Here is a 448,807-nt window from a genome sequence, read left to right as displayed (position 1 = left end):
CGGCGACTCCACCTGCTCGAGGAGGTCGTGGTTCGCGAACGGATAGAGGTACGCTGCCGCGGTGAGGTCCGCGGGCGTCGTATCGCGCTTGAAGTCCAGCGTCTCCTCTCGGATACCGTACAGGAGGGCGGTGGCGACCGCCTCGTCGACGTTCATGTCGAACTCCTGGATGTACTTCGTGAGGATGGTCGACGTGGAGCTCATCGCGGGGCGGATGTCGACGAACGCCGCGTCGTACTCCGCCTCGGGCTCGTAGTGGTCGATCAGAATGTCGACGTCCAGGTCGACGGTCTCCCCGGACTTCGCGTGGTCGACGAGCGCGATGGTGTCGTACTCGTCGTGGTCCTCCACGTCCGTCCAGTTCAGGAGCTCGATGCCGAGGAGGTTCACGAACGCGCGGTTCTCCTGGTGGCCGATATCGCCGAGATAACAGATGTCGGCGTCGACGCCGAGCGTCTCCGCGATCGCCTGGAGTGCGGCGGCGCTCGCGATGGCGTCCGGGTCCGGACTGTCGTGGGTGAGGATGGCGACGCGGTCCTTCGTCGCGGACAGCACCTCGCCGAGCTTCGACGCCTTGAACTCGAGCTCGCCGGATTCGAGGCTCCGCATCGCGGCGTCCGCGATGACCGCAGAGGGATTTATGACGACGTCCGCGCCGAGTTCGGTCAGTTCGTCGCCGCTCACGGGGTCGCTCGCGCGCACGACGACGAACTGCTCTTGGTCGCGTTCGCGGATGTGTTCGACCGCGCGCTTGTTCGCCTCGACGTCCGAGGACATGATGAGGACGACGTCCTGGTCACTCACCTCCTCGGCGACGTGCTCGTCGCTGATGTCCGCCACCTGCGCGTTCAGGTCCTGGTCGCGTAACGCCTCGACGCGCCCCTCGTCCTTGTCGACGATGAGGACGTCCTTCCCCTGCTCGACGAGCTCCTCGGCGACCGCGTGCCCGACGCTCCCGCACCCGAGGATCGCGTACTTCGACATCGAGGAGATCGTGACCCCGGTACTCATGTATGCCCCAACTAACTCCCACGTCACTTAACCCTCCCGAACACTCTCGCATCACTCGAGGACGCCGAGACCACCCGGCGGCGAGCGTGCAACCACACCACGCACCCTCACCGAATGAAAACCCTTTTTAACACGACCCCGCAACCAACGAGTGCACTCAGGGCCGGTAGCTCAGTTAGGCAGAGCGTCTGACTCTTAATCAGACGGTCAGGGGTTCAATTCCCTTCCGGCCCGCTTCTCTCGCGGTCATTTCTGATTGTCCAGACAGCGTCGGGTTCCTTTTAAACTCATTGCTCCTGAGCGATGTGAGTGCGACCCGTCGTGGGTTGCGGGTGTCCGCCGTCCTGCGACAAGTTGAGTGTGCAGTTTCCAGCAATAAAAAGGCCGGCTGCAGATATTGACCAGTTTCTCCGTATTGTCCCCGCGCGCGCCGGACGCGCTCAGCCCCCGTTAGCTACGTCGGTAATGTGATAGATGTCGGTCGGGGAGCACGCGATGTGCAGGGGCGTCCCATCTCCCGTTGTCGAGGATGGGTACGACCTCGCGTGCGCAAGAGCGACGGCCTCCCGCGCCTCGTCACTGTATCCCGCCAGCGCGTTCGCAAGCACCCTCTCATCGGCCTCGATGGCGATGTGATCTACCGCGCACCTCTCGACGGTGTACTGCGCAACCAACTCGTCGAACTGTCTCTCCATCCTCGACTGGAGGTCGTCGAGTGCGCGGTAGAGGATGAGTTCGTCGACGGCCGCGACGCGTGCGGCGCCGTCGAGAATCGATCGCGGTAAGATTTCCGTGATAGCGGGAGGGGCCAATTCATCCGACGCGTCTTCTTCAGGACGGCTCCTCGAAGCTCGAGGACGACGAACGCGTTTCGGAACCTCGTCGCGCGCGAACGCGATGACGTCGTCCGGCCAGTCGACCGCGCCACGCAGAATATCGGGAACGCATCCCCGATAGATTGCCATCCGATTCGTATCTTCGATGACGGCGACCCGCGACTCGGGACGAATGTGACCGTTCCGTATCTCTCTCACCTCGCGGACGCGGAACCGAGTGAGTTCCCGAAGGTACTCGTCGCGCTCTTGGTAGAATTCTTCCTCGCTTCGCGATGGACTCAGCGGTCGGTAGACTGGTTCGGTACGCACGGGTTCCGCAAGTTTGCTGACCTGTTCCGGTTTCTCCTGGGCCCAACAATCGAGAATCGTCTCGTGGGCTGCTACGAGCGTCTCAGCTGCCAAATCTGCCATCGACACCGTGTCGAGAACGTCGAAGGTATAGCTCCACTGCCTCAGGGGGTGAACTGGAGTCGGTGGGGGCAGTGGCGTTACTCAGCTGGCCCGTCTCGTAACGCATTCGAACACCGAACTGCAGTCACGTTTTTTAATCCCCGAGTCTGAAAAGACAGTCATCATATGAATAACTCATCGGAGGAGTCCTATTCCCTCGAGGACGTCAAAGACGATCTCGACGTGCTCCGAGCAGTCGAAGACCGAGTTGTTGATGCGATTGAAGCGGCGGAGACTCCAGAGGTTTTGGAATACCTCATCCGGGAGCAGCAGTTCGATCTCCAGCACGAAGGCGATCAGGGGGTTGGGAAGATTCGTCGGGCAGTCCTCCAATCGTCGAAGGCCTCGCAGGATTTGAAGCGCACCGTCATCACGCGTGGTGACGATACTCCTGCACGCATTCTGGTTCCCGACGAGGTGGAGAGAAACGCGAAAACCGCGCTCCGAACTGGCAAGCCCGTCGTTCTGTACGGCCCTACGGGAACAGGAAAGACGACATTCGCGAAGCAACTTGCGCTCGGTCAGAGCGTCGGGTACTCGCTCCATACAGCCACGCCTTCGTGGACGGCGAAGGACATCATCGGCGGCATCGGGCCGAACCTCTCGGGATCGTCTGGCTACCAGTCTCTCAACTACCAGACGGAACTCGGGGCTGTCTCGGAAGCCGTCAAGCGGGCGCGCGACTTCGACATCCCCTATTCGGTCATCCTCGACGAGATAACGCGTGCGGACATCTCCCAGATATTCGGGCCGCTGTACACCGCCATCGAGAATCGCAATCAGACGCTGATCGAAACCGACGACGGTGAGACCATCGAACTCGACGAGGACGTCAGCATCATCTGTACGATGAATATGTCCGACCGGACGGTCAACGAGTTGGACAACGCGATTACGCGGCGGTTCGCGATGGTCGAACTCGACGAATACGAGGACGATGACCGCCGAGAGCTGTTCGACGGCTGGCTCACCGACAACCTCGGCGATATCCCCCTGCTCGACAACGACGACCTGCTTGACCTCTTCGAAGCGGATTACGACGGAATCAACAACGGTTCCGAGCGGGCCTCGCGTGGCCCGATAATGCGCTTTGGGCCGATGCACTACCGCGACGTCACAATCTTCCTTCGAGAGGCCCTACAAGACGAATCGCTCTATATGGACGAGCCGGAGGCAGCAGTCGGACAGGCGTTCCGCACCTTCATCGTCCCTCGGCTGCTGAACTCTGCAGCGTTCCCTCAGATCGAGCAAATCGAGGAGCACTACCGCGCGCTCAACAAGTCCTTCGAGATGTTCGATCTCACCCCGGCGGCTGAACTCGCCAGCCGCGAGCTTGAGGCGGAACAACGCCGGATGGGTTCCTACGAGCAATGAGCGTCTCCGACCCTGACGCATCGTACACCTACCAGCCCGGGACGTTCAGCGTCCAAGAGCACGGTGAAATACGGATAGACGGATGCCCGGCCTCCATCGGCGACCAGCTCAAACGCGCCTCGTTCGACCAGGAGTCTGCGAACGTCTTCGTGAAGACCCAGGAGTCGATTGATGACCGCGAAAAGGAGCACTCTGTCGTACGCGTGCGGATCGAGGGCTCGGTGATGCACGTGAGTGTGCGTGATAACGTTGGCATCGTCAGCCTCACGCCCCGTTCGAAGCTTCGCATCGAGCCGAAGATAGAGTGGGACTACATCTTCGATATGTTGCTGGCCGTTCACGGCCGCAAGCGTTCGGTCGATTACCATGGAGTCCCTCTCGATGAGTTCCAGTCCGAGAACGTCGATCTGGAAGACGTCTTTCTGATCCTGGCGATCAACTATCTCAACGGAATCGAGAACATCCACCGTAACGGCTTCATCCGCCGACTGGAGACGCGTCGGGCCGACCTCGACAAACCGAGGGGGGTCATCGACATCGAGCAATCCCTTGTGAATCAAGCCGAGGGGAGTGCCAAGCAACACTGTCTTCTCAAAGAGGTGAACTACGACAACCCTGCTAACTCGTTGCTCCATTACGCGGGGACACACCTGTTACGGCTCTTCCGCCAGTACGAGGACAAGTACGACCACCAGGCGTACTACCACATCTTCTCGCAGGTGCATCAAGAGGTGCGACATCTGGAACAGCTGGACGTGTCGAGTAACCGCCGACGGATTCCGGAGTATCGCCGGTTCTCGCTGAACGACCTCCCGAAGCAACGGCACTACTATCGGCAGGCCATCGAGGTCGCGAAGGCCGTGGTGGCATCCTCGCTCGGGTCACCTGCGATGGAGGGCGACCGCGAACTCGTCGTAGACTACGTGCTGAACATGGAGTCGCTGTTCGAACAGTACTCCCAGGTGGCAATCGAAGACGAGCTAGAGGCGCTCAAGACGCTCGATCACCTCGATTACACGGGGGACGTCTCAGCAGTCCGGTCGCCGACGTTACAGCCGTTCGAGAAGGAATCACAGGTCTATCACCAGCCAGACCACGCGATCGAGGAAGGAGATCGAACGCTCGCCGTGCTGGATTCGAAGTACTACGCGGAGGGGAAGGATCCGGTCAAGAGTGGGGGGTCACGGTCGCGGCTGTTCAGTTACGCGTATCTCCTTGAGACCGACCAGATGGGATTCCTGACTCCGCTGGGTGAGCCCAGGTCGCGACTGGTCGCACAAACCGGTGCAGAGCTGGAGGTAGTGTCACCCACAGGCGACGGCTTCACTCTGGAAGGCTATCATGCGTGCATCCGCGATTATCTTCATAACGCGCTCATCGACGACTATCCGGCGCTTGAGGTCTTCAGGGCCATCGACAACCACGCACTCTGTCTCGATCAGCACGATGTGTCCGACTTAGACCGATTGACCGACACGGTCGGCCCGTTCGACTTCAGCAACGTCCAGGAGTTCTCGCTACGCGTCGTCAACGCCGCGGCAGACACACTGTCGAACCGGCACCAGTCGCGGTTCGACCTCGAACAACAGGGCAAATGGACGCGTCGGCAGATCGAAACCCAGTGTGCGAAGCGTCCTGCAGAGACCACCTCGTGCGTCCCAGTGTTCAGGCGCGAAGGCCGACTGGAACGCATCGACCTGTACTTCGTGACGCATGATGAGAACGGGACTCCGACAGAGGTCACGCTCGAAGACGATTTCCGACTACTATGACCGGGACGCGTGTCATTCGTCAGTTTCCGGTGGGGAACGGTAACGGCTTCAGAACGGCGCTGTGAGCCAGCCTGCGTTCCGGCGCTGGATCTGTGGGCCGAAGACCCGACTGAGCCGGTAGAGGTCGGTCTCCGTCTGGAGTTCGAAGTCTCGCTCTCGGCGTTGGAACGACCCCTCGACAGCGAACTGAATTGTCGGTAGCGAACTCCGGTTTTCGAGCGAATTCGCATTGCCGTCCATCAGCCTCGACAGGTTCTGTACAGCATCCCCATCCTCGAACAGTTCGTCAAGGCCGACGACGCATACCTCGTCGGGGACGTCGTTCTCCCGGAGCATCTCCTCGAACTCCTCGATCGGGACGCGATGGTCGAAGACGTCGTACTCGTCCTTGACGACGATGTTGTACTCGCCGGGGAGTTTCCCATGGTCAGGCATTGTTATTCGAAGTTGATCTCCACGGAGATGTTCGAAACCTCGTCGGGCAGTCGTTCGAAGAGGTCGCGTACCTTGGTGAAGTCCTCGCCGGATTCGAGGGTCAGTTTGGTCATTGTCTCCTTGATGTTCGCGGAGCCCTGGAGCGGGCCGGGTATCCCCATCCTGTTGGTCAGCGTGAACCGGACTTCCCCGTACGTCACCTCGCCCGAATCCTCCTCTTCGCGCCACTTTCGGCGAAGGTCTGCGGCGTCATCGCCGTTGTACTGGAAGCGCCATCCGCCGCTCGGCACTCGGAACTGATATCCGGGTGACCAACGCGTCGGGTCGCCCGACCCATCCGTCGCAATCACGTACTCGGGCTCGGACTCGCGTCCGAGATGTCTGAGGAGGTAGGTTTGGACGGCATCCTCCGAGACCGACGAATCGAAGCGTTCTGCCACGCTTCCAACCGTGAATTCGTCGCCGCCATCGAGACCCTCGATGTACTCCAGAATCTGGTCACCAACGTCATCCGATACGACCGGAACGAGCGTCAGATCGGTCGGGTCTCGGTCGCCGAGGTCGTCGGCGTACTCGTGGTCGATATCGACGAGGTAGTCGTCAACGAGGAAATCGTTCACCGCTTCCCGGAACGCTCGGTCGGTCTGGTCGCCGGGGAGGTAGACGGTTTCGTCCCGTCGAATCTCCTCGAGAATCCGGTGAGTGTTCGCGCGGCCGCTGCCCTCCAAGGCTGTTCGGATCCGGTCGCGAACCTCCGGGGCGCCGATGCGCTCGGCTTCGGAGATATCGCGGATGGTCGCATCCGACTGCGCCTTCGTCACGATGGCCGTCCCGCTGTAGAGGACGTACTGGTCGTCCTGACCGAGGCGACCGGCCGCGGTCATCACCGTATCGTGACTGTCGCCTTCCAACCAGACCTCGGTGTCCTCGAGCAGCTCCAGCTCGAAGTTCCCGATGTCGACCGCCTTCGTCCCGCTACCGAACCGCTGGCGTAGCTCCTGCTCCACGTCCTCGGTCGTCCATCGCTCGACGTCGCGTTCATGCAGAATCGTCGTGTCCAGAGAACTGCCCGCGAGGGACTCCGAGAAGCCGTTCGACCCGTGAGTGATGACGGGCTTGTCCTCAAGCGCCTCCACCGCAGCGTCGAGGACATCTCCGGGACTCCCGGGGATGGGATAGGTCGGCTGGCGAAGGAACTGCTCGTAGACGTCCTCAATACTGGCCTCACCCCGCCGGTCGAGGAGGTCTTCGACGATGCCCCACACGTGCTTTTCGAGGTCGAGTCCCTCCGCGGCCACGCTGTCCGCGATGTCTTTCGCGTTCAGTGATTCACCGTCGACGAACACGTCGAGATCCATCTGGGCGGCGAAATCGAACTCGTTGAGGAGGTCGTCACCGTCGACAATCTCGCCGTAGGTGAGTTCGACGCGGTCGCGGAGTTCCCGGCGCTCGTCCTCGCGTTGCCGTTCGACCGAGGAGCGAATCTCGGGGTCGAGGGACTCGTCCTTGAGTACGCGTTCGGCACCTTCGATGTACCGCGCCTTCTCGATGAACCCCGTCCCGGATTCGATGGTCTTGTCTCCGGTGGGCTGGACGAACACGAGCGTGTTCCGCCACTCACGGCCGGAGGTTCCGTCGGCGTTCTTGATCACCGTCTCGATCTCGTCCTGCGACCAGTCGCTTGCCTTGATGACGACCTTCGTCTCGCGACTGTCCGGTACCTGCTTCAAGTCACCGTCAGTGAACCCAACGGGGTACGCGTCCGGGCCGAATACCTCGCCGACGGTCTCACCGATCTGTCCGAGTGCGATCTTCTCGTCGACGTTCTCGGCCTTGTTCTGGATGAGAGCGTTCGGGTTCTGTCGGTCGCGGATGGCGTACTTGCCGTTGAGCTTGTGCAGGTACCACGCGACACCGTAGAGCTGCTCGCGATTGAGGATGATGTCCGAGATGAGGTCACCCGTCTGGTACGTTCCCATCACGATCTCCGAATCGCTGGCCCCCTCGCTCTCGTCGGGCTTGAGGCTGTAGAGGAGAATCGTGTTGAGAATGCGGCGGCCGTAGGGGAGCTTCTCGGGGTCGACGCGGTTGCGGATGTCGTCGATACATACGCTCGGCCGATCGATGTTGATCCGCGTCAGCTCGTCGTCGAACAGGACGGCGTCGATGTCACCGTGCGTGACGAGGTCGGTCTCCTCGATGAGTCGCGAAGCGTCCTCGTCGTCTGGGTCGGCCTCTGGGTCAGCGGCGGTAGTCAGAATCTTCGAGAAGAGGTAGATCATCCCGCGCGTGTTCTGGTTCCCCTCGTCGGCGTAATAGCGGGTTTCGAGGGCGTTGAGCAACACGGGATGGAACGGGTACGCGTCTCGCATCTTCCCCGCGAGGTCTGTGGGGATGTCCGAGTCAGGGAGATGGTCGTTGTCCGCGTACGCGTCCACATACCCTGAGACGATCTCGTCGACCGCGCTCTCGTCGATGTCGTCGATGAGACGGTGACGGATGACCTCCTGTTTGCTCACCTTGCTGCTCATGTTGACCTCGGACGCGTTCTCGCGGTCGAGGATCCGATGAACGTCCGAGCCCTTCCGCAGGACGGACACGATTGCGAAGACGTCGCTGTCATCGAGGTCAGCGGTCTCGAGGAGCGCCTGCAGGAACCCACGGTTGCGCTTCTTCCGGTCGCCGCTGAGCGGCTCGAACCAGTCCTCGAGCTCGTCCATCAGGAACGCGATGGTACGCCCATCGACCGCCTCCTGAATCGTCTCCATGTCCGGATACGGATCCAGGTCACCTTCCGTTGGCTCGTAACCGAGAACGTCGAAGAACGGCTCCCAGAGATAGTCCGGTTGGCGCTGCTGGAGCGAGACGGTGACCGCCTCCGAGTTCTCCTCCTCGGGTAACGCATCGGCGAAGCCGTCAACGTGCCTATCGCCGAACTCGCCGGCAGCACCAGGGTCGGCAAAGCAATGGTACATCGCCACCATCTGGTGAGACTTCCCACTACCGTATGGGCCATAGAGGATGTGCGTGCCGTAATTCTCGTCCCCGCGAAGAGTGTCCCGGAGGTCGACGAATCCCTCCCGTAGCCCCTGCGTCATCAGCGTCCGATCAAAGAACGTGGAAGCATCGGCCTCAAACTCGTCCTCATCTTCAACGTTGTAGAGCTTGACTTGGCCGTCAATTTCGCCTTCCTCTCGAAGCTCGCGGCTTATCGTAACCGTATCCGCAATCGTTCGTGAGAGAGATTCCGTACTGGCCATCTGATACTATAGGAACCGTATGTAAATCGCATAAGTACTGTGGTCACCAATCGTCGAACGTACGGTTGTTTCGCGAGACGGCGGTAGGAATCTTACTGGATTTTGTCTCTCTCCTCGGTCAGGAACGACAAGAGGTCGTAGATTGCGTCCGCTGACAGTTCTTCCTCCTGGAAGACCTAACTGAACGAGTCTTCGAGCATCTCCTGCTGGGAAAGACTGTTAATTATCTTGCTCGACAGTACAGGCGATGACTCGAGAAATCGCGACCGTCGTCGCCTCTATGCTTCGGAGCGACGATATGTTTTCAGTAGACGATGGCGGGGTATGGATTCCAGATCTGGATAGCTATTCGTTCTCGATGCAGGAACATATCGCACGAGCGTTGGAGCTCCACGGATACGCGGCTTCGACGTCGACCCGAAGTCATGCTGGACTCCGTATAGACGTGCCCGAAGCGCATTCGATCGACAGTCGTCAACTCAAAGCGATTCACACGGATGCCTACGGATACACTGGAAGGGTGGCCGGAATTGATGCCCAAGGCCAGACCTTCAACAACCATATCACTGAACCGGGGAGCGTGTTACAAATTCCCGATCTGGGTTGGGTAGACGGGAGCGAACGCGTTGTTGTTGGTAAATACAGTGGCCTGTATCTCGCCGAGGTACACACGGACAGCGTAGAGACGTACGATAACGACGATACGTTCCAAGTGGAGGTTGGTCAAGGCAGACAAAAAGAGATGGCTCTTCACGAGATGGGGAATCAAGGTCGAGTGATTGTCTACAAGGGCGAGTGGAATGGGTATCCCCAGGAGCGGTTCTAAAACCTCGCTGGATTTCAAAGCGACAGATGGCGATTGGCTTGTTCTGCAAGCAAGGCTACGAAACGTTAAGTTCCCGAAGAAGTTTGGTTGGTGACATGGACGCCACGAGTTCAGGGGAAAACATAATCGAAGAACTCGGCAACACTGATTATACGCTCGATGAACTGTTCGATGAGAATGTATTTCATGTTCCTCGGTATCAGAGGTTCTATTCTTGGGAGAGATCGGAATGGGCCGATCTTTGGAACGACCTGTCTAACATGGCTAAGAATAATCGGGAACACTACATGGGTACGGTCATCTGCAAGGAAGAGCCAACCCCGATCTTGACTGAAGAGGGTACCAATCAGTACCGGAATTATGCAATCGTCGATGGACAACAGCGATTCACAACCCTCATTATACTCATCAAGGCAATAGCCTCGGTCTACACAACAATGAGCTCAGAAGAGGCATCGGAGGAGGGGGGTGGGAACCATACAGAGGAAAGCGTCGAATTGAGCCGGAAGAGGTTTTTGAGAGATTGGAAAATCAGGCTGGCTAATAGAGAGAGTCGGTGCAAGCTGCGACTCCAAGACGACGACAACGATACGCTTGAAGCCATTTTGGAAGAAGATATTGACGAGACGGCGACTGAGACCCCATCCCAGGACAGATTGATACAAGCCTATAGGTTCTATCGAGAGGAGTTGAAGGAACGGCAAGAGGAGCTTTCCCACGGACAGTTCATCAGCCATCTTGATGAGCTGCTTTCCGCTATCCGGTCGCTCAATTTCATTGTGTACACTGTCGACAATTCCGAGCAAGCCACCCTGATATTCGAGTCGATAAACGACCGCGGGATCGGTCTGAGCAATCTGGACAAGACGAAGAGTTTTCTGATGCACAAGGTGTACCTCACTCAGGGAGAGAATCCCCATTCAGGAGTCAGCGTCAACGGTGTCCAAAAGCGGTTTGGACGCATTTATCGGTGGATGCAAGACATCATCGAAACCGACCGTGTCTCCGATATTGGTGAGGATCAAATCCAGCGGTACCACTACATCTCGACTATCAACAAGACGGTGAATAGCAGCTATCTCCGTCAGGAGACGAACCGTCGGAACAAAACCCTCCGCTCGGGAGCGACAGTCTATTTGGGGGCATTGAAATGGCATTTCACCAATCTTCACGAGGAGAACGACCTCTCGATCTACGACTCGTACCCACGGGACTGTCCGGATGAAATTGACTCGTACACCAAGAGTCTCCGCGACTATTATTCGCATATGGAAACAATCGGATCGTACCGGCAGGACGGAGAGTACAATCCCGATATCGACTGGGAACTGCGGAAAATCTTCGCTCTCGACAGGCTCGGGAACTTCTATCCAATTCTATTAGCGGTTTGGGATGAGTACGATAGCGGCAGCATCTCGGAAGACGAACTCTACGAGATGCTTCAACTGATCGAGGTGGCGTCTTTCCGGATTTACACGACTGTCAGCCGTTCCGATACCGGTCGGAATCGCTTCTATTCCGTCGCTAACGATATTGGAACAGGCGAAAAAGATGCCACGTGGATAATCGAGGAGTTGAAAGACTGCATTCGGTCGAAGGAAAACGACTTCGAGGGGACGCTCCGGAACCAGAACGCGTACAATTCGCTCCGGTACAAGGATCTTAGATACCTCCTGTATTCGTACGAACTCTATCGGAGGGATGAGGCAAAGGGTGGCGACGTGTCGAGTATCGAGAAGGCAGCAGACAACGCCGGAAACGAGTACACGCTCGACCACATCTGGCCGAACGATACTCAGAAACTCGAACTGAGCGAAGAGGAGGAAGAAGTCCACGAAGAGGTAAAGCACAGCCTCGGCAACCTCACGCTGACGACGGGGCCGCGAAACTCCGGCTGGAAGAACCTGCCGTACCCGAAGAAGCGGAGCCGGATGGACGATGACGAAGAGAACGATTCCGACTACCTGAACTCCGACTTCACGATAACCAGAGAGATTGCCCGAGAGAACAAGGAGTGGGGAGAAGATCAGATCGCAGGACAGTTAGACGACATCGTTGATTTTGCGAAGCGACGATGGAGTCTGGAAACCGCTGAAAGACAGCCACTGTCCGAAATCAGGCCTGCAACACCTGACTGAAGACTCTGGGGACGCCCAAGAGCAAGGTCTCTGTATAGCGACCAGGAAGTCGGTTCTGTGAGAGCGGGCGTAGCTTCTCGTCTCGAACTTAGAGGTCGTAGGAACTCAACCGATACCCTGCTTTGGTCGACGGGGCGGGTTCCAGCGTGGCATACTGGATCTCGGCGACCGAGTCCGCGTCGAATCGGACGTTCGCCCGGAGGACGAGGTAGTCGTCGTTCTCGTTGACTATCCCCATCACCTTCTGCTGGTCGCGTTCCAGCTGGGCGTACTGTCCGGTCTTCACTTCGAGTGTGACCGTCCGCGAGACCTCGCGGTCGGAATCCGAGTAGAGGTTGCTGAGTCGAATCGTCAGGTCGGCCTGCCACTGGATGCGCTCGGTCGACCCGTCCTGTTGGACGTCCTCGTACGTGAAGTGCCGGCGATGACGAACCTGCGTGTAGATCGACGACGGGCTGTCCGACTCGAAAGCGGGGAACAGTGCGTGCGGACGCTCTTCGACCACCGAACGGAGGTGCGTCCTCGCAATTCCCTCGCCCATCTCTCCCTTCCTGTTAGACGACAGGCTACTGAACCACTCCTCCGTGATCTCGGCCTTGCTCATAGGCAGTCTTCTCGGAGAAGGCTCTTCAGATTGTGGACGTGTCCCCACCAGCCGGGAGCGGAAAGCTATACAACCCTCCCGAGAACACGTAGGAGACAATCAATGTCTAAGGAAATCGGTGAGTCAAAAGAAGGGGAGCGGAAGACGCTGCCCATAGAGAAAGGGTATCCTATTGAGCAGGTGAATGACATTGTCGATAGAGAAAATCAATCGAAGCGATACTACCGGCCACTCTATACCATGCATAAGTGGTGGGCCCGGCGACTCGGGTCAGTCTTCCGAACAATTTCTCTTTATACACTAATTGACGACCCAGCCTCACTGTCAATACATGACGCAGGCAGCGACAATCAGAAGCTCGGCGACTTCTTGGATAATCAAGACTCTCTCAGAGACCTCGTCAACAATGTTGACTTAGGTGACCCAGATTCCCTCTGGCAACTCTACAACAAGGATGTTCGCGTGGAGAACAAGCGTGTTCTTGACCCATTTATGGGAGGGGGGACTTCGTTAATTGAGGCATCACGATTCGGTGCCTCAGTCGTTGGAAACGATCTTAATCCAGTAGCTTGGTTTGTGACAAAGAAAGAATTAGAGGCTGGAGAAACTGACATCGCCGAACTTGAGGCGGCTTTTGACCAAGTCGAGAGTCAGGTGAAAGAGGAGCTCACTGACCACTATAGCACTGAGTGTCCTGAGTGCGAGAGGACTGCGGACGTTATGTACTATCTTTGGGTCACGGAACTGGACTGTACCTCCTGTTTCGAGACTATCTCGCTGTTCAAAGATTATAGAGTAGCGAAGGGCCGCTACGGCAACAAAGGGAAGTATAACATTCTCTGTCCAGACTGCGAATCTATATTCCACGTCGACGATTGGCGTAGCGAATGTGAGTGCGATTGTGGTAACGAATTTATCCCTGCAGAAGGGCCAGCAAAAGGTGCCGAGTATTCCTGTACGAGCTGTGGCCAGCAATACAGTGTGATGGATGCCGGTCAAGAGCAAGGCGGGTACGGCTCTCGGATGTACGCTATTGAGTACTACTGTCCACACTGTGACGAGGAGGGGCGCGATCGAAGCGTCTACAAGGGGTACAAGCAGGCCGAGGAAGTAGACATCGAGAAGTACGAGAACGCAGTAGAAGAATGGCAAGAGAGCGAGGGCTTAGAGTCGTACGTTCCCTCCCAAGAGGTACCACTGGGAATTCTCACGGACAGTACCGCGTTTGAGGGTAGCATCGGTGGAGGTCATAATCTACTCGGCCACGGTTATGATGAATGGACAGACATCTTTGACGAACGGCAACTCCTCTGTCTGTCCAAACTACTCGGTGCTATCGATGACGTCGAGAATCAGAACGCGAAGGAATACCTATTGCTCGCCCTCTCTGACTCCCTGATGTTCAGCAATACTTTCACTATCTATAATCGTCAGAGACACAACATAGAGGGCATCTTCAAAACGAACTCGTTCAAGCCACAGAAGGAGTACGTCGAGAATAACGTATGGGGCACGGAGTATGGCCGAGGGACATTCCTGAAAAGTTGGAAGAAAGTTCTAGCCGGTGTCGAATGGGCGGAAGCTCCTGTTGAACGATACATCCAAGACGGCTCAACGAAGAAGACTGAACCGTTCAATCAGCCAGTCGGAGAGAATCACGAAGTTCACTGCGGAGATATGCGGGAGTTGGAGTACGAGAACGAGTTCGATGCTGTCCTCACTGATCCTCCGTACTACAACAACGTAATCTATTCCGAGCTATCCAACTTCTTCTACGTCTGGCAACGCCTCTTGTTAAAAGACGAATACGAATATTTCGAACCGGATACGACCCCTCGGGCCGATAGCATCGTCGCTAACCCTGCAGAGGGGAAAGATGAGACCGATTTCGAAGAAGAACTGTTTCAGTCTTTCTCGAAGGTACATCAGGCGCTAAAGCAGGACGGCGTACTTGCGTTCACTTATCACCACAGTGACGCCGAATCGTGGGGTGAACTGCTAGGCGCTCTCTGTGAGGTGGGCTTCGAAGTCACAGCCACATACCCAGTAACTGCCGACACGAACCGTGCGACGTACAAATTGAACGAAGGTGAGTCGGTGGACTTCGATATTATCATCGTTGCCCGCCCCGCTCAAGACCGCCAGCCAATCTCGTGGAACAGCCTCCGCCGCAATATCTACCGAACTGCCCAGAAGACCCGACAGCGTCTTGAAGAGAATCGCGACCTCTCTCGCGGCGACATCGGTGTCGTTGAGATGGGTCGGTGTTTCCACGAGTACTCGAAGCACCACGGCAAAGTCGAACGCGCCGGCGACACGATGACCGCGAAAGACGTCGTCGACGAAATCTATGGCGTTATTCAACACGGCAGCGACATCGGCGAAATCGACGTGTTCCTTGATCTGATTGAGACCCCGGACGCGTCGTTCAACGACCTCAACAAGCTATCTCGTGGGACAAACGCCACACCCGAACGCATGGAGGACATGCAACTCTACCGAATGGACGATGGCTTCAAACTCGGGATGTGGGATGACGAAAAGCGCATCGCGTATATCCAGTCACGCCTCGACAGTGACGAGGAACTCACCAACCTCGACAAAGCCCAGTTCCTCCGCTATCGCTGGGAACACGGTAAGAACGTCTCCGACTACCTCAGTAAGTGGGAGATCACCGACGACCTCCGCGAGCTGTGCGAAGGACTGGCCGACGCGACCGGCGACGATACCTACCGGAACATTCTGGAATCCCGCCTGAGCGACTACTGACGACAGCTACCGCTTGAATCATGGGGAAATCTCACAAAACACCTGCCAAGAGAGCCGGCAAAAGTCCCGTAGCATACCGGGATGAGCGATGGGCTCTCCCGTCAGATTCAATGGCTATTCGCAGGTACAAGAGCCGGGAGCATTTCAAAACGCTCGTTGAAGAGGAAGAACTCTACTTTGGAGCTGCTCGAAAGTATCACGAGGAGGACTTTGACGACACCGAAGGACAAGCGACAGATGCTACTCGTGAAGCCGAAGACGCTGGGACGCCCCTATCAGCTTTTGCACCAGCCGAATACCTCGAAGACCTCCGGCAAAACTCGATTGGTCGCTTCTTCCTCAATTGTTGGAAACTCGGAAGAGATGAGAACCACCAGCACTGGGACGAATTTGGCGAGATTGCTATAGAGACCACGGTCGGGAGATTGCGGAAAGCAATTTCGTACGAGTATCAGCTGTATATGGGAATGGTGCGGTACGTGGACGACCTAGTAGAGATTCCCTCTGTTCCAGAAGCTGCCTATTTCTATAAGCTGCTGGAATTCGCGAGCGAAAACGAATTCAGAGTCGTACTTGACCGAGACCCACAGTTGGTGTTTCAACCGTCAAAAGAACCACCAGATTGGGACTATGACGATTCACTCAGTGTCGACATTGACGTCGAACAGCTGATTACGCAGGTGATTGTGCGGCCTTCGGCCGACAATGAGCTGGTCACATTTGTGCAAAATACGCTTGCCGATAACGGACTCGATGTACCAGTGAAGAGGTCTCGTTTAGATTGGAACAGAGATCCTGCACCCTGTCGAATGGTTTATGGAAACCAGAATATCCGACTTATTGCGAAGCATTGGAACAAGTTACTCACCCGTGAGATCGCAAGAACAAGCACGATTTGGGATGGTGTAGATTTGGTTGAAGTCGTGCCTCCGGGACAGGAGACCGAAAACTTTGCTCACTACGAGATTCATCGTTTCAAGGACTCAGATGTCCCCGATCCAGCGGACTACGGACATGATTACCTGAACTACTCCATTTCAGTTCGACGGTTCAATCAGGATGGCCTCCAAAAGGAATGGAAACGTGGGTCTGCGTTCAACTGAATCCCTGAACTTCGACAGCGCCGTGCGAGATTTTTCTGAGGGAACAAGACGAATCCCGCCTGACCGACTACTGCCGGATGCTCACCTCTGGGATGACGTCGTCCCAGACAAAATCCAACTCGCCTTCTAATTTCTTCGTATCTGCCGAAGTGACGTTGACACTCTGTTCAGTCCACTCGATCTCGTCGAAGACCTCTTTCTTCAGTTCCGGATTCGTCTCTACGACGGGACGAGAGAAATCTCCCTGATGAGACGTTTCAACCCGAATTGGCTCCGTTTCCCAGGTCTCTCCTGTCTCTTCGACCTCATCCAATGGCTTCCGATCCCCGAACCGGATGTCAGTATCACTTCCGTTTGGTGGAGCAGCCTCAGAGTGTACGTAGAACAGGTCAAACTGGGCGGATTCACCACGGTTCAGATCGATCCTTGTGGGTGATTCCGACTCGTTCCATGTCGGAACCAGATCGATGACGTATCTCTTCTGAATGGTTACCTCGTGTAACTCCTCTCCATCAGGGCCAAAGTCAGGCACTTTCTCGGTCGTCTCACGAAAACCAACGAGCCGGATTCGGGGTTTGCAATTCGAGGCGACCGACCTCCCGGTATTCGAGATTTCCACACGGTATTGACCCCACGCCATCGACTCCTCTGGATGCGACTCTCCTTCCTTGAGAACTCCCGAAGTGAATTCAAGTTCGGGACGAGAGATGAACCGCCAAATCCCCTTCGCACCGAGAGTGGCGACGAGACCGCCGACAGCACCAGAGAGTAACGTTGTTACGATGCTCATTTCCAACAGTTCACAACAGCCTCTGCGGTGACAGATATAGTAGGCGGATTTCGAGTATGTGATCAGAAGATGTTTGCTGTGGTGATTGATTAGTGGCGCCGGCAGACGGTTCTCAATTCACGATGGATTCAATTACTCCAGTGAGGGCCCCCTCAAACCACGTCAGGTCTATGATGGCGTATGCGCAGAGACCGAGCATGACCGTGAACAGTACGTAGTAAATCCACAGGTCGATCTTGAACTGCCGCTTCATGTCTTCGCTGCCGTCGCCCTCTTTGATGCCGTTGAACGTGTTCTCGTCAATTCGGTTTTCGTACATCGAATAATATTGTTCCCGACCGTCTTCCGTGGCCTGGAACTGTTGACTCAGACTGTAAGCCGTTCGAAGCCCCAGGGCGATATACACGATTACAGGGATCAGGGAAGCAGTCAGGGCGGTTTGAATCGCCGTGATGCTCGATAGCTGTGAGATTATCCCTGCCCAGGTGATTGCCACGTATGCGACCATTCGAAACAGGTCTCGATTCAGGTTGTTGGCCAGCCCCCTTCGAATGTCAGAAAGCTCTCGATGCGTGTTGAAGACGTATTCAGTGACGTCCTGCTGGACTTCGACGAATTCCTCAATGCTGTCTCGGATGTAGAACTCGAAGTTCGACCTGACGCTCTCTCCAATGTCACCGATCTCCGTGATCATCCCGGAGACAGTCGTCGAGTAGAGAGTGGCGATATTCCTGAAGACAGAGATTCGATCGGTCGTTCGCGAGCTGTATATCCAATTGAAAAGTTCGATGAAGGTCTCGACAGTCTCCTGGTCAGCATCTGCTAATCCATCATCTACAGCACTTTCCTCGAGCGTCAGTCCCTCCTCCTCACTATTCAGAATGAGATCCGATTCTATGACTCGGCGACCGTTGATTCGAACTTGCCATCCGTCATCCGTTACTCGGCTAACGTTCGAGACGCCCAGAATCCCAGAAGCTAGTCGATAGGGACGGAAGAGGGAGCGAAGTTGGGCTGCGAACTCGGACTGGGAAGAGGAGTCAAGTTTCGTGTAATCTGGGGGGAGGTACTGGTCGTCAAAGTGGTCAATGGCACATTCCCGGCGAATTCGCTGATACTGGTCGCTGATGTACGAGTCCCGCTGGAAGAAAGACTCCAGATCGGGTTCGCCAAGACGCTCCGGGGGGAAGTAACCCACCTCGGGGCCTGAAACCGCCTGATCCAAATTCCGGATGATGAACAACCGCTTGCCCTCGTCACAATAGAAGACATCCTTCAGTTCTGCGAACGAGGAATCCTGAATGTCACTGATTACGTCGGACTTCTCGAAGTAGTAGCTTGCACAGCAACTTTGGTCAAGTTGGCTCTGAACGTACTCGTCGATGTGCGATCCGTCAACTACGTATTGAAATTGGCAGTCGATAGAACCCGCCTCTACTAACGAACGGATACAGTCCTCAAGGTCGGCTCTGGAAGATACCGAGTTGCTGCGAAGAGATTGAATAGCCGTCTGAGCATCATCCTGGCTAAATAACCGACCAGTGTCCGCATCATTGTCGGAGCTGTTGGTAATCGTTACGTCGCCCGAGGTCTCCCAGAGGGCCCGATACTCGAATGAACCAGCCTGATGGTCGAGTTCAAAAACCAGGTTACGACCATCAATAAACTCGCGTATATTCTCGACAGTATCGAAGACTGAGCCGAGTGCCTCGGCGGAGATGTCGTCTTCGATTTTCAGACGACGGCCAACGACCTCGGTTGCCCAGTCATCCTGAAGTCGGTCGATAGACGATTCCAAGCCAGACAACATTAGCTGTCTAGTACTTCCGTGTCGAGTTCAGTTCCGCGTATTGTCACGGTTACCCCATCGTCGCTCTCTTCCTTTTCAACCATGTCCTCCGCAGTCGACGGGAAGCGGACGCGTATCTGTTTGTCGACCTCGTACTTCACTGTACTTGGCAGGTTCTCTGTATCAATGGCGAGAGCATCTGGATTGTCCACCCCAAGGCGATCTGCCAACTCATCCCGTGAAACTTCCCGACCGACGATGTCGCTCGCCACCTCGGTCACTTCATCGATTCCGACGATACCCGAGTCTGTGCGGTCTTTCAGGTCTCTAAAGCGTGAAGTATCAGCCCCGTCAGCACTCTGCCCTGTATGCTCCTTCTTTAATTCACTCACTACCTCAAACACGTTCTTCGCCTGCTCCAGAGAGCCCTCCTCTATATCACATTGGAGGAACTCGTGGAAATAGTCAGAGACAGAGCCGGACTGATAGAATTTGACATCGCCAGGAAGTCGATAGCCTTCCGACTGCACAATCGGATAGATGAGGCCCTTCTGCAGCTCTTTCGGTTCAGGGAATATGTCCTCCAAGTCCAGTTCTTCGATACCTCGATCGTCTGCCAGTTTCAGTCGTTGTTCCTCAACTAGATCCAGCTTGAGAATCGAGACAATCTGGTGTTCGTCATCGTCGAGAAGAGTCTCTCCAGAAATCGTGGCTTGGATGATAAACAAGACGCCATCGTTTGCTCGAGGGTGTATCTGTGAATTCAACTCTTCGGCTAGCGCCTTCGATGCTGCCTCAAAATCGTCAGGAGAACCATCAAAATCGGTCGTTCTCGCCGTTTCTAGCCACTCTTCTGAATCCGTATCTGAAGTGACAAAGTCGCCACGCGTAACGTCAGCTATGTCGGTTTTCACCACGACCTGTTGGATGTACCGTTCGAAGAGTTCCAAGTCCTCGTCGACGTCCCCACCGACCGATTCCTTCCATTGATTTGCATTGTCGAGATCAGGAGAGACAGGTGAATAGGTCATCGAATGTATCTCCGAATTCATGTTGAAAAGTGCAACTAACGCGATTGGTAATAGGTTTTCCCTTGGATCCTTGGTGGGCACTCAGGTGCCCAAATACCAAGCATCAGATCGGAAGGATCAAAATTTCAGGCCCCGTGAGAGCTAATTCTCAGTAGCCATCGTAAGTACCTCAGAGACGCCCGCCTCAACTGTTTCCCGTTCGAGTGACTCAACCATCTCCATCTCTTGTCGAGTACGGTGACTCGGGTACGACTCCCGTTCCTCGTGTCGGCTGGGGAGTTTCCGAACGACATCGTGGAAGTTCACGTCGACGACTTCCAGGAGTTCAGGAGATTTCTCGGGTCTTGCTTCGATATTCCACCGCACCCCATCGGTAGTAATTCCGACCGTGGCTTCCCCCAAGTCGCTCTTCAGGTAGTCCTCCATCTGCTCTTTGCCGTATTCGAATTTGTTCGGAGTCTTCACCTCGCCGATGACGGCACAGTCCAGGCCACAGTCGAAGTTCTTGATCGCGAAGTCCGGACGCGTCTTGTCCCACTTCGGGTAGCCATACGGCTGTGCCCAGCACTCGTAGTCGAGGAGTTCCAGCGTCGGCCAGATGAGATACTGCTCGACGAACCGCTCTGGGTGCTGTCCGAGCTTCTTTCCCTTCAGGTATTTCCCTTCTCTAGCGACGTTAGAGAGATGAACCGGGACATCACGGCGAGAGAACTCGTCGGCGAAGTTCTCGTAGACCCGAAGGAGCTGCTCCGCAAGCCCGGAGTGATCGGTGATGCTGGTCGAGGTAATCTTTTCAGAGGTCATCGGTTCAGAAGTCGTCCCTGTGCTTCTCGTGGAACTCTTCGATCGAACTGCAGTCGTGGTCGTCGCGACGCGTAATCCATCCGCCGAATCGGTATCGTCGCCAGCACTTCTCGCCATCGATGAAGACGGGATTATCGCCAACGTCAGGGTCGAGCCGTATCGCATTCGTCCCGTCTTCCTTCTCGACGATGGAATCCCGGTCGAGATACTCGTTCCCGTGCTTGGGCCGAGCAGCCTCCTCCGTCACCGCACGTTCGTCGCACGCGTCGCAGACGAGGTTCGCATAGTTCGATGCGAAATCAGGGTCGTAGCCCTCAAACGGTTCGCCGCAGATGGCGCATACTTCCTGTGGTTCTCCCGGTGGATATTCGACCATACTCGAATCAGTAGATGCTGTAGCCGCAGTTCGGGCAGTCGTACCCGGTCGCTTGGTCGTGCGTACTCACCTTCAGTTGCTTGCCGCACTCGGGACACCGAGTTTCGATGTTCTCGACCATATAGAATTGTAAGCACCTCAGAGGCCGAGGCGCTGCTTGACCCAGTTCTTCCACTCGAACTTGGTATCGTATATCTGGATCATGGTCAGCCGTTCCTCTTGTGGACTACCGTTCGGTGGATGATACTCCACGCGTGGCTTCCCAGCAGGATTGGAGTCGATCAGGTACTCCCCTCCTCGGCGTCCCTCGATCTCAAGTATCGGACGTCCACCACGACCGAATCCGATCTTCGTTACGTCGTAGGCTGCCTGGTAATCCATCGTCTCGCCAGCCCACTCGACCAGGTACCGTTCTGGTTCGCTCCTGTCGAGCTTCTCGATGGCATTCGAGACGCCGTTCGACGTCGGCGCCGGCGACCCATACAACTCAAACTCGTCCATCTCGACCGACCCATCGAGGTCGTCCTCGTCAGCCACATCATCGGGAGTGCTGTCCTCGGTCATGAAGACAATATCTGACCCACTGATAATATAATTTGGCAGTAACGAGTGCAGCTCAACCCGTTCGACTCGACGCAATCGGCGGGCTTCGGCCAGGGGAAACACAGAAACACCTCCGATGAAATGATGGAAGCAGATGTCGAGAGAGAATCTCGTGGAGGTGGAGTTCCGCCACGAGGACGAGGATACGTTACTGGCTGACGCTGGGGAGTCGTCTTCCATTGTGGAACATCTCCTTTCCGTTCAGGCGAACCGACTCCAGGCTGGCCAGCCCGACTCCGAACTCCGTTCGCTCTCACACCTCGACGAGGAGAACGTCAAGCTCCTCGAACATCAGGTAGACGCCGCCCATCGCGCCCTCTTCGAGATGGGTGGAAAGGCCCTCCTCGCCGACGAAGTCGGCCTGGGCAAGACCATCGAGGTCGGGATGATCCTCAAGGAGATGCACTACCGTGGCACCGACGACGCTGTACTCATCCTCACCCCCGCGCAGCTCGCCCAGCAGTGGCAGGCCGAAATGCTGGAGAAGTTCGGTCTCGACTTCACCTGCAACTACGACGACGACTTCGCCGGCTTCGACGGTCACGACCACATCATCGCGAGCATCGACACGGCAAAGAGCGAACGACATCGCTCGACCGTCCTCGCTCGCGACTGGGACGTCCTCGTGCTCGACGAGGCGCACTACGTGAAGAACGAGGACACCGACCGCTACGGGCTTCTCGAGCAACTCTCCTACGACTACGCGTTCTTCCTCACTGCCACCCCTATCCAGAACGACGTCACGGATCTCTACAACATCATCTCACTACTCCGTCCGGGATTGTTCGGTACTCGCGAGGCCTTCCACAACTACTTCGTCAACACCTCACAGGAGACGCTGGTCAATCGGAACGAACTCCAGACGCGGCTACGGGAAGTGATGATCCGCAACCGGCGCGAGGAGACTGACATCGACTTCACGCCACGTAACGTCACGACGCGTACATTCACACCCTCGCCAGCAGAGCAAGACCTCTACGAGGCCGTCACGGACTACGTGCGCACAGCGTACAGCGAAGACCAAGGGCAGAAGCTCGTCCTGATGATGCTCCAGAAGGAGGTGGTCAGCAGTCCTGCTGCGCTGAAACAGACCATCGAGCGCCAACTCGACGTCGAAGACGGACGACCCGCACACGCCGACCAGCTCGAACAAATCCTAGAGTGGGTCGACGCCGTCGAGAAGCCGACCAAGCTGGAACAGGTGCAACGGATCACGAAGGAAGCACGAGAACGCGTGGACATGGGACGCGTGATCGTATTCACGCAGTTCCGGGCCACCCAGCAGTCCCTCTTGGACACCCTCTCCGACGAGGGCTACACCACGCACGCGTTCCACGGCGGCCACTCCAGCGACGAGAAGGAAGAAATCGTCGAACGGTTCGAGGAGGAAGGCGGTGTGCTCGTCTCGACCGACGCGATGAACGAGGGACGCAACCTCCAGTTCTGTAACGTGATGGTGAACTTCGACCTCCCGTGGAACCCGATGAAGGTCGAACAGCGCATCGGCCGTATCCATCGCATCGGACAGGAACGAGAGGTCTACGTGTTCAACATCGCTCTTGAGGACACCATCGAAGAGTACGTTCTGGAGCGACTCTACCACAAGATCGATTTGTTCCAGCAGTCCGTCGGCGAGCTGAGCGAGATTCTGACGCGCATGGAGGAGACGGGTCGCAACTTCGAGGACGAAGTGTTCGAGCGGCTGGTCGGAGCGGGTTCAGAGGTCGAACTCGAGAACGACTTCGATGCCATGGCCGTCGACCTGCAAGAGCAGCGTGACCTCGCCGAAAAGATCGAGGACTTCAACGGTGGCGTCTTCGAGGGGTTCGACCTGGGGGCGAGCGATGACTGACGCCGCGATGGCCGTCACCGAGCGCGCAGTCGAACGGTTCGTGGAGGCGTACCTCGTCTCTCTCGACGCCGAGATTCGAAAAGACGGCCGTCGCTGGACGGTTTCGCTGCCTGACGATGTTGACTCCGAACTCGAACTTGAGGACACCGTACTGGAGATTGCCAGCGATGCGAAGGAGGTCGGCGACGATGCACTTGCCATCGCGCCGGAGAGTGCGTTCGTCGAGCGGCTACTCGACGAAGCCGCAGACAGGGTACCGGTCGGGTCACTCGAACTCACGGAGGAACAGTGGCGAATTGAACTACCCGCTTGGATTACTGCCGGCCCAGTTGACGTGGTCGATCGAACGTTCACGCCCTACTACGACCGTCAAGCCCTCTGTGCGTTATTCCACGTCGGAATCGAGACGGTCAGCGAATATCAGACGGAGGAACTCCGTTCCCTCGCTGTTGACCTCAACGATGAAGAAGAGCGGCCAGGACTTGCTGAGACCTATCTGGAGTTAACGGATGGTGAGCAGCGGGAACTGGCACCTGGGCGTCCCGTCGACGACACAGCACTGAAGAATGCCCTCGGGACAGTTCGGAGTAATATCGAGAACGAGGTTGCACCGGTGGTTCACGAAACACGGGAACGGGCAACGCGTGCCGCGAAGGTCGAACTGGAGGAGTATCGAAAGTTCGTCCAGCAACGACGCGACGAATTGGAGGGCGAGATCGACAACATGAGTCATCGGATCGAGGATGCGACCAGCACCATCGATAACGCGTCCGAGCAGAAAGACCGAGTCGAAGCACTCCGCAAACGGAAGGAGCTCCAGGCAGAACTCGATGACCTACGCTCTGAGCTCGAGGAACTAACCACGAAGTTGGAGAACGACTTCCCCGAAAAGCGCCGGGACATCCGAGACCGCCACTCGCTGACCGTCAGAATCCGTCCAGTCACGACAACCCTGGTGTCCTACGAACGCGGTGACCTCGACCTCACGCTGAAAACGGATGACGCATCTGCTACTGTCTCCTACTCCTACGCGATCGGGGCAGGCGTGATGGAGGAGGTTACCTGTGAACACTGTGGGACGGCAGTGACCACTGAAAATCCGCTTACCTTCGACGGGAACAGTAGGATTGGGTTGGATTGCTGCGGCGAGTGATGGCCGTTATCGCCCGAATCGGTAGATCAGGAGATTGCAACTTTCGTTGAGAACGTTCCCAGACAGCGCGTCCACGGTCGAGTCGGCAGTCGAGACCGCGAAGCCACATATTGTAGCGGGATCCTTGTATCCGATGTCGGACAGGGCCTCCTCTAACTCTGGCACAAGCTCCGCTTTGCCGACGTCGATCGTCGTTACTCCCGCGTCTCTAAATGCGTTGAATGAGGCCGGCGTCCTCGAGAGTAGGATTCCGCCCGAACGAAGGAAGGATATCTCTTCCTGCAAAACATTCACCAACTGGTCTTGCCGTGCCGGGTCGTCAAGAGCAGCCGACCAACCGAGGTTTGAGAATTCTGCGTCGCCAGACCAGCCCAATAAGTTGTTCTGGTCGATGAGGTCGACGATGTCGTCGCGGAATGCGGCCTCTGCCTGACCACGATAGAAGTTCCACAGATTGGTCTTCTGTACGGTAGGTTGCTTTTCTGCCTCTATCAACTCTAGGAATGTTGTCGGGATATGGAGGTCGCCAAGACGTGGCTCTGTAGGAGTCCGGCCGAGGGTTGCCTGTGTCTGCGATGCGAAGACCGTGGATTTTGTCAAGCGGTTGAGTGAGCGGCTGGCAGTGAGCAGGGATGGGTCAATCAGAACATCAATCGGCGGTTGCAATTTGCCATTTAAATCTTTTCGGAGCTGGTCGTTCCCGGCAATCATGACAAGCCCCTTCAATCCGGACACTGATAAGATACGGCGATACTCCGATCGATTCGACAATCCCCCAGAACACCTACGGACTGACGGTCAATGCTACGACTGAGGCTGGCTGGGTCGTCCAAATCCGTTCTACTACCCCAATTATAGAGCCTACGAACCGTAATATGATATCGTTCACACGATCACGTATACCTCTCCTTTTTCGACTAGTACCACGGCCAAATCCGTGCTAGTATAAGAAATATGGTGTTAGAATAAACGGATATCCGTCAGGTATTATAATCTAGCAATCGAACGGGCATGTGTTAGGATGCGTGTCTTAATTGTTGACGACAGCCAAATCATGGTTTTCGAACGGCTCCCAGCGCCGGATATCGGATTACTTTGGCTTGGTAAGACTCGAACGTGATGTAGACCGACATGTATAGCAGCAGCAGCGAACAGTTGATACACGAAAACTTGTCTGGGCTGCACGCAAATGGTGTCTCTCAATACTATACCCTACTAATAAAAATTTCCTGTCGTTAATCATATATTCTTTCTTATTGGAATTCCCTAATCCTTCGAATCCGTGGGTCGAGCATCGTAAGTAGAGAGTAGCCGGGCGAGCTGCTATAGCTGTACTCCACCACATACCTTTCCAGAACCGGAGTGAGACCGGCTGAACGAACTGATCTACAGACATGACCTTAATTACGGGATTGACACCAACAAGCTCCTAGGAAAGAGCGAACAACCTAGTATAATTCGTAGATGTTGGCGAGGTACTCTCTACGAACCTCGTTGCCCCAATTATGGGTATATCGATCCATCACATCGTCTCCCTTATCTCCTCGAAGATACTTTACGGTCAGCTCGTCCATTCTGCGTTTTGCGTGGGTCGTGAAGAAATGCCTGAAATAATGTGGCGTGACGTTCTGTGGATTATATTTGCCATCCCTCCAGCCCTCCGCGCTTGCTCGTTCTCGGAGTTGGCCTTGGACTGTGGCTGGGGTTAGTCGTTGATTGAGCCTCTTGGTGATTCCACCCTGTCCTACAAAGAACGGTCGCTCAACGACGTCCACCGTGGGACGCGTGTTCAGGTAGTAGACCAGAATTTGTTTGAGCTCCGGATCAATAGGGAAGAATGTGACCCGCTTGCGTTTGTTGCCAGCTTTGCGGATCTCATTACGATATTCGGTACCCATGTCAATCTCATTTGTTACATAGATTGTATCGGGGCGACCATCCAGTTCCGTACGGCGAGCTGGATAGCACTGCTGGACTTTCGGGTGGTCAAGGTACACGTCTCGGAGGTCGAGATTCACGATCTCGCCCACCCGCATACCCGTCTTGGCAAGCATGGTGAAAACCGCAAGCAAGAGGGGGTTTGAGAACCCCCGCTTGAGAAATGAGCCCATCTCGCTTACAGAGATATCTCTTCGTCGCCGATAGCCCTTTGTAAAATCTCGATCCCTAGTTACTATCCGGAACGGGTTCCGATTAATTATCCCCTTATCTCTCATCCACTCGTAGATTTTGTTTAGGGTAGATAGATACGACCCTGCCGTGTTCGACTCGTGTTGATCTTCAAGGTTATTTGCAAACCTCCTCGCTTCAGGGGTGTCTATCTCTTCAGCAGAGATACCTTCAGGAATCAGAATTTGATCTTCGAATTTCCTGACAATTTCTTCATATGTCCAATTCCTGTTAGGGGTGAGATTCCGACCGGGGAGTATCTCTTGTAAATAATGCTGGAGCGGACTCTCGGGATAATCGTCTTCACTGCTCATGTAGCTTCCACCCACCTCTGCTGGGAGAATGCTCGATTTTGCCTGCCTCTTTCATACCTCTCAGAACCCGCTCCACCTCTTGCGCATGGCGGTCTATGAGTGGATCCATGAGATCGTCCCAGCTCCTGAATGAATCCGTCGTGAGTTCGTCCTCGATTTTTTGTCTGAGCGACTGCTGCTCATCAGTCTCGAAAGGCGATGTATCGTCAAATTGGTGACGACCCGCCTCGACCATAACGCGAATATATTCTGCGAGGCTTTCGATGCCCTTATCGTCCATGTCTGATTCCCAATCATCTCGTCTTGGCTGTTCGACCCGTATGGTTATCGGGGAGTATTCTTTTTGCATGGTATAGTTCACCTCTCGTGAGCAGTTTCCAGATGCCCGATTCGGTCACGGTCGCTTGGTAGATATCCAGCTTTCACTTCACTAGCCACAACTCCGACCATGCACAAATAACTTTTCTAGCATATCTAGAATATACCCTTGGGCCTTAGAAAGCAGTTTTGGGGCAGATAGCGAATATAACGATAAGAAAAAGCACAAGTATAAAGTGGGCGGGGTCACCCCGCGGCCAATAGAACCTCACATCATGAGAGGGGGATCTGCGGCCGATTTCGTGGATACCGGGATACGTGGCCAAGTGGTAGACGTGGTAAATCGAATCCTCAAGAGAGTCCACGTCCAGTACATGAGACTAGGGACTCAAACGCGAGACAGGAGCCCAGAGAAGATTTACGTCGTCGTTCGCCTGCTGAAGTGTTTCCAGAAGGTAGACGAACCCATAGTAGTCGAATGTGGCCGAGCCAGCCGAGAGAAGTGGCGCTGTTCAAAAAGGCGCTGGAGATGGGGGGTCAAACCGACCACGGACGAATACGTGTGGTGATGAACTGGCTCGGAGTGTATCCAAGGAGAGGTTGGAACCAATGACGTCCTGCTCCAGTGCTAATCAACTACCTCTACACAGAATACGCTGAAGCAGCATTCTCTGAGGGTATAGCAATATGAAGCTTCGTTCGCCAATCTCATTCTTCCACACTTCGCTTGTTTCGGTCTCCGGAAATATATTGAAGGCACCGCAAGAGGATACACCATCACATGCTGCTTGATTTCATCGCAGGGAATTGGAACGACGCGCTCACCGTCTTAACCGCCGGTGTGGCTGCCTACACTGCCTATCATCAAATCCAATACTACCGCGCCCAACAAGCCAGCCTTAACATTATCTCTATTGATGAGCCGACATACGAGCCACGAGCACAGAATGCGTACGGAGATATTGTTCCGACCAACGAGATTGACGAAACTGAACTTCGAGACACTAAGTATTCGCTCGAAGTTGTGCTGGAAAATGACGGTCGGGAACCGACTACATTGTCCGAGTTCACGCTCTCTCTTCCCGATACCGAGGAGGAACTATTCCTCTACAACGACCGAACGAGGACAGGATGGCAACGCTCTTTCGTTGAGTTCGAGGGAAACGAACGAAAGCAGCTCAATCTTTTTAACTCCGGTGAGGTGCGTGACACGTACGGGCAGGACGTTGAAGCGATCCTCTGTCTTGATTCGACTGCAGACGTAATTGAACAGCCCGTAATGCTTCGTTGCTCTGTTTGATATTCACGGTCAAATCCAAGACAGGGCACCCCCCGGATGCGGGTTCTCGCGGTATCAACAACCTCGGTTAGTATGCACAACCGACCGGACGAATAGTTGTAGTCCTGTACGCTGTCGACCCTGACCTCCGAAAGGTCGGATTCAGTGGCGTCACAAATCCGTCAAACCCGTCGCCTTGGAGATCTTCTCAATACTGGGCCAGCAGAGTTACATCGGGGAATGGTGGACACTACCCATGCGCACTTTTGAATTGGTACGCGGGGAGAAACCAGTAGAACGCGAAGTTGAACCGTTCCAGTCGGAGGGTAAATTGGAGGAGTTGCTTCACAGTGTCCCCTCACTATTACTGGAAGAGGACGTTCTGATTATTGGACGGCAGGTCGGGGTGGATACCGGCACGCTTGATTTGCTTGGCATTGATAAGTACGGGAACGTCGTGGTTTTCGAGCTGAAGAAAGGGGACAGTGGCTCTGGAAGTGCGTCTGAAGGGTCGATTTTGAGCCAGCCACAGGAGTACGCACAGGCCCTGCACTGGCTCACGTACGAGGACTTGGATGACATCTTCACTGAGTACTCCACCGAGGTTGGTGCGAAGGACTGGCCCGGATCCGACGGCCTCGATGGTGACTCCCTGCTCGACGCGTTCGAGAGTCATTTCCGAACGACACTGCCGCAAGAGACGTTCAATCAGAACCAGCGGATGGTCATCGTCGCAGAGGAGATCACCGACCGGACGGCTGCAAATGCCAGATACCTCCGAGATGAGGGGCTACACCTGCAGTGTGTCGAGGTACAACGGTTCCGGCTCTCCACGGATGCTGACTCGTCACCGGTGCTGGTGGCTTCGACGGTCGTTGATTATGACGAGAAACGCGTCCAGCCTCGTGAAGAGGATGCCATCACCTATCCAGAGATCAACGAGGCAATCGTCTCGCGGGCGTTCCCTGCGTTCAAGGATGTAACCCACGCCACCTCACCCGAAGAACTGTTTCCTGGCGGCTTCGATCATCGTGAGCCACGCATGCACTCGCAGCATCCTGAACACCCAGATGCCGTTCGGTACGCGCTCCGCGTCAAGCCGTTAGAAGAGGGTCATGTGCGGCTTTCGATCGACGTGACCTCACGTGGGCTGGAGCTGGAAGAAGTCGACAAGACGGCCTTGACGGGCCGCATTCGGGACGCAACGGATTGTTTTGAACAAAGGGGGTTCCACGTCGACCAGTCACGGAACACGTACCGGATCGTCACAGCTCATTGGGACGTGGACTCGGTAGCTGACGTGCGCGACGAGGCATTCCTTGATGAAGTGGCCGGCCGCTATGCTGATCTCGTCACCATCGGTCACGAGACCTTCGTCGATACCTGAACAAGGAGATGACCCTGCGGACGAGAAGAACCTGAGCTCGCGCATTCTCAATAGCGACCGGGCATAGGAGGACTTCTCGTTTAGAGCCCTTGGATGGTTCGAATTGGCAGCCTTTGACACAACTTAAGCGGGACTATCACCGTTCTCGTTTGGACTCCCAGGAGTCACATCATCGAGGAAGTCACGCAGCACCTCCGTGAACAGGTCGGGTTGTTCCAGCATCACGCCGTGACCTGCATCCTCGACTTCGTGGACGCGGACGTCCGTCGGAGCCCGTTCTAGCTGCTCGGCCTTGTCGGCGATGACGTTTCCCGTCAGTTCACCGTACGCGTAGAGGACTGGAACGTGGAAGTCGGTCGGGCTCGTCCCGACGTAGTCCTGACCGGCCGCTATGAGCTTCGACCGTTCGTCGGTAGATAGATCACTCATAGCCTCGTTCGCGTATTCCGAGGGGGTGAGTCCCAGTTCGGGCACCTCCTCCTCGGGGCCCTGCTCCATGTCTTTAACCCGTTCAGCAATGAACTCCATCGCGTTCTGGAACCGCTCCCGACCGATAACATCCTCGATGCGGTTGAGAACCGGTTGGAGCCGGAACATCGTTCGCTCGAACACGTTCTCGCCGATGTCCGTGCGTGCGTCGGCGAAGGCGAGGGCAGCAACGTCGTCCGGGTGCTGAATCGCGTACTCTGCAGCGATCAGTCCGCCGTACGAGTGTCCGCAGAGGATGGGACGCTCCACGTCCAGTTCGTCAAGTAGTACGTGGAGGTCTTCCACGAGGAGTTCAATCGAATAATCTCGCAGAGATGAGGCTTCGGTCTCTCCATGGCCGCGATAGTCGTAGGCGATCAGCTCGTACTCGTCCTCGAGCGCGGCCATCTGTGGGCGCCACGAGCGGTGATCCCAGCCCAGGCCGTGGATGAACACGACCGGGGGGCCGTCCCCTGTTCGTTCGTAATACGTCTCCACTCCGTTGGTCGCCACCTGCGGCATGGTCACAACACCTGCAGACTCCTGTATAATGGCATCGGAATGACATTGTTCGGCGCCACTGGCCAAGGCTCTGCACTGGGGATAGTCTCTACTCCGCGGAACCAAGGGGTAGTGGGTCGTCGAGAGAACGACCCCGTGAGGTGATGTGATTAAACCGGCGAGTCGTCCACGCGTGGATGGCTGGGCAATCCAGTCACTGATCACGTCCACGCGTCGCGCGAGTTATCACCAGTTCACACGTACATCGCCGATCACGGTAACGCCGTTGACAGCGGCGGGATAACACAGGAACCAATAGCCGGTCGTTCCGTCGCAATCTCGGACGCCATCACCGATGACGAGAGGGAACTCGTCGCCGAGGCCATCCGAGCAACCGAACCTCGGACAAACGCCTGCTTTGCCAACGCCCTCGAAATGTGGGCGTACGATTGTCGATTCAAATACGCTGAGGGCTTCGCTGTCGTCTCGGAGACGGACATCGGCGGTCTCGAACACGCATGGTGTATGCTTGACGGGGACAAATTGGTGGACGTGACGAGGCCGTTCGTCCACTATCACGGTGCCGTTATCACAGATGACGATACGCTACGGCACCACTACGAGAGCGAGGTAGGAGACGGTGTTATTGGCAACCATGCCAACCGATTCGAGTTTCTCCGAGAGGAGGGGTACATCGACGAGGACGACGACCGAGAAGGCTGATCGAGGTCGTCCCGGGGTTGGGACAGAAGCAGCATCCACTGGAACGGTTCGAGAACAACGCGAGGAGGAGGATGTCGTGTCTGCCCCCCTCCATTGTTGCCAATCAGCCAACTTTTTTGTGTGCCACCGCTGACGTACTCGCCAGTGGGGTGAGACTGGATGTCACTGGCTGATGCACACAGACCGACGAACACACGCGAGCGGTACCGCTTGATGACCGATGCGGCATCCCGACCGTTCACGGCCGGTGCTGTCGCCGTTCCCCTGGTGCTTCCCGTCCTGGGCTACCTCTCGAACGATGTCCGGATCATGTTCACCGTCCACCTCTTCCTCGGGGCGTTCTGGTTCGGAACTGCGGTGCTCGGCGCGGTCGTCCTCGGCCCCGTCATGGGGAGTCTCTCCGAGGAGGCCAACGTCGAGTTCGCCGAAGGCTTCGTCCCGAAGATGAACCTGCTGATGGAACCGGTCTCGGTCGGCGCGATCGGGTCTGGGATTGGCCTCGCCAGCATGCTGGGACTGTGGGCATCCCCGACGCCGTCACTGTGGGCGGCGCTTGCGATCGCGATTGCGCTGCTCGTTCTCGGGTTCGGCCCCCTCCACAAGTTCACGGCAGGGATGTTCGACGAGATCGCCGCCGACGAGACCGACCACGAGCGCCTCGCCACGTTGAACAAGAAGTACGGCATGCTGAGCCTGGTCGAACTCGTCCTGATGATCGCCATCGTCGCAACGATGTCCGGCCTCCGATGGGGGTTCTAACACCGACCGCCCCGCTGCACGAGCCTCGGTCTTCGCGTCGTCCAATCGCCCGAAGACTGTTGCTTCGGACTAGTATCGACAACCTTGACGCGACTGCCGGTTCAGGCCTGACATATGACCGTTGACGTCGCTATCTCCGATGCGCTCGTTCTCACCGTCGACGAGCGAAACCGCCTGTACGAGCGTGGCACGGTGCTCGTCGAAGAGGGTCGGATCACCGAGGTTCGACCGTCCGAGGACGGCGATGGAGAGATCGAGGCCACGCACACAATCGACGGTGACGGGAGACTGGTGATGCCGGGACTGGTCAATGCCCACACCCACCTGGAGCTGACGCCGCTGATCGGGGCGTTCAGCGACCTCGACCTGCTGGAGATGATGGGCAGTATGACGGCCATCTACGGCCGCCTCGGCGAGGGCGACTTCGACTATCTGGTCGAGGCCGGGTACGAGCTTGCCGCCCTGAACTTCCTCCTCGGGGGTGTCACGACCACCAACTCGATGGACGTCCGGCCGAGTGCGGGGGCGGAGACGTTCGGCGAGGCGGGACTCCGCGGATTCTTCGGCCCAACCATCACGGATATGTTCTGGGATGTTCCCGTCGACGAGCAGTTCGACCGCGCTCGGGCATTCATTGAAGAGTACCACGACACCTACGACGGGCGCATCCGTGCGACGATCTGCCCGCACGACGACTGGTCGTGTACGCGCGAGCTGTGGGAGCGCACCGCCGAGCTCGCTGCCGAGCACCCCGACCTGCTCGTCCACACGCACCTGCTCGAGCTCGAAGAGAGCAACACGATGGCGCGCGCAAACGGGGGCAGGGATTCCCTTGGCCTTCTCGAGGAGGTTGGCCTCCTCGACGACCGGCTGGTTGCGGCTCACTTCCGCGTCGCCGACGAGACGGATATCGAGCGCACTGCCGCGGCAGACGCGTCCGTGGCGCACTGTCCGTCGGTGTTCTGCTACTGGAACCCGGACGCCGACATGCAGTGGACACCCGTCCCGGAACTGCGGGATGCGGGCGTCGACGTCGGGCTGGGCATCGACGACCACTACTGGCACGACTCCTACAGTCTGTTCGGTGAGGCCCGACAGGCTCGCCTCGCGGCCAACGTCAAGCGGACGACCGGCCAATACTCCTCGATGGAACTGGTGCGGATGCTGACAATCGAGGGGGCCCATGCGCTGGGGGTCGGCGACGAGATTGGGAGTATCGAACCCGGAAAGCGGGCGGACATCATCCTTCTAGACGTGGACAAGCCGAAGTTCACACCGCTGACGAACGTGCCTGCCCACGTCGTGAACAACGCGGCGCCCGCCGACGTGGAGACCGTCATCGTCGACGGAGAACTCGTGATGCAGGATGGGACACCGATGACTATGGATACCGACGCGATACAGGAACGCGTGGAAGCGGTGGTCGAACGCTTCGCCGACGAGATGGGCTGGGAGCTACACGTTGGTGGTGGAGAGCCACCGGGAACCGTCGAGACGCTCCGGGAGCTACCCAAGCGTGGGCCCGCCCGCCTGCTCTCGCGCCTGGCACTCCAATCGGCGCGTGACACGTTCTCCTTCTGAACCACCGATGTCCAACTCACCGTTCCCTCCTGGGTACGTCCGGTTCGACGATGTCCGCAGTTCGATGCTGGAGCCACGCCAGGTACGGGTCTCGGAGTCAGTCGCATTGGAGACGATTCACGTGGCCGGATCAGAGCCGGCGGTCGTGTTCGTCCACGGCGGGCTCGGTTCGCTGTGGAACCCGTATCCACAACTGGACGCGTTCGAGGGCGAGCAGGAGTTGGTGACGTATGCGCTGGCTGGAAACGGGAACTCCACGACGCGTCCCGAACAATCGCTCACCGGGCACATCACCGATCTCAGAAACCTGCTCGACACGCTCGATATCGACCGACCGATTGTCCATGGCCACAGTTACGGCACCGCCATCGCGCTCGAATACGCCAAACGCCATCCGACGGCTGGACTCGTCCTCCACGCTGGGGGTGATCACGACCTTACGCCGGCGTGGGAGAGACCGTTGTTACGGTTGTTCCTGGCGCTGCGATTGTATCGGCTGCCTGCGAACGACGCATTAATTCGCCAGCTCGCCTACCGCGTCGGCTTTCACGAGGGGACGAAAGAGGCCGTCATCGAGGATTTCCTGCAATCGAACCCCTTGCCGCGCCGCCGCTCGGCCTGGACGACCGTGACCGAGGCGTTCTGGGGCTACGACGGACGCCCCGACATCGAACGGGTCGACGTACCCACGCTCGTCATCCACGGCCCCGCCGATGGGATCGTTCCGGTCGCTGTGGCCCGCCAGACTGCACGTCGGCTCCCCGAGAGCGTGTTCTGCCGTATGGAACGCACCGGTCACGTCGCGATGATCGAACGCCCAGCTGCGTACAACCGTCTCCTCCGAGCACTCATCATGGCCGTCGAAGAGGAATGCGGTCTCGAATCGACGGTTCGCGACTGGATCGGCGAGCATACAGCGAATGACTGACCCCAGGAACATCCGTGCTGTGAAGGTGGTCATCGATGATCTCCGAGTGTGTCATACAACAATTCACTCACTCATCCCGTTCTCTCAATTCGTTAGATACAGCTTCCCCATCGACAATCACAGGTCAGCAGCCACCGGTCGCATCTTGATGGTAAATTCTAGTGAGAGTAAGTCTGGTCTATCCACGACATGTACTCCCTATCGGTCAAGTTGAACCACGATCATCGTGGGTCGAAGACCAGATTGCATTCGTAGCAATAGTAGCGGGCTGGATCATCGTGCGGATTCTGAGTCACTTCCTCGTCCGTATTACACCAAAGGCACATCCACGTCGAAGGCTTGGCCGCTTTGTCACAGTATTTACAGTGTGTTCGTGCGGGGAGTTCGTCGGGTACCTACTGGCGTTACAGGTCGGGCATGCGATATCCTTCACAGTCTAGATATCGGTCAGCTAGTCCAGAACAAAAATACGTCGCCCCGGGAGGTCGAGAGAGCCATCGAAGCCACCCCCGCAGACGACGGGGCTATATTCGTCACCACGAAGTCACTGATAATGGCGACGTATCAAGTGAGACTATCGAACTACACCGACGAGTTACCCGAAGACGACGAAGAAGTCGATAAGTTTCTCGTGACGGAAAATGAAACGGGGGCAGACCCGCTGGAGAGAGTTATCAGTTTACTCCTTGAGCTTCGAGATGAGTTTGAAGCCAAAATCCAGTCAACAGGTGGGATGTCAGAAGCAGACCTTCCGCACACCTTCCACCCTCCGAACCTCCTACCCAAGCAAGAACTGGGCTATCGCCTTATCAACCACTGGGAGGATGCACTGAAGAAGGATTCGCGTGTCGACGAGAGCTGGCTCGAGAAGACGCATGAAACTGAAAAGAGTCGCGAGTACGGAATGCACTTCGTCATCGAAATAATCACGCTTCATATCGAGGTGGGGCCTATTGAGATTCGGCTTATGCCTGACAGGGTAGATGAGATTTGTTCGGGAGAGGACACGCTCTGGGGTGGAGATTTTTTTAAGCCGGAGCCCACCGTTGCTATTCAGGATCAAATTGCCAGCATTTCAGAAGAATAGCAGATTCTGACCAGGAGCCTCCGGGTGACACACCACTACTGGGTTCCGGTGGCTTCTCCCATATAATTCGGTCTCAGATCGAAGTGGGAAAAATTGCTTTCTCCTTGTGTTGACCAGCGCACTGATGAGTACGCAGGCTTGACTGAACAGACCATTCACCCTCACGAGAACTGAAACCAACGGGTTAGCAGACTATTCTATGTCACCCCCTGAGCTCCGCTAGCCCGAAAAGACCATCTTCCTGACTCCCTACGACATGACCGTGGCCGACGATCTCTGTGACCGGGTCGGATTCAATGACGACTCGCTTCGTCAAGAACATCGTCAAACGACTCCCTCCCGAGCAAGAGTGAGACAGTGAGTAATGAACGTGAGCAAGTCATGAGCGGCATCCACCTCAACCTCCTCACTGTAGTTGCGAATGCCAGAATCTGTGCATCGATCGAGAGGGTCGGGCGAGGGATTGAGGAACAACCCCTCCAACGGCCTATTAAACACGAGGGGTCTAACTACACCGTAGATGCGCGAACGAGACGAACAGCCAGATGACAGCGATCCTCAACCCGACGGATACGAGGCCGAAACTACAACCGACATCGTCGAGTGGGCTGTAGGCGACTGGCGGCCCGGACGTACCTTTGAGGAGATCGGGCAAGTGATGGAGACGGTGAGAGAGGAGGGAATCGACTCGGAGGAAGGTGCTCGTCAGTCCGCTACTCTCCTTCGCGAGACGATGGAGTACGCCGAAACCTTCGGAATACGGCTCCTATGCGAATTCGAGGACGCAGACCAGATTTCGGATCGGTTAGCGAGCTACCAGCCTGACGAGGTGAGAACCTTCTATCAGCACGTCGCTACGGAGAATGCGGAGTCGTTCTGCAACTTGAAGGACGAGATCGATGGGGGCTATGCCGAGAACCTACAGTCGGCCTTTGGCCTCTCCGAAGAGGTCGCGGAACACGACATCTTCTCTTGGTTCAAGAGCCATCTCCGCCGAATTGCCCACTTCTACACGAGCTATTACGACATCTACGGCGCCAAGAAACATGCCCAGCGGTACGAAGTTCTCAAACTGGAGGAGTTCGAGACAGAATTTCCCATCGAGCTGGAGGCCGAGGACACGAGGTACGTCCTCTTCATTCCGCAATCAGATGGTGAACCCGTTCCGATTGCCGTCGACGCCCGGCTACTGGCGAATTACTCATTCGGTGTGGCGCGGCGAGTTCGCTCTCTCTCTGACGCCATTGCGAGCAAAGATCAGGACGACGAGAAGAGAGAACTGACGCTAATACGAGATGACCTCGAATCGATACTCGACGAATATCGTGAGGTCAGATCGGGGGAACCGGACGGGTTCGTCCTGTACGGCAACTTCGAAGAAACCGAGGAGATTCAACGAATCTTCCAGAGACCCGCGACCATTCAGTACGAGAGCGGAGAGTTGCAGTTCCACGTCGTCGACGAGGAGGAGTATGGGCCGTTCACAGTCCATTTCGAGGGCGCATCTCGCATAATGGGGACTGCGAAACAGACCGTCACAATCGACAGTTTCGAGGTCACGAGTCGATTGACCGTCGACCAGTACGAGGAACTTTGGAAGCTCCACTCGGCTATGGAGGAAGGGGAGGTCAAGAGTATGGGGCTGTACCTATCCGGACAGAAGGCCGGTGAGGGGTTGGAACATGCTTCTATCGAGGAGTGGCTTCCACCCGATGAAGCGGTACAGTTCCTCCGTACCGACATCGTGGAACGGGAGCATATCGACCTTCTGAAGGCGATGAACCAAATGTACGAGAGGGAAATTCTGTCGCCAGCAGACCTGACTGATGAAGACCTTCAGCTCATTCGCGACTGCTTGGACGGTCGGACAACGAACGACTTGACCGGGGAAGAGATTCGAGGGCTTGCAGAGCAGATGTTCGATCTCTAAGCGTCCGAGATGGGACTGGGCCCCGGAGTTACTATCGCGGGGGAGATGGAACGTAGTAGTTCACCATCGAGTGGCTCCCTGATGGAACCGCGCGCCTTCTGGAGGCGGGGGACATTGATGGCGGGGAGCCTATTCCCACAAGTGGCCACGTCCTGTGGCACAGACTCCACCTCGGTAGCGGGAAAATCTACTACACCGAAAACGTTGATGACTCGGCTAGGTACTATCGGGCCGATTCGTAGCCTGATACGAGATTAGTCGCAGCGGCACAGGAGGTCGAGAGTTGTCAGCTCATCGCCGTCAGCACACGCTGGACAAACGGGCGGGTTCGATGTTGCGTTCAGTTGGCTCGAATCCCATCTGTACTCGGTTTCACACCGCGGACACATCCAGTTCATCACCCCATATTCAACGGCGAGGTCGGGATACTCGTGACCTAGCGCCGGCGTGAGCGCGGCGTCTTCGTGTGCCTGCAGGTACTCAACGACCTGCTCGCGTGGATAGTCGACGAGGTCGGGCAGGAACCCGCGTGGCTCCTCGTCCAAGTACGGTTCGTCGCTCTGGCCGCAGCGGTGACGGCAGTCGCAGTAGCGGCACTCCCAGCCGTACTCCGGGTTGCCCGGCGGCAACTCGCCCTGCTCCCGGTACGCGGTGTGGTCGGCGGCCCACTCGACGACCTCCTGCCAGAACGCGTCGTCGAACGGCAAAGTATACGCGCGGAGATCCAACGTCTTCCGCGAGCCGTAGATGACGACCGCCTCGTCAATCTCACGGTCGTGCTTTTCGGCGAGACTGCGCATGTAGGCGTGAACCTGTGTGCGGTGTTGGCGGTTGGGGTCATCGATGTCGGCGACCTCCTCCTTGGACTTTACCTCTGTCCGAAGGATGGGCTCGGACTCCCGGTCGACGATGCAGGGATCCGTCACGCCCTTGAAACGCACTGTCCACCTCGGTCGGTATCTCGAAGTCGACCCACATCGAGTTGCGTACGTACGCGTCCGTGTCGTACACCACGTCACGGAGGTACGGCACCATCACATCCTCCTCGAAGTGGGTGCCTGCCCAGAAGATGCCCTCCGGCTTTTCACGCTCCGCCGGCGCGTTCTCCTGTCGGTAGAACACCTTCCGATGGCACTGGAGAAGACTGCTCGGCGAGTGCTTCTCCGCTGGTGGAACCGGCGACAGCCCGTTGAAGTACGGCTGGCCCTCTCGAATATTCTTCTCCCACTTCCGCTCTCGATACCATTCGCCGAAGGGATCGCCGTCGATCTTCTCGGCGAAACGCTCCTCTTCACCTGTCATCGGGGCGATACACCTCCTGAGAGTGAGCAGCCGTACAGCTCATCGTACGCTGTAACCCACTGAGGGTATGTCCGACTAGGAGTGTGACTTCCGGAAACGGAACCTATACTCTAACCCCGCCTGTTGCTCACAACGGAAGGTTCCCGAAGAAGGCCTCCGCTTGCCGTCTCAACCTATCGGCCTCCTTCATCGCCGACCGCCTCTGTTGTTCGATCCACTGTTGGGTTTCCCAGAGTTCATACTTTATGCCCCAATCGTCTGTGCGTTCCGCCATCTGTTTCACGTCCTTCCGAGCCAGTTCCGATGCTCTCTTCTCAGAGACCGGATTGTCGGTTCCCCGCGATGCTGAGACGACCTCTTCGGAAACCGTTCCGACTGTTTGATTGATGCTCTGGGCCATCCCTTCACCAAATGCAACGCGAACTCCCCAGTGAATCTGGCTCAACACCCACGAGTAGGCCCGCCAACCGATCGACCGACCGACGCGATGTATCAAGAGTTGGTTGATTTTGCCCGTTACGCTGTACGCGACCCGATACGACGCGCCAAACGAGAGTATGAGGAGAATGACCTCGACGATGGTGAGCGCGACATATTTGAAGAACTCGACATACCGGTCTGCGGAGGGGCTCTTACCGGCTTCCAGTTGCTCGTGAATTCCACACCCCGAATCAAGGACGCCCTTCACGCTCGAAACGAGTGGGACATACTTGGTGAACCTACTAGCTTTGTCGGCAAGGTCGCTCACCTCTTCGGCGATTCTGTCTGGAAAGACGTCTAGCCAGCCAAGGAACTCCCCGATGTCGTCGAGGTACTCAAGCAACCAATCGTACGCATCGGGATTCTCCTGAAGCTCTTCCAAGCCGACCTGCTGGAAACTGCTTAGGAATCCCGACTCCTGTGTCGACTCTACCTCCTCTGGATCGTCGAGCTTCCCGTACGCGTAGCACACCGAGTCCACTGTTTCACTCACGGCGTTCTTCAGACCGGACTCGTCCCAGTCATCGTCGAAGAAGTCGACGACTGCGTATCCGAACTCGTCAACAAACGCCGATTGAGTTCCCCTCGCTCTCCCTGGTAACGTAACAGCTGAGGCCGCAGCTATCGAGCCGAGGAAGTGTCTCCGGTTCACTTATTACCAGAAACTATCCCGATACCCAAAAGCCAGTTGCATGCGTCGACATGCCAATCAGAAAACGTGATGGTGCTCCCGTCCCCTTCCCTCGCCCTCGGGACGAACGAGATTGTACCTCGCCATCTTCTGATGGTGGTTTCTCATCATTCGACGCGTCTTTGGTTCCTCCACTCTCTTCCAGTATTCTTCATACAGCTCTCCGGGGCTGACCTGTGATTGTTCCGCGATGATATCGTAGAGGACTCGCTGGTGGTCGTTGAGCTTTTGAACGTGGTCGTACTGGAGGATGGCCAATTGGTGTGGGAGCATACCTGTATTACAATTAACCCAGACGACGCACGGCAGGCCGTCACCAGATACGAGACACGAAAACAGTAGTTACACCAGCAAACGAGCAGTGGTTCATATTGTACTAATGATATTCTTCAGAGTGCGACCCTCGAGAGGATGGAACCATTGGCGACCCATTCTGATTATGCGGATGGGGGGTCTTCATTGGAGGTAGTCATTGTGAATCTCTGAAACCGTGAGATACCGGGAAAAGTAGTCTGTTTGATGTCACACGGGCTAGTTCTATCTGAAGGAGCGTAAGCGATATTGATGGTAGCCGCTGTACGTCTCCTGGGCATCACTGATACCGGTTACTTAGCATGGACAAAAGTTACCTCAACTCATTGTAATTGGGAAGTATGGTAGTACCAGAGGATTACGAATTTGTAGAGCCTTTAACCGACAAGGCGGCGTTACAACCGATATTCGATGCCGAATATGATAATGAGTGGGAGAAAGAACTCCACCTTTCTGCTGCTCTAGTACCGCTCTATTTAGGTAAGAACCTGGATAGTGACGGTGCAAAGTCGTTCAAATCTAAAGAGTTGGTTGATTATATCGCCACGTTATATGAGCGGTCACGAGTATACCATGCGTTCTTCAATGACTGGACTGATTGGGTTTCAGAAGGTCGAAGGAAGCCATATACTACAAAAAGGGCAGGAATTCACATTTTCGCACCAATATATGTCCAAGAGTTAGAAGGCCCAATGAGATATCATGTAACTGCATTGAATGACCTCTTTGATGAGTTTCGTGGGTCAGACGGTGATTGGGAAAAAAGGCTATACGATGATGGTGACCGTCGTTACTTCGGTAACGTTTTGAACACCTGTATTCAGATATCCGAATCGTTACATGATATACCGGACAATGCAGAATTACAGGATGGGTTAAAGTATCTAACAAGTGCTCTGATTCTCATTGACCAGCATGAGTCGTTCGCCGAGCGGAATGGGCTAAAACAGAGTTTTCAAGAATCACTTGATTACACTGATCTCGATGAAAGTCCGATTGCATCTGATATCCGGAACGGCTTCGCTCATGCAAATTACAAACTCAATTTCGACGATGCACTAGAGATTAATGAGAAAAATATAGATATTGAATTGGAAGATGAAGAAATAACCAAATCCGTTGACGGCGTTCTTTCTTTCATCAGTCGTCAGCTCACCCTGATGTACGCTCTTAGCACCGGTGTGACTCTTGCACTTTACCATATATCAATCGCCGAAGATTATGATGATCAAATAGAAATTCTGTGGAATGTCCTACCCGGCCAGATAGGAAACCCCGAGTGAGTGCCAGCGGAATAACGTTGGATTAGGGCTGAATAGTCAGGCAACTCGTAATTTACGAGCCTCATTCTCACCAGGAGGTGCATCGGCTAGGAGTTTCATCTGCCTCTCGTGACGTCTACCCATGCGTTTATGCCCGCGGGCTGCTGCTGCCGCGGATGTATGTCAGAGGAAACCCGGACAACCACTGATTCATCATCGGTCGGAGAACGGCCGACTCTCACCGTGAACGATATCGGAGGTATCGAGCACGCCGAAGTAGAGTTCCCCGCTGGCATCACGACGCTTGCGGGCGCGAACGCCTCCAATCGTTCGTCCCTCCTAAAGGCACTAAACGAGGTGTTGGGCGGGACAATGGGATCGATCAGGCGTGGAACGGACAACAGTCGGGGGCGCGTGGAACTGACCCTTGCTGGCGAAACATACCAACGGACACTCGAAGCTAGTAAGGGAGATGTCCTGCGCGGCGGTCATCCCTATAGCCCAGATTCCACGTTGGTCGACTTGTATGTCTCCCTGCTGGAGTCGAACGAGATTCGCAGGCTCGTCGAGACTGCTGACCCGAGTGCAGTCGATGCGCGATTGGCCGACCTCCTGATGGCGCCAGTCGATGTGGAGGACATCCAGCAGGAGATCGAACAGTACCAGCAGCGCAAAGAGGAGATTGAGTCTGAACTCGACTCCATCGAGGCTGCGAAGGCAGAGCTTCCAGAGCTGGATGAGCAGCGGCAGGTGAGTCAGACCGAACTTGAGAGGCTCGAGGTCGAGTTAGAGGAGAAGCGTGACCAGCTCACCACTCTCGATGTCGACCACGAGACGGCAGAGCAGGCCGAGAAGCAACTCGATGCGCTGCAGGCCACACAGGAGGATTACCGTGATATCGAGACCACGATCGACCGCAGGGAACGACGGGTTGAGAACATAGAACAGGAGCTGTCCGATCGACGTAACACGTTAGAGAACGTGGAGGAAAAGATCGAGTCAATCTCCGCCCCAGACGATTTGGCCCTCCACTCTCTTGAAGAGAAGGAGCAACGGTTACAGCGTGTGGGTCTGTTGCTCGACAATCTTGCGGAGACCGGCCGCGTGGTCGTGAACCCCGAACAAGAGCCTGCTCTCTCGGCAGAAATCGACAGCGGTCAGGACGCCATCGCAGATATTGCTCGGCTGCTTGGCCCCGACTCGCAGGCGACTGCCTGTCCACTCTGTAGCAACCCAGTCCAACGCGAGACGGTTCGAGAGCGAGTCGAGACGATAGCAGCCGCGGCGTCCGAGTACTACGATGCGGCGAGGGAGATTGCTGCGCAACAGGACGAACTCCGATCACAGAGACAGCATCTGGAGGAGTTGCGTGACGAGCGTGACAACCTCCAGAGCGACATTCGTCAACTCGAACACCGCATCACGGACACGAAGCAGCGCATCGCGGAACTCGAAGACGCCCGCGACGAGACGCGTTCGGAGATCGACGAGCTGCAGGAACGGGTTGAGGAACTCCAGCAGCGTCGCAGTGACGAGTTGGAGGCCCTGTACGATGAGATTGCGGAGCTCCAGGGCGCTCGTGTGGACGTCGAAGCGAACCTCGAACGAATCGACAGCCAGATCGCAGAGCACGAGTCGACGATCGGCGTAGAGGCCGACCTGCGCGAGGAACTCGCAGACATCGAATCGTCGATCGAGGAGCAGCGCGAGCACATCACGCAGTTAGAGACACGCGTGCAGGACGCAGCGACGACCCACATGACGGAACTCGTCGACCGACTCGACTACGCCGGACTCGCAGGAATCCACCTGGAGCGAGAGCCGACCGAGCATCCGGCTGGTCTCTCCGAGTTCCGGCTGGTCGTGAAGAGACGCCAGCAGGATGGCACCGTCGTCGACGAGGATGACCTTGGCACGCTCTCCGAGTCAGAACGGTCGCTGGTGGGGCTCGTCGTCGCGCTGGCTGGCTATATCGCACACGATGTGGCCGATGAGGTACCGTTCCTACTACTGGACTCGCTCGAGGCGTTCGATACCGACCGCATCGACCGTCTGCTGGACTACGTCCGCGACGCTGTCGACGTGACGTACATCGTCACCGCCCTCCTCAGCGGGGATGCTGATGCTGTCGACGCCGAGGACGCAGAGATTTCGGCGGACGCGTTCATCTGAGCACCAACGAGCAGCCGCACTCGCACTACACCAATGACGAACCCGAACAACCTACCAGAGCGGAACTGGCTCCAATCACGGTTTCGGCGGCGTACGGTACGACGAGGAACGACGGACGATGGAGACCGTTGGTACGAGGACGAGGAAGGACGGCGTCATGCCAGTGTGACCACGGTCACGGGAAACATCGACTTCAGCAGTTTTCCTGAAGAGTCACCCCTGTTCGAGAGCCCATGGCCGTTGCGCAAGTGGAAAAAGAACACTCAACGCTGGTGGATCAAGTACTGGTACAAGCGCCAGCTGGGGATACTCGGACACTACCGCATCACCGGCCAGATGGACGTGAGCACACCCGACGACACTGTCGAGGCCCGCGAAGAGCTGATCCATCCATCTGACGATAGCGTTCGTCACCATTCAGCGGCAACGCTATTCGAGACCATCCGTTCGTACGACGACGTGGGTCTCGCCGCCGAGGGCTGGGAGTACGACCGGTATCCTGCGGAGCATCCGCTCCTCGATGTCGCGGAGCAGGACGCCGACGAGATAGGACACCTGTGGCGCACGACCATTCGACCGGAACTGGACATCGGTTACGAAGACGTGTGGCGGGGCGAATTGAAGTTCATCCGATTGCTCGAGGGGGACGCGTGGCCGCCCGTCGGCTACGGCGGGCAGATCGATCTCGTGGCAGAGATGCGCTCCAAGCTCCGCGCGGTCGACATCAAGACGGGAACGCTGCGGACGCCTCACCGGATGCAGGCCATAGCTTACCAAAACGCGTTCCCAGAACTTGACGGGGCCGCTCTCGTCCACGTCTCGCCGACCGGCGAGTGGGAGGTGGAGTGGTCGGAGGACTGGGCGACCGAATCGCTCTGGCAGCAGTTCCGCGCTGAAGTCATCTCGGCCGAAGGGAACGAAGAGTTCGACTTCGGTTTCTGAGTGGATGTTTTGAGGGAATCATATAGATAGATGCCCGGCACTACTGCATCAGATACTCAATCTAAAATCAACTCTGTATGAATGTATCCCAAGGTATTATTAATCAGAAGATAGTTTGGAATAACTGCGGATTCCGCTCAGTCTGGGAGGGACACTGGAATTCGCAATGGGCTGGGTGCCCATCCCCGGGGCATTCAATCACAACCGCCCCGCCCCAGCCCGCTATTCATTGGCTCGTCATCTAAGCAGAGTGTAGAGATGATACGGGAACTGCAAACTCACAAGCTGCTCATTTCGTAGGGTCGAGGCCTCATTCGAAACCTCCGATTCGGTCGGTAGGTTCGACAACAGCTCTCTACTCAGACCCGTCGGTTTCGATGAAAGCGCGAAGAGAGAGAGTGTATCTGCCCAACACGCGGCTCGACATTTCCGATTCCAGATTGCCCGGTTAGTGGGAAAGAGCCTTTGAGCGGTCACCTACATCTATGAACAATGTCATTGATCGGCTTCCGCCGCGAAGAGGGCGAAATCGAGTATCTTGAGGAGGTGGAATATAGCGAGGAACACCTGGAGGACGACCTTCACGAAGTGATACAAAGTGACCCAAGGCTGGTGATGGGGACGCTCACCTCCCGCGAGAATTCCGTTCTTGGGAGCAAGATGCAACTTCCTACTGGAAAGGAGTTGGACTTGCTCGTATGCGACGAACAAGGGACGCTCACCACTATCGAGTTCAAGCGAGACCGGTCGCCACGTTCAGCCGTCACCCAACTCTTCGATTACGCGTCTTCTCTGTCCCGCCTGACTCAAGAGCAGTTCTTCGAACTGACCAACTACGAGTCACTGGATGAACTCTACGAAGCGTTCGACCACGAGGAGGATTCGGAATTCGACATCGGCAACTTCGAGAAGGAATTTGAAGACGCACTGGAGTCGCCTCAACTCATGCTGGTCGCCTATACAATCACCGACGATGTCCGGCGGATGACGCGCTGGTTGCGAGAGGCCCACGATCTGAAGATCAACTGTGTCGAGTTCGACTACTACGAGAAGGACGATGCCGAGATGTTCGTCCCGACAATCATCGGGATTGAGGAGACACAGGAGATCAAGGAACGAGAGGAGTCACCCAAGCAGAAGAAGTACCGTCGGTTCCACGGCGAGTTACTCGAACGGTTCAATCAAAAGCTGCCCCACGTTACAGGGAAGAGCGCCAGCAGTAGGAACTATCTCACACTTCCAACCGGAGACAAAGATGTCGAGCTCGTCTGGGAGTTCAAGGGATCTCCCGGCGAGAAGGAGTTGCGCGTCGTCATGAACTTCCGATACGATGATGGCGAGAGGAACAAAGAACTGCTGGAAAAAGTGCTATCGACGGTGGAGGAGGGCTCGCTTGACATTCCTGAAGAGATCCATTCCGAGGATTATGGCAGTAGCGGATACGCCCGGTTCTACATCACACAAGGAGTTGGACAACTTGATGATGCTCTTGAAGACGAGGAACTGAAAACGTGGGCGGTCGACCGAATGGTCGATTTCTACGAACAGCTTACGCCCATCTTAGACCAAGACCTTGGGGATTCTACCTCGATTCAGTAACCGGGTAGTGACGTTCCGTCTGCCCACATGTGATTGTCTGCCGATCTGAGAATGTCGAATATTCGGAGCCTTGGCATCCACAGATCTGTCGTATTCGGTGTGCTAACATTTACTTCGGAGGATATCGTTTCCTCCAACGTGTAGGGGAGTAAGTAGTCCAGTCGAACTATCAAACGAAGATTGGAATCCTCGTATGAACGAAGCACGTCAGCAGTTTTGGAGGGAACTGAACGAGCGGATTCGAGAGAGGGAGGACACGCCACTGAGGGCAATGGAGCGAGCGGATGCAGAGAACGATAATTGGAGGAAGCAGCCTACGATGGCGTCGTCATTGGGTGTTGGCTTCAACGTCCGGTTGGACGGGCAGATGCTGGTGTATCTCATTCCGCGAGATCGGGAGAAGAGGGAGGAGATGTTCGACTTTCTCCGGGACTTCAAGTCCGAAATCGATGCCGAGTTCGATGGGCGGCTCGAATGGCGTCCTCCAGACCAGAGCACCAAGATTATAGTCAGACGAAAGGACGTCGATATTGGAAGCAACAGGGCTCGCTGGAGCGAATATCAAAACTGGTTGATCGAGAATGGTGAGCAATTCTTCACCGTGTTCCGGCCGTACGCTCGACGGTACGGAAGCCACTGATTGCGGCTCGCTTTGCTGACGGCAATCTACGTCCGCACCGAGCGATGCAGAACCTTGGCTGTGATGTTACGGATGTTAGTTTATTCTGCCTGATTGTACTCGAGGGCGTCATAGAATAGTTCACAAGGTAGTTGTTTCCAGTCCTTCTGAGAGTGAATGGACTGTTCAGTCAAAGCTGCGAATTGACCACTAGAGTTTATACCAGTTTCAGATGATGTTCGCGACGCCGTGGAAGACACGCAGCATATATCTTACAATCTATATTCCGTTGATTGTATGAAATCATGAAAAGATAAAAGCCGACGGATATATACACTTCCTCTGCATCGGCGAGTATTTGTTAAATGATCCTCTTCAGTTACTATTGTAATTTATGTAATGGAGGACGTTCCCAGTCCAGATCTTCCCTGAGACCCAGCAATTTATACCAAAATTGTGCAATTTGAGACGTTTCCATATTCAGATCGTTCTTATTTTTTACCAGCTCTTTATACCGGGTTTCCAAATCAGAATCGTTTTCGTTCGGGTCTGGCATCCGGATTTTAAGAAGATAATTAAAGTTCTTATATAGCTCTTGATGTTTTTGGCCTTCACGATAGTAGGTATTCGAACGGTCTTCCCAATCTACTGAAAAACTGATAAACGAGGCTACAGAGATTGATGCGGCGGCTATCAGACTAATGGGAGTCCATACCCCTGGATCGGATGCACGAAATATCCAAGCAATCAGTACCAACAGCCCTGCGCCGGCTACAGTACCATAGATATTCAATGCGGAATGGGCATTACTAAGGACGTTGGCTGCGAGATAATATTTTTGATAATTAATATACTGTGCTCGATATTCATTGAAACAATCCTTGTAGATCCGGTTTCTTCTATTTGAGTATTGCGTGCTGCTCATCTTCGGAGACAACAATTAATGCTCAAAAATATTCTTTGCATTGGATGTCTCGGTTGGCGACCCACAGTAGGAGCTGCTGGCCACTGCCGAAGTTAAAAATTGAGCAGACCATCCCTCCGGCACCTCGTTCAAGAAGGGGTGAGACGTTGTTGCTCTGGTCGCTTGAGTAAATATAGTTATGAAAGATTCAACCTCTGTACCCGCACGTAGTTTCTGACAAGATAGGAGGCTACCATAATCCGTCGGCTCACATCCTTCGACTGTATCTAACAATTCACCCTGTGACGACTGACCGGGTATGCGAACTGTTCTATGACACCCTCTGTACTCAGTAAGTCTCCAACCCACGCGTGAGAGGAGTCGGAGAAAGAACAGCAGGGGCCGTAGAGAGGCTACTCCCTGACTTGATTATTTACGCCGATTGTTCAGGTCGTTGTTGGAGGGGAGGTAGTCTCGCCGTTGGTTCATCCGCTCCTTGTCCGAACGCGTGTCGTAGTGCTTGTCGAGCGTCTCGGAGTTCACGTCCATCCGATCCGAGACGAGATGTTTCGGCATATCCTCTCGCAGGTGATGCGTGATGCTGCCACGGCGGAACGCGTGCGGGTAGAGAGAGGACGGACACTTCGATGCCTGATCCTTCCGCTCCGTGGCCTCACACTCGCTGATGGTTCGGCCGTGGGGGCACTCGTTCGTGTACGTGCAGGGGCAGGTGACGGCGTACACTATCTCACGGAGGTTGGTTTTGGCACGACGACCGTATCGACTACTGAACAGCGGTTCGCGACCGTAGTCGTCCTGGACGTCGTGGCGATTGTTCTCGATGTAGTCGGCGATGACCTGGGACGTGCTTTCGGAGATGTTGACCAGCCGTTCACCGGCCTCGCCGTTCTTGAGTGGGGTGTCTTCTTCTGGCCGGTGGAGCGGTTCGACGTAGTTCTCCTCAAGATGAACCGTGTCGACGTCGAGACCGTGAACGCCGCCGAGCCGAAGGCCAGTGTGCCAGAAGACTTCGAGGAGGCAGTGACGATGGCTCGCGTACTCGTATTCGTGCAGGTAGCGGAGGATTTGTCCTGCGCGTTCCGCATCGAGCGTTTCGGTACGCGTGTTCTCCGGCGAGGGTGATTGCACCTTCTCACTGGTGCCCTGTGGAACGGCGTCGATGGACTCGCACCAGCGGATGAAGACGCGGATGGTGTCCATCACGCTCCGGATGGTCTCCCGGGAGTAGTTCCCGCCGTTGTCCTTCGATTCGAACGCGTCGATCTTGAACCGGTGCAGCTTCCGGCCGTTGATGTTGTTGAGGTTGTCTATACCTTGACTCTCGCACCACGCGGCGAGCCGGCCGATGCGCCGACGGTGGGCGCGCTCGGTCGACGTAGCTATGTCGCGGTCTTTGGCGTACAGTTCGAGGGCTTCTCGTGGCCCGATGGGCTCTAGGTCGTCGGTCATGGTCTTGTCCTGTCGCAGGACGACAGGCATTCCCGGTTCCTTTGCGAGGCCCCGATGTGAGGTCTCTTCGAGGGTCTGGGTGTCCGATGCTCGCCACGCGTTCGAGTGTGCGGACGGATTTGCACGGGGTTGTAGCTCGAAACGCGGGGAGATCGACTCTTCTAGGTCAGGAGCCCGGAACGGCGCGAAGCGCCGCAGGCCCGGAACTGAGTCTTTTCGGCGTGGAAGCGCACCCCGCCCGGCACCTACTGGATGCCCGGCAGGGAGCGACCCGCGAAAGCGGTCAGGGTATTCGCGAACGTCGCCGTGCGACGTGAGCGAATGCTTATGATAAGGAGCGAATCGCGGCGCTGTGCCGCGATTCGAACTTATCATTAGGGTTCAATTCCCTTCCGGCCCGCTTCTTCCGCGACGCAATACGACGAGTCTAGCGAGTGGGCTGTGTCGGGTTCGTGTGTTCTGGTGGGTGGATGAACGTCATTCTGTGATTGGGAGTGCGTCGTTCCAGAGTGCTTGGAATTGTCGTTCGAACTCGTCGACGACGTCGCTGTCGGTGACTGCGAGGATGCCGAGGCGGTCTGCGGGGTGTTGTGGGTGTGGGATGTCGACCGTGGTGACGTGGTGGTCGATGACGTCGAACGATATCGGGACGTCGGGGAGGGCTCTGACGTGGACTGTTGCTGGGTGCGCGTCGATCTTGTCGAAGAGGGTGTCGGGGAGGGTTTCGAGGACGGGTTCGGTGACGAGGAGGGAGACGGAGACGTCGGGGTTCGTGCCGTCGAGGAAGGCGTCGACCTCTCGTTCGAGCGGCTTCCAGGGAGCGGATTCGTAGGGTGGGCCGACGATGGCGTGGATGGACGTCGTGGCGGTCTGGACGTGTTCTTCGAGTGCGGTCTGCATCGTTTCGCTGCCGAGTGACCCGAGCCAGATGCTGCCGTCGGCTGGCGCTGTCGGGAGGAGGTTCGAGCGGAGGTCGGCAGCGACCTCGCGGTATCGCGTCCATTCGTCGCGTAACTCGAGTGCGCGTTCGGCGAGTAGTCTGTCGACCGCGGTCTCGGGTTGGACTGCGGCGTATCGCGTCGGGTCGGTCGACTGCGTTCGAACGAGTTGTCGGGATTCGAGTCCGTTCAGGACGTCGTAGATGCGTCCTCTGGGGACGCCGCTGGCGTTGGCGAGGTCCGTTGCTGTGACTGCGCCGGTCACCAGGAGCGTCCGGTAGACCTCCTCTTCGTAGCTCGAGAGACCCAGTTCGCCGAGATCGGTCATTGGTTCGCCCCACGTCTGCGTGTACTTTGTAGGTTCGCGTGCGTCGTTCGACGACCGGGTGCGTGCTGCGAGTCACGCTCCGGGGTGGTGGGGTGAAACGACCCGCAAGTGGCGGCTCATTACAGAACGTTCACATCTGTGGTGGTGGGACCCGAACGCATGAATCCGTACGTGCTACTGGCGGCCGCAATCGTGTCCGAACTCGTCGGAACGACCGCACTCAAGCTCTCCGACGGCTTCTCGAATCCCGTCCCGAGCGTCGGTGTCGTCGTCGGGTACGGCCTCGCGTTCTACCTGGTCTCGCTCACGCTCGAGGACCTCCCGGTCGGCGTCGTGTACGGGACGTGGGCGGCACTCGGGATCGTCGGCGTCGCCGCCATCGGCGTCGTCGTGTTCGACGAAGCGCTCGACGTCCCCGGTATCGTCGGCCTCGTCCTCATCGTCGGCGGCGTGTACTGCGTGACGGTGCTCTCGGAGATGTCCGCGCACTAGCTGGATGCGACCCTCCGTGACGGGCTGGAGTACGAGCGGGTGTCCGAGTGGTGGTTACGCTATCTCAGCGATTCGTTCGCTCCCGCAGTCGGGGCAGAAGCTGTACGCGGTCTGGAACTCGCTGTCGCAGAACTCGCACTGGTAGCGGACGTCGTTCTCGGGGTCGTCGGTCCCGCCGCCGAGCGCGTCGCGGATGGAGTCGAGTACGCTCATGGTCCGCGTCGAACTACGCGCCCAGATATGTTAACTGTTACCACCGCACACGATTCGTCCGGGTTTGGACCTGGACCCGACGTCGAACCCGCGGGAATGAACGAACGTGGCGCAGCAAGAACGAACCTAGAGCGTCGAGAACGAACGAAGACGAACGAGCGACGACAACCTGACGCGGAACGAAGAGCGAAGGACGCGACCCCGGAGTCGACGCCTCAGCTACTGTCGGGACTGTAGTTCGGTGCCTCGTCCGTGATGACGACGTCGTGCGCGTGACTCTCCGCCTGCCCCGCCGAGGAGACGCGAACGAACTCCGAGCGCTCCTTGAACTCCGGCACGGTCTCCGCACCCACGTACCCCATCCCGGACTGCATCCCACCGGCGAGCTGATGAAGTTCGTCCCGGAGCGGGCCCTTGTACGGCGTCGCCGCCTCCACGCCCTCCGGCACGTAATCCTCCTCTTGCTCGGGCTCCTCCTTCAGGTACCGGTTCTCGTCGTCGCCCGACTGCATCGCACCGACACTCCCCATCCCGCGGTACTGCTTGTACTTCTTCCCGTTCATCTTCACGACGCGCCCGGGCGCCTCCGCCGTCCCCGCGAAGTACGACCCGAGCATCACCGCGTCCGCACCTGCCGCGAGCGCCTTGATGGCGTCGCCCGAGTACCGGATGCCGCCGTCCGCGATGACGGGCACCCCGTGCTCGCTCGCGACGTCAGCGACCTGCGCAACCGCCGAGATCTGGGGCATTCCCGCCCCCGAGACGACGCGCGTCGTACAGATCGAACCCGGCCCGATACCGACCTTCAGGCCGTCCGCGAAGTCCACGAGGTCCTCGGCGGCCTCGCGCGTCCCGATGTTCCCGACGACGACGTCCGCGTCCACGGACTCCTTGATCTCGCGCGCCCCGTCGACGACGTTCAGGTTGTGCGCGTGCGCGCAGTCGATGAATACCACGTCGACGCCCGCCTCGTCGATGGCGAGCGCACGGTCGGTCTCGAACGGCCCGACCGCCGCACCGACGCGCAAGCGACCCTCCTCGTCGCGCGCCGCGTTGTCGTACTCGCGACGCTGGAGGATGCCCTGCATCGTCAGGAGCCCGACGAGCCGCTCGTCGTCGTCGACGATGGGCACGCGCTCGATCTTGTGCTCGTACATCAACTCGAGCGCTTCGCGCGCACTCGTGTCCTCGCGTGCCGTGACGACCTCCTCCGTCATCGCCTCCGCGACGTCGTCCTGCTCGCCGACCTCCAGGTACGGCCGGATGTCCGTGCCGGAGATGATGCCGAGGACCTCGTCGTCCTCGTTCACGACCGGCGCGCCGTTGACGCCCTCGCGCGCCATCAGCTCGTCGACCTCCCGGACCGTCTGCTCGGGGCGAGCCGTCACGACGTCCCGAATGATGAGCTCGTCCGCGCGCTTGACCTTCTCGACGTGTCGCGCCATCTCGTCGACGTCGAGGTTCCGGTGAATGACCCCGAGCCCGCCGTGTCGCGCCATCGCGATCGCGAGGTCCGCTTCCGTCACGGTGTCCATCGCCGCCGAGAGCACCGGCGTCGGAAGCTCCACGTTCTTCGACACTCGCGAGGTGAGGTCAGCCTCGTCCGGTTCGACGCGACTCTCCTTCGGTCGAAGGAGGACGTCGTCGAACGTCAACGCCTCTGGAACGCGCAGTTTCTCCGAGAATGTACCGTCGGGGGGAACGTCGTTCGCCATGTAAACCGTCCGAACGGGCGCAACTAAAGGTTTGCGAGACAGTCAGCGGCGTGCAAGACGGTCTCACGGGCCGCGGACCGCGGGATTCGTGTCTGCGCGAGAGCGCGGAACGACTCGAAGACGGTGGTTCTCGCACCCGGAACGAACCGACGACTACGTTCCAGTTACTATCCTTCGGCAGAATACAGTCTGAATCGCTGATTCTGAACCAGGGTACTTGTACGAGGAGAACGCCCCGTTGGAGTTTGCGGGCACATCTCACACAACGCTTAACCCTCGAAACCCATTTTGTTAGCGCGTATGCTGGCTACGAACTCCACCGCAACGTGTATCGCCGGGCAGACGTCGACCGACTCGACCGCCCGCTTTACACTCCCGATGGAACTCGTAGCCAAAGCCCTCCCGTTCGGATTCCCGCGAGCACCCACCACCGTCGACGCAGGCACTCGCTCGCATCACTCCCACTCGGGCACGGGTGACGCCCCGTACGAACATCGATGAGCACGAGCCGGCACCCCATCGCCCTCAAGCTCGAAGGCCTCGTCGGCGGCGACGCGAAACTGCTCGCCACCGTCATGGCCCTCCCGCTCCTCGACGGCATCTTCCCCGCGCTCGTCCTCGCAGGCGCACTCGAAGAGAGCACGAGCCCGCTCCCGGTCGTCGGCGCACTCCCCATCGGCATCGTCCAGGTCGGCTTGCTCGTCTTCGGCGGCAGCGCAACCGTCGCGGTCGTCCTCGCCGAGATGAGCGGCACGCGCATGGAGCGCGTCCGCACCATCCTCGCCGTCGGCGCCCTCATCACCGTCGGCGCCGCCGTCGAAGCAGCCATCGCACCGACGCTCGCGAGCGTCCTCACGCTCCACCTCTTCGAGCGCTTCGCCGCACTCGTCATCATCGCCATCGCCGCGAAGACCGCGAGCGCCCGCATCGGCGAGTACCTCCCGCGGCCCGCCGTCATCGTCGGCGCCGGCCTCATCGCGAGCATCGACCTCTCCAACCCGACCATCGAGCCGACCGCGAACCCCGAACTCGTCGCACTCGCCGCCGGTAGCGCACTCGTCGGCACCGCGTTCGCGCTCGCGACCGCACTCCTCGCACCGCACCTCCGTGCGCGGATGGCCATCGACCGCTTCCGGTTCGGGAGCGCCGTCGCCCTCGGCCTGCTCGCGCTCTCGATACTCAAGCTCCCCGTCGGGAGCGCACCGCTGCTCGTCGTCGCCGTCACCGCGCTGTTCGCGTTCGAACCAGACGCAACCACGCACGTCACCGCCGACGACGCCGACGACGCCGACGACGCAACCGCGGCCGACGACGCGAACCCCACCCACCCCGGCACCGTCCCCGCGACCGACGGCGGCGACGACACCGAACCCGTCGCCACGTTCGACGACACCGACCCCACGGACGACGCAACCGACCACACCGGTGACGACGGCAGCGACTCGACCAACACCGACGACGGCGACGACGCGTTCCAGGTCGACCGCGAACCCTGGCTCTGACCCGACCACCATCGCCCCACACCGACCGCCGTCCCGCATCGACCGCAACGCGGTCGCGGAGACGAGAACCCTTACCTACCAGCGACCCACCAGACACGAGTATGCCAGCCAACCGCGTCGTCCAGGGCCGCATGGTAACCGCCAAGAAACTCGCCGAAATCATCGAGGACGGCAGCGTCATGGAAACCGAAGCCATCGAGGACGCCGACCGCGACTGCCCCGACTGCGGCGAGAACGTCATCAAGGTCACGTACATGCCGAGCGTCACCGAACTCGTCACCGGCTACAAATGCCAGGAGTGCGACTGGCGCGACGCCGACCGCAACTAGCGCGAATCGAAACCCCTTTACAGCACTCCATCCAACCCGAAAGCGCAGCGGGGCTGTGGCCAAGCCAGGCATGGCGACTGACTCCAGAGGCCACGCGCCCGGGACGAAACTCCAGCTGATATACCGAGCGACCGACTGATCATCGCGTCGCGACGACGACCCTCTGGAGTTCCGAGGCGCACACACCGGAGATATCAGTCGATCGGGGGTTCAAATCCCTCCGGCCCCATAACGTCCTTAAAGAAACAGAGCAACGCTGAGCCACTGATTTGCGATTTCTGTGGTGGCTGGATAACCCTGGATACTGTCAAGTGTCCGGCACTGGATGACGGGGTGTGCCAGCCGTGAGACGGCACTGCCCGCACTGTGGGACACGGATGGTCACCATCACGACACGCGGCGGCCTCACGCGCCGCGAGTGCCCCAGGGGACCACACGGCGCCGGAGGTGACTCGGCGTGACGGTCGACCGCCACGTCGGCCGCGACGGCGTCAAGCAGGCACGCAACGCGCTCGACAGGCGCCTCGCACCGCCGACGATAACCTTCCCCGACGACTGGACCATGTCCACCGCCTGGGAGCGTGCGCAGCGCGCAGCCGCCATCTGCGCGCCCACCGGCCCGGCCGCCTTCCGCGTACTCATGGGGTACATCGACCACGACGGCCACGGCGACGAGCACGAAGTCACCTTCACCATCTACGACGGCGACCTCATCGCAGATTGCTCGTGCGCCGGGTTCTCGCACTCACCACACCGCCACTGGTGCGCCCACGTCGCTCGCCTCTGGTGGGAGTGGGTCCGCGACGACCTCGCCGTCACCGACCTCGACACCCGCCGCGTCCACACCTCGCCACCGTGGTGGCTCCGCGTCGACGACCACGACGCACCCACCCCGACCAGCGCGTCCCGTGGCGTCGCCCGCACCGACGGAGGTGAGCGTCGATGACGCCACCCCACCACCCACGAGGGCGGTCGGTCACGCGCAGGCGGAAAGTGCGCGCCCGCACACGAAGCCCGGACTCACCCACCCCAGGGGGTTCTATTAACGGATGCAATCCCCGCCGCCTTCCTGCTATTAGCACCCCCCGATTCGCTATTAACGAGGTGGATGCCTGATGGCGCGCCCCACCGACTCCGGCCCCGGCGCCACCGTCTCCGCCTCGTCGGTCCCGCAGAATCTCGTCGACGAGTTCGACGACTGGGTCGACCGCGGCGACCGCTTCGACTCTCGTAGCGAAGCCATCCGTGGCCTCATGCGCAACGCCGTCGGCAGCACCCCCGAGTACGTCACCCCACTGGAGCCACCGCGGAACGAACGCCTCGCACGCGGCTACAAGCGCCTCTGCAAGGCCGCGAACAGGAACGGCGTCGTGCGTCGGGACTCCGCTCGAAAAGCCTGCTCGAACGGTCCACAGAACCTCAGCAAGCAAGAGGTGGACGCGCTCGTTCTCAAACCGCTCGACCGCCGCGGCTACATCACGCTCCAATCCAACGTCTACGGCGACTCCGCCTGGAAGATCGTCGGCTGGGAGACCGATGGGGAGGGGATCAACCGATGATACGTCTGTGAGCGGTCTATATCATCCTCACTCTTATATACTGAGAAATAAGTATTCAAATGAGTTGAATATGGAGGCCCGATTCAAAACAAAAGACGGCGAGCAAATATATCGAACTGGCTTATCTGAAATAGTAAGTGGAGAGGACGGCATATATCTAGCCTTTGGTGAAACAGGTGGTGGAACTGCCGGAAGCCAAGTACTAACCGGTGATGGAGAGTTCCTCGAAGGTGCCGAGATTGAGGTCGTTAAGCCTGAAAAGGGCCAGTCGATTGAGGAGCAGGATAATCTCGTTAAGCAATTCCAAGAGGATCCCGAAGCATTCAACCAGAAATACGAGGAGGGTAATTAATAAACAAGACAATTATAATTCAACGTAATGGGGCCGATCGCTTGAGTGAGCTATATTACCCCATCTTGTGATTAAGACATATGGTCGGAACGTATGGTGACGAGGTTCACGAGGAATATTTACAGATTTATTCGCAGATTGTATCTGAAACCCGGCAATCCGTTAAAGAGGAACACGGGGGGGGACGCACTCGATAATCCCAAACGGGTGTGGAGGGCAGCTCAGAGCGCACCCTCCTATATGGAAAATAATGACTTGGAAGGAATTCTGAGGCTATCGGACACCATCTACTCCGAGTTTGCCCGCGAAGTGGATTGGAGTTCCTGTATTCAACGAATCAAACAGTTCGAATCCCCAAGCGGAAGTAACATTGCTGAGTATCTGCCAGCAGACTACGTGAGAGGAGCAGGAGAAGAGATGATTCTTCATGCGATTACATACGATATCACGGGACAGGGGCGGTCGTGATTTCTGTTCCAGTTCCACAAGAGAACATTCAGCTGGACGCTTGACGTGAAGTGTCCCCAAAATTACAGTGTGCATCTCAGACGGTGATTCTGAGAAGCCCGAGAAATAATGACTCTATTGATAACTAGCGTGTCTGTATCTACCAATTCTTGATTGTCATCGAGATGGGGCAAGGAACATTCATTCTTTCACCTGCCGCCAGGGGAACAGGCTGCTCACTGCATACGGGAACTGACCGAAAAGAGTAGCGCCCACTCAGTTCCTATTTCTCGTCGGTCTCCTCGGCGTCCGAGGCGACAGATTTCACAGGTGGCTTGTACGGGAGTTTCGCCACGAAATGCCGCCCCAACCCTCGTAGGCGTTCCATCGCGAACTGGAACGGCACGAGCAGCCCCATCACGAACGCCAGCAGGAGTGTCGCCTCTACCATTCGTGTGCGAACACTCCCGACGACGTCGCCGTGAACACCTCTCCGTTGTCCGGGATGATGCCGTAGTACCCGTCTTGGAGCGGGTTCTCGTGGGTCCAGATGTTCGACCCGTCCGTCGCCTCCAACGCCTCCAGGCTGTACGAGCCGGTTCCGACCAGGAGCTTCCCGCCGTCGACGGTTCGGGGGTAGTAGAAGTACCTGCTCGTGTCCGCCCACAGTTGTGTGCCGTCGTCCTGGCGGTACGCCGCCATCCCGGCGCCCCCGCCGGTCACGTACAGCGAGCCCGCCCAGAACGCGATGCTGTACAGTCCCTGACCGAACGGCTGAGCCGTCCACGCCTCCGTCATGTCGCGCTTATCGATGGCGTACAGCTCCTGCGTCGACCCGTCGTTGTCCCGGATCGCGAACAGCAGGTCGCCATGCCCGGGGTAGGCGATTCCCTCCCAGCGGTTCGCGTTGTTCAGACTGTAGGATGCTACCACGTTGCCGGTCGTGGCGTCGAGCTTCGAGATGACGCCGTTGTTCTGGTCAGACGCGTAGTAGTACCCCTCGGTGTCGTGGGTGGCGAACACGTCGACGTCGAACCCAACAGACTTGTCGAACCGAATGCGGCCGGTCTCCACGTCGAACGACAGCACGCGCTGGTCGGCTCCGTCCCCGACGTAGAGCGCGCCGTGGGCGAGCGTCTGCGGGTTCGCTGCGCTGAGGTTCAACCCGGTCTGTTCCCATTCGAGTGTGAGGTCGTCGGTGTTGTAGGCTCTCACGTAGGAGTTCGCACACACCACGCAGAGGTCGGTGTCCTCGGTGAGGAAGAACCCCGCTTCGTCGTTCTGGTCGGCGGTGGCTTCGACGGTTCCGTTGGCCTTCGAGATGCGTGCGAGCGTGCCCGTACCCCCGAAGTTCTGGGCTTGGGCGATGATAGCCTCCTCGGTGGCCAGGGGTTGCCGGTAGATACCCGAGGGGACCCACGAGGTCGCGCGCCACTTCTCGGCTGCGGGGGCACTATCCGGGAGGCGGAACGGTGAGGGCTGGCCGATGAACCGACCCATGCCGAAGCGCCGGATCTTGGTGTTTGCCGGCTTCGGCGGCGTGTAGGTGTCGATACGCTGGCCGAACCCCGTCACGGCCAGGCCTCCACCCACACCGTCGGGTCACTCGTCGCCGAATCCGCCCGCACGACGCCCATCGTCTGGGTCTCCACGGGGATGTCCTCGGCGTGCTTGTCCTGCTTGCGGTACTCGATGACCCGGTTCGAGGTCGCCTCCGGCTTGAACGCCACCTCGATGGAGTCACTGAACCGGAGATCGACCGTCGACGCCTCGAACCCGAAGTCCAGGCGCCCTTGGTCGTCGCTCAAATTCTCCGGCGGGCCGCTCTGGGTGACAGTGAACTTCTGGACGTAGTACTGCGTCCCACTGTCCTCGTCGGTGTACTCGCTACTGGCGTCGTCCAGCGCCTCGATGAGGTCTTGCTCGCGTTGCTCCAGCAGTATCGCGAGCAGGAGCCGGTCAGTGTCGCTCTTGAAGATGTCTTCAATCCACGAGTTCGCACCGACACCGTACTCGCCGAGGAGCTGCTCGACGCGGGAGTTTGGCCCCGGCATCACGTCTCACCTCGCCGGTCGTCCAGGCGTTCGACGCGCGGTATCAGCCCCTCGCGGTACGTGTCCTCGCCCGTGATGTACTGGCGGTTGCGCTGCGAGCGCGTCTTGTTCTTCTCAGACCGCTCCTCGTTCCGGTCCACCTTCTGCTTGACCGACCCGAGGTAGCGCGCGGCCTGGGTCGCTGCGCCAGCCGTGACGATAGCGCTCGCTCCGACAGCCCAGTCCAGCAACGGCGTCACGACCCACCACCCCCGGCGGCGCCGGCTGCAGCGGACGCACCGCCGGTCGCGTACAGGCCGAGCCCGTCCGCCATGGGGTCGTGGAACAGCCACGCGACGCCAGCGAGCGCGACGAACAGCATCCACCACTGGAACCAGTCGCCGAGCGCACTCTGGCCGACTTCGGTGACCGCGCCCGTGTAGCCGCCTGCGGCCCAGGCGACGCCATCCGTGACGGCCGACCCCGCTTGCCCGGCGACTTCGCCCGCACCCTCGAGGATGCCGCCACCGGGTTCGTCGTCGAAGGTGCGCGCGAACGCTTCGTCGGTTGACCCCGCCAGGTGGTCGAGCGTGCCAGCGGCGCCGTCGACGAGCCCACCGCCCCCCTCGTCGTCGAAGGACCGCGCGAACGCCTCGTCGACGTTCCCAGCGGCCTGGTCGGCCGCGCCCGCCGCCGCGTCGTAGGCGTCGCCCGCCGCACTCGTGAGCCCGCCGATGAGGTCGGGCATCTCAGCTCACCCCCCACACGAGCGCGCTAACGAGCACGACCGCCGCGATGAGGAGCTGGTCGACCGGGAGCGCGCCCGTCGACGCGTCGTTCGGCGTGGTCGCGCCTGAGGGTTCGTTCCCGAACTCGTCGCCGGAGACGTCGCTGACCGCCTCGCCACTCCCGACGTCCTCTATCTCGTCGGGGTCGCCGAAGGCACGTCCTTGGGTGGCGTCTTCGGCGGCCTGTTCGGCCTGCTCGACCGTGCTGGTCGACGTTTCCGGGCCGAACGAACCGAGGTTGACGTCGTCCTCGGTGCCGACGTCACTGGTGTTGTTGCCGGGGGTGCCGCCGGAGGCGTCGCCGATAGTCTCCATGGCGCGCCCGGTGTCGCTGTCGATACCGAGGTTCAGGTTCCCCGACCCGATGGACTCGTACAGCGGCGTGTCCGACGTCTGCGTCTCGGGTTCGTCGTCGGCGGCGTCCTCAACGTCGTCGGTCTTGTCGCGGAGGCGCGTGCCACCGCCGCTGTAACCGCCGCCCGCGATGACGGCCATCAGTCGCTCACCTCCAGGTAGAGGGCGACCATGGTGCCGAGTGCGTTGGCGATGACGGCGATCGCGAGCAGTTCCTCCATCGTCAGGGAGACGCTGCCGAGTCGGACGGCTTCGCGCTGGGCGACGGGCTGGCCGGTGTCGCGGCCGGTCGCGGGGTCGACGCTCGTCGCGGTGGCGTAGGCGGACCCCCGCGTGTTGGAGTTGAGGCCGCCCTGCATGGTGTTAGCTCAGCCCCGCGATGTCGGCCTTGACGGCGTCCTTGAGGCCGCGGATGCGCTCCTCGGTCTGTGCCTTCGGGATCGACACCAGCGCGTTCGTCGCGGTCGTCCCGCGCGTCGACTCCTCGAACGCGACCGGGTACGGCGCCTTGACGACCATCTGGATCTGCCACTTCCGCGGCACCGTGTCGTGGAGCTGGCTCCGCCCGAGGTCGAAGCTCAGGGGGTCCTTGGACTGGTCGCGAGTGTGCGCCATCACGGTGGGCATCTCGAACAGCGGCTGTTCGATGGTCGCCCCACCGCCCGGCGCGACCTTCTTGAACTCGACGCTCGCGGGGTCCCGCGGGATGTAGTAGACATCGAGCGTGGTGCCGGTGTTCGCGCTGGTGTAGTCGAACGTGTCGCCGGCGTAGTCGATGCTGTCGGGCTGGACGGGGGTTCCGTCGTCGTAGAGCACGAGCGACACCGTCGCCGGCGTGTCCAGCAGGTTGTGCGAGAGGTTGAACGTCTCCGTGTTGTCCGCGGTGCCGTCGACGCTGAAGGTCTCGTGAGCGGGTACTGCGAGGTCGAACTCGCGGTCCTCGCGGATGCGCAGCGGCCGCGGCGCCTCGTAGGTGGCGACGACCGATTCCTCGCCGGTCGTGTTCGTCGAGAACGCCCAGTCGCCGCGCTTGATGGTTCCCGGCTGGTACGAGACGTTCTGGAGGCGCTGCTTGATTTTCTGGACGGACATCAGTCGATGTCCACCTCGTCGACGGCGTCGCTGTCGACGTAGATCTCGCTCTTGGAGTGGTCGATGGCGACCGAGGAGTCGAGCAGGAGGTACGCCTTGTCGATGTCACGGATCTCCAGGGTGTCGTCCTTGAGTTCGTGCTTGACGGCGTCGACGTTCTCGCGGTCCTGCTGTTGGCTGACGTCCTTCTTGTGGTACGACCGGATGTTCGAGAACGGGATGCTGACGACCTGCCAGTTGTCGCTGGTCGGACGCTCGTAGGCGATGGCGACCCGCGTGTCGACGGGAAGGTCGTCGCCGTTCTGGTCCTTGAGGTCGGCGTAGATCGGGAAGCCCGTCGGCTTCTGGCCGACGTCGACCGCGTTCTTCAGGACGAGCCCGACACCGTCGTCGGGCTGGATCTCGAGCACCGGGTCGAACTGGCCGGTCGTGTTCGACAGCGTCGTCACGTAGTCGCCGGTGGTGCCCTGCGCGGCGTAGAGGGATTCACCCATCAGTTACCACCCACCTGCGTGACCTTGCGCTTGAGACCGGCGCGCTGGGCGAGCGCGTCGATGGTGTAGAGCCCGGAGCCGACCGAGACCATGCGGCGGCCGCCGTACTCGCCGGCGGCGACCCCGACGAGGCCGTACGCCTCGTTCGGGACGTCGAACGGCATCGAGCCCTCCAGTACGTTCGCGCCAACCATCGGGCCGGCGTAGCCAGCCGCCACCTCGGCGGCGTCCATCCAAGTTTCGTCGTCGGCGAGCGTCTGGAACGCATCGCCGAAATTCATGCTTGCCATGTCGCATGTCACGGCTGTTTCTACGGTGACAAAATACACCGAGTCAAGAACTGCTCCGAATGCCTGCTATTGACGCTCAAAATGCGGAATTGCCTTGGACAGAGAAATTTTATGAAATGGTGATTTAGCGCCCACCGACGAATTCTATCGGTTCAGCGATTGCTACACCTCCATTGTTTTTCTTGAATCCTCCGTCCTCTCCCTCGAGCACTTCAACAAACACCCAATCTGATGAATCAACGTCTCGTATTACGAACTCCTTCATCTCTTTCGTTTCCACCAAAGAGCCAGCACCCCTTGCCCGATTTTTGGAAGAGACGGTGGTTGAGGTTGGTCTCATCCAAAGGTGCTTTCCTACTAATTCACTAAGTGATGCAAGCCCTCGATGACCCTTGTTATAGGGACGGATGTCGTAATTTTCTATATAAATAAAACACTTACGTAACAGTTCAGTCCAATTAGAGACGTTAAACCCCAGACCAGACTTCAAGGTATCTGATTTTATCGCCTCCTTATGGTTCTCCTCAGGTTCGCTCCAATTCTCACCTGAGTCTCCTGCTGAAGAGTCCCATCTAGTAATATAGCCATCATAAACAGCAAACGATATCGACTCATCCGGATATTCCACGGTACCACTAAATCCGGAGGATGAATCAGGTTTCCATCGGTCGTCAGATATCGTCAGGGAGATGTCCTCTTCTATCGAAAATTCATAAATTATTGAGTTCGCATTCGTTGACACCCAAAGTAATTCGTAAGGGACGTTTTGAAACGCCTGAATGGAGTATAGAGCGTGATTATGGTCGGTGCGGGAGATGCTTTGAATTATTCGATTAACTTCCTCACTACTTTTTGAGAAGCCAGTTTGTTCCGCGATTGCTCCCCTGACTAAATCAGGATTTGAGAGATTTCGCTTCAAGGAATATTTCTCAAGCACTTGCTTTTCTTTCTCACTGAGACCCCCGCTTTCGGTATTCGGTTCCTGATAGTCCACTCCTGACTTCTTGGTATAAATGTCTCCACGGTCGCGAAGCTGGCTAATCATCTCCCAAGAAACGGTCGACCCATCCGAGTAACCGATTTCCTCAAATATGGTTGCAGCCCTTCCCGTAACCTGAAATGTTACGACCGATTGACCGATATTCGCATGGATATAGTAACCTCTCTTGTTAGCGTAGCGTTTGAGAGTTGGCATCTATTAAGATTGGTGAATGGAGAAGATGTGAAATTTATGGCCAGAAATCGAGTAGGGTTATTGAATCCGAGTTCTGACGATATCCGATTCAGCCATGAGATAGCCTAGTACTTCCGGGCGTGATGGTTCATAACCAAGCTCGTCAGCGAGTTCTTGTTTGATTTCGATAAATCGTTCCGCCTTTCCTGACCTGAGCGTGATATCAACCCTCATTGTTAGAAGGGATGTTGAATCCGCTTCCGGTTACTGCCGTAGTGCTCGCTCTCCATTTCGAACTCTCGCGAATCCAGCCGACGACGTTCGCCACCCTCGCTGTAGATCCACTCACTCCCGGTCGTGTGCCCCTCGTTGTCGGTGAAGCGCTGTAGCGCCAGCGGCTCGCCGTCGACGCACAGGTCTTCGCTCAGGTGCGACACCCCCGCCTTGTCCTTCAAGTGGACGTCCGCGTTGTACTCGATGGTGTCGAGCTGGCCGATGTCGTTCGTCGTCCCGAACCCACCGAGCATCGACGCCGTACAGCAAGACAGTACCGTCTTGTCGATCTTCGCGAACCGCTGGAACATCCACACCACGCCGAACCCGTCGCCGTGGTACGTCGTCGCCAGAGTGCTGATTTCCTCCGGATAGCTCCCGCGCTGGGGTGCGAACCGATGCGCCTCGTCGAGCACCAGAAACACCGATAGGTCCGTCGCTTCCAGCGCCAGGATGAGATTCGCCAGTAGCTCCTGCCACTGGCCGTCTTTCAGCCCAGCTCGGACGACCTGGAGTCCGTTGACACTCTCGACGATACCCTGCCACTGCTCGGGCGTGATGTTCTCGCTCCCGCTCGGTGCCGTCATCCGCTTCAGGTGCCCTGTTTCGACCAGCCCACTGTACTCGTCCTTGTAGTCCAGCACGACCGTCAGGTCGTAGTCCTCCGCGTTCTCCTCGATGTACGAGTGCGAGACGTAGGTCTTCCCCCATCCCGTCTGCGCGGCGAACGCGACGTTCATCCCCACCGCCAGCAGGGTCAGCACCGACAGCCCTACCGGATAGATCGGAGCAGCGACGGTCATCGTGGGACCGCCGGCGACGACAGCCGGTCTGGTTTGTCGTCGAGGGCGTGCCGGACGATGCGCTGGTTCTTCAGGTCGCGGTCGTGGCCGTCGTAGCCACCGACCGGCTCCTGCTCGTGGAGACGCGACGCCTCCAGCTCGTCGCGGAGATCGGGCGTGATGTGCCAGGACACCTGGCCCGTCGGCAACACCACCCAGACGACGGGGTACTCCGTCTCGGTGTCGTCATCGTAGTACCCGGCATCACAACCCATCCGGTGGCGGTCGACCGCCCACGCGAGTGCCATCCGGTTCCGGTCGGCGTAAGCCCGGTCTGCGGCGTTCACCTCGTCAGCGACCTCTTCGGCGGCGCCCCGTGCGGCGCTCTCGACGAGCCCCTTCAGCAGGTCACTCATCGTTGCCTCCGTCGAGTTCCGCGGTCACGGCGTCGATGGTCTCCTTTGCCTGGGACAGTCCGCCGACTGCGACGGCGCGCATCTCTCTCGCCTCGCGCGGTTCTCCGCCGTCGTCGCCCTCCGGCCACTCCACGACGAGATGCCGGAACTGCTTCAGGCTACAGCCGTACCGGCGCTGGCAGTACGACTCCGCGAGCACCACGTCGTCGCCCTCGGCACCGTTCTCACGCACGAGGTCCGCCCACCGCGCTTTCTGTGCCTCCCAGTCGACGCCGACCTTCTCGGTGGCCTCCTCGGCGTTGTCCACGCCCGAGCAGTTCACCACCCACCACTCGGGGAACCGGCCTTCGAGCTTCGCGAGCGCCAGCGACCGCAACTGTTCGCGACGGTCCTCCGGCGGAATCACACGCTCGATACGCTCCTCGTCCGCGAGGTCCGCCGCACGCTGGAGGTCGACCACGGACTCGACGAGCTGATGCTCGGCCCGCGCGACGATGTCTAGCAGCGCGTTCCCCATCTCCGAGGTCAGGAGCTTCTGGGCCATCCCCCGCTTGGTCGACCCCGGCATCGCGTCCAGCAGGCTCATGCGTCCACCTCGTCCATGACGTTGGCCGCGAGATCCGCGTCCTCGACGAGCACCATCACCGCGAAGACGACGCTGAAGACGCCGATAGACTGGCCGGGCGACAGTTCGTCCGGGCCGCCGTGGGCATCGACCCAGTCGTCGACGTACTCGTCGAGGTCGAGCTGGCGCGCCATGTCCGCGTACTCGTCCATCGCGTCGCCACGGTCGTCGACGCCCTCGCCGTACCGGTCCTTCGCGACGGTCGCGCCCATCCCGAGGGCGTTGCAGTAGACGTCTCCAAGCGTGGTGCGGTCCTCCTCCGGCGAGTGCGACGGTACTCCCTCGCTGTCGTCGCCGGCGTCGTCGGTCTCCTCGGCGTCGGTGTCGTCGTCGCTGGCCTCGGCGTCGGCCTCGGCCACCTGTTCGGCGACGTCGTCGGGGATGTCGACGAGATCGTCGTCGTCCAGGTTCGGCCCCTCCGGTTCGTCGGGCGCGGCTGCCTCGACGTCCGCGTCGGTCGCCTCCTCCGCGGCGGCGTCACCCACTGAGACCACCCCCGGACTGCCGGCTCATGGTGTCGCTCGTCGTCTGGTCGTCGTCCGTGCTACCCGATTCCGCTGGTTCAGTTCCTGTCTCACTGATTTCCGGCTGGTTCGACCGACGCCTCATCACCCAGAACAGGGCCACCGCCACCAAGATACCAGCGACGAGCAGGGTGGTCGTCGAGATCGGGACCGGGATACCACCACCGGTACCACCCGTCGGCCCCCCATCTGAAGGGGTGTCCTGGCTGGTATCGCCCCCGGTATCATCCCTGCCATCGTCTGCGCCTTTACCCCCGTTCCACTGCTGGTCTATCTCCTCGTCTGTCGGCATCTCTTGGTCGTCCCCGCTGGTAGCCCCCTCCTCACCCCCCTCTACAGGGGTGTCTTCGGGGGTGTCGTCGTTGGTCGCTTCCCCTTCGCCGTCTGCGCCTTCGGGTTGGTCGTCCGGCTGGTCGTCGCTGGTAGCCGCGTCATTACCAGCGTCGCCCTGCCCCTCGACCACCCCTTTCAGGTCGCTCCAGCGGTGGTCGCCGTCGCCCATCGAGTTGATGTGCGACCGTACCTGCTGGAGTGTCTTCTCGTCCGATTCACCGAACTTGCACCCCTCCACGGGGCAGTAGTAGTCTGTCATAGCGTCTCCTGTCCGCCTTCCGCGACCTGGAACGCATCCGGTTTCGCCTGCGTCGTCTCCGTCTCGCTGGTCGTCTCCTCGCGCTCGTCCACTCGAAGCCCGCCGGGGTTCTCCTCGACATGCTTCTCCCGCTCGCTCTCTACCTCGCCGCGTTCGCCGCCGGCGAGTCGCGTCTGCGGGTCGGCGTGCTCGCCCGACAGCGACCGCTGGGCGTCGTGCTCGACGACGTCACCGTCGTCCGCGAAGTGCGCGAGCGTCCGCACTTCCGGGATGTCCTCGGGCATCCCTGCCAGTGCCGCCAGCTCCTCGTGGAGCCGGTCGGGATGCAGTGCGTCCTGGCCGTGGCGGTCGCGAATCGCGTTGATGGCCTGGAACGCCTGTCGAGCGTTGATGACGGCCTTGCGGACGTCGTCGAGGTCCCGCGACAGTCGGCCGACAGCACTCCGGTAGCCCTGCCAGGACCGACTGAGCGCGCCCGCGACCTCCGGTTCGACGTCCATCTCGGGGAAGTCCCCGCCGCCGACTGTGACGAGGTCAGTTTGCTCAGTCGGGTCACGGTCGTCCTCGAACCCGAGCAGCGCGTCGATCTCGTCGTCGTCCATCCCGCACTCGTGTTGGAGGAACTCGCACGCCTCGGGTTCGCCGTGCTTGCAGTGGTCGCGGGCGTGATCGCACTGGTTGGACTGCGCGCTCCGAGCGGCCCGCGCGGCCTTCTCGGTCGCGGAGTCCTCTGCGTCCAACCGGTCGCCGCGTTCGTCCCGCTTGGCACGTTCGGCGAGTGCGACGTGCTCGTCGACAGTCAGGTCGGGGTTGACGAACGCGCTCCAGTCCTCGACGCCCTCGTCGCGCATCACGCCCTTGATGGCCCGGAGCTTCGGGACGTTCAGCCCGTCCTTCGAGAAATCGAAGCGGTCGCGCTCGCCGTCGGTCAGCGAGAGCTGACCGGTGCCGTCGTGGTCGTCGCGGGAAATCGCCGCCTGCTGTCCGACCGCGTCGAGCACCCGGTCGGGCGCGTCCGAGACGATGGTGACGGTCTTCATGCGAGCGTCGTCGTGCGGGCACAGGTACTCGTCGAACTCCTCGCGAACGCCACGCGCCTCGTCGCGACTCCCGAACTCGAACTCAGGCACGCGCCACCTCCAGCCGCGGCGTTTCCGGCAGTCGCGGCAGCACTAAGCCCGGCAGCCACGCCGACGGCCAGCCGCCCTCAGACATCGCCGTACACCTCGATGTACGGGAAGAACTCGCGGTTCGGTTCGGTCTCCTCAAGGCGACCCCAGGAGACGACGAGCGCCTTCTCACCGAGCGCGCCAACGTCGCGGTCGTCGTCGAGCGCGGGATACTCCGGTGTGTCCAGTGTCCACCACGCCAGCCCGTCCGTCTCACCGGCCAGCGCCTTCCGAACGCCCCGGAGGAACCGCTGTTCGGCCTCTGTGTGCGCCTGAAACACGACGCGATCACTACCCTTCGAGACGTTCATCCGTGAACTCGTCCGGGAACGAGTGGTCGTTAGCGAGATGCAGCTCCATCCCCACTCGTGTGGCTCGATTTACTTTGCACCCATCACGTCGGCACTCCATAGGTCCCACCTCCTTTTACGGACTCAATCAGCTCGGTTCTGGTCAGTTTGACCATGCCCACTCGTCACGGCCGAACCCCGTAAACGTAATCTAGTTTATAATTTCTGAATCTCTGAATGTCGGAGGATATCTGCCATCCGCTCAATTTCTACAACATTTTCCAAACCACGACCGAGATAATCACTGAGAAATAGACATAAGGAAGCGCGATTACGCCTACAAGCGCTACAGACGGTTCACTATATGATAAGAGTCGATTTGATAACTTAATCCAGAAATAAACTCCTGCAAGGAGGTTGAGCAGAAGACAGCCTCCTATGATGGATTTGGCGAGAGTAGAGTCCGGCAGTAGTTCCATCATCCCTCTCCAAAGGTTCCAGAATTTTTCACCGAAATCGCTCTTGGAGTTCTTCCGGCGGTTCCTTCTGTTTTCCCGCCGAATTTGTGCAGGACTCTTTCCCGCATCTGCGTCCAATAGGTTCTGAACCTGCCTCATCAACAGGTGTGTCATTGAGGCAGCGAACATCACAAGAAAGAGTATAACGAGATTCACTCTACTCGGAGAAATTGAGTAGACTAGGATCGAGGCGGCAAGCGGCCAAAAGGCCATTTCGGGAGCGCCCTTGGCGGCCGAAGAAAAGCTGATTCTCATGGTGACGACTCACCTTCGTCCGTAGGAAAGGCAACGTAGTTTTCAAGGTCTTCTCCAACCGTCACCATAGTATCATCTGGCCACAAGAGAAGTCGAAAAATCCAGAGAAGGTCGCTGTATGAACCGAGAGAATGCATTAGGAGACCCCATACGAGCAGATGCTCCATGTCGCCAAGATCTCCTGTTAGAAGGAGTGGTAAATAGATAATTGTGAGCAGTTGAGGAGCCAACAAACCAAGGATACTCTCCCAGGTCTCGACGTCTTCATCAGGGATATAGATACTACTCGGCCAGATATACACGGGATTATAACCCAAAGCTCGGTCAGCTATGAAATGCAGAGATTCATGGAGAAAGAGAGTGCCGGCTAACCCTATTCCGATTCCTACAATTAGAAGTCGGTAATCGGGGTGACCAAATTGTAAACCGTATTCCAGAGTCAGAAGCAAGAACATGCTACCGATTAGACCGAGGGATATCCACTGAGAATACCCGGGTAAGGAATACTGTTCGTAGGGAGTGTAGCCCTCTGGAGAATTAGGAGCAACCAATCTTTTCCACCATGTACCCGATTACCAGTTATGTTGTTGAGGTTTTCGGAAGCGGGGGTGAAATTCGTAGTTCTTGGAGGAGTTCGACGGTTAGGTCCCTTCCGCCTCTGGACTATTTTCGCGGGCAAGGCATAAGTGATAACAGGGAAGAATACCCGCAAATGGATGTTCCGTTCGTCGGTGAAAGAGGCGAAGTCACTATATCCAGGATTAGCAATAACGGGAACGCTCTAGTCGAATTGGATGATGAAGGCCACATCAATGTTGGCCCGGTCCATTGTTTGACTGTGGAAGAGGGCGATACTGTAGAGGTGAAGCGTCTCAATGAGAGGTATGCTAAGTGTGTTTCCGACGATACAGGGATTGAATATGACGTCGAATTTCAGAAGGTGGCAGATTGCTCTTCGTCAAGCAAGAATAGTACGGACAGTGTGAAAACGGCCGACAGGTCAAATAGCAAAACCAGTAAGGATACGAAATCTTGGAAGGGCGAAAATAAGAATCATCTCGCCAGCGATCGGCTATAACATCACCTATTCTTATCAGGAGAACTCAAAAATCAGGAAGAGGGAAGTCGGGGTTCTTGCCAAAGACCGGCAATAGGGGTAAATCCTGATGAGAAGGCCTGGGGAATCCTGAAGTTGAAATTTCCGAGTTCACTAGGAGGTGTCGAATCAGTCTTCGCGGAGAGCTTTTTTACCCAAATAGATATCGGAGTTCTTCGTTATCATATGGGAGTTTCTCAGAAACCTCATATTCGATATCAGGCTCGGCTACGAGGATTGCTAAGGTCTGAATATTTTGAGGGCCAGAATTCAATTCGTTTTCTCCCCCATCAGGTAGGAAACCACGTGCTGGGAGATTTTCATCGCTCGTTGTCAAAATCTCTTCTAAGTTTTCAAATATCCAAGGGTCTCCGGTCACTCCTCTGAAGAACGCGTTAAGGAAACTACGAGTTTCTCGATTTCCTATGCTTAAATGTAAATGCTTCCCATTTGCCCCATAATTATCTGGATCAACTTTCCGTATGCTTTGAGCCGGGAAGTACCGGAAGCTTTCCTTTAGATACACCAAGCCAAATGAGCTAGGTGTGTGATGTAGCATGGTTTCACAATCTTCCTTTAGATGCCGGACTAGATCTTTCGCCGCACCTCGTTTAGCGTATTGTTTCTTCCATTTCGCTTGGGCCATCACGCCTGTGCCTGTAATGCCCCCCTTTTTAGCAAAAAAGAGAGCAAGGATCAGATCTGATCCAACATATTGTTCTGCAGAATTCTGCCCCGAATCCGGGACTTTTTTTGACTCTATATGATATCGTGTCGCCTTTCCAACATTGTTTATTTTTGATTTAATGTTATTGATGAATTCGTTCGTGACCTTGTCCTCATCCCACCATGACGAGTACCCATTACGTGTAATTCGTGCCGCTTCGGCCCCAAGCTGACTCAATTCATCCGCATCATTGGCGTATAACATTAATAGTGCCTGCAAATCAGCAGCAAAGTCATTAGTCTTTGTTATTTATATCACCAACCCAAATGTGGGAACCGCAGATTGTTATTTACCCATACTATAGTAATAAAATGGCAATAGGGCGGTGAGTTGCCGGACAAGAGTTCACAGTTCTTGAAGATCTATGAGGACTAAGTCACTAACGAAGTTAGAGACATGAGAAATAAAGATGCGGGAACGACTAAGGACAGTAGAGACTCACCTACTGAATCTGTCCCAGGTGTCACTCACGTCTGGTATAGAATCCGTAGCATCAGAATCTTCCCAGGGAATTAGATAGACGCCTGCGTCTGACATCTCTTGATATCCGAGGTCGTCCATTAGTGAGTTCCACCGGCTTTCAATTGTAAATCCATATTGACTCCGCAACACAGAGGGGAGTTCTGTATACAGCATCCTTCTTTCTTTATCATGAGTCTTGAGCCGGTCTGAAATTGGGCCGTATTCTGGAGACTTGAAGCTGCGTAATAAGAGAAGGAGCCGGATATTACGTTCATAAATGGTCCCGAATTCATCTGCAAGAGCGTCATTCATCTCTCTCATCCAAGCATGGGCTCCCATAGTAACGAATTCAATTCCAGGTATATACATTTGCCAGTAGAATGCGTTCCACGATTATCAGGGAAGGTCTGTGATTGGCTACAGCGCAAGCCAACTCGCACCGTGGGAAGATCGGTCGAGCCAAGACCGGAATGCGGGCACCACTCATATATGTCTGAGAGATAATCGGTTCAAGATGGCCCAGAAAGAAGCACCTTGTCTCTACTGTGATGAGACGTTTGTCTTCGTAGCCGCAGCTCATTTGGAGACCCACTTTGGTGATTCAAATGCTTTTAATCGCTACAAAGAATGGCTCGCTGATGAACATGGGATTGATTCAAATCATGAAGTGTTCCACACTCCAGGAGCACTAACGCGGGCTGAGGACTTTGAGGATTACAAGCACCTTTTTGACTGAGTCCGAATCACGTCTCTGCTTGCAGAGATGAGCAACCAGAAGAATCTGGTTGCGTAGTTCTTGGACAAGTTCATCGATGAGGCTTCGCACAGGGGCTGTGCCACATTTTAGGATGCCCAAACAGAATGTCCTGGTCTATCTTACGCCCTTTTTGAATTTGGAAACCACCAAAATCCTTATTTTGATTCTAAAACATGGTATTGACAGGGCGAAACGCCCCAAGAGAGCGAAAATGAATCTCAATATAGAGATGAACTTCGAGGAGGACGAAATCGGTAAAGCGGCAAAGGTCATCGAAGCAGTACAAGAAGAGGCCTCAGCTACTGTCTCAGTTTCCGGCATCGAATTGTCGGTTACTGAATCAGCAGTTTTGGAAGCCGTCAGAAATGATGCCGAAGGGAGAGCATTGCGAACGGTCCATCGGAAAGCGGCAGAGCTCGAAGATTCAATCACGTGGACTGACGAGTGGAGCGATGAAAGGACGAAGGTTCAAACGGCCCTGGGGAGTCTTCGAAACAAGAACTTAGTCCGGCTGGAGGACCGCTCCTACTATCCTGTAGAAAACAACTGAGACAGGAATCGTTTCAAAATTTCGTAGTTCTACAACAAGTCCGACACGCACACCCTGTCTGACCCCAGATTCGGCCTGATTCTACGGGTGGAGAAGATTCTAGGTGTCGGGGTTGTTGCAACTACTGTATGCGCATCGAACGCTGCGAGAACCACCACTCGTATCGCTGCTGGCTCACGCCCGACGAGTACCAGCACCTGAAGCGTGCCGCGGGCAGTTATCGCGACAGTCTCATCATCCAGCTCGGTGGGGAGGTCGGGCTCCGGTCGTTCGAGATCCCGCAGATTCGTCCCGAGCACGTTCGCCAGGTGGACGGGCACGCTCGACTCCGGGTGCCGGAGGGAAAGGACACCGAAGGTGGCGGTGGGAAGCCACGCGACGCCTACCTTCCCGAGAGCGTCGAGAGCGACCTACTGCGGTATGCGAACGTCGAGGGCATCGAACGAGACGAACCCATCTTCGACGTCACGAAGCGAACCGTCCAGCGCCGCGTGAAGGCGACCGCCGAGGTCGTCGCCGACGAGTCCGACGATCCGGACTGGCGGAAGGTATCCAGCCACGATTTGCGCAGGTACTACGCGCAGACGCTCCTGGTCCGAGAGCGGATGAATCCGAGAGTCATGATGCAGGTCGGCGGCTGGGGTTCGTTCGACGCTATCGGACCATATCTGAACGCGCCGACTGAGGAAGTGGTCAACGAGGAGTTCGCTGGAGCGAGTGTAAACTAAGCCTCCTTCATCGAGGGAGAGTCTTGGATTCCGTACGCAGTCGGCCCATCTTTCTTCAAGGAGAGAATCCCGCCGTTGACGGTGGGAGTGAATCCGACAACCCCTCCACACCCCTCGTTCAGCAGCAAGACAGATATTTAAGTAACATCGACTCGTCGTATGATGTACACCGAGGCGGGCATCCACCGCCCAAATAAACGGATAGTATCGGGACTCCGAGACCCAGAACGTTCGAGACACCAATCTCGAACCGCTGTGCGTGTCTCGACTGCGAGATAACTCCGAGTCCCCCTGCCGGGGATAGGAGTAACGGCGGTGTGGCCCCGCCATCGACCCGTCATACCGACGAGTCGTGAACCCGCAAATATCCCAACCAAGCGGTGCGGTGCCGTGGGAAGCCTCGCCGTTCACGGCGAGGAGGAGGTCACACAAGGACCGCTCCTGTACTGTCAGGTAGAGAGGGGAGGATGGGTTCCAACTATACACTCAAGGACGCCCCCGAGCACATCATCCGCGATCTGATTGAACGCGAGTATCCCAACGATGGCGATGTCCACAGTAGAAATGCGCTCTACCTGCTAAGGTGCCGCCACAGCTCGTCTCGCGAAGCAATCAAACGCGAAGTCGTCCGCGGAGAAGACAGCTACTACGATTCTCCACCGTCCTGGATCGACAAGGCGTTCGATGCAGACCGGCTGTACTACGTGGGGCGATACTCTGGAGACGTGCGAGAGCGGATATTGAAGCACTGTCGGGGTACGGGTGCTAATTTCACCGGTATCTTTCCGCCCGTCGAGATTGTCACCATAAAGTGGATTCCCGGATCAGAGGACACGGATGAAAGAGAGCGGAAGTTAGCAAACCAGATACAGGAAAGCTCTGAGAACAACGGTTACAGCGCCTACGTCTACCAGTTCTAGCTGCTTTGGTTCGTGTTCTGATTTCTGGAAGTTTCCGGAAACGACCCTGAAAGCCATTTGAGTAGAGCGGCACTTGTATCGGTCGTTCCAGGTGCTGTATGGGTCGTGGACGGCGATGGTGTCGGTGGTGTAGCGGACGGCGACGACGATGTGGCCGGCGCTGGCTATCCAGCCGTCGGTCACGACGGGGGTGGCCCGGTCGAGTCGGGTTCGAGGTCTGTTCTGGTTCGGGTGCTGGTGGCGCGTCGCGGGTTCGCGCTATTCGTCGGCTGGCATCGCGCGCTCGACGCGCTCGTGGACGACCGGGTCCAGGTCGTCGAGAACGCGTCGAACCCGGTCTGGGTGTTCGCTGGCGGCGCGTTCGAGGAGCTCGAGGACGCGCTCGCGCCAGTCCGCGTCCGCGTTCGCGTCGACTACGTCGCCGAGCACGTCGGCGTGATTCTCGACGTCGTCGACGGTGACGGCGGCGTCGCTGTTTCCGTCGTCGGCGAGTCCTTCGAGTGCTTCTGCGACGCGGAGCTGTGCGGGACGCGTGGAGGCGTCGAGCGCGTCGACGAGTAGTTCGAGGACGTTGACGCCGGTTTTCTCCGGGACGGTGGACGCGTCAGGGAACGAGAGCTCGGTCCGGCCGCCGACGTCCTCGACGACGACGCCGTCGTCGGTCTCCGCGATGGTGTCTTCGTCGAGCGGGACGGCGCGCGTGGCGACGAACTCGGGGTCGTCCACCCAGAGCGCGGTGAGGACGCGGAGTGCTTCCGCGGCGACGCGCGGGTCGTCGTCGTCGGTGACGACGGCGCGCAGCCACCCGAAGCCGCCGTGGTCCGCGAAGAACGCACGGTCGGTGTTCGCGACCTGTTCGATGACGCTGACGGCCGCGAGGCGCCGTTCGGGGAGCGTCGACGTTCGGCCGTTCGTGACCCGGTCCCAGGCGTCGTCGGTGAGTACCGGGGTGCCGGCGAGCGACGCCGTCTGCACGGCCTTCGAGCGAAGGTGGGAGTGTTGGTGCGTCTTGTAGATGTGGTGCATGGCGGCGTCGACGGATTGAGCCAGCTGACTGGGGTGTGTGTCGCCGATGGCTCCCTCCAGTCGGCTGCGGTCGGCCGCGCCGATCATGCAGAGTGCTCGCGCGGCGGAGTCACGCGGCCCGCAGCGGTGATAGTCGCTCGTCGCCGTCTCGAAGAGCGGGTCGACGACGGCGTCGGCGACCGATGGTTCGTGGTAGCCGAGACGACCGAGGACGGTCGCGTGGAGTTCGCGAACGCCGTCGAACTCGCCGCGTCCGGTGACGAGTGCGTCCGGGAGGTTGCCGTCGCCGAGGACGTATTCCGGGTGCGTCTCGTAGAGTGCGCCGAGCAGTCGAAGCGCCGGTTCGGTCCCGTTCGGATTGAGCCCGGGATGGTGCTCGCCCCGGATCAGTGCGAGGAGCGTGTCGCGGACGTCGACGGCGACGACGATTTCCGGGTCGAGTGCGGCGAGCCGTTCCAGTCCCTGGCCGGCGCGGTGCTGTTTGTGCGGGTACGGTTCTTCGAGGTTCGACACCAGGACGTCGGTAGCGGTGTCGACGACCTCGTCGAAGACGCTTCCGTCGTCGTCCCCGGCGAGCGCGGCGACGAGCGTTCGCTTCGCGGGGTCGCGTTCGTCGTCGGTACCGACCGTCGCTGTCGTGATGATTGCTTCGGGTATCGTGTCGAAGACGTCGACGCCGACCTCGCGGAGGTCGTCGAGTGCCGCGGCGAGTGACGCTCTGACGGTCGCGGTGTCACCGGGTTGGTGCCCGGCGCGCTCGTCGAGTGCGCGGCAGAGCGCCGGTGCGTGGTCGCGGAGCGCGCTCGCGTCGGCGGCCGCGAGCGCGGCGAGTGCACCCGCAGCGTCCTCCCTGATGGATTCGGTGTCGTCACCGTCGTCGTCGAGCGCGTCGACGAGTGCGTCGGTCGCGGCCGCCACCGCGGTCGGTTCGACGTCACTGATCGCGTGAAGTGCGCCCGCGGCGGCTTTCCGAACGTCCAGCTCGGGGTCCGCGAGCGCTTCGGCGAGCGCGTCGACGTGACGCTGCTCGGCCCCGGTGTCGACGGCGACCGTCCCGAGTGCTTCGCTCGTTCGTGCCCGCGGACCGGGTTCGGCGGTCGTCGCCCACGTCACGAGGTCGTCGACTTCGTCGGTCGTGACGGCGTCGGGGTCGGTGTCGACGGTGGTCACGACGGCGCGCTGGGTGGCGGTGAGCCCCTCGTCGTCGCGGGCCCGCTCGCCGTCGGCTGGCTCGACGGCGTTCGCCGGGGCGACGAGAACCTCGTCGCCGTGGCTGGCGGGGAAGGCGTCGTCAGACTCTTCGACGACACCGAGCCGGAACTGCGTGAGGCGATGCCGCGTCGGCGTCACGATGGCGTACTCGCGCTCGACCGTCACGGTCGCCGTCGCGTCGCTCGGCCCATCGATGGCGTGCTCGAACCCAGCGAGTGCGGACGACGGCTGGACCGTCCACGTCCGCGGGTGGCCGACGCCATCGGGCTGGTTCTCGTCGTCCACGGCGAGCGTCGGAACCGTCGACGTCGCCCAGACCGTCTGTGGTGCCAGTTTCTCGTACCGCTCGCGTTGCGCTTCGAACGCCGCCGCCTGCGCGCTCCCGTCGACGAACGCCTCCCGGTCGAACGGCTCGAACAGCCATTCGACGACGAAGTACGCGGTCGTGTTCTCGTAGGACGACGGGTCACCGGTGGCGTCGTATATCCGCCCCCGGTCTTCGGGCGTCGTCTGGGCGAGGCCGGCGAGGAACGCGCTCGCCGCGTCGAGGTAGTTCTCGGTCGCCAGCGCGCCGGTAGGCGCTTGCACCTCGTAGTACAGGTACCGCTCGTCGTCCATGTCACTGTACCCGGCGGCGTCGGCCTTCGCCCCTTCCCGTTGCTTCCTGTGGTGTTCGAAGTCGGTGTCCCGCACCTCCTGTTGCTCTCCAATGATGCCCGGGTCCACGTCCCCGTTGGCTGGCGACATGGCGTCGTCGTGCCAGAGGAAGTACTCGACGCTGTCGGCGTAGTGGAGGTCTCGGTCCATCCACTTGTCGTCGAACGCGCTCGGCCAGTCGGGGTCGAGCTTCGTCCCGTCGTCGAGCAGCGGCCCGGAGTGAAACTCCTCGGGCAGGTCGAGGGCGTCCGCCTGGAAGGCGTCGTACAGCGGGTCGAACAGCTCGCGCTGCGACCGTTCGACGAACTCGCGGTACGACTCCCAGGACTCGAACCCGTTCGGACTCCTCATACACTCACCACGAGCTGAGGTTGAATAAAGTCTCGCCATGCACGGTGAAAGTGGAGCTACTCGACCATCGAAGCGCCACCAGTCACGCTCCTGGGAAGCCTCGAGCGCGGCTTCGGTACGGCCGCCAGCGTTGCGCGTGACCGTCAGGTCCGTCAGCCACCGGCCGGCGTCGACGTGCTCGGGGAGCGACGCGAGGACGCGCTGGGCGACGCCTGCGTACGCGACCCCCTGCTGGACGTTGGATGACCGGGACGAAGGGATTGAGACAGCCCAGGACCAAACACTGAACTTCGTCGTCTCTCTCTATTCTGCGATGAGCGTCCAGACGTAGCCGTCGGGGCTGACAGCTTGTTCGAACGCGTCGCGGTCGTAGGTGACGTAGCGGCCGCCGCCGGCGTGTGGCTGCCTTCGTAGCGTTCGTTCCAGGTGCCGTAGGGGTCGTGGACGGTGATGGTGTCGGCGGTGTAGCCGACGGCGACGACGATGTGGCCGGCGCCCGTGAACCAGCCGTAGGTCATGACGGGGACGCCCCGGTCGATGGCGGCTTCGAGGTCGGCCATCGTGGTCTCCCGGGAGCCGCTGGCGCGGACGTCGAGGCCGTTCTCGCTGGCGACCTGGTCGAACACCCGTTCGGCGCCGGCGGGGGTCTGGCCGTCGTCGGTCCCCCAGCGTTCGGTGAGTGCGTCGGGGTCTGTGTCGAGGCCGTAGTGGCGGAAGAGCATCGACAGGCAGGTGTTCTGGCAGGAGCCGCTCGGGCTGTAGTCGTTGTCGCGCTGGGAGAGATAGGGGACGCCCTGAATGGGGTTCCCGGTGCCGTCGCCGCCGTCGTCGCTCGCGGGTTCGAGGAAGGATTGGGCGCTCCAGCCGCGCGTCTGGCCGTAGTCTATCTTCCACCACGTGTAGCCGTCGTTGGTGACGTAGCCGTTCTTCACGTACCCTGTGGTGTCTGCGTCGGCGATCCCAACGACGTCCGCGCTCGTCGTGGCCTCTTGACGGACGTTCAGGTCCGTCGTGGTCGCGACCGCCTCGCCGATATCGAACGCTGGGTCTGGTGCGTCGCCGGACTCGTCGTCCCCGCCGTCGTTTCCATCGCCGTCACCGTCGTCGTTACGTGGGTCGAGGTAGTCCTGGACGCTCCAGCCGCCGACGTCGTTCTCCCACTCGACCCACCACCACGTGTAGCCGTCGTTCTGGTAGGGGCCGTTCGCGATGGTCCCCTCGACGTCGGTGGGCTGGGTGTGTTTCACGTTGTCCGCGATCTCGGCGGAGGCGCGGACGTTCACGGTGGTCGTGGAGACGACGTCTTGTCCAGTGCCGTACGAGCCGCCGGCGTCGCCGCCGCCGGTGGAGCCGTTCATCTTCTCGAGGAGGTAGTTCCAGTTCCACGTTGCGCCGGGGTCGGTCTTCCCGCCGGTGACGTCGTCGCAGTCGTACGGTGACGGTATCTGGGAGTGCCCGACGAGCCCGCCGTCGCCGTCGTACGCGCTGCAGGGAGCGACGTCGAACGTCGGATGGCGGACCGGGACGTCGTAGGTCTCGCAGAGGTACGCGCAGAGGTCGGCGACGGCTTCGTACGTCGCCTCGGAGAAGTCGGTCTCGCCGGCGTATCCCGCGAGTTCGATGCTGATGCCGGTGTCGTTGTACGGACCGTTCCCTTGCGTCCACGCGACGTCGTCGAGGTTCACCATCTTGGTGATGTCGCCGTCGTCGTCGACGACGAAGTGACTGGAGACGTTCGCGTCGGGGTTCTGGAACCAGTTGATGCCCGCGCTCGCGGAGCCCTCGATGGTGTGGAGGACGATCCAGCGAATGTCGCTGGCGTCGCGGTCGGCGGGCGTGTAGTTGCTCTCGTGCGCTGGTTTCCAGCGCATCGGGGGCTTTTCGGGGGTGAGTGCTGCGGCGGTACCGCCGGCGGTGGCGCCCAGGAGTGTCGTCGCTGTGGCCGTGCTCGCTGCGAACCGAAGCAGGTTCCGTCTGGATTGCATCACGTGCACCCGGGCTTTCTATTCGTATATTATTTTATCAGAATAAACTACTTTTCGTCCGTCGTCGGTCGAATCGTCCGGTGACAGTGGACGTATAGAGCGGTAGTGGAGTAGCTAGTCCGGTGATGTTTCTGTGGCGGTGAGGGGTCGGACTCGGCGAGTGCTACGAGTGACGCGACTTCGAATTGAAACGATGCGATGCGTGTGTGGTGATAGTGAAGCGGCGAGGGGGAGACGAGGAAGAGGACGTGGGGGGAATTGCGTGGGCAGAGAGCGCCCGTCGCTGGCCGTGGTCGTCCGGCGCCGGCCGCGTCTCGTCGTGCGACTCGATGCACTCCTGTCGCCCGCCGTCTGTGCCTCGTGACGTGATCGGAGCCCGGGAATTCCGCCGTCTAAACGTCGGCTTCGGCCCGACAGTTCCGACGACCGTACGGAGAATGCCAGTATCGGCGGCTAGCGGCGGCTCTCTGCGGTCGCGTCAGTACGCGCGCTCCAGGATGCTCGCCACGTCCTCGCGGGACGCGTCGAGCTCACGGGGCGCGTTCGCCATGAACGAGTCGTCGAGCACGTGCTGGGCGACCGTCGGGAACGCCTCGCGCGTTGGTCCATCGACGTCCCGGAGGCGTGCCGGGAGGCCGAGCGCGTCGCGTACCTCGGCGACGGCGTCGACGATGGCGGCGTCGATGGCTTCGGCCGGTCCGGCGTCAGCGACGTCGAACGCGTCGGCGAGGAGCGCGCGACCGGCGCCGGTCTCCGCGAGGAGGTACTCGAGCGCGTGTGGCGCGACGACCCCGTGCGCGGCGCCCTGCTGGACGTCGTAGGTCCGGGTGAGTGCGTGCCCGAACGCGTGGACGAGCGAGAGCGTCGTCCCGTCGGGTCTGGAGACGCCGTACTGGGCGAGGAGGATGCCTTCGAGGACGGGGTCGACGTCGCCGGGCGTGACCGGGTCGTCGCCGAGCGCGGGGAGCGCGTCCTGGAGGACCGACAGCGAGCGCGTTGCGGTGGCGTCCGTGATCGGCGTCGCGTTCCGCGCGTACGTCGATTCCAGGGCTTTGTCGAATCCGTTCATCGCGGACGCCGCCAGCACGCGTCGCGGAGTCGTCGCGACGAGCTCGGCGTCGTGGAACACGGCGGACGGCATCAGTGCCGGATGCCCGATGCCGCCGCCGCGTTCCGCGTCGACGAGGCCGTGCTCGGGACTGGCGGTGATGCCGGCGACCTGCGAGAGCTCCGCGCCGGCGAGCGTCGTCGGGACCGCCGCGATAGGTGGAAGGGCGGCCTCGGGAACCATCACCGTCCCAGTGGTCTGGAACTCGTCCGCGACGACGGCGCGGTCGCGGTCTGTCGCCGCGAGCACGCTCGCGACGGTCGCCACGTCCAGACTGCTGCCCCCGCCCACCGCGACGAGCGCGTCCGCGTCGTGCTCGCGCATCGCGGCCACCGCGTCGTACGCCGTGGACAGTCGCTTCGCTGGCGTCGTCTCCGCGAACACGCCAGCGAGCCGGTCACCCAAGCCCTCGCGGACCGGGTCCATCACCGCTGACGTCTCACCGACGGTCCGTCCGGTCACGACGAGCGCGCGCTCGACGCCCTGCGCGCCCAGTTCGCTCCCGAGCGACGCGACGCTCCCCGCACCGAACCGGAGTACGCCCGGGCGATAGTCGAACCGGAACGACCGCCCGCGAGCCCCGCTGCCCGCTGACTCGTCGTCGGCGGACTCGTCGTCGGTTGACTCGTCGTCAGTCATCGCCCGCCCTCCGGGTGGCTCTCGGGAGGGTCGAACGCTGGGAGCGCGGCTTCGATGCGGTCGCGTTCGCCCTCGAGCCACTCGGGGAGCATCAGGTCGCGCCCGAGGTCGTCGACCGCTTCGTCGGCCGTGAACCCGGGACCGGTCGTCGCGATCTCGAAGAGGACGCCGCCGGGTTCGCGACAGTAGATGGCGTGGAAGTACGTCCGGTCGATGGGTTCGGTCGCCTCCAGTCCGAGGTCGGCGTACGCATCCCGGTACGCCGCCTGTTCGTCGACGTCCGCGGCGGTGAACGCGACGTGGTGGACGGTGCCGGCCCCCATCCGCCCGCGCGGCAGGTCGGTCTCGACGAGGTCGACGACGGACCCCGGACCGCCACCGGTCGCGCGATACCGGTACCGCGACCGGTCGTCCGCGTCCGGGCTTGCGCCGGCGTCGACCTCGGTGGCCTCGTGCTCGTACCCGAGGACGTCCTCGAGCACCGTCGCGGTCGGCTCGACCTCGGCGACCGCGAGCGTCACCCCGTAGAACCCACGGAGCTGGTGCTCGGCCGGGACAGGACTCTCCGTCCACGTCGACCCGACGCCCTCGGCGTCGGGGTCGGCGACGAGTTCGACCCCGATACCGTCCGGGTCCTCGAACGAGAGAACGGTCGCGCCGAACCGCTCGCGCTCGGCGACCGCGACGTCCGCCTCGGCGAGGCGCTCGCGCCAGTACCCGACGCTATCTCCGGGGATCAGGTACGCGGTCGTCTCCGTCTGGCCCGCACCGAACTCGCCCTCGCGGCCGTTCTCGCCCCACGGGAAGAACGTGATGGTAGACCCCGGCGACCCCTCGCCGTCGCCGAAGTAGAAGTGGTACGTGCCGGTGTCGTCGTGATTCACGGTGCGCTTCACGAACCGTAACCCGAGCGTGTCGACGTAGAACGCCGCGTTCGCCGAGGGGTCGCTCGCGATAGCGGTCACGTGATGCAGCCCGCGCGTCTCGGGAGTCACGCTCGTGAATAGGGCCCAGGGCGCTATAGGCGTAGTGCGGACGTGCACGTCACCCGGTGACGTCGACGTCACCGGGCGGCCGTCGCCCGGATTCCGCGAGGGGAGACTCGACCGTAGCGGCGTCGAACCGGCGAGGCAGTCGGCGTCGAACCGGCGAGGCAGTCGACGCCGAACCGGCGAGGCAGTCGACGTCGAACCGGTGGCACCGCTATCTAACGGCCCCGATGGTATCGGGCGCTCGACGCCTGTAGCGTCAGCTACAGATGCGCCGGAGGTCCTCGAGGCAGCTGATGTCCCACGTCGGCCAGACGTTCAGCTCCCAGTCGGTGCGGTGAGGGCGTCGGATGAACGCGGAGTCGATGCCCGCGCGTTCGGCGGCGCGGATGTCGGACTCGTTGTCGCCGACGAACAGCGCGGAGTCCGTCGACGCCTCGAGGTCCGCGAGCGCCCGGTCGATGTAGTGGGGATTTGGCTTCCGGCGGTCGAGGCTCTGAATCGTGGCCTCGCGGCCGTAGGCCGCCCCGAACTCGACGGGAACGTCGAAGTGATCGAGGAGGAAGTCCACGGTCTCCTGCTGGTTCGAACTCACGATGCCCATGTCGACGTCCAGGTCCGCGAGGACGTCCAGGTCGTCGTAGAACGTCTTCCGTCCCGCGCGGGCCTCCTCCTGCTGTGCGAGCGACAGCCGTCGGTCGCGCGTCCGCCAGAAGATGTCGGGGTCGATGTCGTAGTGGTCGCAGACGATGTCCACCTGTTTGGGGGTGGCACCGATCGTCATGTCCTCGACGTGTTCGGGGTCCGGGTCGGTCACGTCGAACAACTCGAACGTCTCCTGGGTCGCGTCCCGGAGCACGTCGAAGCTCGTTCGACCGACGAGGACACCGTCGTTGTCGAAGACGACGGTATCGTAGGTCACATCACATTTACCGTCGGGGCCCTGATAAGTGTTTCAGTCGACGGGCGACGGCCACGGAGCGTCGTCGGCGTGCTGGCGACAGCGGCCGTCGACGCCAGCGTCCGAGACCGTTTAGGGGCTGTTTACTGATGATTCAACCCTGTAAACGAACGGAATTACTATTGGTCATGGGCAAGAGCATCTGTTCATGTCTCGACGGACACCGACCAGACGGAGCGTCCTCGCCGGCATCGGCGCCGCAGGCATCGGGAGCATCGGCACGGCCGCCGGGTCGACAGGCAAGCCCGAGCGCCACGTCGTTGGCACCGCGAATCGGAAGGCGACCCGAGCGGCCGAACGCGCCGCCGACGACGTCCATCGGACGCTCGACTTCGGCGACATCGGTCGCGCCGTCGCCGGCCGATTCTCCGAGGCGGCCCTCCGGAACCTCCGGCGGAACCCGAACGTCCGGTACGTCGAACCCGACGGCCGGATGCACGCCATCGCGCAGACCACGCCCTGGGGCGTCGACCGCGTCGACGCCGACCTCGTCCACGCCGACGGCAAGACCGGTGGCGACGATACCGACGGCGACGGCGGTGCCGACGTCGCCATCATCGACACCGGCATCGACGACGACCACCCCGACCTCCAGGCGAACGTCGGCAGCGGGAAGGCGTACGTCTCCTGTAGCGGCTCCGGCTGTAACTACGCGTGGAGCGACGACAACGACCACGGCACGCACTGTGCGGGCATCGCGGGCGCGGACGACAACACCGAGGGCGTCGTCGGCGTCTCCACCGGGGCGACGCTGCACGCGGTGAAAGTTCTGGATAGCCAAGGCTCGGGGACGTTCAGCGACGTCGCCGCCGGCATCGAGTACACCGCGAACCAGGGCTGGGACGTCGCGAGCCTGAGCCTCGGCGCGTCCTCCGGCTCCAGCACCGTGAAGGACGCCTGCCAGTACGCGTACGACAACGGCGTGCTGCTCGTCGCCGCCGCGGGGAACTCCGGCCCGTGCTCGGACTGCGTCGGCTATCCGGCGGCGTACTCGACGGTCGTCGCGGTGTCCTCGACCGACAGCGACGACTCGCTCTCCTCGTTCTCCTCGACCGGCCCCGAGGTCGAACTCGCCGCGCCCGGCGGGAGCATCTACTCCACCGTCGTCGGCGGCGACTACGCGACGTTCTCCGGCACGTCGATGGCGTGCCCGCACGTCTCCGGCGCCGGCGCCCAACTCATGGACAACGGGTACACGAACACCGAAGCGAGAGACCAGCTCACGGCGACCGCGGAGGACCTCGGACTCGACTCGAACGACCAGGGGAGCGGGCTCCTCGACGTCGACGCCGCCGTCGACTCGAGCACGGACAGCGCCCCGTCGGTCTCCTGGGTGACGCCCGGCGACGGCGACACCGTGTCCGGCACCGTCGGCGTGCAGATAGACGCGACCGACAGCGAGGACGGCGACGACACGCTCGACGTCACGTACGCGGTCGACGACGGGAGCGCCCGGTCGACGACGTACACGAGCGCCGGCTACTACGAGGACGACTGGGATTCGACGACCGTCGCGGACGGCGAGCACGCGCTCGAGGCGAGCGCCACCGACAGCGCGGGGAACACCACGACGTCGACCATCACCGTCACCACGGACAACGCCGAGAGCGCGCCGACCGTCGACTCGCTCTCAGCGACCGAGGTCGAGACCAGCGACGGCGACGCGGAGTTCGACGCGTCCTGGGACGTCAGCGACGCCGACGGCGACCTCGACGCCGTCGACCTGACGCTCACGAGCGACGCGGACGGCACGACCGAGGACACCGCGTCAGTCGCGGTCAGCGGGGACGCCGCGAGCGAGACCACGCGCCTCGTCGCGGCCGACGACGACGGCAGCGGCGAGTCCTACACGGTCGACCTCGTCGTCACCGACGCCGCCGGAGCGTCCGATTCGGGCTCGACGACGGTGAACGAGACCGAGTCGACGAACGCCGCGCCGACGCCGACCATCGACCGCGTCGTCGACAACTCGAACCCGGCGTGGGACCGCTTCGACGTCTCCTGGAGCACGACCGACGCCGACGGGAACCTCGACACCGTGACCGTCGAACTCCGCGACAACGGTGGAAGCGTGCTCGACGCCGCGTCGAACGACGTCTCCGGCGGCTCCGCCAGCGGCACCAACGGAGTCCGAACGAAGCGCACCGCGGGCACCGTCGCAGTCGTCGCAACCGACACCGAAGGCGCCACCGAGACCGTCACGCAGAACGTCTGAGGCGGTCGGCGACAGTCGTCACTCGACGGTGACGAGCGGGCAGTTCACGTTCGCCGTGCCCTGCGCGAGCAGTTCCGCGTCCTTCGCGGACGCGAGGTCCGACACCGACTCGAAGTCCGCGTTGTCGTAGACGTTCACCAGCCAGAACGGCGAGTAATCGTCGTCCCCGGGGAGGGACGCGACGACGTTGTGGTTCTGCGGGCTCCCGTCCTCGGTGACGAACCCGGACTGCGGGCCGCCGCCGTCCTCGCCGGGGTTCGTGTTGAACGTCACGTAGATCGGCGACAGCGGCACGATCTCGTTCGCGACCTCGAGCGGCGCTTCGGTGAACGTGAAGTACGAGAGGACCTTCCCGTCGTACCAGCCGCGCGTGAGGCCGGTGTCGCCGTCCCCGACGTGCTTCTCGGCGGTCGACCCCTCCGGGACGACCGGACAGTTCACGAGCGTCGACGTGGCCTCGACGGGGTAGTCGCCGGCGTCGATGGCGTCGACGCTCGTGATGGCGTTCGCCGCGTAGTCCTCCGGGACGGTCACGCGGTGGACCTGCCAGAAGTCGTTGTAGCCGTCGTCGCCGGGTTTCACGCCGACGACGTTCAACTGGTCCGCGACCGGTTCGTCCTCGCCCTCGCGGAAGAGCACGTAGATGGGCGCCGGCGCGAGCGGGTGGACGTCGAAGTGGTAGTACTGCACTGTCTCGCCGTCGGGGCCGAGCCCCTGGTGCCAGAACGGCTTCTGGTCGAAGTCGACTGGCTCGTCGGGACCGGGGAGGTCCGGGTTCGCGGACCGCTTCAGGAGCGTGCCCGCGTCGTCGCTGAAGCGGTCGACGGCCACGCGCTCGGCGGCGTCGGGGTCCATCGGTTCCATCCCCATGTCATCGTCCTCGGTGGTGGTCATCCCGTCCATGCCGTCGCCTTCGGTGGTCGTCATGCCGTCCATGCCGTCGTCCTCGGTCGTGGTCGACTCGCCGTCGCCGGTGCCGAGGCATCCCGCGATCGTTCCGGCGCCGACCACGCCGAGCGTTGCAACGAACCGCCGCCGCGTGCTGTCTTCGCGCATCGTACCAACACCGACACCTACCAAACGTATGATGATTTTCCGAACTCCGACTCACCTCCACGCAAGGTCCGCCCGAACTCTCTCTAGAATCTCTCCCAGTCCACGCCCACTCGGGACTGCTACTCGCTCGACTCCGTGGTGGGCGCTTCGGTCGTATCGCTGGCGTCGCGGGCATCGTGGGCGTCGCGGGCATCGTGGGTGTCGCGGGCATCGTGGTTGTCGCGGGCGTCGCGAGCGGCGAGCGTCTCGTGGATGCCGAGGACGAGCGCCGGCACGACCACCATGAAGACGTGTTCCTCGAGCGGGATACCGAGGAGCTCGACGCCGGTCCGCATCGGAATCGAGAAGACGCCGACCTCGAGCGTGTACCAGTCCCAGACGTACGCGATCGGGTAGACCGCGACGATGGTACGAGCCGCCCGTCGCGTCGCATCGCGGCCGGCACGATAGAGGAGCGCGGCCGCGACCGACCCGAACGCCACCTCCGTCGCGAGGTACGTCCACTCGCCCAGCACGGTGATGTCGGGAAGCGCCACCCCGGCGAGCGGCCGGAAGAACACCGCCGCCACCAGGACCGCCAGGAAGACGTACGCGCCGCGGACGAGGAGCATCGTGGCGAGGTCCGGGGGCGCTCGCGACGCGTACAACGCGACGACGACGAACGCCGGAATCGAAAGCGGCGCGCTCGCCGGGACGACCCCGTCGATGGCGAACGCCAGCACCGCGAACAGGCCCGCGCCCATCAACCCGTACGCGAAGCGGCGAGCGCGCGCCTCACCGAGCAGGACGCCGACGGTGTGCTTGTCGATGCTCGCGTCGTACTCCACGTCGGTCAAGTCGTCTATCACCTTCACGCCCGTCAACACCAGAAGGAACACGACCGCGAACGCCACCGCCTCCGCGCGCACCGCCAGCGTCTGGGCGTGATTGCTCGCGACGATGACGAGCGCGATACCGACCGGATACCCGAGCGTCGCCCCCAGCGGGTTCGTGTCCAGCGTCGGCGCGTGCAGGTACCCGATGAGCCACGTCGGCGCGAGCAACACCGCAGACATCGGATCCACGGCCACCCAGAGCACGGCGAGGCACGCCAGGAACCCGACCGCGGCCGCCGCGAGCGCCAGCCGACACCCCACGGGCGTCAGCGGGTGGTCGTCGTCCTCGCCGCGCAGATGGAAGTCCACGTACCCGTCCTTGACGTGCGCCGTGTACACCGCACAGAACGTCCCGACGGAGACGACGACGAGCGGGAGCAGGGTGAACTCGCGCGCCAACGCCGCGCCGAACCACGCCGCGGCGATCGGCGGCAGCATGAACACGGGGTGGACCTGCGACGCGTACGCCTTCACGTCCGCCATCGCGCCCGTGCCATGTCGAGCAACACGCATATGTGGGACGTTAGACCACCACGTGAATAAGGGCTAGGTTCGCGGCGGTCCGCGCTCGAAAGAACCCGCGTCCGACACGACCACGGACCGCGAGTGCCAAACACGGACGAACAGCTAGCGCCGGTATCGGTATCGTCCGACAAGCCTTTTCAGGAGGGTTCTCCAAGGGAGGCCAATGCCAATCGCTCCGCCGATCCAGGGCAGCGACCTCGAGACGCTCCCCGACGACACCGACCTCGTCGAGGACCTCGCCTCCCGCCCCGACGTCGAGACCGTCCTCCCGAAGTTCGTCGGGGACGACGAGACGGGGCGGTTCGTCACCGCGTTCTTCGTCGTCAAGGGCGAACGCATGGTCGTCTACGCACGCCGCCGGGACGGTGACACCGTCGACTTCGAGCAGGTCGCCGCCGGGACCGTCGGCGAACCCGTCGACTGGGTCGGCACCGTCTGGAATCAGACGCTCCGGTTCGCCGACGAGGACGCCGGGACCATCGTCCGCCTCCGCGAACGCGCCGCCTACGACACCCACTGGCTGTTCGCCGGCCACGACCCCGACGAGTCCTTCGAATCGTACCGCGTCGACCCGCTCGGGCACGAACCAACCGGGTTCACCGACTGCGACCACGCGCCCTCCGGCGACAACGAGACCGCACCGAACCTCGGCATCGACGTCTCCTCGTGCGTCGACTGCAACGCACCGCTATTCGTCATGAACGACGGCGACGGCACCCGCTCGATGGAGGTCCTGAACGCCGTCCACCTCGGCGAAGCGTTCGGCGACGACGGCACCATCCGCGGGTTCCGCATCGTCCCCGACGGTCCCGTCTCCCCGAAGGAGGAAGCCGTGTACGTGCTCTCGCAGATGGCGAACAACGAGAACCCCGCCATCCAGCGGTACGCTCGCGCCGGCAAGCACGCCCTCGTCTTCCTCGTCGGCGACCAAGTCGTCGGGTACGCGAGCTGGCAGCACGTCGGCTCGGACGTCACGCTCGACTCCATCTACCTCCTCCCCGAGTACCGCGGCGACGGCGGCCTCGCCGAGACAGTCGTCCAGGCGTTCTACGACGAGGTCGACGTCGACGAGTACTTCGTCGAGACCCCGAACGACGCCGCCCGACGCGCCATCGCGCGCGCCGGCCACCTCGACACCGGCGTCGCCACACCCGTCGCCTCCCTCACCTGCCGCGACACGACGAACGCGAACGACCCCGGCGCCATCTACGCCGACCCACGACCACGCCCCTACAACCCCGTCCGGTGACCAACGACGACCTACCACGCACCCTCTCCGACATCGCTATGCCTCGACTCCCGAAGCCGCCGCGTCTCCTCCGCGTCTGCGCGCTCGCTGCGGTGCTCGCTATCGTCGTCTACTACTCGCTCCTCGACGCGCCACCGGTCGCGTTCGAGCCCTCGCCGTGGTACGACAAGGAACTCCACTTCGTCGCGTACACTGCGGTCACGGTCACGGCCGCAGGTGCGACGATCGAACTCCGGGCGCGCCGCAGGTACCGTATCGGTATCGTGATCGCGTTCGCAACCGCGTTCGGCGTCGGTATCGAACTCGTGCAGTGGCCGCTCGCAGACAGATACGCGTCGATGGCGGACGTCGTCGCGAACGCCGCCGGAACCGCCGTCGGCGCCGGCTGGTTCCTCGTCGAATCCCGGTTCGGGTACGTCGGTGACTCTGCGACCGAGGACGACGGCCAGTCCTGACGTTCAAAGCGACACGTCGGTACCAGTGTCTCGGTCAGCGGCGCGCTCGAGCAGCCAGTCGGCGGTCGCGGCGTCCAGGACCGCCGAGCCGACGCTCTTCACCACGACGAGTTCCTCGGGTGGGACCGTCTCGGCGTCGAACGCGTCGGCGAAGGGTCGGAGCTCCTCGACGGACCGACGGCCGGCGAGGTCGCCCGTCTCGACCGCTTCTTCGGGGACGTCGGCGTAGAGGCGGTCGGCGCGCCCGACCGTCTCGGCGTCCAGTTCCTGCATCTCGGGCGTGTACGCGCCGACGGCGACGACGACCGCGCCGTCCGGGCAGTCCGCGGCGTCGAACACGGGCTCGGTGCTCGTCGTCGCTGTCACGACCGCGTTCGCGCCGTCGAGCGCGTCAGTGGGTGATTCGGCGGCGCGGACGTCCGCGTCGAGTTCCGCGTCGAGGTCGGTCGCGCACTCGTGCTTCGAGTCGCTCGGCGAGTACACCGCGACGGCGTCCACCTCGGTCGCGGCGGCGATGGCGCGCGTCTGCCAGCGCGCCTGCGTTCCCGCGCCGAAGGTCGCGAGCGTCACCGGCGACCGTGCGAGGTGTGCGACGGCGAGTCCACCGATGCAACCGGTGCGGGCGTTCGTGACGCGCCCGCCGGCGACCAACGCTCGCGGTTCGCCCGTGGCGGCGTCCGCGACGAGAATCTGCGCGTGCACGGTCGGGAGCCCGCGGTCCGGGTTCTCCTCGTGGACGCTCGCGACCTTCGTCGCGTACGTCGCCGCGCCGTGGACGTACGCCGGCATCGCGAGACCCGTGCCGAGCGCGCGGTCGGCGTCCTCGGGGTCGAGGCCGGTACCGATCGGGAAGTGCGGTCGGTCCGGGCGTTCGACCGCGCCGTCGCGTTGCGCGCGGAACGCGTCCGCGACCACCCCGAGCAGGGCGTCGAGGTCGAGGAGTCGGTCGACGTCGTCGTCGGCGATGACGCGAACCATACCGGAGCGTCCCCGCGAACCACCTTCACGGTTGGGTCCGTGGAGAGCTCGTTCCACGGGGCGTCCGTGGTCGAGTGAAACTTAACACCGCCGGCGTGCACGGACGGGTATGAACGTCGTCGTCGTGGGCGCGGGCATCGTCGGGCTCGCGGCCGCACGCGAACTCGCGGAGCGCGGCGCGAACGTCGTCGTCTGCGAGAAGCGCAACGTGGGGTCGGGGAGCACAGAACGGTCGGCGGGCGGTATCCGAACGCAGTTCTCGACGCCCGTCAACGTCCGACTCTCGCTGGAGAGCCTCGAGACGTGGTCGTCGTTCGAGGAGCGCTTCGGGGTCGACATCGCGTACCGGCGCGCCGGCTACCTCTTCCTCGCACGCGAGCCCTCGACCGCGGCGGAGTTCGAGGCGAACGTCGCGATGCAACGCGACCTCGGCGTCGACAGCGAACTCCTCTCGCCCGAGGAGGCCCGCGAGCGCTGCCCGGGGCTGGACGCCGACGAGTTCGTCGCCGCGACGTACTGTCCGACGGACGGGTTCGCCGACCCGCACCTCGCACTCCAGGGGTACGTCCAGGCCTGCCACGACGCCGGCGTCGACGTCCGCACGCACACGCCCGTCGAAGCCGTCCACCGGGACGGAGGCGACCGCGGTGACGGCGCGGTGGTCGGCGTGAGCACGCCGGACGAGCGCATCGACGCCGACGCGGTCGTGAACGCCGCCGGCCCGTGGGCTGGTCGCGTGAACGACCTCGCGGGCGTCGACCTCCCCGTCGAACCGCGACGCCGCCAGGTCGCCGTCGTCGACCCGGAGACGCCAGTCCCCGACGACGTCCCGCTCACCATCGACCTCGATACGGGCGTGTACTTCCGGCCGGAACGCGAGGGCGCCGCCATCGTCGGCGGCCACTTCGGTGACGCCGACCCGCCCGCGGACCCCGACCGGTACTCAACGACCGCCGACACCGACTGGACGATCGAAGCGGTCGAGCACGCGGCCGACTGCGCGACGTACTTCGGCCCCGAGACACGCATCAAGCGCGGCTGGGCAGGACTGTACGCGGTCACACCCGACCATCACCCCATCGTCGACGAAGTCGCACCGGGGTACGTGACCGCCATCGGGTTCTCCGGGCACGGGTTCCAGCACGCCCCAGCCACCGCGCGACTCGTCGCCGACGCCATCCTCGACGGCGCGATAGACATCGACGGCGCCGACGCACTCGCCGCCGACCGTTTCGACGACGACCGCGACACCGACGCCGAACGCAACGTCGCCTGACCCACGCTCGGAGAAGACGGCACGTCGAGAGCGCACCCGGCAGCGCCGCTAGCGAGCTATCGAAGCATCGAGAACGCCGTGGGCACCGACGAGATCAGCGTTCCGCGTCCAGCCGCGGCTCCGGCGGCCGCTCGGTCAACATCGACTCGGGGACGAGCATGAGCAGTTCGCCGTCGCCGGTATCGATGAGCTCCTGGTCGGTGTCCGTCCGCCAGAGACAGGACCGCCACGGGCCCTCTTCGAGGTTCTCGACGACCTCCGAGGGCGTGTACCGCTCGCCGTCCGACCCGACGTACAGGGTCACGATCGTGCGAGGACCGCATCGGGTTCGTCGTCGGGCGAGTCCTCGTCGGCCGCGAGTGCCGCCAACCTGGATTCGACGGAGACGACGCGGCCGTCGTCGACGTGCGGGGCGACGTGCGTGATCCCCTCGTCGTCTCGCTCGACGAGCGTGACCGACGGGAACGTCAGGACGCGGCGGGTGTCCGTGCACGCCAGCGAGGACTCGTCCGTGACGGGGAGGTACGGGTCGAGGTCGACGCCCGCCGACGCCGCCCAGCGCTTGGCGTCGACGACGAGGTCGCTGATGGTGCTGCCCGCGGGACTGTCAGCGGCTACCCCGGAGAGCGAGAACCGGTTCGGGACGAGACGAGTCCGGACGTCCGCGTACGCGTCCACGTCGAGCGCCCGCTCGTAGAGGCGTTCCTGACGGTCGTTCGAACCACCAGGAACGTCCGCCCGCACCCAGAGTTCTGCACTCGTTCCACCGTCCACGGCTTGGGGTTGGCGAGTCACGTTCCATTGGCAGGCGCAGAAACCACAAAAACGTTCCTACGGTTGGGAACGTCCAATCCGCAGACAGGGGGAGCATATCCGAGCGATAGTTACCGATTACTAGGACTATGTACCACTGGCCTCTCCGTCCGGAACCGCCCAACGGACGCGGGTTATCGTCGCTTACGAACGGAAACCACCGCATTCCCCGCTTCGCGGAGACCTTTCACGTCGAGTCTGAAGGTTTTGGCTCCGAGCTGGTCACCGCTCGACAGGACTCGGTCAGGAACGCGACTCGCGGCCGCGGGATCGTCCGGCAGCGACTCGGCCAGCGCCCGCAAATCAGAGTGCGCGACTCGGCGCGAACGCTCTCGACGCCGACGACGTTGCTCGGGGGCAGTGCTCGAAGAAGCCGTCGCGTCGCTAGTCGCTGTGGGGTGTGGAGAACGGTCGTCGCGTCGTCAGTCGTCGGCGGGGGTCGGGCCGTCGTCGTCTTCGGTCGCGCCGCGCTCCCAGACGTTCGTGACTGATTCGCCGTTCGGTGGGGTGTGTGAGACGTCCTTCATTCGGTCTCGGTCGGTGTCTGCCATCGTGCAACGAGGTAGCACATCTCCTGTACTTAACGCTGTCGGGGAGCCTATAATAACAAACAGTACCAATGGTATGTCCTAATATACCTATTATTTCTCGAGGAGCGGCGGGATGGCATGCAGCGAGTCCACGTCGAACGTCGGCATCTGCTCGGGCGCAACCGTACGATTGTGCTCGCGGCGCACCAGCATCGAATCGACGCCCGCGGCGTGGGCCGCCTGCACGTCCGTCGCCTTGTCCCCGACGTACAGCGCGGTCTCGGCGTCGAGGTCCGCGAGCGCTCGCTCGAGGTAGTACGGTTCCGGCTTCTTCCGCCGGACGCTCTCCATCGTCGGTTCGCGCCCGTACCACGTCCCGAAGTGCCTGTGGAGGTCGTGCACCTCGAAGACGTGGTCGATGGTCGCGTTCTGGTTGTTCGAGACCACCCCCAGCGGGACGTCCAGTTCGTCGAGCGCGGCGACGTCGTCGTACGCGGGCTTCTGGCCGCGGTCGGTCGCACGGCACTGGTGCTCGGCGAACTGCGCGTCGCGCTCCCGCCAGAACGCGTCCGCGTCCAGCCCGAGGCGAGCGCACGTCTCCTCGACCCGCGACGGCGACACGCCCGCGACGAAGTCGTCGAGAAGGTCCTCGGCCGGAGCCACGTCGAACGACTCGAACGTCGCGCGAACCGCCCGCCGCAGCACGTCGCGGTCCGTTCGCTCGGTCAACACTCCGTCGTTGTCGAACACCACAGCGTCGTACACGCCGCTGACTACGCACGCCAGGACTTGACGCTTTCTGCGAAGCGCTCACGTACGACGTGGGCCTGCCAGTCCGCGACGACGAACGCCCCGTCCCTGACCTCGACGACAGGACACATTACGGTGGAACGAGAACCCTCCCCCATGGAGCACGTATCCGTCGCCGACGACGACGTCCCCGCCGTCGGCCTCGGCACCTGGAAGCTCGACGGCCAGACCGCGTACGGCACCGTCAAGACCGCCCTCTCGCTCGGCTACCGGCACGTCGATACCGCGCAAGCGTACGGGAACGAACGCCACGTCGGGAACGCCATCGCCGACAGCGACGTCGACCGAGACGACGTCTTCCTCACCACGAAGGTCCGCCCGGACCGCTACGAGCCCGGCGACCTCAAGGCGTCCGTGCGAGAGAGCCTCCACAAGCTCGACACCGACTACGTGGACCTCCTGCTCCTGCACTGGCCGAACCCCCTCAGCGACCTGGACGCGACGCTTCGCGCGATGGCCGACCTCGTGGACGACGGCGCCGTCACGCACGTCGGCGTCTCGAACTTCTCCGTCGACCAGCTCAAGCGCGCCCAAGCGCGCAGCCCCGTCCCCATCGCGACGAACCAGGTCCAGTTCCACCCGTTCAAACCGCAGCGCGAACTCCTCCGGTACTGCCAGGACGAGGACGTCATGCTCACCGCGTACAGCCCGCTCGCGCACGGCGCCGTCCTCGACGACGACCTCCTCTGGGCGATCGGCCGCTCGTACGACAAGACGCCCGCGCAGGTCGCGCTCCGCTGGGCGACCCAGCATCGCGGCGTCTGCGCCATCCCGAAGTCCACGTCGCGCGAGCACCTCGAACAGAACCTCGACATCTTCGACTTCAAACTCGACGCCGACGAGGTCGAACGGATCGCCCGCCCCAACGGCCTGAAGACCGCGGAGACGATGCTCCGCGGGATGCTCGGCTGACGTCGCGACCGCTCGCGAGCGCGCCGCGACACCCCCACGCGGAGCCGATTCCACTTCCACTCCGGACCCGGCAGATACGAGAGCGTCGAGTCCCAACCGTCGACCGAACGACCCGTGGCAGACGACGTGACCAGACTACCGGGCGCGAGCCCGGTCGAGGACGGCCCGCCCGACCAGCTCGTCTGTCACGTCGACATGGACTGCTTCTACGCCGCCTGCGAGCGCCTCCGCGAACCCGCGCTCCGCGGCGAACCCGTCGTCGTCGGCATGGGGTACGAGGCCGGTGACGACACGGGCGCGGTCGCGACCGCGAGCTACGAGGCCCGCGAGTACGGCGTCGACTCCGCGATGGCGATCACGACCGCGCTCGAACGCCTCCCGCGGCGCGAGGACGCCGACCCCGACGACCCGGACGCCCCGAACCCCGAGGACACCGGCCTCTACCGGCCCGTGGACCTCGACTACTACCAGGAGGTCGGCGCGCAAGTCAAGGACATCCTCCACGAGTGCGCGGACGTCGTCCGAGAGGTCAGCATCGACGAGGCGTACCTCGACGTCACCGACCGCACGAACTGGGAGGTCGTCGAGGGGTTCGCGCGCCACGTCAAGCAGCGCATCGCTCGCGAGGTCGGCGTCGCCGCGAGCGTCGGCGTCGCGCCGACGATGAGCGCCGCGAAGGTCGCGAGCGACCACGACAAACCCGACGGGCTCGTCGTCGTCACGCCCGAGGAACTCGTCGAGTTCCTCGCGCCGCTCGACGTCGAGGACGTCCACGGCGTCGGGCCGGTGACTGCCAGGAAGCTCCGCGAGGAAGGCATCGAGAACGCGGGCGACCTCGCTGACGCCGACCGGGACGCGCTCGTCGACCAGTTCGGGGAACGCGGCGGGGAACTCCACGACCGCGCTCGCGGCCGGGACTACCGCGAGGTCACGCCGCGGGGCGACCCGAAGAGCTTCTCGCGCGAATCCGCGTTCGGGTCGCCCGTCACCGACGCCGAGCCGAAACGCGAGCAGGTTCGCACGCTCGCCGCGGCGGTCGCCGAGCGCGCCCAGCGCGAAGGCGCGCTCTACCGGACCATCGGCGTGAAGGCCGTCGAACCGCCGTTCGACGTGAACACGCGCGAACGCTCGCTCCCCGGCCCGGTCGACGACCCGGCGCTCGTCGAGTCCGCGGCACTCGACCTGTTCGCGGAGTTCGAGGACGTCGCCGTCCGGAAGGTCGGCGTCCGCGTCGCGAACCTCTCGTTCACCGACCGCGACCAGCCGTCGCTGGCGTCGTTCAGCGGCGATGGGTCGGCGACCGAGTCCGACGCTGGCGCCACCGCCGAGAACGGCGACGAGAGCGGACGAGACGACGGGTCGAGCGAACGCGAAGACGGAGCGGGCGAGCGCGAGAACGCCGAGGAGAACGCGACCGACGGTGACGACGACGAGTCGCCAGCAGGCGACGGCCACAAGACACATGCCCTCCCCCCAGGGCAGACTTCCTTGACGGACTTCTAGCCCGACACCAAGCATTGCAAATATAAACCCCACACCCATTCTCACTATCAACTACCGCTCGACCCCATGACCGACGATTTCGACTTCTACGACCTCCTCGAGATAGACGACGACGCGAGCCAGGAGGAGGTCAAGGACGCGTTCCGGACGAAGGTGCGGGAGTACCATCCCGACCTGAACGACGACCCGGACGCTCCAGCGCAGTTCACCGCGGTCAAGAAGGGCTACGAGATACTCAAGGACCCCGCCGAACGACAGGCGTACGACCGCCTCGGGCACAAGGACTACGTCGCCAAGCGAACGTCGGGCATCCCGGACCCGAGCGCGTGGCGGACCGACGACGGCGGGTCCTCGCGGAGCGGGTCGACGACGAGCGCGTCCAGCGGGTCGTCGACCGCAGGGGGCGACAGTTCGAGCAGGCGGTCGTCGTCCTCCCGGTCGTCGTCGAGCGGTTCGTCGCGGTCGTCGTCGCGGACGAACCGTCGGAGTTCCTCGTCGCGGTCGTCGTCTTCTGGGTCGTCGAGTGATTCGTCGTCGCGGTCGAACCGTCGGAGTTCCTCGTCGCGGTCGTCTTCGTCGAGTACCGGTTCGTCGTCGAGTCAATCGTCGTCGCGGTCGAACCGCCGGAGCTCGTCGTCGAAGGCGTCGACGTCGTCGACGTCCACGGGGTCGTCGAACCGTCGAGCGCGGTCGGCGTCCACCGCGGGCGCCGGCGGAACGCCATCGGGTGGCGCGTCCGGATCGACGAGTACGACCACGGACAAGGATTCGACCATCGGAACGAAGTCGGAGCCGTCGTCGTCGTCGTGGACGGACAACGCGCTGTTCAACTGGTGGCGGAGCCTCCAACTGGGCTACCCGTTGATGCTGCTGTCGACGCTCCTGTTCGTCGGTGGCGTCGGCTACTGGGCGTACTACAACCTCGGCGCGTTCCGGCGGTTCGGGAGCGCCCTCGCCGCCGCCGGCACCGACACCGCCGCGCTCCGCGACGTCCTGGTCGCTCGACGTGGCATCCCGACGATGTACGAGTTCGTGCAGTCGACGACGCTCGTCGAGCCGATGCTCCCGACCATGCAGTGGTACGGCGCGCTCGCCGGCGCGGTCGTCGCGACAGCGCTCGCGTTCGGCATCTACCGCGCCGTCTGGGCGAAACGCCCGTACAAGTGGGTGACGATCAACGAGACCGTCGGTCTCGGCGTCGTCACCGCGACCGTGGCGACTGTGTACGGCGGGCCGCTGCTCGCGGGAGCGGTCGTCATGCCGTTCGTGTTCCTCGTCATCATCCGCCACACCCACATGGCGTACAAGTTCAAGCCGTCGTACGCGTACGTCCTCGGTGTCAGCGTCCCGCTCGCCGTCATCGGCGCCGAGTACGTCGTGCCGTCGCCACCGCTGGCCGTCGACCTCCTCGCCGCGCTCGTACCCGTCCTCACGGTCCTCGTGCTCCTGTTCAGTCTCGTCGTTCGACCGAGGCTCTTCGACTGACCATCGGGACCGACGCCTCGCGGGCCGCAGTCGTTCTCGGAGTCACCCGACGCGCGTCGCGACGCCCTTCGTCTGCCGGTAGTCGCGACCCCGGATGGCGTTCAGTCGGTCGACGAGCGCGCGCTCGTCGCCGTTCGTCCACGCCGCCGGTTCGCGTATCGGGACGACGAGGAACCCGCGGCCGCGTATCTCGGTCGCGTGGAGCGCAGCGTCGTCGACGTCGCGACCGACCTTCCGTCGCTGCGTCGTGTACGCCTCGAGGACGTGGTCGATGGCGCGCTCGCCGACCGGCAGGAGGATGTGCGCGTTGATCGCGCGAAGCTCCGTGTCGAAGTACCGCTCCAGGTCCGCGTACTCGCGCGGACTCGGGTCGCGAGGCCGTCGCCCCACGAAGAGGTAACTCAGGTAGCAGTTCGACGCATCGGGTTCGTCCGCGTACGGCGCCGCCAGGAACCCGGTCTCGTGGAGGACGCGCTGGAGGCGCTCGCCCGCGACCGACCCCGTGAACGGGACGCCCGTGTCGTCGCCACCGTGAACCGCCGGCCGGTCCCCGACGACGTGGAAGTCCGCGTTCGCGTCCCCGTACCCGTACACCGCCGGTGGGTCGTCGTCGCCCGCGAACCGCTCCGGGACGACGAGCCCGAACGGATTCCGGACCCTGTCCGTGACGTTCTGCACGACCCCCCGTAGGCGACCCCGGGAGAAAACCGTCGCGGTCACGCACTCCGTCACCAGTGCGGTCGCGTTCGCGCCGCCGCAGTCGGCGGTTTCTTTGCAGCAGCGGTCGTGGGCTCGCGCATGGCAGACGACGTGCCGGCGATGACGCGATTCCCCGTACCGGACCGCGACGACCTCCCCGAGGACGTCCGCGAGCGAATGGCCGAGGAGGAAGACGAGGCCGGGTTCCTCGCGAACGTCTTCGAGGCGTTCGCGTACCGGCCGTCGCACTTCCGGGCGTTCTTCGCGTACTACGACGCGCTCACCGAGCACACGGAACTCGAGCGCGAGGAGATCGAGATGATCGTGGTGGCGGTCTCGGGCGCCAACGACTGCTACTACTGTAACGTCGCTCACGGCGCGCTCGTCCGCATCTACGCGGACGACCCGCTGCTCGCCGACCAGCTCGTCTCGAACCATCGGACCGCGAACGTGAACGACGCGCATCGCGCGATGCTCGACTTCGCGGTGAAGCTCACCGAGGACCCCGCGGCCGTCGAGGAAGACGACATCGAGCGCCTCGAAGACCACGGGTTCTCGCGGCGCGCGGTCTGGGACGTCGGGAGCGTCGCCGCGTTCTTCAACCTCTCGAACCGGATGGCGCACCTCGCGGACATGCGGCCGAACGCGGAGTTCCACGCCATGGGCCGGTAGTGTCCAGATACCGAGTGGAACGCGTCTCGATGCGGCGACCCCTCGACTGTCCGTTCACTGTCACGTCCTCCGGTTGGTCCTTCGAATCGCAAGACATCGATGGGTGCGAACCACCCCCATAGTTATTTGCGAAGTAGGCATATTTCAAACTATGTCGAAACTTGTATAGCCGAAAACCGTATCGTATTCAGACATGCGCGACTTGGACGAAACAGACCTCGACATCCTTCGACTCCTCGTCGAGGACGCCCGCCGCCCGTACAGCGAGATCGCGGACCGCGTGAACGTGTCCCCGCCGACGGTCTCCGACCGCGTAGAGCGCCTCGCCGACCTCGGCGTCATCAACCGGTTCACCATCGACATCGACCGGTCGCTCATCTCGAAGGGCGTCCCCGTGCTCGTCGAACTCGACCTCGTCCCCGACGCGGACGACCGCGTCGCCAAGCGCCTCGCGGACACCGAACCCGTCGAGCACGTCTACCTCACCGCCGAGAACCGCCTCGTCGTACACGCCACCGTTCCCGACGGCGAGGTCCGCGAGACCCTCCACCGCATCGTCGACATGGAACTCGTCGACTCGCTCGACGTCAGCCTCGTCGAGGAGCACGCGTGGGAGCCCCAGGTGAGCGACGGCGAACTCAGTCTCTCCTGCGAGGAGTGCGCCGACCCCGTCACGCACGACGGTGTGACGACCCAGTACGACGGTGACCTCTTCCACTTCTGTAGCGAGGAGTGCCTCGGCACGTTCGAAGACCGCTACACTGGCCTCACGAGTCAGAACTGACGGCGGTCCCTCCAGTCCGTTCACGACACCGGCTTGCGTCGGTCGTCGCGACCAAAACTGTTCTAACCCAGGCTTGCGCAGTGATGTGTATGGGCACGACTCTGCGCGTGACTGGCATGACCTGTGAGGGCTGTGAGGACATCGTTGAGACAGCACTGGAGATGGCTGATGGCGTCGAGAGCGCGTCGGCCGACCGGGAGGCGAACGAGGCGACCGTCGAGGGGGACGCGAGCACGGAGACGCTCGTCGAGAAGGTTCACCTCGCCGGCTACGACGCGGAAGCCGCCTGACCCGGTCGGCTATCGGGCCGTCCGCGGGACTCGCTGGCTTTACTTCGTCGACCCCGTAGTGTCGACCATGAACGGTTCGAGTGACGACGACCGGACGCTGCGTCGACGCGATCTCCTCGGAAGCGCCGGTGTCGCGGTTGTCACAGCATCGGCCGGGTGTTTCGGGAACGACGACGGAACGCAGTCCGCGAACGGCGAGAACGCGGTCGTCGTCGGCCCTGGTGGGTCGTACGCGTTCGAGCCGTCGTCCCAGACGGTCGCCGTCGGTGACACCGTCACGTGGACGTGGGACTCCGCGAACCACAACATCGTGGTGAGCGCGCAGCCAGACGGCGCGGATTGGACGGGGACGGACGGCGACGGGTCGAAGACGTACGACACCGACCACGTCTACGAGTACACGTTCGAGACGGCGGGCACGTACGAGTACTACTGTCAGCCCCACGAAGGGCTCGGGATGGTGGCCGAGGTGGTCGTCGAGGAGTAACGCCCGCCGCGGTGGTGCTCGAACCCACTGGCCGTCGCGTACGCGAGTCCCGTCGTATCGGGGGAATACCTAATTGACCAACGGGCGTACTCGTCGAGTATGGACCGACCAACGCGACGACAGGTGCTCGCATCGACTGGCGTTGCCGTAGCGACGGGCGTCGCCGGCTGTTCCTCCGGCGGGGAGGAGACGACGACCGAACCCGACGAGGAGACGGAGCCGACGGAGACCGAGATGGAGACGACGACCGAGGCGGAGACGACGACGGAGAGCGACGGGCCGACGACGGTCGTCGTCGGCCCCAACGGCGACTTCCGGTTCGCGCCGTCCTCGGTGACGATAGCGGTCGGGGACACCGTCGAGTGGGTGTGGTCGTCGGGCGGCCACAACGTCGTCGCCGACAGCACGCCCGACGGCGCGGATTGGTCCGGTACCGAGGGCGCACCGAGTGCGGTCTACGACGCCGGGTACGAGTACTCGCACACGTTCGAGGTCGCCGGCACGTACGCGTACTACTGTAATCCACACCGCGGGTCCGGGATGACCGGCGAGGTCGTCGTGGAGGAGTGACGCGGTGCGCTCCGTGAACCGGGCCGTGTTCGTGGAGTAACGTGGTCGTACTGGCGAGAAGGCGGTGGTTTTTGGGTGAGAACTGGGGAAATCACCTTACGGGTCGTCGGCGACCGAGGTGTATGGACGAATCCTCCAGGCGGCGCGTGCTCGCTGGTGCGACGACCACGCTCGCCGCGGCGCTCGCTGGTTGTTCGACTAGCGGCGGCGGGACGCCGGACGGCGGCGCGACAGGGACGACGACTGACGGCGGCGGGACGACGGAGCAGCCAACCGGGGAGACGACCACGGACGCGACGGCGACGACAGCGGAGTCGACGACCACGGAGCGGACGACGGACGAATCGACAACCGCGGAACCAGAGACGACCACGGAGCGGACGACGGACGAATCGACAACCGCGGAACCAGAGACGACCACGGAGCGGACGACGGACGAATCGACAACCGCGGAACCAGAGACGACCACGGAGTCGACGGCGACGACGGAGCAGGGGACGACGACGGAAGCGTCGACGACGACGGCCGAGCCGACTGCGACGCCGACGACCGAGACCGTGACGGTCGCCCCCGGCGGCCGGCTCCGGTTCGACCCGGACCGCGTGACGGTCCCGGTCGGGTCGACCGTCGAGTTCCGGTGGGACTCCGGCGGCCACAACGTCCGCGTCGCCAGCCAACCCGACTCCGGCGACTGGGAAGGAACCAGTGGCGGTGGTGGGACGACGTACGGCGCCGGCCACACGCACTCGCACACGTTCTCGGCGGTCGGCACGTACGAGTACTACTGCGCGCCGCATCGCGGCGCGGGGATGCGCGGCACGATAGTCGTGGAGTGAACGCCGGAACGCGCGCCGTTGTCGGCGCGACGCCTGCCTCTGTCGCCGCGACACCTGCCCCTGTCGCCGCGACGGTCCCTCACAGGTCGACGCGGTTCAGATACCAGAGCGCGACGTACGCCAGCCCACCGACCGCGAACAGGACGACTGGAATCACGAACGGACCGACGAACTCGTAGATAGAATCGAGCATGCGTCGACCTCGGGGTGCGAGCGTCTTCTTTCGTTCGCTCGCGTCACGCCGGCTCTCACTGCGTTCCGTCGGTCGCATCCTCCGCAGCCGCTCCCGTGGCGTCCGCCGGGGCGTCCTCGTCCCCGCCACCGTCGGCGACGGGTTCGTCGACGTCCGCGGTCGCTCGCTCGGGCTGGACGCCCGCCGCCGGAGCGGTGTCGGCCGTCGTGAGGTTCACGTCGCGCTGCGGGAACGGAATCCCGATGTTCGCGTCGTTCAACGCGTTGTAGAGCCCCTTGTTGAGCCGATGCACGGCTTTCGCGCGCTTGACGGGCGTGCTCACCCAGCACAGCAACTCGTAGTTCAGTGCGGAATCGCCGAACTCGCGGAGCCGCATCCGGGGTTTCGGCGAGTCCAACGTGAGCTTCTCGTCGAGCGCGACCTGCACCGCGAGCTCCTCGAACTCGTCGAGGTCGGTCCCGTACGCGACGCCGATGGGGACGCGGATGCGGCGTCGACGCTGTGGCGCGGACTCGTTCGTGATGCTCGCGGAGTTCAGTTTCGCGTTCGGGACCGTCACCATCACCTCGTCGCGCGTCAGGAGCGTCGTCGACCGGATGCCGACGCGGACGACCGTCCCGGAGTCGCCGGTGTCGAGCACGACGTAATCCCCGATCTTGTACGTGTCGTCGAAGTACAGCGCGAGGCCGCCGAAGAAGTTCGCGACGGTGTCCTTCGCCGCGAACCCGACCGCGATACCGGCGATACCCGCGGCGCCGAGCAGCGGCGTGATGGCGATGTTGTAGATCGACAGCGAGAGCACGCCCGCGCCGGCGAGGACGATGAACGTCCAGACGTTCGAGAAGATCGGTGCGAAGTCGTACTTCCCGGTCTTGTCGACGAGGTCGACCGCGCGGTTCACGATGCGGTTCAGCGCGAACGCCCAGATGAGGACGATGAGGACCGCGGCGGGGCGCGCGAAGAAGTCCTGGAGGTCCCGTTCGCTGACGACGACGTTCGCGGCGTCCGCCGAGGACACCGTCAGCAGCCAGATACCGCCGAGTGCGGCGGTGACGACGAGCGGCCATCGGACCTCGGAGACGACGACGTCGTCGAACTTGCTCCCGGTCTGCCTGACCACCTTCCGCGCCACCTTGAATACGACGAACTCGAGGACGACGGCGGCGGCGAACGACACCGCGAGCACGAGGATCGTTCGCTCGACGACGCCGTACCCCGAGAGGTACTCCAGTAGCGGGTCGAGCACTGGATTAGCCATGGCACCCGTTACGCCACGCCGTCGTTTAATCGTTTCCTGGGAACCGACGACTGGCCACTCCCATCTGGGCGGGGGCACCGACGCCGGATGCGAGTAGGCCGAGCGTTCTTGTACGAGTACGCGGAAGGGGTGGTCGTGTATCGCCTCGGTCACTACGGCGTGTCGCTCCTCCTGTACGCCCCCATCGGGTTCGTGCTGGCGCTCCTGGGCGAACCGGGACTGGCGGTCCTCGGCGGCGCGGGCGTGCTCGCACTGGCGCGCGTCCCGGACTACGACCAGCGCGTTCCCGGCATCACGCATCGCGGCGTGACCCACACCGTCCTGTTCGCGGTGCTCGTCGGCGCCGCGTTCGCCGGCGGTATCGTCGCGCTCTCGCAGGCCGGCGCGAACCCGCTGCCGGCGACCGAACTCGCGACGCCGGTCGCGTTCGCGTTCGCCGTCGGCACCTTCGGCATCCTCGCGCACCTCGCCGGCGACGTCCTCACGCCCGCGGGCGTCCCGCTCCTCTGGCCGCTCTCCGGGCGAACGTACACCGTGTCGCTGACCACCGCCGACAGCACGGTCTGGAACTACCTCCTGTTCGCGCTCGGCGTGTTCGCGACCGCGGTCGCGGGATTCGGCGTCCTGCAACTCGCATGACTCGGCGGCCTTTCAGCGAGCGTCCCGCGGCGAAACGATCGTGAACGCGTGACCTGTTGGCAAATCCCTTTGTGCTGGCTGCCGTCGGTTCGGACATGAGCGACCTGGATTACGCCGCCCTCGACCGCGGGCGACACGTGAACTACCACGCGTACGACCCGACGCTTCGACGCGCAGTCGACCGCGTCCTCGACGGCGACGACCACGCGGCCGCGACCGAGCGCCTGCGTGCGTTCGGCGAGCACGCCGGTCACACCATCGCGGACCACGCGGACTACGTCGACGACCACGGCCCCGAACTCCGGACGTACGGCGACCACGGCGACGTCGTGAACGACGTGCGCTACCCTGCAGAACTCCACGAGGAGGCCCGGCTCGCGTACGAGTCCGGGATGGTCGCGGACGTCTTCGACGCCCCCGATGGGCGCGAGGACCCGCTCCCGTTCACGCATCACTTCGCGATGGGGTACCTGCTGTCGATGAGCGACGCCGGGCTGTACTGTCCGGTGTCGATGACCGCGGGCGTCGCGCTCGTCCTCGACAAGTACGGCGACGGCGACGCCCTCGACCGGTTCCTCGCGGAGACGACGAGCCGGGACTACGACGCGCTCTCGGAGGGCGCGATGTTCCTCACCGAGGAGCAGGGCGGGAGCGACGTCGGCGCGACCGAGACCGTCGCCGACCCGACCGACGAACCGGGAGTCTACGAGCTGACCGGCGAGAAGTGGTTCTGTTCGAACATCGACGCGCAAGCGACGCTCGCACTTGCTCGAACCCCTGACGCTCCCGAGGGAACGAAGGGGCTGTCGCTGTTCGTGGTTCCGCACGAACACGAGAATGGCGAGTTGAACGACCAGCTATACCGCCGCCTGAAGGACAAGCTCGGCACCATCTCGGTACCCACCGGCGAGGTCGAACTGACGGGCGCGACTGGGTTACTCGTCGGCGAGGAGTCCCGCGGGTTCAAGATGATGACGGACATGCTGAACCTGGAGCGACTCGCGAACGCCTCGGCGTCCTGCGGTATCATCGCTCGGGCTCGCCTGGAGGCGACGGTGCAGGCCGCGAACCGCGAGGCGTTCGGGAACCCCATCGAGGAGTACCCGCTGATGCGCCAGGACCTCGTGGACATGGCGGTCGACCACGAGGCGGCGACCGCGTTCACGTTCGCGGCCGCGGCGACGTTCGACCGCCGCGAGAACGCGGCGGACGACGGCGAGCGCGAGGACGCGTACCGGTTGATGCGCGCGCTCGTCCCGATCGCGAAGTATCGGACGGGCCGGATGGCGGTGGACACGGCGAGCTACGCGATGGAGATACTGGGTGGGAACGGGTACGTGAACGACTTCGTCACGAACCGCTTGCTCCGGGACGCGCAGGTGCTCCCCATCTGGGAGGGGACGTCGAACATCCTCTCGCTGGACCTCCTGCGGGCACTCGACCGGGAGGACGCGCACGAACCGCTCCTCGAACGCATCCAGTCGCATCTCGATACGGCGACGCACGACGCGCTCGCCGACGCGACGGCGGTCGTCGAGGCCGAGTACGCCGAACTCGGTGGGGCGCTCGCGCACCTCGGGACGCTCGACGGCGAGGCGGCGCAGTTGAAGGCGAAGGACCTCGCGGACTACGTGTTCGACGTCTACACGGCGAGTCTGCTGTGCGAGATGGCCCAGCGCGACCTCGAGGACGGCGACGGGCGTCTCGCGCTCGTTGCGCGCCGGTTCGTCGACACCCACCTCGACGCCGCGAGCGGTCGCGGTATCACGGACGACGACCGGTTCTCGCTCGAGCACTTCGACGCGGTCGTGAAGCACGCGACCGTCGACCCCGAGCGCGTCACGCCCGCGGCGCCGGCCGACGACTGACCCGCTATCTGACAAGCAGGCAGAACGTTTTTGACGTGGTCGGGAGTACGCTCGCAGCGATGCGAGAACCGACCACAGCCCAGTCGACGGTCCTCGCGGTTGTCCTCGTCGCGCTCGCGCTCGGAACCGCCCTCGCACCCGTCGGCGCGGGTTCGACCGGTGACGCGCGTCCGAGCGGACCCGCGGAGGCCGTCGCATCGACCGCAGCGACCGCGCCGAACGCGTCCCTCGTCGCCCGGTACCCCGCGGACGGCTCGATGGTCGAACGCACGGTCGTCTCGGCCGACGCCGTCGCTCGCGTCGGCGAGCCGACGAACGACTCGCGGACCGGCGCGTGGACGGTCACGCTGACGCTCACCGACGACGGCGCCACGGACTTCACGGACGCGCTCGTGGAGACCGGGTTCGCCGACCACCCCCGCGCGTGTCCCCCCACGGACGGCCGGAACGACGACGGTTACTGTCTCCTCCTCGTCGTCGACGGCGACGCCGTCGACTCCTTCAGCCTCGCCCCGGGACTCGCCCAGGACGTCCGCAGCGGCGCGTTCGCCGACGACCCGCGGCTCAGACTACTCGCGGAGAACCGGAGCGAGGCGCGCGCCGTCTGGCGCGGGTTCCTCGCGGAGAACGGGACTCCGACCGCCGATGGAACGAACGACGGTACCGACGACGGTGGTGTTGGCGCAGCAGCGGGCGGCGACGCTGACGAGGACGGCGACGACTCGACGGGGGCCACGCCCGGATTCTCGGCAACCGCCGCTCTCGGCGCGATGCTCGCAGCGACCGTCGTCGCCGCACGTCGTCGTCACTGAACGCGGTCACGGGACGCGACCGCGGGGTGGAAATCGAGTCACTGGACGCGACCACGGGGTGGCAATCGAGTCACTGGACGCCGACGATGGCGTGACAGCCTCCGCAGACGTACACCTCGGTCGCGTCGCCGTGGACCTCGTAGGTGTCCGGGTCGAGGCGCGGCACGTTCTCGACCGTCTCGAGGTCTTCGTGCGTGAGTTCGCCGCAGTTCTCGCACTGCATGGGGTCGTGCTCGATGCGCATACACTTTGGACGCGCGACAGCCACAAGAACGCACCCCGAACGTGCGACACCAGTGCACACGAGACGGATTCGCACACCGGGAGAACTGTTTTGGTGATCCCGGACCCGTCTCGAACCGTGACACGAGACGACGACTCGGTCGGTGACGACGCCCTCGCCCAACGCACCGCCGTCAGGCGCGGGTACGACGACCTCGCAGACGCGTACGCAGCCGAACGCGACGACGCCAACTACGACGTCCTCCTCGACCGGTTCCTCGCGGACGCACCCGCCGGTCCCGTCCTGGACGTCGGCTGTGGCGCCGGCCAGCCCGTGCTCTCGGACCTCGCCGCCGACCGACCCGTCGTCGGACTGGACTTCTCTCGCGAACAGCTCTCGCGCGCCGACGACGTCGCCCCCGGTCGCGTCGTCCAGGGCGACATGACCAGCCTCCCGTTCGCCGACGACGCCTTCGCCGCCCTCACCGCGTTCTGCTCCGTCATCCACGTCCCGTTCGACCAGCACGCGGACGTCTACGCGGAGTTCGAGCGCGTCCTCGAACCCGGCGGCGAACTCCTCGTCACCGTCGGCGCCGACGACTGGAGCGGGCGGAACGACGACTGGCTCGACTCCGGCACCCCGATGGAGTGGAGTCACTACGGCCTCGAGAAGAGTCGCGAACTCATCGAAGACGCCGGATTCACCGTCACCGACGCGGTCGGCATCCTCGGAGCCGGCCTCGGCGACGACCGCGCCACCGAGCCGAGACTGGTCGAGCCCGACGCCGACGGCGCCGGCCATCCGTTCTGCTTCGCGCGCCTCCGAGAGTAGCCCGCTACGGGAGTCCTATCGCGGCGTCTCCGCGCCCCACTTCTCGAGCGCGGTCGCGAGTTCGGCGTGGTCCTCCGCGTACTCGGCGAGCGGGACGTCCTGCATCGTCGCCTCGACGGACTGCCGGAGCGCTCGCGCACCCGCCTCGGTCCCGTCCGGGTGGCCGTGGATGCCGCCGCCGGCCTGGATGGCGATGTCGGTGCCGAGCGCGTCGATGAGCGCATCCGTCACGCCCGGGTGCAGGCCGCCGGAGGCGACCGGGAGCACGTCCGTGCAGTCGTAGAGGTCGCTCTTCAGCCACGCGTTGATGCCCGGCGTGTCCTCGTTCGCGAGCTTCCCGAGGCCCGCCGTCCCCGTGTGGATGTGGTCGACGCCGCAGAGCCTGGCGACCTGCGCGATGACGCGCATCGACACGCCGTGATGGTCCATGCGGTCGAACGCCGCGTGCATCGCGCGATGCGCGTGGATGGCGAGGTCCATGTCCTCGCAGTGCTCGCGGAGCGTCTGCACCGCCGACCACCCGCACGTCACGACGTCCACCATCACGAACCCGCCGCCGTGCTCGTGCACGAACTCCGCGCGCCGGATCATCTCCTCGGTCTCCGCGGTGACGTTCACGAGGTAGTCCTTCTTCTCGCCGGTCTCCTCCGTGAGTTCCTCGGCCTTCGCGAGCGACCGCGAAACGCGCTCCTCGAACGGATTGAACGGCTGGTCGGTGAGGTTCTCGTCGTCCTTCAGGAGGTCGACGCCGCCGCGCCACGCGTCCTCCGCGATCTGGACGTGTGCGTCCGTCGACAACCCGACCTTCGGCTTCGGGACCGTCGCGAGCACGGGCCGGTCGCCCGCGTCGAGTTTCTCGCTCGCGACGCTCGTCCCGAACTGCGGCCCCGGGAACCCGTCGACGACCGTCTCCGGCCAGTAGCAGTCCTCCAGGCGGATGCTGTCGACGGCCTTCATCCCCATGATGTTCCCCGCGATACACGAGAGAATCTGCGCCATCGACCCCGCCTCGAACAGTGCCGCCGGATAGGCGACGCTGATGCGGTCGTCGTTCCCGATCATGTACGCCGTCGCGCCGAGGTCGGTGAGTTCGTCCTCGTCGACGGCGAGTGCCGCCCACGTTCCGTTGCTCGATTCGCTCGCGACGCGACTCGCAGCCGCCTCCATCGTCATGCCGTCGGCGGGGTCGATGGTGAACTCGCACACCAGGTCGTCGTCGCGTGGTTCGTACTCCAGGTCGAGGAAGTCGTCGTACTCGATTCCGGTCGTCATAATTCGCGACTTCTCTCGCAGCATACAAAAAGGTGGGTTGGCGTTCCAGCGTCCCGGCACGGCGCCGCCGCACCGCTCACACAGCAGTCACTCGATGTCGAGGACGCGCGTGACGTCCGAGAGGACGTGGTCGGGCGTGACGTCGCTCGCGGCGGCGTCGGCGCTGGTGGCGACGCCGGTCTCGACGAGTGCGGTGGTCGCACCCGCTCCGGCGCCGAACGCGACGTCGGTGTCGAGTCGGTCGCCGACGACGAGCGCGCGAGCGGGGTCGCAGCCCAGGCGGTCGAAGACGAGGTCGCGCGTGAACGGGTGCGGTTTCCCGAGGACGGCGTCCGGCCGGCGTTCCGCGACCGCGGCGACGGACTCGACGATGGCGCCCGACCCAGGGACGAGCCCCGAGTCGGTCGGGATGGTTCGGTCGGGGTCCGAGCCGACGAACCAGTCCACGCCCGACTCGAACGCGGTGAGTGCGTCCGTGAGCCGGTCGTACGTGAACTCGCGGTCGATGGACGCGACCACGCCGTCCGCGGCCGTCGGGTCGTCGACGACGTCGAGCGTCGCGTTCGCGAGCTGGGACGCGAGCCCCTGTTCGCCGACGACGAACGCCGCGTCGCCAGGGTGCTCGCGTTCCAGGAACGCGACCGTCGCCGTCCCGCTCGTCACGACCTCGTCCGCGGTCGCGTCGATACCAGCACCGCGGAGCTTCCCGACGTACGAATCCGGCGTCCGCGTCGGGTTGTTCGTCACGAACGCGACCCTGGCGCCGGACTCGCGGACCGCACGCACCGTCTCGGCCGCACCCGGAATCGGCTTCCGGCCACGCACGAGCGTTCCGTCCACGTCGAACACGACGCCCTCGAAGTCCCTCATCGCTCGCGAGTTCGCACCAGCACGCCGTAAACCACCGGGTCGCGGTTCCCACCATCCCCGAACCGCGTAGCGACGGCTGGAAGTGAGACCGGTACGATTACGTCTGCCTGACAAGAACCGGCTCGCATGCCTCCCGTCCCCGGGTCGCTCGACGTCGAAGCCGTGCGACGCATCCTCCACCACATGGACGTCGTCCCGGACCCCGACGAGCTGTCCGCGGGCATGCTGACGGCAGTCGGCGACGGCGTCAACGACGTCCTCGTCGTCGACGCGCCGAGCGGCGAGTTCGAGCGCTTCGTCCTGAAGGTCGGGACGTTCTCCAGGACCGAGCACCTCCGCGCCGGCGTCGCCGCCGCGCACGCCCTCCGCGCGTACACGACCCTCCCCGTCCCGGCGGTCCTCGCGTTCGACCCCGGGAGCGACGACCGCCCACCAGCGGTCGCAACGACCTACTGCGACGGAACGCCGCTCGCGTCCGGGTTCGACGACGTCCCGAACCTCACCGACCCGGCGCGCGTCTCCCTGCTCGGCGCCGTCGTCCGAGAGTTCGCGGCAATCCCACCCGATGCGGCGACTGGATACGGGAACGTCGTCCGCGAGGCGGGCACCGAGGACCGACCCCGCCTCGTCGGCGAGACCGAGAGCTTCGACGAGTGGCTCCACTCGTACGCGACGAAGCACTTCGAGTCGCCCGCACCGCATCCCGCGCTCGAACGCGTCGCCCCCGACGCACTCGCGTTCGTCGACGCGAACCGCCGTCGCGTCCCCGCCGAACCGACACCCTCCGTCCTCGTCACCGACCTCTCGCCCGGGAACCTCCTCGCGCCCGGCGGCGAACCGCCCGCGACCGTCGACGGCCTCGCGGGCGTCGTCGACCTCGAACGCGCGAAGGTCGGCCCCGTCGCGTTCACCGCCACGAACCTCGAGTACCTCCTCACTGCCGGCGTCGACGACCCGACGCCCGTCCAGCGCGCGCTCTACGAACAACTGCCGTTCGACCACGACCACGCGCTCCACGACGTCTACCGACTCGCCGCGGTCAGTCGCGCCGTCAGCGGCCTCGACACGTGGGAGGACCCCGACAACGACCGGTTCGACCGGCGCGCCCGAGCCGTCGCGCGCGAGGTCGAGGCCATCGTCGACTGACGTCGCCGCAGCCACGCTACCCTCTCACAAGCCATCGAAACGGTTTCGGGAGCGACGGTCGAAGCACGAGCGATGCCGTACACGCTCGACGCGCGCCGCCCGACGTACTGTCCTCACTGCGGGGACGAACTCGACGCACTCACCATCGAGGGGTCGACGGTCCCGTCCTGTCCTGACTGCGGGCTGCGCGCGTTCCAGAACCCGACGCCGTGCGCCGCCGCGACCGTCGTCGACGGCGACAGCGTCCTCCTCGTCGAACGCGGCCGCCCGCCGAGCGTCGGCACGTGGTCGCTCCCCGGTGGCCACGTCGAGATAGACGAACCACCCGTCGCGGCAGCCGCACGCGAACTCGCGGAGGAGACCGGGCTCGCCGTCGACCCGGACGCGCTCGTCCCCATCGGGAACGGCTTCCTCCGGTTCGAATCCGGCGACACCACGATCTCCATCAACTACGCCGCGCCGCGGGACGCCGTCACCGGCACCGTCGAACCCGGCGACGACGCCGCCGACGCCAGGTTCGTCTCGCTCGCGGAGATACGCGAGACCGTCCCGACCCAGGCCGACGTCCGAAGCGGCCCCGGCGACCGCTCGATGCTCGCCGGCTCCGGCCCCGCCCACGTCGAGCGTGCCATCGACCACTTCGCCGATCACTGAGCCCCACGCACCCGTCCGCGACCCAGTCGCCGACCACGCGAGGCCACGCGCCTTCAGTCGATAGTTACCCGGCCGCCATCGTCGGCGCTCTCGTAGATCGCGTCGACGACGCGCATGTTCGCGACCGCCTCCTCGCCGTCGGTCTCGGGCGTCCGCCCGGACTCGACGCAGTCCGCGAAGTGCTCGACCTGCAGGCGGTACTGGTCGCCCGCCGGGAACGTCTCGACGACCTCCCGGCCGTCGACCGCGTACCGGAGCTCGACCTCGTCACCACGCGGATTGAACGCGTCCGCTGGCGCCTCCAGCCAGCCGTTCTCCGCCTCGATGCGATACCGCTGCACGTCCTGCGTGTCGAAGCTCGCCGACACCTGCGCGGTCGCGCCGTCGTACGCGAGCTGCGCGGCGACGTGCGTATCGACGCCGCAGTCGCGCGAGTCCACGGTCCGCGCCGACACCGCGTCCGGTTCGCCGAGGAGCGTGCGCGTGACGTTCACCGCGTAACACCCGACGTCCATCAGGCTCCCACCCGCGAGGTCGGGGTCGAGGCGGATGTCGCCCGGACGCTCGCGTAACGGGAACTGGAACGTCGCGTGGGCGCCACGGACCGCGTCGAGTTCCTCGGTGACGATCTCACGCGCTCGGCGCGTCCGCGGATGATACCGGTACATGAACGCCTCCATGATCGTCACACCGGCGTCCTCGCAGTACGCGACGACGTCGCGCGCCTCCGCCGCGTCGACCGCAAGCGGCTTCTCGCAGAGCACGTCCAGGCCGGCATCCGCCGCCTTCCTCGTCCACTCGGCGTGCATCGCGTTCGGGAGCGGATTGTACACCGCGTCGATGTCGTCGTCCGCGAGCAGCGCCTCGTAGGACCCGTACGCCCGGTCGATGCCGTGCTCGTCTGCGACCGCTCTCGCCTGGGCCTCGTCGCGCGACGCGATGGCACCGACCTCGTGTTCGCTGCGTGCTATCGCCGGAACGACCGCTTTCAGTCCGATGTTCGCCGTGGAGATGACGCCGAATCGCATACCCGCGTTCACGGAACCGTCGCAGTTAACCGCCGTGGTCGCCGCCGCTACTTCAACAAATTGAGTGGTCCAGATGGGGAAAATTTAACTTCCCGTAGAACGGGTTCGTTAACTAATCACCCGATGTCCGAATCTACCCGAACCACTGCCGACGGCGGTGACTCCGACACGTTGAACGTGGAGGACCTCTTCGCCACCGACGAGACGGACATCTCCATCGACGACGGAGAGTCCGACGACGAGACGGTTACACCGGGGTCGGGGACGGTTACGCCCGACGCCGAGGACACGACCGCCGACGAACTCTTCGCGCAGCTCCGGGAGGAACAGGACGACGCCGACCAAGCACACGCCGTCGACGAACTCGGGGACGAATCACCCGACGAAATCATGGCTCGCGCGGACGAAGAGGAAGCGCACGTCGACCAGATCGACGACGCCATCCGCGCCGACGAAGGCGCGCTCGACGACCTCCTGCTCACCGAACGCCGCGAAGCCGACGGCTTCCTCTGGGTGGAGACCGAAGACGACGACGCGACCGACGACATCGGGTCGCTGTTCGCCGCCAGCGACGAAGCGAGCGAAACCCAGCAAGACGAGTCGACGCCAGCGGACGACGAGTCGAGCCCGGACGCGACCGCGGCGGAACGCAGCGACGACGGGTTCTCGCTCACGGACGACGATCCGGGGTCGTTCGACGCGCGCGCCGCGACGTTCGACAGCGACGGAGACGACTTCGCCGTCGACGCCGCCGCGTTCGAAGACGACGAGGACGCGTCCACCGCCCCGAGCGAGGACGACGCGCTCGCCAACGAAGGCGACCCGAGCGACGCCGACGAAGATATCGACGGAGACGACCCCGAGGACACCGCTGACGAAGATATCGACGGAGACGACCCCGAGGACACCGCTGACGACGAACAGGACTCCGACGACGACGGGCTTGCCGCACGCATCCGCTCCATCCTCACCGGCTGAGTCTCGCCGTTCGGGGGTCAGGTTTAATTCCTTCCCGGGCTATGGGTCCGATATCGTAAATGACGGGTGACTCAGCGCTCTCTGCGTACGTCGAAATCTGTCGCGGTTTTGGGCTGTCGAACGACGAGATTCGAGCGATCCACGCCGGCGGTGAAGTGCCCGACGACGTGGACCCGCGGAAGGTGGTCGCGAAAGCGCTCCCCGAGAACCCGTCCGCGAGCGACGCGCATCACGCGCTGTTGAAGGTCCTCTCGAACTCCTCGCGCGGTATCGACGCGCCACGGGACTTCGACGAGAGCGAGGTCGGAACGCAACTCGACGCCGTCCTCTCCGCTATCGGCGGGTCGGTCTCTATCGCGGACGCGAACGACGAGCAACTCACTGCTGGCGGCCCGAACCCGCAACCGTGGTCGATCGAGGTTGCCGACCCGTCCGGGAACGTCCGCGACCTCTCCTTCTCGTTCCCCGCGCACGACCTCGGCACCGAGAACTATCCCGCTATCTTGGACGCCATCGAGACGTCCGTTCTCGACGGCGCCCCGTTGACGTTCGTTCGCCTGTCGGACGAGAGCCGCTGGCGGTTCGTCCTCGTGAACGAGTCCAACCTCGACTCGCTCACGTCGAACCTCGGTGACGGCATCTCGTTCGCGGGCGGCGACCTGCTCGCTGCCGACCAGGTCGAGGATTTCGTCCCCGACGACGACGACGGCGCCGACGCAGAGGAACTCGACGCGCCGGACGACATCCCGAAGGACCAGGAGGAGGAAGCGATCGGGAACCTCCTGACGACCGACGAGAGCATCGACGACATCCTCGCGACGGACGACGAGGAACCTGAACCCGAGCCCGAATCGACGAGTCCAGTCGACGATAGCCTGGACGACGTCTTCGCGTCGATGGAGAGCGACATCGCGGAAGGCGGCGAGCCCGTCGACGCTGGCGATTCACCGTTCCAACCCGCAGACCCAGAGCCCGCGAGCGAACCCGAACCGGAACCCGAGCCAGAACCGGAGCCTGCGAGCGAACCCGAACCAGACCCGGAACCCGAACCGGAACCGGAGCCTGCGAGCGAACCCGAACCAGACCCGGAACCCGAACCGGAACCGGAGCCTGCGAGCGAACCCGAACCAGACCCGGAACCCGAGCCAGAACCGGAGCCTGTGAGCGAACCCGAACCAGAGCCGGAACCTGCGAGCGAACCTGTCGAGTCCGAGCCGGTCGAGGCGTCGACGTCGGCAGGTGAGATGGTGGACGCGAGTGCGGATGAGGATGCGAGCGCTGCGGCCGAACCGGCCGAGTCCGAGCCGGCGGAAGCGGACGTGGAGCCCGCGGAACCCGTTGCGCCTGCGGAGGTCGACGAGCCCGCGGAGGCGAGCGCGGAGTCCGAAGCCGAGGCCGATGTTGCAACGTCGGAGCCAGCGACCGCCGACGCCACGGCAGGGGAGATGGTCGACGCGGAACCCGAGCCTGCGGCCGAAGCGGAGCCAGAGCCGGAGCCGGAGCCTGCAAGCGAGTCCGAACCGGAGCCGGAGCCTGCGAGCGAGCCAGAACCGGAGCCGGAGCCTGCGAGCGAGCCAGAACCGGAGCCGGAGCCTGCGAGCGAGCCAGAACCGGAACCGGAGCCTGCGAGCGAGTCCGAACCGGAGCCGGAGCCTGCGAGCGAGCCCGAACCGGAGCCGGAGCCTGCGAGCGAACCGGAACCAGAACCCGTGGCGTCCGAGCCCGCTGAATCCGAGCCGGAGGCGGCGGAGACGACGGAGGGCGACCTCTTCGAGGCTGATTCCCCGAACGACGACGCAGCGGCATCCGCGGGCGGCGAACCGTCCGACGCGGCCACTGCCGAGGACGCGCCCGTGACGGAAGCCACCACGGTCGACGCGACGTCGTCCAGTGAACCGACCGACGCGACGTCGTCGCCCCCGGCCGAGTCGACGGCGAGCGGGGAGAGCGACGACTCGTCGTCGAAAGGCGTCGTCGGTCGGTTCGTCGGCTGGCTGAAGAACCTGTTCTGAGCGTCGGGTCCGTTCCCAGTGGTCGTTTCGCTGCGGTCGTGCCAGGAAGTTTCTTGGTGAGGCCCCCGTTCGGTTGAACCATGAGCGACGACGTCGCCGACGACGAGGACGTGGATGCGGAGTCGGCACCATCGGAATCACCGGACGAACAACCCGTTGACGGAGCCGACGACGACGCCGAGCCCGCGCCGTCTGACGCAACCGACGCCGCGGACGAGGAGGACGTCGACGCGCTCGAGGACGCGGCCGCGGACGTCGCGGACGCCGACGTGGTCGACGAGACGCCGGACGCGGACGACCGCGCGGCAGAGCTCGGGAAGGCAGCCGGTGACGCGTACCGCGACACCGCGGACGCCGGCCCGAAGACGTACGTCTCCGAGCGCTCGGTCGACGACGACGTCGACGCCGCTGCGGACGCTGGCGGCGGCGGTCCGCGGACGCACGTGAGCGAGGAGAGCGTCGACGACATGCTCGCCGACATCTTCGCGGACGACGACGACGGCGACGAGACTCCTACTGCGAGGACGACGACCGTCACCGACAGTACCTCCACCGGCACCGCGACGCCCGACGACGAATCCGGGGACAGCGACGAGGACGGCGACGTCGTCGAAACTGAAGCAAGCGAGCAATCGGCGGACGATGACGCGGTCGACGACCCCGCGACCGCGGTGACGACCGAGGAGACGACCGCGGACTCGTCGAGCGAGGAGCCCGCGTCCGCTCAGGACGCGCCCGCACCGGGCCCGGACGTGGACGCACTCGCCGACGCCGCCGCGGACGTCGACGCCGGAACCGAACCCAGTCCCGACGAGACCGAGAGCGACGACTCGGCGTCCGCCGGCGTCGAGGAGGACACGGACGCTTCCGGTAGCGACGCGGACGGGACGTCAGGCGACGCGGACGAAGACGCCGACGCGGTCGCGGACGCGGAAGCCGATTCGGACGCGGACGACGAGCCGCTGTCCGCGGACGAGGTCGCGCAAGCGCTCGCGGACGCCGAGGCGGACGACGGGAACTCGTTCGGTCGGCCGACGACCGAGGGCGCCGCGGACCGCGAGGACACGTCCGACATCGGCGACGTCGACCTCGACGTCGACGACGTCGAGGTGAGCGGTGCGGCGACCGGCGATTCGTCGAGCACTGCGGGGCCGCTGGCGGGCAGCGGGGGCGTGGGCGACAGCGACCCCGAAGCTGGGAGCGCCACGAGCGAACCGGCCGAAACTGGCGCCAGCGCCGATGCTGGCGATGGCGACGCAGACGAACCCGCGGGACTGTTCGCGCGACTCAAAGCCTGGCTGTTCGGCTAACGCGTCGACTCGCTGCTTCTCTTCGAACGCGAAAGAACGAGAACCGCGGTCGCGAGTGGGGTTCCGACTGGAACCGCCGAGTCGCGTTACAGGAAGCTCTCGATGTGGTCGGCGACCTCCTCGGGGGTGTCGCCGACGGGAACGCCCGCGTCGTTCAGCGCGTCGATCTTCGACTGCGCGGTCCCGGTGCCGCTCCCGGAGACGATGGCGCCCGCGTGGCCCATGCGCTTGCCCGGCGGCGCCGTGCGGCCGGCGATGAATCCGGCGACGGGCGTGTCCATGTGCTCGCCGATGTAGCGCGCGGCGGCCTCCTCGTCCTCGCCACCGATCTCGCCGCACATCACGACGGCCTCGGTGTCGGGGTCGTTCTCGAAGTCCTCGAGCGCGTCGACGAAGCTCGTCCCGATGATCTGGTCGCCGCCGATACCGATGGCGGTCGTCTGCCCGATACCGCGGTTCGTCAGGTTCGAGACGACCTGGTACGTGAGCGTCCCCGAGCGGGAGACGAGGCCGACGTTCCCGGACTCGAAGATGTTCCCCGGGAGGATGCCGAGCTTCGCCTCGCCGGGCGTGATGATGCCCGGACAGTTCGGGCCGATGAGGCGCGTGTCGACCTCACCGAGACGCTTGTTGACCTTCGCCATGTCCTGCACGGGAACGCCTTCCGTGATGGCGACCGCGAGGTCGATGGGCGCGTCCAGCGCCTCGAAGATGGCGTCCGCGGCGAACGCCGGCGGCACGAACACGACGCTCGCGTCCGCGTCGTGCTCGCGCGCCGCCTTGTCGACCGTGTCGTAGACAGGGACACCGTGGACCTCCTGGCCGCCCTTCCCGGGGACAGCCCCGGCAACGACGTTCGTCCCGTACTCGATCATCTGGCCGGCGTGGAACTTGCCCTCGCCGCCCGTGATACCCTGCACGATAACTTTCGTGTCGTCGTCGACTAGCACGCTCATTCCTGGCTCACCTCCTTCGCGTTCGCAACAGCCTGCTGTACCGCGTCCTCGAGGGTCTTCTCGACCTCGACGAGGTCCTCGTTCAGGATCTCCATGCCCTCCTCCCAGTTCGTCCCCGCGAGTCGGACGACGACCGGCTTCGGGATCTCGTCGAACTGCTCCAGGGCCTCGTTGATACCGCGAGCGACCTCGTCGCCGCGCGTGATACCGCCGAAGATGTTGAAGACGACAGAATCGACGTTCTCGTCGCTGAACACCATGTCCAGCGCGTTCGTCACGCGCTCTGCCTTCGCGCCGCCACCGATGTCGAGGAAGTTCGCGGGCTTCCCGCCGTAGTGGTCGACGAGGTCGAGCGTCGTCATCACGAGCCCCGCACCGTTCCCGATGATACCGACGTTCCCGTCGAGACGCACGTAATCGAACCCGTACTCGTCGGCCTTCCGCTCGAGTTCGTCGCCGCCCGCGTTCGCCTCGTCCTCCATCTCGGCGAACTTCGGCTGACGGAACATCGCGTCCTCGTCGATCTTCATCACCGCGTCCGCGGCGACGACCTCCCGGTCGCTCGTCACCATCACGGGGTTGATCTCGACCTCGCTCGCGTCGCTCTCGTCCCACAGCTCGTAGACGGTCTGGACGATCTTCGCGACGTCACCCGCGACGTCGCGCTCAACGCCGGCGTCGTAGACGGCCTTCCGCGCCTGGTACGGATGCATCCCGAACACGGGGTCGACGTGCTCGCGGACGATGGCTTCGGGCTCCTCCTCGGCGACCTGCTCGATGTCGACACCGCCCTTCGTCGACACCATCACGACCGGCTTGCTCTCGCCGCGGTCCATCGTCACGCCGACGTACAGCTCGTTCACGAAGTCGACGGCGCCCTCGACGAGCACGCGCTCGACGGGGATGCCCTTGAGGTCCATCCCGATGATGGCTTCCGCGGCCTCGCGGGCCTCCTCGGCGTCGTCGACGAGCTTGATGCCGCCGGCCTTTCCGCGTCCACCGACCTGTACCTGGGCCTTGATAGCGACCGGGTACCCGATGTCGTCGGCCGCGGCGACAGCCTCGTCCACTGTCGACGCGAGCTTCGACGGCGGGACCGGGATGCCGGCGTCCGCGAAGACCTGCTTCCCTTGGAATTCCTGAAGCTTCATGATGTAACTCACCTCGAAGTACCGATAGCCCCGAGTTAGTAGTATCGAAACGAGCGAGATGCACTGCGCTGTCACGGCGTCCTCGCGGCCGTCGAAGCGAACCACACGACCGTCTCGTGCTCGCACCGAGCGACGGTGCGTTCCCCGGACGTCTCGAGCCCAGTAGCCATGTGGTTTATAGTCACGGCTTCCGTGATTTCCGTATCGACAACCGCGTCCCGAACCGGGTGGGTGGATGACCTTTCAGTCGACGCCGTACACGGAACTGCTGGTGTTCTCCGCTGTCCTGTCGGGCAGCCTCAGCGTGTACGCCGTCCATCGTCATCGGTCCGCCACCAGGAACCCCGGGTCGCTCCTGTACTTCGCGGTCCTGATGGCGGCGGCCGCGGGCTGGTCGGGACTGTACGCCATCGGGATTTCCGAGGTCGAGTACGGCCCGAAGGTGTTCTGGCTCGCCGTCACGAACCTCTTCACGGTCGTCGCGCCGACCGCGTGGCTCGCGTTCGCGCTCTCGTACACGGACAAGGACCATCTCCTGACCAGGCGGACGTGGATCGCGCTGGCGGTCGAACCGGTCGTCGTCGCCGCCGTGGTACTCACCGGGCAGCGACACGACCTCTACTACATCACGCTCGAACGCGTCAACGACCCCGGGTTCTGGGTGCTGTCGCGAGAACTCGGCCCGGTGTTCATCCTGCACGCCGCGTACTCGTACGCGCTCGTCGTCGCGGGCGCACTCATCTTCCTCCAGTTCGTCAGGCTCGACGAAGGCACGTACCGCGGCCAGGCGGTGCTTCTCGTCGGCGGCAGCCTCCTTCCCGTCGTCTCGAACGCCGCGTTCGTCCTGGACGTCTTCGGCGACCACGTGAACCTCACGTCGGTCGTCCTCGGCCTCTCCGGGCTCGCGTTCGCGACCGCCATCTCCCGCTACCGGTTCTTCGAACTGGCACCGCTCGCACGCGACACGGTCGTCGAACGGATGCGGGACGGCTACGTCGTGGCCGACGAGAACGGCGCCGTCGTCGACAGCAACGAGGCCGCCAGTCGGGTCCTCGGCGTCCCCGGCGGCCTCGTCGGCACGCACCTCCGGGACGTCCTCCCGGAGGTAGCTGACGCCGTCGAGCGCGGACAGACCCCCGAGCACGGCCACGAGGAGGTTACGCGGCAGGTCAACGGCAACCGACGCTACCTGGACGTGAGCACGTCAGAGCTCGAGTCCGTCGACGGGACGCTCGTCGTCCTCCGGGACGTCACCGACGAACGGCGCGCCGAACGACGCTTCCAGACGCTCATCGAGCGGTCGTCGGACATCATCAGCGTCCTCGACGAGGACGGCGTCGTCGAGTACATCAGTCCGACCGTCGAACGTAGACTCGGCATCCCGCCCGAAGCCGTCGTCGGGAACGTCGTCTTCGACCTCGTTCATCCGGACGACGCCGCGGACCTTCGAGCGGTGTTCGAGGCGAGTCTCGATGACTCCAGGGCCGTCGAGCGCGTCGAGTACCGGCTTCCGGACGCCGACGGCGAATGGCACGTCCACGAGGCCGTCGGGCGGAACTTCATCGACGACCCGAGCGTCGGGGGGATCGTCGTGAATGCGCGCGACGTCACCGAACGCAAGGACCGCGAGCGCGAGCTCGAGGCGACGATGGCGGACCTCGAGCGGACGAACGAGCGCCTGGAACGGTTCGCGAGCGTCGTCAGTCACGACCTCCGGAATCCGCTGAACGTCGCGGACGGCTACGCGGAACTGCTCGAGGAACGCGTCGACGACCCTGCTGTCGGCGAGATTCGGACGTCGCACGACCGGATGCGGCGCATCATCGACGACGTGCTCGCGCTCGCGCAGGACGACGACGTGACCGAGCGGAAAGCGGTGTCGCTCGAGACGCTCGCCGAGGACGCGTGGGAGGCCGTCGACACGAAGGACGCGACGCTCGCCGTCGACGAGGGAACCGTCGTCGCGGATAGGACGCGACTGGCGCGCGTCTTCGAGAACCTGTTCCGGAACGCCGTGGAACATGGTTCCACGAGCAGTCGGACGGGGTCCGACGACGGCATCGACCACGGCGGTGCGTCGGTGTCGGTGACTGTCGGGCCGCTCTCCGACGACGACGGGTTCTACGTCGCCGACGACGGCCCCGGCATCCCCGAGGACGTCGCGGGGGAGCTGTTCGAGGAAGGCGTCTCCGGGGACGGCGGCACCGGCCTCGGGCTCGCGATCGTCGCGGACATCGCGAACGCTCACGGGTGGACGGTCGAGGCCGTCACGGACGCGGACGGAGCGCGGTTCGAGGTACGGTCCGACGACCATCCCGTTCTCGCGACCAGTGAGTGACTCGTCTCGCCGGCTGCCTGGGGGAGCGTTCGACTGCGTCGGCGTTCGGTAATCGCCGTCTGCTACCGGTAAGACACCGTTACTTCACCGACGAGAACCTTTAATATCCAACCATGCGTCTAGAGAACGAGTAGCGGACCCGCCCGTCCAGTCCCAGGACTGGAACGTCCACCGTGGTCGTCACGGGAGCGTCCTTCCCCTCGCCCAGAAACACCCCTCCCCAGGAGCGCCCAATGACCCTCGATCAGGACACGATATTCCACACACTCAGCAACGAACGCCGACGCTCCGTCATCCGTGTTCTCCGCGGACAGGAGACGATGACGGTACGCGACCTCACCGGCGCCGTCGCCGGTATCGAGTACGGGCTCGACCCAGACCAGCTCGACTACCGGCAACGCAAACGCGTGTACACGTCGCTCGTGCAGACGCACCTCCCGTCGATGGCGAGCTACGGGCTCGTCGAGTACGACAAGGACCGTGGCGTCGTCACCGCCGAGCGAGACCTCGACACGTTCGAACCGTACCTCGACGACGGCGCGAGCGTCGCCCGCTCCGACGCCGGAACCCTCCTGTCGCTGACCGGCGTGTTCGCCGTCCTGACCGTGTTGTTGGCCGTCGATACGCCCTTCGTCGGCGCGCTCCCCGCTGTCGCCATCGCGCTCGCCGCGACGCTCGGCGTCGGTGCACTCGCCGCGAGAACGCTCCGAGACGCTCGCAGCACGACCGACGATTCGGGGGCTTGCGAGGGAAATGAGCACGGCGGTCTCGGCGCCATCGTCGGTCTCTCCAAGCAACTCCTCCTGATTTTCCGCCGATAGCCGCCGCTTCCAGGGTCGAGAAGCAGCGAACGAGTCCGTTCGCTCAGGAGATGAGGAGTTCTTCGCCGCGTTCGACGTCGATGCGACAGGGCGGACTGATCTTGTTGTACGCGCGACGGAACGCTTCCTTGCCGGCGTCGGCCTGGTCGACGTCGCAGTACAGCGTGAACAGGCGCTCGCCCTTCTGGATGCGCGCCGCCGTCCCGACGACCTTCCCGAACGCCTGACGCATCCCGTCGGAGACGCGGTCCGCGCCCGCGCCCGTCGCCTGCTTGTTCTCCCGGATGACGTGATGCGGGAACTTCCGCAGGATCATCTTGTAGTTCCCCTCGCCCTGCGTCTTGATCATGTGCCGGTTCGCCGAGAGGCGCGCCGCCTCAAGCGAGCCGTGGCGGATCTGGAGTTCCTCGTCGACGCGGAGACTGATCTGGACGGGGTAGTCCTCGGGCTCGCTGCCCGCGTCACCCATCTTGTGCTGTGCGATCTTCGACCCAGGGATGCCCGTGATGTACTCGCGCCGCGTGTACGGCGGCTTCGAGATCTCCCGGTACATCGACGCCGGCTTGTCGCTCATGGTTCGAAGAAACGTCAGCGCGAGGAAAACGATTTCGCTTCGCGGGTCGACGACGCCGACGGCGAGACCGAGTCGTCGCCCTGCGATGCTGGCGTCGCCGTCACTCCACGTCCGTGCGCGGGTCGACGTACCCGAGGCCGACGTCCTGCACGAAGTTCGCGAACACGCCGACGGCGGCGACCGTCATCGTGATACCGATGACGAACGGGAGGTTGCGTTGCTTGACCGCCTGGATACCCATCTGGCCGATTCCCGGAACGTTGAACACGAACTCGAGCACGAACACGTGCACGACGAGGACCGTGACGAGGTCCGCGAGGAACATCGCGATGAGCGGGAGCGCGGCGTTCCGGAGGACGTGCGCCATCACGCGGAACTCGCTCGCGCCCTTCGCTCGCGCGAGCTTCACGAAGTCCGCGCTGACGTACTCCAGGCACTCCGAGCGCGCGTACCTGAGTTGTCCGGCGACCAGCGAGAGCGCGAGGATGGCGGCGATGACGCCGAACTCCATGAGGTGCCTTGGCTGCCAGATGTCGACGGCTTCGCCGACGACGTAGAACTTCGGGTCGATACGGCCGAGCGTGAAGTCGATGAGGCCGAGCTCTGTCTCGAGGACGAACAGCGCGACCTCCGCGAAGAAGAAGTTCGGGATGCCGAACCCGAAGTAGCCGATGGACTGGATGGCGCGGTCGACGGTCCCGCCGTTGTTGACCGCCGCGAACACGCCGAGGGCGATGCCGCCGGTGACGCCGACGACGACCGCCGGAATCGCGTACGTGAGCGTGTACGGAAGGTGCTTCGCGAGCAGCGCGGTGACCGCCGGGCCCTGCTCGAAGCCGGCGGTCGACCGGCCCCAGTTCAGGGTGGTGACGTCCCAGAGGAATCCCGCGTATCGCGAGAGGAACGACTGCCCGCCATCGCTCGCCGCGAGGAGCGTCTGGAGGTCGCCGCTCGCGACCCGGAGCGTCCCGGTCGGGTCCGGGCCGAGCGCGAGCACGAGGAAGACGAGCGTGACGACGCCGTAGAACGATAGGACGGCGAACAGCGCGCGACGCGCGACGAACCGCGAGTTCACGGCGTGCACCTCCGGGCGAGCGCTCGTGGCGCGTGGGCGTCGGTCCCGCGAACCTGCATCGACCGGGCATGCGTGCCCCGCCAACAAATACCGTGCGAAGCGTCAAACGGTCGTTTGACCCTCTGAATGGTTTTTGTCACCTCGCGTCGATGGTTCGTCTGACGACCCCAATGTCCGACCGCGAGACCGACGGAACGGCGTCGAGCCCGGCCCATACCGACGGGATGGCGACGCCCCCAACCGAAACCGACGAGGTGGCGACACCCCCGGCCGAGACCGACGGAGGCGGTCAGCCAGTCGCCGCGTTCCAGACCGTCGACTGGGACGCCGTCGAGCCGTCCCGTCGCGGGCTCCGTAGACGGACCATCGCGTTCCTCCTCGGACTCTCGACCCTCGCCGCGGGCGTCCTCTACGACTACTTCGAGGTTCCGACCCAGCAGCCGACGTTCGAAGGTATCGGGCCGTCCGTGTCGCTGTTCGGCCAGCAACTCCTCCCCCTGTACTGGGACGTCACCGGCATCGAGTGGCTGTTCGTGACCGCGGTCCTCACCGCGACGTGCTTCGTCGCCGTCCCGCTCGTCGAACGACCGAAACTCACGCGGTTGTACTGGCGGCGACTGCGACGCGACCGCTTCGCGACCGCCTCGCTCCTCTTCCTCGCGCTCGTGTTCCTCGCTGGCGTCGTCGGTCCCGTCCTCTACCCGCCGAGCATCGACACGGCCGCACAGAGTCAACCACCGGCGTTCACGAGCACGCCAGTGAACTACTACGTCTCCGATTGCGTCGGGCCGGTCGTGAACGAGCGCTGCCACGGCACCCTCGAGTACCCGCTCGGGACGAACGCGCTCGGGAAACCCCTGACGGCGCTCGTCGTCTCCGGGATGCGCGTCGTCGTCGAACTCGCGTTCGTCATCTCGCTGTTCGTCGTCCCGCTCGCGACCGCAGTCGGCGTCCTCGCCGGCTACTACGGCGGCCGCACCGACACCACCCTCATGGGGTACGTCGACGCTCAGCAAGCCGTCCCCGCGTTCGTCGTCTACCTCGTCCTCGCGTTCTGGGGGCGCACGCTGTTCCTGTTCGTCCTCGTCTTCGGCCTGTTCTCGTGGGGTGGCATCGCTCGCCTCGTCCGCAGCGAGACCGCACAACGCAGCGAGCACCAGTACGTCCTCGCCGCGAAGAACGCCGGTGCGAGCGACCGGCACGTCATCCGCGAACACATCCTCCCGAACGTCTCCAACACCGTCGTCACTGCACTCACGCGGATGATTCCGCTCCTCGTCCTCCTCCACACGGCGGTCGCCTACATGGGTATGAACAACATCATGAACGAATCCTGGGGCGAGACCATCGCGAACGGCTTCAACGGCCTCCAGGCCGCGTTCCCGCAGGTCTGGTGGACGCCCGTCTTCCCCACCATCGCGCTGGCGCTCACCGTGATGGCGTTCGGCGCGCTCGGCGACGGCCTCCGCGACGCGCTCGACCCACGGGACGTGTGACGAGGACGGTGGCGCGGGCGGGTCTCAGTGGCGCGTGTGGGTCTCGGCGGCGAGTCGTCGCGTTCAGTCGTCGGCGGGCGTCGCGTCCGCCGACGGCCCGTCGACGTTCGCGCCGGTGACGAACCCGCGGTCGAGGAGCGTGCTGGCGAACAGCACGAGCGGGGAGAGGAACGCGAAGAAGTAGTAGGGCGCGAACCCGGCGAGTCCGAACGCGCCGGCCCAGGGTGCGACGCCGAGGACGCCCGCCATGTAGACGCTCCCGGCGTGCCACGGGATGAGCGCGCCAGTCGGGGTGCCCGCGGATTCGATGGCGCGGGAGAGGTCCGCGGAGTCGAGGTCGTACTCGTCGTAGAGGTTCCGGAGCGTCATCCCGGGGACGACGATGCTCATGTACTGCTGGGCGGAGAACACGTTCACGACGATGGCGGAGACGCCGGTGCTCGCGACGAGACTCCGGCGGTTCGTGACGGCTTCGGCGACCTCGTGCGCGAGGACGGCGAGGACGCCGGTGCGTTCGAGCGCGCCGCCGAGCGAGAGCGCGAGCACGACGACCGAGATGGTCCACGCAGATCCGGCGAGACCGCCGCTCGCGAGGAGTGCGTCGACGACGTCGAGGCCGGTCTCGGGGCTCGTGCCGTTGAGGAAGACCGTCCAGGCGGTGGTGAACGCGGCGCCCTGGACGAGGACGGTGGTGGCGACGCCGGCGAACACGCCCGCGACGAGCGTCGGGAGTGCGGGGTAGCCGGCGACTGCCAGGCCGAACGTGACGACGAGCGGAACGAACACGAGCGGGGTGAGGTCGTAGGTGGCGGCGAGCGCGGTCTGGATGTCGGCGACTCGGCCGGCGGGGATGGCGCCGCCGGCGCGCAATCCGAGGGCGGCGTAGAGCGCGACGGCGAGCCCGAACGCGAGGACGGTGCCGTTTCGCATCCCGCGGATGTGGTCGTAGAGGTCGGTGTCGGTAACGGCCGCGGCGAGGTTCGTGGTGTCCGAGAGCGGTGACTGCTTGTCGCCGGCGTAAGCGCCGGAGAGGATGGCGCCCGCGGTCATGGGGACGGGGATGCCGAGGCCGGAGCCGATGCCGACGAACGCGACGCCGAGCGTCCCGGCGGTCGTCCACGAGGAGCCGATGGCGAACGCGACGACGCCGGCGAGGAGCGCGGTGACGGGCAGGAACACGGTCGGCGTCAGGAGCGAGAGGCCGTACCGCATGAGGCCGGGGATGGTGCCGGCGGCGATCCAGGTCGCGATGAGGGCGTAGATGACGAACAGGAGGAGGATGGACTGGAGGCCGGTGAGGAGGGACTGGGCGATGCCGTCGTAGACGTCGTCCCAGGTGTAGCCGAGCCAGTACGTGCCGACGGCCGCCGTGAGGACGATGCTCCAGAGGAGTGGGGCGTGCGGTGCGAGCTTGAGGTACCCGGACCCGATGCCGAGGGAGAGGACGATGCCGAGGACGGGAACGAGCGCCTGCCGGAGCGTCGGCCGGCGCTCGGGGTCGAGGTCGTCGTACGTCGCCGGTTCGAACGAGAGCGATGCCATACCCGACCCGAATAACCTGAAGTAATTAAAACGCACGGAATTATGCTCGACGAGAATGTCTCGTGGTGGCAATGAACACGTTCACGGCCCACACAGCACCGCGAACGCGTCCCCGACGGCACGCGACACCCACCACGACCCCAACCTTCCGAGAGATACCGAACCAGAGAAGACCACGGATCAGCACCCGGCCCTCGCGGTCGGTGGAAACAGGAAGATGCGCCGTCCGGGATTTGAACCACGGTCGCACGGTCCTCGCTTCGCTCGGCTGCGTGCTCGCTGGTTCAAATCCAGATACCGCACTTCCTGCTTCCGGACCGCTCGCTACGCTCGCGGTCGGTGGAAGCAGGAAGATGCTCCGTCTGGGATTTGAACCCAGGTCATCGGCTCGAAAGGCCGAAATGATTGGCCGGACTACACCAACGGAGCGCGTACCAGTTCATTCCGGGTGGTAAAATTAAAGGGTTTCGTTATCGCCGCCAGGACCCCGGCGTCGTCCCCGAGAACGGTTATCACGCTCCAGGCCGAACCCGTAACCATGACTGACGACTCGGACGCCGCGCACGCGGGCACGGCTGCCGCGGTCGAGCACGTGGCGGCGACGACCGACGACCTCGCCGACCTCGCGATGGCGTTACTGGCTGCGGACTCGCAGAACCCGCCCGGTGACACCACCGCGGCGGCAGCGGTCGTCCGGGACGCCATGGACGGCGCGGGCGTGTCCGTCGCCGACGCGACGGTCGACCCCGCGAAACCGAACCTCCTGTTCGAGATACCCGGCGAGCGCGACCTGACGTTGCTCTACAACGGCCACCTCGACACCGTCGGGTACGACGCGAGCGAGTGGACGCGCGACCCGCTCGGCGAGCGTGCGACGGTCGACGGCGACGACCGCATCTACGGCCGCGGCGCGACCGACATGAAGGGCCCGCTCGCCGCGATGCTGCACGCGGCGCGCGCCTACCAGGCCGTCGACGAGCGCCCGCCGGTGACGCTCGCGTACGCCGTCGTCAGCGACGAGGAGACCGGCGGGGACGCCGGACTGCCGTCCGTGGTCGACGACCTCGACGCGGACGGCTGCGTCATCGGCGAGACGACCTGCGAGCGCGGCCGGCACTCCGTCACCGTCGCCGACCGCGGAAGCATCTGGCTGACGCTCGACGCGACCGGCGAGGGCGCGCACGGCTCCCGGCCGACGCTCGGCGTGAACGCCGTCGACGTACTCTGGGCGGCCGTCTCGCACCTCCGCGAGTCGCTCACCGACCGACCGCTCGACGTGCCCGCCGAGGTCGACGCGATAGTCGACGAGTCCATCGACTACTACGCGCCGATCATGGGCGAACAGGCGGCCAGGGACACCTTCCGGTATCCGACCGCGAACCTCGGCGAGTTCCACGGCGGCGACACCATCAACGCCGTCCCCGAGCGCGCACGAGCACGCCTCGACGTCCGCGTCGTCGCCGGCGTCGACACGAAGACCGTGCTCGCGGACATCCGCGAGTGCCTCCGCGAGCACGACCGCGTCCACCTCACCGACGTCTCCTGGAGCCGCGGCACGTACGTCCCGGTCGACGGCCCCATCGCGACCGCGACCGCCGAGACCGCGGCGGCCGTCGTCGGCGAGCGCGTGCATCGTCGGAGCGCGACCGGCGGCGGCGACACGAAGACGCTGCGGAACGCCGGCATCCCGACCGTCGAGTTCGCGCTCGGCACCGACACCGTCCACGCCCGCGACGAGTACACCACGGTCGACGCGCTCGCGAAGAACGCCGAGATATACGCTCGGCTCCCCGCGACGTTCGCTCGCGCACACGACGACGCCTGACCGGACGCCGACGGTCGAGCGCTCGGTGGGCGGGAGTCGATTCGCTCGCCGCTTCCGGACCGCCTACGCCAGCGAGGGAGAGTCGATTCGCTCGCCGCTTCCGGAACGCCTACGCCGGAGAGGGGCGACGCCCCGGGTATGAAGCACGTTCGCTTCCGGGACCCCGCGGGCGCGGTCCGCCGCGGCGAGTACCACGACGACGAAGAGGCCGTCTCGTTCGCGGGCGAGACGTACGACCTCGAATCGGTCGACGTCCTCGCGCCCTGCGAGCCGTCGAAGATCGTGTGCGTCGGCCGGAACTACGTCGAGCACGCCGACGAGATGGACAACGACGTCCCCGACCGGCCGCTCCTGTTCCTCAAGCCGCCCAATACGGTCGCGAGTCACGGGAGCGACGTCACGCTCCCGGCGGGGAAGGACCGACTGGACTTCGAGGCGGAACTCGGCGTCGTCGTCGGCGAACAGGCGAAGCACCTCGACGCCGAGGACGCGATGGACGCCGTCGCGGGCTACACGTGCGTGAACGACGTGTCGAACCGCGACGACCAGCGAGAGGAGACGAACTGGGTGCGCGGGAAGGCGTTCGACGGCGCAGCCCCCATCGGGCCGGTCGTCGCGACGCCCGACGAGGTGCCTGACGACGCGCACGTCCGCTCGTTCCTGAACGGCGACCGCAAGCAGGACGGCTCGCTCGACCAGATGGTGTTCTCGGTGCCCGAGTTGCTCGCGGAGATCACGACGTACATGACGCTCGAACCCGGTGACGTCGTCGCGACCGGGACGCCCGCGGGCGTCGGCCGCCTCAGCGACGGCGACGAGGTCCGCGTCGAGGTCGAGGGCGTCGGCGCGCTCGAACACACGGTGACGATACCCGACGCCTGAGGGGTCGAGGCGGCCGTGTCGCGGTGGCCATCGTCGGCCGTCGAGGCGACCGCGAGTAACAAGACTCAAGTTTTAGGTTTGCCTAAGACCCGTGAACATGGAGTTGACGCGCCGGGACGCGATGGGGGCACTCGCGGCCGCTGGCGTCGCCGTCGGCGCGGGCGTCGTCGCGGACCGGTTCGCCGGCACCGAGGAGGACCCGCCCGCGTTCGACGAGCACGCGCTCGCGACGACCGTCGCCGTCGGCCGCGCCATCTATCCGAGCGACCTCGAGAACGTCGAGTCGTTCGTCCGCACGTACGCGCTCTCGCGGAGCGAGGGCGACGAGGACTACCGCACGGGGATGGCGGACGCGGTCGCCGCGCTCGACGAGTACACGCAGGACTGGTACGACAGCGACTACGTCGACCTGGAGTCGGAGACGGCCGAGACGGTCCTCTACGAGATGGGCGTGGACGTCGAGGACCCCGACCCGGAGGGCGTCCCCCCGGAGCGCGTCAGATACTACCTCGTGAACGAACTGCTGTACGCGCTCTACACGACCGACACCGGCGGGCGGCTCGTCGGCCTGGAGAACCCGCAGGGATTCCCAGGTGGCACGGACAGCTACCAGCGCGGCCCGGGAACGGACCGATGACGGCGAACGCGTCCGACGGTGGCGTGGGCGACGGCCGCGACCGGTCGCCGAGCGAGCGCGTCGACGTCTGCGTCGTCGGCGCCGGCCCCGCGGGCGGCCTGGTCGCGGACCGCCTCGCGAACGCCGGACACGACGTCGTCGTGCTCGAAGCCGGCCCGCGGTTCGACCGCGCGGACCGCATCGAGCGCGTCGAGCGCGACATCCGACCGAGCTACCACCCCCACGAGGTCTGGGACATGGGCGGCGAGCGCGACGCGTACACGACGAGTGGCGACCGCGGCTACCCGCTGAACGCGGCGCGCGTGAAGGGCGTCGGCGGCACGACGCTGCACTGGCAGGGGATGGTGTTCCGACTGCACGAGGGCGACTTCGACGAGCACGCGCGCGCCGCCGGCGTCGACCCGTGGCCGATCGCGTACGACGACCTCCGGCCGTACTACGCGAGCGCCGAGGACGAACTCGGCGTCTCCGGGACCGCCGGCGACAATCCCTTCGCGCCGCCGCGCGAGGAACCGTACCCGATGCCGGGGTTCCCGCCGAGCTACTCGGATTCGCTGTTCGCCGAGGCCTGCGACGCGCTCGACGTCACGATGCACACCGTCCCGAACGCACGGAACTCCGAGCGCCGCGACGGCCGCTCGGCGTGCCAGGGCTGGGGGACGTGCAAGCCCGTGTGTCCGAGCGGCGCGAAGTACGACGCGACCGTTCACGTCGGGCGCGCCGAGGAGAAGGGTGCGCGGGTCGTCGACCACGCGCCAGTCCAGCGGCTCGAACACGACCGCGCCGGCGACGCCGTCACGACCGCGGTGTACGCGACGCCGGACGGCGAGGAACACGTGCAAGAAGCGCGCGAGTTCGTGCTCGCCGCGGGCGGCGTCGAGATACCGCGCCTCCTCCTGCTCTCCGCGAGCGAGGCGTACCCGCGGGGGCTCGCGAACTCCTCGCGCCTCGTCGGGAAGTACTTCCACGACCACCTCTTCGCCGGCATGGGCGGCCGACTCGACGAACCCACGAGGCAGAACCACGTCGGGTTCCTCACGAGCGAATCCCACCAGTTCTACGACGACGTCACCGACGACCGCGGGCCGTTCAAGCTCGAGTTCCTGAACTACGCCGGCCCGAGCCCCGTCGAACTCGCGCTCGGCGCGGACAGCTTCGGCGACGACCTCCTCGACGAACTCCGCGGCGCGTACGGGAACGCCATCGCGATGGGCGGCCTCGCCGCACAACCTCCGCGGAAGGAGAACTACGTCTCGCTCGACTCGTCGGTGACGGACGACCACGGCAACCCCGTCCCCGACGTCCACTGGTCGCTCGACGACCGGACGCGAGCGACGCTCCGCGCCGCGAACGACCGCCAGCGCGAGATACTCGACGAACTCGGCGTCGACGTCCAGTGGACCGTCGGCCCCGACGACACCGGCCCCGCGTTCCACCACATGGGCACCACGAAGATGAGCGCCGACCCCGAGAGCGGCGTCGTCGACCCGCAACTCCGCACGCACGACCTCCGGAACCTCTCCATCGCCTCCTCCTCGACGTTCACGTACGGCGGCGCCCTCAACCCGACGCTCACCATCGCCGCACTCGCCCTCAAGTGCGCCGACCACGTCGACGAGCGTCTCTGAGCGAGCGAACGCAGCGGCGAAGGTCTCTGAGAGCGCCCGCAAGCAGTCGATTCAACAGCGAACAGCGAGAGCGCCCGCGAGCAGTCGATTCAGTCCACGCCGGGATGGTCTATCTCGCCGGCGACGCCGGAGGGAACCTTCGGGGATTCGATGCCCTCGCGGTCGAACGCGGCGAGCGCGCGCTTCGTCACGTCCGTCCGGAACGGGAACTCGTTCCGGAGGTCGTTCACGTACGCCTTCCCGGTGATCTTCCGGTAGTGAATGTCGTCGTCGAGCAATACCTCGTGGGGGAGGTCGTCGGTGACGTACACGTACTGGCTGGTGAGCATCGCCTCCTCGACGAGTTCGCGCGCTCGCGCGGCATCCGACTCGGGGTCGACGTAGAACTCGACGGTGATGAGCATCTCCGCCGCGCCCGCGTTCCCGTTCGCGATGCTCTCGTTGAAGAACAGGTAGTTCGGAACCGTGACGAGGTTGTCGTTCGGGGTGACGAGGCTCGTCGACCGCAGGCCGATGTCGACGACCTCGCCGTAGTACTCGCCGATCGCGACCTTGTCCCCAATCTGGTACGGTTGCTCGACGACGAGCGCGAGGCCGCCGACGAGGTCCGCGAGCAGGTCCTTCAGGCCGAACCCGACCGCCGCGCCGGCGACGCCCGAGAGCGCGAGCAGCTGGTTCTCGGTGAGGTCGAACAGGATGGAGAACGCGAGGTACACCGCGGTCCCGTAGATGGCGAGTTTGAACACGGGGATGAGGACGGTGACGCGGAAGCGCGCGGCGACGAACCGGTCGGCGAGCCCGGTGAGGAGCGTGCTCGAGAAGCGCGCGAGGAAGTACGCGAGCACGAGGATGGGGACGGCCTCGAGGAGGAGGTTCCAGTTGATGGCGTCGAAGACGTTCGGGTCGGACTCGGCCGAGGTCTGCGCGATTACCCGTGACGCGTCCGCTGCCAGGAATCGAGCGGCCGCTACCACAGCAACCGCCTCCCTTCGAGGTGCTCGACCGCCGCGTGGAAGCGCTCGGGGGCGACAGAGACGACGTCCACGCGCTCGCCCGGCGACCCCGCGCCGTCGCCGTCCGCGAGCGCACGCGCCTCCTCGGCGTCCACGTCGTCGGCGTCGTCGCGGGAGCGCGGACGGGCGTCGCGTTCGAGCTCGACGAGTCCCTGGTGTTCGAGCGTCTGCACGGCCTGTGCGACGTTCACGTCCGGGAGTACCTCGCGGAGCGTCGGCATCGCGAGACGTTCGTTCGTGAGCACGCTCGTGAGCGTCATCGCCTCGTCGTCGTCCAGGTCCAGGGGCGCTTCGCGGTCGTCGAGGAACGCGGGCGACATCTCGCCGTTCCGGACCGAGCGGTCCCAGAGCGCGAGCGCGACGCCCGGGTTCCCCTCCGCGAGCCGCGCGAGCTTCTCGTAGACGACGCGCTCCGTCTCGCCGTACTCCTCGCCCATGTCCCGCGCGGTCAGGTACTCGACGTTCAGCGACGGCACCGGCACGGACACCTCGCGGCCGGCGACGTCGACGCTCGCCCGGTCGAAGTCGACGGTCTTCACGCGACCGTGCCCGTCGCTCTCGACGAACCTCGGGGAATCGTCGACGTGCTCGCGGACGAGCGCCGAGATGGCCTCGGGTTCGAGCCGCGGCACGTCCACCTGCACGGGGAACGCGCGGTCCACGTCCTTGACCGCTGCGAGGTAATCCCACGCCCACCTGTTCCACGCCGTCACGAACAACGCATCCCTGTTCGCGATGTGGTCGAGGAACGCGTCGAGGACGTCGAACCCGCCGATGCGGCGCGAGTACAGGAAGTGACAGCCCTCGACGACCACGACCTCGCGGTTCGGGAACTCGAGCGCCGCCGGGTCGGTGACGAGCGACTCGAACGTCACGTGCCCCGACGCCGCGCCGAACTGGTCCTCCGCGTACTCCAACAGGACGTCGCGGCCGGCGTACGGCTCCGCGATGACGGCGACGTTCGCGACCGACCCGTCGAGGTGGGTCGCGACCGCGTCCTCGATGGTCGCGAGCTGGCTCCCCAACCCCGCGGCCTCCAGGTCCGCAACGGTCAGCGCCACGTACTCACCCTCATTCGGGCGAGACCAACGCACCACCGCGACAAGTCCCTTTCGTCCAACACGACCACTCGCGGAAACGGCACCCGCCGCGTCCAGGGACGACAACGCCCCACATACCAGGCCAAGGACTATACGCGGTGCGCCCGTCCGTCAGTGCATGGAGACCCTTTCTCGTCCCCGCTGACCGGGGACCGAGCGCGGGCTCGTTCCCGGTGGCATCGCGTCCGTATCGCCACTGGACCGCCCGACCCGACCGAACGCCGTCGCCGCGACCCGCCCGCGGCGTCGCGTCGGTCGATCACACCACATGCAGGATTCACAGTCACGACTCGCAGGCGGTAGCGCCATCGTCGTCGCGCGCGCTGCCAGCGAACGCCCAGATACGGCAGAGATCGAACGTCTCGCCGACGCCGCCGGCTACGCGGTCGTCGACGCAGTAACCCAGCAGCGACGCGAGGACCCGGGCACCTGGGTCGGTCGTGGGAAGGCCGCGGAGCTCGCCGAGCGCGCCCGCGAACTCGACGCGGACGTCGTCGTGTTCGACGGCGGGCTCGACCCCGGCCAGTACGCGGACCTCGTCGACCTCCTCCCGGACGGCGTCGAGCCCGTGGACCGGTATCGGCTCGTGCTCGACGTGTTCGCCGAGGGCACCGGCGACAAGCGCGCCGCGCTCCAGGTGGAGGCAGCGCGCCTGGCGTACATGCTCCCGCGGCTCCGCCGCATCACGAAGGTCTCCCAGCTCTCGAAGGCCGTCGAGAAGGGGAACCCGATACTGGACGTCGAGGACCGCATCGACCGCATCGAGAACGAGCTCGCCGACGTCGCGGAACTGGCCGCGGAGCGCCGCGAGCAACGCCGGGAGGCCGGCCAGGGCCTCGTCGCCATCGCGGGGTACACGAACGCCGGGAAGACGACGCTCCTCCACCGGCTCGCCGACGACATGCGTCTCGACGACGCCGACCCCGAGCACGCGGACCTCACCGATTCGAGCCCGATCGAGGACCGGTTGTTCGCGACGCTCGAGACGGTCACGCGCCGCGGGACGCTCGACGGGTTCGGCGTCTGCTACACGGACACCGTCGGGTTCGTGGACGCGCTCCCGCACGACCTCGTCGAGTCCTTCAGTGCGACCATCGACGAGGCCGCGGCCGCGGACGTCACCCTCCTCGTCGTCGACGCGACCGACGACCCCGAGCGACTCCGGGAGAAGGTCCAGACCTCGATCGACGCTATCGGCGAGACCGAGGGGCCGGTCGTCGGCGTCCTGAACAAGATCGACGCGGTACCTGGCGACGAGGATGCCGACGACGACAGCCTCGGTGAGCGACGCGACGTGCTCGCGGACGCCGTGGACGACGTCGTCGCGGTCAGCGCGCTCGCCGACGACGGCATCGACGCGCTCCGCGACCGCGTCCGCGAAGCGCTCCCGACCGAGACCGCGACGCTCTCCCTCACGAACGACGGCGACGGCCAACGCACGCTCTCGTGGCTCTACGACCACGCCAGCGTCGACGACGTCGCGTACGGCGAGGACGTCACCGTGACGGTGACCGCACGACCGTCCGTGCTCGAACGGGTTCGCGCGAAAACCACGGATAGCCGCTAGCGCGCCCCGAGCAGCGTCTCTACGCATCGGTGGCCCATCCCTTCGGCGGAAACGCTTCAGGGCCACTCGTGCGCGAATCACCGTATTCTGTATAGCGGAATACGGTTTGTCTGCTCGGTCTCGACCGGTCGTGTGCGTCAGATGAGTAACAGGAGGTGCGCGTTGAAGCGTCGAAACCCCGGTCGAGCCCACCAGAGGCCGGCGCGAGTCGTCCGAACGCCAGGCGGAGCCGACGCTTTGACAACGCTCAAGGGCCGCGGGGCCGCGGTTTCGACCATGCAACCACGGGACCTCTCCACTCACGTCCCCTACGAGGCGGGGCGCGGCATCGAGGAGGTCGCACGGGAACTCGGCATGGACCCCGGCGACCTCGTCAAGCTCGCGTCCAACGAGAACCCCTTCGGTCCACCGGACGCGGCCGTCGACGCCATCCAGCGCGCCGCGGCGAACGCGTCGTCGTACCCGAAGGCCGCACACACCGACCTCACCGACGCACTCGCGGACCGCCACGGCGTCGACCCCGCGCAGGTCTGGCTCGCGAACGGGGGCGACGGCGCGCTCGACTACCTCGCGCGAGCGGCGCTCGAACCCGGCGACGCGGTCCTCGTCCCCGACCCCGGGTTCGCGTACTACGAGATGAGTGCGCGCTTCCACCACGGGACCGTGAACCGCTACGACCTCTCCCGGCCCGAGTTCACGCAGGACGGCGACGTCGTCTGCAGCCAGTACGACGGCGAGCGCGTCGTCTACCTCACGAGCCCGCACAACCCGACCGGGAGCGTGTTCTCGCTCGAGGACGTCGTCGAGATCGCTGACCGGACCGGCGAGGAGACGCTCGTCGTCGTCGACGAGGCGTACGCCGAGTACGCGGACGTCCAGTCCGGCGTCTCGCTGCTCGGTGGCGACGGCGCCGCCGACCACGCGTTCGCCGAACGCGACGACGTCGCCGTCCTCCGGACGTTCTCGAAGGCGTTCGGGCTCGCCGGCGTCCGCCTCGGATACGCAGTCGTTCCAGGGGCGTGGGCGGACGCGTACGCGAGAGTGAACACGCCCTTCGCCGCGAGCGAACTGGCGTGTCGCGCCGGACTCGCCGCGCTCGACGCCGACGACCACGTCGCGAAGAGCGTCGAGACCGCTCGATGGGCGCGCGAGCACATGCGGGACGAACTCGACGCGCCGGTCTGGGAGAGCCAGGGGAACTTCGTGCTCGTCGACGTCAGCGACGCACGCGGCCCCGAGAGCGCCGACGCGGTCGCGAGCGAACTCCAGGAGCGCGGCGTCATCGTGCGGGACTGCACGAGCTTCGGGCTCCCCGGCTGCATCCGCGTCACGTGCGGGACCGAAGCGGGCACCGAACGCGCCGTCGACGCGATCAACGAGGTGCTCGCCGCGTGACCGCAAGCGGTCCGCTGCGCGTCGCCGTCACCGGGACGCCCGGCACCGGGAAGACGACCGCGACCGACCGGCTCCGAGAGCGCGTCGACGCCAGCCAGTACGACGCCCTGGACGCGGACGAAGTGGACGTCGTCCACCTGAACGACGTCGTTCAGGACGAGGAGCTCTACGACGACGTCGACGAGGCACGCGACAGCGTCGTCGTCGACCTCGACGCCCTCGCCGCGTGGGTCGACGAGTACGTCGCCGCGTCCGATGCGAGCGTCGTCGTCCTCGACTCGCACCTCGCGCATCACCTCGACGTCGACCGCGTCGTCGTCCTGCGGTGCCATCCGGAGACGCTCGAAGCCCGCCTCGCGGACCGCGGCGAACCCGCCGCGAAAGCCGCGGAGAACGCGGAGAGCGAGGCGCTCGACGTCGTGCTCGGCGAGACCGTGGACGCCCACGGCACCGAGTCCGTGTACGAGATCGCGACGACCGACCAGGCCCCGGACGAGGTCGCCGACGCCATCGCGGCGGTCATCGCGGGAGAGCGCGAACCGAGTGCGGGCACGGTCGACTACATCGAGTACCTATGACGCTCGACCAACTCAGACCACGTATCTCGGGCCTGCTCGACCCGTGGGTGCGCGCCGCGAACGCTCTCGGCATGAGTCCGGACGGTGTGAGCGTGATCGCGTTCGTGCTCGCGCTCGCCGCAGGCGGTCTCTACGCGTACGCCGGACCCGCAGTCGGCGACGTCTCCGCACTGTACGCCGTCGGCGCGGTCTGCGTCGCGTTCAACGGCTGGCTCGACATCGTCGACGGCGCGCTCGCCCGCGAACAGGACGTCGCGAGCGAGGGCGGCGACCTGCTCGACCACGTCCTCGACCGGTACGCGGACGTCGCCATCATCGTCGGCCTCGCCGCCGGCATCGGCCGGTACGACCTCGGGCTCGCCGCCGTCACCGGCGTCCTCCTCACGTCGTACCTCGGCACGCAAGCGCAAGCCGTCGGCCTCGACCGGGTGTACGCGGGCGTCCTCGGCCGCGCCGACCGCCTCGCGCTCGCCGGCGCCGTCGGCGTCGCCGTCGTCCTCTACCCGAGCGAGGTCTACGGCCTGACGCTCGTCGGCTGGCTGCTCGTCGTCTTCGCCGTCGTCGGTCACGTCACCGCCGTCCAGCGGTTCTGGGGCGCGTGGTCGCGACTCGACTGAGCACGCGGGGGGCACATGTTTTATACGCGGCGGGGAGAAAGGCTAGGATATGGCTCAGTGCGAGATGTGTGGTGCCGAAACGTCGGACCCGAAGACGGTGAAGGTCGAAGGCGCCGAACTGGACGTCTGTTCGGAGTGCACCGACTTCGGAACGGAAGTGAAGAGTCAGAAGCAATCGAGCACGTCCACGAAGTACTCCACGAGTTCCTCGTCCTCGAGCTCGTCCTCGTCGAGCGGTCGGTCGTCGGGGAGCTCCTCGTCGTCGGGCGGGAGTACGCGACGCCGGGACATGTTCGACGACATGGGCGAGCTCGCCCAGGACTACGACGAACGAATCCGTCAAGCTCGTGAGAAGAAGGGATTGAGTCAGGCCGATCTCGCGAACGAACTCAACGAGAAGGCGAGTCTCATCCGGAAGTTAGAGCGCGGTGACACGCTCCCGAGCGACAAGGTCCAGTCGAAGCTCGAGCGGGAACTCGGTATCGACCTCGACGCCGGCGGGTCATCTGGCGAGGACGAGGAGTGGAGTGGCGGGTCGTCCACGAAGACGACGCTCGGGGACGTCGTGAAACGCAAGGACTGAAACTCGGCGACAGCGAGACGTCTGACAGCGTCTTTTTTCAAGTAACAAACTGTTAACCAAACAATCATGGCAGTGGGGGGTTTACGCATAGGCAATGCCTACCGAGGAAGCGGACGAGGATGCCACCGGTCCGGACCACCCGGACAACGTCCTCTACGACCTCTACGAGACGTACATCGGCGAACCCGAGGAGGACACCGACGTCTACCTCGGATTCGGCCTGTTCTTCACCGGTGTTGGGCTGGGCGTGCTCGCGCTCGTCCTGACCGTCGTTAGCTTCGGCGTACTGGAGCACGGGACCAGCGCGTACTGGCTCTGGTCCGAGTACGCGTTCGCGACCGGGATGCTCGCACTCCCCGCGCTCATCACCGGCGTCGTCGTGTTGCTACCCGTCGAGGAGCGCGCGGTGTACGCTGCCGGAACTGGTGCTGCGATAAACACGGTTGCCGTGGCGTGGTTCTGGACGGCGTACCCCGGGTCGTGGAACGAGGGTGACGCGACGACGACGCTCGCCGTCGTCGGCCTGTACGCGGTCGGGCTCGTGCTCGTCGTCGGCTCCACGGGCGCGGCGCTCATCGCGGACCAGTTGGAGCGCTACCAGCAACCTGGTCCCGCTGACATCCAGCCGATGGAGGAGGACGAGGACGAGAGCGAGTCCATCTCCGACGCGGAGATAGAGGCGGACATCGAGGACGCGATGTCGGGCGTCGAGCTCTCGTGGGGTGGCGTCGAGCGCTCCGAGAATCGGAATCTGAACTTCAGCGAGGACCCGGACATGGAGGGGACGACGCTCGCTGGCGGGATGGCGAAGACAACGCGGTCCTCGGGCGTCGACTCGCAGATCAACTCGCTGAAGGCGATGAAGGGCGGGGAGAAGAAGACGGCGCGGTCGCAGTCGACGGTCGACGACCAGACGGCGAAGCTCAAGGAGTTGCGTGAGCGTCGGGAGCGCGAACAGGCCGAGAAGGACGTGGCGTCGGATAGCTCGGGGTCACTCGGTGGTGGACGTGACGGGTTGTGGACGCGACTGAAGCGCGCGCTCGGGCTCGGTTGAGCGCCCGCTCGTACTTCAATTAGGAGCCAGTTAATACTAACCTCTATCCTGATGAAATAATTTCACATAGTTTTATTATCCGGTGGGGTACATGGGCAAATATGGCTAAAGGCCTAGACGTCGGCACGATGAACATCCTGTCCGCACAACAGGATGGTAGCGATACCGTATTCGTTCAGCAGCGGAACTCCTTCGTGGAGATCGAGTACTCTGACATGGCCGAGCAGATGCTCAGTCGGTCGGAGGTCCTCCACATCCGGAAGGACGACAAGGTGTACGTCGTAGGTGACGACGCACTGAACTTTGCAAATATCTTCAACAAGAACACCCGACGCCCGATGAAGCACGGGATCCTCTCCAGCCAGGAGAAGTCCGCGATCCCGATGATGAAGCTCATCATCGAGCAGGTCGTCGGCGAACCCAGCTATCCCGACGAGAAACTGTACTTCTCCGTCCCGGCGGACCCGATCGACTCCGAGCTCTCGACGCTCTACCACCAGAAGACCATCGAGAGCTTCCTCGACAACATGGGGTACGACGCCGAACCCATCAACGAGGGGATGGCTGTCATCTACAGCGAGCTCGCTGACAACAACTTCACGGGCCTCGGCATCAGCTTCGGCGCAGGCATGACGAACGTCTGTCTCGCGTACTACGCGGTCCCGGTCATGAAGTTCTCCGTCGCCCGTGGTGGGGACTGGGTCGACGAGCAGGCCGCGCAGGCGACCGGTACCCCGGTCGACAAGGTCACGAGCGTCAAGGAGAGCGACTTCGAGCTCGACTTCACCACCGACGTCGGTGGCGTCGAGGGTGCACTCTCCATCTACTACGAGAACCTGCTCGACTACGTCATCCAGAACGTCGTGAAGGAGGTCGACGAGGAGGACATCGAGGAGGGCCTCGACGTCCCGGTCGTCGTCACGGGCGGTACCTCGAGCCCGAACGGCTTCGAGGCGCTGTTCCGCGACCACCTCGAGGACGCGAACATCCCGTTCTCGATCAGTGGCGTCCATCACGCGAGCGAGCCGCTGTACTCGGTCGCCCGTGGTGGCCTCGTCGCCGCACGCTCCGACGAGGACGTCGACGAGCCCGAGGAAGAGGCGGAAGCGGCTGCAGCGGACGAGTAACGCCACGACGCCCGGCTTCGTGTCCGACGACTCGGTCGGTCGTGACGTTTAGTCGACGCGGTGTCGCCGTCGTTCACCTCGTTTTTCGCGCGCTAGACGTTGGCGTGGAGCGACGCGTGTGGTCGTCGCTTCCGGCAGGGACGTCGATTGTCCGGCGTCCGGTCGCGTTGCTGTTGGTGCGTTCCGAGTGGCGAGGTCTGTTCTCGAGTTGCAGTCGGGTCGTCGAAAACGGGTCGGCTCGTTGAAGGAGTACCGGGCTCGTTGAAGCGGTGCAGGTGTCGCGGTCGACCCGGTCGTGAGACGGATTCTCGGGGATTGGTCAGGCGGCTTCTGCGGTGGCGTCCTCGTCGACGCTGTTGGCGTCGGGGTCGGTATCGTCGTCGTCCGTCGACCCCGGTTCGGTGTCGTTCGTGGTTCGTCCGTCCGCGTCGTCCACCTCCTCGTCTTCGTCGTCCGCTCCGCGGTCGGCGTCCTCTTCGCCGGTGGGTTCCGTATCGACTTCGTCGTGGTCGGTAGTTGCGACCTCGTCGGATGCGGCGACCGCGTCCTCGTCCACGTCGGCCGCCCGTTCCGTACTCTCGTCCACGTCGGCCGCCCTTTCCGTACTCTCGTCCTCGTCCACGTCGGCCGCCCGTTCCGTACTCGCGTCCTCGTTCTCGTCGGATGCAGTGCTTTCGTTCTTGTCCGACTCCACGTCCTGATCCTCGCTGGATGGTGCGTCGTCGGATTCGCTCGTCGGTGTCGCGTCGCCCTCACCGGTGTCAGCCGCGTCGTTTGCGTCGTCTTCGGCTGCCTCGTCTTCGACTGCGTCACCTTCCGCTAGGTCGTCGTCCTGGCGTCCCGTCTCGGGGTCGGCCGTGTCGACCTCGGCCTGAGCGTCTGGTTCGTCGCGGTCGGCGTCGGCGTCTGCTGGGACGTCGCTGGGGACGCGTTCGACGTGGGGCTTCGGGTCTGATTCGGGGGCGTCGTCTGGGATGGAGACGTTGTCCCGGATGCGTTCGAGGTTCCGGACGGCGTTCTCGGAGCCGTCGCGTGCGAACTTCGACTCGAATCGAGAGATAGCGTCGTGCCAGGATTCGAGCGTCGCCGGTTTGCTTCGGTGTTCGACGTCGACGCCGACCCACCCGCAGGCGTCGCAGCCGTAGGCCTCCCCGTCCGCGAGGGCGTAGTGGCTCAGGGAGGAGCCACAGCGTGGGCAATCTTTCATACAGGAACTGCTTAACCCGCAATAATAAGTGTGTTCCATTCTCTCATGGGTCGGTAATCCGTAACTGACCCGGCCCGCGTATTACTACAGAACATAAACAAAGGCTTTTGTATTCGCAGTATGTATGCGTTGGTACGATGAGCGCGACCCCCTCGCCGAACGTCGAACGAACCATCGAACGCTGCCGGCCCGAAGACGTCACCCCCGTCCAGGTCGACGCGGACACCCTCGAATCCACCGCCCCCGAGTACCTCCGGGACCTCAAGCGCGAACTCGCCACCGAAGGGTACTCGCCGTCGACGCTCGCCGTCCGCGCGCGCTTCGAGGACGACTGCTCGCTCGCCACCCAGGAGGAGGCCGACCGCATCCGCGGGCACGTCCGCGCCGCCGCGTTCCTCGGCGCCGCGAGCGTCCGCGTCACGTGCGAATCGGTCCCGGACGCCGAGAAGGTCCGCCCCGCGCTCGCCGCGTGCGCCGAACGCGCCCGCCGCGAAGGCCTGGCGTTCGAACTCGACGCACCCATCACGCTCGACGCCGAATAGGCACCCGATGCCAACACGTCGCGCGCTCGCCCGCCGCCTCGGCGTCGTCGAGGACTTCCAGGACCCGAGTCCCTCGCTCGAACAGTACGCCACCTCGGCGGAGGTCGCCGCGTCGCTCGTTCACGTCGCCGACCAACGCGGCGACCTTACTGACAGCGACTCTGCCCAGGGCGGTGACCTTACTGACAGCGACTCTGTCCAGGGCGGCGACCTCACTGACAGCGACTCTGCCCAGGGCGGTGACCTCGTCGACGACGGAGGGGCGACCGTCCTCGACCTCGGCACCGGAACCGGGATGCTCGCGCTCGCCGCCGCCCTCCGCGGCCCCCGTCGCGTCGTCGGCGTCGACGTCGACCCCGCGCCACTCCGTACCGCTCGCGAGAACGCCGCTCGCGTCGGCGCGACCACGCCCGTCGAGTGGGTCGTCGGCGACGCCACCGACCTCCCGCTCGCGTTCGACGAGCGCGTCGTCGTCCTCTCGAACCCACCGTTCGGTGCGCAGGACGGGAACGAGCACGCCGACCGCGCGTTCCTCGACCAGGTCCGCGACGTCGCCAGCGTCTCCTACACCGTCCACAACGCCGGCAGCGAGGACTTCGTTCGCGCGTACGCCGCAGACGCAGACGCAACCGTCACCGACGCATTCGCTGTCGAACTCGACGTCGACAACCAGTTCGAGTTCCACGACCACGAATCCGCCGCCATCGACGCCGAAGCCTACCGCATCGAGTGGACGTGACGCCGCGAGCGTGGAGCGGGTCGCGTTCGGTTACCGGTTCCGGCCGTACTTCTCCTTCGTGAACACCTTCACGCGCGTCTGGTTGACGACCGCGTAGACGTGCCGGCCCTGGCGTTCGAACGAGATGCCGGCGACGGTCGCGTTCCCGCCCTCGCTCGGCATCGTCGTGCGAGCGAGCGTCTCGTTGTTCCGTGAGACGACGATGGCGAACCCGTTCTCGGTGGCGGCGACGCTCACGTTCTTCCCGTCGAGCACCGGGTCCGCGGTCGCCGCGTCGGCGACGAACGCGAGGTTCGCGGACTCGTTCGGGCGCTGCAACCACACCTTGTACGTCGTCGGGCCGCCGTTCGCCGACCACCCGCGGCGGATCGCCCACACCGAATCGCGCCACGTGACGCCGCCGACGTCCACCTGCCGCGACCCGCCGAACGCGAGCTGTCCCTTCGAGACCGCTGGGTACCAGACGCCGCGGCGTTCGCTCACGACGATGACCCCGGAGGCGGTCACGTTCTCCGTCGGCAGGTCGACGAACGGGACGTCGACCGCGGAGACGAGACTGTACTCGGTGCCCTCGGCGTACGTCACCGTGTAGTCCCGGACGTCGACGGGGTTCTCGCCCGGGATGCTCGACGCTTGCGCGGTGTTCAGTTTCGTCGGGAGCGCCATCCCGGCGACGACCGCGAACGTGACGACGAGGCCGGCGAGCGCGAGCGTCCGCCACGCCGACCCGGTGCCTTCGAGGAGGCGCAGCGGGTTCGCGGTGCCGTCGCCGCGGCTCGCGACCGCGCCCGCGACGAGCACCGCGAGCACGAACACGGCGACGAGCCCGGGGGCGCGGAACAGCACGAACCGGTCGCTGCTCTCGATGAAGTAGATCGCCCACAGCGACTTCGAGACGCCGAAGAAGAGGACGCCCGCGTACAGGCGGAGGGCGCTCGGGCCTTCGCTACGGCGACTGAACACGACCGCGGCGGCGACGATTCCCAGTAGCAAGCCGAGTGCGTGCCCCTGGATGGCGATGCCAGCCCACCACGGCGGCGACGGCGGCGACGGCGTGACCTGCGCGGTGACGATGGGGTTCTGGAGTGCGCTGTAGAACACGCTCGCGACGCTCTGTCCGCCGAGCGCGAGGACGATGGTCGTCATCGGATAGCGCACGAGCGCGAACCCGGCGAGCGCGAACACGACCCCGGAGAACCCGATGACGGGCCCGAGCCCGAACGCGGCGAGCGCGACGCCGCCGACGAGCGCGGCGGCCGGGACGAAGCAGAACGCCCGCACGAACGGGTTCGTGGTGAGTGACGTGAACGACTGCGAGCCGCGCCGGTCGGGGAAGTGGCCGTACGCGTACTCGGCGACGGACCCGAACAGGAGCGTCCCGATGAGGTTCCCGACGAGATGCCCGGGGCCGACGTGCGTGAACGACGCGAACGCAACGCCGGTCGGGTAGAACCACGACCACGACCGGAACGGGATGGTGACGGGGTCGCGCCACTGCGCGAACCCGTCCTGGACGAGGAGGTACGCGAGCAGCACGAGCGCCGTCGTCACGAGCGTCCCCCACGGAACGCCCATGACGAGCCGCGAGCGAAGCGCGTGCCCCCACGCGCCGTCGGGGTCGTCGATGCGAGCGACGGCGTACAACGAACCGGCGAGCGTGAGGAGGACCGCGACGACGAAGGCGGGCCCGAGCCAGGCGGCCGAGAGCATACCGGAGCCGTGGGGGTCGAAGGCTAAAAGTACTGCCCGCGACGGCGCCGACGACGCACCCGGCCGCCCGTCGGTTCAAGCCAGCGCTGGCGCGAGTAACGACTTTCTAAAAGGCGTTCTGCGAGCCGCTCAGAGGTCGACGCGATCGCCGATCTCGACGATATCGAGGCGCTCGGGGTGCTCGAAGGAGTTCGCGTGCTTGTGGAGGACGGTCGGGTCGCCGGTGAGTCCCTTCCACATGTCCCAGTGGCTCGGGAGGAGTCGGTCGAGCTGGAGGTCGCTTGCCGCTTCTATCACCTGGTTCTCGTCGTTGTACCAGCGCGTGCGCTTCGGTTCGCGCGTCTCCTTGTCCGGGACGTTCCCGACGGTTCCGAACGCCAGGACGCCGAGGTCGATGTCGTACTCGCGGCCGATGCGCGCGAACTCGTCGCTGGGTTTGGTGTCGCCGCCGTGGAAGAACGTGCCGGCGTCGTGCTCGAACACGTAACAAACGGGCTGGGTTGCGTCCGGGTCGTGTGCGGCCTCGACGTGCACGGTGAACTCGCCGAGTTCGAACGTATCGCCGACCGCGACCTCGTCGAACTGGTCGTCGTCGACGTCGTAGTTCGCGGGCCAGTCCTCGTCCTCGCGAGCGACCGCGAGGCTGTCGGCGGGCGCGTGCAGACGCGCGCCCGTGTTCGCGAGGATGGGTGCTTGCGAGGGGCCGTGGACGTGGTCGGTGTGCTCGTGGGTCGCGAGGACGGCGTCGGCACGGTCGACGTCCTCGGGGTCGAACGGCACCGGAATCATCCGTATCGTCCGCGGCGGGTCGCCGAGGCCGACGTACGGGTCGACGAACACCGTCGTCCCCTCGCTGCCCTTGAGTACGAAGCCGTTACAGCCGAGGTACCAGACTGCGACGCCATCGGGGTCCGCGGCCGCGACCGCTCGCGGCAGCCAGTCACCCCAGTCGCTTTTGCTCATACTCGCTCCTGTGAGTGGCCGGTCCAAGAGCGTTGGGACTCGTCACGCGCCGGCCACGCCGAAAAGAACTCGCGGGTGGGGGAGGGCTGCGGGAAGGTGACCCGGCGAGTCGTCGAGTAGTGGGTGGATGGTTGGGTTCGTCGACGAGCCGCCGGATTCGACGTCGGCTCGCGGTCGATGAGTACGTCGGTTTGCACGCATCGGCCACGTGCAGCGCGCTGCTGCATCACCAAGTCATGTCTGTGTTCAGATAAAAGAGCGGCCTGGTTGGACAGGTCTGCGTGAACAGTCGCCGGAACCCCCGTTTCCTTTATGGTCGTGCTGTGGATACGGAGGGGTATGAGTAGTCAGGTCGACCCGGACGACACGGTGGCGGTGTCCGCCGATGGCATTGCCGTCGAGAAGTCGTTCGCGGCAGACGAGTTCCCCGTCCCCGCGATCCGGTTCGCTATCACGTCGAATCGCGACGAGGCGGTCACAGTACGCTTGCACGAGGACATCCCCGCGGACTTCCCGATGGACGGCGTCGGGTTCCACCCGGATTACGATAGCGACAACTGGACCGCGTTCCAGGACCATCACGTCGAGTACGAGCGCACGCTCGACCCGGGCGAGGAGGTCGTCACCGTCTACGGCATCCGTATCGAGTCCCAGAGCGACGTCCCCCAGTTCCTCACCGAACCGCAGGTCACCGAGGTCGACGCCGACGGTGACGCCGACGGCGAGGAAGCGGCTGGCGACGACAACACCATCGACGACATCGTGAACGACGACTCGAACCAGGTCGTCAAGGACATGATCTCGGGGAAGAGCGAGAGCGTCCCCGGGCTCGACGACGACGCTGACGCAGCCGACGACGACGCCGACGAAGCCGACGGCGAGGAATCCGCCATCGACCTCGACCTCGGGAGCGCGGAAGCGGCGCTCGACGCGGACGACGGGGCCGACGCCGACGACGGAGTCAGCGAAGAGGGCCCCGACGACGGACCGGAGATAGAGTTGAACATCGACGAACCGGACGCAGCGGCCGAGGACGAGAGTGACGACGCGGGGACGGACGAAGCTGACGCCGAACCGGTCGACGCGGACGTCGATACGGACGACGTCGACGCCGACGACGACACGGACGGCGATACCGACGACGCAGTGGACGCTGGAGCGGTCCAGGACGGCGACGACGAGTCCACCGGCGAAAGCGACGGAGCGGACGTGGAGTCCGACGTCGACGCCGAGTCGGACGTAGACGCTGCAGAAGCGACCGACGTCGACGACGAATCCACCAGCGTCGCCGACGAAGCGACCGGCGTCGACGAGGACGAGAGTGACGTCGACGAATCCGACGTGGTCGCGGCGCTTGCAGCGGCGGTTCGCGACGACGACGTCGACGACGACGACCTCGCCGTCATCCAGGACGCTATCGCACCAGCCACGCACGAGGACACTGACGTGGACGCGGACGCGGCGGCAGACGCTGGAATCGACGCGGACGACGTGGTCGCCTCCGGGAACGTCGCCGCGGCACTCGCGGACGAGTTCGACGACGGAACCGTCCAAGCAGACACCCGCGACCGCTTGCAGGACGCACTCGACACCCAGACCGCGGGCCCCGACGTCGCGAAGGTCGAACACCTCCAGTCGCGCGTGGAGGAACTCGCGGCGTACACCAGCGCGCTCGAGGAGTTCCTGGACGAGGAGGGGACCGCGAACCAGCTCCTCGAGGAGTACAACGACGAGGTGTCCGCGCTCCGCGACGACCTCCAGTCCGTGCAGTCCGCCGTCGGCGAGCACGACGAGGTCATCGAGGGCATCGAGGCGGACGTCGACGAGCTCGGCGACGAGAGCGCCGAAGCACACGACCGCATCAACGCTCTCGAGACGGACGTCACCGCACTCGAAGACGACCTCGAGAGCACCGCCAGCGACCTCGAGTCGACGACCGAGGACCTGGAAGCAACCACGGACGACCTCGAAGCGGACGTCGATTCGGTCGCCGACGACGTCGACACGCTCGAGACGACCGTCGACGAGCACGTCGAGCAGTTCACGACGCGCGTCGACGACGTCGAGGCGGACGTCACCGACCTCGACGAGGACGTGACCGAACTCCGCGACGACGTCGACGCCATCGAGGAGGACGTCACGGAGATCCAGGAGTGGCGCGACCAGCTCGGCGAGATGTTCTCCTAAGCCGCAGGGACCACTCCATACCAGTCCATAGCGGTCCGTTGCACTGCCTACGCTCGAAACGCAATCTGTTTACAGTCGAGACGATAGGTGTCGAGTGATGACAGCGACCGTCTCCGTCGCGGTTCCGCGCAAAGGCCGGCCACTGGAGGCCGTCCTGGAGCGGCTCGCGGCCCGCACCGGCGATACGAACCTCGCCGACGACGTGATCTCGACGCTTCGCTACGAGAAAGCGGTCACGAAAGGGTCGAAGCGAGAGCATCGGGACGTGTACCAGCGGTTGCGAGCGTACAGCGACATCGACGATGCGAGTGCACCGGAGTTCACGCTCCTCCGGGACGACCGCGAGGGATTCCCGCGACGCGTCGTGTTCGACAGCGTCACGTTCACGAGCGACGACGTCGACATCCATCTGGTCGGTCGCGAGGAACCGTTCCGTGCGCTCCGCACGCATTCGTTCGCGCTCGGGTTCGATAGCGCGGACCTCGTCCTGGAGGAGGTCGTCGGCCTCACGCCGGACCCGCTCGAGGACCTCGCAGGTGTGAACGAACGTATCGACCCGCACGATACGGACGTTCGCGTCGTCACGGGTCTCGGCGACACCGTCTATCACACGTTGATGGCGACGCCGGAGGCTATCGAGGGGTCGTCGCGGTCGACGCTCGACCGCGGGTTCGTCGCGGCCTACGAGGGCGAGCTCTGTATCTCGCCGCGCTACGAGCGCCTCGTCGAGGCCGTGCTCGGGACGGATGCGGTCGAGGACGTCGCGTTCACGTACGCCGAGGATGGTCGCGAGGAGGAGGCCGCGATCGCCGACTCGGGTGTTGGCGTCTACCTCACGATGAGCGGCTCGACGGCGCGAGACCACGGGCTGGAGCTCGGTGAACGGTTGTTCCCGAGCGAGACGGTCCTGATGTCGAACACCGCCGAGATCGACGAGGCGGCAGAACGCGCCATCTCCCTGTTCGAATCCGCGGAGTTGGACTCCGAGCTGGTCGTGCAGTAGGCTCAGTTCTCGACTCGTTCTCGCTCGCCACGAGCCCTTCGTTCGATATAGCGTCATAGGATTTACGAGACTGGTCTCGGACGCCCCACGGGTCTGAATTTGGACAGCGCCAGACCCCCGACACCGACAGGAACGCCTGAGAAGCCGCTGACGCGCGTTCGTCGGCGAACGCACATAGACGAGGGATACCGACCAGATACCGTCCACGAACGCCTGCTGGACGTGCTACTGGCGAGAGTGACGGCCGCGCGCGGCGTCTCAGCAGCGTCACTCGTGGAGAGCCAGTGCTCGCAACACGTACGGGTTCCAGCACCAACGAGCGACTGACTCGAATCGGTGGTTACTCCGACCGTGGTGGCAGCACCCCCCTCGACTACCCGACCGTCGCCGACCAATCCATCCCCCGCCGACCGAGGGGCTCCCTGAACACTCGAACCGTGCGGCTGTGGACCGAGCAGGACGCCGTCGACCGCGATGAGTCATCGCGGTGTCGACGCCCATCTCAATTGGATCGCTTGCGACTGACGGCCCGTGCACCGACCAAACGTACCAGATTCCATAACTGACGTGTGCGTGCATTCTGGAAGCAACACCGACACACACTACGAGAACGCGTTGTCTCCAACGCAACGAATACTCTGGTATACATCCGTTTCTATAGCACCATAGGGCGCAAATTGTGGTTCTACGCGATTGCATATGCGTGCAATCGGGGCGAGTTCGAAGTCCTATAGCGTAGGATAAGGTCTTTTATCTCCTGCTGTGGGATTAGATACTTGTGGGTGGGGTGAGAGCGTTCGAGCGTGACCGAACGCGACGACGCTCGCGGGTGGTGGGCGGAGCTACCAGATAGAGAACATACTTCGAAGCGGGTGCAATCGGCGGTCGATTGTCGTCGACCAGGCAGTGATTGGCCGCTCTGGAAGTGGACCAGTGGTGGAGGCTTCGAGAGCAGAGAATTCACCGGTCGAGATGGCCGCTCGACCCCGGGGTCGTGGAGCGCCGTCTTCGGTGCCCGAACCCCAGGGGTTTCAGGCCCGAAACCGGGTTCGATTTCGGGGGGTGTGCGGCGGTGAACGAACCCGACGTCGAGCGCGCCGTGGTGAAGACGTACGTCCCGGCGTACCAGAAGGACGCCTGGATCGAGCACGCCGACCGCCTCGACATGAGCCAGAGCGAGTTCGTCCGGACGATGGTGCAGGCCGGCCGCCGCGACTTCGCGGTCGATGGCTTCCCGGAGGCAGCCGACGACACGGCAGCGGCGGACCGGGAAGGCACCGCATCGAGTGACGCACCCGAGGACGACGCGGACGACGCCCGCGGCGAGTTCGAGGACCGCGTGTACGCGCTCCTCCGCGAGGAGACGCGGTCCTGGGACGACCTCCTGGAGGCAGTCACCGACGACGTCGAGGGGCGACTCGAGGACGCGCTCCAGTCGCTGCAGGCGTCGAACAAGGTCGTGTACAGCGGGCGTAACGGCGGATACGAGGCGGTCGAGGAATGAGCGAGACGGACGCCGACGCGGAGGGTCACGGGTCGACCGACGACCTCGACCTCGTGGACCACTACCTGGAGGACCAGCGCTTCCACGGGAAGGCCGAGCGGACGCGAGCGTCCTACGAGCGCGTGCTCAGGGACTTCGAGGCGTTCCTCGCGGACCCAGAGCGCGGGCCAGGCGGCCGGTCGACGACGCCCGACGCGGTCGATCGCCGCGAGTGCATGGCGTGGGTGCACGCACTCCGAGATACTCACGCCCCGAGCACGGTCGCGTCGTACGCCTCCTACGTGCATCGGTTCTACGCGTACATGACGCAGGTCGGCGAGCTCGACGAGAACCCGATGGCGCTCGTCGTCGAGGAGATGGACGAGGCGATCGACCCGGACCCGACGCGTCGCGACGTCTCGCTCGACGAGATGCGGGCGTTCGTCGCGACCGTCACGCATCCCCTGGAACGAGCGGTTATCGTGACGTTACTGAAGACGGGGATGCGTGTCGGCGAGTGCTGTAACCTCGACCTCCGGGACCTACAGCTCCCGGATTCGACGGCGAGAGCGGCGTTCGACGTCGATCAGCGCGTTCACCTGGATGGTCGTGGGCCGTCGCTGTACGTCTCTTCGGAGCCGTCGCGGGGGGCGGTCGTGAACGGCGAGGAGCGATACGAATCGAACAAACGCAAGCGCGATACGGTCGTGCCCGTGGACGACGAGCTCCGGACGGTCCTCGAGGCGTGGCTTGCGGTCCGGCCGGACGCGCGGTCCGATGCTGAGCCGTTGTTCGTGGACACGAGCGAGGAGTGGGGCGAGCGTCTTCGGGCGAGTGGCGTGCGGTCGTTCGTCACGCGGCACGCTCGCGACGCCGGCTGGTATCGGACGGGTGGTGGGGCGAGCGAGAACGTCACCCCGCATTACTTCCGGCACTTCTTCACGACGCACCTCCGGGACCGGACGGGCGACCGCGGGGTCGTCAAGTACCTTCGTGGGGACGTCGCGAGCGACGTCATCGACACCTACACGCACGACTGGGGGTCCCGCATCGCGGACGTCTACGACCAGCATATTTACTCGATAATCGAGTAATCCGGGGGGCGGATATACTCCGGATAAATCAAATAACGCTATACGAAACCCGGGAGTTCTGTTCCGCCACAACCTCGGAGGATAGAATTGATGCGTGCCTTCTAACCATCTCTGCTTGTTCAGAACTAAACTATATCGGCGTGTGCAGCCGTGTTACACGCCCGCTCAACCAATAATGGTTATCGGAACCTATCGAAGAGAGACGACCCTATGGCGACCGTTTCTCATACTTCAACCGACGAAGCCGTAACGAATATTACGCACACAACCAGTCTCGACGGACGAGTACCGATGGGCTACGACTGTCGGGGGTACACACAGCCAGTGAGTCCTGGTCGGCGAAGGAGGAACGCATGCTCGTTCATCCAGGTCGGTTCGAAACGCTGCGACCCACACGGGTTCGGTATTCGACACCTTGGCCTGCTGTTCAACTTGACCTGGTGAGGAGAACACCATCAAGATGCCCCTAGACCGACGTACCGTCCTGGAGGCGCTCGCTGCTGAGACCGATGCGGCGACACCGGAGACGACCCCCCTCAAGTCACTCGCCGAGACGCTAAACGCGGACCTGTCCTCCGTCCGCACCCACATCCAGGCGCTCGAAGCGTGTTCCCTGGCCCGAATCGAGGGCGACGAGCACGTCCGGGTGACGGTCACCGGCGAAGAGTTGCTCGCTCTCGACACCGACGACGCGATCGTAGTCGACCCATCTCTCCTCGACGACGTCGACTGACTGCGCATCCCCGAGCGGTGTTCGGGGGTGGTCTTTATCAGGACGCCGTGCATCCGCTTTCGTAGTGGAAGTGGACGAGTGATGTCCGAGAACGAAGGTACTGCATCGGCCTCTGATTCCGACGAGGTAACGTACGACCCCGAGAACAGCCAGTACAACCTCTACGAGTGTTCCGACTGCGACAACGTCGTCCTGACGATTGGCCGCGACGAGCCGCCGATGTCCTGTCACGACGAACCGATGGAGCGCATCACGGACATCGAGATGCGGGTCAAACAGCCCGATGTGAAGCAGGTGCTCCTCGAAGCGTTCGGACTGCCGAAGGCGGGCCTCGACATCTGTCTGTGCGTCATCGGTGACGGCCCGCTGTCCGCGAACGAGGTCGCCGAAACGCTCGGCTACGACAGGAGCACCGTCACCCGATACCTCAACAAACTCGTCGAACTCGGACTACTGCAGCGGTCCGAACTGAACCGCGAACAGGGCGGTGTCGTGAACGTGTATCACTCCATCGACCTCGAACAGATGCGGCGAGACACCCTCATCGGGTTCTACGTCTGGGCGGGCGAAGCCGCCGAACTCATCGAGGACGCGAACCTCACGAAGCGCGACTACCTCGAGGAGAACCCGGACCAGGATCTGCCCGACGTCTTCTGGGACTCCCTGACCGAGGACTGAGCAACACGCCCGACGTCGACGACGGTCGGGGAGTGCTGTCGGGCGTGCAACGCGCTTGAATCACCGACAGACGTTCTTATCGGTCGCCGTCGAACCGTGCTGTATGGCTGATTTCGACGTTCTCGTGATCGGCGGTGGCACTGGCAACAACGTCGCTGCGGCGGCAGCCGACGCTGGACTACGGACGGCTCTCGTCGAACCCGGCCCGCTCGGCGGCACCTGCCTGAACCGCGGCTGCAACCCCTCGAAGATGCTCCTGCAGGCAGCCGAGGCCGTCCACGACGTGCACGATGCAGAACGCTTTCACGTGAACGCAACGCTCGATAGCGTCGACCACGCCGCGGTCGTCGACGAGATGGAATCGCTCCTCGGCGGAATCGCCGAGGACATGGAGGCCCGTTACCGCGAGAAGGAGAACCTCACGTTGTTCACGGAGTACACGGAGTTCGTCGACGAGCGGACGGTCGAACTCGACGGGGAACGAGTGACGGCCGACAAGGTCGTCGTTGCTGCTGGCAGTCGACCGATCGTCCCACCCATCGACGGCCTCGACGATATCGACTACCTGACGAGCCAGGACGCCCTCTCGCTCCGGGAGACCCCCGACAGCCTCGTCATGCTCGGCGGCGGGTACATCGCCGTCGAACTCGGGTACTTCTTCGAGGCGATGGGGACCGACGTGACCGTCGTCGAGATGATGGACTCGCTCGTCCCGCGCGAGGACGGCGACGTCGCCGAGGCGTTCACCGAGATCGCGTCCGAGCGCCACGACGTCTACACCGGGCATCGCGTGACGGCGGTCGACGAGACCGGTACCGGCTACGCCGTCCACGCCGAGACCGAGGCCGGGGAGGTGGCGACCGTCGAAGGCAGCGAGGTGCTCGTCGCACTCGGCCGCCGCCCCAACACCGATACGCTGAACCTCGACGCGGCCGGCATCGCGGTCGACGACAACGGGTTCGTCGAGACGAACGAGCACCTCGAGACGTCAGCCGAGGGCGTCTGGGCGCAAGGCGACATCGCGGGGAACGCGCTGTTCAAACACTCGGGCGACTACGAGACCCAGCACACGGTCGCGAACGTCGTCCACGACGAGCACCGCGAGCTCGACCTCTCCGCGATGCCCCATACCATCTTCACCGAGCCGCAGGTCGCCGGCGTCGGCGCGACCGAGGACGAACTCGCAGAAGAAGGCGCCGAGTACGCCGTCGGGCGAGCGGACTACGCGGACTCGGCGATGGGACGTGCGAAGAAGCTCGACGACGGATTCGTGAAGGTACTCGCCACTCCGGACGGCGAAATTCTGGGCGCGCACGCGCTCGGCTACGAGGCGTCGGCGTTGCTGCACGAGGTCGTCGTCGCGAAGCGGAACGACGTCACCGTCGCCGAGATGGCCGACACCATCCACGCACACCCGACGTTGAACAAGATCGTCGAAAGTGCGTTCCAAGACGTCGGCGAGTGACGAGGGATTCGACTCGGGTCACGGGCCAGATACCGACCGCGAAAGCGATGCATCAGGCTCCCCGTGGACTGTGCTAGACGTCCGTCTTCGATCGGTTCGCGGCCGACTGACGGCGCTCCGAGCGGCAGCGATGGACCTCTTCTCGCAGGAGCTGTCGCCGTCGACGGGGTACGTCGCGACGCTCCTGAACGGGTGCCTGTTCGCGCCGTCGCTGTTGACGTTCTGGCTCGTCAACGGCTTGCTGGACTTCTCGACCGCACTGACCATCGGCGCGGTGGCCACGCCCGCCGGACTCCAGCTCCGCCTGCTCGCGTACCTGTTGCTCGTCCCGGTGTTCTTCGCGCTCCGCGTCGCCATCCACCTCCTCCATCCGACTCACCGACGCCAGATCCTCGCCGGCACCTGCCCGAACGCCCGCTACCTCAGCCTCGACTGGTTCAGCATGGGCATCCTCGCAACCGGCCTCCCACTCGCACTACAGGACTTCGGACCTTGGATCGGCATGAACGCAGTGTTCATCGCTGGCGTGTTCCTCGCGCCGAGAGCGATGCGTCCACGCCGCGGTCGCGTCGTCAAGCTCACCGCAATCGCGGGCGGGATCGTGCTCTTCCTCTACGCGAAGTACGGCGCACTCGTTCCACTCCTACCCGCTCCAGGGCTGGTAGTGGGGCCGATAGCGACGCTCCAGCTCACCGACCCTACGACGACGTGGCTATTGGCCGTCGTCAACAGTCTCGTCGTCGGACCGGTTATCGTCGGAGCCGTGGGCGTCGTCATGAATCACGTGTTGACGCGGCCAGAGCTCACCGACCTGCCGTTCGTGGCGCACGCGATGCCGCGCCGCGACCCTGACGCGGTCGTGGTCGCGAGCGCCGCCCTCGGGACGGCGTTCTACCTGCTCGTCGTCGCAGCAGCCACCGGCCAGCTCGCGCTGTTACCCTGACAAGGCGGACGCTGCCAGCCGTCGAGCGGTGCGTTCAGTCGTCCTCGATGGCGGGGTCGAGGCGCGCGACGCACTCCGCGGCGGTGTTCGTGCCGTCCTCGTTCGTGCACGGGAAGACGGCGACGAGGTCGTCACGGTCGTACACGGCGAGGCACTGGAGGGGAAGGTGGACGACCTCCTCCGCGTGTTCGGATACCAGCGTCGTCCGCTCCCGGTACCGGAACGCTGGTTCGAGACTGTGGCCGTTGCAGGCGGCCCACGATTCGAACGCCTCGATGCGGTCGTGAACGAGCGACTCGCCGTCTTCGGGCGGCGAGGCCGGGACCGACCGCCCCCACGTGTGTATCGAGACGTCCGCCAGGACACCGGTGGCTTCGAGCTCGCGGAGGGTCGCAACGGTCTCGCGACGCCCGTTGCCCGGCGGTGGCGAGCGCTCTCGCGTCCACACCTCCACGCGCAGCGTTCGGTCCGCGACTTCGTCCAGCACTCGCTACACCTCTCGTTCGACCGCGGGCGGCGTGCTCGACCGGAACTCCGCGGCCCGCTGCTCGCCGAGGTCCATCAGTTCCGCGAGGAACCCCGGCGACCGGTCGACCTTCGTCGAGCAGTGATACGTCTCCCCCATCGAGATGCGTCGCACCGTCACCTTCGAGAAGTCGCTCTCGGGGAGGTGCCCCTCGTCGACCCAGTCGTTGACACGCTCGACGACGCGCAGTTCCTGATTGAGCGAGATGTTCCCCGAGAGCTCGTTCCGTCGGTCCGCTATCTCCTCCAGGGACGTCGGTTCTCCCTCCCGTTCCTGGGGATTGATCTGGATGACCCACAGCTCATCGGGCTTCCGGTCGGCGTCGACGCTCAACAGGTCGTCTATCGGCGGGTTCTGGGAGAACAAGCCGTCCCAGTGATAGTGCCCGTCGATCTTCACTGCCTCGAACATCGACGGCACGGCCGCGGACGCGAGGATGGCCGTCGGCGTCACCGCCTCGTTCGTGAACGTCTCGAAGATACCTGCGTTGATGTTGACGGTCCCGACGACCAGTTCGGGCGTCTCACGCCCGCAGAGGTCCGGGACCGCGTCGAAGTCGATGTGTCGCTCGAGGGTCTCCCTGATCTCCTTCTTCCCGAGTTCCGCCCCTGGGACGTCGTAGGGGCTGACCTGGAGCATCGGCACGCCGGCGCTCCCCAGCCGGTTCAGCCCGACGACGAAGTCGTTCACGAACCGGTCGGAGACGCTCGACGCGGAGAGGTCCTCCCAGATGGCATCTAGGAGCGAGATGGCTTTCGCCTCGTCGCCCGTCACAAGTCCGTACCACGCCGCGAGCGCGTTGAACGCGCCACCGGAGGTGCCGCTGATACCGACGAGTTCGTGGTCGTCATCCCACTCCCGGAGCAGTCCCTTCAGCACGCCCGCAGTGAACGCTGTATGGCTCCCACCGCCCTGGCACGCGATGGCGACACGGGTCGGGTCGTCCGCCGCCTCTCCCTCCGCAGCCGACTCGTCCATGGCGGTATCACTCATAGGTCGTCGTGTAGCCGCCGTCCCAGAGCATGTCGCCGCCGTTCAGGTGCCGTCCGTGCTGTGAGAACCCGAACACGAACAGGTTCGCCACCGCTGCGGGCGTCATCATCTCCTTCGTGCGAGCCTGCCCCAGCATGACGTCCTCGACGACCTCGCGCTCGGAGATACCGCGCTCGGTGGCGGTGTCCTCGATCTGGTCGACCATCAGCGGCGTCAGGACGTACCCGACGCTCACGGAGAACCCCCGAAGGGTGCCCCCGCCTTCCGCAGCGATCGACTTCGTCAAGCCCTCCAGGCCGTGTTTGGCGGTGATGTACGCGGGCTTGTCCTGGGTCGCGTAGTGGCCGTGCACCGAGGACATGTTCCCGATGGCGCCGACGCCATCACCGGACTGCGTCCGGTCGCTCGAGGCGTCGTCCGACGACTCGTCGTCGTCGGTGTCGCGGATGTGTTGCATCGCCAGTTTCGAGATGAGAAACGGCGACCGGAGCATGATGTCGAGCATGAGGTCGTACCTCTCCATCGGGAACTCGGCGATGGAGGCGATGTGCTGCATTCCGGCGACGTTCGCGACGAACCGGAGGTCGCCGGCGTCGGCGGCGGTGTCTATCATCGACTCGACGGCGACGTCGTCGGTCAGGTCCGCGGCGACTGGCTCGATTGAGCCTGGCGCGTCGACGTCGTCCGCGAGTGCGACGGTCTCGTCGAGGCCGTCCTCGTCGATGTCCGCGGCGACGACCGTCAGGCCGTTCGCCGCCAACGCCACCGCGAGTGCCTGCCCGATGCCGGAGGCACCGCCCGTGACGACCGCGACGGACTCCGGGCCGAAGTACGGGTCCTCGAGGACGAGGAGGTCGTCCGCTGCAAGCGTCGGTTCGGATAACTCGAAGTCGTCGTCGGTTGGCATACGTACGCACTCGTAGGCTGGCTGCGCGTATAGGGGTACGTCGGGTGTGCAACGCCGGGACAATGAGGGGCGTCGGGAGAGCGGTGGCGGTGGGTCAGGCGAGGAACTCGCTCGCGAGGACGATGACGCCCACGATCGAGAAGACGACGCCGAGCGCGGGTTCCATGACCTCGCTGGGGACGTGCTTGCCGACGCGCGTCCCGACGGTGCCGCCGATGAGGACGCCGGGGATGGACCACGCGACGATGTGGACGGGGAACGCGTCGACGGAGACGGCGTGAACGGCCGCGCCGGCGATGGCGGCGATGGCGAGGACGAACACGCTCGTCGCGACCGCGACCCGCGGCGGCATCCGACAGCGGACGATGAGCTGCGTCGTCGTCACCTCGGGAAGGCCGGCGCTGATGATGCCGGTGATGAAGCCGCCGGCGGTCGCCAGCGCGACACCTGGCGGCCGCCAGCAGGTGTCGTAGTCGAACGTCTCACCGTCCGCGGCCTCGATCGTCGTCTTCCCGCGGCCGTCGTTCTTCTTCTTGAGGTACTCGCCCTCGCACTCGCCGGGCTCGCACTTCTCGGGCGGGTCGTAGTACACGAGGAACCCGCCCAGGAGGAGGAGGCCGGCGCCGAACGCGAGCTTGAGGAGCGTCGTCGGAACGAGATGTGCGGCGAACGCACCGACGACGGTCGCGGGAACCGCACCGACCAGCAACCACTTTGCGGTCCGGTAGTCGACGACGCGCTGTCGGACGTAGTTCAACAGGCCGTTCCCCATGCCGAACACCTCGGTCATGAGGCCGGCGCCGATGGCCGTGGCGGGCGGGAGGCCGACGACGAGCATGAAGAACGGACTGAAGAACAGCGCACCGGAGACGCCGGATGCGAGCGCGACCAGCGAGAACACGATTGACGCGGGGAACACCCACCAGTGCGCGAGGAACTCGTCGACGGGAAAGCTCTCGGGACCCGGGAGCGTCTGCGCGAGCGCGACTCCGTCGCCGACCAATGCGAACGTGAGCAGGGGCACGACGAGCACGGCTCCAGCGACTGCCCAACTCGTAGACGTGAGACGACGACCTCGCATCAGTCGAACAGTTCGGCGACGATTGCGTCCTCGGGAATCCACCCGACGAACTCGCCGCCCTCGAAGGGGATGTCGGTGGCCGCGATGTAGTTACAGAGGCCGACGTAGAAGTCCACGAGCAACCCGAGCGCAACGATTTCACTGTTCGAGTAGTAGTGCGTCAGGGCGTCGTGTATCTGGTCGGTGACGGTGCCGGACTCGACGGCGCGCGCGTACTGGAGAAGGACGTACTCGGCGTCGTCGAACCCCGAGAAGTCGCCGCCGCCGATGGCGCGCATCTCGTCGATAGTGACTCCCTTGTCGCGGGCGATGTCGACGTGCTGGTGCCACTCGTAGCGAGCGCCCCGAGCCCGGGCGACGGTGAGGATGACGAGTTCCTTGCGTCGCTGCCCGAGCTGGTCGTAGAGGACGTTCAGATACTCGAGCGTCGCCTCGAGTACCTCGGGGTTGTGCGCCCAGATGCGGAAGATGTGGCGGTCGCCGAGGTACTCGTCGGTGAACAGGTGCTCGTATTCGTCCGGTATCTCGTCTCGGTCCAGGAGCGGTAAGCGTGACATGTGTTGCTGTCGGTTGCGGTTTCGTGGTTCGAGTGCTATTCGTGGGAGACCTTGGTTATCCGAGGACGCCGGCACCGAGGAATGCACCGAGGACGACGCCGTAGATGACGTGGACCGTACCGAACATCATCATCATGCCCTTGTCGGGTTCGATGCCGATGACGCCTCGCATCCAGAACAGCATCCCGCCGATCATGAGGACGATGCCGTAGACGAGGCCGAGGCCGACGGCGACGAGGATGGACGACAGTTCGAGACCGACTATCGGAACGCCGACGGCGAACACGGCACCGGCACCGATGCCGTACAGGAGGTGCAATAGCATCCCGGGCATCGCGTACTCCTCGGGATCGCCACCAGCGAACTTCGCGACGAGGCCAGCCGTCGGCGGCGGGCTGTCGTCGCCCAGCACCATCATGAAGACGGTCATCACGATCGTCGCAACGAGTCCACCGGCCAGCCCTGCAGTGAGTGAAGCCATAGTGTGTGAGTGCACAGAGACGCGATATCACCTAAACCGTAGTGCGGTCGTTGAAGCCCGCTGCACACCCGCGGCAGCTACCATCGAAAGAAGGAGAGATTATTACCTCTAGCTCGGTCAGGCAGCTACCTTGTCAGTATCCGTCGAGGAGAGGTAGCCCGACGCACTCCGGTGGTCTCGGAAGCACAAGTTTCGGTTACCATCGCGTAACCTCGTACGTGCTCGTGGTAGAAACCACACGACTGCGACCAGCCCTCTCCAGATGGACGCGGGTTCCAGTGACGTCGTGGACACCGGTAAGGCCTACTCTGGTTGCAACGGTTAACCCCGTCACGGGCCCGTTGTTATCCATGACTCCATCAGAACACTCTCGTCGTAACTTCCTCCGTACCGGCGCTGCAGCGACCGCCGGCATCACCACCGGACTCGCCGGCTGTCTGAATCTCGGGGGCGGTTCGTCCCCGGATTCGCTCACGCTCGGCACGCTCAACGTCTTCCCGATGATGCAGTACTTCGTCATCGACCAGCAGGGCTGGTACGACGACCTCGGCCCCGATATCACGGTTCAAACGTTCGGCGGTGGCCCCCCGCTCGTCCAGGCGTACGCGTCCGGGAACATCGACTTCGCGTACGTCGGCATCAGCCCCGGACTCGTCGCCATCGCCAACGGCGTCTCCTCCAAGGTCGTCGCCGCGAACGTCCTCGAACCGAACGTCATGGTCGGCAGCCAGGAGTTCCGATCGTACTGGACCGACCACGGCGCCGACGCCTTCGAGCAGTTCCGCGCCGACAAGGGCCGCAAGCCGAAGTTCGCGACGCTTCCCGCCGGCTCCACGCCCGACGTCTTCCTGCGGTACTGGATCACGGAGGTGCTCGGCCTGAGCCTCGACGTCGTCGAGATACTCGGCCAGAGCCCGAGCGCGCTCCAATCGACGCTCTCGACGGGGAACGCCGACGCGGGCAGCGCCATCGAGCCCGTCCCGACGCTCCTCAAGGAGAACCCCGACAGCGACATGCAACCGTTCAAATACGCTGGCGAGATCATGCCCGGACAACCCGGGGCCGTCCTCCAGCCCTCCCAGCGACTACTCGACGAGAACCCCGGTCTCGTCCAGGAGCTGGTGAACATCCACGTCCGCGCGACGTCGTTCATCCACGAGAACCGCACCGCTGCCGCCGAGATGGCGAGCGAGGTCATCGGGAGCGACATCCTCACGACGGACGTCGCCACCAAAGCCATCAACTCGCCGGCGTCGAACTTCATCTCGAACCCCAAGCGTATCGTGGACAAGTCGCTGGTCTACAACGACTTCCACCAGCAACTCGGCTCGGTCGATACGGACCTCGCGGAGAGCGACGTCTTCGACCACAGCTATTACGAGGAGGCGAGCAGTGGCGAGTAGCACCGAGACCGACACCGACCCCGCTGGGTACCCCACGGGGAGACTCGGCTATGACCAGGGTCGGTCCATCGGCATCCAACTTGCGGCCCTTGTCGGGTTCGTCCTCGTCTGGTGGGCCGGTGCGCTCGTCACACCCCAGAATCTCCTCCCGCAACCGCCAGCGGTCCTCGAGGTCCTCGTCGCCGACGTCAGCTCCGGGCTCGTCTTCGAACTGACCGTCCAGAGCCTCCGCCACTACGTCCCCGGATTGCTCGTCGGCTCCGCGTTCGGGATGGCCGTCGGCGTCCTCGTCGGTTGGTCCGAAACCGTCGACCTCTCCGTCGGCACCGTCGCCAGCATCCTCCGTCCGGTGCCGCCGCTCGCGTGGATTCCCTTCGCCATCATCTGGTTCGGTCTCAACGACAGCGGGGCCGCGTTCATCATCGGCATCGTCGCGTTCTGGATCAACTACTACAACGCCGAGAGCGGCGTTCGGGGCGTCGACCAGCAACTCCTCGAAGTCGGGCAATCGCTCGGCACGAAGACCGACCTCGGGCTCATCCGGCGAGTCGTCCTGCCGTCCGCGCTCCCCGACCTCTTCACGGGCTTCCGAACCGCCGCCGGGCAGGCCTGGATGGTGATGGTCGCCGCGGAACTCCTGGGCGTGCCCGGCATCGGCAAGCACCTCTGGGACGCCGCGAACTTCCTCCAGATGCAGGTCGTCATCGCGTACATGCTCGTCATCGGCGTCCTGTTCCTCGCCTCGGACCGCCTCATCAAACTCCTCGAAGCCCGCATGCTCGCCTGGCGCTAACCATGACTCCGAACCACTCATCGACCGAGAACGACCCGGACGGCGAACCGACCGGCACCGACACGCATGCCGACGCAGCCACCGGCGAAACGCCACAGATAGCCGTCGCCGACGTCTCGAAGACGTTCCAGACCGACCGCGGCCCGGTCGAAGCCATCACCGACGTCACCTTCGACGTCGCACGCGGCGAGTTCGTCTCCATCGTCGGCCCATCGGGGTCGGGGAAATCGACCGCGTTCCGCATCATCGCCGGTCTCGAAACGCCGACCGACGGCGCCGTCCACGTCGACGGGACCCGCGTGACCGAACCCGGCCCCGACCGCGGCATGGTCTTCCAGGACGACGCGCTGTTCCCCTGGCGGACCGTCGCCGGCAACGTCCGGTACGGCCTGGAAGAGGTCGGTGCGCCTGAGGGATTCTCCGTCGACGAGCGCGTCCAGTACTGTCTGGAACTCGTCGGCCTCACCGACAAAGCCGACGCGTACCCGAAGGAACTCTCGGGCGGGCAGCGCCAGCGCGTCGGCATCGCACGCGCACTCGCCGTCGACCCCCCGATACTCCTGATGGACGAACCGTTCGGGAGCGTCGACGCCCGCACGCGCACCACGCTCCACAGGGAACTCCTCGACATCTGGGCGGCGACCCGGAAGACCATCTGCTTCGTGACCCACGACATCGAGGAAGCCGTCTACCTCTCCGACCGCATCGTCGTGTTCTCCGACGCGCCAGGGACCGTCCGCGACGTCGTCACCGTCGACCTCGACAGACCGCGGGACCGGACCGGCGACGCCTTCACCGACATCAAGGCCCGCGTGCTCTCGTACTTCGAGGACGAACCTGGCTGACTCCTACTCGAACACCCCCATGTACTGCCCGAGTCAGTCGCCCCTACCTCTAGTTTCAATACGAACGAGCCGAAGTAATGACCATGCAGGAGGCTGGCTTCCGGTCGGTGTTCGAACACAGCAACGACGCCATCCTCATCTTCGACCCCGATGCCGACGAGATCCTGGCTGCGAACCCGCAGGCGGCCGACCTCCTCGAGTACTCCACATCGGAGCTCGAATCGCTGAGTCCACGAGACATCCATCCCGACGAAATCGACGCGTTCGAGGCGTTCGTCGACACCGTCTACGCCGACGGGAGCGGGTGGACGAGTTCGCTGTCCTGTCTCACCAAGAGCGGCCGAAGCGTCCCGGCCGAGATCTCCGCGACCACGTTCGACTACGACGGCCGAGACGTCGTTCTCGCGTCGATACGCGACGTCAGCGACCGCGAGGAACGCGCGGCGATACTCGACGACCTGGCGAGTACCGCGGCGGCACTCATCCGCCTCGAGGACCGGACGGCCATCGCCGAACACGCCGTCGACGCCGCCGACCGCACTCTCGACCTCGAGCTCTCACACGTCTACCTCCGCAGCGAAGCCGGTGAGGAGTCGCGACTCGAACCGGCAGCCGTCACTGACACGTTCGCACGAACGGTCGGAGACCCGCCCGCGTTCGAGCACCCCGACGGGTTGCTCTGGTCGACGCTCGAAGCCGGCACGCCACGGGTGTTCGACGACGTCCGTGCCGAGGCCGGCGACGAGATGGCGACCGACCTCCCGTTCCGGAACGCGCTCCTGTTCCCGCTCGGCGACCACGGCGTGTTCGGTATCGCCTCCACGGAGAACAGGGAGTTCGACGAGTTCCACTACGACGTCGCCGAGATACTCGCCGCACAGGTCCACGCAGCGCTCGACAACGCCGCACAACTCCGGGAGCTCGAGGCGAAGAACGACCGCCTCGACGAGTTCGCGAGCACCGTCAGTCACGACCTCCGGAACCCGCTCACGGTCGCCCAAGGCCACCTCGAACTCGTCAACGCCTCGCGCGACGACGACCACGTCGACGCTATCGAGGAGTCGCTCGACCGCATGGAGTCGCTCATCGACGACATCCTCAGGACCGCGCAGGCCGACCACGCGGACGTCGACCTCTCGGTCGTCTCGCTCTCCGCGTTCGTCGCGGAGTGCTGGAAGCACGTCGCGGCTGGGAACGCGACCGTCGAGGTCGCCGAGGACGCGGCGCTGTGCGCCGACGAAAACCTGTTCAAGCAACTCCTCGAGAACCTCTTCCGGAACGCCGCCGAACACGGCCGCGCCGACACGAGGAACGACGACGAGATCGCAATAACCGTTGGCGCGCTCCACGACGGGTTCTACGTCGCGGACGACGGCGTCGGCATCCCCGAGAGCGAGCGAACGCAAGTCCTCGAAGCGGGGTACAGCGAGGACGAGACCGGTACCGGGCTCGGACTGAAGATAGTCATGCGGATCGCGAGCGCACACGGCTGGTCGCTCACGGTCACGGAGAGTGACGCTGGCGGCGCTCGCTTCGAGTTCACCGACGTCGAACTCGTCTAGTGAGCGCGATGCATGCGGAGAGACGGTCGTTCGTGTCGACGTCGTTCCGCCGAACTAGATGGTGAGGAGCTCGTAGCCGCGGTCGGCGAGTTCACCGACCGAGGGGGCGTGCTGTCCGGAGTCGCTGAGGAGGTCGACGTTCGCGCGCTTGCAGGAGTCGGTGGCGTCGAAGGCGTCCGCGCAGTACCCGCACGCGCCGGCGAGGAGCCCGCGGCTCTGGATCGTCCGCCATCGGTGGCTGAACGGGCGGTCCGGGTCCTCCGCGAACTCCGTCGCCCACTTCGTCGCCGTCCCGTCGAGGAACATCTCGACGTCGTGCCCGGCGTCGTCCAGTTCGATGGCGTACCCGAACGCGTTGTTCGCGGTCGAACCGTCTTCCGGCCCGGCGTTCAGGAGGATGGCGTACTTGTCCGTCTCGTCAGCGTCCGCCACTGGTTGTTCGTCAGTTTGTCCAAGGATACTGTTCAGGAAGCCCATACGAACACATCGACGAATACGATAATAACCACCCGGCGCTCGTGCAATCGCGACCCACGACCGACGGCGACTCGCCGACCCCGTCGTTCGGTTGCCCGGGCAGCCGTTTGATGCTCGCCGGGAGCGTGTCCTCGGTATGGGCGTTCTGGACGTACTCCCGCGAGACGCGATACCGAGCATCGACGACCCCGCGTTCGCGGCGTCGTACTTCGACGACGACGATACCGTCATCGTGGTCGAGAGCGACCGCCGCGAGCGCACCTGGTTCGAATCCTGAGCTATCACGAGAGAGTGAACGAATTCGATCTCGCGTGTGCTCTTCTTGCACTTCCGCGAGACCGTTTTCATCCCCGAGTTCCTTCCCCGAACCGGGGAGTCGACACGCGCTTCGCCCACCGTCTGCTCCCCCTCTATTCCCCCTCTCCCCTTCCCGCCTCCATTCATCCTCGACACCTGTTTCTATTTTCTAACCAGACTCAGCGGTGGATAACCGAGCGGTTTCGAGACGCGAGTGCGACACCGACTGCTGTTTATGCACTCCGAGAGCGATGTTCGTGGTATGGACGAAGTCGACTTCATGGTGATCGGTTCCGGGTCGGGACTGGACGTGGCGAACGCCGCTGCGAATCGAGGACAGTCCGTTGCAGTCGTCGAGAAGGGACGGCTCGGGGGGACGTGTCTCAACCGGGGCTGCATTCCGTCGAAGAAGCTGCTGTACCACGCGGACGTCCTGGAGATGGTCGAACGCGCCGGCGAGTTCGATATCGACGCCGAGGTCTCTGGCGTCGACTTCGCGAAGATCGTCCGTGAGGTCAACGAGGAGGTGCACGCCGACGCGGCCTCGATTCGCGAGGGGCTGCGGTCGTCGCCACGACACGACCTCTACGAGGGCGAGGGGCGGTTCGTCGACGAGCGTACGGTCGAGATAGTCAGCGGCCAGGACGAGGGTGCACGTATCCATGCAGAAACCGTCCTCATCGCCGCCGGAACGCGCCCCTCGATTCCGGAAATCGACGGGCTCGACGACGTGGACTACCTGACGAGCACCGAGGCGCTCCAGCTCGAGACCCCGCCGGACCACCTGGTCGTCGTGGGCGGCGGCTACATCGCGGCGGAACTCGGGCACTTCTTCGGGACGTTCGGGAGCGACGTCACGATAATCGGTCGGCGTCCGAACCTGCTCCCCGCCGCGGACGACGCGGTGGCGGCGGCGTTCACGGAGCAATACGCCGACCGATTCACCGTCCATACCGGGCACGCCGCCACGGCGGTCTCGGGCGACGGCGACACAGTGACCGTCGAGGCGTCACCGTACGAGTACGGCGAGGACGGCGGGGTGGTGGACGACGCTGAATCGGTGTCGGTCACTGGAGATGCGTTGCTCGTCGCCGCGGGGCGGACGCCGAACACGGACCGTCTCGACCTCGACGCCGCGGGCATCGAGACGGACGACCGCGGGTTCGTCGCAACCGACGAATACCTCCGCACGACCGCGGACAGCGTGTGGGCGCTCGGGGACATCGTCGGGGAGTACCTCCTGAAGCACAGCGCGAACCACGAGGCGAAAGCGGTCGCGCGGAACCTGTTCGGAGAGAACCTCGAACCGGTGGACTACACCGCGATGCCGTTCGCGGTGTTCGCGTCACCGGAGGTCGCAGGCGTCGGTGCGACCGAGCGCGAACTCCGCGACGCGGACCGCGAGTACGCGACCCGAACGTACCAGTTCGACGAGACCGCTCGCGGGAGCGCCATGCACGCCGACGGATTCCTGAAGGCCATCATCGACCTCGACGGCGAGATACTGGGCTGTCACGTCATGGGACCGGAAGCGTCGAACCTCATCCAGGAAGTCGTCGTCGCGATGACGGCCGGCTCGGGCACGGTACAGGACATCCGCGACGCCGTCCACATCCACCCCGCACTCTCGGAGGTCGTCCAGCGCGGCTTCTCCGGGCAGTTCACGCGCCCCACGGACCACTCGCACTCTCACTGACCCGGGGCGGGTTCGTCGCTGGTCTGTCCACCCAGGAGTCGGGTCTGCGTGCGGCCGTGGTCCCGGCAATCTCTGACTGCGGTATTTAATGGTTTGTTGGAGTTGCACGCGCTTCACACGCCGACACGCCCGATATATGCGGTGGTGGTGTAGGCACGTCCGCAATGGCAAAAGCAGCAATCGTCGTACTCGCAGGAACAGAAGGTCACGAGAACGCAGGACGCGTGTTCAACGCGCTCGAAACCGCCAAGGAGTTCGCCGAGAACGACGGCGACGAGGTCGAGCTCGTCTTCGACGGCGCCGGGACACAGTGGATCCCCGAACTCGAAGACGAGGGCCACGACTATCACGAACTCTATCAGGCGGTTCGGGACAACGCGGCGGCCTGTGACTACTGCTCGGGCGCGTTCGGCGTCGAGGACGCCGTCGCCGACTCCGGCGTCGTCACCCTCGACGACTACGAGGGCCACCCGAGCATCCGGTCGCTCGTCGCCGACGACTACGAGATCATCACCTTCTAGGGTCGACCGCGGTCAGATGAACGCCCTTCTGGCCGCAACAGCTCCCACCGACAGCTCCCCCCGTCTCTGCCAACTCACTCACCGGCGTCGTCGACCGAGTAGATACGCTGTCTCGCATCGACGAACGAGATTCGAGACGTGACGAGACCGTTCTCCTCGAGTCGCTTGAGCGCATACCGCACGGTCCGCGGCGAGAGGAACGTCGAATCCGCGAGTCCCGCCTGCGTATCCTCGCCCTCGTACTCGAGCGTCTTCGCCACGAGCTTCGCACTCGGTGGCAGTTCCTCGAGCGGAGTCACGGTTCCATCGGTCGTCTGAGAGGATTGCTCCACCATCACCTACAGGGTGACGTGGAATCCTCTTAACCGACTATCGTGCATGCAACGCCGACGCACGACCGGGCCACGCATCACATATGTCCAGATACATGCCGAGGTTCGCTGACGAGCCCTGACCAGGTTGCCAAACATTTATCCAGGTTAATCAGCAGATTGGTCGGCTGTCCGTTCCGCCTGTCGGGTCTGAGCGACGCCCAACGGGCCAGTCGTCGACGTCGCAGTGACCAGTCGCAAGAACTGGCCAGCGTTCGTGAGGAGTTTGTTCTCGGCCTTCCGGAGGTGCTCTTCGAACGTTGAACGAGCGACGGCGGTCTGTTCAGCCAGGTCCCGGAGGGAGGTCTTTCGCGGTTGTTCGTAGTAGCCGCGTTCCAGTGCCAATTGGAGTGCCGCTAGCTGTCTGTCAGTGAGGTCCTCGAACAGTTGATTCGCCGGAGCCAGCATGCTGTGGGGGATCTGCGTCTCCGAGATCGGGGTCTTCGCGAGCAGTTCGATCTCCCTGTCGGACCGCAAATCACCGAGTAACTCCCGGACGTCTTCACCGTCGAATGCGACCACCGTGTAGTGTTCCCAGCCTTGGCGGTAGATCGTCGGTGACTGATACAGACAGTTGTGCTTCTCGAAGCGGTCGATGATCGATTCTTCCAGTGAGCAGAGACACGACTGCGTGACGACGTGATACCCGTCCTCCCCCTCCGATTCGTGGAGGACGGTCCCAAGCTGACTGATCTCGTCGAGTAGCTCGTCAGTCGGCGTCGCCTCTGAGGTGATTTCGAGGACCTGACAGTCGCTCAGCGGCCACTCACGGATCGTCAAGTCCGGGTGGCGCTCGGAGATTTCTCGGTACGGACACTCGTGCTTGACCCGTATCGAAGCTTCGTGAAGGCTCATACGACGGACTTTGAGTTGGCCAAAATTAACAGTGCCGGTCATGGCCGGCATCACCTATATGCAAATATCTCCTCTATGCTCGAATACCGATGCAGGATATTACGCCGGAAGAACTCTGCGAACAATTACGAAATGGTGATACCGGGCCGCTTATCCTTGACATCCGTCACGAAGCGGATTTCGAGGACTGGCATATCCCAGGCAGTATCAACGTCGATGTCTACGACGAATTGACTGACGACCCTGAACGGGCCAAGGACGCTCTATCTGACCTGCCTCAGGACGATCGGGTCGTCACGGTCTGTGCCGCAGGCGTCGTCTCTGAGACCGCGACGGAAGTTCTCCAAGAGCTGGACTACGATGCAGTGACGCTCACCGATGGCATGAACGGCTGGAGCCGGGTCCACCGCCACGCGGAGGTACCCGCCGATCTCGATGGCGCGCTCATTCAGGTCGCACGTCCGGGGAAGGGCTGCCTCTCGCACGTCCTCGTTTCAGGCGGTGAAGCAGTCGTCTTCGACCCGTCACACTATCTCGACAAATACGAGGCGATCGTCGAGGAGCACGACGCCGACGTGGTCGGCGTTTTTGACACGCACGCCCACGCCGACCACGTCTCGGGTGCAGCGGAACTCGCCTATCGGCACGACGTCCCCTACTACCTCCATCCGAAGGATGCACTCGGCATCGACGCGACGCCGGTCGAGAATGGTCAGACCGTGACAGTCGGCAGTTTCGACATCGAGGTCATTCACACGCCGAGACATAGCGAGGGGAGCGTCTCGTTCGACATCGACGGCGCCACCCTGATCACGGGCGATACGCTCTTCCACGAGAGCGTGGGCCGCGTCGAACTCGGCGTCGAAGCTGGGATCGAAGACTCCGACGTCGAGCAGAACGCGGCGACGCTCTACGAGAGCCTCCAACGATTGCTGGCCCGACCGGACGACGCGCTGGTCCTGCCAGCACACGACCCTGGCTCGCCCGAACCACCGGTGTCGGCGACCCTTGCGGAGGTCGAGAAACGGAACGACGACCTTGGCCGCGACCGAGAGGAGTTCGTCCGCGAACTCGCAGCTGACATCCCGGATCATCCGCCGAACTTCGAACGCGTCAAGCGGACGAACGTGGGGCAGGAATCGGTCCCGAGCGACGAACTGGCCGAGTTGGAACTGGGCCCCAACAACTGCGCTGCTGAATGAATCTATGAGTACGGGAACTAAAATCAAGCAAGGGATCCGCGAGCACCTCGGACAGTTCTCACTCCACGTCCTGCTGGTGTTCGCCACCGGCCTGACCATCGGGTCCGAACGGACCGTCGTCCCCGTTCTGGGCGAAGAGGTACTCGGCGTCGAATCGTTCCTCGTTCTCGGCTCGTTCGTCGTCTCGTTCGGAATCGTGAAGTCGATCCTCAATCTCTACGCTGGCAAATGGGGTGAGGAGTACGGCCGCAAGCCGGTGCTCGTCGCCGGGTGGGCGACGGCACTCCCCCTGCCGGTCATCCTCATCTTCGCGCCGAGCTGGGCCTGGATCACCGTCGGGAACATCCTGCTCGGTATCAACCAGGCGTTGACGTGGAGTATGGCGATCAACGCGAAGATCGACCTCGCAGGGCCCGACCAACGTGGACTTGCGGTCGGCATCGACGAGTCGTTCGGCTACACTGGCGTCGCCGTCGGGGCATGGCTCACGGGCGTTATCGCCGGTCAGTGGAGCCTCCGGCCGGAGCCGTTCTACTTCCTCGCGGTCGTCGTCGTGCTGGCGTTCCTCATCTCGATATTCCTGATCGAGGAGACCGTCCAGTACGCCCAGGCCGAGGGAGACGACGACCACCACGACGCGAATCTGCCGTTCAACGAGGTGGTGAAGCGAGCGACCTACGGTGACAAGACGCTGTTCGCTGCGGCTCAAGCCGGCCACATCGAGAACTTCGTGGATACGCTGTTCTGGATCGCCGTCCCGCTGTATCTGGTAAGCCAGGGTCTTGGTATCGCAGCTGTCGGTGTCGTCGTCGGTGCCCACAGCGCGATGTACTTCCTCCAGATTGCGACCGGTGGACTTGCTGACCGTATCGGTCGCCGACCGCCCGTCATCTGGGGGATGTTCCTCGCAGGTGCCGGCGTCCTCGGAATGGTACTCGTCGAGGGGTACCTCGCGTGGGTCGTCCTGGCCGGTATCTCCGGCCTTGGTATGGCGTTGCTGTATCCGAACCTGATGACTGTGCCAAGCGACGCCGCCCACCCGACGTGGCGGTCTGCAGGGATGGGCGTCTACCGGATGTGGCGTGACTCCGGCTACGCCGTCGGAGCCATCCTCATCGGGCTCTCGATGGAGTTCGTCAACGCAGAAGCCGCATTCTACATGACCGCACTCCTGATGTTCGCGTCTGGTGCAGTCGTGTACGTCTGGATGGAAGAGACTCACCCTGAGTTCGGAACTCACGAGCCACCTTCACCCGCTCCCGCGGAAGGGGCTCCAACTATCTCTCAAGACTAGTTCAGCAATACGGGGCTTCACGGGGGGAACCGGCGGTGACCCGGTTCGAGGTCGAGTCGGCAACTGACGTCGATCTCTGCCCCGTACACGCTCGAGGAATGCCACAGAGTCACGATTCCGAGGGACTGACTCCGGCGCGGAATCGGGATTCAGGTGTCATCCTCGGCCGCCAGCCAGTGCGGTCGCCTCGGGGAGCCGTCGGAGCCACAGCATCGCAACGGTCCCGACGAGCGGTCCGATGACCAGTGGCGCGAACGCCCACTGCCAGCCGACGACGCCGGCGATAATCGGCGTGACCTGGATCGAGCCGACGGTCAGTAGGAAGCCGACGGCCGTCTGCAGCGTCAGCGCTGACCCGACGTAACTGTCCTCGGCGAGTTCGGAGACGGCCGCCGAGAACTGCGCGGAGTCGGCGACGATGACGAATCCCCATATCAACAGGAACGGGACGAGGACGAGCAGGGTGCGGCCGAACACGAAGCCGGCACCGATGCAGGCGGTGCCGCTGACGACCATGCTCGCGCTCGTGACGGTCGTTCGTCCGATTCGGTCTGCGAACACACCGGCGACGAGGGCGCCGAGACCCCCGATGGCGATGGTTCCGAACGCGAGCAGCGCAGCGAGCGTTGGTGCAGGGTCACCGCTGGCAGCGAAACTCGCAGCCAGATAGACCGGTATCCACGCCCAGACGGCGTATAGCTCCCACATGTGACCGAAGTATCCGAGGTTGGCGAGCATCGTCCCGCGGTCACCGAGCATCCGACGAACCGCTCCGGGGTCGAATGGAGCCGCCGGAGCCTGGTGTGGCCCCGGGCGTACGAACAGAACGAGCACGCCACTGACTGCCGCGAGCCCAGCTGCACCCAGCAAGACGAGACGCGGCCGGCCGACGCCACCGATCGCCCGGAGTAGGTGCGGCATCGCCGAGCCGATAGTGAGTGCCCCAACCAGCGTGCCGATAGCGAACCCGCGTCCTTCTCGAAACCAGCCAGCCATGATTTTCATCCCGGTCGGGTACACGCCGGCCAGTGCGACGCCCGTCAGGAATCGCAACAGCACGGCTGGAAGGAATGACGACACGACAAGAGCGATGAGGACGGTCGCTCCTGCCCCGATGGCGGCTGAGACGGCGAACAGGTACCGCGGCGGGACCGTATCCGCGAGGGTGAGCGTCGCGGACAGGACGGCGCCGACGACGAACCCGAGCTGTACGGCGTTCGTCAACCAAGCCGTCTCTGCGCTTGAAAGGCTCCACGCCGTCGCGAGTTCCGGCCCGACTGCCGAGGCGCTGAACCAGAGCGTCATCGCCAACAGTTCGGCAAGCGCAAGCAGGAGAAGGACTCGGTACCGACTCGCCTCCGGCCGGCCGTGCCGCGTCTCTGATTCTGAGTTCTGTGATTCAGTTCCCGGACTCGTATCCATCACGCTAGGCCTCACATCACAGTGAATAAAGACCTACGAGGGAGTTCAACGGTATTGCACAGTATAAAATCTGCTAAGTATGCGAGAAACGGCTGTACGCACGCTGGGGAAGTAATGTCGATCGATTCGTTGTTGACGATGGTCTGGCGTTCTCGGTCCCAGAGGACGGGGACGGTCACTCGCCCAGTGTAGGTCGGGTCTGCCGCGACGTACACGTCTCGCAGGTGCTCGCTTCCGAGGACCGTATCGGGCGTACAGCATACCGTCTCGGTCGTGACCGTCCAGCCCTCGTCCTCCCGCCACGGGTCGACGACGTCCATCGAGACGGGGTCAGTGAGGCCGGTGAGGCGTCGCGTGAGTGCGACGTCGTGCGCCGACGGACAGTTCCGAGCAACGTGGAGCTGGTGGCGATCGGACGCCTGCTCGAAGCGAGCGTCAGCGGTGTCTCGAATCCGGTCACGGAACGTCGTTTCCCCGCGGTCGAACGCGCCACGCTCGTCGGTGTACGGTCCGATATCGGTCTGCCACTCGCCGTCGACGAGCGTGTTCCGGCCCGTGACGGCGCGTACGTGCTGCAGTTAGAGAGGTGGCGGCCGGTGACGCCACCGCTGCACAACGCTGACCGCCTTTCTGCCTCGATGTTCACTGCCGAGTGGGTTTGTCGACGCATACCTATTTTTCGTCTCCGAGCGTCGGCATCCTGTATGGGAGACTCAGCCGAACACTACGAGTACGAGGTCGTCGTCGTCGGCGGCGGCCCGGCCGGCATGACTGCGGCGCTGTACAGCACGCGACTCGGTCACAACACCGCGGTCGTGAACCGCGGTGGCGGCCGCGCAGCGATGATGCAGGAGGTCCACAATCTGCTCGGCGTCACCGAGGAGACGAGCGGCGCCGAGTTCCTCGGCGTCGGCCAGGACCAGCTCGAGTCGTACGGCTGTGACATCCATCGTGACCGCGTCGCGAGTTGCTCACGGACCGACGAGGACCGACTCCGGCTCTCCGGGAACGGATCGACCTACGAGGCCGACCGGGTCGTCCTCGCCACCGGGTTCAACGACGTGCGACCGGAGCCGCCACTCCCACGAACGGGACGGGGCCTCCACTACTGTCTGCACTGCGACGCACACATGTTCGTCGACGAGTCCGTGTACGTGATGGGCCACGCCGAGAGCGCCGCGCACGTCGCCGGCATCATGCTCAACTTCACCGACGAGGTCGACCTGCTCACGCGCGGGAACGACCCCGAGTGGAGCGAGGAGACTGGAGCCGTACTCGAAAACCACCCGATAGACGTCATCCACGAGGACGTCTCCGGCGTCCAGAATGGAGAAGACGGCTGGCTGAAGGCACTTGAATTCGAAGACGGCACGGTCCGGAAGTACAAGGGCGGCTTCGCGATGTACGGTGCCGAGTACAACAACGGCCTCGCTCGAGAACTCGGGTGCGACATCAACGACGACGGCACGATAGTCGTCGGTGACCACGGCCAGACGTCCGTCGACGACGTCTACGCGGTCGGAGACTGCACGCCCGGCCATAACCAGATTCCCGTCGCGCTCGGGCAGGGCGCGAAAGCCGGTATCGACGTCCACTTCCAGCTCCGTGACTTCCCGCGCGACCCGAGCCTTCTCGAAGAACAAGGCCCGGTTCGAGACGAGGAGGTGCCCGGCATTCCAGACGAACTACTGGAACAAGCCGTCGACTTCCACACGTACGGCGAGTAGGCGGGTGTCGACGCGGTGAACCGCGTCGCAGTCTGTCATCTCGTGGACTTGTAGCACTACAGTTTCGGTCACGTCGTCGCTTCGCGAAGTGCATCCAGGTCGGGCTGTTGTTCGGGACCGTCGGCCGACCACGCGAACTGGATAGTGCGGTTCGGGCCGACGACGAACGTTGCGCGACCTGGGACATCGCTGTGCCCCTCGAACTCGTCGACCAGGACGTCGTACGCGCGACTTACCGCACCGTCCGTATCCGACAGTATCGGGAACTGGATGTTGTGTTTGTTAGCGTACTCGCGGTGTGCGTAGGCGGCGTCGGACCCGACACCGAGCACGACGACGTCCTCCAAAAGCGTCAGCCAGTCGGCATCCCGGAGCGAACACCACTGGTCGGTACACGCCGGATGGAAGTCGAACGGATAGAAGACGAGAACCACCGACCACCCTCTATCCGTGTACTCGTCGAGACTGTGCGTGTCGATGGTACCAGCGGCAGCCCCAGTGAGCGTGAACGATGGGGCTTCCTGTCCGACGCGAAGCATACTAATCGTTTGCACCCAACTGATTTGAACGTCGTGCGACTGTGCAATCACGGCACACGATGCTGACAATCTAGAGACCTTCTGAACTGAGCCACTTCGGTGTGACGCTGGGTTAGAACAACAGTGGCTGAATTTGTATATTCCCTACTCTTGTCTGCGTTCACAAATAAAAGGAATCAATATTATTAGTGTGTCATGGGACTCGTCCAGAAGTGATTCACCAAACCTACTTTGGGCATAGTTCGAATCGAAGATCATCAGACCCGACGCACTCACTGATTTGAACTCTCGGTGAGTTAGGTTTCGGTCGAGATGATTGCCAGTATGTGAAGGAGTTCGCTTGTTTGATTGACTCACGCGATGTCAGATATGGCTTGTCGGGAGCGGTTGTTGACCGACGCGTACCTGATCGGAGTGGAACTCACGAGAGCACTCAACGCCGGACAATCGTTTTTTATCCCCCTTCGACAGCTTGAGGGCCCATTCGATTTGCTTGATGACGGCTATCCCGAGTGGCACCCAGCACCCCACTCCTTTGAGGGAATGCTGCGCTTATTTCTCTACCGGGAGTTCACAGGCGAGAGCTATCGCGATCTCACCAGGCATCCCGAACTGGGCGACACATTCGGCCTTGAGAAGATTCCTGATGAATCGGTGCTCTCGCGGACCTAGCGTAACCGCTTCGACGACGCCACCAGAGAGTTCGTCACCAGAGCCGCACACTACGTCGTCAAAGAGATTCACGACCGCGATATCCACGTTCCCGAAGCCCGACCGAAAGCCGAGGTTGTAACCCAAGATCGAGACCCGAGTGCGTTCCCGGACGAGCCGGCCGAAGACGAAGCACTCGAGTTCACTGCCGAGCAGATCCAGCGGACGACACGGCTGGCTCGGGACCATGGCTTCAATGGATTCGATTCCGGTCGTGCCGCGAACGCCACCTACGAGGACACCCAATTCTTCGAATTACAGACGTTCATGGGGATGGCCGGCTGTGGCACGCCACAGGGCGCCAACCGCTTCCAGTACCGACACGGCCCGGACAGGAGCCCTCATGGCGACACCACCTCAGAGCCGTCAAACAGTTCGAGCCCGAGACACTTATTGATGGATTCGAGGCGGCGACCGACCGGCTGCTCTCCGTTATCGGGTCTGAAGCCTCGTTCCGACGACCGGTGACGGCTGCAATCGACATCACGACCATCCCGTACTACGGCGACGTCGAGGGCATGCCGATGGTCAACGGAACGAAAGAGGAGGACCGGCGAGCGTTCAAATTCGCGACGTTGTCGATCATCGGGCAGAACATCCCACTGGTCTTGGCTGTGGAGCCGATTCGGGAGAGCTCGGAGTGGAATCAGAATCCATCGAACAAGATTCATCGTGTCGTCCGACGCCTAGTGAAGCGAGCTCAAGACCACGTCCCCATCGAGACGGTGCTGTGCGACCGCGAATTCGGCTCACAGCGCGTGTTCCAGACGCTCTCGAACCTCGGCGTGAACTACTTAATCCCGAAGCGAATCAACAGCACGGAGCGGGAGGTCATCGAGACGATGGAGACTGATGGGGAAGACGTCGCCGTGGAATCAGCGTCCGTTCACGTCGAAGCTGGCAGCCACCAGATGCGGTTCTTGTACGTACCCTCGACGAAAGGCGATGGCACGGCCGTCTTCGCGACGAACCTCAGGGTCGGACCAGACGAGGCAGAGACGGTCTGTCGCCGATACAGTCGCCGTTGGCAGATCGAGAACGAGTACAAATCGATCAAGCACGACTTCCTCGCGAAGACCTCCTCGAAGGACTACCGGGTACGGCTGTTCTACTTCGTGTTCGCCGTCTTACTGTACAATATCTGGCGGCTGACCGACTTCCTGTTGAAAGTGGATGTTGATGGCCCAATGGACTATGCACCTGTGCTGACTGCGGGTGAATGCGTCGAGATCGTCGTCTCAACGCTGATTCCACCCGACTAACTGACTGACTCCCGCCGGGAGTGCTCTCCCGGAGTGGAAACACTGTTCACCACCGTCAGAAATCAGCTACTATCTTACCCTCATTCGATAGTTGCGGCCAAAAGAACTCAACCCACTGGTGATACGGCGAGTAGAATCACAAGCTGGTGAGAAATTTAGAGAAAACTAGGCCATCCTCCGAAACTCTGGCTTCGGCACGCCAACACGTGGGTTCGGGCAACTAAGGGGGTGGAGCGACCGGTTCTGCGACGATGCTCGCGATGGGTTCGTCGCGCCGACGAGCGCTCCAGTCACCGACGACGGTTCAGGGATAGCACGGAGAACGACCGAGGGTGTATCAGAGGCGGCGTGCCACTCCTGCGGCCACGAACGCGACACGGCCGGATTCAGCGGACGACGTCGAAGGCACGTGTTCGAGTCGTTGACTCGTCGTCCCGATTTGCAGCGTCCCCGTTCGGTCCGATCCGTTCTCCGAGGCTCCCGGTACCCATTCCGGTCGGTCGACCGTGACGCGACCGACACCCCCGAACTGGACGCGCGTCACCGAGTGCAGCTCTCGACCGTCCTCGACGAACGTCCGTTCGAGACTGTACTCGATGATGCGGCCTTCCTCGGTGACGATGAGCGTGAGCGACACGTCGACGGTCCGGTCTCCGAACGCGTTCGGGGTCGCGGTCTCGTTCGCCACCACTCTGAACACGGGTTCGGTGACGCCGCTCGGGACGGTATCGAGCGCGGTCACGTCCGTGACGTTCGTCGCGACCAGGCCGGCCTGGAGGATGCCGGGGGCGGCGCGAACGGACACCTCGGTCGGCGGCACGGGCTCGCCCTCAGGCGAGCGAAGGAGTCGGACCGTCGGGTCGTCGTTGCCGTCGAGTGCGATCTGCTGCCAGACCGCGGACCCGTTCGCGTACAGTTGTCGGTGCGCGCTCCGGTTCCGGAGCGTGGACCGTCTTTCCTGGACGTACGTCGAGCGGTTCGCGCCGAACGTCGTCGTCGACTGATCGCTCGTGTACACCGTCCCGTTCGCGTACCGTTCGACGCGATCGATCTGGACGGTGTACGAGCGGCCTGCGAGCTTCCGGTAGTGGGCGTCAACGAGATCGAACGCGTCGGGCGCGGTGTCGGCGACGGGGTCGAACGCGATGACCGGCGGTCGGTCCGCCGACGATTCGGTGGTCGTGGTTCCCGTCGGCTCGTCGACGTCGAAGGGTTCGCGCGTCGTCGAGACGCCTCCGAACGACGAGCAGCCGGCGATGACGACGACCGCGAGCACGGCGAGGACCACTGTCGTCCGAGTCACATCACGTACTCCGGTGGCCACGTAAATCACGTTTCGGTGTACGGAACTCGAGCACGTACGACCGAACAGTGGCGACTATCGGACGCCAGTGCCATCGGGACGGTCAGTCGTCGGTCGTCTGCGGGTCGGAAGCACCCCGTCGGTCGGTCGTCGCTGTGTCGTCGCGGAACGCGATTGGGCGTATGGCGTCGTCGTTCGCCGCGGCGTTCCCCCGAACGCCGTCGGCGACGATTGTGGGGAGGTCGTCGAGTCCGATGCGGTCCCCTGCGTGGACGGCGTCGGGGAGCGTCGCATCGCGAATTGCGTAGGTGGGCATCGCGTCGGGGAGGGCGCTGAGGGCTGCGGCGGGGACGATACCGGCGGCGACGGCGCACGCTGCCGGTCCGGCGAGGTCCGCGACGGTGCGAGCGGTGGCCTCGTCGACGCCCTGGAACGCGGGGACGGTGACGACGCTGGCTTCGACGCCGGTCGCGGCTGTTGCGACCGCGTCACCGTCCGGAACGGGGCCGGCGGTCACGGTCGCGCCCGCGGCGGCGAGCGTGGTGACGACGCGGCCGGCTTGCGCGCCGGTTCCGACGACGTGCACGTGCGCGTCGAGCGACCACGCGGGCGCCGAGAGCGGTGTGACCGCGGGCGTGCCCGTGACGGGGTCGTCGACGACGGCAGCGTCGGCGTCGAACGCGTCCGCGACCGTCGCACGCTCCAGGACGCGCTCGGGCGGCCCGGCGGCGACGACGCCGCCGTCGGCGAGGAGGACGAGGCGGTCGCAGTAGCGCGCGGCGAGACTGAGGTCGTGGATGGCGGCGACCGCCGTGCGACCGTCCTCGACGAGGTCGGCGACGAGGTCGAGCGTCCGGATCTGGTGGTTGACGTCGAGGCTCGCCGTCGGTTCGTCGAGCAGGAGCACGGGCGCCTCCTGAGCGAGCGCGCGAGCGAGGACGACGCGCTGGCGCTCGCCACCGCTCACTGCGGTGATTGCCTTGTCGGCGAACCTCATGACCTCGGTGCGGTCCATCGCGCGGTCGACGACGTCTCGGTCCTCGCTGGTTGCGCGGTCGAACCGCCCGCGGTGGGGCGTGCGCCCCATCGCGACGACGTCGCGCACGGAGAAGTCGAACGCGAGCTGGGTGTCCTGTGGGACGACCGCGATGCGGCGACTGGACTCGCGAGCGCCGAGGCTCCCGACCGCGTCGCCGTCGACGGTGACGACGCCGTCGTCCGGGGAGAGGACGCCCGAGAGGCACCGCAGCAGGGTCGTCTTCCCGGCGCCGTTCGGGCCGACGAGCCCGACGAACTCGCCGTCGTCGACCGCCATCGAGACGCCGTCGAGGACGTCCGTCCCGCCGAGGGAGACGGTGAGGTCTTCGACGCGGATCATCGCGACGGCACCTCCGGCGGGCTGCTCGGGCGGGGGTGCGTCCGGCCGGTCATAGTTCGTGCACCTCGCGGCGGCGGAGGAGGAAGAGGAAGAACGGGGCGCCGACGGCGGCGGTGACGACGCCGACGGGGAGCGTCGCGGCGGTCGAGCGCGCGAGCGTGTCGGTGGCGACGAGGAAGATGCCGCCGGCGATCGCGCTCGTCGGGAGGAGCACGCGGTGGTCGGGGCCGACGACGAGCCGGAGGACGTGCGGGACGACGAGCCCGACGAACCCGATGACGCCGGCGACGGCGACGGCGGCTGCGGTGACGACGCTCCCGACCGCCAGGAGGACGCGCTTGGTGCGTTCGACCTCGATGCCGAGGGTGCGGGCGTCCTCCTCGCCGAGCAGGAGGACGTTCAGGTCGCGCGTGAACGGGAGGAGGGCGGCGAACAGGACGAGGACGACGGGCGTGGCGACGGCGACGTCGCCCCAGGCGGCGTTGTTGAGGTCGCCCATCAGCCAGTAGATCGCTCGCCGGATGCTCTCGCCGGAGTGCACGAGGAGGAAGGAGACGACGGCGCCGAGGAACGTCTGGACGGCGACGCCCGCGAGCAGGAGCGTCGCGACGGGGGTCCGGCCGCCTTCGGTGGCGATGGCGTACACGAGGAACGCGGCGACGATGGCGCCGACGAACGCGGCGGTCTGGATGCCGACGCCCTTCGGGAGCCCGAGCGGGCCGGTGACGGCGACGACGAGTCCCGGGGCGGTGATAGCGGCGACGGCGCCGAGTGCGGCGCCCGAGGAGACGCCGACGATGCTCGGGTCCGCCATCGGGTTCCGGAAGAACCCCTGCATGACGGTGCCGGCGGCGGCGAGCGCGAAGCCCACGACTGCCGCCAACACGATGCGTGGGGCGCGGACGCCGACGACGATGAGTTGGTTGGTCTGTGCGACGTCGAAGCTGAAGGGATGTGCGAGTTCCAGGCCGAGGCCGCCCTGGACGGTGACGCCGACCGGGACGGGCGTGGCGTTGAGCAGCGCTTTCGCGACTGTCGCGTACGGGATGGAGACGGGGCCGACGGTCGCGGCGCCGGCGATGGTCGCGAGGAGCGCGACCAGGAGGGCACTCGAGTACGCGGTGGCTGTCGTCCCTGCTCGCATCGATAGCAAGTCCACTTGCTTTAGATAAATACTTGTTGCATAAGCCGGGAGGTGTCCACGATGACACGCACGAACGCAGTCGCCGCAGTGCTGCTCGCACTCGCGCTCGTCGCCACGCCCGCCGCCGCCGCAGTCGGCCAGGGCGCAACGACGGCCGCGGCCGAGAGCACGTCGCTCCAGACGACCGACGTCACGCAGCAGTCGGTCGATACCAGTAGCACAGCAGGCCCCTGCGAGTACCCGCTCACGCTCCGTGACGCCTCGGGCACCCAGGTCGAGATAACCGGGGAACCCGAGCGCGTCGTCACGCTCGGGCCCGCGAGCGCCCAGACGATGTGGGAGTTCGACGCCCAGGACAAGGTCGTCGGCGTCACGCAGTTCGCCGCGTACCTCGACGGCGCCACCGCGAAGGCGAACGTCTCCGGTGCCGGCCGCGCGCGCATCAGCGTCGAGCGCGTCGTCGCCCAGCAACCCGACGTCGTCCTCGCCGAGAACGTCACGAGCCCCGAGACCGTCTCGAAGCTCCGCGACGCCGGCATCACCGTCTACTACTTCAACAACTCCGAGAGCATCGACGACGTCTACAAGAAAGTCGCCACCACCGGGCGAGTCGTCGGCGAGTGCGACGCCGCCATCGAGTCCGTCCGGTCGATGAGAGAGGAGATGGCTATCGTCGAGAACGCGACCGCGGGCGAGGAACCGCGTGACTTCCTCTACGCGCTCTTCGGGTACACCGCCGGCGAGAACACGTTCATCAACTCCGGACTCGAGGCCGCTGGCGGGAACAACCTCGCCATCGGCGTCGTCGAGTTCCCGCCGAACGGGTACGCGCCGATCAACCCGGAGACCGTCGCGAACCTCAGCGTCGACTGGATCGTCTATCCCGGAACGCCCGCGGCCATCCCGCAGAACGCCGCGTGGAATCAGACGACCGCCGTCCAGGACGGGAACGTCGTCGCCGTTGACCGCAACCACATCAGTCAGCCCGCGCCGCGCGTCGTCCTCGCGGTCCGGAGCCTCACGAAGACGTGGTACCCCGACGCGTACGCGGCCGCCAACGAGAGCCTCCGCGGGAGCGTCCAGGTGAACGCGGACGTCTACGCGAGCGTCGACGACGAGACGACGACCACGAGCGGTGACGACGACACCGACGCGACCACCAGTAGCACTGGCGACGGCGACGCGACGACGACGACCGCGACGGACGAGACGACGACCGAGCCCGTCGGCGAGGACGGCTCGCCCGGGTTCGGGCCGGTCGCACTACTTGCCGCCGCCGCCCTCGTCGTCGGCGCGCTCGCACGCCGCGACTGACGACCGACGACGACCCGCGTCGTTTCCGCTGTCTCGACCCGCGATTCCGGAAAGGTTGTAAGTCCCACGACCGGACCGATGGGTATGGTCGAGAACGTCCTCTATCCCGCGTACTTCGACGCGACGCTCTCCCGCGCCGACGGTCGACGCGTCCCGGAAGCCCTCGCCGTCGACGACCCCGACGTCGACGAGGTCGCGAAAGCCGTCCAACAGGTCGGGTACGACGTCATCGTCGAACGCGACAAACAGTACAGCCGCGAAGGCCACCGCGACCGCGGTCGCGTCCTCGTGAAGAACCCCGACGGCGACGCGAAGAACGACATCGTCCAGGCAGCCGCGGCCTACGTGAACGCGCTCCGAGAATGACGACCGGTCTCGGGGTGGCGTCGCGACCGACGACCGCTCTTGGGGGGCAGTCGGTATGAAGCGCGTCGGCGAAGTCGTCCGCGTCGCACAGGGGCTCGCTATCGCTCGGGTGAGCGACGACGACCCGCCGCGTATCGGCGCGGGCGTCGTCGACGAGAACCTCGACGACGTCGGGCGCGTCGTCGACGTGTTCGGGCCCGCCGCGCGCCCGTACGTCGCCGTGTCCGCGGACGGCGTCGACCCCGCGCTCCTCCTCGGCGAGAAGCTGTACGCGCGCTGACCCGCGCCCGGCTCGACGAGACGCTTCGCGCGCGCTGACTCCGTCTTTCTGCGGCGTCGTCGCGGAGCGAAACGTACTCCCGGCGCGGGCGGGTACTCGCGGGCATGGAAGACCGCACTCGCATCTACGCCGCGGTCGCGTTCACGATGGCGTTGTTCCTCGGCGTCCAGCTCGGCGGACTGATGCTCGTCGAACCGCTGGAGGCCGCGGACAAGGCGTTCACGCAGAACCCCGACGACCCGACGAACTCCATCCTGTACGTCGGCGCCATCCTCGTGATGACGGCGTTGATGCTCGCCGCGTTCAAGTTCGACCTCGACTGGATCGTTCGCGGATTCGTCGTGCTCGCGAGCGCCGGCCTCGCCTGGCAGGTGTTCGACGTCCTCGTCCCATCGCCGTTCTCGCTCGGGCTCGCCGCACTCGTCGGCGTCGCGCTCGTCGCCTATCCGGAATGGTACGTCATCGACGCCGCGGGCGTCCTCATGGGTGGCGCCGCCGCCGGCCTGTTCGGCATCAGCTTCGGCCTCCTCCCGACGCTCGTCCTCCTCGTCGTCCTCGCCGTCTACGACGCCATCAGCGTCTACGGCACCGAGCACATGCTCGACCTCGCCGACGGCGTCATGGACATGAAGGTCCCCGTCATCCTCGTCATCCCCACCACGCTCTCCTTCTCCTTCCTCGACATGCAGTCGCCTGACAGCGTCGACACCAGCGACGAGGAAGAGGTCGCTACCGACGGAGGGAGCGCGGACGCGGAGACGGACGTCGAGTCAGCGAACGACGTCGAAGCCGACGCCACCGACGAGCCCGAAGACGACGGCGTCCTCAACCGCGACGCGTTCTTCGTCGGCCTCGGCGACGCCGTCATGCCCACCATCCTCGTCGCGAGCGCCGCGCACTTCCACACCGCCGTCCCGAACGGCCCGCTCCCCGACCTCGGCCTCCCGCTCGTCACGATGAACCTCCCCGCACTCGGCGCCATCGTCGGCACCCAACTCGGCCTCGTCGTCCTCCTCTGGATGGTCCTCAAAGGCCGCGCGCACGCCGGCCTCCCCCTCCTCAACGGCGGCGCCATCGCCGGCTACCTCATCTGCGCGCTCGCATCCGGGCTTTCGCTCACCACCGCACTCGGACTTTGAGGCCGCCGGACGCTCATTGACCAGTAAGCGCCTCGCTCGCTGGCAGCCACTCGACCTCTGTCCCGAGGTCCTCGTCGGCCGCCATCGCGCGCTCGTAGAGCAGGTACGCGCCGGCGACCGTCTCGATGCCGGTGCCGCCGGAGTCGAAGATCGTGATCTCGTCGCGGCTCGTGCGGCCGTCGGCGTTCCCGGCGACGATTTCACCGAGTTCCGCGTGCACGTCGCTCTCGTCGACGACGCCGGCGTCCTTCGCCGCGATGAACGACCCGGCGTCCTGCGGGACGCGCTCGCGGAGGTCCGGCACGTACGTCCCGCGCTCGATGGTGCGCTCGTCGAGTTCGCGTTTCTCCGGATGATACTGACCCATCGCGGTGACGTGCGCGCCGTCAGCGAGGTCCTCGCCGTCGAACACCGGCTCGCTCGCGGTCGTCGCCGTGACGACGACGTCCGCGTCCTCCACCGCCGCCGCGGCCGAAGAAACCGCCGCGACCGCCGGGTCGAGCCGGTCGTTCATCTCCGCCGCGAAGTCCTCGCGGTGCTCCTTCGTCGGCGAGAACACGTCCACGGTCTCGAAGTCTCGGACCGTGACCGTCGCACGAAGCTGCCCTCGCGCCTGCGCGCCCGACCCGATGACCGCGAGACTGCTCGCGTCCCGGCGCGCGAGCGCATCCACGCCCACGGCGCCGGCCGCACCGGTCTTGAACGGGTTCATGCTCGCGCCGTCGACGACCGCGAGCGGCTCCCCGGACTCGGCGTCGAACAACGGCGTCGCGAACCACGCGTCGCGCTCCGCGAACCCCGCAGAGTACATGTAGCCGCCCATCGCGCCCGTGTCCGGGAGGACGGCGGCGTACGAGAACAACATCCCGGGCGGGTCCGCGTTCCGGAGCGTCGTCCGCGGTTTCGCGGACGCACCCTCGCCTCGCTGCCGGTAGCCGTCGCGGACCGCCTCGACGAACTCGCCGGGGTCGGCGAGCCCACTCACGTCGTCGCTCGAGAGGAACAGCGCTGTCATGCCCCTAGCTCGGAGCGCGAATCGCAAAAAGGGGCCGGGTAGGCGAGTTGGCTGGGTCGCAGTCGCTCGAGGTCGGTAGCGGCAAGTCGATTATTCGGCGTCCGGGACGGGCGTCGACGTCGGCGAGTCAGTGGGGGTCGCAGGGGCGTCCTGGCGGAGGCTGGGTGCGTCGACGGGGCCGTTCACGAACATCGCGTGCCCGATGAGGGCGACGGCGACGAGTGCACCGAGTGTGACGGCGGTGCTGAGCGCGAGGTCGGTTGCGAACGTGAGCGAGCCGGAGATGCCGAGGAGCGAAAGCGGGATCGCCCCGAGCACGATGTCGTAGTACCCAGTCATAATATACTCTAACAAATGGGGCCCGGGTACTTGTATCTTGGGGTGGAATGGGTTCTGTATTTCACGCGTCGATGATTCGTACTTGCTCCAGCATGACTGCGACACATACTCGTAACTTATGAGAATACAACGAGTAGGAAAACGCACGACAGCAGCGGGTTTACCTGAGGTAAATTACTCAGTGGTGGCGCAAGGCCCGCGTGAACACCGAGGAATCTACCCCGACCGGTGGGCTCTTGTCGGAGAACGCCCTCGCCGGGCACGTGGACCGGAACGACCGCGCCGTCGTCGGCCTCGCGACAGTCGGACACGCGAGCGTGCACACGTTCGAACTCGCCATCCCCCTGTTCATCCCGCTCTGGCTCGCCGAGTTCGACAGTCTGGACCTCCTCGTCGCGAGCGTGCCGTTCGACGCCGCGGCCGCCGGCGTCCTCGTCACCATCGGGTACGGGCTGTTCGGGCTCGGTGCACTCCCCGGCGGCGTGCTCGCGGACCGCGTCGGCTCGAAGCGCCTCATCGTCGCGTGCCTGTTCGGGATGAGCGCGGCGTTCGTCGTGCTCGCGCTCGCCCCGTCGGCGCTCGCCGTCGGCGGCGCGCTCGCGCTCTGGGGCGCCGCCGCGAGCGTCTATCACCCCGCGGGCCTCTCGATGCTCTCCCGCGGTGCGAGCGAGCGCGGGAAGGCGTTCGCGTACCACGGCATGGCCGGGAACCTCGGTATCGCCCTCGGCCCGTTCGTCGTCGCGGTCGCGCTCGTCGTCGCCGACTGGCAGACCGTCGCGCTCGCACTCGCCCTCCCGGTCGTCGGCGTCGCCGCGCTCGCGACGCGCATCGACGTCGACGAACGCGCCGCCGTCGAGGAGGATAGCTCGGACGGAAACGAGGACCCCGCGACCGCGAGCGACGGCGGGGAGGACCGCACCAGTTCCGTCGAGTCGTTCGCGGACTTCAAGCTCGGGTCGAAGGAGCTGTTCCTCGGCGGGTTCGCGCTCATCTTCCCGGTGGTCGTCGCCTCCGGCCTCTACTACCGCGGCATCCTCACGTTCCTCCCCGAGGTCTTGTCGTCGTACGACGCGTTCGCCGCGATCGCCGTCGGCGACCTCTCGCTGGAGACGTACCGGTACGCGTACGCCGGCCTGCTCGCGGTCGGCATCCTCGGCCAGTACGCCGGTGGCCGCGTCAGCGACCTCGTGCGCCCGGAGCGTGCGCTCGCGCCTGCGTTCCTCGCGCTCGCCGTCCTCGCCGCGTTCGTCCTCCCGGCGGCGAACGCCGGCCTCGTCCCGTTCCTCGCGCTCGGCGTCGTCCTCGGCACGATGCTGTTCTTCGTGCAGCCGCTCTACCAGGCCGCCGTCGCCGACCACACGCCCGCCGGGACGCGCGGGCTCTCGTACGGCTACACGTACCTGGGCGTGTTCGGCGTCGGCGCGCTCGGCGGCGCGCTCGCCGGCGCCATCCTCGAGTTCGCCGACGCCGCGGCGCTGTTCGCGACCCTCGGCGGTATCGCGCTCCTCGGCGCCGGTGCGGCGCTCGCGCTCGCCAGACGCGGCGAGTGAGTGACTACCGGGGAGAGGGAGGGGCGGTCAGGCGCGCGCACCGAGTCGCGAGACGACGAGTGGTCGGACGACGCCGAGCGCGAGCGACCCGAGGCCCATCATGACGAGCGCGAACGAGAGCGGAGAGTCGCCGGCGAGGTAGCTGGTTCCGCGGAGCGTGAGGCCGATGCCGGCGCCACCGAGCCACGCGCCGACGGTGAGCTTCGCGGTGTCGACACCGCCGGCGAACGCGCGGTCGCCGTACGCGCCGACGAGCGCGGCGACGAGGAACCACCCGAGGAGGAACGGCGCTGCCGTCACGAGCACGCGACCCGGGTTCCCGACGACGTCCACGGCGTGCCGGAGTTCCCCGGCGAGGACGAGCGCGAGCAGCGTCGCGACGTCCGCCGCCGCGAGCTTTCCGACGGCCGACAACCCCACCGACCTCGCGTCGAGCGTCCGAGCGAGTACGTTCATGTGAGGGCCATGCGACCGCTGGGGCAAGACTCCCTCGGTCGCGTCGCCAAAGACACTTATTCGTGGAGACACGTCGACTCGAGTATGTGTCCCCAGAAGCGACGCGACCTCCTCGGGCTCGCCGGCGCGACCGCGACATCGCTCGCGGCCGGCTGTCTCTCCACGGGCGAGGGCGAGTTCAACGATTCAGCGACGACTGACGACCAGACGACGGAGACAGACGCGGTGGCTGGCAGTGGCGATGCGACCGCGACCGTCGACGGCGAGTTCGCGGCGACGACGTGGCTACCGGAACCGGACGCTTTCGGGTACGATAGCGCGTACATGGGCTTCGCGGGCGACCTGAACGCGCTCCGGGACGCCGACGTCACTGACGCGGCAATGGCTCGGACGGCGGACACCTTCCTCCCGTTGCGCGGGCAGGTCCTCTCCCCGGAGGACGTCGTGGAGCTGGCGACGGTCCAGGACGTGGCGACCGCGTGCACGTTCGACCTCGCCCCGGCGACGGTGCGCGACCGGATCCGAGCGGTGCGGCCCGATTGGGGTACGCCGACGGCGACGCCAACCGCCGGCGCCGGCACACCCAGCGGCGACGACGATACCGACCCAGAAACAGAGACGGGCTCGGGCGAATCGGGCGTCACCCGCATCGACGCTCCCGATGGCTACGAGGGATACGAGACCGCCATCGGCGTGTACTGGCTCGGCGGCGACCACCTCCTGTACGGTCCGGATCGACGACTGGTGCAGACGATGGTCGACGCGCACTCGGGTGACGTCGACCGGTACGCCGCGAACGCCGACGTCGACGCCGTGCTGGAAGCCACCGGGGAGGTGGACTTGCTCGCGGTCGCCGCACGGAGTCAGCGAGCCGTCGCGGACGCGGCAGCGTTCGGGTACGGCTGGCGGTTCGGCGACGACGTGGCACTCGCCGCACCGTTCGCGTTCCCGGACGACGACGCGACCGACCCGAGCGCGGTCGCACAGCTCTCGGACATGGCCGGCTTCACCGACTACGGCAACTTCGACGTGGAGACGACGGGGCGAGTCGTCACGCTCACCGCGAACCTCTCCGTCTCCGAGTTCGACCTCCTGCAGCGCGACGACGGCGGCCGTACCGCGACCGGCGGGAGCATGCCTCAGGTGTCGTTCGCGTTCGAGGCGAACCGCGGGAAGGACGGCGAGTGGGACGGCGGCGAGGACGAACGCGTCGTCGTCACGCACCAGGGCGGCGACAGCATCGCCCTCGCGAACGTCGCGCTGCACTACGAGGGGTCGGACGTCGCCAAGTCGGACGTGTTCGCGTCCACGAAACCCGCCGGCGACACGTGGGCCGGGGGCGGCGAGTGGACGCTACGGGTCGACGCGGCCGGCGCGGACTTCGAGTCGGGCGCGACGCTCCAGGTGGTCTGGACGAGCGACGACGGGAGCCGGTCCGCGGTCATCGCGATGTTCCAGCTGCCCTGAGAAACGAGCGGTCGTCGAGAACGAGTTCGGTGCGAGACGGCGCACCGCGTGGCTGCTTACAGGATGATGCTCTTCTTGCGGACGAACGCGTGGATGCTGGCGTCGATGCCTTCGCGGCCGATGCCGGAGTCCTTGTTCCCGCCGAAGGGGATGTCGCCGAGGCCGTGACTGGGCGCGCCGTTGATGCGGACGCCGCCGGCGTCGATGGCGTTCGCCATCCGCATCGCGCGGTCGTGGTCCGCCGTGAAGACGGCGGCGTCGAGCGCGAGGTCGTTCCCGTTCGCGAGGTCGAGCGCGTCAGCCTCGCTCTCGAACTTCGTGACGGCCGCCACCGGCCCGAACTGCTCCTCGTGGACGATGCGCGCGTCGTGGGGCACGTCCGCGAGGAGCGTCGGCTCGTAGAAGTTCCCGTCGCGCTCGCCGCCGCGGACGAGCGTCGCGCCCTTCTCCACGGCGTCCTGCACGAGTTCGTCGACCCACTCCGCCTGGTCCTCGCTGATGAGCGGCCCGAGCGCGGTGTCCTCGTCGAAGAGGTCGCCGATCGGCCACTCGTCCATCTGGCCCTCGATCTTCGCGACGATCTCGTCGTGGACGTCCTCGTGCGCGAGGACGCGCGAGACCGCCGAGCAGCGCTGGCCGGCGTACTTCAGCGAGCCCTTGGTCGCGGCGGCCGCGGCGGCGTCCAGGTCGGCGTCCGGGAACACGATCTCGGGGGCGTTCCCGCCGAGTTCCATGTGGAGGTTCACCATCCCGGACTCCTTCGCGACGTGCTTGCCGGCGCCGCTGGAGCCGGTCATCGCGATGGCGTTGATGCGGTCGTCGCCGGCGAGCACGTCGCCGATGTCGCTCGCGGACCCGGCGACGTAGTTGAACGCGCCCTCGTGGGGCAGGTCGACCTCGCTGATGACCTCCGCGAGGATGGCCGCCGAGATCGGCGTCTTGCTCGCGGGCTTGAGGACGATGGCGTTCCCGGCGGCGAGCGCGGGCGCGACCTGGAGCGCGGTCGTCGCCAGGGGATAGTTGTACGGCGTGATGCACAGCACCGCGCCGATGGGTTCGTGCTTCACGATGGCCTCCCAGCCCTCGTGGCCGGCGGTGGTGCCCTCGCGGTACTGGCCTTTCATATGCCGGATCTCCTCGGCGGCGCGGCGGAAGCGTTCGGCGGCGGAGTCGACCTCGCCGCGCGCGCTCGATATCGGCTTCCCGGCTTCGCGGACGATGACTTCCGCGAGTTCCTCCTTTCGTGCTTCGAGGCCGTCGGCGATCTCGTTCATCCAGCCGGCGCGCTCGACGACGGTGGTCTCGCGCATCGCGGGCTTGGCTGCCTGGGCGGCCGCGAGCGCGTCGCGGGCCTGTGCGGGCGTGGCCGAGGTGACCTCGGCGAACGTGCCACCGTCGGCGAGGTCGGTGACGGTGAGGCGTTTCTCGCCGCCGAGCCATTCGCCGTCGACGTACACGCGTTCACGTCGCTGTGCTGCGGTGGTTTCCATGGTAGAACACTGCACCCCCAGATGCAAAAGATTTACTCAAGGCCGAAATAACGGGGCTGTGATCGGGAGTAAATGCAGGTAGCACGCTCAGAAACGCGTTTCACGGGGAATCACGGCGATGCGAACGAACCCGTTCATCGTCCTCGACGGCGTACAGACGCCGAGGCGGCGGGCGAACGCGGCTCTCTGGACGCAACCGCCAGTAAACGACACCCGTCGCCGACGAGGCGACCACCTGCACGTCGACGCCCGCCTGGCGACCAACTGGGGCGCGTCGGCACCTTCGCGACCAACGAAGGCTCGCCGCCGGGCTAGCGACTAACTGTCTCCCCACCCAACCGAAGAACGACGATGGAGGTGCCAGACGACGCACCCGAGGACTGTCCCGTCTGCGACCGACCGTACGACTCCGTGAGCGAGCACGACGCCGGCGTCATGGTGAACCTCCTCGACAACGAACGCTACCAGCGCGTGTGCTTCGAGCCGCGACCGGGCGGACGACTCTGGTTCTTCCATCATACGCACGCCCAGACCGCAACCGCCGAGGACCCCTACTCGGACTGACCGTCAGCGACCCGGACCGACCGAGACCGGCCCGGGCCGCAGTCACCGTCACTCGTGCCCGGACACCCGCACCGGCTCGTACGGCTCCTCGAGGTACGCGACGTCGCTCGCCGAGAGACTCACCGACTCGAGCGCCTCCACCGCGTCCTCGAGGTGCTCGACGCTCGTCGTCCCGACGATGGGCGCGTCCACGTGGTCCTTCTCGAACAGCCACGCGAGCGCGATCTGCGCCATCTTCACGCCCTTCTCCGCGGCGAGTTCCTGCACGCGCTCGTTCACCTCGACACCGCCGCCCTCGTCGTACGGATGCCGGCGCGCGTGCTCCTCGTTCTCGCCGCGCGTCGTCGTCTCGAACTCGTCGTGCGGTCGCGTGAGCCACCCGCGCGCGAGCGGACTCCACGGCATGACGCCCACGCCCCGCTTCTCGCAGAACGGGAGCATCTCGCGCTCCTCCTCGCGATACGAGAGGTTGTAGTGGTTCTGCATCGTCGCGAACGACTCCAGCCCCAGCGAGTCGCTCGCGTGGAGCGCGTCCGCGAACTGGTGGGTCCACATCGAGGACGCACCGATGTTGCGGACCTTCCCGCGTCGGACGGCGTCGTCGAGCGCGCGCAGCGTCTCCTCGATCGGAGTGTCGTAATCCCAGCGGTGGATCTGGTAGAGGTCGATGGTGTCCATCCCGAGCCGGTCGAGGCTGTTCTCCAACTCCTGCTCGATGGCCTTCCGGGACAGCCCGCCCGAGTTCGGGTCGTCCTCGTCCATCTGGAAGTAGCACTTCGTCGCGACCACCGCCTCCTCGCGGCGCCCCTCGAGTGCGTCGCCGAGGACGCGTTCGCTCTCGCCCGCCGAGTACATGTTCGCGGTGTCGAAGAAGTTGATACCGAGGTCGAGCGCCCGGTCGACGAGTTCCTTGCCCTCCTCGGGGTCGAGGACCCACGGCCGCCAGTCGCTGTCCCCGAAGCTCATGCAACCGAGGCAGATGCGGGACACCTCGACGCCGGTGCTGCCGAGTGTGGTGTACTCCATGCCGGACGCGACGACGCCCGGCCACTAAGACCTACGCCCCCCGGCGAACCAGCGGCGCGCACGCGGTGACTCGGTGAGCGGCGACCATCGCACCCGTTCGTGTCGATAGGTTGAAGACAAGGACGGCGGGATACGGGAGTATGCGCACCCCGACCGCCGTCCTGGTCGCAGTCGCGCTCGTCGCCGCCGCCGTCTCCGGCGCCGGAATCGCCGGCGCAGCGACTGGGGACGCGCTCGCTGCCGACGCGACCCCGACCGCATCCGTGGACGACACGACCGCCCCAGCATCCGTGGACGACACGACCGCCCTCCAGTCCACCGCCGTCGCCACGCCGGAGAACCTCAGCGTCCGCGTGAAGACGCCGCGTACCATCGCGAAGAACGTCACGCAGAACTACTCCGTCGCCGTCGACGGCGCCGACGGGAACGTCACCGCTACGTGGACGTTCGACCGTGAGGCGGCGAACGGGACCGACGGCGTGACGAAGAACGGCACGGCCGTCCAGCACACGTGGGCCGACGGCGGGAACGCGACCATCACCGTGACCGTCGTCGACGAGTCCGGCGCGTCCGTCACGAAGGAACTCACCGTGACGGTCGTCGAGTACGGGAGCGCGGACGACGACCCGGCCGGGTCGACGCCGTTCCGCTTCGTCGGGTCGATGATCGTCATGGTACTCGCGATGGTCCTCCTCCCCGCGGTCCTCTACCTGTTCGTGCTCCCGACGGCGATGACGTACCTGACCGACGAGTTCTCCTGACGCGGCGCGTCGGGCGCGGTCAGATTCGCTCCGGGTCCATTCGCCCGACGAGCAGCCGCACGACGACGTACGCTGCCAGTCCCAGGAGGACGTACAGGACCGCGAACGCGATGGTCGTCCGACTCGTCGTCCCGATGGCGAGGCGCGCGACCGTGTTCGCCGGATGCTCCGGGAGCAACCCGCCGAGGGTCGCCGCGCCGATGATGCCCGTCGAGTACAGGAACTGCGCCTGCCGGCGGTCCGACGACCAGAGCGCGATGCCGACGCCGAACGCGACCACCGCGAGCGACAGGCCCGTGACGAGGAGGACGAGCAGCGAGACGTTCCGGACCTCCGTTCCGTTGACGCCGAGGAGGACGAGCCAGGCGAGCGCCTGCACCGGTGCGAGGCTCGCGGTCGCGAACAGCTTCGAGTCCACGATGTCGCCCATGGAGACCGGCGCGACCCGGAGGAGTTCGAGCGTCCCGCGCTGGGATTCCTCCGTGAGCGAGTCCACCGCGATGGAGCCGCTGATGAACACCGGCAGGAACATCAGGAGCGGGACGAGCACGGTGTACGTGAACCCGTAGTACGGACTGCCGCCGGAGCGCACCGGGACGTGTAGCGGCGGTGCGGCGAGGTCGTCGCGGTACTCGAGGCGGAGTCGATGTTCGAGTTCCTCCATCCCTTCGCGTATCTGGACGACCGCTATCGTCGTCCGGATGTTCTCCTCCGGCACCATCGCTCGCACCCTGAGTGTCCCGTTCACCGTCTCGTTCGAGACCAGGACTGCGTCCACCTCCCGGTCCTGGAACGCGTCCAGTGCGGTCGCCGAGTCGGGGTACCGGCGGACGACGACGCCCTCGTCGTCGCCGAGGACGGCGCCGATCTCGTCGCTGCCGTCGCCCGCGAGTCCGACGCCGAGCTGGTAGGTCTGCCCGGCGCCCGGGTCGTACAGGGAGACGAGGCCGACGACGAGGAACGACGAGAACGACGCGACGAACAGCTGGATGAGGAGCGCGAGGACGATGGTCTTCTCCGAGCGAAGGGCGGCGAGTTCGCGCTTCGCGATGGCGAGTCGCGCGCCCGAGGACCCCGAGTCGTCGCTCATCTCAAGCCACCCCCGACCGAAGGCCGATGACGAGCCCGTTGTACCCGAGGTGGACGAACACCGCGGTGAGGAACGCGAGCGCGTACGTCGTCCGACCCTTCTGCGCCCCTATCGCGGAGATGGTGGCGGTGAGGACGTGCAGTCCGAGCGGGAGGAAGAGGAGCGCGAGCACGAGCAGCGGCGACGCGTCGGTCGGAACGGTCGTGAACGCGGCGCGCCCGTACTCGACGTTCCCCATCCCGACGAGCTGGACGACGAGCGTCGCCTTCTCCGCGAGGAAGAATCCGACGCCTGCGGCGACGCCGACGCCGACCGCGGCGAGCGTCGAGTTCTCGAAGCGGTCGTGCGTGAACCCCGCGTAGCTCGCGAGGCTCTTCGCGAGCTCCTCGACGACCGCGATGGCGGCGAGGAGCAGCGGGAGGGCGACGACGCTCGGGATGGGGAAGACGACGGCGATGACGAGGAGTTCCGCGACGAACACGAACGGGAGCGCGGCCATGGTGACGGCGGCGACGGACTTCTTCGAGTGCACGAACGTCGCGACCGCGTCCAGCGCCTTCGCGCCGAGGCGCTTCTGCGTGAACATGTCCTCCTCGCGGTAGACGCTCGCGCCGACCGCGAACAGGACGAGCGCGGCGAGGTAGAACGGGCCCGTGGAGTACAGGTACTCGACGGTCGTGAACCCGACGTCGCGGAGGTGCCGGACGACCAGCGTGAGTGGACTGATGAGCGCGATGGGCGTGATGTCCGAGAAGATCGCGGGGACGAACACGTACGCGGTGAGGAACACGGAGACGGCGATGGTGACGAACGTGAGTTCCTTGAACGACCGCGCGAACATCCCGCCGACGAACGTCGCGGCGAGGAACAGGAGCGCGATGGGCGTCACCGCGGCGAGGATGGGTGGGACCGCGGCGAGACTGTAGGGGTCGCCACCGACGACGACCGCGATGCCCGCGCACACCGCGAGCAGCGCGGCGAAGTACGGGAGGGTCTTCCCGGCGATTATGTCACCGCGGGTCACCGGGGAGACGAGCATGAGTTCCCCGCGGCGGTTCACGCGCTCGTTGATGATCGTGCTCCCGTACGCCTGCACGACGAAGTTCATCGGGACGATGAACAGGAACGCGAGGACGAGCGACTGGAACGGGAACGGCGGGGAGAGCGCCCCCGGCGTCCCGGTCGTATCCGACCCGCCGGCGCCGCTACCGACGCTCGGTGCACGAACCGGTCCGTCGTCGCCGCCGCCGAGGCCGCCCCCGATGCCGCCGCCGGCCCCGCCGCCGCTCGCACCACCACCGCCGCCGGCTCCGTCGCCGCCTGCGTCCCCGCCGGCACCACCGCCCCCGTCGTTCCCGCCGCCGTCGACGCCGGGTAACGGCTGGGAGACGCGCTCGACGTACTGGAGCGTCACGACGACCGGGAACGCCGCGTACTCCTCGGATTCCCCGCGGTCCACCTGCGCCGCGAGACTGCGGTCGTTGTACTGGCGGATCGCAGTCCGTAACTCGTCGTACGCGGCCGCGCCCTTCCGCGTGTCCGCCTGCTGGAACTGGCCGTTCCGAACGAGGACGGAGACGTCGTCGCCCAGCTCCCCCCTGGGCGACCCGGCGACCAGGCGCTCGTTCTGCTGGACGACGTCGTAGTACGGACTCGATTCGTCGACGCCGACGCGATAGATGCCCTCGTCGAGACTCACGTCCGAGACGAGCGCCGGCCCCGCCGCGATACCGACGGCGAGGACGAGGACGGCGAACGCGACGGTCGTCCGGTCGAGCGTCCCGGCGCTCTTCGTGACCTCCCAGCGCGCGATGCGGAGCGTCTTCCGTAGCTTCACGTCTCGACCTCTTGGGTCGGGCGTTCCGCCTCGGGTTCGCGCGCGGACTCGACGCGCTCGCCGGCGATGTCGAGGAAGATGTCCTCCAGGCTCGGGTCCTCGGTCTGGATGTCGACGACGCGCCCGCCGTCGGCCTGGGCCTCCCGACGCACGCGTTCGACGGCGTCCATGTCGCCGACGACGACCTGATAGTGGTCCTCGTCGTCGTCGTGCGCTGCGTCCCGCACCGGGACGTCCGTGTACACGTGGTACGCGGTCTGGCCGTGTTCGTCGCGTATCTCGTCGAGCGTCCCTCTGGCGATGATGTCGCCGTGGTTCATCACGATGAGGCGGTCGCAGATGGACTCGACGTGGTAGAGGTTGTGCGCGCTGAACACGATGGTCTTCCCGTCGTCGGCGAGCTCGCGCGTGAACTCGATGATGTAGTTCGTCGTGAGCGGGTCCAGGCCCGACGCCGGTTCGTCGTAGATGAGGACGTCCGGGTCGTTCACGAGCGACCGCGCGATGGCGACCTTGCGCTTCATGCCCTTGCTCATGTCGCCGATGCGTCGCTCGCGGTGCTCGAGGTCGAGACGGTCGAGGGCCTCCTCGATGCGCTCGCGTGCGGTCTCGGTCGGGACGTCGTAGAGGTCCGCGAAGAACTCGAGGTAGCCGTGCGCGGTCATCTCCTCGTACAGCGGCGACTCCTCTGGGAGGAACCCGAGGTTCCGACGCATGTCGAGGCTCCCGGCGGACGCGCCGGCGATCTCGACGTCCCCACTCGTCGGTTCGACGAGGCCGGCGAGCATCTTGAGCGTGGTCGTCTTCCCGGCGCCGTTCGGGCCCACCACCCCGAACACCTCGCCGCGGTCGACCTCGAACGTGCTGCCGTCGACGGCGACGAAGCCGTCGTACGCCTTCCGCAGGTCGTCCACCCGGATCATTCGTTAGGTCGAGTCTGGGGTCGAATACAGGTTAAGCTTCTGGGCACCTCACCGCTCGATTCGACGGTCGAGGCGGACGCGTCTCGTGATTGCCGGCCGACAGCTAGCGTGTCTGGACGGCGACAGGTCGGGTGGTGGACCCGGACCGTCTTGGGCGTCGCGCCCGACGACTCGCGCATGAAGAGTCGGGTGCGCGTCGAGCGCGGCGAGTCGGGTCGACGGTACGCGGTGAGTCGCGAGTACGCGGTTCCCCCTGAGCGAGCGTGGACGGTCCTCGCTGAGACCGCGCACTGGCCGACGTGGGGGCCGACCGTCTCCGCGGTCCGCCCCGCGGACGCGACCGTCAAAGAGGGGCTGACCGGCGAGGCCCAGGTCCTCGGCGGCCCGTGGGTGCCCTTCGAGGTGACCGCGGTCGAAGGGGACGCGGACGGCGACGTCCGCCGGTGGACGTGGTCCGTCGCGCGGATTCCCGCGACCGGCCACCGCGTCGAGCGCGTTCACCGCGACGCGGGTGGTGACGGCTGCCGCGTGGTCTTCGAGGTGCCGTTGCTCGCCGGCGGCTACGTCCCGGTGTGTCAACGCGCGCTCGCCGCGCTCGCGACCGAGTTCGAAGAATGACGAGGTCGAGCCGTCAGGCCGCGTTCAGAGCCCGACGCCGGCCGCGTACGCCCACTCCTGGCCCGCGAGCGCGAGCACGAGCAGGCTGGCGCCGAGGAGGCCGACGTTCTTGAGGAACCCCGTCATCTCGTCCTGGACCTGGTCGTCGGGGACCGCCCAGAAGTCGTGCATCATCGGCGTGACGACGACGAAGAACGACGCGAGCGCGCCCGCCGCGAGCACGGGGTACGCGCCGAGGGCGAGGAGCACGCCGCCGAACGCGAGCTGGCCGCCCGAGAAGAGGACGGCGGCGCGCGGGAACGGAATGCCCTTCGCCTCGGCGTACGCTGCCATCCCGTCGGGCTGCATGAAGTGGTTCAGACCCATGAACGCGAGGACGCCGCCGAGGAGGACGCGCCCGACGAGGAGCGCGACGCCCTCGACCCCGGTGACGGCCATCAGGCGACCACCTCCGCGGGGGTGGTCGTGCTTCCGAGAAGCGGTGCGTGCAGCGAGCGAACCGATTGTGGTTGCATCACGTTACCTGGTTCGTCAGCGAACCATTTAAGCGGACGCGGACCCGAGGGATACCAGATAACACCGATGTCCTCAGACTCACCGACGACGGTCGCTGCGACGGCGGACGAGGACGACGCGGGCGCATGCCCCGTCGTCGAGACGATCCAACAGATCGGGTCGGAGTGGCGACTCATCGTCCTCCACGACCTCCACGACGGTGAGAAGCGGTTCAACGAACTCAAGCGCTCGACGGACGCGAGCTCGCGGACGCTCAGTCGCGTGCTCGACGACCTCGCGGACCTCGACCTCGTCGAGCGCCGCGTGGAGAGCGACGCCCCCATCGCGACGTACTACAGCCTCACCGAGAAAGGCGGCGCGCTCTGCCCGGTCTTCGACGAGATAGAGACGTGGGCGAACGAGCACGTCGAGAGCTGCCAGGAGTGACGACCTCCGGCCCGGCGCGGGGCACCGCGACCCGACCGTACCCCGAGCGGTCGCCGCACGACCGCTGAAGCGCTAGCACAGGTTGGGAAGGTTCAAAACGCCCGCGCGAGTCCTCCTCGATATGGACACGTACGACCTGATCACGCGGAACGCAGAGGAGGTCGTGACCGAGGAGGAACTCCGAGCGCTCGCCGACGACCCAGAGGGCAAGCGCGTCTACGTCGGCTACGAGCCGAGCGGCGTCCTCCACCTCGGCCACCTCCTGACGGCGAACATGCTCATCGACCTCCAGGACGCCGGGTTCGACGTCGTCGTCCTCCTCGCGGACGTTCACGCGTACCTCAACGACAAGGGGACGTTCGACGAGATAGAGGCGACCGCCGAGGTGATGCGCGAGCAGTTCCTCGCGTACGGCCTCGACCCCGAGCAGACCGAGTTCGTCTTCGGCTCGAGCTACCAGCTCGACGAGGACTACCTGCTGGACCTCCACGAGATGGCGCGGTCGACGACGCTGAACCGCGCGCAGCGCGCGATGGCGGAGATCCAGGGCGGGGAGACCGCGAAGGTCAGTCACGTCGTCTACCCGCTCATGCAGGCGCTGGACATCGAGTACCTCGACCTCGACCTCGCCGTCGGTGGCCTCGACCAGCGGAAGGTCCACATGCTCGCTCGCGAGGAACTCCCGAACGTCGGGTACGAGAGCCGGCCCGCCATCCACACGCCCATCCTCGCGGACCTGACGACGGGCGTCGGGAAGATGTCGTCGAGTTCGGGCGTCACCATCAGCATGGAGGACGACGCGGACGCCCTCGAGGAGAAGGTCAATAGCGCGTACTGTCCGCCGACGCGCGACCCGGAGCCGACCGACGACGGCGAGGAACGCAAGAACCCCGTCCTGGAGCTCTTCCAGTACCACGTGTTCCCGCGGTTCGAGTCGGTGGTCGTCGAACGACCCGACGAGTACGGCGGCGACCTCACGTACGAGGACTACGACTCGCTCGCCGAGGACCTCGACTCGGGCGAACTCCACCCGGCGGACGCGAAGGGAACGCTCGCCGCGTACCTCGACGAACTCATCGCGCCCGGCCGGGAGCGCCTGGAGGAACTGCGGGACTGAACCGCCGTCGAGCTGGACGACGAACGCATCGCGCGCCTTTTTGTCGACGCCACGCGAAGCGCCGGGCATGAACGACACGCGACTGCGGGTGCTTGCCGCGCTCGCGGGCGGGCCAGTCACCGGGCCGGCGCTCGCTGACGCGCTCGACGTCTCCCGTGCGGCGGTCTGGAAGCACGTCGAGGCGCTCCGGGACGCCGGGTTCGAGGTGTCGAGTACCGACGACGGGTATCGACTCGACGCGATCCCCGAGTACGGCGGGTTGGCGGTCGCGCACGAACTGGACGCACCGTACGACGTCGACTACCACGATTCGGTCGGGTCGACGAACGATCGGGCGCGCGACCTCGCGGCGGACGGCGAGCGCGACGTCGCGGTGGTCGCCGCAGAGCAGACGGGGAGTCGCGGGCGTCTCGACCGGGAGTGGTCCGCGCCCCGTGGCGGCGTGTGGACGAGCGTCCTCGTCCGGCCGGACGTCCCGCCCGCGCAGGTCCCGGTGTTCACGCTCGCTGCCGCGGTGGCGACCGCGAACGCGGCGCGCGAGGCCGGCGTCGACGCGGGCATCAAGTGGCCGAACGACGTCCTCGTTCCGACGGAGGACGGTGGCACGCGCAAGCTCGCTGGCGTCCTCACGGAGATGGAGGGCGAGGCGGACCGCGTGTCGTGGCTCGTCGTCGGTATCGGCGCGAACGTCGACGTCGACGCAGCGGACCTCCCCGAGGGTGCGACGAGCGTCGCGATGGAGGGCGGTGTCGCGGACCGCCGAGCGTTCGTCCAACGGGTCCTCGAAGGGTTCCACGATCTGGTCTCCGGCGACCTGGACGCGGTGCTGCCGGCGTGGCGCGAGCGCGCGCTCACGCTCGGCCAGCGGGTGCGCGTCGAGACGCCCGGCGGCGTCGTCGAGGGCGTCGCTCGCGACGTCGAGTTCCCCGGCGCGCTCCTCGTCGAGACCGACGACGGCGTCGAACGCGTCACCGCGGGCGACTGCGAGCATCTGCGCCCGGCGGACTGACTCTTCGAGCATACGGCCGCCGCCAGGCGGCCGTTTCTGTGGTGGACTGACTCTTCGAGCATACGGCCGCCGTCAGGCGGCCGTTTCCGAGTCACCGCGCGAAGCCGGACGCAGCGCGCTCGCTATTGTCTGAGGACGCCGAAGAGGAAGGGGAGCGTTGCGATGCCGGCGAACACGGCGAGGGTCTCGTCGAAGTACGCGAACGCGAGCACCATCGCTACGAGTGTGAACGTCGCGAGCGCCTTCTGCTGGAGGTCCATCACGCGTCGTCACCGACGCGGACCGTCAGCACCGGGACCTGGCACGCGCGGACGACGCGCTCGGCGACGCTCCCGAGCAGCAGTCTGTCGATGCCGCCGCGACCGTGGGTGCCCATGACGACGAGGTCACAGCCCTCCTCTTCGGCGTACCTGACGATCTCGCGACTCGGCGACCCGTCGAGGACGACGGTCTCGACTGGGACGTCCGCGTCGGCGGCGAGTTCGCCGACGCGGTCGAGCGCGCGTTGGCCTTCCTCGCCGAGCATGTCGCGGATGTGCTCCCACGACGTCTCCATCGGCATGCTCGAGTAGCTCGCGGTGTTCACGACGTAGAGCGCGTGCAGGGTCGCGTCGTGCGTTGCGGCCAGCTCGACCGCGTGCTCGACCGCGCGCTCCACGCCGACGGACCCGTCCGTCGGCACCAGGATGTGGTCGTACATCGCCCCGTGGATGGTGATACGATACCATCTATCATGAATCCTCGCCGTAATCGACCCCACGACGACCACCGGCGCGGCTCTCGACACCTCACAGCACGACGCGGTCGACGTCGTCGACCGTCGCGCGCCGCACCACGCCACGGACGACGTCGTGGACGCCGTCGAGGTTGTCGGAGTCCCCGTCGAGTGCGAGGAGCTTCGCGTCCCGACCGGCCTCGACGACGCCGCAGTTCAGGTCCGCGATGTCCGCGCCGTTCGCGGTCGCCATCGCGAGCACCTCGCGGGCGGACAGCGTGGAGAGCTTCGCCGCCCACTCCAGCTCGCGGAACATCGACGGCGCGTTCACCATCGCGTTGTCCGTGCCGAGCGCGAGCGTCGTCCGGTCGTGGAGCGCGTCGATATCAGGGAGTCCGACGTTCAGCGCGGCGTTCGACCGCGGACACACCACCACGGGAACGCCCTTGTCCTCGACGCGGTCCAGGTGGAGGCTCTCTGCGTGCACCATGTGCACGAGGAAGTCCGGGTCCAGGTCCAGCGCCGGATGGACGTCCGACGCGTCCACCTCGCCCGCGTGGATCCCGAACAGCTTCCCCTCGCGTCGCGTCGCGTTCCGCTCCCGGTCGAAGTCCGCGTCGTTCGCGCCGCTCGCCCCGAACCCGTCCGCGCGCTCCATCGCCGCAACTTCCTCGCGCCCGAGCACGACCGACTCGACCGCCGAGTTCGCGCCAGCGCGCTCGATAGCATCGACGCCCTCGACGCCGCCCTCGCGGAACTCGACGTGCGCCGCCGTCCCCGCGCGCTCCATGTACGCGAACGTCCGCCGCATCGCCGCGACGAGCTCCTCCCGGGTCGCCTCGCGGAGCAACCGGTGCTTGAGGCCGTCCGGCGGCGCGACGAGCTCCTCGAGCGTCAGGCCCTCGCCGGCCTCCTTCGCGATGGAATCCCCGATGTGGGTGTGCGCGTTCACGAACGCCGGCAGCACGATGCGGTCGCTCTCCACCGACGCCTCCTCGATAGCCGTTATCTCGCCGTCCTCGAACACCACTCGACCCTCCACGGGCTCGAACTCGCGGCCGCGGAGAACGAGGCCTTCGAGCGTGCCAGACGCGCCCGCGTCGGGCGCCGAGTCTGCGGTCACGCGTCCTCACCCGAGAACGACCCGAGCGTCTCCTGGAGGCCCGACCGGACCTCGGAGACGAGCGCCCCGTCGAGGTCCAGTCCGAGCACGTCCGCGGCGGCCGTCCCGACCGCCTCCGTGTCCTCGGCGGGCGCGTACACGCCGAGGCGCCACTGCGCGCGGTTCGCCGCACGGAGCGCGTCCACGAGCGGCGACTGCTCGTGGAGCACCCTCGCGTCGCCGTTCACGAGCACGCGCGTCGACGACTCCGTCATCTCCGGCTCCCCGGGGACGTCCAGGACGACGTCCGCCTCCGGAACGCCCGCGCGCTCCGCGATCTCGAGCTCGTACCCGCGGACGTCCTCGTGCGCCAGGTCGAGCAAGCTCTCGGGCGTGTCGTCCAGTTCCGCCCAGAGCGCGCGCTTGTGGAGGTCGCGCTCGTCGAACCGGCGCGCGAACGACTCCGTCTCCGGCGTCTCCCGGAGCGCGACCAGGAACCCCGGGTCGTCCATCCGCCGTAGTTCCTCCGCGTCCACGTCCGTCGATTCGAGCAGTCGCTCCGCCGCACGCCGCAACATCGTCTTCGAGATGCGCGTGACGTGATGGTTGTACACCGTCGGAATCATGAGTGCACGCGCCACCAGGAGGCTCTCGGCGGTCTGGACGTTCCCCTCGTCGAGCACGAGGTCGTCGTCCTCGTCGAACGTCAACTCGCGCACCAGCCGCCCGTGGTCGATGGTCCCGTACGGCACGCCCGTGTGGTGAGCGTCCCGAACGAGATAGTCCATCCGGTCGACGTCCAGCTCTCCGGAGACCACCTGCCCGTACTTCCCGTCGCCCGCGACGAGGTCCGCGACGCGAGCGGGCGACAGGTCGTGCTCCCTGAGGACCGCGCCGACCTCGCCGCGCTCGAACAGCTCGTGGACGTCGTCGTGGTACTTCCCCGTCCGGCGATGCGTGAGCGGTTCGAGGTTGTGACTGAACGGCCCGTGCCCGACGTCGTGCAAGAGTGCGGCCGCCTTCACGCGCTTCGCGTTCCGCCCCGCGACGCCGAGGTGGTCGAGCGCCTCGCACGCCAGGTGGTAGACGCCGAGGCTGTGCTCGAAGCGCGTGTGGTTCGCGCTCGGATACACCAGCGACGACGTCCCGAGCTGGACGATGTGCCGCAACCGCTGGACCGCCGGCGTGTCCAGGAGGTCGCGTGCCACCCCACCGACCTCGATGTGGTCGTGGACGCTGTCCTTTATCGTCTTCATGCCCGCCGATTGCGCGGCCTCGTACAAAAAGCAGTAGAATCGTTCGACTGTCGACACCGCCGAACGACGTAGTCGCGAGCGCTCAGACCGCGCCTTCTACGGCGCGGAGGTCCTCGGCGCGCGACCGCGCCTGCTCGACGATAGCTGGCCGTGCCTCGAAGTCCACGAGGACGTCGTCGTCGCCGTACTCGACGTCGTCGACGTTCGCCTCGTCGTGCAGCCACGACACGACGCTCATCGTGTCCTCCGTCATCGGGAGGACGAGCCGCTCGCGCTCCCAGTCCGGGAGTTCCGCGACGATGCGCTCGCGGAGCGCGTCCACGTTCAGGTCCGCGAGCCCGGACACCGCGACCGGGTTCGGCGCGAGCGCGCTGATGGCGTCGCGCTTCCGCTCCAGCTCGCGGTCGTCGACCTCGTCTATCTTGTTCAGGACCGTCACGATAGGCGCCTCGTTGCGCTCGTAGAGCGTGTCGTGACACGTCACGAGCTTCTCGCGTATCTCCTCGACGTCCTCGCTCACGTCCACCACGAGCAACACGAGGTCCGCGCGGTACACGGAGTCGAGCGTCGACTTGAACGACTCGACGAGCCAATGGGGGAGGTCAGAGATAAACCCGACCGTGTCCGTCAGCAGGACGTCGCGGTCCTCGACGTCCGCGCGCCGCGTCGTCGTCCCGAGCGTCGTGAACAGCCGATTCTCGGATTCGGCGGTCGTGTCCAGGTCCGGGTGGAGGTCCTCGTTCTCGTCGACGTCCATGTCCGCCGCGAGCCGCCGGAGGAGCGTCGACTTCCCCGCGTTCGTGTAGCCCGCGAGCGCCACGAGGTCGAACCCGCCCTCGCGGCGACGCTCCCGTCGAGACTGCTCGGTCTGCTCGATGCGTTCGAGCTCGTCTCGGATACGACTGATCTGGTTCTTGATGTCCTGCTCGCGGGACTCGTCGTACTCCCCGAGCCCCATGAACCCAGGGTGCTCGTCGCGCTTCGCGAGACTCGTCTTCGCCTCCGCGCGCGGCAATTCGTACCGGAGCTCCGCGAGCTCGACCTGCAGCTGGGCCTTCCGGGTCTCCGCGCGCTGGCCGAAGATCTCCAGGATGAGCGTGAACCGGTCGAGTATCTCCACGCCCTCCGGGAGCTTCGCGCCGAGGTTGAACGTCTGGTACGGCCCGAGGCTGTTGTCGAACACCACCACCTCGGCGCCGGTCGCCCGAACCTCGGCGGCGAGCTCGTCCGCCTTCCCCTCCCCGAAGTGTAACGCCGGGTCCTCCGTGCGCGTCTGCGTCACCGACCCCACGACCTCGTAGTCCGCCGCACGCGCCAGGTCCAGGATCTCCTCGAGGTCCGCATGGCCTTCGTCCGCGCGCTTCGCGATCACCGCTTTCATCGACGACCCACCCCGGCCTCGTGACGCGACCCCGTCGGCGTCGCGCCGGCAGTCGCTCCTCGCATCTCAAGCAGGGCCGGCCGCCACCTCGATTGTCCGAGTCATACCCGACCGTTGGTCGTCCGCATCCTTGAATCTCTCCCCACCCGTCGCCGACACGAACCGGTCGCCCAACGGCCGGAGCGAATCCGATGACGTCGGACGCACGTCAGCTCACGCCACAAACGCCTTATGGCGGCGGCGAGGAGTGAGGGGTATGGACCCAATCGCACTGCAACTGGGCGTCGATCCCCAGCAACTGGGTATCGAGTTCGGGACCGGAGGTGTCATCGGCGGAATCATCGGGTTCGCAGCGAAGAAGATCGCGAAGATCATCGCCGTCATCATCGGCCTCGAGCTCGCGCTGTTCAAGTTCCTCGAGTCCCGCGGTATCCTCACCGTCGACTGGGACAAGCTCACGTCCGGATTCGTCAAGGCAGGCCAAGACGCCGCCAGCGGCGCGCCGCCGTCGTGGATCCAGACCATCCTCTCGACGCTCTCCGTCGGCGCCGGCTTCACCGGCGGCTTCCTCATCGGCTTCAAGAAGGGATGATCGGCTGACGGACTCGAACCACGAACCACCGCCGCTTCTCTCGTTCGTTCTCCTCGCTCGTCAGCGACCGCGGTCGCCAGCGTCGTCGTCCGCTGCCGCCGTCGTCCCTTCGACGATTTCGAACAGTCGGTCGGCGCGCTCGCGGTCGATGTCCGCCTCGACGACGCGCGGGAGGAGCGGTTCGTCGTCGGCGACGTACGCGAACGCCGCCACCGCGCCAGCGCCGAGGACCGACAGGAGGAGGCTCCCCTGGAGGACGCCCCAGCCCGCGACGACCACGACCACGACGGCGACGAGGAACGTCCGCATCTGGTCGCGCTTCCGCGCTTCCGTCTCGTGCGCTCGAACGATCTCCTCGCCGCGGCCCGCGTCGACCGCGCGGTACGTCGTCGCTATCGGGCGCTCGTCCCGGAACAGGAACCGATGGACGACGAGGACGCCGACCGCGCCGAGCACGCCAAGGAGGAGCATCCCTTGCACGAGCGCCCCACCGAGCACGACCGCGACGACGACGTACGTCGCGACCGCGACGGTCTGCTGGTGTTTGCGTTCGGCATCCGATAGCGCCTCGCGTTCGTCGAACGCCACCACGTCCACCCGCGACGCCATGCTAGCGGGTCTTGATGTCGTCCTCGTCCTTCACGATCCGAGTCTCGGCCTGCCCGCTGGTCATGTCGTTGACCATGTCGTAGAAGTCGTTCTGCATCCCCGCCGGGAACGTCAGCACGCCGATCCAGCCGCCGTCGTTCGTCCACTCTTCGCTCTCCAGATCGCCGTACTGGCGGATCTTCGCCTGCGCCGACCCCGCGTAGTCAGCGGGCACCCGAACTGCGACCGTCACCTCGTCGAACCGGATAGGGATGACGGGACGGAGCGCGTCGAGCGCGTCGTCGACCTGCTCCTCCACGGGCTCCATCGGGTCGACCTGGAACCCGGCCTGTTCGAGCGCGCTCTCGATGCGGTCGGGCGGATGCGGCGCGTCGTCCATCTGCGGGTTCACGGCGTTGCGCGCGATCTTGTTCACGAGTTGCTTGTGCTTCTGCTCCTGCATCTCGCGGCGCTGCTCGGCCGTGATCTGGATCTCGCCGCGCTTGATGACTTCGGGGATGATCTCCATCACGTCGGTCGTCTCGAAGACGTCCTCGAGGTCGCTCTCCGCGGGTCTGTCGCCGCGACTTGCGTTCTCGTAGACGTCCTCCGCTGCGATGACGTCCTCGAGGTCGCCGTCGAACTCGCCGCGCTTGATCGCGAGCGCCGCGTCCGGGTCGACGAGGACCTCGAAGCGCGTGCCGTGGGATTCGAGCCGCGCCGTCACCGCTTCGTCCAGTGAAATCATACCCTGAACTTACGCGGTCGGGCTTAAAAAGGTGTGTCCCGGTTGGTCACTCCGCTCCGGAGTCGTCGGCGGCGTCGTCGCCGTCGACATCCTCGCTCGAATCCACGGCCTCGCTCGCCGCATCTTCGCCGCCCGGATCTTCGCCGCCCGCCTCTTCGCCGCCCGCCTCTTCGCCGCCCGCCTCTTCGCCGCCCGCATCTTCGCCGCCTGCGTCGTTCTCGGGCGCTGGCAGCGCGTCGAGGTGCGAGGCGAGCGCGTCGTCGTCGAGGACGGTCACGGTTCGCGTCTCCACGTCGACGGTCGCGACCGCGACCTGGTCGACGGCCGGGCGTTCCTCGTCGGGAACCGAGATGGCGCGGAGTGCGAGCGCGGTCGCGTCCTCGAGGTCGAACGCGGGGTCGTACTCGGCTTCGAGGAACGACTGGACGTCGCCGCGGTGCGCGCCGACCGCGACCGCCTGCCAGCCGTCGACGGTCCCCGAGGGGTCCGTCTCGTAGAGCCGCGGCGTGCCGTCGCGGTCGACACCCGCGATCAGGAGCGCCGCGCCGAACGGTCGCGCCCCACCGACCTGCGTGTACGCCTGCACGAGGTCCGAGACGTGTCGCGTCGCCGTCTTCGCGTCGATCGGTTCGCCGTACCGGAGGCGATTCACCTGCGCGTCCCTGCGGAGTTCGTCGACGAGTCGACGACCGTCCGCGACGTGACCCGCGCTCGCTGCCAGCAGGTGGTCGTCGACGACGTGTAGCTTCTCGATGCTCTCGCCCTCCATCAGCGACGAGCTGACGCGCTTGTCGACCGCGAGCACCACGCCCGACGACGTCTTCACGCCGACCGTCGAGGACCCGCGCTTGACTGCCTCGCGCGCGTACTCGACCTGATACAGCCGGCCGTCCGGCGAGAAGATGCTCGTGCCGCGGTCGTACGCCATCTGGTCGTGTCCGTCCATCGTGTCACTCCACGTCCTCGCTGGTCGCGTACACGCGCTCGCCGTCCACGTCCATCGCGACGCGGTCCCCGCGCACGATGGCGTTCCGGCGGCCGTCCGCGAACGCGACCTCGCGTCGGTCCGGACGTTCCGTCGCGGCAGGTATGAACTTTTCCTCGCACGCGCGGATGGTCCCGGAGACGCCGCGGACCGTCACGGCGACGGTCGCGTCGTCGACGCTCTCGATGCACGCGAGCGCCGCTCTGAGGTCCTCGACGTGCCCGCGGCGGGCGCGGACGACCGCGCTCCCGTCGCCGTTCCGGAACTGGAAGCGGACGACGGTGCCGTCCGCGTCCGCGCTCCCGGCGTCCCCGAGGAGGTTCTGAGCGGCGTACCAGAGTTCGCGCTGGAACGCACCACGCGACAGCGAGACGTCCGGGTCGGCCTCCAGCGCGACCGCGACGTACCGCCACTTCGGTCGCAGATGCTTCGGGAGGTGCTTCATCGCGGCCCGTCCCCGAGCGCATCGGTGTCCGCCCGGGCGAACGCGCGGTGGTCGCCCGCGGCGAGCGCGTCGACGTCGTCGCCGACGAGCACGCCGACCTGGTCGTGGACGCTCGTCGCGTCACTGAGCGCGAACCCCGCGTCGGTGAACGCCTCCGCGAGCACGCCGACGGTCGCCGGGTCGTCGACCTCGGGCGAGTAGAACGGCTCCTCGGGGTCCGGGAGCCCGAAGAACATCACGTCACCGAGCACGAACCGGTCGGGGTCGAGCGCGGCGACCGCCCGGAGGGCCTCGCGCTTCTCGTCGTCCGCGAGGTGATGCATCGCGAAGTTCGACACCACCACGTCCACGTCGACGTCGTCGGGGACGTTCGGGTCGCGGAACCGGCCCTCGCCGAACGAGACGTTCTCCAAGCCGGCGTCCGCGGCCTTCTCGCGAGCCTGCGCGAGCATCCCCTCGCTGATGTCCCGGCCGAGGACGCGGGCCGCGTCCTCGGCGAGCGACAGACCGATGGCGCCCGTTCCACAGCCGAGGTCGAGCACCGTCGCGTCCGCATCCATGGCGTCTCGCGCCGCGTCCACGACGAGCGAGACGCACGCGCGGTACTCGTCGGTGTCGTTCTCCTGGTCGTCGTACGTCGCCGCCATCTCGTCGAACCGCGCCGCGTGCTCCTCGATCGGTCGCTTCATGCCTCGGGGTTGGCGACCCCGCGTCAAGAACGCCGTGGGTTCGCTCCCACTCGCGCTACTGCTCGCGATCGTCGCCAGTCGCGTCGTGGTGGTCGCGGTAGCGGCCACGACGCACGCCCGGCTCGATGTAGTCCGGCGCGGTGACCTCGCGATTGCGAGCGACGAGCCGCCCCCACTCGCGGAGACCATCCTCGACCTGCTCGCGGGAGAACCCGATGCGTTCGCCGACCGCGGCGAGCGCGCGCGGCCCGCGGAGGTGTCGGTGACTCGTCCCGTCCGCGCTCACGACGTACGGGACGTCGTAGTACTCGACGAGTTCGCGGAGCTTCCGCAGGTCCCCGAGCGCCTGCACGCGCTGGCCGCCCGTGGCACGCAGCACGCCCGAGAGGTCGAACTCGACGCGGACGCCGTGCTCGGCGGCGGCCTTCGCGAGCACGTGATTGAAGTCGCCGTCGCCACGCATCGGGTGCGCGAGCACGTCCACGCGCTCCTGCTCGACCGCGAACCGATTCATCCGGTTCGTGCCACCGTGCACGAGCAAGAGCGTGTACTTCGGCCGGTAGTTCCCGACGTAGCCACTCGCCTGCTCGGGCGAGTTCGCACGGATCTCCAGGCCGTCGACGACGTCGATACCGACCGCGTCCGCGACCGCATCGGTGTCCACGTCGCTCCGAGCGTCGCCGTGATTCCGAACCACGACGCCGTCGTACCCGAGCGCCGCGGCGTGCTCGGCGCATCGACGAACCGTCGACTCGCCGTCCGGTCGCGCGTGCACCGCCTCGTAGAAACCGGTCATCCCGCGGCGACCCCCGTCATCGCTCTAGGCGTCGTCGCCGTCCTCGGTCGCGCCGGGGTCGTCGCCGTCGCTCGTCGCGTCCGCGTCGTCGTCGGGGACGCGGACCTCGTGCTCCTCGAGTTCCTCGATCGTCCGACGCGCGTTCTCGATGGCTTTCTCGCGCTTCGCCGGATACGCCTCGACCTTCGCGCGGAACGTGATACCGTCGCCGCGCGCCGTCTCACCACCGAACGCCGCCTGCTTGTCGAGATGCAGGAAGAACTCGCAGTGCTCGGTGACGCGCTCCTCGATCTCCGCGAGGAGCGCGTCGGTGTCGTCGAGGTTCGCGACGCGACTCAGCGCGTACCGGAGGTCGTCCGCGTTCTCGATGCGCGCCGAGAGGATGGCGATGCGGTCGCCGTGATGCCCCTCGGACGACGTCCGCTCGACCTCGACGTCCTCGGGCAGGAAGTGACGGAGCGCCTGCTCGACGCGTTTCTCGTCCTCGGTCGCGTACGCGAACGTCCGGACGTCCACGTAGTGGAAGGGTACGCTCGCCATAGGCGCTCCAGGGCCGCGTTATTCCTCGTCGTCCTCGGCCTCGTCGTCGTCGACGAGTTCGAGGGAGTCCTCGGGGACGCCGGACTCCTGGCCGTCCTCGAAGCTGATGGTGTAGTTCGCGTCGCCGAACATGGACTCCATGACCTGCGTGATGGTGCCCGTCTCGCCGTCGTACTCGCTGTGCTCGTCGTGGAGGACCACGGTGTCGTCTTCGTCGAAGCTCATACCACCGCGTATCCTCGGCGCGAGTAAAAAGGACTCGATACGGGCGGGCCGTCGGTCGCCGACGTCGTCACCGGCGGGACCGTTGTTGCGCTCGCTCGATCGTCGACGTCAGTGGTCGAGTTCGTCCAGCAGGACGTCGGCGGCCGCGGCCGACGACCCGGGGCCGCGTGCGGTGACGAGGTCGCCGTCGACGGTGACGCTCGTTTCCGCGTCGAGTTCGGCGTCCCAATTCCCGCCAGCCGCGATGACCTCGTCCTCGACGTAGTACGGGAGCTTGCGGCCGTCGAGGCGGTCGTGGTCGTCGACGATGCCGTCCTCCCACGCGTTCGGGAACCCGGTGACGGAGCGGCCGTCGACGACGAACTCACCGTCGTCGTCCCGGGTGAACGCGAGGATGCCGACGGCGTGACAGACGACGAGCGCGACGCCGTCGTCGCCCGCGACCGCGGTGCGGAGCGCGTCGCGAGCGTGCACGTCCTGATTGACGTCCCAGACGGTGCCGTGGCCGCCGGGGAAGACGACGGCGTCGTACTCGCTCGCGTCGACGGCAGCGAACGGTTCGGGGTCGTTCAGGTCCGGGTCGTTCTCGTGGACGTCGAGGACGCGCTCGGCGGTCTCCTCGCCGACCTCCTCCGGGTCGACCGAGCGGTCGTCGACGACGGGCGGATTCCCCGCTGGCGTGGTGACGTCGACGTCGACGCCGGCGTCCTTCAGGGTGGTCAGTGGTTCGACGCACTCCTCGCCCCAGTAGCCGTCCTCGCTGACGAAGAACAGTGCTCGTGTCATCACCCTCGGGTACGAGCGGGCGGGGAAAGGCAGGTGAGGAAGCGGCCGCACGTGCCGATACCGACACCGGGGGTGACTCGCGTCGTGGCGGCGACGCGGCGAGTCGATAACGAAGCCTCTTTGGGTTGCGTTCGCATACGTTCGCGGTATGATGCAGTCCCACGCTCTCCCGTCCCTCTCCGCCACGCCCCGTCGGTCGACGACCCCTGCGGCCGGTTCGACGCGGCGATGCCGGTAGACGACCTCTGGTTCCTCGCCGACCGCGCCACGCAGGTCGGCGAGCGCGCGTACCACCGACTCGACGACGGCCACGACGAGTACCTCGCGTGCGACCAGACCCGCGACGTCTGCCGCGAGCAGTTCGAGCGCGTCGCCGAACGCGTCGCACAGTCGGGCGCCCCCTTCGGCGCGCACACCGTCGTCTACCGCGACGGCGGCGAGCTCCTGCTCGTGTACCACGAGGGCGTCGACAAGTGGGTCGTCCCCGGCGGCGGCGTCCACCCCGAGGAGTCCTTCCGCGAAGCCGCCGAGCGCGAGCTCGCGGAGGAAGCTGGGGTCGCCGCGGACTACGACGGCCTCGCGCTCCTCGGGCGCATCGACGTCCACCACGGCTCGTACGCGGTCACGGGAGCGCTCCCCGTGTTCGCGGCGGAAGCGCGGACGCACGAGCCCGCCGTCGAGGACCCGGACGGCGAGATAACCGCCGCCGAGTGGTTCGACGTCCTCCCCGAGGACACGCGCGACCGCGAGGACCTCCGGCAGTGGCGCGACCGCGCACTCCCCGTCTGATCCACCCCCACCACCGCTGCAAGTGAAGAATCGGCGACGGCACGGCCACCGCTGCGGTCAGCGTGCCGCGAGTCCCGGAGGCCCGCGACGGCGAGTCCTCACTCGGGCGCGCCGTGGGACTCGCCGTCGCGCGCGTCCGCCTTCATCCGCCGCAGCGCCGCCTGGGCCTGACTCGCGTCGTACCCGAAGTAGACGCCGTCCGCGTACGCCTCAGCAACCTCCGTCGCGTGAATCAAGTTGTCGACCTCGACCTCGACCGCGTACAGCTCGATACCGAGGTCGACGCCGTCGGGGATGCGCGACCGGAAGCCCTTCGCGATGGTCTCCAGCCAGTACGTCGTCCCGTAGTGCGTATCGTAGAGCGGCACGACGAACTCGTCGACGTACTCCGCGAGCGCGTCCACGTCCAATCCCGCGCGCTCCTCCAGGTGCCCGGGGTACGGGTCCGGGTAGAGCGTGAAGTACACCTTCCCCGGGATGCGGTCGGTCGCCTCCGCGACGAACTCCGTGATGGTCGCCTCGCGCCACGCCCACCAGTCCTCGAACTCGCTGTCCGCGAACGCCGCCTCGCAGTGCTCGCAGTGACAGTACTCCGCCCGCGGGAACCCGACGTCGTCGAGGCGGACGTCCGGATTCGCCGCCGCGGCGTCCTCGATCATCTCCAGGAGCCCCTCGCGGTAGCGCTCGCGGCTCGGACAGACGTACCCCCAGTCGAAGTACGGCTGCTCGCGCGTCGCCCGCTCACCGTCCTCGCTCACCGGCACGAGGTCCGGCTTCGCCTCGCCCGCGGCCGTATCACCGAAGCACGAGATCATGTTTACGCCCTCCGCCTCGGGTTCCACCGCTCGACCGGTGACGTCCTTGACCTCGTAGAACGCGCGGTCGAACGACGGCCAGTCGAGCTCCGGCTCGTTCCGCGTGACGACGCCGTACATACCCGTCGCTGGGGCGTGGATACACGAAAACCGTTCGGAAGCGGGCGGCGCGGACGGCGGCGCCGCCCGGCGGACTCGACGGGGTTATTCGGCGTCGTACTCTACTTCGACGGTCTCGTCACCGCCGGAGAACGTCTTGTAGAGGAGGGCGATTGCGACCACCGCGATCAGGAGTTTGACCTTCTTGGACATACCAATACGTTCGAGCTTTGACTATTTATGGCTTACTGAACCAGGGACCGTCGAACGCGACCGGGCTCCCGGGCGCGACGGGACGACTGGGTCCACGTCTTCGCCCTCTCGGGCCGTCGTGTCAGCCGTCGATGAGCGACGCGATGTCCTCGCGGACGATGGTCTCGCAGTACTCGCAGCGGACGCCATCGCGCAGCACCGCGAACGCCGACTCGACCGGCTCGTCGGCGGTCGTGATACAGTTCCGGTTCGGGCACGCGAGCACGCCGGTCACCCGGTCGGGGCGTTCCACGCGGTTCTTCTCGACGACGTCGTAGTCGCGGACGATGTTGACGGTCGCGTCGGGCGCGATGACCGACAGCACGTCGAGCTCGTCCTGACTGAGTTCGCGTCCCTCGACCTTCACGACGTCCTTCCGGGCGAGCGCGTCCGACGGGACGTTCATCCCGACCGATATCTCCTCGCCGCTGGACCCGTCGATGCCGAGCATCGACAGGACGTTCAGCGCCTGACCGGCGCGAACGTGGTCGATGACGGTGCCACTGCGGATCTTGGAGACGCGGAGTTCCTTGTCGGTCATCGCTCGCCCTCCATGAGCAGGTCGAGCAGCGCCATCCGTACCGGCACGCCGTTGTGCGCTTGCTCGAAGTAGTTCGCGTACGCGGTGTCGTCTACCTCGGGTGCGATCTCGTCGACGCGCGGGAGCGGATGCATGACGGTGAGGTCGTCGCTCGCCGCCTCGAGGGTCTCGGCGTCGATCTGGTACTGGCCCGCGACCTTGTGGTACTCGTTCTCGTCCGGGAAGCGCTCGCGCTGGATGCGAGTGACGTACAACACGTCGAGGCTCGCGAGGACCTCCTCCAGGTCGGTGTGCTCGCGGACGTTCGCGCCTGCCTCGTGGAGGTCGTAGCGGACCGAACGCGGGAGCTTCAGGGACTCCGGACTGATGAAGTGCTGGTGCGCGTCGAAGTTCGTGAGCGCGGTCGCGAGCGAGTGCACGGTCCGCCCGTACTTCAGGTCGCCCATGATACCGATCGTGAGGTCGTCGAGCCCGGCGGTCTCCCGGATCGTATAGAGGTCCAGGAGCGTCTGCGTCGGATGGTGTCCGGCGCCGTCGCCCGCGTTCAGGATCGGGACGTCGACGTACTCGCTCGCCATCTTCGCCGACCCTTCCAGGGGGTGCCGGAGGACGAGCGCGTCCGCGTACCCCTCGATGACGCGGACGGTGTCCGCGAGGCTCTCCCCTTTCTTCACCGACGACGAGTCGACGCTCCCCATGTCGACGACGTCGCCGCCGAGGCGCTTGATAGCGGCCTCGAAGCTCATCTTCGTTCGCGTACTCGGTTCGAAGAAACACAACCCGAGGAGCGTCCCCGCGTTCCGTTCCCGGGCGGCCGACGGGTCGGCGTCGAGCTCCGCGGCCCGGTCGAGGACCTCCTCGATGTCCTCGCGCGAGAGCTGTCGCGCCGTGAGCAGGTGGTCGTGACGCATCACGTGACACCACCCACCCCCGGCCCTTGAATCAATCCGTTCGGGTCGCGCCCCGGCCGCGAGTTGAAGTGCGATGGGGCGGCGACTACGGGTATGCTCGCGTTCGCCGGGGGGAAGGGTGGGACGGGGAAGACGACGACGGCGCTCGCGTTCGCGCGCGAACTCGCCGCCGGCCGAGCGGGCGAGGCGTCAGGACGGAGCGTGACGGTCGTCGACGCGGACGTCGACATGCCGGACGTGCACTCGATGGTCGGCGTCGACCGGACGCCGACGGTCCTCGAGTGCCCGCGCGGGCGGCCCGCCCCGTCGCTCTCGGGGGTTCGCGTCGCCCCGGCACCACCCGGGGACGCGACCGACGCATTCGAGAAGACGCTGTTCGAGCTGCGAGCGGCCGACCGACCGAGCGCCGAGGGACGACCGACCGGCGCTCGACCGCGCTGTCGCGTCGTCGTCGACGCCCCCTGTGGCGGCGGGCCCGACGCAGCGCGGCCGCTCGCCGCCGCGGACGGCGTCGTCCTCGTGACGCGCCCGACGCCCGCCGCGGTCCGCGACACCGCGAAGACCGCGGCGATGGCTCGAGCACTCGAGACGCCCGTCGTCGCCGCCGTCGTCGTCGGCAACCATCCACCGCGCGCACTCGAAGACGTCCTCGGAGCGCCACGCGTCGTCACCGTCCCGCTCGTCGACGGCGACCCGTTGACCGCTCCAGCCCACCGGACCGCAATGGGGCGCCTCTGCAAGGGACTTCGACGCGGCAGACACCTTTTTACGGAGTGAAGGCCAACCCAGAGGCACATGGCGGGGCGTCTAGAGACGGGCATCGAGGTTCTCGACCGGAAGCTCGACGGTGGCCTCCCACCGGGGACCATCGTCGCGTTGACCGCAGAGCCGGCGAGCCAGTCCGAACTCATCCTCTACGAGCTCACGGCGGCCCGCGGCAGCCTCTACCTGACGACCGAACGCTCCGATCAGGCGGTCCGCGACGCCATCGAGAAGACGAACGCGCCCGTCGGCTCGCCGACGGTCCGAGACATCTCCGGGAGCGAACCGCTCGACCAAGCGAACCGCCTCATCCGCGCGCTCCCCGAGGGCGCGAACCTCATCATCGACACCGCGAACGTCCTGGAGCGCGGCGACCGGAACCGCTTCCGGAACTTCATGACGGAGCTCCAGACGCACATGGTGAACACGGGCTCCATCGCCATCATGCACTGCATGAAAGAGCAGACGCCACCCCAGAACCGGTCGTCGACGAAGCACATGGCGGACGTCGTCTTCGACCTGGAGACGCAGGTTCGAGGGAGCGAACTCGAGAACCGCCTGACCGTCCCGAAGTTCCGGGGGGGCACCGCGCTGAAGGAATCCATCAAGCTCGAACTCTCCGACGAGGTCGCCATCGACACGAGCCGCGACATCGCCTGACGAGTACGACGCGCTCGAGTTCCATCGCAGCCGCAGGGGCCACGTCTCCATTCCGAGCCGTCACGCTCACGTTTCGTTCCAGCACCAGCCACGCTCGATCCGCCGTATCGTCGCGGAGCACCGCCATAGCGCGAGATTTCGCCGGAGTAAACTGCGAGAAACGTGAGCGTTCGAAACCAGCACAAATTACAAGGTCCGTTCAGTACGGAGTGACAAGGACGACGAACATCGACTCTATACCGATGATTCCTACCCTACCATGACAGACACACACGACGTGGTTATCGCCGGTGCGGGCCCCGCAGGTGGACAGGCGGCGCGAGACCTCGCGTCCCGTGGGTACGACGTGGTCGTACTCGAGACCGAGTCCGAGGACGAGTTCCCGAGCAGGAGCAACAAGTCGACAGCGGGGACGTTCCCGTCGACGATGGCGTCGTTCGGCATCCCGGACGACGTCGTCATGAACTTCACGGACGACGTCATCCTGGAGTCCCCGAACCATCACTATCGCCGTCACCAGCCAGGTGCCGTCCTGGAGTTCGCGGACTTCAAGAACTGGCTCGTGGACGAGGCGGTCGCCGACGGCGCCGAGTATCGGTTCGACGCGCGCGTCTCGAAACCCATCATGGACGGCGACGAGATAGTCGGCGTGACGTACAACGGCGACGAGGAGGTCTACGCCGACATCGTCATCGACGCGACCGGGCCGGCGGCACCGCTCGCGAAGGCCCTCGACGTCTGCGGGCTGAGACGCGAGAAGCAAGCGATCGGGATCGAGTTCGAGTACGAGAACGTCGACGTGGACGCGGAGGGATACGCGGACCTGACGGACTCGATGATGCTCCGGCTCGACCACGACATCGCACCGGGCGGGTACTCGTGGATCTTCCACACGGGCGCGGACACGGCGAAGGTCGGCGTCTGCTACCTCCAGAACGAGAGTCATCGCGCGAACTCGAAGTCCGGGTTCACGATCGACGACTACCTCCAGTACTGGGTGGACACCGACCCGCGGTTCGCGGACGCGAAGAAGCTCGAGGGGAAACAACATCGCGGGTCCGCGCACGTCCAGCTCCCCGACAAGATGAGTACGGACAACTTCATGGCGATCGGCGATACGGTGCCGACGGTCGACCCGCTCTGGGGCGAGGGCATCGACAAGTGCATGCGCTCGGGGCGGGTTGCGGCGGCGACCGCGGACCGGTCGCTCACGGACAGCGACCGGGACACGTCGGCGGGCGAGCTCGCGGTCTACGACCAGCTCTGGCAGGACCGCGTCGCGCCGAAGGTCAACAAGCGACTGTTCATGACGGAGATGCTGTACCGCGCGTCGAACGACCGGTACGACGCCCTCGTCAGCGACCTCCACAAGCACTCCAAGGACAAACTCGACTCCGTCAACGCGGGCAACCTCCGCGACATGCTAGGGATGCTGAAGCTCGAGGACGTCTCCATCCTCGCGAAGACGGCCCGCGACTGGGTTCGGAACTGACGGCAGCGACGACTTCGTTCTCTCGACTCGCGCGCTCCGTCAGCGATCGCTCCCGGGGTCGCCGGTCGCCTCGATGCGTCGTTCGTACTTTTCGAGCGCTTCGTCGAGTGCAGCGTCGGCGTCGACGTCGAGCGAGTTCGCGAACGAGAGGAGACTGAACAGCGCGTCCCCGATCTCGTCGCGCTCGACTTCCACCTCGCCGTCACCGGCGCCGTACTCGGTCGACGAGCACGCGTCCGCGGCGAGTTCGCCGACCTCGCTCGCGAGGTCGAGCAGCTGGTACTCGGGTTCCCCCTGCATGTCGTGTTCGTCGTGGAACTCGCGTACGCGGTCCTGAGCGTCCATGTCGAGCGCGTCGACGCCACCTTCCAAGGGCGTTCTGGAATCCGTCGACGAGCGTCGCCACTACGAGGTCTGGAAACGAGAGAATCGGCGCTGCTGCGTTACTCTTCGTCGAGTTCCGCGGCGATCTCGTCGGCGTCGACGTCGGCCTCCTCGAGCGCTTCCTCGACGGCTTCGGCGTCGGCGCCCTCGCCGCCGCCCATGCCGCCCATCATACCGCCCATGCCACCCATCATGCCGCCCATGCCGCCGCCGTCGATGATCTCCTGGACGACCACGCGGTCGACATCGACGTGACTCATGATCTGTTGGGCGACCTGCTGCTTGCCGAACATCCACTGCTGGTTCATCTGGAGCTGCGGGACGCTCTCGACGTAGAGCGAGCGCTTCTCGACGACCTCGGTCTCGAACTCGGGCTCGGCGTCCTCGTCGGCGTCCTCGTCCGGCTCGACCATCGTCTCCTCCTCGACCTCGTCCGTCTCGATGTGCATCTCGGGCGCGATGTCGAAGAACATCTCGAACAGGCCGGAGGCCTTCTCGACCTCGTCCGTGACGACGTCGACGATCTCGTAGTCGTACTCGACGTCGTCACCGGCGAGCGGGTGGTTGAAGTCCACGCGAGCGCGGCCGCCGATGATGGTGTTCACGAAGCCTTCCTCGCCGTCGATCTGGACCTGCGCGCCGGGATGGCGGTCGTCCTCGGGGATCTTCTCGGCAGAGATCGTGCGGACGGCGTCCTCGTCGTACTCGCCGAACGCTTCGGCAGCGGGGACGGTGACGGTGCCGGTGTCGCCGACCTCCTTGCCGCGGACGTCGTCCTCGACGCTGTCGAAGATGTGGCCCTCACCGAGGACGATGGTGCGCGGAGCGAACTCCTGGCCTTCCTGGTCGATGCCCTCTTCCTCGGCGACCTCGGGGTCGGTCGTGTCGACGAGCTGGTCGTTCTCGACCGTGCGGGCGGTGTAGGCGAGCTTGACGAAGTCTCCGTCCTGCACGCCCTCGGTCTCGTCTGCCTCTGTCTCGGCTGCTGCGTCCTCAGTCTCGGCTTCTTCGTCGGTCATGTCGTATACGTCTCCCAGCCCGCATTTAAGAACCACGTTTTCGACCCGCGAGCGTGCACTTCGCGCGAGCGGATTCGACCGGGTCCTGAGAGCGGATTCGGCGGCCGGATGCGGCCGGGAACGACCACGTTTTTGCCGGTTCCGCGATGGGTTCGTGGTATGTACGAGGTCGAGATGAAGGTGCGGGCGGGCGGCGTGGAGACGCGGGCGGGACTCCGCGAGGCAGGGGCGTCGCTGTCGCGTGTCGTGTTCCAGGAGGACACGTACTACGACGCGCCGCATCGGGAGTTCGCGGAGACGGACGAGGCGCTCCGGGTGCGTCGCGAGGCGACGCTCGCGCCGGATGCGCCGACGAGCGTCGACGAGGTGATGGACGCGCTCGAGGACGGTGCGTTCGAGTCTCGCGTGACGTACAAGGGGCCGCTCGTCGACGACGCTTCGAAGACTCGCGAGGAGTTCGAGACGGGGGTCGCGGACGGCGAGACGATGGCGCGCGTGCTCTCGGAGCTCGGGTTCTCGCCGGCGGCGACGGTCGCGAAGCGCCGCGAGTTCTGGACGCTCGACGGGGTGACGGTGACGGTCGACGACGTGGCGGACCTGGGGACATTCGTGGAGGCGGAGGCGGAGACGGACGAGGCCGGGGTCGACGCCGCTCGTGAACGGGTCGCGGACGCGCTCCGCGCGCTCGACCTCGACCCCGACGAGCAGATACGGACGTCGTACCTCGGGCTGCTGCTCGCGGCCGCCGGCGACTGAGCGACGGGCACTGTTGCAGGGGGCCGTGCTCGGATCGGGCCAGGGCTGGGTGCTGCGGGCGACCGGAAGGCTGATTGTCCGAGTACCGGTGGTCGTGTACTGATGGCTTCCCGGTCGCTGGTGTCCGCGCTCCGCGCCGTCGCCGGGCGGGTCGCGGTTGGATTCGGTCGCCTCCTGGGGGTCCGACACGAGGCGATGTGCGTGTACGCGACCTCGCTCGAGGAGGGCACCGTCGCGACGCGGCTGCCGCCTGGCGTCGAGGTGGACGTCGAGCGCGTCGGCGACGTCTCGAACCTGCCGGCGTCGGCGGCGACGGACGCGGCGCCCTCGGACTTCGTCGCGGTCGCTCGTGACACCGCTGACGGGACTCCGGGCGGCGTCCTCGGGTGGGCGTTCGCCCGGGTCGACGCGCCGGTTCGGGTCGGCGAGTGCGTGCGACCGCTCGCGTTCGAGGGCGCGTACGTCTGGGGGTTGTTCGTCGAGCCGGCTGTCCGCGGCGACGGCGTCGGGACGGCGCTCGTCACGACGCTTACCGCTCGGGTGGCTCGGGACCGCACTGGGGCGGCGTTCGCGCTCGTCGGTCGGTCGAACGCGTCCTCGCGCGCCGTGTTCGAGCGGGTGGGGTTCGAGTGCGTCGCGGAGACGACTCGCCTCGCGGTGCTCGGGCGGCACCCCCCGACCGGCCTCGTCCTCGGAACGCGCACCTACAGAGAACCACGATGATTACTACCGGGCATAATATGAGCCGTGGTCGTTTCCGCAAGTTATAGAAACCACGGTGGGATAGGTGTGGAACAATGACTGACCGCAATATTCGCGTGGAGCCCATCGACCGACTGGCCGTCGAGGACCAGGAGGTCGAGATCGTCGAGCGGAAGGGCCTGGGGCACCCCGATTCCATCTGCGACGGTATCGCCGAGAGCGTCTCGCAGGCGCTCGCGCAGACGTACCTGGACCGCGTCGGGAAGGTCCTGCACTACAACACCGACGAGACGCAACTCGTCGCGGGGAACGCCGCGCCCGCGTTCGGCGGCGGCGAGGTCATCGAGCCCATCTACCTCCTCATCGTCGGCCGTGCCACACAGGAGTACGAGACCGACGACGGCGTCACCCACCACATCCCCACGGGTCGCGTGGCCCTCGAGGCGGCGCGTGACTACATCGACGCGCACTTCCCGGAGCTCGAGTTCGGGACGGACGTCGTCGTCGACGTGAAACTCGGCGAGGGCTCCGGCGACCTCCAGGAGGTCTTCGGCGAGGACGGGGCGACGGTCCCGATGGCGAACGACACGAGCTTCGGCGTCGGCCACGCGCCGCTCACGGAGACGGAGACCATCGTGTACGAGGCGGAACGTCGCCTGAACGGCGAGTACCACGAGACGAACCCCGAGCTCGGGCAGGACGTGAAGATCATGGGGAAGCGCGAGGGCGACGAGATAGACATCACGGTCGCCGCGGCGATGGTGGACGCGTACGTCGGTGGCATCGAGGAGTACACCGAGGCCGTCGAGGGCGTCCGCGAGTTCGTGTCGAAGGTCGCGTACGAGCACACCGACCGCGAGGTGAACGTGCACGTGAACACCGCGGACGACCTCGAGGAGGGCTCCATCTACCTCACCACGACGGGGACGAGCGCGGAGCAGGGCGACGACGGCTCCGTCGGTCGCGGGAACCGCGCGAACGGCCTCATCACGCCGAACCGCTCGATGTCGATGGAGGCCACGTCGGGGAAGAACCCCGTGAACCACATCGGGAAGATCTACAACCTCCTCTCGACGCGCATCGCCGAGGCCGTCGTCGACGAGGTCGACGGCATCCGCGACCTCCGCATCCGCCTCCTCAGCCAGATCGGGCGCCCCATCGACCAGCCGCACGTCGCGGACGCGCACGTCATCACCGAGGACGGCGTCGCCATCAGCGACGTCCGCCCCGAGGTCGAGGCCATCGTCGACCGCGAACTCGCCGACGTCACCGACGTCACGCGCAGCGTCATCGAGGGCGAACTCACGACGTTCTGACCGCGCCGACGTTCCCGGCGTGACCGCATCGGCGATTCGTCCGTATTCTGCGGCGCTGTCGCTCGTTCCGGTCAGCAGATGGCGTAGGTCCCGCGGAGTTCGTCCTCGGCGCTGACGACGAACTCGGCCCACCCGTAGCACTCGCTCGTCTCGATGGTCACGGTCTCGGTCTGGTCCTCGAACGTGCACGTTATCCTGAAGGCCTCGACGCCGTCGGGGTTCGCGTCCGCGGTGTCGTAGGCGACGATCTCGCCGCCCGCGGATATCTCGTGGGACTGGTCGTGGACGACGGTCCCGGTCGCCTCGCGGTACACCTCCAGGTCGACGGTGTGCGCGACGCCGTCCTCGCCGTCGTTCCCGAGGATGACGTCCTTCGAGGGGTCGGGCTCGTTCGCCGCCTCCGACCACCAGTTCGAATCGTCGTCGGTCGTGTCCGCTGGCGTCGTGGAGCGCCCGGTCGTCTCCGACCCCGAGCGAGTCGTCGCAGTGTCGTCGGGCGTCGCTGAGCGGTCGGTCGTGGGCGCCCCGGGTTCGTCGTCGGTCAGACAGCCGGCGAGCGCGACGCTCGCGAGAGCGCTCGTCGCCGTCCCGAGGAGGGTTCGTCGGTTCATGGTCAACAGATGGGGCGCTCGACGACGAGTTCGCCGTTCTCTCTGCGGACGATACCGCAGTCGGTGTAGCACTCGCTGGTCGCCATGAACCGCCAGGTGGTCTGTTCGTCCGTTTCTCCAGTGACTTTGAACCGCTCGACGCCGTCCGGGTTCGCTTCGTTCAGGTTGTAGACGTACGCGGTGCCGCCGGGGTCGAGGTCCTCCGTGGACTCGTGGACGACCTCGTCCGAGCCGTCGTCGACGTGCTTCGTGACGGTCACGGCGATCTGGTTGGCGGTTTCGGCCTCGTTCTCCACCCAGATGCGATGGTCGGGGTCGGGAGCATCCATCGCGTGGACCGTCGTCGAGTCGTCGGTCGTGGACGAGGGGTCCGTTCCCGAGTCGCTCGTGGATTCGAGACAGCCGACGGTGCTCGAAACCACTGTGAGCGTGCCGACGAGGAGGGTTCGTCGGTTCATGCGTCGTGGAGGGTGTGGACGGCGTCGATGGCGTCGTCGGCGCCGACGACGAGGCGGAGGTCGCCGGTGGCGGCGTTCGTCCGGAGGCGCGCGGTTGCCGTGCCCGTGCCGTACTCGGCGCACTCGGCGGTGACGTGGAAGGTCTCGACGCCGTCGGGGTCGGCGTCCGCGAGGTCGTACGCGTCGACGGAGACGCCGGGCGCGACGCGGTGAGTGTCGTGGGAGACGACGTCGCTGCGGTCGCTGCGCGTGACGGTGACGGTGACGGCGCGCGTCTCGGCGGTGTCGTTCTCGACGACGACGGCGTGATGCGGTTCCGGTGTCCGCATCGGGGCGTCCGCGTCCGCATCTGCGGTCGCGTTGGCGTTGGCGTTCGCGTCGTCGCGACCGTCGACTGTCGGGGAGTCAGTGGCGGGGAGCGCGCTGCTGGGGGTGGAGGGGAGGGGGCGGCGGCTCATACACCGAGCGTGTCCGCGGCCCGGTAAGTGCCTTTGGGCGACCCGAACTCGCGGGGGGCGCCGACCGATGGGCCGATGCCCGCGCACGGTGGTGTCGACCGACGGGTCGGTGCGCGCGGACCGACACGCGTTTTGGCGGGCGCGCGGTACCGAGAGGTGATGCAGCCTCCTGGCGCGGACGTGGTGCTCGTGCGGCACGGCGACATGGGCTCGAAGTCCCGTGGCGTGAAGCGCGACATGGAGCACCGGCTGGGGGAGAACCTGCGCGCCGTCCTCGACGACCGCGACCTGGCGGGCGACGTGGAGTTGACGTGGTCGCGGCCGCGCGTCCACACCACCGAAGGCGACGTCGCCGCGGTCGCGGAGGCGGCGGCGGACACGTTCGGCGTCGTCTCCGCGAGTCCCGCGCTGTCGGTCGACTCGGAGCTCGACGGTATCTGCGACGCGCTCGCGGCGACCGCCTCCGAGGTCTACGACGGTGGCGCGTTCGCGGTCGACGCTCGGCGGAGCGACCGCTCGCTGCCGTTCGACAGCGAGGACGTCCAGCGCGAGGGCGGACAGGCGGTCTGGGACGCCGCCGAAGCGGCGGGCGTCGACCCCGCGGTCGACCTCGACGACCCGGACGTCACGTTCGGCGTGGAGGTCCGCGAGGAGACGACGTTCGTCTACACGGAGACCGTCGACGGCGTCGGCGGTCTCCCGCTGGGCACGCAGGCGCCGCTCGTCGTCCTCGTCTCCGGCGGTATCGACTCGCCGATAGCGGCGTTCGAGGTGATGAAACGCGGCAGCCCGATTATTCCAGTATACGTCGACCTCGGCGACTACGGCGGCCCGGACCATCGCGCTCGCGCCGTCCAGACCGTCCGGGACCTCGCACGGTACGCACCGAATCACGTCGACGAGACGTGGGTCGTCCCCGGCGGCGACGCGGTCGCGCACCTCGTCGCGACGATGGATCGCGGGCGGATGCTCGCGCACCGCCGATTCCTCCTCCTCGTCGGCGAAGCCGTCGCCGAGACGGTGGGCGCGGCCGGTGTCGTCACGGGCGAGGCCATCGGCCAGAAGTCGAGTCAGACGACGAGCAACCTCGCCGTCACCGACGCGGTGACGACCCTCCCCGTCCACCGGCCGCTGTTGACGTGGGACAAGCACGACATCACCGCGCTCGCTCGCGACGTCGGGACGTTCGCGGACTCCACCATCGACGCCGGCTGTAACCGCATCGTCCCCGACGAACCCGTCGTCGACGGGAGTCTCGACCAGATCCGCGACCTGGAGCCGGACGACCTCGCGTCGCGAGCGCGAGACGCGGTCGGCCGCGCCGAACGCGTCCCTCTCGACCGGAACACCTCGTAGGACGGGCCGGAACGCACCGTCGCCCGCCGCCGGTCTGACTGCGGAATCGTAACTTTAGAGACGTGTCGCGTCCGCCAGTGGACTGTGAGCGCCCTCCACGCAGTCCCACGTCCATCCAGGCGAACGCTCCGCGTCCTCGCCCTCGCGCTCGTCCTCGTGAGTGCGTCGCCCGCGATGGCGACAGTCCTCGGTGTCGCCACCGGGAGCGCGAGCTACGACGGCGGCGTCCCCGAGTCGGTCCCGCCCGCAGACGGCCACACGGTCGTCACCGTCGACGGGATCGGGCCCGGGCTCATCGCCGCGTACGCGCCGAACGGGTCGAAGGTGTACGAAGCCGACGAGCACCGGTTCTATCACGACGTCGACCCCGCGCCGCGGTTCGGGACGGCGTCGGTGACGTACGTCGCGAGTCACGGCGCCGCCGCCAGGCACTGTGCGAGCGAGGACCGCTGCCGGAAGTCCCAGGTGATGCGCCTGAACGTGACGACCGGCGAGCGCGAGGAGCTATGGGCGCGGTACGCGACGCCCTCCGGGTCGAACAACATCCACGACGTCGACTTCGTGAACGACACGCACCTCGTCGTCGCGGAGATATCGCACCCGGACGGCGTGTACATGGTGAACGTCTCCGCGGACGAAGAGGTGTGGCGGTGGAACGCCAGCGAGCACTACGACCCGAACGCCTCGGGCGGCCAGTACCCCGGTGACTGGACGCACATGAACGACGTGGAGTACCTCCACGACCGCGGGCTCGTGATGGCGAGCCCCCGGAACATGGACTCCGTCATCTTCGTCCGGCCCGGTGAGGGCGTCGTGGAGAACATGACGCTCGGGAGCGACGGCGACCATCGGACGCTCTACGAGGCGCACAACCCCGACTTCATCCCCGCCGAGCGCGGTGGGCCGGCGGTCGTGGTCGCGGACAGCGAGAACGACCGGATCGTCGAGTATCAGCGCGTCGACGGCGCGTGGGAGCGCTCGTGGCTGTGGCGCGACGGGAGCGTGCAGTGGCCGCGGGACGCGGACCGCTTTCCGAACGGGCACACGCTCGTGACGGACACGCACAGCGACCGCGTCGTCGAGGTGGACGAGGACGGCGACATCGTCTGGCAGATGCGGTTCCCGGGGCCCTACGAGGCCGAGCGCCTCGGGACGGGCGCGGAGAGCGCGGGCGGCCCGTCGGCCGTCGAGGCCGGGCTCGACTCGCGGCGCGCGAGCGGCGGCGTCCTCGCTGGCGTCGTGCTCGCCGCGGAGGACGTCCTCCCGAGCCTGCTCGTGAACGGGATGCTGTTCACGCTCCCGCGGTGGATGACGCCCGTGGACGCCGTCGGGATGGTGTTCGCGGCGCTGTTCGCGCTCGCCTGGACGGTCGGCGAACTCGGGGTGCTCGTGGCGCGACGGCGGAGTGCCGACGCCGACGCGAGCGCGGAGAGCGCGGAGTCGAGTGCGCCCGGGGACGACTGACGCGACCCGCGAGGGCAGCGCGGCCGGTACACAAGACATTTCTCCGTGCTGGTGGTCGATACGGCTCGAAGCGACATGTCTCTCCGTTCGCGCGTCCAGCGCGCCGTCGTCGCCCGGTTCTCCGTGGATCGGCGAGCACTCGCCGCGTTCCGCGTCGCGCTCGCGACCGCGGTCCTCGTCGACCTCGCGCTCCGACTGCGGGACGTCCGCGCGTTCTACACCGACGCTGGCGTCCTCCCGCGAGCCCTCCTCCTGGAGACGTTCCCGGCGCTCGGCCGGCTCTCGATACACACGCTCTCGGGCGGACTCTGGTGGCAACTCGTGCTGTTCGCGGCGACCGCAGTGGCGGCGCTCGCGCTCGCCGCGGGCTACCGGACGCGGCTCGCGACCGCCGTCACGTTCGCGCTCGTGCTCTCGATGCAGCTCCGGAACCCCGTGCTCCTCAACGCCGGCGACTCGCTGCTCCGACGCCTGCTCCTCTGGAGCGTCCTCCTCCCGCTCGGCGCACGCTGGAGCGTCGACGCGCGCCGACGCGAGTCGACCGTCGACCGCGCCGACGTCGCGTCGATCGCCGCCGCCGGGTTGCTCGTGCAGGTGCTCGCGGTGTACGTCGTCAACGCCGTCCTCAAGGCTCGCGGGAGCGCCTGGCACGACGGGACGGCGGGCCGACTGGCGTTCGGCATGGACGCCATCACGGTCATGTTCGGCGAGGTCGTCGCCGAGTTCCCCGCGCTCCTGACGGCGGGGACGTACGCGTGGACGGTCGTCCTCCTGGCCGCCCCGCTGCTCGTGCTCGCCACCGGACGCGCGCGAACCGCCGTCGTCGCGGCGTTCGCGACCGGGCACGTCGCGATGGCGCTCACGCTCCGCCTGGGCGCGTTCCCGCTCGTCTCGCTCGCCGCACTCGTCCCGTTCCTCCCCGGCGTCGTCTGGGACCGCGTCGAGCGCGTCGTCGACGAACGACTCGCGCCGCGCGCCGACCGCGTCTTGGACCGAGTCGGCCTCGCTGAGGGCGAGACGTCGAGCGTCGCGCTCCCGGCCGCGCTCCGCGACCTCGGCGCTGGGTCGGCGCGCGCGCTCGCAGCGGCGCTGCTCGCGTTCGTCCTCGTCTGGAACGCCGCGGCGCTCGGCCTCGTCGCGCTCCCGGGGAGCGTCACGGACACCGTCGACCCCGAGGAGCGCCGCTGGGACATGTTCGCCCCCGAACCGCGGGCGACCGGCGGCTGGTACGCGACCGTCGGCACGACCGAGTCGGGCGAGCGCGTCGACCTCGCTCCCGGTGCCGACGGCACCGCGATGCCCGCCGACGTGGACTCGACGTACCCGAGCCATCGCTGGTACGTCTACCTCACGTCGCTCAGGGACGCGCCGGCGCCAGCGCTCCGCGAGCGCTTCGCGCACTACCTCTGCGAGCGCTGGACGCGCGAGCACGCGTCGACGCTCGAATCGGTGAACGTCACGTTCGTCGCCCGTAGCGTCGTCCTGGACGCGCCAGACCGCGTCGACGTCAGGCCGTTCGGGGTCACCGCGTGTGCGGGCGCCGACCGCGCGGCCTCGGAACGCACAAGACACTTACCGCCGCTGGAAGACGACTGACAGGATTGCCCCGTCATGCCCTCCCTCCAGCGGCTCCGCGAGGCGACCGTCTCGCGCGTCGGCGTCGACGAGCGCGCGCTCGCGGCCCTCCGCGTCCTCCTCGCGACCGTCGTCCTCGTCGACGTCGCGCTCTCCGTAGCTGACGCGACCGCGTTCTACACCGACGCCGGCGTCCTCCCGCGCGACCTCCTGTACGCCGAGTTCCCCGTTCGCGGCCCGCTCTCCCTGCACTCGCTGTCGGGCGAACTCTGGTGGCAGTACGTCGCGTTCGCGCTCGTCGCACTCGCCGCCGTCGCGATGCTCGTCGGGTACCGGAGTCGGCTCGCGACCGCGCTGACGCTCGTGCTCGTGCTCTCGATGCAGTTCCGGAACCCGTACGTCCTGAACTCCGGACACGCGCTCCTCCGACGGCTCCTCCTCTGGAGCGTCCTCCTCCCCGTCGGCGCCCGATGGAGTCTCGACGCACGACGCCGAACGTCGACGGGAACGGCCGGGACGGGCGACGACGAGGAGCGCAGCGGGTCGACCGTCGTCGCGTCGGTCGCGACCGTCGGCGTCGTCGTGCAGGTGCTCGTCGTGTACGCGATGAACGCCGTCCTGAAGTCCCGTGGCCCGGCGTGGCGGTCGGGCGACGCGGCCGAGCTCGTGTTCGGGATGGACGCCATCACCGTCCTCCTCGGTGACGCCCTCGCCGGACAGTCGTTCCTCCTGGAGCTCGGCACGCACGCCTGGGTCCTCCTCCTGTACGCGGCGCCGCTGCTCGTGCTCGCCACCGGCCGGCTCCGTGCGCTCGTCGCCGGCGCGTTCGTCGCCGCGCACCTCGCGATGGCGGCGACCCTGTACCTCGGCGCCTTCCCGTTCGTCTCCATCGCCGGCCTCCTCGTCTTCCTCCCGCCGTTCGTCTGGGACCGCGTCGAGGGCGTCGTCGCCGCGCACTTCGCGGGTCGCGCGACCGCCGTAGCGACTGCACTCGGTCGTGCACGGTCCGCGGTGGCGGCGCGGACGCCCTCGGTCCCGCGGCCGACGTGGTGGCGGGACGCCGCGAGCGTGACCCTGTCGCGAGCGCGTGCCGTCGGACGCACCGCGTACCGCGTGCTCCCCGTCGTCGTCCTCGCGGCCGTCCTCGTCTGGAACGCCGCCGGGTTCGGGCTGCTCGCGCTCCCCGCCGACGCGACCGAGACGGTCGACCCGAAAGAGTACCGCTGGGACATGTTCGCACCGTACCCGCTCTCGTCGGACGCCTGGTACGCGACCGTCGGCACGACCGAATCGGGCGAACGCGTCGACCTCTACGCCGGGGCCGCCGGTCGCGGCCCGCCAGCGGACGTCGACGGGACGTACCCGAGCCAGAAGTGGTACCTCTACCTGCGGAACGTCCGCGGCGGCGACGTCGACGACCGACGCGACCGGTTCGCGCAGTACCTCTGCGAGCGCTGGAACCGCCGGCACGCGTCCACCCTCGCGACCGTGAACGTCACGCTCGTCACCGAGAACGTCCGTCTCGGCGGCGACAACGAGATCGGGCGCGAGACCTTCGGCGGCTCGTGCAAGGGCGCGACGACGCGACTATCGGCACCGGACGCGACGAGGGCGCGCGAGCCGAAACCGATTAGCCCCGTCGTCCCCGAGAGGCTGGCGTGACAGAGGTCTGCTTCGTCGGGGACGCTGACTGCGACCTCCAGTACGAGTTGCTCTCGCGGGAGACCGCGCGGGAGGCGCTATCGACGTACGACCTGCGGCGGCCGTTCGAGAACGCGATCGCGCTGTCGACGGTGAGCCTCGGCGCCGCCGTCTCGCTGTGCAACGACCTGAACTGGTACGTCGTGCGGTTCGTCGACGACGTCCTGGTGCGCGAGCCGAGCGTCGACGACGACGAGTGGCTCTCGCGCGAACTCGCGACCGCGGTCCGCGACGGCGACGTGACGGGTCCGGACACCGGCGAGTACCTGAAGGTGTACGGGCTCGAGGAACCGGAGCCGACGCCGGAGGACCCGAACCCGAAGGGACCGCCGGCGCTCGTCGAACCGCTGTACGTCTCGCGGCAGGACGGCGCGGTCCCCGAGTACGACCTCCGGGACGTCGACGATACCGTCGTCGTCCGACTCACGGAGGGCGAGTTCACCGTATGATACCCGAGGACGAACGCGAGCCGGTCGACGGTGGCGAGGCGAGCGCGCCCGTCGCCGGCGAGAGCGAAGACATAGGGGATGACGGCGGCGTCGAGTCGACGATGGACGGGCCGGCGAGCGTCGGCACGGGCGCGGCCGTCGTTAACGGACGACGCGTCGCGTACCGTCGCGCCGGCACCGACGGCCCGCCACTCGTCCTCCTGCACGGCGCCGGCGTGGACGACGGCGCGCTCTCCTGGGAGCACGTCCTCCCGGAGCTCGGCCGGACGCATCGCGTGTACGCGCTCGACTGGCCGGGGCACGGCGAGAGCGACGACGCGCCCGAGCACTCCGTGGCCGCGTACCGCGACGTCCTCGTCGGCGTGCTCGACGAACTCGGCCTCGAGTCGGTCGCGCTCGCCGGCATCTCGATGGGCGCCGGGGTCGCGCTCTCGTTCGCGCTCGCGAACCCGGAGCGCGTCGACCGGCTCGCGCTCGTCTCCAGCTACGGCCTCGGCCGGTCGGTCCCGGCCGGGTCGCTCTGGTACGCGCTCGCGAACGTCCCCGGCGCGAACCAGGCGGGGTACGCGGCGATGGGGTCGTCGACGACCGCGGCACGCACCGGCCTGTCGCAGGTCGTGTACGACGCGTCCACGCTCGACGCCGGGTTCGTCGAGGCGTTCCGGGAGCGCGCGAGTCGCGCCGGCGCTGGCGCGGCGTTCGCCGCGTTCCAGCGCAACGAGATCGGGCCATCGGGTCGCGTCGAGACGAACCTCGCCGGGAGACTCGGCGACCTCGCGGTCGAGACGCTGTTCGTGCACGGCACCCAGGACCCCCTGTTCCCCGTGGCGTGGGCGCGCCGCGGCGCCGAGCGCGTCCCCGACGCCTCGCTCGTCGAGATTCCCGAGTGCGGGCACTGGCCGACCCAGGAGCACCCTGGCGTGGTCGTGGACGCGTTCCGCTCGTTCTTCGCGACCTGACTGGATACCCCGGTCGGGTCAGCTCCCGGCGAGGAAGGAGAGCCAGCCGGCGAGCGACCAGCCGGTGAGCGCGCCGACGAAGACCGGGAGGCCGAACGTCGAGAGCTGTGCCTGGAGGCCGAGGACGCCCGCCGCGAGTACGGCACCGACGAGGTCGAGGAGGAGGTTCGGCGTGGACCCGTACACGCTCGGGTTGAACGCGAACGCGAGCGTCGGCGCGACGAATCCAACGGTGGCGCCGACGGCCGCGCTCCGGCGGCGCGTGCGGACCGCCGGGCGTTCGGCTCCGCGCCACCAGAGCACGCTCCCCGCGAGCAGCGTCCCGACAGCGGTGGAGAGGAGGAAGTCGACGCCGGGCGCGAACGTCGGGTTCGAGAGGTCGACGGTGAGGACGAACGCGACGGCGACGACGGCGTAGCTCGCGCCGACCGCGACCGACACGCCGACCGTCCGCTCGTCGACGTCGTTCACGCTCGTGGCGTTCCCGCGCCCGCCAAAGAAGCGTTCTGGTTTCTCGGACACCTCCCCCGTCGAGGTCGTCGCCGCGCATCCTCGCCCTCGCCGTCGCAGCGGTCGGTGCCGCGACGCACTTCGGCGGCCACACCGCCGCCACAATAGTTATCTCTCGATTGCGCGTCCGTCCTGCCGTGAACGAGACTCCGTCGCGCGGAGCCGACGCCACCCGCGGTCGACCGAACGCACTCGTCGTGCTCGGCGCGACGCTCCTCGTGGTGGTCGTCGTCCTCACCGTCCTCGCGTCGAACCCGCTCGAAGCGCGCCTCGTGCAGGCGTCGTTCCCGACCGTTCTCTCGCTCGGCATCGTCGCATACGGGCGACGGCACGACCACACACTCAGCCGGCACTCGCCACGGCCGCTCGGCGAGTGGCTGCTCGCGATACTCCTGTACTTCGTGTTCGTCGGCGCGTGGTTCTTCGTGCTGTCCGAGACGTTCAAGACGACCATCCCGCTCGCGATACTGACGTCGATAACCGCCGGGACCGCGCTCGGCGCCGTCATCGGCGTGTACGCCGTCCGATTGAACGCCGCGAACGAGGAGCTCGTCGCGGCGAACGACGAGCTGTCGGCGTTCGCGAGCATCGTCAGTCACGACGTCAGGAACCCCGTCCAAGTCGCGTCGGGCTCCCTGGATCTGCTGGCGGCGGACCTCCCGGACGACGACGAGAACGTCGAACGCATCGAGCACTCGCTCGACCGCATCGACACCATCATCGAGAACGTCCTCGTGCTCACGCGCGGCATCGAGGACGTCTCGGACTCGCGGCCGGTCGAACTCGCTGCCGCCGCCAGCGACGCCTGGGAGACGACGGACGCACCCGACGCATCGCTCTCGCTCGCTGACCCGCCGACGGTGACGGCGAACGAGGACCTGCTCGCGACGCTCCTCGAGAACCTGTTCCGGAACGCGAACGACCACTCGCCGGACGCGGTGACGGTGACGGTCGGCGAACTCGCCGACGAGGACGGGTTCTACGTCGAGGACGACGGCCCCGGCATCCCCGCGGGAGACCGCGACGGCATCTTCGGGATGGGCGAATCCGGCAGTGGCGGGACCGGCATCGGGCTGTTCGTCGTCGGGCGCGTCGCGGACGTCCACGGGTGGGCGTACCGCGTCACGTCGGGCGCCGCGGGCGGTGCACGCTTCGAGTTCCGGACGTGATCTGAACAGTCACCGCCGAACGCGACACTGCCGCCAGGAACTCACTCGGCGTCGTCGAACAGCCCCGTCGAAAGGTACCGTTCGCCGGAATCCCAGAACACCGTCACGACGAGCGGGCAGTCCTCGCCCGCGTCCCGCCCAGCGCCCACGGCCGGCTCGCCGGTGTGCGTCCGCTCCTCGTCGCGCTCACCGACGGGCGTCCGCGGTTCGCCGCTCCCGGCGGGCGGACACTCCACGTCCGGCGTCGCGATGCGTTCCGCGACCCGCTTCGCGGCGACGTTCGACGCACCCGAGGACTGCCCGACGAGGATGCCCTCCTCGCGAGCGAGCCGCCGGCACTCCGCCTCCGCAGTCTCGACGTTCACCGTCTCCACCTCGTCGATGAGGCTCCGGTCGAGGTTCGGGCTGACGAACCCCGGCCCCATCCCCTGGAAGTCGTCGTCGCCGCTCTCGCCCGTCGACAGCACCGCGTTCTCCTCGGGCTCGACCGCCACGACCGTCATCTCCGGGAACTCCTCCCGGAGCCGTCGCGCGTTCCCCGAGAGCGTCCCGCCGGTGCCGACGCCCGCGACGAACGCATCTATCTCTCTGCCCTCCACCTGCTCGAGTATCTCCTCCGCGGTCGTCCGGTAGTGCGCTCGCGGATTCGCCTCGTTCTCGAACTGATGTAACTGAACCGCGCCCGTCTCCCGCTCGATCTCGTCCGCGCGCTCCTTCGCCGCCTCGATCTCGCCGTCGACGAGCTCCAGGTCCGCGCCGTACGCACCCATCACCTGCCGTCGCTCCGGGCTCTTCGACGCCGGCATCACGATCGTACACTCGTACCCGCGCGCCGCACACACCATCGCCACGCCGATTCCCGTGTTCCCGCTCGTCGGCTCCACCACGCGGTCGCCGGACTCCAGTTCTCCGGCGCGCTCCGCCGCCCGAATCATCTCCAACGCCGGCCGGTCCTTCGCCGACCCGGCCGGATTGAACGACTCGATCTTCGCCGCCACCGTCGCCCCCGGCGGCCCGTCGACCGCAACGAGCGGCGACCCGATGGTCCCGAGGATGCTCCGCTTCATACCACGCCGTTCGCCCGCAGCGGTTTTACCGTGTCGGACACCGGCAGCCCCTGACGCTACCGCAGCCACCAGTTCGTCCCAACCCCGCTCGCGCCCGTCGGCCGACCGCCCTCGGCCCGTCCATCGACCACGCTCGCGCTCGTCGCCCGACGACTGCACGGGCGAGTGTCGCGAGCGGAACCGTCAAATCCCTCGCGTCGGTACGAGTCCCCATGACCGAATCACTGGAGTTGGAGACGATGCGGCCGAATCCCGCGTTCTCGCCCGGTGCGTACGAGGACACCGTCGCGACGTGGGAGGCGCTCGCTGACCGCGTGGTCGTGAAGGTGTGGGGCGGCGACTGGTGCGTCGACTGCCGCCAGCAGCTCCCCGACTTCGGGGCGCTCCTCGACGCGGCCGGCGTGGACGCCGTCGAGCACTATCCCGTCGAGCGCGAGGACGGCGAGAAGGTCGGCCCCGGCGTCGACGAGTACGGCATCGAGTTCATCCCGACGGTCGTCGTCGAGGACCGCGAGACCGGCGAGGAGCTCGCTCGGTTCGTCGAGGAAGCCGCCGTCCCCGTCGGCGTTGCACTCGCCGAGGACCTCGAAGCACACGTCTGAACGGGCACTTTCGGGACGAGGGCTGCGAGTTTCTCCCAGTCGGTCAGGGCTGCGCGCAGCGCCCGGGTTCCTCGTCGGTCGAGAGGTAGACGTCCTCGGACTCGACGGAGAATCGGAGGTTGATGTCGCCGGAGCACTCGCGGAAGTACGCGGGGCGGTCGACGGTCACGGTCGTCGAATCACCGGCCGTGGAGACGACGAGCGTGAACTCGCCGGTGCCCTGGAGGCGGAGGACGCGCTCGAAGGACGCGTTCGCCGCGAGCGACCGCTCCATGACCGTGCGGTCGTTCCGGAGGAGCGTCACGGAGACCTGGGTCGCGTCCTCGCCGAGCGCTCGCACCTGGACGTCGTGCGTGCGCGGCGGCTCGTCGGTGGGCGTCGGCGTCAGGTCGACGGCGGCGCCCGAGAGGAAGACGTACCCGAGGAGGCAGCCGACGAGGACCGCTCCGAGGAACGTTCGCTTCACTGCCACGAGATGCGTCGTGTCGACGCAAAACCGTTGTGGCTGAATCGAGCGTCGATTTCTGTGACGGCGTCGTGAACGGCACCGTTCCGGCGCCCCGGGCGCGCCGGGTTAGTCGTCGAAGAACGCGATGGCGTCGGCGAGCGCGTCCGCCGGTGGCGAGCACGCGAACGACCGGCACGCGTACGCGGTCGGGCCGTCGCGGGCGTCGCGACCCGCCCAGATGGGTGGTGCCTCGTCGAGTCCGAGTTCGTCGAGCCACGCGTCGAGGCGGTCTGCGCTCGCGGGGCGTTGCGCGACGACGCGACGCGGGAGGAAGGTTTCGGCGAGCGTCTCGCGGAACTCCGGGGGGCGGTCGTCGCACGCGAGTGTGAGTTCAGCGTCGCCGCGCCGGTAGCGGTCGGCGACGAGCGCGAGCGTCGGGTGCTCGACGGGGCTGGCTTCGATGCGGGCGCCGTGGCGTTCCAGGACGGTCTCGACGACGGACTCGTAGCGGTCGTCGGTCGCGAAGTGGTCGAGGCTCAGGAGGACGTCGCACGCGACGCCGAGGCTGGAGGGCGTGGACTGGTCGCGGACCTCCTGCGGACGGACGACGAGGGATTCGCCGGACGCGGGCGTGAAGAAGACGCTCCCGGCGTCGGCGTCGTAGAACTCCTCACGGACGACGTCCGCGAGGTCGAGCGCGAACGCGAGCGACTCGACGGCACCAGTTGCCTGGTAGTGGTCGAACGCGCCGCGAGCGAGGAACGCGTAGTCCTCCAGGTAGCCCTCGCCCTGGACGTCCAGCCCGCCCTCGGCGTCCTCCATTGGAACTGCACGTCGCGAGAGCCGCTCCTCGGCGTCGTCCCAGAGGTACTCGCGGACGAACGCGAGCGCGTCACCCGCGAGTTCGGCGTGCCCGTCGTCCTCGAGGACGATGGCGCTCTCGGCGAGCGCGCTGACGGCGAGGCCGTTCCAGCCGGCGAGCACCTTCCCGTCGCGCCGCGGTCGCGGGCGCTCGTCGCGAGCGGCGAAGACGGCCTCGCGAGCGCGTTCGAGACGCTCCCGGACCGGGGCCGCGTCCAGGTCGTGGTCGTCGGCGAGGTCGTCGACGGACGCCGAGATGGTGAGCACCGTCTGGTCGTCCTCGAAGTTCCCCGAGTCGGTGACGCCGAAGCGCTCGCAGAACAGGTCCGCGTCCGCGGGCTCGCACGATTCGCTCGCCGCGACCGCGTCGGCGACCGATTCGGGCGTCCACACGTAGAACGCGCCCTCCTCGTGGTCGCCCTCGGCCGTCTCGCTCTGCGCGTCGAGCGTCGCGTACAGCCCGCCGTCGGGGTGGCGGAGTTCGCGCTCGATGAAGTCGACGGTCTCGCGGACGACGTCGGCGTACCGCTCCTCGCCCGTGACCTGGTAGCCCGCGAGGAAGACCCGGGGGAGTTCGGCGTTGTCGTACAGCATCTTCTCGAAGTGCGGAACCGTCCAGTCGCGGTCCGTACAGTACCGGTGGAAGCCACCGCCGACGTGGTCGTAGAGCCCGCCGTCCGCCATCGCGTCGAGCGTCTCCCGGACGACGTCGCGGGGCGCCTCGCGGGCGCTCTCGTGGTGCGCGGCCAGGAGGACGTGGAGGCGAGCGGCCTGCGGGAACTTCGGGCCCTGGTTCCCGAACCCGCCGTACTCGCGGTCGGCGCCGCGAACGATCGCCGCGGCGGCGTCCGCGAGCACGTCGTCGTCCGGCGCGTCCGCGCCCGCCGACGGCACGTCCTCGAGGCGGTCCTTCGCCGCGGCCGTCCACTGGTCCGCGCGATTCTCCATCTCCCGGCGGTCGTCGTCGTTCCCCCAGGAGTCAGCGATGCGCTCCAGGAGGTTCTCGAACCCGGGCATGTTCCGCTGGGGTTCCTTCGGGAAGTACGTCCCGACGTAGAACGGCTTCCCCTCGGGCGTCAGCCACGCTGACAGCGGCCAGCCGCCCCGTCCCGTGACGGTCTGGCAGACGGTCATGTAGATGGAGTCGACGTCCGGGCGTTCCTCGCGGTCGACCTTGATGGGGACGAAGTGCTCGTTCAGGAGTTCCGCGACGTCGTCGTCCTGGAAGCTCTCGTCCTCCATGACGTGACACCAGTGGCACGCCGAGTACCCGATGGAGAGGAAGATGGGTTTGTCCTGCTCGCGCGCCGCGTCGAGCGCCGCGTCGTCCCAGGGCTGCCAGTTCACGGGGTTGTCGGCGTGCTGTCGGAGGTACGGCGACGCCTCCTCGTCGAGGCGATTCCGGTCCGTGGGCTCGGTCATACTCGCTGGTTGGAGGCGATGGCGGGTAAAGGCGTTCGTCGCGGTCGCCTCGCCCGCGACCGAGTCACGACCGAGGTCCGTGGTCGGAAGAGGACCGGAATCCCCGTGCAGGACAGGGCCGAAATCCCCGTGCAGGACGGGACCGGGATCTCCGGGCGGGCTTCGACCCCTGGAAACGCAGGCTCTTTGAGGAGTGGCGGCGATGCTGGGGTCGTGAACGACGACCTCCTCCCATTGAAGCTGTTCCTCGTCGGGTGCACCGTCCTCGTCGTCGCGCTCGGTGTGCTCGCACCCGACCTCGCGAACGGGTTGACGGACGTCGGCCCCGTCGCCATCGTCGTCGGCGCGGCCGTCGTCACGTTCGTCGTCGCGAAGCGTCGCGGCGACGACGATGACGGCGAGCGCTCGCTCGCTGAACTCCGCCGCGAGTACGCTCGCGGGAACGTCGACGAGGACGAGGTCGACGCTCGCCTCGACGAACTGACCGACGGCGACGGCGGACGATAATCACGCGGTCATCGCGCGCCCAGACCCATTCGGTACGCACGTCCGTGGATACTCTCGGCGCGTGGAAGGGCAAACTTTACAGCGTCGTGCGTACCGGTTTCGCGTATGACAGAGACCGTCCTGCTCGTCGGCGGCGGTGGCCGCGAGCACGCCATCGCCCGAGCGGTCGACGAAGCCGATGAGCCCGCCGACCTCTACGCGTGCGCGAGCAACCGCAACCCCGGCATCGCGCGGCTCGCCGAGGACTTCGAGACGCTCGACGAGAACGACCCCGACGCAGTCGTCGACTACGCGCTCGAAGTGGGCGCGACCATCGCCGCCATCGGCCCGGAGTCCCCGCTGCAGGCCGGCGTCGTCGACGCGCTCGAGGACGCCGACGTGTACGCGTTCGCACCACGCGAGGCCGACGCGCGCATCGAGACGGACAAGGCGTTCCAGCGAGAGTTCATGGAGCGCCACGAGATCCCTGGCCGCATCGACTACGCGACGTTCGAGGACGTCGACGAGGCGTGCGACTACGTCGAGGAGTACGACGGCGACGTCGCCGTCAAACCCGTCGGCCTCACGGGCGGGAAGGGCGTGCGCGTCACCGGCGACCAACTGACCAAGAGCGAAGCGGTCGACTACATGCGCGACAGCGACTGGGACGACTGGGTCGTCGAGGAGCGTCTCGTCGGCGAGGAGTTCACCATCCAGGCGTTCGTCGCCGGCGACGACGTCCTCGTCACGCCAGCGGTGCAGGACCACAAGCGCGCCTACGAGGGCGACGAAGGCCCGAACACGGGCGGCATGGGGAGCTACACCGCCCCCGAGTTCCAGTTGCCGTTCATGACGGAGGCGGACAGCTTCGAGGCGCTCCAGGTCCTCGAAGCGACCGTGGACGCGCTCGACGACTACCGCGGCATCCTCTACGGGCAGTTCATGCTCACGGCGGACGGTATCAAGGTCGTCGAGTTCAACGCGCGCTTCGGTGACCCGGAAGCGATGAACACCCTCCCCGTCCTCGAGACGGACTACGTCGAGGTCATGCAGGCCGCGCGCGACGGCCGCCCGCTCCCCGAGCTCGAGTTCCAGAACCGGGCGACGGTCTGCAAGTACGCCGCTCCCGAAGGCTACCCCGTCGACCCCGAGGCCGGGACGAAGGTCACCGTCGACGAAGCCGGTGCGCGCGAGGTCGCCGCCGACTACGACGGTGACGCACTCCTCTTCTACGCGAGCGTCGACGAACGCGACGACGGCATCTACACCACCACGAGCCGCGCGTTCGCCGTCGTCGGCATCGCCGACACCATCAGCGACGCCGAAGCCGTCGCCGAAGCCGTCCTCGACGAAGCCGGCGACGAAGGCCTCCACGTCCGCCACGACGTCGGGAAAGCCGACCTCGTCCAGTCCCGGATCGACCACGTCGAGGAACTCCGCGGCGACTGAGGGACGAACCCGCGCTCGTCGGTCGCTTTCGCGCCACGCGCGATATCGGGCACTGCCCGGGATGGATTCAAGACCCAGCGTCGGCTACGAGGTAGCGTGAGCGACGAGGAACGTGCGGGCGACGACGACCAGGACAGCGCGGGCGACGCCGAACCACGACACGACCGCGTGCGGAGCTATCCGACGCAGGGGCCGCTGAACTCGCTCCAGCACTGGACGAGCGCGAAGTCGCCGCTGCGCGTCGCACTGAACTACGTCGTCGTCTGGCTCGTCAGGATATCACCGAGCCTGAAGTTGAAGACGTGGCTGTTGCGACGCATCGGTGTCACCGTCGGGGACGGCGTCTCGTGGGGGCTGGAGGCGACGCCCGACGTGTTCTGGCCCGAGCACATCACCATCGGGGACCACGCCATCATCGGATACGACGCGACCCTGCTCTGTCACGAGTTCCTCCAGGAGGAGTACCGCGTCGGCGACGTCGTCGTCGGAGAGCGGGCGATGATCGGGGCCGGCGCCATCGTCCTCCCCGGCGTCGAGATCGGCGACGGCGCGCAGGTCGCCGCGAACTCGCTCGTGACTCGGGACGTCCCACCCGGCACAACCGTCGCCGGCGTTCCCGCGCAACCGATGACCGAGGACGACCTCTCGGAGGACTGAGTACGGACGCAGTCGGCCGCGGAAGCCGTCGGTCCCGCCCGGTCAGCGCTCGCGGGCGACGCCCTCGCGGAGGACCTTCCGGTTCGGGACGACGTACTCCATGTCGTCGTCCTCGACGCGCGTCACGAACAGGTCGACCTCCTGGACGACGCCCTCGCTCTCCCCGATGCGGACGCGGTCGCCGATACTGTACGGCTGCTCGAGGAGGAGGTAGACGCCGGCGGCGCCCGACCGCAGGAAGTCCCAGAGCGCGACGACGCCGAACACGACGATACCGAAGAAGTACACGAACAGGAGCACGATGAGGGCCTCGGTCGCGACGCCGAGTTGACTGAGCGAGATGAGCGCCGCGACGTAGAGGACGCTGTACTTCACGACGCGCGGGATGAACGCGACCTCGGGGAGTTTCACCCCCCGCAAGCGCTCGCTGACGACGAGTTCGGCCTTGTCCGCGACGACGAACCCGACGACCAGCACGAGCACCGCGACGAACAACTGCGGTACCATCTCGACGATGACCGCCCAGAACAACGCCGCGTTCAACCCGGCGACGTACACCGCAACGAGTATCGCGAACCCGTACACGAACCACGAACTCAGCCGCGAGATGATGTCGACCGTCGACGTGCCGAGACTCTGCGCGGTGCGCTCGAACGACGTTCCCTCGACGGCGTCGTCGACGTCCGCCGCGTTGAGCGCCCGACGACTGAGCTTCCCGATGAGGAATCCGACGAGGAAGCCGATGACGACGACGACGCTCGCGAGCACGAACCGGTTCGAGACCGCGTTCTCGAGCCACCGGACCGCGTCACCGACCTGTAGGAGCACCATCAGTAGTCCTCCGGGTCGATCTCCAGGACGAGTTCACCACCCTTGAACGCGCGAACGAGACCGTCGCTTTCGGAGAGCACGATCGCGGTCGCGTTCGTGTCCCGCGTCACCGCACCCGCCGCCATGTGACGCGTCCCCAAGCCTTTCGGGATGTCGACGCCCTCCGCCGACGGCTCCAGGTACCGGTACGCGCTCACGATCTTCCCGGAGTCGGAGATGACGAACGCACCATCAAGTCGCGAGAACTCCTTCAGCATCACGTTCACGATCGGGTCGCCGACGTGGACGTGACTCTTCTCGAAGGGATTGTACGAGAGCGGCCGGGACTTGTTCATGACCTTCCCCGCATCACCGACGACGAACAGCGCGCCGACGGGTTCGCCCTTCTGGCCTTTCTTCCCGAGTTCCACGACGAGCTCGAGGACGTTCTTGATGACGGCGGCCTCGGCGCGCGAGTTCGCGAACAGGTCGTAGACGCCCGAGCGAACGTCCTCGTCGGCGCGAACGCGCGAGACCGTGTCGGCGGTCCCGTCGAACACGCTCGTCGCACACACGACCATGTCACCGCCGTCGATGAAGCCCTGTTCGAGCGCGCCCTCGAGGCCGAACTTCACGCGCTGAGAGACCTCGTCGAAGTCCAACGGCAGTTCCACGAACGAATCCGCACCAACCGAGTTCTCCGTCGCGATGACGACGACGTCCGTCTCCTCCAGGTCGTCGAACCGCTCGAAGTACGAGCCGCTCGGCGAGAACAACACTACGGCGTCGACGTCAGCGAACAACCCGTCGAACAACTCGCCGATATCCTCCATGACCGAGACAGAATCGCCCACGCGTCAAAAAGCCTTGTGCAGCGTCCGACGGGAGTCAGACGACTGTCACCCGCCACCTGTCACGTCGAGAGATTGTCCGACCGACGAGTGGCTCGCGGTCAGTCGATACCGTACACCGTCGTGTCGGGGTGGAACTGGAGCCACGCCGCCCAGTAGAGCTGACTGCCGTCGGCGGCCGACGCCAATCGCTTGCCTGCGTAGGGACCATCGAGCGCGTCGCCGGTCGCGACGCGCCACCGCGACCCGCCGGCGCGCACCACGCCGTCCTCGGGCGTCTGCCGGAACCGTAGCGTCCGGCCGGCGATACGCCGGTCGTACGCGTACAGCGTCCGGTCGCGACCGACCGCGACGACGACCGTGCGCCGCCGTCGTCGATGGAACGCCCGTCGACTCACCACCCGACTCACGCCCGAACGACACACACCCCGCTACCGACCCCAACACACCACCGACTGCCGCCCCAACGAACGAACGACGTCGCATACCCCGACAAACGACAACACCACCCAAAAACACGCCCCCGTCTGGCACACCCCACGCACAGCAGCCCACAACACCCCACAGGAACACGCCAGACCAGATTCGAACCACGGTCACCCGACGGTGGAATCCCATCAGGGACCGGATTTGAACCACGGTCGCTCACTTCGTTCGCTCCCTGATTCAAATCCGCTCGTCGCGATGCCTCCCCTCACGTTCGTCCGAAGGTGGAATCCCATCAGGGACCGGATTCGAACCACGGTCGCTCACTTCGTTCGCTCCCTGATTCAAATCCGCTCGTCGAGATTCCCGCGGCTCACGGTGTGTTCAGCGTGAGAACGCGCGGGACCGGATTCGAACCACGGTCGCTCACTTCGTTCGCTCCCTGATTCAAATCCGCTCGTCGAGATTCCCGCGGCTCACGGTGTGTTCGCCGCGGGAATGCGCGGGACCGGATTTGAACCGGCGGACTCCTACGAGACAGCGTCCTAAGCGCGCGGGAGCGCAAATCGGTGGCTTGAAGGCCTGTCGCGCCGGTTTGCGGCTTCTCTCGGGTGTCGTTTAAGTAGTACGGAAGCGAAGTATATAAAGAATCGGCCATACAGCGCGTACCGCTGTTTTGGTTTTGCCGGGAATATCACCGAGTTGCCGGCGTTATTTGCCTGTTTATTCGTCAGCACACTGGAACAACCGCGCCGCCTGCGGGAGCGTCACTATCTTATCACCCTTCTGAAACCACTCCGCATCAACCGGCAGGAGACACTCACACCGCGAACAGGACACACCAAGCGCGTTCTCTCGCGTGTGAAACTCCGAGGGCGGAGCGAGACACCACGGACACCCATGCTCGGGGTCAAGCGGTCGACCGCTGTAGCCCGGCGGTATCGGTGGCTCCGGGTTCCCTGGGTCGTGTGGGTGTCGGGGTCCGGGTTCCTGCGGGAAGGGTGGGTCACCGGCTTCTCGCGGATTCCCAGTGATGTCGTCCCACGTCAGTTGCGTCATTGGCGTGGGTCACCCGGCGCGAACACGAACTTGTGGTCGGTCCCGTTGTGTTCCGGTGGGTACAACCAGTAGACTTCTGACGCTGCGAGGTTCGCCAACGACGACACACTCGCGGCCTCGACCGTCCAGATGTTCTTGTACGCCGTCGTCTCCAAGTTCCGAGCGCACCGTATCTTCGCGCCTGGAATCAGGGGCTTCTCGTTGGCAATCGGTATGCGGTTCTCCTCTCCAAGTTTCACAATCTCGAATTTCATTTTCACTTACTCCTGTTCTGATAACCACTCTCGCGCCAGGGCGAGACTGACGTGCTTCGATAGCCGCGACTTACATGGATCGCACTTGTAGACGGCGAACCCAATGCGAGTGTACTCCTGAAACTCCATGGACTTCGCGCACCGACCACAGGTTTCCTTAGGGGCCAATTCGCTCATCAGTAATACTCCACGTAGTAATCGCTCTCGGGGTTGAGCTGGTGCGGGCGTACCCAGTAGCCCATCGCCTCGAAGAACGCCTTCACTTCCGGCGTCGGTTCCCAGTAGAACGTCGCCGTAACCTGCTGTCGTTCGTAGTCGAATACCTCCCAGTCAGTGCTTCCCATTATTCTGATTCCTCCTGTTGTTGAAAGTCGATGTTACACTCGCAGAACGGACAGACGAACAGGCCTATCGCGTTCTTCACATGGTAGAGGCCATGTTCCTCGCAATACTTCGCTCGTGTCTGCGGGGGCAGGTCGTCGACGTTGACGCTCATAGGAACGCCCCCAGGCCGGTCTGCGTCTGCCCGCGGATAGCCGCGTGAACGTCGATGTCGGCGGCGTCCAGAATATCCTCCATCGGGCTGATGATTGCCGCGCCGGTCATGCGCTGGACGTCAACGCGGACATCATCGGGAAGCTCGTGTGCCTCCTCGAACGCGAGAACGTCAACCTCCGTCCCGACCCCCTCATTGAACTTCGGCTGGAGGTACACCCGCTTGGGCTTACTCCCCTTGCCGAACTCGGTCCCGATGAGGTGGTTACTGAACCAGGCCGCCCGCGGGTGGGCGTCGGTCGGGTGGTTGTTCTCATGGTTCCAGCGGTAGCAGTCGTCACACGACGGCGTAGTGCAGTCCGGGTTAATCTCTTTCCCGAGGCCACCCGGAATCCCGATTATGTCAGCGTCAGCGGGGTCTGACGTAATCTTCGCCGCGGCCTCCTGAACCATCGTCCCGATCTTCGCCTGGTCGCCGCCGTGCCGAACGATGTTCCAGAGAACGTCGTTAATCAACTCCTGGGTGAGCGGCGAGACGTCCGACCGCTGGTAGCCCGTGATCTTCTCCTTGTCGACGTCCTTGCCCTCGTCCCACGTAATCCGCATGGCGTACTTCTTCTTCTTGCCGTGCTGGAAGTACGTCACCGCGTAGGATTCAACCTGAATCTCCCAGCGGTTCATCTCCGGGGGGACACCGAAGGTCTTCCCGAACTCGGGGTACAGCTCGTCGTTGAGGTAGTCAGCGGCGGCCATGGCCGCGTCAAGCACCTGGTCCTTGAGCCACTCCTTCGGCCACGCGACGTAGTTCGAATCGGTGTCGCCGTATATCACTCGCCCGTCAGTTTCCTCGGAGATGTACCGGGCCGTTTCTTTGATGCAAGCGACCCCAGCACTGGTGATTGCGAGTGCGACGTCCCTGTCGTACAGGAAGAAGTGTCGCCATCCCAACACGCCGTAGAGCGAGTTAGTAACAGCCTTTGCCGCCGCGTATTTTACGGATAGAGCGTCTCTCTCCGCACCTGACGCCTTATCCTTCGCTTCGCCATAGCCTTCCTTGAGTCCAATCGCCTTGTCAACGAGGCCCGCGAAGATACCCGGCTTGTCCAGATTGAACCACGTCCCGTTCGGGGCGCGAGCGAGATTCATCCCGAGCATCGACCCAACCGCAGACGGGTCAGCGTCCTGCATCGCCTCAGGAACCTCGACCTTCGTCTCGGGACTCATGTTGAACATCGCCATCGTATTCGGGTACAGCGAAGCCAAGTCCATCCCCGTCACGTTCTTCGTGAGGCCCTTGAACGGCTCAAAGACGTGCGCGCCATCGTACTCGTCGACGTCCTCGTGGCGGGCGTCCGGGGCAACCAACCCACGCTCGAACAGCTCGCGCCGTGCGAACATCTCGATCATCGTGTGGTTGTCCCGCGTCTCCCCCAGCGAGATACCGACCTCATGGCGGAGGGCCTGCTTGAAGTCGAAGACACCAGCCTTCCCGTCGATGCCCACCGCGAGTTGCACGTCCATCACGTTGTAGCGGACGAACAGCTCCGGGTCGTCGCGGTACATCTCGTAGTAGCCCATCCCCGAGTGGTCGACCTTCTCATGACCCAACTCAGCCTGAGCGACCGAGTTGAGCGAGTACGACGGAAGTTCGTTGAGTTGGGACTTCTTGTACGCATACAGCAAGTCGAAGCACTCCCGGCCCAGGATACGCGCCTCACCGGACTTCAGCAGGAACGACCGCCCGTTGCGGGCCAGCCGCCCCGAGTCCACGCCGATAGCGTCCATCCGCCCGACGAGCTGTGACGCGTCGAAGTCGATGTTCCACGCCGTCAGAACGTCCGGGTCAACCTCCTGTATGTACTCCGCGAACCGCTTCAGCATCGACGCTTCGTCGCGCTCGAACAGGAACCCGTCAACGTCACCGATGTCCAGGTCAAGGTCCGAGAGCTTCTCCGGTACGTCACACCCGAAGCGATCCTCAAAGGAGTCACCGTCCAGGTCGTAGAACGCAACCGTCTCGTCGGTGTAGTTGTCGTGTGCGACCAACCCGAGGATGTGTGCCTCCCCAGGTTCGGGGAAGTCACCGCGGTCGTCCGTCTCGATGTCGAACGTCACGATACGCAGGTCAGCCGTGAAGTCCACCGCCGTTACTTCGTCGTAGAAGACGTCACGCGACGGTACCTGCATCCCCGTCTTGATACCCATGTCAATCAGGAACCGGTTCGTGTAGGAGACGTCCGACTCGTACACGGTCCCCTCGGGGAACAGCGTCTTCAGTTCGCGAGCGGTCGACGGCCACGGCGTCTTGTAGTACACCTTATCGAGCGTGTCGCCGAACAGCGACTCCCCGACGCCGTGTTCAATCGCGTGAAGCTCCGAGTGCTGGGACGCCGTAACGCCGTGTCCTGGCTCAACGTAGAAGTACGGGTAGAACCCGCGGACCTTGATGTGTTCAGCGTAGTTGCCCTCGGTGCGGCCCCACACCTGCACAATCGGTTCGATGGGGTTTCCCGCTCGGTCGTACTCGCAATCCGGCTCCGTCTTGGTGATGTATAGTGTAATGTCGTCACTCATGGTTTGGTTGTCAGCCCCACTGGGGCGGGTTAGTTCAGCCAGCGGTCGCCGTACCCTGGCTGGGTCGTCGGTTCCTCTCGCTCGCGGTCGGGTGCATCATCGAACGTCGGTCCCGGTCCACCACGGCACCCCCACCGACTCGAACAGATACGGTAGAAGTCGCACTCGTTGTCCTTGCCGGGCTTCCACTTGCACAACGGCTGTTCCTCGATGGGGAAGTCCGCCATCTTCCGACTCCCAATCATCATCTCCACGGCGGCATTGATGACCTCGCGCCGGGCGTCGTCCAACGGCGCGACAATGAAGTCGTCGTTCATCGGGTAGTAGCCCGCGACCGCCGCGATCTCCAGCTCGTCTTCGAACAGGCACGCGTAGAACTCGCCCTCAAGGAAGATGCCTTCCTCGCGGTACTTCGGGTCGGGCGTCTTCCCGGTCTTGTAGTCGAGGATAACGTACCCCTCGTCGCGGTCAACATCGGGAACCGACGCCGCGTGAAGGACCGCATCCGCGTATCCCATCCATGGCGGGGAGTCCGCGACCGGCGGTTCGTCCAGCCAGCCCTCGGCCTCAACCTCCTGGGGGAGCCACAGTCGCGCGGGGTTCTCCGAGTGCTTGCAGGCTTCGTGCCAGCGGCGTTCCTCGAACCTGATGAAGTTCACCACGAACGGGTCAACCCAATCCAGCCACAACCCCACCTCGTCGTAGGGCAGGTATTGCTCCAGGTAGCTCGCGTCGAACGTCCCAGCGTCAATCGCGGCTTCGGCGTTCTCGTGGAACAACTCGTAGGTCTTGTGCAGACGGGTCCCGCGCTTCGTGTAGAACGTGTCGCCGGTTCGGTACCCGAAGATGTACTGGAACCAGAACTTCCGGGGGCAGGTCTTCCAGGTCTTGACTCGCGACTTGGAGATGTGCGGGAGCTGTTCGTCGCTGTTCTCGATCTCGTCAACGAATCCCATTAGTCGTTCACCAACCGCTCCAATTCCGCTACGTGGTCCGTGATCTCCATGGCGAACACCTGGTCGCCGCGCCGCGAGAACTCGATGACCGTCCGCTCTTGCTCTTGGGCGAGCATCAGCAGGTCAATCACCTGGTCGCGGGGCGAGAACTTCGCGGGTTCCCGCGGTTGTTCACCGGGTGGCATAGTACCCCTCGTGTAAGTACGTCGCCCGCTGGAAGTCCGTGTCTTCGTCGTGGTTCACCACCCGGAGCGCCTGGTCGTTGGCGTCAATCATAGCGTCCAGGCGTTCTTCGATGTCGGCGAGCTGGGCGTCCAGGCGGACCAAACGCTCAAGTTCATCATCGGGAAGCTCGTGGCACATCAGTCCACAATCTCCTCGGCGTTCTGGTTCTCGTAGACCGCGCCCTCCTGTCGGTAGTTCCGTAGCGCGTCAAGGGACTCGTCGCCGTCGTCCATGTAGCCCGGAACGTAGAGGGCCGCAATCGCCGCGTACCCAATGGTATCCCGGTAGTGGTCCAGGTCCATCCCCCCGACGTGCTTGCGGGAGAGCTTCAGGAGAATCATCAGGTCCGCCACCTCGTGACCCTCCAGGGGGCGAGCCAGGAGGTTGTGGGCCGTCGAGTCTCCCTCCTGTCCGACCCCGAGATACGCCGACCACAGGTCTGCTATGTGGTCGTGGTTGTCAACGGGGTCGCCGTGGGTGCCGTTGCGCTCGCCGATAACTTCGCCGATCTCCTTGGGGAGCTGTGCCGCTTTCTCTGCGTTGGTGATTTCAGTCATATGTATTGTCGCTTGATTCGCCTGATGTCGCCCCCGGCGAACGGGGCTTTCACGGGTGTCACGGTGTCGTCGTAGAAGGCCAGGATTCGACCGTCGTGGAGTCGCATGACCTTCCCGATGTGTTCCTCTTTGCGGGTTTCACCACCAGTGGTGACCCACACCTTCAGGCACCCGGTTGCCTGTACGATGGTGCCAGCGTGACCGTGCTGGACACCACCCATGTCGATACGTTGCAGGGACCCATCGGGAAGGACGAGTAACTCCGCGAAGTCGTCCTGTCCGAAGGTAACGAACTCGCCGCTGGGGTCCCGAATCGTTACTTTGTATGCCGCTTGCGCGGCTTGAAATGCTTCAGCGAACATGATTGGTAGGGTGGCCGCCCGGCTGGGCGTTTCATGAATTTTCAGACTACCACCGAGTTGCGTGCTACGTCAACAGAGCGTCTATGTCGTCGTCGAGCGTCTCGCTGAACGAGTTGACGGCCTTGTCATCGACGTAGACGTGTGCGCCGCCCTTCTGCATCTTCAGGCCATTGAACGGGACCTCCCACATCGTGAGAAGCCCGGCAACGTGGCTCGCGTGACTCCAGGGCCGCGCGGTCCAGATGATGATGTCGTGTTGGCCCTTCTCCTTGAGGGCGCGGACACGCTCGATCATCTCCCAGTTGGGTTCCTCGCCGCCCGTCTTGTACGGGTTCGGTGAGCCAGCCGTGAGCGTCATGTCGAAGTCGACCGCGACCGTCCAGGTTCGCTTGTCGGTCATCGTTCCTCAACGGCCACCGGTTCGCACGTCAAGCGCGCGGTCCCATCAGGGCCGTCGAAGACGAGTTGGAGGCCGTCCCAGGCGTCGTAGCGGTCGATGGTGTAGCGGTCGGGGTCGAACGTCACCTCGACGAAGACGCCCTCTCCGAGTCGAACGTAGCGGTGTTCACTCGGCATCGTCTTCCTCCGGGTGTTGCCAGCATCGGTCACCAACGTCGTCGACCTCGCGCGTACACCGGGAACCGTCGCCCTTCATCCCGATGCAGTAGTGGGTGTCCTCCGCCTTCCCGTCGTCTTCCACGGGGTCGGCCAGCACTGCCTGATCCACGTCCACCCGCAACAACACAGTCATACGACTCTGGTTGTGGTTGGTGTGGAGAACCGCCAGGACTTCGCCGGGAACCTCGAACGGCTCCGTGCCGTCGTAGGTGATAGTCTCAACGCGGACGAGGCTCATGCGTCCACCTCCTCTCGGAGTGCGGCGTCACCGTGTTCGACGCGCTCGTAGACGAGTGACGCCAGGTCGCGCGTGTCCATGATAAGGCCGTACTGTTCGTTGAGTAGTTCCGCTTCGGTCGTCTCGTCTTCAACCGCCAAACGAGTCGCGGATACTGCATCGAGGTTGTGGTTCAGTCGGTCCACGATGTTCGCCGCGTCTTGTTTGAGTTCGGTCAACAGCTCGTGCGTCTGTCGGACGTCCGCTCGGAGGTCCGCAAGTTCAGTGAGAGTTAGGTCTTCAGTCATAGTTGTGTAAGGATTGTCTTAGGTCAGCAGTATCGGCCAGCGGACGACCGGGAGTAATCCAGGGGCCGCCCCTGGGGTTCGGCGATGCCACCACAGTCGTTGAGACAGGCTTGCATGGCGCGGTGGTCGTAGCGGGTATCACCGCCACACTCGGGGCACTTCGACGTGTAGAACGTGACCTTCTTGTGGATGTGCTTCTCGTGCCAGCGCCCATCGGACGTCGTGTATGCGACGAAGACGGGTTGCCCGCTGTCGAAGTAGAGTTCGTCAGGGTGGGCGTTTTCGAGAGCGTAGTGATCGCACCGCTTGCCGACTTTAGAGTGGTTCGTTGCCATTAGAGTTTGTGTAAGGGTTGTCTTAGCTATGCAGACTATGCAGGTCGTTTAGAGTTCTTCCAAATCCAGGTCTTTCAGCACGCTTCGCGGCGCTCCGAGACGGTCAACCGCGACCAGGAGCTTGTTCCAGGCGCACTCCCGGTCGGGAGCCGCGACGTGGATACCAACGGGCACACACCCGTTTCCGGTGTCAAGATTGACCTGATAGGCCGTGACATCAAGTTGGTCAACAACGTCTGATAACCGAACTGGTTCTGCATCTACCTCAAGTGTGTTGGAGGACACATCTATAGGATTCGTCATACTTAGTATATATCTGTATGGGTGCTTGTTAGCTGTCTGTAGCGGCGCTTGCTTGCGATTAGCGTGTCACGCTGAGACAGGATATGACACCCACTCCTTGAACGCGAGCGGCTGTTCGTCGGTCGACCCGAACACGACCCCAAGCGGGACACCGTAGATGCCCAACTTGGCTTCGTACTCGCCCGTGTCCTTGATACTCGGCAGGAGATGCACGGGCACACCGTTCACGCGTTCCTCCTTCGACTCGTGGTAGTGACACCGGAAGGCGAAGTCGAAGTCCCACCGGTTGACCTGCGCCTGCCACCACTGGAGCGGTGACTTCGTACCAATGTGGTACGGGACGTCTTCACCGTGAACACCGAAGCCCGTCCACTTCCCGTTGCGAGTCGTGAACAGGATATGGTCGTCGATGTCCGACCGGATGAACGTCACGTTCTCCAGGCCCATCGCCTGAACCGCTAACTCCAGGCGGTCGTAGAGAAGGTCGTCGGCGTTGGCGTGGTGTGACTGCCCGCCCTGTCGGAACTCGCCATGGTTCCCGTGGAAGCACGGCACGACAACACTCGGGAAGCGAGCGGACGCCCTGGCGATCTCATACGTGTAGACGTCCGTCGCAACCTTGAGTTGCTCTCGGATGTGCATACGTGGCTCCAGGTGCCACTTCTGTTGCTCGTAGATGGCTTCGTTCGTAACGTGGTCACCGAGCATCGGAACCACGAACGCATCAATCGTGTGTCCCATGGCCTCGCGAGCGTCCGCCACCTGGTGTGCGTGGTCGAACTTCGCGTGGATACGTTCGGACGCGATCTCCGCGTCGAACAACGGCTGGGACTCATACGGGTTCGGTTGCGTGGGGTCAGCAACGAGGTCGCCGTAGTGGTCGTCCGAACACGGGACGATAATATCCATCCCACCAGGGGTGTACGTGACACCACCATCGGCGATAACGGGACCAACCTCCTGGCGGTAGGCCCGAATCTCGTGTTCTAATTCCGCGAGAAACGCCTTCGTCTTGCGACTAACGGCGGCTTTCTGAGCGGCGGTTGTGCGAACGGGCGCGGAGACGTTGATGACGTCGTTTTCCACGCGACCGCCGCCGGGTTCGTAGTATTCGCCCGCATCGTTCTGCGCGAGATGTACCCCGCGCTTCTCGATGTCGGACAGGTGGTCGTAGACCGTAGACTCCGTGATGCCCAGCGAGAGCGCAAGGGCGGGAACGGTCTTCGGAAGCTCCGCGAGAACATCCAGTTGTCGCGGCGTGAGTTTCGCATACGCTGTATTCTTCATTGATAGATGATAGCTGAATAGCTGTAGGTTACGCAATCGGGTGCTGAGGGTCGTAGAGGCCGCAGACCTCCCCGAGACAGAACATCGGCGCTTCTGCCCATATCGTCTCGCAGTTGAATCGCCGTGCCCAATTCGCGGCGATCACATCAGCAATCCGTGACCGGGTTTCGTCTTCATTAAACCCCGGAATCTCACGAAAGAGGTCAACGATGACCTCAACCGGAACGTGCGCGTCAACCAGCTCGTCGATGACGAACACTTCGAACTTATGCGAAGCGTGGCCGTACTCGAACTGGTCACCGTCGCGCTCAAAGTACGCGAACACACAGGGCTTGTGTGCCGTGACGAACGCGACGTCTTCTTTCGTTTTTATCTTGTGATTGGCTACCTCGTTCTCGTACTCGTTGAGCGAGAGCGTCCGCGTCGACGACATTGACGGTCGACCGCTCGACCCACCAACACTCGCCGTGCGAACGTACTGGGTGATTATCTGTCCCGCGCGCTCGGACTCAACTCGATGGTATTCATCGGGAAGGGGGCGCGGTTCAGATGTGAGTTTCTCATACTCGTCGGGCGTGATGGTCGCAAGTTCTCTGAGCGACACGGGAACGCAGTATCGCTCGTCATTGAAGAACGCCGTTGCCCCAGTGTGAACCGTGTTCGGGTGCCGGGTGAGCCGCCCCAGGTCGGACGAGTCAACGTCAACCCAGTCACGAATCGACACACTGGTTTCACTCTCTAAGAACGCAAGGAACTCGTCGGCGTACCGACCCAACCCTGCCTTGAATTGGTTGTATGAGCCTTCATCGGGGTTAATCGCCGGGAAGTCCAGGTAGAGATGGACGCCCTTGAACCCCGAGAGTGACCCACGCCAATACTGGTCCGCGCCCGCGTCGATCAGGAAGCGAGCTATCATACGGACCCGAGCCAGCAGGTTCGATTGGTCGCGCCGCCACGCCGCAACGTCACCAGGGCGGTACTCCTTGGCGTCGGGAACATCCAGGTCGAACATCAGTGTGTTCACCTCGGGGATGTTCCTATCGCGTGAGTGCCCTCGTGGGAAGCTGTACACGGAGACGAACCCCGCGTTCTTCCCGTTGACCGCCACCAGCGCGTCAACCAATTCGTCGCGAGTGTTCACGGCGAACTGTCGTTTGGACGCGTCAACGGTTTGGCGCGGGAAGTCGGGTGCCCACACCTCGGACGCTTGCCGAATCAAGTCGCGGTCGGTCATGGCCTACAGGTACCGCTCGATGAGTTCTTCGATGGTTGCCTTGTGGGAATACCCACGACCGCCTGCGTGTTCGCGGAAGTTGATTGGGTCGCCGTCTTCGGTCGCGGGGAACGCCAGGCACTCCCAGCCCGAATACGGGGCGTGGACACCGGAGACGACGAAGAACCGCGTGGTTGTCTCGTCTCCAGCCTTCAGCACGGGAACGTCCTGGTCGATCTCCACGAGCCAGGCGTCACCAGTGAAGCCCTCGATGTGTTCGGTTATCCCCACAACTCCGGGGATGTCCATGCAACTCTCTACGGTGGTTTCGATACTCATTATCTCATGTTCGGGTGTTTCCTCCGGGTGGTAGGTCGCGAGTGTATGCGTGTTCCGTCGCTTACTCTCCAGCGCCGCTACTACCCAGGAAACCACTAAGTCCGCTGTTCTCGTCATTAGATTCGGTAGATGCACCAGCGTACACGGGTTCATCGAAGACGTCCGCCATGTCCGACTCCGCGTCGGCCAGGGTTTCTTCGAACTCGTCGCTGCCCTGTTCCACGAGGTTCAGGACTTCACCCGTGAACGGGTGGGTCACCAAGAGGCCGTCACCCCGGCAGAACCGGGCGACGTACTCCTCGGCGTCTTCTTCGTTGAGGATGTCACGAACAACGACTTCGGCGTCGTCCACGATCTCCTGCCAGTCGAAGTGCGACTTGTGTTCCGCTCGTGCTGCGAACGGGCCAGCCGACCACTCGTTGAGGCCGCTGTCGCCCTTCTGGACGTTCGCGTAGCCCTTGTGCTTCATGGACTTCAGGGACTTCTTCACGTCGCGGTCACTGACGTTCTCACCGCTCTCACGGAGTGCCTGCTGAAGTTCGTTCACCGTGAACGCCTCCTCGGAGTTATCGCGAAGGTACTGCAAGAGAATCATGTCGCGGTCGGTGAGGTTGAGTGCCGACAGGACCATCTTCTCGCCGAAGACCTTCATGCCGTACCAGCAGTCCGCAGGCGCGTTCAGGAGAACGGGGTTCCCGTTCTTGTCCACGGTCTGCATCCGGTCGGGGTGGTGGTACAGAGTCACCGCGTCGATGAACTTGTACAACCGCGGGAAGTCCCGCCGCGCCTCAGGGAAGTGCTGGGGGAGGGGCTTCATCCGGTCGATGGCTTCGATGCACGGATTCAGAATCTCGCCCATCGAGTCCTTCCGACCGAAGCGACCAACCACCGGGCGAATCGTCCCGATGTGTTCGCGAATCTCCGCCGCTTCCTCGTAGGTCGTCTTACGGATGTACCGCCCGGACTTCTCCAACGCTTGCCGGGTGTTGACCCGTTCGGTCTGCTCCATGGACCCATCGACCTCAAGGATCAGCGCGCGGTTCCGGTACTCGGCGTGGTCATTGATGTCGAAGCTGTCGTTGTTCCGTGCCCACGGATAGATGATGCAATCCGGGGGTAACAGACTCCGACCCTCCAGGTGCCGACCACCCGCGACCTCGGTCCACTCGTGCGTGAACGGCTCGCCCTCTGCGTGAGCTTTGATGAGGCCCTCGATGTGTTCGGGGAGGTTCGTGGAGTCGGGGTAGACGTAGATACTCGCGGCGTTCGCGGTTTCGGCCTTCTCGAACAGGACCGTAGGCGACGAGCTGTTCGGAACCGTGAACACTTCGCCTGCGCCCTCGTTCGGATAGCACGCCAGGACTGCGTTCGCCGTCTCGTCTTTCCCGGCGGACGAGTCACCATACATGATGATGAACCCGCCCATGAACGTCCCCAGGAGGACGGACAGGCTGGTTTCTTCCTCTCCCTCCAGGCCGTTGTCCTGAATCAGTTGCCGGACCTGGAACAACGTGGGGATGCTTGTTTCACTCGTCATACCACACCTCGTCGTCACAGGAATTGTCGATCCAGGGTGCCCACCCAAGGTCTTCTTCTCGATTCAACGACGCAACGCCAAGATGGTCTAATGCACCAGAGATTAACTCGTAGTTTCGCTCGCTGAGTGTATGATGCTCTATGAGGAACATCAAATGGTCATACGCTGTCTCTATGAGCCACATCTGCTGATCTTCCCGAAACGACATTGATTAGTCACCCCGTTCGATTGCGTCCGCCATCTCGCTCTCCTTGAGGCGGCGGGTCATTTCGATACCGACGACGTTCTTCGCGTGACGCGCAAGTTCCTCGTAGGCGTCCACGGGGTCGTCGTCGCCCTCAAGTTCAGCGGTGAGTGTACACCCGAACTCGATGGGTTCGTACTGTTTCCGTTGGCGACGGTCGCTGTAGCTGGCCGTGATAGTGGTTAGTTTCATCTTCAGGTGCCTCTTGGGATGGTAAACCGCGGGAAGTCCCGCGCCCCACCCCGTACTAAAAAATTGTTCTCGTGCCTATACCAGCAGGAATCCCAACAGCGCAACGACGCCGAGGGCAATGATGACAGTTGCCGCGCCCACGTAGAACGCGAACTTCACCAACCCAAGGACTTCATCGAGGAAGTCGTCGTCAATGCTGTCGTGCCGGAGTCTCACGCCTGGACCGCCGCCACGATGTCGTCCTGGCGGCCCTCAACCATCGCCTCGTCGACGCTGGACTCGGGGTTCGCAACCATCGTGTCGAGGGTGCGAAGAACCGACTCGGGGTCAACGATCTGCTGGTCGCGGCAGAAGCCGATGAACTCCTGAATCTGTGCCGGGAAGCCACCATCGGTCGCGGCGGCCTGAACCTCGGGTTCGGCTTCGGGTTCGGTTTCCTCGGTTGCCTTCGCCGTGGTCGTCCCGGTTTCGTTCTTGATGGTCACTTCCTCGTCGAGCGCGAGGTTGATGAAGACCGGCGTGTAGAACGTGTATTCTTCGCCCTCACGCTCGACCTTGAAGAACCGAACGCGGAGTCCCTCCAGCTCGGGGCGGAGGGAGACGTCGGTTGCGAGCCACGCGTGAACGTCGTCTTCGGTCAGAACCGCACCGCGTCCGTGCGTGGTGAGCTTCCGGGCGCAGGTCTTCGCGGACGACGACGGGCCGTGTTCGCCACCGGACTCCCACATGATGATGTTCCCGACTTCGGGCTGGTCGGCGTCGGGGTCGGCTTCGTCGTAGCGGGCGGCCACCAGCTCGTACTGGTAGGTCCGTCCACCGAACGTCTCGGAGTAGACCTTGGGCGCGTCGTTCCCGTCGAAGTCCATCTCGTCGTCGAAGCCGAGTGCCTGCCACGAGAACACCTTGTGGGTGTCGTCGCCCTTGCGCTTGTAGAGTGCGCCGTCGACGAGGGTCACGTCGTTCATCTTGATGGCGAGCGACTGCCCGTACTTGCCTTCGACACTGAACGCGGAGTCGAGATCGCCGTCGATGGCCGCGTAGGGAGTTACCTTCAGGGTGAACTCGTTGTTCTCGTCGCTGTCGTTCTGGTTGCTGGTCGTGCTACTGCTACCGAAGTTGTTGTAGTCCATGTATGGATTGTTTTCTAAGGGTTGTCTTACGCGCGATACCTCAAGGGGCGGTTCTCGGACTTGACGTCTGTTGCCCCAGTGGGAACGACCGGAGTCGAACCGGCAACGACGGCTTCTTCAAAGCCGCGCTCTCCCGTTGAGCTACGTTCCCTTACAGCCCCGGTGGTGAGTCGGGGCTGGCAATGCACCACAGGCACCGGCTGTGGCTCATGCGACCTACGATAGCGTAGTACCAAAGCGCCCTCTCGGGCGTGCATTACATTAAGGAGAGTTGTTCAGGCGGACCCTCACCGCCACGTCTCGACCAGGACTCGAACCTGGGACGACGTGATTAACAGTCACGCGTTCTACCAACTGAACTATCGAGACACAACCGCCCTCGTTACCGAAGGCGGTCGATCACACTACTGATAGGAACCCCGGCACTGAGGCCGGGAGGGGACAGGTGGGAGTTGAACCCACGGCTGTCCTTCGTTGTCTGTTGTCGGCGTAGAAAATGACAGGGGAGCCACCCCCGTCTGTCTGTGTGCCCCAATCGGCAACCAGAACCAACCAACAACCAGTATCCGCAAATTGTCCCGGTGTTCGCCTAACCGGGAGTGGCACACCACCGCCCGTGGGGGCGAGGTATAAAGGCCGGGAATCGAACCCGGAGCGCACAGTACGCTCTACGCCAGTAGCCTGCCAAGAACCGCCATGAGAACGGAGTCGTCTGACTCACTGCCCTCAGTAGTATAACGCGCCGCATAGACTTAAAGTTTTCTATGGGTTTTCAAAGGATTGTCTATGCGGCCAAAGCACTGCCTCTCTAAAGCAATATCATGAGGACCCAGCCCAGCGGGGCCGTTTTCCTCACAAGTATATTCGCGGCTGACGTATTAAGTCTATCGCTTGAACACCCTTTGAAGACCTACCCAAAACCCAGGAATAGGCTTACAATACAGTAATCGTTATATCGTGCCGGACTGTATGAGCGATTGAGTGATCTAAGTATCCATGACTCAGTATCAAGCGCACACGAATCTTGAATCGGTGCGTGAGTGCCCGTTCTGTGAGGAAGAAGTTCTCTCACGGGGACTCTACGTCCACGTCTACAACTCCGACGACGACGCCCACGGACCCCGTGGGGAGGTTCCCGACGACTTCAGTGTCGACGACGCCGAGATAACCGGTCGGCGCGAAGTCACCGTCAACACGCCCACGAAGTACCGGGTCGACCACCGCCGCTTCGTGTGTGACTACTGCGGGAAGACGTTCAAGGGACAGCTCGGACTCAACGTCCACCTGGGTCGCCGCTCCGGTGCGGACGACCTCCACCCAGCGGACGCCGAAGATCGCGACATCTCCACGTTCGAATCCTATCCCGCGACCGAGGACGGCAAGCTCATCGTCACCGACCCATCGGACGCCGAAGGCATCCACCACGAGGAGGGTATCATCGTCGCGGACCAGGAGACGGTCGACGACATGGAACGCGAGCGCGACGGTATCCAGCACGGTACGATGGTTCCGCTACAGGAGCTTGAGCGGCTCTACCTCAAGTTCATAGACGACGCGGAGAACGACCGTGACATCACGCCGTACCACGCCGCGGAACGCGTCGACAACATCATCGAGCGGTATCGCGGCCAGGACAACAGCGGGAAGGCGGGGGAATCCGAGTCCGCTACGCCGTCGAACTAAACTCTTTCTCGAAGAACTCGCGGGTGTACTTGCGGTCCTTGGTGCTGTATTCACCAGCTAAGTCTGCCAGCTCCAGCAGGTCGTCTTCACTTTCGATCCCGTCATCGAACATCGGTAGGATTCGCTCGTAGTAGTGCTGGAACTTTTCATGTTGCAGGAGGAGATACGGGAATAGTTCCTCGATGATTCGTGCAATGTCATCAGCGCCCTCCACGAGCCACTCGTGCCGCCCCTCCTGGACGTTCTTGTGTATCTTGGCCTGCACACCGAGTGAGTGCGAAAACGCGTCCAGTAGGCCCACAATGGCCTCTGATTCGGTGCGGACCAGGAGGGACGGCCACGCCTGGAAGCCGAGGGTGTATTCTGGTCGCGTTCTGAAGTTCACAGTCAACGACCCCTTCACGTCGATGATTCCCGCGACGTACCCCACCGGTATCTCTGGTTCCGCCTGCTGGTCGTTCATTACCGTCACTATGCTCCTGCGTGTTATTGACAGTATCGCTGTCGTGTACTGCTGTTCTTTGAACATCCTTTGAATACCCTCCGAAACGTTTAAGTATCTACATGACTATTATACTATTGAGGACACGTAGAGAGGTATCACATTACCTCTGTACCTGTTTTACTGTACACTCCTATTGTACACTCATAGTCAATGTACACCCCTTCCCGATGTTGTACATGGATTAGAGTACACGTTCTTACTTACATGGGACACCCAGTGGTATCCCAGTAGGACTACCAGTAGTAGAGTGAGACACTGATAGCATACTTCGCTGATCCAAGGTGAACTATGACCTGATAGGCTAAGACAATACTAAGACAATGTTTGACGAAGACGACGAACCCATAACGAGTAGCGACACTGAAAACGCAACGACCTTTCACCCAGCCGAAGCCCCGCACGAACTGCGAGCGCGGTACGAACGGCTGTACAAGTACAACATCGGTGATACTCGCACCTGGAGCGACCAGGAGGCGCTACGGAACCGCGACAACCTCGCGCTCTACGACGCCATCTCCAGCCAGGTCGACCTCACCAAAGCCCAGCGCCGACGAGGGCGCGAGCTATTTGATGAACTCAACATCAGGCAAATCGGCTACGGCGCAGAACTAATCGCGTACTGTGTCTGTATCCACGTCGCCGAACAGGACGGACGCCGCCATGTCTTCAACGGAGGCGAACTCAACGACGACCCGTTCCTGGTTCTCGCTGGACACCAGGGCTACAGCACGACGCGCATCTTCGCGTGCCTCGCCGCGGTCAAGGAGGCACTCCGCCATGAGTGACCACGACTTCGTAATCCTCCACGACGACCGCGAGAAGCAACCGTTCGACTTCTCCGCGATCCCCAACGTCACGCTCGAAACCACCCGGTTGGAAACGGGCGACTACACGACGCCAGCCCTGGAAGGCATCGCCGCCGTCGAGCGCAAGTCACTCAACGACCTCGCAACGTCACTTGGGTCCGACCGCAAACGGTTCGAGGCCGAAGTCAAGCGAGCTGACCGCGACCTCCAAGAGTTCGTGGTTATCGTAGAGGAACCACGACACCTCGTACAAAAATACGCCGACGCAGGCGCGAAGTCCTGCCCACACTACTTCTGTCGAACCTACCCGCGGACCATCACCAGCACGGTCGACGGCTGGCCGAAGCGGTACAACGTTCGGTTCGAGTTCTATCCTGATCGGGCCTACGCGACCCAAGCAACGTACACGTTGCTCCAGTCCTGGGAACAAGAGTACGGACCCTACTGAGCGTCCGTCCCTCGCTTCCCCAGGCGCACCAACCCAACGACCACGAGAACCAGGACGACCGCGACCATGAGGTTCATCGTCCCGGTCTTGATGTCCTGAAACATCACGATGTTCGCCACGCCACCTATCGTGAACAGCAGGACAACGAACCCGACCACCAGTAAGATGACACTCCCGGTGATGAGCCGCCCACCGCGATAGAACGCCTCGATGGTGTCCTGATAGCTCATAGGTAGTGGTGCCACTCCCACTCGTACTTCGGTTCCTGAGCGGGGGATGGGGAAACGGGCGCTTCCCGCGGTTGTTCACTGGTCTGCGTCACTTCGGGTTCCGGCTTCGGGTTCTGATACTTACTGTAGTCCATTAGTTTGCCTCGCCCAGTTGCTCGTCCCCTGGTAATTCCAGGTCAGCAACCGAGATAGTGTTATCGTCGCCATCGAACAGCCGGACGTGAATCCGACCGCCGCGTTCGTTGACGTCTATGTACAGCTCCCGGTCGTGGTCACGTACCAGAACGTCAATCGTTGCCTCCTGTGAGAAGTTGCAGGTGTCAATCATCGGAATCACCACACCTCTATCTCGCCCTCAGCGTAGCCTTCATCGGCGAGCGTGAACCGAACCAGCCACAGTACCTCGGCATCGCGGGTTACCCACTCCGGGGGCTGATAGTAGTCGCCAGGAATCCGCTTGATGTACTCCTGCGCGGTTCCTTCGCCCTCTATTTGAATCACGCCGTCACCCTCAACGTGAACGGCGGTGACGTTCCGCGCTCGAACCGTATCGAACACCTCGTCGGTGTTGTAGGATTCGTCGTCGATGCTCGCGTTCCACGTCCCGATCTCTTGCATCAGGAACAGGCCGTATCGCACAAGGTCACAGGTCGGTACTTCAGTCCACTCGTCAGCTATGTTTTGTAATGCCATTATGTCTCAACTCGTTCTGTAAGTCCGCTCTCAGGCCACCAGCGAACGCGCCCGTGGACCCGGCAATCGTACTCGTGATACTCGTCCGTCGAACCCAGGTCCCGAACGGTGTGTGACGTACACCCAGGGACAGGGCACGCTGGACGCGGTGCTAATGGGTTTGAGTTACTCATGTTCTACTCAACCGCAGTCGGGTGATTACCGAACTTTCAACGCAAGTTCGTTGAGTGCTTCCGCGAGTCGGTCACACTCCTCGACCACATCTTCAGGCCACCAATCGGTCGCCCACTCCTTGCGGTCGTAGTCGTTCATGGCCGCCCGAAGGTCAGCCTCGATGTTATTCGGGAGGGGCGTGCCGTTCTCGTCGACGCACATATCGCCGGAGTGCGCGCAATCGAACCCGACCCAGCCGTCTTCGTCCGGGCCGTAGGTCAGTCCACCGTGGACATCGACCATCGACTCAAGCGAACGGACATCGTACACACCGTCGTCAGCGGGCGCAGGATACGCCTCAATGAGCGCGTCCGGGGCCTTCACGTAGCCAACGTAGTGTGAGTCACGAACCCGGAACACGACCGTCTGAAGCCCCTCGTGGGTGTGTCCATTGATGAACGTGAGCTGGTGTTCGCCGTTCGGTGCATCCAATATCTCTGTGATTGTCATGATTCCCTTGGTTGGTTGTGGATTCGCATTTCGCATTTCCTATCAGGTGTGTTATTCGCCTACTCAAACTTGTCGCGTAAGTAGTCGCCGTAGTTCTCGTAGTTCGCTTCGCGATCTTCGCGCCGAACCCGGTCCAAGCACTCGTTGCACAAGTCACCGGGAGCCGGAGGAACGTTCGGGCAGGCCGTATTCCAACAGCCCTTATTCTGTGTCGCGAGCGCCTCGGCAAACGTCTGTTGCACGACGGGCATCGCTCAGATGTTACATTTCGACCACCCACACAACGGGCAGGTCGCACAGGCTCCTTCTCTCACAAGCTGTTCGTTTCCGCAGTCTCGGCAGTTCGGTACCATTTCTGAATCAGTCTCGTCAGTCGGTTTCTCACTATCACACCAGCGTACACCATCGGGAAGGCCGTGATTCCCAACAGGACGCGGGCCAGTAATCGCGCGTTCATCGCTCCAGTTTGAAGATGTGCTTGCAGTCAACGCACTGTACACGGGGCCGCATCATGTCGAACAGTCGGCGGCCACGCATCGCACTCGGGTTCAGGACCTCCGTAGCCCCGCCGCACTTCCGGCAGGTGTACTCGGTCATGCGAGTTGCCCCGCTTCTTCCGCGAGTTTGTACGGTGGCGCGCACCCATACGGGTGTTCGTTCATCCAGGCTTCGGCCTTCACGATGGCTTTGAGTCGCCCGAACTCGTCGCCGCCGCAGTTCCCGATGATTCGATAGGACGCCCCATTGAACCACGACGTGAACCGCGCCTCGTAGTGGCCGCGTCCGTTCTTGTGGACGACCACCCGGTACGGCGAGTCCTTGTACTGCCACTTCACGATGTCAGGGAACTCCGCGATCTTGTGCCAACCCCGCTCGCCGGTTGGGGGAACCGCGTCTTCGTGACGCATCAGTCCTCCCTCCAGTATTGAACGACCACTTCGCCTTGCCCCAGGTCGTCGACGTCGTAAGCGAACCCCTCGGGGAGCGGGATTCGCATGAGCATCTCACCCTCACCGTCGTCCTCCCAGTAGCGGTCGTGGACGATGATGAGCGACTTGATGAGCCGGGAACGTTCACTCATTAGTTCCCTCCGCTGGGGAGAATCGTGACCCCAAGGTGCGACTCCAGGGCGCTCAGCGGTTCGGAGTTGTAGTATTCTCCGGTGTAGGCAACGTCGATGTTCGATGAGAACACGAACTTTCGCTGTTCCTTCAAGTCCCTCAGCGTGATGTCAATGTGCCCGGTATCGGGGTCATGGTGAACGCGGGTTGCCACCATCGCGTGATAGTTAATCAACTCGCTATCATCGTAGACGCCAGGCGTCCCCCGGAGGTTCGCCTTCACGATGTTCGCTGGTGCGCCGTTCACAACCTCGGGGTAGTCCGCGACCAGGACTTGCGCGATCTCCTCGAACACGTCGTCGGGGTCCTGCTCGGTGAGGGTCCTGTTGTACGTTCGGAGTGCCGCGTACCGCCACAGGTTCATGCCTTCCTCCAGCTCGACGCCGTTGATGGTGAGGGTCATGCCTCCCTCCGGTGGTACAGCTCCTCGTCAACGTCGGCGTGCTGTTCCTCCAGTGACTCCAGGTGTGACTCGGCCTCGTACATCTGTTCGTTCGTGACGGTCGGGAGGTCCAACCCCAGGCCGTAGGAGCTGTTCCGTCGTTCCGCGCTATACAACAGGGATTGGGCGTGCCGCAGGTCGCTAACGACGCCCTCGGTTACTTCGATGCGTTCCCAAAGGGACTGCTCGCGCTGTTCTAACTCGTCAATATCCATCATGGTATAATCACTCATGGTGCTGATTGGTTGGAGCCTGAAACCGCACCGCGCCGCTGGCTCCGTACTGAAAAACCGCGGGAAGGGGTCGCCCTACTTACCTTCGGTGCGAGGGGCGATAATCAGCAACCGGTCTTCGGCGTAGTTGTCGATGAACACCGGGTACATCTCATCGGGGTGGGTTCGCATCCGGCTCGGTTCATCGAATACATCGAACCCGAACAGGTGTTCGGCCACCGAGAGTTGGTTGGTCGTCAAGAACGTCGAGTTAGTCTCGGTTTCCGCAGACACAACGATTCTCGTCTTGTAGTCCGTGTCGAACTTCTGGACGGGTTGGGTGATCTCGGCGGGCCAGTCCTTGAAGTCGGCGTACTCGTAGAACGTCTCGGTATCCCACACGTAGGCCACGATGTTGTTCGCGCACATGAGGCCGCCCTTACTGAAGTCGACCTCAGTCGGGCGGATTCGAGCCTTGTGTCGCGGACTCAGCGTTGCCTCGTCGTCGAAGTTACGGGACAACCCGAACGCGCGGATGAACACCATGGCCTCCAGGCCGTGTCCATCAGCGTCCACACCCAGGTCGTCGTCGGTCAGCCCGGAATCCAACAGCGCATAGTGGAACCGGGCGCGCTGTTGCTCTTGGATGTCGTCGTAGAGACGGCGGGCGTCCGTCGTCAGATAGGTTCGGGCCAGGTCTTCGCCGGATTCAATCCCGTGGTCGAGGGTGAGCTTGTCGGCGGTGACGGTGCCGATGCCGGGGAAGTCGGTCGTGAAGTTGTACGAGCTGTTGAAGTTGCTGGTAGTTGCGTTGCTCATAGTTGATTGGGGGCCTTGAAGCCGTGACCCCGTACTGAAAAACCGCAGGAAGGGGGTGCCTCGCCCTACGTGGGCAGGCAGTTCGGGCAGGTCGGAACTTCGATCTCGCTCCCGTTCGGGAACCGCATGGTCGCCACTTCCATGGCGCTACGCGGTTCGATGGGTTCGATGCAGACGAAACACCGAACCATTAGCGTTCCTCGAAGTAACTGGGGACGCCGAACAGGTGGTCGTACTCCAGATAGTAGACCTCGATTGCTTCCTCGGCGAGTTGGTTCACGATGTCGTACACATCCTCGTCAATGTACTCGTCGATGAACGACTTGTCCAGGTAGAGCGCCGCGCCCTCCCGGTTCTCGACGACGATCACCGGGTTGTCTTCGTCTCCGTCGACTCGCGAGCTGAACCACTCAGTTGGGTCGTCGTAGGTGACTCTCATGCGGCGGGTGCCTCGCCGTCGTCGCCGTCCATCGTTGCGAGAACACGTTCCATGCGGTTCTCGAACTCGCCGTACTCGGCGCGCTTCTCGTGGATGCTCGTCTCCAGGCGCTCAATGGCGGCGCGACCGGAGTTCTCGGGGTTCCCGAGTTCGTCCGCTTCGTCGCCCTCCAGGGAACGCTCGTAGCTCGTGGTTGCCCGGCGGACCATCGAATCGGGGTTCATCAGCAGGTCGTTCGCCGTCTGAACGTACCCAACCAGTGACCCGGACTCGCCACCCCGGAAGGAGTGCGTGAGCGCGTAGGTCAGCCCGGAGTGAACGTCCCACAGGCTGATTGCGAAGGGGTCTTCGGAACGAGCGCGGGCGTCACGAGCCGCGGACTCCGCCAGGTAACTCGGAATCCCGAGGTTCTCGTAGAACTCGCCGAGCGTGAACGGGAGGTCGGTGAAGTCCATCGTGGTTGCTTCCGCGAACCGGATGATCTCGGTTAGGTGGTCGGTCATCACATCTATCTGGAGGAGGATGTCCGTCCACCACTCGCTGAAGTCCTGGGGTTCGCCAACGTGCTTGCGCGTCTTCTCGTCGGTGAGGTCCCGCATACTGTTCTTGCAGCCGGTGTCCTGGGCGTACCCAACGGCGTAGAGGGTGGTTTGCCCGAAGAAGTCGTAGCCGGTGGTGATACCAGCAAGGACGCGCGAGTCCTGGTAGTCGATGTACTTCTCGGGGAACAGGATGTCGATGTGAACCTCGCCACCACCGCGGTAGAGGCGGGCTTCACCGAACATCGACCCACTTAGGTCGTTCTCGTCGAGCGCGGTTTCGAGGGGCGCGTAGGCGTCCATCGGGTTGATGATGGTGTAGTTGTCGGTGGGGATGTGCCACAGGGGGTCGACATCCTCGCCGTTCGCCATCTTCATCATGCGCTCGGGATCGACGATTGCGGAGAACCGCTCGGTTGCCTCGTAGTCGTTCGTGACTTCGTTCAGCCACGCAACGTCGGCGTGCATGGCGCGGGGGAGCGCCCGTATCACGTCACCGAAGGACCGTTCGGGCTTGTCTCCGTATTGGTCGTCCCACTCCATCCAGAAGTTGTCCATGCTGTCCACGCCTGCGAACTTGATAGTCGTGTCTGCTCTCATGATTGTGGTGGTCCGCATTACCCAGCGGACGATTGGGGCAACCCGCGGTGGGTTACACGACACGGGAGGGAGTCGAACCCTCCTGCCGCCGCTCGTGCCACCGGGAAACCAAAGGTTGTCTTAGGTTTCTCTATGCCGCCCGTGTTCAGCGAAGTACGCCGAACACTCCGGGCAGTAGTTCCCGACGAACCGCTTCGACGGGGCCGCGAAGGTTATTCTACAGTTCAAGCACCGGCAGTCGCCGGGGATGTCGTTGTTCGTACTCATGATTGTTCTTGGTTGTCAGGGCCACAGTTGGTGGACACGACGCTGGTTGTAGTCGTTCCACGTCAACACGAGCCACTCGTTTTCGTTCTCGGGGTTCGCCAAGCTCGCCTTCCACTCCTTATCGTAGAGACTCCGCCACTCGGCAAACTCCAGGGGAACACCAGGACGGCACAGGTCAAGGACGTGTAACCGCGTGGATTCCTCGCTCGTACTCATAGTGCCTTCACCCGAACGATGCTCCAATCACCGGGTTCGGTGTCGCGTAGAAGATCGGCGAACTCAACCGCGTCGTCCCAGGAGTCCAAGAGGTCGGTTCCCTCGCTCGGGACCGCCTTGAACAACCCAGTTGACTTGTCCAGAAGTGCGTATTTGATAAACATAGGTTTCTCTCCGCTGTGTGACGGCTACCGCGCGGGTTTCAGGGGCCGTCCGCCCTGGTGGTCAATCAGGTCCAGTAGGTTCGTCGTGAAGTGAAGCGCCCAACTAAGCGCCGCCGCATGGGTCTTCGTGCGCTTCGACACGAGCAGACAGTCGTCAATCCACTCGTCGTTATCTTCGTCGTAGGTTCGGTACTCGTAGACGTTCGTGTAGAACTCCCGAACCGGTGTCTCGCCGTCGTCCATCCCGTTATACGGGCTAATCGCAATTTCGATGCGACCGGACTTGTGATAGAACCTATCCTCCGTAAATCCGGGGACACCGACGCTGTGCGACTCGACGGTCCAATCCGGGCCGGGCCTCACGACAGCGCCTCCAGGTTGGCTTCGTCGACGAGCCACCCCATCTTCTTCGCGTAAGCGATCACAACTTCGCCACCCTCGTCGTACTCGCGGTCCTGCAACCGGGCGTACCGAACCCAGTAGGGTTCCATCAGCGGCCTCCGTACACCGTCTGGTAGTAGCGCGATTGCCACTCCTTCGTCGGGTACAGCTGTTTGAAGGTCGCGTTCGTGACCGGGTAGAACCGCTTGTCCGTGCTACCTCGCCGGAGCGACTTGCCGCTGTTCTTGTTGACTAACTGCTTTACTTCCTTGCTTGCTTTGATTCCCATAATTGTAATTCCTCGTTCCGTGTTCCACATACCGCAGGTGGCCCTCCACCATGGGCCACGCCCTGCTGATGAATCGAACATCAGTAAAACCATACAGGGCAACCGCTGTCGATTTGTACTGTCCTACGACAGCGCCCCAAGCAACCAGAGACAGAGAGTGAGAAGCACCAGACCGGACCCAACGACCTCGATGGCGTGGAGTCGGTCGGGGTCAATCGTGACCCTACTGTTCTTCCGCATCCTCCTCGTCGTCGGTCGGGACGAGTTCGAGCGTCTCGTTGCCCTCAACCATCTCAATGGAGTCGTTCTGGACGTACTCGATGATGGTTTGGTACTTGGCGTGGATGTCGGGGTTCTCGTCTTCGATACTGGAGAGGAACATGAGGGTGTTGATGGCCTTCTTGACGTCGCCCTGTTCCATCTCCAGCTCGGAGACTACCTCCAGCCCGGAGAGAAGCGCGTTGAACCCGTAGAGGGTCGTCGAGACGGTCATGGTGACGGGTTCGTTCAGGAGGCGAATCATTTCCTGGTTGGTGATGGTTTCGGTGGCGGTGCCGCTGTTGGTGTCGTTGCTACTGCTCATATGTAGATTAGTCCGTGTTACCGATGGTGCGTGGATTAGAGTGGCCGCCGCCACAGTCCGATGTTCGGGATCGAACCAAACTGTGAACGCCAGTATCGGATTTCGTCGGGAAGGGGGAGAACCAGTTTCGCCGCGTGCCGTTTGCCCTCAGTAGTATATTCGCGGGAGACGACTTAAGGTTTTCTATGGGTTTTCTTAGGGTTGTCTTTGAACGGGCGAACGATGTCGTGCCGTAACTCCCACGCGAACGATACCACCAGCAACACCGCCGCTGTCCCCAATGAGAAGGCCAGCATCGCGGTGAACCCCATCAGTCCGAGAGCGTCGACCGGTCGCCAATCACGGTCACCTCGCGGTCGTTCGTGAACACTTCGTGCCACGTCTCACCGAGGTTCAGCATCCGGTGTTCGCGCCGAAGGTGTCGAATCGTCCCTCGAACGAACCGCCGACCGTCCGTGAGCTGGATGTAGTCCCGAGGGATGTGCGACCCAAGGTCGTGGTGCGCCCGGTACCGGCGACCGTACCGGACCTTGTTCGTTTGAGGCTTCTCCAGCCCATCCGGGTTTGCTCGGTCGCCAACAACGGTGTCGGCGTACCGGTACTCGAAGTCGGGATACGGGACGAAGAAGTGTTCACCCTGTCGCATGATGGTTTCGCCGTCCGCCTTGTGGCCGTAGATGCGGGGGTTCTCGTTGAGCTTCACGCCGTCGTTCAGGAACCGCGCCACCTCAACCGGCATGAGGATGTCGTAGATACGGTCGGGTTCCCGGCGAACCATCTCTTGCTCGTCTTCGGTCAACAGGAACGCGAACTCACCGTTGCCCTGAGCCGCGGTTGCGTCGTAGCCGATGGCGACAACCTCGCGGCCCGAACCGAAGACCACCAGCTCGGCGTTCTTCCCCTCGATGACTTCCGTGATGTCGAACAGGTCGACGTCGGTTCCCCGAACGATCTCGCGGAGCGTCGTCAATGGGAGGTTCCCATCGGAGAACCGGTGCGGGACCGAATACAGGGTGACGCGACCGCTGGCGTAGTTCTGCTGGTTGTTGAACACCAACCCGGACTTCGTGCGAATCCCACAGATGGTGCTGTAGTGGTAGCAGATACCGGTGCCGTCCGTGTATTGATACGCCGTCTGGTTCTTGCTGGTGTTGCGAAGTTTGGATCGGAACACGCTGTCGTCCGAATCGGGGCACAGACTGACGGTGTGAACGGGGAACTTCTTCTGTGCCCAGCTCTCGACGACGCCCTGTTTGTCGTACACCGCTTTGGTCGTCGGGATGTACCACTCGGGGACGGTCAAGTCACCGACGTTCGTCTCAATGACTGTCAGGACCGCCGCCGGGGTTGTCTTGGCGTATTCTTCGGTGGTGATTTTGTCGCTCGTTTCGCTGATGGTTCTGGTGTTGAGGTTGGTACTCATTGTTTTCTGTCTCCGATTGTGGGGTACTCAAAAAACGGTACCCCGTACTGAAATTCCGTACCGCTAATGGACACTACTCCTAATGCACACCGACTTCCCGATGTTGAACATGGAATAGTGAACGTTCAATACTTACATGGGATACCCAGTGGGACACCACTAATGGGATACCAGTAGTAGTGCCATTGTGGGATTACCTTACTCCCAATCACTCAGCCAAATGAAATGGGTGGTGAGTATCCACCCATCCCCATCGGTGAGGCGGGCGGTTCCGTCGTCGAGGATGTCTATTCGCGTCTCTTGTGGCATGAGGGTCATGGGTATGGTTACATCAGGTCGCGTTCAGCGACGAGCATCCGAACCTCGTCGGTGAGCGTTTCGCTTCGCTTGGTTCGGATCGTGACTATCACGATGTGGTCCGGGCAACCGAGGCCCCAGTAGAAGTCGGCAACGTCGGCGATGTTACCGAACGTCGAGTGGCCGCGGGCGTCGGTGAGGATTCGGTTCAGGTCGGTGTTGAGCAGTGCGTATCGGGGTTCGGTGGTGTCGAGGTGCATGGTAATGTTGTGTAAGGGTTTTCTTATCCGCGGTACGGCTTGAGGCCAACCGCACAGGCGAAGCACGCACCGGGATACGAGTGGCGGCTATACCAGCCACCGCAACCCCGGCACTCTTGCACTTCGCCGTCGCCGTAGCGTTCTTCGGCCTGTTCTTTCGTCAGGGGTGGGGCGGCACGGCGTGGCATCACAACCCCCCAACCGGCATCATCATCGAGAGCGTCACGCCCGCCATACGGTCTTCGTCTTCGAGTTCAGCCCACCGCTGAACCTTGGCAAGCAACCGTTGCTTGTCCTGTTCGGACTTGCCCAACCAGTGTCGACCGGCGCTCTCCATGAGCGCGAGAAGGTCGCCGTCGAAGATTGCGTGGCCGCGTTCACAGTGAACGCCGGTTTCCCCATCGCGATAGTCGCGAACGTGGAAGGCGGCGTGGCGTGGACTTGCGTAACCGATACTGTCCGAGATGATAGCCGCTATCAGCTCGTCGTCGGTGAGGTTCGCTGGGTCGAACTCGTCCAACTGTTCGGCACAGGGCCGACACAACGCGTCGTATTCATCGGGAAGCTCCTTACGAGGGAAGCAGGAAACCCGCATGATACTCGTGTTGTATTCGTTCTTACCGCAGTGACCGCACTGTTGGGGTTGTCTGTCGGGGTTCATTGTTCTTCGACCAGGTTGAGTTCGATCCCGATGTCGTCACAACTGACGTCGTGGTTTTCGAGAAGGATGTTCGATAGGGCAATCGCGATTTGGGTTTGTTCGGTGTCGCTGATTATGCGGCTCGGGTTGTGGATGTGGAAACTGTATTCTATCATAGGTATTCACTCTCGGTCGTGGGTGCCAACGAACATCGCGGCGCGTCCGTCTTCGGTTGCCAGCACTTGCCATACGTATAGCCGGGGTTCTCGCTGAATCGTATGCAACAGGGAGAAGGGCATATCCCGGTTCGCCGACTCGATGTAGACCAGACCGGGGAAGTTCTCTGTTTGTTCGATGTGTTCGATTCGACTCCAATTACCGTACTTCTCGATGAGGTCCGGTGCCTTGAGTTGGGATCGCAATGTGGCGCTCATAGCAGGTCCTCCGCCCAGTAGTCAGGTTCGGGGTGGGAATCACTCGACGCCCAACCGAAGCCGTCGTGGTGGCTGAGTTGCCTGATTACGAGCAGGATGTCTTCCCACTCGCCGGTATCGTCGTGGGTTCGTGGGTAGTGTTCGACGTGATAGAGCGAACCGGGGTTCTCGTCGTAGAGGATTCGGGTTAGTTCGTTCGCTTGCTTCGCGCTGAAACAGGAGATGGTCAATGCGCCGTCCGGCATATCGGGGATGATTTGGGTTCGGCTGTGGCTCATGGGTTAGTTCTCAGTAGTATATTCGCGGCAGTCGTATTAAGGTTGTCTAAGGATTGTCTTAGCCGGGCTTACTGCCAATCGACTTCGGAATCGCACCCACAATCCGAACAGCGAACGTAGGTGATTCGGTCGCTACTGAAGTCGACGTGGTTGGTTCGGTTCGATGAACACACCGGGCAAAGGCCATCGGCGGGGTGTTCGGCGGCAATCTCGCTTCGGGTGAAACTGTAACTGTAGCTCATTGATGTTGGTTTGGTTCGGATCGCGATTCGGTCAGGGTTCGACAATGCGGTGTTCGTGGCGCTTCGTCTCGTGGAATAGGCACACCGGGCACTTCCGTTCGTAGAAGTCCGACCGGGTTTCGCCCGAGATAACCGTGTGCGTGCAATCGCACTTCGGGCACGGCGATTCGTCCAGATAGCGGTACGACAAGTGTTGCTTGACGCTAATTACGTCGCTCATTGGTTTGGTTTCGATTGGTTCGGGTTGGTTTGTTCGCGCGGCGATACAGCTCCGGGTTGCTTGGGGGCGTTCCCCACTCCTGTTGCTGGAGTCGAACCAGCGTCCGCCACTACAGGTTTGTCAAAGGATTGTGTAAGCCGCCGCGTATGGCTTACTGGAGCGCGATTAGGAGGTCGAGTGCGGCGTCGAGGTTGCCACCGGCAAGGGCCTTCGCCTTTTCGAGCTGGTCGGCGGTGAACGGAAGGTCCGCGGATTCCGTTTCGGGTTCGGATTCGACGAACTCGAAGCCACCTTCGGTTTGGCGGGCTTCGCGGCCTTCGGCCTTGATTGCCTCATAGCCCTCCTCACCGAAGTTGCGCTTGCAGGCATTTGCGACCGCCGTACCGGAGATGTTGAACTTGGCTCCAACGTCGTCGTTCGATAGGTGCGGGTGGTCCTTCTTGTACTGTGCGGCCTTGTCTCCGGCGTTCGCGGGCTTCCCGCTGGATTCCGGTTCGGGTTCAGATTCGGTTTCTTCGACCGCTTCGCTTTCCTCCAGCTCCGGGGGAACTTGGTAGACACCCATCCCTTCGAACTCGGGAAGGTAGATTGGGTCTTGCTTGTCCTTGGTGTAATCTATCCCGTAGGTGTTCATGGCAACGTCTTGGGGAACCTTGTGGATACCCGTTAGCTTGAACGAATCACCGAAGGTCCGAGCGAAGAAATCCCGCCACATATCCGCATCGGGTTCGGGGAACTGGTTGCGGTATTCGCGAAGGCCGGGCAAGTTGTCCGACTTGTCACTACGGAAGGCTTTGCTCAGGTCCTTTGATATCTCCATGACCAAATCGTATTCCCGCAGTAGGGGGCTACGGTTGCGGTCGGCGGTCATCGTCGAACCGTCTTTCTCCTTGGCGCGTACCTTGTCAGAGCGAAGGACACTTGCCCCAACTATGCGCTTCAGGTCGATACCCGCCCAGTAATCCTCGCGAGATTGGATGCGTCCGGGGAACGGTCCCTCGGTCGTGGTTTCGCTGGTGTTGGTTTCGGTCGTGGTCGTTGCTACGTCGGCCTTGGGTTCTTGTGCGAACATTGGCTGTTTGGTTGGTTGGTTTGGTCGTCGGGCGATACGGGTTACTTGGGCTTGCTTAAATACCGCGCAAGCCGCACGGAAATTCGATAGTACCCACCGGGTTTGTTCCAATCAAGTAGTGTGTGCTACAAGCCTGCCTATATGTCTGCGAATCACGCTTTCAGCTAACTGTGGCGTAGCCACGAATCGGCCTACGGCGCACACTTATATCCCATAGAAATGTCAAAACAAACCCAGCGTATGTGGGATTTATCGTTCGATACCCCGCCCGTTGCGGGTTCCCTATGGGTAACAAGTTATCTTGCCAGTAGACCTAACTGTCGCGTTTTCCGAACACAATTTTCAGCAGGCAACACTTCCGAGAAAGTATCTCAACAGCTCTTTGGTTGAGTCACTACCAACCACCGTCAGCTTGGTGTCACATGACTTGGCGCGGTAAATCGCTTTCACTAACGAAACCATACGCGCTATCGCTTTCCCGGTTCGGAGGGAGTCGGTACCGACGAGTTTCCCCACTACGTAGTAGTGGTGCTGTATCTCCAACCCGACAACTTGCCTTGAGGCTAATCACCGGGCGGTTCCCAAAGCTCGCGCTATTGGGATCGCCGTTCCCTACCCTTCCCGTTCCCCGCAGGTTCCCGAGGTAGCCCGTGCAACGGGTTGGCCTTTTCCTACCGAACAAAAGTGTCTTTTATTTTACGAGACTCTCACTCCTACAGATGTCGTAGGGCTAACCAACCCCTTAACACGCACCACTCTCAGATGCGGGAAGGTCCGTTACCTTCGGTTTCAGGTGGTTGGGGGTTAACTTCGGGTGCCATACCCGCGCCTTAGTCTACAGAGTCGTAGCCCTATAGTGTGATTCTCTTAGCACTTTACCTTAGGTCCGTTAAGACGGTCGTTGCCATGCCAAGGTCACAACCCGGACAGTCCATGAGTCGGAAGTGTCGGAACACTCAACCTAAGCCTGTAAGACCGTGGGTTGGCCCCATGGTTGGGTCCGGTGGCGCTTACCTGCCACCCTCGGGTGGGTGGGAGTCTTGAACGTTCAGAGGCCGTTTCGGGCTTGGTTCTTCGACATCTACAGAGATACCTGCCACCGTATTAAGCATTGTGGTACCGGTAACGTATATAAAGAAACCCCTGAGACGCAAGGATTCGGGCGTTTGGAGGGTTGACTTGTGTCTGTGGGATTGGACAACGTATGGACACAAGTGGTCCGTGGGACGGTCGACCGCGGTTGGCCGTCGTTTCGCAACGCTCCTAACGCGCGTGGGGCGTGGGCTACGTCGGGAAGGCCGCGCCGTCTATCGGTTTTGCTGGTGCGCGCGGTCGGTGGCCGTCCGTCCGCGGTCGGTCGTCGAACCTTCCCGATACGAAGGATTGGATAATCGTCATCTCAGGAGCTTCCCGAAACGGGTAGGACTCAAGTCCGAGTAACAAGCCGCCGTCTATCGGTTTTGATTGGTTGGAGGATTGGACTTATCCACAATCCCGACCTGTCCACACTCCCGAGGTGTTGGTGGGCCGACACTCTGCCGGTCGACCGCGGTGGTGGTGGCTATCACCAACGGCCACCCAACCCCCGGCGTTCGGTGGTGGTGGTGCGTACCAACGGTATCCAACCCAAGTGGGGTAACACCGCAAGTTGGGTTGCGACACCACCGGACGCACTCGCCCGTGGATCATTGTTAGTTCGTGCGAAAATTTTTGGTAATTTTGGGCTGGTGCCAATGGAGTTTTTCAAATGACATAACCGATAGCCATATAATGCGGAACCGTTGATTCGTAAACGCGGTGCGGAACGGGGGTCGGGGAAGTGGTTGTAACTCGCTTACTGGTTTCAGTAAAGTGAGTCAGCCCTGCCCCCTTGTGTCCTCCAACACGGAGGGGCCTGGCCGACTCAGGTGGCTCTAAGTCGTCCGAGATTAAATAGACTTGACATCGTACAATGACCGATGCTTTTTATATCAAGCAACACGCTCATGTCCTGGGTGGGCTGGCACGGCATACTGGCACTCCGATAGCGCCGATGTATGCTACTGGGTGCCAGCCGTAGACGAGGGATAGAGGGCGTGTACCCACGGGGGTATATAAAGTATAAGTACCCATTGTATATTACTACTATTGAAGAACGCTCCCTGGCAACCACGCCTGGGAGAACACAGTAGCAGTTTCACATGAGAGACTCATGTGGACACGAACACTGTTCTTGAGGATTGTATTGACTCACTGTAATTGAGAGAGGGTTGAACGGACCTTCCCGATGAATTACGGGTGAAATAGACTCATTGGAAGATCGAACATGGGTGTCCCACTGGGATACCACCCCGGAAACTCACTCACGTAATGGCATTTGGGGAAATAACTGGGGCGTCGACCGCTGAATTAGGCCAACTCAAGCAAGAGTACCTGGATTCACCCCTGTATCTGGAGACTGAGCGCCCCTTCGAGGAGGCGTTCTGTCTCATGCCCATCGGGAAGCAACCCGAGGAGTACGACGGCCCCCAGCGGTACTGCCAGAACCGGGCGAAGACGAACGACGACGGGTCGAAAGCCCCGTTTTGTCGGTTCCACGGCGGCAGTTTCAGTTCGAATCCGAACCTCGACAACCTGGACCCACTTGCTAACATGAGCCACGGATTTTTCCTTAATCGAAAGCACCTGATGGAGAACTTTCGCGACTACGAGCGCGAGTTCTACGAGGAGGTGATGTACGAGTGGCCCGAGAAGTACGGGATTGACTTCGACGAGGACCCGAGCGCGATGGAGGATATGCACGCGCTCGCCCTGGCGATCATCCGCGACGGACGGGCCAACGACGTCATCAACGCGAATCGCGATTTGACCACCACGAAGGGCAATTACGGCCCGGATGGCTCTCTCCTTGAGCGCGAGGAGCAGGCTCACTACCTCATCAGTGAGGAACAGGCCCAGCGGCGTCTCGTCATGAAGATGAAGGACGAGCTGGGTATCTCCCGCAAGCACCGCGACGAGATCGGGCAGGCCGAAGACGCCTCTCGAACGGTCGCGGGCTTGGTTGAGGGGATGGCTGACGCCCTTGATAAGAGCGAACACGAGTATGACCCGGCGGCGTTCGAGGAATCTGAGCCTGAGAACGCTGACGAGTCAGAGAACTAACGATGTACCTGGAGCCGTTCAGTTCCGGGTACTATCTCGGGACCTGTACGGTCACGGAACACGGCGGCGACGGTGTGTTGCTTGCGGCTGACGAGTACGAAGACGTCGAAGCGCAGGTGTACGACCGCTATTCGGCGTTCGGATTGCCGGTTTTCGTGAAGATGGGACGCTCGCACTACGAAGTGCGCCCCGATGCGGCGGTTCCGGCGGATACGCTGGCGGTTTCGGCGGACATCCGCGGGAAGGCGGCGATTCGGGCGCATGAGTTCCGCGAGGTCCTCGTGGCGAACGAGATTAGCGCGAAGATGCTGGTTCAGTGGGACGAGTTCCTCGACCAGCGGCTCGCGTGAGTGTAGATTGGGTGAGTTCCCCGGCTTCCCGTTGTTGCTCACCTATTACGAACGACGATAACCCGGCTGACGTCCAGATTTTCAATTTCCGAGAGGGGTCCGAGCGCACCGCTATCGCGTTTTGGTGGACTGGTGGCGTTTACGGACACTCGGATTGCTGGATCAGGGCCGGGAAGGGGGATTTTGTGTCTCTTGACGCGTCCCTCTAAGAAAACCCTAAGAAAAACCTATAAATTAGACAAATGACGAGCATTTACAACAACTTCAAGACCCTCCTGTTCAACGGTAGCATCGACCTCGACGCGGACACCCTCAAGGTCGCTCTCGTTGCAGACGACATCGCGTACACCCCCGACATCGACACCGAAGTCTACGTCAACGACGTTCTCGACGACGTGACCGCGAGCGAGCTGAACGCGACCAACTACGCTCGCAAGACGCTCGCCCCGAGCATCAGCCAGGACAACGTTGACAACGAGGCCGTCATGGACGCGACGAACCTCACCTGGAGCGCCCTCGGCGGCTCCACGGACGACACGATTCAGGGCGCGCTCATCTACAAGGAGGTCACGAACGACGCCGACAGCCCCGTTCTCGCGTACATGACGAGCGCGGACTTCCCGCTCCCGACGAACGGCGGTGACGTCTCTATCGAGTGGGACGTCGCTGGCGTGCTGACCCTCGGGTGAGGTGACTGATGCCCGTTGAATCAATCGACTCCTGGGAAGACGGGAACTTCAATGGGTGGACCCAATCCTATGGCAACGGCACGATCACCACGAACTTCGCGACTGACGGAACGAGTGGTGTCGAAGCCTCCAACGGCCTCAAGGAGAGGCTGGAGAGCCAGCCTGGGGATGGTCTTCCGACCTACCCCGTCAAGGGAGACACCATCTACCTGGACATGGAGTCCAGCATCGGTGACGCAACCGCGGCCACGACCCAGGTCCAAGTTCACTTTGGGTGGGACGGCGTGGACGACGAGTACCGCCTGGACGTCGACGTTCAGGGTGGCGCACTCGAACTATGGGAACTTGGCTCCCAGCAGGCCCGAATCGGCGTTGATTGGGGCCTCACTGTCAATGCGAACACCCACTACGAGATAAAGATCGTATGGGACGACGGCACGCTCGGTGGCGCGGACGGTGACATAACCGCCACGCTCCGTGATGTGGCCGCTGACACGGTTACCGCGAGTGTTTCCGCGAACAGCACGTACCGGAGCGATGGCGGCGTCAAGATTTTCCAGACACCTGATACCGGCGAGCGCGTCAACGTGGACTACTTCCGCGTCGAGCGCCCCGCGTCATCCAGCCCACAGACGGCTGTCATTGACGGTCCCGCGGGCCTGAACATTACCGGCTACAACGTTCAGACCACGGGCGGTGTCGTCACTGAAACCACGACCATCGTGGATTCCTGGGAAGACGGGAACACGAACAACTGGACTGTTATCTACGGCGATGGCAGTATCACGACGAACTTCGCGACCGAGGGCACCAGCGGCTACGAAGTCTCCGGTGGCCTCAAGGAGCGCCTGGAGAGTACCTCCGGCCTCCCGATCTACCCCGAGAAGGGCACGAAGTTCTACCTGGACTTCGAGACGACGGTCGGCTCCGCGACCGCGACCACTGGTGAAGTCCATCTCTACTTCGGGTGGGATGGCGTCGACGACGAATACCGCGTTGACTGTGACATCCAGAGCGGGAATCTGGAGATGTGGGAGCTTGGAAGTTCCCAACAGCGAATCGCCGTCGACTTCGGGGCATCTTACGCCGCGAACACCGCATACCAGCTCGAAATCGTTTGGGACGACGGTACGATAAGTGGTGCTGACGGCGACATTACCGCGACCGTCACGGAGATTGGGAGCGGGACCGTCGTGTCCACGATTACGGCAAACTCGGCGTACCGCATCAACGGCGGCGTCAAGATATTCCAGCAGAGCGACACGGGTGGACGAGTCAACGTTGACAACTTCCACGTCGTCGAGCCTGGAAACGCGGCTCCGACGAACACCACGTCACAGACGAACATTGGTGGCGGAACCGGATACGGACACACCGTCGACCCGAGTGAAGCAACGGTCACGGTCAGTACGCTCTCGGGAATCACGAGCGCACTATCCTCGGCCTCGGCTGGGGACATCGTGTACATCGACGGCAGTGCGAGCATCGACGCGGGGTCGACGCACATCAACGTCCCACCGGACGTCACGCTGGCTTCTGACCGAGGCATCAACGACGCACCGGGCGCACACATCTACACGGCGGCTGAACCTGGTGAGGTTATCCAGGTCAACGACGGTGCCCGGCTGACGGGTATCCGACTTGAGGGGCCGCACCCCGGCTCCGATACCACGGGTAGCTCCAGTGCGAGTGGCGTGGAGATGTTCCACACCGCGGAAGTGGATAACTGCGAGATTTGGGGGTTCAGCTTCGCAGGCATCGACATTGAACCCAGCACGGTCGACGCGCACATACACCACAATGTAATTCGCGAGTGTAACAAGGACGGCCTCGGCTACGGTGTCTCCGTGGACGGCGGGAACCCGATAATTGAGTACAACTACTTCAATTACAACCGCCATGACGTCGCCACGACGGGCGACAACTACGGCTACAGGTTCCGGTACAACCACTGTGGCCCCTTGCAGGTTCTCCACAACATCGACGCGCACTCCCCCGCAGGGACGCGCTACGAGATTCACAACAACGTTGTGGAGACGATCTTCCGAACGTGGGACGACCTTCACAACCACATCGTTGTGATTCGGGATGTCCCGAACGACGAGTGTGTGATTTGGGATAACTGGTTCTTCGCGGACGAAGCTATCCCGAGTCTGTCTGGACCAACTGACACCTACGGACAGGTCATCATCCAGACCACCTCGACGTGGCAGAACATGAACTTCTACGGGAACCACTACGGGACCGACCCTGGTATCACGTATGAAGACATCATCCCTGGGTACAACGGGTACCGAACGACGGGCGAAAACCCGCCAAGCGCCGGTTCGCAGGCGGCGACCATCAATCGAGGGACGCTGACGGCTTCTGCGTTCTCTCCCACGGCAACCATCGGGAAGGTTGTGAGTATGTCGGTTGCGGGCTTGAGCCTCAGTGGTGGCTCTCCCACGACGGCCACGGGGTCGGTAAGTGCAACGCCAACGCCGTCTTCGATGGCGGTGGGCGCGTTCTCGCCGCTGGCCGGTGTCTACACGAAGGTTGCGGCTGACCGCGGTCGGCTCCGCTTCAAGGACACCACGCCGACGATGAGTGTCGGACCCCGGTCGGTCCCGGCGAACCCATCGAGTCTCGCGCTCGCGTCATCGAACCCGCGGGCGATTCCCGGTGTGTCGATTGCCACGCCCGCACTCGGTGGCCTCTCGGTCATCGGGTACGACGCAACGATTGACCTTGCACGGCGAGCGGTTCCGGGTGAGACGGCACACCTGTCGCTCACCGCCCTGGACGTCGACAAGAACGTCGGGGCAGTCTCCGCGATTGGAGACACGGGATTCCTGACCGTGGGCGGTATTGAACCCGCTGTAACGTGGATTCTCGACCTTGCGGCGGTCGCGGACACTGGCGAACTGGTCTTCACGGGACTCGACCCCACGAAGTCGACCGGTCCAGTGAGTGCGACCACCGACAGCGAGTCCATGGCCCTCGGGTTCGTGGCTCCGCTGGTTACGTGGTCGCAGATCGCGGTCACCGACGCCACGCCGACGCTCTCGCTTACGAGTACGGACATCGTGTCCGCGACTCCTGGCGAGTCTATCTCGGTGCCAGACGTCGGTGAACTACTGGTCGGCGTTCCAGTTGACCCGAGTGTGAGTAACACCGTCTTCGCGGTGATGCTTCCGGGGAGGCTCGAACTGGATTCGGTTGACCCTGCTGTCTTCAACCGACTGTTCGATTGGGACCGCGTGTCTCGAACCGGGACGCGCCGCATTGACATCTTCAAAGACCGAAAATGACCGTTTTCACGCTAACACAGAACGACACGTCACCGCCCATCGGCGGGAACGTCACGGGCGAGCGCGGTGAGATGATCGACGTCACCGGGTGTGACGTCCGCTTCATGATGAAGCCCATCGGGGGCGACACCCTGACCGTCGACGACGACGGACAGGTGGTCGATGGACCGCGCGGCGTGGTTGGATACGGCTGGAAGGCCGCCGATACCGCCGAACATGGCACGTTCCAGGCCGAGTTTGAGCTGACGTACCCCGATGGGACGGTCGAAACGTTCCCCTCGGAGTCGTTGACGGTCATCATCAAGCCGGACCTCGGATGAACGACCAGGACGTAATCGAGGCGATTGACCGCTTTCTCGCGTTCAATTTCCCGCAGATTGCGATGCACGGTGGCGAATCATACGTCGAAGCCGTGGATTTGGACGCTGGACACGCGGTTCTCGCCCTGGACGGGGCGTGTGACGGTTGTGGGTTGTCTCCCATGACGACCGCCGCTATCCAGCAACGCCTTCCCGCGGAAATCCCCGAAATCGCGACCATCGAGGTACGCGTCGGAACCGACCAGACCGCCCAGGCGGGCGCTGGCGACGTTCCGTTTTAGGAAACATCTCATATGACTCGTGAAATAGCCGAACGTCTCTCCGAGGAAACTGGGGCGTCTGTCGCCGCTCTCCTTGAGCGGTGGGACGGACACCCCGAGCTTCTCGCCGAAGACCTGTTCCGAGTCAAGAGCCAGGAGTCGCACAAGATTGAAGACCTGGAGTTGTTCTGGCCGTATCAGCCCCAACTCCTCCACGCGTACTTCTACTCTGACGGCAAGATTCTCAACGTCTACAAGGGTCGCCGAATCGGGGTGTCCTTCATTTTCATGTTGGCACTCCTCATCGACGGGATTCAGACGCCAGGAGCGTTCTTCCCGATTGTCAGCACGCGGAAGTCGTCGTCCGAGTCTCGGGTGAACGACATCCGTAAGCTGATTCAGGAGGCGAAGGTCGAGATACCCGTCCAGAAGGACAACAAGGGCGAGATCGTGCTGTGGAACGGCGCGACCTTCCGCGCGTACACGGGGAACCCCGAGGGTGCGCGTGGTGACGACTCCGCGAAGGCCGTCTTCGTGGACGAGATGGCTTTCCTTGAGAACCAGGAGGATACGATGCGGGCGTTCATGCCGTTCGTATCGCTCGGTGACGCGAAGATGATCCAGGTCAGTACGCCGAAGGTGGCGAACGACCTGTTCATGACGACGCACCGCCGCGGGAACACCCGTGGGCTGGACGAGGAGGGCCACCCGGTCCCCATCTGTATCAAGCAACCGTCGTTCAAGAACCCGGACGCGATTGACATTGAGACGTCGCTGTTCAAGCAGGACGTCGAGCCGGTGCGCCCGGACATGGACATCGAGGCGGTCGAACAGGAGCGCGCACAGGACCCACAAGGGTTCGCCCAGGAGTACCTGTGCCGTCCTATCAGCGACGAGTACCGGTTCTTCTCCGTGGCGTCGATTCAGGCCGCCATGGAAGCTGGCGGGAAGGAGGTGTTCGGACCCTCCGTGTCCCCACAGTACGGCGGGACGATGGTTGCGGGTGTGGACTTCGGGATGACCGACGACGAGACGGTTATCTCGGTGTTCGAACACACCGGGAAGAAGCGCCACCTGCGCTACCAGGAGGTACTGGATCGGCGCGCGCTCGAACTATCCGGCATTGAGAACCCCGACCGCGCGAACCCGAATCATATCGCCAAGCGCCTCAAGCAACTGAAGGCCCAGCTCGGCGTCGAACACTTCGTGATGGACGCGACCTCGTTCGGGAAGTCGTTCAAGACCATCATCGAAGACGCAATCGGGTACGGCGTTCACGGCTTCGACTTCAATGACCGTGACGGCGTGAAGCAGATGATGGGTGACCTGAACTACGGCCTGCGGAACGGCCTGGTCACCCTCCACGACGACGACCGGATGTTCGACCAGTTGTCGTCGATTGTGAAGGTCCAGAAGGAAGACCATCAGAAGCCGAAGTTCACCGGGAAGGAGCAGTCCAAGGACGGCAAGGACGACATTGCCATGTCCGTCATGTTGGGCGCGTACCCGGTGATGTTGGATACGTCGCGGTCGACGCAAATGCACGCAAAGGAGCGTGAGGTGGAGTCGTTCGGTGAAGGAGTTACGCCGTCTGCCGCCCGGTCGCGGGCTGGTGAGGCGTATCGACCCGAGGAGACGCACCCGGTTGCGTTTGGGGCGACGAACGTGAAGCGGGGGAACAGGAAGACGTACAGCGCCCGGTACCGGCGGTAAGACAACCCTTTCAATACTTTATGGGAGAAACCAGAGATTTCCTTGAGCGACAACTACGCGACGGGAACCTTGAGTTCGCACTTGAGGCCCCGATTGGCGTAGTCAAGCAGAAGGGACCGGGTGGCAACGTTCGACCAACGGACCCTCCGGTTCAACAGATAACGGAGAACCGTCTGATTGCGGACACCGACCCCCATGTGGGCGAGGGCGTGCAGACGCTCGTCGACTACCTCGTGGGGTCCGGGTTCGTCATCAAGCCGAAGAACATCCCGTTCACCGACGAGGAACAGACCCACCAGGACATCGCGGAGTTGAAGCGACTCATTGAGTCCAGCAACTTCGAGGAAGTCCTACAGTTGTGGGTGTGGCACGCGCTCGTCGACGGCACCGGATACATCGAGATTGTGTGGGAAGACGAGGTGTTCTCCCCGCGATTGCTCCCGAGTGAGAAGATCAAGATTCTCACCGACGAGTTCGGGCGCGTCACCGGCTACGAGATGGAGGTTCCCGGCGACGACCCCGTGGAATACGGCCCCTACGACGTGGCCCACCTCAAGTTCCACTACCACCCCGGCGAGGATTACGGTCGCTCACTCATCGAGCGGTTCGGTGAACAGGCCGATATGCTCCGTGACATGGAGATCGACATGGCGCGCTTCGTCGCGACCAAGGCCTACCCGCCCGTGTTGTGGAAGCTCGGCACGGACGACCGACACTACACGCCCACGCAAATCGACGAGTGGCTGGATACCGTCGAAGCCATCGAACCGGATTCGATGCTCGCGGTCGGCCACGACGTTGACTTCGACGTGGTTGGCACGACGTCGACCAGCTCCCAGGGCGGCGTCTTGAACCTGGAGGGCACGTTCACGCACCTCCTGGGTCGCATGAGTGCCGGGCTGGGTGTCCCGATGCACTTGATGCTTGATACGGAGGGCAGTCAGAATCAGGCGCTCTCGACGATGCCGAAGTTCGACCGACGCATCAAGCGATACCAGCGTATCATCAAGACTACCGTCGAACAGGTGGTGTTCCGGTCCATCATGGGCCACCCGACGCCCGAGGATTACCAGGAGGTTCTCCCCGAGTTTGAGTTCGGGGAACACTCCAGCGACGAAGAACGCCTGGAAACCCAGGAGGCACTTGACCTGTTCTTCGCGGGGTTCCTGACCCGTGAAGCGTTCGCGACTCGCGTCGGGATTGACCCCGAGGTCGAGATGCCGACCGAGGAACAGCTACGGAGTGAGATCGTCCCGGTTATCCAAGACCTGCAAGGCGCGGGTGATAACGTGATGAACCCGGACGGCGGACACCCGACGAACAATGGCACGGGCGGCGAGGATTCCTCTCGTGCGGCGAAGACCCGACAGAACCCCGAACGACAATCTGACGACTCCCGTCCAAAGCGGGACGTCCACAATGAGTAAGGAATCTCATCCATGGAAGACGACGAGAAGAACAAGTATCTCAGAGACATTGCCACCCGAACGGCCAGGATAGACGAACGAACGAATCACATCAGTAACGAACTACAATCACTTCGCGAGAACGACGCCCGGCACGACGAGCGGCTTGATTCCTTGGACTCCCGCGTCCAGCGGAACACCATGATTACGAGTGGTGTGCTGTTCAGTCTCGGCTCGGCTATCACGGCGATTTTCGCGAAGCTGGGCGGGCTAATTCGATGGTAGAAACATGAGTGACATCCAAGCAAACATCGACCAGGACCTAACGTTCAGTACGCGCTTCAGTGCGCCGTCTGACCCGAACGCCCTGGCGGACGGTTACAACGAGTACGGCGTGAAGGAGGTTCACGACCAGGACGGGAACCTGGAGCGAGTCGAGTTCATCTTCGAGGCGATGCAGCCGGGTGACCCCGAAGACCGCAACGGCTTCGACATCGGCCCGGAGTTCCTGGCGAACGTCGCCGGGCACGACTACTCGTCGGAAGTTCCGTTCCAGATGTCCCATGACAAGGACCAGCGTTCGAACGCGGGCTACATCGACCAGGTGTGGTTCAGCGACGACGCACTCCGCGTTCACGGCTACGTTCCGAACACGGGCAACGCGCTCCGGTCAGACGTAATTGCGGATTTGACCCACCGTCCCCCGGCGCTCCGTGATGGGAGTGTTGGGTTCGGTCGGTCGTTCGACTACGAGATCACGGACGACGGCGTTATTCGTCCGACTGATGGTGTCCTTCAGGAGTTCTCCGCCACGCCGTTCCCCGGTGGGTACGACAACGGCGGGGGCCTGAAGGCCCAGTTTATGCAGGCGGCACAGGACGCAGGCGTTCTCGATGAAGCTCCCAGCGACGTAAGTGGGGCAGAGGGTACGCGGGCAGAGTTCTCTCGCCTGTCGGTACACACGGTAGAATACGAGATTTAAACATGGAATTTCACAATCTGAGTTTCGAGACGGCAATCGACGAGATGGACGAGGACGAACTGCGCGCGACCCTCACGGAGTTCGCGGAGAAGCACGAGGCGAACCAGGCAGCGTTCAACGACCTCGTTGAAGCCCTTGACGGCGTGGGCAACGACGGGAAGGAGGCGGAGTTTGAGGCGCTTCAGGAGGAGGTTTCGGCGTTCAAGGCACAGTTCGCGGAGGCGCTCGCCGAGCGCGTTCCCCTGACTGTTGAGGAGCTGGCGGAGTTCTCGCTGTCGCGTCTCTACGAGATGGACGAGCAGACCGAGGAAGCGCCTGCGGACCTTCCCGCGGACGACGACCCAGTGGACGACCCGGCGGACGACGACACGCCGTCGTTCATGAAGGAGTCCAAGCCGTCGAAGGCTGGCGACTTCTCCGCTGACGACTACGACTCGGCGGTCGAGAAGGCACGCGGTTCCCTCCAGGGTATCCCCGGCCTCTCGTTCGACTGAATCCCAAGAAAACCCTAACACAACTTTACTACACACATGGTACACGCACGCATCGCAACTTCTGCGGAACAGCCCGTTAACCGTCACGCCGGACTCGCCCAGTACGCTGGGGAGGAGGCAGAGCTTGTTGGCGTCGACGCCAACGGCGACATCGTGAAGGCCGACGCGGACTCCGGTGTCGCGGTCAAGGCACGCGGCGTCCTCATGTCGCCCGTCACTGACCTCTCGGCAGTCACCGAGGAGGCGGTTTCCCTCGTGACCGAGGCGAACCGGACCCTCATGGGCACCCACCGGGTGTCCTACATCGAGTACGGCGTCGTCGTTGAGAACAGCGACGAAGACTGGGGCTTCACTCCGGGTGACGACGTTTACCTGGCGGCTGGTGGCGGCTACACGCAGACGATGCCCGCCGCAGTTGGCGACCTCCAGCAGATCGTCGGCTACGCGATTGACGACGGTGAGGCAATCGTTCTCCGCGTCTCGCAACAGCACGACGTGGCAGCCTGATCGTTTCTAAGACAACCCTAACAAAACCCTTTCAACATTTCAAATGGCAGACTACCGTAAGCGCGACCTGACGACGAAGGACGACGTATCGCTGACTGAACTTCTCATCGACGGCATGGCGACTGTTGACGCGTTCAACGACGCCGCCCGTCCGTTCCGCGAGATGCTCGCGACCACCGTGAGTGACCGCGTGTTCACGACCGCCGCCCATGGCGACATGACGTGGCACGAACTCGCTGAGGGCGAACACGCTCGCACGGGTGACGTCACCAACGAGCAGGTTGCGTTCAGCATCGCGAAGTACGGGCGCTCGCTCGGCTTCACCCAGGAGTTCATCGAAGACAACCCGGCGGACGAGGTTCTCAAGCGGTTCCGCGTTCTCGTCGAGGGCGCACTCAAGAAGGAACACGAAGTCATCTTCGGCACCATCCAGAACGGTGTCGCAGACGGCTCCGCGCTCTGGTACGACGTTCCCGACTACGGGGCGTACACCTTCAGCAACACCCACGACCACACCTTCGCGGACACCAACGAGCTGTTCGGGGACGCCAACCCCCGCAGCGCGACGGCCCACATCCGCGAAGCGAACAAGCAGCTTCGGCACCACGGCAAGCGCCCGTCCTACGCGCTCATCTCCAGCGAGTTCGCGGCAGAGTTCGTTGACGAGCTGGCCTGGGACGCGACCTTCCACATCCCCGACGCGACCAGCCTGCGCTCGCAGGCGCTCCCCGAGAACCGCATCATCATCGACGGCGTGACGCTCATGCAGACGCCGTGGATCGCGGACACGGGTGGCTCCTACGAGTTCTACGTGGTTTCCGACGAGAAGCCCGTCGCGTTCCACGAGGCCCGCCCCGTCACGCTCACCCAGGGCGCGAACGGCGGCCCCGTTGGAGAGCCGGGTGCGCTCATCGGCGCATACGGCAGTGCCCGCTACGGGACCTTCATGGCCGACCCGCTCGCGGCGGTCAAGGTCAACGCAGACAACCTCGCCTGAGGGCCTAACCACACATGGTTAGTTCTGACGAGGAACTGTTGTCACTCGTCCGCGGCTCTATCGGTGCGACCAACGCAGTTGACGTTCGGACGGACGTTCTTCGGGAGGAACTTGCTGAAGCAAAGGCCGAGATTTCTCGCGAAGTGAACGAACGCCTCACGAACGGAGAGAACCTGAACTTCTACCAGGCTGATGCCGCAGAGAAGGCGCTTGTCTCGCTGATGCTGATTCGTGGGAAGGCGGTCCTCCGCGGGAAGCGGCGGAACACCCCCAAGCGACTTGGGGCGCTCCGACGCCACACGTTCGAAGACGACGACGAACGCTTCTGGAGAGACGAGCTGGTTCGGAACCTGAATCGGCTCAACGAGATGAACGATGGCAACTAACGACTACGAGTTGGTCCTTGAGGTGCAGAACCTCACGGAGTACGACGACGAAATCATCGAGATTCCGGTGATGCTGGAGCTTGTGGAGCTGGCGAAGCGTGAGATTCGGGCGAAGGCGGGTATCATTGACCTGGAGTTCTTCGGGACCAATGACCTCTACGCCGAACGCGCGCTGTTCTGGTTGACCTGCTTGTTCGCGAAGATCAAGATGGGTGAACTGGAGAACGTCCACATGAGCATCGGCGACATCGAGCAACGGACGCTCCGCGCCGATGAAGACGGTGAAGACGCCGTGGTCTGGAAGCAGGAGTTTCAGGACTACATGGCGCGTGTTCAGCCCTCCGAGAACCTCTTTGGGATTCGTTCTGTTGGGCGGTCAGACCGGACTTACAGTTACGAATAAATGAGGGGTATTTCCACGTACATCAAGCGGGAGGGTGAACACTGCGACGTTCTTCGGAACAACGGCTCCGGTAAGGACGTCTTGAACAATCCCGTGAAGGACTTCGACCGGGTTGGTGAGACGCGGGCGATTCGCTACTACGGTCGGCGAGTCCAGCGCAACCGCCAGGTTGATACCCAGTACGGGAACTTCGAGATGGACACCCCGCGGTTCGCGTTCCCCACCGACGCCCCGATTCTCGACGGTGACCGTATCGTCTACGACGGTGCGGTCTACGAGTTACGCGCACTACTCGCGCGGAAGACCCACATCGAATCCACGGCCAAGCGGGTGGAGTGACGTGGAGCGGATACGACTTGACCTTGAGGTCGACGTTGAGGGCATTGACCGGTCGCTTGCTCGCCTGGAGCGCGAGCTTGATAGTGCGCTCGATGAAGTTCGCGACGAGTTCTACGACCAGGCGGTCGCGTTCGCTCGCCACCGCATCGAACGGAAGGATGCCATCTTCAACTGGGAGGTGTGGGAGTCCTGGGCGAAGATAGAGGAAGACCGCGGGAACGACCTGCACCTGATTGTACGGAACTTCGCCGAACACGCCGAGTACGTTGAGCGTGGGGCGACCTTCCCGTACAAGGCACCACCGAAGGAGGCCCTTCGACCGTGGGTCCGCGAGAAGCTGGCGCACTGGCCGATGCCGGAGGAGTACAAGGTGGAGTGGCTTCGCGAGAAAATCAAGCGCGACGGCCTGAACGGGATTCACTTCGCGCGGTACGCGGAGGAACGGCTGGACCGCGATAAGGAGCGGATCGCGAAGGAGATTATCGAGCGCGAGATGCCTCGGCGGATTTAAAACATGAATAAGTTAGACGTTCTTGCCCTCCTGGTAGCGGAGCTTGAGTCGGTCGTTTCTGTTCCGGTGCATACTGGGACCGGGGAAGACCGCGACCTTCCCGCGGTTGCCCTGGCGAAGTGGGACACGACCCGCACCCACGACGGCGGTCACCGCAATTACGCGGGGCCGACCTTCGACGAGGAGGGCGACGTGAACGGCGCGGAATTTCACATCTATCACGACATGACCGCGCTCGTGGTCGTGCTTTCTGACGACGAGGTTGAGTCCCACGAGTTACTCGCGGCCATCGAGGAACACTTCAATTTCCTTGAGGATACGCCGGGGGACCTGCACGCGGACGTCCGCCAACTGGAGGTTGCCTCCGGTGGGCAACACGATTTGCAGTTCGCCCCGCCTGTCCCGACCTTCGGGCAGACGGTTCGGTTGGAACTGAAGTTCTTGAACCGCTTGACGCGCACCCTCCCTGAGCTTGGCGAGGATGTGCTTCTGAACATCGAAAACGACATACACTTAACATAACATGGTACGACTTGGAAATGACAACACCCCCGGTGTAGTCACCGACGTTGAGACGGCTTCGACTCTCGGTATCTCTACGGACGCTCCCAGCGACGTGGCGATCATCGGGCAGTACGACCCGACGACGGGGACCGCTGACCCGGACACGGTGTATCGAATCACGCGCGGCACCCAGGCACGCGGCCTGTTCGGTACCGGCGAGCAACTAACCCAGGCGGTTCTGGACGCACTCCTTGAGGGCGCGAACCCCGTCTACGCGCTGACCCCGGCCCGGCAGACCGTCCAGGTCGAAGACCAGAGCGCGGTTTCCGGCTCCGAGGGCACGCTGGACAACGCCCCCGTGAGTGAGAACCCCGCGAAGACGGTCTTCACCATCGACGGTACCGAGAAGACGACGATTGTCACGCTCGACGACCCGACGCAGATTACGCCCGGCCAGGACGAGGTGTACCTGAACCCCGTCACGGGCGACTTCCAGCTCGACCAGAGCGTCAGTTCCTCGGCCACGGTCGACTACGAATACTTCGACTACGAGGGCGCGATTGACGCCTTCATGGACGACGTGGACGCGGTTGACGCCGTGGACTTCCTCGGTACCACGACCGAGAACGAAGACGTCGCGGACTACCTCGTCGCACAGGTTGTGCTGGCGGCCAAGTCCTACGACTTCGCGATTGCGGTTGCGGGTGTCCCACAGCACATGGACCCGCAGACGTACTCGGCGGCGCACAACTCCAGCCGGGCGCAGGTCGTCTACCCCAGCAGGAACGCGGACGGCGAGAGCGTGGTTGGTTCGTACCTCGGTCGCCGGGCGACCCTCGGTATCAACGCCTCTCCCGTGAACAAGCGCCTCCGCACCCAGGACGTTCTCTACGAGCGTCTCTCCGAAGCGGACCAGGCCGCGCTCATCGAGGAGAACGTCGTGCCGCTCACGAGCGAACGGCGTGGCTCCAAGATTGTCGACGACCCCACCTGTGTTTCCGATGGGAACAACGAGGAGGCGGCGTTCGACTACGGGCTGGCTCGCCTCATCATGGATGCCGTCATTGAGACGATCCGTGACAACGAGGAGCCGTTCATCGGGAAGTTCAACAACCCGAAGGTCCTGAAGCGGATGCAGAACGTCCTTGAGGGTCGGCTTGGGTTCTTGCTGAGTTCCGGGGCGATTCTCTCCTACGAGGTCTACGTCGAGAAGCGCGACAAGGACACGGCTGATGTTGAGGTTGGGGTGACGCCGGTCGCGCCGCTCCGTAACATCTACAACACGGTCACGGCGGGCCAGTAGGCTAAGAAAACCCTTTGATAACGTATGCCCAGTAATAACACCACGCAGAACACGCAACAGTACGAGAGCAAGCCTCCGGTCGAGGCCGCGAAGGACGTCACGCTCGCAATCTCCACCGTCGACGGCGACTACGAACTATCGGTCGCCAACGTCGACACCACCAAGGAGATCACCGTCGAGCAAGTCCGCGAGAACAACGTCTTCCCCATCGGGGATGCCGTCACCGAGATTTCCTACTCGGGGAGTATGACCTTCAAGGGTCGTCGTCATGTCATCGACTCCTATCTGTTCGATGAAAACGGCCTCCCCCGCCGGAACGTCGCGCTGACGCTGACCCACGACGACCTCAACCCGAACGACCCGAACAACCCGGACCCGTTCACGGAGACGTGGCACGACCTTCGTGTCGTCTCCACCGGCTACGAGATGCAGACCGGGGAGGTCACTGAAGTCTCCTACGACTGGATTGCCCTCGGTAAGACGCCCGCCTGATTCGGCGGCGAACCCCCTCACACACTACTGTTCTCCCCGCCTTCCCGCGGGGTCCCGCTACTGATAAGAACCAATATTCACTATGAGTGACAACAACACGGAAACCGAAACCGGAAAGAGTCGCAGTAAGGTCCGAGAGCTTGCCCTTCGTGGGTCCAGCTACCGCGAGAAGCGCGAGTTTAGCATCGGCGGTGAAGACGTTGAGCTGGTCCTGAAGCCGCTCATTGACGACGACTTCTACGCCCTCCTGTTCCGCCTGGACGTCACGGAAGACGACATGGAGGAGGCCATGGAGGAAATGGACGAGCAGGCAGAGGAGAACGACGGTGAAGTCGACATGGACTCCATGGACCCCGAGATGATTGCCGTCCTTCAGGACGCCGCGGTCATGGGCGTCGACGCCGAAGCGATTGGCGAAACCGAAGACGGCTGGGCAGAGCTTGTCCACGAACACCTCGTGGGTGGTATCTCCATCGAGATCGGCTCGGCGGTCATGGAGCTGTCGCACGCCATGGGGGACGCGGAGAAGTTTCGTCGCTGAGGGGTGGGCGAACGACATCGTTGCCCTGAACGAAGACATCCCGCTCGCGGAGCGCCAGGGCTTACTCACTCCCTTACAACGACAAATCCTCATTGAAGCAAAGCGCCAGGAGGCGGCGCGTATCGACGAACAGACGGGTGGGTTACCCACGGTCGACGCAGGACCACGGAACACCCGACACAACCAGAACGCGAACACGACGAGTCAGACCCGCTCGTTCGTGAATCACAACGCAGAAGAAATTACTGAACCCATCAGATGAGCGTAGACTTAGTTGTTAGAATAGCGAACGAAACCCAGGAACAGTTGGCCGAGATTCGCGCCGAACTGGAGTCGCTCGGGAAGGACATCAACACGGAGATCAACATCCGAGACGGCGACCTGGACCGGGCGCTCGCGAAGAAGAAGGCGCTTGCTCGTGATACCGTCTCCCGGCACACCCAGTACGTCCGGCAGGTCGGTGGCGGTGGTGGCGGTGGTGGTCGCGGTGGCCTCTCGATTCCGGCCCTTCCAGAGTACGACCCGGCGAACTTCTTGACGAAGGCACCCGGTACGGGCTTCGGGATGTCGATGTCCACCGTGGTTCGCCAACGCAAGTTGTTCGAGAACATCGTCAATGGCGTTCGCGGGAAGCTCAAGGGGAAGTCTCCACTCGACCTCCTCGACCTTGGCCTGGATGGGATGCGGGGTGGTATCAAGAAGTTGATTCCGACCTACCACCAGTTCATCCAACTGATTGCGATGCTCCTGCCGATGGTCGTGGCGCTCTCCGTTGAGCTTGCGGGCCTGGCGGCGGCGGCTGGTGCGGTTGCGGTTGCTGGTGGTGCCATGATTGGCCTCGGGTTGCTCGGGGACGGTGATACGCTCGCGGAGTCCTTCGCGAACGCCCGCAGGAAGCTCGGTGACTTCAAGCGAGAGCTGTTCTCGGTGATACAGCCCGTGGCGAAGTTGTTCGCGCCGATTAGCGACCGGCTTCTCGCGGGAACCCTCGTCGACTTGAGCGGCCTCATGGAGAACGTCCGGCACCTCACTGTGTTCGAGGAGGCGGTTCGTGACTCCCTGCGTGGTATCGTAGAGTGGGTTGGCCTCGTGATCGACACGATGGCGAGCCTCGCGCCGCACATCCACCAGCTCACCCAGGAGTTTGGACGACTCATTGGTCAAGGTATCAATGACTTCTTCCGCTGGGCGACGGTCGAGATGTACGAGAACCAGGAGGTCCTGATTGACATTGGACAGACCTTCGCGTACATCATCTACCTCATCTACCAACTGAGCAAGGCATGGGCCGGGTTCGTTTCCCTGTTCAAGCCGGTGTTTGCGGCGATGGCGAAGGTCGCTGAGTTCCTCGGGGGTCCCCTGCTGGGGGCGCTCCTGATGGCGACCGTGACGCTGTTCACGCTCGGACAGACCGTGTACTTCGCGGCGCGAGCGTGGCTGGCGTACAAGGTGCTGATGCAGAGTGCGCTCGGGCTGTCGGTTGCGAAGGCGATGGCACCCGCGATAATGGCCGTCCGCACGCTCGTCGTTGAGTTGTGGGGCGCTATCACGGCGATGGGCACGCTCCAGGCCATGACGCTCGTGGGCCTCGCGGCGGTCGCCGCAGGTGGCCTCGCTTACGCAACCCTCGATGGGAAGCGTCGTAACGCGAGTGCGCCTGTTCCGGGCTACGGTGGCGGGAACACGACGGTCAACTACAACTTCGAAGTGAACGGTCGCCTGTCGAAGCAAGAACAGTCGATGATTACGCGGAAGATCACGTCGGTCCACAACCGGATTGGCGCGGTCGACAATGCACGGAGTCTCTAAATGGCAGACATCAATACTGGACCAGACATCAGTAACGAAACCGGGCCGGTGTCCACTCCAGCAGGGGCATCCTCGGGAACCCTCGGGAAGACCGAGATAGAGTTTGAGTTGCTCGGAGAGAACCAGTGGTTCGCACCGTTCTACCCGCCGATGGAACCCGAAGTTGAGAAGGAACGGAACCTCTCGAAGTCGGATTCAATCTGCGAAGGCCAGGACGTCGACGACATTGGGGCGAAGAACAGGACCATCACGCTCGATGGCTACCTCCACCAGTACGAGGTTGACAACTTCAATCGCCTACTGGACTACGGGAAGGAACTCGATATGATTTGGATGTCGTGGTCTGGCGAAGTCCTCGTGGAAACGGGGTCGGTTCGCGGGCCGGTCGCTATCTCCAGTGAAACCGGTGATTGGCTCTATCGCTACACGCTGTCGCTCGTCTCCACGGGGACCGACGAGTACGGGATTCCCGACGACGGCATTGTGTCTCGCGGTGACGCCGCAGACGACACGACCATCAGCGACGACTACAACCCCGGCTACGGGTTCTACGGCTGATGCGGTGTGACAGTATCCGGGCGCACCTCAACTTCGAAGTCTCCGGTATCATCGTGAAGCCCTACGAGCTGTCCGTCGACACGGAGTACGGGAAGCTCGACCACTGCCGGGCGACCGTTAGTGAGGAGGCTGGCTTGCTGATTGAGAATAGCGCCGAGGAGTGGGAACCCGTGACCGTTACCGCAGGTGACGCGATCCTCGGACGGTTCACGCTCCCACCGGACACCATCGAACACGACGTCGGTGACGGGAACGAGGCGTTCGTGAACCTCTACGACCAGCGGAAGATTCTCACGCGTGGGTTCGTCGAGAAGCGGATGCACAACCACACGCTCGGGGAGATCATGGAATACATCCTCGACCAGCGGAACGACCCCCATGAGGTTATCAAAGGGGTTCGGTACGTTGACGCGGGAGACATTGAAACGGTCACCATCGGGAAGGCGGTGCTTGACGACCGTGACCCTGGAGAGATAGACGCTGACGACGACCTCCGTGACGGGATTACGTATGTTGGCTCGGAGAACCGTGATTGGTTGGAGTCAATCCAGCACCTCCTGCGGGACTTCAGTGACAAGGTGTTTCTGGAGTCCTCTGCGCTTTGGGGTGTCAATGGTGGGTTCACGTTCGACCACGTTACGCCGTGGCGAGCAATCGAAGCCGTCCAGAAGCGGTTCGGATTCGAGGTTCACGTCAACCGGTTTGGGTACCTTGAGTTGGGTACACCGGACGCGGACGGTACGACGTATCTCGCGGGAACGCACCCGTCGCTGTTGACGGTCACGAACTACAACGTCCCCGAAGACCCGACGCCCGTGAGAACAGCGGTCGTCGTGGGGGGCGTGAAGAACCACGCGAAGTCCACGGACTTCACCCAGCAGTTCTCCCCGACCGGAGTTGGGTTCTCTCGGCGCGAGGTTGACCGATACCGGTTCTACGCGCGGGCAACTCGCGGTGACGTGAACGCTGGTGACGAATCTATCATCGTGGACGTCCGCGACCACAAGGAGCTGGCGCGTCGGCTCGATGAACGCCAGGACCACGAAGATGGTCGCCTCTCCGATTGGAGCGGTGCGACGGACGGTGTGGTACTGGAGGAGATCGCACGGCGCGTGCTTCAGAACGCGATTCGTGCGGAGTCCTCGGGGAGTATCACCCTGAACGGGTTGTCGTCGACGGAGATTTCTGGTGACCTGCGTGCGGTCACGGTCGGCCAGAAGCTCGTCGTGGAACCCAGCGGGAACCGGTGCAAGCGAACCATCGACGGCGGTGTGTTCGAGATTACGGCGGCCCAGCACAGTATGAGTCCACATGACGGCTGGCGAGTCACGCTTCAGTTGTCGCGACTCCCGATGTACTTCGACGACCAGGGCCGCCCCCACCTGATTCCGATGGAGACGGAGACGTTCCTGGTGGGGCCGAACGGGAACGAGTACGACCCACAGGACATCTTTGGATAATGACGCTTGATGTTGGACAAGTCACATCGGTATTCAGTGACAACGGCGGTGTTGAGTGCAACGTCAAGTTGTACGACGCAAAGCAAACTGACCTGCCGCGAGTCTCCGTACTTCGGTTGAGTGCGGGGCTGGCGGTGACGCCACAACAGCGAGACGACGTGGCGGTCGACTACCTGAGCGACGGTCGTCCGGTTATCGTGGGCGTGTTGACGCACGACCCGGCGGGCGGGAGCTTCCCGACGTTGACCGGCGACGAGTTCGCACTGGTGTTCGGCGACGGAACGAAGCTCACAGTCACGAACAATGGCGGCTCCTACGCGGTGGAGATCGACGCCAACGAAGTGACGCTCGGAGACACTACTGGGAACCCCGCTGGGGCGATTACGGACGTAACGACGACGACTGACGTGGACGGGCACGTAACGAGCGTGAACCTGGTTCGCAGTACCAAGGTAAACATTGAGTAGATGAGGGATTTGAAGGTTAACGGGAATTTCGAGCTACATCTGGACGACACGAACGACCTCGCGACCGTAACCGGACGGGAGTCGTTCGAGCAGGCGCTTGGGTTCATCCTCTCGCGGTACTTCACTCGTATCCTCGGTGAGACTGGTCCCGCGAACATCGTTGAGAAGGTTCGGTTGCAGGCGGAGCGGGTGGCGATGAACAGCCAGCTCGTCGACGAGATAGAGGGGCTTCGGGTGCAGTTCACGGACACACCCGGTGAGATTGAGGTTGCTGTCTACTACACGGTGGGCGAACCATACAGGGAGATTCTAACAGAGTAACATGACTGTAAGTAATGGCCGATTCGTCAGCGACAGCGCCGAAGCGATTTTGGCGGTAATGCTCGCTGATGCCAAGGAGTATTGGGGGGAGGATATGCAGGACGGCGACGAGTCCATTATCCGTGCGGTGTACGAACCCGTCGCGGTTCGCTTCGCGGAGATACAGAACGACCTCGGGTTGGTGCTGGATAGCGCGCAACTCGACCACGCCGAAGGACTTGCGCTGGACTTCCTGACGGCGCTCATTGGGGTTCGTCGCCAGGACGCAGTTGTCGCGACCGGGAGCGCGCGGTTCTCTCGGGGCGCGGCGGCGGGCGTGGACTACACGATCCCGAAGGGAACGACCGTGCAGACCGACAGTGACACGCCGGTTCGGTTCGTGACGACCACGAGCGCAACCCTCCTCTCGGGGAACACCGAGGTTGACGTGGCTATCAAAGCCGTCGAGGGTGGCGTCCTCGGGAACGTCGGGGCGAACACCCTGGTCGTGATGCCGAGCGCACCCAGTGGCATTGAGGCCGTGACGAACCCTGCGGAGACGACCGGCGGGGTCGACGAAGAAGCCGACGACGAGCTACGGGCGCGCGCCGAAGAACAGCTCTCCGAGGGAAGCGCGGCCACGCCCAACTCGATTATCACTGCAATCCAGAACATCTCGGGGGTCAAGGACGTGACCTACTTCGGGAACAATCAGGACGTCACGGACGCTGATGGCCTCCCGCCGCACTCCGGGGAGTTCGTCGTCCAGGGCGGCGACGGGCAGACGATTGCTCAGAAGATTGCGGACAAGAAGGCCTGGGGCGACACACTCGCGTCGGGCGTTCACGGAAGTTCGGACGGCCCGTTCACGGTGACGTACATCAACGGGCAGACGGACGAGTTTAGCATCAGTCGCCCAACCGAAGTCCAAATCTACGTGGATATGGACATCGAGGTGACGGACGAGTTTGCTGGCACCGACTCGGTTCGTGACGCTATCGTGGCGTACACGGGTGGCCTCATGTCGACCGGCTCTACCATCGAGGGCGACATCGGGGTTGGCGACGACGTGATCTTCGGTGAGATTCAGTACGCGATTCGCTCCGTGGACGGCGTGTACGACATCACGGCGCTCACCGTCGACACGGTTGACCCGCCCACGGGGACGGCGAACCTCGCGATTGGCGACGGGTCGGTTGCGACGGCGGATTCGAACGACGACAGTATCACGCTGACGACGACCGTCGTCTCACCCTGATGCCGACGTACAGCAACAACGGCGACCGGCTCGCTGACGGCCTGCCCGAAGTGATGCCGACCGACCGGACCTCGGGGAACTTCAAGCTCCTCGACCCGATTGGACACGCCTTCGACCGCGTTGAAGAAGACATCCAGGTCGTCGACGAGGAGTCCACGATTCAGACGGCGAACCAACTTCCATCCCTGGAGAAGCTCTCTCGGATGGTGCAGATTCGCCCGAAGTCCGGTGAGTCCAAGGAGAAGTTCCGGTTGCGGCTCATCGCGGAGTTCCAGTTGGTGACCTGTGAGGGCACCGTGAACAACATCATCGCGAACGCGGCGACCCTCCTGAACATCAAGCCCACCGAAGTCGGGTACGACCCGAACAGTGGCGAACCGGGGGTTGAGTTACTGGAGATACCGAAGTCGTCGCTGGACGCCGTGGAGATAACCGAAGCGGAGTTCATCGACATCCTGAACCGGCAGACGCCGTTCGGGTACCGCGTTGACGCGCTGTTCCGTGGGACGTTCACGTACCGGACGTCGGCGGACTACAACGGGAACGTCAACGACCCCACCCTCGGGTACACGAACATCGCGGGTTCGGTTGGGGACGGTACGTATGCGGGATTGCTGACTGACTAACCACGATTACACATCACGATTATGACGACCTACAGCTCAAGCCTCAAGACCTGGGGCGCACAGGGTTCGGAATACCCGACCGGATACGACTACCTCGCTGGCGACCAGCCGGTTGATGCCTACGATAACAACTTCAACTACAACGTCGTCGAAGACATCCTTCACTTGGTGTCGGTGACGAACGAGCGCCTGGACTCAAGTCGGGCGGCCTCGAACCCAAGTAGCCCAACTAACGGCCAGCAGGTGTTCCGAACGGACACCAGCCGACTCGGGTACTACAACGGGTCGGTTTGGAAGACGGTTGCGGAGAAGGGCGAAGTTGACGCCGTGCAGACCGCGCTCGACAACCACGAGGCTGACTCGTCGAACCCGCACAGTGTGACGCCCGCACAGATTGGGGCCGCGCCCGTCTCTCACGTTACGAACACGGGGAACCCCCACGACGTGACCGCAAGTCAGGTCGGAGCCGTCAAGAAGTCCGGTGACTCCGTGACGGGGACGCTCGACCTCTCTGGTGGTCGGGTTGTGTTGCCCCTCGGCACCGACAAGTGGGCCTGAACCATGGCGAAGGAACCAGGCTCAATGTGGGTGGAGGGTGATAACCTTCACTTCGTAGACGGCGCTGGCGACGAGTGGTATTACACGGGCAACGTCGTCACGACCAGCTCGCCCGGTAAGTCCGGGTCGGTCTGGATTGAGGGGACGTACCTCCACTATGTCGACTCGGTGCGCTACGAGCGTCGGATTCCGCGGGAAGTCGGGTCGTGGGTCGTGGGGACCACCGGGTCGATCTGGATTGAAGACGGCCTAATCAAGTACGTCGACGAGACGGGCAGTAAGGTCCGGGCGTTCGAGGAAGCCGGACACACGGACATCCCGCACTCCGATACGCATAACGACTCCAACACGGGGCACTCGGATAATCACGACGACCACTCGGACCACCAGAACAGCGGTCACTCCGATAACCCGCCGCACTCTAATTCACACTCGGATAGGCCCCCACACAGCGACGGGCACTCGGATAATCCGAAGCACCAGGACGACCACGCGAATCGCCCCGCGCACAACGACGGGCACTCGGACGACCCACCGCACAGCGACAATCACGTCGACCAGCTCCAGCCGACGCACACGAACTCCCACAGCGACACCCCGCACGGGGACTCGCCGGGGATTCACAATGACGCGGCGTACAGCGACCACACGGACGAGATTACGCACTCCGACCACGCGAACACGGGGTACTCCGATAATCCGAAGCACAGCGACTCGCACTCGAACTATTCACACTCGGACATCGGGCACTCGGACGACCCGAAGCACCAGGACAATCACTCGAACTACGGGCACAGTGATAACGGCGGTCACTCGGATGACCAGCCGCACTCGAACAGTCACTCCGATAAGAACGTCTACACGGATTACGCGGACCACTCCGATTCCCACGACGATCACGACGATCACTCGAACACGGCGTACACGGATGTTGCACACGCCGACCAACCTCGGCGGGTGTAAGCTGGTGGGTTTCATCGGGAAGCGGTGGAGTGGTGGTATGCTCACCGTTCTTTGACTATCCTTTGAAAACCTTCGACAGCTTTAAGTGTCTACAGCACTATTATACTACTAAAGAAGAACACTCAGAGAAACACACCTCTTTGAGTACGTGTTCTTCTGCTCTCCTTACGGACATGGACTCATGTACACGTAAATGGAGTGTACACCCCTTCCCGATGTTGAACATGGAATAGAGAACGTTCAACTCTTACACGCTATACCACTGCTATCCCACTACTGGTAGTACCATAGAATACCCTTAGATAAACATATGACGCTACACATCGCGGCGAACACCGGCTGTAACCTCGGCTGTACGTACTGCTACGAGGAACCCGACCGGGTGATGAAACAGAAACAGATCGACAACGAGTACGACATCGACGCTATCATGGCTCGCCTGGAGGAGTGGAAGGAGACGAAGCCATGGGAGCCGCCGGGGATGCACGGTGGCGAACCGCTCTTGCTCCGCAAGGAACACCTCGACCAGATTTTCGCGTACTGCTACGAGAACTGGGACGAGAAGCGAACGCACATCCAGACGAACGCCACGCTCATCGACGACGACCACATTGAGCTGTTCAAGAAGTACAACGTCTCCGTGGGTATCTCGTGCGACGGGCCGATAGAACTCAACAGAGAGCGCCTGGCGCGCGGCGGTGGGAAGGACGTCACCGACCACATGAGCGCCCGCACCCTGAGCGCCATCGAGCGCCTCGCGGACGAAGGCGTGCCGGTCGGTCTGATTGTCGTCCTCCACGACGGCAACGCGGGGAACGACGAGAAGCTGGAGAAGCTCCTGGCACAGATGGACAAGTGGAACGCAATGGGTATCTACGGCCACTACAACCCCGCTATCCCCTATGAGGATGTACAGACGGACATCTCCCTGACGGGCGAGCGGCTGGCCGAAGTGTACCTCCGAACCTGGGAGTGGATGATGGAACCCGGCCAGGACTACCGGTCGTGGAACCCGATGCGTGACTTCCAGAACAACTTGCTCGGGACCTCCCTTCGGAATTGCATCGTGAACACCTGCGACGTCTACAACGCCGGGGCCGCCCAAATCATCAAGGGCGACGGCGAGCAGACGGGCTGTGGGAAGACGTGGGCCGCCGTGGGCGACGGTGTGCCGTTCCTCCAGGGCGAGAGTACCGACAACCGGTACAACGACCCGGACGAGCAGGAACGCTACGAGATGCTCAAGCAGGTCCCTGGGGCGTGCGACCCCGAGTATGATGGACCGGACCTCGGTGGCCTGCGCGGGTGCCGATACTGGGCGGTCGACCAGGGCGGATGTCCCTCCGCTGGGATTGACGGCGACTACCGGAATCGCTCGACGTTCCACGAAGCCCACCACGCGCTGTACGAGCGCATCGAGGGCGATATGCGACGGATGTTCCCCGCTATCCGGTTGATGACCGACCTCCCGTGGGACGCGCCTGTGAGTGACCTTGCGGCCTCCAAGCAGGTCGACATCAAGCCCTTTGTGAATATGCAACACGGGAACGGCGGCGAACCGAACGTCTTCCGTGGAACGGCGGAGGTTGAACCCCCGTTCAGCATCATCACGAACATGGATATGCCGTTCGAGGCGCGACAGAAGCTCTACGAAGACTACTACGGTGAGGAGATTGTCACGGCGGACCCCGCGACGGGGAGTATCCACGCTGACAGTGACGTTGCCCGCCTGCAACCCCGAGCGGACGACGACGGGAAGGCGGGGTGTTGCGGCGACGAGTGTGACTGCTAATGATTGAACCTATCTACCCGGTTGACGTTGACCTGCCGCTGAACATCAAGCCTATCTACAAACGGAACTGGAAGACCACGGAGTCGCGCGATCATTTCCGTGACGCCCTGGACGCCTGTAAGCGGGCGTTCTACAAGGTCGAGGTGATGGCGGTCAACGACCCGGACCACCCTCGTCGCGCGGCGCTTCTCGATGAATCCCAGGCGGACTTGAACAGTATCCTCGCCATGACGGACACCACGGGGTCGCTGGTGCGTTCCCTGGGTGACCGTGGGGGAATCATCGTTGCGGACGAACGGAGCGCGCTGGACGCCGTGGTGGAGGCCCTGGCACAGAAGGACGACCGAACGCTGGGCGAACTATTCGGCTACCCGGAGAGCGCGATTGACTTCTACGTGGAGAACGTCGACAAGTCGAACGAGGTTCCCATCTACGAGATCGCGTGTGCGAGCAAGAGCGCCGAGCTGGTGGACGACGACCCCGAGTACGTCCGGGTTACGAACGTCGACGGGATGGTCAATCCGATATGGCAGTACATGAATTGGAAGTTCATCAGCCACATCCCGGCGAGCTTCGATTGCGTGGAGTCGCGGGCACTTGCTATCCGCAGTGGCGCGTACTTCCGTGAACTTGGGTTGGGCGACGAAGCCGAACTTCTGTATGAGTTCCTCTCGGCGAACGTCACCTGGGATGGCTACCATGGCCTGTCCAACATCAGGAACGGCTACTGTATCGGGAGTACGAACACGCCGCCGTACTGGTCGAAGAAGACGGTTGAGTTTGGTGGGCCGCACCAAGCGAAGGCGATGTGATGCGGTTCCTGTTGGACGCGGACGATGATTGGATAGAGGTAGTGCGGCGCTGGCTGTTCCCGCGGTTGCACGGGGTGGCGTCCCGATTCGGGGCGTACACCATTGGAACCACAGGCGAGAACCAACGTGTCTGTCGGGTTCTCGTTGACGAGGAAACCATCGAGACGGTGCTTGTGGCACTTGGGTTCGAACGGAACCCGATTGCGTGTTTCAAGTCGCTCGTCGACGGACGAGAGAGTGAGGGGTCGTGGGTACTTCGGTCACACGACGACCGCTTCGGTCTGCTGGAGCGCGACCGACAGCTCCACGTTACGCTATTCCTCCCGCGCTACGGGCACGGTGTCCTGGTGTACGCACACGAGGAGTACGACTGGCAGGACGCCCCGCGGAAGCACTTCTTGGGTGAGTCGGTTGACCCGATCATTGGGGCGACGAAGATGCTCTATCTCCTGATGGAACAGACGGACCTGAAACTACAGTTATGAGACTACGTTGGCGAGCTTATAGACTGACACGACTGTCGGTGTGGCTGTACCTATTCCCGCGGCGATTCATCGAAGCTGATTCGCGGTGGCAACATACGAACGTCCGGCGGTGGAGCCGGTCGTTCACCTGGCGCGCGGACCCAGGGTGGGACTACGCGCAACACCCCTGGAAGACATACATGACTGGAGAAGGCGACTGCGAAGACTACGCGCTCGTGGTGCTGAATATGCTGATGGAGAATACGAACCGACCGTTGACGCTTGGGTTCTGTGGGACCGGCGTCAAGCCCAAACACGTTGTGGTGTACGATAACCACCACGTATACTCAAGCGGGAACGTCCACGAGGACACCGATCTCGGCGAGTACCTCGCGGAGTCCGCGTATGAGTGGATGATTGAACGGCGCGTCCGGTAGCAGAGTATTCTGACAATGAGCGATCTTACAATAGCGATAGATGTGAACAGTTTGCTCCTGGGCATGGCGATTGGCCTGGGACTTCCCGATCTAGCGCGGAAAGTGATTCGTGCGCGACTCGGTGCAAATCCAAGCCGCAGAACGACAGACCGAGAACGAGAGAGCAACTAACTCGATTTACGAATCTCCAGTAATACGCTCAAGCGCCACTGGCGAGAGAAACACGGAACATCCAGCACGCTCGACGTGAGAACGCCCGGCCTCCTGTCTACAGAGAGTTTCAAAGTCGTCAATGTACGACGCAGGCCGAGTTGAACGAAGCTCAATCCGTGTCGCCCACGGTTCCGGGGCTTCCGCAGCGCGTGTCAATAGATAGCTCTCGATGAACTTCCGTCTCATTGCGGTTGTAGCATAATTGAGGTACTCGGGGAGTCTATCGACCTGATAGTGGTCTGTCCCTCGGGGGACGCCTGCGGCGACGAACGCACGCCCGGCAACGGACGACTGTTCGGGGATCGTAACTTCATCGGGCCGCCCTTCTCGATGTTGGATGTCGTGTTTGAGGCCGAGGTTACGGAGGCCACTGGAGAGTCGATAGATGTCGTTGCTGTCGTGGAGCGTGAAACGAGGTTGAAAGCCTCGGCTTTTGACGCAGCCGCTCGCCAGGAGCCAAGCGATGAGGCGATTAAGTGAGTTCGTTGTGGACGCTGGAATCTTGTCGAACCACCCGTTTTGTTCGAGGAAAGAGATCGCGCGATAGCCGTCTGGTTGGACGCCGTTGTGCCACTCTTTGATTCGGCCATGTGGCATATCGAGGGCGCGCGAGACGAGTGTCGGGCCTTCTTGCGGGTGTTCATCGCTGTAATTCTGGTATTCTCGATAGTCGTCTACGAGTTCCTCTGCGGTGGGGTCTTTTCGGTTGTAGGTTGCGAGAACGTCGGCTTCGGTGAGAATTTGCATGATTGTGAAGGAGGCGGTAAGATGTTTAAGTCCGGGTGGTCTGGAGTAGGTTGCGGGGGTGGCAACCCTCGCTTACCCACACCGGTTGGGGGCATACCGCGCCCCATCCGTTTTGAGGATAGACGACTAAACTCGTATATAAATCCTTCCACAGCTATTTGCTTCTTTGAGTAAGTATATGGAAAGTATCATGACCGGGAGCGAACCAACATCAATTTTGATAACGCAAGACGCGACCGGTTTCATATGCGCTTCAAGGACACATTGAAGCGAGGAAAGAGTCGCTATACCATTTTCTGGATAAGCGATACCGACCGGGAGCAGAGTGGCTGGCCGACGGTATTAAGTGCTTAGCAGAATAGTCACTGGATACCATCGGCGCGGTGGGTGAACGCCGCAGACCGATGTGGGAAAAATAACAATGAAACTAAACAACCTCTTCACGGACGAGGATGCTGTCTCCCCGGTTATCGGAGTCATCCTTATGGTGGCTATTACAGTCATCCTCGCAGCCGTAATCGGCGCGTTCGTACTCGGTATCGGTGGTAGTCAAGCGAAAGTCCCGCAGGCAAGTTTCGATTACTCCTACAGCGGTAGTACTGTAACCGTCACTCACGCAGGAGGCGATGACATCGAAGCAAGTAATCTGAAGGTCCAAGCTGACGGTGGGAAGCAGTCTGTTAGCTGTGGCCCATGTGCAGCGGGTGATACGCTTTACAGTGGGGCTACCGGTAGTACTTCCACGATTCAGGTCATTTGGACCAGCCCAAGTGGAGATAGTTCCAACGTGATTTCCGAATCCGAAGTTCCCTCATAAATGGAATTAAAAAACATATTTAAGGACGAGGACGCGGTGTCGCCGGTCATCGGCGTCATCCTTATGGTGGCAATCACTGTCATCCTCGCAGCCGTGATCGGCGCGTTCGTACTCGGTATCGGTGGCAGTCAAGAACAAGTCCCGCAGGCGACTTTCAATTACGACTCGACTGCCTACGCGAGTAATGTGATGGTCGATATCAGCCACCAAGGTGGGGGCGATATTGACAGCAACAATCTGGATGTCAAAATCGGTTCCTCGACTGTCTGGGATTCCGGCGCAATCGGAAGTAGCCCAAACGGATGGTCTGAAAACACTACGGATACTACTTCTGGCTGGAAAGGTGGGACGGTTTCTGCGGGGTCCACTGTGAGTGTCCAAAAGCCGAAAGCGTCCGTTAGTAGTGGGACGTCTATTACCATTGTCTGGACCACCTCCAGCGGGGACTCGTCGAATATTATCTCGGAAGGCGAAATCAGTATCTAACCTCCGAGGTTCCCATTTATGAAGGTCCGAACCGTTCTCCAAGATGAAAATGCAGTCTCATCAACCATTGGCGTAGTGCTGATGGTTGCTGTGACTGTTGTTCTGGCAGCGGCAGTGGGGTCCTTCGCGTTGGGGCTTGCAGAAGAATCAACAAAGAAGACACCGACCACGACCGTCGAAACAAAATGGGGTGTCGACGGTGGAAGTCAAACTGTCGACATTACAATCCTTAGTGGTGATGACGTCAAAAGTAAGTTCATGACTGTCACCGTCGACGGGACAATCATCTGGGAAGACTCTGGTGTCCCAAGTGGGGTTGACATCACGACCTACGCTGGGAAAACCTGGACCGGCCCAAAGATTGAGTCTGGAGACACACTCGGTCTGAAGGAGACGTCCAGTAGTGGCCTTCCCGATGGCAAGACGCTGAAGGTCATCTGGAACAACGGTGAGAAGTCCCAGGTGTTGGGAACCGGGACTGTTCACTGAGTGGGTACGGAGTCTGCTTCGTTTTTCTATCTCGTTTATCCCATCTGGTCGAGTGCGTCCCGGCGATCCTCTACGGGGACTTGATCGTACTTCATAGTGGTTTGTGGGTTCCGGTGACGTAACTGTACCATCGCCGCGGCCAGGTCACGTTCTCGCGTCATGTGTGTGCCCACGGAGTGTCTGATAGTATACCACGACATCGACCGGTTCTGAGTGTCGATTCCCGAGACGTCGCATAACTTGTGGAGGATACGGCGGAGTTCCTGTGCTGGATAGGGGTTGCCGTGGCGAGTGAGCCAGAGTCGGTCGGTGTCGTCGTAGCGCGGGTGCTTCTCGCGTTCGTCCAGCCAGTAATCCAGGGCGGTCGACGTCCGATCCGTGAGTGAGACAGTCCAGTTCCCGTCGTTCTTCGCGGAGTCCTCCCGTGGGATACGCAGGACGCTATTGGTGGTGTCGACCCAACTGGTTCGCGCGCGCCGGACCTCCACGGGCCGTAGCCCAGCATCGAGAGAGACCCAGACGAGCGTGGTGAACTTCCAACTGCTATCCGTGTACTGGAGGGCGTCCTTGTCCTCGATGCCGTAAGCGGGGTTCCCGTCGACGCTCAGGGCGGCGTTCCTGATCTTCTGGCGTTCCTGCTTGGAGAGAAAGTCTCGGGGTTGGGGGTTGCCGCCGCCGCTCGTGAAGTTCCACGAGAACTCCCACTCGTCCTCCCCGAATTGCGCTTGGAGCCACGACGAATACCGCCGGAGCATTTCGAGCCACTTGCCCTTCGTGGAGTTCGTGACGTCCTCAAGCGCCTTCTCGTCCATGAACGCCCGGGCCGTCTCCTGGGTGGGTGGCTGGCTGTATTCGCGGTTGTACTCCCAGGCCCACAGGTCGAACGTCGCGGCGCGCTGGCCGGTGTTGTAGACCGTGTACGGAGAGTAGCCCTCTGCCTTCTCGGGTTCCTTGCCGAACTGCAACATCCACTTGAGGAACGATTTGCGGTACTCGTAGTAGTCGACGACTTGTTTGGTATCGAGGAAGTCTGCGTTGCGCTGGTGGACTATGAGGATGTTCCTCCCGTTGTCCCACTCGCTTCCCTTAAAGACCATACAGCGCGATAGTCGATTTGGCTTATCTATGTCCATAGTCGGGTGTTGTCGTTTGTCGACACCCGGGAGAAAACTGCACGACGAGACGGCGTCGAGGAGTGCGCGGGACCGGATTTGAACCGGCGGACTCCTACGAGACAGCGTCCTAAGCGCTGCGCCGTTTCCTGGCTTGGCTACCCGCGCGCACTCCGAGCGTAAGCCCCGAGCAGTTCAAGAACCTGTCGTCTCGGACGCGAGATTGAAGGGCGAGGCCGCCCCAGGGGGCAGTGTGTATCGAGCGAGTGACCGTGTGGACAACGAAGCGTGGATCGAGGAGTTACAGGCGGTCTGCGAACGCTTGGAGTTGGAGTCGGCGGCGCGGACGACCGCGACGGACCTCTTCCTCTCCACGGCGCCGGAGTCCGACCGGTCCAAGCCCGCGGCGATAGCGGCGAGCGTGTACGCGGCGGCGCTCCTGGAGAGCGACGAGCGCTCGCAGACCGCGGTCGCCGACGCCGCGGACGTCTCCCGGTTGAGCGTCCAGCAGCGCTGGAAGGACGTCCTCGAAGAAGCAGGGTTCGAACCGCCGTCCTGGTAGGCGCGTAGCGAGTCAGGGGGTTAGCGCGTCGCGTCTCGGCCGTCGCGCTCGGGCGTCACGTTCCCGTGCTCGTCGATCTCGCCGTTCACGATGCGGGTCGACGAGATGACGTCGCCGTCCTCGGCGATGACGTGGTCGACGACGACGATGTCGAGCGGGTCGACGCCCGATTCCTCGCGGAGTTCGTTGATGCGTTCGCCGGTGTCCTCGGTCTCCGGCGAGACGACGAGCGCGTCGAACCGCGGTTCGGTCGCGATCCCGGTTGGCTCGGTGAGTTCGTGCACCGCGAACTCGCGGCCGTACTCGGCCGCGAGCGGTTCGAGTTCGCGTTCCAGGTCGCGTTTCCGTTCGGCGAACGACCGGACGTACCGGTCGACGTGCCGCGTCTTCGGTGCGAGCTCGTCGCTCGTCAACCCCACCGTCACGTCCCCGAGTTCGAACGCGCGCTCGAACAGCGCGCGATGCCCATCGTGAACTGGGTCGAACGTCCCACCCAGCGCAACATTCATGCCCGAACGGTCGACCGGGCGCGGCATAAAAGGATTGAATCCGGGGACCCCTGCGTCCCGCGTCGCTCACAGTCCGCCAGACGCGTCACTCGTCGGTCGACGCCGTCCCGTCGTCGTCGGCGTCCGCGTCGTCCGCACCCGCGTCCGGTTCCGCGTCCACGGCATCGGACTGCACCGTGATAGTCACCGGCTCGTCGTCGGCGTCCACGGCTTCCAGGTCGTCCTCGTCGTCGTCGTCGAGGAGCGAGTCGAGGTTGAAGACGGTGTTCAGTTCGTCCTGTACCTGCCCCACGACGCCCGAGACGAGTTCGCTCGGCGCGATCGCCGTGTACTCGTAAGGGTTGTTCCCGGCGCCGGAAGCGGCGCGTTTCTCACGGTGAACCTTCTCCTCGTCGTGCAGTTCCGCCAGGGCCTCGCGGACGGTGCTCGGGTACAGACCCGTTCCCTGCGCGATCTCCTCGCTCGTGGACGCCGGGTTGGCCTGCAGGAAGATGTAGATCTTCGCTCGCGTCTCCGTGTCGAGCACCCACGAGAGGAGGTCGACGATGCCTGAGTCGAAGCCGTCGACGGCCTTCTGGCGTCGCGTGGATGGTTCGTCGTCGTCCGCCGGTGTCTCCGCCTCGTCCCTGGTCATGTCCTTTCACTGAGGACACAAGCCGTGCGGGGGTAAAAACCCATTGCTCGGGGGTGTTCGTCCTCAACGACCGAGAACGGGTCACTCACCGAGAACGAGCGATTCGCAGAGCGCGTCGAACCCTTCGGTCTCCAGGATGCGGCGCTGTCGTTCGGCGCCGCTGTCCGCGTCGAGGACGTCGCGGATGCCGGTGACCCCGAGGCGGTCGCACTCGCGGTCCACGAGCTCGCCGAGCGGGACCGTGCCGTCGCCCTCGAGCGCGACGAACTCGGCGTCGTGGCCGTGCCGGAGCGCCCGCCACTTGTTCTCGTCGAGGAGTTCGCGACGATGCTGATGGGGGTACCCGCTGCCTCGGTCGTCCCACGGCGCCGCGAGGTCCGCGTATCGCTCGCGGAGGTCCGCGACGAGCGCGTGCACGTACTCGACGAACGCGAACACGACGTCGGGGTCCGCTTGTCCGTCGGGCGCTCGAATCTCGACGGTCCCGTGCCCGGAGTGCGGGCGGACGTCGTACCAGAGCTCTCCGCGGTCGCGGATGCTCTCGGTATCTATCATGCGGTTCTCGAACGCGGCGAAGTCGTCGTAGCCGTCGAACGCGGTCGGCATCCCGGTGTTCGGGAGGCCCTCGAATATCTTCGCGCGAGCCGACGCCAGGCCGGTGTCGTAGCCGTCCCAGAACGGCGAGTTCGCGGCGAGCGCGAGCATCGGTGGGAGGTACCAGCGGAGTTCGTTCGCGATCCACGTCGCCGCGTCCGCGTCGTCCACGCCGACGTGCACGTGCAGCCCTGCGGTCGTGTTCCGATGCTGGGGGTACTGGATGCGGTCGAGTTGACTCCGGTACCTGGGTTTCTCGGCGTGTTCGAGTTCGCGCCACCGAGCGCCCGGGTGGAGGCCGGCGCCCGCGACCCGGTACCCCTCGCTCGCCGCGAAGTCGACGAGCGCCTCCCGGACCGCGTGGAGGTTCTCGCGGGCGTCCGCGAGGTCCTCGCACTTCGGCGTCTGCGTCTCGATGACGGTCTTGAACAGCTCGTGGTCGAGCCGACCGTCCAGTAGCTCGGGCGGGTCGGCGTCGTACACGAGGGCGTCGCTCCCGGAGACCGGACGGCCGGCCTCGTCGACGACGAAGAACTCCTCCTCGATGCCGAGTGTCCCCGCGTCCTCGAACGCCTCGCGCGACCCGCGCTTGTCCATCGACGCCACGTTCGCTCGCACGTGATAAAAGGAGTACGGAGTCGGCAGGTCGCCGTGCACGAGCGCGCCCCGGCGACGTGAGGACCGACGGTCAGCGCGGTCGGGCGACGACCGCGAGGTGGTCGTCGTGGTACGGTTCGAGGCTCGCGGTCTCGAGGACCTCGTAGCCGTCGCGGAGGTCGTCGAGGACGGCGTCGAAGACGTCGGTCGGGTCACCGGTGACGTCCTCGCTGCGGGCCTTGATGGCGAGCGCGAGCCGACCGTCGTCAGCCAGGAACTGGCGGTTCCGGAGCGCCACCTCGGCCTGGCCGCGCGTCGCGACGTCCTGCACGAGGAGGTCACAGTCGGTTTCGACGACGTGCGCGTACGACTCGGGCTTCCGGGCGTCGGCGAGCAGCGGGAACAGCCGGTCGCGGTCGTCGGCGACCCGACAGAGGTCCCGCACGGGCCGCGGCGCGAACTCGACGGCGTACGTCGGTCCGGCGACGTCCGCGACGTGGCTCACGGTGGTGCCGGCGGCAGCGCCGAGGTACAGGACCGTCGCGTCCGCGGACAGCCCCGGGTCGAGTCCGGCCGCGTACGTCGCGGCGAGCTTCGACCGCGAGGCGTCCCACGCACGCCAGTCGCCATCCGTCGCCTCCGGGCCGACGACCGGCCCCTCGGTCGCGAGGGTCTCACCGCCGCCGAAGTCCCGGCGCACCAATCCATCGGGGAGCGCGACGTCCTCGGGAGCGGGTGCGTCCGTCATTCGCCCGCACCTCCGTGGTCACTGCCGGTGGTGTCTCCGCCCGCGTCGTCACCGCCAGCGTCGTCGGGCAGTTCGTCGCCGGTGCGAGCGCGGATGGTGGCGATGCGCTCGTCGAGTTCCGCCTCTATCTCAGGTTTGGGGTCCCCGCTGTAGTGGTCGATGCGCGCCGCGATGGAGAGCTTCCCGGCGAGTGCACGCGCCGCGCTCCCGCGGTTCTCGGGGTGCGTGCCGCGGACGTACTCGTGCGTGTAGATGATGCCGTGCTTCGGCGAGGACGCGCGACCGCGGAGGTGCGCGAACAGCGCGTCCTCCGCGCCGAGCACCTGGACGGTCCCGCTCGGCTTCTTCGCGAGGGACTCCAGGCTCCCAGCGAGCGAGACGAGTCGTGCCGCGAGCACCGGCCCGGCCATCGACGCGAGGTTCGGCGCGACCGTCGGCGCCTGCTGTTCGATGAACCCGCGAAGGTCCTCGGCTTCCGCGTCGAGTTCGACGACGCGCTCGGCGAGCGATATCGCGCGTTCCTCCGCGGGCGTCTCCGCGGTCCGACTCGCGACGTCCTCGGCGAGCGCGACGCCACCGCCGGAGACGTCGAAGAGCGCACCCGCCCACTCCGCCGCACGCTCGGCGAGCTCGTTCGCGGTGCGCGCGCAATCGTCCATCGCACGAACCGCGTGCACGAGCTGCTGGTCGTCCGCGCGCTCCCGTTCGACGGCCTCGGCGCGCGCCGCCGCGACCGTCGCCTCGTGGAGCGCGTCGTAGTACGCGGCCTCGTCGGGCGCGAACCCGACGTCGACCGCTCGCGCCGGCCAATCAGCGGGCTCGGTCGCGGACCCGTCGCGGACCGCCGCGGCCGCCGCGTCGACGTCACCGGGCTCGCAGTTCGCGAACCACCCGTCGTCTGTCATAGCACTCACTCCTCGGGCCATCGGGTTAACGCCCCCGACTCGGCACGCACCCGCACCGACGACTGCGCACGTCCGGCGCGGGCACCCGATTCCAACCAGGACTCGCCCCGTCCTAGAACATCCTAGAGGAATCCCGACCCCTGGAAGGACGTTCCACACACACCCCCGGAAAGCTTATGTTCATCAGTCCCTCGGCAATAGTTAGCATCGCGCGGGCCACAGCCCGCACGACTCCCCCCATGAACAGCACGAACGACGAAGCGACGACCGCCGACCCGCCCGAGATAGAGAACAGGTTCTGCGCCCGCGACGCCGACGACGGCAGCGTAGAGATCTACGACGAGGAGAACACCGACGCCTGGATCCGCTCAGACTACACACTCGAACTCGGGCGACCGTCGTAACCACGAACCGACGCGGGCCGCTGGGTGGCGACCCGTCTCGTTCTCACCACGACGCCGGCAACAGCACGTAGCGGAGCGTGAACAGCTCGCGAGCCTGCACGACGACCAGCGGCTCGCCCGGCCCCGTCTGCACGACGATATCACCGGAGAGCGCTCGCGCTAGCGCCGCGAGCTCCGCACTGTACCGGTTCGAGACGTCCGGCCCCGTCACCTCCCCGGGGAGCGTCGCGGTGGCGTGCGCGAGCGACAGCTCGCTCCCGACGTCCAGCACGAACTCGCCGTTCTCGACGACGAACGGGTACCCGTCGACGGTCTCCGCGAGGTCGACCGCGTCCGCGAGCCGTTCGAGCGACGCAGCGTCCGTCTGCACGCGCGTCGGCGCGACCGACCCGTCCTCGAGCCTGAACCGGTTCTCGTCGTCGAACCGCGACGGCAGCTCCGTCGTCACCGTCCCGAGAACCTCCGGGCCGTGACGACACGCTACCTGCACGGTCTCCGCAGCCGTCCGAAGCTCGAGCGTCCCAGCGAACGCATCCTCGGGGTCACCGAGCAGGACGACCTCCACCTGCTCCGCCGCCAACCACTCCAGCCACCCGAGCGCCGCATCGATATCGAAGATCGCGACCGCCGGACCGTCGATATGGAGCGTGACGTCATCGAACGCCTCGTGCGCGACCGAACAGTACGCCGCCATCGACGTGTCGCGCTTCCCGGCCGGCGTCTCGACGCTGTCGTCCGTGACGCGCACCAGCATCTCGTCGTAGTACGCGTCACCGTCCGTCGCGAGCGACGCGACCCCCACCATGCGCCTGACGGCGCTCCGGGTCGCGCGGAGCGTCGCCAACGGCTCGCGTGTCATACCCGCTAGCACGATGCGCCGTCATCAAAAGTGGTGCGTCTCACCGGGCGGTCGGACGGCACTCGTCGGTCGTGCGAGCGCCGAGGCGTCCGACGGGAGCGATGCCGCGGTCAGGCCAGTGGTCGGGTCGCCCCCGCCACCGTCGCACCGTCTCGTTGCTCCTCGACCGTCGCGATTGCCCAGTCGCGGACGGCGGAATCGTCCGTGTCGACGTACACCGCGAGCTTGCCGGTCCTGTCGTCGTATCCACCGATGCCGACGCGGTCGTCGAATATCATGAGCTGAACGAGCGGCAGGTCGCCGTTCGACCAGAGCGTGAAGTGGTCGCTCGCGGTGACCGTTCGATACGTCTCCGGGTACGATTCCTCGAGTCGCTCGATGACGGCGGGCGTCACGATGAACTCGACGGCGAGCCCGTCCAGGATCCGTTCTGCGAGGACCCGGACGCTTCTCGGGGAGCTCACGACGGCGTCGAAGCCACGTAGCGTCGATGTCTGTCGGAGGAACGACGCACATCGCTCATCGGCGACGAAGGGGTCGCTCGGACTCGCGGTCGTCACGACGGCATCGCGGTACGGCTCCAGGTCGTCGTCGAGGAAGCCCGCCGGAATCCACTGCCAGATGCCTCGGAGCCGGGTTTCGGCGGCGATTCGAGTCAGGACGTCGTCGAACGTCTCGACGACGAACGTCCCCGGGACCGTGAGTTCGTACTCGCGCCGCGTACGACGCACCCATCCGCGATCCCGGAACTCGGAGAGGATGCGGTGCACCGTCGCGTTCGAGGCGGGAGTCCCCGCTCGGAGGTCCGAATATTCCCGCGGGGTTCCGTGCAAGAGTTCGAGGACTTCGACGCGATACTCTGACCGCGCGAGGAACTCGACCTCCTCAAGCGGCGTCACCATTCGAGTACGATGGTTCTCCGTGGGCTTTACTGTATCTCCGGGGAGTCCAGGACCACGAGACCAACCGTTCCGAAGGCGAATTGCCCGTCAGTAAGTTGTCCTGGAACGATGCAGACCTTCCGCTCGCGGGCGCTCCTCGTTCGCGCGACTCCTGCGACCACTGGCCGGCCTCCCGTTGGGAGCACCTCGGGCGTTCCGTTGCGTGGGACACTCGCATCCCGTGAGAGGCTCTTATCAATCGCATATAACTAACGAGTCCCCGTACCATGTAGTGTGATGACTACCGACACTCGGACGGACTCCCTCGACCAGGCGGAACTCGGTGAACTCGTGGAGTCGTCGCTCGTCGACCTCGGCGCGACGGTTCACGCCGCGCTCGCGGTCATCGGCGACGAACTCGGCCTGTACGCCACACTGGACGAGACGGGACCACTCACCACCGCCGAACTCGCCGAACGCACCGGAACCGCCGAGCGCTACGTCCGCGAGTGGCTGCGTTCACAGGCCGCCGGCGGATACGTCACCTACGACCCCGAGACGGAGCGCTACTCCCTCACCCCCGAACAGGCGCACCTCCTCGCCGACGAGGACAGCCCCGTCTTCATGCCGGGAGCGTTCCAGCTCGTCGGCTCCGTCGCCAAGATAGCGCCGGACCTCCAGGAGGCCTTCCGAACCGGCGAGGGCATCGGTTGGCACGAACACGACGAGGACGTCTTCCACGGCACCGAACGCTTCTTCGGGCCGTCCTACGGAGCGTTCCTCCTCGACTGGATCGGAGCGCTCGACGGCATCGAACCACGACTGAAGTCCGGCGGTCGCATCGTCGACGTGGGCTGCGGTCACGGCGCGCCGACGATCCGCATCGCGAACGCGTACCCCAACTCGACGGTCGTCGGCATCGACTACCACGATGACTCGATATCGGTCGCCCGAGAACGCGCAGCATCGGCGGGCGTCGCCGATCGCGTCAGCTTCGAAGTGGCGACCGCCAGAGAGTACGACGGGGCCGACTACGACCTCGTCACGATGTTCAACTGCTATCACGACATGGGTGACCCGGTCGGCGTCGCAGCACACGTCCGAGAGACGATCCAGCCGGAGGAGTCGTGGATGATCGTCGAACCGTACGCCAACGACCGAGTCGAAGAGAACCTCACCCCCTTCGGTCGCCTCGGGTACGCCATCTCGACGCTTGCCTGCACGCCGAACTCGCTGAGTCAGGACGTCGGGTACGCGCTCGGTGCGCAAGCAGGCGAAGACAAGACCAGAGAGGTCGTGACCGAAGGTGGCTTCACGCGCTTCCGTCGCGCAGCCGAAACCCCGACCAGTCTGGTGTTCGAAGCCAAACCATGACGTCGCCCCCGGAGTCCCAACGCCGGACAGACGGCGTCCTCGCGGACGCCGTATGCTCGCGCGGTCAGTTCACGCAGAAACGGCGCCCTCGCGGACGCCGTATGCTCGCGCGGTCAGTTCACGCAGAAACGGCGTCCTCGCGGACGCCGTATGCTCGCGCGGTCAGTTCACGCAGAAACGGCGTCCTCGCGGACGCCGTATGCTCGCGCGGTCAGTTCACGCAGAAACGGCGTCCTCGCGGACGCCGTATGCTCGCGCGGTCAGTTCACGCAGAAACGGCGTCCTCGCGGACGCCGTATGCTCGCGCGGTCAGTTATTCGAACTTCTCGAACGGTTGCTCGCAGCTGTTGCAGTAGTGCATGGAGCGGCACAGCGACGGGCCTTTCGGGTGTTCGCGTTCGGTCTCCGTCGACCCGCAGTACGGGCACTCCGCGCCCTCCATGTCGCCGCTCGTCTGGACTGAGGGGTCGAGTCGTCGACTCATGCTAGACGCTCAGGCCGAAGTCGTTCAGGTCGGCCTTGCCCTGTTCGGTCACCATCTCGAGGCCCCACGGCGGGTTCCACACGAGGCGGAGATTCACGTCGTCGACGCCGTCGACGCTCGCGACGCGCTCCTCGACCTCGCTCATCAGCATCTCGCGAGCCGGACACCCCGAGTACGTCAACGTCATGTCGACCTCCGCGTGGCCGTCCTCCACGGTGACGCCGTACAGCAGGCCGAGGTCGACGATGCTCACGGGCATCTCGGGGTCCTCGATGTCGTAGAGCTCGTCCCAGACCGCGCGCTCGACGCCGTCGGCGTCGGCGCCCGTCGCCGGGAGCTCCTCGGTGGTCGGCGCGTCGACGTACTCGTACTCGGTGTACGCGCACGCCGTCGCAGCGGGCTCGTCGCAGTCGTCTGGTGATGCGTCGACGTCCGTCGGGACGTCGCTTGGGTCGTAGGGTACGTCACTATCCATCGTGTGGTATCTCTCTCAGTTGATGACGAGACGTCAGGCCTCGTCGGGGTCCTTCATGATGCGGTTCGCCTCGTGGCGATCGAGCTTCCGGTACGTGTGCGTGAACTCCTCCTGGAGGTCGAACCACGCGTCCGTGTGGGACTGGTCGCGGCCGACGTGCTCGGGGAGTTCGAACTCGCTGTGGTGGACATCGTACTGCTCGGGGAGTTCCGCGTCGTCCACGTTCACGCCGAGGTCCTGGAAGAACGGGACGACGACGTCCAGCCACTCCTCGCGCATGACGTCGAGCGGTTCCGTCCGCAGGCCGAGGTCGTCGATGCGGTCCTCGACTTCCTCGTCCGTCGGCGCGAACAACGTGAGCGCGTACGGGAACAACCGGTCGAACGCCTCCTGGAGTCGCTCCAATCCCTGTTTCTCCTCCGCGAGTCGACTCATCCAGTTCTCGGCGTGCTCGCGGTGATAGTCCTCCTCCTGAACGATCTTCGGGACGCGGTCGCGGATGCGCGGGTACGACGACTCCTCGAGCGCCTCCAGGCGGATGTACTCCGCCTGGTCGTAGAGGTACGACCGGACGATGGCGTCCGCCCAGTCGCCCTCCGCGAACGGCTGCTCGACGAGCGTACTGTGACGCCACTCGCCGGGGTCGCGCTCCCAGACGAGCTCGCTCTCCGTGTACCCGAAGTCCTCGAGGAGGTCGTACCAGAGGCGGGCGTGCCCGAGTTCGTCCTGCGCGATGTTCGACAGCGCCAGGTCCGACTCCAGCGTCGGGGACCGCACCTGCCACTCCGTGTACCGCTCCGCGATCACGAACTCGTCGTCCGCGAGCCGATAGAGGAGGTGCTCGACGGCCTCCTGTTGCTCGTCACTCAACTCGTCGGGCGCCGGCAGTGACTCTTTGACCGCCATCAGTCACCACCTTGCGCTTCCTGCTTCTCCTGCTGGACCTTCCGACGGCGCTCCGCTTCGACCTGCTCGTCGGTGGACTCCGCGACCTCCGACGCCGCCGCCTCGAAGTCGTACGTGGACGCCCACCGGTAGGACTTGTCGGTCGTCCCGCCGAACTTCGCGTCCTCCGTGTCGACCTCGCCGATCTCGTCCTTCGGCGCGACCCACAGGCTGTTCGTCGGCTTCCGTCGTGCGTGCTGGACCTCCGCGAACATGAGCGCCATCTGTCGGTCGGGCGCGTGCACGTTCCCGCAGTGCTCGTGGTAGTCGCCAGCGTTCTCCTGGCGGAATACTTCCCAGATCATGGTCTTAATCAGCCGCCTGCTGTTGCGTGCCACCGAACTCGCGAGCCTCGTGCTCGTCGAGGACCTCGCGGACCCAGTCGACGGCCTCCTGTGCGGCCTGCCGGCCGTTTATCTGCTGGTGGCTGCCGTCGTAGTCGTTCTTCGCGATGGTGAAGAACTCGTCCCAGTCCAGGTCCTCCTCGACGACCTCGTACGTGCCGTCGTCGTTCTCGCGGATACGCGGCTCGTCGGGGATCTCGAGGCCGTACTTCTTCGCCTTCGGGATGTACGCGTTCAGGAACGCGTTCCGGAGCTCGTCGTTCCCCATCTGCTTGAGGCCGACCTCGCTCGCGAACCCGTGGTGCGTGGACTTGTCGTTCGTCGGCCCGAAGAACTGGATGATGCGCGGCCACCACTCCTCGAAGGCCTCCTGGGTCATCTCCTGCTCCTTCTTCGAGCCCGTCATGAGCTCGTGGAGGATGGCTTCGCCGTGCTTGACGTGGAAGCCCTCCTCGAAGCAGACCTTGTCCATCGCGTGGGCGTACGGCTCCCAGCTCGTGCGCTTGAGCGTCGCCTGGCGTCGCATCGCGGCGCCGTCGACGAAGAACGCGATCATCGGCGTCTCGACCCAGTCGTCCATCGGGTAGTGGAAGCAGTTCAGGAACTTCCCTTCGCCGTTGGCGAGCTCGTCGAGCATCTCGTCGCGCGTCTTCAGGCCGAGGGACTCGGCCGCTCGGTAGAGGAGTTGGCCGTGCCCGATCTCGTCCTGGACCTTCGCGCTGCACGCGAGCTTGCGGTCGAGGCTGGGGGCTTCGCGGATGAAGGGGCGTTCGAGGTACGCGCCCATGATCTCGGAGTTCGCGTGGAACTGGATCATGCGGGTCGCGGCTTTCCGGTACTCCTCTGGCAGGTCGTCTTTGGGGCTGAACTCGCGCGGGCCCGCTCGACGTTTGACCTCCTCGATGTCCATAATGGTTCATCATCACGTAGCACGTCCAGCGACAAACGAGTACACCACCACATGTACGGGCCTTAAGTACCCGTGGGTGGTAGTGGCTGTCGTGATGGTCGCGTGATAGAGGAGTGTCTCGTCGTCGAGTTCCGCGTCACCGGCGACGACTGCCCGCTCGCCGCCGCCACGCGCGAGACGGAGACCACCGTGGACGCGAACCCGCCGCAGTTACGCCAGGACGGGAACGTGCTCCTGCAGTGCTCGGCGAGCGCGAGCGATGCGGACGCGCTCGCGGACGTCCTCGACACCGACGACCGCCTCCGGTATCTGCACGCGGCGCGCGTCGACGAGCGCGTCAACTTCCGGTGTCTCTCGAAGCACCCGTGCGTCGTCCAGCGACTCACCGACGCGGGGTTCATGGTGGAGTCGCTGCGGTACGACGAGGGCGAGGAGCGTTACACGGGCGCGGTCGTCGGCCGGGACGTCCTCGAGGGGGTGATGGCGGCCGCGGGCGAGACCGTCGGCGTGACGCTCCAGCGCATCTACCCGCTCGGCTCAGAGGACGACCAGGCGGTCGCGGAACGCTGGCCGTTCACGACCGCACAGGAGGAGGCGATGCGGACCGCGTACGACCTCGGGTACTTCGAGGTCCCGCGGCGCGTGGACGCGGGCGAGGTCGCCGACGCGCTCGGCGTCAGCAAGTCCGCGTTCCTCGAACGCCTCCGCCGCGGGCAGGCCGCGGTCTTCGACCAGCTGTTCGGGTGAACTCGCGGCCGCTCCCGGAGAGTTCAGTCGTCCGCCTTTTCCCCGGTCACGTCGCTCGGCGCGCCCGACGCCGCGCGGTCCCGCTCGCCGGCGACGGCGACGACGAAGCGCGCGCCGCCGGCGTCGCTCTCGGTGACAGCCACCGACCAGTCGTGCGCGTTCGCGATGGTCTCGACGATCGCGAGCCCGAACCCGGTCCCGTCCTGTCGGGACGTGACGCCGGATTCGAACACCGAGTCGCGTTCGGCCGGCGGGATGCCGTCGCCGTCGTCACCCACGGCGAACGCGACGACCGCCCGGTCCTCGGGCGTGTCCGAAGCGTCGCCGTCGTCTTCGTACTCGACGTCGACGGTCACCGAGACGTCGCGACCGCCGTGCTCCACGGCGTTCCGGAACAGGTTCTCGAGGAGTCGCTGGAGCCGCGACCGGTCGGCTTCGATGGTCGCGCCCGTGCTGGCGTCGAGCGTCGCCTCGGCGGTCGCGACCGAATCCCAGGCGTCCTCGACGACCGAATCGAGCGACACCGTCGTCACGCCTTCGACGGAATCGCCTTCCCGAGCCAACGCGAGCGCGTCGTCGATGATCCGCTCCATGCGTTCGTGCGCGGCCGCGACCTCGTCGAGCGCGTCGAGGTCGCCGTCGCGCGCCATCTCGAGGTAGCCGTTCCCGACAGTCAGCGGATTCCGGAGGTCGTGACTGACGACGCTCGCGAACTCGTCCAGGCGCTCGTTCGTGCGTTCGAGTTCGCGCTCCCGGCGGTTGCGCTCGGTGACGTCCCGCGAGTTCAGGACGACGCCGTCGACGACCGGGTCGTGGACGAGGTTCGACGCGAACGTCTCGAACACGCGATACGAGCCGTCGGCGTGCCGGATGCGGTACTCGACGCGCGTCTCGTACCCCGGGTCGTCGACGCCGTTGCGGAACTCGGCGACGATGCGGTCGCGGTCGTCGGGATGCAATCGCTCCCGGCCCTCGCGTCCGACCCACTCGTCCTGGTCGTACCCGAGGAGGGACTCGATGGCGGGGCTGTCGTACTTGATTGTGCCGTCCGCGGCGAGGACGGTTATCATGTCCGAGGAGTTCTCGATGAGCCGCTGGTAGCGTTCCTCGACGCGACGACGCTCGGTGACGTCGCGGAGGAGGACGAGCCGCGTCCCGTGGTCGGCGTCCGAGAGCGACTGCACGTTCACGTCGAAGTGCTTCGTGTCCTCGCCCGCGTCGACGGTCACCTCGTCCGGCGTCTTCACGGCGGGGGAGACGGCGGGTTCGAGGAACGGGAACGCGTTCGTCGCGTTCTTCCCCACGAGTTCGGAGACGTCCGGCGTGCCGAGCGTGGCGACCGCGGGGTTCGCGTCGACGATGTGGTCGGTGTCGTCGACGACGACGACCGCGTCCTGCATGTCCTCGATGACGGTGTCGCGAGCGACCGGCGAGATACGCAGCAGGTCGTGCCGGGAGACCGCGTACCAGAGCGGGAAGACGGCGAACCCGAACCCGACGACGGTGAGGTCGACGTTGTTCTGCGGTCCTTGTCCGAGGAACCAGACGACGTTCATGAGGAACGGGAGGGTGACGCCGACGACGACGGCGAGCGATTGCGCGCGGAAGAGACTCTCCGACCGGATCGCCTTGCGAACGAGGAGGCTGATGGACGTCACGATGACGAGGTAGGAGACGAGCACGTGTGCGCGAGCGGCCGGTCCGAGCGACCGTTCGAGTTGAACGACGCCCGCGATGGTCTGGGTGTCGACGGCGACGACGTAGAGCTGGTGGTACCGCGGGCTCGTTAGGAGTAACGCGAAGATGGCGATGGCTTCGACGACGAGCGGACCGAACGTCCACCGGTTCACCCAGCGGTCGTTGTCGGTGTACGCGAGCGCGAACGCGAGCAACCCGAGGGTGCCGCCGGCAGCACCGACGTACTGGACGGCGAGGAACGCTCGCTTCGCGGCGAGCGTCGTCGCGCTGAGCTGGAGGACGTCACCGAACCCCCACGCCGCGATGGAGAGCGTCAGGAGGACGAACGCGCGGACGACCAGCAGATCGAGTTTCCGTCGACGGATCGTGACGATGTACGCGAACAGCGCGAACGAGAGCGTCGCGGAGACGGCGGTCGGGATGACGTACGGCGTGAACTGCCAGGCCATGGCGACGAGTATAGATGGAAACGTCGCTGCGCGTTCTTTAGTGTGATGGGCACAAGGGCGGTCATCGCCGACGGTGCTCGTCGTTCGCCGTGGTTCGGTGGGTCGAGGGGCGCCGTCACCGTTCGAGCGACGGCGAACCGATACCGGTCGTTATCCAGTCTTGTAGACGCTGCGGATAGGCGAGCATCCGGCGGCCTCCAGGCCGCCGGTTCCGTTATCCAGTCTTGTAGACGCTGCGGATAGGCGAGCATCCGGCGGCCTCCAGGCCGCCGGTTCCGTTATCCAGTCTTGTAGACGCTGCGGATAGGCGAGCATCCGGCGGCCTCCAGGCCGCCGGTTCCGTTATCCAGTCTTGTAGACGCCGCGGGCGTCGGCGACGAGGGTGTCGTCCTCGACGGCGAAGACTTCGACGTCGACGGTGCCGACGTCGCCGCCGACGCGGACGACGTCCGCTTCCGCGCGCAGGTCGCCGGTGCCGGCGTCGAGGTAGTCGATGCGCATGTCGATGGTGGGGACGGGCTGGTCGACTTCAGAGACGAGCGCGGCGCCGCCGACGGTGTCGGCGAGCGTGAACGTCACGCCGCCGTGGGCCATCAGGCGGTCGGCGTTCCACGACAGGTCCTCGCGCATCTCCAGGTATCCTTCGGCGTGGCCGTCCGCTGCTTCGGTCACGTCCACGCCGAGCAGGTCGGCGAACGGCATCTCCTCGAAGAACGCTTCGATGTCCATACCGGCCCTCCGGCCGGCGGCGAGATAAAACGTGGTGGGTCGGCGCGGTGACTGACGTACCGAGTGGTGGACGGCCGCTGGTCTATCGCGTCGCGGGTTCGGCCTGCGTGCTGCCGTCGCCGTATGCCTCGACGAGCGCGACGACCGCGTAGACGAACGGCGTGTCGACGAGTGCGACGAGGAGCTTGAAGACGTACTGGCCGACGATGAGCGAGAGGATGACGTTCGTCGGTGTGGCCCCGCCGGTGCCGAGGACGGCGGGCGCGATGGCGAACGCCACCGTCACGAAGATGACGGTGTCGAGGAACTGGCTCGTGGCGGTCGACCCGATGTTGCGGAGCCAGAGCTTCTCGCCGTCGGTGTAATCGCGGATGCGGTGGAAGACGTAGACGTCCCAGTTCTGGCTGACGACGTACGCGAGCAGCGACCCGAGGACGATGTTCGTGCTCGCGCCGAGGACGGTCGCGAACGTCGACGGGTCGATGGGCTGGTCGGGGAGCGCCGGCGCGTTGATCGTCGACCAGACCAGCAGGAGGACGACGAAGTTCATCGCGAACCCGACGTTCACCATCACGGTCGCCGCCTTGCGGCCGTAGAGTTCGGCGTAGCAGTCGCTCGCGAAGAACGTGAGGGCGTACGCGAGCGCCGCACCCGGGAGGATGATGGCGGCGCCGGTGACGGGGAGCGAGAGCGGGAGGCCGAACATGAGGAGTTTGCTTGCGGTGAGCTGTGCGGTCGCGAGTGCCGTGACGAAGAGTCCGATGAGCGCGACCTGTCCGATGGCGGCCGCGTCTCCGGCCCGAGGCGCCCGTGTTGCCATGTCGGATAGCCGTGCGCTCGGGAAGGTTTTGAGGGTTTCCATCCGGTACGGCCGAATCCGGTGAGAGCACCCCGTCGGTTCGTCGAGTCGTACCGAACGAGCCCTCGGGGGTGGTCGCGGTCTTCCTCGAAGGCTACCGGCGTGGTCCGGGCGCCGGTCGTCGGGACGGTGACTCCCGTGGTGACCCCCGAACAATTAAGCACCAATGGAGAGTTCAACGAGGTATGCGAGTAGCAGACGAAGACGGCGTGCGGACGATAACGTTCGACCGACCGGGGATGATGAACGCGATGGACATCGAGGTGGCGGAGGAACTCGCGGACGCGGTCGACGAGGCGTCCGTCGAGGAGCACGACGCGGTCGTCATCACGGGCGACGACCCGGCGTTCTCCGCGGGCGGGGACATCCAGGCGATGAAGCAACGCGAAGAGGGCCCCCACGAGGCCTACGAGCGCGTCGCGGACTCGTTCAACCGCGCGGCGGCGACGATCATGCAGTCGCAGGTGCCGGTGGTGGCGAAGGTGAACGGCGACTGCGTCGGTGCGGGCCTGGCCATCGTCGCGGCCGCGGACTTCGCGTACACCGTCCCGGACGCGACGTTCTCGTGTGCGTTCATCCGCATCGGTCTCATCCCGGACACGGGCGCGACGTTCACGCTCCCGAAGCTCCTCGGGCTCCGGACCGCGAAGCGACTGACGATGACCGGCGAGTTCTTCGACGGCGAGGAGGCCGAACGCATCGACCTCGTGAACGAGGCGGTCGACCCCGAGGACCTCGACGAGGCGGTCGACGCCATCTGCGGGAAGCTCGGCCGACGGCCGACGCGGACCGTCGGGATGACGAAGCAAGCGATCCACGAGAACCTCGACAACGACTGGCGGAAGGCCCTGGACTACGAGAACCACATGCAGGTGCAAGCGTACATGATGGACGAGCACGAGGAGGGCGTGGACGCGTTCCTCGAGGGCCGCGACCCCGAGTGGGACTGAACGACGGGGTATCTACGCGTCCGCGGTGAGGAACCGACGGATCGCGCCGTCGAACGCTTCGGGGTGTTCGATGACCGCGTCGTGCCCGACGCCGTCGAGGAGCGCGAGCCGGCCGTCCGGGAGGCGGCGGGTGGCGTCGCGGAACCCGCGCTCGTCGAAGAACGGGTCGTCGGTGCCGCCGACGACGAGCGTCGGGACGGGCACGTCGTGGAGGGCGTCCCGGCCGTCGTGCGCGAGACTGGCGTCGACGGACGCCGTGAAGTCGCTCGGATGCCTGGGAGTCGCGAGCAGGTCGTAGCCCGCGCTCCCCGCCTGGAGGAGTTTCGCGCGCAATCCGGTGGCGACGAGTCCGTACGCGTCCCGGTAGATCGGCCCCCAGCGTTCCCCTCTGGCGAGTGCACGCCAGCGCTGGAGCCTGGTCTCGCCCGCGGTCGACAGCTCGGTGCCGGCGAGGCCGAGTATCGCGCGGTCGACGCGGTCCGGGCGGTCCGCGGCGAGGTGCTGGACGACGAACCCGCCGAGCGACAGCCCCAGGAGGTCGACGCGCTCGACGCCCTCCGCGGTCGCGAGCGCGTCGAGCGCCGTCGCGTAGTGCCCGGCCATCTCGCGGGTCGTTCGCGCACCGGCGAGTCCCGGCGGTCGCGACAACATGTAGACCGTGCGGGCGTCCCGGTATCGACGCAGATAGAGCGCCATGAGTCCCGCGAACCAGCGGGCATCGCCGACGCGCTTCAATGGGTCGTTCAACCCGGGGACGACGACGAGGACGCCGTCGGCGTCGCCGCCACCCTGGACGCGAACGTACGAATGGCCGTGTATCGACCCGGTGGCGACGACTCCCATCACGCTCCCGGTAGCGAGCGCACGGAGAAAAGGCGGTCGACTTCCCCGCGTCCACGGCCGGTCGGCGACGACGCCGTCGTCGGCGAGGAGGACGAGGCGCTCGCGAGCGCGTCAGCCCTGGCCGACCATCGACTCCTCGCCGTCCCACTCCCGCTGCCGGAGCTCGTACTTCTGGACCTTCCCGGTCGCGGTCTCGGGGAGTTCCTCGACGAACTCGACGCGCGTGATCCGTTTGAAGCTCGCGACGCGGTCGGCGACGAAGTCCTTCAGGCCGTCCGCGTCCACGCTCGCGTCCGGAGCGAGCACCACGAACGCCTTCGGCGTCTCACCCCACCGGTCGCTCGGCGCGGGGATGACCGCGGCCTTGGACACCTCGGGGTGCTCGTAGAGGACGTCCTCGAGTTCGATGGTGGAGATGTTCTCGCCGCCGGAGATGATGATGTCCTTCTTGCGGTCCTGGATGGCGACGAACCCGTTCTCGTCCCACGTCGCCAGGTCGCCCATGTGGTAGTAGCCCTCGCGGCGTTCGCTGAACGCCTCCTCGGTCGCCTCTGGCTTGTTCCAGTACTTCTCCATCACCTGGTTCCCGCGGACGACGATCTCGCCGATGGTCGACCCGTCCCGCGGGACGTCCTCGCCGTCCTCGTCGACGACGCGGACTTCGGTTCCGAGGTACCCGATGCCCTGGCGTTTCATGAGGCCGAACCGCTCGTCGTCGGACTTGTCCGCGAAGTGCCGCGGCGCGTGCGAGGTCGTGATGAGCGGCCCGGTCTCGGTCGCGCCGTAGACGTGCATGAGCGTCCACCCGAACTCGCCCTCGACGGTGCGGAGCGTGGACTCCGGCGGGGCGGCGCCCGCGGTCGCGGCGCGCACGGGGTTCGCGCCCGTCGTCGCGACGTCGCCGTCGTGCTGGTCGTAGTAGTCCATGAGCATGTTCAGGACCGTGGGGGCCGCGCAGAGGTACGAGACGTCCTCGGTCTGGATGGCGTCGAAGACGTCGGCGGCGTCGACGCCGCGCGTGCAGACGTGCGTCGCGCCGTTGCCCGTGATGGAGTAGATGTGCCCCCAGCCGTTGACGTGGAACATCGGGAGCGTCCACAGGTAGACGTCGTCGTCCGATATCTCCTGGTGGGCGGTGACGAGGTACGAGTGGAGGGTCTCCGCCCGGTGCGTGCGGCAGACGCCCTTCGGGTCGCCCGTGGTGCCCGAGGTGTAGTTGATGGTGACGACGTCGTCCTCGGCCATCTCCGGGCGCTCGTAGTCGGCGCCGGCACCGTCGGCGTCGAGGCGTGCGTCGAGTTCGGTCTCGACGTCGCGCCAGTCGCCGTCGACGGCGTCCGGGTCGTCCGTCACGAACAACTCGGTGGGGACGTCGTCGCGGACGGCCTGTATCTTCTCGGCGTACTCGTGGTCCGCGTAGACGACGTCGACGCCGGCGTCCTCGAGGATGTACGCGTAGTCGTCGGGCGTGAGCCGGTAGTTCAGGGGCGTGTGGACGGCGCCGAGCTGCATGATTCCGTACGCGGCTTCGAGCTGGTAGTGCGTGTTCGGGTCGAGGACGGCGACGCGGTCGCCCTTCGCGACCCCTTCGGTCTGGAGGAACGCGGAGAACGCGTCGGCGCGCGCGCCGAGTTCGCGGTACGTGTAGCGGTCGCCCGTCGTCGCGACGACGGCCGTCTCGTCGGCGTAGTGCCGGCGGGCTCGGTCGAGGAAGTCCGTGACCAGTAGCGGCTTGTGCATCAACGATGATTACGTTCAGGGGCGTTCAATAATCCCGGGTTGATTCAATAGTTACCGGAATTCCGAGCCGAGCGAATCGTCGCCCGACGCCCCCTCTCTGCATATTCGTGACGCTTCCCGAAACAGTGACGCGTGCCTCAGAGCCCGAGGAACTCCTCGGCGTTCTCCCAGAGGAGCTTTCGCTGGACCTCCTCGCTGTACTCGAGGTTCGCGAACTGCTCCATCCACTTCTGGGGGTCGAGCATCGGGTAGTCGGTGCCGAACATCACCTTGTCCTTGAGGACGGTCTTCGCGTAGTGCAGGACCTGGTCGTCGATGTACTTCGGCATCCACCCGGAGAGGTCCATGTAGACGTTGCCCTTCTGCTGGCAGATGGCGAGTTGCTCCTTCTCCCAGGGGAACGCGGGGTGCGCGATGAGCATCTGGAGGTCGGGGTGGTCGGCGGCGACGTCGTCGAGCAGCATCGGGTTCCCGTACTTGATCTTCAGGCCACGGCCACCGGGCGCGCACGCGCCGAGCGTCGAGTTCCCGCCGTGGAAGACGCAGGGCACGCCGAGGTCCTCGATGGTGTTCCAGAGGTCCTCGTGCTCGGGGTCGCTCGGGTCGAACCCCTGCGCGATCTGCTGGAACTTGAACCCGGAGAGGTCGAGGTCCTCGACGCAGCGGATGGCTTCCTCGACGCAGTCGTCCTTCAGGGGGTCGACGCTCCCGAACCCGACGAAGAAGTCGTCGTGCTCGTCCCGAACCTCGGCGACGTAGTCGTTCGGGACCGGCGGATTCCCGGTGTTCGTCTCCGCGTCCCACCCGAGCAGGACCGCTTTCGCGATACCGGCGCGCTCGTACTCCTCGCGCATCTGCTCGTAGTCGTTCGGCACCATCTCCTTCCCGAAGCGCTCCGCGGCGTCCTGCATCATCTCGCCGCCGGCGGTGAACAGGAACTCCTCGGTCGGCTGGTGGGCGTGCGTGTCGATAGCCCGCGGTTCGTCCGCGAGCACGTCCGGGAGACTCATACGTTGGCCTGGTACTGCCACTCGCAAAAACGTACCCATCGCTGGACCCGCGACGGGTCGCGGTCAGAACGCGAGCGCGGCGAACGCGACGAGCGCGACGCCGACACGTCCGCAACGCCGACGCGTCGGCGACGACGCCCGCGTTGCCGTTGGACTCAGCCGACGAGGAACCAGTTCGCCGGAATCGCCGAGAGTCCCGCGACGACGAGAGCCACGCCCAGCAGGACGTAGAGCCGCCAGGGTCCGCCGCCCGCGTCGACGGCTTCGGGGGCGGCCGTGGAAACGACCGCGGGGCCGTCTCCGGTGACGACGAGGTCGCCGTCGCGGCGCTCGGCGGTGCCGAGGACGTACACCTCCTCGTCGGGCGTGACGAGGCCCTCGCTGTACCGGCGCGTGCCGTCCCTCCGCTCGGTATCGAGCACGTTCAGGTTCGACCCTCGCTGTTCGGGGATGCCGTCGGTCTTCGTCTCGAAGACCTTCACGGCTCGCGGCGGCGAGTCGTCGGGCGCGACCTCGTGTCGTTCCCGCATCCGGTCCGGGTCCACGGTGACGTCCGCGTCCTCCGAGAAGTCGATGGCGACGGTTCCGGTGTCGTCCTCGAGGACGAACGGCACGGCCTCGTGGCCGGTAGCGAGCGTCGACCACCGACTGCCGCTGTCGCTCTCTCGCCACTCCTCGACCGTCCACCCGGCGACGAGGTAGCTCCGCGCGGAGAACGGGGCGCGGTTCCCGGTGAAGTCGGGTTTGCGTGCGACGCCGTGCAGGGCGACGGGCCCGGGTTCGGTGAGCGCCTCGACGTCCGACACCGGCGTGTTCGACAGGGCTCGGGCCGTGACCCCGGACCGCCATCCGTACCCCGCGACGAGCGCACCGAGGACGACGGCCAGGCCAGCGACGGGCATAGGCACGGCCATACTTGGTTTCACTCCTGTCCGCCTGGACACAAGGTCGTTCCGGTTGCGGTCGGGTCGGCAGTACCGACGCGAGCGCGGCCGAGGACGGCCCGTCGCGGTCAGAACGCGAGCGCGGCGAACGCGACGAGTGCAACGCCGACGACCGCCGCGGGGAACGCGAACCCGGAGTGAACGAGGAGTTCGGTGCGGCCGCGGTCCGAGAGCACGAACGGCCCGGAGTCGCGAGCGACGACCGTTCGCTCGCTGCGGGCGTCGGTGTCGACGTCCACAGCCGTCCGGGTCACCTCGCCGAGCACGAAGACGTCGTCGCCGGGTTCGAGCGTCGCCTCCTCGTGCTCGCGCTCGCCGTCCTCGGCGCCGGGCGAGAACGGGACCTCGATGCTCTCCTGTTGGCCGCTCGCACCGGCGGCCTCGGCGGCGGTGACGTCGAACGACTTCGGCGTGTGCGCCTCGAACGACGAGAACGACACGACCGTCTCGCCGTCCGTGACGCTGTTCCCGAGCGTTCCGGTGGCCGCGACGCCAGCGGGTTCGTTCCTGACGTTCGCGCCCGCGTCGACGAGCACACGTCCCGTGTCGTCGCGAACGTAGAACGGCGTGGAGCGATACCCCGTGGAGACCTCCTCCCAGTTCTGGCTGAACGTCTGCCCGTCGTCGACGACGTCCGTCGGACTATCGGTGTGCTGGCGGTGCGTGCGGAACTCCTCGGTTCGCCAGGCCGCGACGACGGCGTCGTCGTCCTGGAACTCCGGGCGGACGACCGCGTCGTCGTCGACCAGTTCGACGGTGCCGGAGACCGCGACCCGGTCGCCCGGCTGGGCGTCGGCCGCGTCCACGACCGGCGTGCCTCTGATGAGCGAGAACATCGCGCGGCGGCGGAGCGCCCACGCGACGGCGAGGACGCCGACGCCCGCGATGGCGAGCCGAAGCCAGAGCGTGTACGCCATATCGTTCCAGAACTCACGCAGCCGTACAAAGTCCTGCCGGTCAGATAACTCGTTTCGCCGGGGTGAGCCAGTGACGCCGTTCGGGATTCCCGGAACCGGTCAGTCGGAGCCCTCGACGTCCGTGGACGAGGGATCTTCCTCGCCGCCAGTTCCGGCCTCGGCCGATTCGAGCGAGCGCGAGGCAGCCGAGAGCAAGAGTTCGACGACGAGGAACGCGCCCACGGCAGCCCAGAACTCGTCGAGGACGGTGCTCGTCGCGACGTGCGCGACGAGGACGACGACGAGCGCGGCCGCACACGCGCCGACGGCCCACGCGACGCCGTGCCAGCGCGCGTCGTGCTCCGGCCACGACCGCGAGTACGTCCGCGGCACCGACACCCCGAGAACGAACATCGTCAGGAACCCCAGTGACTCGTTCCCGACGAGGTCGGTGACGAAGTAGCCGGTTGGGATGGCGACCGCGATAGCGGTGACGACGACGACGAATCGCGTCGACGAGAGGTACGACCGAACGTCCATGCGCCGTACTCCCCGGCGCGGACGCAAAACGCTTCGCACTCGCTGTAACCCTGCTTCCAGGAGCGAACGATCAGAGGCCGACCGCGTAGAGCACGCTCGCGGCCATCACCATCGCACCGACCACCATCGCGGGGAGTCCGTACCGGGCTTTGCTCAGTAACTCGTCCTCGCTGCGCGTCGACAGGATGAACTCGTCGTCGCCGGCGGGCGTCACGACCGCGTCCTCGGGCCGCAGCCGTCGGTCGGGGTGCGCGTCCCCGTCCGTCGGTTCGACCGTCCCGAGGAGGTACACGCTATCACCGGGCTCGACGACGCCTTCGCTGTACTTGCGTTCGCCGTGCGCGTTCCCGAAGTCGATCGCGTTGAACATCGACCCCGTCTGCTCGTCGATACCGGGTGCGCGAAGCTCGAACTCCTCGACGCGCGCGGGCTTCGGGTCGTCGGGTGCGACCTGATGGCGGACGCCGAGCGTCTGGAAGTCGAGCGTCTTCCCGTCGACGGAGACGCTGTGGTCGAGGTCACCCAGCGAGACGTTCGACGTCCAACTGCTCGAATCGGCGTCGGCACCGGGTTCGACGCGTATCTCTGCACTTCCGTCGTCGACGCGGAACGGCACGGAGTCGTAGCCTTCGGCGATGGTCCGCCAATCGCTGTTGTCGCCGGTCTCGTCCCACTCCTCGACCTCCCAGCCGGCGGCGACGCAGGCCGTTCCGGAAAGTGGTGCCTGGAGTTTCGAGTTCCCGTCCGCTGCCTCGACGACCTCGCCCTTTACCTCGACGAGTCCGGGTTCGTCGACGTCGAGGATTCGCGACGTCGGCGTCCCCGCGATGGCCTGATGGTAGGCCCGACGCTTGTACCCCCACGTGGTCGCGAACCCACCGAGGACGAACGCGATGAGAGCTACTTCAATCGACATATCGCACACACGACGACAGAGTGACAAAAAACCAGACGGTTCGGTTCCCGTCCAACGGGTCGTAGCGCGAGGCGGGGGTCGTCGCCGGAATCGACGCTCAGGGCGAGTCGGGGTCGTCGCCGGAATCGACGCTCAGGGCGAGTCGGGGTCGTCGCCGGAATCGACGCTCAGGGCGAGTCAGGGTCGTCCTCGTACGCGGAACGCTTCTTGAACATGAACTTCATGTCGCCCTCGAGGAGGACCTCGTCGTCCTGATTCCACGTGGTGCCGTCGATGACGACGAGGCCGGCGTCCTCGCGGCTCTCGAAGTCCTGTTTGTCCGTCACCTCGAACTCGGCGTTGATGGTGTCGCCGATGGTGAGGGGGTTCGGGACGTCCATGTAGTTCATGCCGAGGAACGCGATGACGGTGCGTTCGACGAACCCGCAGCGCTGGACCATCCCGGTGGTGAGGATGAACGTCATCGGACCGTGCCCGATGCGTTCGCCGAACGGGCCGTCCTCGCTGTACTCTGCGTTCGTGTGGAGTTCCGTCCAGTCGTCGGCGAACATCGAGTGGAAGACGAAGTCCGATTCGGTGACGGTGCGTCCAGCGCTCTCGAACGTCTTCCCGACCTCCATGTCCTCGAAGTAGTGGGGTTCGTAGCTGTAAGCCATACCGGGCCTTCGCAGGGTGTCAGTAAAAACGATGGTGGTCGTCCGAGTGGGTCAGTACTCGGTTCGGTCGTCGCGCTCCCGAGCGAACGCGTCGTCGCGTTCGTCGTCGCCTTTGTCGTCGGCGTGGTCGTCGACGTGGTCGGGTTCGCCGTCGTGGGACCCGGTTCGCTCGGTCGGGCGCGGGGTGGTGTCGAACCGACGGTCGTCTCTCGCGGCGAGTTCCGCGCCGAGCCAGCCGCCGAGCGCGCTGAGCACGACGTGGTAGAGGACGGCGACGACGACGACGAACGCGACGACGATCCACGCGAACACCGGGAGGCCGAGCGCGACGCCGGGGCCGCCGCCGCTCGAGGCGACGAGACCGACCCAGCCGACGGTGAACAGGGACCCGACGAGGCCGATGACGAGGAGTGCGGGTATCGCGGCGAGCAGGCCGGCGAGCGCGCCGACGCGGATGCCGCGCCGCGAGACCGACCGCGTCGCGTCGCGTTCCCCGGCTTCGAGGTAGCCCGAGAGCGCGCCGCCGACGACGGGCACGAACGGAATCCAGCTGAAGACGACCATGACGACGGCGCCCAGGAGGGCGTTGACGAACCCGCTACGGGACCGGCCGGCGTCCGGGGTCGTCGAGTACTCGTTCATACACCTCCTACGACGGCGGAGATAGTAAACCAGTCCCCGCGTCTCACGGGCTGAGAACACTGTTTTGGTGCGTTCGGTCGTCGGTATCCGTCTCGGCGTACGCTCGGGCGGTCGTTTCAGCATAATTCAAGGTGGAGCCTCCGACCTCAAGGAGCGAGCGTAGCGAGCGAGTAGGTCGGAGAGGAAACCGACACGGGACGACACTACCTACGCTCGATGGGTGGCCGACTCCCCCACTGAATCGTCACTAATATAAAAACATAGGTCTACATCTGAAGTACGGATGGAGGTACGGCGCACTGTTCCGGTCAAACTCGACGTAACCGACAGCGACGCTGCCAGCCTCCACGAGACCATCTCCGAGTTCCTGTGGGCCGCAAACTACGTCGTCGACCACGCCTGGCAAGGCGAGTACAAGACCACGAGCAAAGCCGAACTCCAACGCGAAACCTACGACGACGTGCGAGCCGAGACGCGGCTCCAAGCGAATCTCGTCCAGAACGCCCGCAACAAGGCCGCCGACGCCGTCCAGAGCGTCGTCGCACGCTGGAAGCAAGGCGACCACGCGGGGAAACCACGGTTCACAGCCCCGACGCTCGTCTACGACAAGCGGTGCGCGACGTTCAACGACGACCACGCGACGCTCTCGACCGTCGACGAACGCATCACCGCCGAGTACGTTCTTCCCGACGAGAGCCGCGAGACGCCACACTCGGAGTATCTCTTCGACGACGACTACGAAGTGACGGGCGCGGAACTGCACTACCGCGACGGCGAGTTCTACCTTCACGTCCGAACAAAGGCGGACGTGGAGTTCGAGACTGCCGACGACGGCAACGACGAGCACAGCACAGTCCTCGGCGTTGACCTCGGCATCGAGAACGTCGCCGTCACATCCACAGGCGAGTTCTGGAGTGGGTCAGAGTTGAACCACTGGCACCGCGAGTTCGAGAAGCGACGCGGGTCGCTCCAACAGCGTGGCACGCGGGCTGCCCACGAAACCATCCAGTCGGTCGGACGTACCGAGACGGGACGCTACGACCACTTCTTACACACTGTCTCGAAGGAACTCGTCGCGGAAGCCGTCGAACACGACTGCGACGTGATAGCGTTCGAGAACCTGACTGGGATTCGTGAGCGGATGCCTCGCGCCAAGCAGTTCCACGCATGGGCGTTCCGACGCCTGTTCGAGTACGTCGAGTACAAGGCTGAGATAGTCGGTATCTCGATTGAAGAGGTGAATCCCGAGTACACCTCTCAACGGTGTTCGAAGTGCGGGACGACACTCCGAGAGAACCGCCAGACCCAAGAGCGGTTCTGTTGCCAGAAGTGTGGGTACGAAGTGAACGCCGACTACAACGCGGCGAAGAACATCGGTCTGAAGCAGCTCCGCTCGGCGCAAAAGTCGTCGAGCGGAGGCGCACCCGTAAACGTGCGCTTGAATCGCGGGACGTTGAACGTGAATGGCGATTACGAGCCTGCCGCTGACGGCGGCCAGAACGGGAGTCCACGCGAAAGCCCTACCCTCAACGAAGCGAACGGCGATAGCGCGGAACGAAGTTCCGCGGACCATTCGAGCGGGCCTTCGGCCCGCGAGAAGAAGCCGTGAGCGAGTAGGGTAGGGTAGTTTACAACTGGGTGTCGTCGAACTGGTCGTCGCGCGTTCGCTGACCGTAGCTGTCGCCGGTCGTCGACGGCTCCTGCGTGCGCTGGTACGCGACGACGCCGAGGTAGCCGCCGAGCGCGCCGAGCCCGAGCGTGTACGCGACGCCAGCGAGCCCGAAGAGGACGACGACGAACCCGAACGCGGCGGGGATGGCGCCGAGGAGCGTCACGCCGAGCGCGACGGTGAATATCGCCCAGAGGACGAGTACCGTCGGGAGCGAGAACAGGAAGCCGGCGAGTGCGCCAGCGAGTGCGCCGCGGCGCCCGTTCTCGCGGAGGAGCCACCCGGCGACGGCACCGCCGAGGAGCGGGGACCCGGGGACGAAGCCGGTGAGGAACGCGACGAGCGCGCCGACGACGCTGACGGCGGGGAGACTGGTGCCGGTGGCGTCTCGAAGCGGCTGGAGCGGGTCGTCGCGGGAAGAACCTGTTGACATACCGTGTGCTTCCGCGTTCTCGGTGAAAAGTGGTGGGTCGGGCGACGGCCGCGACGACACCTGCTAGCAGTCGATTCACGCGACGACCGCGACGACACCTGCTAGCAGTCGATTCACGCGACGACCGCGACGACACCCGCTAGCACTCGATTCACGCGACGACCGCGACGACACCCGCTAGCACTCGATTCACGCGACGACCGCGGCGACGCCGGCGAGCATGGACGCGCCGAACCCGAGGAGCGCGAAGACGCCAGTACCGGTGACGAGCGACAGGGTGCCGAGGAGGACGGCGAAGAACGCGGCGACGAGCCCGACGAAGAGCGTGCGATAGCGCGAGATGGTGCTGACACCGGCGAGCTGTGCGAGGACGGCGCTGACGACGGCGAGCGGGCCGACGCCGAGCAACAGGACGCTCCCGATGGAGCGCAGCGTCGCGCTCAACACGACCGCGAGCGCGAGCAGGCCGACCACCCAGAGCCCCAGGACGACCCGTCCCTCCAATCGTTCGTACTGCAGCAACCCGATCCCCATGCACTCTCGAACGGGATGAAATAATGTCAAGGTTCCTCTTCGGCCAGCGGTTCCCGGAGTCGTCCGACCGCTGCCGCGAGCGGTTCCCTGAATTATATGCGCGCCGCCAACGCAGGTCGGAGTATGCGCGATGCTTACGTGGTCGGTGCGGGCCAGTCCGACTTCGGCTCGTTCCCGGAGGAGAGCTACCGGTCGCTGTTCGCGACCGCGTACGAGGCTGCCGTCGAGTCCGTGGACGGCGAGTTCGACCCGGATGCGGTCGACGAGGCGGTTCTCGGGACGCTCGGCGTCGGCGGCCGCCAGATCGGGCTGTCGGGACCGGCGGTCACCGAGCACGTCGGGTTGCACGGCGTGCCGACGACGCGCGTGGAGAACGCGTGCGCGGCGTCGGGCTACGCGGTCCGGCAGGCGGTGCAAGCCGTGAAGTCGGGGATGGCGGACCTCGTGCTCGCTGGCGGGTACGAGGTGATGACGGACGCGTCCGGTGACGCGACGCGGTACTGGCTGGGCGTCTCGGGGGAGACGGAGTGGGAGCGATTGTCGGGGACGACGTTCGCTGGCGTGTACGCGCAGATGGCGAGCGCGCACGTCGCCGAGTACGGTACGGACCCCGACGCGCTATCGGAGGTCGCGGTGAAGAACCACAGTCACGGTGCGCTGAATCCCCACGCGCAGCTCGGGTTCGAGTGCACGCTCGAGGACGCGCGGGACGCGCCCGTCGTCGCGGACCCGCTCACGCTCTATCACTGCTGTCCGACGACGGACGGCGCGGCCGCAGTCCTCGTGGCGAGCGAGGACGTCGCGAGCGAACTCAGCGAGGACCCGGTCCGGGTCGCGGGCGTCGGTGCGGCGTCGGACGCGGTCGGGCTCTTCCAGCGGGACACGTACGCGGGGGTACCGGCGTCGGCGATGGCGGCAGAGCGTGCGTACGACCGCGCTGGCATCGACGCGGACGAGGCGGGCGCGGTCACCGACGCGCTGGACTTCGCGGAGGTCCACGACTGCTTCGCCATCGCGGAACTCATGGCGTACGCGGACCTCGGGTTCTGCGCCCCAGAGGACGCCGGGGCGTTCGTGGCGGACGGCCGGAGCGACCACGGTGGCGACGTGGTCGTGAACTCCTCCGGCGGCTTGAAGTCGAAGGGCCATCCCATCGGGGCGACCGGCGCGGGGCAGGTCGTGGAGGCGTACAAGCAACTTCGCGGGGAAGCGGGCGAGCGACAGGTCGCGGACGCCGCGCGCGGCGTGACGCATAACGTCGGCGGGAGTGGTGGTGCGGCCGTCGTGCACGTCCTGGAGCGGGCCACGGAGGTGAGCGCGCGATGAGCGACGAGTCGCCGAGCGTCGACGGTGGTGCGGCCGCGGGTGCGTCGAACGGGATCCGTGCAGTGGGTGCGTACGCCCCCCGGAATCGCCTGCCTGCGAGCGAGGTGGAGGCGGCGTGGGGGTCGGTGCAGGCGTCGGGCGTCGGCGAGAAGGCGGTGCCGGGTGCGGACGAGGACGCGCTGACGATGGCTCACGAGGCGGCGACGAACGCGCTGCACGCGGACGGAACGGACGCGAGTTCGATAGGGCTGCTGGCGTTCGCGTCCACAACGCCGCCCGTCGAGGAGGAGGACGTCTCGGTCCGGCTCGGGTCGACGCTCGGCGTCCCCGAGACCGCGCGCCACGAGTCCTTCGGTGGGAGTACGCGCGCCGGAACGCGCGCGCTCGCTGCGGGATTCGACGCCGACCTCGCCGACGGCGAACTGGCGCTCGTCGTCGCGAGCGACTGCCCCAAGGGCGAGCCAGCGGGCGAACGCGACCAGACCGCGGGCGCCGGTGCGGTGGCGTTCCTCGTCGTGAACGACGGCCCCGCGAAGGCGCTCGCTCGCGGCACGTACGCGCGCGCCAGTCCGGGAACGCGGTTCCGCGAGCGCGGGAGCGAGCGCGTCGACGGCCTCGGCGTCACGTCCTACGACCGGGCGACGTTCACGGAGACGCTCGCCGGCGCCGTCGACGACCTCGACGCCGGAGTTAGCGACGAAGACGCGGACGACGAGGCCGCGGGCGACGACGGCCTGGACGTGGACGCGGCGGCCGTGCAGGCGCCAGACGGCGCGATGCCGTACCGGACGACGGGCGCGCTCGGCGTGGATACGGAAGCGATACAGCGTGTCGCGACGGTCCACGACCTCGGCGATACCGGCGCGGCGAGCGCGCTCCTGGGGCTCGCGCGAGCGCTCGACGACCCGGACGTCGGGCGCGTGCTCGTCGCGGGATACGGGAGCGGCGCGGGCGCCGACGCGTTCGTCGTCGACACGACCGGCGCGGTGCCTGCGGCGCTCGTCCTGGAGCGCGACGACGAGCGCACGCTCTCGTACGCCGAGTACCTCCGCCTCCGCGACGAGGTCGTCCCGGAACCCCCAGAGGGCGGTGGTGCGTACGTGAGCGTGCCGTCGTGGCGGCGGACGCTCCCGCAGCGGCACCGCCTCGTCGCGGGGCGGTGCGGCGAGTGCGGGTCGTTCGCGTTCCCGCCGGAGGGTGCGTGCGGCGACTGCGGCGCGATGGCGGCGTACGAGGACGTCCAGTTGCCGGGGACGGGCCGGATCGAGGCGGCGACGACGATCTCGCAGGGCGGGGCGCCGCCGGAGTTCGCGCAGCAACAACAGCGCGACGGTGACTTCGACGTGGTCGTGGTCGCGTTCGACGCACCGACTGGCGACGGGACCGTGAGCGCGCCCGCGCAGGTGACCGACGCCGACGGTGGCGCCGTCGACGTCGGCGACGACATCGTCGCGACCGTCCGCCGGATCTACACGCAGGAAGGCGTCACGCGGTACGGGTTCAAGGTCCGACCCGCCGGGCGGCGCTGAACGCATCGACGACGCCTCCGTTCTCGGCACCGTCGTCGTCCCGAGAGCTTCAGACGAGAAGGTCGGGTGCGTCTCCGGGGACGACCGCGAGACAGATGGCGGCGACGACGACGTGCATCGTGACGAGCGCGAGCACGCCGAGTACCGTCGCGGCCGGGTCGAAGACGAGGAGCGCGAGGTCCGGAACGAACGAGACGGCGAGGACGGCGAGCGCGACGGTCCTGAACAGGTCGTCGCCGGCGTCGGTGCGCTGGTCGAGGAACGCGTACACCAGTCCCGCGCCGACGACGCCGAGTACCGTCAGGAAGACGATGGGGGCGACCGAGAGCGGTCGGAATCCCGGTGCGAACTCGAGCAGGAGGGCGACCGCGAGGACGAGGAGGTTCGCGGCGCTCGCCGCGACGGCCGCGGCGGCGACGCGGACGCGGAACGGCTTGCTGGCGACCCCTTCGACCGACGCTGCGACCGTCGACGACACAGACATACACCACCGTACGCGATGAGAGATGGTAACTGTTGGCGGTCCGGGGTCGGGGAGATGCCGGCAAGACGGCCAGAACGGGCAACGCTTACCTGCCAGGCCGTCGCGCGTTCTGGTATGCGAATCTGCGTACTCGGAGCTGGCACGATGGGTCACGGCATCGCGCAAGTGAGCGCGATGGCCGGCCACGACGTCGCGATGCGCGACATCGACGAGGACGTCCTCGCGGACGGCCTCGACGCCATCGCTGACAACCTCCAGGGTGGCGTCGACCGCGACAAGGTCACGCCCGACGAGAAGGAGGCGACGCTCGACCGCATCGCGACGACCACCGACCTCGACGCCGCGGCGGCGGACGCGGACCTCGTCGTCGAAGCGGTTCCCGAGAGCATGGACCTCAAGCAGTCGACGTTCGAGGACGTCGAGGCGGTCGTCGACGACGACGCCATCGTCGCGTCGAACACGTCCTCGCTCTCGGTCACCGAGATAGCGAGCGTCCTCGACGACCCGTCGCGCGCCGTCGGCCTGCACTTCTTCAATCCCGTGCACATCATGGGGCTCGTCGAGGTCGTCGTCCCAGAGCAGGCCAGCGAGCGCACCGTGCGGTTCGCGACGGACTTCGCGGAGGACCTCGACAAGGAAGCGGTCGTCGTCCGGGACTCCGCGGGGTTCGCGACGTCGCGGCTCGGCGTCACGCTCGGCGTGGAGGCGATGCGGATGGTCGAGGAAGGGGTCGCGAGCCCGCGCGACATCGACACGGCGATGGAGCTCGGGTACAACCACCCGATGGGCCCCATCGAGCTCGGTGACGTCGTCGGCCTGGACGTCCGCCTGGACATCCTCGAGCACCTCCGCGAGGAGCTCGGCGAGCGCTTCAAGCCGCCGCAGAGCCTCCGGCGGAAGGTCCGCGCCGGGAAGCTCGGGAAGAAGACCGGCGAAGGGTTCTACGTCTGGGAGGACGGCGAGATCGTGGGCGTGAGCGAGGACGCCGCCGCGGTCGGCCAGGGCGACCGGGACGACGAGGAGGGACCGATATGGGAGTAATCGAGACCGCGAGCGAGTGCGACCTCGTCTCGGCGTCGGTCGGCGAGCACGCCGAGTACGTCGCGACCGTGACGCTCGAACGCCCCGACAAGCGGAACGCGCTGAACGCGCAGGTCCGTCGGGAACTCAAGGACGTCCTGGACGCGGTCGAGGACGACGACGACGTGCGCGTCGTCGTGCTCACGGGGTCCGACGAGTCGTCCGCGTTCGTCGCGGGCGCGGACGTGTCGGAGCTCCGCGAGCGGAACGCGGTCGAGCAGCGCGAGGCGTCGAAGCGCCCGCGCGTGTACGAGTACGTCGACGACCTGGAGAAACCGGTCGTCGCGCGCATCAACGGACACTGTCTCGGTGGCGGGAACGAACTGGCGCTCGGGTGTGACGTCCGCATCGCGAGCGCGGACGCGAAGCTCGGCCAGCCGGAGATCAACCTCGGCATCATGCCGGGCGGGGGTGCCACCCAGCGGCTCCCGCGGCTCGTCGGTGAGGGACAGGCGATGCGCTTGATACTCTCGGGCGAACTCGTCGACGCCGAGGAGGCTGCTGACATCGGACTCGTGGACGAGGTCTGCGAGCCCGAGGCGTTGGACGAGCGCGTGTACGAGCTCGCCGGGCGGATGGCCGAGAAGAGTCCGCTCGCGCTGGAACTCGCGAAGGACGCGGTGAAGGCCGGGTCGCGCATGGACCTCGAACAGGGTATCGAGTACGAGGCCGAGCTGTTCGCGCTCCTGTTCTCGTCGGCTGACAAGGACGAGGGCATCGACGCGTTCTTCGAGGACCGGGACCCCGAGTGGACCGGATACTGACCGGTTCCTGCCGTTCAGGCACCGATTGAAGACGCGTTGTCGTCGTCAAGCACCCATTTCTATCCGTCTGCTTTACAATTCAGGCCTTGAATCCTTCGGCCGCAGTTTCCAATAGCGATATCCACAGGCTAAGCAAAGCCGAGAACGGCTTTAGAGCCATTTCAAAAATCCTTCTACGCCAGATATCGTAGTACTATCCAACTAGAACACTATTTTTTCTTTGGTTCCAACGCACCTTTACGTCATACATTTGGTAAGGGACGCTTTCTAGGGGAGTAATGAAACGTCGATCCCCTCGGGGCAGGGATACGGACGTCAGTCGTCGCGAGGTGGCTCGCTGTGGCGACTGACGAGCGGAGAATGGTGACCATACGCGACGACGACGACGGGGCATCCTCCGTTCTCGCCGTGGTCCTAATGATGGGTTTCGTCGCCGCGGCGTCGGTCTCGCTGTTCGTCGTCGGGACCGCGACCGTCGACCAGACCAGAGACACCGCGCAAGAGAATCAGGTCGAGAACACGTTCCGACAGTTCAACAAGGACGTCTCCAGCGTCGCGTTCGGCCGCCAGAAGTACCGGTCGATGGAGTTCGACATCCAGGACCAGACTGCCGCGTTCCGCCAGGAGAACACGGGCCAGATCCGCGTGGTCGTCGACGGCACCGAGATCGTGAACAAACAGGTCGGGTCGCTCGTCTACGAGAAGAGCGGTGAGACCATCGCGTACCAGGCGGGCGGCGTCTGGCGCGGTACCGGCGAGGAGTCTCGGATGGTGTCGCGACCCCCGGTCGAGTACCAGAACGGCTCGCTCACGTTCCCGATACCCGCGCTCGACGGCGACGAATCCGTGCAGGCCGGGCAGGTCGACATCAACAAGATGAAGACCGAATCCCCGATCAACAACGTCGGGTTCGTCGAAGGGAAACTCGTCACGCTCTACATCACGAGCAAGTACTACCAGGGCTGGGCGCAGTACTTCCGCACGCAGACGAACGACGTCGCCGTCGAGGTCGACCACTCGCCGGCCGGCGACGTGGGGACGGTGAAGGTGAAACTCGGAAAACCGGTCGCGAACGGCGACTTCGAGGACGGCGTCATGGCGACCGGTGGCGATGACGGCGACATCTCCATGGGTAACGGGGACCCCGGCATCAACGGTCCCGTTGCCGCAACCGGCGACATCGACGACCCCGGTAACGACATCTCAGGAACGAAGACCCCGAACAAGGAGTCGGACCTCTACGAGCTCGACGAAGCTATCGACCGGAAGGTCGACGAGGTGTCATCCGACGGCTCGGTCATCACCGTCAACCCCGAGAGCGGTGGCGCGTCGCTCGGCGGCGGGAACACGTACTACGACCCGAACGGGTTCTCGCTCAGCGACAGCGGCGACGACATCGTCGTCGACCTCTCCAGTGGGAACGTGACGCTCGTCGTCGACGGCGACATGGAACTCACCGACGGCGACATCAAGGTCAAGAACGCCGGCGGCACCGACTACGCGTTCCGAATCTACTCGACCGGTGACTTCGGGATGAAGAACGCGTTCGCGGGCGACTACCGCGATGAGACCTCGGGTCACTCCGCGTCGAGCGCACAGCACTTCCAAGTGTACGGGACCAGCGAGATGCTCGTCGGCCTTCAGGGCGGGAGCACGCGATTCGTCGGCACCATCTACGCCCCGCGGAACGAACCGGCTCTCGAAGACGACGAAGGCAACCACGCGCTCCCCAGTAGCGAGGATGACTGCGAGGGCTGGGACGTCTGCGTCTACAAGGGCAGTTCCGCCGTGAAGGGCGCGATCGTCGCCGGCCCGACGAAGTTCGAGCAGAGCGCGGGCATGACCTACGATACCTCCCTTACCGACATCCAGCCGACGCTGGAGCTCGACGACGGCGTGCTGCCGCCGCCGATCACGTTCCTGAAGGTGAGCGTGCACACGGTCGGCGTGAACAACAGCGGTGCAGGCAATCTCGCGCCGGCTGGCGGTCTCGGTGCGTCTGCGAGCGTCGCGTCGCCGCCGACGACCGCGACCGGGTTCGCGACGGTCACTGCACCCTCGGGCGTGGTGGCCGCGCCGGCCGTGCGCGCGGAGACCGGTTTCGACCGCTGACGGCACACGGAGTCGCCCCTTCCCGCAGTCGCCCTGTTCTTCCGTCCGCTGTACGCGCCGTGAGCGCTGCTATCGTATCGGCGCCCGTAGCGCCAGCACGCGCCAGGACCACGGCGCGCGCATCGCCGGCATCGGACGCCCCGTCGCGCATCGCGCTCGCCGAACGGCACTCCTCGTCGCGGTGGGTGAGCGAGCGAGTGCGGCCGCTATCGGTCGGGTGCGCTGTCGGAGAAGTGAGTGAACGCGGTTCGCTTACTCGTCGGTCGCGTTCGTCGGGTGCTCGATGTTCCGCATGAGTTCCTTGACGGTCTCGTACTCGCCGTCCATCGCCTGCGGGTACACCGCCATCGTGACGACGTAGTCGCCCTCGTGCTTCACGGGTTCGCTGACGACGACGTAGACGTCGACGTCCTGGCCGTTGAACGTCGCAGTGCCCTCGAACTGCGAGACGTTCGTGGACTCACCGGCGACCGCGACGGTGGTCTTGTCGACCTCCTCGCCGACCGTGAGGCCCTGGTACTGGCCCTGCATGCGCTTCGCGAAGTCCTTCGTGCTGAGTTTCGAGAGCGGGTTGAACGACTGACCGAACACGCTCACCTCGGGGGACGTGAACGTCGCGAACACCGCCGCCTTCTGGTCGGCGAGCGGCCCGATGCCGACGGTCTTGTGGTACTCGACCGCCCAGTTCGTCACCTTCACCGTGCGTTCCTGGTCGGCCGCGCTGAACGTCCGGTTGACGCTCAGGTCGCGCGTCTCCGCTTTCTCGTAGTCACTGCTGCTGGCGGTGTCCTCGGCGACGATAGCGGGGGACGCCTCGACCGACGTCGTCCCAGAGAGGAAGCCCAGGCAGCCGGCCGTCGCGAGCGTCACGGCGAGCGCAAGCGCGACCAGCGTGCGGTTATCGAGTTGCATACCCGACTGGAACCGGTCACGAACCATAAAACACCCGTCAACGGGATTCGGTCGAGTAGCTGCCGGCGGCGACCTGCCGGACCGCGTCGGGACCGATGCTCGTCGTCAATCGGTAGTCAGAGCCGGTACGTGGGGCCGTCGTCGGTGTCCTGGACCTCGACGCCGAGCGCCACCAGTTCGTCGCGGAGTTCGTCGGCGCGCTCGTAGTTCCCTGCCTCGCGTTCGGCCTCGCGGACCCGGAGGACGAGGTCGACGACCTCGCCCGCGACCTCGGCGTCGCCGTCGGGCGTGGCGTCGAACGCGAATCCGAGGACGTCCCCGCCGAGTTCCTCGTACGCGTCGACGGCGTCGTGGAGCGCGCGGTAATCGTACGTCTCGCGGTCGTCGACGTGCCGGTTCACGGCCGCGGTGAGGTCCATGAGCGCGGTCACCGCCTGCCGCGTGTTGAAGTCGTCGTTCATCCCGGCCGCGAAGTCCTCGCGAGCGCTCGCGACGGCGTCCCGGAGGGCCTCGTCGGTGACCTTCGTCCGCGCCGCTTCGCTGTCGCACGCCTCGACGGCGGTCTCGTACCCGCGCTCCAGGCGCTCGAAGCGCTCCTCGGCCTCCGCGAGCGTCTCCTCGCTGTACACCGCCTCGTTGTGGTACGCCGTCGAGACGAGGAACGACCGGAGGACGTTCCCACCGACGGCGTCGAGTGCGTCGCCGACCGACCAGTAGTTCCCGAGACTGCTGCTCATCTTCTCGCCTTTCGTCTGGAGGAGGCGGACGTGCAGCCAGTAGTTCGCGAACCGCTCGCCGGTCGCCGCCTCGCTCTGCGCGATCTCGTTCTCGTGATGCGGGAAGACGAGGTCCTGGCCGCCGACGTGCACGTCGATGGTCGAATCGAGGTGGGTCATGCTCATCGCCGAGCATTCGATGTGCCAGCCCGGTCGGCCCTCGCCCCACGGCGACTCCCAGGTCTGTCCCGACGGCAGGTCGGCGTCCGCATCGCCGTCGCCCGCGTGCGGGTGGTCGTCGTGGCGGTGCTCGCGGACCGCGTCCGCGCTCACGCCGTCGGCCTTCCAGAGCGCGAAGTCCGCCGGATGCCGTTTCTCCGCGAGCTCGTCGGGCTCGCCTTGCTCCTCGATGTCCTCGACCTGCTGGTTCGAGAGCTTCCCGTACTCCTCGAAGCTCGTCACGTCGAAGTACACCGAGCCGTTCGCCTCGTACGCGTACCCCTTCTCGACGAGCGTCTCCACGAGGTCGACGATCTCGGGGACGTGCTCGCTGACGCGCGGGTACACCTCGGCCCGCTTGAGGTTGAGGGCGCGCATCTCCGCGAGGAGCTCCTGGATGTAGTGACTCGCGACCGCGGCCTCGTCGTCGCCGAGGTCGGGGTCGCCGGCGCGTGCGACGATCTTCTCGTTGACGTCCGTGAAGTTCTCGACGTGCCGGACGTCGTAGCCCTCGTGTTCGAGCCAGCGGTGCATGACGTCGGCGGCCACCCAGAGGCGCGCGTGCCCGAGGTGCGCGGGGTCGCTGGTCGTGAGCCCGCAGACGTAGAGCAGGACCTCCTCGGGGTCCTGGGGCTCGAAGACCTCGCGGTCGCCCGTCAACGTGTTCGAGACGTGCAGGGTCATTGCCCGCCTCTACCCCGGGAGCGAAAGAAAAAGCCTCGGTCTCGCCCGCTGGGAGTGGTTTCGTCAGAGCGGTCAGCGGCGGTCGGTTCTCGCGGGCCCGCTGGGGACGGCGTCGAACGCGCGTTCGACGGCGCGGAGGGCGTTCGCGGCGTCGAGTCGCGGGACGACGACGACGAGGGCGTCGTCGGCGTGCGCGAGTGCGTCGACGGCGACGTCGTCGACGGCGAGCGCGTCGAGGGCGGCGCGGACGCCGTGGAGGTCGACCTCGCCGGTCGCGAGGACGGCGGTCTTCCCGTCGTCCGCGGCGGCGAACGCGGTGCCGGAGACGGCGAGGAGGACCTCGCGCGCGTCGGCGTTCGCGGGGTCGGGGAGCCGGCCGACGCCGCGTTCCATCGTCACGCGGACCTCCCGTGCGGCCGGGTCGCGGTCGGGGAGGTCGTCGGCGAACCGCCTGAGGCCGGTCGCGACCGCGTCCGGGTCGCCGTCGACGTCGAGGAAGCGAGCGGCGGCGGAGTAGTTCGCGACGCCCGCGCGGAGGGCGTCGACGAGGAACGGGTGCTCGCGGGCGGCGTCGCGAGTGCGTTCGGCGAGACTCATGCTCGAACGCCCGTCCGCCGGCGAGAAAAGTACCGCGGTCGCCCGCGTCGACCGGTGTGGGTTCCCCGGAGCGCTCGTTCGCGTCGACGCGACCGCCGGGTCGCGGTATGGGTCGGTTTCTCGGTTGGAAGCCGACGACCGCGATTTAAGTCAATCCGGTGGGACGATGCGGGTGTGCCGGAGGACGTCGACGTGCGGACGGTCGTCGGGCTGCTCGACGACGACTACGCCAGAGACATCCTCGCGGCAGCGAGCGAGGAGACGCGCTCCGCGAAGGAGCTGGCCGAGGCCATCGACGCGTCGCTCCCGACGGTGTACCGGCGCGTCGACGACCTCGTCGACGCCGGCCTGCTCGCGGAGGAGACCGAACTGCGGAGCGACGGCAACCACCACAGCGTGTACGTCACGACGCTCTCGCGCGTCGAACTGGCGCTCTCAGAGGGGACATTCGAGATGCAACTTGAAACGAAGACGGACGTCGCGGACAGGTTCACGGACATGTTCGAGCGCCTCTAACCATGCTCGGGGCACTACCACCACCCGGCGCGGTCGGGCACGTGCTCGCGAGCGCTGGCGAGGTCCTGGCGGACGCGCCCCTGCTCCAGGCCGCCGTGAGCGGCCTCGACCCGCTCCAGGTGCTGTTGCTCGCGATGGCGGCCGCGTCGACCGCGCTCGGCCTGTACGTCGGCTACCAGGCGTACCGCGGGTTCCGGCGGAACGACAGTACGCCGATGAAGTTCCTGTCGCTCGGGCTCGTCCTGCTGACGGCGGTGACGTTCGGCCTGAGCTTCGGCGGGAGTCTCGCGTTCCAGTACGACGTCGCGCCCGAGGTGCTGCGGCCGGCGTGGCAGGTCGCCGTCCGTGGGTCCCAGCTCGCGGGGCTCGCGTGCATCGTGTACGCGCTCCACCGCCGTCCCTGACTACGGTCGCGTCGCGTCCACGTCCCCTCGGACGCCGCGCGCACCATCGAGATCGGCGTCACGGAGACCGCTCGGTGCCCCCGGTTGCGTTCCATACCCCGTCCCCTCGGCGTCGCCACAGTCGAGCGACGCGGCGAACGCGACGAGCGCGTCCCGCGGATACGGACCGATGCTGGCAGCGGAGACGACGTAGTCGTCGCAGTACACGTAGACGGCTTTGGTCCGTCCGAGGTCGACGTAGAGGGCGCTGTGGCCGTCGACAGTGAGGTTCTCCGCGACGCCGCGCTCGCGGGACCGGACGATGTCGTCGCTCAGGTAGCGGCCGGCGACGAGTACGGTCGACTCGTTCGAGTACAGGACCTGGCCGCCGGTCGCGTTCAGGTCGATGCCGGCCGCGTACGCGAACTCGAACCCGTCGGGGACGCTGGGGTCGGGGACGGGAACGGTCGTGTTCGCCGCGAGCGCGGCGACCGTCGGGAACCGGACGACGCCGGTCGCGTAGTCGACGACCTCCGTGCGCTCGCCCGGTTCGTACCGATAGGTGGACGCGGAGACGTTCGCGCCGTAGTTCAGGTTCGAGAACGTCATCACGTGCGACCAGCGTTCGCCGTCGACGGTCGCGCGACGCTCGACGCGCACCGGGAAGAACCGCTCCTGGTCGACGTAGTACGTGATGGTGAGGTTCCGCGCCGCGGTCGCGTCCGGGTCCGCGGGTTCGACGACGAGGACGTGCGTGCGTTCGTCCGCGACGGTCTCCGTGCCCCCGTAGGTGACGACGAACGCGCTGACGTTCGCGGACGGCGCGGGCGCCGACGCCTCGCCGTCGTCGCCGCTGACGACGGTCGGGGCCGGGCCGACGCCGACGCTCGGGAGGCTAGAGACCGTGCCGTCGCTCTCGTTCGCGGCGTCGAACGCGGCCGCGAGGAACGCGCCGAAGTCGCCGTCGTCGCCCGTGCCGAACGTCGAGTTGAACGTCGCCGCGGTGTGCGCGTACCGCTGTGCGACGTCCGCCGACGCGTTGTACTGCCAGTAGTACGCGTCGTTGGAGACGAAACGGTTCCCGCGATGCGTGGCGGGGGCGGTGACGCGCTGGCGAGCGTTCCGCGTGCCGACCTCCGCGGCGAACCGGAGCGTCGACCGGTTCGTGCGGTCGCCGGAGACCACCTCGACCTGGAGGTCGCCGGTGACGTTCCCGAGCGCCCGGTACGTCGAGGCGGCGTCGTCGCCGTCCGGGACCGGCGGAACGCCACCGTCGCCGGCCCCGCCAGGGCCGAACGAGCACCCGGCGAGGGCGACGGCGAACGCGACCGCGGCGAGGACGAGGACCGTACGCGTTCGTGTCATCTCGATTGTTCGTTCGCGGAGCGTGCACGTTAGGCGTTGCGGTCGCCCGCAGCGGCCGTGGAACGAACACCCTCGGTGCAGGGCCCGGTGACGATGGCACTAAGACGGTTCGGGCCGGACGCCGAGGTATGCAAGCGCTGGTCATCGTCGCACACGGCTCGCACCTCAACCCGGAGTCGAGCACGCCGACGTACGCGCACGCCGACACCATCCGGGAGACGGCGGCGTTCGACGAGGTTCGCGAGGCGTTCTGGAAGGAGGAACCGCACTTCCGGGAGGTCCTGCGGACGCTCGAGAGCGAGGAGGTGTACATCGTCCCGCTGTTCATCTCGGAGGGGTACTTCACGGAGGACGTCATCCCGCGCGAACTCCGGCTCGACGACTGGGATCCCGAGGCGTGGGAGTCCAACGGCACGAGCGCCACGCACGTGACGCTCGACGCGGGAGACGTGGAGAAGACGGTGCACTACTGTGGCCCGGTCGGCACCCACGATGCGATGAGCGACGTCATCGTTCGGCGCGCGGAGACGGTCACGGGCGACCCCGAGGTCGGCGAGGGGTTCGGGCTCGCGGTCGTCGGCCACGGCACGAAGCGCAACGAGAACTCCGCGAAGGCTATCGAGTACCACGCCGACCGGATCCGCGACATGGGGCGGTTCGACGAGGTGCAGGCGCTGTTCATGGACGAGGACCCCGAGGTCGACGACGTCACGGACTTCTTCGAGAGCGAAGATATCGTGGTCGTCCCGCTGTTCGTCGCGGACGGCTACCACACGCAGGAGGACATCCCCGAGGACATGGGACTCACCGACGACTACCGCGACGGCTGGGAGACGCCCGCGAAGGTCGACGGCCACTACCTCTGGTACGCGGGCGCCGTCGGCACGGAACCGCTGATGGCGGACGTCGTCCTCGAACGCGCGCTGGACGCCGGCGCGGACGTCGCCGACGCCGTCGAGTACGTCAAAGAGCACACGCGCGACGCCGCGGTCACGGAGGCCTGAGAGCATGGACGACGAGCAACTCGCGGCGCTGTCGGCGGCGGTCACCATCGAGGACGACGTCGCGTTCGACGGCCTGCACGTCACGCGGACCGAGGACGGCTATCGGTTCGAGCTCCCGGACCTGGAACGCGGCGGGCTCTCGGAGGACGAACTGCATCGGGTGGCGCGCGCGAACCCCGAGCACGTCTCGAACTGGTACTTCTGGCACGACGTCGCGCCCACCGAGGGGTCCGCGCGGTTCGACTTCCTCCGGTACCTGGAGCGCGTCGCCGATCACGACGCGCCGACGGAGACGCGCGGGCACGGCGGCGACGCGACCCACGGGACGACGTACGAGCCCACGGACATCTTGGACCGGTACGACGCGCTCGAACGTGGCATCGAACGCCAGTGGGGCCAGCTCCTCGTCACCGTCGAGCTCGCCGACGACGGCTACCGGCGGTACGAGGTCCGGCACGTCGACGACGCCGACGCCGACGCCGACGACCTCGACGCGCACCGCGACGTCCGGGACGCGAGAGACGTCGCGAAGTTCGACGAGAAGGGACGCTACCGGCCGTTGAAGGCCGCGCCGACACTCGTCGACGGCTGGCGGTTCCCGGAGCTGACGAGCGCGGCGGTCGTCGACGTCGTCGAGACGATCTATCCCGCGACGGTCGCGAACTGGCATCGGGAGCGCGAGGGGAACCTCGACGTCGACCACTGGGAGCCCACGATGGAACGCCAGTCCGGCATCTACGGCGTCGTCCAGACGTGGAACCGCGGCGAAGGGAAAGAGCACGTCGAGCGCGTCGCGGAGGCGTGCTGTGCGGACTCGGAGTGCCTGAAGCGCCGCGAGTGGCAGTACGACGAGGACACCGACCTCGAAGCGGACGGTGGCGTGGGCGCGTTCCCGTGCCGCGAGCCGTGCTCGATGGTCGTCTCCGCCGCCCGTCAATGGACGAAACTCGAAGGGGAGGACTCGCAGTCCTACGAGTTCGAGCTGACGCCCAGTGAGAAGGAACAGCTCGAGGCCATCATCGACACCGTCGCCGACGGCGACGTCGACGAGGTCCGCGAGGCGGACTTCCGGCACGACGCGAACCGCTGGCGGACGCGGTATCTCCGCGAGAAACGCATGGACGACGACGGGAACCTCTGCGGCGTCCCAACCGACGGCGACGACTAGTCGACGTTCAGCGGGCCTCGAACCCGAGTGTCGAGGTCCACGGGTCGGTACCAGTGGGGGCGTCTCACTCGCTGACGAGCGCGTACATCGCTGCGAGGACGCCGGCGACGACGACGAGCGCGCCGACGGCGACGACGAGGTCGCCGAACGCGAACGCCGCCCCGACTGCGACGAGGACCGCGACGACGCCGAGGCCGAGAACCGGCAGGCTCTCCTCGGCGAGCAACCGGTCGAGCGCGCTCCCCGTGTCGTCGGTCGTCGCGGGTTCGGCGAGCGTCTCGTCCACCGGGAGGTCCGGCTCGGGTTGTTCGACGATGCCGACGTCGACGGACGACCCGGTTGCGCCGTAGCCCGCCGAGATCTCGAGCGCGCCACGTAACGGCCGCGGGCCATCGGGGACCTCGACCTGAACGACGCGCGTCGAGTCCGTCTCCACGTAGAGGTTCGTCTCGTCGAGGTGGACGCCGCGAGCGAGCGCGTCGTCCGGATGTACGTGGACGTGACTGGCGCGACCGTGATTGACGAGTTCGAGCTCGAACGTCCCCCCGGTCTCGAAGTCGGCGGTCGCTGGCGCGACCTCGTGGAGTTCCCCGCGACTCAGGTGGACGGTGAGCGTGTCGACCACGAATCTACCTCACGAGCGAGTGTAAAAAAGGTTCAGGCGGGGACGTCGTCGCGCATGTCCGGCGGGAGGAGGTTCGGGATGCCGTCCTCGATGGGGTAGCGTTCCCCGCACTCCGTGCAGACGAGCGTGCCGGCGAGGACCTCCTCGTCGTCGGCGCGGTCGTCGACCTCCAGTTCGAGTTCTGACTTGTCCATCGGGCAGCAGAGAACGTCCATCAGCGACTCCTTCATACCCGGAGCGTCGGGGACGGACAGCAAAAGGCTTCGGGAACGCGGCGACGGGACGACCGTCACGTGCGATGGCGGAGAGTCAGGACTGTGCGCTCGGACCCGAACGTGTTCTTTGGTTAGATTCTTCCGTGGGTCGCGTGAACGCAAGCGTCATGAGCGAGGAGACGCTCTACGAGCGATTGGGTGAACGGGAGGCTATCGAGGCGGTCGTCGACGAGTTCTACGACCGCGTGCTCGCGGACGACGAACTCGTCGCGTACTTCGAGGATTCGGATCCCGCGGACCTCAGACGGCATCAGACGCAGTTCCTGTCGCACGTCACGGGCGGGCCCGTGCAGTGGGACGGCGACGACATGGCGACGGCGCACGACCACCTCGGGGTGACGCCCGCGGACTTCGGGCGCGTCGCCGAGCACCTGGACGACGCGCTCGGCGAGTTCGACGTCCCGGACGCGGAGCGCGAGGAGGTGATGGACGCGGTGGCGTCCCTCGAAGGTGCGGTCGTGTCGGCGGACGACTGACCGCCACCGGTCGCTGCTCGCGCGGTCGATGGGAGTCGGTCAGACCGGGTTCTCGCGGTCGAACGCGGCAGCGACGCGTTCCCGGTCGGAGTCGCGGATGGGAACGACGCCGTCGATGACGTCGTCGACCAGTTCGCGGCGGATCTCGAACCCGTCGGCCTCGGGCGCGAGGGTCCCGGTCGCGTCCGCGTAGTCGAGGGCGTACGTCGCGAAGTGGAACGCGACCGCGTCGGTCTCGGCGTGGTACACGGTGACCAGCGAGAGCGCGTCTGAGGTCGCGGCGAGCGCGGTCTCCTCCTGGAGTTCGCGGAGCACGGCCTCGCGCGGCCCTTCGTCGTGGTGGGCGTGCCCGCCGGGGAGACTCAGGACGCCGTCGTGCTGGGGGATGGGTTCGTCGAGCAGGAGGACGTGGTCGTCGTCGCGGACGACCACGTGCACCGCCGAGACCGGCGTCCGAGCGAACACCATCTCGCAGTCGCCACACCAGTCCATCGGGCCGCCGTCGAACTCGCGCGAACCGACCTCGCTCCCGCACTGCGGGCAGTACTCGGGGTCGACGGCGACCGAGTAGATGCGGAACTCGTCGTAGTCCTCCATGCGTCGTGGTACCGTCGAACGCGATGAAAACGTTGGGACGTCAGGAACGAGCGTGCAGGTTGGCGCTGACGCGACCGGGCGAGGTGTCCGACGCCGGAGCGGTCACTCCTGGTCGAGTTCCGCGGCCTGCTCCTGCACGTCCGCGATGGCGGCCTCCTGCTCGCCGCGGGTCAGCCCACCGGATTCGGCGTGCCGACCGTCGTACTGCGACCCCGGAATCGCCTCCCAGACGTCGCCGTCGTCGTCGCTTGCTGGCCAGTACGACCTGACGAGCGCGCGGAGTCGTCGGAACATGCTCGAATCAACGCGCCGACGTGTTAAGAAAGTTACCGTACTGGAGTCAGTCGTCGTACGGCGATTCGAGGACGACGGTCTGGTCGCGGTCCGGGCCGACGCCGACCGCGTAGATGTCCGTCTCGAGCTCGTCGCTGACGTACTCGAGGTACGCGCGAGCGTTCTCCGGGAGGTCCGCGTAGTCGTCGACGTCGTCCCAGTCGACCTCCGGCCAGCCGTCGAACGTCCGCAGGTTCGCCTCGCACTCAGCCCACTTCTCGGTCGTCGACGGCAGCGTCTCGATCTCCTCGCCGTCCAGGGTATAGGAGTCGCCGACCTTCACCTCGTCGAGCCCCGCGAGCACGTCGACGTGATTCACCGCGAGGCCGGTGAAGCCGTTGACGCGCGTCGAGTGCCGGAGCATCGGGAGGTCGAGCCAGCCGACGCGACGCGGCCGGCCCGTGACGGTACCGTACTCGCCGCCCTCGTCGCGGATGTACGTCGCGAGCTCCTCCTCGTCGTCGCCAGCGTGCCCGTCGTAGCCCGGCGTCTGGCCCTCGACGCCCGCGAGTTCCGTCGGGAGCGGCCCACGACCGACGCGAGTGAGGTACGCCTTCACGATACCGACGACCTCGCCCTGTCCGATGACGGTCGGCGCGAGCCCCGACCCCGTCGCCGCGCCGCCAGCGGTCGGGTTCGAGGACGTCACGTACGGGTAGTTCCCGTGGTCGATGTCGATGACCGTGCCCTGTGCGCCCTCGAGCATCACGTTCTCGCCGTTCGCGCGCTTCTCCGCGAGGAAGTTCCCCGCGTCGACGGTCATGTCCTCCGCGGCGAGACGCTCGCCGTACTCCCGCGCCGTCTCGAACACCGCGTCCACGTCGAAGGCGTCCGGATTCTCGAGGTCGTCCACGTCGACGCCGTAGACGTCCTCGACGAGCGCGCGCTTCTGCGGGACGACGTACTCGATGCGGTCGCGAAGCACGTCCTCGTCGAGCAGGTCACCGACGCGAACCCCGCGTCGACCGGCCTTGTCCTCGTACGTCGGCCCGATGCCGCGTCCGGTGGTGCCGACCGCGCTGTCGGTCTCGCTCTTGACGTCCTCCTCGATACCGTCCAGGACGCGATGATACGGGAGGATGACGTGCGCGCGCTCGGCGACGCGAACGTCCGGCTCCAGGCCGCGCTCGCGGAGCCCGTCCATCTCCTCGAAGAGCGTGGCGGGATTGACGACGCAGCCGTTCCCCAGAACGCCGACCTTCCCGCGGACGGCGCCGCTCGGGACGAGCGAGAGCTTGTACTCGGTTCCGTCCTCGACGACGGTGTGACCGGCGTTGTCGCCGCCCTGGTAGCGGACGACGACGTCCGCGGGGTCGCCGTAGAGGTCGACGACGCCGCCCTTCCCCTCGTCTCCGAGTTGGGAACCGACGATGGTAACAGTCATTTACACGGGGGGTTTCACGAGGCCCCGATAAACCGATTTCGATACCGTCGGTCGTTGGTCGCTCCTCGTGGACCGTGGCCGGGGGCACGCGCGAGCCAGCGGGCCGCGGTGACAGGCGGAACCCACCGAGGGTATTCCGATACCGACCAGAAGACCTATGTAGTACGTCTGTCAACCTCAGACACTGTTCTGGGCAACCATGCCAATGGGAGAGTAAGGTTTAAAACCCCGAACGACAAGTTAACAAATGCCATGATAGACCGACTTGAGAAGGAAGTCGACATGCTGGAGCGGCATCTGCAGGTCCTGAAGATGGTCATCGAGAACGAACCCATCGGGATCGTCAAGATGTCCAACGAGACGGGTTACCCGCATCACAAGGTTCGCTACTCGCTGCGCGTCCTCGAGGAGGAGAACCTCATCGAGCCCTCGAGCCAGGGCGCCATCACCACCGACCACACGTCGGAGTTCGTGGACGACCTCGACGAGAAGATCGACGAGATCGTCGACAAGATGGACAACATGAAGATCGACAACGCGGCGGAAGTCGAGAACTAGACCCTCGTTCTTCTCTCGTTCCACCGACGACACGTAGCGACGGCGTCGCCGAACCGACCCGCCTCGACGTAGCGACCACCGCGTACCGGGCTCGAAGGCGCGCGCGGTCAGAGTTCCGGGACGTTCACGTGGAACTCGCCGTTACGCGTCTCGACGAGACACAGGTGGTAGCCGCGTTTCCGCGACAGCTTGACGTAGGACTTCTTCGAGTCGCGACTCAGGATACCGCCGCTGGTCGCCTCGTTCGCGATCTCGAGCGCCTCCGGCGCGAAGAAGCTCGCGGTCACCATGAACGCGCCGGCGAGCGCGTCACTCGTCCGTTTGACGCGCGTACCGCGCTCCTGGAGGTCCACCATCATCTCCTCGGTCGCCGGGTCCCGCGACGCGTTGACGTTCGCGACCGCTAACGGGTTCCCCATCCGGTCGCGGACGACGACGTCGAACGTCGTCTGCTCGCGGTGTTCCTCGCCGTCCTCCTCGTAGCGGAGCGAGACGTCACCGTAGAGTTCGACGCGGTCGACCTTCGGGAACGCCTCGTAGAGGTCGCCGAGGTCGTTCTCGTTCCCCGTGTCGCGGATCTCGAAGACGAGGTCGTACACGAACCACTCCACGAACTGGTACGGCGTGGATTCGTAGAGGAACTCGTCGTAGGCCTTCCCGTCGATGACCGCGTTCTCCGCGTCGAAACTCGTGTGGTACTCGAGGCGGAGGTTCGCTTCCAGGTCGGCGATCCCGACGTCGCTGTCGTGGACGTCCTCGAGCGTCGTCGCGCTCTTGGAGCCGTATCGAACGAAGAGGTTCGTGCCTTCGAGCGCTTCTCGCGGCGAGAGTTCGACGACGTCCTCGCCGGGCGTCTCCGCTTCGAGTCGTTCGCGCGCCGCCGCGAGGTCGCTTTCGAGTGCCGCGACCTCGTCTTCGAGGTCGTCGACGCGCGCCTGCAGTTCGTCGTTCCGTTCGGCGAGCCGGTCGCGTTCGGCTTCGAGGTCGTTGCGTTCGGCCGCGATCCGGTCGCGTTCCTCGCGGACGCTCTCGAGCTCCTCGGAGAGTTCGGTGACGCGATCGGGGTCCGCGCCGCCGGCCGCTGCACCGTTCGGGGACGCGCCCCGGTTCCCGTTCGCTCCCTGCCGCCCAGTGGCGTGGTCGTCGGTGCGCGACGACCGCGAGTTCGGAGGGCCGGGGTCGCGGTCGGTCGTCGACCGGGCGTCTGACGTCGTTCCGGTCGGCTCGCTGGTGCCCGCCGCGAGCGGGTCCGGGTCGTCGTCCTCGACCGTCCGGTCGGGGTTGATGGAGGGGATGGTCGTGGTCTCGCGCCACGCGACCTCGTCGTCGACCTCGCTCGCTCTCGCCTCGTCCTCGACCTCGGCCATCACTTCGTCGGGGACCTCCGCCATCGCACCGCCGGTCGAGTCGTCGCTCGGCACCGCTCGTGCGTCGGACTCGGACGTCGAGTCCGGTGTCTCCGCCGCGGTCCGTCCGGGGGCGTTCCGGCCGCTCGACGTCTCCGTCTCGCTTCGCGCGCGACGCCCGGTCGTCGACGGCGCGTCATCGCTCCCGGCGGATTCGTCTCGGGTCACGGCGTCGCCGTCGTCGACCGGGCGCTCGCTCCGCCGTTCGTCGTCGCGCTCACCGCGTCGTGGGGTCGGATCGGACGCCGGTTCCGCCTCCCCGACGACGGGGTCCTCGTCGACCGTCGGCTCCGCGTCGTCGATCGGCGGTGCCGCGACCGCGTCCTCCGCACCACCGCCCGTCGACTCGCGGCCGGCGACCTCGTCGTCGCCCACCGCGGTCGACGGGTCCTCGGCCGCGGCGGCGGGAGTGTCGTCGACGCGTTCGTCGGGCGAACCGCCACCGCCGGCGCCGGCGCCCACACCGCCAACGCCCGCATCCGTATCGGCGCCACTGCCAGCACCGCCAGTGCCGGCATCCGCAACGGCACCACCGCCAGCACTGCCAGCGCCAGCACCCGCAGCGGCGTCATCGTCCGGCTCCTCGTCGGCCGGGATGTCCTGCACCTCGATGTCGACGTCCCAGACCGTGTAGATGCCGACCTCGTCGTCCGCGCGGTCGAACGCCTCGTCGTCCGTGATCAGCTTCTCCTGATTCCCGACGAACGCGCAACTCATCGACCGACCGCCGTAGTAAACCACGTAGTAATCGCCCGACAGGACGTTCTCGGACAACTCCACGTAGCCCGTGAACGACCCGGAGGACAGCGTTCCGTCCGCCTCCGATATCGGGGTGTCGTTCGTGTAGTACTTCGCGCGCTCCTCGCCACCCTGCTCGCGCATCGCGAACAGGAGCGGGAGACTCGGATGGGGTGCCTCGTAGATCGTGCCCGACGCGCCGTCGAACGACTCGACGTCGCCACCGACCACGCCGACGACCTTCCCGTTCAACACGAACGCCGTCGTCGACCCGGTCTCGACCGCTCCCGAGAACTCCGCGTCCGCGAGCTCTCGCAGGTCCTCGTAGCCGTCAGAGAACGGACGCGAATCCCAGTCCTTGACGCGCGCTTCCGTTCGGGAGTCCATGTACTGCCTTTCGCCCCACACGGACCAAATAGGTTCCGCCGTCGTGACTCGGTCGCGCGAGCGGTGTCGCCGCCCGACGTCGTCACTGGATGACTAGGCGACGACAGGAACGACGCGCGTTCAGATCTTGGATTCCGCGTCCTCGGCGAGTTCCTTCATGCGCTTGCCGATACGGCCGGCGCTCGAGAACTCGTCCTCGCTCATCGCGTTCGCGAGCGAGTTCCCGAGCACGAACACCGCGTGCTTGTGTTCGCTCTTGGACTTGTGGACGTCCGACGGGTCGATGTCGAGTTCGCGGTACGTCGAGAACAGGCCGTCAGGGACCTCGTCCTGGTCGGAGAAGTTCTCCATTATCGTCACCATGTGCTCGTGGAGCTCGAGGAGTTCGTCCTTGTGCATGCCCGTTCGTATGCGTTCGCCGAGATTTAAGGGTTTGGCCCGGCTCGTGCGAACGTTCTCCACGGCGAGGGCTCGATGTCTTGCGCCACGATTTATAGTGGGGACGGTCGTAGCCGACGGTGATGCCCGAGATACGCCTCGAACTGTCCGCCGAGGACGTCCGGAAGCTCGACACCGAGGTCGACCTCCTGGGGTTCGAGGACCGCGGCGAGTACCTGCGTTGGATCATCGGGAACCGCGCCGCAATCGAGCAGGGCACCGAACGCGACCAGTTGCTGACGGAGTACCAGGCGCGCGTCGACGAACTGGAGGCGCAGCTCTCGGCGCACGACGGGAACCGTGGTGGCGACGGCGGTGCTGCGGCCGATGCGACTCGCGAGCCGCGAGCGGGAGCCGAGAGCGGAAGCGACGACGGGCGTGCACGGGCGACCGACGGGAGCGGGACGCTGTCGACGGCCGAGTCGCGGGCGACGTCGTCGTCCACGCCCGCGGAGCCACGAACCACGGTCGAACCCCAGACCACGAGTGACGTGGACGAGTCCACCAGCGACGGAGCCAGCCGACCGCGGTCGTCGCGGAGCGACGACGTCGGCGACGAGTCGAACGACCCCGTGGAAATCGGCGGGAACTTCGCGCCGGAGCGCGTCGAGCGCTTCGAGGACGAATCCCTCGGGTCGCACGCGAACCAGCTGAAGGGCGTCGAGGGCGAGCGCCTCGACGAGTTCGCGCGACGAGCGGTCGCGAAGACGCGCGAACGCCTCGGTCGGGAGCCCTCGACCGGGCTCGAGTATCGGTCCGGGACGCGCATCGCGCGCTCCAGTCCGGACGTCCGCCCGGGCGAGGACCTCGTCGACCTGGACGCGCTCGACGTTCCCGGTCGGTCCGAGTCGACGTGCGCGCCCCGACGGGAGGCCGTGGGCGCGGCGCTCGCGTACCTCCGCGACGTGGACCGCGCGAAGCGCGGTGACTTCGTCGAGGAACTCTACGAAGAGTACCCGGCGGGCTACGACAGCGAGTCCGGGTGGTGGCGGTGCATCAAGCGCGGCCTCAAGGACGCCCCGGTCGTCGAGGGCGGCGACGGGGCGCGCGTCTGGACGTACGTCGCGCCGGGGAGCCGCGAGGGCGAACTCGTCGGCTCCGGCCCGAAGCGCGTCGTCGACCCCGAGTGACCGCCGGCGTCGAGTCCGCCCGCGAGCACTGCGGTGAACTACGCGAGCGGTTCGTCGAACTACGCGAGCAGTTCCTTGAACCGGTTCGTTCCCGCGTCCGTCCCGGCGACGATGAGGTCGTCCTCCGCGCGGATCTCCGTGTCCGGCCCGACGTCCGTGTGGAGCTCGCCGTCCCGTTCCAATGCGACGACGGTACACCCGGTTCGTGACCGGACGAGCGCGTCCGCCAGCGTCTGGCCCGCCAGCCCCGGCGCTTTCGTCCGCACGACCTCTATCTGCGTGTTCAGGGAGATGACGTCCTCCTCGAGGACTTCCGAGGCGACCATCCGGCCGGTGACGGTTGCGAGCGAGAGCACGTAGTCCGCGCCGGCGCGGTACATCTTCTTCGTCGTCTCCACCTCCTCGGCGCGACAGAGGATCTCCACGGAGTCGCTGCGGTCGCGCGCGACGAGCGTCGCGAACTCCGCGGCGGTGTCGTCCGGGAGCGCGAGGATGAGCGACCGTGCGTCGTGGATACCCGCACGCTCCAGGGCCTCGGCGTCCGTTGCGTCACCGACGACGTCAACGCCCTCCTTGTCCTCGACGTCGAGGACGGTGTACGAGAGGCCGGCGTCGTCGAACGCGGCCGCGATCCGCTGGCCGACCTCGCCGTAGCCGGCGACGATGGTCTCGCCGTGCTCGACGCGCCGCGACTCGGTGAGCGTCAGCTCCTTCGCTCGTTCGAGCGCGCGCTCCTCGCCGGAGACCAGGAGGACGGTCCCGGATTCGATGCGGCGCTGGGGGTCCGGCGGTGATTCGAAGTCGCCGTCGAACCACGCGCCGATGACGTTCACGCCCGCTTGCTCGCGGAGCCCGCTCTCCGCGAGGGTCTTCCCGACGATCTCGCTCCCGCGATGGATGGGGAACTCGACGATGTCGAACTGGTCGCCGATCTCGATGGCGGCGCCGACGTCCGCGGTGAGCGCGGCCGCGACCTTGTTCGCGAGGCTCTCCCCGAGGATGGCGCGGGGCGACAGGACGACGTCGGCGCCGGCGAGCTCGTGGTAGCGGACGCTCTCGGGTTCCTCGACGATGCTGACGAGCGGCACGTCCTCGGAGATGTCGCGCGCGCCGAGGACGATGCTGGCGTCGACCTGGTCGGAGACGTCCGCGACGAGTGCGCGTGCGTCGGCGAGGTTCGCCGCGCGGAGTCCGCGCTCGGTGTCGGGGTCGTCGTGGATGACGTCGTAGCCGCCTTCGACGAGCGCCTGGGCGTTCTCGCGGTCCGGTTCGACGATGACGTAGGGTACGTCGACGGCGTCGAGTTCGGCGACGAGCGGGTCGACGCGCGTCGTGTACGTGCAGATGACGACGTGGTCGGTGACGTCGTCCGGGAGCGTGGTCGGAACGCTCGTGGAGATGGCTTCCTCGAACAGCGGGAACACGAGGACGGGGAGTGCGAGGAAGATGAGGACGACCCCGGTGAGGTCCATGACGATGACGAGGACGTTCATCTCGGGGGTCTGCCACGGCGAGTCCGACCCGAACCCGGTCGTGGTGAACGTCTCGACGACGACCTGGAGCGCGTGGAGGAACGTCCGGGGACGGCCCTCTATCGCGTTCATCCCGTAGTAGTAGAGGCCGGCGTACGCGAGCATGACGGCGGCCAGCCCGACGAGGTAGTACGCGGTTCGTTGCCGCCAGGTGTCCATGGTGAGTGTACCAGACGGCGTCGCCTAAACGGTTCCGGGAGATGTCCCGGTCACGGCACCGAGTCGAGTCGCGTCGCTGTCAGAAGCCGCGGAGTTTTCGGGTGGCGAGCCAGATGGCCCAGCCGCCGAGCGCGAGCGCGCCGACGAACTCGGGGACGGCGAAGTACGTCCACGTGTCGCCGTCGCCCGTGAACACCATCGCCTCGAGGATGATCCAGACGACCCACTGGACGGCGTACAGGTTCGCGAGCCACATCGTCAGGACGCCCGCCCGCTTGTCGTCCGCGAGCGCCATGCCGGAGCCGTGAATCCAGGGGGCGATGGCGATGGAGAAGAACAGGAGGACGGCGAACAGGAAGTGGAACTGGTCGAACGGTGCGGCGGCGGCGTCGGATTCGAGGAACGCGACGCCGACGCCGGACATGCAGACGAGCGCGAACCCGAACCAGCCTGCGCCGACGCGTTCGAGCGTGTTCCGGGCGTCCATCCAGAGGAGTGCGACGAACGGGAGCCCGAGGATGCCGCCGGCGAACAGGCCGCCGTTGAACAGCAGCCACGCGAGCTGGTTCGAGGACCCGAGCGCGAGGAGGCCGAGTCCGGTCGATTCGCCCATGCTCGAGAGCGAGCGCGTCGCCCACGAGTACTTGGGGTCGACGAGCGTCGCGAGGAACACGAGACCGATAGATGCGGCAGGTGCCGCGAAGCCAAAGTACGCGAGGGTTCGACGAAGACGTGTCATCGACTCTCCGTTGAGCCCGGACTGGGAAAAAGTTGATTGCCGACAGTCGGTAAGAATTACGTTCAATGCGCGTCGAATGCCAGAATCGAAATCGCGGCGTGTCGACGCTGGGGCGGGTCGTCGCAGCGGCGACCCTCACTGTCTAGGATGCCCGTCGAAGACCGTCTGCGGGCACGGTTCGGGTGTCATGGACGAAGCACTTGAGGTCGTCGAACTGGTCGCAGATTCGGGACTCGAAGAGGCGTTCGCGTGGGTGCTACGCATCGTCGGCATCCTCTGTCTGCTCGCCGGCCTCGGCCTCTGGCTCGGCGGGTTCATGAACCTCCTCTGGATGCCCGCACTCCTCATCGCGCTCGGGGTGTTCCTGCTCGTCGCCCCGCAGGTCCTGCTGTTCGTCGCCGAACTCACCGGCTGACGGCAGGACGGCCGACCGATACCCACATCGCGCGCTGACGGCAGGACGGCTGACCGATACCCACATCGCGCGCTGACGGCAGCTCGTCCCTGCGGCACCGGCAGTCGGTTCCCGGTACGCGAACGTCTTTGGTCGTGGTCCTCGGACCCGTCGGTATGTCCGGAATCGTGTTCTTCGGGTGCGAGGACTACGAGTCGACCGCCGAGTTCTACGTCGAGGAGGTCGGCGCCGAGGTGTGGCTGGAGCAGTCCGCGTGCACCATCCTGCGGTACGACAACCTCCTGTTCGGGTTCTGTGCGAGCGACGAGACGGAGACCGACGGTGTCCTGACGTTCGTGACCGAGGACCGCGAGGGCGTCGACGCGTTCTACGAGCGGTTCGCGGACCGTGCGCGCGGCGAACCGGAGGTCAACGAGGCGTTCGACATCTACCAGTTCTTCGCGACGGACCCCGATGGACGGAAGATGGAGTTCCAGACGTTCCTGCACGAGACGGACCCGGTCTGAGGGCCACCCTCGGAGTTTTTGGTAAGCCTAAAGTCGGCGCGCAGGCTAGCCGAGGCCATGACAGACAGCGACGACGCGGCCGAGGACGCGACAGCGAGTACGGACGACGCGACCACCGACGACGCCGGCCACGAGTCGGCGCCGTACACGTTCGACGACCTGGCGGTCGTGATGGGGACGTACAACGAGGAGGCCGCCATCGGCACCGTGCTCGACGACATCGACCGCGTGACCGACGGGAAGGCGGAGGTCGTCTGCGTGGACGGCTCGGACGACCGCACGCCCGAGATAGCGCGCGAGAAGGGCGCGACCGTCATCGAGCAGGAACCGCAGGGGTACGGCGTCGCGGTCCGCGAAGCCGTCCTGACGCCGAACCGTCCGGTCGTCGTCACGACCGACTGCGACGACACGTACCCGATGGACGCCCTCCCGCGGTTCCTCGAGAAAGTGAACGAGGGCTACGACGTCGTCTCCGGCGATCGCCTCTATCACGGCGCGGACGCGATGCCGGCGTTCAACCGCTTCGGGAACCACGCGTTCGCCGTGCTCGCGAGCGTCCTGATGGGGACGCGCGTCCACGACACCACGACCGGGATGCGCGCGTACCGCCGCGACGTCCTCCAGGACATCGTCTGGACGACGAACACGGCGCTCTCCGCGGAACTCCTCATCCGGCCCGCGATGCGCGGCTACGACGTCGTCGAGATACCCATCACGTACGGCGAGCGCGCCGGCGAGACGAAACTCGACCCCATCCAGGGCGGGTGGGAGATCGGCACCGGCATCCTCAGGGTGTGCCTGGAGGAACGGAGCCGCCGGCTGTTCGACTGAGACGCGTCGGTTGGAAGACGGGAGAATCGAGGGGGTTCGGGGGTCGGGGATGAAGCGAATGCTACTGCCGCGTCGCGTCAGCGTTCGACGATGGTGCCGCCGGCGCCGACCGCCACCGCGGACTCGCCGCCGAGCAGGACCACTGCTTTCAGGTTCTGGCCCGTCGGCGTCGCGTCCGCCGTCCACTTCTCGGCGTCGCGGTCGTAGACCTTCCCGCCGCCGCCGACGACGTACCCGGTGTCGGTGCCGGCGACCTCGATGTCGCGCTGACCCGCGTCGCCCGTATCCGAGCGAATCCACTCCGAGCCGTTCCAGTGGAAGATGGTGCCGCCGCCGCCGGAGACCCAGACGTCGTCGAAGCCGTCGGAGTCGACGCCGTAGAAGTTGTGGTTCGCGTTCTCGATGCCGAGCTTGTCCCACGTCGCGCCGTCGCGCGTGTACAGCACCGTCTGGTTCCCGTCGACGATGTGTCCGGACGTGGCGTCGTGGAAGTCCACCGCGTTGATCGCCGACCCGGACGCGGGCGTCGTGTACTCCCAGGTCTGAGATTCGCCGTTCTCGAAGCTGTAGTACAGCTTCCCGCTATCGCCCGCGACGTAGACGTTCGCCTCGCCCGCGCGGCCGGTGACGGAGACGTCGTTGAAGTTGTTCGTGACGTCCATCGGCGCGGAGTGGCTCTGGAGCGTGCCGGTCTCGACGTCGTACTCGCCGATGGCACCGCTGGAACCGACGAACCAGAGGCGCTTCCCGTCGTCCGTGACGTCCGCGCCGTACAGCGAGTTCCCGTTCCCCGTCGGGCCGCCGTCGAGCACCTTCACGTAGCCCTTCGGCGTGCGTTCGAGCACGACCCCGCCCGCGCCGACCGCGTACACGCCCGCCGTGGTCTCCTCCACGTCGTACAGCGTGCTGCCCGTCGGCGACTCTCGCGTCGTCCACCCCGATTCGGCGCTCGCGCCGGTCGCACCGACCGCTGCGAGTGCTGCGACACTTCCTGCGCGCTTCATGAACGTGCGGCGATTCGGCGTCATCGTTGTCTCACCAATAGTAATTACTGGGCTGGAAACCGTTGGACGTGACGCCGAACAATTCGATGATTTAAGTACCCGAGTCAGTCGAAGACCTGGTCGCCTATCTTCTGGCGAGCCGCACGGATGTGCGCGGAGAGCGTCGACTTCGAGATGCCGAGGTCGGCCGCGACGTCCGCGGCGGTCGGACCATCCAGCGAGAAGTAGTCGTTCGCGACAGCGTACGCCGCGACCTCGCGCTGGCGTTCCGTGAGCTCGTCGAGGTCCACGATGGCGATGGACCCGTCGCCTGGGAGCGCGTCGGCGTGGAGCTGGCGGAGGGACACGTCGAACCCGGCCTCGCGGAGCGCGCTCACGCACTCGCGGACCTCGGCGTCGTCGCGCGCGGCGAGGTGACAGGAGAGCTCGCCGTCGCGGAACCGCAGGTGGAAGGGTTCGACGGGAAGGAAGCCGAGGCCGCGCCCGAGACAGGGGTCGTGCGGGCACTCGTCGGGGTCGAGCCGACAGATGGCGTCGGTCTCCACCTCGATGACGGGACGAACGCCGTCGACGTCGCTCGCATCCGCCGCCGGGTCGCCGTCGTCCTCGGGAGCGACGACGACCTGCGCCGGCCCCGTCGGGGACCCGGGGACGAACCGGCGGAGGTCGAGGTCCTCGGCGAGCGCGTCGAGCGGACAGGCGTCCGCGGGGTCGACGGCGAGCTCCGCGTGGACGCCGGCGACGTTCATCACCGCTCACCTCCGCGAAGCGGGCACTCCCAGGCCATGCAGGTTCAGTTGTCCAGTCCGGTCACGTAAGGGTCTTCTGTGTTCGATTGCCAATGGAAATATTGGTTCTGTTGGCCGTTCTGGAGCCTGAAACAGTGTCTCTGTCCGTTGTCCGACGGCGACTCAGCGTTCGGTCGAGCGGCAGGCCGAGAGCACACCGGCAGGACAGCTCGCTGGCTTCCGAGAGCCCATATCAGTTGCTCGAGCGGCGGTGGCACCCCCGGTGTCGTCCCTCGCGCTCGTGCTGGACGCGTTCCCGGTCGCGGTCGCCCAGACGTCCACCGCGACGGTGACGCCGGGGTCGCTCTCCTCGGGGAGGTAGGCGGCCCCACCACGGCACGTCCCGAACTCGACGCACGTCTCGACGTACGGCGTCATCACCGCGCTCTCGCTCCCGTCGTGGCCGCCGCGGACGGGGGTCTCGACGCGGTACGTGAGCCCCGCAGTTCCCTGTCCACCGAGGAACGCGGTCACGGTGACGGTGTCCGTGCTCCCGACGCGGACGCTCCCGTTCCCCGTCCGCGGCTCGACGTCGCTCCCGACGAGGCGCGCACGACCGCCGGCGACGACGAGACGCGCATCCACGCCGTCGGTCGTGTCGTTCACGTAGTACGCCACGGAGTCCTCGGCGGTCGTCAGTTCGACCGCGCCGCGGACCGTCCACTCGGGCGTGCCCAGCGAGACGTCGACGCCCGCCCGGTCGCCGCGGGCGACGTCGACGCGCTGGACGCGCGGTTCGACGGATTCGCCCTGGAACGGCAGCCACTGTCCGCGGTACGTGTACCGGTAGTACGAGCGGTTCGGGAACGCGTCGACGACCGCGAAGTTCTCCTCGTCGCGGTCGAGCGCGTACACGGCGTCGCCGTCGAACCCGGGGTCGTTCCGGTACCCCTGTAGCGGGTGGTTCAACCAGTCGCCGTAGATCTGTGGAAGGAAGACGACCGCGTCGTCGTACTCGCGTTCCACGTCGTACGCGTCCGAGAGGTGCTCGCTGGTGACGTAGTTCGCCGCCAGCGGGTGCGCGAGCGCGCCGACGCCGACCGCGGCGACGACGAGCGCGAGCGCGACGCCGACCGCTGCGACGCCCCGGCTCCTGGCGCCGTCTGTTGCGGCGACGCGACGGCGGACTCGGCCAGCGAGGTCGCGCGCGCCGACGGCGCCGAAGACGGCGACCGGGACGAGGACGTCGAAGTGATAGTACGGGCCGAGCGTCCACACGAGGCCGTCGCCGAGGACGTCGAGGTCCCCGAGGACGTTGAGGTTCCCCCAGAACGCGACGTTCCCGAGGACGACGACGGGTGCGATGGCGAGGAGGAGCGCGCGCAGCGTCCGGTCCGGCAGCGCGTCGCCGCCCGTCAAAGCGGTCTCGTCGGTCGCAGTCGTCTCAACGACCTCAGCGTCGTCGTCGATGTCGTCGTCGAACGCGCGCCGAGCGCCCCACGTCGCCAGGAGCGTGCCGGCGATACCGAGGGGGACCCAGCGGACGAGGAGTCTGGCGACGACCTCGGCGTTTGCGCGGACGGCGAGCGCCGGCGTGTACTCCCGCGAGTAGTCGAGTATCTCGCGCGTCCCGAACCCGAGGCCGTCCGCTGGCGCGAACGCCTGGTACGGGAACGTGAGCGCGTCGCCGGTGACGACGACGTTGTAGGCGAGCGCGAGTGCGACGAACGCGACGCCGAGCGCGCCCGTGACGGCGTTCGCTGCGAGCGCGCGCCGCGACCGCACGGCGAACACCCGGTACGCGGCGTGCGCGACGAACGGCGTCGCGAACAGGACCGCGGTGTACGGCCGCGAGAAGAACGCGAGGCCGACGGCGACGCCCGCGACCGCCGCCCACGCGAGCGCGCGTCGGCTCGCGCCGAACCGCGCGGGAGCGTCCGCGGCAGCGCCCGCGTCGTCCGCGGCGTCGACGCGGACGCTCCGGACGTACGCGTACGCGAACGCGAGGTTGAACAGCGTCGTCGGCGCGTACGAGAGGAACACCGACGAGGAGACGACGAACAGCGGCGAGACGAGCAGGAGTCCGCCGGCGAGGAGCGCGGTCCGACGGTCGAACGCCGCCTTCGCGAGCGCGACGACGAGCGCGACGTTCCCGGCGGCGACGACGCCGAGTGCGACGCGATACGAGCCCGCGAGTGCCTTCCCGGCCGCGAAGACGGCGGCGGTGACCGGCGTGTACTTCGAGTACAGGACGTCGCCGTCGCGCACGAAGAACCACGGGCGGAACGCCTCCGGAACCGGCGGTCGCATGAAGACCTGGCCCTCCAGGAGGAGCGCGGCCTGCTGGAGGTACACCGCCTCGTCGTGATTCGTCGAGTGATACGGGAACACGAGCACGGACACGCCGAGCACCACGACGCCGGCGAGTGCGCCGAGCGCGAGCGAACCGGCGCGGTCGCTCGTCCAGACACGTGCGGACGCGAGGAAGGAGTCGACGTCGACCACGAGCAGCTACTGGGTGGGGTACCAGGCGATCGTGTGGTCGGCGACGAGTTCGACGTTCACGCGCTGGCCGAGCTCGAAGTCCGTGACGTGATTGTGCTGGCAGTGCACGACGTCCCCGGACTCCAGTCGAACGCGGTAGACGAACGACGGCCCCATGTACTGGCGGTAGATGATCTCGCCGTTCCCGCCGGACCCGTCCTCGACCGGAGTCGCGCGCAGGTCGTCCGGGCGGACGAGCAGGTCGACCTCGGCGTTCTCGTACTCGGTCGTCAACCCCTCGACCATCGACGCCGGGAAGTCGCCGAGCGCGGTCTCGACCGCGCCGTGCGCGAAGTGCCCGGTGAGGAACGACGCCTGTCCGAGGAACGACGCGACGAACCGCGACTCGGGGTGCTGGAACACCTTCTCGGGCGTCCCAGCCTGCTCGACGTCGCCCTCGTGCATCACCGCGACGCGGTCCGAGATGGAGAGTGCCTCCTCCTGGTCGTGGGTCACCGACACCGCGGTCACGCCCGTCTCCTTGAGGATGGCGCGAACCTCCTCGCGCATCTGCTCGCGCAAGCGCACGTCGAGGTTACTGAACGGTTCGTCGAGCAGGAGGACGCTCGGTTCCGGGGCGAGCGAGCGCGCGAGCGCGACCCGTTGCTGTTGGCCGCCGGAGAGCTGCGCGGGCTTCGAGTCGCGCTGGTCCGCGAGCCCGACGAGGTCGAGGAGTTCCGTGACGCGAGCGTCGGTCGCCTCGTCGTCGCGGTCCTGGAGCCCGAACGCGACGTTCTCCGCGACCGAGAGGTGCGGGAACAGCGCGAAGTCCTGGAAGACGATACCGACGTCGCGATGCTCGGGCTTCCGGAACGTGCCCTCGCCGTTCGCGATGACGCGGTCGTTCAGGCGGACCTCGCCACCGTCCGGTCGCTCCAGGCCGGCGAGCATCCGGAGCGTCGTCGTCTTCCCGCACCCCGACGGCCCGAGGAGCGTGAGGAGTTCACCGTCGTGCACGGACAGCGACAGTTCGTCGACCGCGCACTCCGGCCCGAAGACCTTCGTGACGCCGTCGAGCTCGAGGACGACGTCGTTCGTCGCCGGATCCTCGACGTCGTCTGTCGCCGACGCCCCGTACGGGTCCTCGCGCTCCAGGGCGCGCTTCGGTTCGTTACGAGACATCGCTCACACCATCCATGACGTCGCTTGCACCTTCATTACGTGACATCGTTTCCACCTCGAGAGAGCAACACCAGCATCGAGACCGCGGAGATACCGACCAGCACGAGCGCGGGGACGGCAGCCTTCCCGTAGTGGCGAGACTCTTGTACCATCCAGATGTACGTGACGAGGGTTTCAAAACCTCCCGGTCGAAGCAAGAGCGTCGCCGGGAGCTCCTTCATCGTCGTCAGGAACACGAGCGCGGCCCCGGAGACGATACCGGGCGCCACCAGTGGCAGGGTGACCTTCCGGAACGCCGCTCGCGGCGAGTGCCCGAGCGTCCGCGCGGCCTCCGTGAGTCGGCCGTCGACCTGGAGGACCGACGACCGGACGCTCCCGACCGCTTGCGGGAGGAACCGGACGACGTACGCGAACACGAGCAGCGGAATCTGGCCGTAGAGGAACGGCGCGTACTTGCTGCCGAGCGCGACGAGCGCGACGCCGACGACGATACCGGGGACGGCGTACCCGACGTACGTCCCGCGTTCCGCGAGCCGCGACAGCCGGCCGCCGTCGGTGACGGAGTTGTACGCGACCGGGAGCGCGAACAGGATGCTCGCCACTGCCGCGAGGACGCTCACGGAGAGCGAGTTCCAGCCGTACTCCCAGGAGAACGCGTACCCGAACCCAGTCTGGCCGGTGTCGCGGACGAGCCAGAGGACGAGCACGGCGATGGGGACCGCGAGCGCGGCGACGACGACGAGCGAGCAGAGCGCGAGCGCGGGCCCCTTCAGCCACCCGAGTTCGAGCCGGGTGGCGGCGTCGGGGTTACTGGACGCGTACCCGGAGGCGTCGCCGGCCTCGACCGCGGACTCCAGCGCGATGATGACCGCGGTCACCGCGAGCAGCTGCACGGAGAGCAGCGCGGCGAGCTGGAAGTCGTAGTAGTTCACGAAGAGGATGCGCGTGAACACGTCGTACCCCATGATGGCGGGCGTCCCGAAGTCGCTGAGCGCGTAGAGCGCGACGAGGAGGCCGCCGGCGGCGATGCCGGGGAGGACCTGCGGGAAGACGACGCGGAGGAACGCCGAGGTCCGCGAGTGGTTCAGCGTCCGCGCGGCCTCGAGGAGCGTGCCGTCGAACGACGCGAGGCTCGCGCGCGTCGACAGGAAGACGTACGGGAACGTGAACAGCGTGAGGACGACCGCGGTCCCGACCAGTCCCGTCATCGGCGGGAGCGAGACCGCGATGCCAGCGTCCGCGAGTGCGGCGGTGAGCGCGCCGTCCTCCCCGAAGCCGGTGAAGTACGCGAACGCGCCGATGTAGCTCGGGACGACGAGCGGGAGCGAGATGGCGACCGTGAAGAACCGCCGGAACGGCAGGTCGGTCTGGCTCGTCAGGATGGCGAGCGGGACGCCGAGGACGACCGACGCGCCCGTGACGATACCGACGAGGAGGAGGCTGTTCACGAGCACCTGGACCATCCGCGCCCCCGCCAGGAGGTTTACAGCTCGTGTAAACCCGACGGTGCTCGCTTCGAGGAGGATCCACGCGACCGGGGAGAGCACGAGCGCGGCGATCGCGGCGCTCAACAGGGTGAGTGCGAGCGTGCGTTCGCCGCGCGCTTCGCGACGCAGCGCGTCGACGAATCCCTCCTCGGTCGCCATCAGTGCTCGCCCCCAGCGACCCCCATCAGAGGACGCCGACCTCCCGCATCAGTTCGAGGGTCGGTTCGAGGTCGCTGAGTTCCGTGAGGTCCAGTTCCGGCGGGTTCAGCTCGTCGATCGTCGGCAGGTCGCCGACGGGCTGGACGCCACCGATCATCGGGTAGGCGTACGCTCGCGTCGCGAAGAACTCCTGGGCTTCCGCGGTGAGGAGGTGCTGGGCGAACAACTGCGCGAGTTCGGAGCGCTGCGTGCCCTTGATGATCTCGACGCCGGAGACGTTGACGAGCGCACCCGCGTCGTTCTCGGTGAACGCGAGGTCGATGGGCGGGTTCTCGCGCGCGGCCTTCACGCGGAGCGCGTAGTAGTGGTTCGCGAACCCGGCCGATATCTCGCCGGTGGCGACGGCGCGGGAGGTGAAGTACTCGTCGCGGAACTCCTTGGTGTTCTGGTCGAGCATCCCCTGGAGCCACTGCTTGGTGGCTTCGCGGCCGTCCATGATGCGCATCGCGGTGACGAAGGACTTGAACGCGCCGTAGGTCGGCCCCCACCCCATCGAGTTCGCGAACCGCTCCTGGTTCGCGAACGCGTCGACCTTGTTCGGGATGTCGCTCGCGCTGAAGCGGTTCGTGTTGTACGGAATGGCGCGAGCGCGGCCGGCGACGCCGACCCAGCGACCGTTGCCGTCCTGGAGTTCGCTGGGGACGGGGTCGGTGACGGCGCTCGGGAGCGAGGTCGCGTACCCCTCGTTGGCGACGAGGCCGAGCGAGGAGGCGTCGATGCTCCAGAAGAGGTCCGCGCGCGGGTTCCCGTTCTCGCTCTCCTGGATGATGGTGTTCGCGAGCTGCGTGGAGGGCGCGGACTTCAGTTGTGCGTCGAAGTCGGGGTACTTCTGCTGGAGGAGTTCGATGAGGCCGCGGTAGAGACCGCCCTCGCCGCCGCCGATGTAGATGGAGAGGGTGCCCGAGAGGTCGTCGAGGTCGTCCATCGAGGTGCCTTCGGGTGCGGCGCGGCCGGAGACGAACGGGCCGGAGCCCCGGAAGTCACTGAGACTGACCTCCTGTCCGTCCTCTTCTCCGCCGAAGATGCTGCCGACGCAGCCGGCGGTCGCCGTTGCGGCGCCGGTTGCTGTTGCCGCGAGGACCTCGCGGCGACCGAGACGTCGTCGTGGTCCGTCGTCGTCGCTCATATCTTGATTTAGGTCCGCCTAAAACTTATATACTTGCCGGTTTTAACTCGGGTGTACGCGCCGAGTCGCGGTGAAAGAAACCATACACGGCGGTCGCGCCAGTGCGAGTCACGGCAAGAAGCGACTCTCGACGCGGTGAGAGTGGTCGGCGAGCGGTTCAGCCCGTCGCGACTGCTTCAGTCGTCCGCGAGCGCTGCGGCCTTCTGGCGCGCGGGGAGGCCGTCGAGTTCGTCGAGCGCGTCCAGCCAGTCGTGCATGTACTCGCCGACGTGGTTCAGGAACTCGCCGTTCTCCCAGTCGTCGAAGTCGCCGTCGGCGAGCGCGGTCGCCATCCCGTCCATGACCGCCGCGTACGAGTCCGCGTCCGCGCCGGCGTCGTCGACGAGCTCCCAGACGTGCTCGTTCAGCTCCAGGCCGGGGACCTCGTTCGCCAGGTCACCGAACGTCGACCGCGCGGCCTTGTTGTGCTCGCAGAGCGGGTCGCCGTTGTAGATGCGTTTCCCGAGGACGTCGCAGGCGCGCTTGAGGAACAGGCCGCTCCAGATGTCGTCGAACCGGCCGACGTCCCACGCGTTGTCGTCCATCGGGCACTGGTAGAACGCGGGGACGACCTCGCGGCGGAACGCGAGGTTCATCGAGCACACCGTGAGGTAGTTCTCGCGCGCGGCGACGAAGTCCTCCCCGAAGTCCTCGGCGCTCGTTCGCGTCTGGGCCTGCCCCTGGAGGTCGCCGTCCATGAGGATGCGGACCGCGTCCAGGTCCGGGACGTTCGTCCACAGGCCCTGCGACGCGACGACGTTCTCGACGTGCGTGGTGCCGACCTCGCGCTCCTCGTCCATCGCGGAGTAGGGATACCCGCGCGGGTAGAGCTCGTGCTCGTCGAAGTTCTGGTAGAGGACGTTCACCCACTGCTCGTCGCTGGCGACTTCGGTCAACTCGCCCTCGTACTGGAGGTTCTCCATGTGCGTGCCGAAGAAGTCGACGTCGTCGTGCGGGAGCGTGTCGTCGTCGATGAACAGGCAGTAGGGGTGGTCGTGCGCCCAGAGGTACAGCAGGCCGAAGGAGGTCTGCGCGTGGCTCGCGGCGGGCACGAGGTGACTGTACTCGCTGATGCCGTTGGCGTCGTACCAGTCCTCGCGCGCGGCCTCGTCGAACACCGAGCCTGCGACGTCGAGGTCGTCGAGCATCGCTTGCATCTCGTCGGTCGGACAGAAGTCCTCGGTGACGAGGACGAATTCGAGGCGGTCGGTGTCGAAGCCGTGCTCGCGGGCGTTCGCGACGTAGTCTTCGATGCAGTCCCACTCGCGGATCGTCGGGACGACGACGCAGATGTCGGGTTCCGTCATCAGTTACCCGTAGCCTGTTTAGGCATACCTAAAAGATTGTCTATCTCTTTCGGCGAGCCTAAAGCGGACGGCGACACGGGCCTAGCGGCCCGAGAGTACGGTTACCACTGCGCGACGACGTCGCCGATGCAGCCCTCGCCGGGCTGGTCGTACGAGAAGTGGTCGGGGACGTAGTCGACGTTGTGGTCCTGGTAGTTCCCTGGTTGCGTGCCCTCGCAGCCCTCCTCGCCGACGGCGGAATCCCACTCCGCGGTCGTGTACGCCCAGTTCAGGACGTCGTCCTCGTCCTTCCAGAAGTTGTCCGCCTGCCCGACCGCGTTCGCGACGTGCGGACCGTACCGGCCGCCGGTCGACACCGCGTCGTTGTCCGCCGCGCCGCCGAGCAGCGAGATGGAGTCCACGTAGTCCGTCACGTCGGAGTCGTCGAGCACCTCGATGGCGCGCAGGAGGACGCGGGCACCCAGCGAGTGACAGACCAGTCGAATCCGCGTGTCGGGGTTCTCGTTGCGGTAGTCGTACACGAACTGCGCGAGCTTCAGGCCGTTCGCCTCCGCGATCTCCGTGGAGTCCCACCACCCGAACACCGTCGAATCCGAATCCCACGTGAACCCGACGACCGGCTGGTCGTACCCGTTCGCCCGGTACGCCTCGCGCGCCTCGCGGAACCCGTCCACGGCCTCGTTCGACTCGTTCCGCCACCCGTGGACGTGCACGAGCAGTTCCTCGGGCGCGCCGCCGTCGAGACCCGGTATCGACCCGACCGTGTCGTACTCCCACTTCGTGTACTCGTCCTTCCGATAGACCGACCCGTACCAGGTGATGTCGTAGTGCCCTCGCGTACTGATCCGCGGGAAGGTCGCCGCCTCCTCGGCGTTCGCCCCGCCGCTCGCCGCGAGCAGCCCCGTCGCAGCGGCGCCCACCGCGCCCGCTCGACGCAAGAACTGTCGCCGCCCCGGTTCGGTACCATTGCCCGTGGTAGCCTCTGACAAGCGAGACATATTCTCGTATGAGGGGCATAGGGAATTTATAGCTACCGAGCGAACAATCAAGTAACGTTTTACTCGGTTTGCGATTTGAAAGACAGAACTAGTTCCCGAAACGGACAATCCAGGAGACGCCGGTCGGCCAGCGACGGAACCAAAACGAACGCGGGGCCGGGACCGACGGTCGAGTCCAGGGAACGGGGCGTCAGTTCTCGGGGAGTTCGTCGATGAGGACGACCGCCTCGCCGTCCACGACCGGCTTGTCCGAGGACTCGTCGTGGATGACCGTCGACAGCCGGTACTGGTTGTTCCCGAGGTCCTCGAGGACCTCCACGGTCGCACTCACGCGGTCACCGATCTTGACGGGCCCCTGGAACTCGAGGTCCTGCCCGAGGTAGATGGTGAGTCCGGGGAGACGCGCGAGCGCCGCGCTGATGAGTCCGGAGACGAGCGTGCCGTGAGCGATACGGCCACCGAAACGGGTCTCCGCAGCGAACTCGTCGTCGAGATGCAGCCGGTTCGTGTCGCCGCTCGCACGAGCGAACGCACGGACGTCGTCCTCGTCGATCTGTTTCTCGAACGAGACCGTGTCGCCGACCGTGATGTCGCTCGGCGCGTCGACCGTTCGTTCGAACGCCCAATCCAGTTCCTCGTACGCCAGCGACGGGACCGACCCCTCGCGTACCGCTTCCGGGTCGTCGTCGCTCGGCGCGTACGCGTCGGCGTACCCGTCGACCGTGAACGCGGAGAACGCGGCTCGATTCGCCGCGGTCGCGCCCTTCACCGCGGTCTCAGCGAACCGCGTCCACGCCGACGCCATCGCGGTCAACGGCGTCGCAACCTCGCTATGTCGTTCGCTCATGTTAGAGAGCATACGTCGGTCGGCGTTAAGTCTCCTTTGGCTCGTGGTGAATTCGCCGGGAGATGGCCGGAGAACCCCGATATCCGACAGAATAGCGGTCTGTAATCCGGAGACGGCGACACGTTCACCCCCCGCCTCGGACCCTCTGTTGGTATTGAGAACCATCTGTTACCATTCAGCGGAACGCTTATCATGGATGCGGTCGTACCTGTTGGTGATGACGGACGAGTCGCCGAAGATGCCCTGGTCGCCCGCGATGATGCAGCAGTTCCAGGAACAGATGCAGGAGGCGAGCGAACAAGCAGTGAGCTCCCAGCAGGAGCTCTTCCAGCAGTTCCTCCAGGCCTCCACCGGTAGTTCCGACGCGATGACCGACCTTCGTGGCCTCACGATGGGGTCCGCGATGTTCAAGACGCGCGTCCAATCCGGCGGACGCATCAGCATCCCCGACGCCGAGCGCGAAGCGCTCGACATCGAGGAGGGCGACATCGTCCAAACGATCGTCATCCCAGTCAAACGCAACCGTGATTCCAATGAGTGACACCACCAACCCCATGACCGCAGCCTTCGAGATGCAGCGCCAGATGATCGAGCAGACCCAGGAGATGACCCACGAGGCCATCGACGTCCAGAAGGAGACCGTCCACCAGTTCGTCGACACCATGGAGAACATGGAGTCCCTCGCCGAGCAGAACAACGACGTCTCCAAGCAGACCTGGCACGCGATGTTCGACGCGATGGAGTCCATGATGCCCGAGGGCAGCGCGGACTTCAGCGAGTTCGAGAAGATGGTCGACGACGGCTTCGACCAGCTCACCGAGAGCCAGCAGCAGGCGTTCGACGCGATGAACGACGCGATGGCCGACGGCGCGAGCGCGTACGACGAGTTCGCCGACGCGTACGTCGACGCGGTCGACTCCTCGTTCGACTCCTTCCTCGACACGCACGAGCAGGTCGAGGCCGACGTCGAGGACGTCACCGAGTCCGTCTCCGCGTAATCGTCGACCCAACCGTTTTGAGTACACCCTTCGGAGTAATTACTATGGCAAACCAACAGACAGTCCCGACAGATTGGAACGAGTTCGTCTCCGACATGAACGAGCAGTTCATGGAGGCGATGGAGCAGAACATGGAAGCGCAGGCGTCGTTCGTCGAGCAGTGGAGCGAAGCCGTCGACGCCCAGCAGATGAACCAGCCCGAGATGGAGGAGGGCCTCGAGGGCTACAAGGACGCGTACCAGGCGTGGATGGACGCCGCCGACCAGATGGTCGACCGCGTCAACGACTCGATGGACGGCGAGGAGGTCGACCCGAGCGAGTTCCGCGACATCTGGCTGAACACCGCGAACTCCGCGTTCAAGGACGTCATGGAGACGACCGCGTTCGCCGCGTGGACGGGGTCGACCGTCCAGCAGATGATGGAGACCCAGCGGCAGGCCGACCAGATGGCCGAGGACACCCTCGAACAGCTCGGGTTCGCGACCGACGAGCAGGTCGTCGAGGTCGGCGACCGACTCGTGGAACTGGAGCGCCGCCAGCACGCCGTCGAGCAGAAGCTGGACAAGGTTCTCGAGCACCTGGAGGACTAGCGTGAAGAACCCCTTCGCTGCCACCATGGAAGCCCAGCGGCAGGCCTGGGAGAACGCGAGCGAACTCATCGAGAAGACGACGGTCGCGCCGGAGCGCGCGGAGACGTTCCAGGACGTGGAGGTCGGCGAGACGCCGAGCGAGGTCGTCTACGAGGAGAACAAGCTCAAGCTCCTGCACTACGAGTCCCGGACCGACGAGCAGCACTCGGTCCCGATCCTCGTGGCGTACGCGCTCATCAACCGCCCGTACATCCTCGACCTCCAGCCCGAGCGGTCGGTCATCCGAACGCTCCTGGACAACGGGTTCGACGTGTACATGATCGACTGGGACGAGCCGTCGTCGCTCGACCGGTCCCTGAAGCTCGACGACTACGTGAACCGCTACATGGATAACTGCGTGGACGTCGTCCGCGAGCGCTCCGGGCAGGACTCGATCAATATCCTCGGGTACTGCATGGGCGGGACGATGAGTACGATGTACGCCGCACTCCACCCGGAGAAGGTTCGGACGCTCGCGCTGATGGCGGCCGGCCTGTGTTTCGCTGGCGACAGCGGCGTCCTCGAACTCTGGGGCGACGACGAGTACTTCGAGCCGCGCGCGGTCACGGACACGTTCCACAACGTCCCCGCGGAGTTCCTCGACGTCGGGTTCGCGCTCATGGACCCCGTCCAGAACTACGTCACGAAGTACGTGAACCTCTACGAGAACGTCGAGGACGAGGACTTCGTGGAGAACTTCGCGCGCATGGAGGAGTGGCTCGGTGACGGCATCGACGTCGCCGGCCAGACGTTCGTCGAGTTCATCGAGGACATCTACCAGGAGAACAAGCTCATGAACAACGAGCTGTACCTGGGCGGCGAGCACGTCGACATCGAGAACATCGAGATGCCCGTGCTCCAGATCGTCGCGGAGTACGACCACCTCATCCCGCCGGAGGCGTCGAAGCCGTTCAACGACGCGATTCCGAGCGACGACAAGACGATCATGGAGTTCCCGACGGGTCACATCGGGATGAGCGTGTCCTCGAAGAGTCACGCGAAGCTCTGGCCTGACGTCTGCGACTGGTTCGAGACGCGGATGCCCGACGAGGCGGACGCGGCCGAGCACGACGTCGACGAGGCCGAGGGCGCGGATGCCGCCATCGCGGAGGACGCGACGGACGCGTCCGCAGAGGCACCCGACGGCGACGGCGTCGAGATCGAGGTCGAGGGCACCGACGCCCCCGAACTCACGGACATCGACGGTATCGGGCCGGCGTACGCCGAACGGCTCTCGGACGCGGGCTACGATTCGGTTGCGGCACTCGCCGACGCGGACGCGGTCGAGGTCGCGAGCGACACCGACCTTCCGGTGTCGCGCGTCGAGGACTGGATCGCGCAAGCGAACGACCACCGGCAGGCCTGACTCCTCGGTCCGCTCCTGCCGCGGTCGACCGCGGCGGGACTCGGTGAGCGGAACGGAATCACGGCGCTTCGTGGCGTTCCCGGACGAATCGGGGCCACGGGAGCGTGAGCGGTCTTTCTCTGAGCGGTCTTTCTCTGGCGTTTCGCGGGCCACAAGCTATAGTTTCCTTCGGTTAGCAGGTGCGACGAACGTCGTATGTCTCTCGAATCGCATCGAGGGTCGAGGGGGGACGAGGGGGACCGATTGATCGCGGATGGCGGTCGGCGCGGCTCGAGGACGGAGGTGTGTAGCGAGTGTGGGAACCGCATCGACGGCGGGAAGACGTACTGCCCGCACTGCGGGACCCACGAGCGCGACCGGGGTGACCGGCGGGGTGCTGACGTCTCCTCGCGGCGGACGGCGACGACCACGCGGCGGACCGACGCAGGTGGTTCGCGGCGAGGAGACGATTCGCGACGCGGTCGTGACGTGGGTCGGGATGACGGCTCTGGGAGCGGAGCGCGTTCGCGAGGGGGTGGTGGATCCGTCGACGACGCCGGGCCCTCGCGGCAGCGGGAGGACCAAGGTCGGTCGGCGCGCGGAACGCAATCTGAGCGCGGACGCGACGAACCCCCACGGTCGGTGAACCCAGCGGGTGGTGAATCCCGCAGTGACGGTCGGCCGACGCCGGGCCCTGACGAGGAGTACTGCATCGCGTGCGGGGCGGTGATCGCCGTCGACGCACCGAACTGTCCGGTGTGCGGCGACGAGCGCGGCCCTGCCCGGTCGGAGTCGTCGGCGTCATCGTCGGCGGCCGCCGGAACGGCCGGCGGCGCGGGAGCGACGGCAGGTGGTGCGGCGGCGGCCACCGGCGGTACGGGTGCGTCCGGCAGTGCGGAGTCGGCACTCGATGCGACCGTCGAACCGACGGGGTCGACGGGGGAGTCCGCGAACTGGAGTGGTGCCGAGACGGGCGGCGGCGCTGGCCTGAACCTCGGGTCGAGCGGGAGGATGATGACCGGTGATTCGGTCGGCCGGCTCGACGCGCTCGCGACGACGCTCGACGAACGATGGCGGATACCTATCGTGGGCATCAAGGTCGGCGTCGACCCCCTCATCGGGCTGATTCCGGGAGTCGGCGACACCATCACGCTGCTCATCTCCTCGTACATCGTGCTGAAGGGTATCCTCCTCGGCGCCCCGAGTAGGGTCCTGGCGAAGATGACGGGCGCGCTGGTTGTCGAAGCCCTCGTCGGGTACGTTCCGGTCGTCGGTGATGCGATCGACTTCCTCTGGGGTATCAACGTCAACAACGTCGAGCGACTGAAGGCGAACAGGGAACAGCTCTCGGGAACGCCGAACTACGGGTTCCTCGTCGTCGGGTTCTTCGGACCGATACTGCTCGTGCTCGCGGTGATGGGCTTCGCGTTCATGTGGCTCATGTCAAGTCTCGGCGGTATTTGAGTTCGGACAAGGTGTTACCCGCCCTAGCCATAAATTATAGAACCGTTCCGTTAGGAAATCGAAACAATCGGAAATGTGTCCAGACGAAGGAGCGGAAAGGGGGAGCGGGGAACCGAGAGTCGTGCCCGATGGGGGTCGGCCGGCGTCAGGCAAGGAGGAGTGCGGTAGCTGCGGGAAGCTCATCGAGGCCGGGACGACGTACTGTCCGCACTGCGGGACCCACGAGCGCGACCGCGGGAGCGACGGCGGCAGTGGGTCCGACCGCGGGTCCAGCGGTGGGTCCTCGCGTCGAACCGCGACCGTCTCCCGCCGCGACGACGGCGGGGACGGCGGGAGTCCTTCCGGCAGTTCGAGCGGGGGCTCCTCGCGGAGCACGAGCAACTTCGCGGGCGGGAAGAGCGGCCGCGAGGGGTTCGACGAACGACGCCGTAACCGCGACAGCGGCCGCAACGGCGACGCCGGTCGCGGGGACAGCGGCGGGCGGTCCGGTGGCGCGAGCGGTCGAGAGGGGAGTGCGCGTGGTCGTGGTGACGACGGCAAGCGCGGTCGGGACGACGGACGGCGCGGTCGCGGTGGCGGCTCCCAGCGCGACCGCGACCGGTCGAACGACCGCGGCGATCGGTCGGGACGAAGTGGTGGTTCGAACGACCGCGGCGATCGGTCGGGACGAAGCAGTAACTCCGGTGGGCGCGGTGGCCGCGGCGGGAGTCAGGCCGCGCAGAACGCTGATTCGAGCGGGTCCAGCGGCCGCGGCGGCGGAACCGACCGCGGTGGACGGGACCGGTCGGGGAGCGAATCGCCGGGTAGCGGCGGTCGTCGGATGCCCGACGACGACGAGGAGTTCTGTGCCGCGTGCGGGGAGATAATCGACGCGAGTGCGTCGGTCTGCCCGTCGTGTGGCGACGAGCGAGAGGTAGCGTCCGCCTCGTCGTCGAGTGCTGCGGCCGCGAGTGAGTCCACCGGCTCGTCCGACACCGACTCCGGTGGGAGCGCGGCGAGCGCGAGCGAATCCAGTAGCAGCGGTCGGAGCGGCGGGGGCGCGAGCAGCGGGTCGCCGTCGACGTCGACGTCGCTGAACAACCCGTCGGTCAACGGCTGGCGCTGGAAGATCGGCTGGCAACCCAAGAAGATAATCGTCGGGTTGACCATCCTCGGCGCCATCGTCGGCGCGATGCTGGAGTACATAGGGCAGTTCGCGTTCTTCGGGCTCGTCGTCGGTGTGCTCGTGTGGTTCTGGGGCCGCGGCGAAGTCAACGCCAAGTACATGTCCCTCATCCAGGACTTCCGCGATCAGACGCGGTCGAAGGTCGAACGCGAGACCGGCGGCATGTCGCTGTCCTCGGCGCACACGTTCATCGGCGGGCACGGCAGTTCGCCGATATTCATCGAGCCGTCCAAGAAGTACAAGGCCTCCCACCTCCTGTTCGGCGACACCAGCGTCGTCATCAACCGACAGTACCACTACAAGATGCCGCCACGCGACACGACCCAGGGCGGGAAGCAACAGGAGGTGTTCTACGACCAGATCGCGAACGTGCAATCCGAGGACTTCGCGAACTACGCCGAACTCCAGATATCGCTGTCGAGCGGGCAGACCGAACGTATCAAAGGACGCGACACGTCCGGTATCAACGCCGTGAAGCGCGACCTCCAACAGAAGATGCGCGAAGCACGTCGCTGACCGATTGCGACGCTCCGTCGAGGTCGTCGACGACCCCTGGACTGTCCGTTCAGGTGCTCGTTGGCCGGAACAATTTAGAACCTGATTGTTATAGTAGCGTCTATGTCACTACTGCCGGTTGACACGGACGCCCTCAAAGACATCTGCCGCGACGTGGCGATGTCGAACTACGGGTTTCTCTACGTCACCGACAAGAAGGGGGAGCTGCAGAGCGCGTACGAGAGCGCTGACACGGGGACACTGAACGCGAGCGACCTGTCGGGGTCGGACATGCGCGATGCGTTACGCGAAGTGGCAAACGACGAGTTCAGCGACCTTGAACGCATCCGCGACGGCGTCTACTACGTCGACACGTTCAGCGTCGGGAGTTCCGACGCCATCACGAACGAGTTGACGAGTACGTTCAGTCACAACGTCGTCATCACGTCGGAGACGCTCAGGTCGCGGTTCGACCTGGCGATGGACGACGTCGAGTTCTTCGTCTCCGAACTCACCGAACGCGACCTCGTTCAGCGTATCACGGCCGGCGAGCGCGACTACTACACGATCGGACCGCGGTTGAAGGAGCACGCGGAGAACGTCGGGTTCGACTCGCAGCTCGAGCGGAAGGCCGCGAACGGGAAGATCAGTCACAGCGACCTCGAGGACATCATCAGTATCGCGGCGACGAAGGACATCATCCGGTACCTGGAACAAGAGGGGTACGTCATCGACCTGGACGGCGAGTACCTCGTCGAGAGTGCCCTCGGCGAGTTCGGCCAGCACGCCGCCCATCGGATCGAGGGTAGCGTCGAGGAGCGCTTCGAGGAGTCGAAGTACCTGCTGCCGACCGCGGAGTTCCCGGGCGTGATCCGGTCGGAGATCGAGGAGCAGTTCGACGTGTTGTCGTACGCGCATCGCGTGCAGGACGACATCGTCGAGGAGACCAGGGACGCGGTCATGACGCGATTGGGGTTGGAGACGGAGGACGACATGGTCGTGATGCGCGAGGAGTTCGACGCGTTCGTCGACCAGGAGGCGCGACGCATCCTCGGGGACGTGAAGGCGGAAGCGGACGTGCTGCCGGCGTCGCCGCCCGAGTTCGAGGAGGCGGCCGAGGAGCACGTCGAGGTCGTGCAAGTGAGTAACACAGCGAGGGTGAACGAGCACGTCAGGGAGTCCATCGCGGACGAGTTCGCGGGCGTTGTCGCCGAGGAAGAGTTCGGGGGCGTGGACGCGTAATCTCACGAGAGTGCCATGACACGAGAGTACACGTTCGAGACGAGGGCGGGAGACGGCGGGAGCGCCGTCGTCGCGGCGCCGGCGAGCGACGACGCGGAACGCGTCGAGCTGGAATCGGCGTGGCTTACCGATGGGGACGTCGAGGGGGAGTGGGAGCGTGCGGTCTACGCGGTGCTGGACGCCGAGCTATTCGAGTCGTTCGCGGTCGGTGACGGCGTGGCTCGGGTCGAGCAGTCGACCGCGGTAGAGGCACTCGTCGAGTTGCTCGAGGACATCGGCGACGAGGCGCAAGCGGACGCGCTCGTAGCGTACCTCGCCGACGCGGACGTCTGGACCTTGGACGGCGAGGACGTAGTCGTGCTCAAGGACCCGCGAGACGCGACCTTGTCGGGTCGCGAAGCACTTTCGTGGGCGTTGGCTCTCGACGTCTGTATCGCTCGGATCGACGAGTTCGTCGACGAACTCGAGACGCGTGCGGACCGCGTGAAGACGCTCGACGCCGAACGCGACCGGTTCGAGGCCCGCCTGCACGCGGTCACCACCGAGATGCGTGCACTCGGGCGGGGGTCGAAGTTCCCGGAGGACCCGTCGGCACTCGACGAGGCAGCAGGCGAACGGTACGCGGCGCTCCGCACGCTCCTGGGTGACCTCGTCCGGACCGAGACCGATCCGCGCGGGCTGGGCGCTGACCGGAACGTGTTGATGTCGACCCGGGAGGAACTGTGTACCCGTGCAAGCCAAGTTCGAACTCACGCGATTGAGGGACGAGCGTTCCCGGACGACGCGATCTCGGTCCCAAACCGCCTGGACCGCGTCGTTTCGACGCTGGCGTCCGAGGACGTAATCGGGGTCGTCGAACTGCTCGAAGAGACCAGGATGACATCCGGGAGCGCCGGCAAGTCCACCAAAGCTGCGGGCGTGGGAACCGTCAAAGAAGCGGTCGAGACCACGTCGGATGAGGAGTTAGCGAAGATGGTCGAGGAAGACCTTCCGAACTTGGAATTAGAACAGACCGACATGCCGGAGCTGGCCGAGGAATGCACCGAGGAGGATGCGGACGACGGAGGGACTGATGACGACTGACCGGCGGCGACGGTGGGGTGGGGGACAGGTGCGGAATCGACTGACTGCAGTAAATTAGCTACCAATGCAACGCAACTACACGTTCGAGAGGACGACGGTCGATGGAACCGAGTATGTCATCGCGACCCCGTGCGGGGAAGGGGAGATGGTCCGGATGGAGGTGGAGTGGATGGAGGGTGAGTTGGAGGGGGACTGGGAGCGCGCGGTTCGCGCGGTCCTCGACGCGGAGCTGTTCGGGGCGATGACTGTCGGGTCGGGGGAGGCTCGCGTCGACCGTTCGACGGCGGTTGCGGTGCTGGTCGAGGCGTCGACGGACTCGTCGTCGAACCGCTTGGACCACGTAACGCGCGAGGCTCACGCGGATGCACTGGTCGCGTACCTCGATTTCGCAGATGTCTGGACGGTCGACGTTGGCGACGTTGTGGTACTCCGCGATCCGCGTGACGGGGCGCTCTCCCGACGCGAGACGGTGGCGTGGGCGGTAGCACTGGACGTTTGCGTAGACAGACTCGACAAGTTCATCGAGGATGTCGACGGACCCACTGGGGATAGTGTAGGGAACGAGACCGTCACGGCGAAACTGTCGTCCGTTCGCGGGGGATTCGAGACGAAGGCCAAAGAGATTCGCGCCCAAGCGATTCAACATGGCGAGTTCCCGGTGCACGGAACCGAGTTCACGGACTGTTTCGAGGAACTCGTGATGGAACTCTCAACCGACGACCTATCCACCGTCGGCGAAACGATTGACGACGTGGTGCCGGAGCCCGCGGGCGTCGGAGACGTCAGCGAAAACGTGGAGAACACAACTCGAGATGATCCAGTACGAATCGTGGAGAACCTCAGTGCGGTGCTGGCCGAGCTTGGAGAACAGGATGGAATCGAAGCGTTTGTCGAACAGGAACCGGACACGTCCACGTCGAAACCCGATCAATGACTGTCTCACCCCGAGCGAACGGCGGCAGCGATTCGACGGCGTACAGGCGCGGAACCGAGCGAGTGCAGTGAACTAGCTACCTATGCCACAAAATTACGAGTTCGAGAAGACGACGGTCGACGGTATCAAATACGTTATCGCGAACCCCAAAGGGAACGGGGAGATGGTCCGGATGGAGGCGGAGTGGACCGAAGGCGACGAGGTCGAAGGAAAGTGGGAGGAAGCGGTTCGCGCCATCATCGGCGAGGATTTGCTGGGAGATATGAATCTCGACGGCGCGAACGGCCGCATCGACAAGCGGACCGCGGTGGAGACGCTCGCCGCAGCCGAAGAAGACGGGCAGCCGGTGGTTGCAAGTGAACGGCAGGCTGATGCACTCATCGAGTACTTCGCCGACCAGGACATCCTTCGGCTCGAAGGGAACAAGGTCGTGCTCCTGCAGGACCCTGGAGATCAGAATCTGTCGGGACGAGCGGCTCTGAACTGGGCCGCGACGATGGACGCATGCATGGAGAAGATAAAGGAGACGAAGGAGAACATCGAGCGCGCAAAGAAGAAATTAGAGGAGAAAGAGGAGGAGTTCAAGAGCGGACAGAACGACATCAAGGAGCGGATGCACGAGACCGGACAGAAGTTGAAGAGCTTGGGTGATTCTCCTGGCGTTCCACAGTCACGAGCCGAGTTGGACGAATCCGAACGGACTCGATATGACAACCTCATGGAGGAGTACATCCATCACAAGAAGATGCACGAGGCGCACGTCGAGGACGTTGTCGAGAAGACGAACCAGGGGAAAGGAAAGCTGGCGCGGCAGATGAGTATGCTCAATTCGACGATGGAGACGCTCGAGGAGAAGAAGAAACAGATTCGAAGTGCTGCGGTCCGCGAGCACGTCTTCCCGGACGAAGCGATCGAGATGACGGAGAACGTCGGGAACATCGTCACCGAACTCGCCGGGGTGGGGAACGTTGCTGAGACGGTCGAGAACACCTCGGAGGAGGACTTCGCGGAGATGGTCGAGAACGATCTTCCCAACATGGGGGGGCTGGAGGAGGCCGAGGAACAGACCGAGCAGGAGGAGCACGAGGACACGTCGAATACGAACTTCAATCAGTAACCATCGCATGTCGAGGACGTTACTGGCGAAGTCGTTGTTCGAGCCGTTGAAGACGGTCGAGAGCGCGCTCGAAACCCTCTCGACCGTCGATTCGTACGTCGACGTGGACGTCTTCGAACTCGCGAGCGAAGCGACGGGCGCACTCGCTGAACTCGGGTCGACACTGCACGAAGCCGCTCCGTTCCCGGCGATGGAAGCGACGGAGGCTTCGGGTGACGGTTCGGTCGGCGCGCTTCTCCAGTCGCGGTACGGTACGGAGTCCGATCGAGAGGGTGCGGACGTTGGATCGTCTGACCGCGTGGAGGTCCGTGACGGACGCGAGGTGATCCCGCTCGGGGTTGACGGGGCGACGCGAGGGAACTGGGCCCCGGCGTTTCGGGTGCTGCGTGAGTTCGTCGAAGAGCTCTTGGTGCGCGCTGGGACAGTGGTCCGTCGCGTCCGAACGTTGGAGGACCTCGACGCCCGTCGCGTCTGTCGGTCGGTCCGGCGGATGCTCGCGTCGGTTCGTGACGTGCTTGCTTGGTCTGTCGCTGGCGCGAGGTTCGTCGGTCGGCGCGCAGACAACGGTGCGGACGCACCGATAACGTTCGCGTCGTGGGCGAGCGACACGCTGACCGGAGGGAACGATGCGTAACCAGAGAGATGCGGGCGGCGACGGACGGTCCGATCGAACGCGGGGACGGAGGGAACGATGCTCAATCTGACGCCGATACTCAAACAGAAACAGCCGACGGCGATCGTGGAGATAGGTGAATCGAAGTTCGGGACCGAGCCGGACGTGGTCGCGGTCGAGCACAACAACAGGCGTGCGTACTTCGATCTGGAGACGGTCGACGACGGGCCGTTGTCGACCGATACGATCGGGAACAGCGTCCGGATGCATCAGCACGTCCGCCAGATCTTCGGTGGGATCCGCTCCGATCGCGACCTGAAGGTGGATACGAACGCGTCGGCTCGCGAGGTCGTCGAGTGCCAGTCGGTGAAGATCCATCCGGGCGATAACGACCCGGAGGCGCTCGAGCCGTTCCTTCGGGATTCGTACCTCCTGCATCGCGTCGACGAGGTGATGTTAAAGCGCGGGTCGGAGTTCACGACGTTCAAGCCCCGGGAGATCGAGCCGAGCGATTACAATACGGTGAAGATCGGGTCGGGGACGGACATCGAGTTCGTCGATGGGACGGAGCTCCGTGAACTGGAGTCGGCGCCGTCTGGGACGAGCGGTGGGGCTGCTGGTCCGGGACCGGGCGGTGCCGCCGGTGGTGGCCCGTCCGGTGGTGGCGAGGACGAGTCGGTGGACGTGAACTTGGAGCCGAAGAAGCCGACGGTGTCGTTCGAGGAGGACGTCGCCGGGTTGCCGGAGGTGAAGCGGACGGCGCGGATGCTGCTCGCGTTGTTCGACCCGGAGACGCGGAGCGAGGTCGAGCGGCGGTACGGGGAGGCGTTCGCGTCGCGGGGGAGTTCGATGATGCTGTACGGGCCGCCCGGGTGCGGGAAGACGCTCGTGTCGGAGGCGATCGCGCACGAGGCGATGTACAACACGAGCATCGAGGAGGATTACGGCGAGGTGAAGTTCCTGGAGGTCCGTGGGTCCGACGTCCTCTCGAAGTACTCGGGGGAGTCGGAGAAGCGCGTTCGGGCGGTGTTCGAGAAGGCTCACGGTATCGCTCAGGAGGGGTTCTGCGTGTTGTTCTTCGACGAGGTGGAGACGCTCATCCCGGATCGTGGGGACGATTCGCTCCAGCGGCACGAGCGGTCGTTGACGAACGCGTTCCTCCAGGAGATGAACGACGTGGAGGACAACCTGCTCGTCATCGGCGCGACGAACATGCCGTTCACTATCGACCCGGCGGCGACGCGCCGGTTCCCCGTCCAGCAGTTCATCCCGCAGCCGGACGAGACGGTGATGGCGCAGGTCTGGGAGAAGCACTTGGATTCGGTGTCCGCGGCCGGTGACATCGATTACGACCGGCTCGGTGCGGCGTCGGTCGGGTACACGCCGGCGGAGGTCGCGGACCGCATCCTCGGGAGCGAGTTCCAGCGGGAGCTGGTGCGGAGCGTCATCGAGGGCGACCCGATCGAGCCCGACACGGAGTACCTCCTGGAGAAACTGGAGGCGTCGGAGGCGAAGACGGTCAGTCAGTACGTCGCGAGCGTTCGGAACAAGACGGACGACCTGGAGGGGTACCCGGAGATGCGTCGGTACGTGGAGTCGCAGGCGGAGCGGCTCGGTATCGAATTGGGCGACGAGCCGTCGGGGCTGGCGTCGCTGCTCGGTGCCGGCGACGGCGGTACGGGCGCGAGCGACGCCGGCGACGACGGGCCGGGCGGTTCGGGCGATGACGGGACGGGCGGTTCGGGCGATGACGGGACGGACGGTTCGGGCGATGACGGGGCGAGCGATTCGGGCGGTGACGGGACGGGCGGTTCGGGCGATGACGGGACGGGCGGTTCGGGCGGCGGTTCAGGCTCGGGCGACGCGTCAGGTGGGGCAGTGGGTGATGGAGTGTGAGCGAGTACGCGGAGGTCGGGTCGTTCGAGCTGTCTGGCGTGGACGCGAGCGCGGCGGGCGAGGACGAGGTCGTGTTGGTCGCGGACGGCGACGTCGTGCACGTACAGGGCCGCGAGCGGACGACCCTCCAGGTCGAGGGCGAACCCGTCGACGTGGCGGTCGCGGAGCTCGTGTACGTGCTCACGGCGGGGTCGCTCGTGGCGCTGTCGGTGGACGGACGCGGGTCGCGCGGGTGGTCCGTGGACCTCTCGGGCGAGGACGTCGAGGCGGTCGCTGCCATCCCCGATTCGGACGTCGTGTGCGTGCTCACGCCCTCGTCGCTCATCGGCGTCGACCGGGAGCGCGGGTCGCGGCGGTGGTCGACGGAGCGACCGTACGCGGACATCGAGGGCGAGGACGACCTCGCCGCTGGCGACGAGCACGTGCTCTACGGGACGTGGACGTTCGTCACGGGGTTCGACGCGAGCGGCGAGCAGGTGCTCGACGAGACGCTCGACAGCGCCGTCGTGGACGTCGGGTGGACCGACGGCGTCGTCGTCGCAGCGCTGAAGACCGGGAAGCTCGTCGGCCTCGACGTCGCGGACGGGAGCGTCAGCTGGGAGACCGAGATCAGTGCGCGAGCGGTCGCGTCCGGCGGGGCGACCGAGGCGTTCGTGCAGACCGACGACGGCGTGCTCCGCGTGTCGAGCGACGGGAGTTACGAGCCCGTAGACGACCTGACGCCGGGGACGGTGTATCCGGCTCGAAGCGGGGCGCTCGCGTGCGTATACCGGGACGGGATGTTGTCGGTGTATCGGCGACGTATCGACCCGGACACGGTGGAGGCGGTCCTCGAGACGTCGACGGTCGAGCCGGGGTCGGACGTCGAGGTGCGCGTGCGGAGCGACCTGGAGCGGGCGGCGACGGTGCGGGTCGACGCGACCGTCGACGATGCGGTGCTCGACGAGGACGGCGTCGCCGTGGACGTGCCGGCGGGCGGCGAGGGCGTGGCGACGTTCCGCGTCGAAGAGGTCGAGCGCGTCGACGAGACGACGGTGACCGTCGCGGTCAACGACGTCGAGGTCGTCGAGGAGACCGTCGGAGTGGAACGGCCGACGCCGTCCGCGGACGATATCTCGTGTACGTTCGACCTCGACCAGGTCGACGGGTCGACCGTCGAGGGGACGGTCGTGGTCGAGAACGACGGGGAGACGTCACCGCGACTCCGCGTGGTGGAGGACGACGTGGACCTCGGCATCGTCGGTCCGGGCGAGGCGGCGACGGCGTCCGTGAGCGCGCCGTTCGTCCCCGGCGAGCCGGTCGAACGAACGGTCGCGAGCGAGACCGGCGAGCGCGTTGCGACCGCCACGTCGACGCTCGGTGACGGTCGGACGACGGTGACCGTCGAGCAGACCGTCGACGACGAGTTCCTGTTCGTCGACGTCACGGTCTCGAACGGGACCGACGCCACCGCGACCGACGAACTGGTCGTGTTCGGGCTCGGCGCGCTCGACCCCGTCGAGCGCGAGGTCACGTGCGTCGCCGGGGCGACGTGGACGCTCTCGCTCGCCGTTCCCGGGCACGTCGCGGCGTCCCTCGACGGGAACACGGTCCGCGCGCAACTCGACGGGTCCGCGGCGAACGACTCCGTGGAGCTCGCACTCGACGACGCGTTCGCTGACGCCGACGCCGGCGTCGGTGACGCGGCCAGTGCGTCGCAGACGGGCGTCTCCGCGACCGTCGACCGCTCCCTGAGCGCCGACACCGTCGCGGCGACCGAGCGCTTCCAGGAGTACGTCGCCATCGAACTGGACCGCGACGTCCACGACCTCACGCTCGTCCTCGACGGCGAAGAGCACGCCGTCGGGTCAGCGTCCGCCGGTATCGAGCGACGCCTGGAGCGCAAGCACGCCGTCGCGGTCGACGGCCAGCACCGCGTCGAGGGCGGGCGCGTGGTCGCCGACGGCAACGACGCGGGCGAGTTCGACGCCGCGACCGCGTCGGTCGTCGACGGCGAGATCGCCGCGCGGACGACCGTCGAATGCGGTGACTCGCGCGTGCACGTGGACGGCGAGATCGAGAATCGGACCGGGGACTACGTCGACGTCGTCGGCGTTCGCGTCGACCGACTCGGGACGTGGGACCTCCGCCTCGGTGACGCGCTCGCGCCCGGCGAGGTCGTCGTCTGGGCTGGTGACGTCGCGCCGTCGGAGACGGACGTGACGGCGGCGGAGAGCGCGCTCGGGGTGACGGTGGAGTTCGGCGACCCCGAGGCGCCGGCGGAGTTCCAGTCGCTCGCTCCCGTCGAGCGCGCGAGCACTGACGGACTCGCGGACCGACTGGAGGCGGCCGTCGGCGAGGGAACGCGCGTCAGGGACGAGTACAGTAACGTCGCGCTGGAGCTGACGAACGTCGGCGACCGCGTCGAGCGCGACCTCGAGTTGTCCGCGGCCGGTGACGTCGTCAACGACGTGGTGTACGTCCCCGAACGCATCGACGAGCTCGCGCCAGGTGAAACCGCCGTGCATCCGATCGACGTGAAACCGGCTGGCGAGTCGCTGTCACTCGACGTGACCGTCCACGGTGGCGAGCAGACCGCGCGCATCGAACTCGAAGGCCCGGTCGCGCCGGGCGACGGCGAGTGGGATGCGAGCCATCGCGACGCGTGGCGCGCTCGCTGGGTCGGTGGGAGCGCCGACGACGCGGTCTCGTACCCCGAGCACGTCGCGACCGACTACGAGCGGACGCGCTGACCGTACACTCCGACGGCTTTCCTCGCGAACTCGAAGAACGGAATCGGACGAGAACAGGACGGTTCCGGTGGCGAGCCCCCTCGAATCGACGCTGGCGCGTCAGACGAGGAACTCGCCGGTCGCGGTCTCCTTCGCGTCCGAGATGTACGCGATGACGCCCCTGAGCAGGTGCGCGACCAGCGCGATGAACGCCACCACGTACCCCGCGGACGCGACGTACAACGCGGTCTCGGCGGTCTGGTAGGCGTTCGCGGTCGCCTCGCGCTCCTGTGCGACCTCCGACGCGGTCTCGCTCTCGCCCGCGGCCGCGAACCGCTCGCGAGCGGTCACGTAACTCGACAGCACGCTCTCGGACTTCGACTGGAACTCGCCGAGGTCGGCCGGGTTCAACAGGAGCGGCTGCCCGCCCACGACGGTGAACACGTCCGCGGTCAGGTTGTCGTCGGTCGACCGCGCCGCCTGGAGGTTCTCCTGGCCGGCGCTCACGTTCTCCGCGTACTGCTCGAACGCCCGGTCGGCGGCCGACTGCAGGGTGTTCGCGCGACTCTCCTCGCCCTGCAGTACCGCGATACGCGCGAGCTCGCGCTTGACGATAGCGGCGTCGAGCAGCGACGTGTTGTCCCCGGACAACTGTTGCTGGTAGTGCGCGCGCTGCGTCTCGATGAGGTCGTTCAGCGCGGTGTTCCCGTCGGCGAGCGCGTCTTCACCGAGCCCAGCGAGCTCGTCGTCGGAGAGCTGGGAGACGTACAGCGACACCGTATTGTACGTCGAGGACGCCCGCGTCAGGTCGCGTTGCGCGGCCTCGTGTTCGTCGGCTTCCAGGTGCGCTCGCGTCTGCTCGGTCGCGTTGACGAACGTCGCGAACGTCTGTGCGGCCGTGAACGCCCGCGAGATGTCAGTACCGGATTCGAGGTCGCCGTTCTCGATCTTCGACTCCAGGCGCGTCAGCATCTCCGTCATCGTCGTCGCGGCACTGCCGACGTTCCCGCTCTCGTCGGCGTACGTCGACAGTCGGTCCTTGGTCTCTTGCGCGTCGATGAGACCGGGTTCGGCCGTTATCGTCACCGTGTGCGCGTCGACGTTCTCCCCGTCGACCCTGAACGTCCACTCGTACTCCGTGAGCACCTCCGCGTCGGTGTCGAACTGGAGGCCGAACACGACGTCACTGGACTCGCCGGCGGTGAGCGTGCTCGGGACGTCCCGCTCGACGGTCACCCAGCCCTTGTCCGGGCCGTCGACGCGTTCGAGCGTCAGGTTCCGGACGTCGTTGTACCCGAGCGCCTCGGTCACGGATACGGTTCGGGTGTCCGAACGCGTGATCTCGAGTCGACCGAACGACACCGCGGACTCGCTGAGGCTCACGCGCGTCTCGTGGTCGATCTCCATCTCCGTCTCCACCGTCTCGGTTCCAGCGGACGCGTTCGAGGACGCGTACTCGACGACGAGCGTGTGCGTGCCTTCGGGGGCTCGACTGTCGACGGTGACGTCGAGGATGAAGTCCCGGCTGCTGGTTCCCGGAACTCGGTCCGGGCCGCGCGTCAGTTCCGCGCTCACGTACGAATCGTCGAAGTCCGGCGACCCGACGCTGATGGAGTCGACGGAGAGCGGCAGGTCACCCGTGTTCTCGACGGTCGTCTCGACCTGTCTCGTGTACTCCGAGGCGCCGCGTTCCTCGTCGAACGTGTACGACACCGAGGCGGCGGACGTCTGCCCGAACGCCGCCGGGTAGAACGTGCGCGCGTCGACCTGGAACGTCGTCGCTTCGGCGTCCGAGTCGCTCGTCGGTTCCAGTCTGATGAGCCACGAGAGCTCCTCGTGCTGGGGAGAACGTTCGTTCACCGAGACCCGGAGCGTCCCGCTCTCCGAGCCGCCAGCGGGCACGTACCCGTCCAGGTCGGAGATCCGAAGGGACGCGTTCGGGCCGGCGCCGATCGCTCGCACGATGTCGACGCTCGCGTCGTCGTACCCGGTCTGCTCGACGAGTTCGACCGGGACTTCGACGCTAGTCCCGCGGAGCACCCCGCCGACGTCGTACGTGCTCTCGTCGGCCGTGACGCGCGTCGCCTTCCGCACGTTCACGTCGAACCGGATGGTCTCGCGGTGGCCGAGGTTGTCCTCGACGACGACCGCGACGTCCTTCGGGCCCTCCCTGACGGACTCGTCGACGGTAACCACGACCTCGAACGAACCGCTCTGCCGGCTGTTGACTCTCGACGGCGTCTGGCGGACGGACGCGGAGACGCCCGAGTCCGCGGACGCGCTGACGTCCTGTACGTTCATGTCCCCTTGTCCGTCGTTCCAGAACTCGACGGACACGCGCGTCGATTTCTCGGACTGCCCTTCGAACAGGACCGTCCCGTCGGGCGCTTCGCTCCGCCCGAAGCTCGGCGAGACGTAGTTCACGTCCGCGCTCAACGTCCCCGTCCCGACGTTCGACACGGTCACGTCCACCGACCGCGTCGTGTCGAAACCGTCCTCGCCGCGAGATTCGCCGACGGCGTCGTAGTACACCGTGTACGTCTCGCCGTCCTCGATCTGGAACGTCGAACTGGACCCGCTACGCCCACCACCGGACCACCCGCTGAACGTGAACGTCACCTCGCCGTCGGAGTCCTGGCTCTCCGCCGTCACGGTCGTGTTCTCCGACGCGGTGAAACTGAGGGAGACTCGACCGCTATCCGTCGACCCCTCGAACGCCTCCTGAAGTTCGAGGGTCGTGGACGCGGGCGTCGACAACGCCGCGCCCGCAGTGTCGTTCGATTCCGCTTCCGCGGAGGCATCCACAGCCGGTTCCGCATCCGCGGAGGCACCCACGGTCGATTCCGCCGCCGCGGCACCGACGTCGTCGGTCGACGTCGGCGCGACGTCCGCGCTGGCGACGGTCACCGGCGCGAACGCCGCGACGACGACCAGCGAGAGCACCGCGACGACGAGCGCGGTGGCGTTACGCATCGTTCACCTCCTCCAGCATCACTATCTCACCGATCTGTGACGCCTGCACGGTCTCGCTCCACGTGACGATGCGATGCCCGACGAGCATCGCGACCAGGGCAAGCACCAGACCGTACCCGACGAGGACGCCGGCGCTCGCAACCGCGAGCGTCCCCCGAACGGTCGACACGTCCGACCGCGCTGCCGCGAACGACGACGCGCGCTCGGAGAGCCCGTGCTTCTCGGCGAGCGACTCCGCCTCGCGAAGCTCCGAGATCTTCGAACTGGACTCCAGGTAGTACTCGAACGTCTGCAGGCCGTTCGACGCGAGCGCACCCTGCACGTCGCTACAGGACGAACACGCGGACAGGAACGACGACGCCGTCGACGCCGACGCGTTCATCGTCTCCACGTTCCGCTGGTACTCCGAGCGGACGCTCTGGTACCGCAAGCTCACCTGCGAGAACTTCTTGCTCGCGCCCGCACGCCGGAACGCGACCGACGCCAGCTCCAACTGCTCTATCTGTTCGGGCGTCCGCGACGCGTTCGCCGCGGCCTGCAGGAACTCGTCGCCGCGGTTCTCGTAGAACCGACTGACCGCGATGTCGGCGAGCGGCGCGTACGTCAACCCCTGTTCTTTGAGGGACGTGACCGACGAGAGCGTCCGGTTCGCGGCTCCGAGACTCGTCGTCGTCGACCCGTTCTGCGCCGCCTGGTACGCCTCCCGGAACGACCGGAGTAATCGGAGTGTCGTCGCCATCTCGCGTTCGGTCGCGTCGTCGAACTCCGCGACCTGTAGCTTCGACACCGCGAGCGACCTGATGGTCTCGAACTGCGTGTATCGGTCGAACGCCGGTACCCCCTCCATCGACTGGAACGCCGATAGGTACTCGTCTGCGGTCTCCGGCGGCCCCGAGTCGTCCACGGTCGTCGCCGTCGACGACCGCATCGCAGCCCCCGGTTGTGCCGCGACGACCGACCCCACGACGAGCAATCCGATCAATATCCGAATCCCATTCATGTCAGAACACCGTCTGTTGCATCCGTTCGCGTAACTGGTCGTGCTCGAACGCCTCCTCTACCGCGTCGAGTAACGCCGCGACGAGCAGCGTCTTCGCCGCTCGCTCGACGTCGTCCGATTCCCGCCGCGCCTCCTGGAAGAGCTCCCGGGAGAGCTCCCAGACCTCAGTCACCGGCTCCACCTCGGTCAACGTATCTCGCTCCCGGTCGATTCGGCTCTTCGTCTCCTCGATGCGTCGCGTCAGGTTCCCGTCGTTCGCGTCCGACGCGTGCTCGAGGAACGCGTCGAACGACGCCGCGTCACCCCGGAACTCGACAGCCGCATCCGGGAGGTCCGCGCACGCGGCGAACACGTCCACGTTCCGTTTCGTCGTCATCGCCGTGTTCACGCGAGTGACCGCCTCCTCGGCGACGTCCAGGAGTGCGTCCGCGACGGCCTCCGGGTGCGTGTCCACGTCCACGAAGCGATGCCCTTGCTCGGGGAGCGATTCGACGACGTCGAGCAACGTCTCGACGACCGACCCGTAGTACCGCGGGAACGCGACGTCGCGTCCGGCGCGGTCCGAGAGCGCGGCGACGTCCTCGCGCACGTCCGACAGCCGCGTCCGGACTGCCGGTGGGAGCGTCCACTCGAAGGACGCACGCACCGAGACTCGCGCGTTCCCGCCACGGTCGATCCTCGCGGTCGTCGTATCGGTCCGGAACTCGCTGGACGCCGCCGCGGGGAGGTCCAGGTCGACGACGTAGTCGCCGACGAGGACGTCCACGGTCGCCGTCCCGTTCCGGTCGGTCTCCAGCGTCTGCCGGCGCTCGCGAGCGCGGAAGTCGTCGCCGTCGGCGGGCGCGATGGCGACCGGGAGGTTCCCGGTCGCGACACCGTCGACCTCCGCGGTCACGGACAGCGACCCAGTCTTCCGTTCCAGCCCGACGTCGAACGCTTGCTTCTGGTCGTCGAGCGAGACGTCCCGCGTCGCCCCGACGTACTTCGGGTGCGACACCGACAGCGTCGCGGCCGTGGCGGTGAACGGCAGGACGACCGCGGCCTTTCCACTCCGGTTCGTCGTCTCCTCGACGGGGTCGCCGTCGTCCGGCTCGACGTGCACGGTCGCGTCCGGCAGCGCCTCGCCGTCCGCGCCGTCCGAGAGCCGGACGGCGATCTGCGGGCGCTGGCAGACGATGCGCGCCTCCTTCCCGCGGCTGTGACCGCTCCCGATGTCGACGCGCGTCTCGTACTGCTGGCCCGCGACCGAGGCGCCGACCGTCCACGTCCCGGGCTTGAGCTTGAGTTTCGCTCGGCCCGTGTCCGTCGTCGTCGAGTGGTCGTCGCTGCGCGCGGTCGACCGCGCGGTCACGCTGACCGACCGCTGCACGCGCCGGTTGTCGTCCGTCACGATCTGGACGGTCACCGGAACCGGCGTCTCCGTCCGCGACGTCGACCGACGCTTCGGTGACGTCTTCCCCCAGAGCCCAGCGCTCGCCATCCCGTACGCGGCCGGCCAGGAACCGACCATACTGAAGAAGGCGCCGATGCCCGCGGCCGGAAGCAATCCGAGCGGCCCGAGGTCGCTCGCGGCGAGCCAGATGACGAGGACACCCGCGATGATGCCGGTGATGAGACCGAAACCGAGGACGATCAGCGCGCCGTGTGCATCCGTTGGTCTGACCCCATCGACGCTCGCGTCGATCGCCGACCGGTAGACGCCGAGGCCGGCCGAGACGAGCGCGCCCAGCAGTAGCGTGACGACGACGAGGATACCGGTGTTCACTCCAGTGTACCCGGCCGGGAGGAAGAGGAGCCCGCTCGCGGTAGTGTTCCCGGCCGTCGACCCGTTCGTCGTCGTCGGTGTCGTGGTCGGCGTGCCGTTCCCGGCCGAGGCTGGCGTCTGGAAGTTCGCGTTCGCCGACGAACCGCTGTAGACCGCGTTCGCGCCGACGACGACGAGGTCGGCGTTCGCCGGGACGGTCTCGTTCCCGGCGACCGCGTAGGTGCTCGCGAGGTCGCCGACGTTCGTCAGGTTCACGCGCCGGACGGCGCCGTCGAGCGTCTTGAACAGGATGCTCTGCGCGCCGACGTCCGGCGACACCTGGACGTAACTCCCGTTCAGGGCGACGGAGACGTTCGAATCCGCGTAGGTGCCCTTCCAGCCGTCGAGCACAACGCGGTCGCTGCCGTCGGCGACGGTGAGGTTCGCGGTCACGTCCGCACCGATTGCATCACTCGGGAGCGGAACCCGGTCTCCGCTCGCGGTGACGTTCCCGACGTACTTCCCGGTCGGTTCGGTCGTCTCCACGTCCAGCAGGTACTCGTTCGCGTCGAGCACGCCGACGAGCGGGTTCTCGACGACGAACGATTCACCGGCGACGACGAGTCGCGTCGCGTCCGTCGCCGCAGCGTGCACGTTCACCGACGTCGCCGTCTGCGTGACGTTCACGGGCGCCGCGGTCGCGTCGACCGCGACGCGAGCGTTCCCGAACAGTTCGTCCCGCGAGAGCGTCGAGAGCTCGCTCCGGTCGAGGACGAGCGCCTCCGTCGCGCCCGCGGCGTACGTCGCGTTCAGGCTCCCGTCACCGACCAAGAGCGCGACCTGCGACCCTGGCTCGAACCCGCGCAGCGAGAGCCCGGAGACCCGTAGCGGCCCGTCGTCGAACGCGGCGCTCGCCCCCGAGAGGTCCGCGTACTGGAGGTTTACCGAGTCCGTCCCGAGAACGGACCCGTTCAACTCGACGGCGACCGACGCCGCCGACAGGTCGTCGGTCGTCTTCGGGCCAGTCAGTTGCTTCACGGCCATTCCCGTGACGTACGTCGCCCCGTTCCGCTTCGATTGGAACGTGACGTTCTTCGCGTTCGCAGCGCCCGTATCCGTCACGTTCACCAGGAACTTCGTCTTGGTCTGGTTGCGCGTCGTATTCGTGAACGTCACGTTCACGCGAATCCGGTTCGTGTTGACTCGCTCGACGGCGACCGTCGCGTTCGGCGCGGCCGTCGCGCTCGACGGACCCGAACCGGCGTCGCCGACCGAAGCGATTCCCGGACCGGCGACCCCGGGGCTCCCCGCGGCGACGCCACCGACGACCACCCCAGCGAGTGCGAGCACCGCGACGAGGAGCGTGACGCGTGTTCCCCCCCGCATACTATCCCTCGTTGTGGTCGCGGTACTCCTCGAGGTTCTCCATGACCTGCTGTAACTCGCGGTCACTCAACCCCTCGCCGCCGGGCGCAGCGCCTCGAGCGAGGTTCTCCGTGACCTGCTGGTGCTGGTCCATCGAGTGGTCGAGCAACGGCGTCAGGTCGAACCCACCGAGCAGCAGGAGGACGTCGACGTCGGACCCACGGCCGCGCTTCGGCGTGAGGCTCGCCTGCCCCGCGATACTGAGGTCGTGCTTGTTCTGCCACTCGTTGAACGTCCGGTACACCTCCGGCTCCGTGATCTCGCCGTTCTCGATCATGCTCTCGGGCGCCCGCACGACCGGGAACACGATCTGGGATGTCGCCACGTCCATCGGGACGAACGGGTTCTCCGCCGCCTTGTCGAACATGTACTCCAGCTCGTAGATGTTCCCGTCCATCCCCGTCGCGACCGCGGGCGTGAAGTGATAGGACCCGTACCGTGAGGGGATGGTGACGTAGTCCTCGATGTCGATGACGCCGTGGGTCTCTCGGCCCGCGCCGATCATCAGGTCGATCGCTTCGATGATCATCTCGTTGACGCCATCGTAGTTCTGCCGGCTCCCGCCGTCGTCCAGCTGGGAGTTCGCCGCGAGGATGACCATGTCCGCGTTCTGGCCGCCGTCGAGCACCTTCAGGAGGCGCGAGAGCCCGCAGACGGCGTTGAAGTGCCGTTGGTCGGGCTCCCAGTAGAACGGCCACACCGCCATCGCCACGTGGATGACGCTGTCCATCCACGGCTCGCTCTCCCCGACGCTCAACCCGTTCTTGAACTGGTCGATGACGTACGGAATCGACCCGTTCCCGGTGCCGCCACCGAGCGTCGCGACGTGCAGGAACGCGTCCGCCGTCCCGAACACGCGCTTGACGCGGTTGATGATGCGGTCGAGGTCCTGCTCGGCGGCCTTCCGGCCGTTGTGATACGAGTTCCCGGCGCCCGCGAGGTCACCGAACTCGAGCGCGTGCGTGCTCTCGATGTCCGCGTCCTCCGTGATCGCCGCGTCGATGCGGTCGACGGTGTTCCGGATGTCGTTCCGGTTCGTGTTCATCACGAGGATACGGTCCTCGATGCCGGGGTTCTCCGCGCGACTGAAGAACTGCGAGGCGATACGACCACCACCCTCGCCGGACGCGATGACCGCCCAGCGCGTGAACTGGCCCTGGGACATCACGCATCACCTCCGGCGTGCTTGCGCAGTCCATCGTCGGTCGCGTCCACCGGGAGCCCCGAGTCCGTAGCGAGCGACGCGATGACCTCGTCCGGGACCGGCGTCGACAGGAAGTTCGACCGCACGCGTTCGTAAGAGATGCTCTCGTTCTCGTCGATATTGTACTGGATGACGTTCATTATCTCCTGAGATATCTGCGAGTCGTCGTAGACGTAGATGACGCCGTCGGCACGCGATATCGCGTACCCCTCGACGTCCGCCCACGCGGCTAACAGGCCGGGGACGTACTCGTCGGTAATCGGGAAGTCCATCGCCGTACTGAGGTAGCCCGTCTCCGCGAAACGGTCCTCGAGTCGCGGGCCGAACTCCTCGACCTGCGTTCGAATCGTCGCCTCGCGGTCCCCGACGAGTTGGTCGTACAGCGACACCGCCTCGACGTCGACCGTCGTCTCGACGTCCTCGTCCACCTGAAGCGTGCGCTCGACGGCCGCGTAGTCGTCCTCGCGCGGGTCGACCGAGAGGACGTACTCGCCGAAGGGAACGTCCGCGAATCGCGCGGACCCGACGAGGTGCGTCTCGACGACCGCTCGCTCGTCGAACCCGTCGTTCGCCAGTTCGACGACCGCCGTCCGCTTGTCCTCGCTCCCCTCGTCGTACGCCACAGTCACCTCCACGGTGTACGTCTCGACGGTCCCCCGGGAGAGCGCGGGCGCGTCCGGGTCGAACTCCACGTCCGGGTTCCGCCGGAAGTACAGCCCGAAGAACTGCTCCGCGTGCCGGACCGGCAGGTCGCCGGCCGTCACCGTTCCCTCCGAACGCAACTGCTCGTCAATCGTCTCGGAGACGTCCGGGTACGCCTCGACGACCGTCGCCTTCGTGTCGAGCGAATCGACCGCCTCCACGAGCGGTTCGATCGAGGCCCGCCACTCCGATTCGAGCTCGGAGACGTCGTCGAGCCGCCGGAACGTGCCCGCGTGGTCCTCGTCCGCCGCGGCAGGGCGAGTGTAGTAGCCCGCGGGCAGCGACTCCGATTCGAGCGTTCGAACCGCCTCCTGCAGTTCGGATTCCAGCGCCTCGACGATGTCGCGGGTCGCGGACCGCATCGCGTCCCGATGCCGCGTCAACGCCTCCACGTCGAGCGCGGAATCGAGCGCCTCCAGTTCTCGCTGGACTTCCTCCACCCGGTCGAACGGCTCGACGGAGACGAACCGGTCTGCGTCCGACGCGAGCACCACGTCCGCGAGCGAGAGCAGGGCTTCGCGGTCCGCGTCGAAGGACCCGCTGAGTTCGCTCTCCAGTTCCGAGCGCGCCGCGAGCACGTCCTCGACCGCCTCCTCGTACTCGCCGTCGCGTCGCGCGTTCGCCGCCGAATCGAGTCGCGACTCGACCGCCTGCTCGTCTATCGGGCCGGTCGCGCTCCGACGGATGTCCCGCACGCGTTCGATGGCGTCGGCGACCGTCTCGTCGGCCACGTCTCGGTACTCGGTCAACGGGTCACCGACGACGTCCCGGTAGTCGACGCCGCTGGGCGCGCCCTCCGCGGGCGTCGGCGGCTCCTCGTACGCCGACGGGGGCGCGGTCAGGCCCGCGTCGGCGAGCGCGGCGAGGCTCGACTCGACGCTCGCGAGTCGCGTCGTTACGAACTCGTAGAGCGCGTCGTCGCGGTCCGCCGCGAGCGTCGTCAACTCCCCGTCGATACGCTCTAACTCCTGGAGTTCCGCGCTCGCCGCGTTCGAACCGACGGTGAACGACCCCGATTCGCGGTCGAACTCGCCGGCTTCCGCCTCGTAGTCCGCCGCGAGCGAGTCCGCTCGCGCACGGAGGTTCCCGACGTCGAACCGCGGGAACTGCGTCTCGATGGCGTCGAGCGACCGCCAGACGTCCCTGAGCGACGACCCGACCTGCTTCGCGCGCTGCTCGACGTACTGTCCGGTGTTCCCTTCGCCACCGACGACGCCGCGAACGTACATCACGGCGCTGCCGACGAGGACGAGCGGGACGCCACCGACGACGACGTACACGCCCACCTCGGTGTTCCCCAGGACGAACAAGGCCGCGCCGACCGCGGCGATTCCCACAGTCAATACCCCGATTCCCAGTACCGCGCGAGTTCGAGTCTTCATAGTATCACTCCGAACAGGGAGAATCCAGTGGTGACCACGACGCCGAGCACGGTCGCGCACACGAGCGCGATGCCGCCCCCGACCGGCACCCACAGGGCGTACCTGTTGTAGTCAGCCGTCGAATCGATCCGCTTCCGTCCGATCGTCCGGTTCGCCACGAGGTACGGTAGCGCGCCACCAGCGAGTCCCCCGAGAACGACGCCGAGTCCGATCGCGACGAAGAGGTTGTTCCGTATCGTCGACGCCAGCGAGCGTTCCCTGGCGTCGAGCGCCGCGTCGTACGCGGCCACTGCCTCGTTCGCCTCCTCGCGCTGCGCCGTCTCGCTGGCTTCGACGGCGTCGAGCGCGTCGACGGCGACGCCGGGCGTCTGCGAGTCGCGGGCGACGCCGAACAGGAACGTGCGGAACGACGACGCGCTCGCGTTCAGTTCGGCGACGGACGCGTCGAGTCGTTCGAGCGTCCGGTTCGCGGTGGTCGCGTTGAACTCGCCGGAACCGCTCCCGTTGAGCGCCGCCGTCGTCTCCGCCAGTGCGGTCGTCGCCGACGTCGTCCGGTTCGACGCGCCCACGAACGCCCCTTCGAGCGACCGGTACTCGTCGACCGACGCCGCCGAAGAGACGTACAGACGGCCGTCGACGCCGATAGCGGGGTTCACGGCGTTCGCGACCGGTTCGCTGACCGTCAGTCCGCTGTCCACCTGCTTCATCCGGATCTTCGAGGGGAACTCGACCGTCCCGTACCCAGGTTCGAGGCGAACGCGCGGCCCGCGGTCGCTCGCGGAGAGGACCTCGAAGCCGTCACTCGACTGGAGCTCCCACGCGTCACCGTACGGCGTCACGAGGCCCTGCGACGAGCACAGCCGGAGGTCGAGGGTCACGTTCGCGTACAGGCGCTCGGACCCGGTGACGCGTTCACCGGTGCTCGCGAGCGTCGCAACGACCACGTTCCCGCTGCCGCTCACGCCATCGCAGACCGCGGCCGTGTCCGAAGTGGACGCCACTGTCGAGTCCGTAGTGGACGCCGCCATCGAGTCAGGCGTCGACGCGTCGACGGCAGCGACGGCGCCCGGCATCGTCCCGGCGAGCACCGCGACCGCGAGCACGACAGCGAAGAATCGTCGCCCAGTCATTCGAACGTATCCTCGATTCGCCGCGACTGCAGTTCGTACATCACGACACCACCGATACAGAGACCGACGCCCGCACCCAGACCGATACCCGCGAGGTACTGGACGACCGTCCCGTCGGCGAGTGCCGCGAGCGTCGACACGCGAGCGTTCTGCTCTTGGGCCGCGTCGACGCTCGCCGAGACGTTCGAAGTCGTCGTCTCCTCGGACTGCACCGTGGCCGTGACAGCGCCAGCGCCAGCGAGCACGAGACAGCCGAGGACCAAGCACGCGAGAATCACCCTCACCCCCCCGAGCGAGCCGCCGTCGGACCGGCGTGTCACTGTATCATCGCCTCCGTTTGCTCCTCGTAGGCCTCCGCCTTCTCCTCTATCTCGCGTATCCGGTCCACGTCCTCGCGTTCGTACGTCAGGAGCGTCGTCACCGTCGCGAGCCGACGGTCGTGCAGCGCCACGCCGAGGTTCACCTCCTGGAGCGAACACTGCGCTTGCAGGTACTCGCGGATCGTCGACGTCTCCACGCGCCGCCCACTCCCCGACAGGTAGCCCGACGGCGCCCGCACCAGCCCGATCGCTTTCTGTGCGTCGGACGGGTCCAGGTCCGCGACCGACTGCTTGCTCGTCGCGAGGCGCACGAGCGCCGCGCTGTCGACGTCCTGCTTCCCGACGAACGGCAGCAGGTACCCCGGGAGCGACCGCGTCATCGTCGTCGACCGCCCGAGCGCCGCGTACCCCGCCTTCGAATCGGACGTCCCGACACCGAAGTTCAGTGACGTGACCAAGTCCTGAACGTCGATGTCTGGCGTATCGATGTCGTCGTACTCGCTCGGGTCGACGCCCGAGAGCACCGGGCCGGCGACGAGGTCGTAGACGCCAGCGGCCACGTACTCGTTGTACTCCGAGAACTGGCTCTCCGCCGCCGCCTGATACGAGATACGCTGGTTATCGACGAGGATGATGCCGTCCGCCCGGTCCTCCAGGCGATTCAGCCCGTAGCGGGCGTTCCACGCCTGCCGGCCCGCACCGACCGTCTCCCCGTCGTCGTCGTCGCCGACCTGCCCCATCGTGTTCGGGAGGACGGCGAGTACGACCACGTCAGCGCGGTCGTTCGTGTACTCGTGGATGGCGTCGACGATACTCGGCGCGATACCACAGCCGGTGCCACCGCCGAGTCCGAGACAGACGAACGCGAACTGGATCTCGTCCTGGTCGGTGGCATCCGCGACGCCCCCCGAGGCGCCGCCACCGAAGTCGTCGTCCGCCTGCTCGCCGCCGAAGTCGTCGTCGGCTGGCTCGCCACCCGGGTCGTCCTCGGTCGCCGTCCACTCGTCGTCCGTCTCCGACCACTCCGCGTCACCGCCGTCGGTGAACGCCGTCGTCGACGCACCGAACCGCTCCTCGAGGCGCGTCACGAGCTCGTCGTAGTGCTCGGTCATCACCTCGTCAGCCTTCACCGGGTCGCGACCGAATCCCCCAGTCACCTGTTCCTCGAAGCCGGCCGTGTTCCCGTCCACGAGCCCCCGCTGTTCGGCGATACCGAACTGTGCGTCCGCGTCGACGTTCCGGAGGTTCTGCAGGTCCCGGATCGTCGAGTTGAACACGAGCGGTTCGGCCAGCGCGGTGATGTCGTCCCCGCCGAAGAGACCGAGCGTCGAATCCGACGTGTAATCGAACACGGCGTCGACTATCGCGCTTCCGGCCTGTCCTGCCCCTACGAAGAGATACGTCATTAGATGTCTCTGACACGTGTCTATACGTAGCGTTGATTTAGTATTTCTGGCAGACCGAACTGTTCAATCGTACTTCCAGATAGTTACGTCGCCGGTCACCCGCGGAGTCGTCGCAACATGATGGAGTACTGGTTGCGTTCGTAGAGGTCCTCGACGTGATCGAGGAGTTCGTCCGCCGCCAGCAGGAGACCGCGGGCGCGTTCGGGGTCCGTGCTCGCGTAACTCCGGCCGTCCTCGTGGAGGTCTCGTGCGAGCGACACGAAGTGCCGCGGAATCGTGTGATTGTGGTCGTCCCGACGCTCGTAGTACGCCTCCACCTCGTCGATGCGGTCGGCGACCGACGCTACCAGATCGCTCGGCGAACCGTCCGTCATCGATTCCCCGCGGGTCGATTCGAGCGTCGGAACGAGCGTGTCCCGGTAGAACTCGAGTTCCCGGAACGCGCCGTACCACTCGGCGCGCTCGTCGGTCCGTTCCGCGCCGTCGACGAGTTCGGCGACGCGCTCCAGGAGCGCCGCCTCCACGCGTTGGTCCGGGTCGAGGTCTCGCTTCACCTCGTTCGAGACCGCGACGACCTCGTCCGCGTCGACGTCCTCGAACGCGTCTCTCGTTCGCGCGTGCTCGTCGAGCGCGCCGACAGCGGTCGTGAGAGCGCCCTCCATCCGACCCTGCGGAGTCGCGTCGGGGTCGCGGAGCGCGTCGACGAGCCCCGAGGCCGCCGCACTCTGCGGGCTCGTCCGTCGCTCCACGGCCGCCACCGCGTCCGCGACGGTTCCCTCGTCCGACCCCTGACCCGCCGGACCACTGCCTGCACGGGACCGTTCGCTCTCGGCCGCCATCGACGCGACGTCCGTCGCGATCGGTTCGAGCGCCCGTGCGAGCGACCCGTCCACGTCGCGGAGTCGCTGCGCGAACGCCTCCACCTCCGCTTGGACCGTCACGTCGCCCGTCCGCTCCACCGCCTGCAGCACGCCGTGAGACGCCTCCAGTTCGTCGACCGCGTCCTCGACGGCGTCGCGCGCCAATCGCTCGTCGACGCGTCCATCACCGAGCGCGTCGAGCAACGTCCGCGCAGTCGGCGACCGCGGTGACCGACCCGCCTGCACCGACGCCACCGCCGCGGACGCCACCGCGTCGTCTCCACCGCCAGTCGACCCACCAGTTGCACTGCCAGTCGACCCACCAGTTGCGCCGCCAGTCGACCGACCCCGACCGTCGCTCTCAACGAGGTCCACGCGACCGCGTGCGACGGCGGACGCCAACCCCTCCAACGCCTCCGTCCGTCCCTGCGACGTCTCCACCACGCCCTGGTCGGCAGCCGCCCGAAGCAGGTCGTCGGTCGCACTCGTCAACTCCGTCACGCGGTCGTGGACCGCGCGCCCGTCGGGCTGCACCGACAGCGCGTCCGCCACCCGACGCACCGCCGGGTCCGGGCCGTCGTCACCGACGAACCGATACCCGACCGCCCCCAGCGCCACGCCCACGACCAACGCCACGACGCCGACGACGACACTCCCCATGCCACCGCCCGTCGACTGCAGTACCACGCCGTCGAATATCGGAGACAACATACACGGTCACCTCAAGGCATCTGCTCCCGGCCGAGACAGTCGAACAGCGCCTCAACGTGCTCCCACTCGTCGCGGATGCCCGCGGCCAGCCGAGTGTTGCCGTCCTGCTTCATCGTCAGCGCGTGGTCGTACATCTCCGAGAGCGACTGCATCTCCGGGTTCCACAGCGTCCCCCAGAGGTAGACGTCGTCGAGGTACGGCGTCACGAGCCGGTGCGTGTTGATGTCCACCGTCTCCACCCCCGACGTCGACTCCCGGTCGAGGAAGTCCGGGCCGCCGAGGACCTCCCGGAGGACGCCGTCGTCGAGCAGCGGCGCGAGCGACTTCATCTTCTCCTCGGGGCCGTACACGAGGAACGTCCCACCCCACGCCGTCGTCGGGTCGAAGTCCGCGAGCTTGTTCTGGAACAACGCCTTCCGCGCGAGCATCTGGACCTTCGACCGGTCGAACGACGACGCGTGAATCTTCCCGAGCACCGGCGCGAGGACGACCGCGGGGTCGACCTCTCGCTCGGGGTCGAACGGATACTTGTCCTGCACCGGCCGGAAGCTGTCCGCCGGGTCGAACACCTCCCCGCGGATCGCGAGGTCGACGTCCTGATTCAGGACCTGCGGTATCGACGACATCGTGAACGCCTCCAGGAACGACACCAACGGCTTGTTCAGGTCCGTGTACTCGGGCGGATTGTACCGCTCGATGTCGTGGATGCGCGGCTGGATGTCCTGGGTCGCATCCCGGAGCTTCCGGTTGTCGAAGGGGATGATGGCGTCGACGCTCTTCGCCATCCGCGCCATCCCCAGGACGCCGTTGACCTTCGCACGCCCGGACTGCGACGCGTACTCGCTCGGGATGACGACCGACGAGAACATCGGCTTCCCGACGACCTTGTCGTTGTCCAGCACGCGCTCGCGGAGCATGTCCGCGACGACGGGCGTCGACCCACAGCCCGTGCCCTTCGTGACGCTATGGATGAACATGATCGCCTGCGAGTCACGGAGGTCGACCGGACTGCTATCCCAGCGCTCGTTGAACGGATTCCCCTCGTCCTCGAAGTCCGCGAGCGCGAAATCCCGGCCGTGATCCCAGCGATGCCCCGCACCCGCGTAGTTGTGCGCGCCCTGGCCGATGATGCAGTTCGCGACGATGTCGTGCCGGTTGTACGCCTTCTCGACCTGCGCGTAGTACGTCTCCTCTATCTCCGCGACGTTCGTGTTCAGGATGCTCGCGTCCGCGAGGCCTGCGTCCCAGATGTGGACGCGGTCCTCGTTCTCCTCCGAGAGCGTGTTCCGTCGCAACAGCACTGCGTCCACGATGTGATTCCCCGCACCACCGACGCCGAGCATGAACCACTTCTTCCCGACTGCCGACCCCGACAGGTCCTCGCTGCCCGTCGCACTCGACCGGTCCGGCGACCCGTCCGTCGACGGCTCCTCGGGCTCGTCTTCCGCCTCGTCCGACCAGTACCGCTCCTCGACGAATATCGGGTCGTAGAGGTCCGGGTACACCTGCTCGACGGACTTCGGTTCGTCTCGGTGCTCGTGCGCGATGTGCGCTTCGAGCGAGTCCCGCTCCCACCCGTCACGCGACGTCACGCATATCTTACATGTTCCCGTCATGGAGGGTTCTGAGTACGTAGAAACCGTACCGGCGGCGGTATGAAGTTACTGGCCTCCCAACCTTCGCGGACTCGCACAGCGCGCAACCCAGTGTGGACTCGCATAGCGCGCAGCCAACGTGGGTTCGCGAAGCACGCAGCCCAGTGTGGACTCGCATAGCGCGCAGCCGACGTGGGTTCGCGAAGCGCGCAGCCCAGTGTGGACTCGCACAGCGCGCGACTACGTGTACTCGCGCTTGAACCGCTCCTGGAGCGACTCCAGCGCCGCAGCACCGGTTGTTCCCTCGGCGAACCGCACGTCGACGATACCCGGCAGCGTCGACGGCACGTCGACGGACTCGACGAGGTCGCCCTGTCGGGTCGCGAACTGCTCCAGAGCCGCGACCGAGTCCGGCGTCGCGACGAACGACGGCAACCCGTCCGTGTTCACGTGAACCGTCCGGTCACCGCCGTCGACCGCGTCCTTCAGTTCGTCGAGCAACAAGAGCACCTCGTCGACCACCGACTCCATTTCGACGTGCTTCGTCCGTGACGGCTTCTGGCGCTCCGGCTCCGACCGCGTCGACGCCGGAGTCGACGCGGTCGTCGCCGTCGCGTCGACGCCCTCCCGCGACTCCAGAACGACCGCGCCATCACGCACCGAGTACTCGACCTCGTACTCGCGCTCGAACGCCGGCTTCAGCGCCGTCGCCATCGCCCGCGACACCTCCGGCGGAAGCGACAACCGCTCCTGTCCATGCCCGAGCGCCCCCTCGACGCTCCCGAAGAACTGCACCGACGTCAACAAGCCGGCCGCCGTCTCCCGCGCCGCCGTCACTTGCTCTTGCGCGGCATCGAACTGGCACGCGTGCAGGTCCTCGCGAGCCGTCCGAAGCTGGCGCTCCACCGCGTGCACGCTCTCGACCGCGTCGTCCTGCCCGTCAATAGCCAGTTCCTCCACGCGAGCGCGAACCGCGCCCTCCAACCGCTCCAGTTCCTCGCGAGCGCGCTCCACGTCGGTCTCCGCCGCCGTCAGCGTCTCGTGGAACGACGCCTCCGCATCCTCGACGTGCCGCTGGATGCGCTCGCGGTGCACCTCCACGCGCTCCAGCGCCGACACCACCGTCGCCACGTCGTCGCCCTCTCCGTCGAGCATCGACCGGAGCGCGTGGTCGACGTCACCGACGTGCGTCGACCGACCGTCCGGCGACAGCTCGAACTCGCGGAACGTCGTCGGGAGGTTCACGAGGTCGTACTCCGTCCCGTACCGCGACCGCACCGAGATGGCGACGTCCCCACGCTCGACGACGTCGAGCACCGCCTCCGCTAGCCGCGACTCGATGCGTTCCACCGCCGCACCCGGGTCTCGAGCCTCGACGCGCTCGCGGACCTCTATCGCGCGCTCCCGACGCACCGACGCGGCCGCGCTCCCCGACCTGATCGACTCCAGTTCCGCATCCACGTCCGCGTACCACTCCCGTTCTTCCTTGATGGACGACCGTGCGTCCGCGACCGCGTTCGGCGCGTACTCCGCGAGCGTCTCCATGGACTCGTCGTCGAGCCGCCGGTCGACCGCATCGTCGAACGCCGCCCGTTTCGACGCCAGCGACTCCTCGGCGCTCGACAGCGCCGTCGCCGTCTCCACTTCCAGGTCCGCGTCCCAATCACGCGTGTACGCCCCACCGAGCGCCCCGACGCTCGCGACGAACGGCGTCGCCACGAACAGAGCCAGCCCGACACCGCCGACGTCAGCCGAGAACAACGGTGCGTACACCCCGAAGAACAACACGAGGAACAGGACCGACACCAGGCCAGCGAACGCGAACGTCGCGTCCCGGTTCCGCCACGCACCCATCGCGACCCCCTGGCCGACCCACGCCAACGCGATGAGCGCGAACAGCGCGAGGACGAGCGTGGTACTCGACTTGAACTGTACCGCGGCCGCCCGGAACACCGGCATCGAGATGATCGCTTCGACGACACCACCGACGACGGGCACCGACCGCCCCTGTACGCCCGCGAGCGCGAACACCGCCTGAAGGAACGTCCCGACGACGGGCACGCCAGCGACCCCCCACCCGACGAACGGCAATAGCTCTCTCACGTTCATATCCACCCCTCATCAGGCTGGCAAGAAAACGTTTACCGCCGCCGCCCGACCAACCGAGACCTCCACCGCGCCACGAGACCACCGCTCCGCAGGCACCCCGAATCATCCAGCCGCGACCCGGATTCGACGCTCGGCGACCTCGAATCATCTCTCGACGACATTCGGGTCGTCTCGTGACGGTCGTACTCGACGACGACCACCCGAACGTCGACACGTTCTGGTGTCGGCCGAACCATTAAGATGCAGTTGGGCGATTGTCCAGACACCGTCGAGTCGCCATCGGCGACTCGCATCTCAACGCATGTCTATGGAAGGACGCACCTGTGTCATCACAGGTTCAGGGCGTGGCATCGGACGCGGCATCGCCGAACACCTCGGAGCACGAGGGGCGAACGTCGTCGTGAACTATCGGTCGAGCGACGAGGCCGCGCGGGAGACCGTCGAGAGCATCCACGAGAAAGGCGGTGAAGCCATCACCGCGAAAGCGGACGTCTGCGACCGCGACGAGGTCGAGGCGATGCGCGAGCTCGCGCACGACGAGTTCGGGCAGGTCGACGTCCTCGTGAACAACGCCGGCATCACGCAGGACACGCGGTTCGTGAACATGACGCGCGAGGAGTGGGATCAGGTGATGGACGTGAATCTCGGCGGGATGTTCAACTGCACGCAGACGTTCTACGACGACATCTGGAACGCCGACGAGGGTCGCCTCATCAACATCTCCAGTATCGTCGGGAAGCAGGGGAACTTCGGACAGGCGAACTACGCCGCCGCGAAGGCCGGGATGTTCGGGTTCACGCGCACCATCGCCATCGAGCTCGCGTCGGGCGGGTCGACGGCGAACTGCGTCGCGCCCGGATTCACGCGCACCGACATGCTCGCGGAGGTCCCCGAGGAGGTCCAGGAACGCATCGTCGCCCAGATTCCCCTGGAGCGGTTCGCGGAGATCGACGACATCGCGAGTACCGTCCGGTTCCTCGCGAGCGAGGATTCGAGCTACATCACCGGTGAGGTCATCGACGTCAACGGCGGCATGGACCTCTAGACGGTCCCTAGCCGTCTCGTTCCCTGGGGAGCGCGTTCTCACACCAGTCCCGTTCGAATCACGCCCGTTCTCACACCAGTCCCGTTCGAATCACGCCCGTTCTCACACCAGTCCCGTTCGAATCACGCCCGTTCTCACACCAGTCCCGTTCGAATCACGCCCGTTCTCACACCAGTCCCGCGTTGAATCGCTCTCGGTCCAGTGACGGCGTGGAGTCGATACGGGCGGTCGCGAGAATCTCGGCGTTCACGTGCAACGGTGGTGTGTGCGGCGCTGCGGGGGCGCTGGCGTCACTCGCCGTGGTCGCCGAGCGCGGCCTGCGTGGTGCGTTCGAGACCGTCCTCGATGCCGAGTTCGTCCTCGAGCGCGCGCCGCGCGGATTCGAGGGGGACGTCGAGCTCGTAGCTGTAGAAGTTCCCGCGGCTCCCAGAGCGGTTCTCGCGCGCGGTGAGGATACCGAGCATCCGGAGGTCCGAGAGGTGGTTGTGCACCGAGCGCTGCGCGAGACTATCGATGCCCATCGCGTCGCAGACGTCCAGATAGCGGTCGTAGATGTTCCGCGAACGCTCCGGGGTACGCCCGGCGCGTGCCAGCGACACGACCGAGAGGAGCGCGAGGTGGCCGTGCTGCGTGAGTTGTCGAATCCCTTCCTCGACGCGCTCGCGCTCCAGTTCGTGCTGGGCTTGCTCCACGTGGCGTTCCTCGAGGAAGTCGTCGCCGTTGTTCTGCGCTTGCTCGCCGGCGAGCAGCAGGAGGTCGAGCGCCTGCCGCGCGCTCCCACGGTCCTTCGCCGCGAGCGCCGCACAGAGCCGGACGACCGCGTCGTCGTACACGTCCTCGCGGAGCGCGATCTCCGCGCGCGACGAGAGGATGTTCGAGAGCTCCTGGGCGTTGTACGGCGGGAACTGGAGTTCGCGCTCGCAGAGCGTGTCCTGCACGCGCGGGTCGAGTTGGTCGCGGAACTTGAAGTCGTTCGAGATGCCGATGATACCGACCTTCGCGTTCTCCAGGTCGCCCTTCGACCGAGCGCGCGGCAACTCGTAGAGGAGTTCGTCCTTCTCCCCGATGGAATCGATCTCGTCGAGGACGAGGAGGACGGTGCCGCCGACCGCGTCGATCTCCTCGTAGAGCTTGTTGAACACGGTCTGCTGGGGGTAGCCCGTCGTCGATATCTCGCCGCCGTCCGGCCGGAGTTCGTTCACGAGTTCGACGGCGACCTGGTACGAGGACGAGAGCGGCTTACAGTTCAGGGTGAGGACGGAGAGGTCGATGTCGTCGTATCCCCGCGCGTCCTCGCGGAGGCGTTCGAGGAGGTACTCGGTGACCGCGGTCTTCCCGACGCCGGTGTTCCCGTAGAGGAAGATGTTGTTGGGCTCCCAGCCGTCGATGACCGGCTGGAGCGCGTCCATGTACGCGTCGATCTCCTCGTCGCGCTCCTGGATGCGGTCCGGCTGATAGCTCTCTCTGAGCGCGTCCTTGTTTGCGAATATCGTCCGCTTGCGCTCGAAACGACGCATGCGTTCGACCGTAGCACTCACCCTATTTAACGACCGCCTTTTCACGTGATTCGAGTGTTTCGAGTGAACGCCCCGAGTCTGGGTGTCGAATCGGACGGCGGTGGCGAGGGCAGCACGTCGTCACGGATTGCAGTGCCAGCGAACGCGGTCACTTCCTCGCCAGACAGACGGCCTCTTTCCCTCGTCCATCCCCACCCGCTTCCTTTCTTTTCTTTTCTCTTCTTTCTAGTCTAGTCTGTCTAGCTAGACTAGGTAGGGTACGAGACTAGGGAGATTGCTGGTCAGTCTACGTGCGGTGGAGCGTGCAGGGAATGAAGCTGGTGGAGAGTGGAGCGGGTGGAGAGTGGAGCGGGTGGAGAGGGGTGCGTGTGGAGGTGCTGACGAGACGGTGTGGATGGGCTGACGGTGGTGAGTCGTCCGGGGATGATGGAGAGGCGAGTGGTTTGGGGGGTGAGAGACACCACTGTTTCGTGTGAAGCGTGGGTTGGGCTAGGGGTCACGTGCGAGCACACCGTTGTTTCGTGTGAAGCGGTGATAGGTTGCCACCGTGATATCGGTTCGTGACACGCCCTGGATTTACAGAACGGCTGCCTCAAGATTCAGGACAGCCACATTCGACGCCTACCCCCACCACCGTTGCAGGTGAAGACCTCCCCTCGTTGACGCAACCGCGGTCCGTTCACTCCACTCCCGCCCACCCACACTCCATACCCCACCCACCCACACTCCACACCCCCACCCACACCAACCCCCCGCTTCACTCGCAACAGTGGTGTCTCTCTCCCCACCACAACCCCACCTGACACCTGCTCGCGGTCGGAACCATCACCGTCGTTCACTTGCACCAGTGGTGGGTGCAGCGGTTCCCGGGTGGACAACCTTCACGAACACACCACCGTTTCACTCGCAATCACGGTGGGTCAGGAACGACACCCTGCCTCACGACCCCATCCCCATACGAGCCGTTCCATTCCCGGCCAAGCTGCCCCATCCCCGGGTTTCGACTCGAACGTGCTTGTCACCAACACGGAGGTATAAGGCGCATCCGGGCGACGGCTCTCGTATGCGAGATGTCGCGATAATCGGCGCGTCCATGACCCAGTTCGGGCAGCGCGACGCGTGGATCCGAGAGTTACTCGCCGAGGCGGGCGACGCCTGCCTCGACGACGCCGGCGTCGAACCGTCCGCGCTCGACCACCTCTACGTCTCGAACATGGCGAGCGGCGAGTTCGAGGGGATGACGGGCGTCCCGAACGCGCTCGCACACGACCTCGGCGCGCTCGGGGCGTACACCCAGCGCGTCGACCAGACCTCGAGCTCGGGCGGCGCCGGCATCTACGCCGCCTGGCAGTCCATCGCCAGCGGCGCGAGCGACGCGACGCTCCTCGTCGGCGGCGAGAAGATGACGCACAAGACCACCGCGGAATCGACGGACGTCATCGCGTCGCTCACGCATCCCGCGGAGTACAAGCACGGCGTCACCCTCCCGAGTTTCGCCGGCCTGACCGCGCGACACTACCTGGAGCGGTTCGACGCGCCCCGCGAGAGCCTCGCGAAGGTCGCCGTGAAGAACCACGAGAACGGCACGCGGAACCCGCACGCGCAGTTCCAGAAGGAGGTGGACCTCGATACCGTCATGGAGTCGCCCATCGTCGCGGACCCGCTTCGACTCTACGACTTCTGTCCCATCACGGACGGCTCCGCGGCGCTCATGCTCGTCCCCGCGGACGACGCCGAGTCGTACGTCGACAGCGCCGACGACTACGCGGTCATCTCGGGCGTCGCCGGCGCGACCGACACGCACGTCGTGCACGAGCGCGACGACCCGACGGTGATGGGTGGCGTCGTCGAGAGCGGCGAGCGCGCGTTCGACATGGCGGGCCTGGAACCCGACGACGTCGACGTGGCGGAGCTCCACGACATGTTCACCATCCTCGAGTTCCTCCAGATGGAGGGGCTCGGATTCGCCGAGCACGGCAAGGCGTGGGAGCGCGTCGAAGCCGGCGAGACGACGATGGACGGCGACCTCCCTATCAACACCTCTGGCGGCTTGAAGTCGAAGGGCCACCCGCTCGGCGCGAGTGGCGTCGCACAGGGCGTCGAGATATACGAGCAGATCGTCGGGGAGGCCGGGCCGCGACAGGTCGACGCGGACGTCGCGCTCGCGTGTAACGTCGGCGGGTTCGGGAACTGCGTCATCACCACCATCCTGGAGGCAGCAGCATGAGCGACCACGACCACACGGACGACGGCAACGGCAGCGAGAGCGTGCACGACGAACCGCGCGTCCGCGAGGGCCACCTCTCGGGCGACGACCTGACCGCGTACGTCTGCACGAACGGGCACGCGACGTTCCCGGGCCATCAGCGATGCCCGGAGTGCGGCGAGTCGCAGGACGCGGAACTGGACCTCTCGGAGACGCGCGCGGAGGTGGTGACGTGGACGACGAGTACGGCGACGCCACCGGGCGTCCGCGAACCGAATCACCTCGCCATCGTCGAGTTCGACCTCGACGCGGCGCTGGAGGCGTCTCACGACTTCACGGCGGGGACCGTGCAGGGGCCGGTGCGGACGCTCGCGCAACTCACGACGGGCGACGTCGAGTCCGGTGACGTCGTCGAGCCGACGTACGTCGAGGAGCTCCGCGAACCCGGCGCTGGAATCCGCGAACCGGACAGTCAGTCCTGGGACGGCTACCGGTTCGAGCCCGTGGAGTCGTAGCGACGGCACAGACCACCGGTTTCGGCTATTCGTCGACGGCCGCGAGTGCGTTATTCGTCGACGGCCGCGAGTGCGTTATTCGTCGACGGCCGCGAGTGCGTTATGCGTCGACGACCGCGAGTGCGACGACGTACTGTCCGCCGAAGACCGACGGGTCCGGCGCGGGGACGTCCGCGCGCTCGTAGACGCCGTCGGGGATGCCGATGTCGCCGAGGAGAAGATCGCCGGGGACGCCATCGAGTCCCGTCTTCGGGAGTGCGAGCGTGAGCGTAGCGTCCGGGTGGACGGCGCGCCCTGGTGCGTCGCCGGTGGTGGCGTCGAAGCCGCTGGGGACGTCGAGCGAGAGCGAGCGTTTCGACCCCTGGTCGACGACCTGCGCGAGGTCGGCGGCGGTGCCGTCGAGTTCGTCAGTGAGTCCGTACCCGACGAGTGCGTCGATAGCGAGGTCGACGTCGAGGACGACGTCGACCGCGTCGTGGACGGCGCCGTCGCCGTGGACGAGCGTCGCGCTGGTCGCGTCGAGCGCGGCCGCTTGGCTGGCCGGTGCGCCCTCGAGTGCGTCGCGGTCGCGGTCGAGGACGACGGTGACGTCGGTGCCGTGGTTCGCCAGGTGTCTGGCGGCGGCGAGCCCGCCGCCGCCGTTTCCGCCGCCGCCGGCGAGAACAGCTGCGTCCTGGGGGAGTCCACCGACGACCGCGCGGCTCGCCTTCGCGAGGTTCCGGCCGGCGTTCTCCATCATCGACAACAGCGGGAGGCCGACGTCGTCGACGGCTGCCCGGTCGACCGCTCGCATCTCGGCGGCGGTGATGGATGGCACGCGAACGCCGCGAGTCGTCTCGAACACGGGACGGGGCGCGTCCGACGTCCCGCCGCGACGGTCCACGGCCCCTGACCGGTCCGCGGTCATGCGTCCGCGTCGCCCCGTCCACCGTCAGCGTCGTCGCCACCTGCACCCGTCGCGTCGTCGCCACCCCCATCGGCTCCGTCGTCGCCACCTGCACCCGTCGCGTCGTCGCTACCTCCATCGGCTCCGTCGTCGCCCGCGTTCGCGTCCGCGGGCTCGGCGTCACCGCCTGCGTCAGACTCGTCGCGCTTCCCGTATCGGTCCTTGAGCGTCTCTATCTCGGCGTCGACGTCGACCTTCACGCCATCGTCGACGGAATCGGCGTCCTGCGCGCCACCGGTCCCGCTCCGGCCAGCCGGGTCGTCGTCGCGGGCGGCGTCCGCGCGCCGCGCGTCGTCGGCGCGGTTCGCGCGCTCCTCGAACTCGTCGAGCGTGTGGTCGCGCTCGCGCGCCTCCCGGAGTCGCGACTGGACGTCGTCCCGGAGCGCGCGAGCCTCAGCTAGGAGTTCGCCGGCCGCACCGTCGTCGGGGAGCGCGCCGGCGTCGAGCGCGGTCTGGAGGTCCGCGAGCGACCCTTCGAGGCGTTCGAGCGTCCGGTCGCTGACGTCGGCGAGCCGCTCGGCGGACCCCGACGCCCGGTCGCGCGCACCGGTGGCTCGCTCCCGTGCACGATTCCCGGTGTCGACGACGCGAATCGCACGCTGGACGGTCTCCAGGAGCTTGATGTTCACCTCGAGGATCGCGATGGTGCCCGGTATCGCGACCTCGTCGGCGAACCGCACGACCTCGCTCGGCGACGGCGGGCGCGGTAGTCCGAGCGGGCCGCGTGGCGGGTCGCGTCGCAGTTCGTCCCGGAGTTCCTGGAGGACCGTCGACAGCTCCTCCGCGCTGGCCGCGAAGTCGACGTCGTCGTCCCGGCGGTCGGTCATGCCCGAACCTTCTCGCCAGGCGGACAAAAGTCTGGCCCGCCCCACCGCGTCGCCTGGCGGCGATGAGCCGCTCGCCGGACGGGCAGCGGGCACTGTGGATGCTGACGGTTCGACTCCCCCGCGCTTTAATCTTGCACGGCCTCCGCCACAATGTTTATTGTATGCTGTATCCGTAGTTCCGCAAGAATGCGGACCGACCACGGCGGGGGCGTACCCGACAGTACTGCGTTCGCGCAGACGCTGTCGAGTCTGAAACAGGAGGGAAGCAACATCCTGCTCGTCGGGCAGACGAGCGGGACAGCACATCACGCCGCCTGCGAGCGATTGCTCGGTGACGGCGAGCAGCCTCGCCGTCGCGTCTACGTCTACACCGCTGGGAACGAGTCCTGTGGGTTCACGGCGACGGCGCCAACGATGGAGGATTCGGCGTGCATCGTCACGCAATCGACGGACGACGGGACGGGCGTGCACGACGGCGTTCCGGAGTCCATCGAGCGGACGGTCGTCGGCAACCAGTTGTTGGCGTCCCTGGGTGCGGAGATAATCGACGCTGTCGCGGCGTACGACGACGAGTTCGACCTCGCGCCGGCGGAACTACGCCTGTGTTTCGACTCCGTGACGCCGTTGCTCCGCGACCACAAGTCCGAGAACGTGTTCCGCCTCTTGCATATGGTGACGTCTCGCGTCCGCGAGGTCGACGGGATGGGGCACTTCCATCTGCCGCTCGCCCGGGACAGCGACTACGTTCACCTGTTGGAGCCGCTGTTCGACGCGATCGTCGAGGTCCGGGACGGCGAGGACGGTCTCGAGCAGCGATGGGACCTCCGTGACCGCGGCACGGACACGGGCTGGATCTCGCTCTGACGTCCGTCTCTCGCTCTGGCTCTCGTCGAGGTCAGGCGTGTTGTGCGACGAGGGCTTCGAGGCTCGCTTTGTCCTTGGCGCCGACGACGCGTTCGACCGGCGTGCCGTCGACGTAGAGGAGCATGGTGGGGACGCCGCGGACGTTCTGGCGTTGGGCGAGTGCCTGGTGTTCGTCGATGTCGACCTTGGCGACGACGGCGGTGCCGTCGTCGTGGAGCGCTTCGACGACCGGCTCCACCATCTTGCACGGCCCGCACCAGTCCGCGTAGAAGTCGACGAGGACGACGTCGTGGGCGTCCGTCACCTCCTCGAGGTGGTCGGCGCCCTCGACGTGGACCGGGCCGGACGGACGGCCCTGTGCGTCGTCGCCGCTCTCGCTTACGGCCCCGCCATCGCTCAGCTTCTCCTGGAGTTCCTGTCGTTTCTGTTCTCGAATCGCGTCGCGTTCGTCTGTCTCTGTCATCGACGCATCCTACCCGCTCCACGTACCTAAAACCACCACAGATGTGTTGGGTTGGTGCACAACCGCTGTTCGGGCGCGCGTATCGAATCTCGATTTCGGACGACGTTCTTTAACGAACGGCGTCGTACGACCGGTAATCATGACCCCTGAGGTCGTCGTTCCCCTCGCGACCGTCCTGGCCGCGGCCGTCCCGCTCCAGGTTGAGATCAGCGCGCAGTTCCTCGCCGGTGTCGCCGGGACGATACTCCTCATGCTGTTGTTCCTGATGGTGGTCGTCCTCTGGGACATCGCGCTCGCACTGCGGGACGTCGCGGAGAAGATAGACTACCTCGAGGACGACGTGGACTCGGACCTGGCGAGCATCAACGGGACCCTCACCCGCATCTACGACCGGATGGGTGGCGGAACGTCGACGGGCCGAGAGGGCGTTTCTGGAGCGGCAGCGGGTCGAGAGGGCGTTTCCGGTGCGTCAGCGGGCGGAGAGGGCGTTTCTGGAGTGGCGGCAGGGCGCGAGGCGTTCTCTGGAGGGGCGACGAACGTGCAGGGGACTAACGTGGTCGGTGGAGGCGTCTCGGCGTCACCTGGGAACGGCGAACCGGGTGACGTTCGACCCGGGCGGGTTCGGGCGCACGCTGCTGGCGTGAATGCTGCTGCCGGCGGGACGACGAGCGTGAATCCGACGGCCGGTAGCGGGCTCCACGAACCTGAGACCCCCGCGGATGGTCGTCGTCGGGTCGGCATGGCTCCGACCGCTGCGACCGCCGGCACGTCGCCCGATGCGCCCGCGGACGGGGAGCCGGCGGCCGCGGGTGTCGGCGTCGATTCGGGTCGCTCGCGTCCGGGCGCTGCACCGGCTGACGCGGCGCCGTCGGAGGGAGACGCGCGCACCGGCGAGGGGGAACCGACCGACGCAGACGACCGTCCCAGCGACGTCGACAGTACCGGCGACGGCGACGACAGTGACTCCAACGGAAGCACCGACGTGACGGCTGGAGCTGGTCCGACGGCTGCTGGTGCCGTCGAGGAACCGGCGGCCGGCGGTGACGAGAGCGGTCCGACTGACGAGAGCGGTCCGACTGACGAGAGCGGTCCGACTGACGAGAGCGGTCCGTCGGTCGATGCGGCGACCCGGAACGTCGGTCGGTTCGCGTCGGACGGAAGCGGCGATTCGGCGTGGTACGACGTCACGATGAACGTGCCACGGACTGCGCGCACGGACGTCGAAGACGCACCCACTGCTTCGGACGCGGCCGCTGGGGAGACGACCGTGGACGAGCGACTCGGATCGGACGACGAGACGACCGTGGACGAGCGACTCGGATCGGACGACGTACGGAACGCGTACGTCGACCCCGTGTCAGCCTTCGGGGACGAGGACGGCGACGGCGAACCGACGGTCGGCCTCGACGACCTCGGGTCGCGCTTCCAGCCGACGTCCACCGACACCGAAGCCGACGAGAACGCACCCGACGCACCAGACGCGTCCGGCACGGGAGCGGACGGTACCCGGGACGATGACGGGAACTCGGTCGTCGACGAGCCCGAACCGAGCGCCGAGACGACCGACGCGACCGCGGACCCGGGCACGGAGGTCGTGGACGTGGAGACGATGCCGTCCGACCCGGTCGATGCCCCCGGCGACGACACCGGTGGAGACGGCCCTGGCGAGGACACCGTCGACGTCGACACCACCGAAGACGACACCACCGACGACGACGTCGACGGGACCGGGCTCGACGAGGCGGACGTCGACGCGGCTGCGGACGACCCTGAAAGCGGCGGCGCGGACCCCGCCGCTGGTGCGGGCGACGACGCCGACGCGGTCGTCGCGGACCTGTCGGCGGCGAAAGCACGGATCCGTGAGCGACACGAGGACGAGGATGGGTCGCTCGACTACGCGTCGCTCCAGCAGGAGGCGGCGGCGACGCCTGGCGTGAAGGGCAGCGGGATGCCCGCCGAGGAGATGCTGGACGCACTCGCGGCCGCGGCCGTCCACGACCTGGACGACCGCCGCGACGAGGACGTTTCGAACGTCGACGCGGTCGAGGACGCGCTCGCGGAGCGACGCGAGGAGACCGACGACGAATCCGACGGCGGCAGCGAAACCGACGGCGCGCCCGGCGGAGCGGACCGCGAAGCGGACGACGCGACCGGCGACGCGGACGACGGCGGTATCGCGGACCTCGTGAACCGCGAACTGGATACGCTCACCCAGGAGGTCGGGGGGACGAGCATGACGCCCGACGTCTCCGACGCGGACCTCGACGCGGCCGTCGACGAGCTCGACGGCGAGTCGTACACGTTCCCGCTCTCCGGGTCGTCGTTCGACGTGACCGCGGACGCGGACTCCGAGACCGCGACGCTCTCGTTCACGTCCGAGGAACCGATCGACCTCGGCGGTGCGCGCGAACGACTCCTGACCTACCAGTTACGGAACTACCTCGACCGCGACGACACCACGCACGCCGAGTTGTCCGTGAACGAGGACTCGGTCGTCCTCGAGATTCCCGCCGCGGACGGCCCGGCGGTGGACGCGTGGGCGGACGCGACCGTCCAGATAATCGACCGCACGCTCTACCTCTCCAAGGACGACGACTGACAGCACGACGACTGACGGCACGGCGACCACCAGCACGGCGACCACCAGCACGGCGACTGACGGCACGGCGACCACCAGCACGACGACTGACCCGTGGCGTGCACGGACGTGCGGGCGACCGTCCGACCGTGCCTTGTCGAGACCGAAAGACGGAGGGTCGTCGTGGGCTGACCGTTGCGCATGACGGACGACGTGTACGCGGTGGACGTGGCGGTACGGTATCAGGACGTGGACGCGCTCGGACACGTGAACAACGCGATATACGCGACGTACCTGGAGGAGGCGCGCGTCCAGTACCTCCCGGACGTCCTCGGTGACACGGGCGCCATCGAGGCGGTGCTCGCGAACCTCGAGATCGATTATCGCCGACCGGTGACGCTCGAGGACGGGTTCGTGACCGTCGAGATCGAGGTCGTGGACGTCGGCACGAAGAGCGTGACGTTCGAGTACGAGGTGTACGCGAGCGGCGACCTGGCGGCGGAGGCGTCGACGGTGCAGGTGGCGTACGACGGCGAGACGCAGGAGTCCGTGGAGATACCCGAGGAGTGGCGCCAGACGCTCCGCGAGTTCGAGGGCCTGAACTGAACGCGCAGCCGGTGGCGCCGCGCCGGTGACGTCGCGGGCGGTGGCATCGGTGGTTCTCGCGCGGTCGAAGCGAGAGGTTTAGGCGCCGCCCGACGAACGGTGTGTCGTGCGACTGGAGAACAGTTTCATCGGCGTGCGGGGCGTGGGCGAGAAGTCGGAACGGAACCTCTGGCGGTCGGGCATCACGCACTGGGACGACTTCGACCGGGCGGCGGCGCGGTCGACGTCCGGTATCGGGTCGACGACCGCGGCGCGCATCGAGGAGTTCCTCGCGGACGCTCGCGAGCGCCTGGACGACGGCGACTCGCGGTTCTTCGGGGACGCGCTCCCGAGCGGGGAACGGTGGCGGTTGTACGAGAACTTCCGCGACGAGACCCTGTTCTTCGACATCGAGACGACGGGCCTGGACGAGCATCGGAACGACGTGACGACGGTGTCGTTCCACAAGGGCGGTGAGACGACGACGCTCGTTCGCGGCCAGGACCTCACCGCCGAGCGCGTCCGCGAGCAGTTCCAGGACGCCGCGTTGGTGTCGTCGTTCAACGGCGCGCGGTTCGACGTCCCGTTCCTCGAGACCGAACTCGGCGTGACGCCGGACGTCCCCCACATCGACCTGATGTATCCCTGCAAGCGCATCGGGCTCTCGGGCGGCCTGAAGCGCATCGAGCAGGACATCGGACTGGAGCGCGACCAGCCGGACATCTCCGGGCAGGACGCGGTCCGCCTCTGGTACGAGTACCAGGACGGCGACGACCGCGCGCTCGAGACCCTCGTCGAGTACAACCGCGACGACACCAGGAACCTCCAGACGCTCGCCGACGAAGTCGTTCGCCGCCTCGACGACCACGTCCTCCCTAGCGACGCCGCCGGGTTCGACGACGACTGGAAGTAGACTCGACGCCCCTTCCTCGAGGACTCGACGTCGGCGACCGGAATCCCGACTTCGTTCATAAGTGAACTAGTCATCTCGACGGAATCGACTTGCCCGAGCCGCGAGGACCTGTGAGTATGAGCGCACCTGCGACTGCCGACGACGAGCGGCCGGACGGCACCGGGGGCGACGGCGGGGCGGCGTACAGGCCGGTCGACCGGGCCGCGATGCGGGGCGAGCGGTCGACGCCGCCGCACGCCGACGGCCTCCCGGGCGTCGGGAAAGTCCTCGAACTGATACGGGACCCGCACGGGTTCTACGAGGACCTCGGGTACGGGTACGACGCGGACGTCGTCGCGTACCGCGTGAACCGGACGCCGGCAGTGATGCTCACGCACCCCGAGTACGTCCAGCAGGTGCTCGTCGAGGACGCCCCGAAGTACCGGAAGGGACACGTCGTGTCGCGAGCGTTCGAGGGGTTCGGGGAGAAGGGACTGGTGGCGAGCGAGGGCGAGGAGTGGGCGCGGGACCGGTCGCTCGTCCAGCCGGCGTTCTACCGGGAGCGCGTGGAGGCGTACGCCGACACGATGGTCGAGGAAGCGGAGCGTGCGGCCGACGAGTGGGCCGACGCGGAGTCGGTGCGCGTGGACGCGGCGACGAAGGAGGTGACGCTCCGCATCATCGCGCGGACGATGTTCGGCACGGACCTCTCCGGGCGCGGGGCGGTCATCCGGGACGCGGCCGACGCCATCCTCTCTCGCGTCGAGCCGACGAACCCGAGCGCGTACCTCCCGGTGTGGGTGCCGACGCCGTCGAACCGACGGTTCCTGAACGCGATGCGTGGCCTGAAGGACGCGATGTCGGAGATGGTCGCCGAGCGTCGCGCGAGCGACGACGCGGACGGCGACGACCTGCTCTCGATGCTCGTCGACGCGGAGTACGACGACGGGGCGACGATGAGCCGCGAGCGCCTCCAGGACCACCTGGTGACGTTCGTGTTCGCGGGCCACGAGACGACCGCGCTCCTCCTGACGTGGGCGCTCCGGTCGCTCGCGCGGAATCCCGGCGCGCAGGCGGAACTCCAGCGGGAGCTAGACGACGCGCTCGCGGACGCCCCCGGTGGTCGCCCGACCGCCGACGCGGTCGCCGACCTGCCGTACCTCGACGCGGTCGTCGACGAGACCACGCGACTGTATCCGCCGGCGTACAACCTGTTCCGCGAAGCGAAGCGGGACGTCGACGTCGGGCCGTTCGAGGTTCCGGCGGGGACGACGGTCACGACGCCCCAGTGGGTCGTCCACCGCGACGAGCGCTGGTACGACGACCCGGAGTCGTTCGTCCCGGACCGGTGGACGCCAGAGATGCGCGAGGCGCTCCCGGAGTACGCGCACTATCCCTTCGGTGGCGGGCCGCGCTCGTGCATCGGGAATCGGTTCGCGACCCTGGAGGCGAAGCTCGTGCTCGCGACGCTGCTCTCGCGGTTCGACGTCACGCCGAAGACCGAGGACGTCGGCGTGCGGTTCACCGCGACGCTCCAGCCCGACCGTCCCGTCCACCTCTACTTCACCGAGCGCACGACCTGAGTCTCGGGTGCCTTGCTCGCGCACGTACACGGCGCCGGGAGCGCTCACTCTCCGAGCGCGTCCGTGACGTACGCGACGGCGTCCCGGGGCGAGTCCGCCGCATAGACGCCGTCGACGTCGTGCGTGCCGAGGCCGGCGACCGGGCGGTCGTAGATGCCCGCGTACCCGAGTTCGCTGAGCGTCCCGTGCCCACCCTCGATTGCGATTACGGCGTCGCCGTTCAGCGGGACGAGCGCGTTCCGTGCGTGCCCGAGGCCGGTCGCGATCGCGACGTCGACGTGTTCGTTCGCGCCCCCACGGTCCTCGCCGGGGAGGATTCCTATCGTCGTCCCACCCGCTTCCTTCGCGCCGGCGCACGCTGCGGCCATCACGCCGCCGCGGCCGCCACAGACGAGGTCGTGTCCGGCTTCGGCGACCAATCGACCGACCTCGCGCGCTCGCTTCAGGTCCGCCTCGCCCGCGTTCCCGCCGCCGATGACGCTCACTCGCATACGGGAGTCGCCGGCCGGGAACTGTACGAATCTACCGGTCGCAACCGACTCCAGGGCCGGGGTCGCGAGCGAGAGCACGCGTCGGAATCGCTTTGTCACGGCGCTGTGAGGACTCGTCTATGGTTCGCATCGAGGACCTCGTGCCGGGATTCGTCGCGAGGCGCGTCCCCCGGCGCCCCGAGTGGGTCGAGGAGAACCAGCGCGACCCACGAACCGCTGCGAGGGTCTACGGATACTTCGCGTTCGGGTTCTCCACGCTGTTCTTCCTCGTCTTCGCCGTCGGGAACCCGCTCGCACTCGCGTACGTCCCGCTCGTGGTCGCGAACGCCGTGGGGTGGACGTGGTTACTCTGGTCGCTGCGCATCCCAGGGGACGGCGAGGTATCGAGACGAACCACGCTCACGACCGGCCTCGCCATCGGAACATTCTCCTGGCTGACCGTCGGCCCGCTCATCTCCACCGCCGGCCTTGCGGCCAGGGTCCTCGGTGGAGAATCCCTCGCCCTCGGGAACGCCCTCGGCATGACGCTCGGCATGGGGCTGTTCTTCTCCATCTGGGGATTCGTGTTCACGCTCGGCATCCCGACCGTCGCGAGCCTCGGGCTCGCGCTCTGGATGCTCGACGACGAGGAACGCGGCGACCTGGAGCGACGGAAGTCGGACTACCAGTTCCAGTGACCGACGCCTCCCGGCTCGCGACCGAGCGCCCCCGGACTTTTGTCACAGCACCGTGAACTCTCGAGCGATATGGGCGTCGAGGACCTGCTCACGGGCTTCGTCGAGCGACGACTCCCGGAGCGACCCGAGTGGGTCGCAGCGAATCCGCGCACCCCCCGCGTCGCCGCTCGCGTCTACGGGACGTTCGCGTTCGCGTTCTCGACGCTGTTCTTCGCGATCGCCGCGTTCGTCGTCGTGCACCCCGGGACGCTCGTGTTCGTGCCGGTCGTCGTCGCGAACGCGGTGGCGTGGACGTGGGTCCTCTGGCACGCGTTCGTCCCCGACTCGGGAGCGCTCTCGCGTCGCCGAACCGTCGCCGTGGGGACGGCCATCGGCACGCTCTCCTGGCTCACCGTCGGCCCACTCGTCTTCGCCACGCAGACCGGGTACTCGGCGCTCACCGGCGCGGCGAGAGCACCCACCCTCTCGAACGTCCTCGCGGGCGGGACGGTCTACTCGATCGGCGGGTTCGTGGCCACGCTCGGCATCCCCACCGTCGCGAGCGTCGCCCTGGCACTCTGGACGCTCGACCACGAGGAGCAGAGTGGCCGCGAGAAACGCGAATCGACGTATCAGTTCCAGTGACGCGGCGCACTCGGGGCAGACGGTTCCCTACCCGGTCGCTTTTGTGACCGGGCCGTGCACGTCAGAGCCGTATGCGCGTCGAGAACCTCGTCCCTGGTTTCGTGGCGCGACGCGTCCCGGACCGCCCCGAGTGGGTCGCGTCGAACGCGCGGGATCCAAGAACGGCTGCCAGGGTGTACGGCGCGTTCGCATTCGTGTTCACTGCCCTACTGGTCGGCATCCCGGCACTCGTGATGATGGAACCCATCGGCGTGCTCTGGGTTATGCTCGTCGTCGTGAACGCCGCCGCGTGGGCCTGGGCGCTCTGGTGGGTTCGGATTCCCGATGCCGGGGCAGTCTCGCGACGGAACGCGCTCTGGACCGGACTCGGCATCGGGTCGCTATCCTGGCTGACTGTCGGCCCGCTGTTGTCCATCGGCTACACGGTCGGTACTTACCTCGGTGAGGGCACGATACCGACGCTCAACATCATCTGGAACGGGGTCGCGTACGGGGTGTACTACACGATTGGCGGATACGTCCTCACGCTCGGCATCCCGACCGTCGCGAGCGTCGCGCTCGCACTCTGGACGCTCGACTACGAGGACCGAAGCGGCCGCGAGAGAAGAGAATCGAACTACGACCTCGAATAGGAGATTCGCGGAGCCGCGGTCAGACGCTTACTTCCCTTCGAATTCGGGGTCGTCGTCGCCGAAGAACGCGTTGATGCCCTCGTGGACGTCCTCGCTGCCGACGACGTGCCCGAAGCCCATCGACTCGACTTCCAGGCCGGCCTCGTGGTTGTCCCAGCCCTTGTGCATCGCGCGCTTCGTGAAGCGCTGCGCGAGCGGCGGGCCGCCGGCGAGCTTCTCCGCGTACGCGAGCGCCTCCTCGTCGAAGGACTCGGCGTCGTACACCTCGTTCACGAACCCGAACCCTTCCATCTCCTCGGCGGGGAAGCGCTCGGCGGTGAAGATGATCTCCTTCGCGCGCCCCATGCCGACGATGCGCTGGAGGCGCTGCGTGCCGCCCCATCCCGGGAGGAGGCCGAGGTTGAACTCGGGCTGACCGAACTCGGAGCGCGAGGACGCGACGCGGACGTCAGCGCACGTCGCGAGCTCCATCCCGCCGCCGAGACAGTAGCCGTCGATGGCCGCGACGACCGGCATCTCGATCTCCTCGAGGCGCCCGAACGTCTCCTGGCCGTACTTCGAGAGTTCGACCGCGCCGAAGGGGTCGGCGCCGCCGCCGGCGATACTCATGAAGTCCGCACCTGCGGAGAACGCCTTCGAGCCCGCCCCGGTGAGGAGGAGCGCGCGCACGTCGTCGTCCTCGTCGACCACGTCGATCGCGGCGTCGAGCTCCTCGATGAGCTCCAGGCTGATGGAGTTCATCTGCTGGGGCCGGCTGAGTTCGATCTGCGCGACCTTGTCGCCGGGGTACGTGAGTTCGAGCGTCTCGAAGTCGACCGCGCCGTCCTCGTCGTCGCCGTCGTCGTCGTAGAACCCGCCTTCCTCGACGACGGTCGCGAGGTAGTCGAACGCCTCATAGCGCGGGTGCCCGCTCTCCTCGTGCGCGTCGTCGAGCGCCTCGGCGAGCGCCGCGACGCCGTACTCGTCACAGAACTTCGCCGGGCCCTTCGGCCAGCGCCCGCCGAGTTTCACTGCCGTGTCGATCTCCTCGGGGCTGGCGACGTCGTCGCCGACGAGGAACGCGACCTCGTTCGCGAGCGCCGCGAGCAGGCGCTCCTTGACGGTCTCGTTGAAGAGGTCGTCGTCCATCGGGACCTCGGCACCGTCGCCGTCCTCGTAGTCGTAGAAGCCCTTCCCGGACTTCTGACCGAACTCCTCGTTCTCGACCTTCTCGACCATCATCGGCGCGGGCTCGTAGCGGTCGCCCGCGACCTCGTGCATGTAGTCGAGGACGTGGTAGCCGACGTCGATGCCGACGTAGTCCGAGAGCTCGAAGCTCCCCATCGGGAGGCCGATGTCGAACTTCGTCGTCGCGTCGACCTCCTCGATGGTTGCGACGCCCTCGTCGACGAGCCACGCGGCCTCGTTCATGAGGGGGACGAGGATGCGGTTCACGATGAACCCGGGGACGTCCTTGCGGACGCGGACGGGCGTCTTCCCGAAGTCCTCGGCGAGGTCCTCGACGAGGTCGAGCGTCGAGTCGTCGGTGTGTGCGCCGGAGATGACCTCGACGAGGTCCATCCGGATCGGCGGGTTGAAGAAGTGCATCCCGCAGAAGCGCTCGGGGCGCTCCGTGAACTCGGAGAGGTCCGTGATCGAGAGCGAGGACGTGTTCGTCGTGAAGACGGTGTGGTCGGGCGCGTACGCTTCGACGTCCGTCCACGTGTCCTCCTTGACGTCCATGCGTTCGGGGACGGCCTCGATGACGACGTCCGCGTCCGCGACGGTCTCCTCGAGGTCGACGAGGGGTGTGACGCGGTCGAGCGCGTCGTCGGCGTCCGCTTCGGTGATCTGTTCGCTGTCGGCGAGCTTGCCGAGCGACCACTCGATCTTCTCGTAGCCGCCCTGGACGAACTCGTCCTTGATGTCCCGCATGTTGACGTCGTAGCCGGCGAGGGCCGCGACCTCCGCGATGCCGTGGCCCATGTTACCTGCGCCGAGAACTGCGACGGTGTTGACTTCTTCCAACTCCATGGACGAGAAGTCAACTGGCAATCGTTTCAAGGTTTCCCTTAGCGAACCCACCAACTCCTGTCTAGTTTACCGGCGGGTACATACCTTTTTAACGAACAATGCGTTAATGGTTTACTATGGACTTCGCGCTCTCAGACGAGCAGAAACAGATCAAGGAAGAGGTCGCTCGATTCGCCGAGAACGAGATCGAACCGGTCGCCCAAGAGTACGACGTCGAGGAGAAGTACCCCTGGGACATCATCGAGAAGGCCGCGGACGCGGGCCTGCTCGGCGCGCACATCCCCTTCGAGTACGGCGGCGCCGACTACGGGAACCTCGAGTCCGCGCTCATCACCGAAGAGCTGTTCGCGGTCGACCCCGGTATCGGCCTGTCGCTGACCTCGACGAGCTTCGGCGCGGACGCCATCATGGAGTTCGGGACCGAGGACCAGAAGGAGCGCTTCCTCGAACCCATCCCGAAGGGTGACGCCATCATGGGCGCCGCCATCAGCGAACCCGACACCGGCAGCGACGTCTCCTCCGTCTCGACGCAGGCGGAGAAGGACGGCGACGAGTGGGTGATCAACGGGAACAAGATGTGGATCACGAACGGGTCCATCGGCGACTACTACGTCGTCCTCTGCGAGACCGACCCGGACGCCGAGGGCCGCTACAACGGCTTCAGTCAGATCGTCGTCGAGGCCGACCGCGACGGGTTCGAGTCCGAGAAGATCACGGGCAAGCTCGGTATCCGCGCGAGCGACACCGCGGAACTCATGCTGAACGACGTGCGCGTCCCCGAGGAGAACCTCATCGGGAACCGCGGCATGGGCTTCCTCCAGCAGATGCAGTTCTTCGACGAGACCCGTACCGCCGTCGCCGCGCAGGGCGTCGGTATCGCGAAGGGCGCGAGCGAGGCGGCGCTCTCCTACGCGCAGGAACGCGAGCAGTTCGACCGCCCCATCAGCGACTTCCAGGCCATCCAGCACAAGCTCGCCGATATGCACACGCGCACCGAGGCGGCGCGCATGCTGACGTACAAGGCGGCGTGGAACGTCGACCAGGGCGAGGACATCACGCAGCTCGCGTCGATGGCCAAGGAGTTCGGGTCGCGCGTCGCGGTCGACGTCGCGAACGAGGCCGTCCAGATCCACGGCGGCGCCGGGTTCGTGAACGACTTCCCCGTCGAGCGGTTCTACCGGGACGCGAAGATCACGCAGATCTACGAGGGCACGACCGAGATCCAGAAGAACATCATCGCGCGCGAGCTCCTCGGCAAGGGCTACTGACGCGACTGTTCGCGGACGACTGACGCGACGAACCGACTCGTTCGTCGTCCGGTGGGCCGTAAGACGTTTTCCGGTGACCGCGCAAGTCAGTGGTAACGGTTGTCAGTATCCTTGTTGTTCAAGGCTCCAGTCTGGTACCTTTTGCTGCTGGCGAGCACTGCAGCGGTCTCGGTCTGGACGCTCGTCAGCCTGCGTCGCGAGGACCCCACCGACCTGACCAGGTTCCTCCAGTTACTGCTGGTGGCCGTCCTCGCGTGGACGACGATGGCGTTCTTCGACGGCCTCGGTATCTCGCCGTCGGTGACGTACGCGTTCACGAAGCTGACGTACCTCGGGATTCCGGTGGTTCCGACCGCGTGGCTCCTGGTCGCGCTCGAGTACAGCGACCGAGTCGACGCCGTCAGCGACCGACTCCTCGCGGGGCTCGCGGTCGAACCGGTGCTCGTGAACGTCGTCGTCTGGACGAACGGCTCCCACGAGTTGTTCTGGGAACTGGACTGGTCGCGCGCGGTGACGCCCATCGTCGACGGCGGGCACGGCGTCCTGTTCTTCGCGCACGTCGGGTACATGTACGTCGTCACGATGGTGGGCGTGGCCGTGATGGTGGACGTCATCCGTCGCCGCGAGCGCCTGTTCCGACGGCAGAGTCTCGTGCTCGGTGCGTGTGCGGTCGTGCCGATGGCCGCGAACGTCCTGTTCGTCGCCGAGGTCGTGGCCGTCGACCCGACGCCGCCGGCGTTCCTCGTGAGCGGTATCGCGTTCTACTGGGTGGTGTCGAGCGCGGACGTCGCGTCCGTCTCGCCGATCGCGCGCCAGACGGTCATCGACACGATGGCGGCAGGGATGTTCGTCGTGCGCGACGGCCGGCTCGTGGACGTGAACCGGCAGGCGCGCAGGTTGTTCGGCGTGGACGAGGACGCTGACGTCGTCGGGGACGCGGTCGTCGATCATCTACCTGACTCGGTGTTGTTCGCGCGGTTCGACGGCGTCGTGGAGACGACGGAGACGGTGGCCGTCGACACGCAGCGGGGCCGCGAGCACTATCAGGTCGACGTCTCGCCCGTCGTCGACGGCGACGAGCGCGTCGGACGGTTGTTCCTCGTGCAGGACGTCACCGAGCGCGTGGAGCGCGAGCGCGAGCTCGAGCGGAAGAACGACCAACTGGAGGGGTTCGCGAGCGTCGTCAGTCACGACCTCCGGAACCCGCTGAACGTCGCGGGGGGCTACGTCGAGCTCATCGAGTCGACGACCGACGACGAGGCCGTCCGAGAGTACGCGGCTGAGGCGGCGACGGCGACCGAGCGCATGGAGACGCTCATCGAGGACATCCTCGCGATGGCGCGCGAGGGCGACGTCGTCGAGAACCCGGACCCGGTGGGTGTCTGGACGGTCGCGCAGCGAGCGTGGGGGACCGTCGACACCGCCGAGATGACCCTGGAGGCGGCGAGCGAGGCGGCGACGACGGCGGTGGTGCTCGCGGACGCGGACCGCCTCCAGCGGCTGTTCGAGAACGTGTTCCGGAACGCTCGCGAGCACGCCGGCGAGGCGGTGACGGTGACCGTCGGCGTGGACGGGTTCGACGACGAGACGGTACTCGACGTCGACGACCGCGCGTTCTGGGTGGCCGACGACGGACCGGGCCTCCCCGCGGACGACGCCGACTCGGTCCTCGAGGAGGGCTTCACGACGAACGACGACGGCACGGGCTTCGGGCTGGCGATCGTCCGGGAGATAGCCGAAGGCCACGGGTGGACGGTCGTCCCCGAGGAGAGCGAATCGGGCGGTGCGAAGTTCCGGTTCCTCGGCGTCGCGACTGCCGACCAGACGGCGGTCGCGACGGCGGACGACGACTGACGTTCGCGCCAGCGATCACGTCGAATGCTACCGTTGCCCACGCTATCCGGGCTTTTTTCGAGTGGGTCGCTGTCGGTACTCGCATGACCGAAGTGTTCGCGCGAGCGCTTCACGACTGGTACCACGACGAGTACGACGGCCCGCTCCGGTATCTCGACGGCGAGGAGACGGTCGAGCACGACGTCGCGGGATACTTCGACGCGTGGTCGCTGGACGACGGCGACGCGCTCGCCGATCTCGAAGCGCCGGTACTCGACCTCGGGGCGGGCGCGGGCCGGCAGGCGCTCGCGGTCCAAGACCGGTCGACGCCTGCCGACGGGGCGCGTGCGACGGTGACGGCGGTGGAGCCGAGCGAGTTCCTCGTGGACGTCCTCCGGGACCGTGGCGTCGAGCGCGTCGTGCAGGCGGACATGTTCTCGCTCCGCGAGCACTTCGAGCGCGACGCGTTCCGGGGTGCGTACAGCGTCGGCACCCAGACCGGCATCGCGAAGTCGCTCCCCGGGTTGCGGGCCTTCCTCGGCGATCTGGCGCACGTGACGACGCCGGACGCGACCGCCGTCTTCGACGGCTACGACCCGAGTCACGAGACGACCCGGGACCTGATCGGGTTCCGCGAGGACCCCGCCGGCGAGCGAGCGTTCCGCGTCGTGCAGTACGAGTACGCCGGCGATCTCGGCCGGCCGTGGCTCTTCCGCCTGTTCACGGCCGCGGAGATACGGGACGCGGTCGTTGGCACCGACTGGACGGTCGCAAAGCTACGCGACGGCGACGGCGACTGGGAGCACACGTACACGGTGACGCTCGCGAAGCAGTGACTTGCTGAAACGAGCGACTGGCGGAATCGACCCCGTCAGGCGAGTGCGTCCTCGCCGCGGTAGACGAGGACGTACCCGGTGGCGAGCGAGAGCGACCACGCGACGAACATCGGGAGCGGGTCGCGGGGCGCGCGCCAGAGGTCGAAGACGAGGACGAGCGTGGAGACGACGAGCACCCACGCGATTGCGGCGGCGAACGCGGCGACGACGAAGTGCCCTAGGCGGTCGAACGAGTACGTCCCGAGTTCGAACGCGACGGTGCCGCCGATGCCGATGCCGAGGACGAGGGGGACGACGAGGGCGCCGAGTGGCTCGCCGAACGCGTCGTCGCCGAGCGCGAGGAACGGTAGCGAGACGAGGACGAACGCGAAGAACGTGTACACGACCTCGACGCCGAGACCGAACCACGCCTGCAGTCGTTGTTCGAGGTCGGCCATGCTCTCGGTGTCGCCACTAGCCCCCGTGAGGGTTTCGGTCCGCGGTCGCGGGCCTCGGAGGGCTGAGCCGCGGGCGACCCGCCTGTGTCATCGGAACAGCTGGCGTTCCTGCCAGTAGACGACGACGTACGCGGTGGCGAGGGCGAGCGTCCACGCGGTCGCGATGGGCGCGGGGTCGCCGGGGTCGGTGGCGAGGTCGAGCGCGAGGACGACGCCGGCGACGAGTGCGCCCCACGCGAGCGCCCCGGCGACGGCGACGAACAGGAACTCGCCGAGGCGGCCGAGCGACCAGTCGCCGGCGACGTAGGGATAGCTCGCGCCGAACGCGAGGACGAACGTGAGGATGGGGGCGAGCGCGCGGAGGAACGGGGAGCCGACGAGGGAAGCGACGAGGGAGAGCGTCGGGTACGCGACCGCGGCCACGCCGAGGAACGCGAACGCGAAGTCGACGGTGGCGAGCAGCCACGACCGGACGCCGCTGGCGGTGTTCTCCATACTGACCCTACTCTCCTCGGATACCTGACGCTATCGGTGTGGGCGGGAGAGGGCGTCTCTCGGGTGCGGCGGCAAGCATCGACGGCGCCGCGCCGCGTCGTCGACCGCGTCAGGACGCGCCGAACGAGGACGCGCTCCCGTGCTCGTAGTCGACGTCGACGGCGTCGCTGTAGACGCCGACGTACGCGGTGGCGAGCGCGAGCAGGCCGGCGTAGAGGAACGGTCGACGGTCACCTGCAGGGATGGCGACGCCGGCGAGCGTCATGACGGCGGCGACGGCGACGAGCCACGCGAACGAGCTCGCGGCCGTCACGCCGATGAACTTCGCGAGCCGGCCGAGCGACAGGTCGCGAGCCGCGAACGCGACCGCGCCGACGAGACCGGCGGCGCCGGCGACGAACCAGACGCGTGCACCGAGCGGCGAACCGAGGACCGCGTCCGCGAGCGCGCTGATTGGGAAGACGATAGCGACGACGCCCAGGAACGCGAGGGCTGCGTCGACGGCCGTGGTCATGGACGTCCGAACGTCGAGTTCGGCTCGTTCCATGTCCGCCAGAACGCCGCTCGACGCCCGTCTGAGTCCGGCCAAATCGTCTAGCCCGGGTCGCGGACGGTCGGCGTCGCCACCGGAGTCGTGAACGCTAACCGCCCGGACGGCGTACGATCGGGCGTGACAGACGACGCCGACGCGCCAGCGACGGACCCGCACGCGTTCCTCCGCGACGACGAGATACTCGGTCCCGTGGTCGCCGAGCACGGCGAGTTACACGTCGAGACCGCCGACGACCTCTTCGAGCGCCTCGTCACGTCCATCCTCCGCCAGCAGGTGTCCATGGCGAGCGCCGCCGCGACCCGCGAACGGCTGTTCGACGCGGTCGACGTGACCCCCGCAGGCATCCGGGCCACCGACGACGACGTCCTCCGGGACGCCGGCCTGTCGCGCCAGAAGACGCGGTACGTCAACGAGGTCGCCGACGCGTTCGAAGAGCACGGCTACTCCGTCGAGTCGTTCGCCGACGAGAGCGACGACGCGGTCCGCGACGCACTCACCGCCATCACGGGCGTCGGCGAGTGGACCGCGAACATGCAGCTCCTGTTCGCGCTCGGCCGCGAGGACGTCTTTCCGGTCGGCGACCTCGGCGTCCGCAAGGGCATGCAGCGCGTGTTCCCCGACGGCGACGACCTCACGCGCGCCGAGATGCGCGAGCGCGCCGAACGCTGGAAGCCGTACCGGAGCTACGCCGCCCTCTACCTCTGGCGCGTCGACGAGGACGTCGCCGAGAGCGTCGACGAGGTCGTCGAGGACTGACCGCGAAGCCACCCGAGCCGGTCGCATCGACCGTCGCGACTGCCCCGACCCAAAGACCGATTGGTGGGGGCGTCGTCGGATTCTGGCATGACCGAGACGAGAGCGTCGCCGCCGGTGATGTCGCCGTGAGCGCTCGCGCCGACGCGCTCGACGGCATGCGAGCGATGACGCCGTTCCTCCTCGGCGTCGTCCCGTTCGGCCTCGTCTACGGCGTCACCGCTGTCGACCGCGGACTCCCGCCGACCGTCGCCGCGGCGATGTCCGCGGTCGTGTTCGCGGGCGCCGCCCAGCTCGCCGCCGTCGAACTGCTGGCCAAGGGATCGCCCGCGGCCGTCGTCGTCGCGACCATCCTCGTCGTGAACCTCCGCTACCCGATGTACGCCGCGAGCATCGCTCCGCACTTCCGCGCGTTCTCCACTCGCTGGCGCGCGCTCCTCGCGTACCTCATGACCGACCAGGCGTACGCGGTCGCGCTCGTCGACTACCAGGACAACGACCGGAGTCCGTCGCGCCGCAAGTGGTACTACGTCGGCGCCGCCGCGACGCTCTGGGTCGTGTGGCAGATCGCGACGATAACGGGCGTCCTCGTCGGCGCACAGGTCCCGCCCGGGCTCTCGCTCGAGTTCGCCATCCCACTGACGTTCCTCGCCCTCCTCGTTCCGAACGTCAAGGGCGCACCGAGCGCGCTCGCCGCCGTCGTCGGCGGCGCCGGCACCGTCCTCGGCACGAATCTTCCCTACGACGTCTCGCTCGTCGTCGCCGCCCTCCTCGGCGTGCTCGCCGCGACCGCGCTCGAAGTGACGCGCGAGACGCCGAACGACACCCCCGCAGGTGAGGGCTCGTGACCGCCAGCGACGCGACGCTCTGGCTCGTCGTCCTCGCCGGTGGCCTCGGCACGTTCGCGCTCAAAGCGTCGTTCGTCGTCGTCGTCGGCCGCGTCGACGAGATCCCACCCCGGGTCGAACGCGCACTCGAGTTCGTTCCCGCAGCCGTCCTCGCCGCGCTCGTCGTCCCCGCGGTGATCGTCGTCGAACCCACAGCCACGGTCCTCCCCGCGGTCGCGTACTCCCCGAAACTCCCGGCCGCGGCACTCGCGGCGCTCGTCGCCTGGAAGACCGAGAACGTGCCCGCGACGATAGCCGTCGGGATGGCCGCACTCTGGACGCTCGAAGCGCTCTGACTACTCCTCGAGGCTCTCCTCCTCTTCCTCGTTCGCCTCGTCGTTCCCGTCGACGGTCTTCGAAACGTCCACCTGGTAGTTCCCGAGGATGTCCCGCCCGAGCAGGAGCGGGTAGTCCATGTGACTGCGGTCCTCGACGCTCGCCGTGACCGTGTGCTGGCGGCCGCCGACGCCGACCACGAGGTCGACCACGGGCCGGGACTTCCCGGACTTCAGGCTCCCGGACTTCACCTTCATCACGGACTTGATCGGGCCCGCGCCGATCTCCGCGGCGAGACTCGTGTCGATGCTCGTCCGCGTCGCGCCCGTGTCGGACTTCGCCACCACCGTCTTCGACCCCTGCGTGCCGTGCACGACGACCTCCTCGGTGTACCCGACGATGACGGGTTCGTCCGAGTCCGACGTCGGCAGCCGCGGCTTACACGACGGCACCGAATCGTCGAGCGTCGCGGAGAGCTCGCGCACGCGCTCCTGGTCGACCGTCCCGCCGGCGCGCTCGATGGCGAGCTTCGCGATGTACGGCGCCGGACTCCGCCCGGTCGCCTCGTACAGGCCCTTGAAGCCCGCGGTCGGGTTGACCTCGAGCACGAACCAGCCGTCGTTCCCCTCGACGATGTCGACGCCAGCGTAGTCCAGGCCGACGACCTCGGAGGCCTTCGTCGCGATGTCGACGACCTCCTCGGGGAGGTCGTCGGTCGCGTCCTCGACGCTCCCGCCGAGCGCGACGTTCGTCCGCCAGTCGTTGTCCGGTGCATACCGGTACATCGCGCCGACGACGTCGTCGCCGACGACGTACACGCGGATGTCGCGGTGCTTCTGGCCGTCGCGCTCGATGAGCGACTGCAGGAACGCGTACCGGTTCCCGACCTTCGGGTTCACGTGCTCGTCGCGCGTGACCTTCCACGTCCCACCGCCGTGCGTGCCGATAGCGGTCTTGTACACCGCTTCCTCACCGAAGTCGTCGCGCGCGGCGTTCAGCGCCGTCGAGTCGAGCGCCATCAGCGCGTCCGGGACCTGGATATCGGCCTCTGCGAGCGCACCGGCGGTCGCGAACTTGTGGGACGCACGCAGCGTCGCGTTCGGCGTGTTCAGCATCGGTCGCAGGCTCTGAATCGTGTTCGCGATACCGAGCTCCTCGCAGGGCTGCTCGGTGTTCGAGAGCAGCATCCGGTTCGCGACCACGTCGACGTCGGGTGTCAGCTCCACGTCGTCGCCGCGCACGCGAATCGTCGTGTTCTCCTCGCGGAGCCACTCGGGTTCGTGCCCGAGGTCCTCGACCGCGTTACAGATCGCTTTGGACTCCTTGCTGTTGTGGAAGCTGAGAACGCCGACGCGTACACCGGAAGAACCGTTCATGTCCATACCCACTCACGGGGGTTCCAAAAGCGTTCCCTGATAGACTTGTATCAAGCGCGTGAGGGTCTCAGTCACTGTTTCCCCGACGGCTTCGACGTGACCGCCGGACGGCGACGGCCTTCGTATCCAGGCCGTCGAACGTTGGGTTCGCGCGGCGTTCAGAGGTACGACGCGTCCCAGCGCGTCGCCTTCCGGCGGTTCTCGCAGTCGTTGCACTCGACGACGCCCATCGAGTCCATCGACACGTCGAACGAGTGGCACGCGCCACAGAAGAACCCGTACTTCTGCTCGCGGTCCGGGTCGCTGTACGCCGTGTACAGCGGGCCGTTCGACCCGCGGTCGGCCTCGCTGTAACTCACGTACACCGACCGACCGTCGACGTCGTACTCGTCGAGGCTCTCCCACTCCGTCCCGCCGGACTCGCCCTGCACGTAGATGGCCTCGGCGTAGGATTCGTCGCCGACCTCCACCTCGCGTTCACCGGCGCGCGTGAACCCGTGCCCCTCGTAGAACGCCGTCCCCAGGTCGTTCCCCTCCAGGACGACGCCCGTGATGCGTTCCGCGCCCGCGTCGACGAGCGCCTCCTGCGCGCGAACGAACAGGCGCGACCCGACGCCGTCACCGCGCGCGTCCGGATGCACGTGCAGCCAGAGCACGCGCCCCTCCACGGGGTCCTTCGAGACCGTCTCCGCCTGCACGAACCCGACGACGTCGTCGTCCTCGACGGCGACGTACAGGAGCGCGCCCTCGGCGGTCACTTGCGCCGCGAGCGTGTCAGCACCGTACCATTCGTCGAGCGCGGCGTCGATGGTCTCCGGATCGAGGAACGAATCGTAGGACTCGTGCATCGACGCCGCGGCGGTCCGCCGCATCGCTTCGAAGTCGTCAGCAGTCGCGTCACGTACCTCCATGACAACCAGTACGACACCATCCGTAATAACGGTCCGTCCCAACTTCACCGGTGCGCGACCTGCAGGCATTTACGTGCCGACGACCGAAGGCGAGTCATGAGCGACGACGCGGCGGACGCGTTCACGTACAACGGGGGCCGCGTGGACCCCGGGGAGACCGCGAACATCCGCTACGGTATCAGCGAGACGTACCTCGGTGACCCAGTCCGCATCCCAGTGACCATCATCAACGGCGAGCACGCCGGCCCGACCGTGTTCCTCTCCGCGGCCGCGCACGGCGACGAACTGAACGGCATCGAGGTCGTCCGCGAGGTCGCCCACGAGTGGGACCTCGCGGACCTCCGGGGGACGCTCGTCTGCATGCCCGTCCTGAACGTCCCCGGGTTCCTCGCGCAGCAACGCTACCTCCCGATCTACGACCGCGACCTGAACCGGTCGTTCCCGGGACGCGAGGACTCGACGAGCGCGAAGCGCATGGCGCACCGCATCTTCACGAACTTCGTGGAGCCGTGCGACCTCGGCATCGACCTCCACACGTCAACGCGCGGCCGAACGAACATGCTCCACGTCCGCGCCGACATGGCCGACGACGACGTCTCGCGCCTCGCGAACGCGTTCTCCTCGAACGTCATCATCTCCAGCGACGGCCCCAGCGGCACCCTCCGCCGGGAGGCCAGCGACGCCGGCGTCCCCACCATCACCATCGAGATGGGGGAAGCCCACCGCTTCCAGCGTCGCCTCATCGACCGCGCGCTCGACGGCGTCCGGAGCGTCCTCGCCGAGTACGGCCTCCTCGCGCAGGAGGCCGTGAGCTGGCCGGGGTGGCGGACCGTCGTCGAGGACAACGACGAGAAGACGTGGCTGCGCGCCGACGCCGGCGGCATGGTCGACATGCACTTCGAGTGCGGGAGCCTCGTCCACGAAGGCGACCGCATCTGCACCATCACGAGTCCGTTCAAGGAGGACAACACCGCCGTCGAAGCCCCGTTCACGGGCGTCCTCGTCGGCATCCTCGAGAACCCCGTCGTCTACCCGGGGAACCCGCTCTGTCACCTCGTCGAACTCGACGAACCGACGCGGCGCGCGCTCGAACGCGACCAGACGCCGACCGCCGTCGACGCGCCCGCGAACGCCTGACTCCATCGACGCGCCCGCGAACGCCCGGTCGAGCAGCGCGAGCGCGACCACCCACTGACCGTCGCGCGACCGAACGGGTTCGGTTCGAACGCCGCCAACCGTCGCTCGCACACCGTCGACTCGTTCTGCGACACCGCCCAGCCAGCGAGAACCCCCGTCGCGACGCCGTCGAACCGCCATCTTGGACGCCGAGGTAGTAACTTCTATACCGGTACGGTCCAAGCGTCCCGCATAGAGCATGAGCCAGTCTTACAACCGCGGTCTCGTCGAGGACTTCGGCCGGTGGAAGGAGTTCCAGGCCGGCATGTGGGCGTGGATCTTCCACAAGTTCACCGGATGGATCCTCGTCGGCTACCTCTTCACGCACATCGCCGTCCTCTCCACGGCAACGACCGGCGCAGAAACGTACACGCAGACGCTCCAGAGTCTCGAAAGCATCTTCATCGTTCGCATCCTCGAGATCGGGCTGCTGTCCACGGCCGTCTTCCACATCCTGAACGGCACGCGACTGCTGCTCGTCGACCTCGGCATCGGGCTCGGGTCGCAAGATAAGAGCTTCTACGCGTCGCTCGTCCTGACGGGCGCGATCGTCGTCGCGAGCGTTCCGACGTTCCTCGCGGGCCTCGGAGGTGGCGCCTGATGGCCGCAGAGACCAGTGGCGCGCCGACGTCCTTCGAGCGCGGTGGCTGGGGCTGGCTCTTCCAGCGCATCACCGCGGCGTTCCTCATCGTCGTTCTCGCGTTCCACTTCTTCCTCCTGCACTTCTACCACCACGCGTACGAGATCACGTTCGCCGGCACGTCCGCGCGGATGAGTCAGGTCGGGTACTTCGCGACGATGTGGCTGTTCCTCGTCACCGCGACGTTCCACGGCGTCAACGGCATCTACAACGCGATGGTGAACCAGGGCATCAAGGGCATCCAGAAGCGCGCGGCACAGGGCATCCTCGGCCTCGCCGGAGTGTTGCTCGTCGTGCAGGGCACGCGCGTCGCACTCGCGATGACGGACCTCGTCTAACAATGAGCACGCAAGTACCAGAACAGGAAGCGGAGGCGGAGTCGAGCGCCGAGGCGGAGGCTGACGCGTCGGCCGAATCACCCCAGGACAAGCGGATGGCGAAGAAGGCCGAGGCCGCCAGCTATCGGGACGCCCAGAAGAAGGCCCAGGAGGAGATCGAGGCCGCCGAGCGCTCGGTCCAACTGAAGGTCTTCCGGTACGACCCCGAGGTCGAAGGGAAACAGGAACCGCGGTTCGACGAGTTCCACGTCCCGTTCACGAAGGGGATGACGGTCCTGGACGCGCTCATGTACGCGCGCGACCACTACGACCCGTCGCTGACGTTCCGGCACTCGTGCCGGCAGGCGGTCTGTGGGTCGGACGCGATGTTCGTCAACGGCCAGCAGCGTCTCTGTTGTAAGACCCAGATGAGCGACCTGGACTGGCCGGTTCGCGTCGAACCGCTCCCGCACCAGGACGTCGTGAAGGACCTCGTCGTGGACATGCAGCACTTCTACGACCAGATGCACTCGGTGGAGCCGTACTTCCAGGGCGACGAGAACGCGCCGAGTGGTGAGGAGCAGAAGCAGACCCGGGAGAACCGCGAGAAGATCAAGATGAGTACGCGCTGCATCTGGTGTGGCGCGTGCATGTCCTCGTGTAACATCGCGGCGGGCGACAACGAGTACCTGGGGCCGGCGGCGATCAACAAGGCGTACCGGTTCTACATGGACGAGCGCGAGGACCAGGAGGAGCTCGAGGAGCACCGACTCCGCATCCTCGAACAGGAACACGGCGTCTGGCGGTGCCAGACGCAGTTTTCGTGCACCGAGGTCTGTCCGAAGGACATCCCGCTCACCGAGCACATCCAGGAACTCAAGCGCGAAGCCGTGAAGAACAACCTGAAGTTCTGGTAGACAACTTCAAGTCATCGAATCCTAAGCACTCAACATGTACGAACACGACGTAATCGTGGTCGGCGGTGGCGGCGCGGGACTCCGCGCGGCGATCGCTGCCCACGAAGAAGGCGCGGACGTGGCTATCGTCACGAAACTCCATCCGGTGCGCTCGCACACGGGCGCGGCGGAAGGCGGCATCAACGCGGCACTCCGAGAGGGCGACGACTGGGAGTTGCACGCGTACGACACGATGAAGGGCTCGGACTACCTCGGGGACGCCCCCGCGGTCGAGACCCTGGCGCAGGACGCCCCGGAGGAGGTCATCCAGATCGAGCACTGGGGGATGCCGTTCAGTCGCGAGGACGACGGCACCGTCAGCCAGCGGCCGTTCGGCGGGCTGTCGTTCCCGCGAACGACGTACGCGGGCGCCGAGACCGGGCATCACCTCCTGCACACGATGTACGAGCAGGTCGTGAAGCGAGGTATCGAGGTGTACGACGAGTGGTACGTGCAGGACGTCGCGGTCACGGACGAGGACGACCCGAGCGAGCGCACGTGCCACGGCTGCGTCGCGATGGACATCAAGACCGGCGAGATTGCCGGCTTCAAGGCGAAGAACGGCGTCATCCTCGCGACTGGCGGCCCCGGGCAGGCGTTCGACCACACGACGAACGCGGTCGCGAACACCGGTGACGGGTACGCCATCGCGTACCGCGCCGGCGTGCCGCTGGAGGACATGGAGTTCGTGCAGTTCCACCCGACGACGCTCCCGAGCACTGGCGTTCTCATCTCCGAAGGCGTCCGCGGGGAGGGCGGTATCCTCTACAACGCCGACGGGGAGCGGTTCATGTTCGAACACGGGTACGCGAACAACGAAGGCGAGCTCGCGAGCCGCGACGTCGTCTCCCGCGCCGAACTGACGGAGGTCAACGAAGGGCGTGGGTTCGAGGACGAGTACGTGATGCTCGACATGCGTCACCTCGGCGAGGAACGCATCATGGACCGCCTGGAGAACATCCTCCACCTCGCGGAGGACTTCGAGGGCGTGGACGGGCTCGTCGAGCCGATGCCGGTCAAGCCCGGGCAGCACTACCAGATGGGTGGCGTCGAGACCGACGAGAACGGGCACACCTGTATCGAGGGCCTGTACGCGGCCGGCGAGACGGCGTGCGTGAGCGTGCACGGCGCGAACCGCCTCGGCGGGAACGCGCTCCCGGAACTCATCGTGTTCGGTGCGCGCGCCGGCAAGCACGCCGCAGGTGCCGACATGGGCGAGCCGAAGATCGAGACGGGCGAACGCGGCGACATCGAGTACGACGACACCGAGATGCCGGTCCAGCCGGGCGAAGCCGGTATCAGTGGCGCCGGTGGCGAGACCGCTGCCGCGGACGGTGGCGCGGTCACGCAGGACCCGACCGCAGTCGTCGAACGCGAGGTCGAAGCCGAACGCGAACGCGTCGAGGAGATGCTCTCGAAGGAAGAGGGCGTGAAGCACTCCCAGATCCGCGAACGCCTCCAGAAGACGATGACGCAGAACGTGAACGTCTTCCGCGAGGAGGAAGGCGTGAAGCAAGCACTGCGGGACATCCGCGACATCCGCGAGGCCTACGAGGACGTGTACGTCGAGGACCCGAGTCGCACGTTCAACACGGACCTCCAGCATACGATCGAGACGCGGAACCTCATCGACATCGCCGAGACGATAGCGATGGGCGCGCTCGTCCGCGACGAGTTCCGCGGCGCGCACTGGCGCAAGGAGCACCAGGAACGCAAGGACGAGGAGTGGCTGAAGCACACGCTCATCGGATGGCACGACGGCGAACCCCAGGTGTTCTTCCGTCCGGTCATCCTCGAGGGCGAGAACAAGACGTACGAGCCCAAGGAACGCTCGTACTGAACGCTCCCGACTCGCGCTTTCGTCGACCGTATCCGTTCCTCGTTCTCGACCCGCGAGCACCGCGTCTCGAAAACGGCAGCCTACTCGGTACCGGCGAGCGTTCTTCCCGCACCTTCCCGGGCCGTGAAACGTGGTCCTGCGGGCACGATATGGTCAATATTACATTACGCTCGTCGCGTCTACGTACCCCCAATCGATGGCTACTGAGACGACCCAATCACCACCGGAGGTCGCAGACCCGTTCGGGGGCGATTGGCGACTGGGACTGGCAAGTGGGCTACTGGGTGGACTCGTCTCCGGCGCGGTGGTATCCGTCATCGACCCGTTAGTACTCCGCGAGATGATTCCGGCGTTGTACGGGGTCGACCCACCGGGCGATGCGGTCCTCGGATGGATACTCCACGTCCTGCACGCGAGCGTTCTCGGGATCGCCTTCGCCGTCATCATCGGACTCAGCGACCGGTCAGGGGCCGATGCTCGGGAGCAGATCGGGGCCGGGCTCCTCTTCGCGCTCGGCGTCTGGGTCGTCCTGACAGCGCTCGCGATGCCACTCTGGCTCGGGGTCGTCTCGTCGGTCTCGCTCCCGTTCCCGTACGTGTCGAGCGCGATGCTCGCCGGACACGCCGTGTTCGGCGTCGTCATGGGGACGATCTACTACGCGTTCGACGCACCGGAAGAGGACACGAAGAACCAAGGTGTCTCCGGCGACTGAGGGCTCCTCGTTCTCAAAGCGGAATCGCGTCCGCGACCGCGCCGACGAGATCGAAGTGCTCGACGAGTTTGAATCCGGCGTAGATGCCGACGATACCCATGACACCAGCGAGCGCGGGCGGTGCCGGTATCGGTGCGTCGACGAGCGCGAACACCGCACCAGCGATCAACCCCGTCAGCGTCGCGAAGACTATCTCTGCGATACTCATAACGACCACGTGCTTGCGCGCAGGAGCGGTTAAGGCGTTCGTTTCGATTCGCCGACCAACGCCCCTATCAGACATCGACTCGAACCGCCGGCCGTGGAAGGGTAGCTCAGTGGGAGAGCAGTCCACGAACGCGATTCGTGGAGAGGCTTCGCGTGGTTCGAATCCCGCCCCTTCCGCTCACTCGCTGCGCTCGTTCGCGGAAGTGGCGTAGTCCCACTCGCTCGCTACGCTCGCTCGCGGGACTCCCGCCCCTTCCTCGCTACAAACGAAGATTAGTGACGATCACGAAGACGGGACTCGAAGCCTCCCAGTCGCGCACAGCGAACGCAGTGAGCGAGCACGTCTGGGTTCGGTTCGAACTCCGTCGCTCCCCCTTGTCCTGTCGTGTTCTCGACGATGGTCGTCGTCAGTCGAAGAACACGCAAGCGTTGCCAGTGGCGCGAGACGGTCTCCAGTGGTGTCTGAGCGAGCGTCTCTCGCTGCGGGCGTGGCACGTCCAGCCGTCGTCGTCGGCAACCCCCCGATAGTTTCGACGAGTGTCGACACGGAGATTTATGGTCGTCGAACTTTTGGGTTCGTTCTACCATGACTGCCACCACTCGCGCGCGAACGGACGCGACACCCGTCGTTCCGGAGAGCATCGAATCGCCGCAAGCGAAGCTCGTCTACGTCTACCTCGCACAGGAACGCGACGCGAGCGTCGACGACCTCGCGGACGCACTCGGCCTCCGCAAACTCGGTCTGTTCGACGTCATCTCCACGCTCGAAGCCGACGGGCACGTCGAACGTCACGGTGCCGAACGCGTCTCCGTCACTACCTGACGACGACCGACGCATCGAACGACCAAACGCACCGCCGCGGCGAACGAGCCGCGGGTCGACGAGTCGCCCGACCGTCGAGGAAACACTCAATCGTCGACGAACCGGTCGTAGACGAGATCGCCGAGGAACCCACCGACGAGTAGCGGCAGTATCACGTACCCCATGAGCTGGAGGAGAACCAGCGTGAACCATCGCGATAGCGACTCGTGGGGCGGCCAGAGCATCGCGAGGACCTCGCCGACGTAGCTCCAGGAGAGCGCGACGAACGCCAGGAAAACCACCGCCGAACACGCCAGACGCACGCGGAGACGGCCGGCGTCGCGGTCGCTCTCCAGCGGCGGGTCCGGCCAGTCGCGGTCCGCTTCGGTCACGCTCGACGGTCGGGACCACGACGACAGAAAGCTTGCGCTCGCGGCACCAACCTATGGAACGGGAAGCCCCGTCGTTCAGGACGGGGAGGATGTCAGAGCTCGATGCGTTCGACGAGCTCGTCGCCGTTACTCGTCGACTGGATAGCCACGATACGGATCTCGTGTTCGAGCATCGAATCCTGGAGCTTCGCCTTCAGGAGGTTGTCGACCTGGTAGACGCCCGCTGCCGAGTTCATCTCGATCTCGACGAGCACCGGATGGTCCTCGCCCGACGAGAGCGAGACGCTCTCTATCGCCTGACTCGATATCGTATTGATGCCACGGCCACCGCGCTCGTACGGCATCCGCGACCGCCCGCTCTCCATGTCGAGCGCGTCCGCGACCCGGACCACGCCGGCCTCCTTCGTGAGCGGTATCTCCTCGGTGTGATGACAGAGGATGGCGTGCAGGACCTCGCCCTTCACGCGAACGCACTCCGGTTTCGTGTAGAACTCCGGGAGGATGCGGTCGAGTTCGTCGGACGCGAGCGGTATCGAGTAGTACGAGTGGTTGTCGCGATGCACGACGTGCCCGATGTCGTGGAGGGTCGCAGCGAGTGCGACGATGACCGCCTCGTCCTCCTCGTCGAGGCCCTGTTGTTTCGCGCCATTGAACTCGACGCCCGCGCGCTTCAGGAGGTCGTACAGGCAGAGTGCTCGATGCCGAACGATCTTGATGTGCTTCACGCCGTGGTCGTTGTACCCCTTGCGGTCGACCGCGTTCACGTTCTGCGCCTCGAGGTACGTCTGTATCTCCGGGTCGTTCTCGACGAACTCGAGGACCGCGTTCAGTTTCTCGTCCGGAAACGCGTGCTCGCCCTTCGGCGAGTACACACGACCGTTCCCGGTGTCACTTTCAGTGTCGCTCATACCGCGTCGTGGCGCTGCGGAAAGAAGAATCCTCCGTCGAGTCGGTCCGTCTTCGCGGGTTGCCGGCCGCGACACGTGGGGTCGAGTCGGTCAGTCGGCGGCGTCGGCAGCAGTCGCAACCTCGTCGTAGTCGGGTTCCACGCTCGGGTCGTCGCTCACCCACGCGTACGTTATCGTCCGGTCACTATCCAGGACGAAGACGGCGCGCTTCGCGAGCCCGTGCAGGCCGATGTGGTCGAAGCTCGTGCGGACGTCGTACGCGTCGATGATGTCCTTCTCGTGGTCGCTGACGAGCCCGAACGAGAGGTCGTTCTGAGCGCGGAACTCGTTCAGTGAGAACGGCGAGTCGGTGCTGACGCCGTACACGGTCGCGTCGACGTCCTCGAACGCACTCAACCGATCGCGGAACGAACACATCTCGGCCGTGCAGACGCTCGTGAACGCTCCGGGGAAGAACGCGAGGACGACCGGGCCGTCCGCGACGGCGTCCGAGAGCGTGATCGATTCGACGTCGCCGGTCGCGACTGGTGCAGTGAACTCGGGTGCAGTGTCGCCTTCGTCGACCATCACCGCGACACTTGTGGAAGCATCGGCATACCGGTTGCGCTCGCGGAGCCCCTGACGTGTGTTCACACGGGGTTTCGAATCCTCGGCCCAGGAGCGAGTTCGTGTCGATACCTGAACTGGAGTGGTTCGTTCGCGTCGGTCGGACGAGCAAAAAGCCTATATTTGGCGTCGGGTAAGCGTGAGGTAGAGATGGCACTCGAAACGATTCCGACATTCATTGGGGGACTCGGTGCGCCAGAGATGGTCATCGTCTTCCTCATCGCGGTCCTGCTCTTCGGAGCGAACAAGATTCCCAAGCTCGCGCGCTCGACCGGTGAAGCGATGGGCGAATTCCAGAAAGGCCGCGAAGAAGTGGAGGAGGAACTGCAGGACATGCGTGAGGGCCCGTCCAGCAGTAACGACAGCGCGTTCGACGACGACAGCTCGTTCGACGAGACGACGACCACCGACACGTCCACCGACGCGTCCACGGACACGTCCACGGAAACGAACTGATTCTCCACCACGCCCCTCGCGGGCGTGTGGCCTAGCGGATAGGGCGGGAGGTTCCTAACCCCCCGATCGCGGGTTCGAACCCCGCCACGCCCGTGTCTGCACCGAACGCACGTGAGGAGCAACACGGGCATGCGGGGTTCGAATCAGAGAGCGAACGAAGTGAGCGACCGTGGTTCGAATCCCGTCACGCCCGCTTCACTCACTTCGTTCGTTCAGCGAGCGTTCCTGAGTCCCACTCGCGATGCTCGCGGGACTCCCGTCAAGTCCGGTTCCGCCACTTCGCTCGCTCCCCAGGCGTTCCTGTGCAGGAGTCGCGTGGTTGTCGCGCTCGGGGTGCCTGTAGCGTGAGTCGCGGGCGGGGCTCCTTCGGAGTGGTCGGCTCCGTGGTGGTGTAGGCGGTCTGGAGTAGGAGTTGGTTGCGTGCACGTTGCGGTTCCGTAACTGGGTCTTACCGAGAATCCAGTGGCCGCACGCCCCATGTGTGGAATTTAGTGACAATGCCGCCGATATAAATGGCAGTTCATGTCGGGGAATCTCCGGCGGAATAAAGTCGATGCGTAACGCTGCCGTTTCCATCGAAACCGGAAGCAAGCGTAGACCTTCACGTCGGAATAGACAACTAGATGACTGGACGAAGATGGCGATATCATCGATGATAATCGGTGGAAGGTTTTTTGCTCGCACGCGTAAAGGGGTAGGCAATGGCTATTAACGACGCCGACCAGACAGGGCAAGACGGGCTCGATGGGGGCGATTCTGGGGCGTCGGACGAGGCGGCGTCCGATGGCCCGACCGACGGTTCCTCGGTTCGGGTTGGCGAGTACACCTGGCGGGAGTTCATGCAGGAGCACGGGTACGGCGACGACGTATCCGCACTCTACCGGAACGTCGAAGACAGCACAAGCGAGGATTCGAGCAGGATGGGCCTGGGCACCCAGGAAGGGACGGTCCAGACGGTTCCCGAAGGCGGCGACTGGGACCGCGTCGACTTCGACCCCGAACCGTACCTCGGCGTGCACCCCGACGACCTCGCCGCGCACATCACCGAGGACGTCGCACCGGGCGCGAAGTGGCTCTGGAACGAGTTCAAGAGTCAGGTCGACCCCGAGACGACGCCAGTCGTCAAGGACACGTGGACGTGGGAGCACTTCAAGTGGCAGTACTACTACGAGGACGACGGCTCGTGTCCGACCGACGGGGACGGCGAGAAAGTCCAGTTCGACGAGACCGACCACCTGAGCTTCGAGGACGACGAGGTCGAAGGCGTTCTCAGTCAAGGCGACGACTTCGCACAGGAGCTCGCGGAGGTCGTCGAAGAACGCACCGTGAACGTCCAGGAGGAGGTCGAAGAGGACGAGTTCTTCTCGGACCCCGGCGGGAACACGACCGTCGTCAACCGGTACGACCTGGAGAAGGCCGTCCCGATGGAGAAGAAGACGCACTTCCGCGAAGAGGAACGCTACTGGGTGAACAAACCCTACGCGTTCGTCATCATCTTCCTCTCCGAGAAGGAGAACGAGCGCAAGTACTACGTCATCCAGCCGTACATGAACGAGCTCGAGGACGACCTCGAGGAGTTCATGACGGGCAAGCTCCGGACCGCGATCAAGTACAGCGACGAGGACGTCGCGGTCGAAGGCGACGAGGACGCTCGACGGGACGTCATCGACCGCGAGACGAAACGACTCCTGAAGCGCTACGACCTCTTCAAGGGAACGCCGGCGTCCTCGGACTCGGCAGGTGCAGCCTCGGGCACGAAGTCCATCACGGAGAGCATCCGCCGGTTCTTCGGGACCGCGGACACCGACGGGGACGGGGCGCCCGACACGGGCGCTGACGAGGATGCAGAAGGATTCGGGCGAGAGCTCGACGGCATCAAAGCCCGGCCGGAGCCCGTACTGCTCGAGGAGGACCCGGAGACGCTCAACGAGTACCAGGTCGAGAAGCTCCTGTACTTCCTGAAACGGGACTTCATCGGGTACGAGCGCATCGACCCGATCAAGCACGACATCAACGTGGAGGACATCTCGTGCGACGGCCACAACTCGCCGATCTTCGTCTACCACGGCGAGTACGAGCAGATCATCTCGAACATCTATCACGGCGAGCGCGAACTCGACGACTTCGTGGTGAAGCTCGCCCAGCGCTCCGGGAAGGGTATCTCGAAGCGGCGGCCGCAGGTGGACGCGACGCTCCCGGACGGGTCACGCGCACAGTTGACCCTCGGGAAGGAGGTGAGCGACCACGGGACGAACTACACCATCCGTCAGTTCAAGGACGTCCCGTTCACGCCCGTGGACCTCATCAACTGGAACACGTTCTCGCTCGACGAGATGGCGTTCCTCTGGTTGTGTATCGAGAACCACAAGAGCCTCATCTTCGCGGGCGGGACGGCGTCCGGGAAGACGACGAGCCTGAACGCGATCTCGCTGTTCATCCCTTCGAACACGAAGATCGTGTCCATCGAGGACACGCGCGAGGTCGAGCTGCCCCAGCGGAACTGGGTGGCGAGCGTCACGCGCCCGTCGTTCAGCGAGGACAGTCAGGGTGACGTCGACGAGTTCGACCTGCTGCGTGCCGCACTGCGTCAACGCCCGGACTACATCGTGATGGGCGAGATCCGTGGGGAGGAGGGTCGGGTCCTGTTCCAGGTCATGTCGACGGGGCACACGACGTACACGACGTTCCACGCGGACTCCGTCGGCGAGGTCCTGAAGCGGTTCACGACCGACCCGATCAACGTCTCGAAGACGATGTTCACCGCGCTCGACCTGGTGTCGATCCAGACGCAGACGCGCGTGAACGGCCGGAAGGTCCGTCGGAACCGGAACATCACGGAGATCAATCACTACGACGCGGAGAACGACGAGATCAACGTTCAGGACGTCTACCAGTGGCAGGCGGAGACGGACGAGTTCCTGAAGATGGGGGACTCGAACACCGTCGAGGAGATCAAGTTCGACCGCGGGTGGGGCCAGGAGAAGCTCGACGAGGAGCTGTTCAAGCGCCGGGTCATCCTGGCGTACATCATCAAGACCGGGTTGAACGAGTACGCGCAGGTCGCGGCGATCGTGCAGGCGTTCATCAACGACCCGGAGACCATCCTGACGCTCATCGCGAACGGGCAACTGGAGGAGAGTCTGACGGACCTCCGAGAGATGGAGTCCGTCCTCATCGACGTCGACCCGGAGGACGAGGAACTCGTTCCGCGGCCGGACCCGGACGACGAGACGTACAACCTCGCGCAGGACATCCTCGAGCGGGCGGAGGAATCGATGTTCGAGGAGTACCGTGGGAAGATCCCGAGTGGGCTCGCGAGCGCGCTCAGTGGCGTGAGTACCGAGGAGGACGTGGACGCGTCGGAGGCGGTGGAGTCCGGCGGTGACGACTTCGACTTCGGGAGTTCGCTGGACGACGTCGGTGGCGGCGACGGCTTCACGCTCGGTGGGGACGACGAGGACGACGACTTCTCGTTCGGTGACAGTGACGAGACCGATGGGCCGTCGTGGTTGAGCGACGACGGTGGCGGGTTCTCGTTCGGCGAGGGAGACGACGACGCGAATCCGTTCGGCGGGGATTCTGGCGGGTCGACCGACGCGCAGGACGCGAGTTCCGCGCAGGAGTCGGCGCCGGCTGACGCGCCTGAGCTGGAGGCCGGGAGTGGGGCGCAGGAGGACGAGAGCGACGATTCGGCGGTCGGGGATGCGAGCGACGGGAGCGTCGGGCAGGCTGATGCGTCGGCGTTGGACGACGAGGCTGCGTTCGACGCTGGTCCGGACGAGGACGCGGTCCTCGAGGAGGACGGGGCGGCGTTCGACGCTGATGCGGCCGACGACCAGGGGGCCGTGTTCGGTGAGGACGACGCGGCACTGGAGGACGACGCCGGCGACATCGACGCGGAGTTCCCGGCGTTGACGGACGAAGACGACGAGTCGTCGACCGACGACGAACCGTCGCGCGAGCCCGCGAAAGCGGGCGAGTCGCCGGCGTCGACGGAGTCTTCGTCCGCCGACACTGTCGACGACGAGGACACGGCAGCGGCCGGTAGCGGCGACGACGGGGCGATATTCGGTGACGACGAGCAGTCGACCGGTGACGGTGCGTCGAACGCGGACGACGACGTCGACGACGTCGACGAGGAGGCGTTCTTCGGCGACGACGACGAGCCGTTCTTCGACGAGGACGACGACTCAATCTTCGGGGAGAGCGACGGTGCGATCTTCGACGAGGATGCGGACGCGTCGGACGACGACGACAGCGTCTTCGGTGACGACGACGGGGCCGACGGCGGGCCGCCGGACGACGACTCGGTGTTCGGTGGTGGCGACGGCGGTGGCGTGTTCGACGGGGACGAGGATGAGGACGACGAGGACGACGGGTCCGTGTTCTCGAGCGGCGGTGACGAGGAATGAGCCTGCAGACGACCGACCAGGACGGCGGGTTCGACGCGGGCTCGGACAGCCTCGGTGACATGTTCTACCCGCTGTACACGCGGTTGTTCGCGGACGAC

The 448,807-nt window shown here is 65.1% G+C and carries 469 protein-coding genes, 8 tRNA genes and 2 pseudogenes (2 of these 479 cut by a window edge); 224 read left to right on the top strand and 255 right to left on the bottom strand.

The genetic code is table 11. The features are described from left to right. Positions 1-1,011: the 5' portion of a DHH family phosphoesterase gene (locus ACZ48X_RS21610; RefSeq protein WP_336350427.1), read on the bottom strand. It extends 441 nt beyond the left edge of the window; 1,011 of the gene's 1,452 nt are visible here — the first part of the coding sequence; it begins with the start codon at positions 1,009-1,011; the stop codon falls past the left edge of the window. Positions 1,012-1,171: 160 nt separating this feature from the next. Here ACZ48X_RS21610 and ACZ48X_RS21605 point away from each other — a divergent pair. Beyond that, positions 1,172-1,245 (top strand) — tRNA-Lys (locus tag ACZ48X_RS21605). 206 nt (positions 1,246-1,451) lie between these two features. Here the strand turns inward: ACZ48X_RS21605 and ACZ48X_RS21600 are convergent. Continuing rightward, a complete protein-coding gene (locus ACZ48X_RS21600) occupies positions 1,452-2,258 on the bottom strand; it encodes a hypothetical protein (RefSeq protein WP_336350428.1) in 807 nt (268 codons plus the stop codon). 165 nt (positions 2,259-2,423) lie between these two features. On the opposite strand from ACZ48X_RS21600, the gene ACZ48X_RS21595 reads away from it, so the two are divergent. Then, entirely contained in the window at positions 2,424-3,671 is a 1,248-nt protein-coding gene (locus ACZ48X_RS21595; protein WP_336350429.1) for an AAA family ATPase, read from the top strand. Then, positions 3,668-5,443 (top strand): McrC family protein, encoded by a 1,776-nt coding sequence (locus ACZ48X_RS21590; protein WP_336350430.1) that lies wholly within the window; start codon positions 3,668-3,670, stop codon positions 5,441-5,443. The genes ACZ48X_RS21595 and ACZ48X_RS21590 overlap by 4 nt, the downstream gene beginning before the upstream one ends. 48 nt (positions 5,444-5,491) lie before the next feature. On the opposite strand, the gene ACZ48X_RS21585 is transcribed toward ACZ48X_RS21590, so the two are convergent. After that, positions 5,492-5,878 (bottom strand): hypothetical protein, encoded by a 387-nt coding sequence (locus ACZ48X_RS21585; RefSeq protein ID WP_336350431.1) that lies wholly within the window; start codon positions 5,876-5,878, stop codon positions 5,492-5,494. A 2-nt stretch (positions 5,879-5,880) separates the two neighbouring features. Next, complete coding sequence (locus tag ACZ48X_RS21580) at positions 5,881-9,138, bottom strand: DUF499 domain-containing protein (RefSeq protein ID WP_379762280.1); 3,258 nt, start codon at positions 9,136-9,138, stop codon at positions 5,881-5,883. A gap of 247 nt (positions 9,139-9,385) precedes the next feature. Between ACZ48X_RS21580 and ACZ48X_RS21575 the strand changes: the two genes are divergently transcribed. Then, a complete protein-coding gene (locus ACZ48X_RS21575) occupies positions 9,386-9,964 on the top strand; it encodes a hypothetical protein (RefSeq protein WP_336350433.1) in 579 nt (192 codons plus the stop codon). A 95-nt stretch (positions 9,965-10,059) separates the two neighbouring features. After that, positions 10,060-12,102, top strand: coding sequence for a DUF262 domain-containing protein (locus ACZ48X_RS21570; protein WP_336350434.1), 2,043 nt, complete (start codon positions 10,060-10,062; stop codon positions 12,100-12,102). Positions 12,103-12,190: 88 nt separating this feature from the next. Here ACZ48X_RS21570 and ACZ48X_RS21565 read toward each other — a convergent pair whose 3' ends face one another. Beyond that, positions 12,191-12,706: a hypothetical protein gene (locus ACZ48X_RS21565; protein ID WP_336350435.1), complete on the bottom strand. Its 516-nt coding sequence runs from the start codon at positions 12,704-12,706 to the stop codon at positions 12,191-12,193. A gap of 102 nt (positions 12,707-12,808) precedes the next feature. Here ACZ48X_RS21565 and ACZ48X_RS21560 point away from each other — a divergent pair, with 102 nt between their 5' ends. Beyond that, positions 12,809-15,475, top strand: coding sequence for a DUF1156 domain-containing protein (locus ACZ48X_RS21560; RefSeq protein ID WP_336350436.1), 2,667 nt, complete (start codon positions 12,809-12,811; stop codon positions 15,473-15,475). Positions 15,476-15,495: 20 nt separating this feature from the next. After that, positions 15,496-16,578 carry a hypothetical protein gene (locus tag ACZ48X_RS21555; protein ID WP_336350437.1) on the top strand — a complete coding sequence of 361 codons (1,083 nt, stop codon included), beginning with the start codon at positions 15,496-15,498 and terminating at the stop codon, positions 16,576-16,578. Between the two features lie 67 nt (positions 16,579-16,645). On the opposite strand, the gene ACZ48X_RS21550 is transcribed toward ACZ48X_RS21555, so the two are convergent. The 6 genes from ACZ48X_RS21550 to ACZ48X_RS21525 all read right to left on the bottom strand — a co-directional run bounded on the left by ACZ48X_RS21550 (position 16,646) and on the right by ACZ48X_RS21525 (position 21,932). Beyond that, a complete protein-coding gene (locus ACZ48X_RS21550; protein WP_336350438.1) occupies positions 16,646-17,368 on the bottom strand; it encodes a hypothetical protein in 723 nt (240 codons plus the stop codon). A gap of 112 nt (positions 17,369-17,480) precedes the next feature. Then, a complete protein-coding gene (locus tag ACZ48X_RS21545) occupies positions 17,481-19,166 on the bottom strand; it encodes a hypothetical protein (RefSeq protein WP_336350439.1) in 1,686 nt (561 codons plus the stop codon). Positions 19,167-19,177: 11 nt separating this feature from the next. Then, positions 19,178-20,209 (bottom strand): nucleoid-associated protein, encoded by a 1,032-nt coding sequence (locus ACZ48X_RS21540; protein ID WP_336350440.1) that lies wholly within the window; start codon positions 20,207-20,209, stop codon positions 19,178-19,180. Positions 20,210-20,329: 120 nt separating this feature from the next. Continuing rightward, entirely contained in the window at positions 20,330-20,992 is a 663-nt protein-coding gene (locus ACZ48X_RS21535; protein ID WP_336350441.1) for a hypothetical protein, read from the bottom strand. A 4-nt stretch (positions 20,993-20,996) separates the two neighbouring features. Further along, a complete protein-coding gene (locus ACZ48X_RS21530; RefSeq protein ID WP_336350442.1) occupies positions 20,997-21,368 on the bottom strand; it encodes a hypothetical protein in 372 nt (123 codons plus the stop codon). A gap of 138 nt (positions 21,369-21,506) precedes the next feature. Next, positions 21,507-21,932, bottom strand: coding sequence for a hypothetical protein (locus ACZ48X_RS21525; RefSeq protein WP_336350443.1), 426 nt, complete (start codon positions 21,930-21,932; stop codon positions 21,507-21,509). A 133-nt stretch (positions 21,933-22,065) separates the two neighbouring features. Between ACZ48X_RS21525 and ACZ48X_RS21520 the strand changes: the two genes are divergently transcribed. Further along, entirely contained in the window at positions 22,066-23,823 is a 1,758-nt protein-coding gene (locus ACZ48X_RS21520) for a DEAD/DEAH box helicase (RefSeq protein WP_336350444.1), read from the top strand. Further along, complete coding sequence (locus ACZ48X_RS21515) at positions 23,816-24,976, top strand: hypothetical protein (RefSeq protein WP_336350445.1); 1,161 nt, start codon at positions 23,816-23,818, stop codon at positions 24,974-24,976. Before ACZ48X_RS21520 ends, ACZ48X_RS21515 begins: the two co-directional genes overlap by 8 nt. 6 nt (positions 24,977-24,982) lie before the next feature. Here ACZ48X_RS21515 and ACZ48X_RS21510 read toward each other — a convergent pair whose 3' ends face one another. The 3 genes from ACZ48X_RS21510 to ACZ48X_RS21500 all read right to left on the bottom strand — a co-directional run bounded on the left by ACZ48X_RS21510 (position 24,983) and on the right by ACZ48X_RS21500 (position 27,808). Further along, positions 24,983-25,687 (bottom strand): hypothetical protein, encoded by a 705-nt coding sequence (locus tag ACZ48X_RS21510; protein ID WP_336350446.1) that lies wholly within the window; start codon positions 25,685-25,687, stop codon positions 24,983-24,985. Positions 25,688-26,424: 737 nt separating this feature from the next. Continuing rightward, positions 26,425-27,459: a tyrosine-type recombinase/integrase gene (locus tag ACZ48X_RS21505; RefSeq protein WP_336350447.1), complete on the bottom strand. Its 1,035-nt coding sequence runs from the start codon at positions 27,457-27,459 to the stop codon at positions 26,425-26,427. Next, complete coding sequence (locus ACZ48X_RS21500) at positions 27,449-27,808, bottom strand: DUF5805 domain-containing protein (RefSeq protein WP_336350448.1); 360 nt, start codon at positions 27,806-27,808, stop codon at positions 27,449-27,451. The genes ACZ48X_RS21505 and ACZ48X_RS21500 overlap by 11 nt, the downstream gene beginning before the upstream one ends. A gap of 750 nt (positions 27,809-28,558) precedes the next feature. Between ACZ48X_RS21500 and ACZ48X_RS21495 the strand changes: the two genes are divergently transcribed. Further along, complete coding sequence (locus ACZ48X_RS21495) at positions 28,559-29,077, top strand: hypothetical protein (RefSeq protein WP_336350449.1); 519 nt, start codon at positions 28,559-28,561, stop codon at positions 29,075-29,077. 310 nt (positions 29,078-29,387) lie between these two features. Beyond that, complete coding sequence (locus tag ACZ48X_RS21490; protein ID WP_336350450.1) at positions 29,388-30,443, top strand: PDDEXK family nuclease; 1,056 nt, start codon at positions 29,388-29,390, stop codon at positions 30,441-30,443. Positions 30,444-30,566: 123 nt separating this feature from the next. Here ACZ48X_RS21490 and ACZ48X_RS21485 read toward each other — a convergent pair whose 3' ends face one another. After that, positions 30,567-31,433 carry an alpha/beta fold hydrolase gene (locus ACZ48X_RS21485; protein WP_336350451.1) on the bottom strand — a complete coding sequence of 289 codons (867 nt, stop codon included), beginning with the start codon at positions 31,431-31,433 and terminating at the stop codon, positions 30,567-30,569. Between the two features lie 504 nt (positions 31,434-31,937). Here ACZ48X_RS21485 and ACZ48X_RS21480 point away from each other — a divergent pair. The 6 genes from ACZ48X_RS21480 to ACZ48X_RS21455 all read left to right on the top strand — a co-directional run bounded on the left by ACZ48X_RS21480 (position 31,938) and on the right by ACZ48X_RS21455 (position 38,420). Continuing rightward, the gene (locus ACZ48X_RS21480) at positions 31,938-32,135 is read left to right on the top strand and encodes a hypothetical protein (protein ID WP_336350452.1); all 198 of its coding nucleotides are present in this window, start codon (positions 31,938-31,940) and stop codon (positions 32,133-32,135) included. A 213-nt stretch (positions 32,136-32,348) separates the two neighbouring features. After that, a complete protein-coding gene (locus ACZ48X_RS21475; protein WP_336350453.1) occupies positions 32,349-32,894 on the top strand; it encodes a hypothetical protein in 546 nt (181 codons plus the stop codon). Positions 32,895-33,008: 114 nt separating this feature from the next. Further along, on the top strand, positions 33,009-34,475 hold the full coding sequence (locus tag ACZ48X_RS21470; protein ID WP_336350454.1) for an amidohydrolase family protein: 1,467 nt from the start codon (positions 33,009-33,011) through the stop codon (positions 34,473-34,475). 64 nt (positions 34,476-34,539) lie between these two features. Continuing rightward, positions 34,540-35,403 carry an alpha/beta fold hydrolase gene (locus ACZ48X_RS21465; RefSeq protein WP_336350455.1) on the top strand — a complete coding sequence of 288 codons (864 nt, stop codon included), beginning with the start codon at positions 34,540-34,542 and terminating at the stop codon, positions 35,401-35,403. A 553-nt stretch (positions 35,404-35,956) separates the two neighbouring features. Then, entirely contained in the window at positions 35,957-36,490 is a 534-nt protein-coding gene (locus ACZ48X_RS21460; protein WP_336350456.1) for a hypothetical protein, read from the top strand. A 520-nt stretch (positions 36,491-37,010) separates the two neighbouring features. Further along, positions 37,011-38,420, top strand: coding sequence for a hypothetical protein (locus tag ACZ48X_RS21455; protein ID WP_336350457.1), 1,410 nt, complete (start codon positions 37,011-37,013; stop codon positions 38,418-38,420). A 254-nt stretch (positions 38,421-38,674) separates the two neighbouring features. On the opposite strand, the gene ACZ48X_RS21450 is transcribed toward ACZ48X_RS21455, so the two are convergent. The 4 genes from ACZ48X_RS21450 to ACZ48X_RS21435 all read right to left on the bottom strand — a co-directional run bounded on the left by ACZ48X_RS21450 (position 38,675) and on the right by ACZ48X_RS21435 (position 41,151). Next, a complete protein-coding gene (locus ACZ48X_RS21450; protein WP_336350458.1) occupies positions 38,675-39,361 on the bottom strand; it encodes a CRISPR-associated protein Cas4 in 687 nt (228 codons plus the stop codon). Next, entirely contained in the window at positions 39,258-39,722 is a 465-nt protein-coding gene (locus tag ACZ48X_RS21445; protein WP_336350459.1) for a hypothetical protein, read from the bottom strand. Before ACZ48X_RS21445 ends, ACZ48X_RS21450 begins: the two co-directional genes overlap by 104 nt. Positions 39,723-39,849: 127 nt before the next feature. Beyond that, entirely contained in the window at positions 39,850-40,854 is a 1,005-nt protein-coding gene (locus ACZ48X_RS21440; protein ID WP_336350460.1) for a hypothetical protein, read from the bottom strand. A gap of 57 nt (positions 40,855-40,911) precedes the next feature. Continuing rightward, positions 40,912-41,151, bottom strand: a complete 240-nt coding sequence (locus ACZ48X_RS21435; protein WP_336350461.1) for a hypothetical protein — start codon at positions 41,149-41,151, stop codon at positions 40,912-40,914. A 395-nt stretch (positions 41,152-41,546) separates the two neighbouring features. On the opposite strand from ACZ48X_RS21435, the gene ACZ48X_RS21430 reads away from it, so the two are divergent. The 5 genes from ACZ48X_RS21430 to ACZ48X_RS21410 all read left to right on the top strand — a co-directional run bounded on the left by ACZ48X_RS21430 (position 41,547) and on the right by ACZ48X_RS21410 (position 47,820). Continuing rightward, a complete protein-coding gene (locus ACZ48X_RS21430; protein ID WP_336350462.1) occupies positions 41,547-42,488 on the top strand; it encodes a hypothetical protein in 942 nt (313 codons plus the stop codon). Positions 42,489-42,647: 159 nt separating this feature from the next. Further along, a complete protein-coding gene (locus ACZ48X_RS21425) occupies positions 42,648-44,639 on the top strand; it encodes an archaea-specific SMC-related protein (RefSeq protein WP_336350463.1) in 1,992 nt (663 codons plus the stop codon). 165 nt (positions 44,640-44,804) lie between these two features. Then, complete coding sequence (locus tag ACZ48X_RS21420; RefSeq protein ID WP_336350464.1) at positions 44,805-45,581, top strand: hypothetical protein; 777 nt, start codon at positions 44,805-44,807, stop codon at positions 45,579-45,581. Positions 45,582-46,073: 492 nt separating this feature from the next. Beyond that, positions 46,074-47,180 (top strand): DUF4268 domain-containing protein, encoded by a 1,107-nt coding sequence (locus ACZ48X_RS21415; RefSeq protein ID WP_336350465.1) that lies wholly within the window; start codon positions 46,074-46,076, stop codon positions 47,178-47,180. Positions 47,181-47,373: 193 nt separating this feature from the next. Then, on the top strand, positions 47,374-47,820 hold the full coding sequence (locus tag ACZ48X_RS21410) for a DUF4268 domain-containing protein (protein WP_336350466.1): 447 nt from the start codon (positions 47,374-47,376) through the stop codon (positions 47,818-47,820). A gap of 361 nt (positions 47,821-48,181) precedes the next feature. Here ACZ48X_RS21410 and ACZ48X_RS21405 read toward each other — a convergent pair whose 3' ends face one another. The 3 genes from ACZ48X_RS21405 to ACZ48X_RS21395 form a co-directional block, all read right to left on the bottom strand. Then, positions 48,182-48,724, bottom strand: a complete 543-nt coding sequence (locus tag ACZ48X_RS21405; protein WP_336350467.1) for a hypothetical protein — start codon at positions 48,722-48,724, stop codon at positions 48,182-48,184. Positions 48,725-49,132: 408 nt separating this feature from the next. Next, positions 49,133-50,173: a tyrosine-type recombinase/integrase gene (locus ACZ48X_RS21400; protein WP_336350468.1), complete on the bottom strand. Its 1,041-nt coding sequence runs from the start codon at positions 50,171-50,173 to the stop codon at positions 49,133-49,135. Positions 50,174-50,650: 477 nt separating this feature from the next. Beyond that, positions 50,651-51,439 carry a TrmB family transcriptional regulator gene (locus tag ACZ48X_RS21395; protein WP_336350469.1) on the bottom strand — a complete coding sequence of 263 codons (789 nt, stop codon included), beginning with the start codon at positions 51,437-51,439 and terminating at the stop codon, positions 50,651-50,653. Between the two features lie 159 nt (positions 51,440-51,598). Between ACZ48X_RS21395 and ACZ48X_RS21390 the strand changes: the two genes are divergently transcribed. Continuing rightward, positions 51,599-51,931, top strand: a complete 333-nt coding sequence (locus ACZ48X_RS21390; protein WP_336350470.1) for a DMT family transporter — start codon at positions 51,599-51,601, stop codon at positions 51,929-51,931. 54 nt (positions 51,932-51,985) lie between these two features. Here ACZ48X_RS21390 and ACZ48X_RS21385 read toward each other — a convergent pair whose 3' ends face one another. Further along, entirely contained in the window at positions 51,986-52,144 is a 159-nt protein-coding gene (locus ACZ48X_RS21385) for a hypothetical protein (protein WP_336350471.1), read from the bottom strand. 215 nt (positions 52,145-52,359) lie between these two features. Then, a complete protein-coding gene (guaB, locus tag ACZ48X_RS21380) occupies positions 52,360-53,859 on the bottom strand; it encodes an IMP dehydrogenase (protein WP_336350472.1) in 1,500 nt (499 codons plus the stop codon). Between the two features lie 497 nt (positions 53,860-54,356). Here guaB and ACZ48X_RS21375 point away from each other — a divergent pair, with 497 nt between their 5' ends. From ACZ48X_RS21375 to ACZ48X_RS21350, 6 genes are all read left to right on the top strand, one after another. Beyond that, positions 54,357-55,361 carry a DUF5794 domain-containing protein gene (locus ACZ48X_RS21375; RefSeq protein WP_336350473.1) on the top strand — a complete coding sequence of 335 codons (1,005 nt, stop codon included), beginning with the start codon at positions 54,357-54,359 and terminating at the stop codon, positions 55,359-55,361. Between the two features lie 101 nt (positions 55,362-55,462). Continuing rightward, positions 55,463-55,690, top strand: coding sequence for a DUF5795 family protein (locus ACZ48X_RS21370; RefSeq protein WP_336350474.1), 228 nt, complete (start codon positions 55,463-55,465; stop codon positions 55,688-55,690). 49 nt (positions 55,691-55,739) lie between these two features. Next, positions 55,740-55,919: transfer RNA gene (locus ACZ48X_RS21365), tRNA-Trp, on the top strand. 228 nt (positions 55,920-56,147) lie between these two features. Continuing rightward, on the top strand, positions 56,148-56,636 hold the full coding sequence (locus tag ACZ48X_RS21360; RefSeq protein ID WP_336350475.1) for a hypothetical protein: 489 nt from the start codon (positions 56,148-56,150) through the stop codon (positions 56,634-56,636). Positions 56,637-56,805: 169 nt separating this feature from the next. After that, positions 56,806-57,249 (top strand): CopG family ribbon-helix-helix protein, encoded by a 444-nt coding sequence (locus tag ACZ48X_RS21355; protein ID WP_336350476.1) that lies wholly within the window; start codon positions 56,806-56,808, stop codon positions 57,247-57,249. 70 nt (positions 57,250-57,319) lie between these two features. After that, positions 57,320-57,601, top strand: coding sequence for a hypothetical protein (locus ACZ48X_RS21350; RefSeq protein ID WP_336350477.1), 282 nt, complete (start codon positions 57,320-57,322; stop codon positions 57,599-57,601). A gap of 730 nt (positions 57,602-58,331) precedes the next feature. Here ACZ48X_RS21350 and ACZ48X_RS21345 read toward each other — a convergent pair. The 22 genes from ACZ48X_RS21345 to ACZ48X_RS21240 all read right to left on the bottom strand — a co-directional run bounded on the left by ACZ48X_RS21345 (position 58,332) and on the right by ACZ48X_RS21240 (position 72,323). Then, complete coding sequence (locus ACZ48X_RS21345) at positions 58,332-58,499, bottom strand: hypothetical protein (RefSeq protein WP_336350478.1); 168 nt, start codon at positions 58,497-58,499, stop codon at positions 58,332-58,334. Then, positions 58,493-59,623: an outer membrane protein assembly factor BamB family protein gene (locus tag ACZ48X_RS21340; RefSeq protein WP_336350479.1), complete on the bottom strand. Its 1,131-nt coding sequence runs from the start codon at positions 59,621-59,623 to the stop codon at positions 58,493-58,495. The genes ACZ48X_RS21345 and ACZ48X_RS21340 overlap by 7 nt, the downstream gene beginning before the upstream one ends. Then, positions 59,620-60,102, bottom strand: a complete 483-nt coding sequence (locus ACZ48X_RS21335) for a hypothetical protein (RefSeq protein ID WP_336350480.1) — start codon at positions 60,100-60,102, stop codon at positions 59,620-59,622. The genes ACZ48X_RS21340 and ACZ48X_RS21335 overlap by 4 nt, the downstream gene beginning before the upstream one ends. Continuing rightward, complete coding sequence (locus ACZ48X_RS21330) at positions 60,102-60,341, bottom strand: hypothetical protein (protein ID WP_336350481.1); 240 nt, start codon at positions 60,339-60,341, stop codon at positions 60,102-60,104. Before ACZ48X_RS21330 ends, ACZ48X_RS21335 begins: the two co-directional genes overlap by 1 nt. After that, positions 60,338-60,829: a hypothetical protein gene (locus ACZ48X_RS21325; RefSeq protein ID WP_336350482.1), complete on the bottom strand. Its 492-nt coding sequence runs from the start codon at positions 60,827-60,829 to the stop codon at positions 60,338-60,340. The genes ACZ48X_RS21330 and ACZ48X_RS21325 overlap by 4 nt, the downstream gene beginning before the upstream one ends. 1 nt (position 60,830) lies before the next feature. Continuing rightward, positions 60,831-61,364 carry a hypothetical protein gene (locus ACZ48X_RS21320; protein ID WP_336350483.1) on the bottom strand — a complete coding sequence of 178 codons (534 nt, stop codon included), beginning with the start codon at positions 61,362-61,364 and terminating at the stop codon, positions 60,831-60,833. Then, positions 61,364-61,582 (bottom strand): hypothetical protein, encoded by a 219-nt coding sequence (locus ACZ48X_RS21315; RefSeq protein WP_336350484.1) that lies wholly within the window; start codon positions 61,580-61,582, stop codon positions 61,364-61,366. Before ACZ48X_RS21315 ends, ACZ48X_RS21320 begins: the two co-directional genes overlap by 1 nt. A 4-nt stretch (positions 61,583-61,586) precedes the next feature. Beyond that, on the bottom strand, positions 61,587-62,315 hold the full coding sequence (locus ACZ48X_RS21310; RefSeq protein ID WP_336350485.1) for a hypothetical protein: 729 nt from the start codon (positions 62,313-62,315) through the stop codon (positions 61,587-61,589). Continuing rightward, a complete protein-coding gene (locus ACZ48X_RS21305) occupies positions 62,315-62,809 on the bottom strand; it encodes a hypothetical protein (RefSeq protein WP_336350486.1) in 495 nt (164 codons plus the stop codon). Before ACZ48X_RS21305 ends, ACZ48X_RS21310 begins: the two co-directional genes overlap by 1 nt. After that, positions 62,809-63,099 carry a hypothetical protein gene (locus tag ACZ48X_RS21300; protein WP_336350487.1) on the bottom strand — a complete coding sequence of 97 codons (291 nt, stop codon included), beginning with the start codon at positions 63,097-63,099 and terminating at the stop codon, positions 62,809-62,811. Before ACZ48X_RS21300 ends, ACZ48X_RS21305 begins: the two co-directional genes overlap by 1 nt. A 124-nt stretch (positions 63,100-63,223) precedes the next feature. Then, positions 63,224-64,294: a hypothetical protein gene (locus ACZ48X_RS21295; protein ID WP_336350488.1), complete on the bottom strand. Its 1,071-nt coding sequence runs from the start codon at positions 64,292-64,294 to the stop codon at positions 63,224-63,226. A gap of 215 nt (positions 64,295-64,509) precedes the next feature. Then, positions 64,510-65,349: a P-loop NTPase family protein gene (locus ACZ48X_RS21290; protein ID WP_336350489.1), complete on the bottom strand. Its 840-nt coding sequence runs from the start codon at positions 65,347-65,349 to the stop codon at positions 64,510-64,512. Continuing rightward, complete coding sequence (locus ACZ48X_RS21285) at positions 65,346-65,744, bottom strand: hypothetical protein (RefSeq protein ID WP_336350490.1); 399 nt, start codon at positions 65,742-65,744, stop codon at positions 65,346-65,348. Before ACZ48X_RS21285 ends, ACZ48X_RS21290 begins: the two co-directional genes overlap by 4 nt. Then, a complete protein-coding gene (locus ACZ48X_RS21280; protein ID WP_336350491.1) occupies positions 65,737-66,330 on the bottom strand; it encodes a hypothetical protein in 594 nt (197 codons plus the stop codon). The genes ACZ48X_RS21285 and ACZ48X_RS21280 overlap by 8 nt, the downstream gene beginning before the upstream one ends. After that, a complete protein-coding gene (locus ACZ48X_RS21275; RefSeq protein ID WP_336350492.1) occupies positions 66,327-66,854 on the bottom strand; it encodes a hypothetical protein in 528 nt (175 codons plus the stop codon). Before ACZ48X_RS21275 ends, ACZ48X_RS21280 begins: the two co-directional genes overlap by 4 nt. Next, entirely contained in the window at positions 66,847-67,485 is a 639-nt protein-coding gene (locus ACZ48X_RS21270) for a hypothetical protein (protein ID WP_336350493.1), read from the bottom strand. The genes ACZ48X_RS21275 and ACZ48X_RS21270 overlap by 8 nt, the downstream gene beginning before the upstream one ends. Then, entirely contained in the window at positions 67,482-68,615 is a 1,134-nt protein-coding gene (locus ACZ48X_RS21265) for a hypothetical protein (RefSeq protein WP_336350494.1), read from the bottom strand. Before ACZ48X_RS21265 ends, ACZ48X_RS21270 begins: the two co-directional genes overlap by 4 nt. Before the next feature lie 77 nt (positions 68,616-68,692). Then, positions 68,693-68,965 carry a hypothetical protein gene (locus tag ACZ48X_RS21260; RefSeq protein WP_336350495.1) on the bottom strand — a complete coding sequence of 91 codons (273 nt, stop codon included), beginning with the start codon at positions 68,963-68,965 and terminating at the stop codon, positions 68,693-68,695. A 248-nt stretch (positions 68,966-69,213) separates the two neighbouring features. Next, complete coding sequence (locus ACZ48X_RS21255; protein WP_336350496.1) at positions 69,214-69,717, bottom strand: hypothetical protein; 504 nt, start codon at positions 69,715-69,717, stop codon at positions 69,214-69,216. After that, the gene (locus ACZ48X_RS21250; protein ID WP_336350497.1) at positions 69,714-70,172 is read right to left on the bottom strand and encodes a metalloprotease family protein; all 459 of its coding nucleotides are present in this window, start codon (positions 70,170-70,172) and stop codon (positions 69,714-69,716) included. The genes ACZ48X_RS21255 and ACZ48X_RS21250 overlap by 4 nt, the downstream gene beginning before the upstream one ends. A 792-nt stretch (positions 70,173-70,964) precedes the next feature. Continuing rightward, positions 70,965-71,744, bottom strand: coding sequence for a hypothetical protein (locus tag ACZ48X_RS21245; RefSeq protein WP_336350498.1), 780 nt, complete (start codon positions 71,742-71,744; stop codon positions 70,965-70,967). A gap of 234 nt (positions 71,745-71,978) precedes the next feature. Continuing rightward, positions 71,979-72,323, bottom strand: coding sequence for a hypothetical protein (locus ACZ48X_RS21240; protein ID WP_336350499.1), 345 nt, complete (start codon positions 72,321-72,323; stop codon positions 71,979-71,981). 193 nt (positions 72,324-72,516) lie between these two features. On the opposite strand from ACZ48X_RS21240, the gene ACZ48X_RS21235 reads away from it, so the two are divergent. The 4 genes from ACZ48X_RS21235 (at position 72,517) to ACZ48X_RS21220 (ending at position 74,957) form a co-directional block, all read left to right on the top strand. Then, positions 72,517-72,738, top strand: coding sequence for a hypothetical protein (locus ACZ48X_RS21235; protein ID WP_336350500.1), 222 nt, complete (start codon positions 72,517-72,519; stop codon positions 72,736-72,738). A 112-nt stretch (positions 72,739-72,850) separates the two neighbouring features. Further along, positions 72,851-73,309 (top strand): hypothetical protein, encoded by a 459-nt coding sequence (locus ACZ48X_RS21230; RefSeq protein WP_464379830.1) that lies wholly within the window; start codon positions 72,851-72,853, stop codon positions 73,307-73,309. A 128-nt stretch (positions 73,310-73,437) separates the two neighbouring features. After that, complete coding sequence (locus ACZ48X_RS21225) at positions 73,438-74,037, top strand: site-specific integrase (RefSeq protein ID WP_336350502.1); 600 nt, start codon at positions 73,438-73,440, stop codon at positions 74,035-74,037. A 467-nt stretch (positions 74,038-74,504) separates the two neighbouring features. Further along, positions 74,505-74,957: a GIY-YIG nuclease family protein gene (locus tag ACZ48X_RS21220; protein ID WP_336350503.1), complete on the top strand. Its 453-nt coding sequence runs from the start codon at positions 74,505-74,507 to the stop codon at positions 74,955-74,957. 258 nt (positions 74,958-75,215) lie between these two features. Here ACZ48X_RS21220 and ACZ48X_RS21215 read toward each other — a convergent pair whose 3' ends face one another. From ACZ48X_RS21215 to ACZ48X_RS21195, 5 genes are all read right to left on the bottom strand, one after another. Next, positions 75,216-78,203 carry a hypothetical protein gene (locus ACZ48X_RS21215; protein WP_336350504.1) on the bottom strand — a complete coding sequence of 996 codons (2,988 nt, stop codon included), beginning with the start codon at positions 78,201-78,203 and terminating at the stop codon, positions 75,216-75,218. A 152-nt stretch (positions 78,204-78,355) separates the two neighbouring features. Then, entirely contained in the window at positions 78,356-80,188 is a 1,833-nt protein-coding gene (locus ACZ48X_RS21210; protein WP_336350505.1) for an N-acetylmuramoyl-L-alanine amidase, read from the bottom strand. 478 nt (positions 80,189-80,666) lie between these two features. Next, a complete protein-coding gene (locus ACZ48X_RS21205) occupies positions 80,667-81,935 on the bottom strand; it encodes an iron-containing alcohol dehydrogenase family protein (protein ID WP_336350506.1) in 1,269 nt (422 codons plus the stop codon). Next, complete coding sequence (locus ACZ48X_RS21200; protein ID WP_336350507.1) at positions 81,932-82,930, bottom strand: ring-cleaving dioxygenase; 999 nt, start codon at positions 82,928-82,930, stop codon at positions 81,932-81,934. The genes ACZ48X_RS21205 and ACZ48X_RS21200 overlap by 4 nt, the downstream gene beginning before the upstream one ends. Before the next feature lie 253 nt (positions 82,931-83,183). Beyond that, positions 83,184-83,846 carry an HAD family hydrolase gene (locus ACZ48X_RS21195; RefSeq protein WP_336350508.1) on the bottom strand — a complete coding sequence of 221 codons (663 nt, stop codon included), beginning with the start codon at positions 83,844-83,846 and terminating at the stop codon, positions 83,184-83,186. Positions 83,847-84,033: 187 nt separating this feature from the next. Between ACZ48X_RS21195 and ACZ48X_RS21190 the strand changes: the two genes are divergently transcribed. Beyond that, positions 84,034-86,100, top strand: a complete 2,067-nt coding sequence (locus ACZ48X_RS21190; protein WP_336350509.1) for a S8 family serine peptidase — start codon at positions 84,034-84,036, stop codon at positions 86,098-86,100. Between the two features lie 18 nt (positions 86,101-86,118). On the opposite strand, the gene ACZ48X_RS21185 is transcribed toward ACZ48X_RS21190, so the two are convergent. Together ACZ48X_RS21185 and ACZ48X_RS21180 are read right to left on the bottom strand one after the other, a co-directional pair. Further along, entirely contained in the window at positions 86,119-87,156 is a 1,038-nt protein-coding gene (locus tag ACZ48X_RS21185) for a hypothetical protein (RefSeq protein WP_336350510.1), read from the bottom strand. A 119-nt stretch (positions 87,157-87,275) separates the two neighbouring features. Next, positions 87,276-88,544 (bottom strand): lycopene cyclase domain-containing protein, encoded by a 1,269-nt coding sequence (locus ACZ48X_RS21180; protein ID WP_379762307.1) that lies wholly within the window; start codon positions 88,542-88,544, stop codon positions 87,276-87,278. Between the two features lie 175 nt (positions 88,545-88,719). Here ACZ48X_RS21180 and ACZ48X_RS21175 point away from each other — a divergent pair, with 175 nt between their 5' ends. Together ACZ48X_RS21175 and ACZ48X_RS21170 are read left to right on the top strand one after the other, a co-directional pair. Next, positions 88,720-89,805, top strand: coding sequence for a hypothetical protein (locus tag ACZ48X_RS21175; RefSeq protein WP_336350511.1), 1,086 nt, complete (start codon positions 88,720-88,722; stop codon positions 89,803-89,805). A gap of 38 nt (positions 89,806-89,843) precedes the next feature. Further along, a complete protein-coding gene (locus tag ACZ48X_RS21170; RefSeq protein WP_336350512.1) occupies positions 89,844-90,260 on the top strand; it encodes a VanZ family protein in 417 nt (138 codons plus the stop codon). A 3-nt stretch (positions 90,261-90,263) separates the two neighbouring features. Here the strand turns inward: ACZ48X_RS21170 and ACZ48X_RS21165 are convergent, their stop codons facing one another. Then, a complete protein-coding gene (locus tag ACZ48X_RS21165; protein WP_336350513.1) occupies positions 90,264-91,238 on the bottom strand; it encodes an ornithine cyclodeaminase family protein in 975 nt (324 codons plus the stop codon). 109 nt (positions 91,239-91,347) lie between these two features. Between ACZ48X_RS21165 and ACZ48X_RS21160 the strand changes: the two genes are divergently transcribed. Further along, positions 91,348-92,514 carry an NAD(P)/FAD-dependent oxidoreductase gene (locus ACZ48X_RS21160; protein ID WP_336350514.1) on the top strand — a complete coding sequence of 389 codons (1,167 nt, stop codon included), beginning with the start codon at positions 91,348-91,350 and terminating at the stop codon, positions 92,512-92,514. Positions 92,515-92,608: 94 nt separating this feature from the next. On the opposite strand, the gene ACZ48X_RS21155 is transcribed toward ACZ48X_RS21160, so the two are convergent. The 4 genes from ACZ48X_RS21155 to ACZ48X_RS21140 form a co-directional block, all read right to left on the bottom strand. Beyond that, positions 92,609-92,818, bottom strand: a complete 210-nt coding sequence (locus ACZ48X_RS21155) for a hypothetical protein (protein ID WP_336350515.1) — start codon at positions 92,816-92,818, stop codon at positions 92,609-92,611. Further along, positions 92,815-93,309 (bottom strand): HTH domain-containing protein, encoded by a 495-nt coding sequence (locus ACZ48X_RS21150; protein ID WP_336350516.1) that lies wholly within the window; start codon positions 93,307-93,309, stop codon positions 92,815-92,817. Before ACZ48X_RS21150 ends, ACZ48X_RS21155 begins: the two co-directional genes overlap by 4 nt. 440 nt (positions 93,310-93,749) lie before the next feature. Further along, a complete protein-coding gene (locus ACZ48X_RS21145) occupies positions 93,750-93,878 on the bottom strand; it encodes a hypothetical protein (protein ID WP_336350517.1) in 129 nt (42 codons plus the stop codon). Positions 93,879-93,968: 90 nt separating this feature from the next. Continuing rightward, positions 93,969-94,622 (bottom strand): HAD family hydrolase, encoded by a 654-nt coding sequence (locus ACZ48X_RS21140; protein ID WP_336350518.1) that lies wholly within the window; start codon positions 94,620-94,622, stop codon positions 93,969-93,971. Positions 94,623-94,763: 141 nt separating this feature from the next. On the opposite strand from ACZ48X_RS21140, the gene ACZ48X_RS21135 reads away from it, so the two are divergent. The 3 genes from ACZ48X_RS21135 to ACZ48X_RS21125 all read left to right on the top strand — a co-directional run bounded on the left by ACZ48X_RS21135 (position 94,764) and on the right by ACZ48X_RS21125 (position 98,567). Beyond that, positions 94,764-95,579, top strand: coding sequence for an aldo/keto reductase (locus tag ACZ48X_RS21135; protein WP_336350519.1), 816 nt, complete (start codon positions 94,764-94,766; stop codon positions 95,577-95,579). 114 nt (positions 95,580-95,693) lie between these two features. Then, complete coding sequence (dinB, locus tag ACZ48X_RS21130; protein ID WP_336350520.1) at positions 95,694-97,082, top strand: DNA polymerase IV; 1,389 nt, start codon at positions 95,694-95,696, stop codon at positions 97,080-97,082. Positions 97,083-97,148: 66 nt separating this feature from the next. Continuing rightward, complete coding sequence (locus ACZ48X_RS21125) at positions 97,149-98,567, top strand: DnaJ domain-containing protein (protein ID WP_336350521.1); 1,419 nt, start codon at positions 97,149-97,151, stop codon at positions 98,565-98,567. Positions 98,568-98,609: 42 nt separating this feature from the next. On the opposite strand, the gene ACZ48X_RS21120 is transcribed toward ACZ48X_RS21125, so the two are convergent. After that, positions 98,610-99,245, bottom strand: a complete 636-nt coding sequence (locus ACZ48X_RS21120) for a uracil-DNA glycosylase family protein (protein WP_336350522.1) — start codon at positions 99,243-99,245, stop codon at positions 98,610-98,612. A 120-nt stretch (positions 99,246-99,365) separates the two neighbouring features. Between ACZ48X_RS21120 and ACZ48X_RS21115 the strand changes: the two genes are divergently transcribed. The 6 genes from ACZ48X_RS21115 to ACZ48X_RS21090 all read left to right on the top strand — a co-directional run bounded on the left by ACZ48X_RS21115 (position 99,366) and on the right by ACZ48X_RS21090 (position 102,905). Continuing rightward, the gene (locus ACZ48X_RS21115) at positions 99,366-99,938 is read left to right on the top strand and encodes a peroxidase-related enzyme (protein WP_336350523.1); all 573 of its coding nucleotides are present in this window, start codon (positions 99,366-99,368) and stop codon (positions 99,936-99,938) included. Positions 99,939-100,131: 193 nt separating this feature from the next. Beyond that, a complete protein-coding gene (locus tag ACZ48X_RS21110) occupies positions 100,132-100,722 on the top strand; it encodes an AsnC family transcriptional regulator (protein WP_336350524.1) in 591 nt (196 codons plus the stop codon). A gap of 89 nt (positions 100,723-100,811) precedes the next feature. Next, positions 100,812-101,012, top strand: coding sequence for a heavy-metal-associated domain-containing protein (locus tag ACZ48X_RS21105; protein ID WP_336350525.1), 201 nt, complete (start codon positions 100,812-100,814; stop codon positions 101,010-101,012). Between the two features lie 67 nt (positions 101,013-101,079). After that, the gene (locus tag ACZ48X_RS21100; RefSeq protein WP_336350526.1) at positions 101,080-101,499 is read left to right on the top strand and encodes a plastocyanin/azurin family copper-binding protein; all 420 of its coding nucleotides are present in this window, start codon (positions 101,080-101,082) and stop codon (positions 101,497-101,499) included. Positions 101,500-101,598: 99 nt separating this feature from the next. Beyond that, on the top strand, positions 101,599-102,069 hold the full coding sequence (locus tag ACZ48X_RS21095) for a plastocyanin/azurin family copper-binding protein (RefSeq protein WP_336350527.1): 471 nt from the start codon (positions 101,599-101,601) through the stop codon (positions 102,067-102,069). A gap of 122 nt (positions 102,070-102,191) precedes the next feature. Then, positions 102,192-102,905 carry a plastocyanin/azurin family copper-binding protein gene (locus ACZ48X_RS21090; RefSeq protein WP_464379829.1) on the top strand — a complete coding sequence of 238 codons (714 nt, stop codon included), beginning with the start codon at positions 102,192-102,194 and terminating at the stop codon, positions 102,903-102,905. A 248-nt stretch (positions 102,906-103,153) separates the two neighbouring features. Here ACZ48X_RS21090 and ACZ48X_RS21085 read toward each other — a convergent pair whose 3' ends face one another. Then, positions 103,154-104,344: a mechanosensitive ion channel family protein gene (locus ACZ48X_RS21085; protein WP_379762538.1), complete on the bottom strand. Its 1,191-nt coding sequence runs from the start codon at positions 104,342-104,344 to the stop codon at positions 103,154-103,156. Between the two features lie 147 nt (positions 104,345-104,491). Between ACZ48X_RS21085 and ACZ48X_RS21080 the strand changes: the two genes are divergently transcribed. From ACZ48X_RS21080 to ACZ48X_RS21070, 3 genes are all read left to right on the top strand, one after another. Beyond that, positions 104,492-104,995 (top strand): metal-dependent hydrolase, encoded by a 504-nt coding sequence (locus ACZ48X_RS21080; RefSeq protein WP_336350530.1) that lies wholly within the window; start codon positions 104,492-104,494, stop codon positions 104,993-104,995. Positions 104,996-105,090: 95 nt separating this feature from the next. Continuing rightward, the gene (locus ACZ48X_RS21075; RefSeq protein ID WP_336350531.1) at positions 105,091-106,863 is read left to right on the top strand and encodes an acyl-CoA dehydrogenase family protein; all 1,773 of its coding nucleotides are present in this window, start codon (positions 105,091-105,093) and stop codon (positions 106,861-106,863) included. Positions 106,864-106,922: 59 nt separating this feature from the next. Further along, positions 106,923-107,675: a preprotein translocase subunit SecD family protein gene (locus tag ACZ48X_RS21070; RefSeq protein ID WP_336350532.1), complete on the top strand. Its 753-nt coding sequence runs from the start codon at positions 106,923-106,925 to the stop codon at positions 107,673-107,675. Positions 107,676-107,745: 70 nt separating this feature from the next. Here the strand turns inward: ACZ48X_RS21070 and ACZ48X_RS21065 are convergent, their stop codons facing one another. Next, positions 107,746-107,919 (bottom strand): hypothetical protein, encoded by a 174-nt coding sequence (locus ACZ48X_RS21065; RefSeq protein ID WP_336350533.1) that lies wholly within the window; start codon positions 107,917-107,919, stop codon positions 107,746-107,748. A gap of 117 nt (positions 107,920-108,036) precedes the next feature. On the opposite strand from ACZ48X_RS21065, the gene ACZ48X_RS21060 reads away from it, so the two are divergent. After that, a complete protein-coding gene (locus ACZ48X_RS21060) occupies positions 108,037-108,729 on the top strand; it encodes a class I SAM-dependent methyltransferase (RefSeq protein WP_336350534.1) in 693 nt (230 codons plus the stop codon). A 15-nt stretch (positions 108,730-108,744) separates the two neighbouring features. Here ACZ48X_RS21060 and rbcL read toward each other — a convergent pair whose 3' ends face one another. After that, entirely contained in the window at positions 108,745-110,001 is a 1,257-nt protein-coding gene (rbcL, locus tag ACZ48X_RS21055) for a type III ribulose-bisphosphate carboxylase (RefSeq protein WP_336350535.1), read from the bottom strand. Between the two features lie 87 nt (positions 110,002-110,088). Continuing rightward, a complete protein-coding gene (locus ACZ48X_RS21050) occupies positions 110,089-110,871 on the bottom strand; it encodes an HAD-IIA family hydrolase (protein ID WP_336350536.1) in 783 nt (260 codons plus the stop codon). 126 nt (positions 110,872-110,997) lie between these two features. Between ACZ48X_RS21050 and ACZ48X_RS21045 the strand changes: the two genes are divergently transcribed. Continuing rightward, positions 110,998-112,017, top strand: a complete 1,020-nt coding sequence (locus tag ACZ48X_RS21045) for a phosphotransferase family protein (RefSeq protein WP_336350537.1) — start codon at positions 110,998-111,000, stop codon at positions 112,015-112,017. Positions 112,018-112,089: 72 nt separating this feature from the next. Next, positions 112,090-112,671, top strand: a complete 582-nt coding sequence (locus tag ACZ48X_RS21040; protein ID WP_336350538.1) for an NUDIX domain-containing protein — start codon at positions 112,090-112,092, stop codon at positions 112,669-112,671. A gap of 53 nt (positions 112,672-112,724) precedes the next feature. Here the strand turns inward: ACZ48X_RS21040 and ACZ48X_RS21035 are convergent, their stop codons facing one another. Beyond that, positions 112,725-113,699, bottom strand: a complete 975-nt coding sequence (locus tag ACZ48X_RS21035) for a Gfo/Idh/MocA family protein (protein ID WP_336350539.1) — start codon at positions 113,697-113,699, stop codon at positions 112,725-112,727. Positions 113,700-113,822: 123 nt separating this feature from the next. Here ACZ48X_RS21035 and ACZ48X_RS21030 point away from each other — a divergent pair, with 123 nt between their 5' ends. The 3 genes from ACZ48X_RS21030 (at position 113,823) to ACZ48X_RS21020 (ending at position 117,999) form a co-directional block, all read left to right on the top strand. Next, positions 113,823-114,677 carry a hypothetical protein gene (locus ACZ48X_RS21030; protein ID WP_336350540.1) on the top strand — a complete coding sequence of 285 codons (855 nt, stop codon included), beginning with the start codon at positions 113,823-113,825 and terminating at the stop codon, positions 114,675-114,677. 59 nt (positions 114,678-114,736) lie between these two features. Next, positions 114,737-116,689 (top strand): hypothetical protein, encoded by a 1,953-nt coding sequence (locus ACZ48X_RS21025; RefSeq protein ID WP_336350541.1) that lies wholly within the window; start codon positions 114,737-114,739, stop codon positions 116,687-116,689. 80 nt (positions 116,690-116,769) lie between these two features. Then, complete coding sequence (locus tag ACZ48X_RS21020) at positions 116,770-117,999, top strand: hypothetical protein (RefSeq protein WP_336350542.1); 1,230 nt, start codon at positions 116,770-116,772, stop codon at positions 117,997-117,999. An 86-nt stretch (positions 118,000-118,085) separates the two neighbouring features. Here the strand turns inward: ACZ48X_RS21020 and sucD are convergent, their stop codons facing one another. Together sucD and sucC are read right to left on the bottom strand one after the other, a co-directional pair. Continuing rightward, a complete protein-coding gene (sucD, locus tag ACZ48X_RS21015) occupies positions 118,086-118,955 on the bottom strand; it encodes a succinate--CoA ligase subunit alpha (RefSeq protein ID WP_336350543.1) in 870 nt (289 codons plus the stop codon). Further along, positions 118,952-120,106 carry an ADP-forming succinate--CoA ligase subunit beta gene (gene sucC, locus ACZ48X_RS21010; protein ID WP_336350544.1) on the bottom strand — a complete coding sequence of 385 codons (1,155 nt, stop codon included), beginning with the start codon at positions 120,104-120,106 and terminating at the stop codon, positions 118,952-118,954. The genes sucD and sucC overlap by 4 nt, the downstream gene beginning before the upstream one ends. A 235-nt stretch (positions 120,107-120,341) precedes the next feature. On the opposite strand from sucC, the gene ACZ48X_RS21005 reads away from it, so the two are divergent. Beyond that, on the top strand, positions 120,342-122,444 hold the full coding sequence (locus tag ACZ48X_RS21005; protein WP_336350545.1) for a histidine kinase N-terminal 7TM domain-containing protein: 2,103 nt from the start codon (positions 120,342-120,344) through the stop codon (positions 122,442-122,444). Between the two features lie 233 nt (positions 122,445-122,677). Beyond that, on the top strand, positions 122,678-123,265 hold the full coding sequence (locus ACZ48X_RS21000; protein ID WP_336350546.1) for a DUF7344 domain-containing protein: 588 nt from the start codon (positions 122,678-122,680) through the stop codon (positions 123,263-123,265). Positions 123,266-123,308: 43 nt separating this feature from the next. Here the strand turns inward: ACZ48X_RS21000 and ACZ48X_RS20995 are convergent, their stop codons facing one another. Together ACZ48X_RS20995 and ACZ48X_RS20990 are read right to left on the bottom strand one after the other, a co-directional pair. Further along, a complete protein-coding gene (locus tag ACZ48X_RS20995; protein ID WP_336350547.1) occupies positions 123,309-123,839 on the bottom strand; it encodes a 50S ribosomal protein L16 in 531 nt (176 codons plus the stop codon). A gap of 100 nt (positions 123,840-123,939) precedes the next feature. Then, positions 123,940-124,914 carry an ABC transporter permease gene (locus ACZ48X_RS20990; RefSeq protein WP_336350548.1) on the bottom strand — a complete coding sequence of 325 codons (975 nt, stop codon included), beginning with the start codon at positions 124,912-124,914 and terminating at the stop codon, positions 123,940-123,942. Between the two features lie 170 nt (positions 124,915-125,084). Here ACZ48X_RS20990 and ACZ48X_RS20985 point away from each other — a divergent pair, with 170 nt between their 5' ends. Continuing rightward, a complete protein-coding gene (locus ACZ48X_RS20985; RefSeq protein ID WP_336350549.1) occupies positions 125,085-126,410 on the top strand; it encodes an ABC transporter permease in 1,326 nt (441 codons plus the stop codon). Positions 126,411-126,473: 63 nt separating this feature from the next. Here ACZ48X_RS20985 and arcD read toward each other — a convergent pair whose 3' ends face one another. Next, a complete protein-coding gene (gene arcD, locus ACZ48X_RS20980) occupies positions 126,474-127,952 on the bottom strand; it encodes an arginine/ornithine antiporter ArcD (RefSeq protein WP_336350550.1) in 1,479 nt (492 codons plus the stop codon). A 354-nt stretch (positions 127,953-128,306) separates the two neighbouring features. Then, a tRNA-Glu gene (locus ACZ48X_RS20975) sits at positions 128,307-128,381 on the bottom strand. Positions 128,382-128,490: 109 nt separating this feature from the next. Here ACZ48X_RS20975 and ACZ48X_RS20970 point away from each other — a divergent pair. The 4 genes from ACZ48X_RS20970 to ACZ48X_RS20955 all read left to right on the top strand — a co-directional run bounded on the left by ACZ48X_RS20970 (position 128,491) and on the right by ACZ48X_RS20955 (position 132,924). Then, the gene (locus ACZ48X_RS20970; protein ID WP_336350551.1) at positions 128,491-129,777 is read left to right on the top strand and encodes a M20 family metallopeptidase; all 1,287 of its coding nucleotides are present in this window, start codon (positions 128,491-128,493) and stop codon (positions 129,775-129,777) included. A gap of 138 nt (positions 129,778-129,915) precedes the next feature. Further along, the gene (locus tag ACZ48X_RS20965) at positions 129,916-130,659 is read left to right on the top strand and encodes a fumarylacetoacetate hydrolase family protein (RefSeq protein ID WP_336350552.1); all 744 of its coding nucleotides are present in this window, start codon (positions 129,916-129,918) and stop codon (positions 130,657-130,659) included. A gap of 97 nt (positions 130,660-130,756) precedes the next feature. Continuing rightward, entirely contained in the window at positions 130,757-131,296 is a 540-nt protein-coding gene (locus ACZ48X_RS20960; RefSeq protein ID WP_336350553.1) for a twin-arginine translocation signal domain-containing protein, read from the top strand. After that, the gene (locus ACZ48X_RS20955; RefSeq protein WP_336350554.1) at positions 131,293-132,924 is read left to right on the top strand and encodes a GMC family oxidoreductase; all 1,632 of its coding nucleotides are present in this window, start codon (positions 131,293-131,295) and stop codon (positions 132,922-132,924) included. Before ACZ48X_RS20960 ends, ACZ48X_RS20955 begins: the two co-directional genes overlap by 4 nt. 89 nt (positions 132,925-133,013) lie before the next feature. On the opposite strand, the gene ACZ48X_RS20950 is transcribed toward ACZ48X_RS20955, so the two are convergent. Both ACZ48X_RS20950 and ACZ48X_RS20945 read right to left on the bottom strand, forming a co-directional pair. Then, complete coding sequence (locus ACZ48X_RS20950; RefSeq protein ID WP_336350555.1) at positions 133,014-133,898, bottom strand: mechanosensitive ion channel family protein; 885 nt, start codon at positions 133,896-133,898, stop codon at positions 133,014-133,016. Next, positions 133,892-134,998, bottom strand: a complete 1,107-nt coding sequence (locus ACZ48X_RS20945; RefSeq protein ID WP_336350556.1) for a hypothetical protein — start codon at positions 134,996-134,998, stop codon at positions 133,892-133,894. The genes ACZ48X_RS20950 and ACZ48X_RS20945 overlap by 7 nt, the downstream gene beginning before the upstream one ends. Before the next feature lie 307 nt (positions 134,999-135,305). Here ACZ48X_RS20945 and hflX (ACZ48X_RS20940) point away from each other — a divergent pair, with 307 nt between their 5' ends. The 4 genes from hflX (ACZ48X_RS20940) to ACZ48X_RS20925 all read left to right on the top strand — a co-directional run bounded on the left by hflX (ACZ48X_RS20940) (position 135,306) and on the right by ACZ48X_RS20925 (position 139,194). Beyond that, positions 135,306-136,604, top strand: coding sequence for a GTPase HflX (gene hflX / locus ACZ48X_RS20940; protein WP_336350557.1), 1,299 nt, complete (start codon positions 135,306-135,308; stop codon positions 136,602-136,604). 276 nt (positions 136,605-136,880) lie between these two features. Further along, positions 136,881-137,999 (top strand): histidinol-phosphate transaminase, encoded by a 1,119-nt coding sequence (hisC, locus tag ACZ48X_RS20935; RefSeq protein WP_336350558.1) that lies wholly within the window; start codon positions 136,881-136,883, stop codon positions 137,997-137,999. A gap of 14 nt (positions 138,000-138,013) precedes the next feature. After that, positions 138,014-138,577 (top strand): adenylate kinase family protein, encoded by a 564-nt coding sequence (locus ACZ48X_RS20930; RefSeq protein ID WP_336351112.1) that lies wholly within the window; start codon positions 138,014-138,016, stop codon positions 138,575-138,577. Next, positions 138,574-139,194 (top strand): CDP-alcohol phosphatidyltransferase family protein, encoded by a 621-nt coding sequence (locus tag ACZ48X_RS20925; RefSeq protein ID WP_336350559.1) that lies wholly within the window; start codon positions 138,574-138,576, stop codon positions 139,192-139,194. Before ACZ48X_RS20930 ends, ACZ48X_RS20925 begins: the two co-directional genes overlap by 4 nt. Before the next feature lie 54 nt (positions 139,195-139,248). On the opposite strand, the pseudogene ACZ48X_RS20920 reads toward ACZ48X_RS20925, so the two are convergent. Then, positions 139,249-139,308: pseudogene (locus ACZ48X_RS20920) on the bottom strand (DUF8138 family protein); the annotation flags it as partial. On the opposite strand from ACZ48X_RS20920, the gene ACZ48X_RS20915 reads away from it, so the two are divergent. The 3 genes from ACZ48X_RS20915 (at position 139,292) to ACZ48X_RS20905 (ending at position 141,958) form a co-directional block, all read left to right on the top strand. Then, on the top strand, positions 139,292-139,777 hold the full coding sequence (locus ACZ48X_RS20915; protein ID WP_464379855.1) for a multiprotein bridging factor aMBF1: 486 nt from the start codon (positions 139,292-139,294) through the stop codon (positions 139,775-139,777). The pseudogene ACZ48X_RS20920 and the gene ACZ48X_RS20915 overlap by 17 nt on opposite strands. Positions 139,778-139,871: 94 nt before the next feature. Continuing rightward, complete coding sequence (locus ACZ48X_RS20910) at positions 139,872-140,831, top strand: cell division protein CdpA domain-containing protein (RefSeq protein WP_336350561.1); 960 nt, start codon at positions 139,872-139,874, stop codon at positions 140,829-140,831. Between the two features lie 101 nt (positions 140,832-140,932). Continuing rightward, positions 140,933-141,958, top strand: a complete 1,026-nt coding sequence (locus ACZ48X_RS20905) for a disk-shape morphogenesis protein volactin (protein WP_227130865.1) — start codon at positions 140,933-140,935, stop codon at positions 141,956-141,958. 319 nt (positions 141,959-142,277) lie between these two features. Here the strand turns inward: ACZ48X_RS20905 and ACZ48X_RS20900 are convergent, their stop codons facing one another. Further along, positions 142,278-143,165, bottom strand: a complete 888-nt coding sequence (locus ACZ48X_RS20900; RefSeq protein ID WP_336350562.1) for a hypothetical protein — start codon at positions 143,163-143,165, stop codon at positions 142,278-142,280. A 137-nt stretch (positions 143,166-143,302) separates the two neighbouring features. Between ACZ48X_RS20900 and ACZ48X_RS20895 the strand changes: the two genes are divergently transcribed. Both ACZ48X_RS20895 and ACZ48X_RS20890 read left to right on the top strand, forming a co-directional pair. Beyond that, positions 143,303-143,707, top strand: a complete 405-nt coding sequence (locus tag ACZ48X_RS20895) for a DUF7961 family protein (protein ID WP_336350563.1) — start codon at positions 143,303-143,305, stop codon at positions 143,705-143,707. A 7-nt stretch (positions 143,708-143,714) separates the two neighbouring features. Further along, positions 143,715-144,446 carry an METTL5 family protein gene (locus ACZ48X_RS20890; protein WP_336350564.1) on the top strand — a complete coding sequence of 244 codons (732 nt, stop codon included), beginning with the start codon at positions 143,715-143,717 and terminating at the stop codon, positions 144,444-144,446. Positions 144,447-144,476: 30 nt separating this feature from the next. On the opposite strand, the gene ACZ48X_RS20885 is transcribed toward ACZ48X_RS20890, so the two are convergent. Further along, positions 144,477-146,156: a rhomboid family intramembrane serine protease gene (locus ACZ48X_RS20885; RefSeq protein ID WP_336350565.1), complete on the bottom strand. Its 1,680-nt coding sequence runs from the start codon at positions 146,154-146,156 to the stop codon at positions 144,477-144,479. Between the two features lie 129 nt (positions 146,157-146,285). Continuing rightward, positions 146,286-147,119 carry an MBL fold metallo-hydrolase gene (locus ACZ48X_RS20880; RefSeq protein ID WP_336350566.1) on the bottom strand — a complete coding sequence of 278 codons (834 nt, stop codon included), beginning with the start codon at positions 147,117-147,119 and terminating at the stop codon, positions 146,286-146,288. 339 nt (positions 147,120-147,458) lie between these two features. Here ACZ48X_RS20880 and ACZ48X_RS20875 point away from each other — a divergent pair, with 339 nt between their 5' ends. The 8 genes from ACZ48X_RS20875 (at position 147,459) to ACZ48X_RS20840 (ending at position 156,705) form a co-directional block, all read left to right on the top strand. Then, positions 147,459-149,306 carry a hypothetical protein gene (locus ACZ48X_RS20875; protein ID WP_336350567.1) on the top strand — a complete coding sequence of 616 codons (1,848 nt, stop codon included), beginning with the start codon at positions 147,459-147,461 and terminating at the stop codon, positions 149,304-149,306. 97 nt (positions 149,307-149,403) lie between these two features. After that, positions 149,404-150,309 (top strand): hypothetical protein, encoded by a 906-nt coding sequence (locus ACZ48X_RS20870; RefSeq protein WP_336350568.1) that lies wholly within the window; start codon positions 149,404-149,406, stop codon positions 150,307-150,309. A gap of 1,072 nt (positions 150,310-151,381) precedes the next feature. Further along, positions 151,382-151,813, top strand: a complete 432-nt coding sequence (locus tag ACZ48X_RS20865) for a DUF5805 domain-containing protein (protein WP_336350569.1) — start codon at positions 151,382-151,384, stop codon at positions 151,811-151,813. Then, the gene (locus ACZ48X_RS20860; RefSeq protein ID WP_336350570.1) at positions 151,810-152,886 is read left to right on the top strand and encodes a tyrosine-type recombinase/integrase; all 1,077 of its coding nucleotides are present in this window, start codon (positions 151,810-151,812) and stop codon (positions 152,884-152,886) included. Before ACZ48X_RS20865 ends, ACZ48X_RS20860 begins: the two co-directional genes overlap by 4 nt. Positions 152,887-153,346: 460 nt before the next feature. Next, the gene (locus tag ACZ48X_RS20855) at positions 153,347-153,619 is read left to right on the top strand and encodes a hypothetical protein (RefSeq protein ID WP_336350571.1); all 273 of its coding nucleotides are present in this window, start codon (positions 153,347-153,349) and stop codon (positions 153,617-153,619) included. An 81-nt stretch (positions 153,620-153,700) separates the two neighbouring features. Further along, positions 153,701-154,297 carry a helix-turn-helix domain-containing protein gene (locus ACZ48X_RS20850; RefSeq protein WP_336350572.1) on the top strand — a complete coding sequence of 199 codons (597 nt, stop codon included), beginning with the start codon at positions 153,701-153,703 and terminating at the stop codon, positions 154,295-154,297. A gap of 103 nt (positions 154,298-154,400) precedes the next feature. Then, a complete protein-coding gene (locus ACZ48X_RS20845) occupies positions 154,401-155,762 on the top strand; it encodes a dihydrolipoyl dehydrogenase family protein (RefSeq protein ID WP_336350573.1) in 1,362 nt (453 codons plus the stop codon). Positions 155,763-155,892: 130 nt separating this feature from the next. Further along, entirely contained in the window at positions 155,893-156,705 is an 813-nt protein-coding gene (locus ACZ48X_RS20840; protein ID WP_336350574.1) for a hypothetical protein, read from the top strand. Between the two features lie 34 nt (positions 156,706-156,739). Here the strand turns inward: ACZ48X_RS20840 and ACZ48X_RS20835 are convergent, their stop codons facing one another. From ACZ48X_RS20835 to ACZ48X_RS20810, 6 genes are all read right to left on the bottom strand, one after another. After that, a complete protein-coding gene (locus tag ACZ48X_RS20835; protein ID WP_336350575.1) occupies positions 156,740-157,192 on the bottom strand; it encodes an HTH domain-containing protein in 453 nt (150 codons plus the stop codon). Between the two features lie 3 nt (positions 157,193-157,195). After that, positions 157,196-158,224, bottom strand: a complete 1,029-nt coding sequence (locus tag ACZ48X_RS20830) for a patatin-like phospholipase family protein (RefSeq protein ID WP_336350576.1) — start codon at positions 158,222-158,224, stop codon at positions 157,196-157,198. Beyond that, complete coding sequence (locus ACZ48X_RS20825; protein WP_336350577.1) at positions 158,217-159,131, bottom strand: SDR family oxidoreductase; 915 nt, start codon at positions 159,129-159,131, stop codon at positions 158,217-158,219. Before ACZ48X_RS20825 ends, ACZ48X_RS20830 begins: the two co-directional genes overlap by 8 nt. A 94-nt stretch (positions 159,132-159,225) precedes the next feature. Continuing rightward, on the bottom strand, positions 159,226-160,155 hold the full coding sequence (locus ACZ48X_RS20820; protein WP_336350578.1) for a sulfite exporter TauE/SafE family protein: 930 nt from the start codon (positions 160,153-160,155) through the stop codon (positions 159,226-159,228). A gap of 56 nt (positions 160,156-160,211) precedes the next feature. Continuing rightward, positions 160,212-160,769, bottom strand: coding sequence for a carboxymuconolactone decarboxylase family protein (locus ACZ48X_RS20815; protein WP_336350579.1), 558 nt, complete (start codon positions 160,767-160,769; stop codon positions 160,212-160,214). Between the two features lie 55 nt (positions 160,770-160,824). Beyond that, a complete protein-coding gene (locus ACZ48X_RS20810; protein WP_336350580.1) occupies positions 160,825-161,250 on the bottom strand; it encodes a hypothetical protein in 426 nt (141 codons plus the stop codon). Positions 161,251-161,600: 350 nt separating this feature from the next. Here ACZ48X_RS20810 and ACZ48X_RS20805 point away from each other — a divergent pair, with 350 nt between their 5' ends. The 4 genes from ACZ48X_RS20805 to ACZ48X_RS20790 all read left to right on the top strand — a co-directional run bounded on the left by ACZ48X_RS20805 (position 161,601) and on the right by ACZ48X_RS20790 (position 165,853). Continuing rightward, positions 161,601-162,653 (top strand): ABC transporter substrate-binding protein, encoded by a 1,053-nt coding sequence (locus tag ACZ48X_RS20805; RefSeq protein ID WP_336350581.1) that lies wholly within the window; start codon positions 161,601-161,603, stop codon positions 162,651-162,653. Then, positions 162,643-163,446 carry an ABC transporter permease gene (locus tag ACZ48X_RS20800; RefSeq protein ID WP_336350582.1) on the top strand — a complete coding sequence of 268 codons (804 nt, stop codon included), beginning with the start codon at positions 162,643-162,645 and terminating at the stop codon, positions 163,444-163,446. The genes ACZ48X_RS20805 and ACZ48X_RS20800 overlap by 11 nt, the downstream gene beginning before the upstream one ends. Before the next feature lie 2 nt (positions 163,447-163,448). Continuing rightward, positions 163,449-164,291, top strand: coding sequence for an ABC transporter ATP-binding protein (locus ACZ48X_RS20795; RefSeq protein WP_336350583.1), 843 nt, complete (start codon positions 163,449-163,451; stop codon positions 164,289-164,291). Between the two features lie 77 nt (positions 164,292-164,368). After that, on the top strand, positions 164,369-165,853 hold the full coding sequence (locus ACZ48X_RS20790) for a sensor histidine kinase (RefSeq protein ID WP_336350584.1): 1,485 nt from the start codon (positions 164,369-164,371) through the stop codon (positions 165,851-165,853). 54 nt (positions 165,854-165,907) lie between these two features. Here ACZ48X_RS20790 and ACZ48X_RS20785 read toward each other — a convergent pair whose 3' ends face one another. Further along, entirely contained in the window at positions 165,908-166,285 is a 378-nt protein-coding gene (locus ACZ48X_RS20785; RefSeq protein ID WP_336350585.1) for a DsrE family protein, read from the bottom strand. Positions 166,286-166,466: 181 nt separating this feature from the next. Between ACZ48X_RS20785 and ACZ48X_RS20780 the strand changes: the two genes are divergently transcribed. The 3 genes from ACZ48X_RS20780 (at position 166,467) to ACZ48X_RS20770 (ending at position 168,844) form a co-directional block, all read left to right on the top strand. Continuing rightward, entirely contained in the window at positions 166,467-166,607 is a 141-nt protein-coding gene (locus ACZ48X_RS20780; RefSeq protein ID WP_336350586.1) for a hypothetical protein, read from the top strand. Between the two features lie 282 nt (positions 166,608-166,889). Next, positions 166,890-168,323: a dihydrolipoyl dehydrogenase gene (locus ACZ48X_RS20775; protein ID WP_336350587.1), complete on the top strand. Its 1,434-nt coding sequence runs from the start codon at positions 166,890-166,892 to the stop codon at positions 168,321-168,323. A gap of 164 nt (positions 168,324-168,487) precedes the next feature. Beyond that, positions 168,488-168,844: a DsrE family protein gene (locus ACZ48X_RS20770; RefSeq protein ID WP_336350588.1), complete on the top strand. Its 357-nt coding sequence runs from the start codon at positions 168,488-168,490 to the stop codon at positions 168,842-168,844. A gap of 74 nt (positions 168,845-168,918) precedes the next feature. Here ACZ48X_RS20770 and ACZ48X_RS20765 read toward each other — a convergent pair whose 3' ends face one another. Next, a complete protein-coding gene (locus ACZ48X_RS20765) occupies positions 168,919-169,179 on the bottom strand; it encodes a helix-turn-helix domain-containing protein (protein WP_336350589.1) in 261 nt (86 codons plus the stop codon). A gap of 144 nt (positions 169,180-169,323) precedes the next feature. After that, positions 169,324-170,070, bottom strand: coding sequence for a helix-turn-helix domain-containing protein (locus tag ACZ48X_RS20760; RefSeq protein WP_336350590.1), 747 nt, complete (start codon positions 170,068-170,070; stop codon positions 169,324-169,326). An 89-nt stretch (positions 170,071-170,159) separates the two neighbouring features. Between ACZ48X_RS20760 and ACZ48X_RS20755 the strand changes: the two genes are divergently transcribed. Next, positions 170,160-171,272: an MBL fold metallo-hydrolase gene (locus ACZ48X_RS20755; protein WP_336350591.1), complete on the top strand. Its 1,113-nt coding sequence runs from the start codon at positions 170,160-170,162 to the stop codon at positions 171,270-171,272. Between the two features lie 4 nt (positions 171,273-171,276). Further along, positions 171,277-172,566, top strand: a complete 1,290-nt coding sequence (locus ACZ48X_RS20750) for an MFS transporter (protein ID WP_379762334.1) — start codon at positions 171,277-171,279, stop codon at positions 172,564-172,566. Positions 172,567-172,722: 156 nt separating this feature from the next. Here ACZ48X_RS20750 and ACZ48X_RS20745 read toward each other — a convergent pair whose 3' ends face one another. After that, on the bottom strand, positions 172,723-173,988 hold the full coding sequence (locus ACZ48X_RS20745; RefSeq protein ID WP_336350593.1) for an MFS transporter: 1,266 nt from the start codon (positions 173,986-173,988) through the stop codon (positions 172,723-172,725). Positions 173,989-173,999: 11 nt separating this feature from the next. Continuing rightward, positions 174,000-174,440 (bottom strand): hypothetical protein, encoded by a 441-nt coding sequence (locus ACZ48X_RS20740; RefSeq protein ID WP_464379854.1) that lies wholly within the window; start codon positions 174,438-174,440, stop codon positions 174,000-174,002. Positions 174,441-174,692: 252 nt separating this feature from the next. Between ACZ48X_RS20740 and ACZ48X_RS20735 the strand changes: the two genes are divergently transcribed. Next, entirely contained in the window at positions 174,693-175,715 is a 1,023-nt protein-coding gene (locus ACZ48X_RS20735) for an NAD(P)/FAD-dependent oxidoreductase (RefSeq protein WP_336350594.1), read from the top strand. 68 nt (positions 175,716-175,783) lie between these two features. Here ACZ48X_RS20735 and ACZ48X_RS20730 read toward each other — a convergent pair whose 3' ends face one another. Next, positions 175,784-176,254, bottom strand: coding sequence for a redoxin domain-containing protein (locus tag ACZ48X_RS20730; RefSeq protein ID WP_336350595.1), 471 nt, complete (start codon positions 176,252-176,254; stop codon positions 175,784-175,786). Positions 176,255-176,614: 360 nt separating this feature from the next. Here ACZ48X_RS20730 and ACZ48X_RS20725 point away from each other — a divergent pair. Then, positions 176,615-178,227: pseudogene (locus ACZ48X_RS20725) on the top strand (transposase). A 337-nt stretch (positions 178,228-178,564) separates the two neighbouring features. Here ACZ48X_RS20725 and ACZ48X_RS20720 read toward each other — a convergent pair. The 3 genes from ACZ48X_RS20720 to btuC form a co-directional block, all read right to left on the bottom strand. Then, positions 178,565-179,530, bottom strand: coding sequence for a hypothetical protein (locus tag ACZ48X_RS20720; RefSeq protein ID WP_336350598.1), 966 nt, complete (start codon positions 179,528-179,530; stop codon positions 178,565-178,567). A gap of 103 nt (positions 179,531-179,633) precedes the next feature. Then, positions 179,634-180,908: a heme ABC transporter ATP-binding protein gene (locus ACZ48X_RS20715; protein WP_336350599.1), complete on the bottom strand. Its 1,275-nt coding sequence runs from the start codon at positions 180,906-180,908 to the stop codon at positions 179,634-179,636. Positions 180,909-180,957: 49 nt separating this feature from the next. After that, entirely contained in the window at positions 180,958-182,052 is a 1,095-nt protein-coding gene (btuC, locus tag ACZ48X_RS20710) for a vitamin B12 ABC transporter permease BtuC (RefSeq protein ID WP_336350600.1), read from the bottom strand. A gap of 60 nt (positions 182,053-182,112) precedes the next feature. Between btuC and ACZ48X_RS20705 the strand changes: the two genes are divergently transcribed. The 4 genes from ACZ48X_RS20705 (at position 182,113) to ACZ48X_RS20690 (ending at position 185,151) form a co-directional block, all read left to right on the top strand. Further along, positions 182,113-183,366 carry a PGF-CTERM-anchored ABC transporter substrate-binding protein gene (locus tag ACZ48X_RS20705; protein ID WP_336350601.1) on the top strand — a complete coding sequence of 418 codons (1,254 nt, stop codon included), beginning with the start codon at positions 182,113-182,115 and terminating at the stop codon, positions 183,364-183,366. Positions 183,367-183,450: 84 nt separating this feature from the next. Next, positions 183,451-183,732 carry a signal recognition particle subunit SRP19 gene (srp19, locus tag ACZ48X_RS20700; RefSeq protein ID WP_227130851.1) on the top strand — a complete coding sequence of 94 codons (282 nt, stop codon included), beginning with the start codon at positions 183,451-183,453 and terminating at the stop codon, positions 183,730-183,732. Between the two features lie 55 nt (positions 183,733-183,787). Further along, positions 183,788-184,012, top strand: coding sequence for an H/ACA ribonucleoprotein complex subunit GAR1 (locus ACZ48X_RS20695; RefSeq protein WP_336350602.1), 225 nt, complete (start codon positions 183,788-183,790; stop codon positions 184,010-184,012). Positions 184,013-184,116: 104 nt separating this feature from the next. Further along, positions 184,117-185,151, top strand: a complete 1,035-nt coding sequence (locus tag ACZ48X_RS20690) for a presenilin family intramembrane aspartyl protease PSH (protein WP_336350603.1) — start codon at positions 184,117-184,119, stop codon at positions 185,149-185,151. A 13-nt stretch (positions 185,152-185,164) separates the two neighbouring features. Here ACZ48X_RS20690 and ACZ48X_RS20685 read toward each other — a convergent pair whose 3' ends face one another. After that, positions 185,165-186,166 carry an ornithine cyclodeaminase family protein gene (locus tag ACZ48X_RS20685; RefSeq protein WP_336350604.1) on the bottom strand — a complete coding sequence of 334 codons (1,002 nt, stop codon included), beginning with the start codon at positions 186,164-186,166 and terminating at the stop codon, positions 185,165-185,167. Positions 186,167-186,256: 90 nt separating this feature from the next. Continuing rightward, entirely contained in the window at positions 186,257-186,505 is a 249-nt protein-coding gene (locus ACZ48X_RS20680; protein WP_336350605.1) for a DUF8015 family protein, read from the bottom strand. A 236-nt stretch (positions 186,506-186,741) separates the two neighbouring features. Between ACZ48X_RS20680 and ACZ48X_RS20675 the strand changes: the two genes are divergently transcribed. Beyond that, positions 186,742-188,055 (top strand): MFS transporter, encoded by a 1,314-nt coding sequence (locus tag ACZ48X_RS20675; protein WP_379762542.1) that lies wholly within the window; start codon positions 186,742-186,744, stop codon positions 188,053-188,055. Positions 188,056-188,082: 27 nt separating this feature from the next. Here the strand turns inward: ACZ48X_RS20675 and ACZ48X_RS20670 are convergent, their stop codons facing one another. Then, on the bottom strand, positions 188,083-188,511 hold the full coding sequence (locus tag ACZ48X_RS20670) for a DUF3054 domain-containing protein (protein WP_336350607.1): 429 nt from the start codon (positions 188,509-188,511) through the stop codon (positions 188,083-188,085). An 84-nt stretch (positions 188,512-188,595) separates the two neighbouring features. Here ACZ48X_RS20670 and ACZ48X_RS20665 point away from each other — a divergent pair, with 84 nt between their 5' ends. Next, positions 188,596-189,978 carry a hypothetical protein gene (locus tag ACZ48X_RS20665; protein ID WP_336350608.1) on the top strand — a complete coding sequence of 461 codons (1,383 nt, stop codon included), beginning with the start codon at positions 188,596-188,598 and terminating at the stop codon, positions 189,976-189,978. Positions 189,979-190,034: 56 nt separating this feature from the next. Here the strand turns inward: ACZ48X_RS20665 and ACZ48X_RS20660 are convergent, their stop codons facing one another. Next, a complete protein-coding gene (locus ACZ48X_RS20660) occupies positions 190,035-191,468 on the bottom strand; it encodes an aldehyde dehydrogenase family protein (RefSeq protein WP_336350609.1) in 1,434 nt (477 codons plus the stop codon). Positions 191,469-191,819: 351 nt separating this feature from the next. Between ACZ48X_RS20660 and ACZ48X_RS20655 the strand changes: the two genes are divergently transcribed. Continuing rightward, positions 191,820-192,032 (top strand): hypothetical protein, encoded by a 213-nt coding sequence (locus ACZ48X_RS20655; protein ID WP_336350610.1) that lies wholly within the window; start codon positions 191,820-191,822, stop codon positions 192,030-192,032. Between the two features lie 48 nt (positions 192,033-192,080). Here ACZ48X_RS20655 and ACZ48X_RS20650 read toward each other — a convergent pair whose 3' ends face one another. After that, complete coding sequence (locus tag ACZ48X_RS20650; protein WP_336350611.1) at positions 192,081-193,058, bottom strand: aldo/keto reductase; 978 nt, start codon at positions 193,056-193,058, stop codon at positions 192,081-192,083. Between the two features lie 140 nt (positions 193,059-193,198). Here ACZ48X_RS20650 and ACZ48X_RS20645 point away from each other — a divergent pair, with 140 nt between their 5' ends. Further along, the gene (locus ACZ48X_RS20645) at positions 193,199-193,819 is read left to right on the top strand and encodes a PKD domain-containing protein (protein WP_336350612.1); all 621 of its coding nucleotides are present in this window, start codon (positions 193,199-193,201) and stop codon (positions 193,817-193,819) included. 19 nt (positions 193,820-193,838) lie between these two features. Here ACZ48X_RS20645 and ACZ48X_RS20640 read toward each other — a convergent pair whose 3' ends face one another. The 3 genes from ACZ48X_RS20640 to ACZ48X_RS20630 are packed head-to-tail and all read right to left on the bottom strand — an operon-like array spanning position 193,839 to position 197,669. After that, positions 193,839-194,909: an ABC transporter permease gene (locus ACZ48X_RS20640; RefSeq protein WP_336350613.1), complete on the bottom strand. Its 1,071-nt coding sequence runs from the start codon at positions 194,907-194,909 to the stop codon at positions 193,839-193,841. A 1-nt stretch (position 194,910) separates the two neighbouring features. Beyond that, entirely contained in the window at positions 194,911-196,746 is a 1,836-nt protein-coding gene (locus ACZ48X_RS20635) for an ABC transporter permease (protein ID WP_336350614.1), read from the bottom strand. Then, positions 196,743-197,669, bottom strand: coding sequence for an ABC transporter ATP-binding protein (locus ACZ48X_RS20630; RefSeq protein WP_336350615.1), 927 nt, complete (start codon positions 197,667-197,669; stop codon positions 196,743-196,745). Before ACZ48X_RS20630 ends, ACZ48X_RS20635 begins: the two co-directional genes overlap by 4 nt. 177 nt (positions 197,670-197,846) lie before the next feature. Between ACZ48X_RS20630 and ACZ48X_RS20625 the strand changes: the two genes are divergently transcribed. Next, positions 197,847-198,287, top strand: a complete 441-nt coding sequence (locus ACZ48X_RS20625) for an SRPBCC family protein (RefSeq protein WP_336350616.1) — start codon at positions 197,847-197,849, stop codon at positions 198,285-198,287. 24 nt (positions 198,288-198,311) lie between these two features. Here the strand turns inward: ACZ48X_RS20625 and ACZ48X_RS20620 are convergent, their stop codons facing one another. Beyond that, positions 198,312-198,725 (bottom strand): DoxX family protein, encoded by a 414-nt coding sequence (locus ACZ48X_RS20620; RefSeq protein WP_336350617.1) that lies wholly within the window; start codon positions 198,723-198,725, stop codon positions 198,312-198,314. Positions 198,726-198,869: 144 nt separating this feature from the next. On the opposite strand from ACZ48X_RS20620, the gene ACZ48X_RS20615 reads away from it, so the two are divergent. The 3 genes from ACZ48X_RS20615 (at position 198,870) to ACZ48X_RS20605 (ending at position 201,355) form a co-directional block, all read left to right on the top strand. After that, complete coding sequence (locus ACZ48X_RS20615) at positions 198,870-199,229, top strand: winged helix-turn-helix transcriptional regulator (RefSeq protein WP_336350618.1); 360 nt, start codon at positions 198,870-198,872, stop codon at positions 199,227-199,229. Between the two features lie 121 nt (positions 199,230-199,350). Continuing rightward, the gene (locus ACZ48X_RS20610; RefSeq protein ID WP_336350619.1) at positions 199,351-200,346 is read left to right on the top strand and encodes a tyrosine--tRNA ligase; all 996 of its coding nucleotides are present in this window, start codon (positions 199,351-199,353) and stop codon (positions 200,344-200,346) included. Positions 200,347-200,413: 67 nt separating this feature from the next. Then, entirely contained in the window at positions 200,414-201,355 is a 942-nt protein-coding gene (locus ACZ48X_RS20605; protein ID WP_336350620.1) for a biotin--[acetyl-CoA-carboxylase] ligase, read from the top strand. Between the two features lie 122 nt (positions 201,356-201,477). Here the strand turns inward: ACZ48X_RS20605 and ACZ48X_RS20600 are convergent, their stop codons facing one another. The 5 genes from ACZ48X_RS20600 to hflX (ACZ48X_RS20580) form a co-directional block, all read right to left on the bottom strand. Beyond that, positions 201,478-201,615: a hypothetical protein gene (locus ACZ48X_RS20600; protein WP_336350621.1), complete on the bottom strand. Its 138-nt coding sequence runs from the start codon at positions 201,613-201,615 to the stop codon at positions 201,478-201,480. Next, on the bottom strand, positions 201,615-202,055 hold the full coding sequence (locus ACZ48X_RS20595) for a universal stress protein (RefSeq protein WP_336350622.1): 441 nt from the start codon (positions 202,053-202,055) through the stop codon (positions 201,615-201,617). The genes ACZ48X_RS20600 and ACZ48X_RS20595 overlap by 1 nt, the downstream gene beginning before the upstream one ends. 88 nt (positions 202,056-202,143) lie before the next feature. Next, complete coding sequence (locus tag ACZ48X_RS20590) at positions 202,144-203,193, bottom strand: amidohydrolase family protein (protein WP_336350623.1); 1,050 nt, start codon at positions 203,191-203,193, stop codon at positions 202,144-202,146. Beyond that, positions 203,190-204,428 carry an HD domain-containing protein gene (locus ACZ48X_RS20585; protein WP_336350624.1) on the bottom strand — a complete coding sequence of 413 codons (1,239 nt, stop codon included), beginning with the start codon at positions 204,426-204,428 and terminating at the stop codon, positions 203,190-203,192. Before ACZ48X_RS20585 ends, ACZ48X_RS20590 begins: the two co-directional genes overlap by 4 nt. An 82-nt stretch (positions 204,429-204,510) precedes the next feature. Next, positions 204,511-205,809, bottom strand: coding sequence for a GTPase HflX (gene hflX, locus ACZ48X_RS20580; protein WP_336350625.1), 1,299 nt, complete (start codon positions 205,807-205,809; stop codon positions 204,511-204,513). 256 nt (positions 205,810-206,065) lie between these two features. Here hflX (ACZ48X_RS20580) and ACZ48X_RS20575 point away from each other — a divergent pair, with 256 nt between their 5' ends. Next, positions 206,066-206,401, top strand: coding sequence for an FUN14 domain-containing protein (locus tag ACZ48X_RS20575; protein WP_336350626.1), 336 nt, complete (start codon positions 206,066-206,068; stop codon positions 206,399-206,401). Between the two features lie 60 nt (positions 206,402-206,461). Here ACZ48X_RS20575 and ACZ48X_RS20570 read toward each other — a convergent pair whose 3' ends face one another. The 9 genes from ACZ48X_RS20570 to ACZ48X_RS20530 form a co-directional block, all read right to left on the bottom strand. Continuing rightward, positions 206,462-207,010 (bottom strand): hypothetical protein, encoded by a 549-nt coding sequence (locus tag ACZ48X_RS20570; RefSeq protein ID WP_336350627.1) that lies wholly within the window; start codon positions 207,008-207,010, stop codon positions 206,462-206,464. Between the two features lies 1 nt (position 207,011). Continuing rightward, positions 207,012-207,737, bottom strand: a complete 726-nt coding sequence (locus ACZ48X_RS20565; RefSeq protein ID WP_336350628.1) for a ribosome assembly factor SBDS — start codon at positions 207,735-207,737, stop codon at positions 207,012-207,014. A 46-nt stretch (positions 207,738-207,783) separates the two neighbouring features. After that, positions 207,784-208,683, bottom strand: coding sequence for an archaeal proteasome endopeptidase complex subunit alpha (psmA, locus tag ACZ48X_RS20560; RefSeq protein WP_336350629.1), 900 nt, complete (start codon positions 208,681-208,683; stop codon positions 207,784-207,786). Between the two features lie 4 nt (positions 208,684-208,687). Further along, positions 208,688-209,167 (bottom strand): Rpp14/Pop5 family protein, encoded by a 480-nt coding sequence (locus ACZ48X_RS20555; RefSeq protein WP_336350630.1) that lies wholly within the window; start codon positions 209,165-209,167, stop codon positions 208,688-208,690. Next, on the bottom strand, positions 209,164-209,856 hold the full coding sequence (locus tag ACZ48X_RS20550; RefSeq protein ID WP_336350631.1) for a methyltransferase domain-containing protein: 693 nt from the start codon (positions 209,854-209,856) through the stop codon (positions 209,164-209,166). Before ACZ48X_RS20550 ends, ACZ48X_RS20555 begins: the two co-directional genes overlap by 4 nt. A 55-nt stretch (positions 209,857-209,911) precedes the next feature. Then, positions 209,912-210,652, bottom strand: a complete 741-nt coding sequence (locus ACZ48X_RS20545; RefSeq protein WP_336350632.1) for an RNase P subunit p30 family protein — start codon at positions 210,650-210,652, stop codon at positions 209,912-209,914. Between the two features lie 24 nt (positions 210,653-210,676). Continuing rightward, on the bottom strand, positions 210,677-211,192 hold the full coding sequence (locus ACZ48X_RS20540; RefSeq protein WP_379762348.1) for an RNA-binding protein: 516 nt from the start codon (positions 211,190-211,192) through the stop codon (positions 210,677-210,679). A gap of 18 nt (positions 211,193-211,210) precedes the next feature. Further along, entirely contained in the window at positions 211,211-211,417 is a 207-nt protein-coding gene (locus tag ACZ48X_RS20535) for a DUF1918 domain-containing protein (protein ID WP_336350633.1), read from the bottom strand. A gap of 108 nt (positions 211,418-211,525) precedes the next feature. Beyond that, positions 211,526-212,203 carry a DJ-1/PfpI family protein gene (locus ACZ48X_RS20530; RefSeq protein WP_336350634.1) on the bottom strand — a complete coding sequence of 226 codons (678 nt, stop codon included), beginning with the start codon at positions 212,201-212,203 and terminating at the stop codon, positions 211,526-211,528. Between the two features lie 228 nt (positions 212,204-212,431). Here ACZ48X_RS20530 and ACZ48X_RS20525 point away from each other — a divergent pair, with 228 nt between their 5' ends. Next, positions 212,432-212,992, top strand: a complete 561-nt coding sequence (locus tag ACZ48X_RS20525; protein ID WP_336350635.1) for an NUDIX domain-containing protein — start codon at positions 212,432-212,434, stop codon at positions 212,990-212,992. Positions 212,993-213,090: 98 nt separating this feature from the next. Here the strand turns inward: ACZ48X_RS20525 and ACZ48X_RS20520 are convergent, their stop codons facing one another. The 3 genes from ACZ48X_RS20520 to pyrB form a co-directional block, all read right to left on the bottom strand. Further along, a complete protein-coding gene (locus ACZ48X_RS20520) occupies positions 213,091-213,927 on the bottom strand; it encodes a glycoside hydrolase family 18 protein (protein ID WP_336350636.1) in 837 nt (278 codons plus the stop codon). A 313-nt stretch (positions 213,928-214,240) separates the two neighbouring features. Next, positions 214,241-214,699 (bottom strand): aspartate carbamoyltransferase regulatory subunit, encoded by a 459-nt coding sequence (pyrI, locus tag ACZ48X_RS20515; protein WP_336350637.1) that lies wholly within the window; start codon positions 214,697-214,699, stop codon positions 214,241-214,243. After that, positions 214,696-215,610, bottom strand: a complete 915-nt coding sequence (pyrB, locus tag ACZ48X_RS20510) for an aspartate carbamoyltransferase (protein WP_336350638.1) — start codon at positions 215,608-215,610, stop codon at positions 214,696-214,698. The genes pyrI and pyrB overlap by 4 nt, the downstream gene beginning before the upstream one ends. A gap of 93 nt (positions 215,611-215,703) precedes the next feature. Between pyrB and ACZ48X_RS20505 the strand changes: the two genes are divergently transcribed. From ACZ48X_RS20505 to ACZ48X_RS20495, 3 genes are all read left to right on the top strand, one after another. Next, on the top strand, positions 215,704-216,387 hold the full coding sequence (locus ACZ48X_RS20505) for a MinD/ParA family ATP-binding protein (RefSeq protein ID WP_336350639.1): 684 nt from the start codon (positions 215,704-215,706) through the stop codon (positions 216,385-216,387). An 18-nt stretch (positions 216,388-216,405) separates the two neighbouring features. Next, positions 216,406-217,032 carry an RAD55 family ATPase gene (locus ACZ48X_RS20500; protein WP_227130812.1) on the top strand — a complete coding sequence of 209 codons (627 nt, stop codon included), beginning with the start codon at positions 216,406-216,408 and terminating at the stop codon, positions 217,030-217,032. A gap of 259 nt (positions 217,033-217,291) precedes the next feature. After that, the gene (locus tag ACZ48X_RS20495; RefSeq protein WP_336350640.1) at positions 217,292-218,524 is read left to right on the top strand and encodes a digeranylgeranylglycerophospholipid reductase; all 1,233 of its coding nucleotides are present in this window, start codon (positions 217,292-217,294) and stop codon (positions 218,522-218,524) included. 39 nt (positions 218,525-218,563) lie between these two features. Here the strand turns inward: ACZ48X_RS20495 and ACZ48X_RS20490 are convergent, their stop codons facing one another. Both ACZ48X_RS20490 and ACZ48X_RS20485 read right to left on the bottom strand, forming a co-directional pair. Continuing rightward, positions 218,564-218,869, bottom strand: a complete 306-nt coding sequence (locus tag ACZ48X_RS20490; protein WP_336350641.1) for a MazG nucleotide pyrophosphohydrolase domain-containing protein — start codon at positions 218,867-218,869, stop codon at positions 218,564-218,566. A 98-nt stretch (positions 218,870-218,967) separates the two neighbouring features. Further along, entirely contained in the window at positions 218,968-219,927 is a 960-nt protein-coding gene (locus ACZ48X_RS20485) for an FKBP-type peptidyl-prolyl cis-trans isomerase (protein WP_336350642.1), read from the bottom strand. A 159-nt stretch (positions 219,928-220,086) separates the two neighbouring features. Between ACZ48X_RS20485 and cyaB the strand changes: the two genes are divergently transcribed. From cyaB to ACZ48X_RS20470, 3 genes are all read left to right on the top strand, one after another. After that, on the top strand, positions 220,087-220,683 hold the full coding sequence (gene cyaB, locus ACZ48X_RS20480; protein ID WP_336350643.1) for a class IV adenylate cyclase: 597 nt from the start codon (positions 220,087-220,089) through the stop codon (positions 220,681-220,683). Between the two features lie 102 nt (positions 220,684-220,785). Continuing rightward, the gene (locus ACZ48X_RS20475) at positions 220,786-221,406 is read left to right on the top strand and encodes a GNAT family N-acetyltransferase (protein ID WP_336350644.1); all 621 of its coding nucleotides are present in this window, start codon (positions 220,786-220,788) and stop codon (positions 221,404-221,406) included. 74 nt (positions 221,407-221,480) lie between these two features. Continuing rightward, entirely contained in the window at positions 221,481-222,701 is a 1,221-nt protein-coding gene (locus ACZ48X_RS20470; protein WP_336350645.1) for a methionine adenosyltransferase, read from the top strand. A 71-nt stretch (positions 222,702-222,772) separates the two neighbouring features. Here the strand turns inward: ACZ48X_RS20470 and ACZ48X_RS20465 are convergent, their stop codons facing one another. From ACZ48X_RS20465 to ACZ48X_RS20455, 3 genes are read right to left on the bottom strand one after another with little or no spacing between them, the layout of a single operon-like run. Beyond that, a complete protein-coding gene (locus tag ACZ48X_RS20465; protein WP_336350646.1) occupies positions 222,773-223,312 on the bottom strand; it encodes a hypothetical protein in 540 nt (179 codons plus the stop codon). Positions 223,313-223,314: 2 nt separating this feature from the next. After that, on the bottom strand, positions 223,315-223,770 hold the full coding sequence (locus tag ACZ48X_RS20460; protein WP_336350647.1) for a hypothetical protein: 456 nt from the start codon (positions 223,768-223,770) through the stop codon (positions 223,315-223,317). Then, positions 223,767-224,228, bottom strand: a complete 462-nt coding sequence (locus ACZ48X_RS20455) for a hypothetical protein (protein WP_336350648.1) — start codon at positions 224,226-224,228, stop codon at positions 223,767-223,769. Before ACZ48X_RS20455 ends, ACZ48X_RS20460 begins: the two co-directional genes overlap by 4 nt. 159 nt (positions 224,229-224,387) lie before the next feature. On the opposite strand from ACZ48X_RS20455, the gene ACZ48X_RS20450 reads away from it, so the two are divergent. The 6 genes from ACZ48X_RS20450 to ACZ48X_RS20425 all read left to right on the top strand — a co-directional run bounded on the left by ACZ48X_RS20450 (position 224,388) and on the right by ACZ48X_RS20425 (position 231,732). Next, positions 224,388-225,584: a tRNA sulfurtransferase gene (locus ACZ48X_RS20450; RefSeq protein ID WP_336350649.1), complete on the top strand. Its 1,197-nt coding sequence runs from the start codon at positions 224,388-224,390 to the stop codon at positions 225,582-225,584. Between the two features lie 84 nt (positions 225,585-225,668). Continuing rightward, positions 225,669-227,048, top strand: coding sequence for an arylsulfotransferase family protein (locus ACZ48X_RS20445; RefSeq protein WP_336350650.1), 1,380 nt, complete (start codon positions 225,669-225,671; stop codon positions 227,046-227,048). Between the two features lie 75 nt (positions 227,049-227,123). Further along, a complete protein-coding gene (locus tag ACZ48X_RS20440; protein ID WP_336350651.1) occupies positions 227,124-228,644 on the top strand; it encodes an HTTM domain-containing protein in 1,521 nt (506 codons plus the stop codon). Positions 228,645-228,659: 15 nt separating this feature from the next. Next, positions 228,660-230,285 (top strand): HTTM domain-containing protein, encoded by a 1,626-nt coding sequence (locus ACZ48X_RS20435; protein ID WP_336350652.1) that lies wholly within the window; start codon positions 228,660-228,662, stop codon positions 230,283-230,285. Further along, a complete protein-coding gene (locus ACZ48X_RS20430) occupies positions 230,282-230,773 on the top strand; it encodes a DUF5804 family protein (RefSeq protein ID WP_336350653.1) in 492 nt (163 codons plus the stop codon). The genes ACZ48X_RS20435 and ACZ48X_RS20430 overlap by 4 nt, the downstream gene beginning before the upstream one ends. Further along, positions 230,770-231,732 (top strand): alpha/beta fold hydrolase, encoded by a 963-nt coding sequence (locus tag ACZ48X_RS20425; RefSeq protein ID WP_336350654.1) that lies wholly within the window; start codon positions 230,770-230,772, stop codon positions 231,730-231,732. Before ACZ48X_RS20430 ends, ACZ48X_RS20425 begins: the two co-directional genes overlap by 4 nt. Before the next feature lie 18 nt (positions 231,733-231,750). Here the strand turns inward: ACZ48X_RS20425 and ACZ48X_RS20420 are convergent, their stop codons facing one another. Then, positions 231,751-232,203, bottom strand: coding sequence for a hypothetical protein (locus ACZ48X_RS20420; protein WP_336350655.1), 453 nt, complete (start codon positions 232,201-232,203; stop codon positions 231,751-231,753). A gap of 176 nt (positions 232,204-232,379) precedes the next feature. Here ACZ48X_RS20420 and ACZ48X_RS20415 point away from each other — a divergent pair, with 176 nt between their 5' ends. Further along, the gene (locus ACZ48X_RS20415; RefSeq protein ID WP_336350656.1) at positions 232,380-233,411 is read left to right on the top strand and encodes a sensor histidine kinase; all 1,032 of its coding nucleotides are present in this window, start codon (positions 232,380-232,382) and stop codon (positions 233,409-233,411) included. Between the two features lie 41 nt (positions 233,412-233,452). Here ACZ48X_RS20415 and ACZ48X_RS20410 read toward each other — a convergent pair whose 3' ends face one another. Further along, positions 233,453-234,478, bottom strand: a complete 1,026-nt coding sequence (locus tag ACZ48X_RS20410; RefSeq protein WP_336350657.1) for a PLP-dependent cysteine synthase family protein — start codon at positions 234,476-234,478, stop codon at positions 233,453-233,455. A 212-nt stretch (positions 234,479-234,690) separates the two neighbouring features. Between ACZ48X_RS20410 and ACZ48X_RS20405 the strand changes: the two genes are divergently transcribed. Then, a complete protein-coding gene (locus ACZ48X_RS20405) occupies positions 234,691-235,080 on the top strand; it encodes a TlpA family protein disulfide reductase (RefSeq protein WP_336350658.1) in 390 nt (129 codons plus the stop codon). A 43-nt stretch (positions 235,081-235,123) separates the two neighbouring features. On the opposite strand, the gene ACZ48X_RS20400 is transcribed toward ACZ48X_RS20405, so the two are convergent. Together ACZ48X_RS20400 and ACZ48X_RS20395 are read right to left on the bottom strand one after the other, a co-directional pair. After that, entirely contained in the window at positions 235,124-235,546 is a 423-nt protein-coding gene (locus ACZ48X_RS20400; RefSeq protein WP_336350659.1) for a hypothetical protein, read from the bottom strand. A 108-nt stretch (positions 235,547-235,654) separates the two neighbouring features. Continuing rightward, the gene (locus ACZ48X_RS20395; RefSeq protein WP_336350660.1) at positions 235,655-237,811 is read right to left on the bottom strand and encodes a thioredoxin domain-containing protein; all 2,157 of its coding nucleotides are present in this window, start codon (positions 237,809-237,811) and stop codon (positions 235,655-235,657) included. Positions 237,812-238,024: 213 nt separating this feature from the next. On the opposite strand from ACZ48X_RS20395, the gene ACZ48X_RS20390 reads away from it, so the two are divergent. From ACZ48X_RS20390 to ACZ48X_RS20380, 3 genes are all read left to right on the top strand, one after another. Beyond that, positions 238,025-238,318 carry a hypothetical protein gene (locus tag ACZ48X_RS20390; protein ID WP_336350661.1) on the top strand — a complete coding sequence of 98 codons (294 nt, stop codon included), beginning with the start codon at positions 238,025-238,027 and terminating at the stop codon, positions 238,316-238,318. A gap of 105 nt (positions 238,319-238,423) precedes the next feature. Then, a complete protein-coding gene (purD, locus tag ACZ48X_RS20385) occupies positions 238,424-239,746 on the top strand; it encodes a phosphoribosylamine--glycine ligase (RefSeq protein ID WP_336350662.1) in 1,323 nt (440 codons plus the stop codon). Between the two features lie 96 nt (positions 239,747-239,842). Continuing rightward, on the top strand, positions 239,843-240,403 hold the full coding sequence (locus tag ACZ48X_RS20380; RefSeq protein ID WP_336350663.1) for an acyltransferase: 561 nt from the start codon (positions 239,843-239,845) through the stop codon (positions 240,401-240,403). 42 nt (positions 240,404-240,445) lie between these two features. On the opposite strand, the gene ACZ48X_RS20375 is transcribed toward ACZ48X_RS20380, so the two are convergent. The 26 genes from ACZ48X_RS20375 to ACZ48X_RS20250 all read right to left on the bottom strand — a co-directional run bounded on the left by ACZ48X_RS20375 (position 240,446) and on the right by ACZ48X_RS20250 (position 257,064). Next, positions 240,446-241,234, bottom strand: a complete 789-nt coding sequence (locus ACZ48X_RS20375) for a mechanosensitive ion channel domain-containing protein (RefSeq protein WP_336350664.1) — start codon at positions 241,232-241,234, stop codon at positions 240,446-240,448. After that, positions 241,234-242,046 carry a diadenylate cyclase DacZ gene (gene dacZ, locus ACZ48X_RS20370; protein ID WP_336350665.1) on the bottom strand — a complete coding sequence of 271 codons (813 nt, stop codon included), beginning with the start codon at positions 242,044-242,046 and terminating at the stop codon, positions 241,234-241,236. The genes ACZ48X_RS20375 and dacZ overlap by 1 nt, the downstream gene beginning before the upstream one ends. A 119-nt stretch (positions 242,047-242,165) precedes the next feature. Next, positions 242,166-242,462: a hypothetical protein gene (locus tag ACZ48X_RS20365; protein WP_336350666.1), complete on the bottom strand. Its 297-nt coding sequence runs from the start codon at positions 242,460-242,462 to the stop codon at positions 242,166-242,168. Positions 242,463-243,545: 1,083 nt separating this feature from the next. After that, positions 243,546-243,803 carry a hypothetical protein gene (locus ACZ48X_RS20360; RefSeq protein WP_336350667.1) on the bottom strand — a complete coding sequence of 86 codons (258 nt, stop codon included), beginning with the start codon at positions 243,801-243,803 and terminating at the stop codon, positions 243,546-243,548. Between the two features lie 176 nt (positions 243,804-243,979). Then, complete coding sequence (locus ACZ48X_RS20355; protein ID WP_336350668.1) at positions 243,980-244,147, bottom strand: hypothetical protein; 168 nt, start codon at positions 244,145-244,147, stop codon at positions 243,980-243,982. Positions 244,148-244,295: 148 nt separating this feature from the next. Beyond that, positions 244,296-246,872 carry a DNA-directed DNA polymerase gene (locus ACZ48X_RS20350; RefSeq protein ID WP_336350669.1) on the bottom strand — a complete coding sequence of 859 codons (2,577 nt, stop codon included), beginning with the start codon at positions 246,870-246,872 and terminating at the stop codon, positions 244,296-244,298. A 29-nt stretch (positions 246,873-246,901) separates the two neighbouring features. Then, positions 246,902-247,828: a RecB family exonuclease gene (locus ACZ48X_RS20345; protein WP_336350670.1), complete on the bottom strand. Its 927-nt coding sequence runs from the start codon at positions 247,826-247,828 to the stop codon at positions 246,902-246,904. Then, a complete protein-coding gene (locus ACZ48X_RS20340; RefSeq protein WP_336350671.1) occupies positions 247,828-248,013 on the bottom strand; it encodes a hypothetical protein in 186 nt (61 codons plus the stop codon). The genes ACZ48X_RS20345 and ACZ48X_RS20340 overlap by 1 nt, the downstream gene beginning before the upstream one ends. Continuing rightward, positions 248,000-248,191, bottom strand: coding sequence for a hypothetical protein (locus tag ACZ48X_RS20335; protein WP_336350672.1), 192 nt, complete (start codon positions 248,189-248,191; stop codon positions 248,000-248,002). The genes ACZ48X_RS20340 and ACZ48X_RS20335 overlap by 14 nt, the downstream gene beginning before the upstream one ends. Next, the gene (locus tag ACZ48X_RS20330) at positions 248,191-248,610 is read right to left on the bottom strand and encodes a DUF6378 domain-containing protein (RefSeq protein ID WP_336350673.1); all 420 of its coding nucleotides are present in this window, start codon (positions 248,608-248,610) and stop codon (positions 248,191-248,193) included. Before ACZ48X_RS20330 ends, ACZ48X_RS20335 begins: the two co-directional genes overlap by 1 nt. Then, entirely contained in the window at positions 248,607-248,972 is a 366-nt protein-coding gene (locus ACZ48X_RS20325; protein WP_336350674.1) for a hypothetical protein, read from the bottom strand. The genes ACZ48X_RS20330 and ACZ48X_RS20325 overlap by 4 nt, the downstream gene beginning before the upstream one ends. 64 nt (positions 248,973-249,036) lie before the next feature. After that, positions 249,037-249,372 (bottom strand): hypothetical protein, encoded by a 336-nt coding sequence (locus tag ACZ48X_RS20320; protein ID WP_336350675.1) that lies wholly within the window; start codon positions 249,370-249,372, stop codon positions 249,037-249,039. Beyond that, positions 249,369-249,548 (bottom strand): hypothetical protein, encoded by a 180-nt coding sequence (locus ACZ48X_RS20315; RefSeq protein ID WP_336350676.1) that lies wholly within the window; start codon positions 249,546-249,548, stop codon positions 249,369-249,371. Before ACZ48X_RS20315 ends, ACZ48X_RS20320 begins: the two co-directional genes overlap by 4 nt. Then, the gene (locus tag ACZ48X_RS20310) at positions 249,538-249,828 is read right to left on the bottom strand and encodes a hypothetical protein (RefSeq protein WP_336350677.1); all 291 of its coding nucleotides are present in this window, start codon (positions 249,826-249,828) and stop codon (positions 249,538-249,540) included. The genes ACZ48X_RS20315 and ACZ48X_RS20310 overlap by 11 nt, the downstream gene beginning before the upstream one ends. Further along, a complete protein-coding gene (locus tag ACZ48X_RS20305) occupies positions 249,825-250,115 on the bottom strand; it encodes a hypothetical protein (protein WP_336350678.1) in 291 nt (96 codons plus the stop codon). The genes ACZ48X_RS20310 and ACZ48X_RS20305 overlap by 4 nt, the downstream gene beginning before the upstream one ends. A 23-nt stretch (positions 250,116-250,138) precedes the next feature. Continuing rightward, on the bottom strand, positions 250,139-250,450 hold the full coding sequence (locus tag ACZ48X_RS20300; protein ID WP_336350679.1) for an SH3 domain-containing protein: 312 nt from the start codon (positions 250,448-250,450) through the stop codon (positions 250,139-250,141). Positions 250,451-250,498: 48 nt separating this feature from the next. Further along, the gene (locus ACZ48X_RS20295; protein ID WP_336350680.1) at positions 250,499-250,735 is read right to left on the bottom strand and encodes a hypothetical protein; all 237 of its coding nucleotides are present in this window, start codon (positions 250,733-250,735) and stop codon (positions 250,499-250,501) included. 84 nt (positions 250,736-250,819) lie between these two features. Beyond that, positions 250,820-252,040 carry a hypothetical protein gene (locus tag ACZ48X_RS20290; RefSeq protein WP_336350681.1) on the bottom strand — a complete coding sequence of 407 codons (1,221 nt, stop codon included), beginning with the start codon at positions 252,038-252,040 and terminating at the stop codon, positions 250,820-250,822. A 28-nt stretch (positions 252,041-252,068) separates the two neighbouring features. After that, positions 252,069-253,274, bottom strand: a complete 1,206-nt coding sequence (locus ACZ48X_RS20285) for a hypothetical protein (RefSeq protein ID WP_336350682.1) — start codon at positions 253,272-253,274, stop codon at positions 252,069-252,071. 3 nt (positions 253,275-253,277) lie between these two features. Continuing rightward, on the bottom strand, positions 253,278-253,709 hold the full coding sequence (locus ACZ48X_RS20280; RefSeq protein ID WP_336350683.1) for a hypothetical protein: 432 nt from the start codon (positions 253,707-253,709) through the stop codon (positions 253,278-253,280). After that, positions 253,654-255,129: a hypothetical protein gene (locus ACZ48X_RS20275; protein WP_336350684.1), complete on the bottom strand. Its 1,476-nt coding sequence runs from the start codon at positions 255,127-255,129 to the stop codon at positions 253,654-253,656. The genes ACZ48X_RS20280 and ACZ48X_RS20275 overlap by 56 nt, the downstream gene beginning before the upstream one ends. A gap of 211 nt (positions 255,130-255,340) precedes the next feature. Next, complete coding sequence (locus ACZ48X_RS20270; protein ID WP_336350685.1) at positions 255,341-255,565, bottom strand: hypothetical protein; 225 nt, start codon at positions 255,563-255,565, stop codon at positions 255,341-255,343. Between the two features lie 75 nt (positions 255,566-255,640). Further along, positions 255,641-255,781, bottom strand: coding sequence for a hypothetical protein (locus tag ACZ48X_RS20265; RefSeq protein ID WP_336350686.1), 141 nt, complete (start codon positions 255,779-255,781; stop codon positions 255,641-255,643). After that, complete coding sequence (locus ACZ48X_RS20260) at positions 255,778-256,695, bottom strand: hypothetical protein (protein ID WP_336350687.1); 918 nt, start codon at positions 256,693-256,695, stop codon at positions 255,778-255,780. Before ACZ48X_RS20260 ends, ACZ48X_RS20265 begins: the two co-directional genes overlap by 4 nt. 79 nt (positions 256,696-256,774) lie before the next feature. After that, positions 256,775-256,846, bottom strand: a tRNA-Phe gene (locus ACZ48X_RS20255). A gap of 145 nt (positions 256,847-256,991) precedes the next feature. Next, a tRNA-Asn gene (locus ACZ48X_RS20250) sits at positions 256,992-257,064 on the bottom strand. A gap of 627 nt (positions 257,065-257,691) precedes the next feature. On the opposite strand from ACZ48X_RS20250, the gene ACZ48X_RS20245 reads away from it, so the two are divergent. Continuing rightward, positions 257,692-258,378, top strand: a complete 687-nt coding sequence (locus ACZ48X_RS20245; protein WP_336350688.1) for a hypothetical protein — start codon at positions 257,692-257,694, stop codon at positions 258,376-258,378. Here the strand turns inward: ACZ48X_RS20245 and ACZ48X_RS20240 are convergent. After that, entirely contained in the window at positions 258,362-258,907 is a 546-nt protein-coding gene (locus ACZ48X_RS20240; RefSeq protein ID WP_336350689.1) for a hypothetical protein, read from the bottom strand. The two genes, ACZ48X_RS20245 and ACZ48X_RS20240, sit on opposite strands and share 17 nt — an antisense overlap. Before the next feature lie 296 nt (positions 258,908-259,203). Between ACZ48X_RS20240 and ACZ48X_RS20235 the strand changes: the two genes are divergently transcribed. Then, a complete protein-coding gene (locus ACZ48X_RS20235; protein ID WP_336350690.1) occupies positions 259,204-259,668 on the top strand; it encodes a hypothetical protein in 465 nt (154 codons plus the stop codon). After that, a complete protein-coding gene (locus ACZ48X_RS20230) occupies positions 259,661-260,137 on the top strand; it encodes an ERCC4 domain-containing protein (RefSeq protein WP_336350691.1) in 477 nt (158 codons plus the stop codon). Before ACZ48X_RS20235 ends, ACZ48X_RS20230 begins: the two co-directional genes overlap by 8 nt. Here ACZ48X_RS20230 and ACZ48X_RS20225 read toward each other — a convergent pair. From ACZ48X_RS20225 to ACZ48X_RS20110, 24 genes are all read right to left on the bottom strand, one after another. Beyond that, positions 260,131-260,367 (bottom strand): hypothetical protein, encoded by a 237-nt coding sequence (locus ACZ48X_RS20225; protein ID WP_336350692.1) that lies wholly within the window; start codon positions 260,365-260,367, stop codon positions 260,131-260,133. The genes ACZ48X_RS20230 and ACZ48X_RS20225 overlap by 7 nt on opposite strands. A 133-nt stretch (positions 260,368-260,500) precedes the next feature. Continuing rightward, positions 260,501-260,695 (bottom strand): hypothetical protein, encoded by a 195-nt coding sequence (locus tag ACZ48X_RS20220; protein ID WP_336350693.1) that lies wholly within the window; start codon positions 260,693-260,695, stop codon positions 260,501-260,503. Between the two features lie 5 nt (positions 260,696-260,700). Continuing rightward, a complete protein-coding gene (locus ACZ48X_RS20215; RefSeq protein ID WP_336350694.1) occupies positions 260,701-260,985 on the bottom strand; it encodes a hypothetical protein in 285 nt (94 codons plus the stop codon). Positions 260,986-261,258: 273 nt separating this feature from the next. Further along, positions 261,259-261,723, bottom strand: coding sequence for a hypothetical protein (locus tag ACZ48X_RS20210; protein WP_336350695.1), 465 nt, complete (start codon positions 261,721-261,723; stop codon positions 261,259-261,261). Positions 261,724-262,316: 593 nt separating this feature from the next. Continuing rightward, on the bottom strand, positions 262,317-262,631 hold the full coding sequence (locus tag ACZ48X_RS20205) for a hypothetical protein (protein WP_336350696.1): 315 nt from the start codon (positions 262,629-262,631) through the stop codon (positions 262,317-262,319). After that, on the bottom strand, positions 262,631-262,804 hold the full coding sequence (locus ACZ48X_RS20200) for a hypothetical protein (protein WP_336350697.1): 174 nt from the start codon (positions 262,802-262,804) through the stop codon (positions 262,631-262,633). The genes ACZ48X_RS20205 and ACZ48X_RS20200 overlap by 1 nt, the downstream gene beginning before the upstream one ends. Further along, positions 262,804-263,247, bottom strand: a complete 444-nt coding sequence (locus ACZ48X_RS20195) for a hypothetical protein (protein ID WP_336350698.1) — start codon at positions 263,245-263,247, stop codon at positions 262,804-262,806. The genes ACZ48X_RS20200 and ACZ48X_RS20195 overlap by 1 nt, the downstream gene beginning before the upstream one ends. Next, on the bottom strand, positions 263,244-263,504 hold the full coding sequence (locus tag ACZ48X_RS20190; RefSeq protein ID WP_336350699.1) for a hypothetical protein: 261 nt from the start codon (positions 263,502-263,504) through the stop codon (positions 263,244-263,246). Before ACZ48X_RS20190 ends, ACZ48X_RS20195 begins: the two co-directional genes overlap by 4 nt. A 90-nt stretch (positions 263,505-263,594) precedes the next feature. Next, the gene (locus ACZ48X_RS20185) at positions 263,595-264,317 is read right to left on the bottom strand and encodes a hypothetical protein (RefSeq protein ID WP_336350700.1); all 723 of its coding nucleotides are present in this window, start codon (positions 264,315-264,317) and stop codon (positions 263,595-263,597) included. 190 nt (positions 264,318-264,507) lie between these two features. After that, entirely contained in the window at positions 264,508-264,756 is a 249-nt protein-coding gene (locus ACZ48X_RS20180; RefSeq protein WP_336350701.1) for a hypothetical protein, read from the bottom strand. After that, positions 264,753-265,895: a hypothetical protein gene (locus ACZ48X_RS20175; RefSeq protein WP_336350702.1), complete on the bottom strand. Its 1,143-nt coding sequence runs from the start codon at positions 265,893-265,895 to the stop codon at positions 264,753-264,755. The genes ACZ48X_RS20180 and ACZ48X_RS20175 overlap by 4 nt, the downstream gene beginning before the upstream one ends. Before the next feature lie 282 nt (positions 265,896-266,177). After that, positions 266,178-266,378: a hypothetical protein gene (locus ACZ48X_RS20170; RefSeq protein ID WP_336350703.1), complete on the bottom strand. Its 201-nt coding sequence runs from the start codon at positions 266,376-266,378 to the stop codon at positions 266,178-266,180. Next, positions 266,375-266,542, bottom strand: coding sequence for a hypothetical protein (locus ACZ48X_RS20165; RefSeq protein ID WP_336350704.1), 168 nt, complete (start codon positions 266,540-266,542; stop codon positions 266,375-266,377). Before ACZ48X_RS20165 ends, ACZ48X_RS20170 begins: the two co-directional genes overlap by 4 nt. Before the next feature lie 24 nt (positions 266,543-266,566). Further along, a complete protein-coding gene (locus tag ACZ48X_RS20160) occupies positions 266,567-266,905 on the bottom strand; it encodes a hypothetical protein (RefSeq protein ID WP_336350705.1) in 339 nt (112 codons plus the stop codon). After that, positions 266,902-267,033 (bottom strand): hypothetical protein, encoded by a 132-nt coding sequence (locus ACZ48X_RS20155; RefSeq protein ID WP_336350706.1) that lies wholly within the window; start codon positions 267,031-267,033, stop codon positions 266,902-266,904. The genes ACZ48X_RS20160 and ACZ48X_RS20155 overlap by 4 nt, the downstream gene beginning before the upstream one ends. Continuing rightward, entirely contained in the window at positions 267,033-267,212 is a 180-nt protein-coding gene (locus ACZ48X_RS20150; protein WP_336350707.1) for a hypothetical protein, read from the bottom strand. The genes ACZ48X_RS20155 and ACZ48X_RS20150 overlap by 1 nt, the downstream gene beginning before the upstream one ends. Before the next feature lie 223 nt (positions 267,213-267,435). Then, entirely contained in the window at positions 267,436-267,795 is a 360-nt protein-coding gene (locus ACZ48X_RS20145; RefSeq protein WP_336350708.1) for a hypothetical protein, read from the bottom strand. A gap of 310 nt (positions 267,796-268,105) precedes the next feature. After that, positions 268,106-269,218 (bottom strand): hypothetical protein, encoded by a 1,113-nt coding sequence (locus ACZ48X_RS20140; protein WP_336350709.1) that lies wholly within the window; start codon positions 269,216-269,218, stop codon positions 268,106-268,108. 326 nt (positions 269,219-269,544) lie between these two features. Then, positions 269,545-269,775 (bottom strand): hypothetical protein, encoded by a 231-nt coding sequence (locus ACZ48X_RS20135; RefSeq protein ID WP_336350710.1) that lies wholly within the window; start codon positions 269,773-269,775, stop codon positions 269,545-269,547. Between the two features lie 187 nt (positions 269,776-269,962). After that, positions 269,963-270,295: a hypothetical protein gene (locus tag ACZ48X_RS20130; RefSeq protein ID WP_336350711.1), complete on the bottom strand. Its 333-nt coding sequence runs from the start codon at positions 270,293-270,295 to the stop codon at positions 269,963-269,965. 137 nt (positions 270,296-270,432) lie between these two features. Next, positions 270,433-270,591, bottom strand: a complete 159-nt coding sequence (locus ACZ48X_RS20125) for a hypothetical protein (RefSeq protein WP_336350712.1) — start codon at positions 270,589-270,591, stop codon at positions 270,433-270,435. Between the two features lie 6 nt (positions 270,592-270,597). Further along, positions 270,598-270,849 carry a hypothetical protein gene (locus ACZ48X_RS20120; protein ID WP_336350713.1) on the bottom strand — a complete coding sequence of 84 codons (252 nt, stop codon included), beginning with the start codon at positions 270,847-270,849 and terminating at the stop codon, positions 270,598-270,600. Continuing rightward, the gene (locus tag ACZ48X_RS20115) at positions 270,846-271,094 is read right to left on the bottom strand and encodes a hypothetical protein (protein WP_336350714.1); all 249 of its coding nucleotides are present in this window, start codon (positions 271,092-271,094) and stop codon (positions 270,846-270,848) included. The genes ACZ48X_RS20120 and ACZ48X_RS20115 overlap by 4 nt, the downstream gene beginning before the upstream one ends. Positions 271,095-271,740: 646 nt before the next feature. Beyond that, the gene (locus ACZ48X_RS20110) at positions 271,741-272,661 is read right to left on the bottom strand and encodes a hypothetical protein (protein WP_336350715.1); all 921 of its coding nucleotides are present in this window, start codon (positions 272,659-272,661) and stop codon (positions 271,741-271,743) included. Positions 272,662-275,010: 2,349 nt separating this feature from the next. Here ACZ48X_RS20110 and ACZ48X_RS20105 point away from each other — a divergent pair. From ACZ48X_RS20105 to ACZ48X_RS19940, 34 genes are all read left to right on the top strand, one after another. Beyond that, positions 275,011-275,802, top strand: coding sequence for a hypothetical protein (locus ACZ48X_RS20105; protein ID WP_336350716.1), 792 nt, complete (start codon positions 275,011-275,013; stop codon positions 275,800-275,802). A 2-nt stretch (positions 275,803-275,804) separates the two neighbouring features. Further along, the gene (locus ACZ48X_RS20100) at positions 275,805-276,152 is read left to right on the top strand and encodes a DUF5802 family protein (protein WP_336350717.1); all 348 of its coding nucleotides are present in this window, start codon (positions 275,805-275,807) and stop codon (positions 276,150-276,152) included. Between the two features lie 242 nt (positions 276,153-276,394). After that, complete coding sequence (locus ACZ48X_RS20095) at positions 276,395-276,841, top strand: hypothetical protein (RefSeq protein WP_336350718.1); 447 nt, start codon at positions 276,395-276,397, stop codon at positions 276,839-276,841. An 8-nt stretch (positions 276,842-276,849) separates the two neighbouring features. Further along, entirely contained in the window at positions 276,850-280,134 is a 3,285-nt protein-coding gene (locus tag ACZ48X_RS20090; RefSeq protein ID WP_336350719.1) for a hypothetical protein, read from the top strand. Continuing rightward, a complete protein-coding gene (locus ACZ48X_RS20085) occupies positions 280,131-280,454 on the top strand; it encodes a hypothetical protein (RefSeq protein ID WP_336350720.1) in 324 nt (107 codons plus the stop codon). Before ACZ48X_RS20090 ends, ACZ48X_RS20085 begins: the two co-directional genes overlap by 4 nt. After that, positions 280,451-280,735, top strand: a complete 285-nt coding sequence (locus tag ACZ48X_RS20080; RefSeq protein WP_336350721.1) for a NifU family protein — start codon at positions 280,451-280,453, stop codon at positions 280,733-280,735. Before ACZ48X_RS20085 ends, ACZ48X_RS20080 begins: the two co-directional genes overlap by 4 nt. A 12-nt stretch (positions 280,736-280,747) precedes the next feature. Beyond that, complete coding sequence (locus ACZ48X_RS20075; protein ID WP_336350722.1) at positions 280,748-282,427, top strand: terminase large subunit domain-containing protein; 1,680 nt, start codon at positions 280,748-280,750, stop codon at positions 282,425-282,427. A gap of 20 nt (positions 282,428-282,447) precedes the next feature. After that, entirely contained in the window at positions 282,448-283,854 is a 1,407-nt protein-coding gene (locus ACZ48X_RS20070) for a phage portal protein family protein (RefSeq protein ID WP_336350723.1), read from the top strand. Positions 283,855-283,866: 12 nt separating this feature from the next. Then, on the top strand, positions 283,867-284,118 hold the full coding sequence (locus tag ACZ48X_RS20065) for a p24 family protein (protein WP_336350724.1): 252 nt from the start codon (positions 283,867-283,869) through the stop codon (positions 284,116-284,118). A 4-nt stretch (positions 284,119-284,122) separates the two neighbouring features. Continuing rightward, positions 284,123-284,815 (top strand): hypothetical protein, encoded by a 693-nt coding sequence (locus ACZ48X_RS20060; RefSeq protein WP_336350725.1) that lies wholly within the window; start codon positions 284,123-284,125, stop codon positions 284,813-284,815. A 2-nt stretch (positions 284,816-284,817) separates the two neighbouring features. Next, positions 284,818-285,309: a hypothetical protein gene (locus ACZ48X_RS20055; RefSeq protein ID WP_336350726.1), complete on the top strand. Its 492-nt coding sequence runs from the start codon at positions 284,818-284,820 to the stop codon at positions 285,307-285,309. Positions 285,310-285,345: 36 nt separating this feature from the next. After that, positions 285,346-285,816: a hypothetical protein gene (locus ACZ48X_RS20050; protein ID WP_336350727.1), complete on the top strand. Its 471-nt coding sequence runs from the start codon at positions 285,346-285,348 to the stop codon at positions 285,814-285,816. A 43-nt stretch (positions 285,817-285,859) separates the two neighbouring features. Beyond that, positions 285,860-286,813 carry a phage major capsid protein gene (locus tag ACZ48X_RS20045; protein ID WP_336350728.1) on the top strand — a complete coding sequence of 318 codons (954 nt, stop codon included), beginning with the start codon at positions 285,860-285,862 and terminating at the stop codon, positions 286,811-286,813. Positions 286,814-286,851: 38 nt separating this feature from the next. Then, positions 286,852-287,199 (top strand): hypothetical protein, encoded by a 348-nt coding sequence (locus tag ACZ48X_RS20040; RefSeq protein ID WP_464379828.1) that lies wholly within the window; start codon positions 286,852-286,854, stop codon positions 287,197-287,199. Next, positions 287,189-287,602, top strand: a complete 414-nt coding sequence (locus ACZ48X_RS20035; RefSeq protein WP_336350730.1) for a hypothetical protein — start codon at positions 287,189-287,191, stop codon at positions 287,600-287,602. The genes ACZ48X_RS20040 and ACZ48X_RS20035 overlap by 11 nt, the downstream gene beginning before the upstream one ends. Continuing rightward, positions 287,603-287,941 (top strand): hypothetical protein, encoded by a 339-nt coding sequence (locus tag ACZ48X_RS20030; protein WP_336350731.1) that lies wholly within the window; start codon positions 287,603-287,605, stop codon positions 287,939-287,941. It abuts the gene before it with no gap. A gap of 1 nt (position 287,942) precedes the next feature. After that, a complete protein-coding gene (locus tag ACZ48X_RS20025) occupies positions 287,943-288,452 on the top strand; it encodes a hypothetical protein (RefSeq protein ID WP_336350732.1) in 510 nt (169 codons plus the stop codon). A gap of 3 nt (positions 288,453-288,455) precedes the next feature. Next, positions 288,456-288,974, top strand: a complete 519-nt coding sequence (locus ACZ48X_RS20020; RefSeq protein WP_336350733.1) for a hypothetical protein — start codon at positions 288,456-288,458, stop codon at positions 288,972-288,974. A 1-nt stretch (position 288,975) separates the two neighbouring features. Beyond that, entirely contained in the window at positions 288,976-290,259 is a 1,284-nt protein-coding gene (locus ACZ48X_RS20015) for a hypothetical protein (RefSeq protein ID WP_464379827.1), read from the top strand. Between the two features lie 24 nt (positions 290,260-290,283). Then, on the top strand, positions 290,284-290,751 hold the full coding sequence (locus ACZ48X_RS20010) for a hypothetical protein (RefSeq protein WP_336350735.1): 468 nt from the start codon (positions 290,284-290,286) through the stop codon (positions 290,749-290,751). An 82-nt stretch (positions 290,752-290,833) separates the two neighbouring features. After that, on the top strand, positions 290,834-291,292 hold the full coding sequence (locus tag ACZ48X_RS20005) for a hypothetical protein (protein ID WP_336350736.1): 459 nt from the start codon (positions 290,834-290,836) through the stop codon (positions 291,290-291,292). A gap of 258 nt (positions 291,293-291,550) precedes the next feature. Next, positions 291,551-293,101 (top strand): hypothetical protein, encoded by a 1,551-nt coding sequence (locus tag ACZ48X_RS20000; RefSeq protein WP_464379826.1) that lies wholly within the window; start codon positions 291,551-291,553, stop codon positions 293,099-293,101. Continuing rightward, positions 293,102-293,659: a hypothetical protein gene (locus tag ACZ48X_RS19995; protein ID WP_336350738.1), complete on the top strand. Its 558-nt coding sequence runs from the start codon at positions 293,102-293,104 to the stop codon at positions 293,657-293,659. It begins immediately after the preceding gene. Further along, the gene (locus tag ACZ48X_RS19990) at positions 293,659-295,119 is read left to right on the top strand and encodes a hypothetical protein (protein WP_336350739.1); all 1,461 of its coding nucleotides are present in this window, start codon (positions 293,659-293,661) and stop codon (positions 295,117-295,119) included. The genes ACZ48X_RS19995 and ACZ48X_RS19990 overlap by 1 nt, the downstream gene beginning before the upstream one ends. Beyond that, positions 295,119-295,586, top strand: a complete 468-nt coding sequence (locus ACZ48X_RS19985; protein WP_336350740.1) for a hypothetical protein — start codon at positions 295,119-295,121, stop codon at positions 295,584-295,586. Before ACZ48X_RS19990 ends, ACZ48X_RS19985 begins: the two co-directional genes overlap by 1 nt. Next, entirely contained in the window at positions 295,587-295,907 is a 321-nt protein-coding gene (locus tag ACZ48X_RS19980; protein WP_336350741.1) for a hypothetical protein, read from the top strand. It begins immediately after the preceding gene. Between the two features lie 94 nt (positions 295,908-296,001). Continuing rightward, entirely contained in the window at positions 296,002-297,144 is a 1,143-nt protein-coding gene (locus tag ACZ48X_RS19975; RefSeq protein WP_336350742.1) for a baseplate J/gp47 family protein, read from the top strand. Beyond that, complete coding sequence (locus ACZ48X_RS19970) at positions 297,144-297,770, top strand: hypothetical protein (protein ID WP_336350743.1); 627 nt, start codon at positions 297,144-297,146, stop codon at positions 297,768-297,770. The genes ACZ48X_RS19975 and ACZ48X_RS19970 overlap by 1 nt, the downstream gene beginning before the upstream one ends. A 21-nt stretch (positions 297,771-297,791) precedes the next feature. Continuing rightward, on the top strand, positions 297,792-298,328 hold the full coding sequence (locus ACZ48X_RS19965) for a hypothetical protein (RefSeq protein WP_336350744.1): 537 nt from the start codon (positions 297,792-297,794) through the stop codon (positions 298,326-298,328). Positions 298,329-298,541: 213 nt separating this feature from the next. Further along, on the top strand, positions 298,542-299,291 hold the full coding sequence (locus ACZ48X_RS19960; RefSeq protein WP_336350745.1) for a hypothetical protein: 750 nt from the start codon (positions 298,542-298,544) through the stop codon (positions 299,289-299,291). Positions 299,292-299,601: 310 nt separating this feature from the next. After that, on the top strand, positions 299,602-301,083 hold the full coding sequence (locus tag ACZ48X_RS19955) for a radical SAM protein (protein ID WP_336350746.1): 1,482 nt from the start codon (positions 299,602-299,604) through the stop codon (positions 301,081-301,083). Continuing rightward, on the top strand, positions 301,083-301,895 hold the full coding sequence (locus ACZ48X_RS19950) for a hypothetical protein (RefSeq protein ID WP_336350747.1): 813 nt from the start codon (positions 301,083-301,085) through the stop codon (positions 301,893-301,895). Before ACZ48X_RS19955 ends, ACZ48X_RS19950 begins: the two co-directional genes overlap by 1 nt. After that, the gene (locus ACZ48X_RS19945; protein ID WP_336350748.1) at positions 301,892-302,380 is read left to right on the top strand and encodes a hypothetical protein; all 489 of its coding nucleotides are present in this window, start codon (positions 301,892-301,894) and stop codon (positions 302,378-302,380) included. The genes ACZ48X_RS19950 and ACZ48X_RS19945 overlap by 4 nt, the downstream gene beginning before the upstream one ends. Positions 302,381-302,559: 179 nt before the next feature. Continuing rightward, positions 302,560-302,796, top strand: a complete 237-nt coding sequence (locus tag ACZ48X_RS19940; RefSeq protein WP_336350749.1) for a hypothetical protein — start codon at positions 302,560-302,562, stop codon at positions 302,794-302,796. A 177-nt stretch (positions 302,797-302,973) separates the two neighbouring features. On the opposite strand, the gene ACZ48X_RS19935 is transcribed toward ACZ48X_RS19940, so the two are convergent. After that, a complete protein-coding gene (locus tag ACZ48X_RS19935; protein ID WP_336350750.1) occupies positions 302,974-303,756 on the bottom strand; it encodes a hypothetical protein in 783 nt (260 codons plus the stop codon). 421 nt (positions 303,757-304,177) lie between these two features. Here ACZ48X_RS19935 and ACZ48X_RS19930 point away from each other — a divergent pair, with 421 nt between their 5' ends. The 3 genes from ACZ48X_RS19930 to ACZ48X_RS19920 are packed head-to-tail and all read left to right on the top strand — an operon-like array spanning position 304,178 to position 305,548. Further along, positions 304,178-304,573, top strand: a complete 396-nt coding sequence (locus ACZ48X_RS19930) for a type IV pilin N-terminal domain-containing protein (RefSeq protein ID WP_336351113.1) — start codon at positions 304,178-304,180, stop codon at positions 304,571-304,573. After that, positions 304,574-305,059 (top strand): type IV pilin N-terminal domain-containing protein, encoded by a 486-nt coding sequence (locus ACZ48X_RS19925; protein ID WP_336350751.1) that lies wholly within the window; start codon positions 304,574-304,576, stop codon positions 305,057-305,059. 18 nt (positions 305,060-305,077) lie between these two features. After that, on the top strand, positions 305,078-305,548 hold the full coding sequence (locus ACZ48X_RS19920) for a type IV pilin domain-containing protein (RefSeq protein WP_336350752.1): 471 nt from the start codon (positions 305,078-305,080) through the stop codon (positions 305,546-305,548). Between the two features lie 35 nt (positions 305,549-305,583). Here ACZ48X_RS19920 and ACZ48X_RS19915 read toward each other — a convergent pair whose 3' ends face one another. Together ACZ48X_RS19915 and ACZ48X_RS19910 are read right to left on the bottom strand one after the other, a co-directional pair. Then, on the bottom strand, positions 305,584-306,681 hold the full coding sequence (locus ACZ48X_RS19915) for a tyrosine-type recombinase/integrase (protein WP_336350753.1): 1,098 nt from the start codon (positions 306,679-306,681) through the stop codon (positions 305,584-305,586). A gap of 63 nt (positions 306,682-306,744) precedes the next feature. Further along, a tRNA-Leu gene (locus ACZ48X_RS19910) sits at positions 306,745-306,828 on the bottom strand. An 85-nt stretch (positions 306,829-306,913) separates the two neighbouring features. On the opposite strand from ACZ48X_RS19910, the gene ACZ48X_RS19905 reads away from it, so the two are divergent. Beyond that, a complete protein-coding gene (locus tag ACZ48X_RS19905; protein WP_336350754.1) occupies positions 306,914-307,222 on the top strand; it encodes a transcription initiation factor IIB family protein in 309 nt (102 codons plus the stop codon). A gap of 20 nt (positions 307,223-307,242) precedes the next feature. On the opposite strand, the gene ACZ48X_RS19900 is transcribed toward ACZ48X_RS19905, so the two are convergent. The 5 genes from ACZ48X_RS19900 to ACZ48X_RS19880 all read right to left on the bottom strand — a co-directional run bounded on the left by ACZ48X_RS19900 (position 307,243) and on the right by ACZ48X_RS19880 (position 311,209). Then, complete coding sequence (locus ACZ48X_RS19900; RefSeq protein WP_336350755.1) at positions 307,243-307,731, bottom strand: phosphopantetheine adenylyltransferase; 489 nt, start codon at positions 307,729-307,731, stop codon at positions 307,243-307,245. An 85-nt stretch (positions 307,732-307,816) separates the two neighbouring features. Further along, positions 307,817-308,365, bottom strand: a complete 549-nt coding sequence (locus ACZ48X_RS19895; RefSeq protein ID WP_336350756.1) for a winged helix-turn-helix transcriptional regulator — start codon at positions 308,363-308,365, stop codon at positions 307,817-307,819. Positions 308,366-308,446: 81 nt separating this feature from the next. Beyond that, a complete protein-coding gene (locus tag ACZ48X_RS19890) occupies positions 308,447-309,556 on the bottom strand; it encodes a glutamate--cysteine ligase (RefSeq protein ID WP_336350757.1) in 1,110 nt (369 codons plus the stop codon). 91 nt (positions 309,557-309,647) lie between these two features. After that, on the bottom strand, positions 309,648-310,304 hold the full coding sequence (locus tag ACZ48X_RS19885; protein WP_336350758.1) for a fibrillarin-like rRNA/tRNA 2'-O-methyltransferase: 657 nt from the start codon (positions 310,302-310,304) through the stop codon (positions 309,648-309,650). Further along, a complete protein-coding gene (locus ACZ48X_RS19880) occupies positions 310,301-311,209 on the bottom strand; it encodes an NOP5/NOP56 family protein (RefSeq protein ID WP_336350759.1) in 909 nt (302 codons plus the stop codon). Before ACZ48X_RS19880 ends, ACZ48X_RS19885 begins: the two co-directional genes overlap by 4 nt. Before the next feature lie 239 nt (positions 311,210-311,448). On the opposite strand from ACZ48X_RS19880, the gene ACZ48X_RS19875 reads away from it, so the two are divergent. Next, complete coding sequence (locus ACZ48X_RS19875) at positions 311,449-311,613, top strand: DUF7331 family protein (protein WP_336350760.1); 165 nt, start codon at positions 311,449-311,451, stop codon at positions 311,611-311,613. A 43-nt stretch (positions 311,614-311,656) separates the two neighbouring features. Here the strand turns inward: ACZ48X_RS19875 and ACZ48X_RS19870 are convergent, their stop codons facing one another. Then, positions 311,657-312,472, bottom strand: a complete 816-nt coding sequence (locus ACZ48X_RS19870; RefSeq protein ID WP_336350761.1) for a hypothetical protein — start codon at positions 312,470-312,472, stop codon at positions 311,657-311,659. A 110-nt stretch (positions 312,473-312,582) separates the two neighbouring features. Then, entirely contained in the window at positions 312,583-313,374 is a 792-nt protein-coding gene (locus ACZ48X_RS19865; RefSeq protein WP_336350762.1) for a helix-turn-helix transcriptional regulator, read from the bottom strand. A gap of 276 nt (positions 313,375-313,650) precedes the next feature. On the opposite strand from ACZ48X_RS19865, the gene ACZ48X_RS19860 reads away from it, so the two are divergent. Beyond that, a complete protein-coding gene (locus ACZ48X_RS19860) occupies positions 313,651-314,727 on the top strand; it encodes a methyltransferase domain-containing protein (RefSeq protein WP_336350763.1) in 1,077 nt (358 codons plus the stop codon). A gap of 313 nt (positions 314,728-315,040) precedes the next feature. On the opposite strand, the gene paaE is transcribed toward ACZ48X_RS19860, so the two are convergent. The 5 genes from paaE to paaA are packed head-to-tail and all read right to left on the bottom strand — an operon-like array spanning position 315,041 to position 317,885. After that, the gene (gene paaE / locus ACZ48X_RS19855) at positions 315,041-315,211 is read right to left on the bottom strand and encodes a 1,2-phenylacetyl-CoA epoxidase subunit PaaE (protein WP_227130773.1); all 171 of its coding nucleotides are present in this window, start codon (positions 315,209-315,211) and stop codon (positions 315,041-315,043) included. A 1-nt stretch (position 315,212) separates the two neighbouring features. Further along, on the bottom strand, positions 315,213-315,686 hold the full coding sequence (gene paaD, locus ACZ48X_RS19850; protein ID WP_336350764.1) for a 1,2-phenylacetyl-CoA epoxidase subunit PaaD: 474 nt from the start codon (positions 315,684-315,686) through the stop codon (positions 315,213-315,215). 33 nt (positions 315,687-315,719) lie between these two features. Next, positions 315,720-316,592, bottom strand: a complete 873-nt coding sequence (paaC, locus tag ACZ48X_RS19845; protein ID WP_336350765.1) for a 1,2-phenylacetyl-CoA epoxidase subunit PaaC — start codon at positions 316,590-316,592, stop codon at positions 315,720-315,722. Then, positions 316,592-316,936 (bottom strand): 1,2-phenylacetyl-CoA epoxidase subunit PaaB, encoded by a 345-nt coding sequence (gene paaB, locus ACZ48X_RS19840; protein ID WP_336350766.1) that lies wholly within the window; start codon positions 316,934-316,936, stop codon positions 316,592-316,594. Before paaB ends, paaC begins: the two co-directional genes overlap by 1 nt. Before the next feature lie 4 nt (positions 316,937-316,940). Further along, positions 316,941-317,885, bottom strand: coding sequence for a 1,2-phenylacetyl-CoA epoxidase subunit PaaA (gene paaA / locus ACZ48X_RS19835; RefSeq protein WP_336350767.1), 945 nt, complete (start codon positions 317,883-317,885; stop codon positions 316,941-316,943). Between the two features lie 102 nt (positions 317,886-317,987). Between paaA and ACZ48X_RS19830 the strand changes: the two genes are divergently transcribed. Beyond that, on the top strand, positions 317,988-318,632 hold the full coding sequence (locus ACZ48X_RS19830; protein WP_336350768.1) for a helix-turn-helix domain-containing protein: 645 nt from the start codon (positions 317,988-317,990) through the stop codon (positions 318,630-318,632). A gap of 23 nt (positions 318,633-318,655) precedes the next feature. Here the strand turns inward: ACZ48X_RS19830 and ACZ48X_RS19825 are convergent, their stop codons facing one another. The 3 genes from ACZ48X_RS19825 to ACZ48X_RS19815 all read right to left on the bottom strand — a co-directional run bounded on the left by ACZ48X_RS19825 (position 318,656) and on the right by ACZ48X_RS19815 (position 322,328). Next, on the bottom strand, positions 318,656-320,779 hold the full coding sequence (locus tag ACZ48X_RS19825) for a sensor histidine kinase (protein WP_336350769.1): 2,124 nt from the start codon (positions 320,777-320,779) through the stop codon (positions 318,656-318,658). Between the two features lie 342 nt (positions 320,780-321,121). Further along, positions 321,122-321,508, bottom strand: a complete 387-nt coding sequence (locus tag ACZ48X_RS19820; protein WP_336350770.1) for a PaaI family thioesterase — start codon at positions 321,506-321,508, stop codon at positions 321,122-321,124. A gap of 82 nt (positions 321,509-321,590) precedes the next feature. Beyond that, a complete protein-coding gene (locus ACZ48X_RS19815; protein ID WP_336350771.1) occupies positions 321,591-322,328 on the bottom strand; it encodes a queuosine precursor transporter in 738 nt (245 codons plus the stop codon). Between the two features lie 224 nt (positions 322,329-322,552). Here ACZ48X_RS19815 and ACZ48X_RS19810 point away from each other — a divergent pair, with 224 nt between their 5' ends. After that, the gene (locus ACZ48X_RS19810; protein WP_336350772.1) at positions 322,553-323,317 is read left to right on the top strand and encodes an enoyl-CoA hydratase/isomerase family protein; all 765 of its coding nucleotides are present in this window, start codon (positions 322,553-322,555) and stop codon (positions 323,315-323,317) included. Between the two features lie 12 nt (positions 323,318-323,329). Here the strand turns inward: ACZ48X_RS19810 and ACZ48X_RS19805 are convergent, their stop codons facing one another. From ACZ48X_RS19805 to ACZ48X_RS19765, 9 genes are all read right to left on the bottom strand, one after another. Continuing rightward, on the bottom strand, positions 323,330-324,160 hold the full coding sequence (locus tag ACZ48X_RS19805) for an alpha/beta fold hydrolase (RefSeq protein WP_336350773.1): 831 nt from the start codon (positions 324,158-324,160) through the stop codon (positions 323,330-323,332). A 111-nt stretch (positions 324,161-324,271) separates the two neighbouring features. Continuing rightward, on the bottom strand, positions 324,272-325,900 hold the full coding sequence (locus ACZ48X_RS19800; RefSeq protein ID WP_336350774.1) for a long-chain-fatty-acid--CoA ligase: 1,629 nt from the start codon (positions 325,898-325,900) through the stop codon (positions 324,272-324,274). A gap of 137 nt (positions 325,901-326,037) precedes the next feature. After that, positions 326,038-326,910, bottom strand: coding sequence for an amidohydrolase family protein (locus ACZ48X_RS19795; RefSeq protein ID WP_336350775.1), 873 nt, complete (start codon positions 326,908-326,910; stop codon positions 326,038-326,040). 155 nt (positions 326,911-327,065) lie between these two features. Beyond that, on the bottom strand, positions 327,066-327,824 hold the full coding sequence (locus ACZ48X_RS19790) for a GIDE domain-containing protein (protein WP_336350776.1): 759 nt from the start codon (positions 327,822-327,824) through the stop codon (positions 327,066-327,068). A gap of 98 nt (positions 327,825-327,922) precedes the next feature. Continuing rightward, on the bottom strand, positions 327,923-328,771 hold the full coding sequence (locus ACZ48X_RS19785) for a GIDE domain-containing protein (protein WP_336350777.1): 849 nt from the start codon (positions 328,769-328,771) through the stop codon (positions 327,923-327,925). A gap of 99 nt (positions 328,772-328,870) precedes the next feature. Then, positions 328,871-329,290 (bottom strand): hypothetical protein, encoded by a 420-nt coding sequence (locus ACZ48X_RS19780; protein ID WP_336350778.1) that lies wholly within the window; start codon positions 329,288-329,290, stop codon positions 328,871-328,873. A 70-nt stretch (positions 329,291-329,360) separates the two neighbouring features. Further along, positions 329,361-330,206, bottom strand: coding sequence for a hypothetical protein (locus ACZ48X_RS19775; protein WP_336350779.1), 846 nt, complete (start codon positions 330,204-330,206; stop codon positions 329,361-329,363). A 167-nt stretch (positions 330,207-330,373) separates the two neighbouring features. After that, positions 330,374-330,862, bottom strand: a complete 489-nt coding sequence (locus ACZ48X_RS19770) for a MaoC/PaaZ C-terminal domain-containing protein (RefSeq protein ID WP_336350780.1) — start codon at positions 330,860-330,862, stop codon at positions 330,374-330,376. 51 nt (positions 330,863-330,913) lie between these two features. Next, positions 330,914-331,504 (bottom strand): DUF5518 domain-containing protein, encoded by a 591-nt coding sequence (locus ACZ48X_RS19765; RefSeq protein WP_336350781.1) that lies wholly within the window; start codon positions 331,502-331,504, stop codon positions 330,914-330,916. Positions 331,505-331,787: 283 nt separating this feature from the next. Here ACZ48X_RS19765 and ACZ48X_RS19760 point away from each other — a divergent pair, with 283 nt between their 5' ends. Then, positions 331,788-333,113: an RNA-guided endonuclease InsQ/TnpB family protein gene (locus tag ACZ48X_RS19760; RefSeq protein WP_336350782.1), complete on the top strand. Its 1,326-nt coding sequence runs from the start codon at positions 331,788-331,790 to the stop codon at positions 333,111-333,113. 19 nt (positions 333,114-333,132) lie between these two features. Here the strand turns inward: ACZ48X_RS19760 and ACZ48X_RS19755 are convergent, their stop codons facing one another. Beyond that, entirely contained in the window at positions 333,133-333,606 is a 474-nt protein-coding gene (locus ACZ48X_RS19755) for a DUF5518 domain-containing protein (protein WP_336350783.1), read from the bottom strand. 189 nt (positions 333,607-333,795) lie between these two features. Beyond that, on the bottom strand, positions 333,796-334,140 hold the full coding sequence (locus tag ACZ48X_RS19750) for a hypothetical protein (RefSeq protein ID WP_336350784.1): 345 nt from the start codon (positions 334,138-334,140) through the stop codon (positions 333,796-333,798). Positions 334,141-334,263: 123 nt separating this feature from the next. Here ACZ48X_RS19750 and ACZ48X_RS19745 point away from each other — a divergent pair, with 123 nt between their 5' ends. Together ACZ48X_RS19745 and ACZ48X_RS19740 are read left to right on the top strand one after the other, a co-directional pair. Further along, on the top strand, positions 334,264-335,466 hold the full coding sequence (locus tag ACZ48X_RS19745) for a thiolase C-terminal domain-containing protein (RefSeq protein ID WP_336350785.1): 1,203 nt from the start codon (positions 334,264-334,266) through the stop codon (positions 335,464-335,466). Then, positions 335,463-336,995 carry a zinc ribbon domain-containing protein gene (locus tag ACZ48X_RS19740; protein ID WP_336350786.1) on the top strand — a complete coding sequence of 511 codons (1,533 nt, stop codon included), beginning with the start codon at positions 335,463-335,465 and terminating at the stop codon, positions 336,993-336,995. The genes ACZ48X_RS19745 and ACZ48X_RS19740 overlap by 4 nt, the downstream gene beginning before the upstream one ends. A gap of 49 nt (positions 336,996-337,044) precedes the next feature. Here ACZ48X_RS19740 and ACZ48X_RS19735 read toward each other — a convergent pair whose 3' ends face one another. Beyond that, the gene (locus ACZ48X_RS19735; RefSeq protein WP_336350787.1) at positions 337,045-337,479 is read right to left on the bottom strand and encodes a DUF6069 family protein; all 435 of its coding nucleotides are present in this window, start codon (positions 337,477-337,479) and stop codon (positions 337,045-337,047) included. 114 nt (positions 337,480-337,593) lie between these two features. On the opposite strand from ACZ48X_RS19735, the gene ACZ48X_RS19730 reads away from it, so the two are divergent. The 3 genes from ACZ48X_RS19730 to ACZ48X_RS19720 all read left to right on the top strand — a co-directional run bounded on the left by ACZ48X_RS19730 (position 337,594) and on the right by ACZ48X_RS19720 (position 341,435). Then, positions 337,594-338,520, top strand: a complete 927-nt coding sequence (locus ACZ48X_RS19730; protein WP_336350788.1) for a 3-hydroxyacyl-CoA dehydrogenase family protein — start codon at positions 337,594-337,596, stop codon at positions 338,518-338,520. After that, positions 338,511-339,323, top strand: a complete 813-nt coding sequence (locus ACZ48X_RS19725; protein WP_336350789.1) for an enoyl-CoA hydratase/isomerase family protein — start codon at positions 338,511-338,513, stop codon at positions 339,321-339,323. Before ACZ48X_RS19730 ends, ACZ48X_RS19725 begins: the two co-directional genes overlap by 10 nt. 360 nt (positions 339,324-339,683) lie before the next feature. Further along, positions 339,684-341,435, top strand: coding sequence for a DUF7289 family protein (locus ACZ48X_RS19720; RefSeq protein WP_418934294.1), 1,752 nt, complete (start codon positions 339,684-339,686; stop codon positions 341,433-341,435). A 252-nt stretch (positions 341,436-341,687) separates the two neighbouring features. Here ACZ48X_RS19720 and ACZ48X_RS19715 read toward each other — a convergent pair whose 3' ends face one another. From ACZ48X_RS19715 to ACZ48X_RS19705, 3 genes are all read right to left on the bottom strand, one after another. Beyond that, the gene (locus ACZ48X_RS19715; protein WP_336350791.1) at positions 341,688-342,347 is read right to left on the bottom strand and encodes a DUF6517 family protein; all 660 of its coding nucleotides are present in this window, start codon (positions 342,345-342,347) and stop codon (positions 341,688-341,690) included. Between the two features lie 116 nt (positions 342,348-342,463). Continuing rightward, complete coding sequence (locus ACZ48X_RS19710; RefSeq protein ID WP_336350792.1) at positions 342,464-343,966, bottom strand: cysteine--tRNA ligase; 1,503 nt, start codon at positions 343,964-343,966, stop codon at positions 342,464-342,466. 72 nt (positions 343,967-344,038) lie between these two features. Further along, complete coding sequence (locus ACZ48X_RS19705) at positions 344,039-344,563, bottom strand: DUF7523 family protein (RefSeq protein ID WP_336350793.1); 525 nt, start codon at positions 344,561-344,563, stop codon at positions 344,039-344,041. A gap of 174 nt (positions 344,564-344,737) precedes the next feature. On the opposite strand from ACZ48X_RS19705, the gene ACZ48X_RS19700 reads away from it, so the two are divergent. Then, positions 344,738-345,079, top strand: a complete 342-nt coding sequence (locus ACZ48X_RS19700) for an ArsR/SmtB family transcription factor (RefSeq protein WP_336350794.1) — start codon at positions 344,738-344,740, stop codon at positions 345,077-345,079. 2 nt (positions 345,080-345,081) lie between these two features. Beyond that, positions 345,082-345,483 (top strand): DUF7521 family protein, encoded by a 402-nt coding sequence (locus tag ACZ48X_RS19695; protein ID WP_336350795.1) that lies wholly within the window; start codon positions 345,082-345,084, stop codon positions 345,481-345,483. Here the strand turns inward: ACZ48X_RS19695 and ACZ48X_RS19690 are convergent, their stop codons facing one another. Then, positions 345,484-346,827: a LolA family protein gene (locus ACZ48X_RS19690; protein ID WP_336350796.1), complete on the bottom strand. Its 1,344-nt coding sequence runs from the start codon at positions 346,825-346,827 to the stop codon at positions 345,484-345,486. Between the two features lie 128 nt (positions 346,828-346,955). Between ACZ48X_RS19690 and ACZ48X_RS19685 the strand changes: the two genes are divergently transcribed. After that, on the top strand, positions 346,956-347,831 hold the full coding sequence (locus ACZ48X_RS19685) for a CbiX/SirB N-terminal domain-containing protein (protein ID WP_336350797.1): 876 nt from the start codon (positions 346,956-346,958) through the stop codon (positions 347,829-347,831). Between the two features lie 4 nt (positions 347,832-347,835). Further along, positions 347,836-348,999, top strand: a complete 1,164-nt coding sequence (locus ACZ48X_RS19680; protein ID WP_336350798.1) for a DR2241 family protein — start codon at positions 347,836-347,838, stop codon at positions 348,997-348,999. 64 nt (positions 349,000-349,063) lie between these two features. Here ACZ48X_RS19680 and ACZ48X_RS19675 read toward each other — a convergent pair whose 3' ends face one another. Next, positions 349,064-349,624, bottom strand: a complete 561-nt coding sequence (locus tag ACZ48X_RS19675; RefSeq protein ID WP_336350799.1) for a DUF7524 family protein — start codon at positions 349,622-349,624, stop codon at positions 349,064-349,066. Between the two features lie 32 nt (positions 349,625-349,656). After that, positions 349,657-349,854: a methytransferase partner Trm112 gene (locus ACZ48X_RS19670; protein ID WP_336350800.1), complete on the bottom strand. Its 198-nt coding sequence runs from the start codon at positions 349,852-349,854 to the stop codon at positions 349,657-349,659. 152 nt (positions 349,855-350,006) lie between these two features. On the opposite strand from ACZ48X_RS19670, the gene ACZ48X_RS19665 reads away from it, so the two are divergent. Then, entirely contained in the window at positions 350,007-350,375 is a 369-nt protein-coding gene (locus tag ACZ48X_RS19665; protein ID WP_336350801.1) for a group I truncated hemoglobin, read from the top strand. A gap of 39 nt (positions 350,376-350,414) precedes the next feature. On the opposite strand, the gene ACZ48X_RS19660 is transcribed toward ACZ48X_RS19665, so the two are convergent. From ACZ48X_RS19660 to ACZ48X_RS19650, 3 genes are all read right to left on the bottom strand, one after another. After that, positions 350,415-350,972 carry an NUDIX hydrolase gene (locus tag ACZ48X_RS19660; protein WP_336350802.1) on the bottom strand — a complete coding sequence of 186 codons (558 nt, stop codon included), beginning with the start codon at positions 350,970-350,972 and terminating at the stop codon, positions 350,415-350,417. 102 nt (positions 350,973-351,074) lie between these two features. Then, the gene (locus tag ACZ48X_RS19655) at positions 351,075-351,266 is read right to left on the bottom strand and encodes a hypothetical protein (protein ID WP_336350803.1); all 192 of its coding nucleotides are present in this window, start codon (positions 351,264-351,266) and stop codon (positions 351,075-351,077) included. A 46-nt stretch (positions 351,267-351,312) separates the two neighbouring features. Continuing rightward, the gene (locus tag ACZ48X_RS19650; protein WP_336350804.1) at positions 351,313-352,689 is read right to left on the bottom strand and encodes an adenylosuccinate synthase; all 1,377 of its coding nucleotides are present in this window, start codon (positions 352,687-352,689) and stop codon (positions 351,313-351,315) included. 252 nt (positions 352,690-352,941) lie between these two features. On the opposite strand from ACZ48X_RS19650, the gene ACZ48X_RS19645 reads away from it, so the two are divergent. After that, positions 352,942-353,247 (top strand): hypothetical protein, encoded by a 306-nt coding sequence (locus tag ACZ48X_RS19645; protein WP_227130735.1) that lies wholly within the window; start codon positions 352,942-352,944, stop codon positions 353,245-353,247. 107 nt (positions 353,248-353,354) lie between these two features. Here ACZ48X_RS19645 and ACZ48X_RS19640 read toward each other — a convergent pair whose 3' ends face one another. Both ACZ48X_RS19640 and ACZ48X_RS19635 read right to left on the bottom strand, forming a co-directional pair. After that, positions 353,355-355,778: a DUF7527 domain-containing protein gene (locus tag ACZ48X_RS19640; RefSeq protein WP_336350805.1), complete on the bottom strand. Its 2,424-nt coding sequence runs from the start codon at positions 355,776-355,778 to the stop codon at positions 353,355-353,357. A gap of 120 nt (positions 355,779-355,898) precedes the next feature. Continuing rightward, entirely contained in the window at positions 355,899-356,177 is a 279-nt protein-coding gene (locus ACZ48X_RS19635) for a UPF0058 family protein (protein ID WP_336350806.1), read from the bottom strand. Positions 356,178-356,299: 122 nt separating this feature from the next. Here ACZ48X_RS19635 and ACZ48X_RS19630 point away from each other — a divergent pair, with 122 nt between their 5' ends. Beyond that, positions 356,300-357,346, top strand: coding sequence for a hypothetical protein (locus tag ACZ48X_RS19630; protein ID WP_336350807.1), 1,047 nt, complete (start codon positions 356,300-356,302; stop codon positions 357,344-357,346). A gap of 59 nt (positions 357,347-357,405) precedes the next feature. On the opposite strand, the gene ACZ48X_RS19625 is transcribed toward ACZ48X_RS19630, so the two are convergent. Together ACZ48X_RS19625 and ACZ48X_RS19620 are read right to left on the bottom strand one after the other, a co-directional pair. Continuing rightward, positions 357,406-359,037, bottom strand: coding sequence for a potassium channel family protein (locus ACZ48X_RS19625; RefSeq protein WP_336350808.1), 1,632 nt, complete (start codon positions 359,035-359,037; stop codon positions 357,406-357,408). A gap of 79 nt (positions 359,038-359,116) precedes the next feature. Next, positions 359,117-359,776, bottom strand: a complete 660-nt coding sequence (locus tag ACZ48X_RS19620; protein WP_336350809.1) for a DUF998 domain-containing protein — start codon at positions 359,774-359,776, stop codon at positions 359,117-359,119. 187 nt (positions 359,777-359,963) lie between these two features. Here ACZ48X_RS19620 and ACZ48X_RS19615 point away from each other — a divergent pair, with 187 nt between their 5' ends. The 3 genes from ACZ48X_RS19615 to ACZ48X_RS19605 all read left to right on the top strand — a co-directional run bounded on the left by ACZ48X_RS19615 (position 359,964) and on the right by ACZ48X_RS19605 (position 361,528). Continuing rightward, positions 359,964-360,191: a hypothetical protein gene (locus ACZ48X_RS19615; protein WP_336350810.1), complete on the top strand. Its 228-nt coding sequence runs from the start codon at positions 359,964-359,966 to the stop codon at positions 360,189-360,191. Positions 360,192-360,346: 155 nt separating this feature from the next. Continuing rightward, positions 360,347-360,697, top strand: a complete 351-nt coding sequence (locus tag ACZ48X_RS19610) for a VOC family protein (protein WP_336350811.1) — start codon at positions 360,347-360,349, stop codon at positions 360,695-360,697. 171 nt (positions 360,698-360,868) lie between these two features. Then, positions 360,869-361,528 carry a dolichyl-phosphate hexose transferase gene (locus tag ACZ48X_RS19605; RefSeq protein WP_379762544.1) on the top strand — a complete coding sequence of 220 codons (660 nt, stop codon included), beginning with the start codon at positions 360,869-360,871 and terminating at the stop codon, positions 361,526-361,528. Between the two features lie 77 nt (positions 361,529-361,605). Here ACZ48X_RS19605 and ACZ48X_RS19600 read toward each other — a convergent pair whose 3' ends face one another. The 9 genes from ACZ48X_RS19600 to ACZ48X_RS19560 form a co-directional block, all read right to left on the bottom strand. Next, positions 361,606-362,556 carry a WD40/YVTN/BNR-like repeat-containing protein gene (locus tag ACZ48X_RS19600; protein ID WP_464379825.1) on the bottom strand — a complete coding sequence of 317 codons (951 nt, stop codon included), beginning with the start codon at positions 362,554-362,556 and terminating at the stop codon, positions 361,606-361,608. A gap of 80 nt (positions 362,557-362,636) precedes the next feature. After that, complete coding sequence (locus ACZ48X_RS19595) at positions 362,637-363,281, bottom strand: helix-turn-helix domain-containing protein (protein WP_336352145.1); 645 nt, start codon at positions 363,279-363,281, stop codon at positions 362,637-362,639. A gap of 162 nt (positions 363,282-363,443) precedes the next feature. After that, positions 363,444-365,765: a DUF7846 domain-containing protein gene (locus ACZ48X_RS19590; protein WP_336352144.1), complete on the bottom strand. Its 2,322-nt coding sequence runs from the start codon at positions 365,763-365,765 to the stop codon at positions 363,444-363,446. Positions 365,766-365,771: 6 nt separating this feature from the next. After that, positions 365,772-366,926: an ABC transporter ATP-binding protein gene (locus tag ACZ48X_RS19585; protein WP_336352143.1), complete on the bottom strand. Its 1,155-nt coding sequence runs from the start codon at positions 366,924-366,926 to the stop codon at positions 365,772-365,774. A gap of 35 nt (positions 366,927-366,961) precedes the next feature. After that, a complete protein-coding gene (locus ACZ48X_RS19580) occupies positions 366,962-368,572 on the bottom strand; it encodes an ABC transporter permease (RefSeq protein WP_336352142.1) in 1,611 nt (536 codons plus the stop codon). A gap of 25 nt (positions 368,573-368,597) precedes the next feature. Continuing rightward, a complete protein-coding gene (locus ACZ48X_RS19575) occupies positions 368,598-369,758 on the bottom strand; it encodes an extracellular solute-binding protein (RefSeq protein WP_336352141.1) in 1,161 nt (386 codons plus the stop codon). A 176-nt stretch (positions 369,759-369,934) separates the two neighbouring features. Next, a complete protein-coding gene (locus ACZ48X_RS19570; protein WP_336352140.1) occupies positions 369,935-371,104 on the bottom strand; it encodes an alpha-1 4-glucan-protein synthase in 1,170 nt (389 codons plus the stop codon). 101 nt (positions 371,105-371,205) lie between these two features. Beyond that, positions 371,206-372,024, bottom strand: a complete 819-nt coding sequence (locus ACZ48X_RS19565) for an alpha/beta hydrolase (RefSeq protein ID WP_336352139.1) — start codon at positions 372,022-372,024, stop codon at positions 371,206-371,208. Between the two features lie 268 nt (positions 372,025-372,292). Beyond that, a complete protein-coding gene (locus ACZ48X_RS19560) occupies positions 372,293-372,949 on the bottom strand; it encodes a MaoC family dehydratase (protein WP_336352138.1) in 657 nt (218 codons plus the stop codon). 217 nt (positions 372,950-373,166) lie between these two features. On the opposite strand from ACZ48X_RS19560, the gene ACZ48X_RS19555 reads away from it, so the two are divergent. The 13 genes from ACZ48X_RS19555 (at position 373,167) to ACZ48X_RS19495 (ending at position 388,662) form a co-directional block, all read left to right on the top strand. Continuing rightward, positions 373,167-373,490: an AbrB/MazE/SpoVT family DNA-binding domain-containing protein gene (locus ACZ48X_RS19555; RefSeq protein WP_227130721.1), complete on the top strand. Its 324-nt coding sequence runs from the start codon at positions 373,167-373,169 to the stop codon at positions 373,488-373,490. Positions 373,491-373,503: 13 nt separating this feature from the next. Beyond that, positions 373,504-373,947, top strand: coding sequence for a hypothetical protein (locus ACZ48X_RS19550; protein WP_336352137.1), 444 nt, complete (start codon positions 373,504-373,506; stop codon positions 373,945-373,947). Between the two features lie 44 nt (positions 373,948-373,991). Then, positions 373,992-374,537, top strand: a complete 546-nt coding sequence (locus ACZ48X_RS19545; RefSeq protein WP_336352136.1) for a poly(R)-hydroxyalkanoic acid synthase subunit PhaE — start codon at positions 373,992-373,994, stop codon at positions 374,535-374,537. Between the two features lies 1 nt (position 374,538). After that, positions 374,539-375,942, top strand: coding sequence for a class III poly(R)-hydroxyalkanoic acid synthase subunit PhaC (gene phaC / locus ACZ48X_RS19540; protein ID WP_379762875.1), 1,404 nt, complete (start codon positions 374,539-374,541; stop codon positions 375,940-375,942). Positions 375,943-376,563: 621 nt separating this feature from the next. Beyond that, positions 376,564-377,385, top strand: a complete 822-nt coding sequence (locus tag ACZ48X_RS19535) for a DUF4112 domain-containing protein (protein ID WP_336352135.1) — start codon at positions 376,564-376,566, stop codon at positions 377,383-377,385. A 121-nt stretch (positions 377,386-377,506) separates the two neighbouring features. Further along, positions 377,507-379,066: a hypothetical protein gene (locus ACZ48X_RS19530; protein ID WP_336352134.1), complete on the top strand. Its 1,560-nt coding sequence runs from the start codon at positions 377,507-377,509 to the stop codon at positions 379,064-379,066. A gap of 102 nt (positions 379,067-379,168) precedes the next feature. Then, positions 379,169-380,287: a hypothetical protein gene (locus tag ACZ48X_RS19525; RefSeq protein WP_336352133.1), complete on the top strand. Its 1,119-nt coding sequence runs from the start codon at positions 379,169-379,171 to the stop codon at positions 380,285-380,287. A gap of 15 nt (positions 380,288-380,302) precedes the next feature. After that, positions 380,303-381,370, top strand: coding sequence for a hypothetical protein (locus tag ACZ48X_RS19520; RefSeq protein WP_336352132.1), 1,068 nt, complete (start codon positions 380,303-380,305; stop codon positions 381,368-381,370). A 64-nt stretch (positions 381,371-381,434) separates the two neighbouring features. Then, positions 381,435-382,304, top strand: a complete 870-nt coding sequence (locus tag ACZ48X_RS19515; protein WP_336352131.1) for a hypothetical protein — start codon at positions 381,435-381,437, stop codon at positions 382,302-382,304. An 82-nt stretch (positions 382,305-382,386) separates the two neighbouring features. Then, positions 382,387-383,421: a hypothetical protein gene (locus tag ACZ48X_RS19510; protein WP_336352130.1), complete on the top strand. Its 1,035-nt coding sequence runs from the start codon at positions 382,387-382,389 to the stop codon at positions 383,419-383,421. Between the two features lie 7 nt (positions 383,422-383,428). After that, a complete protein-coding gene (locus ACZ48X_RS19505) occupies positions 383,429-384,055 on the top strand; it encodes a hypothetical protein (protein WP_464379824.1) in 627 nt (208 codons plus the stop codon). A gap of 57 nt (positions 384,056-384,112) precedes the next feature. Then, positions 384,113-385,930, top strand: a complete 1,818-nt coding sequence (locus ACZ48X_RS19500) for an ATP-binding protein (protein ID WP_336352128.1) — start codon at positions 384,113-384,115, stop codon at positions 385,928-385,930. After that, the gene (locus ACZ48X_RS19495; protein WP_336352127.1) at positions 385,927-388,662 is read left to right on the top strand and encodes a PQQ-binding-like beta-propeller repeat protein; all 2,736 of its coding nucleotides are present in this window, start codon (positions 385,927-385,929) and stop codon (positions 388,660-388,662) included. Before ACZ48X_RS19500 ends, ACZ48X_RS19495 begins: the two co-directional genes overlap by 4 nt. Positions 388,663-388,761: 99 nt before the next feature. Here ACZ48X_RS19495 and ACZ48X_RS19490 read toward each other — a convergent pair whose 3' ends face one another. The 11 genes from ACZ48X_RS19490 to ACZ48X_RS19440 all read right to left on the bottom strand — a co-directional run bounded on the left by ACZ48X_RS19490 (position 388,762) and on the right by ACZ48X_RS19440 (position 407,202). Continuing rightward, positions 388,762-391,614 carry a hypothetical protein gene (locus ACZ48X_RS19490; protein WP_336352126.1) on the bottom strand — a complete coding sequence of 951 codons (2,853 nt, stop codon included), beginning with the start codon at positions 391,612-391,614 and terminating at the stop codon, positions 388,762-388,764. After that, a complete protein-coding gene (locus ACZ48X_RS19485) occupies positions 391,607-392,614 on the bottom strand; it encodes a hypothetical protein (RefSeq protein ID WP_336352125.1) in 1,008 nt (335 codons plus the stop codon). The genes ACZ48X_RS19490 and ACZ48X_RS19485 overlap by 8 nt, the downstream gene beginning before the upstream one ends. 1 nt (position 392,615) lies before the next feature. Further along, positions 392,616-395,744: a hypothetical protein gene (locus ACZ48X_RS19480; RefSeq protein ID WP_336352124.1), complete on the bottom strand. Its 3,129-nt coding sequence runs from the start codon at positions 395,742-395,744 to the stop codon at positions 392,616-392,618. Between the two features lies 1 nt (position 395,745). Then, entirely contained in the window at positions 395,746-396,948 is a 1,203-nt protein-coding gene (locus ACZ48X_RS19475) for an FtsZ/tubulin family protein (RefSeq protein WP_336352123.1), read from the bottom strand. Then, positions 396,948-399,032: a hypothetical protein gene (locus tag ACZ48X_RS19470; RefSeq protein ID WP_336352122.1), complete on the bottom strand. Its 2,085-nt coding sequence runs from the start codon at positions 399,030-399,032 to the stop codon at positions 396,948-396,950. The genes ACZ48X_RS19475 and ACZ48X_RS19470 overlap by 1 nt, the downstream gene beginning before the upstream one ends. A gap of 35 nt (positions 399,033-399,067) precedes the next feature. Beyond that, positions 399,068-400,201 (bottom strand): hypothetical protein, encoded by a 1,134-nt coding sequence (locus ACZ48X_RS19465; protein ID WP_336352121.1) that lies wholly within the window; start codon positions 400,199-400,201, stop codon positions 399,068-399,070. After that, on the bottom strand, positions 400,198-400,521 hold the full coding sequence (locus tag ACZ48X_RS19460) for a hypothetical protein (protein ID WP_336352120.1): 324 nt from the start codon (positions 400,519-400,521) through the stop codon (positions 400,198-400,200). The genes ACZ48X_RS19465 and ACZ48X_RS19460 overlap by 4 nt, the downstream gene beginning before the upstream one ends. Continuing rightward, a complete protein-coding gene (locus ACZ48X_RS19455; protein WP_336352119.1) occupies positions 400,518-401,927 on the bottom strand; it encodes an FtsZ/tubulin family protein in 1,410 nt (469 codons plus the stop codon). Before ACZ48X_RS19455 ends, ACZ48X_RS19460 begins: the two co-directional genes overlap by 4 nt. Before the next feature lie 95 nt (positions 401,928-402,022). Continuing rightward, complete coding sequence (locus ACZ48X_RS19450; protein ID WP_336352118.1) at positions 402,023-403,498, bottom strand: hypothetical protein; 1,476 nt, start codon at positions 403,496-403,498, stop codon at positions 402,023-402,025. A gap of 11 nt (positions 403,499-403,509) precedes the next feature. Then, entirely contained in the window at positions 403,510-405,090 is a 1,581-nt protein-coding gene (locus ACZ48X_RS19445) for a cell division protein FtsZ (RefSeq protein ID WP_336352117.1), read from the bottom strand. A gap of 243 nt (positions 405,091-405,333) precedes the next feature. Beyond that, a complete protein-coding gene (locus ACZ48X_RS19440) occupies positions 405,334-407,202 on the bottom strand; it encodes a hypothetical protein (RefSeq protein WP_336352116.1) in 1,869 nt (622 codons plus the stop codon). Positions 407,203-407,503: 301 nt separating this feature from the next. Between ACZ48X_RS19440 and fabG the strand changes: the two genes are divergently transcribed. After that, positions 407,504-408,247 (top strand): 3-oxoacyl-[acyl-carrier-protein] reductase, encoded by a 744-nt coding sequence (gene fabG, locus ACZ48X_RS19435; protein WP_336352115.1) that lies wholly within the window; start codon positions 407,504-407,506, stop codon positions 408,245-408,247. A gap of 290 nt (positions 408,248-408,537) precedes the next feature. Here the strand turns inward: fabG and ACZ48X_RS19430 are convergent, their stop codons facing one another. Continuing rightward, positions 408,538-409,764, bottom strand: coding sequence for an orc1/cdc6 family replication initiation protein (locus ACZ48X_RS19430; protein WP_336352114.1), 1,227 nt, complete (start codon positions 409,762-409,764; stop codon positions 408,538-408,540). A 1,063-nt stretch (positions 409,765-410,827) separates the two neighbouring features. Between ACZ48X_RS19430 and ACZ48X_RS19425 the strand changes: the two genes are divergently transcribed. Together ACZ48X_RS19425 and ACZ48X_RS19420 are read left to right on the top strand one after the other, a co-directional pair. Further along, positions 410,828-411,991 (top strand): thiolase family protein, encoded by a 1,164-nt coding sequence (locus ACZ48X_RS19425; protein ID WP_336352113.1) that lies wholly within the window; start codon positions 410,828-410,830, stop codon positions 411,989-411,991. Further along, positions 411,988-412,485 carry a PhlB family protein gene (locus ACZ48X_RS19420; protein ID WP_336352112.1) on the top strand — a complete coding sequence of 166 codons (498 nt, stop codon included), beginning with the start codon at positions 411,988-411,990 and terminating at the stop codon, positions 412,483-412,485. Before ACZ48X_RS19425 ends, ACZ48X_RS19420 begins: the two co-directional genes overlap by 4 nt. Before the next feature lie 100 nt (positions 412,486-412,585). On the opposite strand, the gene ACZ48X_RS19415 is transcribed toward ACZ48X_RS19420, so the two are convergent. Then, positions 412,586-413,392 (bottom strand): NAD(P)H-hydrate epimerase, encoded by an 807-nt coding sequence (locus ACZ48X_RS19415; protein WP_336352111.1) that lies wholly within the window; start codon positions 413,390-413,392, stop codon positions 412,586-412,588. Then, entirely contained in the window at positions 413,389-414,258 is an 870-nt protein-coding gene (locus ACZ48X_RS19410) for a DUF7547 family protein (protein WP_336352110.1), read from the bottom strand. The genes ACZ48X_RS19415 and ACZ48X_RS19410 overlap by 4 nt, the downstream gene beginning before the upstream one ends. 186 nt (positions 414,259-414,444) lie before the next feature. Here ACZ48X_RS19410 and ACZ48X_RS19405 point away from each other — a divergent pair, with 186 nt between their 5' ends. Next, positions 414,445-415,122, top strand: coding sequence for a DUF7504 family protein (locus ACZ48X_RS19405; protein ID WP_336352109.1), 678 nt, complete (start codon positions 414,445-414,447; stop codon positions 415,120-415,122). A 31-nt stretch (positions 415,123-415,153) separates the two neighbouring features. On the opposite strand, the gene trxA is transcribed toward ACZ48X_RS19405, so the two are convergent. Continuing rightward, complete coding sequence (gene trxA, locus ACZ48X_RS19400) at positions 415,154-415,585, bottom strand: thioredoxin (RefSeq protein WP_336352108.1); 432 nt, start codon at positions 415,583-415,585, stop codon at positions 415,154-415,156. A gap of 139 nt (positions 415,586-415,724) precedes the next feature. On the opposite strand from trxA, the gene ACZ48X_RS19395 reads away from it, so the two are divergent. From ACZ48X_RS19395 to ACZ48X_RS19380, 4 genes are all read left to right on the top strand, one after another. After that, positions 415,725-418,184 (top strand): TrbL/VirB6 family protein, encoded by a 2,460-nt coding sequence (locus ACZ48X_RS19395; RefSeq protein ID WP_336352107.1) that lies wholly within the window; start codon positions 415,725-415,727, stop codon positions 418,182-418,184. A 180-nt stretch (positions 418,185-418,364) separates the two neighbouring features. Continuing rightward, entirely contained in the window at positions 418,365-418,769 is a 405-nt protein-coding gene (locus ACZ48X_RS19390) for an acyl-CoA thioesterase (RefSeq protein ID WP_336352106.1), read from the top strand. 106 nt (positions 418,770-418,875) lie between these two features. Continuing rightward, positions 418,876-419,661, top strand: a complete 786-nt coding sequence (locus tag ACZ48X_RS19385; protein ID WP_336352105.1) for a ribonuclease H-like domain-containing protein — start codon at positions 418,876-418,878, stop codon at positions 419,659-419,661. A gap of 116 nt (positions 419,662-419,777) precedes the next feature. Further along, the gene (locus tag ACZ48X_RS19380) at positions 419,778-421,223 is read left to right on the top strand and encodes a cytochrome P450 (RefSeq protein WP_336352104.1); all 1,446 of its coding nucleotides are present in this window, start codon (positions 419,778-419,780) and stop codon (positions 421,221-421,223) included. Between the two features lie 44 nt (positions 421,224-421,267). Here the strand turns inward: ACZ48X_RS19380 and ACZ48X_RS19375 are convergent, their stop codons facing one another. Continuing rightward, entirely contained in the window at positions 421,268-421,714 is a 447-nt protein-coding gene (locus ACZ48X_RS19375) for a TIGR00725 family protein (RefSeq protein ID WP_336352103.1), read from the bottom strand. A gap of 119 nt (positions 421,715-421,833) precedes the next feature. On the opposite strand from ACZ48X_RS19375, the gene ACZ48X_RS19370 reads away from it, so the two are divergent. The 3 genes from ACZ48X_RS19370 to ACZ48X_RS19360 all read left to right on the top strand — a co-directional run bounded on the left by ACZ48X_RS19370 (position 421,834) and on the right by ACZ48X_RS19360 (position 423,647). Then, positions 421,834-422,391 (top strand): hypothetical protein, encoded by a 558-nt coding sequence (locus ACZ48X_RS19370; RefSeq protein WP_336352102.1) that lies wholly within the window; start codon positions 421,834-421,836, stop codon positions 422,389-422,391. 69 nt (positions 422,392-422,460) lie between these two features. After that, the gene (locus ACZ48X_RS19365) at positions 422,461-423,015 is read left to right on the top strand and encodes a hypothetical protein (protein WP_336352101.1); all 555 of its coding nucleotides are present in this window, start codon (positions 422,461-422,463) and stop codon (positions 423,013-423,015) included. A 71-nt stretch (positions 423,016-423,086) separates the two neighbouring features. Further along, complete coding sequence (locus ACZ48X_RS19360) at positions 423,087-423,647, top strand: hypothetical protein (protein ID WP_336352100.1); 561 nt, start codon at positions 423,087-423,089, stop codon at positions 423,645-423,647. Between the two features lie 27 nt (positions 423,648-423,674). On the opposite strand, the gene ACZ48X_RS19355 is transcribed toward ACZ48X_RS19360, so the two are convergent. Further along, entirely contained in the window at positions 423,675-425,660 is a 1,986-nt protein-coding gene (locus tag ACZ48X_RS19355; RefSeq protein WP_336352099.1) for a 3-hydroxyacyl-CoA dehydrogenase/enoyl-CoA hydratase family protein, read from the bottom strand. A gap of 116 nt (positions 425,661-425,776) precedes the next feature. Here ACZ48X_RS19355 and ACZ48X_RS19350 point away from each other — a divergent pair, with 116 nt between their 5' ends. The 3 genes from ACZ48X_RS19350 to ACZ48X_RS19340 all read left to right on the top strand — a co-directional run bounded on the left by ACZ48X_RS19350 (position 425,777) and on the right by ACZ48X_RS19340 (position 429,597). Beyond that, positions 425,777-426,928 carry an acyl-CoA dehydrogenase family protein gene (locus ACZ48X_RS19350; protein ID WP_336352098.1) on the top strand — a complete coding sequence of 384 codons (1,152 nt, stop codon included), beginning with the start codon at positions 425,777-425,779 and terminating at the stop codon, positions 426,926-426,928. 141 nt (positions 426,929-427,069) lie between these two features. Beyond that, on the top strand, positions 427,070-428,782 hold the full coding sequence (locus tag ACZ48X_RS19345; protein ID WP_336352097.1) for a sensor histidine kinase: 1,713 nt from the start codon (positions 427,070-427,072) through the stop codon (positions 428,780-428,782). Positions 428,783-428,865: 83 nt separating this feature from the next. Beyond that, positions 428,866-429,597, top strand: coding sequence for a class I SAM-dependent methyltransferase (locus tag ACZ48X_RS19340; RefSeq protein ID WP_336352096.1), 732 nt, complete (start codon positions 428,866-428,868; stop codon positions 429,595-429,597). A gap of 35 nt (positions 429,598-429,632) precedes the next feature. Here ACZ48X_RS19340 and ACZ48X_RS19335 read toward each other — a convergent pair whose 3' ends face one another. The 3 genes from ACZ48X_RS19335 to ACZ48X_RS19325 form a co-directional block, all read right to left on the bottom strand. Continuing rightward, positions 429,633-430,034 (bottom strand): hypothetical protein, encoded by a 402-nt coding sequence (locus ACZ48X_RS19335; protein WP_336352095.1) that lies wholly within the window; start codon positions 430,032-430,034, stop codon positions 429,633-429,635. A gap of 87 nt (positions 430,035-430,121) precedes the next feature. Then, entirely contained in the window at positions 430,122-430,529 is a 408-nt protein-coding gene (locus tag ACZ48X_RS19330) for a hypothetical protein (protein ID WP_336352094.1), read from the bottom strand. 109 nt (positions 430,530-430,638) lie between these two features. After that, a complete protein-coding gene (locus tag ACZ48X_RS19325) occupies positions 430,639-431,043 on the bottom strand; it encodes a hypothetical protein (RefSeq protein ID WP_336352093.1) in 405 nt (134 codons plus the stop codon). Positions 431,044-431,199: 156 nt separating this feature from the next. Here ACZ48X_RS19325 and ACZ48X_RS19320 point away from each other — a divergent pair, with 156 nt between their 5' ends. The 3 genes from ACZ48X_RS19320 to ACZ48X_RS19310 all read left to right on the top strand — a co-directional run bounded on the left by ACZ48X_RS19320 (position 431,200) and on the right by ACZ48X_RS19310 (position 433,018). After that, a complete protein-coding gene (locus tag ACZ48X_RS19320) occupies positions 431,200-431,838 on the top strand; it encodes a DNA-3-methyladenine glycosylase family protein (protein ID WP_336352092.1) in 639 nt (212 codons plus the stop codon). A 155-nt stretch (positions 431,839-431,993) separates the two neighbouring features. Next, complete coding sequence (locus ACZ48X_RS19315) at positions 431,994-432,683, top strand: AzlC family ABC transporter permease (protein ID WP_379762915.1); 690 nt, start codon at positions 431,994-431,996, stop codon at positions 432,681-432,683. Then, complete coding sequence (locus ACZ48X_RS19310) at positions 432,680-433,018, top strand: AzlD domain-containing protein (protein ID WP_336352090.1); 339 nt, start codon at positions 432,680-432,682, stop codon at positions 433,016-433,018. The genes ACZ48X_RS19315 and ACZ48X_RS19310 overlap by 4 nt, the downstream gene beginning before the upstream one ends. Here the strand turns inward: ACZ48X_RS19310 and ACZ48X_RS19305 are convergent, their stop codons facing one another. Both ACZ48X_RS19305 and ACZ48X_RS19300 read right to left on the bottom strand, forming a co-directional pair. Then, positions 433,019-434,374: a RimK family alpha-L-glutamate ligase gene (locus ACZ48X_RS19305; protein WP_336352089.1), complete on the bottom strand. Its 1,356-nt coding sequence runs from the start codon at positions 434,372-434,374 to the stop codon at positions 433,019-433,021. A gap of 158 nt (positions 434,375-434,532) precedes the next feature. Beyond that, on the bottom strand, positions 434,533-435,285 hold the full coding sequence (locus ACZ48X_RS19300) for a GNAT family N-acetyltransferase (RefSeq protein WP_336352088.1): 753 nt from the start codon (positions 435,283-435,285) through the stop codon (positions 434,533-434,535). 96 nt (positions 435,286-435,381) lie between these two features. On the opposite strand from ACZ48X_RS19300, the gene ACZ48X_RS19295 reads away from it, so the two are divergent. From ACZ48X_RS19295 to ACZ48X_RS19270, 6 genes are all read left to right on the top strand, one after another. Further along, entirely contained in the window at positions 435,382-436,422 is a 1,041-nt protein-coding gene (locus tag ACZ48X_RS19295) for a succinylglutamate desuccinylase/aspartoacylase family protein (RefSeq protein WP_336352087.1), read from the top strand. A 238-nt stretch (positions 436,423-436,660) separates the two neighbouring features. Then, complete coding sequence (gene sdhC, locus ACZ48X_RS19290; RefSeq protein ID WP_336352086.1) at positions 436,661-437,062, top strand: succinate dehydrogenase, cytochrome b556 subunit; 402 nt, start codon at positions 436,661-436,663, stop codon at positions 437,060-437,062. Further along, a complete protein-coding gene (locus ACZ48X_RS19285; RefSeq protein ID WP_336352085.1) occupies positions 437,062-437,439 on the top strand; it encodes a succinate dehydrogenase hydrophobic membrane anchor subunit in 378 nt (125 codons plus the stop codon). The genes sdhC and ACZ48X_RS19285 overlap by 1 nt, the downstream gene beginning before the upstream one ends. A 2-nt stretch (positions 437,440-437,441) precedes the next feature. Continuing rightward, complete coding sequence (locus tag ACZ48X_RS19280) at positions 437,442-438,335, top strand: succinate dehydrogenase/fumarate reductase iron-sulfur subunit (RefSeq protein WP_336352084.1); 894 nt, start codon at positions 437,442-437,444, stop codon at positions 438,333-438,335. Positions 438,336-438,369: 34 nt separating this feature from the next. Further along, a complete protein-coding gene (locus tag ACZ48X_RS19275; RefSeq protein ID WP_336352083.1) occupies positions 438,370-440,214 on the top strand; it encodes an FAD-binding protein in 1,845 nt (614 codons plus the stop codon). 196 nt (positions 440,215-440,410) lie between these two features. Continuing rightward, positions 440,411-440,926 (top strand): histidine kinase, encoded by a 516-nt coding sequence (locus tag ACZ48X_RS19270; protein WP_336352082.1) that lies wholly within the window; start codon positions 440,411-440,413, stop codon positions 440,924-440,926. 13 nt (positions 440,927-440,939) lie between these two features. On the opposite strand, the gene ACZ48X_RS19265 is transcribed toward ACZ48X_RS19270, so the two are convergent. Continuing rightward, positions 440,940-441,134 (bottom strand): XapX domain-containing protein, encoded by a 195-nt coding sequence (locus tag ACZ48X_RS19265; protein WP_336352081.1) that lies wholly within the window; start codon positions 441,132-441,134, stop codon positions 440,940-440,942. Between the two features lie 95 nt (positions 441,135-441,229). Here ACZ48X_RS19265 and ACZ48X_RS19260 point away from each other — a divergent pair. Then, positions 441,230-441,310: transfer RNA gene (locus ACZ48X_RS19260), tRNA-Val, on the top strand. Positions 441,311-441,719: 409 nt separating this feature from the next. Next, positions 441,720-441,956 (top strand): TrmB family transcriptional regulator, encoded by a 237-nt coding sequence (locus ACZ48X_RS19255; protein ID WP_336352080.1) that lies wholly within the window; start codon positions 441,720-441,722, stop codon positions 441,954-441,956. Positions 441,957-442,042: 86 nt separating this feature from the next. On the opposite strand, the gene ACZ48X_RS19250 is transcribed toward ACZ48X_RS19255, so the two are convergent. From ACZ48X_RS19250 to ACZ48X_RS19240, 3 genes are all read right to left on the bottom strand, one after another. Beyond that, entirely contained in the window at positions 442,043-442,327 is a 285-nt protein-coding gene (locus ACZ48X_RS19250; protein ID WP_336352079.1) for a hypothetical protein, read from the bottom strand. 92 nt (positions 442,328-442,419) lie between these two features. After that, positions 442,420-443,235, bottom strand: a complete 816-nt coding sequence (locus ACZ48X_RS19245) for an HD domain-containing protein (RefSeq protein ID WP_336352078.1) — start codon at positions 443,233-443,235, stop codon at positions 442,420-442,422. A gap of 90 nt (positions 443,236-443,325) precedes the next feature. Next, positions 443,326-443,802: a peroxiredoxin gene (locus ACZ48X_RS19240; RefSeq protein ID WP_336352077.1), complete on the bottom strand. Its 477-nt coding sequence runs from the start codon at positions 443,800-443,802 to the stop codon at positions 443,326-443,328. 189 nt (positions 443,803-443,991) lie between these two features. Between ACZ48X_RS19240 and ACZ48X_RS19235 the strand changes: the two genes are divergently transcribed. The 4 genes from ACZ48X_RS19235 to ACZ48X_RS19220 form a co-directional block, all read left to right on the top strand. After that, positions 443,992-444,297, top strand: coding sequence for a twin-arginine translocase TatA/TatE family subunit (locus ACZ48X_RS19235; RefSeq protein WP_336352076.1), 306 nt, complete (start codon positions 443,992-443,994; stop codon positions 444,295-444,297). A 20-nt stretch (positions 444,298-444,317) separates the two neighbouring features. Then, positions 444,318-444,390 (top strand) — tRNA-Arg (locus tag ACZ48X_RS19230). 608 nt (positions 444,391-444,998) lie between these two features. Then, complete coding sequence (locus ACZ48X_RS19225) at positions 444,999-448,709, top strand: ATPase, T2SS/T4P/T4SS family (RefSeq protein ID WP_379762856.1); 3,711 nt, start codon at positions 444,999-445,001, stop codon at positions 448,707-448,709. Beyond that, positions 448,706-448,807 carry the beginning of a type II secretion system F family protein gene (locus ACZ48X_RS19220; RefSeq protein WP_336352075.1) on the top strand. Its footprint extends 1,950 nt past the window's final position, so 102 of the gene's 2,052 nt are visible here — the first part of the coding sequence; it begins with the start codon at positions 448,706-448,708; its stop codon lies off the right edge, out of view. Before ACZ48X_RS19225 ends, ACZ48X_RS19220 begins: the two co-directional genes overlap by 4 nt.

Source organism: Halorubellus litoreus (assembly GCF_055378595.1).
The sequence above is the reverse complement of the archived record's forward strand: the minus strand, read 5'-3'. Positions and strand labels throughout refer to the sequence as shown.

Coding starts and splice junctions, on each gene's coding strand:
- ACZ48X_RS21600 (WP_336350428.1), bottom strand. CDS start 2,258: ATGGCAGATTTGGCAGCTGAGACGCTCGTAGCAGCCCACGAGACGATT.
- ACZ48X_RS21595 (WP_336350429.1), top strand. CDS start 2,424: ATGAATAACTCATCGGAGGAGTCCTATTCCCTCGAGGACGTCAAAGAC.
- ACZ48X_RS21590 (WP_336350430.1), top strand. CDS start 3,668: ATGAGCGTCTCCGACCCTGACGCATCGTACACCTACCAGCCCGGGACG.
- ACZ48X_RS21585 (WP_336350431.1), bottom strand. CDS start 5,878: ATGCCTGACCATGGGAAACTCCCCGGCGAGTACAACATCGTCGTCAAG.
- ACZ48X_RS21580 (WP_379762280.1), bottom strand. CDS start 9,138: ATGGCCAGTACGGAATCTCTCTCACGAACGATTGCGGATACGGTTACG.
- ACZ48X_RS21575 (WP_336350433.1), top strand. CDS start 9,386: ATGACTCGAGAAATCGCGACCGTCGTCGCCTCTATGCTTCGGAGCGAC.
- ACZ48X_RS21570 (WP_336350434.1), top strand. CDS start 10,060: ATGGACGCCACGAGTTCAGGGGAAAACATAATCGAAGAACTCGGCAAC.
- ACZ48X_RS21565 (WP_336350435.1), bottom strand. CDS start 12,706: ATGAGCAAGGCCGAGATCACGGAGGAGTGGTTCAGTAGCCTGTCGTCT.
- ACZ48X_RS21560 (WP_336350436.1), top strand. CDS start 12,809: ATGTCTAAGGAAATCGGTGAGTCAAAAGAAGGGGAGCGGAAGACGCTG.
- ACZ48X_RS21555 (WP_336350437.1), top strand. CDS start 15,496: ATGGGGAAATCTCACAAAACACCTGCCAAGAGAGCCGGCAAAAGTCCC.
- ACZ48X_RS21550 (WP_336350438.1), bottom strand. CDS start 17,368: ATGAGCATCGTAACAACGTTACTCTCTGGTGCTGTCGGCGGTCTCGTC.
- ACZ48X_RS21540 (WP_336350440.1), bottom strand. CDS start 20,209: ATGAATTCGGAGATACATTCGATGACCTATTCACCTGTCTCTCCTGAT.
- ACZ48X_RS21535 (WP_336350441.1), bottom strand. CDS start 20,992: ATGACCTCTGAAAAGATTACCTCGACCAGCATCACCGATCACTCCGGG.
- ACZ48X_RS21530 (WP_336350442.1), bottom strand. CDS start 21,368: ATGGTCGAATATCCACCGGGAGAACCACAGGAAGTATGCGCCATCTGC.
- ACZ48X_RS21525 (WP_336350443.1), bottom strand. CDS start 21,932: ATGACCGAGGACAGCACTCCCGATGATGTGGCTGACGAGGACGACCTC.
- ACZ48X_RS21520 (WP_336350444.1), top strand. CDS start 22,066: ATGTCGAGAGAGAATCTCGTGGAGGTGGAGTTCCGCCACGAGGACGAG.
- ACZ48X_RS21515 (WP_336350445.1), top strand. CDS start 23,816: ATGACTGACGCCGCGATGGCCGTCACCGAGCGCGCAGTCGAACGGTTC.
- ACZ48X_RS21510 (WP_336350446.1), bottom strand. CDS start 25,687: ATGATTGCCGGGAACGACCAGCTCCGAAAAGATTTAAATGGCAAATTG.
- ACZ48X_RS21505 (WP_336350447.1), bottom strand. CDS start 27,459: ATGAGCAGTGAAGACGATTATCCCGAGAGTCCGCTCCAGCATTATTTA.
- ACZ48X_RS21500 (WP_336350448.1), bottom strand. CDS start 27,808: ATGCAAAAAGAATACTCCCCGATAACCATACGGGTCGAACAGCCAAGA.
- ACZ48X_RS21495 (WP_336350449.1), top strand. CDS start 28,559: ATGCTGCTTGATTTCATCGCAGGGAATTGGAACGACGCGCTCACCGTC.
- ACZ48X_RS21485 (WP_336350451.1), bottom strand. CDS start 31,433: ATGCCGCAGGTGGCGACCAACGGAGTGGAGACGTATTACGAACGAACA.
- ACZ48X_RS21480 (WP_336350452.1), top strand. CDS start 31,938: ATGCTTGACGGGGACAAATTGGTGGACGTGACGAGGCCGTTCGTCCAC.
- ACZ48X_RS21475 (WP_336350453.1), top strand. CDS start 32,349: ATGACCGATGCGGCATCCCGACCGTTCACGGCCGGTGCTGTCGCCGTT.
- ACZ48X_RS21470 (WP_336350454.1), top strand. CDS start 33,009: ATGACCGTTGACGTCGCTATCTCCGATGCGCTCGTTCTCACCGTCGAC.
- ACZ48X_RS21465 (WP_336350455.1), top strand. CDS start 34,540: ATGCTGGAGCCACGCCAGGTACGGGTCTCGGAGTCAGTCGCATTGGAG.
- ACZ48X_RS21460 (WP_336350456.1), top strand. CDS start 35,957: ATGGCGACGTATCAAGTGAGACTATCGAACTACACCGACGAGTTACCC.
- ACZ48X_RS21455 (WP_336350457.1), top strand. CDS start 37,011: ATGCGCGAACGAGACGAACAGCCAGATGACAGCGATCCTCAACCCGAC.
- ACZ48X_RS21445 (WP_336350459.1), bottom strand. CDS start 39,722: ATGACAGGTGAAGAGGAGCGTTTCGCCGAGAAGATCGACGGCGATCCC.
- ACZ48X_RS21430 (WP_336350462.1), top strand. CDS start 41,547: ATGGTAGTACCAGAGGATTACGAATTTGTAGAGCCTTTAACCGACAAG.
- ACZ48X_RS21425 (WP_336350463.1), top strand. CDS start 42,648: ATGTCAGAGGAAACCCGGACAACCACTGATTCATCATCGGTCGGAGAA.
- ACZ48X_RS21415 (WP_336350465.1), top strand. CDS start 46,074: ATGTCATTGATCGGCTTCCGCCGCGAAGAGGGCGAAATCGAGTATCTT.
- ACZ48X_RS21410 (WP_336350466.1), top strand. CDS start 47,374: ATGAACGAAGCACGTCAGCAGTTTTGGAGGGAACTGAACGAGCGGATT.
- ACZ48X_RS21405 (WP_336350467.1), bottom strand. CDS start 48,724: ATGAGCAGCACGCAATACTCAAATAGAAGAAACCGGATCTACAAGGAT.
- ACZ48X_RS21400 (WP_336350468.1), bottom strand. CDS start 50,173: ATGACCGACGACCTAGAGCCCATCGGGCCACGAGAAGCCCTCGAACTG.
- ACZ48X_RS21395 (WP_336350469.1), bottom strand. CDS start 51,439: ATGACCGATCTCGGCGAACTGGGTCTCTCGAGCTACGAAGAGGAGGTC.
- ACZ48X_RS21390 (WP_336350470.1), top strand. CDS start 51,599: ATGAATCCGTACGTGCTACTGGCGGCCGCAATCGTGTCCGAACTCGTC.
- ACZ48X_RS21385 (WP_336350471.1), bottom strand. CDS start 52,144: ATGAGCGTACTCGACTCCATCCGCGACGCGCTCGGCGGCGGGACCGAC.
- guaB (WP_336350472.1), bottom strand. CDS start 53,859: ATGGCGAACGACGTTCCCCCCGACGGTACATTCTCGGAGAAACTGCGC.
- ACZ48X_RS21375 (WP_336350473.1), top strand. CDS start 54,357: ATGAGCACGAGCCGGCACCCCATCGCCCTCAAGCTCGAAGGCCTCGTC.
- ACZ48X_RS21370 (WP_336350474.1), top strand. CDS start 55,463: ATGCCAGCCAACCGCGTCGTCCAGGGCCGCATGGTAACCGCCAAGAAA.
- ACZ48X_RS21355 (WP_336350476.1), top strand. CDS start 56,806: ATGGCGCGCCCCACCGACTCCGGCCCCGGCGCCACCGTCTCCGCCTCG.
- ACZ48X_RS21350 (WP_336350477.1), top strand. CDS start 57,320: ATGGAGGCCCGATTCAAAACAAAAGACGGCGAGCAAATATATCGAACT.
- ACZ48X_RS21345 (WP_336350478.1), bottom strand. CDS start 58,499: ATGGTAGAGGCGACACTCCTGCTGGCGTTCGTGATGGGGCTGCTCGTG.
- ACZ48X_RS21335 (WP_336350480.1), bottom strand. CDS start 60,102: ATGCCGGGGCCAAACTCCCGCGTCGAGCAGCTCCTCGGCGAGTACGGT.
- ACZ48X_RS21325 (WP_336350482.1), bottom strand. CDS start 60,829: ATGCCCGACCTCATCGGCGGGCTCACGAGTGCGGCGGGCGACGCCTAC.
- ACZ48X_RS21320 (WP_336350483.1), bottom strand. CDS start 61,364: ATGGCCGTCATCGCGGGCGGCGGTTACAGCGGCGGTGGCACGCGCCTC.
- ACZ48X_RS21315 (WP_336350484.1), bottom strand. CDS start 61,582: ATGCAGGGCGGCCTCAACTCCAACACGCGGGGGTCCGCCTACGCCACC.
- ACZ48X_RS21310 (WP_336350485.1), bottom strand. CDS start 62,315: ATGTCCGTCCAGAAAATCAAGCAGCGCCTCCAGAACGTCTCGTACCAG.
- ACZ48X_RS21305 (WP_336350486.1), bottom strand. CDS start 62,809: ATGGGTGAATCCCTCTACGCCGCGCAGGGCACCACCGGCGACTACGTG.
- ACZ48X_RS21300 (WP_336350487.1), bottom strand. CDS start 63,099: ATGGCAAGCATGAATTTCGGCGATGCGTTCCAGACGCTCGCCGACGAC.
- ACZ48X_RS21295 (WP_336350488.1), bottom strand. CDS start 64,294: ATGCCAACTCTCAAACGCTACGCTAACAAGAGAGGTTACTATATCCAT.
- ACZ48X_RS21290 (WP_336350489.1), bottom strand. CDS start 65,349: ATGACCGTCGCTGCTCCGATCTATCCGGTAGGGCTGTCGGTGCTGACC.
- ACZ48X_RS21285 (WP_336350490.1), bottom strand. CDS start 65,744: ATGAGTGACCTGCTGAAGGGGCTCGTCGAGAGCGCCGCACGGGGCGCC.
- ACZ48X_RS21280 (WP_336350491.1), bottom strand. CDS start 66,330: ATGAGCCTGCTGGACGCGATGCCGGGGTCGACCAAGCGGGGGATGGCC.
- ACZ48X_RS21270 (WP_336350493.1), bottom strand. CDS start 67,485: ATGACAGACTACTACTGCCCCGTGGAGGGGTGCAAGTTCGGTGAATCG.
- ACZ48X_RS21260 (WP_336350495.1), bottom strand. CDS start 68,965: ATGAACGTCTCGAAGGGTAGTGATCGCGTCGTGTTTCAGGCGCACACA.
- ACZ48X_RS21255 (WP_336350496.1), bottom strand. CDS start 69,717: ATGAGAATCAGCTTTTCTTCGGCCGCCAAGGGCGCTCCCGAAATGGCC.
- ACZ48X_RS21250 (WP_336350497.1), bottom strand. CDS start 70,172: ATGTTCTTGCTTCTGACTCTGGAATACGGTTTACAATTTGGTCACCCC.
- ACZ48X_RS21245 (WP_336350498.1), bottom strand. CDS start 71,744: ATGTTATACGCCAATGATGCGGATGAATTGAGTCAGCTTGGGGCCGAA.
- ACZ48X_RS21240 (WP_336350499.1), bottom strand. CDS start 72,323: ATGAGAGAGATGAATGACGCTCTTGCAGATGAATTCGGGACCATTTAT.
- ACZ48X_RS21235 (WP_336350500.1), top strand. CDS start 72,517: ATGGCCCAGAAAGAAGCACCTTGTCTCTACTGTGATGAGACGTTTGTC.
- ACZ48X_RS21230 (WP_464379830.1), top strand. CDS start 72,851: ATGCCCAAACAGAATGTCCTGGTCTATCTTACGCCCTTTTTGAATTTG.
- ACZ48X_RS21225 (WP_336350502.1), top strand. CDS start 73,438: ATGCGCATCGAACGCTGCGAGAACCACCACTCGTATCGCTGCTGGCTC.
- ACZ48X_RS21220 (WP_336350503.1), top strand. CDS start 74,505: ATGGGTTCCAACTATACACTCAAGGACGCCCCCGAGCACATCATCCGC.
- ACZ48X_RS21215 (WP_336350504.1), bottom strand. CDS start 78,203: ATGAGGAGTCCGAACGGGTTCGAGTCCTGGGAGTCGTACCGCGAGTTC.
- ACZ48X_RS21210 (WP_336350505.1), bottom strand. CDS start 80,188: ATGCAATCCAGACGGAACCTGCTTCGGTTCGCAGCGAGCACGGCCACA.
- ACZ48X_RS21205 (WP_336350506.1), bottom strand. CDS start 81,935: ATGACTGACGACGAGTCAACCGACGACGAGTCCGCCGACGACGAGTCA.
- ACZ48X_RS21190 (WP_336350509.1), top strand. CDS start 84,034: ATGTCTCGACGGACACCGACCAGACGGAGCGTCCTCGCCGGCATCGGC.
- ACZ48X_RS21185 (WP_336350510.1), bottom strand. CDS start 87,156: ATGCGCGAAGACAGCACGCGGCGGCGGTTCGTTGCAACGCTCGGCGTG.
- ACZ48X_RS21180 (WP_379762307.1), bottom strand. CDS start 88,544: ATGCGTGTTGCTCGACATGGCACGGGCGCGATGGCGGACGTGAAGGCG.
- ACZ48X_RS21175 (WP_336350511.1), top strand. CDS start 88,720: ATGCCAATCGCTCCGCCGATCCAGGGCAGCGACCTCGAGACGCTCCCC.
- ACZ48X_RS21170 (WP_336350512.1), top strand. CDS start 89,844: ATGCCTCGACTCCCGAAGCCGCCGCGTCTCCTCCGCGTCTGCGCGCTC.
- ACZ48X_RS21165 (WP_336350513.1), bottom strand. CDS start 91,238: ATGGTTCGCGTCATCGCCGACGACGACGTCGACCGACTCCTCGACCTC.
- ACZ48X_RS21160 (WP_336350514.1), top strand. CDS start 91,348: ATGAACGTCGTCGTCGTGGGCGCGGGCATCGTCGGGCTCGCGGCCGCA.
- ACZ48X_RS21145 (WP_336350517.1), bottom strand. CDS start 93,878: ATGGCAGACACCGACCGAGACCGAATGAAGGACGTCTCACACACCCCA.
- ACZ48X_RS21135 (WP_336350519.1), top strand. CDS start 94,764: ATGGAGCACGTATCCGTCGCCGACGACGACGTCCCCGCCGTCGGCCTC.
- ACZ48X_RS21125 (WP_336350521.1), top strand. CDS start 97,149: ATGACCGACGATTTCGACTTCTACGACCTCCTCGAGATAGACGACGAC.
- ACZ48X_RS21115 (WP_336350523.1), top strand. CDS start 99,366: ATGGCAGACGACGTGCCGGCGATGACGCGATTCCCCGTACCGGACCGC.
- ACZ48X_RS21110 (WP_336350524.1), top strand. CDS start 100,132: ATGCGCGACTTGGACGAAACAGACCTCGACATCCTTCGACTCCTCGTC.
- ACZ48X_RS21105 (WP_336350525.1), top strand. CDS start 100,812: ATGGGCACGACTCTGCGCGTGACTGGCATGACCTGTGAGGGCTGTGAG.
- ACZ48X_RS21100 (WP_336350526.1), top strand. CDS start 101,080: ATGAACGGTTCGAGTGACGACGACCGGACGCTGCGTCGACGCGATCTC.
- ACZ48X_RS21095 (WP_336350527.1), top strand. CDS start 101,599: ATGGACCGACCAACGCGACGACAGGTGCTCGCATCGACTGGCGTTGCC.
- ACZ48X_RS21090 (WP_464379829.1), top strand. CDS start 102,192: ATGGACGAATCCTCCAGGCGGCGCGTGCTCGCTGGTGCGACGACCACG.
- ACZ48X_RS21075 (WP_336350531.1), top strand. CDS start 105,091: ATGAGCGACCTGGATTACGCCGCCCTCGACCGCGGGCGACACGTGAAC.
- ACZ48X_RS21070 (WP_336350532.1), top strand. CDS start 106,923: ATGCGAGAACCGACCACAGCCCAGTCGACGGTCCTCGCGGTTGTCCTC.
- ACZ48X_RS21065 (WP_336350533.1), bottom strand. CDS start 107,919: ATGCGCATCGAGCACGACCCCATGCAGTGCGAGAACTGCGGCGAACTC.
- rbcL (WP_336350535.1), bottom strand. CDS start 110,001: ATGACGACCGGAATCGAGTACGACGACTTCCTCGACCTGGAGTACGAA.
- ACZ48X_RS21050 (WP_336350536.1), bottom strand. CDS start 110,871: ATGAGGGACTTCGAGGGCGTCGTGTTCGACGTGGACGGAACGCTCGTG.
- ACZ48X_RS21045 (WP_336350537.1), top strand. CDS start 110,998: ATGCCTCCCGTCCCCGGGTCGCTCGACGTCGAAGCCGTGCGACGCATC.
- ACZ48X_RS21040 (WP_336350538.1), top strand. CDS start 112,090: ATGCCGTACACGCTCGACGCGCGCCGCCCGACGTACTGTCCTCACTGC.
- ACZ48X_RS21035 (WP_336350539.1), bottom strand. CDS start 113,699: ATGCGATTCGGCGTCATCTCCACGGCGAACATCGGACTGAAAGCGGTC.
- ACZ48X_RS21030 (WP_336350540.1), top strand. CDS start 113,823: ATGTCCGAATCTACCCGAACCACTGCCGACGGCGGTGACTCCGACACG.
- ACZ48X_RS21025 (WP_336350541.1), top strand. CDS start 114,737: ATGACGGGTGACTCAGCGCTCTCTGCGTACGTCGAAATCTGTCGCGGT.
- ACZ48X_RS21020 (WP_336350542.1), top strand. CDS start 116,770: ATGAGCGACGACGTCGCCGACGACGAGGACGTGGATGCGGAGTCGGCA.
- sucD (WP_336350543.1), bottom strand. CDS start 118,955: ATGAGCGTGCTAGTCGACGACGACACGAAAGTTATCGTGCAGGGTATC.
- sucC (WP_336350544.1), bottom strand. CDS start 120,106: ATGAAGCTTCAGGAATTCCAAGGGAAGCAGGTCTTCGCGGACGCCGGC.
- ACZ48X_RS21005 (WP_336350545.1), top strand. CDS start 120,342: ATGACCTTTCAGTCGACGCCGTACACGGAACTGCTGGTGTTCTCCGCT.
- ACZ48X_RS21000 (WP_336350546.1), top strand. CDS start 122,678: ATGACCCTCGATCAGGACACGATATTCCACACACTCAGCAACGAACGC.
- ACZ48X_RS20995 (WP_336350547.1), bottom strand. CDS start 123,839: ATGAGCGACAAGCCGGCGTCGATGTACCGGGAGATCTCGAAGCCGCCG.
- ACZ48X_RS20985 (WP_336350549.1), top strand. CDS start 125,085: ATGTCCGACCGCGAGACCGACGGAACGGCGTCGAGCCCGGCCCATACC.
- arcD (WP_336350550.1), bottom strand. CDS start 127,952: ATGGCATCGCTCTCGTTCGAACCGGCGACGTACGACGACCTCGACCCC.
- ACZ48X_RS20970 (WP_336350551.1), top strand. CDS start 128,491: ATGACTGACGACTCGGACGCCGCGCACGCGGGCACGGCTGCCGCGGTC.
- ACZ48X_RS20965 (WP_336350552.1), top strand. CDS start 129,916: ATGAAGCACGTTCGCTTCCGGGACCCCGCGGGCGCGGTCCGCCGCGGC.
- ACZ48X_RS20960 (WP_336350553.1), top strand. CDS start 130,757: ATGGAGTTGACGCGCCGGGACGCGATGGGGGCACTCGCGGCCGCTGGC.
- ACZ48X_RS20955 (WP_336350554.1), top strand. CDS start 131,293: ATGACGGCGAACGCGTCCGACGGTGGCGTGGGCGACGGCCGCGACCGG.
- hflX (WP_336350557.1), top strand. CDS start 135,306: ATGCAGGATTCACAGTCACGACTCGCAGGCGGTAGCGCCATCGTCGTC.
- hisC (WP_336350558.1), top strand. CDS start 136,881: ATGCAACCACGGGACCTCTCCACTCACGTCCCCTACGAGGCGGGGCGC.
- ACZ48X_RS20925 (WP_336350559.1), top strand. CDS start 138,574: ATGACGCTCGACCAACTCAGACCACGTATCTCGGGCCTGCTCGACCCG.
- ACZ48X_RS20910 (WP_336350561.1), top strand. CDS start 139,872: ATGCCTACCGAGGAAGCGGACGAGGATGCCACCGGTCCGGACCACCCG.
- ACZ48X_RS20905 (WP_227130865.1), top strand. CDS start 140,933: ATGGCTAAAGGCCTAGACGTCGGCACGATGAACATCCTGTCCGCACAA.
- ACZ48X_RS20900 (WP_336350562.1), bottom strand. CDS start 143,165: ATGAAAGATTGCCCACGCTGTGGCTCCTCCCTGAGCCACTACGCCCTC.
- ACZ48X_RS20895 (WP_336350563.1), top strand. CDS start 143,303: ATGAGCGCGACCCCCTCGCCGAACGTCGAACGAACCATCGAACGCTGC.
- ACZ48X_RS20890 (WP_336350564.1), top strand. CDS start 143,715: ATGCCAACACGTCGCGCGCTCGCCCGCCGCCTCGGCGTCGTCGAGGAC.
- ACZ48X_RS20885 (WP_336350565.1), bottom strand. CDS start 146,156: ATGCTCTCGGCCGCCTGGCTCGGGCCCGCCTTCGTCGTCGCGGTCCTC.
- ACZ48X_RS20880 (WP_336350566.1), bottom strand. CDS start 147,119: ATGAGCAAAAGCGACTGGGGTGACTGGCTGCCGCGAGCGGTCGCGGCC.
- ACZ48X_RS20875 (WP_336350567.1), top strand. CDS start 147,459: ATGAGTAGTCAGGTCGACCCGGACGACACGGTGGCGGTGTCCGCCGAT.
- ACZ48X_RS20870 (WP_336350568.1), top strand. CDS start 149,404: ATGACAGCGACCGTCTCCGTCGCGGTTCCGCGCAAAGGCCGGCCACTG.
- ACZ48X_RS20860 (WP_336350570.1), top strand. CDS start 151,810: ATGAGCGAGACGGACGCCGACGCGGAGGGTCACGGGTCGACCGACGAC.
- ACZ48X_RS20855 (WP_336350571.1), top strand. CDS start 153,347: ATGCCCCTAGACCGACGTACCGTCCTGGAGGCGCTCGCTGCTGAGACC.
- ACZ48X_RS20850 (WP_336350572.1), top strand. CDS start 153,701: ATGTCCGAGAACGAAGGTACTGCATCGGCCTCTGATTCCGACGAGGTA.
- ACZ48X_RS20845 (WP_336350573.1), top strand. CDS start 154,401: ATGGCTGATTTCGACGTTCTCGTGATCGGCGGTGGCACTGGCAACAAC.
- ACZ48X_RS20840 (WP_336350574.1), top strand. CDS start 155,893: ATGGACCTCTTCTCGCAGGAGCTGTCGCCGTCGACGGGGTACGTCGCG.
- ACZ48X_RS20830 (WP_336350576.1), bottom strand. CDS start 158,224: ATGAGTGATACCGCCATGGACGAGTCGGCTGCGGAGGGAGAGGCGGCG.
- ACZ48X_RS20825 (WP_336350577.1), bottom strand. CDS start 159,131: ATGCCAACCGACGACGACTTCGAGTTATCCGAACCGACGCTTGCAGCG.
- ACZ48X_RS20815 (WP_336350579.1), bottom strand. CDS start 160,769: ATGTCACGCTTACCGCTCCTGGACCGAGACGAGATACCGGACGAATAC.
- ACZ48X_RS20810 (WP_336350580.1), bottom strand. CDS start 161,250: ATGGCTTCACTCACTGCAGGGCTGGCCGGTGGACTCGTTGCGACGATC.
- ACZ48X_RS20805 (WP_336350581.1), top strand. CDS start 161,601: ATGACTCCATCAGAACACTCTCGTCGTAACTTCCTCCGTACCGGCGCT.
- ACZ48X_RS20795 (WP_336350583.1), top strand. CDS start 163,449: ATGACTCCGAACCACTCATCGACCGAGAACGACCCGGACGGCGAACCG.
- ACZ48X_RS20790 (WP_336350584.1), top strand. CDS start 164,369: ATGACCATGCAGGAGGCTGGCTTCCGGTCGGTGTTCGAACACAGCAAC.
- ACZ48X_RS20780 (WP_336350586.1), top strand. CDS start 166,467: ATGGGCGTTCTGGACGTACTCCCGCGAGACGCGATACCGAGCATCGAC.
- ACZ48X_RS20775 (WP_336350587.1), top strand. CDS start 166,890: ATGGACGAAGTCGACTTCATGGTGATCGGTTCCGGGTCGGGACTGGAC.
- ACZ48X_RS20770 (WP_336350588.1), top strand. CDS start 168,488: ATGGCAAAAGCAGCAATCGTCGTACTCGCAGGAACAGAAGGTCACGAG.
- ACZ48X_RS20765 (WP_336350589.1), bottom strand. CDS start 169,179: ATGGTGGAGCAATCCTCTCAGACGACCGATGGAACCGTGACTCCGCTC.
- ACZ48X_RS20760 (WP_336350590.1), bottom strand. CDS start 170,070: ATGAGCCTTCACGAAGCTTCGATACGGGTCAAGCACGAGTGTCCGTAC.
- ACZ48X_RS20755 (WP_336350591.1), top strand. CDS start 170,160: ATGCAGGATATTACGCCGGAAGAACTCTGCGAACAATTACGAAATGGT.
- ACZ48X_RS20750 (WP_379762334.1), top strand. CDS start 171,277: ATGAGTACGGGAACTAAAATCAAGCAAGGGATCCGCGAGCACCTCGGA.
- ACZ48X_RS20745 (WP_336350593.1), bottom strand. CDS start 173,988: ATGGATACGAGTCCGGGAACTGAATCACAGAACTCAGAATCAGAGACG.
- ACZ48X_RS20735 (WP_336350594.1), top strand. CDS start 174,693: ATGGGAGACTCAGCCGAACACTACGAGTACGAGGTCGTCGTCGTCGGC.
- ACZ48X_RS20730 (WP_336350595.1), bottom strand. CDS start 176,254: ATGCTTCGCGTCGGACAGGAAGCCCCATCGTTCACGCTCACTGGGGCT.
- ACZ48X_RS20715 (WP_336350599.1), bottom strand. CDS start 180,908: ATGATCCGCGTCGAAGACCTCACCGTCTCCCTCGGCGGGACGGACGTC.
- btuC (WP_336350600.1), bottom strand. CDS start 182,052: ATGCGAGCAGGGACGACAGCCACCGCGTACTCGAGTGCCCTCCTGGTC.
- ACZ48X_RS20705 (WP_336350601.1), top strand. CDS start 182,113: ATGACACGCACGAACGCAGTCGCCGCAGTGCTGCTCGCACTCGCGCTC.
- srp19 (WP_227130851.1), top strand. CDS start 183,451: ATGGTCGAGAACGTCCTCTATCCCGCGTACTTCGACGCGACGCTCTCC.
- ACZ48X_RS20695 (WP_336350602.1), top strand. CDS start 183,788: ATGAAGCGCGTCGGCGAAGTCGTCCGCGTCGCACAGGGGCTCGCTATC.
- ACZ48X_RS20690 (WP_336350603.1), top strand. CDS start 184,117: ATGGAAGACCGCACTCGCATCTACGCCGCGGTCGCGTTCACGATGGCG.
- ACZ48X_RS20685 (WP_336350604.1), bottom strand. CDS start 186,166: ATGACAGCGCTGTTCCTCTCGAGCGACGACGTGAGTGGGCTCGCCGAC.
- ACZ48X_RS20680 (WP_336350605.1), bottom strand. CDS start 186,505: ATGACTGGGTACTACGACATCGTGCTCGGGGCGATCCCGCTTTCGCTC.
- ACZ48X_RS20670 (WP_336350607.1), bottom strand. CDS start 188,511: ATGAACGTACTCGCTCGGACGCTCGACGCGAGGTCGGTGGGGTTGTCG.
- ACZ48X_RS20665 (WP_336350608.1), top strand. CDS start 188,596: ATGTGTCCCCAGAAGCGACGCGACCTCCTCGGGCTCGCCGGCGCGACC.
- ACZ48X_RS20660 (WP_336350609.1), bottom strand. CDS start 191,468: ATGGAAACCACCGCAGCACAGCGACGTGAACGCGTGTACGTCGACGGC.
- ACZ48X_RS20655 (WP_336350610.1), top strand. CDS start 191,820: ATGGAGGTGCCAGACGACGCACCCGAGGACTGTCCCGTCTGCGACCGA.
- ACZ48X_RS20650 (WP_336350611.1), bottom strand. CDS start 193,058: ATGGAGTACACCACACTCGGCAGCACCGGCGTCGAGGTGTCCCGCATC.
- ACZ48X_RS20645 (WP_336350612.1), top strand. CDS start 193,199: ATGCGCACCCCGACCGCCGTCCTGGTCGCAGTCGCGCTCGTCGCCGCC.
- ACZ48X_RS20640 (WP_336350613.1), bottom strand. CDS start 194,909: ATGAGCGACGACTCGGGGTCCTCGGGCGCGCGACTCGCCATCGCGAAG.
- ACZ48X_RS20630 (WP_336350615.1), bottom strand. CDS start 197,669: ATGATCCGGGTGGACGACCTGCGGAAGGCGTACGACGGCTTCGTCGCC.
- ACZ48X_RS20625 (WP_336350616.1), top strand. CDS start 197,847: ATGAAGAGTCGGGTGCGCGTCGAGCGCGGCGAGTCGGGTCGACGGTAC.
- ACZ48X_RS20620 (WP_336350617.1), bottom strand. CDS start 198,725: ATGGCCGTCACCGGGGTCGAGGGCGTCGCGCTCCTCGTCGGGCGCGTC.
- ACZ48X_RS20615 (WP_336350618.1), top strand. CDS start 198,870: ATGTCCTCAGACTCACCGACGACGGTCGCTGCGACGGCGGACGAGGAC.
- ACZ48X_RS20610 (WP_336350619.1), top strand. CDS start 199,351: ATGGACACGTACGACCTGATCACGCGGAACGCAGAGGAGGTCGTGACC.
- ACZ48X_RS20605 (WP_336350620.1), top strand. CDS start 200,414: ATGAACGACACGCGACTGCGGGTGCTTGCCGCGCTCGCGGGCGGGCCA.
- ACZ48X_RS20600 (WP_336350621.1), bottom strand. CDS start 201,615: ATGGACCTCCAGCAGAAGGCGCTCGCGACGTTCACACTCGTAGCGATG.
- ACZ48X_RS20595 (WP_336350622.1), bottom strand. CDS start 202,055: ATGTACGACCACATCCTGGTGCCGACGGACGGGTCCGTCGGCGTGGAG.
- ACZ48X_RS20585 (WP_336350624.1), bottom strand. CDS start 204,428: ATGAAGACGATAAAGGACAGCGTCCACGACCACATCGAGGTCGGTGGG.
- hflX (WP_336350625.1), bottom strand. CDS start 205,809: ATGAAAGCGGTGATCGCGAAGCGCGCGGACGAAGGCCATGCGGACCTC.
- ACZ48X_RS20575 (WP_336350626.1), top strand. CDS start 206,066: ATGGACCCAATCGCACTGCAACTGGGCGTCGATCCCCAGCAACTGGGT.
- ACZ48X_RS20570 (WP_336350627.1), bottom strand. CDS start 207,010: ATGGCGTCGCGGGTGGACGTGGTGGCGTTCGACGAACGCGAGGCGCTA.
- ACZ48X_RS20565 (WP_336350628.1), bottom strand. CDS start 207,737: ATGATTTCACTGGACGAAGCGGTGACGGCGCGGCTCGAATCCCACGGC.
- psmA (WP_336350629.1), bottom strand. CDS start 208,683: ATGGACGGACACGACCAGATGGCGTACGACCGCGGCACGAGCATCTTC.
- ACZ48X_RS20555 (WP_336350630.1), bottom strand. CDS start 209,167: ATGAAGCACCTCCCGAAGCATCTGCGACCGAAGTGGCGGTACGTCGCG.
- ACZ48X_RS20550 (WP_336350631.1), bottom strand. CDS start 209,856: ATGAAGCGACCGATCGAGGAGCACGCGGCGCGGTTCGACGAGATGGCG.
- ACZ48X_RS20545 (WP_336350632.1), bottom strand. CDS start 210,652: ATGACCGGTTTCTACGAGGCGGTGCACGCGCGACCGGACGGCGAGTCG.
- ACZ48X_RS20540 (WP_379762348.1), bottom strand. CDS start 211,192: ATGGCGAGCGTACCCTTCCACTACGTGGACGTCCGGACGTTCGCGTAC.
- ACZ48X_RS20535 (WP_336350633.1), bottom strand. CDS start 211,417: ATGAGCTTCGACGAAGACGACACCGTGGTCCTCCACGACGAGCACAGC.
- ACZ48X_RS20530 (WP_336350634.1), bottom strand. CDS start 212,203: ATGACACGAGCACTGTTCTTCGTCAGCGAGGACGGCTACTGGGGCGAG.
- ACZ48X_RS20525 (WP_336350635.1), top strand. CDS start 212,432: ATGCCGGTAGACGACCTCTGGTTCCTCGCCGACCGCGCCACGCAGGTC.
- ACZ48X_RS20520 (WP_336350636.1), bottom strand. CDS start 213,927: ATGTACGGCGTCGTCACGCGGAACGAGCCGGAGCTCGACTGGCCGTCG.
- pyrI (WP_336350637.1), bottom strand. CDS start 214,699: ATGACCGACAAGGAACTCCGCGTCTCCAAGATCCGCAGTGGCACCGTC.
- pyrB (WP_336350638.1), bottom strand. CDS start 215,610: ATGCGTCACGACCACCTGCTCACGGCGCGACAGCTCTCGCGCGAGGAC.
- ACZ48X_RS20505 (WP_336350639.1), top strand. CDS start 215,704: ATGCTCGCGTTCGCCGGGGGGAAGGGTGGGACGGGGAAGACGACGACG.
- ACZ48X_RS20500 (WP_227130812.1), top strand. CDS start 216,406: ATGGCGGGGCGTCTAGAGACGGGCATCGAGGTTCTCGACCGGAAGCTC.
- ACZ48X_RS20495 (WP_336350640.1), top strand. CDS start 217,292: ATGACAGACACACACGACGTGGTTATCGCCGGTGCGGGCCCCGCAGGT.
- ACZ48X_RS20490 (WP_336350641.1), bottom strand. CDS start 218,869: ATGGACGCTCAGGACCGCGTACGCGAGTTCCACGACGAACACGACATG.
- ACZ48X_RS20485 (WP_336350642.1), bottom strand. CDS start 219,927: ATGACCGACGAAGAAGCCGAGACTGAGGACGCAGCAGCCGAGACAGAG.
- cyaB (WP_336350643.1), top strand. CDS start 220,087: ATGTACGAGGTCGAGATGAAGGTGCGGGCGGGCGGCGTGGAGACGCGG.
- ACZ48X_RS20475 (WP_336350644.1), top strand. CDS start 220,786: ATGGCTTCCCGGTCGCTGGTGTCCGCGCTCCGCGCCGTCGCCGGGCGG.
- ACZ48X_RS20470 (WP_336350645.1), top strand. CDS start 221,481: ATGACTGACCGCAATATTCGCGTGGAGCCCATCGACCGACTGGCCGTC.
- ACZ48X_RS20465 (WP_336350646.1), bottom strand. CDS start 223,312: ATGAACCGACGAACCCTCCTCGGGACGGCGACGAGCGCTCTCGCGAGC.
- ACZ48X_RS20460 (WP_336350647.1), bottom strand. CDS start 223,770: ATGAACCGACGAACCCTCCTCGTCGGCACGCTCACAGTGGTTTCGAGC.
- ACZ48X_RS20455 (WP_336350648.1), bottom strand. CDS start 224,228: ATGAGCCGCCGCCCCCTCCCCTCCACCCCCAGCAGCGCGCTCCCCGCC.
- ACZ48X_RS20450 (WP_336350649.1), top strand. CDS start 224,388: ATGCAGCCTCCTGGCGCGGACGTGGTGCTCGTGCGGCACGGCGACATG.
- ACZ48X_RS20440 (WP_336350651.1), top strand. CDS start 227,124: ATGTCTCTCCGTTCGCGCGTCCAGCGCGCCGTCGTCGCCCGGTTCTCC.
- ACZ48X_RS20435 (WP_336350652.1), top strand. CDS start 228,660: ATGCCCTCCCTCCAGCGGCTCCGCGAGGCGACCGTCTCGCGCGTCGGC.
- ACZ48X_RS20425 (WP_336350654.1), top strand. CDS start 230,770: ATGATACCCGAGGACGAACGCGAGCCGGTCGACGGTGGCGAGGCGAGC.
- ACZ48X_RS20410 (WP_336350657.1), bottom strand. CDS start 234,478: ATGAAGCGGAGCATCCTCGGGACCATCGGGTCGCCGCTCGTTGCGGTC.
- ACZ48X_RS20405 (WP_336350658.1), top strand. CDS start 234,691: ATGACCGAATCACTGGAGTTGGAGACGATGCGGCCGAATCCCGCGTTC.
- ACZ48X_RS20395 (WP_336350660.1), bottom strand. CDS start 237,811: ATGACCGAGCCCACGGACCGGAATCGCCTCGACGAGGAGGCGTCGCCG.
- purD (WP_336350662.1), top strand. CDS start 238,424: ATGACAGAGACCGTCCTGCTCGTCGGCGGCGGTGGCCGCGAGCACGCC.
- ACZ48X_RS20375 (WP_336350664.1), bottom strand. CDS start 241,234: ATGGTGCTCCTACAGGTCGGTGACGCGGTCCGGTGGCTCGAGAACGCG.
- dacZ (WP_336350665.1), bottom strand. CDS start 242,046: ATGGAGGATATCGGCGAGTTGTTCGACGGGTTGTTCGCTGACGTCGAC.
- ACZ48X_RS20360 (WP_336350667.1), bottom strand. CDS start 243,803: ATGAAATTCGAGATTGTGAAACTTGGAGAGGAGAACCGCATACCGATT.
- ACZ48X_RS20355 (WP_336350668.1), bottom strand. CDS start 244,147: ATGGGAAGCACTGACTGGGAGGTATTCGACTACGAACGACAGCAGGTT.
- ACZ48X_RS20350 (WP_336350669.1), bottom strand. CDS start 246,872: ATGAGTGACGACATTACACTATACATCACCAAGACGGAGCCGGATTGC.
- ACZ48X_RS20345 (WP_336350670.1), bottom strand. CDS start 247,828: ATGGGATTCGTTGACGAGATCGAGAACAGCGACGAACAGCTCCCGCAC.
- ACZ48X_RS20340 (WP_336350671.1), bottom strand. CDS start 248,013: ATGCCACCCGGTGAACAACCGCGGGAACCCGCGAAGTTCTCGCCCCGC.
- ACZ48X_RS20335 (WP_336350672.1), bottom strand. CDS start 248,191: ATGTGCCACGAGCTTCCCGATGATGAACTTGAGCGTTTGGTCCGCCTG.
- ACZ48X_RS20330 (WP_336350673.1), bottom strand. CDS start 248,610: ATGACTGAAATCACCAACGCAGAGAAAGCGGCACAGCTCCCCAAGGAG.
- ACZ48X_RS20325 (WP_336350674.1), bottom strand. CDS start 248,972: ATGTTCGCTGAAGCATTTCAAGCCGCGCAAGCGGCATACAAAGTAACG.
- ACZ48X_RS20320 (WP_336350675.1), bottom strand. CDS start 249,372: ATGACCGACAAGCGAACCTGGACGGTCGCGGTCGACTTCGACATGACG.
- ACZ48X_RS20315 (WP_336350676.1), bottom strand. CDS start 249,548: ATGCCGAGTGAACACCGCTACGTTCGACTCGGAGAGGGCGTCTTCGTC.
- ACZ48X_RS20310 (WP_336350677.1), bottom strand. CDS start 249,828: ATGAGCCTCGTCCGCGTTGAGACTATCACCTACGACGGCACGGAGCCG.
- ACZ48X_RS20305 (WP_336350678.1), bottom strand. CDS start 250,115: ATGACTGAAGACCTAACTCTCACTGAACTTGCGGACCTCCGAGCGGAC.
- ACZ48X_RS20300 (WP_336350679.1), bottom strand. CDS start 250,450: ATGGCAACGAACCACTCTAAAGTCGGCAAGCGGTGCGATCACTACGCT.
- ACZ48X_RS20290 (WP_336350681.1), bottom strand. CDS start 252,040: ATGAAGAATACAGCGTATGCGAAACTCACGCCGCGACAACTGGATGTT.
- ACZ48X_RS20285 (WP_336350682.1), bottom strand. CDS start 253,274: ATGACCGACCGCGACTTGATTCGGCAAGCGTCCGAGGTGTGGGCACCC.
- ACZ48X_RS20280 (WP_336350683.1), bottom strand. CDS start 253,709: ATGACGAGAACAGCGGACTTAGTGGTTTCCTGGGTAGTAGCGGCGCTG.
- ACZ48X_RS20275 (WP_336350684.1), bottom strand. CDS start 255,129: ATGACGAGTGAAACAAGCATCCCCACGTTGTTCCAGGTCCGGCAACTG.
- ACZ48X_RS20270 (WP_336350685.1), bottom strand. CDS start 255,565: ATGAAACTAACCACTATCACGGCCAGCTACAGCGACCGTCGCCAACGG.
- ACZ48X_RS20260 (WP_336350687.1), bottom strand. CDS start 256,695: ATGGACTACAACAACTTCGGTAGCAGTAGCACGACCAGCAACCAGAAC.
- ACZ48X_RS20245 (WP_336350688.1), top strand. CDS start 257,692: ATGACTCAGTATCAAGCGCACACGAATCTTGAATCGGTGCGTGAGTGC.
- ACZ48X_RS20240 (WP_336350689.1), bottom strand. CDS start 258,907: ATGTTCAAAGAACAGCAGTACACGACAGCGATACTGTCAATAACACGC.
- ACZ48X_RS20235 (WP_336350690.1), top strand. CDS start 259,204: ATGTTTGACGAAGACGACGAACCCATAACGAGTAGCGACACTGAAAAC.
- ACZ48X_RS20230 (WP_336350691.1), top strand. CDS start 259,661: ATGAGTGACCACGACTTCGTAATCCTCCACGACGACCGCGAGAAGCAA.
- ACZ48X_RS20225 (WP_336350692.1), bottom strand. CDS start 260,367: ATGAGCTATCAGGACACCATCGAGGCGTTCTATCGCGGTGGGCGGCTC.
- ACZ48X_RS20220 (WP_336350693.1), bottom strand. CDS start 260,695: ATGATTGACACCTGCAACTTCTCACAGGAGGCAACGATTGACGTTCTG.
- ACZ48X_RS20215 (WP_336350694.1), bottom strand. CDS start 260,985: ATGCAAGAGATCGGGACGTGGAACGCGAGCATCGACGACGAATCCTAC.
- ACZ48X_RS20210 (WP_336350695.1), bottom strand. CDS start 261,723: ATGACAATCACAGAGATATTGGATGCACCGAACGGCGAACACCAGCTC.
- ACZ48X_RS20205 (WP_336350696.1), bottom strand. CDS start 262,631: ATGCGTCACGAAGACGCGGTTCCCCCAACCGGCGAGCGGGGTTGGCAC.
- ACZ48X_RS20200 (WP_336350697.1), bottom strand. CDS start 262,804: ATGAGTGAACGTTCCCGGCTCATCAAGTCGCTCATCATCGTCCACGAC.
- ACZ48X_RS20195 (WP_336350698.1), bottom strand. CDS start 263,247: ATGACCCTCACCATCAACGGCGTCGAGCTGGAGGAAGGCATGAACCTG.
- ACZ48X_RS20190 (WP_336350699.1), bottom strand. CDS start 263,504: ATGATGGATATTGACGAGTTAGAACAGCGCGAGCAGTCCCTTTGGGAA.
- ACZ48X_RS20185 (WP_336350700.1), bottom strand. CDS start 264,317: ATGAGCAACGCAACTACCAGCAACTTCAACAGCTCGTACAACTTCACG.
- ACZ48X_RS20180 (WP_336350701.1), bottom strand. CDS start 264,756: ATGAGAGTCACCTACGACGACCCAACTGAGTGGTTCAGCTCGCGAGTC.
- ACZ48X_RS20175 (WP_336350702.1), bottom strand. CDS start 265,895: ATGAGAGCAGACACGACTATCAAGTTCGCAGGCGTGGACAGCATGGAC.
- ACZ48X_RS20170 (WP_336350703.1), bottom strand. CDS start 266,378: ATGAGTACGAGCGAGGAATCCACGCGGTTACACGTCCTTGACCTGTGC.
- ACZ48X_RS20165 (WP_336350704.1), bottom strand. CDS start 266,542: ATGTTTATCAAATACGCACTTCTGGACAAGTCAACTGGGTTGTTCAAG.
- ACZ48X_RS20155 (WP_336350706.1), bottom strand. CDS start 267,033: ATGGAACCCTACTGGGTTCGGTACGCCCGGTTGCAGGACCGCGAGTAC.
- ACZ48X_RS20150 (WP_336350707.1), bottom strand. CDS start 267,212: ATGGGAATCAAAGCAAGCAAGGAAGTAAAGCAGTTAGTCAACAAGAAC.
- ACZ48X_RS20145 (WP_336350708.1), bottom strand. CDS start 267,795: ATGAGCAGTAGCAACGACACCAACAGCGGCACCGCCACCGAAACCATC.
- ACZ48X_RS20140 (WP_336350709.1), bottom strand. CDS start 269,218: ATGAGTACCAACCTCAACACCAGAACCATCAGCGAAACGAGCGACAAA.
- ACZ48X_RS20135 (WP_336350710.1), bottom strand. CDS start 269,775: ATGCACCTCGACACCACCGAACCCCGATACGCACTGCTCAACACCGAC.
- ACZ48X_RS20125 (WP_336350712.1), bottom strand. CDS start 270,591: ATGATAGAATACAGTTTCCACATCCACAACCCGAGCCGCATAATCAGC.
- ACZ48X_RS20120 (WP_336350713.1), bottom strand. CDS start 270,849: ATGAGCGCCACATTGCGATCCCAACTCAAGGCACCGGACCTCATCGAG.
- ACZ48X_RS20115 (WP_336350714.1), bottom strand. CDS start 271,094: ATGCCGGACGGCGCATTGACCATCTCCTGTTTCAGCGCGAAGCAAGCG.
- ACZ48X_RS20110 (WP_336350715.1), bottom strand. CDS start 272,661: ATGTTCGCACAAGAACCCAAGGCCGACGTAGCAACGACCACGACCGAA.
- ACZ48X_RS20105 (WP_336350716.1), top strand. CDS start 275,011: ATGGCATTTGGGGAAATAACTGGGGCGTCGACCGCTGAATTAGGCCAA.
- ACZ48X_RS20100 (WP_336350717.1), top strand. CDS start 275,805: ATGTACCTGGAGCCGTTCAGTTCCGGGTACTATCTCGGGACCTGTACG.
- ACZ48X_RS20095 (WP_336350718.1), top strand. CDS start 276,395: ATGACGAGCATTTACAACAACTTCAAGACCCTCCTGTTCAACGGTAGC.
- ACZ48X_RS20090 (WP_336350719.1), top strand. CDS start 276,850: ATGCCCGTTGAATCAATCGACTCCTGGGAAGACGGGAACTTCAATGGG.
- ACZ48X_RS20085 (WP_336350720.1), top strand. CDS start 280,131: ATGACCGTTTTCACGCTAACACAGAACGACACGTCACCGCCCATCGGC.
- ACZ48X_RS20080 (WP_336350721.1), top strand. CDS start 280,451: ATGAACGACCAGGACGTAATCGAGGCGATTGACCGCTTTCTCGCGTTC.
- ACZ48X_RS20075 (WP_336350722.1), top strand. CDS start 280,748: ATGACTCGTGAAATAGCCGAACGTCTCTCCGAGGAAACTGGGGCGTCT.
- ACZ48X_RS20070 (WP_336350723.1), top strand. CDS start 282,448: ATGGGAGAAACCAGAGATTTCCTTGAGCGACAACTACGCGACGGGAAC.
- ACZ48X_RS20065 (WP_336350724.1), top strand. CDS start 283,867: ATGGAAGACGACGAGAAGAACAAGTATCTCAGAGACATTGCCACCCGA.
- ACZ48X_RS20060 (WP_336350725.1), top strand. CDS start 284,123: ATGAGTGACATCCAAGCAAACATCGACCAGGACCTAACGTTCAGTACG.
- ACZ48X_RS20055 (WP_336350726.1), top strand. CDS start 284,818: ATGGAATTTCACAATCTGAGTTTCGAGACGGCAATCGACGAGATGGAC.
- ACZ48X_RS20050 (WP_336350727.1), top strand. CDS start 285,346: ATGGTACACGCACGCATCGCAACTTCTGCGGAACAGCCCGTTAACCGT.
- ACZ48X_RS20045 (WP_336350728.1), top strand. CDS start 285,860: ATGGCAGACTACCGTAAGCGCGACCTGACGACGAAGGACGACGTATCG.
- ACZ48X_RS20035 (WP_336350730.1), top strand. CDS start 287,189: ATGGCAACTAACGACTACGAGTTGGTCCTTGAGGTGCAGAACCTCACG.
- ACZ48X_RS20030 (WP_336350731.1), top strand. CDS start 287,603: ATGAGGGGTATTTCCACGTACATCAAGCGGGAGGGTGAACACTGCGAC.
- ACZ48X_RS20020 (WP_336350733.1), top strand. CDS start 288,456: ATGAATAAGTTAGACGTTCTTGCCCTCCTGGTAGCGGAGCTTGAGTCG.
- ACZ48X_RS20015 (WP_464379827.1), top strand. CDS start 288,976: ATGGTACGACTTGGAAATGACAACACCCCCGGTGTAGTCACCGACGTT.
- ACZ48X_RS20010 (WP_336350735.1), top strand. CDS start 290,284: ATGCCCAGTAATAACACCACGCAGAACACGCAACAGTACGAGAGCAAG.
- ACZ48X_RS20005 (WP_336350736.1), top strand. CDS start 290,834: ATGAGTGACAACAACACGGAAACCGAAACCGGAAAGAGTCGCAGTAAG.
- ACZ48X_RS20000 (WP_464379826.1), top strand. CDS start 291,551: ATGAGCGTAGACTTAGTTGTTAGAATAGCGAACGAAACCCAGGAACAG.
- ACZ48X_RS19995 (WP_336350738.1), top strand. CDS start 293,102: ATGGCAGACATCAATACTGGACCAGACATCAGTAACGAAACCGGGCCG.
- ACZ48X_RS19990 (WP_336350739.1), top strand. CDS start 293,659: ATGCGGTGTGACAGTATCCGGGCGCACCTCAACTTCGAAGTCTCCGGT.
- ACZ48X_RS19985 (WP_336350740.1), top strand. CDS start 295,119: ATGACGCTTGATGTTGGACAAGTCACATCGGTATTCAGTGACAACGGC.
- ACZ48X_RS19980 (WP_336350741.1), top strand. CDS start 295,587: ATGAGGGATTTGAAGGTTAACGGGAATTTCGAGCTACATCTGGACGAC.
- ACZ48X_RS19975 (WP_336350742.1), top strand. CDS start 296,002: ATGCAGGACGGCGACGAGTCCATTATCCGTGCGGTGTACGAACCCGTC.
- ACZ48X_RS19970 (WP_336350743.1), top strand. CDS start 297,144: ATGCCGACGTACAGCAACAACGGCGACCGGCTCGCTGACGGCCTGCCC.
- ACZ48X_RS19965 (WP_336350744.1), top strand. CDS start 297,792: ATGACGACCTACAGCTCAAGCCTCAAGACCTGGGGCGCACAGGGTTCG.
- ACZ48X_RS19955 (WP_336350746.1), top strand. CDS start 299,602: ATGACGCTACACATCGCGGCGAACACCGGCTGTAACCTCGGCTGTACG.
- ACZ48X_RS19950 (WP_336350747.1), top strand. CDS start 301,083: ATGATTGAACCTATCTACCCGGTTGACGTTGACCTGCCGCTGAACATC.
- ACZ48X_RS19940 (WP_336350749.1), top strand. CDS start 302,560: ATGACTGGAGAAGGCGACTGCGAAGACTACGCGCTCGTGGTGCTGAAT.
- ACZ48X_RS19935 (WP_336350750.1), bottom strand. CDS start 303,756: ATGCAAATTCTCACCGAAGCCGACGTTCTCGCAACCTACAACCGAAAA.
- ACZ48X_RS19930 (WP_336351113.1), top strand. CDS start 304,178: ATGAAACTAAACAACCTCTTCACGGACGAGGATGCTGTCTCCCCGGTT.
- ACZ48X_RS19925 (WP_336350751.1), top strand. CDS start 304,574: ATGGAATTAAAAAACATATTTAAGGACGAGGACGCGGTGTCGCCGGTC.
- ACZ48X_RS19920 (WP_336350752.1), top strand. CDS start 305,078: ATGAAGGTCCGAACCGTTCTCCAAGATGAAAATGCAGTCTCATCAACC.
- ACZ48X_RS19915 (WP_336350753.1), bottom strand. CDS start 306,681: ATGGACATAGATAAGCCAAATCGACTATCGCGCTGTATGGTCTTTAAG.
- ACZ48X_RS19900 (WP_336350755.1), bottom strand. CDS start 307,731: ATGAATGTTGCGCTGGGTGGGACGTTCGACCCAGTTCACGATGGGCAT.
- ACZ48X_RS19895 (WP_336350756.1), bottom strand. CDS start 308,365: ATGACCAGGGACGAGGCGGAGACACCGGCGGACGACGACGAACCATCC.
- ACZ48X_RS19890 (WP_336350757.1), bottom strand. CDS start 309,556: ATGGACAAGCGCGGGTCGCGCGAGGCGTTCGAGGACGCGGGGACACTC.
- ACZ48X_RS19885 (WP_336350758.1), bottom strand. CDS start 310,304: ATGACGGACGCACCCGCTCCCGAGGACGTCGCGCTCCCCGATGGATTG.
- ACZ48X_RS19880 (WP_336350759.1), bottom strand. CDS start 311,209: ATGACAGACGACGGGTGGTTCGCGAACTGCGAGCCCGGTGACGTCGAC.
- ACZ48X_RS19875 (WP_336350760.1), top strand. CDS start 311,449: ATGAACAGCACGAACGACGAAGCGACGACCGCCGACCCGCCCGAGATA.
- ACZ48X_RS19870 (WP_336350761.1), bottom strand. CDS start 312,472: ATGACACGCGAGCCGTTGGCGACGCTCCGCGCGACCCGGAGCGCCGTC.
- ACZ48X_RS19865 (WP_336350762.1), bottom strand. CDS start 313,374: ATGGTGACGCCGCTTGAGGAGGTCGAGTTCCTCGCGCGGTCAGAGTAT.
- ACZ48X_RS19860 (WP_336350763.1), top strand. CDS start 313,651: ATGACTACCGACACTCGGACGGACTCCCTCGACCAGGCGGAACTCGGT.
- paaE (WP_227130773.1), bottom strand. CDS start 315,211: ATGAGTCGACGACTCGACCCCTCAGTCCAGACGAGCGGCGACATGGAG.
- paaD (WP_336350764.1), bottom strand. CDS start 315,686: ATGGATAGTGACGTACCCTACGACCCAAGCGACGTCCCGACGGACGTC.
- paaC (WP_336350765.1), bottom strand. CDS start 316,592: ATGGCGGTCAAAGAGTCACTGCCGGCGCCCGACGAGTTGAGTGACGAG.
- paaB (WP_336350766.1), bottom strand. CDS start 316,936: ATGATCTGGGAAGTATTCCGCCAGGAGAACGCTGGCGACTACCACGAG.
- paaA (WP_336350767.1), bottom strand. CDS start 317,885: ATGGACATCGAGGAGGTCAAACGTCGAGCGGGCCCGCGCGAGTTCAGC.
- ACZ48X_RS19825 (WP_336350769.1), bottom strand. CDS start 320,779: ATGGCCTGGCAGTTCACGCCGTACGTCATCCCGACCGCCGTCTCCGCG.
- ACZ48X_RS19820 (WP_336350770.1), bottom strand. CDS start 321,508: ATGGACATCGAAGCGTTCTTCGAGGAGATGCCGTTCGCCGACCTGCTC.
- ACZ48X_RS19815 (WP_336350771.1), bottom strand. CDS start 322,328: ATGGCAACACGGGCGCCTCGGGCCGGAGACGCGGCCGCCATCGGACAG.
- ACZ48X_RS19810 (WP_336350772.1), top strand. CDS start 322,553: ATGCGAGTAGCAGACGAAGACGGCGTGCGGACGATAACGTTCGACCGA.
- ACZ48X_RS19805 (WP_336350773.1), bottom strand. CDS start 324,160: ATGGGAGTCGTCGCCACCGGGTCGATACACGGCCATTCGTACGTTCGC.
- ACZ48X_RS19800 (WP_336350774.1), bottom strand. CDS start 325,900: ATGCACAAGCCGCTACTGGTCACGGACTTCCTCGACCGAGCCCGCCGG.
- ACZ48X_RS19795 (WP_336350775.1), bottom strand. CDS start 326,910: ATGAGTCTCCCGGACGTGCTCGCGGACGAACCGCGGGCTATCGACACG.
- ACZ48X_RS19790 (WP_336350776.1), bottom strand. CDS start 327,824: ATGGCCGTGCCTATGCCCGTCGCTGGCCTGGCCGTCGTCCTCGGTGCG.
- ACZ48X_RS19785 (WP_336350777.1), bottom strand. CDS start 328,771: ATGGCGTACACGCTCTGGCTTCGGCTCGCCATCGCGGGCGTCGGCGTC.
- ACZ48X_RS19780 (WP_336350778.1), bottom strand. CDS start 329,290: ATGGACGTTCGGTCGTACCTCTCGTCGACGCGATTCGTCGTCGTCGTC.
- ACZ48X_RS19775 (WP_336350779.1), bottom strand. CDS start 330,206: ATGTCGATTGAAGTAGCTCTCATCGCGTTCGTCCTCGGTGGGTTCGCG.
- ACZ48X_RS19770 (WP_336350780.1), bottom strand. CDS start 330,862: ATGGCTTACAGCTACGAACCCCACTACTTCGAGGACATGGAGGTCGGG.
- ACZ48X_RS19765 (WP_336350781.1), bottom strand. CDS start 331,504: ATGAACGAGTACTCGACGACCCCGGACGCCGGCCGGTCCCGTAGCGGG.
- ACZ48X_RS19760 (WP_336350782.1), top strand. CDS start 331,788: ATGGAGGTACGGCGCACTGTTCCGGTCAAACTCGACGTAACCGACAGC.
- ACZ48X_RS19755 (WP_336350783.1), bottom strand. CDS start 333,606: ATGTCAACAGGTTCTTCCCGCGACGACCCGCTCCAGCCGCTTCGAGAC.
- ACZ48X_RS19750 (WP_336350784.1), bottom strand. CDS start 334,140: ATGGGGATCGGGTTGCTGCAGTACGAACGATTGGAGGGACGGGTCGTC.
- ACZ48X_RS19745 (WP_336350785.1), top strand. CDS start 334,264: ATGCGCGATGCTTACGTGGTCGGTGCGGGCCAGTCCGACTTCGGCTCG.
- ACZ48X_RS19740 (WP_336350786.1), top strand. CDS start 335,463: ATGAGCGACGAGTCGCCGAGCGTCGACGGTGGTGCGGCCGCGGGTGCG.
- ACZ48X_RS19735 (WP_336350787.1), bottom strand. CDS start 337,479: ATGTCTGTGTCGTCGACGGTCGCAGCGTCGGTCGAAGGGGTCGCCAGC.
- ACZ48X_RS19730 (WP_336350788.1), top strand. CDS start 337,594: ATGCGAATCTGCGTACTCGGAGCTGGCACGATGGGTCACGGCATCGCG.
- ACZ48X_RS19725 (WP_336350789.1), top strand. CDS start 338,511: ATGGGAGTAATCGAGACCGCGAGCGAGTGCGACCTCGTCTCGGCGTCG.
- ACZ48X_RS19720 (WP_418934294.1), top strand. CDS start 339,684: ATGGTGACCATACGCGACGACGACGACGGGGCATCCTCCGTTCTCGCC.
- ACZ48X_RS19715 (WP_336350791.1), bottom strand. CDS start 342,347: ATGCAACTCGATAACCGCACGCTGGTCGCGCTTGCGCTCGCCGTGACG.
- ACZ48X_RS19710 (WP_336350792.1), bottom strand. CDS start 343,966: ATGACCCTGCACGTCTCGAACACGTTGACGGGCGACCGCGAGGTCTTC.
- ACZ48X_RS19705 (WP_336350793.1), bottom strand. CDS start 344,563: ATGAGTCTCGCCGAACGCACTCGCGACGCCGCCCGCGAGCACCCGTTC.
- ACZ48X_RS19695 (WP_336350795.1), top strand. CDS start 345,082: ATGCTCGGGGCACTACCACCACCCGGCGCGGTCGGGCACGTGCTCGCG.
- ACZ48X_RS19690 (WP_336350796.1), bottom strand. CDS start 346,827: ATGACACGAACGCGTACGGTCCTCGTCCTCGCCGCGGTCGCGTTCGCC.
- ACZ48X_RS19685 (WP_336350797.1), top strand. CDS start 346,956: ATGCAAGCGCTGGTCATCGTCGCACACGGCTCGCACCTCAACCCGGAG.
- ACZ48X_RS19680 (WP_336350798.1), top strand. CDS start 347,836: ATGGACGACGAGCAACTCGCGGCGCTGTCGGCGGCGGTCACCATCGAG.
- ACZ48X_RS19670 (WP_336350800.1), bottom strand. CDS start 349,854: ATGAAGGAGTCGCTGATGGACGTTCTCTGCTGCCCGATGGACAAGTCA.
- ACZ48X_RS19665 (WP_336350801.1), top strand. CDS start 350,007: ATGAGCGAGGAGACGCTCTACGAGCGATTGGGTGAACGGGAGGCTATC.
- ACZ48X_RS19660 (WP_336350802.1), bottom strand. CDS start 350,972: ATGGAGGACTACGACGAGTTCCGCATCTACTCGGTCGCCGTCGACCCC.
- ACZ48X_RS19655 (WP_336350803.1), bottom strand. CDS start 351,266: ATGTTCCGACGACTCCGCGCGCTCGTCAGGTCGTACTGGCCAGCAAGC.
- ACZ48X_RS19650 (WP_336350804.1), bottom strand. CDS start 352,689: ATGACTGTTACCATCGTCGGTTCCCAACTCGGAGACGAGGGGAAGGGC.
- ACZ48X_RS19645 (WP_227130735.1), top strand. CDS start 352,942: ATGATAGACCGACTTGAGAAGGAAGTCGACATGCTGGAGCGGCATCTG.
- ACZ48X_RS19640 (WP_336350805.1), bottom strand. CDS start 355,778: ATGGACTCCCGAACGGAAGCGCGCGTCAAGGACTGGGATTCGCGTCCG.
- ACZ48X_RS19635 (WP_336350806.1), bottom strand. CDS start 356,177: ATGCACAAGGACGAACTCCTCGAGCTCCACGAGCACATGGTGACGATA.
- ACZ48X_RS19630 (WP_336350807.1), top strand. CDS start 356,300: ATGCCCGAGATACGCCTCGAACTGTCCGCCGAGGACGTCCGGAAGCTC.
- ACZ48X_RS19625 (WP_336350808.1), bottom strand. CDS start 359,037: ATGGACACCTGGCGGCAACGAACCGCGTACTACCTCGTCGGGCTGGCC.
- ACZ48X_RS19620 (WP_336350809.1), bottom strand. CDS start 359,776: ATGACACGTCTTCGTCGAACCCTCGCGTACTTTGGCTTCGCGGCACCT.
- ACZ48X_RS19615 (WP_336350810.1), top strand. CDS start 359,964: ATGGACGAAGCACTTGAGGTCGTCGAACTGGTCGCAGATTCGGGACTC.
- ACZ48X_RS19610 (WP_336350811.1), top strand. CDS start 360,347: ATGTCCGGAATCGTGTTCTTCGGGTGCGAGGACTACGAGTCGACCGCC.
- ACZ48X_RS19605 (WP_379762544.1), top strand. CDS start 360,869: ATGGGGACGTACAACGAGGAGGCCGCCATCGGCACCGTGCTCGACGAC.
- ACZ48X_RS19600 (WP_464379825.1), bottom strand. CDS start 362,556: ATGACGCCGAATCGCCGCACGTTCATGAAGCGCGCAGGAAGTGTCGCA.
- ACZ48X_RS19595 (WP_336352145.1), bottom strand. CDS start 363,281: ATGAACGTCGCCGGCGTCCACGCGGAGCTCGCCGTCGACCCCGCGGAC.
- ACZ48X_RS19585 (WP_336352143.1), bottom strand. CDS start 366,926: ATGTCTCGTAACGAACCGAAGCGCGCCCTGGAGCGCGAGGACCCGTAC.
- ACZ48X_RS19580 (WP_336352142.1), bottom strand. CDS start 368,572: ATGGCGACCGAGGAGGGATTCGTCGACGCGCTGCGTCGCGAAGCGCGC.
- ACZ48X_RS19575 (WP_336352141.1), bottom strand. CDS start 369,758: ATGAGCGACGACGACGGACCACGACGACGTCTCGGTCGCCGCGAGGTC.
- ACZ48X_RS19570 (WP_336352140.1), bottom strand. CDS start 371,104: ATGACGGAACCCGACATCTGCGTCGTCGTCCCGACGATCCGCGAGTGG.
- ACZ48X_RS19560 (WP_336352138.1), bottom strand. CDS start 372,949: ATGAGCGAACGACATAGCGAGGTTGCGACGCCGTTGACCGCGATGGCG.
- ACZ48X_RS19555 (WP_227130721.1), top strand. CDS start 373,167: ATGACGGACGAGTCGCCGAAGATGCCCTGGTCGCCCGCGATGATGCAG.
- ACZ48X_RS19550 (WP_336352137.1), top strand. CDS start 373,504: ATGACCGCAGCCTTCGAGATGCAGCGCCAGATGATCGAGCAGACCCAG.
- ACZ48X_RS19545 (WP_336352136.1), top strand. CDS start 373,992: ATGGCAAACCAACAGACAGTCCCGACAGATTGGAACGAGTTCGTCTCC.
- ACZ48X_RS19525 (WP_336352133.1), top strand. CDS start 379,169: ATGTCACTACTGCCGGTTGACACGGACGCCCTCAAAGACATCTGCCGC.
- ACZ48X_RS19520 (WP_336352132.1), top strand. CDS start 380,303: ATGACACGAGAGTACACGTTCGAGACGAGGGCGGGAGACGGCGGGAGC.
- ACZ48X_RS19515 (WP_336352131.1), top strand. CDS start 381,435: ATGCAACGCAACTACACGTTCGAGAGGACGACGGTCGATGGAACCGAG.
- ACZ48X_RS19510 (WP_336352130.1), top strand. CDS start 382,387: ATGCCACAAAATTACGAGTTCGAGAAGACGACGGTCGACGGTATCAAA.
- ACZ48X_RS19505 (WP_464379824.1), top strand. CDS start 383,429: ATGTCGAGGACGTTACTGGCGAAGTCGTTGTTCGAGCCGTTGAAGACG.
- ACZ48X_RS19500 (WP_336352128.1), top strand. CDS start 384,113: ATGCTCAATCTGACGCCGATACTCAAACAGAAACAGCCGACGGCGATC.
- ACZ48X_RS19490 (WP_336352126.1), bottom strand. CDS start 391,614: ATGCGTAACGCCACCGCGCTCGTCGTCGCGGTGCTCTCGCTGGTCGTC.
- ACZ48X_RS19485 (WP_336352125.1), bottom strand. CDS start 392,614: ATGAATGGGATTCGGATATTGATCGGATTGCTCGTCGTGGGGTCGGTC.
- ACZ48X_RS19480 (WP_336352124.1), bottom strand. CDS start 395,744: ATGCGGGGGGGAACACGCGTCACGCTCCTCGTCGCGGTGCTCGCACTC.
- ACZ48X_RS19475 (WP_336352123.1), bottom strand. CDS start 396,948: ATGTCCCAGGGCCAGTTCACGCGCTGGGCGGTCATCGCGTCCGGCGAG.
- ACZ48X_RS19465 (WP_336352121.1), bottom strand. CDS start 400,201: ATGACTGGGCGACGATTCTTCGCTGTCGTGCTCGCGGTCGCGGTGCTC.
- ACZ48X_RS19455 (WP_336352119.1), bottom strand. CDS start 401,927: ATGACGTATCTCTTCGTAGGGGCAGGACAGGCCGGAAGCGCGATAGTC.
- ACZ48X_RS19450 (WP_336352118.1), bottom strand. CDS start 403,498: ATGTTGTCTCCGATATTCGACGGCGTGGTACTGCAGTCGACGGGCGGT.
- ACZ48X_RS19440 (WP_336352116.1), bottom strand. CDS start 407,202: ATGAACGTGAGAGAGCTATTGCCGTTCGTCGGGTGGGGGGTCGCTGGC.
- fabG (WP_336352115.1), top strand. CDS start 407,504: ATGTCTATGGAAGGACGCACCTGTGTCATCACAGGTTCAGGGCGTGGC.
- ACZ48X_RS19430 (WP_336352114.1), bottom strand. CDS start 409,764: ATGCGTCGTTTCGAGCGCAAGCGGACGATATTCGCAAACAAGGACGCG.
- ACZ48X_RS19425 (WP_336352113.1), top strand. CDS start 410,828: ATGCGAGATGTCGCGATAATCGGCGCGTCCATGACCCAGTTCGGGCAG.
- ACZ48X_RS19420 (WP_336352112.1), top strand. CDS start 411,988: ATGAGCGACCACGACCACACGGACGACGGCAACGGCAGCGAGAGCGTG.
- ACZ48X_RS19415 (WP_336352111.1), bottom strand. CDS start 413,392: ATGACCGCGGACCGGTCAGGGGCCGTGGACCGTCGCGGCGGGACGTCG.
- ACZ48X_RS19410 (WP_336352110.1), bottom strand. CDS start 414,258: ATGACCGACCGCCGGGACGACGACGTCGACTTCGCGGCCAGCGCGGAG.
- ACZ48X_RS19405 (WP_336352109.1), top strand. CDS start 414,445: ATGCGGACCGACCACGGCGGGGGCGTACCCGACAGTACTGCGTTCGCG.
- trxA (WP_336352108.1), bottom strand. CDS start 415,585: ATGACAGAGACAGACGAACGCGACGCGATTCGAGAACAGAAACGACAG.
- ACZ48X_RS19395 (WP_336352107.1), top strand. CDS start 415,725: ATGACCCCTGAGGTCGTCGTTCCCCTCGCGACCGTCCTGGCCGCGGCC.
- ACZ48X_RS19390 (WP_336352106.1), top strand. CDS start 418,365: ATGACGGACGACGTGTACGCGGTGGACGTGGCGGTACGGTATCAGGAC.
- ACZ48X_RS19380 (WP_336352104.1), top strand. CDS start 419,778: ATGAGCGCACCTGCGACTGCCGACGACGAGCGGCCGGACGGCACCGGG.
- ACZ48X_RS19375 (WP_336352103.1), bottom strand. CDS start 421,714: ATGCGAGTGAGCGTCATCGGCGGCGGGAACGCGGGCGAGGCGGACCTG.
- ACZ48X_RS19370 (WP_336352102.1), top strand. CDS start 421,834: ATGGTTCGCATCGAGGACCTCGTGCCGGGATTCGTCGCGAGGCGCGTC.
- ACZ48X_RS19365 (WP_336352101.1), top strand. CDS start 422,461: ATGGGCGTCGAGGACCTGCTCACGGGCTTCGTCGAGCGACGACTCCCG.
- ACZ48X_RS19360 (WP_336352100.1), top strand. CDS start 423,087: ATGCGCGTCGAGAACCTCGTCCCTGGTTTCGTGGCGCGACGCGTCCCG.
- ACZ48X_RS19355 (WP_336352099.1), bottom strand. CDS start 425,660: ATGGAGTTGGAAGAAGTCAACACCGTCGCAGTTCTCGGCGCAGGTAAC.
- ACZ48X_RS19350 (WP_336352098.1), top strand. CDS start 425,777: ATGGACTTCGCGCTCTCAGACGAGCAGAAACAGATCAAGGAAGAGGTC.
- ACZ48X_RS19340 (WP_336352096.1), top strand. CDS start 428,866: ATGACCGAAGTGTTCGCGCGAGCGCTTCACGACTGGTACCACGACGAG.
- ACZ48X_RS19335 (WP_336352095.1), bottom strand. CDS start 430,034: ATGGCCGACCTCGAACAACGACTGCAGGCGTGGTTCGGTCTCGGCGTC.
- ACZ48X_RS19330 (WP_336352094.1), bottom strand. CDS start 430,529: ATGGAGAACACCGCCAGCGGCGTCCGGTCGTGGCTGCTCGCCACCGTC.
- ACZ48X_RS19325 (WP_336352093.1), bottom strand. CDS start 431,043: ATGACCACGGCCGTCGACGCAGCCCTCGCGTTCCTGGGCGTCGTCGCT.
- ACZ48X_RS19315 (WP_379762915.1), top strand. CDS start 431,994: ATGCGAGCGATGACGCCGTTCCTCCTCGGCGTCGTCCCGTTCGGCCTC.
- ACZ48X_RS19305 (WP_336352089.1), bottom strand. CDS start 434,374: ATGAACGGTTCTTCCGGTGTACGCGTCGGCGTTCTCAGCTTCCACAAC.
- ACZ48X_RS19300 (WP_336352088.1), bottom strand. CDS start 435,285: ATGGAGGTACGTGACGCGACTGCTGACGACTTCGAAGCGATGCGGCGG.
- ACZ48X_RS19295 (WP_336352087.1), top strand. CDS start 435,382: ATGAGCGACGACGCGGCGGACGCGTTCACGTACAACGGGGGCCGCGTG.
- sdhC (WP_336352086.1), top strand. CDS start 436,661: ATGAGCCAGTCTTACAACCGCGGTCTCGTCGAGGACTTCGGCCGGTGG.
- ACZ48X_RS19285 (WP_336352085.1), top strand. CDS start 437,062: ATGGCCGCAGAGACCAGTGGCGCGCCGACGTCCTTCGAGCGCGGTGGC.
- ACZ48X_RS19280 (WP_336352084.1), top strand. CDS start 437,442: ATGAGCACGCAAGTACCAGAACAGGAAGCGGAGGCGGAGTCGAGCGCC.
- ACZ48X_RS19275 (WP_336352083.1), top strand. CDS start 438,370: ATGTACGAACACGACGTAATCGTGGTCGGCGGTGGCGGCGCGGGACTC.
- ACZ48X_RS19270 (WP_336352082.1), top strand. CDS start 440,411: ATGGCTACTGAGACGACCCAATCACCACCGGAGGTCGCAGACCCGTTC.
- ACZ48X_RS19265 (WP_336352081.1), bottom strand. CDS start 441,134: ATGAGTATCGCAGAGATAGTCTTCGCGACGCTGACGGGGTTGATCGCT.
- ACZ48X_RS19255 (WP_336352080.1), top strand. CDS start 441,720: ATGACTGCCACCACTCGCGCGCGAACGGACGCGACACCCGTCGTTCCG.
- ACZ48X_RS19245 (WP_336352078.1), bottom strand. CDS start 443,235: ATGAGCGACACTGAAAGTGACACCGGGAACGGTCGTGTGTACTCGCCG.
- ACZ48X_RS19240 (WP_336352077.1), bottom strand. CDS start 443,802: ATGGTCGACGAAGGCGACACTGCACCCGAGTTCACTGCACCAGTCGCG.
- ACZ48X_RS19235 (WP_336352076.1), top strand. CDS start 443,992: ATGGCACTCGAAACGATTCCGACATTCATTGGGGGACTCGGTGCGCCA.
- ACZ48X_RS19225 (WP_379762856.1), top strand. CDS start 444,999: ATGGCTATTAACGACGCCGACCAGACAGGGCAAGACGGGCTCGATGGG.